Raw genomic sequence first — 442,179 nt, forward strand, 5'->3', positions numbered from 1 at the left:
GAGGCGATCCTCGATCATTCGGACGAGGACGACGTCGCCGCCGATCCCGCGCCGATCCGCGCCGCCGCCACGGCGCTGGCGGCCGACATCGAGTCGGTCGTCGCGCGCCCGCCGGTCGAGCGGCTGCGCGACGGCATCCGCATCGTCCTTGCCGGCCCACCCAATGCGGGCAAGTCCAGCTTGCTCAACGCACTCGCCGAGCGCGACGCCGCGATCGTCTCGCCGATCGCGGGCACCACGCGGGACAAGATCGAAGTCCCCATCGTCCGCGACGGCCTTGCCTATCTGCTCATCGACACCGCCGGGCTCGCCGAATCGACCAAGGATGTCATCGAGGCCATCGGCATCGCGCGCGCCCAGGCGGCGCTAGCGGAGGCGGACCTGATCCTCTGGCTGGGAGACGAGGCGGCACCGAAGGATGCCATCGCCCTCCACGCTCGCGCCGATATCCGCGAAGCCGGGCCCGAGGGACGGATCGCGATATCCGCGCGGACCGGCGAGGGAATCGACGCGCTCTGGTCCCGCATCGCCGCCGCCGCGCGCGATCTTCTCCCGCCGCCCGATCTGGTTGCCCTCAACCAGCGCCAACGGACCCTGTGCGCCACCGCCGCGGCGTCGATCCGCGCGGCGATCGGCGAGCACGACCTTCTCCTCGTCGCCGAGCATCTCCGCTCCGCCCGCCGCGCCTTCGATGCCGTCACCGGACGCGCCGATGTCGAGGCGATGCTCGACGCCCTGTTCGCGCGCTTCTGTATCGGCAAATGATGTTCCACGTGGAACGCTGATGCGCTAAGGGCGCGTCCATCATGCAATTCGATGTGATCGTGATCGGCGGCGGCCATGCCGGGACCGAGGCTGCGGCGGCTTCCGCCCGCCGCGGCGCGCGCACTGCGCTCTTGAGTTTCGACCTGACCAAGCTCGGCGCCATGTCGTGCAATCCGGCGATCGGCGGGCTCGGCAAGGGGCATCTGGTCCGCGAGGTCGATGCGTTCGACGGGCTGATCGCCCGCGCCGCGGACGCCGCCGCGATCCATTATCGCATGCTCAACCGCAGCAAGGGAACCGCGGTCCAGGGTCCGCGCGTCCAGGCCGACCGCACCCGCTATGCCGCCGCGATCCAGGCGATGCTCAAGGCGCAGCATGGGCTCACCTTGGTCGAAGGGGAGGCGGCCGAGCTGCTTCTCGCCGCCGGCGCGGTGTCGGGCGTCCGCCTCGCCGACGGTATTGCGCTTTCCGCGCCGGCTGTCGTCCTCGCCACCGGCACCTTTCTCGGCGGCCGTATCTTCCGGGGCGAGGAGCGGCTCGACGGCGGGCGTATCGGCGAGTCCGCCGCGTATCGCATCGCCGCCCAACTCCGCGAACTCGCGCTGCCGATGGCCCGCCTCAAGACCGGCACCCCGCCGCGCCTCGACGGCCGCTCCATCGATTGGACGCGCGTGACCGAGCAACCCTCGGACGGCGATCCCTGGACGATGTCGCCGATGACCTGCGCGCGGCTGCTTCCGCAGCTCTATTGTGGCGTCACCCGCACCAACGAGGCCACGCACGAGGCGATCCGCGCCGGGCTCGACCGCTCGCCGCTCTTCACTGGCGCGATCGACGCGCAAGGGCCGCGCTACTGCCCGTCGATCGAGGACAAGATCCACCGCTTCGGCGACCGCGACGGGCATCAGATCTTCCTCGAGCCGGAGGGCCTGGATACCCCGCTCGTCTATCCCAACGGCATGTCGACGTCGCTGCCCGTCGATATCCAGGCGGCGATGGTTGCGTCGATCCCGGGTCTCGAGCGCGCCAGGATCGTCACGCCGGGCTATGCGGTCGAGTATGATCATATCGACCCGCGCGCGCTCGATGCGACGCTGGGCCTGCCCGCAATCCCCGGCATCTTCTGCGCCGGCCAGATCAACGGCACCACGGGCTATGAGGAAGCCGCCGGGCAGGGGCTCGCCGCGGGCGCCAACGCCGCGGCGCAGGCGCTGGGTATCACCCCCCTGATCCTCGATCGCGCGACCTCCTATCTTGGCGTCATGATCGACGATCTGGTGCTGCAGGGCGTGACCGAACCCTATCGGATGCTCACCGCCCGCGCCGAATATCGCCTGCGCCTTCGCGCCGACAATGCCGAGACGCGCCTCGGGCCCATCGCGGAAACGCTCGGCCTGCTGGGCGAGGAACGCGCTACGCGCCTCTCCGATCGAAGGGCCAGGCGCGGGGCGCTGGACACCGCCTTTGGCCATGAGATTACCGCCAGCGCCCTCCGCGCCGCTGGCGCCCCGGTGGCGCAGGACGGCGCGCGCCGACCGGCGCGTGAGTGGCTGCGTTTTCAGGGCGTGGAGGTGGCGCACCTCGCCCCAAGCCTCGAAGCCGACGCACAGCTCCTTGCCGAATATGTCGAGGATCAGCGTTACGCCCCCTATCTGGAGCGGCAGGAGAGCGACGTGGCGCAGCTCCGCTCGAACGACGCCGTCCGGCTCGGCGCGCTCGATTTCGCCCTGATTCCCGGTCTCTCGAACGAGATGGTCGAGCGCCTGTCGCTTGCCCGGCCGGAGACGCTGGGTGCGGCCGCGCGCATTCGGGGCATCACCCCGGCAGCGCTTTCCGCCATTCTCCTCCACGCCAGGCGCGCCGCATGACCGAAGACGAAGCCCGTAGCTGGGTCCGCGCCCGGTTCGGTGTTCCACGTGAAACAGTGCTGGCGCGCTACGCCGGCATCCTCCGCGATGAATCGGCACGTCAAAACCTGATAGCCGCCTCCACGCTCGACGAGATCTGGAACCGCCATCTGGCCGATTCGGCGCAGCTGATTCCGCTCGCGGATGTCGACGGCCCGTGGATCGATATCGGCGCCGGGGCGGGGCTCCCCGGCCTCGTCATCTCGATCCTGACCGATCGTGACGTGACGCTGGTCGAACCCCGAACCAAGCGCGCCGAGTTCCTCCGCACGACCGCCGCGGCGCTCGGCCTCGACAACGTCACCGTCGCCGCCAGCCGCATTGAGACCCACAAACCCGCCAGGCCCGCGGCCGTCATCTCCGCCCGTGCGGTCGCGCCGCTCTACGAGCTCTTCGCCGGCGCGCGGCATTGCACAGATTCGTCCACAATCTGGTTGCTGCCAAAGGGCCGAAACGCCGAATCGGAGGTGGAAGCCACGCGCGGCGCATGGCAGGGTGTGTTTCACGTGGAACCGAGCATCACCTCCCCGGATTCGGGGATCGTGATCGCACGAGGGGTACGCCCGAGATGATCTGTATCGCCATTGCCAATCAGAAGGGCGGGGTGGGGAAAACCACCACGGCGATCAATGTCGGCACCGCGCTGGCCGCGATCGGCAAGCGCGTGCTGCTGATCGACCTCGATCCGCAGGGCAATTGCTCGACCGGCCTCGGCATCACCCGGGCCCAGCGCGAGCATTCGAGTTATGAGCTGCTGGTCAGCGAGACCACGCTCGAAGAAGTGGCGATGCCCACGCGCGTGCCCGGCCTCGACATCGTTCCCGCGACACAGGACCTGTCGGGCGCGGAGATCGAGCTGATCGAATTCGAGGCGCGGACCCATCGGCTGGAGGCTGCGCTCCGCCGCGATTCGGGCAATCGCTGGGACGTGATCCTGATCGACTGCCCACCCTCGCTCGGGCTGCTCACGATCAACGCGATGGTCGCCGCCAATTCGCTGCTCGTGCCGCTCCAGTGCGAGTTCTTCGCGCTCGAGGGGCTCAGCCAGTTGCTCAACACGGTCGAGCGCATCCGCAGCCGCTTCAATCCGGGCCTCGGCATCCTGGGGGTGGTGCTCACCATGTACGATCGCCGCAACCGCCTGACCGACCAGGTCTCGGACGATGTCCGCGCGGTGCTCGGCAATGTCGTGTTCAACACGGTGATCCCGCGCAATGTCCGCCTGTCCGAGGCGCCCAGCCACGGGCTGCCCGCGCTGATCTACGATTATAAATGCCCCGGATCGGAGGCCTATATCGCGCTCGCCCGCGAGGTGATCGAGCGCCTGCCCAAGCACAAGAAGGCCGCATGACCGAAGAACCGAATAGGGATGAGGTTCCCGCTTCGCCGCTGGCGCAACGCAAGCCCCGCCCGGGTCTCGGCCGCGGGCTCAGTTCGCTGCTTGGCGACAATGTCCGCGAGGAGCCGGTCACCGGCTCGCCCGAATCGACCGCGGGGGGCATCCGGATGTTGCCCGTCAGCTCGCTCACCCCGCACCCCGATCAGCCGCGCCGCCATTTCGACGAGGAGGCGCTCGAGGAGCTCGCCAAGTCGATCGCGGCACGCGGCATGATCCAGCCGATCTTCGCGCGTCCGCACGGCAAGGACTATCAGATCGTCGCGGGCGAGCGCCGCTGGCGCGCAGCCCAACGCGCGCGGCTTCACGAGGTCCCCGTCATCATCCGCGAGCTGAGCGACGCCGAGACGCTCGAAATCGCGCTGATCGAGAATATCCAGCGCCAGGACCTCAACGCGATCGAGGAGGCCGAGGGTTATGCCCGGCTGATCCGGGAGTTCGGCCATACCCAGGAAGTGCTCGGCAAGATCGTCCACAAGTCGCGCAGCCATGTCGCGAACCTGCTCCGCCTGCTCGATCTGCCCGAGGGTGTGCGCCAGCTGCTCGTCGAGGGCGCGATCGAGATGGGCCATGCCCGCGCGCTGATCGGCACCCCCGATGCGGAGAAGCTCGCCCGCCTGATCGCCGACAAGGGGCTGTCGGTGCGCGAGGCCGAAAAGCTCGCGCGCCAGGCCAAGCCGTCGAAGCGCAAGGAAGGCAATGGCCGCGACACCGATATCCAGGCGCTCGAGCGGCATCTGGGGGATGTGCTCGGGCTCAACGTCCGGATCGCGCACGGGCCCAAGGGCGGCAGCCTCACCCTCGCCTATTCGACGCTCGATCAGCTCGACATGCTTTGCCAGCGGCTGAGTGGCGAGAAGATCTAGAAGGCTGTGCTCCCGCGAAAGCGGGAGCCCTTAGGATCGGGACTCGATAGCGCTCCCAGCATGTGAAAGTTGACTCTAGCTTCACACTATCGCGCATGTTCTGCGCCGCGGCAGCTCAGGGGAAATGCGTTTCGTGCACCTTGGGCAGATCGACAGGGTCAAAGAGCGGCCGGAGCAACCGGCTCCGCGAGCAAAGCAGCCGAAATCCTACATTTCAAGGGCTTGGGGACCGGACTCAACGAACCACCCCCGCAAAGCCCGGAAGCTGATCGAGGACAGGAGAGCCTAGCGCCCCTGGCGCGCCGCTGCCCGCGCAACCATCACGCACTCGGCCTCGCCGATCACCTCGCCCGCGCTGGAGGAGCGCATCATCCCGCGCTCGGCTTCGCGCACCCGGTCGATCGCGCGGGTCAGCTGGCCCGACGTCCAGCGCCGCAGCGCACGCTGGGTCGCGGCCTTTTCCTTGAAGAAAATACGATGTTTTTCAACGACTTCGTCGATGCCAGCGCCGGCATCGACCTCGGAACGCAGCTCGGCCAGCGTCAGCAGCCGCCGCGCAAGCTGGCGGAGCAGGGGGATCGCCATCCCGTCGCCGATCCCGGCAAGCTCGCTCCCCAGATCGGCCGCGCGCCCGTCGATCACCGCCTCGATCGCGCCGAACATCTCCGTCTCACCCAGGTCCGCACCGATCGCATCCAGGGCCCGTCCGTCCGCCTCGCCCGGGCGGTCCGGGGCAGCATCGAGGTACAAGGCCAGCTTCTCGAGCTCGCGGGTCAGGATCGCGCGGTCGCCCCCGCACGCCGCCGCCATCCGCTGCGGCACGTCGCCCGACAGGCGCAGCCCATGCTCGCGCGCGATCGTCTGGACGAGCCGCTGTGCGTCGAGCCCCTCGGGCACATAGCAGGCATGCGCCATCGCGTTCGGCGCGGCGATCGCCATCTTGACCAGCTTGCCCGTCGATTTGAGCCCGGGCCCGATCGCCACCACCGGATTGCCCGCCGCCTCGGCCGCGAGCAGCAGCGCCACCGCTTCGGCGCCGAATTCGTCGATCCCGCTCACCCGGATCAGCCGCTTGCCGCCGAACAGCGAGAGCGAAGCCGCCTCGTCCGCGAGCCGACCGGGAGAGCTCCGCAACTCCTTGGATTCGATATCGATTCTCTCGACATCGGGCCCGATCGCGCGCGCCAGCCGCGCCGCCAGCTCGTTCGCGCCGGCCTCGTCGGGCCCGTGGAGCAGATAGAGGCGGGTGTCGGGCTTGGGATTGTCGATCGCGGCGCGAATCTGCGTCGCGTTGGCCTTCATCGCGCCGCCTGCGACTGTGCGAAGCGGGCGATGCGCGCGACGATCTGGTCGGCGACGATCTCGGTGAGGCGTTCGAGCGCGCTGCGCTCGGCCGCGATCGTCGCATATTCGCTGCCGACCACATCGATGCCCGCGTCCGAACCCGCGGTCGCGTCGAGCACCACCGTGCCGGTCGAGATTTCGACGAGCTGGTAGCGTGCGCGCAGCGTCCGCCGCTCGCGCGTCACCGAATCGTCGCGCTTGACGCCGAGGCCCGCGATCCGGTCGTCGAGGCGGACCTCGAGCCGGTAGCGCGGCGCGGTGCCCTGTCCGGTCTCGAGGCGATCGCGCAGCGCATTGCCCACCAGCCAGCCGGCCTGGCCCTCGATCGGCGCGACCTGCACCGCGGCGAGGGTCGATTGCACCGGCCCGTTGACCCCGCCGCCGTACAGCGGCTGGAGCTGACACCCGGAGAGCGCCGCGAGGCAGAGCAGGGCGGCCGCGCCAAGAGCGGTGGGTTTCATGCGACGATGTTCACCAGACGGTCGGGCACCACGATCACCTTCTTGGGTAGCGCGCCCGACAAGATGCGCTGAACCTGCGCATTGGCAAGCGCAATCGCTTCGAGCGCGTCCCTGGGCGTGCCCTTGGCCACCGTCAGCGTATCGCGGAGCTTTCCATTTACCTGCACGGCGATCGTCACCTCGTCATCGACCAGCATCGCCGGATCAACCTCGGGCCAGGGCGCGTCGGCGATGAGCCCAGCATTCCCCATCTTCGCCCAGACCTCCTCGGCCAGATGCGGAACCATCGGCGCGGCGATTCGTGCCAGGGTGCGGATCGCATTCGAGCGCGAGGCCGATGGCGGCGCCTTCTCGATCGCGCCGACCAGCTCATAGAGCTTGGCGACCGACTTGTTGAAGGTCAGCGCCTCGATATCCTTGGCGACCCCCGCGATCGTCCGGTGCAGCTTCTTGTCGAGCGCCGAATCCTGGCCCTCCGCTTCCGCCAAACCGTCGAACAGCCGCCACAGCCGCTGGACGAAGCGCCAAGCGCCCTCGATCCCGCTCTCGCTCCACTCCAGATCGCGCTCGGGCGGCGAATCGGAGAGCATGAACCAGCGCACCGCGTCCGCGCCATATTGGTCGACGATTCCGGTGGGATCGACGGTGTTCTTCTTCGATTTGGACATTTTCTCGATGCGGCCGACCGCCACCGGCTGGCCATCGTCCTTCGAAAAGGCCCCGCCGTCGCGGAAATCGAGATCCTCGGGATTGTACCAGACCAGATCGGTGCCCTCGCCGCGATAATAGCTGGCGTGCGTCACCATCCCCTGGGTGAACAGCCCCGCGAACGGCTCGGCGACGTCGAGCATGCCCATATGATTGAGCGCCCGCGTCCAGAAGCGCGCATAGAGCAGGTGGAGGATCGCATGCTCGACCCCACCGATATACTGCGCGACCGGCAGCCATTGCTCCGCGACCGCCTTGTCGAACGGCTTGTCCGCAGGCTGGCTGGCGAAGCGGATGAAATACCAGCTCGAATCGACAAAGGTATCGAGCGTGTCGGTCTCGCGCCGTGCGGAGGCGCCGCATTTGGGGCAATCGACATGCTTCCACGTCGGATGCCGGTCGAGCGGATTGCCCGCAATCTCGAAGCTCACATCCTCGGGCAGCACGATCGGCAGCGACTCGCGCGGCGCGGGGACGACCCCGCATTCCTCGCAATGGATGATCGGGATCGGCGTGCCCCAGTAGCGCTGGCGGCTGACGCCCCAGTCGCGCAGCCGCCACACGGTGGTGCCCTTGCCCCAGCCGCCATCCTCCGCACGCACGATCACCGCGCGCTTGGCGTCGGCGACGTCCATCCCGTCGAGGAAGTGCGAATTCACCAGGGTGCCGGGGCCGCCATACGCCTCGGAGTCGGTGAAATCGGGCGCGGTCTTGTCGCCGTCCGAGACGACGCGGCGGATCGGCAGGCCGTATTTGCGCGCGAACTCGAAATCGCGCTGGTCGTGCGCCGGCACGCCGAACACCGCGCCGGTGCCATAGTCCATCAGCACGAAATTGGCGATATAGACCGGCAATTCCCAAGCAGGATCAAAGGGATGAACCGCGCGCAGCCCGGTGTCGAAGCCGAGCTTCTCCTGCGTCTCGAGCTCGGCCGCGGTGGTTCCGCCCTGCTTGCACTGCTCGATAAAGTCGGCGACCTGGTTGCTGCCCGCCGCCAACGCTTGCGCGATCGGATGGTCCGCCGCGATCGCGACGAAGCTCGACCCGAAGATCGTGTCGGGGCGGGTGGTGAAGACCTCGACCTCGCCGGCGCCGGAGTCATTCGGGCTGAGCGCGAACCTGAACTGCAGCCCTTCGGACTTGCCGATCCAGTTCTCCTGCATCAGTTTCACCTTGTCGGGCCAATGCTCGAGCGCCTTCACGCCCGCCAGCAATTCGTCGGCGAACTGGGTGATGCGCAGGAACCACTGGCTCAGCTTGCGCCGCTCGATCTGCGCGCCCGAACGCCAGCCCTTGCCGTCGATCACCTGCTCGTTGGCGAGCACGGTCATGTCGACCGGGTCCCAGTTGACCGAGGATTCCTTGCGATAGACGAGGCCCGCATCGAGCAGATCGAGGAACAGCGCCTGCTCGTGCCCGTAATAATCGGGCTCGCACGTCGCCAGCTCGCGCGTCCAGTCGAGCGCGAAGCCCAGCCGCTTGAGCTGCGCCTTCATCGTGGCGATATTCTCGCGGGTCCAGCCGCCGGGATGGACCTTCTTCTCCATCGCGGCATTTTCGGCGGGCATGCCGAACGCGTCCCAGCCCATCGGGTGGAGCACTTCCATGCCCTGCATCCGGCGGAAGCGCGCGAGCACATCGCCCATCGTATAGTTGCGGACATGCCCCATATGGATGCGCCCCGAGGGATAGGGAAACATCTCGAGCACATAGGTCTTGGGCTTGGGGCTCGAATCGTCGGCGGCGAAGGTGCGGCGTTCATCCCACACCTTCTGCCACGCGGCATCGGCCTTCAGCGCGTTGAAGCGCGATACGGGTTTTTCGTCTCTGTCAGTCACAACCGGCCCCTAAGGTAGCGTGCGGGGGTCGATCAACCCCCGGGGACCGGGTGGAAGACCGGGTTCTAGTTGCTCGGGGCCGCCGCGCGGCGAAGGTCCCGAGCGCGGGTAAGGATGATGTCCTCGAGCTTCTGGACGGTCGCGGCCTGGACAGGCGCCGCGACCCACTGGCCCCCGCGCAGCACTTCGCGCGACGCGGCGACGCGCAGCGCATCGGCGCGAAGGTCCTGATCGAGGATGCTGACGGTCAGCTTCATCCGCTCGGTCGGCGAATTGGGATTCACATACCAGTCGGTGACGATCACGCCGCCGTTCGAATCGGTCTGGAGCAAAGGCATGAAGCTCAGCGTGTCGAGCGTCGCGCGCCACAGATAGGCATTGACGCCGATCGTGGTGGTCTTCGAAGCCGCGATATCGGCGCGGGCGCGATCGCCACCGCCACCGCAGGCGGCGAGCGGCAGGACGAGCGACCCCAGAATCACGGTGCGCAACAGGCGGTTCATCGACAGATTCCTAAGGCAGTAGAAAGCAAGGTCCGGCATCTATAGAGGCTGATGTGGCGGGAGCAAGGCGGCAGGCGGGGGCCCGAAAGCAGGCCTTCTGTGGGTAAGGAGCAACACTATATAGGAAAATTGTGCCGGATGTGGAACTTGGCTTCCGAATCATGGTAGTTTTCGGCATCTGTAAGGAATGAAAATGCGACTCGCGCGCTGGACTGCAGGAATCGGACTGGGGACGCTCGCCGTCGCCGGCCTTTTGCTTGCGCCCGCGCTGCAGGCGCAGGAGAGCCGGCAGCGGATTTCGCCGCGCCATGCCAGCATGCCCTATCGCGGTGTCGGCATCTTCACGCCGGCCGCCGCCGATCCTCAGGTTGCCGCGGTGCTCGCGCGCAGCGGCCTGCCGCAGAGCGGCTTCCGCTTCACCCCGTCCGATTCGCGCCGCGCGGTCAGCAACCGGGTCACCGTCGCGGTCCGCGCCCAATCGACGCGCGCCGTGCGCGTGCCGGTCGAGCGCAACGCCGCCCAGCCCGCCACGGTCAGCCTCGCGCCGGTCGCCTATGATCTGGGCGTCTCGGTCGGCTGGAAGCGCTTCTCGGTGTCGGGCGATGTCACCCGCGTCGACCTGGTCACCCAGCCGGGCGGCCGCGAACGCGCCGATGTCGGCGTGACCTATACCGGCAAGCGCGCCTCGGGCCGCGTCCAGGCGATCGCCGATCGTCCGCTGCCGAACTCGCCGGCGCTGATCAGCGACAAGCCGAGCTATTCGATCGATGTCGGCGGCAGCTATTCGCTGACGCGCAACTTCGATGTGACCGCGGGCGTGCGCTACAAGACCGAGACCGAACGCGAGCGCCTGCCGCGCCTCACCGACAACCGCCGTGACAGCCAGGCGGTCTATGTCGGCACCGCCTTCCGCTTCTGAACTTGCATCGATATTCAGCCCATGACGGGCTGCAAATGGCGCTTTCCTGCGCTTCCGGTGCTCACGTGCCGAAGCACGCTGCGCTCCGGGTCGCAGCAAATCACCATTTTCGCCGCGCCCTGAACTGAATCTCGACGCAAGCTAGAGCCAGGCGTCGATCCCCGCCCAGCCATAGGCCGATCGTGGCAGCGATCTTGCGCGTCTGGCATCCATCCCGCCCAGCGCGATCACCGGTGCGTCCAGCCCCCGGCTGATCAACCCGAACTTCACCCGCCCGAGCGCCCTTCCACCCGGATGCGAGCGCGTCGCGAAGACGGGTGACAGGAACACCGCGTCCGCACCCCGCCGAACCGCCGAAACCGCCTCGCGCCGCCCATGCGCCGACGCCGTCAGCAGGCCGTCGCGCCAACTCCGGCGTCCATTGTGAACATGTGCGCGCCCGCGCCCGCCGGCAACCACCAGAATCAGCCCCCGCCTCCGCGCCACCTTCGCGACCTTCCGGATCAACGTATCGCGGTCCTCGATGCCATAGTGGCGCACCACCACCCCGGCGCCGCGCGGCAACCGCTCGAGCGCCGCCCACAGCGCCTCGCCCATGCGCGGGTCGGTCATCAGCCAGATCCGGGGAATCGGGGGGTGGCGGGGTCGCATCGCCCTCCCTATAGCCGCCCCCATGCTCCCCGACGATGCCAGGATGAGGATCGATGCGGTCCGCGAATCGATCGCCCGCGCCGCCCGGATCGCGCGCCGCGATCCGGCCGGGGTCACCTTGGTCGCCGTCTCCAAGACCCATGACGCCGAGGCGATCCGTCCGTTGATCGCCGCCGGCCAGCGCGTGTTCGGCGAAAACCGCGTGCAGGAGGCCGCCGCCAAATGGCCCGCCCTCCGCGCCGAAACGCCGGGAATCGAACTCCACCTCGTCGGCCAGCTCCAGTCGAACAAGGCCGAGGAGGCGGTGGCGCTGTTCGACGCGATCCATTCGCTCGACCGGCCTTCGCTCGCCGATGCGCTGGCCAGGGCGATGGAGAGACAGGGCCGGCGGCCCGCGCTCTTCGTCCAGGTCAATATCGGCGAGGAGGAGCAGAAGGGCGGCTGCGCGATCGGCGATCTTCCCGCGCTGCTCTCCCATGCCCGCGCTACGGGGCTGGCAGTGGCGGGGCTGATGTGCGTGCCCCCGCTCGATCTCGAACCCGCGCCCTGGTTCGCGCTGCTTGCCAAGCTGGCGCGCGATCACGGCCTTGCCGGGCTCAGCATGGGCATGTCGGGCGACTATGAGACCGCCGTCACGCTGGGCGCGACCCATGTCCGGGTCGGCACCGCGCTGTTCGGCCAAAGAAGCTGAGCGCGCGGATGCCTCTGCTGCCGGTCCGGTTCGATGCCATCCTCTTCGATTTCGACGGGGTGCTGCTCGAGAGCGAATATGCCGGCAACAAGCAGATCGCCGACTATCTGACGGGCATCGGCCACCCGACCTCGCCCGAGGATTCGATGGCCAATTTCATGGGGCTGGCCGGCGCCGACTTCCTGACGGCGATCGAGCGCTGGATCGGCCGGGCGATCCCCGACGATTTCCACACCGCGCGCGCCGCGGAAGATGCCCGGGTGATCGCCGAAGGGATCGATCCGGTCGCCGGCGCGATCGCCTTTATCCGCGGCCTCTCCCCGGCGCTTCCCAAGGCGATCGCCTCGTCGAGCTCGACGCGCTGGATCGCCAGCCATCTCGCGCATCTGGGGCTGAGCGACGTGTTCGAGGGCCGGATCTTCAGCGGCGCCGAGCATGTGACGCGCGGCAAGCCCGAGCCCGATCTCTATCTCCACGCCGCCAGCGCGCTCGGGGTCGATATCGCGCGCGCCGTGATCCTCGAGGATTCGCCGGTCGGAGTGACCGGCGCGGTCGCCTCGGGCGCGACCGTCATCGGGCTCTGCGCGGGCAGCCATTGCGGGCTCGGCCATGCCGACCGCCTGCGCGCACTCGGCGTCCACGCGATCGCGCATGATTTCGACGAGGTCGCGCGGCTGATCGCATGAGCGCCGCGCCGGGCAACCCCGTCCCGCGCTATCGGCCCTCCGCCTCGCGTTCGAGCAGGAAATCGCGAAGCGCCACTGCATCGTGATAGGCATTGTGCGGCACCGCGCTCATCGCCGAATCGAAACCGAAGGCGTCGCACAGCTCGAACCCGACCCGGTCGAGCGTCACGCGCCGGCCGGGCGCCACGATCATCGCCCGCGCGGCATGGGCGATATCCTCGGGCCAGTCGGCGATCAGCACAGGCCAGGGATCGTCCCCCAGATATTCCTGCAGGCGGTGCGACAATTCGCGCGGGTTTATCGGCACGGCGGCCAGCACGGGCAGGACATGCTCGGCCACCCAGGGGGTCGGATCGTCACAGGCCAGCGCTTCGTAGAATGGCGGTGCTTCGGAGTCCTCGGGGACCAGCGCCAGCGAAATCAGCGCCCCGCCGAAGCCGTTGAACTCGGTATCGAGGAAGTAGCGCATCGCTAGAATTGGTGCCCGGTGCGATCGCGCTTGGTCGCCAGATAGCGTTCGTTGTGCGGATTGGGCGGCAGGCTGTGCGGCACCCGCTCGGCGACCTGAACCCCGTGCGCCTCGAGCGCGGCGACCTTCTCGGGATTGTTGGTCAGCAGCCGCACCCTGTCCTGCCCCAGCAGCGCCAGCATCCGCGCCGCGACCGCGAAGTTGCGCGAATCGACCGCGAAGCCGAGCCGCGTATTGGCGTCGACCGTGTCAAAGCCCTGATCCTGCAGCGCATAGGCGCGCAGCTTGTTGATCAGGCCGATCCCGCGCCCTTCCTGCCGGAGGTAGAGCAGGATGCCCCAGCCGCTCGTCTCGATCGCCGCGATCGCGGCATGGAGCTGCGGCCCGCAATCGCATTTGAGGCTGCCCAGCACATCGCCGGTCAGGCATTCGCTGTGCAGCCGGACCAGCGGCGGGTTGCCGTCGGGGGCGCCGATCAGGAGGGCGACATGCTCGCCGGGCATCTCGTCGGTGCGGAAAGCGACGATTTCGGCCTCTTCCGCGCCCGCCACCGGCAGCCGCGCGCGCGCGACGATGCGCAGGCGATCGGCATCCTCATGCGCATCGATATCGGCGGGGGTGATGGCGTCGCCCGCATTCGGCAGCACGAAGAAGGCGGGGAGCACGCCCGCGATCCGCGCGAGTCGCAGGGCGGCAGCGGCCGATTCGGGCTCGGTCACCGGAATCGCGCGGAACGGGCCCTTCATCGGCGTGGCGAGATCGAACTGCGGGTCGGCGAGCGCGGTGGCGGTGTCGAAATCGAGCCAGGCGACGCGCTCGACCAGCACCGGCGCGTCGGGCACCGCGGCTTCGCGCTGATTCGCCAGCTTGAGCGTCAGCGCGCGGCCCGCGGAGATGAGCAACGGCGCGGCGCCTTCGGGATCGAATGCCTCGAGCCGCTCGCGATCCGCAGTCTCGACCGCCAGCAGCGACAGCCCGCCGATCGCGACCGGCCATCCGCGCCTGAGCGCGTCAATGGCGCGGGCGACAGATCGCGGATCGCTCAAAAATCGAACTCGGTGACGATAGGGACATGATCCGACGGCTTAAGCCAGCTCCGGCACGGCTCGCAGACCTTGTGCGTCACCGCCTTGTCCGCGACCTCGGGGCTCGCCCACATATGATCGAGCCGCCGCCCGCGGTCCGACGCCTCCCAGTCCTTGGCGCGATAGCTCCACCAGGTATAGCAGCGCTCGGGCGCGGGGATGAAGCGCCGCCCCAGATCGACCCAGCCATGCGCCGCCTGCAGCCGCGCCAGCGCCTCGACCTCGATCGGCGTATGGCTGACCACGTCGAGCAATTGCTTGTGGCTCCACACATCGCATTCGAGCGGGGCGATGTTGAAATCGCCGGTCAGGATGGTCGGGACGTCGAGCTGTGCGGACCATAGGGTCATCCGCTGGACGAAATCGAGTTTCTGCCCGAACTTGGGATTCAGCTCGCGGTCCGGGATATCGCCGCCCGCGGGCACATAGACATTTTCGAGCCGCACCCCGTTGGGGAGCCGCACCCCGACATGCCGCGCCTCGCCATTCGCCTGCCAGTCGAGCCGGTCGTCCTCGACCACCGGCACCCGCGCGACGATCGCGACGCCGTGGTGCATCTTCTGGCCGTGGATGATGACGTGATCATAGCCGAGCTTGCGAAAAGGGCCGGCGGGGAAATCGCCGTCGATCACCTTGGTTTCCTGCAGGCAGAGGATGTCGGGCGCTTCCTCCTTGAGGAATTGCTCGACGATATCGATCCGGAAGCGGACGGAATTGATGTTCCACGAAGCGATCTTCATGGGCGCGATGTAGCGTTTTTGTGAGGCGGTGCCAGCCCAGTCGCCCATCCGGGCACCTCGGTAAACTCTGGGTGGACGGGTGGGGGAGTGGGCTGGCACCGCCTCATCGGCGAGAGCCGATCAAACCAAAAGGAAAGGCCCTCGCTCCGGGGGCATTGGAGCGAGGGCCGACCTGGCGTTCGTCACGCAGGCGGGAAGTGGGTCGTTCCGGGCAACAGGGGGAAAATCCCGGAGCCGCTCCACATCCGCAATCACTGTTCTAGTGGGGTAAAGCTGTCCGCCACATGAACGAAATTAACGTTTGGACCAGAGTCTGTTTCAGCGGAGCTGAAACGGTTGCGGTGCCGGCCCGCTCCCCCTCCCGGCCACCCTTATTCTAGTAGCCTATGGGTGGCCGGGAGGGGGAGCGGGCTGGCACCGATTCAGCAAAGCTGAAACGACTTTAACGCTTCGAGCCGCCATTCCTCCGCGGGTCGTTCCAGCGGAACGTCCCGTCGGCGACGGGGGCGTTGAAGCGCTGGTTCGACAGCCGGATCGAGGTGCGGTTGTTCTGCGAATCGAGCGCGACCCAACCCTCGAGCATCAGCCCGCCGGGCGCCGAGGCATTCTTCTGGAAGATCATCGTGATCCGGCCATATTCGGGATGCTTGGGATCGTGGACCTCGACCGAGATGACATCGGCGCTGCGCGACGGCATCAGCCGGGCGAACTGGGTGATGTCGCGCTTGGGGTTGAGCAGCACCGCGAGCGGCGAATTGCCGATCGGCCAGCGCTCGACTTGGCGGACCTGATAATCGATGAAATAGAGCGAGCTGCCATCGGCGACGATCAGCTGGGGAACACCCTTTTCATATTGGAAGCGGATCTTGCCAGGGCGCTTGAGCGTCATCGTGCCCGTCAGCGTGCGGCCGTTACGGTCGGTCTGGGCGAAAGTCGCGGTCATGGTCGATACCGACTGGAGGTGGGTCTGCACCTGCGCCAGCTCGGCCACCGGGGCGGCCGAGACCAGCATCGGGGCGGCAAGGGCAACGGCGAACGGCGTGGCCAATCGAAACACAGCAATCTCCAAACTAGTCGAAACCCCCGCTAGCCCCCGCGGCTTGAATGCCCCGTGAACCCCTGGCGCGGGGCTTCGATCCTTCGCGTCGGGGTCCGATTACTGGTTCATCGAGTCGAAGAAGTCCTCGTTGGTCTTCGAATCCTTCATCTTGTCGAGCAGGAATTCCATCGCGTCGATGGTGCCCATCTGCATCAGGATGCGGCGCAGGACCCACATCTTGGAGAGCTTGGCCTTGTCGACCAGCAGCTCTTCCTTGCGCGTGCCCGACTTGCCGACGTCGAGCGCCGGGAAGATGCGCTTGTCGGCCACCTTGCGGTCGAGGACGATTTCCGAGTTACCGGTGCCCTTGAACTCTTCGAAGATGACCTCGTCCATGCGGCTGCCGGTATCGATCAGCGCGGTGGCGATGATCGAGAGCGAGCCGCCTTCCTCGATATTGCGCGCGGCGCCGAAGAAGCGCTTCGGGCGCTGGAGTGCGTTGGCGTCGACACCGCCGGTCAGCACCTTGCCTGAGCTCGGGACAACGGTGTTGTAGGCGCGGCCGAGGCGGGTGATGGAATCGAGCAGGATGACGACATCCTTCTTGTGCTCGACGAGGCGCTTGGCCTTTTCGATCACCATCTCGGCGACCTGGACGTGGCGCGTCGCGGGCTCGTCGAAGGTCGAGGACACGACCTCGCCCTTCACGCTGCGCTGCATGTCGGTGACTTCCTCGGGGCGCTCGTCGATGAGCAGCACCAGCAGGAACACCTCGGGGTGATTGTCGGTGATCGCCTTGGCGATGTTCTGGAGCATCACCGTCTTGCCGACGCGCGGCGGCGCGACGATCAACGTGCGCTGGCCCTTGCCCTGCGGACTGATGATGTCGATCACGCGTGCCGACTTGTCCTTGACGGTCGGGTCGGCGGGATCGAGCGTCAGCTTGCTCTCGGGATAGAGCGGGGTGAGGTTGTCGAAATTGACGCGGTGGCGGACCGCGTCGGGATCGTCGAAATTGACCGAGACCAGCCGGGTCAGCGCGAAATAGCGCTCGCCGTCCTTGGGTCCACGGATCTCGCCCTCGACCGTATCGCCGGTGCGCAGGCCGAATTTCCGGACCTGGTTGGGCGAGATATAGATGTCGTCGGGGCCGGCGAGATAATTGGCCTGGGCGCTGCGCAGGAAGCCGAAGCCGTCCTGGAGCACTTCGATCGTACCCTCGCCCATGATCTGCTCGCCATTCTCGGCCTGGGCCTTGAGGATGGCGAAGAGCAGGTCCTGCTTGCGGAGGGTCGATGCCCCCTCGACGCCGAGCTCCTCGGCCATTTCGACCAGCTCCGCGGGGGGTGTCTTCTTCAAGTCTTTGAGATGCATGGAGACTCTCGATACGAAAAATCTTGGGGGGAGCGTCGGTCGGCGAAATGCGCGGACATGCGATGCTAAAAGGAGGGATGCGCCCGGAAGCCGGGGCACAAGGCGGAATTAGGTGGGGGGGAACCCCAAGTCAACCGGCTTAGAAGGGTTTGACCACCACCAGCACGACAATCAGGATCACCGCGAGCGCGGGGACTTCGCCCAGCATCCGCAGCGTGCGCGTGGGGATCAGGGTTTCGCCCTTCGCCAGCTTCTTCGCATAGCCGAGCGCCCAGCCATGATAGCCCGACAGCGCGAACACGAGCGCCAGCTTGGCGTGGAGCCAGCCGAGCCCGGGCGCGCCGTCGATCAGCCCGGCATTGACCGCCAGCGCCAGCCCCAGCAGCCAGACGATGCCGATCGAGGGGCCGAGGATCATCTGCTTGAGCTTGGCCTCGCGTTCCTGCCATTTGACGGCCTCGGCGGTGCCGAGCGCTTCCTGGTGGTGGACGAGATAGCGCGGGAGCAGGAACAGCCCCGCCATCCAGAAGATCACGAAGATGATATGGGCCGCCTTGACCCACAGATAGGCGCCGCCGAGCCAGCCGATCATGACGGAACCCCTTCTTTTTGGCCCCTGACGCGCGCCAGTAACTGCTCGACATGGGCAATCGGCGTATCCTGCTGGATGCCATGGCCGAGATTGAAGATATGGGGGCGATCGGCGAAGGCGGCAAGGATGCGGTCGATCGCGGCATCGAGCGCCGCGCCGCCCGCGATCAGGGCGAGCGGATCGAGATTGCCCTGGACGGGCAGGCCCTTGGGGAGCGCGGCATCGGCCCAGACGGGATCCACGCTCTCGTCGAGGCCGATCGCGTTCACCCCGGTTTCGCGCGCATAGGCGGCCAGCTTGCCGCCGGCGCCCTTGGGGAAGCCGATCACCGGGGTATCGGGCGCGCGCTCCCGCAGCGCCGACACGATTCGGGCGGTGGGCGCGATCACCCATTGCTCGAACTGCGCGGGCGACAGGCTGCCCGACCAGCTGTCGAACAGCTGGACCGCTTCGACACCCGCTTCGATCTGGCCCGCCAGATAATCGACCGTGCAATCGGCGATACGCGCGATGAGTTCGCTCATCAGCGCCGGATCGGCATAGGCAAGGCGGCGCGCCTCGGCCTGTTCGCGGCTGCCCTGGCCCGCGATCATATAGGTCGCGACGGTCCAGGGGCTGCCCGCAAAGCCCAGGAAGGCCGTCGATGGGGGCAGCATGCCGGCGACCCGGCGAACCGTGCCGTAGACCGGCTCCAGGGCGCTCAGATTTGATTTCAGACCGTCGAGGACCGCGCGGCTCTGCACGACGGGGGCGAGGCGCGGGCCCTCGCCGGTCTCGAACCACAAATCCTGGCCGAGCGCCATCGGCACCATCAGGATATCCGAGAAGAGGATCGCCCCGTCCATCCCGAAGCGGCGGATCGGCTGGAGGGTGATCTCGGCCGCGGCGTCGCTGTCGTTCACCAGCTCGAGGAATCCGCCCTTCTCGGCCCTGAGCGCGCGATACTCGGGCAAATACCGCCCCGCCTGGCGCATCAGCCAGATCGGAGGAACGGCCTGCTTCTCGCCACGCAGAGTCGCCAGCAAGGGTTTGGGAACGGAACGGGTCAGCGCGCGCTTCCTAATACTATAAGAGAAGAATCTAAGGAGGTTGTTGGAGGTAGTAGGGGCGTTGATGCCGGGGCTTATGCTTTCGTTCGCACCTTGCCAACAGCTTGACTCGGATGCGCCTACGCAACTCCACGGAGTCGCTCGAGGGATTCCCGAATTCCACAGCCTGTGGATCGAAACCGGGGGCTGGGGACCCAGCTGTGGATTGTCATAGACGGATTCGGCGGAATCACGCGCTTGGCCGCCGCCCGGGGTTGCGCTAGCGCCTGTCCGTCATGTTACCCACAGGCTTGTCCCTTCGCTGATGCGGCTGCACCTCCATCTTCTCTCGGATTCAACCGGCGAGACGCTGGAGAATATCGCGAAGGCGGCGCTGGCCCAGTATGACGATGTCGAGACGTTGCGCCACTTCTGGCCGATGGTGCGCAGCGAGGCGCATCTCGAGCGGATCCTCCAGGAGATCGCGCTCAATCCGGGTCTGGTGATCTTCACGCTGGTGAATTCGGAGATCCGGCGGACACTCGAAAGCCGCTGCCGCGCAATGGGGTTGCCCGCGATCGCGCCGCTCGATCCGGTCAATCACGCATTGTCGCAATTGCTGGGGCAGGAGGCCAAGGCGCGGCCCGGGCGCCAGCATATGCTCGATGCCGCCTATTTCGCGCGCGTGGAGGCGATCCAATGGACCATCGCGCATGACGACGGGATCGGCGCGGAGGATTGGGAGGAGGCCGATATCGTGCTGGCGGGGGTCTCGCGCTCGTCCAAGACGCCGACCTCGATCTATCTCGCCAACCGCGGTTACAAGACCGCGAACATCCCGATCGTCGTCGAATCGCCGCCGCCGGCCGAGCTCTATTCGCTCAGGCATCCGCTGGTGGTGGGGCTGACCACCAGTGCCGACCGGCTGGTGGCGATACGGCGCAACCGGTTGCTGTCACTCAACCAGCAGCCCGAGACATCCTATGTCGATCAGGATTCGGTCGCGCGCGAGATTGCGTTCGCGCGCCGCATGTTCGCCGATCATGGCTGGCCAGTGATCGACGTGACGCGCCGCTCGATCGAGGAGACCGCGGCGGCGATCATCACCATGGTCAATGAGCGGACCCTGGGCGAAGGCTCGGAGGAGGCGCCGTGAGACTGGTGCTGGCGTCGCAGAGCGCGTCGCGGCGGGCGATGCTCGATGCGGCAGGGGTGCCGTATGAGGCGGTCTCTCCGCAGGTCGATGAGGAATCGGCCAAGGCCAGCTTGCTCGCGGCAAAAGTCGCGCCGCGCGACCTTGCCGATGCGCTGGCCGAACTGAAGGCGCTCAAGCTTTCAGGGCTCGATCCGACGGCCCTGGTGCTGGGCGGGGACTCGGTGGTGGCGCTCGCGGATGGGCGGCTGCTCGACAAGCCGCTGAGCCGGGAGGATGCCGCCGAGCATCTGCGGGCGATGTCGGGGGGCACGCATGATATCTTCAGCGCCGCGGTGATCGCCGAGGGCGGGCGGCCGGTGTGGCGGCATGTCGACCGCGCGCGGCTGACGGTCCGGCCGCTCTCGGATGCGTTCATAGATCAGTATCTGGATGCCGAATGGCCGGCGATTTCGGGGTGCGTCGGCTGCTTCCGGATCGAGGGGATGGGGGTGCAGCTCTTTTCCGGACTGCAGGGAAGTCAGTTCACGATCCTGGGGATGCCGTTGATCAATATCCTCGATTATCTGCGGGTTAGGGGAGTGCTGACGTCATGACACGGCCTTACGCCGAGGTGATCGGCGACCCGATTTCGCACTCCAAATCGCCCGCGATTCACCGCTTCTGGCTCGAGCAGCTCGGGATCGAGGCCGAGTATCGCGCCCAGCATGTGACGCCCGAGGGCCTAGCAGCCTATTTCGAATCGCGGCGTGACGATCCCGATTGGCGCGGGTGCAATATCACCATCCCGCACAAGCAGGCGGCGCTCGATCTGGTCGGCGATCCCGGCGGCATCCGCGCGACGATCGGCGCGATCAACACGGTGATCCGGGGCGAGGATGGCGGCCTGATCGGCACGAACACCGACGCCGGCGGATTCTATGCGCCGATCGCGGGGCTCGATCTGGCGGGCAGGCATGCGCTGGTGATCGGCGCGGGCGGCGCGGCGCGCGCGATCCTGTTCGCGCTGTCGAAGCTCGGGATCGGCCGCGTGACCATCCAGAACCGCAATGTGCTCAAGGCGGCGGCGTTGCTCTCCAGCTTCGGGCTCAAGGGCGATGCGGTGCCGCTCGGATCGCCGGTGCCCCCGGTCGATCTGCTGGTCAATTCGAGCGCGCTGGGGATGAAGGGCCAGCCGGCGCTCGAGATCGACCTGGCGTCCTTGCCCGATGACGCGGTGGTCTATGACATCGTCTATGCCCCGCTCGAGACCGATCTGCTCGCTCAGGCGCATGCGCGCGAACTGGCGACCGTGGACGGGCTCGACATGCTGATCGGCCAGGCGGCGCTGGCGTTCGAGCTGTTCTTCGGCGCCGAACCGCCGCGCGACCGCGACGACGAGCTGCGCGAATTGCTGACCCCGGATCGGGGTCCGGGGCAGGCTTCATGATCGTGCTCGGCCTCACCGGTTCGATCGGCATGGGCAAATCCACGGTGGCCGCAATGTTCGCCGATGCCGGCGTGCCGGTGTTCGATGCCGATGCGGTGGTGCGCGAGCTTCAGGGGCCGGGCGGGCGGTTGCTGCCGGCGATCGAGGCGATGTTTCCCGGCACTACCGGCGAGTCGGGGCTCGACCGCGAGAAGCTCGGCAAGGCGGTGTTCGGCGATCGCCAGGCGCTCCAGCGGCTCGAGGGGCTGGTACATCCCGCGGTGGGCGAAGCGCGCGAGGCATTCTTCGCGGCGAACCGGGATGCTCCGCTGGTAGTGCTCGACATCCCCTTGCTGTTCGAAACCGGGGGCGACTCGCGCGTCGACAAGGTCGCAGTGGTTTCCGCGCCCGCCGACCAGCAGCGCGAGCGCGTGCTGCGGCGGCCGGGAATGACCGAGGAACGCTTCGAGTCGATCCTCGCGCTCCAGATGCCTGATGCCGAAAAGCGCGTTTGGGCGGATTTTGTCATCGATACCGGCGGCCCGCTCTCCGAGACGCGGGACAGGGTGAATGCGCTGATCGCTTGCCTCCGGCGCGAGGCAGGAGGATAAGCCGACTCATGCGTGAAATCGTGTTCGACACCGAAACGACGGGGCTCAGCTTCTCCGGCGGCGACCGGCTGGTCGAGATCGGATGCGTCGAGCTGGTCAACCGGGTGATGACCGGCCGGACCTTCCACGCCTATCTCAATCCCGAACGGCCGATGCCGGTCGAGGCGTTCCGCATCCACGGGCTGAGCGACGTGTTCCTCTCGGACAAGCCGCTGTTTCATGAGCGGGTCGAGGATCTGCTCGACTTCATCGGCGACAGCCCGATGGTGGCGCACAACGCCAATTTCGATTTCGGCTTCATCAATGGCGAGCTGGGCCGCTGCGGGCGGCCGATCGTGTCGCTCGACCGGATGGTCGATACGCTGGTGATCGCGCGGACCCGGCATCCCGGCGCCAAGCACACGCTCGACGCGCTCTGTTCGCGCTACGGCATCGATCTCAGCGCGCGCACGCTGCATGGCGCGCTGCTCGACGCACAGCTGCTCGCGCAGGTCTATGTCGAGCTGACCGGCGGGCGGCAGATCACCATGGGGCTGGCGGTCGATGCGCCGGTGCTGCGCGAGACCCCGCAAGAGGCGCGAACTCACGTCCATGTGCGCCCGGCGCGGCATTTCGCGGCATCGGACGCGGAACTTGAGCGCCACGGAAACTTTCTCAAGGCAATGGAGGAGCCACTCTGGGGCACGGTCTCGTCAGGTTGACGGTCAAGGACCGCGTGCCTAGGTGCACGCCCTCGTTTTAGTAGGAGACAGTCATGGATATCCGAGTATCGGGCCATCAGGTCGACACGGGCGAAGCGCTCAAGTCGCACGTCACCGATCGGCTCCAGGGTATCGCTGACAAATATTTCTCGCGCGCCATCTCGGCCACCACTACCTTCGGTAAGGGGCCGCACGACAACGGCTTCACCTGCGACATCGTCGCGCATGTCCGCCAGGGGCTGGTGCTCAAGGCCTCGAACAAGGGGATGGAGGCGCATTTCGCGTTCGATGGCGCCGCCGACCGGATCGAGACCCAGCTGCGCCGCTATACCCGCCGGCTGAAGGATCATCATGGCGGGCCCAACGGGGTTTCCGACGAAGCCGATCAAGACAATGCCGGCTATACGCTGTTCCAGGAGGCCGCCGTCGAGGACGAGCCGTCGGACGCGCCGCTGATCATCGCCGAAACCCGGGTCGATGTGCCCGAAGCAACCGTTTCGGATGCGGTGATGATGCTCGATCTGCGCAATACCAACGCGCTTCTTTTCCGCAATTCGGGTACGGGCGCGTTCAACATGGTCTATCGCCGTGGCGACGGGACGATCGGCTGGGTCGAGCCCAACCGCGCATCCTGATCGGCACGGATTTCGTATTTACGGTGCCCCCGGGGGCGCCCTCACGGATGTTGCATGACTGATCTCAGCGATTTGCTAGTGCCGGACGCGGTGGTTTCCACGCTGGCGGTATCGAACAAGAAGGCGCTCTTCCAGCAATTGGGGGGCATCGCCGCGCGCGCCTATGGGCTCGACGCCAAGCTGGTGACCGAGCGGCTGGCCGAGCGCGAGAAGCTCGGCTCGACCGGGTTCGGCGGCGCGGTGGCGATCCCGCATGCCAAGCTGGAGGAGCTGCGCCACGTCACCGGCATCTTCGCGGCACTCGAAAAGCCGGTCGATTTCGCCGCGGTCGATGAGGTGCCGGTCGATCTGGTGTTCGTCCTGCTCTCGCCGGTGAGCGCAGGGGCCGAGCATCTCAAGGCGCTCGCGCGGGTCTCGCGGCGGCTGCGCGATCGCGGCTTCGCGGCCAAGTTGCGCGGGGCGGGGTCACCCGACGCGCTCTATGCACTGCTCACCGGCGTCGAGGCGCGTGACGCTGCCTGATACCGGGCCTGAATCCGTCCAGAGCGGCGAGGCGGCGCATTTCCGCGCGCTCGAATCGCTCTATGCCGCGGCGCCGATCAACCAATGGTTCGATTCGACGCTCGAAATCCCCTCGCCCGGCGTGGCGCGGATCCGCTTCACCGTCGATCGGCGCTATCACCATGCAGCGGGCGCGGCGCACGGCACCGCCTATTTCAAGATGCTCGACGATGCCGCCTTCTACGCGGCGAACAGCCTGGTAACCGACCGGTTCCTGCTCACCACGGCGTTCAACCTGCTCTTCACCAAGCCGATCCGGGAAGGGCCGGTGATCGCGGAAGGGCGCTGGGTGAGCGGGCAGCGCCGCGTGTTCGTTGCCGAGGCGCGGCTGATCGATGCGACCGGCGAAGAGACCGGCCGCGGCACCGGCACCTTCATGCGCTCGCGCATCCCGCTCGCGGGCCTTCCCGGATACCGGGCGGGCTGATGGCGCGCGTCACCAGCGCGGTGATGGTCAGCGCGCTGGTCCGCCGTGTCCATCAGGAGGGCGGATCGGCGATGGTCCTCGCGCGGGGCGACGAAACATCGGGCGGCATCCTGTTGTTAACCATGGAAAAGGGCGCGAATCCGCGCTTCCTTGAACGCGGCATCGGGCCGGACGGCGAACCTGCCTTGCTGCCCTCGGGGCCGGCAGCGCTCGCGGATGATAACGCTACCAGCGATTATTGGCGGCGGCGGCGCGAACGCGATTCCGATCTGTGGGTGATTGAACTGGACATCGTACAGGCGGAACGGTTCGCCGCTGAAACGATGGGCTTTCATTGACTTTTAACCACGGGACCCCGACAGGCCCGGCATTGATAATAGCGTTGTGCCGCGCGAGGTGAGAGATCGAGCGGTGACGCAGTCGGGGGGAAGCCCGGCGGCCCGAATTTGAAAAGGGGGCCGTGCCGCGCACCAACCGCATAGTAACGACGGATAATGAAGTTCATTGCACGCGCCGCGATCTTCGCGGCTGTGACTTTTGGCGCAGGCGCGCTTGCGAACGCCGCCACGCTCGATCTGGGAAGTGCCCCTGCGGACCTTCTCTTTCAACAGCTTAACGAGCCGAGCCCGCTTGGGGTTCCCGCTCAGGGCCAGCCCGCGATGGCAAAGCCGGCGGAGATCGTCCAGCCGCTGCCGGTCAAGGCCGAGCCCGCCGCCTACACCACGCTTTCCGCCGCGGTCGATGCCCAGGACATGCCCGAGGGAGTCGATAGCGAGCTCAACTGCCTCGCGGTCGGCGTCTATTATGAATCGAAGGGCGAGCCGCTTGCGGGCCAGCTCGCGGTCGCCGAGGTGATCCTCAACCGTGCCGCGTCGGGCCGTTTCGCGCACTCGGTGTGCGGCGTGATCAAGCAGCCCGGCCAATTCTCCTTCGTGCGCCGCGGCGTCCTGCCGACCCCGCCCAACAATGCGCAGTGGCGCCGGGCGATGGCGGTGGCGCAGGTTGCGCGCAAGGATTTGTGGGATTCGCCGGCCGAGGACGCGCTCTATTTCCATGCGCGCTACGTCTCGCCGCGCTGGAAGCGCTCGCGCGTCGGCGTGATAGGAAATCACATTTTCTACCGCTGAGTGATTCGGGAGGGGCCTAACCCTTCCAATCGTTCCCGCAATGTTCTAAATGCGGGGGATGGCTTCGCTGTCCCCCGTCGATTCTCCCATGATCGCCGCCGATGTCGTGCGCGGCGTCTGCCGGATGCTGCTGCGCCATGATTGCGTCGCGATCGCCGAGGTGCCGCTGAGCGACGGCCGCCGCGCCGACCTGATGGCGCTCGATGCGCATGGCAACATCGTCATCGTCGAGATCAAGGTCTCGCGCGCCGATCTGCTCGGCGATTGCAAGTGGAACGACTATCTCGCGCATTGCGACCGCTTCTTCTGGGCGGTGCCCGAAGGGTTCGATCTGCGCCCGTTCGAGCAGGACTGTTTCCTGCCCGATCGCGCCGGGCTGATCGTCGCGGACCGCTACGACGCGGCGGTGCTGCGCGAGGCGAACACGGTGCCGCTCGCCGCGGCGACGCGGAAGAAGTGCACGCTGGCGTTCGCAAGGCGCGCCGCGCGCCGGGTGATCCACATGATGGACCCCGACGCGGAAGCGATTTGAGTCGTTTTTAGCTTCGCTGGGAGCGGGCTGGTGCCGCCATCGCCGTGAGGCGATCAAAAACTAGAGCTTCGGGCCCGAAACCGCCGAACGGTTCACCTTGGGCGCGTCGGCGAGCAGCTTGGTGATCGAGGGGGGCATGCGCCGGTCGATCCGCGCATAGTCGCGCGCCGACTGGCCCGAAATATGGTCGGGCCGGTCCGGATCGGCGCCGCCCTCGAGCAGGGTGCGCACCATTTCGAGCTTGCGCAGCTGCACCGCGCGGATCAGCGGGGTCTCGCCGCTCGAATTGGGAAGGTTCACGTTGGCGCCATAGCGGATCAGGATCTGCACGCCTTCGACAAAGCCGGTCTCGACCGCGAGCATCATCGGCGTGTTGCCGCGGCCGTCCTGGATGTTGGGGTTGGCGCCCTTCTGGATCAGATAGCGCAGCCAGGTCGAATCGGCCTGGCGGACGACGATATGGAGCGCGCCCTCGCCGGTCGAGCGGTCCTTGGTGTCGATGATGCTGCCATTGGTATCGGTGATGATCTGCATCACCTTGCCGCCATCCTGCTTCCGGATCGCCTCGAGGAACTGATAGCTGTCCGAGAAATGCTGGGCGTGCGCCGGGGCCGCCACAAGCAGCAGACCGAATGCCGCGAGGGCGGCATGGAGAAATTTCGACGGCATCATACGCTGGAACCCTTCGCTCTTGCCCGCCAGTCCCCCGAGGAACCTTGCAAGCGCCGCCCTATCAGATCAAGGCTGGCGTCGCCATGAACAGCAAGAATTTCCGCATTGCAACGGCGCTCGTCCCCATGATGCTTGGCGCGCTCGTCCTCACGTCCTGCGGCCGGGCGGCGCCGAGGGGCGATCCGCCGCTCGCCGGCGCGCGCATCGGCGGGCCGTTCGCGCTCACAGATCAGAACGGCAAGACCGTTCGCGATTCGGATTTCGCGGGCAAATACCGGCTCGTCTATTTCGGCTACACCTTCTGTCCCGATGTCTGCCCCACCGACATGGCGAAGGTCAGCGCGGTGATGCGCGCGCTCGACAAGAGCGATCCGGCGATCGCGGTCAGGCTGGTGCCGATCTTCATCACCGTCGATCCCGCGCGCGATACGCCCGCCGCGCTCAAGGCGTTTGCCGGCAATTTCGACCGGCGGCTGGTCGCGCTGACCGGCAGTCCCGATGCGATTGCGGCCACGGCCAAGGCGTATGCGGTGCCGTTCCAGGTGCAGAAGCCCGACAACGACTCGGGCGCCTATCTGGTCGATCACGGCACCGTCACCTATCTGATGGGGCCGAAGGGCGAGCCGATCGCGGCGCTGACCCACGACATGAAGCCCGAAGAGATGATCGCCGAGATCAAGAAATGGGTGCGGTGACGGGCAAATTCTGGGAAGACATCCCGCTCCACCAGCTCGACCGCGCGCAGTGGGAGGCGCTGTGCGACGGGTGCGGCAAATGCTGCCTCCACAAGCTCGAGGATGCCGATACCGGCGATCTCCACGCCACCAATGTCGCGTGCCGGCTGCTCGATAGCGCGACCGCGCAGTGCAAGGATTACCGCAACCGCCGCGCCTATGTGCCCGATTGCGTGCGGCTGACCTCGGCCAATGTCGATTCGATCGCCTGGCTGCCGAAGACCTGCGCCTATCGGCTGCGCGCGGCGGGCGAGCCGCTGCCCGGCTGGCACTATCTGGTGTGCGGCGACCGCGAGGCGGTCCACCGCGCGGGCGAATCGGTGCGCGGCTGGACGGTATCGGAGGATCTGGCCGGCGATCTCGAACATCATCTGGTGGACCGCGAGCTTTGAGCCTCGAGCTGGACGTTGTCCGCAACGCGCGGTCCCGGGCGATGCGGCTGTCGGTGGACCCGCGAAGCGGGCGGGTGCGGCTGACGATCCCGCCGCGCGCGTCGCTGCGCAAGGCGCTCGCCTGGGCCGAGGAACAGCGCGGCTGGATCGAGACGCAGCAGGCGAAATTGCCCGAGGGGCGGCCGTTCGCGCCCGGCGCGCTGGTGCCGCTCGAGGATGACGAGATCGAGATCGTCTGGCCGTCCCCGGGGGCCAGGCGGACGCCGCGGCTGGAGGGCGACAGGCTGCTCTGCGGCGGGCCGCGCGAGGGGCTGGAAAAGCGCGTCGAGCGCTGGTTCCGCGCCGAGGCGCTGCGCATCCTGAGCGAGGAGACCGCCGAATATGCCGATCGCGCGGGGGTGCGGGTGACGGCCGTGTCGATCGGCGATCCGCGCGGGCGCTGGGGGAGCTGCGCGGCGTCGGGGTCGATCCGCTACAGCTGGCGGCTGATCCTCGCGCCGAGCTTCGTTCGCCGCGCGACGGTGGCGCACGAGGTGGCGCACCGGGTGCACATGAACCACGGGGCGGCGTTCCACCGGTTCGTGGAGACGCTGTTCGAGGCCGATCCGGCGCCGGCGCGGACATGGCTGCGCCGGCATGGGGCGGCGCTACACTGGATCGGGAAGGGCTAGGGTTCCGGCTCAATTGGCGCTCCAGGCCCGGCCGTCCCAACATGTGAAAGGTGACACTAGGGCAACACTGATCGGCATGTTTTCCGCCGCGCGGTTTCCCGGGGGAAACGCCTGGTTCGCCAGGTGCGGATCGACAGGGTCAAAGAGCGGCCGGAGCGGTCGGCTGCGCGAGCCAAGCAGCCGAAATCCTACATTGCAAGGGCCTGGGGCCCGATGCGTCGAAGCCAAAGCGAATGGCGTACGGATCCAGCTGCTCCTGCGCTCGAAGGAGCACTGGTAGCTATTCGGGATTCCCCGGCCGCCGCGCCGGGTCCGCAAGCTCGCGATTGTCGCGGTCGCGCTGATCCTGCCGCTGAGGGGTGGGTTGGGTGCCGGGCGGGCGCGGAATCTCGCGGGGCTGTTGCGGGGCCTTGTCCTCGCCCGGGGCGGGATCGCGCGTCGTCCGGTCGATGAAATCCTGGTCGATCTTGGGATCGGGCTCGCCATCGACCGCGGGATCGCGCGCGCCGGGATCGATCGCCTGGCCGTCGGGATCGACGAACACGCTGTTGTCGGGCCCGCCATAGAGATCGGTCTCATTGTCGATCGAGAATTCGGGGAGCGTCACCTGGGTGTCGAACTGTTCGACCGGGCGGCCGGCCACCGCGCGCGTCATATACATGCCGAAGGTGCGCGCCGGGGCGTGGCCGCCCTGGAGGCCAGGGACCGGCTTGTTGTCGTCGCGGCCCATCCACACGCCGGTGGTCAGCCCCGAGGAGAAGCCGATGAACCAGCCATCCTGGTTCGAGGTGGTCGTACCGGTCTTGCCCGCGACCGGGCGCCCGATCTGCGCGGCCTTGCCGGTGCCGGTATTGACCGCGGTCTGGAGCAGATCGGTCATCTGCTTGGCGACATCCTCGGAGACGAGGACGCGGCTGGTATCGACTTCGTGCTGGTAGATCACCGCGCCGTTCGCGGTGACGCGCGTGATGCCATAGGGCGTGACCGCAACCCCGTGCTGCCCCACCGAGGCGAAGGCGCGGGTCATGTCGATCAGGCGGACGTTCGACGTGCCAAGCACCATCGAGGGATAGGTGTTGATCGGCGTGGTGATGCCCATCCGCCGCGCCATGTCCGCGACGGTGCCGAAACCGACCTCGTCGCCCAGCTTGGCCGCGATCGTATTGATCGAGAAGGCGAAGGCGTTGCGCAGCGTCATCTCGCCGTTGAAGCGGCGCGAATTGTTGCGCGGTGTCCAGCCACGGATCGTCACCGGCTCGTCGACGACCAGGTCCTCGGGGCGGTGCCCGGCTTCGAGCGCGGCCAAATAGACGAACAGCTTGAACGACGATCCTGGCTGGCGGACCGCCTGGGTCGCGCGGTTGTAGATCGAGGCGACATAGTCCTTGCCCCCCACCATCGCTCGAACCGCGCCGTCGCGGTCGAGCGTGACCAGGGCGCCCTGTGCGCCCGCGGGGGCATTGGCGCGGATCGATTCGTCTGCGGCGCGCTGCATTCCGAGATCGAGCGTGGTCCACACTTCGAGCGGGGCATCGGTCTCATCGATCAGCACTTCGAGCTGGGGCAGCGCCCAGTCGGTGAAATAGCGCACGCTGTTCTGCTTGGGCTCGGGCGCCATCTTGACCATCTTCGGGTCGGCCGCGGCGCGCTGGGCGGGGGTGATCTTGCCCTGATCCTCCATCACATCGAGCACCACGCTCGCGCGGCCGACCGCGGCCTCGGCATCGGCGGTGGGCGAATAGTGCGAGGGCGCCTTGACCAGGCCGGCGATCACCGCGGCCTCGCTCAGCGTCAGCTTGGTGGCGGGATGACCGAAGAAGCGGCGCGAGGCGGCGTCGATGCCGTAGGCGCCGCCGCCGAAATAGACCTTGTTGAGATAGAGTTCGAGGATCTGGCTCTTGGTGAATTTGCGCTCCATCGCGAGCGCGAGCACGCCCTCGCGCATCTTTCGGCCGACATCATATTTGTTCGACAGGAAGATGGTGCGCGCGACCTGCTGGGTGATCGTCGAAGCGCCCTGGAGCCTCTTGTCCTGCCCCGAATTGGCGATGCCGACGCGGACCGCGCGGAGCATGCCCCAGGCATCGACGCCCCAATGCGACTCGAAGCGCTTGTCCTCGATCGCAATGATCGCGTCCTTCATCACCTGCGGGATCTGATCGTACTCGATCCACTCGCCGTAGCTCGGGCCCATCGACACCAGCACGGTGCCATCGGCGGCGTGGACGCGAATCATCTGTCCGTTGGGCGAGGATTTGAGCTCCCCGTACGAGGGGAGCGAGGCCTTGGTCGAATAGACCGCGACCAGCAGGATGATGAAGCCGAGCAGCCCCAGCGCGCCGAGCCCGCCGCCGCCCCAGATCAGATAGCGCTTCCATTCGGGCCAGGTCGGCCAGCGCTTCGGCAGATAGTCTTTGAAATTGGCCATGCGTGGGGTGAGTTACGCCGTGATCCGCCGGCTCACAAGGAATTCACGAGCCCGAAGCATCGCCCGCACTAGCGCTAGGCCCGTTAGCGCCGCGTGAACGGAAGTCGAGACTCACCGAATTGATGCAATAGCGCAGCCCCGTCGGCGGCGGTCCATCGGGGAAGACATGCCCCAGGTGCCCGTCGCAGCGCGCGCAGCGCACCTCGACGCGGGTCATGCCATGGGTCGAATCGTGATGCTCGACGACATGGGTCCCGTCGACCGGCTGGGTGAAGCTCGGCCAGCCCGAACCCGAATCATATTTGTCGGCGCTGTCGAACAGATCGAGCGCGCAACCGGCGCAGCGATAGATGCCGTCGGCCTTGTTGTTGTCGTACTTGCCGGCAAAGGGACGCTCGGTCCCGGCCTCGCGCAACACATGATATTGCTCGGGCGTCAGCTTCTTGCGCCACTCGGACTCGGGCAGGTTGATTTGCTCCATGCCAGTTTCTCTGTTCCGACGGGGCGGGCGCGTCAATTACCTACGTCGCGCTAACGCTGAATCCTTGAAGCCGTTGCTTGCGCGCTACTCCTTCCACGCCCACCAGAGCTGGGCGGGGGGAACGTTCCACCATTCCATCGCGTGATCGATCTTCGGCAAATAGGGCGCGAAGAAGTTCCGGACCCGGGGGCGGAACTGATAGACGAGGAAGGCGCCGCCGGGGCGGAGTGCCGCGGCGGTCTCGCGCGCGATCAGGTCGCCCACGCCCGCGGGGAGGGTGGTGAAGGGAAGGCCCGACAGGATGTAATCGGCATGGTCATAGCCGCGATCCTTGAGGATCTGGCGGACATCCTCGGCCGAGCCCTGGATCAGGGTGAAGCGCGAATCGCGAATCTTGTGGCGCAGATGCTCGACAAAGTCGGGGTTGGGATCGATCGCGATATATTCGGCGTCGGGCGCCAGCCGGTCGAGCACCGCCTGGCAGAAGGTGCCGACGCCCGGCCCATATTCGACAAAGACCTTGCAATCCGCCCAATCGACCCGATCGAGCATGTGCCGGATCAGCCGGCCCGAGGATGGGACGATCGAGGCGACCATGGCCGGATGCTTGATGAAGCCGCGCACGAACAGCCCCCAATCGGAAGCGGGTTTGTCCGTGTGGCGACTTGCGCGCGGCAGCGATCGGGTGGAAGGCATAGGGCTCCAGAGAACGGATGAACGCGCCCGCGGTTGCGCGGACAGCCCTAGCGACTAGTCGGAGTCGGCATGTCACACAACAGTCATGGATTGCGCGCCGGGGAGATCGCGGTGATCTTCGTCTCGCAGGAAACGGGCGAAGACCCCGAAGGCTATGGCGCGGCGGCCGCGGCGATGGTGGCGCTGGCCGAGCAGCAGCCGGGCTATCGCGGGATCGACAGCACCCGCGACGCGAGCGGCTTCGGGATCACGGTAAGCTATTGGGCTGACGAGGAAAGCGCGGTCGCCTGGCGTCAAAATCCCGAGCATGCCGCGATCCGCGACCAAGGCCGCGAGCGCTGGTATCAACGCTATGAGCTGTTCGTGAGCGAGGTCCGCCGCGGTTACAGCTGGGAGCGCTGATGGAGCCCATCCGGCCCCGTCTCAAGGTCGACAAGACCTTCGCCCTGCTCTTCACCGTGATGCTCGCCATCGCGGCGGGGAACACCGCGCTGCAATCGGTGCTGCCCGCGCTCGGCCGGTCGCTGGGCGCGGCGGACAGCGCGGTGGCGGCGGTGTTTTCGGTATCGGCTTTGCTTTGGGTCATCGCCGCGCCCTTCTGGGCGAACCGGTCGGACCGGCATGGACGGCGGCTGATGGTGCTGATCGGCGTGGGCGGCTTCACCGTCTCGCTGTTCCTGTGCGGGCTGTTCCTGATGCTCGGGATCAACGGCGTGCTGGGGCCGGTCACCACCTTCGTCGCCTTCATCATCGGGCGCGTGATCTACGGCACCTTCGGGTCAGCGGCGCCGCCTGCGGTGCAGGCGATCGTCGCGGGGCGGACGAGCCGGCGGCGGCGGACCAGGGCGCTGACCCTGCTCGCCTCGGCCTTCGGACTCGGCACGATCACGGGACCGGCGATCGCGCCCTATCTGGTGATGGGGAGCCTCTGGCAGGGCGGGCCGGTGGTCGGTTTGGCCGGGCCGGCCTTTGCCGCGAGCGCGGTGGGCCTGGCGATCTGGATCGCGGTGCTTCGCCTGTTGCCCCGGGAGGAGGCCAAGGCGCATGGCGCGGCGGTCGCCTATCCCTCGATCGGCGGGCAGACATCGGGCGCGAGCGTGACCGCGGCGGTCTCCGAACGGACGAGCAGCAATATCGGCTATTTCGATGCGCGGGTGCGCGGCTGGATGATCACCGGGCTGGTGATGGGCCACGCCCAGGCGATGACCGGGCAGGCGATCGGCTTCCTGGTGATCGACCGGCTCCACGTCACCCCGGTCGAGGCGCTCCAGCCGACCGGCCTGGTGCTGATGATGGGCGCGGGATCGGCGTTGCTCGCGCAATGGGGGCTGATCCCGATGCTCGACCTCAAGCCGCGCGCTTTGGTGCTGGTCGGGCTCGCGGTGGCGGCGCTGGGCTGCGCGGCGACGGGGACCGCGACGTCGATCTCGGGAATCGGCATGGGATATGCGCTGGCGTCGCTCGGCTTCGGCTTCGCGCGGCCGGGATTCACCGCGGGCTCCTCGCTCGCGGTCGGCCCCGAGTCGCAGGGATCGGTCGCGGGCAAGGTGACCTCGATCAACGGCGCCGCCTTCGTGCTCGGACCTTCGATCGGCGTCGGGCTCTACGAGCTGTGGCGGCCTTTGCCCTATCTCACCGCCGCCGGCTGGCTGCTGGCGGCGGTGGTGTATGCGTTTTTGTCGCTTAACAGCGACAAGCGGCACCGGCCCGCTCCCCCTCCCGGTCACCCATAGCCTGCTATCGTAAGGGTGGCCGGGAGGGGGAGCGGGCCGGTGCCGCCTATCGGCGTGAGCCGATCAAAGATCGCCCTTCGGACCGTGCCCTCGGAGCATCCCCGGCGCGATGAAGCCGATCGGCTGGATCGAGACCGCGTCCTGCTTCAGCCGCGACGACATCGCCTCATATTCGGCCTCCATCTCGGGCGTGACCGTGGCGCGCGAATCGGCGAGCGCCGCTTCGAAATGCGCCTGGGTCACCGCCTTGGTGGAGAGCGATTCGCGCAGCGCGACGAGGCCCGCGCGGCGGACGATATCCTCGAGATCGGCCCCGGTATAGCGCTCCGCCCGGGCGGCGATGGCGTCGAGATCGACATCCTTGGCGAGCGGCATCTTCGCGGTCTGGATCTTGAGGATGCGCGCGCGGCCCGCCTGATCGGGAACGCCGACATAGACGAGCTCGTCGAACCGCCCCGGACGCAGCAGCGCCGGATCGATCAGATTGGGGCGATTCGTGGCGCCGATCACCACCACCGATTGCAGCTCCTCGAGGCCGTCCATCTCGGCGAGGATGGTGTTGACCACCCGCTCGGTTGCCTGCGGCTCGCCCAGCCCGCCGCCGCGCGCGGGGACGAGCGAATCGAGCTCGTCGATGAAGATCACGCACGGCGCGACCTGGCGGGCCCGGGCGAACAGCTTGGCGATCTGCTGCTCGCTCTCGCCATACCATTTGGAGAGCAGGTCGGAGGATTTGGTGGCGATGAAATTCGCCTCCGCCTCGCGCGCCACCGCTTTCGCCAGCAGCGTCTTGCCGGTGCCCGGAGGACCGTAGAGCAGGAAGCCCTTGGCCGGGCGGATCCCGAGGCGGCGGAATGCGCCGGGATCCTTGAGCGGGAGCTCGACGCCTTCCTTCAGGCGCATCTGCGCATCGTCGAGCCCGCCGACATCCTCCCAGCGCACGGTCGGCGCCTGGACCATCACCTCCCGCATTGCGGAGGGCTGGACGCGCTTCATCGCCTCGAGGAAATCCTCGCGGGTAACCGAGAGCGTGTCGAGAATCTCCGGCGGGATGCTGTGGTCCTCGAGATTGAGCTTGGGCATCAGCCGCCGGATCGCCTCGATCGCCGCCTCGCGCGTGAGCGCGGCGAGATCGGCGCCGACGAACCCGTAGGTGGTGCGGGCGAGCTCGGCGAGATCGACATCCTCGCTGAGCGGCATGCCGCGCGTATGGATGCCCAATATCTCGCGGCGCCCGCGATCGTCGGGTACGCCGACCACGATCTCGCGGTCGAACCGGCCCGGCCGGCGCAGCGCCTCGTCGATCGCCTCGGGGCGATTGGTCGCGGCGATGACGACGACGTTCGCGCGCGCCTCCAGCCCGTCCATCAGCGTGAGCAATTGCGCGACGAGGCGCTTCTCCGCCTCGCCCGAGACCTGGCCGCGCTTGGGGGCGATCGAATCGATCTCGTCGATGAAGACGATCGAGGGCGCGTCCTTGTTGGCCGCCTCGAACACCTCGCGAAGCCGCTTCTCCGATTCGCCATAGGCCGAGCCCATGATCTCGGGGCCGTTGATCAGGTGGAAATTGGCGTCCGATTCGTTGGCCACCGCGCGCGCGAGCCGCGTCTTGCCGGTGCCGGGCGGACCATGGAGCAGCACTCCCTTGGGCGGATCGACGCCGAGCCGCTGGAATAGCTCGGGATAGCGCAGCGGCAGCTCGACCATCTCGCGCAGCTGGTCGATCGTCGGGCCCATCCCGCCGATATCGTCATAGGTGACGTCGGCGCGGCGGCTGTCGCCCGCCACCTCATATTCGGGACGCAGCTCGACCTCGGTATTCTCGTCGACATGGACGATGCCCTTGGGACTGGCCGAAATCACCGCGAGGCGGATCTCCTGCAGCGCATAGGCGGGCGCGCGCAGATGCTGGGCGATCTCGGGGGGCACGTTGCCGACGCGCTGCTGCCCCGCGGTCGCGACGATATCGCCCTGGCAGAGCGGCCGCCCGAAAAAGGTGCGCTTGAGCGCCATGCCCGATCCCTGGAGGCGCAGATTTTCCTGCGCGGGAGCGAAGACGATGCGGGTGGCGGGCTTCGATTCGGCCTTGCGCACCGCGACGAAATCGCCCGAACCGACCCCGGCATTGGCGCGCTGGAGCCCGTCGATGCGCAGCAGCTCGAGCCCCTCGTCCTCGGGATAGGGGAAGACCGCGCGCGCAGGGGTGGTGCGCTTGCCGACGATCTCGATCACGTCGCCCTCGGCGAGCTGAAGCGCCGCCATCAGCGCGCGCGGCAGATGCGCAAGGCCGCGGCCGCTATCCTCGGGCCGGGCATTGGCCACCTGCAGCTTGCGCGCACCCTTTTCGTCGTCGGCCATGCCTGTCGCTCTCCTGCGAGGGAAGCGGCTAACATAGGCGGGGCGCCGGGCAAAAAAAGAGCCGGGCGTTGCCGCCCGGCTTTTGGAAAGTTTTAGGAGAGGATGCCTGAAAGGCTCGATCTTTGTGCACTGCGGCGAAAACTTCCGCAAGTGCGAAATGATGCGAGCATGGTTGCGGTACTTGCAATCGTGTCAGCACGGCACGATAGTGAGGCAGCAAGGCGTTTTGAGGTGCTGATGGCGGCGCGATAGGGCTCTGACGCAGCGCACAAAGTTTGGTCATGCAAGGGAGAGCGATGCGACGGTTGCCGCCCCTCACTGCGATCGAGGCGTTCGTCCAGGTCGCCCGGCTCGGCTCGATCAAGGCCGCGGCCGAGGAGCTTGCGCTGTCCTCGCCCGCGCTCAGCCGCCGCGTCCAGGCGCTCGAACGCTTCATCGGCAAGCCGTTGTTCGAGCGGCGGCACCAGGCGCTCAAGCTCAATGACGAGGGCGAACGGCTGCTCGGGCTGATCGCCCCCGCGCTCGATGCGATGACCGATGCGGTCGAGACGATGACCAGCGGCACCGAGTTGCTGCGGCTGCGCCTCGGCGTGCTCCCGCTGTTCGCGACCCAGCGGCTGATGCAGCATCTCCCCGATCTCAAGCGCAAGCATCCCGAGCTGCACCTCGATGTCGATACCGCGGGGCATGGCGTGGCGCGGCTCGGCGACGGGCTCGACGCGGCGATCGTGATCGCGCGCGATGTCGATCCGGGGCTCTATGCGCGCCGGCTCGACCGCAATCGGGTCCATGTGATCGGCGCGCGATCGCTGATCGAGGGGCCCGATCCGATCACCCGGCCCGAACAGCTCGTGGGCCTGACCGCCCTGGTCCATCGCGACATGGCGGACACCTTCACCGGCTGGCGCGCGGCGGCGGGCCTGCCCGATCTCGAGCCGCTGGCGATCGATCATTTCGATTCGGGCACGCTGATGCTCGAGGCGGCGGCGCAGGGACTGGGGGTCGCCTTCATGCTCGAAACCCATTTCGAGGCCGCGCGCGACCCGCGGCTCGTCCAGCTCTTCGATCTGACGGTGGAGAGCCATTACAGCTACTGGTTCGTGTGCCGCCCCCGTGCGCTCACCACGCGCCCGGTGCGCATCTTCCACGACTGGCTGATCGGGGCGCTGGGCGCGGCGGAGTAACAAAAAGCCCCGCCGGTGAGGGCGGGGCTCTTCGTTCTCGCGATCAGGCGGCGCTTATTCGGCGCGGGCCTTGACGATCTTGCCCGGATTGCGCGGCGGCTCGCCCTTGGGGAGCGCGTCGACATTCTCCATGCCGTCGGTCACTTCGCCCCAGACGGTATATTGCCCGTCGAGGAAGGTCGCGTCGTCGAGGCAGATGAAGAATTGCGAATTCGCGCTGTTCGGGTCCATCGTCCGCGCCATCGAGGCGACGCCGCGCACATGCGGCTCGCGGCTGAATTCGGCGGGGAGGTTGGGCTCCTTCGAACCGCCCGAGCCGGTCCCGCTCGGATCGCCGCCCTGCGCCATGAACCCGTCGATCACGCGGTGGAAGACGACGCCGTCATAGAAGCCGCGATTGGCAAGCGTCGCGATCCGCTCGACATGCTTGGGAGCAAGGTCGGGACGCAGCTTGATCGTCACATCGCCCGTATCGAGCGTCAGGACGAGGGTATTGAACTCGGACATCGGATACTCCTGGAAACCAGCGAGTGCAGCTAGTCGCGCTTGGCCCGACTTGCAAATCCTTCTCCCGGGAGTAAGCCCCGCCCAGCCGGACCAAAGGGAGGTCGAACGATGAGCGAGACCGAACTCGAACCCCAGGTCGTAGCGCAAGAGAGCGAGCTCGACGAGGACGACCGGCTCAAGCCCGAATTCGTCCGCGCGGTGCTCGATGCGGTCGAGGCGGGCCACGACGAGGACGCGCGCGCGCTGGTCGAGCCGCTCCACCCCGCCGACATCGCCGACCTGTTCGAGCTGACCTCGCACGAGGACCGCCCCGCGCTCGCCCGCGCGCTCGCCGACCTGCTCGACGCCGATGTGTTCGCCGAGATGAACGATTATGTCCGCGAGGACCTGATCGACGCGCTCGAGCCGCACGAGGTGGCGGACATCGCCGCCGAACTCGATACCGACGATGCCGTCGCGATCATCGAGGACATGGAGCCCGAGGACCAGCGCGAGGTGCTCCGCGCGATGGAGCCCGACGATCGCGCCGCGATCGAGGAAGCGCTCTCCTACCCCGAGGAATCCGCCGGCCGCCTGATGCAGCGCGAGCTGATCGCGGTGCCCGAGCATTGGACCGTCGGCGACGTGCTCGACTACATGCGCAAGAACGACGATCTCACCACCGATTTCTGGGAGATCTTCGTCGTCGATCCCGCGCACAAGCCGATCGGCACGTGCGCGCTCTCCTGGGTGCTTCGCACGCCGCGCGCGATCTCGATCAGTGACGTCATGAAGCGCGAGCAGATGCTGATCCCGGTCGATATGGACCAGGAGGAGGTGGCGCTGCGCTTCCAGAAATATGCGCTGATCTCGGCGGCGGTGGTCGATCCGAGCGGGCGGCTGGTGGGCATGATCACGGTCGACGATGTCGTCCACATCATCTCCGAAGAGGCGGGCGAGGATATCCTCCGCCTGTCGGGCGCCGGCGAAGGCGACATCAACGAGCCGATCTTCGACAGCTATAAGGGCCGGGTGCGCTGGCTGATCACCAATCTCGCCACCGCATTGCTGCCCGCCTCGATCGTGATGACCTTCGAGGCGACGATCGCGCAAAAGGCGGTGCTGGCGGCGCTGATGCCGATCGTCGCGGGCGTCGGCGGCAATGCGGGGACGCAGACGCTGGCGGTGACGGTGCGCGCGCTCGCGACCAACCAGCTGACCCAGTCGAACACGATGCGCGCGATCCAGCGCGAGATCATGATCGCGCTGATGAACGGTGCCACCGTCGCCGTCGCGATCGGCATGGCGGTGACGCTGGCCGGGCTCGTGCTCCCGTCGCTGGGCGGCGGGCTGATGCTGGGCGGGGTGATCGCCGCCGCGATGCTCACCAACATCCTGATCGCCGGGCTTGCGGGCGTGCTGGTGCCGGTCACGCTCGAGCGGTTCGAACAGGATCCCGCGGTCGCCTCGTCGATCTTCGTGACGATGGTGACCGATTCGATGGGGTTCCTGGCCTTTCTCGGGCTTGCGACGATGAGCGGGATGGTGGGTTGATCGGCGGCGCGCCGGTCCCCAGATCGCGTGCATGCCGCTTCATCTCACCAAGGTCGCGTTCGGTTGCACGCAGGTCGAAACGCTGCGCGAGCGGATCGAGTGGCGCGCCGCGCAGGGCCCCGAGTTCCCCGTGACCACGCGCTATCTCCCCAAGCGCTTCGCCGAGCTTGAAGATGGCGGGTCGCTCTACTGGATCATCAGGCACCAGCTGGTCGCGCGCTCGCCGATCCTCGGCTTCGCCGAAGCCGAGGGCGGGCGCACCGCGATCCGGCTCGCGGCCGAGCTGATCCTCGTCCAGCCGCGCCCCAAGCGCGCGCATCAGGGCTGGCGCTATCTCGAGGACGCGGATGCGCCGGTCGATCTGGGCGAAGGCGACGCCGCCGATCTGCCGGCCGAGCTGGCGGGCAAGCTCGCCGGGATGGGGCTGCTCTAGTTACTTCGCCAGCTGCGGGAAGGTCGCGCGGAACGCGGCGACCTTGGGCTTGTCGAACCGGACGATGTAGGGGTGGTCCGGGTTCCTCCGGAAGAAATCCTGATGATAGCTCTCGGCCGGATAGAAGGTCCCGGTCTCGAGCCGCGTGACGATCGGGCGCGGATACACCTTCGCCCCGCCCAGCTGGGCGATATAGGCGGAGGCGACGCTGCGCTGTGCCGGGCTCTGCGGAAAGATCGCCGAGCGGTAGCTGGGGCCGTGATCGGGGCCCTGATAGTTGAGCTGGGTCGGATCGTGCGCGACCGAGAAATAGACGCGCAGCAGCGTGCCATAGCTGACGATGTTCGGATCATAGACGATGCGCACCGCCTCGGCATGGCCGGTCCGCTCGGTCGAGACCTGCTCATAGGTGGCGTCGCCCTTCTCGCCCCCGGCATAGCCGCTGGTGACCGACTTGACGCCCTTCACCTGCTCGAACACCGCCTCCATCCCCCAGAAGCATCCGCCCGCGAGCACCGCGACCTGCTGGCCCTTCACGCCGGTCACGTCGGTGCGCGGCGCGGGGATGGCGACCGCGCCCTCGGCGGCGACACCGCTGGGCTGGGCGACGGCGAACAGGAAAAGTCCCGCCGCGGCGAGCGCGGGGATGGTCAGCTTGAGCATGATTGCGGTCCTGAGCATGGGGCTATCCAACTATACGTCGGAAATCCCGCGCGGGATGCAAGTCCGTCGAACTTAGCGAAGCGCGGCGCAGGCCGTCTGGATGCGCTCGCACGCCTCGCGGAGCAGATCCTCCGAGGTCGCATAGCTGATCCGCATCGCCGGCGAGAGGCCGAATGCCGCGCCATGCACCGCCGCGACCCGCGCCTCGTCGAGGAAATAGCCGATCATCGCCTCGTCGGTGTCGATCCGCTGGCCCTTGGGCGTGGACTTGCCGATCAGCCCGGAGAATTCGGGATAGACGTAGAAGGCGCCTTCGGGGCGCGGGCAGGTCATGCCGTTGATCTGGTTGAGCATCGACACGACCAGGTCGCGCCGGCCCTGGAAGGCGGCGTTGCGTGCCTGCAGGAAGCCCTGGTCGCCATTGAGCGCCGCGGTCGCCGCTGCCTGGGCGATCGAGCAGGGGTTCGACGTGGACTGCGACTGGAGCTTGGCCATCGCCTTGATCAGCCAGGGCGCCCCGCCCGCGAAGCCGATCCGCCAGCCGGTCATCGAATAGGCCTTGGAACAGCCGTTCACGGTCAGCACCCGCTCGTAGAGCGCGGGGCAGACCTGCGCGATCGTCGCGAATTCGAAGCCGTCATAGACGATATGCTCGTACATATCGTCGGCCATCACCCAGACATGCGGGTGCCGCTCGATCACCTCGCCCAGCGCCTTGAGTTCGGCGGCCGAGTAAGCGGCGCCGGTGGGGTTCGAGGGCGAGTTGAGGATCAGCCACTTGGTCCTGGGCGTGATCGCGGCCTCGAGCTGCGCCGGGGTGATCTTGTAGTTCTGGTCGGCGCCCGCCGCGATGAACACCGGGGTGCCGCCCGCGAACTGGACGATATCGGGATAGCTCACCCAATAGGGCGCAGGGACGATCACCTCGTCGCCCGCCTGGACGGTCGCGACCAGCGCGTTGAAGAGCGTGTGCTTGCCGCCGACATTCACGCTGATCTGGTTGATCGCATAGTCGAGCCCGTTGTCGCGCTTGAACTTGGCGCGGATCGCCTCCTTGAGCGCATTGGTGCCATCGACATTGGTATAGCGCGTCTGGCCCCCGCGGATCGCGGCGATGGCGGCTTCCTGGACATATTCCGGCGTGTCGAAATCGGGTTCGCCCGCGCCAAGACCGATCACGTCCACGCCCTGCGCCTTGAGCTCGTTGACCCGCGTGGTCATGGCGAGCGTGGCGGAGGGCTGGATGCGGTCGAGCGCTGCTGAGGTCTTCATGCGCGCGCCTTTACGGCGCTGCGTGCGCTCGCGCAAATGTAACGGCTGAAACCAGTCCCCGCAGCGCGTTGCCGATGAAGAAGCCCGATTCGAGGTCCGCGGGGGTGAGATCGCCCTCCACCGCGCGGCCGGTCTCGATGAGCTCGGCGCGCAGCACTCCGGGGAGGAGGCCCCGGCTGAGCGGCGGGGTGATCAGCGTGCCGTTCCGCTCGACGAAGATCGAGGTGAAGCTGCCTTCGGTGAGGAAGCCCTCGGCATCGACATAGAGCGTCTCGAAGGCATCGGGGTCGCGCGTATAGAAGCCGCGGCGGCTGGTCTTGTGCGCGAGGCGAAAGTCGTCTGGCGCAACTGGCTGGGGCAGGATCGCGGCCTTGACCGGGCCCTCGGGGAGCGCGGGCATCGGCGCGATACCGATCGCGATCGCCCCCGATCTGGCCAGCAGCAGCCGGATGCGGCTGGGCTCGCGCAGCCGGAAGGTCGCGGCCTGGAGCTCGTTCCTGACGCCATGCCGGTCGAACGCGAAGCCGAACAGCTGGGCGCTGGCCCGCATCCGCGCGAGATGGCGCTCGAGCAGGGGAATGCTGCGCTCGGGATCGAAGGCCATGGTTTCGATCAGGTCGAACGCCGTCTCGCCCGCGGTCACGAAAGCGCCCTTGGCGAGGCACTCGGCCCATTCCTCGTCCAGCTGCGAATCGGCGACGATGCCGGAGCCCAGCCCCAGCACCGCGGCGTCGCTGGTCGGATCGAGCATCAAGGTGCGGATCGCGACGTTGAACATCGCGTCGCCATTGGCGTCGAGCCGCCCGATCGAGCCGGTATAGATGTTGCGCGCGGCGCCCTCGACCTCGCCGATGATCTGCATCGCGCGCACCTTGGGCGCGCCGGTGACCGAGCCGCAGGGAAACAGCGATGTGAGCGCGTCGATTGCACCCAGTCCATCCTCCAGCGTGGCGGTGACCGTCGACACCATCTGATGGACGGTCGGATAGCGCTCCACATGGAACAGCTGCGGCACTTCTACCGATCCGGGGCGGGCGACGCGACTAAGGTCATTCCGCATCAGATCGACGATCATGAGGTTCTCGGCGCGCTGCTTGGGGTCGCTGGCGAGCGCTTCGGCAAGCGCCTCGTCCTCTTCGGGCGAGCCGCCCCGAATGGCAGTGCCCTTCATCGGGCGGGCGGTGAGCCTGCCCTGCTCGACCGTGAAGAACAGCTCGGGCGAAAAGGACAGGAGATATTGCTCGCCCGTGGCGACCAGCGCGCCATAGCCGGCGGCGGCGCGGGCGCGGAGCAGCGCGTAGAGCGCGCCCGGGGGGCCCGCGCGGCGAACCCAGGCGCGGAAGGTCAGGTTGGCCTGATAGATGTCGCCCGCGGCGATCAGTTCCTCAACCTGCGCGAACTGCTCGCCATATTGGTCGCTGGTGATCCAGGGCTGGGGCTTGCCCGCCCAGGCGCCCGCGGGATCGGGGAGCAGGGCAGGGACGTCGTCGATCTCGGCGTATGAATCGAACAGGCCGAACCAGAGCCGCGGCACTTCTCCTCCGGCGGGCCGCGGCCAGGCGCTGGGCTCCAATTCCTCGCTCGCCTCATAGGTGAGGAATCCCGCGGCATGGAGGCCGCGCCCCCGCGCCGCCTTGAGCCGGTCGAGCGCGGGGCCGACCTCGCCCTCGCCGCTCGCTTCGACGATCTCGACCGGACCGGCATAGAGCCGCGCCGGCGCGGCGCCGGGCCGGGCATCGTCGAGCAGCACGAAGGGAGGAGCAGGCAGCATTCAACCGCCCGAATGGCGTGCGGGAGCCCCTGCGGCAAGTGCAGTTTCCGGCGGATGTTGCCCGGGAACGGCGCGGCCCCTATCTCGCGGGGCATGTCGACTCCCCCGCCCAGCCCTCCTTTGCGCGCCGCGATCATCCCCGTCACGCCGCTCGAGCAGAATTGCTCGCTGATCTGGTGCACGCAGACGATGAAGGGCGCGTTCGTCGATCCAGGCGGCGATCTGCCCAAGCTGCGCGCGGCGGCAGCACAGCATGGCGTCACCATCGAGAAGATCCTGCTGACGCACGGTCATATCGACCATTGCGGCGCGGCGGGCGAGTTCGCCAAGGAGCTGGGGGTCGAGATCGAGGGCCCGCACGAGGCCGACCGCTTCTGGATCAGCCGATTGGAGGATGACGGCAAGCGTTATGGCGTGCGCGGAACGCCGTTCGAGCCCGCGCGCTGGCTGGTCGATGGCGACCAGGTGACGGTCGGCAACCTCACCCTCGACGTGATCCACTGCCCCGGCCACACGCCAGGCCATGTCGTCTTCCACCATCCCGAATCGAAGCTGGCGATGGTGGGCGACGTGCTGTTCCAGGGATCGATCGGGCGGACCGATTTCCCGATGGGCAACCATCAGGATTTGCTCGATTCGATTACGCTCAAGCTTTGGCCGCTGGGGGACGACACGGTGTTCATCCCCGGGCACAATGCCGTGAGCACCTTCGCCCATGAACGGAAATCCAATCCGTTCGTGGCCGATTCGGTGATGGCGCGCGCGCGTTCTTGACGGGCTGGTGCCGCAGCTCTGCGCAGCGCCAACAAAATCAGCCGATATGAAACATCGCGAGATACTGGATCGAGGCGGCATATAGCCCCAGCCCCACCGTCGTCAGCGCGGTGGTGGCCATGCCGAAGGTCCGCGCGAATCGCGATCCGTCCATGCCGATCGGATGCGCCACCCGGCCAAGGATGAAGAGCAGGGCGACGATCCACAGCCACAGATGCGTGCCCCTGGCCAGCTCGATCAGCGCGATCAGGATCAGCACCAGCGGCACATATTCGGCGAAATTCAGATGCGCGCGCATCCGCGCGATCAGGCGCGGATTGCCGCCGTCGCCGATCGAGATCTTCTCCGCGGTGCGCACCTGCCCGATTCGCCAGGCGAGCCAGAAGTTGACGAGCGCGGCGGCGCCGGCAGTGGTGAGCGCGATGGGCAGCATCATGAGCGTAGGTCCCCTCCTGAAAGGCGACTGAGTGGCACGGCGCTCTCCGGCTTGCAACGCGGGGCAAAATCGCTATAGGCGCTCGCTCGCTTCGTGACCTGTCCGCTGGTCCGGCGAGCGCCGGACTTCCGTCGCTTGCCCGAAAGACCCTGCGGGCGTATCGCGGCCCATCGATTGAAGACGCAAGAAGGTTAGCCGGAAATGGCCGTTCCCAAGAGAAAGACCTCGCCCTCGCGGCGTGGCATGCGCCGGGCGCACGATGCGCTCACCGTTGCGGCATTCCAGGAATGCCCCAATTGCGGCGAACTCAAGCGCCCGCACGTGCTGTGCGGCGCCTGCGGCCATTATAACGGCCGCGCGGTCACGGCCGAAGACTAAGCACGAATCAAGCTGAACCACGGGGCGGAAACGGGGGCGTGGCATCATGACGAACTCCTCTCGAATCGCCGTCGATGCGATGGGCGGTGACGAGGGGATTGCGGTCATGCTCGCCGGCGTCGCCGCGGCCCGCCGCCGTTACGAGGGGATGCAATTCCTGCTCGTCGGCGACGAGGCGAAGATTCGCGCCGGGCTCGAAGCCCATCCCAACCTCACCGCCGCTTCGGAGATCGTCCACGCGCCCGACGTGATCGGCGGCGACGACAAGCCCAGCCAGGCGATTCGCCGCGCCAAGACCACCTCGATGGGAATCGCCATCGATCTGGTGAAGCGCGGCGAGGCCGGGGCCATGGTCTCCTGCGGCAATACCGGCGCGCTGATGGCGATGTCCAAGCTCGCGCTGCGCACCATGCCCGGGATCGACCGGCCCGCGCTCGCCGCCCTGCTCCCCAGCCTTGGCGAGAACGATACGGTGATGCTCGATCTGGGCGCCAACACCGAAGTCGATGCGCGCAACCTCGTCCAGTTCGCGGTGATGGGCGCCGCCTATGCGCGCACCGCGCTCGATCTCGAGCGGCCGCGCGTCGCCCTGCTCAATATCGGCACCGAGGAGATGAAGGGAACCGACGAGATTCGCGAGGCCGCCGCCCAGCTGCGCGCCGCCGACCATCTCCGCCTCGAATTCAAGGGCTTTATCGAGGGCAACAGCCTATCGCGCGGGCATGTCGACGTGATCGTGTGCGACGGTTTCTCGGGCAATATCGCACTCAAGACGATCGAGGGCACCGCGCGCTTCGTCGCGGACCTGCTCAAGCGCGCGTTCAGCAGCTCGACCCGCTCGAAGATCGGCTTCCTGATCTCGCGCCCCGCGACCGAGCTGCTGCGCCATCATCTCGATCCCAACACGCATAACGGCGCGGTCTTCCTGGGGCTCAACGGGCTGATCGTGAAGAGCCATGGCAGCGCCAACGAGACCGGCGTCGCCACCGCGATCGGCTTTGCCGCGAAGATGTTGCGCGACGATCTGATGCGGCGCATTGCCGAGGATCTCGGGAACTTCGAAGCTAAGGCGGCGTAAGACAGTCACGATGACCCTCCGTTCCGTCATCATCGGCACCGGCGCCGCGCTGCCGCCGCATCGCGTCTCGAACGCCGAACTCGCCGAGCGCGTCGATACCAGCGACGAATGGATCGTCGAGCGCACCGGCATCCGCTTCCGCCACATCGCCGGGCCCGACGAGACGACGAGCACGCTCGCGACCCGCGCCTGCCGGGCCGCGCTCGAGGCCGCGGGGATCGAGGCGACGAGCATCGACCTGATCGTGCTCGCGACCGCGACCCCCGACCAGACCTTTCCGGCCAGCGCCACCCGCGTCCAGACCGCGCTCGGCATCGACGATTGCGTCGCGTTCGACGTGGCGGCGGTCTGCTCGGGCTTCCTCTATGCGCTCCAGGTCTGCGATTCGATGATCCGCAGCGGCGCTGCGAAGCGCGCTTTGGTGATCGGCTCCGAGACATTCAGCCGCATCCTCGATTGGGAGGACCGCGCGACCTGCGTGCTGTTCGGCGACGGCGCCGGCGCGGTGGTGCTCGAGGGGCAGGAGAGCGACGAGGCCACGGGCCGCGGCATCCTGGCCACCAGGCTCCACGCCGATGGGCGGCACAACGATCTCCTCTATGTCGATGGCGGGCCCTCGACCACGGGCACGGTCGGCAAGGTGCGGATGAAGGGGCGCGAGGTGTTCCGCCATGCGGTGGTCAATCTGGCGGCAGTGATGGACGAATCGCTCGCCGCCGCCGGGCTCACCTCCGCCGATGTCGATTGGGTGGTGCCGCACCAGGCCAACGCCCGCATCCTCGATGCCACCGCGCGCAAGCTCGGGCTCGATCCGGCCAAGGTGATCGTGACGGTGGACCAGCACGCCAATACCAGCGCCGCCTCGGTGCCGCTGGCGCTCGATACCGCGGTCAAGGATGGCCGCATCAAGCAGGGCGACCTGATCGTGCTCGAGGCGATGGGTGGCGGCTTCACCTGGGGGGCGGCCGTCGCAAGGTTCTGATACCTTCAGGCTCTTGCAATAATTGTTACCGTTCCGTGATGTTCCTAATTGCGGCCCCGGACCAATCTGTTAGAGCATGACATTGGTAACGGGGGAGAAAGCCGACCATGGCCGCTGCAGGGACGTTGACCAGGGCCGATCTGGCCGAATCGCTGCATCATGAAGTGGGGCTCTCCCGCGCCGATGCCGCGCGCCTGGTCGAGCAGGTTCTGACGCATATGTGCGAAGCGCTGGCGAAGGGCGAGAACGTCAAGATTTCGGGCTTCGGCAGCTTCATCCTGCGCGACAAGGGCGAGCGCGTGGGCCGCAATCCCAAGACCGGGGTCGAAGTGCCGATCGCGCCGCGCCGCGTGCTCACCTTCCGCGCCAGCCAGATGATGCGCGACCGCATCGTCTCGGCCGGCTGACGGGAACGGGAATGCCGGCGCCCGAGAAGGCCGCTGGCGCGCTCCGCACCATCGGAGAGCTTGCCCAGGAGATCGGGCGGCCTCAGCATATCCTGCGCTATTGGGAAACGCGCTTCCCCCAGCTTCGCCCGCTGACGCGCGCGGGGCAGCGGCGCTATTACCGCCCCGACGATGTCGCGCTGGTGCGGCGGATCCATCATCTGCTGAGCAACGAGGGCTACACGATCCGCGGGGTGCAGAAGCTGCTCGCGGCGGAGAAGGGCGGCAAGGCCCCGGCGGCGGCGCCTTCGGGCGGGAGCGAAAGCCTTCGGGCGATCCGCGATTCGCTGGCCGACGCGCTGGAGGCCGACGGGGTCTAGCTCCCGTCGGGCCCGAGGCTCGGATCGAGGTCGCGCGGGCGGATGAAGCGGACCAGCGCGCCATCGCCCGGCTCGACATCCTCCCAGCGATCGGCCTCGAATTCGATCTCGGCGAGCGCGGCGGTGGGGAATTTGAGCGCGACATTGTGGCGCAGCGCCCCATCGGGAACGAGCGCGAGCACCAGCTCCTCCAGTCCCGGATTATGCCCCGCGATCAGCACCGTCCCGGCGGCCTCGGGCATCTCATGCACAAGATCGAGCAAGGTCGCGGCGGAGGCGAGATAGACGCGCTGGTCCCAGACCGGCGCGAGATCGCTGCCATAGCCGGTGGCGAGATGCTCGAGCGTCTCGGTGACGCGCGCCGCGGGGGAGGCGACCACCCGGTCGAATTCCAGTCCGATCGTGCGCAAATGCCTGCCCATCGTCACCGCCGCGCGCTGGCCGCGGGGATTGAGCGGGCGATCGAAATCGCGCGCTACCGGGTCGTCCCATCCCGATTTGGCGTGGCGCAGAAGGATCAGCGTCTTCATCGGGTTCCACTCGCGGACAGGCCCGCCTCATGCCGCAAGCGTGTTGCCAAGGAAAGACGAACCCGCTCGACCGCCTCGTCGAGCGTGACGCGCGCGACCGGGGTGCCATCGGGAAAGGCGGTGAGAAGCCGGCTCGGCATCGCGGCGGAGAGCAGCACGAAGCTGCCCGAATCGTCGGCGCGGCGGATCAGCCGCCCGAACGCCTGCGCCAGCCGCGCGCGGACGATGCGGTCGTCATAGGCGGTGCCGCCGCCGGCGAGGCGCCGCGCCGCGTGGAGCACCGTGGGCTTGGGCCAGGGCACGCCCTCCATCACCACGAGCCGCAGCGAATGGCCGGGGACATCGACGCCGTCGCGCAGGGCATCGGTGCCGATCAGCGAGGCGCGCGGATCGTCGCGGAAGATGTCCACCAGCGTGCCGGTGTCGATCGGATCGACATGCTGCGCCATCAGCGGCAGCCCCTCGCGCGCCAGCCGGTCGGCGATGCGGGCATGGACCGCGCGCAGCCGCCGGATCGCGGTGAACAGGCCGAGCGTGCCGCCTTCGGCGGCGACGATCAGCCGGGCATAGGCATTGGCGAGCGCCGGCAGATCGCCGCGCTTGACGTCGGTGACGATCAGCACCTGCGACTGGCGGGCATAGTCGAACGGGCTCGGCGCTTCGAAGCGGCCCGCCGGGCGGAGCAGGTGGGTGGCGCCGCTGCGCGCCTCGGCCAGATCCCAGTCGCCACCGGCCTTGAGCGTCGCCGAGGTGATGACCGCCCCGTGCGCGGGTTCGAGCACGGTCTTGGCGAAGGGCCGCGAGGGATCGAGCCAGTGGCGATGGAGCCCGACATCATATTCGCGCCCCTCGACGCGATCGACCGCGAGCCAGTCGACATGTTCGGGATCGGCGGGCCCGCCGATCCGCGCGATCAGCGCGAGCCAGGCGCCGACCGTGTCGGTGCGCCAGCCGAGCGAGGCGATCGCGCCCTCGATCCGTGCGCGCGCCGCGCCGTCCATCCAGTCGGGCGCGTCGGCGAGCACCGCCTCCAGCCGCCGCCCGAGTGCTACCAGCGGGCGGAGGAGCGAATCGAGCGCCTCGCCCGCCGGGCCCGCGGCTTCGACCAATGCCGGATCGGGCTCGGCGAGTTCGGTTTCGAGGCCGTACCCCGTTTCCCCGCCGTCATCGCGCGCGAAGACCAGTCCGCGCACCGCCGCGAGCAGCCGCTCCACGGGGCCGAAGGGCTGGCCCTCGGCGAGCCGCTGGAGCCAGCCATCGCCCGGCAGCGCCTGCGCCGCGATCACCGCGGCGGCGATCGCCTCGCCGCCTTCAGCGTCATAGCTCGCGACGTCGCTCAGCCGCGCCCCGAGGCCCCGCCGCCGCCCGCGCGCGCCCGATTCGGGCCCGGTGACCCAACGGCGCAGCTCAATCGCCTCCTGGCCCGTCAGCGCCGCCGAGAACATCGCGTCGGCGGCGTCGAACAGATGATGGCCTTCGTCGAACACATAGCGGGTGGGGCGGGTCGCCGATTCGCGGCCGCGCGCGGCGTTGACCATCACCAGTGCGTGGTTGGCGATGACGATATCGGCGTCGGCGCTGGCACGCGCGGCGCGCTCGATGAAGCATTTCCGGTAATGCGGGCAGCCGGCATAGATGCATTCGCCGCGCCGGTCGGTCAGCGCGGTCGAGCCGTTGCGCCGGAACAGGGTGGGCAGCCAGCCGGGCAAGTCGCCGCCGATCATGTCGCCATCGGCGCTGTATGCCGCCCAGCGCGCGACCAGCTGCGCGAGGATCGCCGCGCGGCCGAGGAACCCGCCCTGGAGCGCATCCTCGAGATTGAGCAGGCAGACATAATTCTCGCGGCCCTTGCGCGTGACGATGCGCGCCTTGCGGACCGTTTCGTCGCGGAAGAGCCGCTCGCTCTCATGGCCGAGCTGGCGTTGCAGCGCCTTGGTGAAGGTCGAGACCCATACCGCGCCGCCCGCCTGTTCGGCCCAGAGCGATGCGGGGGCGAGATAGCCGAGCGTCTTGCCGATCCCCGTCCCCGCCTCGGCGAGCACGAGATTGGGCGAATCGCGCATCTCGCGCGGGGCAAAGGCGCGCGCGGCGGCCGCGGCATAGTCGCGCTGGCCCTGGCGTTTCTCGGCGCCGTCGCCGGTAAGGGTGGCGAGGCGTCGGGCGACATCCTCGTCATGGAGGGTGATCGTGCGGGGCGCCGCGCGGGGCGGCTGCTCGCTCCATTCGGGCAGCTTCGAGAAGAGCCAGCGCTCGGCCTTTTCGGGCTTGGCGAGCCGCGCCGAAACCGGCCCCGCCCAGGGCCAGCGCAACCGGGCGAGCGACTGCGCGGCGTTCCAGGCGCCCTCGCGCTCGGGCCAGTCGCCCTCGGTGAGCGCGAGCAAGGCTGCGGCGGCGTCGCGGAGGAACGGCGCGACTTCGGCGTCGCTGACGGGCGGCTCGATCCGCGCCGCCCGCGCGAGCCCCTTGGGCGTCGGCACCATGAACCGCGCGGGGCGCAGGAAGGCGAAGAGTTCGAGCAGATCGAGCCCGTTGAGTTCGGGGTGCCCCAGCCGCTGCCCGATCAGCGGCGCGTTGAGCAGGATCACCGGCGTATCCGCCGCAACCCGGATCGCCTCGCCCCGCCCGATCGCGCGCGTCTCGCTCTCGGTCGCGATCCAGATGCCGCCATGGCTGGCGTGGAGCGCGGGATAGGGGAGGGGCGGCAGGGACATCGTCTCGTACAAAAGCAGAACGGACCCGCGATTGAAAGCGGGCATTGCCGGTCGCGGCGCGACGCGACACGATGTGCGCCGGAGGGACGATCATGCTCGCACTTGCCCTGACGCTCGCCGCCGCGGCGCCCGCTGACCAGCCTGCGCTCTCCGCGGCGGTGGCCGATCTGTGCCCCCGCGGCGTCGCGATGCTCGGGGAGGGTGCCAACCATGGCGATGGGAGGGCCGATGCCTTTCGCGTGGCGCTGGTGCGCCGCCTGGTCGACGAATGCGGCTATGGCGCGATCCTGTTCGAGGCGGGCTATTATGATTTTTACGGCTTTTCGCGCGAATTCGGGCGGGGAAATGCCGACCCGAAGCTGTTGGGCTCGGCGATCGGGGGATTGTGGAACCGCAGCGGCGATTTCCAGCCGCTGATCCCCTTCCTGCTCGATCGGATGCAGGCCGGGCGGCTGACCTATATCAGCGGGATCGACGACAATCTGGGCAGCGCGGGCGCCTTCTACTCGCTCGACGCCATGCCGAAGGAACTCGCGGCCTATCTGCCCGTAGGTCGCCGCGCCGAATGCGAGATGCGGATGCGGCGGCGAATCCGGTGGGAATATCCCGCAAGCCAGCCCTATGACCGCGCCGAACGGCTGCGGGTCACGCGCTGCCTCGTCGAAATCCGTCACCGCCTCCCCAGCGATGAAATCGCGGTGCGCCATCTGGTCGATAATTTCCGCCGCTTCGCGGCGCGCGACTTTCTGGACGATGCCGCGGCGGGCGGGGCGCGCGACGCCACGATGTACTGGAATTTCCGCTGGATCGCGCGCCGGCTGCCAAAAGGCACGAAGGTCATCGTCTGGGCTGCGACCGTGCATCTCGCGAAGGACGCCCGCGCCGATCCGGCTTTTCCCGAGGGCGGCAATTTCGGGTCTTTGCTCCACCGCGACTATGGCGAGCGTGCCTTCGTGCTGGGCTTTTCGGCGCTGACGGGGTCGGTGCGGCAGGGAAGGCGCGAGATCGCGGTTCCCCCGGCGCCGCCCGGATCGATCGAAACGCTAGCGCTGAACGGGCCGGGCGAGGCCGCCTATATGGGGCCTAGGGCGCTCGCGGCGATCGGGCCGGTGCCTGGCGCAATCTTCCGCCACCACTATGTCACAGCGCGCTGGGCGGATGCGGTCGATGGGCTGGTGGTGTTCCGCGAAGAGCGTCCGCCGCTTCCTTCGTCCTGATTCGACATTTGCGATTCGCCGCGCGACGCGCCAGATGCGGCGCACCATGACCGATCCGCAAATGCTTCGCGCCGCCGCACTCGAATCCAAGGCTTGGCCTTACGAAGAGGCGCGCAAGCTGATCAAACGCTATCCCGAAGGCAAGCCCGGCGGCGAGGCGATGCTGTTCGAGACGGGCTACGGCCCCTCGGGGCTGCCGCATATCGGCACCTTCCAGGAAGTGCTGCGCACCACGATGGTGCGGCACGCCTATGAGGAGATGACCGGGCTGCCGACGCGGCTGGTGGCGTTCAGCGACGACATGGACGGGCTGCGCAAGGTGCCCGACAATGTGCCGAACAAGGAGATGCTTGGCCTCCATCTGGGCAAGCCGCTGACGCGTATTCCCGATCCGTTCGGCTGCCATGAGAGCTTCGCGCATCACAACAATGCGATGCTGCGCCAGTTTCTCGACCAGTTCGGCTTCCTGTACGAGTTCGTGTCCTCGACCGACTATTACGCCTCGGGCCGCTTCGACGGGAAATTGCGCGAGGTGCTGCGCAATTACGACGCGATCATGGGGGTGATGCTGCCGACGCTGCGCGCCGAGCGCCAGGCGACCTATTCGCCGGTTCTGCCCGTCAGCCCGAAAAGCGGTGTGGTGCTCCAGGTCCCGGTCGAGGTGCTCGATGCCGAGGCGGGGCTGATCGCGTTCGAGGATGAGGGCGAGCGGATCACCCAGTCGATCTTCGGCGGGCAGGCCAAGCTGCAATGGAAGCCCGATTGGGGGATGCGCTGGGCCGCGCTCGGCGTCGATTACGAGATGTACGGCAAGGATCTGATCGATTCGGGCGTCCTGGGCGGCAAGATCGCGGCGATCCTCGGCGGCCGGAAGCCGGAGGGGCTGATCTACGAGCTGTTCCTCGACGCGAAGGGCGAGAAGATTTCCAAGTCCAAGGGCAATGGCCTCTCGATCGAGGAGTGGCTGCGCTATGGCCCCGACGAGAGTCTTGCCTTCTACATCTATCGCGAGCCCAAAAAGGCCAAGTCGCTCCATCTGGGGCTGATCCCGCGCGCGATTGACGATTATTGGCAGTTCCGCGGCAATTATGCCGGGCAGGAGGTCGCGCAGCGCCTCGGAAACCCGGTCCATCATATCCATAACGGTCCGCCGCCCGCGGAGACGCTGCCGGTGACCTTCGGGCTGCTGCTCAACCTGGTCGGGGTGATGCGCGAAGCATCGAAGGAGCAGGTCTGGGGCTATCTCGCCAATTACGTGCCCGGCGCCACGCCCGAGACCTGGCCCGCGCTCGATGCGCTGATCGGCTATGCGATCGCCTATGTCCGCGATGTGGCGGAGAAGCCGGTGCGGCGCGCGCCGGAGGGTGTCGAGGTGGCGGCGCTCAAGCGGCTCGATGCCGAGTTGGCCGGCCTGGGCGAGGATGCGAGCGCCGAGGATATCCAGAATATCGTCTATGAGATCGGCAAGGCGCAGTTTGGTGATCTTGGCGGCTTCGCCGAGCTGCGCGACTGGTTCAAGGCGTTGTACGAGACGCTGCTGGGCACCAGCCAGGGGCCGCGCATGGGGAGCTTCATCGCGCTCTATGGCATCGAGAATAGCCGCAAGCTGATCGCCGAGGCTCTGGCGAAGGCCTGATGCGCCGCGCCGCCCCCGCGATGCGCGAGTTCATCGCGAGCGAGGCGGCGGGCGGAATCGTGCTGATGGCGGCTTCCGCGCTGGCGCTGGCCGTCGCCAATTCGCCGCTGGCCCCCGCCTATTTCGAGGTGCTCGACGTCAAGGCGGGGCCGCTCAGCCTTCATCACTGGATCAATGACGGGCTGATGGCGGTGTTCTTCCTCGTCGTCGGGCTCGAGATCCGCAGCGAGTTTGCGGGCGGTGCGCTGGCGAGCTGGTCGCAGCGGCGGCTCCCGGTGATCGCGGCGGCGGCGGGGATGGCGGCGCCGGCGTTCGTCTATCTCGCGGTCGCGCCCGGCTTAGCGCGCGGCTGGGCGATCCCCGCGGCAACCGATATCGCCTTTGCCTGCGGGGTGCTCGCGATCCTGGGGCGGCGTGCGCCGGCGCAGCTCAAGACGCTGCTCACGACCATCGCCGTGGTCGACGATCTGGGCGCGGTGGCGATCATCGCCTTGGTCTATACCGCGACGCTCTCGCTCCCCGCGCTCGCCGTGGCGGCGGCGATCATGGCGGCGATGCGCGGGCTCGACGCGCTCAAGGTCCGGGCCTTGTGGCTGCACCTGCTGCTCGCCGCCGCTTTGTGGCTGGCGGTGGCGCATTCGGGGGTGCACGCGACGGTGGCGGGGGTGCTCGCGGCGATGCTGATCCCCAAGGCGCATGTCCACCGGCTCGAAAGCGCACTCAACCCATGGGTGGCGTTCGGCGTGGTGCCGCTGTTCGGCTTCGCCAATGCCGGGGTGACGCTCGGCGGGGCCGATCCGTTCGCCCCGCTGCCGCTCGGCATCGTGCTCGGGCTTGTGCTCGGCAAGCAGCTCGGCATTTTCGGCAGCATCTGGATCGCGGTGAAGGCGGGAATCGCCGCCCGCCCGGCGCCCTGGATACAGCTTTGGGGGATGGCGCTGCTTGCCGGGATCGGCTTCACGATGAGCCTGTTCATCGGCGGCCTTGCCTTTCCCCACCAGCCCGAATTGGCCGATTCGGTCAAGATCGGGGTGCTGGCGGGCTCGCTCCTGTCGGCGATTGCGGGCTATGCGGTCCTCCGTACCGCCAGGGCCTCCGAATGATGCGCGGCTTTTTCGACCCGCGTCAGCTCAAGCACGCCCCCAGGCAGGAGCTGCACAATGGCGCCTTCGTCGCGCACGCCGACGTGCCGCTCCGTGCCGAATCGGTGGCGGCCGCGCTGCCGGGGCTCGAGCCTCCCGGCGATCACGGGGAAGCGCCGATACTTGGCGTTCACGACGCCGGTTATGTCGATTTCCTCAAGAACGGCGCGCGGCTCTGGGCCGAGGCGGGGCGGCCAGGTGAGGCGATCGGCTATGTCTTCCCGGTGGTGGGGCGCCGCCCGATCGCGCTGAGCCGGATCGATGCGCTGGTTGGGCGGTACAGCTATGATGCCGGCACGCCGCTCACTCCCGATGCGTGGGAAGCCAGCTATTGGAGCGCCCAGTGCGCGCTTTCCGCGCTCGATGCGGTGCTCGCCGGAGACCGCAACGCCTTCGCGCTCGCCCGCCCGCCGGGGCATCATGCCGGGCGCGACTATATGGGAGGCTATTGCTACCTCAACTATGCCGCGGTGACGGCACAGGCCGCGCGCGATGCAGGCGTCGAGCGGGTCGCGATCCTCGATATCGATTATCATCACGGCAACGGCACCCAGCATATCTTCTGGGAGCGCGGCGACGTCTTCTACGCCTCGATCCACGCCGATCCCGCGACCGACTATCCCTTTTACTGGGGCCATGCCGACGAGGCGGGCGAGGGCGAAGGCGCGGGGAAGACGCTCAACCTGCCGCTGGCGCAGGGGGCGGATCTGGGCGTGTACCGCGCGGCGCAGACGCGGGCGCTCGATGCCATTGCGGGCTTCGATCCGGGGCTGATCGTGGTGAGCTTCGGCGCGGACACGTTCGTCGACGATCCGATCTCGCGCTTCCGGCTCGAGACGCCCGACTATGCCGTGCTGGGCACCGACATCGCCGCGCGCGGCTGGCCCGGGGTGATCGTGATGGAAGGCGGCTATGCCGGCGAGGCGCTGGGGCGCAACGTCGCGTCCTTCCTGTCGGGCTTCGCTTGACAGGAGCGTAAGTAAAAACTAACCGTCAGCCATGGCTAACGCAAATCAGGCGATCTCGGCGCTTTCGGATGCGACGCGGCGCGCGATCTTCGATCAGATCGCCGAAGGGCCCAAATCGGTCGGCGAGATTGCCGAGCGGCTCCCCGTCACCCGCCCCGCGGTCTCGCAGCATCTCAAGATCCTCAAGGAAGCCGAGCTGGTCGCCGACGAGGCGGTGGGGACGCGGCGCGTCTACCGCATCGATCCGGCGGGGCTCGGGCAGATCAGGCGCTGGCTCGACGAGAAATGGGAGCGCGCGCTCGGCGACTTCAAGGCCGCGGTGGAGGAAGGCGAATGACCGATACACAGCGCATCCAGCCCGCGCCGATCCGCAAGACGATGCGGGTCAAGGCAAGCCGCGAGCGCGCGTTCGAGGTGTTCGTGTCGCGGATGGGCAGCTGGTGGTACAAGGACCATTCGATCCTCAGGATGCGCGAGCAAATCCCCCAGGCCGATGTCGTGGTCGAGCCGCGCGAGGGCGGGCGCTGGTACGAGCGCGGCGAGGACGGCAGCGAATATGACTGGGGCCGCGTGCTCGCCTGGGACCCGCCCGGGCGGCTGGCACTGGCATGGCAGCTGACCGGCGACTGGGAATATGATCCCGATTTCGAGACCACCGTCGAGGTGAGCTTCACCGAGGATGGCGAGTATACCGAGGTGGTGTTCGAGCATCGCGACCTCGAACGCTATGGCGAGGCGATCTCGCAGCTCGCGGGGATGGATGCGGGCTGGGGCGCGATCCTGGCGGGCTATGAGAAGGCGCTGGCGGGCTAGGGCCCCTAGCGCCGAAGGGGCCAGGCGAGCTGCCGCAACAGCCTGTCGGCATCGGCGTCCGCGGCGTCGCCCAGCCCCAGCCGGGCCGGCGCGCAGGGCGGCGAATAGCTGCCGAAAACGCGGTCCCAAAGGGTGAAGGCATCCCCGTAATTGCTGTCGCATTCGCCCCGCTCGGCCGAATGATGGACGAGATGGACCCCGGGCGTGACCAGGAGCAGCGCCATTGGCTGTCCGATCGCCGCCGGCAGCCGCAGATTGGCGTGCGCCCAGAGCGCGATGACGGCCAGAACCGTCTCCCCCGCGGTGGCGATCCACACCGGCGCACCCACCGCGAGCGCGCACCCCGCGCCCACCAGCGCGGCCAGCAGCACCTCGGCTGGATGGTTCCTGAGCGCCGTCGACAGGTCGATTTCGGGATCGGCATGATGGATGCGGTGCAGCCGCCATAGCGGCGCGAAACGGTGCGATGCTCGGTGCAGCACATAGCTGCCCAGGCTGCGCACGAGCAGGAACAGCGCGAACAAGGCGGGCGCCGACTCCAGCCAATGTCCGACTCCGATCCCCTGCGCCTGCGCCCAGGCGGATGCCGCCACCCCGCTCACCGGCACCATCGAAACGATCATCAGGTTGGCGGCGGCGAGCGCGAAATTGGTCGCCAGCCGCCGGTCGCCCCCGGCCAGCGGCGGCCGCGCGCGCCAGAGCAGCTCGGCGAAGGCCAGCGCGACGAAGCAGCCCAGGAACAGCGTCAGCGCGATCATCGCCCCTACCACTACACGCTTTACATCCCGCGGCACACTTGCGACACCGTGCAAGGCTCCACGTCAGGGGAATTTGCATGCGCTTCATCGATCGTATCGAACTGCCGGCCGTCGCAGTGACCTTGCTTCTTGCCGCCACGCCTGCGCTTGCCGGCACCCCGATCACCCCGGCGCCGGTCGCAGGGGCGGGCATCGGCGCGCTGGTCGCCGTCGCCGCCGGCTATCGCTATCTGCGGTCGCGCCTCCGCAAATAATCTTCCCCGCTCGGGCCCGGGTGCGCCTGGCACTGCCCTTTCCTGCGCTCGATGACCGGGCGCAGCTCTTCGCGTTTTGCGCGCCGATCGCGGCGATCAATGCCATGGCGGTGCTGATCGGCCAGGCGATCGACGAGCAGGGCACGGTCAACGCGGTCTTCTCGCTCGCCGGGATCAGCGCGGTCTTCTGGTTTGCGCTCTATGCGGTGATCGCGATCGCGCGCGAGGAAGGTTCGGCGCCGCTGCGGCCGCGCGACCGCATGGTGGCGCTGCTCACGCTCGGCGGCGCGCTGCTTCCCTATCCGATCGCCGGGTCGCTCGCGGTGCTGGCGAGCGGCACCTGGCTGGCGCTGACCGGCGCGCCCGGCTCGCGCGAACGGCGGATCGCGGTGATCCTGCTCGCATTGACCGGCACCCTGCTCTGGGGGCGAATCCTGCTTCAGCTGTTCGCGCCGCTGATGCTCGGGCTCGATGCGCAGATGGTCGGCTGGCTGGCGGGCACGCGCGTGGTGGGGAATACCGTCACCTTTGTGGGAAGCAGCGAGCAGTTCACGATCGCGCATCTCTGTTCCTCGTTCCACAATATCTCGCTCGCGATCATCCTGTGGGCCGCGGCGACGCAGCTTCTGGGGCTTCGCATCGACGCGAAGCTCTGCCTGATCTGCCTCGCAGGCGTAGTGGCGATGGCGTCGGTCAATTGCCTGCGGCTGGCGACGCTGGCCTGGCACCCGCGCGATTTCGACTATTGGCATGTCGGCGCGGGGGCGGGCTGGTTCGGCTGGGCGAGCCTCGCCGCGGGCGCGCTGGTCATCGGAGGGGGCCTGCTTGTCGCGCGCGGCACGCGTCACTAGCGCCTGGTTCGCCGCGCTGCTGCTCGTGTCGCTGGGCGCGAAGATCGCGTTGACGCGCGTGCGCCAGCCCGACGATTCGCGGCTGGCGGCCGCGCTCGCCCAGGCCTTTGCCGAGCAGGGCTTCACGGTGCGGGTCGAGCACCGCCAGATGGGCGACGTCATCCATGCGGCGCGCGGGGCCTGCCGGATGATGGCGCGCAGCGGCGAGGAAGCGGGCTCGCGCCTCCCTGCCTTCGTCGCCAGCGCCCGCGGCTATGGGCCGCTGCGCTTCGCCTATCGCGGCGCGGTGCGCGAGGCCCCGGCGCGGCTGCGCCAGACGATCGAGGCCTATCTCCAGCGCCAGCTCGCGGTGATCCGCATCGAAACCGTGCGGCCCGCGCACATCGCCTTCGCCCAGACGCCCGAATGCGCCGGGCTGGCGCCGGACCTGGGGCATTTCGAGGTGGTGCTGGCGCCCTAGAGGCCGAGCCAGTCGAGCGGCGCCGGGAGCGAATCGGCGGAATAGTCGATCTGGATGACGCGCCGATGCTGCGGTTCGGCCGCCGCTGCCGAGGCGTGAAGGATCGGGGTAGCGTAGAGCCAGATGTCGCCGCGCCCGGCCAGGCAGGCGGTGGTGCCGCAGCGGGCGACGGTCGCCTCGATCTCGGGTTCGGGGATGCGGCCCAGCCGGTGCGAGCCGGGGGCGATCAGCAGCGGGGCATTGCCGGCGGGGACGGCATCGAAATGGATTCGGATCGTACGCATCCGTTCGATCAGCACGAAGGGCGGTTCGACATGGACACGGCCTGCCTTGACCGACCAGGGGCCATAGCCCGGGAGATCGGCCCGGGCCTTCACCGCAATGGTTCGGTCCTGATGCCAGCCGAGTGCCCAGTTGGCGGCGCCGCTTTTGTCGAACAGGATAGCGCGCACCGGGTGCCGACCGCCAAGTTGCGCCGTGCGACTTCCGATCTCGTCGAGAATTTCGGCCAACCCCGCGATGCCATGCAAGCGGATGCCGGCCTGGTCGGCGGGAAGGCCGGCCAACATCTTTTCCAGCGCCTCAAGAAAAGGGGCGGCAGCACCGGGAAGGTGCGCCGCCCCATGTTCCTCGAGGTTCAAGCGAGCCTCAGAGCTTGCCTGTCAGCTCCGGCACCACCTTGAACAGGTCCCCGACCAGGCCGATGTCCGCGACCTGGAAGATCGGGGCATCCTCGTCCTTGTTGATCGCGATGATCGTCTTGCTGTCCTTCATGCCCGCGAGATGCTGGATCGCGCCCGAGATGCCGATCGCGATATAGACTTCGGGGGCGACGATCTTGCCGGTCTGGCCGACCTGATAGTCGTTGGGGACATAGCCCGCATCCACCGCCGCGCGGCTGGCACCCACGGCCGCGCCGAGCTTGTCGGCGAGGGGCTCGATGAGGCTGTGGAAATTCTCGCTGTTCTGGAGCGCGCGGCCGCCCGAGACGATCACCTTGGCGCTGGTCAGCTCGGGGCGCTCGGACTTGGCGATCTCCGCGCTCACGAACTTCGAAACGCCCGCATCCGCCGCCCCCGAAACCGCCTCGACCGTACCGCTGCCACCCGAGGTCGCCGCCTTGGCGAAGGCGGTGCCGCGCACGGTGATGACCAGCTTCTTGTCGCTGGTCCTGACCGTGGCGATCGCGTTGCCGGCATAGATGGGCCGGGTGAAGGTATCGGCGCCCTCGACCGAGAGGATGTCGCTGATCTGCATCACGTCGAGCAGGGCGGCCACGCGCGGGGCGATGTTCTTGCCGTTGCTGGTCGCCGGGAACAGCACCGCGTCGTGATCGGCCATCAGGCCGACGATCAGCGGCGCGACATTCTCCGCGAGTGCGTGGCTCAGCGACGCATCGTCGGCGAGATGGACCTTGCCCACGCCTTCGATCTTCGCGGCCTGATCGGCGACGGCCTTGCAGCCGCTGCCGGCGACGAGGAGATGGACTTCACCGAGTTGGCTGGCGGCGGTGACGACGGCGAGGGTGGCGTCCTTGACGGCCGCGTTGTCGTGTTCGACCCAGACGAGCGTCTTCATTTCGCAACTCCCAGCGCCTTGAGCTTGCCGACCAGCTCATCCACGTCCGCGACCTTCACGCCTGCGGTCCGCTTGGCGGGCTCGACCACCTTGAGCGTGGCGAGGCGCGGGGCGATATCGACCGCGTAATCCGCCGGGGTCTTCTTCGCGAGCGGCTTGGACTTGGCCTTCATGATGTTGGGTAGCGTTGCGTAACGCGGCTCGTTGAGGCGAAGATCGGTGGTGACGATCGCGGGGGCCTTGAGGTCCACCGTCTCGAGCCCGCCATCGACCTCGCGGGTAACGACTACGCGGTCGCCGCTCACTTCGACCTTCGACGCGAAGGTGCCCTGCGGCCAGCCGAGCAACGCCGCGAGCATCTGGCCGGTCTGGTTGCTGTCGTCGTCGATCGCCTGCTTGCCGAGGATCACCAGCCCGGGCGCCTCCTCGTCGCACACGGCTTTCAGCAGTTTGGCGACGCCCAGCGGCTCGACCTCGTCGTCGGTCGCGATCAGGATCGCGCGGTCGGCGCCCATCGCGCGCGCGGTCAGCAGCACGTCCGATTCGGCCTTGGCCACGCCGATCGTGACGACCACCACTTCGGTCGCCGCGCCCTTTTCCTTCAGGCGCACGGCTTCCTCGATCGCGATCTCGTCGAACGGGTTCATGCTCATCTTGACGTTGGCGAGGTCGACCCCCGTCCCATCCGCCTTGACGCGCGGCTTCACATTATAATCAAGCACCCGCTTGACCGGCACCAGCACCTTCATGCCACTCTCTCCTCTTGGTTCGCCTCATCCTGGGGAGGAGGGGTGAACCTCAAATCGTCATCCCGGCGAAAGCCGGGACCCAGAGCAACGGGCGGTGTACTTGTCGCCCTGGGCCCCGGCTTTCGCCGGGGTGACGGGTTATTCAGGCGGCCTTTTTCACTTCGGCCACGATCTTCTTCGCCGCGTCGCCCAGATCGTTGGCCGGCACGATTGCCAGTCCCGAATTGGCGAGGATATCCTTGCCCTGCTGGACATTGGTGCCCTCGAGCCGGACGACCAACGGCACGCTCAGATTCACTTCCTTCGCCGCGGCGACGATGCCCTCGGCGATGATGTCGCACTTCATGATGCCGCCGAAAATGTTGACCAGGATGCCCTTCACGTTCGGATCGGCGAGGATGATCTTGAACGCCGCGGTCACCTTCTCCTTGGAAGCGCCGCCGCCGACATCGAGGAAGTTGGCGGGGAACATGCCATTGAGCTTGATGATGTCCATCGTCGCCATCGCGAGGCCGGCGCCGTTGACCATGCAGCCGATATCGCCGTCGAGCTTGATGTAAGCGAGGTCGTATTTGGAGGCTTCGAGCTCGGCCGGGTCTTCCTCGGTAGTGTCGCGCAACTCCATCAGGTCCTTGTGGCGGAACATCGCATTGCCATCGAAGCCGACCTTGGCGTCGAGAACCAGAAGGTTGCCCTGCTTGGTCAGCGCGAGCGGGTTGATCTCGATCTGCTCGGCGTCGGTATCGAGGAAGGCGGCGTAGAGCGACGAGGCGACCTTGGCCGCCTGCTTGGCGAGATCGCCCTTGAGGCCCAGCGCCGCGGCGACCGAGCGGCCATGGTGAGGCTGGAAGCCGGTGGCCGGATCGACCGCGAAGCTGTGGATCTTCTCGGGCGTCGAATGCGCGACTTCCTCGATGTCCATGCCGCCTTCGGTCGAGACGACAAAGGCGATCCGGCTGGTCGTGCGGTCAACGAGCAGGGCGAGGTAGAATTCCTTGTCGATATCGGCGCCGTCGGTGATGTAGAGCCGGTTGACCTGCTTGCCGGCCTCGCCGGTCTGGATCGTCACCAGCGTGTTGCCCAGCATGTCGGTTGCGTGGGCGCGGACCTCGTCGAGCGAGAAGGCGAGGCGGACGCCGCCCTTGGCGTCGGGGCCCAATTCCTTGAACTTGCCCTTGCCGCGGCCGCCGGCATGGATCTGCGACTTGACGACATAAAGCGGCCCGGGGAGCTGCCGGGCGGCCTCGACGGCCTCTTCCACGGTGAAGGCGGCATGGCCCGCGGCGATCGGGGCGCCGTACTTGGCGAGCAATTCCTTGGCCTGATATTCGTGGATGTTCATGGGAGAGGCGCCGTCCTTTTTCGAAGATCGGGAATGTGCGCCGCCTTAAGCACAGTGGCAAACGCGAATCCACCCCTTCGCGCTCGCGGGTGCAGCATAGCTGAGCTATAGGCCCCGGGATGCACTGGCTGACCGCCTCATTGCTGTTCGTTGCAACCATCGCCGCGATGGAAGGGGTGGCCTATGCCGCGCATCGCTGGGTGATGCACGGGCCCGGCTGGTTCCTCCATGCGAGCCATCACCGGCCGCGTGAGGGGCGGTGGGAACTCAACGATCTCTACGCGGCGATCTTCGCCATCCCCTCGATCCTGCTGCTCTATGGCGGGGTGCAGGCAGGGTGGTGGCCGGGCTTTGCCTGGATCGGCGCGGGGATCGCCGCCTATGGCGCGATCTATTTCGGCTTTCATGACGTCATCGTTCATCAGCGCGTGCCGCACCGCCATGTGCCGCGCTCCTCCTATATGAAGCGGATCGTGCAGGCGCACCGGATGCACCATGCGGTGGCGGAGAAGCACGGCGCGGTGAGCTTCGGCTTCCTCTGGGCGCCGCCCGCCGCGCGGCTCAAGGCGCAGTTGAAACGAAATTGATCACCGATCCGACCTTCTATGCCGTGGCGATCCCGGCCGTGGCCCTGATCGGCCTCGCCAAGGGCGGCTTCTCGGGCATGGGCGCGCTGTCGTTGCCCGCGATGGCGTTCGTGATCAACCCGGTCCAGGCCGCGGCGATCCTGTTGCCGCTGCTGATCGTGCAGGATGTGGTCGGCGTCTGGGCGTTCCGCCGGACGGTCGAGTGGCGCGTGCTCGGCTGGATGCTGCCCGGCGCGGCGGCGGGGGTGGCGCTGGGCTATGGCTTTGCCGCGAGCGTGACGCCCGAGGCGGTGATGGCGGCGGTGGGAGTGATCTCTGCGCTGTTCGGCGCCTACCGGCTCTGGCTCGCCAGCCACGCCATCCCGCGCGAGACGGCGAAACTGCCTGAATGGGCCGGATCGCTGTTCGGAGTCGCATCGGGCTTCACCAGCCAGATCGCGCATGCCGGCCAGCCGCCCTTCCAGCTCTGGGTGCTCCCGCGCAAGCTCGACCCCCAGCTGCTGGTCGGGACGACCGCGGTGTTCTTCGCCGCGGTCAACTGGATCAAGGTCCCCGCCTATCTGGCACTCGGCCAGTTCACGCGGGAGAATCTGCTGACCGCGGGCGCGCTGATCCCCGTCGCAGTGGGATCGACGCTCGCCGGCGTATGGCTGGTACGGCGCATCTCGCCCGAGCGCTTCTACACCGCGATCTACTGGCTGATGATCGGCGTCGGCGTGGCGCTGGTGTGGGAAGCGGCGTTCTAGCTTCCTGTGCTCCGGCCTGCGCCGGAGCACAGCTTAGTCGAACAGCGACGACACCGAGCTCTCATCCGCGATCCGCTTGATCGCCTCGGCAAGCAGCGGGGCGATCGTCAGGTGGCGAACCTTCTTGCTCTCGGCGATCACCGCGTGATTGCCGATCGAATCGGTGATCACCAGTTCGGTCAGCTCGCTCGCCTCGACGCGCGCGACCGCGCCGCCCGAGAGCACGCCATGGGTGCAGTATGCGACCACGCCTTCCGCCCCCGCCGCCTTGAGCGCGCCCGCGGCGTTGCAGAGCGTCCCCGCCGAATCGACGATATCGTCGATCAGGATGCAGAAACGCCCCTCGACATCGCCGATGATGTTCATCACTTCCGATTCGCCGGCGCGCTCGCGGCGCTTGTCGACGATCGCCAGCGGGGCATTGTCGAGCCGCTTCGCCAGCGCGCGCGCGCGGACCACGCCGCCGACATCGGGCGAGACCACCATCAGATTCTTGCCCGAAAAGCGCGCCTTGATGTCGTCTGACATCACCGGCGCGCCATAGAGATTGTCGGTCGGAATATCGAAGAAGCCCTGGATCTGCCCGGCATGGAGATCGACCGAGAGGACGCGGTTCGCCCCCGCGACGGTGATCAGATTGGCGACCAGCTTGGCCGAGATCGGGGTGCGCGGCCCGGGTTTGCGGTCCTGCCGGGCATAGCCGAAATAGGGGATGACCGCGGTGATCCGCTTGGCCGATGCGCGCTTGAGCGCATCGATCATGATCAGCAGCTCCATCAGATTGTCGTTGGCCGGGAAAGCGGTCGACTGGAGCACGAACACATCCTCGCCGCGGACATTTTCGAGGATCTCGACGAAAATCTCCTCGTCGGCGAAGCGGCGGACATTGGCCTGGGTCAGCGGGATTTCGAGATAGTCGGCGATCGCCTTGGCGAGCGGCGGGTTCGAATTGCCCGACATCAGTTTCATGTGGTGCGGTCCCGCGCTGCCCAGTGTTGCAGTTCCCTTACTGCGCGTTCCGGGTGGCGCAAGGAGGCATTCGCCCCTAGGTGGCGCGAATGACCGTGATTACCCGTTTCGCTCCCAGCCCGACCGGCAAGCTCCATGTCGGAAACCTGCGCGCGGCGATCCATAACTGGCTGTTCGCGCGTGCCAATGGCGGCAAATTCCTGCTGCGGATCGACGATACCGACCGCGAGCGCAGCGACGAGGCGTTCGTCGAGTCGATCCGCGCCGATCTCGCCTGGCTGGGGCTGGTGCCCGATGGCGAGGCGCGGCAGTCGGCGCGGTTCGATCTCTACGAGGCGCGGTTCGCGGCGCTGAAGGCTGCCGGGCGGGTCTATCCGGCGTACGAAAGCGCGCAGGAGCTCGATCTCAAGCGCAAGGTGCTGCTCGGGCGCGGGCTGCCGCCAGTCTATGACCGCGCCGCGCTTGCCCTGACCGATGCCGAGCGCGCAGCGTATGAGGCGGAGGGGCGGACGCCGCATTGGCGCTTCAAGCTCGATCATTCGGCCCCGATCGAATGGGACGATCTCGTCCGCGGGCACCAGAAGTTCGATCCTTCGCTGATGAGCGATCCGGTGGTGCGCCGCGCCGACGGGTCGTGGCTCTACCTGCTCCCGTCGGTGATCGACGATATCGATCTGTCGGTCAGCCATGTCGTGCGCGGCGAGGATCACGTCTCGAACACCGCGGCGCAGATCCAGATGTTCGAGGCGCTCGGCAGCGCGATCCCGAAATTCGCGCACACCGCGCTGCTGACCGGGGCCGAGGGCAAGCTCTCGAAGCGGCTCGGCTCGCTCGGGGTCGAGCATTTCCGCGAGGCGGGCATCGAACCCCAGGCGATCGTCGCGCTGATCGCACGGCTGGGGACGAGCTTGCCCATCGAGCCCTTCGCCGATCCCGCCCCGCTGATCGAAAGCTTCGATTTCGCGCGCTTCGGGCGCGCGCCGGCGCGGTTCGACGAGGGCGAGCTGGCGCAGCTCAATGCCCGGATCGTGCACCAGCTCGCCTTCGATTCGGTTGCCGACCGCCTGCCCGCCGGAATGGGCGAGGCGGCATGGGAGGCAATCCGGCCGAATCTCGCCACCGTCGCCGAGGCGGCGGATTGGTGGCGGGTGATCGAGGGGCCGGTCGAGTCGGCGATCGCCGAGGAGGATCGCGCGTTTCTGACCGAGGCCGCGGCGCTCGCGGGCGGGATCGACTGGGAAGCCGACCCCTGGCACGCGCTCACCGGCGCGCTCAAGGAAGCGACCGGCCGCAAGGGCAAGCCGCTCTTCCTGCCGCTGCGCCAGGCGCTCACCGGGCTCGATCACGGCCCCGACATGGCCGCCCTGCTCCCGCTGATCGGCCGCGACCGCGCGATCGCGCGGCTTTTGGGCTAGGGTCCGGGCTCGATTGGCGCAGTCGGCCGGGCGGCCCCGGCATGTGAAAGTTGACACTGGCTTCACACTATCGCGCCTGGTTTGCGCCGCTCAGTCTCCCAGGCGAATATTGCCCATAGGGACATCCGATCCCAGCGCTCCTGCTTTCGCAGGAGCGCTGGGATCGGGGTTCGCCATGTCAAGGAGCGGCCGGAACGACCGGCTGCGCGAGCCAAGCAGGCGAAATCCTACATTGCAAGGGGCCGGGTAACGGCAAGCGCCCTCCGGGACCAAATGATACATAGTCTCTTTACCTCTGGTATGTAACGTTGTATCATCACAACTCGCCGGCACCCGACCGGCCGTGGAGAAGGAGGTCTGACATGTACACCAACCGCTCTTCGCTACCCTTCGGCATCAAGCCGGTCGGCTTTGGCGCGGCGATGATCGTCAACGGCGCGCTGATCGCCGGGCTCTATTTCTTCATCGCGCCGACGATCGGCCCGATGATCAGGGATACGATCCTCGATACCAGAAATATCCCGATCCCGCCGCCCCCGCCGCCGGTCCAAAAGCCCAAGCCCACCACTGAAGCGGTGCGCGAGCCCCAGATTTACACGCCGCCGGTTGCGAACCCGCTGCCGACCGACCTGCCCCCGATCAAGACGACCGCCGACCCGCCGATCACCCCGCAGACCCCCGATCTCGGCAAGCCCGAGGGCACGGCCGTCTCCAAGCCGGTCGATCCGCCCCCGCCGCCGCTGATCATCGCCCAGATCGATCCGCGCTATGCCGGTCAGTTCCAGCCCGATTATCCAGCCTCGGAGATTGCCCGCGAGCGCGACGGCAAGGTCGCGGTCCGCGTGCTGATCGGCGTCGACGGGCGGGTGAAGGCGGTCGAGCAGCTCAGCGCGACCAGCCCCGCCTTCTTCGATGCCACGCGCCGCCAGGCGCTGTCGAAATGGCGCTTCAAGCCTGCGACCCGCGGCGGCACGCCCGAGGAAAGCTGGAAGGTGATGAACGTGCGGTTCGAAATGAAGAACCTCTAATACGCCCAAGCGCGGGAGCCTCTAGCTCCCAGGCTCCCGCGCCCCTATCTGTGCCGCCGATGGACTTCTTCAAACGCCTCGCCCCCGGCCCCGCGTTGAGCGACCTGCGCAGCTTCCTGCGCACCCGCAAGCGCCACCAGATCCTGATGCTGCTCCCCGCTTTGCTGGCGGTGCTCGCGATCATCTATGGCTTCGTCAAGGATTCGCGCTTCTTCCCCGAGTACAAGCCCAACATCACCTATTTCCAGAGCTGGCCGCTCAACCGGAGCGATGAGGAAATCGCGAAGGACAGGGAGATCGACAAGGTCAAGCGCGCCAAGGCGCGCGCCGAACTGGAGAAGAAGCAGAAGGCGCGGCAGGCGGAATTCCAGGAGCTCGACAATACGCTCAAGGGATGGGGCCTCTGAACGCCGACTCGCGCTGGATGGCGGCTGCGCTGGCGCTGTCGGAGCGCAGCCGCGGGCGGACGGCGCCCAATCCCAATGTCGGCTGCGTGATCGTGAAGCAGGGGCGTGTCGTGGGGCGCGGCTGGACCCAGCCCGGCGGCCGCCCCCATGCCGAGGCGATGGCGCTGGCGGAGGCGGGCGAGGCGGCGCGCGGCGCAACCGTCTACACCACGCTCGAACCCTGCGCGCATGTCTCGCCGCGCGGGCCGGCCTGTTCGGACCTGCTGGTCGCGGCCGGGGTGGCGCGCGTGGTGGCCGCACTCGGCGATCCCGATGCGCGGACCAACGGCCAAGGCGCCGAACGGCTGCGCGCGGCGGGGATCGATGTCGCCGAAGGCGTGGCCGAGGCGGGTGCGCGGGCGGCAATGGCGGGGTTCCTGACGCGGCAGGCCAAGGGGCGGCCCTTCGTCACGCTCAAGCTGGCGACCTCGCTCGACGGACGGATCGCCATGGCCTCGGGCGAGAGCCGCTGGATCACCGGCCCCGAGGCGCGCGCGCACGCGCATGTCGAGCGGGCGCGGCACGAAGCGATCCTGGTGGGGCGCGCGACGTTCGAGGCGGATGCGCCCGGGCTGGATGTCCGGTTGCCGGGGCTCGAAGATCGATCGCCCCGCCGCCTGCTCCTCACCCGCGGTAAAGGCGAAACGGGATGGGAGGTCCTGGCGTCACCCTCCGCCATCGCCAATCTCGAAACCGTCGACCACCTCCTCGTCGAAGGCGGTGCCGAGACCGCCTCCTCATTCCTTCGCGCCGGGCTGGTCGACCGCCTCCTCCTCTACCGCGCCCCGATCCTGATCGGTGCGGGCCGCGATGCGCTGGGCGATATCGGCCTCGCCGATCTCGCCAGCGCGCATGGCCGTTGGAAGCTCAACGACACGCGCACGCTTGGCAGCGACCGGCTTGAGGTCTACGCGGCCTCCTGATGTTTACGGGGATCGTCACCGATATCGGCACCATCGCCGCCGTCGAGCGCAAGGGCGACCTGCGCGTGCGCGTCTCTTGCAGCTACGACACCGCCACGATCGACCTCGGCGCTTCGATCGCCTGCTCGGGCGTCTGCCTCACCGTCGTCGACAAGGCCCCCGGTGAGGTCATGTTCGACGTCTCGGGCGAAACCCTTTCGCGCACCGCCTCCGGCATGTGGGCCGAGGGCCGCATGCTCAATCTCGAACGCGCGCTTCGGCTCGGCGACGAGCTCGGCGGGCACATCGTCACCGGCCATGTCGATGGGATCGGCACGGTCGGCACGGTCGAGGAGGTCGGCGGCTCGCACCATGTCGTGATCGCGGCGGGCCACGAGCTAGCCCCCTTCATCGCCCCCAAGGGCTCGATCACCGTCGACGGCGTCTCGCTGACGGTCAATGCGGTGGACGACACGCCTCAGGGCGTCGAATTCCACCTCAACATCATCCCGCATACCGCCGAAGTCACCACCTTCGGCGCGCTGGCAAAGGGCCAGGCGGTCAACCTCGAAATCGACGTGCTCGCACGCTATCTTCAGCGCATGGAGGCGCTCCGTGGCAAAAGCTGAACTCGCAAGGCTGAAACATGCCTTCCTCTCCTCCCCCGAGGAGATCATCGACGAGGCGCGCAACGGCCGCATGTTCATCCTCGTCGACGACGAGGACCGCGAGAATGAAGGCGACCTCATCATCCCCGCGCAGATGGCGACCCCCGACGCGATCAACTTCATGGCCAAGTTCGGCCGCGGGCTGATCTGCCTCGCGATGACGCGCGAACGGGTCGAGACGCTCGGCCTCGAGCTGATGAGCCGCGCCAACGGGACGCGGCACGAGACCGCTTTCACCGTCTCGATCGAGGCGAAGGAGGGCGTCACCACCGGCATCTCCGCCGCCGACCGCGCGCGCACCGTCTCGGTCGCGATCGACGCGTCGAAGGGCGCCGACCAGATCGTCACCCCCGGTCATGTCTTCCCGCTGGTCGCGCGCGACGGCGGCGTGCTGGTCCGCGCCGGGCATACCGAGGCCGCGGTCGATGTCGCGCGCCTCGCCGGGCTCAATCCCTCGGGCGTGATCTGCGAGATCATGAACGAGGACGGGACGATGGCGCGGATGGACGATCTCGTCTCGTTCGCGCAGTTCCACAATCTCAAGATCGGCACGATCCGCGACCTGATCGCCTATCGCCGCCGCCACGACCATCTCGTCGAGAAGCGCGCCGAGGCCAGGTTCGCGAGCGACTGGGGCGGCGACTGGACCGCGCTCACCTTCTGGAACAAGGCGACCGGCAGCGAGCAGGTCGCGCTCGTCAAGGGCAAGGTCGATCCGTCGAAGCCGACCTTGGTCCGCATGCACGCCCTCTCCCCCTTCGCCGACATCTTCGGCGAGGGCGGCAAGCGCGGCGGGCTGCTGCGCCGCTCGATGGAGATCATCGCCGAGGAAGGCGCAGGGGTGGTGGTGGTGATCAACCGCTCGCGGCCCGACAATTTCACCGTCGCGCTCCAGGCGCGCGCGGGCACGCTCGAGCCCAAGGATATGGACGAGCTGCGCGATTACGGCGTCGGCGCGACGATCCTGACCGAGCTGGGCGTCAAGGACATGATCCTGCTCACCAACACGCATCATACCCTGGTGGGCCTCGACGGTTACGGCCTGTCGATCGTCGGCGAACGCGCCATTTCGGAAAGTGACGCCTGATGGCCAAGGTCCTGATCGTCGAGGCGCGGTTCTACGATCACCTCGCCAACATGCTGCTCGCCGGCGCGCGCACCGCGCTGCAGGAGGCAGGCCATGACTATGAGGTGGTCACTGTCCCCGGCGCGCTCGAAATCCCTGCCGCGGTCTCGATGGCGGCCGAGACCGGCGATTACGATGCCTATGTCGCATTGGGCGTGGTGATCCGCGGCGAGACCTATCATTTCGAGGTGGTCTCGAACGAAAGCGCGCGCGCGATCATGGCGCTGTCGCTCGACGGGCTCCCCATCGGCAACGGTATCCTGACTGTCGAGGACGAAGCCCAGGCCATCGTCCGCGCCGATGCCGAGCAGCTCGACAAGGGCGGCGGCGCGGCCCGCGCGGCCTGCACGATGCTCGCGCTCAAACAGCGCTTCGGCTGACAGCCATGGACATGCCCCCCTCGCGCTACAAGGTGGTCGAGGAGGGGCGCCGGCTCGTGGTGATCGACCGGATGACCGGCGAGCGCGTGCACCGGCAAATGCCCGGACCCTCGCGACCCGGATCGTCGCCGCCCCAGGCCGCCAACCGCGCGCCGCTCCCTGAGCCGGCGCCGCGCGCGGCTCAGCCGGGCGAGACGGTCCTGACCACCCAGCGCTGGTTCGACGACAAGGGACCTCGCACGATCGCGCTGCGCGGCGACGCGAGCATGACGATCGTCGTCGCGGCGCTGGTCGTGCTGGTCGTGCTCGGGATCGTCTTCGCCTGGGCCGGCTTTTTCGGCCTGTTCGTGATCGCCTTCCTGGCATTCAACAAGGGCACGCTCCCAGCGCTGCGCAAGGGCGTGACCGTCTGGCTCGACAGCCTCGAAAAGGTTTAGGCCGCCACCTCCCCCAGCGCCGGATAGTCGACATAGCCTTCGGGCCCATTGGTGTAGAAGGTCGCGACATCGGGCTTGTTGAGCGGCGCGCCGATCCGCAGCCGTTCGACCAGATCGGGATTGGCGAGGAAGGGGCGGCCAAAGGCGATCCCGTCGGCGACGCCCGAATCCAGATCGGCCTGCGCGCTTTCCAGCCGGTACGCCTCGTTGAGGATCAGCGGGCCGGCGTACACCTTGCGGATCTCGGGCGAGAGCGGCGGCACGTCGCTCGGGCGGAAGGTCGAGGCCGGCTTGGATTCGCGCAGCTCGAGAAAGGCGATGCCCTGCTCGCCCAGCCATTTCGCCGCGGGCACGAACACGCTCTCGGGATCGCTGTCGTCGCAGCCCTGCACCTCGCCATTGGGCGAGAGGCGCACCGCGGTGCGGTCGGCGCCCGCCTCGGCGATCAGCCGCAGCGTCGCTTCGCGCAGCAGCCGGGTGCGGTTCTCGGGCGCCCCGCCATAATCGTCGTCGCGGAAGTTCGAATTGTCGCGCAGGAACTGGTCGATCAGATAGCCATTGGCGGCGTGAAGCTGGACCCCGTCGAACCCGGCGGCGAGCGCATTGCGGGTGGCGCTGGTATAATCGTCGAGCACCCGGGCGATATCGTCCCGCGTCGCGGGCCGCGCCTCGGCATAGGGGTTGGGGCCGACATGGCCCGGTCGCGGCGGCGCGGTGGTCGCCGAGCTGGAGAGCGGCTGCATGCCGATCACGTCGGGGCGCGACAGCCGGCCCATATGCCAGAGCTGCGCGACGATCCGCCCGCCGGCGCGGTGGATCTTCTCGACCACCGGCTTCCACGCCTCGACCTGTTCGGCGGTCCACAGCCCCGGGGCATTGGGCCAGCCCAGCCCTTCGCGGCTGATCCCCGTCGCCTCGGAGATGATCAGCCCGGCCGCGGCGCGCTGGGCGTAATAATCGCCCATGATCGGCGTGGGGACATGAGCCGCGGTCGCACGGCCGCGGGTGAGCGGGGCCATCAGGACGCGGTTGGGCGCATGGATCGCACCGAGCTGGATGGGATCGAACAGGCTGGGCATGCGGATTTGGCTCCGGGACTATGGTCTGCGTCAGATAGGGCGCTACAGGGCGGCATGCACGAAAATGGGTCCCCAAGAAAAACTGAGTCCGCGCAAACCGGAAATGCCCTCCCGGTTGCGGCCTTGCTCGGGGGCAATGTCGCGCTGGCGTTCGGCCCCTGGTTCGTGCGGCTCGCCGATGTCGGGCCGGTCGCGGCGGCCTTTTGGCGGATCGCGCTCGCGCTGCCGTTGCTGGTCGCGCTTTGCTATGCCGGCAAGAGGCGCCCCTTCGCGGGCGCGGCTGCGCTCTGGGCGACGCTGCTGATCGGCGGGATCGCCTTCGCCGCCGATCTGGCGAGCTGGCATCTCGGCATCCTGCGCACCACGCTCGCCAACGCCACCCTGTTCGGCAATTCGGCGACGCTCATGTTCCCGATCTATGGCTTCCTGGTCGCACGCGCCTGGCCGACGCGGATGCAGGGCGCCGCCTTGCTGCTCGCGGCGCTCGGCGCGGCGCTGCTGCTCGGCCGCTCCTACGAGCTCTCGCCCAAGCATCTCGCCGGCGACCTGCTCTGCCTGCTCGCGGGGACGCTCTACACCGTCTATTTCGTGCTGATGGCGCGCGCGCGCGCGACGATGGCGCCGATCCCCGCGCTCGCCCTCTCCAGCCTCGCCAGCGCGCTTCCGCTGCTGCTGTTCGCCACGCTCCTCGGCGAGACGGTGATGCCGCACCATTGGGGAATATTGATCGGCCTCGCGCTGGCGAGCCAGGTGGTGGGTCAGGGGCTGATGATCTACGCGATCGGCCATCTCTCGCCGCTCGTCGTCGGCATCGCGCTGCTCACCCAGCCGATCGTCGCGGCGACCGTCGGCTGGCTGGCCTATGGCGAGCGGCTCGGCTGGCCCGATCTGCTCGGCGCGGTGATGGTCGCGGTTGCATTGGTGCTGGTGCGGCTTGCGCCCGACGGCGGGAGCATTAGATCGAAAGCCGAAGGAGCCGCCTGATGCTGCCGCCCGATCCGACGCTCGACGAAATCCGCTTGGGCCTTGCGCCGCTGGTCGCCGATAACGCGGCCTTCGACGGATGGAGCGCGCGCGCGGCCGAGGCGGCGGCGCGGGCATTGGGGATCGAGCCGAGCATCGCCGCCATCGCCTTTCCGGGCGGCCCGGTGGAGATGATCGACGCCTGGTTCGCGAGCATCGATGCCGCGATGGCTGCGCGCTTCACCCCCGATCAGCTCGGCAACATGAAGGTGCGCGAACGGATCACGAGGCTGGTCGAGACCCGCCTCGAGTTGGTCGCCCCCCACCGCGAGGCGCTCCGCCGCGCGGTCGCGATCCTCGCCATGCCGCAGAACCTTGGCGCTGCCGCCAGGCTCGGCTGGCGCTCGGCGGATGTGATGTGGCGCCTCGCCGGCGACACCGCGACCGACTATAACCACTATACCAAGCGCGCGATCCTCGGCTCGGTCTATGCCGCGACCGTCACCGTCTTCCTGAACGACGAGAGCGAAGGCTGGGCAGAGACGCGCGCCTTCCTCGCCCGGCGCATCGAGGGGATCATGGCGTTCGAAAAGGCCAAGGCCAAATGGCTGGGCCGCGACAGCCATCGGTTGAGCCTCAGCCGTTTCATCGGGCGGCTGCGTTATCCGGCGGTGTAATTCGCAATATTCCTATCTGGCGCCGCCCGCCTGTTATTGATAATCACTCGCATCATGAACCTCGCCACCGCGATTCCCCTGACCACCGCGCTCGCCCGGCTGACCCCGCTCAGGCCCGGCACGGTCGCGAGCGTCGACTGGAAATCGCTCACCGCCCCCGAGGCGCGGCGCCTTCGCGAGCTGGGCCTCGACGAGGGGGTCGAGGTCGAACTGATCAAGGGCTCGGGCATCCTCGGCGGCCCGGTCGCGTGCCGGATCGGACGGATGACCGTCGCGCTTCGCCGCCACGTCGCGGGTGCCATCCACGTGTCTCCGCTGGCCTAGCCTCATGAACCCCGTCCCGCTGATCGCGCTGGTCGGCAATCCCAATGCCGGCAAGAGCGCTCTGTTCAACGCGCTGACCGGTGCGCGCCAGAAGGTCGGCAATTATCCCGGCGTCACCGTCGAGCGCCATGCCGGCCGGATGGCGCTGCCCGATGGCCGCCCGGTCGAGCTGCTCGACCTGCCCGGCGCCTATAGTCTCGATCCGTCGAGCCCCGACGAGGCGGTGACGCGCGACGTGCTGATCGGCAAGCAGGAGGGCGAGCGCCTGCCCGACGCCATTATCGTCGTGGTCGACGCCTCGAACCTCGACAATCACCTGCGCTTCACGCTCCAGCTGATCGCGCTGGGGCTGCCGATCGTGGTCGCGCTCAACATGATCGATTTGGCTGAACGCGACGGGCTCAAGCTCGATTACCTAGCGCTCGAGGGCGAGCTCGGCGTGCCGGTGGTCCCCACCGTCGCTGTGCGCAAGCGCGGGCTCGACCAACTGCGCGAACGCCTGGGCGAGGTGGTGCGCGAAGGCGCGACCCGGATCGAGAAGGGCGCGGGCGTCCAGCACGATATCGTCGTGCTCCAGCGCCGCGCGCGCCAGATCGCGCTCGCCGCGACGGTTTCGGAAACCGCCGGCCGCCGCTGGACCCACCGGATCGACGCGGTCGCGCTCCATCCGGTCGCGGGGCCGGTGCTGCTGCTCACCCTGCTCTTCGTCATGTTCCAGGCCGTGTTCGCCTGGTCCGAGGCGCCGATCGGCTGGATCGAGACGCTGATGGGCTGGCTGTCCGGCGCGGTGGGCGGGGCGCTTCCGCAAGGCTTTATCCGCTCCTTCCTCGTCGACGGGCTGATCGCGGGCGTCGGCGCGGTAGTGGTGTTCCTGCCGCAGATCCTGATCCTGTTCACCTTCATCCTCGTGCTCGAGGCGTCGGGCTATATGGTCCGCGCCGCCTTCCTGATGGACCGGCTGATGGCGAGCGTCGGCCTGTCGGGCCGCGCCTTCATTCCGCTGCTGTCGAGCTTCGCCTGCGCCGTCCCCGGCATCATGGCGACGCGGACGATCAGCGACGAGAAGGAAAGGCTGACGACGATCCTGATCGCGCCGCTGACGACCTGCTCGGCGCGGTTGCCGGTCTATACCATCGTGATCGGCGCGGTGATTCCCAACGCCAGCGTGCTGCCGGGGGTGGGGATGCAGGGCCTCGTGCTGTTCGGCCTCTATGTCCTCGGCGTGATCGGCGCCTTCCTCGCGGCGCTGCTGCTGCGGCGCACCGTGACCAAGGGCGCGACCAGCGGCTTCATGATGGAGATGCCGAAGTACCAGGCCCCGCGGCTGCGCGACGTGGCGCTCGGCCTGCTCCAGCGCGCCGAGATTTTCCTGAAGCGCGCGGGCACCACCATCGCGCTCACCGTCGCGATCCTCTGGGTGCTCGCCTCCTATCCGGTCGCGGGTCCGGGGCAGAAGCAGAGCGAGGTCTCGATCGCCGGGCATATCGCGAGCGGGATCGAGGTCGTGGTCAAGCCGATCGGCTTCAACCATGATATCGCGTTGGCGCTGCTCCCCGCCATGGCCGCGCGCGAGGCGGCGGTGGCGGCGATCGGCACCGTCTATGCGGTCGACGACCCCGATGGCGACCGCGGCCAGGACAGGATCCGCTCGCAGATCGGCGCGCGCTGGAGCCTGCCGACCGCGCTCGCCTTCCTGATGTGGTTCGTCTTCGCCCCCCAATGCATCTCGACCATCGCCGTGACGCGGCGCGAGACCAATGGCTGGAAATGGCCGGCCTTCATGATCGGATACCTGTTCGCGCTGGCGTACGTGGCGGCGGGGCTCACCTTCTGGACGGCGACGGCGATGGGGCTTTAGGCTGCGATGACGGGCATCGGTTTCGATTGGGACATGGTCGATGGCGAAACCGTCACGGCGATCCTTGGCGTGGGCGAGCGGCGCATGAACGACGGTACGCTCTCCTGGGAAGCGCTTGCCTTCGCGGTCGGCGAGGCGGCGGTGGTGCTGACGGTCAATCGCGATACCGACGAAGTCGAAGTCGCGCACGGCGACGCCCCTGATGGCGCCGAATGGGCGCCGGTGGTCCCGCTCGCTGAGTTCCTCGGCAAGCCGCTCGGCTGGTCATGGGTGGGCACCAACAATCGCGGCTATCAGGACGTCTTCATGATGGCGTTCGGCAGCGTGGTCCCGCATGCACTCGATCCGCGGCTGATGTTCATCGCCGCGGGCTCCGAGCTTTCCTGCTCCGACATCACCGCGCGCTAGGGCTCCAGCTTCGAATCGTCGAGCAGCTTCGTCCGGCGATAGGCTTCTTCCGCCTCGGCCTGTTTCTGCGCCTTGGTGCGGCCGAACTTCGCGCGATTGACCTCGGCCTGCGCCGCCTTATCCACAGCCGCCTTGGCCTTGCGCATTTTGTTGAGGTTGATGATCTCGGCCATGGCGAGTAGCCCTTTCGGTCAAACCATTATCGGATTGAGGACGAAATTTCCATGGCAGGCTCGGTCAACAAGGTGATCCTGGTCGGCAATCTCGGGCGCGATCCCGAGAGCCGCAGCTTCCAGAATGGCGGCAAGGTGGTAAATCTGCGCATCGCCACCTCGGAGAATTGGAAGGACCGCAACACCGGCGAGAAGCGCGAGAAGACCGAATGGCATTCGGTCGCGATCTTCAGCGAGGGCCTCGCCAACGTCGCCGAGCGCTATCTGCGCAAGGGCTCGAAAGTCTATCTCGAGGGCCAGCTCCAGACGCGCAAATGGCAGGATCAGTCGGGCAACGACAAATATTCGACCGAGGTGGTGCTCCAGGGCTTCGACGCCAAGCTGGTGATGCTCGACGGCCCCGGCGAGCGCACCGGCGGCGGTGCCGGCACGCGCGGCGACGATTGGGGCGGCGGCGATGATTTCGCGGGCCAGTCGTCGAGCCGCGGCGGCGGTGCCGGCGGCACGTTCAACAGCGGCGGCGGGCGCTCGGGCGGCGGCGATTTCGGCGGCGGTTCGACGGGTGGCGGTTTCGGCGACGATCTGGACGACGACGTTCCGTTCTGAACGGGAGAGCGACGATGATGCGTGTGACGATCGCGGTGGGATTGGCGGCTCTGCTCGCGGGCTGCGGTGGCGGCGGCACGGCCGCGCAGGGCGGCAATGCCAGCGCAGCCCCCTCGCTCGCTTCGGCGGCCGCGGTCGCCGGCGGGGTGGAGGGCAGCAACGATTGCGCCAAGAAGCCCGATTTCGCGCCCATCTATGCCGGCGGGGTGATCAAGGTGTGCAGCTCGGCGCATTTCGACGCGCCCGCCAAGACCGCGGGGACGGTGAGCTACACCACGCCCGCCGCCCCGGCCGCGGTGCTCGCCTGGTCGAGGGAACAGGCCGGCAAGGCCGGGCTCGGCGAACGGCTCGCCACCGACAAGATGTTCTCGGCAGGCGAAGGCACCAAGCGCACGCTGATGGTGATGGCGCTGCCCGACGGATCGGGGAGCCGCGTGACGGTCAATTGGGGCAAGGCGGACTGACCGCCTAGGCCTCGACGATCTCCGCGACGCCGAACCTGCCCGCCTGATAATCCAGATAGGCTTGCCGGATCTCGTCCGCGCTGTTCATCACGAACGGCCCGTGCGCGACGATGGGCTCGTCGATCGGATCGGCATGGCCGAACAGGAACAGCGCCTGCTCCTTCGCCTCGATCGCGACGCTGTCGCCCGCGCCCAGCTCGGCGAGGTGCCATTCGGGGAGGGTCTTGCCGCCGACCCCGATCGCACCGCGCGCGGCGTAGAGGAAGACGTCGCGTCCTTCGAGCCCGTCGAACACGGCGCTTTGCCCCGGCTGAAGCGCGACGAAGCTCATGAACACGCCGGTGAGCGAATCGATCGGCCCCGTCGCGCCGCCATAGCCGCCCGAGACCAGGCGCACGCCTCCGATCAACGGAATCGCCCCCGCCTGCACCCCGGTGTATCGCGGCGCGGTCATCTTGAGCCGCGCGGGCAGGTTCACCCAGAGCTGGAGGATCTCCATCGGCCCGCCATCGCGCTTGAACGCGGCGGGCGAGACCTCGGCATGGACAATCCCGCTTCCCGCGGTCATCCATTGCACCCCGCCCGCGCGGATCACGCTCTCATGCCCCGCCGAATCGGTATGCGCGAGTTCGCCCTCGAGGATGAAGGTCACCGTCTCGAACCCGCGATGCGGATGCGGGCCGAAGGGCAGGCCGCGATTGCCGGGCGGATAGGTTTGCGGCCCGTGATGGTTGAGGAACAGAAAGGCGCCGACATGCGGACAAGCCGGCCCCGGCAGCGGGCGGCGCGTCACCAGATCGCCGATATCGTCGCGGTGCGCCGGATGGACGCGGAGCAGCTGCCGCGCGCTCACCGGTCTTTCCGCAGCAGGAAGACGGCATGCTCGGCCCACAGGTTCGCCATCACCGCCCCGGTCAATTTGTCGCCCGAGAGGAACCAGCAGCCCTCGACCACGAACCCGCGCTCCTTCACCAGCGCGCGGAAATCGTCGACCGTGACATGGTGGATGTTGGGCGTCGCATACCATTTGAGCGGCAGCAGCCGCGTCACCGGCATCCGCCCGCCCCAGAGCAGGCTCGCGCGCACCCGCCAATGCGCGAAATTGGGGAAGGAGACGAAGGCTTGGCTGCCGATCCGCAGCAACTGGTCGAGCACCCAATCGGGCCGCCGCGTCGTCTGCAGCGTCTGGCTGAGGATCGCATAGTCGAAGCTGGTATCGGGATAGTCGGCAAGATCGGTATCGGCATCGCCCTGGATCACCGACAGCCCGCGCGCCACCGCCGCGGCGACATCGCCCGCATCGAGTTCGAGCCCGCGCGCATCGCATTGCCGCTCGTCGCGCAGCGCCGCCATCAGCCCCCCGTCGCCGCAGCCGACATCGAGCACGCGGCTGCCCGGCGCCACATTGGCGGCGATGATCGCAAGGTCGGGGCGCAGGCTCATCGCTGATAGATATCCGGATCGTCGCGGACCATCAGCCGCTCGGGGTGTGGATAGGGCGTCCAGCCCAGCTTCGCATAGACGGGCTGCATGTCGCGCGTGAACAGCGCCCAGCGGCGCAGTCCCTGCAGTTCGGGATGGTCGTGCAGCGCAGTCAGCATCGCCCGCGCCACGCCTTGCCCGCGATGCGCCGGCAGCACGAACACATCGGCCAGATAGGCGAAGGTCGCCTTGTCCGTGATCACCCGCGCAAAGCCGATCTGCTCGTCCTTGCCGCCCTCGTCGGGCGCATAGGCCCCGACGCACAGCGACCCCGTAATCGCTCGCTCGACGGTGTGGCGCGGAATCCCCGCCGCCCAATAGCTGCCCGAGAGAAAGGCATGGATCAGGTCGAGATCGAGCTCGTGCGTGTCGAACGAGATGCGCGTCATTCACCCGCCCTCAGGAACCCGTCGACCACCCGGTTGAGCTCGGGCGAATCGAGCAGGAAGGCGTCGTGCCCGAAGGGCGAGGTCAGCTCGACGAAGCTCGCCGGCGCCCCCGCGGCGTTGAGCGCGTGGACGATCGTCCGCGATTCGCGCGTCGGATAGAGCCAGTCGGTGTCGAAGCTCACCAGGCAGAAGCGCGTGCACGATCCCCTGAAGGCGTTGGCGAGCACCCCGCCATGTTCCTCCGCCAGATCGAAGTAATCCAATGCTCGCGTAATGTAGAGATAGGAGTTCGCGTCGAACCGCTCGACGAAGCTGATCCCCTGGTGGCGCAGATAGGACTCGACCTGGAAATCGGCGTCGAATCCGAAGGTCTTCGCCTCACGGCTCTGCAGCTTGCGACCGAACTTGGCCGTGAGCCCGGCTTCGGAAAGATAGGTGATATGCGCCGCCATCCGCGCGACCGACAGTCCGGCCGCGGGCGGATCGCCGCGTTCGTAATAATCGCCGCCGCGCCAATTGGGATCGGCCATGATCGCCTGGCGGCCGACCTCGTGAAAGGCGATATTCTGCGCCGAATGCCGCGCGGCGCTGGCGATGACGACCGCGGCGCGGACCCGCTCGGGGAAGGTCGCGGCCCAGCTGAGCGCCTGCATCCCGCCCATCGATCCGCCGATCACCGCCGCGAGCCGGTCGATCCCGAGATGGTCGAGCAGCATCGCCTGCGCGCGCACCATGTCGCGGATGGTGATCACCGGAAACCGCATGCCCCAAGGCTTGGCGGTCGCCGGATTGACCGTCGCGGGGCCGGAGGAGCCGAGGCAGCTGCCCAGCACATTGGCACAGATGATGAAGTGCCGCTCTGGATCGACCGGCTTGCCCGGCCCCACCATCTTGGTCCACCAGCCGGGCTTCCCCGTCACCGGATGGGTCGAGGCGACATGCTGGTCGCCGGTGAGCGCGTGGCAGACCAGGATCGCGTTGCTCGCGTCGGCGTTGAGCGCGCCATAGGTCTCGTATGCGATGTCGACGGGCGACAGCAGCGCCCCGCCGTCGAGCCTGAGCGGCCCCGGCAGCGTCACCGTGCGGGCAAGACCGAAGCGCTGGTCGTCGGACATGCGCGTTGGTTAGGGGCTGAGCCGGATTCCCGCAATGCTCCCTCTCCCGTTGGGAGAGGGAAGGGGCCCGCGCCGAAGGCGTGGGAAGGGTGAGGGCGACGAAAGAAGCGCAAGGTCACCCTCACCCTTCCGCGCCTGTCGGCGCTCCCTCCCTTTCCCAATGGGAGAGGGAATCTAGGCGGCCTTGGCGAGGAGCGCCTTGCCCAGGATCGCCTCGGCAGCCATCCGCCCGGTCTGCGCCCCGCCATTCATGAAGCCCGGGAAGGCGTCCGAGACATGCTCGCCCGCGAAGATGACATTGTCCGCGCGCGCGACGCGGTGCTCGGCGGGATCCTCGGATTCGACCGAGAGCAGATGCCCGAAGCGGGTGAGCTGCCCCGGCGCCCAGCAGCTATACGCCCCCATGGTGAAGGGATCGCGGTGCCAGCCGGTGCGGCGGCACGGACCCTGCCGGGTCGCGCCCGAGAGCCCCGGGATCGCCGGATCGGTGGCGAGTGCGAAGCCATGCGCCTGCGCCTCGGGGCTCGTCGCGATATCGTCGGTCTGCTTGCCGCCCAGATACCAGGTCCAGACCGGATCCACCGCCTGTCCGGGCAGATGGACGCTGCCGTCCCAGCCCAGCGCATAGCCCTTTTCGTCGGTCTGCCACAGCTCGCCGCCCCGGCCCATCGGCTCGCGCCACACCGCTTCAGCGGCAAGCGCCTGGACCTTCTCGTTCCGGCCCATCGTGATCTCGTCGATAAAGGCGCGCCACACGCGCGGCAGCGGCACGCGGAAATCGATCTGGCGCATGATCGGCGCGGGCACCGCGACGATCACCGTATCGGCATGCGCGGTGGTGCCGTCGAGAAAGGCGAGTCGCAATCCGGGCCGGATCCCCAACAGCCTTTTGCCGGTGCTGATCCGGCTGGCATAGTTGGCGGTCATCGCCTGGGCGAGCGCGCCGCTGCCGCCCTCCATCACGAATTTCTCGTCCGATCCGCCGAGCACCTCGGCGCGCTGGCCATGGACGGTGGGCAGGTTGAAGATTAGCTGGATGCCCGAGCTTTCCTCGGGCTCGACCCCGAATTCGGTGCGGCAGCTCATCTCGAGCAGGCGGCGCACCCAGGGCTCGCTGATCAGCGCGGCATGCTTGTCGAGATAGTCCTTGAACGAAATGCGATCGAGCTCGCGCGAGACCCCCGCATAGTCCTTGTCGAGCCGGTCGGCGTCCTTGCCGATCTGCCCCGCAATCCCGCGCAGCGCGTTGGCGAGCTCGGCGTCCTCGACCAGCCGGCCATCGGCGAGGATCAGCGTGTCGTGCGGCTCGGCCTTGCGGTCGATCAGCTTGATCCCGAACCGGCTGATCAGCGCGTGCATGTCGAGATGGTCGGTGTTGACCAGCTGGCCGCCGACCTCGAACGCCGGGCCTGTCGCCGGGACATGGGTGTACATCCGCCCGCCGGTCCGCTCGCGGCCCTCATAGAGATGCGCGTCGATCCCCGCTTCGGTCAGATAATGGAGCGCGGTGAGCCCCGCGATCCCGCCGCCTATGATCGCGACCTTGCCCGGGCGCGCGGCGCGCGCGGGGCGCGGCAGCGCCGCAACCACGCCCGCCGCCGCGAGCGCCTGGAGCATCGCGCGGCGCGACATGCCCTCGCCGCCCGGCACCGGCGGCGCCTCGCCCGCCTCCGCCAGATTGCGCCGCCGCGCCGTTTCCAGTGCGCGCCAAAGCGTGCTGCTCCCCCGCATCCTCGTCTCCGACCCCTTTTGTCAGCCCCTGCCATAGACGCGACCTCCTTGCTATTGCGTAACCGTTCCGCCAATCCGCGCCGCATGACCGGACCCACGCCCAAACCCTGGATCATGGAGATCGCGCCGTACGTCCCGGGGCGCTCGACCACCGATGACGGCCGCAAGGTCGCCAAGCTTTCGTCGAACGAGAATCCGCTGGGGACCAGCCCCCACGCGCGCGCCGCGTTCGAGAGCGCGGCCGGGCGGCTCGAGCGCTATCCCGATGCGAGCGGAACCGAGCTGCGCGAGGTGCTCGCGGCGAAATACGGGCTCGATCCGGCGCGGATCATCTATGGCAATGGCTCGGACGAGGTGCTGCACCTGGCGGCGGGCGCGTTCGCCGGGCCGGGCGACGAGGTGATCTTCGTCCATTACGGCTTCGCGGTGTACGAGATTGCGGCGCGTCGCGTCGGCGCGACCGTGGTGGTCGCGCCCGAAAAGGACTATGCGACCGATGTCGACGCGATCCTGGCGTGCGTGACCGAGCGGACCCGCATCGTCTATATCGCCAACCCCAACAATCCGACCGGCACCTATGCCAGCCGCGAGGAGATCGCCCGGCTCCATGCTGGCCTGCGCAGCGATATCCTGCTCGTGCTCGATCACGCCTATGCGGAATATATCGAAGGCGACGCCGGGGATGGCGGGATGGCGCTCGCCGAAACCGCGCCCAACGTGCTGGTCACGCGCACCTTCTCAAAGATGTACGGCCTTGCCGCCGAGCGGATCGGCTGGGGCTATGCCGCCGCACCCATCATCGAGGCGATGCACCGCATCCGCCTGCCCTTCAGCATCACCATCGCGGGCACCGCGGCGGCGATCGCGGCGCTCGGCGATACCGGGTTCGTCGAGCATACCAAGGCGCATAATGCGCAGTGGCGGCGCTGGTTCTCGGACGAGATCGCCAAGCTCGGCAATGCCGGGCTGCGCGCGGTGCCCAGCCAGGCGAACTTCGTGCTGGTGCTGTTCGAGGGCGAGCTGAGCGCCGAGGCGGCGTATAAGGGCCTGATGGACGCGGGCTATATCGTCCGCTGGCTCCCCGGCCAGGGCCTGCCCCATGGCCTGCGCATCACCATCGGCACCGAGGACGAGACGCGCGGCGTCGCTGCTGCCCTGCGCAAGCTGGCGGGCGCGGATTGATGCTCCCCTTCGCCCGCGTCACCGTGATCGGCCTGGGCCTGCTCGGCTCGTCGATCGCGCATGCGGTGCGCGCGCACATGCCGACGGTACGCGTCACCGGCCATGACGCCGATCCCGAGGTGCGCGACGTGGCGGTGCGGATCGGGCTTTGCGACGATATCGCCGACACGCCCGGCGCGTCGGTGATCGACGCTGATTTCGTAGTTTTCTGCGTCCCCGTCGGCGCGATGGGCGCGGCGGCGGCGGCGATTGCCGACGATCTTCCGGCCGATGCGATCGTCAGCGATGTCGGCTCGTGCAAGGAAAGCGTCGCGGAAGCGCTCACCGCCGCGCTGCCCGGCGTCACCGTCATCCCCGCGCACCCGGTCGCGGGTACCGAGCGCAGCGGCCCCGAGGCGGGGTTCGCGACCTTGTTCCACAATCGCTGGTGCATCGTCACCCCGCCCGAAGGCGCGCCGGCGCTCGCGGTCGAGCGGGTGAGCGAATTCTGGCGCCAGCTCGGCGCGCAGGTCGAGACGATGACCCCCAACCATCACGACCGCGTCCTCGCCGTCACCAGCCATTTGCCGCATCTGATCGCCTATACGATCGTCGGCACCGCCTCGGACCTCGAAGAGGTGACCGCCTCCGAGGTGATCAAATATTCGGCGGGCGGCTTCCGCGACTTCACCCGCATCGCCGCGTCGGACCCGACCATGTGGCGCGATGTCTTCCTCGCCAATCGCGAGGCGGTGCTCGACATGCTCCAGCGCTTCTCGGAGGATCTCACCGCGCTCCAGCGCGCGATCCGCTGGGGCAAGGGCGACGAATTGTTCGACCTCTTCACCAAGACGCGCGCGATCCGCCGCAGCGTGATCGAGCAGGGCCAGGACGATTCGCGCGAGGATTTCGGGCGCTCGCACGATTGAGCCGGCCAGACTTGCAATGTTGGATTTCGCCTGCTTGACTCGCGCTGCCGGTCGTTCCGGCCGCTCTTTGAACCCGCCCATCCTCGCCAAGCGACCGCCCGGCGAAAACCATGCGCGATAGTGTGAAGCTAGTGTCAACTTTCACATGCTGGGACGACGCCTTCGAGCGCGTATTGGCCTAACCTTTGGCTAACTTTCCGCGGCCCCGTCCCGCACCAGCGCGTTGATCGCCGCGTGCACCTTCGCCTCGATCTCGGCGCGCGGCAGGCCCGGCGGGATCGGCTCGCCGAACACGAAATCGACCACTCCCGGATGCTTCGCCCCATGCCGCGAAAAGGCATGGCCGCTGCGCACCGCGACCGGCACCACCGGCAATGCCAGCGCGCGGTAAAGCCCGGCGAACCCCGATTGCAGCGGCGGGCGCGTGTCGAGCGGGGCGCGGGTGCCTTCGGGGAAGATCAGCACCGGCCGGCCCGCTTCGCGCGCCTCCTTCGCGTTCGCCATCATGCCGCGCAGCGCCTTGGCCGATCCGGCGCGGTCGATCACGATCACGCCATATTGGCGGGTGCACCAGCCCCAGACCGGGATATCCGCCAGCTCGCGCTTCATCACCGTGGCGGGCGCGCCCAGCATCCGCGTCAGCTCGATCGCCTCGTAGAGCGATTCGTGCTTGGCGGCGAACAGCACCGGCCCGGCGGGGATCGTGCCGCTCACGCGCGGCCGGATGCCGAGAAAGACCCGCGCGCAGCCGGTCATCATCCCCGCCCACAGGTTGCAATAGCCGCGCATCACGCGCTTGCCGAACAAGGCGGCGATCGGCGCGGCGAGCACGATCGGGACCGAGAGACCGTAGAAGACGATCGAAAACGCGACCGTACGCACCCAATCGAACATTATCCCGCGCCCAGCATAAGCGCGAGCGAACGCACCAGATATTTGTGATACTCGCCGAACAGCGTCAGGAAGCGCGGGTTGCTCGGCACCGGATCGCCGACCAGCTCGATCCCCGGCCCCAGCAGATGTGCGAGTTCGAGCCGCGCGCGGGGCATGTGCCAGTCGGACGTGACGAGCCGCACCGTCTTGTACCTATGGTCGCGCACCCATTCGGCGGTTTCCTCGGCGTTCGATCTGGTATCGACCGCCTGCCAGCCCAGATCGACGCAGCAGCGGAACAGCTTGGCCTCGCGATACTGGATCGCCAGCTCGTGCGGGCGAACGTCGCGGTCGACCCCGCTGACCAGCATCCGCTTCGCCGCGTTGGCGTGCATCAGCGTGAGGCCCCGGTCGATCCGCCCCGGCGCGCCGGTCAGCACGACGATCCCGTCAGTCTTGCGCGCCGGATCGAGCGGCTTGCCGAGCGTCAGCCAGAACAGCGCGAAGCCCGCTATCCAGGCGCCGAAAACGACCATGGCGATCCGCCAGATCACAAGGTCGCTCCCAGCTTGCGCAGCACCGCGATCCGCGCCGCGAAGGTCGCGAGCAAGGCGAAGCTGAGCGGGAGCAGGACGAGGATGAACCAGTCGCGCTGCTCGAGCGCGACCCCGCTCAATATTTCCGAACCCAATGCGCCAAAGCGCGATTGCAGGAACCAGACCAGCCCCAGGGCCGCCGCGGTGCCCGCCGCGCCGCCGATCAGCGTGTCGAAGGCGATGCGCCGCTGGAACAGGCGCGCCACCTGGAGATCGGTCGAACCCAGCATGTGCAGCACTTCGATCGTGTCGCGGTGCGTGTCCAGTCCCGCCCGCGCCGCGAGCAGCACCACCGCGCCGGTCGCGCTCGCCATGAGGAGGACGAGGCCCGCCGCGAGCCAGGTCAGCGTCGACATGAAATTGCGCACCGGCGAGAGCCATTGGGCGTGCCGGTCGATCCGCGCGCCCGGCACGATCCGCTTCGCCGCCGCCTCGGCCGCCGCGACACCTGCGTCGCCGCGCACATCGACATCGATCATCGCGGGCATCGGCAGATCGGGATCGAGCCCCGCATCGCCGAGCCACGGCTTGAGCAGCTCGGCCAGCCGCGCGCGATCGGCCTCCTCGGCGCGGACCACCCCGGGGACGGCGCGGAGCGAGGCGACCATCGCCTTGGCCTGCTGGTCGCGCAATTCGGCATTGGGTTCGATGATCTGGACCGTCAGCCGCCCGGCGAGCTGGCGGTCGAGCTGGTTGGTCGCGCCGAGCATCCCCAGCCCCAACGCGCCCGAAAGCACGGTGAGGAACAGCATGATCGCCATGATCCACGTCATTGCGCGCGTCCGCTTGCCCTCGTCGAGCAGTCGCCGGTCGGGCGCGTTGGGATTCAGGCTGAACTTCATGACGAGCCCGGCGGATGCTTGAGCGCGCCCGTGGGATCGTTGAGCCGGCCCTTTTCGAGCCGCATCATCCGCGCGTTCGGAATGCGGTTGAGCAGATGGAAATCATGCGTCGCGACGACGACGGTGGTGCCGAGCCGGTTGAGGCTGTCGAACAGATGGAGCAGCCGTTCCGCCATGTCGGGATCGACATTGCCGGTCGGCTCGTCCGCGACCAGCACTTCGGGCCGCCCGATCACCGCGCGGGCGATGGCGATGCGCTGCTGCTCGCCGCCCGAAAGCGTCGGCGGCTTGGCCTTGCCGCGGTCGGTGAGGCCGACCCAGGCGAGCATCTCGCGCACCGGCGCCTCGATATCGCCCTCGGGCATCCCCGCGACGCGCAGCGGGAGTGCGATGTTGTCGTAAGCCGAGAGATGCGGCACCAGCCGGAAGTCCTGGAACACCACCCCGATCCGGCGGCGAAAGCCCGGCAGCCGCTGGCGGGGCAGCGCCCCCGCATCCTCGCCGAACAGGCGGATCACCCCGCGGCTGGGGCGCTGGGCGAGGTAGAGCAATTTGAGTAGCGAGGTCTTGCCGGCGCCGGAGGGGCCGGTGAGGAAATAGAAGCTGCCCGAGGTCAGCGTGAAGCTGATGTCCGACAGCGTCTCCGCCCCGGTGCCGTAGCGCAGGCCGACATTCTCGAACTGGACGATATTGGCCATTCGTACCCGCGACGCTCTCAACGCCCGATGCCATCGCATAGGGGCGCGCCGCGCTCAAGCAATCCTGGGCATTTCCCGGCCTTGCGGCGCGAGTCGCGAAGTGCTTAGAGTCTGACGCCATGATCCTAGAATGCAGCCAGTGCCGGACCCGGTATCTCGTCCCCGACAGTGCGATCGGCGCGGAGGGGCGCACCGTACGCTGCGCGAGCTGCAAGCATAGCTGGTTCCAGGCGCCCGAAGTGCTCGACCTCGCGACGCGCGCCTCGCCGGGCGACGGCGCCGCGCCGCAGCCGCGCCGCAGCGTTCCCAACTATCCCGCCGCCGCCGCGCCCGCCCCGGCGCGTGTCTATTCGGACGACGCCTCGGTCTCGCCGGCGCCCGATCCGGGCTTCGATCCCTTCGCGCCCCAGCCGCCGTTCAAGCCGCGCCGCAATCCGGCCAGGCGCTGGACCGCGGCGGCGTTCGTCGCGGGCTTTTCGATGCTGCTGGGTGCCGGGGCGATCCTTTATTCGGGCGCGCCGGGCATCGCCTCGCAGCTCGGCTTCGCCTTCGGCGACGCCCAGACCGAACTCCGCTTCGCCGACAAGGGCGTGAAGCGCCGCCCCGTTCCCGGCGGCGGCGATCTGTTCGCGGTCTCGGGCAAGGTGGTGAACCCGACGGGCGAGAAGCAGCACGTCCCCGATATCCGCATCGAGCTGCGCGACGGCGCAGGCGCGCTGGTCGATAGCTGGCGGGTCACTCCCGAGGTGCGCACGCTCGACGCCAATGCCTCGATCGACTTCAACAGCGCCAAGCTCAACCCGCCGGGCAATGTGCGGATCGTCGAGTTCAGCTTCGCGAGCGAAATCGGCCGTTGACCACCAGCAGCCGCCCGCCATGCAGGGCGGCGGCGGCGAGCATTCCCAGTCCCGAGGCCCAGACCAAAGCGAACGGCCCCATGCCGATATGGACGAGCCACAGGCCCAGTCCGCCGGTGATGATGAAATAGGCCAGGATCGAATTGACCCCCGCCGCGACCTGGTCGCCGAGCGACCGCAGCGCATAGACCAGCACGACCTGGACCCCGTCGAACAGGATGAAGGGCGCCCAGGGGATCAGCATCGCCGCGGCGAGTGCATGGACGGGCCCGGTCGCGGGGAAGAGGCCGACCACGGGTCCGGGCACGGCCAGCAGGATCAGCGAGAGCGCGCCGATGCCGAGCGCCGAGATCGCGGCGGCGATGCCGGTGCGCCACGCCGCCTGCTCCGGAACGCCCTCGCCCACCGCATTGCCCGCGCGCACCCCGGCGGCCGAGCCGAGCCCGAGCGACACCGCGAAGGTGAGGTTGTGGATCGAGAAGACGATCTGGAAGGCGTGCGTCGTCACCTCGCCGAGCTGGGTCGAGAGTGCGATCAGGATCGAGAAACCGGCGAGCTCGAGGCCGGAGGCGATGGCGGGGACGAGACCGAACCTGGCGAGGCTCACCGCGCCCATCAGCGTCTCGTGGCTCCCCAGTGCCTTGAGGTCGTGGACGCCGCGCGCCCCGGCCCGGGGCAGGGTCCAGGCCGCGCCGAGCATCCCCGCCGCGCCCATCGCCGAGGCGATCGCGGTCGCCAGCGCCGCGCCTGCCGCGCCCATCGCCGGCAGGCCGAGATGCCCGCCCGACAGCGCCCAGGCGAGCAGCGCGTTGACCGGCAAGATCGACAGATTGACCACCGCGACGCGCCGCGGGCGGCTGACGCCCTCGAGGAAGAAGCTCGCGGTGACGATCAGCATCTGGAAGGGATAGGCAAAGGCCATCACCTCGACGACGCGCGCCGCGCCCGGTGCGATCTCGCGCGCGACGCCGAGGCCGAGCAGCATCGGCGTGGCGAGGAAATAGAGCAGGCTCGCGCTGACCGCGCCGAGCGCCACGCCCAGCACCAACCCCTCGTGGAACACGCGCCCGGTGCCGCGCAGATCCCCGGCTCCGTCATGGCGCGCGACATGGACGAGCACGCCGGAGAGCGCCCCGATCGCCATGACGATGCCGATAAAGGTGAGCGTCCGGCTCGCGCCCAGCGCCGCGACCTCGCCGGTGCCGGTCAGCCCGACCACCACCACGTCGGTGACGTGGAGGATCGTCCAGTTGAGCGAGGTCAGCACCACCGGCCAGGCCAGAGCGAGGATGCGGCGCGTCTCGGCGGAAAGGTCGGCGCGCGTACGCATGGGGCGCTCGCCTTAGGGGCTCGGGTGTGCGGTGGAAAGCGCGGGTATCGCGCTTGCATGGCGCTTGGGGCTTTGCTAGGGGCCCCGCTCTTACCAGCCTCCGGCGCTTGTCCGGCAGGGTTTCACGTGCGGTCGTGGCGGAACTGGTAGACGCGCAACGTTGAGGTCGTTGTGGGCGAAAGCCCGTGGAAGTTCGAGTCTTCTCGACCGCACCATTTGAAACAAATCGCTGCAAGGGCAGAGGCATTCCGGGAACCGGAATTCCCCTACCTTTGCCGCGCGTCTTTGCTAGAGCGGCGCGGGGAGGAACCGGCGTGGCATCACCGTTCGACATTGCGATCATCGGGTTCGGCAAGATCGCGCGCGATCAGCATGTGCCGGCGATTCTGGGGAGCGAACGCTTCGCGCTTGCGGCGACCGTGGACAGCCACGGGCCCGGCCTCGACGGCGTACCGCACTTCCGGTCGCTCCAGGCGCTGCTCGAATCCGGCGTGAAGGCCGATGCGGTGGCGGTGTGCACCCCGCCGCAGGTGCGGGGGCAAATCGCGCGTCAGGCGATCGCGGCGGGGCTGGCGGTGCTGCTCGAAAAGCCGCCCGCCGAGACGCCGGGCGGGTTCGCCGCGCTGAAGGCGCTGGCCGGACGCGCGGGGGTGCCGCTGTTCACCGCCTGGCATTCGCGCTTTGCGGCGATGGTGGGTGAGGCGAAGGCGTGGCTGGCGGGCAAGACCGTCATCGCCGGCCGGATCAGCTGGCGCGAAAGCGCGCGCAAATGGCATCCGGGGCAGCGCTGGCTGTGGGAGGCCGGGGGCCTGGGCGTGTTCGATCCGGGGATCAACGCGCTGTCGATCCTGACCGAGTTGCTGCCCGATCCGGTGGTCGTCACGTCTTCTGCGTTCGAGGTGCCGAGCAACTGCGCCACCCCGATCGCGGCGACGATGACGCTGGAGAGCGGCGATGCCGTCATTGCCGTTGACCTCAACTTTCTCGAGGAACATGGCGAGGTGTGGGAGCTCGAGCTGACCACCGATGGCGGCACGCTGCTGCTGTCGCGCGGCGGCGCGGCGCTCTCGATCGACGGCGCGCCGGCGAAGACCGCCCTCGATACCGAATATGCCACGCTCTACGCGCATTTCGCCGACTTGCTCGATCGCGGCGAGAGCGACGCCGACCCGGCGCCGCTCGGTCTCGTCGCCGACGCGTTCCTGATCGCCGAGATCAGCCCGGCCGAACCCTATCACGATTGATCGGGCGGCCACCAAAAGGTCCCGCAACTTCGCACCATTGGTGACCTTTGGCAGAGGGGAAATTGCGCATTTCGGGAGCGGTGCAGGTGCACGGCCCCATCCCGGAAGCTGCCAGCCTTGTCAAAGAGCGGCCCCTAGGGGCCGCCCAACGCAAGCAGGCGAAATCCTACATTTCAAGCCGAAAGGCCTGCCTCACCACCAGGTCGCGTAGAGCGCGACCAGGATCAGGATGACGCCCGCCCCCGCCACGTTGAACACGGTGGGCGTCCTGAAGCTGACGCCCTCCATCGAGACGATATTCTTCTCCTTGCGGGCGGGCGCGGCCAGCGAGACCAGTACCGCGAGCGCGAGGCTGACGAGGAAGACGAACAGCATCCGGTTCATGAAGGCGGCGAGGAAATCGTTGAGCCAGCCGGGCAACCAGGGCGCGGGGACCGCCTTTTTGAGCAAGGTCGAGAGGCCGACCGACGTGAAGGCGGCGACGATCGCCCCCGCTTCGGTCGCCTTTTTCCAGAACAGGCCGAGCAGGAAGATCACGGTGATGCCGGGCGTGAAGAAGCCCGAGAATTCCTGGATGAACTTGAACGCCTGGTCCGACTGACCGATCAGCGGGCGCGCCGCGACGATCGCGATCAGGATCGCCATGGTCGCGACGATGCGGCCGACCAGCACGAGGTGCTTTTCCTGGCCGACGCTGCCCGTATCGTCCTCCGCCCGCGTCGCGATGCTGCGCGCCTTGGCGTAGAGATCGAGCGTGAAGATCGTCGCGATCGAATTGATCTTGGAGGCGGTCGAGGCGACGATCGCCGCGACCAAAGCCGCGAAGACGAGCCCGAGCAGTCCCGAGGGCAGCAGCGCCATCATCGTGGGGTAAGCCTCGTCCTTGCTCGGCAGCCCGGGCGCGAGCACCACCGCGGCGATGCCCGGCAGCACGATGATCACCGGCATCAGCAGCTTGAGATAGGCCGCGAACACCACGCCCTTCTGCGCCTCGCCGATATTCTTCGCGGCGAGCGCGCGCTGGATGATATACTGGTTGAACCCCCAATAGCTGAGGTTCGCGATCCACATGCCGCCGACCAGCACGGCGATGCCCGGCAGATCGTTGTAGAAGGGATTGTCCGGGGTCAGGATCATGTCGAAATGATCGGGGACCTTGGCAGTCAGCGCCTGGAAGCCCGCGATCACGCCAGCGCCGCCGCCGATCTGGTTTAGCGTGAGATAGGAGACGACGAGGCCGCCGAGCACCAGCAGCGTCACCTGGACGATGTCGGTCAGCGCCACCGCCTTGAGCCCGCCATAGGCCTGGTAGAGCAAGGCGAACAGGCCGAGCGCGATCAGCGCATAATCCTGGTTGACCCCCGCCACCTTGTGGACCGCGATCGAGCCGAGCCAGATGATCGAGGTGAGGTTCACGAACACATAGAGCGCGAGCCAGAACACCGCCATCAGCACCGGCAGCACCTTGCCGTAACGCTGCTCGAGGAATTGCGGCATGGTGTAGATCTTGTTGGCGAGGAAGATCGGCAGGAAATATTTGCCGACGATCAGCAGCGTCAGCGCCGCCATCCACTCGTACGAGGCGATCGCCAGCCCCAGCGCATAACCCGAGCCCGACATGCCGACGATCTGTTCCGCGGAGATGTTCGCCGCGATCAGCGAGGCGCCGATCGCCCACCAGGGCAGCGACTTGGAGGCGAGGAAATAGTCGCTCGAATTCTTTTCGTGGCCGGCCTTTTCGCGGCTCACCCATTGGGCGAGGCCGAAAATGCCGATCGCATAGACGATGAGCACGATCAGATCGATGGTAGCGAGCGTCATGATTCCCCTCCCAGGAGCCGCCCAGATTTTCTCTGGTGCAACTCTGTTTCACGTCAATCGCCGTCTTTGTCGAGCGATTTGACAACGCTGGCGGATTCGCCCGAATGATGCGGCGCTGCAATTTTTCCGCAAACTGGCGTAATTATGCGACAAGTTCCGGCCAGTACCGCCGGGATCCGGCAGGGCAGGGCCTTCGCGCCGTGGCGTTGGGAGTTTGGGACGGCGATGACGAAGACGGGGCTCAGGCTTGGCTGCGCGCTCGGGGTGCTGGGGATCGGATTGACACCGGTGGCGGCGTTCGCGCAGGCGCAGGCGGCTCCCGCACCCAGTCCGGCCCCCACGCCCAAACCGACGCCTACGCCCAGGCCTTCGGCCGATGAGAATGACGAGGACATCATCGTCACCGGCGAGATTCGCGGCGCGGTGCCGGGTGATATCAAGCCCGAGGTGACGCTCAATTCGGCGGACGTGCGCGCCTATGGCGTCAGCAGCATCGCCGATCTGGTGACCGAGCTCGGACCCCAGACGCGCAGCTCGCGCGGACGCGACGGCGGCGGGCCGGTGATCCTGCTCAACGGGCGTCGCATCTCGAGCTTCGCCGAGCTGCGCGACCTGCCGGTCGAGGCGATCGAGCGCACCGACATCCTGCCCGAGGAGGCGGCGCTCAAGCTCGGCTATCGTGCCGATCAGCGCGTGGTGAACATCGTGCTGCGCCCGCGCTTCCGCGCGATCACCGTCGAGGCGGGGGGCGGCATGCCGACCGCGGGGGGCAATTCGAACGTCCGCGCGCAGATCGACATCCTCAAGATCAACCGGCGGGGGCGGATCAACCTCGACGTCACCTATAACGGCAATTCGGGCCTGCTCGAGAGCGAGCGCGACGTGGTGCCGACTACCACGTCCCTGTTCGATTTCCGCGGCAATGTGACCGCGCCCGGCGGCAGCGGCGAAATCGATCCGGCGCTGAGCGGGCTGGCAGGCACGCCGATGACGATCGCCGGGGTGCCCGGTTCGGCCGCCACGGGGGCGCCGACGCTCGCAAGTTTCGCGAACAGCCCGCGCAACACCAGCGACGTCTCCTCCTATCGCACCCTGGTCGCGCCCAGCCAGCAGCTCTCGATCGGCGGCACATGGAGCCCGACCATCTCGCCCAAGGTCAGCGCCTCGTTCAACGTGCGGCTCGACGCCAATGACCGCCAGGCGCTGCTCGGGGCGCCGGGGGTGACGCTCCAGCTCCCGAACGGCAATCCCTATTCGCCCTTCACGCGGGGCGTGCAGCTCTCGCGCTATGCCGACGGCCAGCTGCCGCTCCAGCGGACGAGCAACAACCGCACCGCGCATCTGGGCTTTACCGTCAATGGCGACGCGCTGCCGTGGCGCTGGTCGGTCACCGGCAATTACGACCGCGTGACTTCGCGCTCGCTGACCGATACGGGCATCGACCCGACGCTGATGCAGGCGCGGCTGACCGCGAACGATCCGGGCTTCAATCCGTTCGGGCCGATCCCGCTCGGCTTGCTTGGGACCCGGCCGCCGGACCTGTCCCGCTCGGCCTCGAGCGTCGGATCGGTCGATGCGCTGGTCAACGGCCCCATCGCCAAGCTGCCCGGCGGCGACATCTCGATCGCGCTCAGGGTGAGCGGGCGGACCACCGATTTCGACAGCGCGTCGCTGCGCGCCGGCGTCTCGCGCCAGGGCAGCGTCTCGCGCGATATCGGCAGCAGCCAGCTCAATATCGATATCCCGATCTCGAACCGCCAGCGCGGCGGGCCGACCGCGATCGGCAATTTCTCCTTGAACGCCAATATCGAGGTCGAGCAGCTTTCGGACTTCGGGACGCTGCTCACCACCGGCTATGGCGCGGTGTGGAGCCCGGTGCCCGCGGTCAGGATCATCGCCTCGGTCACCGACGAGGATGGCGCGCCCAGCCCCAACCAGCTCGGCGATCCGGCGGTCCTCACGCCGTTCACGCGCGTGTTCGACTATGTTCGCGGCGAGACCGCCGAGATCACCTCGATCAGCGGCGGCAATCCCAACCTGACCGGGGACAGCCGCCACGTGATGAAGATCGGCGTCAACATCTCGCCGATCAAGGATTCGCCGCTCAACATCAGCGCCGACTATGTGAAGAGCACCACCCGCAACCAGATTTCGGGCTTTCCGAGCCCGAGCGCGGAGATCGAGGCGGCCTTCCCCCAGCGCTTCGTGCGCGATGGCGGCGGGCGGCTGGTGAGCGTCGATTATCGCCCGATCAATTTCCAGCGCGCCGATCATGAGGAGCTGCGCTGGGGGATCAACTGGTCGGCGCCGCTCGGATCGTCGATCGAGAAACAATTCCAGCGCCGGCGCGAGCAATATGAGGCCGAGCGCGAAAAGGCCGCGCGCGAGGGGCGCCCGCCGCCCCCCAATCCGTTCGTGCGGCCGGGGCAGCAGGGCCGCCAGGGTCAGGGCGGGCAGGGTGGCCAGCAGCCCCCGCCCCAGCAACGCCAGGGCTTTTTCGGCAACGGCGGCGGCGGTGGCGGCGGTGGCGGTGGCTTCCGCGGGGGCGGCGGCGGCGGAGGTCGTGGCGGATTCCAGCTCGGCGGGCCCAACGGCCTGCTCGCCGGGCGCATCCAGCTCAGCCTCTACCACACCATCCATTTCCGCGAGAGCGTGGTGATCGGGCCCGGCCTGCCGGTGCTCGACCTGCTCAACGGTTCGGCGACGGGCAGCCGCGGCGGCCAGCCGCGGCACGAGGTCGAGGCACAGGCCGGCATCTCGAAGGACGGCTATGGTGTTCGCCTGATCGGCAAATGGCAGAGCGGGACCGAGGTGCGCTCGGGCACGCTCGGCAGCGGCAACACGCTCGATTTCTCGCCGCTCGGCACGCTCAATCTGCGCGCATTCATCGATCTCAGTCAGCAGATCCGGCTGGTGCGCAAGCATCGCTGGCTGCTGGGCACGCGGGTGACGCTGTCGGTCGACAACATCTTCGACGCGCGGCTGCGCGTGACCGATCAGAATGGCGTGGTGCCGCTCAGCTATCAGCCCGACCTGCTCGATCCGCAGGGCCGGGTAATCCGGATCAGCGTGCGGAAGCTGTTCTTCTAGCGTCGGGCGGCAGCGCCGGCTGGCGCATGCCGAGCCCCGGGCGTGACGGCGTGTTGAAGCCGTTGCCCGCCTTGCGATAGAGCAGGGTGATCGAGACGCGGCGGTTGCGCGGATCGGCCGGGTTGGCCTCGATCATCGGCTCGCGGTCGGCGACGCCTTCGATCCGCTCGAAGCGCACCTCGGGAACGCCCGCCGCGAACAGCCGGCGCCGGGTCGCCTCGGCGCGGCCGCTCGAGAGCATCCAGTTGTTCATATTGTTCGGGTCGCCATAGCCGAGCGAATCGGTGTGGCCGCGGATCATGATCGGGTTTTCCATGCCGCTGATCGATTCGCCGATCAGCCCGATCAGCGTGTTCGCCTCGGGGACGAGCGCGGTCGTGCCGAGATCGAACATCGAATAATTGGCGTCGTCGATCAGGTCGATTCGCATCCCGTCGCGCGTCGGCACGAAGCGGACATGCTTGGCGAGCTTGGCGAGCGACGGCGTCTGCGCCATGCGCTGCTGCACGCGCTTGCTCATCTCGCTGAAATTCTTCTGGTCCATCGCGGTCAGCGCACGCTGGTCCTTGAGCGTGCCCTTCTCGCCGGTGCCGACATCCTTGCCGCCCTCGCCGCCGACGGGGACGGTGAGCGACTTGGTGCCGGTCTGCGAGGCCTTGCTCGGATAATTGTCCTGGCTGTTGATCGCGTCGCCGCCCAGGATGCCGTTCGAACCCGCGCTGTTCTGCTTGAGCTCGACCAGGGTCGGCGCGAAATAGTCGGCGAGCGCCTTGCGCTGCTTCTCGTTGGTCGCGCCCAGCAGCCACATCAGCAGGAAAAAGGCCATCATCGCGGTCACGAAATCGGCATAGGCGACCTTCCAGGCGCCGCCATGGTGGCCGCCATGCCCCTCGATATAGACCTTCTTGTAGATGATCCGCGGGGGCTGGTTCGAGCCGTGCGGTGCACGCCCGGCCATCTTACCTGCCCCTCAGGCCGTCGAACACCTCGCCGAAATTCGGCTGGTTGCTATGGGCGATGCCCGAGCGCGCCGCCTCGATCACCAGCGGCTGCGGGTGACCGTGGAGCGAGGCGATGATGATCTGCTTGACGACATGATAGATGGCGCCGTCGGCCTCGATCACCTGCTTGAGGCGGCTCGCGAGCGGGCCGATCAGGCCATAGGCGAGCAGCACGCCCAGGAAGGTACCGACCAGCGCCGAGCCGATCATCGCGCCCAGGATCGCGGGCGGCTTGTCGATCGAGCCCATCGTCTTCACGACGCCGAGCACCGCCGCGACGATGCCGAGCGCGGGGAGCGCGTCCGCAAGGCTCTGGAGCGTGTGCTGCGGCCCTTCCACCTCGTGGTGATGGGTCTTGATCATATTGTCCATCACCTCCTCGACCGCGTGCACGTCGAGCGTGCCCGACGAGACGACGACGAGGCGGAGCGTATCGGCGATCAGGTTAACCAGGGTAAGATCGGCGAGCAGGCGCGGATATTCGGCGAAGATCGCGGAGGATTTCGGATCCTCGACATGCGGCTCGAGCGCGATCGGCCCCTCGGTCCGCAGCATCTTCATCAGCTTCGAGACGAGGAAGATCGTGTCGAGATAATCCTGCTTCTTGTATTTGGCGCCCTTGAGCACCTTCACGAAGCCGCCGCCGAGCGCCTTCAACTCCTTCATCGAGTTGCCGATGATCAGCGAGCCGAGCGCGGCGCCGCCGATGATCAGCATCTCGTGCGGAATCGCTTCCATCACGGGTCCAAGCGCGCCGCCGGTGATCGTGAAACCACCGAAGACCATCACCAGAAGGACAACGAGACCGATTATCGGAAACATGGCGCTTGCGAATTCCCCCGAAGCCCTGATCGGCCCCCGCTATTGAACGACCGTTTCGCCCGAACTTTCAGCCAAAACCCGTCGCGATATGATTAACGGCGCGCCCTTCAGCGCAGATAATCGAACAGCGACATGCCGGAGAGCTTGGTAAAGCTCGCCTGGGTCGCCTGAAGCACGGTGAGCGTCTTCTGCAGCTCGGCCACCGCGCTTGGAATATCGGTATCCTCGATTGCGGTGCGGCTCTCCTCGCGGGCGATCGCAGCGTCGGTGAGCCGGTCGGCCTCGAGATCGAGCCGCGCGCCGCGCGCGCCGACCGAGGCGCGGGCCGCGGCCACGTCCGCCAGATTGTCCTTGAGCCCGTCGAGCGCGCCGCCCACCGCCGCGCGGATGTCGCCGCCGGTATTGAGCGCATCGGTCAGCGACTTGAGCGTCGCGAACATGTCGCCGAACGCGCGGTCGCCGGTGATCGTCGCCTGGACGCTGCTATGGTTGTTGATCGGGATCTCCGACGGCGTACCGGCGCCGACAAAGCTGATCGTGCCGTCGCTGGCGCGGTCATAGGCGGTGTCGCCGGTGCTGCTGCCGAACAAGGGCTGGCCGCGCACGTCCTTGGTGTTGGCGAGCGCATAGAGATCGTCGGTAATCGCCGACAGCGACTGCGCGATCGCGACGCGATTGTCGTCGCTCAGCGTGCCGTTGGCGGCCTCGACGGTCAGCTCGTTCACGCGCTGGAGCTGGGTCTCGATGCTCGCGAGGGTCGTATCGGTTTGCCCCAGCAGCCCCTGCGCCAGCTTGACATTGGCGGCGTTGGTCAGGTCGTCGGCCTTGCCGCGCTTGAGCCCGTCGAGCCGCAGATAGGCGGCCGGGTCGCTCGAGGGCGCGGTGAACTTGTTGCCCGTCGCGATCGAGGTCTGGATCGCGTCGGCCTTCTCGGTCAGCGTCGCCATCAGCGAGGTCGGCCGCGCGAACATCTGGGACGTGGCGATGCGCATTATTTGATATCCAACATGGTCTGCAGCGTCTCGCGCGCGATCTGGATGACGCGCGCGGAGGCCTGATAGGCTTGCTGGAAGCGGAGCAGGTCGACCGCCTCCTCGTCGATATTGACGCCCGAAGCCGAATCGCGCGCGGCGACGGCGCTGTCGTGGATCGCGGTCTGCGCCTCGGCGACCGAACGCCGCGCCGACAGCGCCGAGGCGTTGGCGGTGACGAGATCGGTGACCTGGCTCTCGAACCCGCCATCGCGGCGCAGCGTCACGAAATTGGCGAGGTTGCGATTGTCGCGTGGCCCGCCGCCCACCGCCGCCGCAGCGACGCCGCGCGGATCGGAAAGGGCGAGCGAGACCTGGGTGGGATCGCTGCCCGCGGCGAAGATCGGCTCGCCGGGATTGCCGTTGAGATCGCGGCCATTGGCCTGGACGGCGTTGACGCCCTGAACGAAGCTTTCGGCGAGCGCGCCGAGCTGGACGCGCGCCGCGGCGATGCGCGTCGCGCCCTCGGTCATGCCCGCGAGCGCACCGGCATTGGGAGCGAGCACCGAGGCCTGGCCGTCGCGATAGAGCGAGTAGGAGGCCGCGCCCTCGTCGTTATGGACATAGGTGACGGTGCCGGCGAGATCGCCCTGGACCATCACCGGGCCGGACGAGCCGCCGACGCGGACGGTCGCGCGGCCGGCGCTGTCGAGACTGGCCGAGACGTCGGTGATCGCGCTCATCGCCTCGAGCAATTGGTCGCGCTGGTCGCTGAGCGCCGCGGCGCCCGCGGTGCCCGGCGCGGTGCGGCCGAGCCCGGCATTGACCTTGGCGAGGCCCGCGGCGAGCGAATTGAGCTGCGAAACCGCGGCATCGGCGCTCTGATCGAGATCGGCGGCGGCGGCGGCGAGCGCGTTGCCGGTGCCGGTAAAGGCCGAGGCGACGCTGGTGGCGGCCTCGAGCATCGCCGCGCGCGGCGCGATCGCCGAAGGATCGGCGGCGACGGTGTTGGCCGAATTGAAGAAGGCGGTCAGCCGGTCGCCGAGCTTGTCGCCGGTCAGCGCCCCCTCGATCCGGTCGAGCCAGGTTGCGGCGGTCTCGGTCTTGCCCAGATCGGAGGCGGCGGCGCGGACCTCGCCCGAGCGATAGACGTCGCCCGCGCGGTTGATCCCCGTGACCACGACACCCATGCCGTTCTGGCCCGAATCGATCCCCGGCGCCGCGACTTCGTTGAGCGCGGCGGTGCGGCGGACATAGCCGGCGGTGCCGGCATTCGCGATATTCTCCGAAACCGTGGTCAGCGCGGTCTGATAGGCGCGCAGGCCCGAGGCGGCGATCGAGAGCAGGTCGCTCATGCGCCACTCCCCTCGGCGGGCGGCGCGGCTTCGACGGGAACGGCGCGCTTCAGGAAGTCGGTCATCGCCTTGCCGATGCCGATCGGCGCGTGCGCGGCCATGCTCTCGGCAAGCTGCTGGTCCTGCATGTCGCGGAACTGCTGCTGCGCCTTCGAATCGAACAGGCCGTCGCTCAGCTTCGCCGTGCGCATCGACTTGAGCATCATGTTGACGAAGATCGCCTCGAACCGCTTGCCCGCGGCATCGAGATTCTGGCCATTGGCGAGGCGCGACGTATCCGCCGAGACCCCGCCATTGCCGGCGATCGGACCGAGGTTGCTCACAGGATGATCAACTCCGCATTGAGCGCGCCCGCTTCCTTGAGCGCTTCGAGGATGGCGACCAGGTCGGCCGGCGAGGCGCCGATCGCGTTGACCGCCTTGACGACGTCGGAGAGCTTGGGGCCGGGCTCGAGCAGGAACATCGGGCGGCGCTCTTCCTCGACGCCGACGGTGCTGCTCTGCTCGGTGCGCGTCTCGCCCTTGCTGAAGGCGTTGGGCTGGCTGACGCGCTGCTGCTCCTCGATCCGCACGGTGAGCTTGCCATGGGTCACCGCGGCGGGGCTGACGCGCACCGCCGAGTTGATCACGACCGTGCCGGTGCGCGCGTTGACGATCACCCGCGCGCGCGCCTCGGCGACTTCGATCGGGAGATTCTCGATCTCGCTCATCAGGCTGGCGCGGACATCGGCGCCCGGGGGCGCGGTGACCGCGATCGACACGCCGTCGATCGCGCGGGCACGGCCCTGGCCGAGGCGGGTGTTGATCGCATCGGCGACGCGCTGCGCGGTGGTGAAGTCCGAGCGCGAGAGGTTGAAGGTCAGGAAGGGCGTGGTGTCGAAGCCGGTGTCGACGCTGCGCTCGACGGTCGCACCCTCGGGGATGCGGCCCGACGAAGGGATGTTGACCACCACCGACGAGCCGTCGGCGCCCTCGGCGCCCAGGCCCGAAACGGCGAGGTTGCCCTGCGCCATCGCATAGATCTGGCCGTCGGCGCCCATCAGCGGGGTCATGATCAGCGTGCCGCCGCGAAGCGACTTGGCCTTGCCCATCGACGAGACGGTGATGTCGAGCTTCTGCCCCGGCTTGGCGAAGGCGGGCAGTTCGGCGGTGATCATCACCACCGCGGCGTTCTTGAGCCCCGGATTGACGCCCGCGGGCAGCTGGAAGCCGAAGCGCGACGCGACGCCGCGCATCGACTGGACGGTATATTCGAGATTGTCGTCGCCGGTGCCGGGCAGGCCCACCACCACGCCGTAACCGGTCAGCTGGTTGGTGCGGATGCCCTGGAAGGCGCCCAGATCCTTGACGCGCTGCGCCGCCGCCGGAGAGACCAGCAGCGTCGCCGCGAGCAGTGCCAGGAAGAAACGGATCATGTGCTGCGCTCCGTTCAGAAGGGGCTGATGACGCTGAAGAAGCGGCTGAGCCACCCCTGGCGGGCGGCGCGGGCGACATCGCCCTTGCCGGTATAGGAGATGCGGGCGTCGCCGACGCGGGTCGAGGGGACGCGGTTGTTCGCGTCGATATCGGCGATTCGGACGATGCCCTTGATCTGGATGAACTCGTCGCCGCGGTTGAGCGTGACGCGCTTCTGCCCCTGCACCAGCATCGTGCCGTTCGGATAGACCGCGGCGACGGTGACGGTGATCTCGCCCGACAGCGCGTTCGACTGATCGGCCGCGCCCTGTCCTGCGAAGTTGCGGGCGCCGCTGAGCTTGGCTGCGCCCGGATCGAACGACAGCGGGCCCGCGGTCGGCGGGGTGATCGAGAAGCCGCCGCCCGAATCGAGCTTGGTGCCTGCGGACTTGGAGGCCGTGGTGCGCTCGACCAGCACGATCGTCAGCGGATCGCCGACGCGGCGCGCGCGATTGCCCTCATAGAGCGCGGCATAGCCGTCGCCCGGCTGGAAGATGCTGCCGTTCGCCGGGCGCGCGGCGACGGGCTCGGCGGCCGGCATCGTCGCGGAGAAATCCTCGCGCGGCTTGCGATGGCCGAAGAGCTGCGCCTGCGCCGGGCTGGCGGTGCCGATCGCGAAGGCGACGAACGTGCCCGCGGCGATGAACTTGGTGAGCGTCATGCCGGTCCGCCTCAGATGTTCTGGTTGACGTATTTGAGCATCTCGTCGGTGGCCGAGATCATCTTCGAATTGACCTCATAGGCGCGCTGGGTCTCGATCATATCGACCAGCTCCTCGACGACGTTGACGTTCGAGCCCTCGAGCATGCCCTGGCGGATCATGCCGCGGCCCTGCTCGCCGGGGTTGCCGAGGCTCGCCGCGCCGCTCGCCGCGGTCTCGATCAGGAAGTTGTTGCCCTTGGCCTGGAGGCCCGCCGAATTGGGGAAGGTCGCCACCTGGATCTGGCCGAGCTGGCTGGCCTCGGTCTGGCCCTGCAGCGTCGCCGAGACGGTGCCGTCGCTGCCGACGGTGATCGAGGTCGCGCCTTCGGGCACGGTGATGCCGGGCATCACCTGATAGCCCTCGGACGTGATCAGCTGGCCCTGGGGCGAGCGCGAGAAATTGCCCGCGCGGGTGTAGCCCAGCGTGCCGTCGGGCATCTGGATCTGGAAATAGCCGTCGCCGTCCAGCGCCATGTCGAGCGAATTGCCCGTGGTCTGGAGCGAGCCCTGCGTCTCGATCCGGGTGGTCCCCTGGATGCGCACGCCGGTGCCCAGATTGATGCCGGTCGCATATTGCGTCTGCGCGGTGCTCGCGGCACCCGGCGCGGTCACGACCTGGTACGCCAGCGTCTGGAACGAGGCGCGGTCGCGCTTGAACCCCGTGGTGTTGACGTTGGCGAGGTTGTTCGAAACCACGCGCATGCGCATGTCCTGAGCATCGAGCCCAGTTCGCGCGATATGCATTGCCGAGGAACCCATTCTCTAAACTCCCTTAAGAAGGCAGGCGCATCAGCGATGCGGTGCTCTCGTCCATCTGCTTGGCTTCCTTGAGAAGGTTCGCCTGCACTTCGTAGCTGCGCTGGTTCTCGATCATGTCGATCAAGGCCTGCGTCAGGTTTACATTCGATTGCTCGAGGGTTCCGTTTTGCACCGTAGCGTCGAGGTCGGCCGGCAGGATGCCGCCGCCGCGAACGTGGAGGTTATTGTCGAGACCCTTGACCGTGTTCGAGCCCTTGGGGCTCACCAGCTTGATGCGGTCGATCACCTGCGGCTGGCCGGGGTCGCCCCCGGGGGGGACGATCGAGACGGTGCCGTCATTGGCAACGCTGATCGACTGATGGGGCGGCACGGTGATGGGGCCCCCCGACCCCATCACCGGGAAACCGTCGCCGGTTTCCAAGACGCCCGAGGGCGCGACGTTCAGGTCGCCGCGTCTCGTATAGGCTTCGGTGCCGTCCGTGGCCTGCACCGATATCCAGGCATCGCCGTTCACCGCCACGTCGAGCGGGCGGCCGGTCTGGATCATCGTTCCCGCCGTCCGGTCGGCGTCGGTCGTTTCCTCCGCCGCGAGGGTGCGCGTGTCGAGCGGCGAACCGCTCAGCACCATCCGGTCGAAGGTGACGCGGTCCGAGCGGTAGCCGACGGTCGAGGCGTTCGCGATATTGTTCGCGATCGACGCCTGCGCCTGCATGTTGCTCCGAAGCCCCGACAGCGCCGTGTAAACGAGACGATCCATCTAACTCTCCTCCTCAGCCGTTTCGATCAGCTGCGGATGTTGAAAATGGTCTGCGAGATCTGGCTCGCGGTATCGAGCGCCTTGGCGTTCGCCTGGAAGCTGCGCTGCGCGGCGATCAGGCCGACCAGCTCCTCCGTGATGTCGACGTTCGAGCGCTCGATCGCGCCCGACATCAACGACCCGAAGCCGTTCTGGCCCGGCTCGCCGAGGCGCGGTTCGCCCGAAATGCCGGTCGCCGACCAGGTCGAGTTGCCGAGCTGGCGCAGCCCCGAGGGATTGGCGAAGTTGGCGAGTGCCACCTTGCCCAGCGCCTGGCTGTCGCCGTTCGAGAAGCTCGCGCGGACGATGCCGTCCTCGCCGAAGGTCACGCCCTCGAGCTGGCCGACCGCGCGCCCGTCCTGGGTGCGGCTGTTGACGCTGAAGGGGCCCGCGATCTGGGTGGTGTTGGTGCCGAAATCGAGCCCGATCGACTGCTCCACCGTGCTGCCGCTCGGCGTGAAGGGCGCGAACTGGGTCTCGGCGGTCGGCGCGGTGAGGCGGCCGGCGGCGTCGAAGGTCAGCGTGATCGGCTGCGGAGCGGTGGCGTCGACGCCCAGCTGCTGATCGCCGACAAAGCTGTAGACCTTCCAGTTGCTGGTCGGCGAACCCGAGGTCGCGACGCTCTCGCGGACGAAATAGTTGGTCAGCGTCAGCGCGTTGCCGGCCGCGTCATAGATCGTCGTCTGGGTCGACTGGTTGTAGGTGCCCGGATCGAACCGGTCGAAGGCATAGGGCGTGGTGTCGAAGCGCGAGGCATCGGCGGGGATCGCCGAGCTGCCCGACAGGTTGATGCCCAGCGTGACGTTCTTGGTCGCTTCGGGAACGCCGCTCACCAGCGGCAGGCGCAGGCTCTGCGTCGCGTCGAGTCCGGTCGCGACCACCGCGCCCGATCCGTCGACCGGATAGACCTGGAGATGCCCGCCCTGCGGATCGACGACATAGCGCTCGCTATCGACCAGGAAGGCGCCGTTGCGGGTGAATTCGACCTTGGCGTCCTCGAGGCTCGGCTTGACCGCGAAGAAGCCGTCGCCCGCGATCGCGATGTCGAGTGACGAGGCCGACTGGATCATGCCGCCCTGGCCGAACTCCTGGCGGATCGCCTTCACGACCGTGCCCGAACCGATCATCTGGGTGGGGCTCAGCGACACGCTCGACGCGATCACGTCGGCGAATTCGGTGCGGCTCTTCTTGAAGCCGTTGGTCGAGACGTTCGCAAGGTTGTGCGAGATCGTCGCCATTTCGGTCTGGGCCGACTGGAGGCCGCTGAGCGAGGTGTAGAAGGACATGGGAATACGCTCCTTAGGTAAGACTCAGCCGATCTTGCGGACGGCGGTGATGGGGACCTGGCCGACACCGGGCAGGGTGAGGATGGGCTTGCCGTCCGAGCCGAGCGCGACCGAGGTCACGGGCGCCCAGACGAGATTGCGGGCGCCGACCACGCCGCCTTCGGCGTTGCGCGCGGAAACCTTGACCGTGAACGGACCCGCGCCCGCGGCTTCGCCGCTGTCGGTGGTGCCGTCCCAGTCGTAATTGATCGTGCCCTTGGGCTGCGCGCCCAGATCGACGGTGCGCAGCGTCTCGCCATTCGCGCCCTGGATCGTCACGGTGACGCCGGCGGCCGCGCCGTCGAGCTCGATCCCGCCTTCGATCCCGCCGCCGGTGCGCGGATAGGCGGTCGCGCCCTCCGTCAGCACGGTGCGGCCGATCCAGTTGAGCGCGGCATTCGGATCCGAGGTGTTGAGGCGATCCTGGATCGACTTGAGCGTGGTGTTCATCTCGCTGATGCCGGCCAGGCTCGAGAATTGTGCCATCTGCGCGACCATCTGGGTGTTGTCGACCGGATCGAACGGATCCTGGTTCTTCATCTGCGCGGTCATCAGACGCAGGAAATCGCCCTGGTCCATCGACTGGGCGGCAGCCTGGGTGGTCGGCGCGGGCGCGGCGGCGGCACTGCCGTAGCGGTTGATGCCGAGACCGGCGAGGGTGGAATCGAAGCTCATGGTCAGCGGCCCAGCTTGAGGGTGTCGACGATGAGCTGCTTGGCAGTCTGCATCACTTCGACATTGTTTTGATAGGAACGGGCGGTCTCGAGCATGTCGACCAGCTCCTGCGTCTCGTTGACCGCGCTCTCCCAGACATTGCCGTCCTTGTCGGCCATGGGATTGCCGGGGTCGTAGCGCTTGGTCGGCTCGGGGCCGGCGGTGACGATCTGCTCGACATCGACGGTCGACATGCCGCTCGCGTCATCGAAATGGGTGCGGAACACCGGCTTCATCGTGCGATAGGCGGCCTGGCTGCTCGACGCGACGGTGCCGGCGTTCGCCAGGTTCGACGCGGTCGTGTTCATCCGCACGAGCTGTGCGGACATGGCACGGCCCGAAACCTGGAAGATGCTCAAGGGACGGTCGCCCATGCTTATTCTCCCTTCAGTGCGCGTGTGATCTGGCCGATCCGGCCGTTCAGGAACGCGAGCGTGGTCTGATAGGCGACCGCATTCTCGGCGAAGGCGGTCTGCTCGGTGGTGAGCTCGACGGTGTTGCCGTCCTGGCTGGGCTGGAGCGGCACGCGGTACATGGTCGCGTCGTCGATCGCGGAATCGAGATTGCCGCCGTTGCGCTGCGCATTCTGCAGCGCCGCGTCGAAATCGATGTCGCGCGCCTTGTAGCCCGGCGTCGAAGCGTTCGCGATGTTCGACGCGAGCATCCCCATGCGCTGCGAGCGCACGGAGAGGGCCGTGCCATGCACCCCGAAAAGACCTTCATTCGCCATCTGCACGTCCTCCGCACAAAAGTTCGTGCGTGTTACCTGCAATGGCCGTGCCAGTTTGGCGGGGGAGGGGCGGTTGCCGCTCCGGGCCCCTGAGAGCGGCATGCGGCGGCAAGATGTTGCCGGTCGGGCGGCAATGGGCTGCCGAGGGTTGTCCACTTCGTCATCCCGGCGAAAGCCGGGACCCAGAGCCAAGCGGGACGATCCTTGTGACCCCGGGGTCCCGGCTTTTGCCGGGATGACGATATGAGATCAGGCAAATCGCGTGCCGGAAAGCGCAGGCGCCAAACTGGCCCGTCCCTTGCACATGCGAGCGCATGGACGTGTCACAATTTCCGGGCCTGGGCCCGCTTATCGATCCCGTCGCACTCGCCATTGTCGGCGGGGGCACGCTCGCTGCCGTCGTGCTGCGGACCCCGCTGCGCGACCTTGGCCGGGGCGTTTCGGCGCTCCGCGTGCTGGGCCGCCGCCGCTTCGACGCGCAGCCCTTGGTCGACCAGATCGCCGCGCTCGGCCGCATCTCGAAGCGCCACGGGCTGCTCGCGCTCGACCGCAGCGTGATCGCCGATCCCGACATCGCCGCCGCGGTCCAGGCCGCGGTCGATGGCGCGACCCCCGCCGAGGTCCGTTCGCTGGCCGAACACCGCTTCACCGCGCGGCTCGACCGGCACCGCGCCGCCTGGGAGCTCTGGTCGGGCGCTGCGGAAGCGGCCCCGGCGATGGGGATGATCGGCACGCTCGTCGGGCTGATCCAGATGTTCACGGCGATGCGCGATCCCGCCACGATCGGCGGCGCGATGGCGGTCGCCCTGCTCTCGACGCTCTACGGCGCGGCGCTCGCCAATCTGATCGCGGCGCCGATCGCGGCACGGCTCAAACGCGCGGCGCGGGCCGAGTGGAACGAGCGCGCCCGGCTGGCCGACCCGCTGGTGACGCTCGCCACCGTCGATCCCGCGGTGCCGCGCCAGATTCGCGAGCACGCCGCGTGACACCTAATGATCTTCTTGGCGACGCGATCTTCGACGAGGCTCCCGGCCGCCCGATCTGGCTGATCACGCTCGCCGACCTGGCGTTGCTGCTGGTCGGCTTCTTCGTGTTTCTGCAGGCCAATCAACAGCTTGGGCCGCGTGAACTCGCCGCGGCCTTCCGCGCCGGCTTCACCAGCGAGCCGCCTGCGATGCCCGTCGATCTCGCGGTGGTAAAGGGCTTCGAGCCCGGCGCCGCCGAGCCGTTCGACGTCAGCGCCGCGCTCGCCTGGGCGCGGGGCGCCGCGCGCGATCCGCGCACCCAGCTCAAGATCACCGGCGAGGTCGACGGCAGCGCCGGCGACGTCGATCCGGCCACCGGCAGCGGCGCGATCCTCGCCGCCGATCGCGCCCGCGCGGTCGCCGCCCAACTCGTTCGCTCGGGCGCGGTATCGCCCGATCGCATCACCATCGCCACCGCGATCGGCCAACAGCGCCGCGCGGTACTGACCCTCGGCTATGACGGGGGCCGGCAATGACTTGCCGCCCGGCAACGCGCGCTTGCCGCGCCAGGAGAAGCAACATGAAACTCCCCTTCCTCGCGCTCGCTCTGGTCGCGACGCCCGCGCTTGCGCAGGATTTCCAGTCGACCCAGCTGCTCGACACGATCGTCGCCCAGTTCACCGGGCATAATATCGGTCAGATGGGCGGCGCGATCGCGCCCGTGGACGTGCGGCTCAAGCTCGCCGCCTGCGCCGCGCCCCAGCTCGAATGGCATACCGACGCGCACCAGGCGGTGGTGGTGCGGTGCATGGCGCCCGAGTGGAAGATCTTCGTGCCGGTGCTCGCGCCGCCGCCGCCCAAGCCCGCGCCGGCCGTGGCCGCGCCGGTCCGGCCCGCGGCCGCGCAGGCCCCCGCGCCGGTGCCGGCGAAGCCCGAAATCGTGATCAAGCGCGGCGACACCGTGACGCTCGAGGCCGGCGGCCCCGGCTTTTCGATCACCCGCGAGGGGGTGGCGATGAGCGACGCTCCCGCGGGCGGGCGGGTGATGATCCGCGTCGATGACAAAAAGCCGCCGATTCAAGCGATTGCGATCGAGGCGGGTCTCGCCAAATTGCCCGGTTCGGGCGAGTGAATATTTTTATTTAAGGTTGGGCGTAAGCTGTCGTTTCACCCGATGTCGGGGTTGTGTGTAAGGACGACGAACATGGTGGATCCCATCGGCATCAAGACTGGAGCGGTCGCTAGTCAGCGAACCGTGTCGGTTGTCGCCACCCAGGCGGCTGCCGCGCCCAAGGCCGTGCAGACCAGCACCGACGATGCCAAGCCCGTTGAAACCGAAGCCGCCGAGCTGGCGGGGGCGATGGCCTCCGAGGCTCCGGTCGATGCCGAGCGCGTCTCGCGGATCAAGAAGGCGATCGAGGACGGCCGTTTCCCGACCGTTCCCTCGACGATCGCCGACCGGCTGCTTGCACTCAAGATGCAGTGGAACCCCAATGACCCGGCGTGACGCCCTCATCACCGTGATCGAAGCGCTCCATGCCGAGATCGATGCGCTCAAATCTAACGACGTGGGCGCGCTCGAAGCTGCGACGCGTGCGAAGCTTGCGGGCATCGACGCCGCGGCGGCGCACGAGGGCGAGCCGATGACCGGCGAGATCCGCGAGCTGGCCGGCGAGGCGCACCGCCTCAACGAGACCTGCCGCATCTATGTCAATCTGATGGCGGCAAATGTCCGCCGCCGCCTGCAAAATCTGACCGGCAGCGGCACCACGCCGTACCGCCCCGGAGCGATGGCGTTCGCGTGAGATAGCGGGGGAGGGGCTGGTCCTCTCCTGCCATTCGCCCCGAGCTTGTCGAAGGGCAGCCCTTCCTCGGAAGAAAGAACGGGGCTTCGACAGGCTCAGCCCGAACGGGTTAGGGGTTTCCCCTAATCTCCAGCTTTCCCTTCTTTGGCACGATCCTTGCTGATTACGCCCCCAACTAGGGCAATCGGATTCAGGATCCATGGGCGTTTCTTCGGTCGCCAATACCGGCAACATCCATAGCGCGATCGCGGTCGCGAGCCAGCGCACCGGCGTCGACTTCAACTATCTGCTCGGCCAGGCGCAGGTGGAGAGCGGGATGCGCACCGATGCGCGCGCGACCACCTCCTCCGCCACGGGCCTGTTCCAGTTCGTCGATCAGAGCTGGCTCGGCGTGGTCAAGCAGCACGGCGCCGAGCATGGCATGGGCTGGGCCGCCGATGCGATCACCCAGACCCCGGGCGGCCGCTATGTCGTCCGCGATCCCGCGATGCGCCGCCAGATCCTCGATCTGCGCAAGGATCCGACCGCCGCTTCGCTGATGGCCGCCGAGCATGCCTCGGACAATAAGGACGCGCTCGAGAACAGCCTCGGCCGCCCCGCCAACGGCACCGACCTCTATATGGCGCACTTCCTCGGCTTGGGTGGCGCGCGCACCTTCCTCAGCCGGATGGCGAGCAATCCGAACCAGAGCGGCGCCGCGCTATTCCCGGCCGCCGCGCGCGCCAACCACAACATCTTCTACAACGCGAACGGCCAGCCGCGCTCGCTCTCGGAAATCTATGGCCGCTTCGGCGACAAGCTCGATCAGGGCGCTGCCGCGAACGGCGCGACCGGGCTGGCGTCGCTCGGCGGCACCTATCCTGCGAGTTCGACCGATTTCGGCGCGGCCGATCCGTTCAACCCGGCGCGCGCCACGATGCAGCTCGAAAATGGCGGCGAGGTCATTCTCGGCAATTGCGCCCAGAATGGCGACGCGCCCTGGATCAACTCGACGCTCGCCAACCTCACCACCCTCAGGGAACCGATGAACCCGATGCGCCCCACGCCCGAAAACGCCAAGCTCGCTTACATGCTGCTCGCGAGCCTGGGGGCGTAGGCAATGAATGGCTTGACGCTGTCCCCCTCGTCGGTCCTGCCCGCGCTCCGGAGCTTCGCGCTGCCGGGCGCGATCCTGTTGCTGGTCGCGCTGATGGTCGTGCCGATCCCGGCCTTCATGCTCGACATGTTCTTCGTCATGAACATCATGATCAGCCTGGCTGTTCTGATGGTGGCGTTGAACGCGCAGAAGCCGCTCGACTTCTCGGCCTTCCCGACCGTCCTGCTGTTCGCGACTTTGTTCCGCCTCGGCCTCAACGTCGCGTCGACGCGGGTCGTGCTGGTTCATGGCCATGAGGGCGAAGCCGCAGCGGGCCATGTGATCGAGGCGTTCGGCACTTTCCTGATCGGCGGTGACTATGTCGTCGGCATCTTCGTCTTCGCGATCCTGATCATCATCAACATGATCGTGGTGACCAAGGGCGCGGGCCGCGTGTCCGAGGTTTCGGCGCGCTTCACCCTCGATGCCCTGCCGGGCAAGCAGATGGCGATCGACGCCGATCTGAACGCCGGGCTGATCACCCCCGACGAAGCGCGCGCGCGCCGCGTCGAGGTGGCGACCGAGGCCGATTTCTACGGTGCGATGGACGGTTCGTCCAAGTTCGTGAAGGGCGACGCGATCGCCGGCCTGCTGATCCTCGCGATCAACATCATCGGCGGGCTGATCCTCGGCGTGGTCAGCCACAAGATGGCCGTCGGAGACGCGGCCCAGACCTATATCCTGCTCGCGATCGGCGACGCGCTGGTCGCGCAGCTGCCCTCGCTGATGCTCTCGATCGCCGCCGCCGCGATCGTCACCCGCGTCGCCTCGAAGCTCGATCTCGCCGGCCAGATCGGCAGCCAGTTCGGCAGCCACAAGACCTGGACCCCGGTCGCGGTGATCCTGGCGCTGCTCGGCGTGCTGCCCGGCATGCCGCATTTCGTGATCCTGCCGGCCGCTGCGGTCGCGGGCTTCGCCGCCTGGAAGCTGCGCCAGATCGCCAACCGTCCGCCGCCTGCCGAGCCCGCGCCCGAGCCCGCCGACCTGTCGAAGATCGGCTGGGAGGAAGTCACCGACAATATGCAGGTGATGCTCGACATAGGCTACGGCCTCGTGCCGCTGGTCGACGAGCGCCGCGGCGGGCCGCTGATGGGCCGCATCACCGGCGTGCGCCGCCAGCTCTCGAAGGAGCTCGGCTTCGTCGTGCCGCAGGTGCGCGTGCGCGACGATATCAACCTGGCGCCCTTCACCTATCGCATCATGGTCGGCGGCGTCGTCGTCGGCGAGGACGCTGTGTCGCCCGATGAGGTGCTCGCGCTCGATACCGGCCAGGCCTCGGGCTATCTCTCGGGCAAGAAGGTCAAGGACCCGACCTTCGGGCTCGACGCCGTCTGGATCCATTCGGGCGACGCCGATGCCGCGACCGGCATGGGCTATCTGGTGGTCGATCCGGGCACCGTCGTCGCGACGCATCTCAACCAGGCGCTGATCCAGAACGCCGCCGACTTGCTCGGCCCCGACGAGGTCCAGTCGCTGCTCGAAGGCTTGAAGGAACGCGCGGCTCAGCTCGTCGCGGCGCTCTCGCCCAACCCGGTGCCGCTGACCGTGCTGACCCAGGTCCTGCGCGGACTGCTGGCCGAGAATATCTCGCTCAAGGAATTCCGCCGGATCGCCGCCGCGATCGCCAATGCGGCGCAGCGCACGCTCGATCCCGAGGAGATCCTCGAGCTTATCCGTCCGGACCTTGGGCCTTTGATCATCCAGAAGCTGTGCGGGGTTCGCGAGCCGCTGCGCGTGATGACGCTCGAAGGCCAGCTCGAGGCGCTGCTCGGCCAGGCGGTCCGCTCGGACCCGGCCAAGCGCCACACGATCGAGCCCGAGCTCGGCCGCCGCATCGCCGAGGCGCTCCAGCGCGCCGCGGGCCCGCTCGTCGCCGAGGCCAAGCCGTTCGCGCTCGTCGTCCAGCCCACGATCCGCATCGCGATCCGCAAGCTGGTCAAGACGGTGCTCCCCGATACGCCCGTGATGAGCTTCTTCGAGGTTCCCGAAGACAAGGCCGTCGAGGTCGTCGCCGTGATCGGCGCCCCGGAGGCGCTCGCCGCATGAGTTTCAACCCCCAGAGGAAGCTGCACGCCATGGCCGCAGTCGCCCAGTCCCCGCTTACCTATGCCCCTACGCCCAGCCGGCGCGACGCCGAGACGGTGGTGCGAAAGCATCTGCCGCTCGTCCGAAAGATCGCCTGGCATATCCATGGCAGCATGAGTTCGATCGTCGAGGTCGAGGATCTGATCCAGATCGGCATGGTTGCCCTGATCGAGGCGGTGAACGGGTTCGAGGACCGGGGGCAGGTGACCTTCGAGCAATATCTGGTCACGCGGCTGCGCGGCGCGATGATCGACGAGCTGCGGCGCCAGGCGACGCTCACCCGCGGCGCGATGAAGCGGCGAAAGAGCTACCACGAGACGGTGGGCACGCTCACCACGGCGCTGGGCCGCAAGCCCACCGACGCCGAAGTGGCGGAAAAGCTCGGGGTCACGCCCGAAAAGCTGCGGGCCGAATATGCCAATGCCGAGGCGGTGCGCTTCGATTCGATCGACGACATGTATTCGGACGAGAGTCCCTGGTTCATGTCCGACGAGCCCAACGCCTTCGATCAGCTCGCGGACAGCGACCAGCGCGAGGCGCTGATCGCCGCGATCACCGAGCTGCCCGAGCGCGAGGCGCAGGTGATCCAGCTCTATTATGTCGAGGAATTGAACCTCGAGGAAATCGGCCAGGTGATCGGGGTGGGCGCGGCGCGCGTCTGCCAGATCAAGGCCAGTGCGCATGCGCATCTGAAGAAGGCGCTGGCGCGGCGTCTCAATTAGGGTCCGGGCCAATGGCCCACCGGGTGGCGCCGTCCCAGCATGTGAAAGTTGACACGAACTTGACACTGGTCCGCATGTTTTTCGGCGCGCAGTCGCCGGCCAGATCGACGGATTCAAAGAGCGGCCGGAGCGGTCGGCCACACGAGTCAAGCAGGTGAAATCCAACATTGCAAGGGCGTGATCCAAATAGGGGACTGTCCCCATTTTAGAGCTTAGGGCCGCGCTTCCGGGGGATGCGCGGCCCTAAACCTGTGGGGCTTGGGTGCGGTCGTTGAGGCCGTAGTCGCGCACCACTTCGGCGATCCGCAGCCGGTAGCCGGCGAACAGGCCTGCGCGCCCCGCGGCTTGCGCGGCCTGATGGCGCGGACGGTTGCGCCATTCGGCCACCGCCGCCTCGTCACGGAAGAAGGAGAGCGAGAGCAGCTTCCCCGGCTCGGCTATGCTGCGGAAGCGCTCGACTGAGACGAAGCCGTCGATCGTCTCCAATTCGTCGCGCAGGGCCGCGGCGCGGGCGAGATAGGCGGGCTCGCTTCCCTCCGCCGGTTCGACCTCGAAGATCACCGCGATCATCGCGACGCCAGCCGCAGGAAGATCCGGTCCTCGTGCCGGATGAAGCGCTCTTTACGCGCGAATTCGAAATTCTCGCGGCCGAGCGGATCGTCCTTGAGGCGGGCGCGATAGGCTTCGTAGGCGGCGAGATCGGCGATCGAATAGACGCCATAGGCAGTGGTCGCCGAGCCCTCGTGCGGGGCGAAATAGCCAATCAGATCGGCGCCGCAGCGGGGGATCGCCTCGCCCCAGTTGCGGGCATAGTGGTCGAACGCGTCGATACGGTAGGGGTCGATCTCGTAGCGGATGAAGCAGGTGATCATGGGCGGGCTCCTTTGCGGAAGCGGCCTAGCCGATTGCCGCGCGTCAATGCTTCGGCTATGGCCGAACTATGAAGGACGGCCCCTCGATCTCGCATGTCGCCGCGCTGATCGGCGATCCGGCGCGGGCGAACATGCTCGTTGCCCTGATGGACGGGCGCGCGCTGACGGTGAGCGAACTCGCCGAATGCGCGGGCGTGGCGCTGCCCACCGCCTCGGGGCACCTCGCGCGGCTCGGCGATGCCGGGCTGGTGACCCCCGCAAAGCAGGGCCGCCATCGCTATTTCCGCCTTGCCGATGGCGATGTCGCCGCCGCGATCGAGCTGTTGATGGGGATCGCCGAGCGCACCGGCGCCCGCCCGGCCCGCACCGGCCCGCGCGACGCGGCGATGCGCGCCGCACGGGTCTGCTACGATCACCTCGCGGGGGAACGGGCGGTGCGGCTGGCCGAGCGGCTGGTGGAGGATGGCTGTATCGGCGAAGGCGAAACGCCCGACCTGACCGATGCGGGCCGAACCCTGCTTGCCGGGCTCGGCATCGCCATTCCCACTCAGGGCCGCCGCCCGCTGTGCCGAACCTGTCTCGACTGGAGCGAGCGGCGCAATCATCTGGCGGGCGCGCTGGGCGCCGCGATCCTCGGCCATGTGCTGGCGCAGGGCTGGGCGGCGCGCGGGCCCGGCCGGGTGGTGCGCTTCACCCCTGCGGGAGCCGCCGCGTTCGATCGCGCGTTCGGGCTCTAGGATGCGCCGCCACTTCTACCTCGCCACGGGATTCATCTGCATCGGGCTGGCGATCATCGGCGCGATCCTGCCGCTGATGCCGACCACGATCTTTGTGATCCTCGCGGCCTATTGCTTCGCGCGAAGCAGCCCGGAGCTGGAGGCGCGGCTGCTCGAACATCCGCGCTTCGGCAAGCACATCCTCCTGTGGCGCGAGAAGGGCGCGATCAGCCGCACCGGCAAGCACGCCGCGGCCGCCGCCTTCGCGGTCAGCATCGCGGCATCGCTGATCTTCGTGCGGCTGCCCTGGTCGCTCCTTCCCGTCGCCGCCGCCTTGATCATCGGCGGCTGGATCTGGACGCGGCCCGAGGCCTGATCACTTCGGCAGCGTTGCGCTCCCGGACAGGTTGAGCTCGAGGCTGGTCCCCGCGGTCTTGCCGACCGGCTGGCCGCCGCCGACCCAGAGCTGCACCTTGCCCGGCACGATCCGCCGCACGCCCGCCGTGTCGACGATGCTGAGACGCCGGTCGTCGAGCGCGAAACTCACCGTCCGGGTCTCGCCGCGCTTCAGGGTCACGCGCTGGAAGCCCTGGAGCGCGCGGACCGGGGCGCCCGCGACGCCGGGATGCGTCACATAGAGCTGGACCACCTCGTCGCCGTCCATCGCGCCGGTATTGGTGACATCGACCGAGACGCTCGCCCGGGTCGCCTTGGCATTGGCATAGCCGAAATGCGTGTAGCTGAGGCCGTAGCCGAACGGGTACAGGACATCGCCCTTGAAGTAGCGATAGGTGCGGTTGCCCATCGCATAATCGCCGAACGCCGGAAGCTGATCGGCCGACTTGTAGAAGGTGATCGGCAGGCGCCCGCCGGGCGAGAAATCGCCTGCGATCAGCGATGCGACCGCAGCACCCCCCTGGCCGCCGGGGTACCAGGCTTCGACGATCGCCGGCAGGTTCGCGTCCGCCCAGTTCACGCTGAGCGCGCTGCCGTTCATCAGCACCAGCACCACCGGCTTGCCGGTCGCATGGAGCCGCTCGAGCAGCGCCTGTTGCGGCCCGGGCAGATCGAGGCTGGTCCGGTCGCCGCCCGCGAAGCCGGGGACCTTGAGCTTCATCTCCTCGCCCTCGATCCGCGCCGAAAGCCCGCCGACGAAGATCACGACATCGGCCTGCCTGGCCGCCGCGACCGCATCGTCGCCCTTCTCGCTCGGGCGGCTCCACACCAGCCGCTGTTGGCCCTTCGCGCCGCGCTGAAAGGCCTCGACCTTGATCGGATAGGTCTTGCCCGCCTCGAGCGTGATCGCGCCGGAGAGGATCGAGGGGCTGTCGCCCACGCCCCATTCGTCGACGACCAGCGTGTCGTTCACCCAGACGCGGTAGCCATTCTCGCTGGCGAAGCGGAAGCGATACTCGCCGCTCTCGGGCGCCTTGAGATAGCCCGTCCAGCGCGCGCTATCCTCCTTGTCGCCGGTCCAGCCGATCCGGGCGTTGCGCTCGACGCGCGATTCGGTCGCCGCGCCCTGGAGGTTGGCGCCCTTGAAATATTCGACCTTGAGGCCGGGCGTCGCGCACGCGGCATCGGCGCACAGGGCCTCGTCCGGCACCGGCGGTTCGGCGGGGCCGACCAGCCCGGTCCCTTCGGCGTAGATGATCTTCGAGCCCGGGAAGCGGGCGCGCAGTCCGGCGAGCACGGTCACCGGCTGCGAGGGCGTGCCGTAATAATTGCCGACCAGCGCGTCCATCGAGTCCGCATTGGGACCGATCACCGCGATCGTCTTCGGCGCGGTCTTGAGCGGCAGGATGCCGTCATTCTTGAGCAGCACCATCGATGCGCGCGCCATCCGCTCGGAAAGCGCGCGATGCTCGGGCGTGTCGTAATCCCTGGCGGTGATTTCGCCGAAGGGGCGGGTAGGCTCGAACAGCCCCAGCCGGATGCGCGCGGAGAAGAGCCGCACCAGCGCACGGTCGACCACCGCGATCGGCAGCCTGCCCTGTTTGACCGCGCGCACGATCGTATCGGTGTCGGTGGTCATATGGTTGCGGTAGTCGCCGCAGATCACGTCCATCCCGGCCTTGAAGCCGACCGCGACGCCCTCTTCGGGGGTCTTGGTGTAGTGGAGCGCGTCGGGGCGGTAGATGTTCGCGGCCGCGCCGCAGTCCGACACGACATAGCCCTTGAAGCCCCAGCTGTCGCGCAGATAGCCCTGCATCAGCCGGTCATTGGCGCAGCCGGGCACGCCGTCGATGGCGTTGTAGACGCACATCAGCGACTCGACCTTGCCCTCGGTCACCGTCGCTCGGAAGGCGGGGAGATAGGTGTCCTCGAGATCGTGGAGCGTGGGGTGGACATCCTCCTGGTGCCGGTTGGTCTCGGGCCCCGAATGGACCGCGAAATGCTTCGAGGTCGCGATCACCTTCAGGAAGCGCGGATCATTGCCCTGCAGCCCGGTGATATAGGCGATGCCGATCCGGCCGGTGAGATAGGGGTCCTCGCCATAGGTTTCCTGGCCCCGGCCCCAGCGCGGATCGCGGAAGATGTTGATGTTGGGCGACCAGACGGTGAGCCCGCGATAGAAGTCGCTGCCGCCATCGGGATGGACGCGCTCGAGGAACTTGGCGCGGAATTCGGTGCTGACCGTGTCGCCGACCTGGTGCATCAGCGGCGTGTCCCATGAGGCGGCCATGCCGATCGCCTGGGGGAAGACGGTGGCGATGCCGGCGCGGGCGACGCCGTGGAGGCCCTCGTTCCACCAATTATAGGCGGGGACGCCGAGCCGCGGGATCGCCGGCGCGGTATGGCCGAGCTGCGCTGCTTTTTCCTCGAGCGTCATCCGCGAGACGAGATCGGCGGCGCGGACCTCGGGGCTGAGCGCGGGATTGTTGAACGGCGTGGCCGGGGCAGAGGCGGTCTGCGCGCCACCGGCGGCGCTCCAGAACGCGACCGACGCCAACACTCCGAACGCGATCATTGCCTTGCGCTTCACGGGCCACCTCTCCTGCTATTTGGGAGAGGCCTAACGCATTAATGGTAGCGCTACCAGAGGGCTCTCGCGCGTACGCGTATATATAGAGTGGGTCCGAGGCGATGGCGCGCACTTCTCAATCCTCCCCCGCCAGGGGGAGGTGGCGCCGAAGGCGACGGAGGGGGAGGACACGAAACAGATGTGGCCGCTTACCTCCCCCTCCGTCAGCTACGCTGACACCTCCCCCTGGCAGGGGAGGATTGGAAGGCGAGTGCCGTAAACACGGGAAAAGCCCCGGTGATCCGAAGACCACCGGGGCTCCCCATGCGCCCTCCCCCGAGCAGGAGAGGTGACCGGCCGTGGTGCCTGTCAGGGGGGTGACACCCCGACCGGCCCACGCTTAACGAAGCAGCGTCAGAACCGTCTGCTGGCTCTGGTTCGCCTGGGCGAGCATCGCGGTCGATGCCTGGCTCAGGATCTGCGCCTTGGCGAGCGCCGCGGTCTCGGACGAGAAGTCCGCGTCCTCGATGCGGCTGCGCGCGTCGGTCAGGTTGGTGACGTTCGAGGTCAGGTTGTTGACCACCGACTCCAGGCGGCTCTGCGAGGCGCCGAGCGTCGCACGGGCCGTGTTGACCGTGGTCAGCGCGTCGTCGAGCGTCTCGAGCGCGTCCGAAGCGTCGTCCTGGTCCGAGATGTCGATATCGACGGCGTCGTCGAGATCGACTTCGGCAAGGCTCAGCGTCACGGTGTCGTCCGCGGTCGAACCGGTCTGGATCGTCACGTCACCCGAGTCACCCGCCGAACCGTCGAACAGCACATTGCCGTTGAACTTGGTGTTCGCCAGGATGTCCGAGATCTGACCGGTCAGCTCGGTGACTTCCGCCTGAAGGTTCGTGCGGTCGTCATCGCTGTAGGTGCCCGAAGCCGACTGGACGGCCAGCTCGCGGATACGGTGCAGCATGTTGGTCACTTCGCCCAGCGCGCCTTCAGCGGTCTGAGCCATCGAAATACCGTCGTTGGCATTGCGGATCGCCTGGTTCATGCCACGGATCGAGCCGGTCATGGTCGAGGCGATGGCGAGGCCGGCGGCGTCGTCCTTGGCGCTGTTGATGCGCTTGCCGGTCGACAGGCGCTCCATCGCGGTGCCCAGCATCTTCGAAGCGACGTTCGAAGCGTTGCCGGCGCGCAGCGCAGCAGTGTTGGTGCCGATAACAGTCATGGTCTTTACTCCATTCAAGCTTGGCGCTTCCCGCGCACCCCCCAGACGGGAGCTTCCGAGCCGCCAAGCCAAGGAACGGCAGGCCGTCCGGCAGATTTAGCGAAAAACTTTCGGCCCTCCGGTGCTTCCACGTGTGGGCGCACGCGCGCGCACGGACCGCGCGCCCGGATCGGGGGGAGCGTAGGTAGTCGTACGGACCCCCGTAATTTTACTCAGTGTTAACCAACAATACCGCATTGAAGCACAGTCACAGGGGGGTTCCCGAATGCGATCGATTGTTCCGTCTGCAGCGGTGCTGCGGCAGAAATACGCGCTGGTTTCGGCGCTTCGTGCTCAAGGTTTCGCGATCGGATCGTGCGAGGACGGGCGTCCCCAGCCGAACGACCTCTATCTGGTGACCGATGGCGAAGTGCCGCCGGCGCCGGCCCGCACGCTGATCATCGGCGAAGGCGCCCCGCTCGCCATTCCCTTCAGCGACGGCAACCCTGCCCGTCTTTCCTATGACAGCACTGACTCGGCGATCGGCGCCGGTTTCGCCAGCGCGATGGCGCGCGGCCCCCATGCCCCCGTCGCCGCCGATCCCGAAAGCCTCGCGCTGCTGGCGCTCAGCGAGCGCGTCGCCGCCTCCGACATCACCGTGCTGATCAACGGCCCCACCGGCACCGGCAAGGAAGTGCTGGCCAAGGCGATCCATGCCGCCTCGTCGCGCAAGGACGGACCGTTCATCGCGATCAACTGCGCCGCCTTGCCCGAGACGATGCTCGAGGCGATGCTGTTCGGCCACCACAAGGGCGCCTTCACCGGCGCTTCCTCGGGCGGCCAGGGCTTTTTCCGCGCCGCCAATGGCGGCACGCTGCTGCTCGACGAAATCGCCGAGATGCCGATCAACCTCCAGGCCAAATTGCTCCGCGCGCTCCAGGAGCGCGAGGTGGTGCCGATCGGCGGGACCATCCCCGAAAAGATCGATGTCCGCGTGATCGCCTGCGCCAACCGCGACCTGCACGGCGAAGTCGAGGCCGGCCGGTTCCGGGCCGACCTCTACTACCGCCTCTCGGTCTTCCCGCTTTCGACCAAGGCGCTGTGCGAACGCCCCGGCGACATCCCCGCGCTCGCCGCGGCGATGGTGCTGCGCCACGCCGGCAATCGCGCGACGCTTCCCTGGATCTCGGCCGATGCGGTCGAGGTGCTGATGGATCATCAATGGCCGGGCAATGTCCGCGAGCTCGAGAACGTCATCCAGCGCGCGCTGCTGATGGCGCCGGGCGACACGATCGACGCCGAGCATCTGATCTTCGACCGGTCCACCCCGCGCGCGGTCAATGACGGGCCGGCGACGCTGAGCAACATCGTCCAGATCCATGAATTCCAGGCGATCCGCGAGACGCTGGCCGAATGCAACGGCAGCCGTATCGAGACCGCCCGTCGGCTCGGCATTTCCGAGCGCACGCTGCGTTACCGGCTCGCCAAGGCGCGCGAACAGGGTGACGAGCTGATCCAGAGGGTGTCGGCATGAGCGGTATCGGTGGCGTCGGCGGCGGCGGGGGTGCCATGGGCATCGATCGCGTGCTGCAGCTGCGGCAGCAGATCCTCGAGCGCAACGATGCGCTCCAGCGCGCCAATACGGTCGCGCCCGCGAGCGGCACCGGCGCGAGCCAGCCGACCAGCTTCGCCGCGACGCTCGAAAACGCGCTCAAGGACGTCAACGCCTCGCAGAACAAGGCGGGCGAGCTTTCGGCCGCGTACGAGCGCGGCGAGACGGTCGACATCGCCAAGGTGATGCTCGCGCGCCAGGAGGCCTCGGTCGGCTTCGAAGCGACGCTGCAGGTCCGAAACAAGCTGCTGTCCGCGTACCAGAACATCATGAACATGCCGGTGTGAGATAGATGAGCAACGCCCTTACCGAGACCGTTCCCGGTCCCCTCGCCAACCCGCTCAGGCAGGTCGGCGGTTTGCTCGGTCAGCCCGCCGTCCGGCGGGCGATGCCGTTTCTGTTCCTGATCGGCCTGATCGCGGCCGGCTGGCTCGCCTGGTCGATGATCGCGGTGGGCCCGCAGCGCATCCTGTTCGCGAACCTCAACGATGCCGACAAGTCGGCGGTCACCGCCGCGCTCGACGGTGCGGGCATCCAGAGCAGCCTCGACAGTTCGGGCTCGCTCACCGTCAACGAGGATGATTTCCACAAGGCGCGGATGCTGCTCGCCAGCCAGGACCTGCCCAAGGCGCAGCCCGGCGGCTATCAGATCCTCGATCAGATGCCGATGGGCGTCAGCCGCGCGGTCGAGGGCGAACGCCTCCGCCAGGCGCGCGAGACCGAACTGGCGCGCTCGATCCAGGAGATCGACGCGGTCGCCGAGGCGCGCGTCCATCTCGCGACGCCGGAAGCCAGCGCATTCGTGCGCGATCATGCCCAGCCCTCGGCGAGCGTGATCGTCAAGCTCCAGCCGGGCCGCGCGCTCGGGGACGCGCAGATCCGCGCGATCGTCAATCTGGTCGCTTCGTCGGTGCCGGGCCTCACGCCGGAGAGCGTTACCGTCGTCGATCAGGGCGGCGCCTTGCTCAGCAAGTCGGGCGGCGCCGGCGGCGCTTCGGCAGGCGACGAGCGGATCGACTTCCAGCGCCGCGTCGAGGACAAATATCGCCAGCAGCTCGGCCAGATGCTTACGCCGCTCGTCGGCGCGGGCAATTTCTCGGCCGAGATCCAGGCCGATGTCGACCTCAACGAGAGCCAGGCGACACGCGAAAGCTATGACAAGGACAATAGCGTCGTCCGCGCCGAGCAGGGCAATTGGCAGGGGAGCGGCCCGAACCAGAACGGCTCGGCCCCGGGCGGCATTCCCGGCGCGCTGTCGAACACGCCGCCGCCCGCGAGCACGCTGACCGCGCCCAATGCGCAGCCGACGCCGGGCGCGACGCCCGCCCCGGCGGCGACCCCGGCCGCGGGCGCTACGCCCGCCGCCGCGCCGATCCAGAAGCAGAGCGACCAGTTCGCGCGCACCTATGACATGGGCAAGGAAATCTCGGTCACCCGCGCGGTCCCCGGCGGGGTCAAGCGCCTGTCGGTCGCGATCCTGCTCCGCGAGGAGCCGGGCAAGCCGCGCGGCAAGGTCGAGATCGATCAGATCACCCAGCTCGTCCGCGCCGCGGTCGGTTTCGATCCCAATCGCGGCGACAATGTCACCGTGATCAGCCGCAAGTTCAATGCCGCCTCCACAGAAGCTGCTGCCGGGCCCGCCTGGTATGATGCCGGCTGGGTGCCGCTGGTGACGCGCAACGTGACGGCGTTGGTCATCGCGCTGCTGGTGCTGATCATGGGGGTCCGTCCGCTCACCAAGGCGCTGCTCAAGCGCCGCGACGATGCTTCCGCCACGCGCCCCGCGCTGGCGATGGGTGCTTACAATCAGCAAGGGCAGCAGGGGCCGGGCGGTCAGCCCTCGGGCCCGCCGGTGAGCGTCGACATGCTCCAGAGCGGCCAGGCCAAGAGCTATGACGAGCGCGTCGGCCTTGTCCGCGGCTTCACCCGCGACAATCCCGCACGCGCCGCGCTCGCGGTCCGCGACATGATCAAGGCGGACGGCCAGTGAGCATGCTCCGCAGCTTCAATGGCGTCGAACGCGCCGCCGTGCTGATGATGCTCGTCGACGAGGAAGAGGCCGCGTCGATCCTGCAGAAGCTCGACCCCGAGGAAGTGCGCCAGCTCGGCAAGGCGATGTACGACGTCGCGGATGTGAGCGAAGCCGAGGTCGAGCAGGTGCTCGACGATTTCACCTGGAAGGCGCGCAGCCGCAACGGGGTGAGCTTCGATCCGGGCCCCAAGATCGAGGGCATGATGAACAAGGCGCTCGGCCCCGAGCGCGCCGAGAGCGTGCTCGCGCGAATCATGCCGGCCTCGGCCGCGGTCAATATCGAGCTGCTCGAATGGTTCGAGCCCGCCGAGATCGCCAACATGATCGAGGAGGAGCACCCGCAGATCGCCGCGGTGCTGCTCGCCAATCTCGATCCCGATATCGCCGCCAAGGTGTTCGAGCATCTGCCCGAGGCGATGCAGCCGCAGATCCTGCGCCGCGTCGCCAAGCTGGGCCCGGTGCCCCCCGAGGCGATCGAGACGTTGAAGGTCATGCTCCAGAGCCGCGCCGGCGCTGCCAAGAAGCCAAGTGCCGGCCTCCAGATGGGCGGCACGCGCGAGGCGGCGAAGATCCTTTCCGGCGCGCGCAAGTCGACCGAGGCGCGGGTGATGCCCAAGCTCGCCAAGATCGACCGCGAGGTCGCCAAGGCGATCGAGGAGGCGATGTTCGTCTTCGATAACCTGCTCGAGCTCGACGACAAGAATCTGGCTACGATGATCCGCTCGATCGACGGCGACGTGCTGGCGCGTGCGCTGAAGGGCGTCGAAGAGGATGTCCGCGAGCGCTTCCTGGGCTGCATGTCGAGCCGCGCCGCGGACGGCATCCGCGACGAGATGGAGGCACGCGGCCAGATGAAGCTCGCCGAGGTGCTCGAGGCGCAGAAGGTGATGGTCACCATCGCGCGCAGCCTGATCAAGGACGGCACGATCGTGATGCCGGGCGGCGGCGAGGACGATTATGTCTGATTTCCAGCCCGGTTTCGCTGGGCGGCACCGTGCCGCAGCGCACGTCCTCCAGCGCGCTTTCTCAGAACCCGTGGGGTTCGCCGCGTCGCAGGTCGAGCAGATCGGCCGCCGCGTGGTCGAAGAGCTCGCGCCCCGGCATTTCAGCCCCGCCGATCCGGGCGCCAACCCGACCGAGGGCTGGAATCCGTTCGATGCCGAGCTTCCCAAGCCGCACAACAGCGGCGCGTTCAGCGACCCGATCGCCGCCGCGCATGCCGCCGGCGTTGCCGAGGGCCGCGCCGCGGCGCTCGCGGAGATCGACGACGCGCATGCCCGCGAAACCGCCTTGCTCGACCAGGTCTCGACCGCGCTCGCCGCGGGCGCGCATTTCGATCGCGAGCGGATGGCGGGGCATTTGCGCCAGACCGTGCTCCATCTCGTTTCCAAACTGGTCGGCGAAGTCGGCATCGCGCCCGATGTGCTCGCCGCGCGGATCACCGCCGCGGTCGATCTGCTCGCCGACAGCGCCGAATCGGCGCTGCTGCGGCTCCATCCCGACGATGTGCCGCTGGTCGAGGGCAAGCTGCCCCCAACGATGTTCCCCGTCGGCGATCCGCATCTCGCGCGCGGCGCCTTCGTGATCGAGAGCGCTTCGACGATCGTCGAGGACGGCCCCGATCTCTGGCTCGAACAGCTTGCCCAGGCGATCGACCGCGTGCCGATTCCGCCGGCGATCTGACATGCTGGACGGCTTCACCGACCATTATATCGACGGGCTCGGCTGTGGCGATTTCACGCCCGCGCCCAAGGTCTCCGGGCGCCTCGCCTCGTTCGACGGGCTGCTGATGGAGGCGGTGGGCCTCACGCTTCCCGTGGGCACGGTCTGCGCGATCGGCACCGGCGCCAGCCGGGTCGAGGCCGAGGTGATCGGCTTCCGCGCCGGGCGCACGCTGATGATGAACCTGGGCGGTCCCGCTGCCCTGCTCCCCAACGCGCCGGTGCGGCCGATCGGGCCTCCGGGCGAGGCCGAGGTCGGCGCCGCCCTGCTCGGCCGCGTGGTCGATGGCGCGGGCAAGCCGATCGACGGGCTCGGACCGATCCGGGGTCCCGGCAAATGGCCGCTCGCGGGCAAGCTCCAGTCGCCGCTCGATCGCGGCCGGGTGCGCGAGCCGATGGATGTCGGGGTGCGCGCGATCAACGGGCTCCTCACCATCGGCCAGGGCCAGCGCGTCGGCATCATGGCCGGTTCGGGCGTCGGAAAATCGGTGCTGCTCGGCATGATCGTCCGCGCCGCCCAGGCCGATGTCGTCGTGGTCGGGCTGATCGGCGAGCGTTCGCGCGAGGTCGCCGATTTCATGGAGACCAAGATGTTCGGCGACGCGCGCAAGCGCTCGGTCGTCGTCGCGGTCCCCGCCAATCATTCGCCGGTGCTCCGTATCCGCGGCGCCTTGCGTGCCACCGCGATCGCCGAGGCCTTCCGCAACGAAGGCAAGAAGGTGCTGCTGATCATGGATTCGCTCACCCGCGTCGCGCACGCGGGCCGCGAGATCGGCCTTGCGCTGGGCGAACCCGCCTCGGCGCGGGGCTATCCGCCCTCGGCCATCGCGATGCTGCCGAGCCTGATCGAGCGCGCGGGCACCGATGTCATGACCGGCGGGTCGATCACCGCCATCTATACCGTGCTCGCCGATGGCGACGACGGCAACGATCCGGTCGTGGACAGCGCCCGCTCGATCCTCGACGGCCATATCGTGCTCAGCCGCCAGCTCGCGGAGCGGGGCATCTATCCCGCGATCGACCTGGGGCCCTCGGTCAGCCGCGTGATGACCGATATCGTGCCCAAGGAGCATATCCATGCCGCGCGCGCGCTCCGCCGCTATCTCGCGACCTATGAGGAAAATCGCGATCTGGTGCTGATGGGCGCCTATCGCGCCGGCGCCGATCCCGAGATCGACGCCGCGATCGCCGCGCATCCCGCGGTGATGGAATATATCAAGCAGGATGCGAACGAGGTCGTGTCGCTGGGCGACGCCGTCGCCGAGCTGACCGGCGTCTTCGGCGATGGCTGATTTGTTGAACGAGGCGGCACCAGCCCGCTCCCCCACCCGGCCTCCCATAGGCTACTATGGTAAGGGAGGCCGGGTGGGGGAGCGGGCTGGTGCCGTGACCCTATGAGAAGCGCCAAGCGCTTCGACCGGCTGCTCCGGGTGCGCACCCTCCAGCTCGGCCAGGTCCGCAGCCAGGAAGTCGCCGCGCGCGCCAAGGTCGCGCAGGAAGAGGCGCTGCGCGCGCGCATCGCCCAGCTCTCCGCCAATGTCGCCCCGGCCGAACAGCAGGGCATGGCGACCCAGCTGATCGCCGCCGCCCATTATCGCGAGCGGCTCCACCAATCGGCCCTGGTCGCCGCGCAGCGTGTCGATGTCGCCGAGCAGCAGCTCAGCCGCGCCGAGAACGCCACGCGCGAGGCCAAGCGCGATCAGACCGCGATCGAGAAGCTGATCGCGCGCGGCGAGGCCGAGGCCGCGATCAAGGCGCTGCGTGCGCTCGAGACGTTGCCCTCGACCGGCAGGAATCGGCACGATCTTTGCTGATTGACCGGTGAGTTTATCGCCGGAGGCCCAGTTTGACCCAGGTTTCGCCTGCACCTTCGATTTCAGGATCCGTCGGGATCCGCCAGAATCCCTCGGGAAATGGCGGGCAAGGCGGGTTTTCGCTCGCGCTCGACCGCCCGGCGGTGCCCAGCCCCTCGCCTCGGCCCGAGGTCCCCGAAGAGGGTGAGCACGACCCGGCGACGCGGCACGCGGTTGCCGGAGGCGGCAAGAATTTGCCGGGCCAGGACGATTCCGCCGGCACCGATGACGACCGCAGCGAGGTCGATGCGCCCTTCGCCTGGTTCGGCATCACGCTGCCGCCCCCGCCCGAGGGTGCGCCCGCGATCGTCGCGGTCGGCCAGCCCGTCGCCGCGATCGAACTGCCCGAGGGTGACGCCGCGCTGCTGCCCGGCATCGCGCTTCCCGAGGCCGCGCTTCCTGCAGCAGCGCTTCCTGCAGCAGCGCTTCCCGCAGCGGCGCTTCCTGAAGCGCCGACCGAGGGCGCGCCCGCACCCGCGCTCCCCGCCGGCGAGAAGACCGAGGCCAGCCCGGCCTTCGCGCTGCCACAGCAATCGCCCGCGCCCGCGCTGCCGCGCCAGATCCAGGGCATCGAGCTGTCGCGCGTCCGCGCCGATCTGCCCGCCCGCATCGAGCTTCCGGCGAAGATCGAGCTTCCCGCCGATTCGCCGATCCTCCAGACCATCGCCGCGCTCCAGCCGCGCGCCGAGGCGCAGCCCCTCGCCGCCACGCTCGCGGCCGCGACGGGGATCGAGTTGCCCGATCCGTTCCGCCGCCCCGCCCCGCGCGATACGCTGCTCAATACCGTCGCGCCCACCAGCGCGACCGAGATCCTGCGCCCGCATGTCGTCCAGGCCGTCGCCGACGCGCAGCAGGCCGCGATCGACACGCGCCGCAGCGAATGGATGAGCCAGACGATCGACCGGATCGAGGCGCTACGCGATTCTCCGAACTCGCGCGAAACCTCGATTCGTCTATCCCCGGACGCGCTCGGCACCGTCGACGTGTCGATCCGTCACGAGGGCGACCGCGTCCATGTCCGCTTCACCGCGGAAAATGCGCAGGCGCGGACCCTGCTGACCGAGGCGCAATCGCGCCTCACCGAAATCGCCGAGGCGCGCGGGCTCAAGCTCGGCCAGACCTCGGTGGACTCTGGCGTGAGCGGGGGCACCGCCGGCCAGGGTCAGCGGCACGATGCCGCGCCCAAGACTGCGACCGCTTCCGCCCCGCCCGGCGTGCCGGGCAGCGAAACCGAACGCGCCACCGATGACCGCATCGCCTGAGATCCACGGAGACCGACATGAGTGACACCGACGAAACCACGCCGCCCAAGAAGAAAAAGAAGAAGGGCAAGCTGATGCTCTTCGTCGTCCTGCCCGTGCTGCTCGCCGGGCTGGGCGGGGGCGGCTTCTATGCCTGGCAGTCGGGCATGCTCAACGCCGCCTCGGGCGGTACGGCGGCCGCCGCCGAGACGCATGGGCCCCGCCTGGTCCCGAAGGACGAAGAGAAGCGCGCGTCGCTCGGCGGCGAAGGCGAGCATGAGGGCAGCGGCCATACCGGCGAGCGCCCCAAGGGCGTGGGCGGCGACAAATACGCCTCGACCTATTATCCGTTCGAGAAGGAATTCACCTCGAACCTGGCCGACAGCGTCCATTTCATCCAGGTCGGGATCGCGATTTCGACGCCGTACGACGATTCGGTGATCGAGAGCATCAAGACGCATGAGATCGCGATCCGCTCGGCGATCCTCCTCACGCTGGGCGAGACCAGCGAGGAAGAGGTGTTCACGGCCGAGGGCAAGAGCCACATCCAGAAGCGGCTCGCCGACGCGATCAACGCCGTTCTCAAGCAAAAAGAGGGCTACAGCGGCGTTAGTAACGTCTACTTTACCAATTTCATTGTTCAGTGAAGAACGATGGTTAACAGCCCTTCAGAGACTGACGCGTCCGAGCGGCGCGAGCGCCCCAGGGCCAGCGCGGATCACGCGCCGGCGCTGGGCGCCTCGGCGCTCAATCCGTTCGGCGATCTCATCACCATGCAGCATCTGTCTGCACGGCTGTCGAAATCGCTGAAGGCCGTCTTCGAAGGGCTGCTCCGCAAGGAATTGCGCGCCTGGGCCGAGCCGCTCTCGGTCCAGCGCTATGCCGATTACAAGACCGAGCGCGGCCCCGGCCTCTCCACCTGGGCATCGCTGGCGATGACCCCGGGCAAGGGCCGCGCGCTGATCGTCATGGACGGCAAGTTCGTGCTCGAGATGCTCGACTGCTTCTTCGGCGGCGACGGCGAGGCCCCGCATCCGCTGCCCGAGGAGTTCTCGCCCGCCGCGGAAGCCCTGGTCGCCCGCGTCAGCGGCATGCTCGCCGGGCCGCTCGAATCGGCGTGGGAGCCGCTCACCAGGATCGGCTTCAAGCCGGTCGGCAGCATGAGCCAGGCCGCGCCCGATCTGGGCGGCGACGATCCAGTCGTGGTCACCCGCTTCGGCCTCGCCGAGGGCGAGCACAAGCCGGTGTTCATCGACATTCTCTATCCCGTGGCGGCGCTCAAGCCGCACACCGTCGCGCTCAACGCCAAGGTCCATGACAAGCCGATCGAGGTCGAGCCGCAATGGCGCTCGGGGCTCACGCGCGCGGTGATGGGCGTGCCGCTCCAGGTCCGCTCGGTGCTCGCCGAGCCGGTGGTGCCGCTCGCGCAGCTGCTCGAACTCAAGGCCGGCGACGTCATCCCCATCGATTTCGGCCCCGAGGTTCCGGTGATGGTCGCCTCGCGGCGGCTCGGCACCGGCCTTGTCGGCACTTCCAACGGCCGCGCGGCGGTCCGCCTCACCAGTTTCGAACCGATCAGTGCAGAGGATTTCCGATGAACGACATGACGGGCAGCTTCGCGGCCGATGCCGCGGTGGGCGCCAATTTCCACCTGCTCCAGGGCGTCGACGTCAAGCTCACGGTCGAGATTGGTTCGACCCAGCTGACGCTGCGCGAACTGCTTGCGCTCGGCGAATCCTCGGTGATCGAACTCGACCGCGAGGCCAATGAGCTGCTCGACGTCTTCGTCAACGGCACGCTGATCGGCCGCGGCGAGGTGGTCACGGTGGGCGACAAGTTCGGGGTGCGCATGACCGAGCTGGTCAGCCCCGAAAAGCGGGCCGCCAAATAACATGATGTGGGCCTATATCCTCAAGCTGGTCATCCTGCTCCCGCTCGTCTGCGGGCTGCTGATCGGCTGCCTCTATGCCTGGCGCAAGCTCGAGGCGCGGCTCCCCAAGAACCAGGGCGAGCGCATGGTGCAGATCAAGGAGACGATGATGCTCTCCCCCGGCCTGCGCCTCGCGGTGATCGAGTTCGAGGGCAAGAAGCTGCTCGTCTCGGTCAGCCGCAGCGGCGTGACCCTGGTCGACAAGGCCGAGGGCGGCGCGCCTTCGAGCTTCAAGCCCGGTTTCGACCGGCTGGCTGGAAGCCAGTGATGCGCGCGCTGATGCCCATGCCCCGCAAGCTGCCCACCCGTGCGGTGGTGGTGATCGGCCTGCTGTGCTTCGCGATCCTGTTCGCCTTCCCGGCCTTCGCGCAAGGGGCTCCGGCGCCCGCGCCGACCCCGGGCATGGGCGATGCGGTCGATCGCGCGCTCGGCGATCTGGGCGGCGGCAATGCCCCGCTCAGCCTGTCGCTCCAGGTCCTCATCATCATGGGCCTGCTCACGGTGCTGCCGGGCATCCTGCTCATGATGACCAGCTTCACGCGGATCATCATCGTGCTCGCGATCCTGCGCCAGGCGCTGGGGCTCCAGCAGACCCCGCCCAATCAGGTGCTGGTCGGTCTGTCGATGTTCCTGACCTTCTTCATCATGGCGCCGGTGATCAACCAGGCGAACACGACGTCGATCCAGCCCTATGCCGAGGGCAAGATCAGCGCGAGCCAGATGATCCAGGGCACCGGCAAGGCGCTCCACGGCTTCATGATCAAGCAGACGCGCAACCGCGACGTGAAGATGTTCTCGGACATGGCCAAGCAGGGTCCCTATGCGAAGCCCGAGGACGTGCCCTTCTCGGTGCTGCTCCCGGCCTTCGTGACCAGCGAGCTCAAGACCGCGTTCCAGATCGGCTTCCTGATCTTCCTGCCCTTTATCGTTATCGATCTGGTGGTCGCCACCGTCCTCATGTCCCTGGGCATGATGATGATGTCGCCGACGATCATCTCGCTCCCATTCAAATTGCTGCTCTTCGTCCTGGTGGACGGATGGGCGCTGACGATGGGTTCCCTCGCTTCCTCTTTCGTGACCTGAGGCCATGGACGCAGATTATTTCATGACCGTCGCGCGCGAGGCGATCTGGGTGCTGGCGCTAGCCAGCGCGCCGATCCTGATCCCCGCTTTGCTTTCCGGCCTCATCCTCGGCATGGTCCAGGCGGCGACCTCGATCCAGGAACAGACGCTCACCTTCGTGCCCAAGCTGATCGTGGTGGCGATCAGCCTGATGATCTTCGGGGGCATGATCCTGGGGCTGCTCGGCGATTTCACGACGAGCATCTTCGAGCGCATTCCGGATCTGGTGAAATGAAGACCGCGCCCGCCTTCGTGCTGATCGCGGCACTGCTGCGCGTTCCGCCGCCCGCCCGTCCGATTCGGCCTACGCTTCACTGATGATGGGCTTCGGGCTCTCGATCGAGCCTCAGCTCTGGGCGCTCCTGTTCGCGATGGTGCGGGTGGGGGCGGCCTTCATCGCGGCCCCGGTGTTCAGCGCGGTCTCGATACCCTTGCCCGCGCGCATCGCGCTGTCGGGGGCGATCGGGCTGCTGGTGATCAACGTCGCGCACATCACCCCGCCCGCTATGATCTTCTCGCTCGGCACGATCGTCATGGTCGCGTCGGAGGCGCTGATCGGGCTGGCGATGGGCTTCATCCTCCAGATCGCCTTTTCGGCGCCTTTGATCGCGAGCGAGGTGATCGGCATGGGGATGGGGCTCGGCTTCGCCAATGCGATCGACCCGGCGAGCGGCCACCCGACCCCTGCGGTCGGCCAGTTCCTGTCGATGCTGCTGACGCTGCTCTTCCTCGCGGTCGACGGGCATCTGATCCTCGTCGATCTGGTGGTGCGCAGCTATGAGGTGATGCCGCCGGGCGCCTGGCTCGCGCCCGAAAAGCTGCTCGGCATCGCGATGTTCGGCGGCTACGCCTTCCTTGCCGGGCTGCTGCTCGCGCTCCCGGTCGGCTTCCTGCTGCTCTGCCTCAACGTAGTCGTCGGCATGCTCAGCCGCTCGGCGCCCGCGCTCAACCTGTTCGCGGTCGGCCTGCCCGCGTCGCTCGCGGTCGGCGTCGTCGCCATCCTGCTCGCGCTGCCCGCGATGGGCGATTACATGCAGATCATCATCCGCGAGGGCCTCGACGCCCTGCCTCAGCTGGTGCTCCGCTGATGGCGGACGAATTCGGCGAAAAGACGGAAGCCCCAACACCCAAGCGCAAGCAAAAGGCGGTTGAGGAAGGCCAGATCCTCCGGTCGCGCGATTTCGCCGCGGCGGTGGTGGTGCTGATCGGCTGCGGCTGGATGGCGCTGCTCGGCCCTTCGCTGATCGCCGCGTGCAAGGGCGTGATGACCGCGAGCTTCCAGTTCGACGTCCATGATGTCGAGGATTTCGAGCCCTGGCGCCCGCTCGCCGAAGCGGGGTGGCGGATCGCGCCGGCGATGGTGGGCCTGCTCGTCACCTCGGTGCTCGCGGCGATCATCAGCCAAGCGGGGCTGGGCGCGCTTGGCTGGAACAACAAGAATTTCGCGCCCAAGGGTTCGCGGATCAATCCCGCCTCGGGGCTCAAGCGCATGTTCGGCCCGACCGGCTGGATCGAGGTGGGCAAGGGGCTCGCCAAGGTCGTCTTGCTCGGCTCGATCGGCTATTGGATGCTCTCCGGCCTCGCCCGGCCCTCGATGGTGCTGGTCTCCTCCGCCGACATCAATTCGGCGGTCGGGATGATGGGCGGGCGCTTCATCGGCCTGCTCTTCGCCATGGCCGGCGGGCTGCTGCTGATCGCCGGCATCGACGTTCCGATCCAGCTGATCCGCCACCTGAACCAGCTCCGCATGTCGAAGCAGGAGATCAAGGACGAGCATAAGGAGACCGAGGGCTCGCCCGAGGTGAAGGGCCAGCTGCGCCAGCGCCAGCGCGAGATCCTCAAGGGCGGCTTCCGCAAGACGGTCGCCACCGCCCATGTCGTGCTCACCAATCCGACGCACTTCTCGGTCGCGCTGCGCTACGATCAGGGCCGCGACCAGGTCCCAGTGGTGGTCGCCAAGGGCCGCGGCGCGACCGCGCTCGCGATCCGCGAGCTCGCCGGCGAGTTCGACGTGCCGATCCTCGAATATCCGGCGCTCGCCCGCGCCGTCTATTACACCAGCCGCGAAGGGCAGGAGGTTCGCGACGATCTCTATCTCGCCATCGCGGCGGTGCTCGCCTTCGTTTTCGGGGTCAACAGCCAGGCCGGGGGCAGCCAGCCGCCGGTCACCGTCCCCGACACCGCATTGTTCGACGAAAACGGCAAGAAACTGGCGCGCGCGACCTAAAAAACGGTGCCGCGCAGCCGTTTATCGGATCAGGGGAAGACCATGGCCATCGAGTCGATTGCAAAGACACTGGGAAGCGGATCGGGCATCGACATCACGGCGCTCGTGAACGGTCTCGTCGACGCCCAGTTCGCCGCCAAACAGGCCGCGCTCACCAAGAAGGACGATACGCTCAAGGCGCAGATTTCGGCCGCGGGCGAGCTCAAGAGCGGCATCACCGGCTTCGACACCGCGCTCAAGACGCTGATCAAGACGGGCAGCCTCGCGACCGCCCCGGTCAGCGGCAACACCGGCATCGTGAAGGTCAGCGCGCTGACCACCAGCAGCATCTCGGGGCTCCCCGCGCAGGTCGAGGTCCGCCAGCTCGCCCAGGCCCAGGTCGCCAGCACCACGCCGATCGCCGACAAGAGCGCCGCGATCGGCACCGGCAAGCTCACTTTGACCTTCGGCACTGCCACGGTCGATTCGGGTGGCGCCATGACGGCGTTCACCGCCGGGGCCGCCGCCTCGGTCGATATCGACATCACCGCGTCGAACAACAGCCTCACCGGCATCGCCGCGGCGATCAACGCCAAGAAGGCCGGGGTCACCGCGTCGATCATGAGCGATTCGGGCGGCTCGCGGCTGGTGCTCAAGAGTTCGACGGGCGCGAGCCAGGCCTTCACGCTCGCCGCGACCGAGGATGTCGGCGCCGAAGGGCTCGCCGCATTGAATGTCGGCGTCGGCGCCACCGGCACCACCATCGGCAGCGCCGCCCAGTCGGCGATCGTCGCGGTCGATGGCGTCGCGCTCCAGCGTTCGAGCAATTCGATCATGGACATGATCCCGGGCGTGAAGCTCGACCTCGTCTCGGCCTCGGTCGGGACCAAGGTGACGATCGACGCGCAGGCGCCCACGGCGGCGCTCGGCCAGGCCGTCCAGGACCTGGTCGATACCTATAATGAGCTGCTCGCCACGCTGAAGACCGCGACCGATCCGATCACCGGCCCGCTCAAGAGCGACGCCGCCGCCAAGACCCTGCTCAATTCGCTCCGCAATCTGAGCACCAAGGAACTGATCGAGGATCCGGACAGCAATCTGGTCTCGACCCTTTCCGAACTCGGCGTCGCCACCAACCGCGACGGCACGCTGCGCGTCGATTCGACGCGGCTCGCAACGGCGATCGCCAATGACGGCACCAGCGCCGAGGCGATCTTCAAGAGCGGCAAGGGCCTTTCCGCCGAACTGACCAAGATCGCCACCGCCGCGACGAGCATGACCTATGGCCTCGGCTACAGCGTCGTGCGCTACAAGGAAGCCCAGTCGAGCCTTGCCGCGGATCAGGAAAAGGCGACGACCCAGGCCGAATCGATGCGCACCCGCATGACCCGCCAGTTTGCGGGCATGGATTCGGTGGTCTCGGCCTATAAATCGACCCAGAGCTTCCTCGAGAACCAGGTCGCGGCCTGGAACAAGCAGAACTGATGCCCCGCTACGCCACCGCGCTCGCCGGGGATCCGGCCCGCACCTATCGCCAGATCGATCTCGCCGGCCGCACCGGCGCGCACGATTCGCATGCGCTGGTCGGGATGCTCTACGAAGAGGGCATGGCCGCGCTGCGCGCCGCCGCCTGGGCCGCCGAGAACCGCAAGTACAGCGTCAAGAGCGAGCGCGTCGCGCGCGCCACCGCAGTGCTATTCGCGCTCGAGGCGGGGCTCGATTTCGAAAAGGGCGGTGACGTCTCGAAAGCGCTCGCGACCTTCTATCACGGCATCCGCAAGCAGGTGATCCACGCCAGCCTCGGCAGCGACCCCGCGCCGTTCCGCGAGGCGGCCGCGAGCCTCGAGGAAATCGCCGCCGCCTGGTCGACCGTCCGGGGGGCGAGCTAGGGGTCTGGGATCAATCCATCCCCGTTCTCAGCCCCAACGGGCTGTGTGGGTAGGCATACTCCCAAAAGGACCTAGACCCAGCGCTCCAATACCTGCTCGACCGTCTCGGTTTCCGCCGGATGCGCCTCGGCGGGCGATACCGAGAAGCGCGGCGCCGGCATCGGCTGGATCACCCCCGCCGGCGCCGCGAAGGTACCGCGCGCCTGGTTGTGCGGATGATGCGGCGCCTCGGCGAGCGAGAGCACCGGCGTCACGCACGCATCCTTGCCCTCGAACGCCTCATCCCAATCGTCGCGCGCGCGCGTCGCGAATGCCTCGGCGAACGCCTCGCCCATCTCGATCCAGCTCGCGCGGTCATATTGCTCGAAGCGCTCGGCATCGATCCCCAGCCCCTCGCACAAGGCCGCGAAGCTCGGCGGCTCGAGCGCGCCGACCGCGACATGGCGGCCATCGGCGCAGGCATAGCAGCGATAGAAGGGCGATCCCCCGTCGATCAGGTTCGAAGCGCGCATATCCGCCCAGCGCCCGGCACCGTGGAGCGCGTAATAGAGCGTCATCAGCGCGGCGACCCCGTCGGTTTGCGCCACGTCGATCACCTGCCCGCGCCCGATCGCCTGCGCGCCGAGGATGCCAGCGACCAGCCCCAATGCCGCGAACATCGCCCCGCCCGCATATTCGCCGACCAGGTTGAGCGGCACCGTGGGGCTCGCCGGCGCGCCGATCGCATGGAGCGCCCCGGTCAGCGCCAGATGGTTGATGTCGTTGCCCGCCGCCCCGGCAAGCGGCCCGTCCTGCCCCCAGCCGCTGACCTTGGCATAGACGAGGCGCGGATTGGCGGCGAGGCAGCGCGGCCCGTCGAGCCCGAGCTGCTCGGCAACGCCGTGGCGGAAGCCCTCGATCACCCCGTCCGCCTGGGAGACCAGCATCAGCGCCTTTTCGCGGTCCGCGACCAGGGTCAGGTCGAGGGTGACTTCGCTGCGCCCGCGATAAAGCAGGGGCGCGATCGCGCTTCCGTCGGTCCCCGCGCGGCGGATGCGCACCACGTCGCAGCCCATGTCGGCGAGCAGCATCCCCGCGAGCGGCAGCGGGCCCGCGGTATCGAATTCGACGATCCTAACCCCGGCGAGCGGGCCATGAACGGCATCAACCACGCATCTTCCCCAACCCTTTGCCCCAAGCTGGCATCACAGCGCGCTTTCCGCTAGCGAAACCCGCATGGCAGCCCCGCATATCGTCGCCCTCGGTGGAACCCTTCGCGCCGAATCGGCCACCGGCCGTCTGCTCGCGGCAGCGCTGGCGATGGCCGAGGAGCGCGGCGCGCGGACGACCTTGCTCACCGGATCGGACATCGCTTTCCCGCATTACGAGCCCGGCGCGGCCGAGGGCGATCCCCGGCTGATCCGCTATCTCGAGGCGCTGCGCAGCGCCGACGGGGTGATCGTCGGCTCGCCCGGCTATCACGGCACGCTCTCGGGGCTGGTCAAGACCGCGCTCGATTATTGCGAGCAGCTCAGCAAGGATCAGCGCCCCTATCTCGACGGGCTGCCGGTCGGGCTGATCGCCACCGCCGCGGGCTGGCAGGCGGCGGTCTCGACGCTTCAGGCGCTCCGGACCATCACCCATTCGCTACGCGGCTGGCCGACCCCGATGGGGCTCGCGATCAACACGGTCGAATCGAAGGACTGTATCGGCGATTCGAAGGTCCCGATGGGGATCATGATCGACCAGATCCTCGCCTTCGCGGCGCGCCGGTAGACGAGGCGCCCGATCCGGCGCATATTCTGCGCATGAGCGATGATCCCTTCGAGACAGTCGCGATCGCCTATAGCCAGGCGCAGGCCGACGTGATCCTGTCGATGTTCGCCTGGTATGATATCCCGGCCTATGCCAAGAATATCGCGCACGCCCGCGCCGATCCGATGCTGACGCTGGCGCTCGGCGGGTTCCCCATCCGCGTCCACCGCGACGTTGCGGAGGAGGCACGCGCGCTGCTCGAGGAAGCGGCCGATCGCGAGCACGAAGCCCCGCCCGTCCAGCCGCTGCACGAGCGGATCGCCAAGGTCGCGTTCCTGGGCGTGATCGGCATGACGCCCCAGCCCAGGCTCAGCGCGACGATCGTCCGCTAGCGGCAGCTTCCTGGATCGGCGGTGGGCGCCATTGCGCCAACATTGGTGGGGACAAAGGTCATGTCGATCGTGTCGCCGACCTTGCACCGCCCGATCGTCGCATAGGGCATCGTCACCGAGCTGCGCCTTCCGTTCGGCAATTCGACCTCGATCAGCGTCAAGGGGGGATCATATTTCGACTCCCGAACCCCCATCATCCTGACGATCCGGGCGGCGATCTGCGTCTGCGCCCCGGCTGCGGGCAGGCCGGCCCATGCCAGCAATGCCACAACGCCCAAGACGAACGCGACCCCGAGGACCGCGCCCACTTCGCGCCACGGGATCGGCGCCCGGCCCAGCCGCGCAGCCATTACTCCGCCGCCACCGCCTCGATGCTGTCGTCGAGCGGGTGGGGGAGGCGGGTCAGCATTTCCTTCGGCACTACCTGCCAGAAATCGCCCGCGGTCCGCTCCCATTCGTCGAGCAGGCCCTTGGCATAGGCGCTGTCGGTCGTCTCGACATGGGCGGCGACCAGGTCGCGCAGCACGCCTTCCCAATGCGCCGAGGATAGCCGCTGCCAGACGATGCTGTCGGGATTGGCGCGGCGCGCGAAGCTCGCGTCGGGATCGTAGACGAACGCCATGCCCCCGGTCATGCCCGCGCCGAAATTCATGCCAACCGCGCCCAGCACCACCGCGACGCCGCCGGTCATATATTCGCAGCCATTGGCGCCGCAGCCCTCGACCACCACCTGCGCGCCCGAATTGCGCACCGCGAAACGCTCGCCCGCCTGCCCCGCTGCGAACAGCTTGCCGCTGGTCGCGCCGTACAGGACGGTGTTGCCGATGATCGTGTTCTTCCACGATTCGATCGGCGAACTCACCATCGGCCGCACCACGATGATGCCCCCCGACAGCCCCTTGCCGACATAATCGTTGGAGTCGCCGAACACTTCGAGGGTGATGCCCTTGCACAGGAAGGCGCCGAGCGACTGGCCCGCGCTGCCGCGCAGCCGGACATGGACATGCCCGTCATTGAGCGCCGACATGCCGAAGGTGCGCGTGACCTCGCTCGAAAGGCGCGTGCCCACCGCGCGGTGCGTGTTGCGCACCGTATAGGTCAGCTGCATGCGTTCCCCGCGCGAGAAGACTGCGGCGCCATCCTTGATCATCTGCGCGTCGAGGCTGTCGGGAACCTCGTTGCGCCACGTGTCGAGGCTGAAGCGGCGATTATCCTCGTCGGCATCGACCTTGGCGAGGATCGGGTTGAGATCGAGATCGTCGAGATGCTCGGCGCCGCGGCTCACCTGCTTGAGCAATTCGGTCCGCCCGATCACCTCGTCGAGGCTGCGGAAGCCCAGCCGTGCGAGGATCTCGCGCACTTCCTCGGCGATGAAGGTCATCAGGTTGATGACCTTTTCGGGGGTGCCGGTGAACTTGTCGCGCAGCCGCTGGTCCTGCGTGCAGATGCCGACGGGGCAGGTGTTCGAATGGCATTGCCGCACCATGATGCAGCCCATCGCGACCAGGCTCAGCGTGCCGATCCCGAATTCCTCGGCGCCGAGGATCGCGGCGATGACGATGTCGCGCCCGGTCTTGAGGCCCCCGTCGGTACGCAGCTTCACCCGGCCGCGCAGCCCGTTGAGCGTGAGCGTCTGGTTGACCTCGCTGAGGCCCATCTCCCACGGCGTGCCGGCATACTTCACTGACGTGACCGGCGACGCGCCCGTCCCGCCGACATGCCCGGCGATCAGGATCACGTCGGCATGCGCCTTGGCGACCCCCGCCGCGACCGTGCCAATCCCCGCCGAGCTGACCAGCTTGACGCACACCCGCGCGCGCGGATTGATCATCTTCAGGTCATAGATGAGCTGCGCGAGGTCCTCGATCGAATAGATGTCGTGGTGCGGCGGCGGGCTGATCAGCGTCACCCCCGGCGTCGCATGGCGCAGCTTGGCGATGAACTCGGTCACCTTGAAGCCGGGCAGCTGCCCGCCCTCGCCGGGCTTGGCGCCCTGGGCCACCTTGATCTCGATCTCGTCGCAGGCGTTCAGATATTCCGCCGTCACGCCGAACCGGCCGCTCGCGATCTGCTTGATCACCGAATTGGCGTTGTCGCCATTGTCGTACGGCGTGTAGCGCGACGAATCCTCGCCGCCCTCGCCCGAGACCGCCTTGGCGCCGATCCGGTTCATTGCGATCGCCAGCGTCTCGTGCGCCTCTGGGCTCAGCGCGCCCAGCGACATGCCCGGCGTGACGAAGCGCTTGCGGATCTCGGTGATCGCCTCGACCTTGTCGACGGGAACGCCCTCGGCCGGGAAGTTGAATTCGAGCAGATCGCGCAGATAGACCGGCGGCATGTCGCGCACGCCGCGCGAGAATTGCAGATAGGTCGAATAGCTGTCGGTCGCGACCGCGCTCTGCAGCAAATGCATCAGCTGCGCCGAATAGGCATGCGTCTCGCCGCCGTGCCGGTGGCGGTAGAAGCCGCCGATCGGCAGCGTTGCGACCGCCGCATCGAACGCCGCCTCGTGCCGCATCGTCGCGTTCAAGTGGAGCGAGGCATAGCCCTCGCCCGAAATCTTGGCGGGCATGCCCGGGAAGAGATCGTGGACCAGCGCGCGGCTGAGGCCCACCGCCTCGAAATTATAGCCGCCGCGGTACGAGGAGATCACCGCGATCCCCATCTTGGAGAGGATCTTGAGCAGCCCCTCATCGATCGCCTTGCGGTGGCGCGCCAGGCACTCTTCCAGGCTCAGCTTGCCGAACAGCCCGCGCGCCTGGCGGTCGGCGATCGCCGCCTCCGCCAGATAGGCGTTCACCGTGGTCGCGCCGACGCCGATCAGCACCGCGTAATAATGGGTGTCGAGACACTCCGCCGAGCGGACATTGACGCTGGCATAGGAGCGCAAGCCCCGACGCACGAGATGCGTATGCACCGCCGCCACCGCGAGCACGCTGGCGATCGCGACGCGGCTCTCGGAGATATGCTCGTCGGTCAGGAACAATTCGGTGCAGCCGGCGCGCACCGCCTGTTCGGCCTCGAACCGGATGCGCTTGATCGCCGCGCGCAGCGTTTCCGCATCGCCCCCCGCGTCGAAGCTGCAGTCGATCTCGGCGCACTGGTCGCCGAAATGGCCGCGCAGCCGCTCCCAGTCGTCGCTGGTCAGCACCGGCGATTCGAGCACCAGCACCTTGCCCGGCGCGCCCTCGGTATCGAGGATGTTGGCGAGGTTCCCGAAGCGCGTGCGCAGGGTCATCACCTGGCGTTCGCGCAAGCTGTCGATCGGCGGGTTGGTGACCTGGCTGAAATTCTGGCGGAAGAACTGGCTGATCAGCCGCGGCTTGTCCGAAATGACCGCGAGCGGCGTATCGTCGCCCATCGATCCCACGGCCTCCTTCGCCGTCTCGACCATCGGCGAGAGCACCAGCTCCATATCCTCGAGCGTCTGCCCCGCCGCGACCTGGCGCCGGGTCAGCTCGGCGCGCTCGAAGCGCAGCGGCGCGGCCTTGGGCGCGGGCAGCGCGTCGATGGTGATGAACTCGCCGATCTTGGCGTCATAGTCCGCCTCGCCCGAGATGCGGTCCTTGATCGCGAGATCGTCGAACAGCGCGCCCGCCTCGAGGTCGACCGCGATCATCTGCCCCGGGCCCATCCGGCCCTTGGCCACGACGCTGGTCTCCGGAATCTGGACCATGCCGGTCTCCGAACCGACGATCAGCAGATTGTCCGAGGTGCGGACATAGCGCAGCGGCCTGAGCGCGTTGCGGTCGACCCCCGCCACCGCCCAGCGCCCGTCGGTCATCGCCAGCGCGGCGGGGCCGTCCCACGGCTCCATCACGCTCGCGAGATATTTGTACATGTCGAGATGATTCTGCGGCGTATCCTCGTCGGACCAGGCCTCGGGAACGAGCATGAGCTTGGCGGTCGGCGCGTCGCGGCCCGAGCGGCAGATCGCCTCGAACACCGCGTCGAGCGCGGCGGTGTCGCTCGCGCCCGCCGGGATCACCGGCTTGATGTCCTCGCTATGCTCGCCGAAGGCGAGGCTGGCCATGCGGATCTCGTGGCTCAGCATCCAGTTCTTGTTGCCGCGGATCGTGTTGATCTCGCCATTGTGCGCGAGGCAGCGGAAGGGCTGGGCCAGCCACCATTGCGGGAAGGTGTTGGTCGAATAACGCTGGTGGAAGATCGCGACGCGGCTCTCGAACCGCGCATCGCGCAGGTCGGGATAGAAGTCCGACAGCGATTCCGCGAGGAACAGCCCCTTGTAGATGATCGAGCGGCAGCTGAGCGAGCAGATATAGAAGCCCTGCACCTGCGCCGCGATGATCCGCTTCTCGATCCGTCGGCGGATCAGATAGAGATTCTTCTCGAACTCGGCGGCATCGGCCTCGTCGGGCATCGGGCCGGCGATCATGATCTGCTCGATCTCGGGGCGCGTCTCCTGCGCCTTGCGGCCTATCACCGAGACATCGACCGGCACCTGGCGCCAGCCATGGATGCGGTATCCCGCCCCGATGATCTCGCTCTCGACGATGGTGCGGCACGCCTCCTGCGCGCCCAGATCGGTGCGCGGCAGGAACACCATGCCGACCGCGAGCCGGTTGGGGAGCAATTGGTGCCCCGAGGCCTGGATCGCATCGTCGAAGAAGCGTACCGGCAGATCGACATGCAGCCCGGCGCCGTCGCCGGTCTTGCCGTCGGCATCCACTGCGCCGCGATGCCACACCGCCTTGAGCGCATCGATCGCCGACTGGACGACGCGGCGGCTGGGCACGCCATCGGTCGCGGCGACCAGCCCCACGCCGCAGGCGTCGCCCTCGAATTCGGGACGGTACATGCCCTCGCGGGCGAGGCGGAGGCGTTCGGATTCGGGGGGGAGGGTCATTTCAGCTTCATTCCCGTGAATCGTTCCATGACGGGGATCACAGCAGCCTCGATCTCTGCGTCCATTTCAGGCGAAGGCGCATTCGACCAGTCGGCGATGATCTGCATCATCCGGGGGCGCAGCGCGAGGACGCGCTGTCCCGACGGCGACCGCCCGAAGCGGTCCGCATCCTGAAGCTGCGCAGGCGTCAATTGGCCGACGACGGCGACCGCCGCGCTTCTGGCCGTGGCCGACAGATTTTGTTCGGTCACGACATAGCCGTCGGACGCCATCGTTCCGATCATGGGTCCCAGGTCGAGGCCCTCGGCCATCAATTCGATCATGCGGGTGCCCGTAGGGCTGCCGTAAAAGGCAATGGCGGCGCGCAGATCCTCTTCGCTCAATTCGGCGGCGAAGAAGGTCCCGAGCCGGTCCCACATGGACGGCAGTGCCTGGCGGAGATGGCGGATCAGGATCGGCTTCATCGCCTCGACCATCGCCTTCAATATCCCGGGATAGCGCTCCTCCATCGCTTTCATGTCGGGATCGGCGAGCATCGCCTGGGCCGTTCGGTCGCCGAGCATCCGATCCAGCACGGCCATCGTCAGCGCTTCCGGGTTCAGCAGCTTCGCCAACTGAAGGCCAAGAGTCTGGCGCGCCGGATCGGCCGCCATCGGCGCCGCGGTCTGCGCAACCGCCGGCAGCGGCGCGATCGCGCCAGCGGCAATCAGCAGTGCGGCGGCGCGGATCATTGCCCGCCCGCCGAGTGCTGGCGCTTGTAGTCAGTGACCGCCTTCAGCGCGATCGTGCGGATGCCGGGGCCGATTTCGGCCACCAGCCGGTCGGCCCAGGCGGTGCTCACCGCGTTGATCTGCGGCGAGATGCGCTGCATCTTCTGCGCCCCGCTGCTCTGGCCGAATTCGGCCAGCGGGCCATAATCCTCGGGCGTCAGGCTCGCCATCACCTTGTCGAACGCGGCGCGCTGCATCGCCTCCTCGCCCTTGGCGATGTTCTCGCCCATCGACTGGAGCGTGATCGCATAGACTTTCTGACCGGTCGGGCTGGCGAAGAAGCGATAGAGTTCACCGGCCTCCTGGGGGGTCAATTCGCCCGCGAGGATCTTGCGGATATCGGCGCGCAGCGCGGGCAGTCCGGCAAGCACGGCGCGGCTCAGCTCGGGCCGGATCTGCGCGACCATATAGTCGCGCATGCCGGGGTAGCGCGCGAATTCGGCGCCGCCGACTTCCTGGTCGAGGCCCTGGTTCAGCCCGGCAAAGACGAGATCGAGCATCGCCCGATCGGGGATCATCAGGCCGACGAGCCTGTCGAGATCGTCGGTGGGCGCCGGGACGGGCGCGACCGTAGCTGCCGCGGGCGGGGTCATCGTCAGCGGCGCAGTCAGCGCCAGCGCTGCGAACAGGAATTTCATCGGCCTCATCCTCTTCAGGCCGCGCGTGCCGACTGGGCGGCGCGTGCGCGCATCCAGGCATGCATATGCGCCGCGACATCGCGGCCGTCGCGAATCGCCCAGACGACGAGACTCGCGCCGCGGACAATGTCGCCCGCCGCGAACACGCCGTCCATGCTCGTCATCATCGTTTTGCCGTCGGTGCGCAGCGTCCCCCAGCGGGTGACGCCGAGCTCGGGCGCGCCGAACAATCTCGGCAATTCCTCGGGATCGAAGCCCAGCGCCTTGATCACCAGATCGGCGGGGACGCCATAGCTGTTGCCCGGATCGGGTTCGGGCGCGCGGCGGCCGCTGGCATCGGGCGCGCCGAGCCGCATCTTGCCGACCTTGACGCCGCTCACCGTCTTGCCGCCCTCGAACCCCTCGGGCGCCGAGAGCCAGACGAACTCGACGCCTTCCTCCTCGGCATTGGCCACCTCGCGCTGCGAGCCCGGCATATTGGCGCGGTCGCGGCGATAGAGGCACTTCACCGAGGCCGCGCCCTGGCGGACCGCGGTGCGGACGCAGTCCATCGCGGTGTCGCCGCCGCCGATCACGACGACATGCTTGCCCTGCGCGTCGAGGGTGCCGTCGTCGAAGGCGGGGACCGTATCGCCAAAGCCCTTGCGGTTCGACGCGATCAGATAGTCGAGCGCCTCGACCACCCCCTCGGCGTCGACGCCCTTCGCCTTGATCGCGCGCGGCTTGTAGACGCCGGTGGCGATCAGCAGGCTGTCATGCCGGGCGCGGAGTTCGTCGAGCGTGGCGTCGCGGCCGATCTCGAAGCCGAGATGGAAGACGATCCCGCCCGCTTCGAGCCGCTCGACGCGGCGCATCACGACAGGCTTCTCCAGCTTGAAGCCCGGAATGCCATAGGTGAGCAGCCCGCCCGCGCGGTCGTGCCGGTCATAGACATGGACGTCATAGCCCGCGACGCGCAGATATTCGGCGGCCGAGAGCCCGGCCGGCCCCGCGCCGATCACGCCGACCGATTGGCCGCGCGGGGCTCCGGCAACGAGCGGCTCGACCCAGCCCTCTTCCCAGGCGGTATCGGTGATGAACTTCTCGACCGATCCGATCGTGACCGCGCCATGGCCCGAAAATTCGATCACGCAATTGCCCTCGCACAGCCGGTCCTGCGGGCAGATGCGGCCGCAAATCTCGGGCATGGTCGAGGTCGAATTGCTCAGCTCATACGCCTCGCGCAGCCGCCCCTCGGCGGTCAGCCGCAGCCAGTCGGGGATATGGTTGTGCAGCGGGCAATGCACCGAGCAATAGGGCACGCCGCATTGCGAGCAGCGCGAGGACTGCTCCTCGGCCTTCTCGATCGCATAGCGGTCGGCGATCTCGCGGAAATCCTCCGCGCGCAGCTCGGCCGCGCGCTTGGCCGGAAAGGCCTGCCCCGCTTCCACGAATTTGAGCATCGGATCGTTCGCCATGCCGCGCCCCTATCTCAGGGGAGCCGACAATAAAAGGCAGTACTACTTACCTATTTATCGAATCATGGCGACGAAGTTGCGTTCCGGCGCATTCCGAACGCGTTTTTAATCCCGATGCGGACCTATCTTAGCGCCAGCCACGCCAGGGCCACCGCTCCGGCGCCGATTCGGTACCAGGCAAAGGGCGCAAAGCCATGCTTGCTGACGATGCCGACAAACCATTTGATCACCAGCAGCGCCACCACGAACGACACCGCGAACCCCACCGCGATCTCGCTCCAGCCGACCTTGCCGTGCAGGTCGACCCCCTTCTTGGCGAGCTCGAGCACAGTCGCGCCGAGCATCGTCGGGATGGCGAGGAAGAAGCTGAACTCGGCCGCGGTGCGCCGCTCGACGCCCAGCGTCAGCGCCCCCATGATCGTCGCGCCCGAGCGGCTGACGCCGGGGATCATCGCGAGGCACTGGATCACCCCGATCCCGATCGCGCGCACCACTGGAATCTCGGCGACGCCGTGCACCGTCCCCGCCTTGACCGCGCGCTCGATCGCCAGGATCGCCACGCCGCCGGCGATCAGTGCCCAGGCCACGATCGTCGGCGATCCCAGCATCGCCTCGATCTCGTCGTGCAGCAGATAGCCCAGGATCGCCGCGGGGATGAAGGCGATGATCAGGTTGCGCACGAAGCGCAGCGAGACCGGATCGAGCTTGAGCAATCCCATCGCCACCGCCCAGAAGGTCCGCCAATAGAGCACCACCACCGCCAGGATCGCGCCGAGCTGGATGATGACGTTGAACATCGCCCACTCTGCGGCGTCATAGCCCATCAGCTCGGAGGCGAGGATCAGATGCCCGGTCGAGGAGACCGGCAGGAATTCGGTGATGCCTTCGACAATGCCCAGCAGCACGGCAACAAGCAGTTCGATCATGCGGAAATACGCCCCCGGTTACGCACCCTAGTCTGCATGCGGAAAGATTAAGGCTTTCAGGCGGCGAGCTTCGCGAAGCGGCCATGGCGGCGATACTGCACCAGCCAGCCCGGCGCGACGCTCGCCAGCGGGGTCGGATCGATGCCGAGCGCGGCGAAGCCCCTGGCCCCCGGCGCGACCAGATTGTCGCGCCCCAGCATCCGCCACTGGTCGCCGGTGATCGGCGATCCCGGCAGCATCGGCACCAGCGCGCCGATCGGATCGGGCAGCTCGATAAAGGCGGGGTCGCGCCCGATCTCGTGCGCGATCCAGCGGAACAGCTCGGCCATGCTCAGCACATCGGGCCCGCCCAGCTCATAGGTCTGGCGGCCATGCGCGAGCGTATCGGCCAGCGCCACCGCCACCGCCTCGGCCGCATCGGCGACCCAGGCGGGCTGGAAGCGCGCCTTGCCGCGCAGCACCGGCACGACCTTCTTGCCGCCGATCAGGCCGGCGAAGCGGTTCACGAACCGGTCCTCGCGCCCGAACAGGATCGAGGGGCGCAGGATCGTCGCGGTCCGGAACGCGCCGAGCACTGCGCGCTCGCCATCGGCCTTGGAACGGCCATAGGCTGAGGCCGATTCGGGATCCGCGCCGATCGCCGAGATCTGGACGAAGCCGCTCGCTCCCGCACGGCTTGCGGCGATCGCGGCATTCTGGGCGCCTTTCACATGCACGGCGTGGAATTCGTCGGCCTTGAAGGTGCCGACCAGATTGACCACCGCGTCCGATCCCGCGACCGCCTCGGCGATCGTCTCGGGCAGGGTGATGTCGGCCGCGACGAACTGGGTCTGGCCGAGCCCGCCCAGCGGCTTCAGGAACCAGGCGTCGCGCGGCCGCCGCTGCGCGATCCGCACCCGGGCGCCGCGCGCCAGCAGGGCCTGAGCGACATAGCGGCCCAGAAATCCGCCGCCGCCGATGAGGGTGACCAGCTTGTCCTTCACGCGCGCCTCCTTGAACAGAGTCGCCCCATGCCGCGTGCGTGCGCGATGGGCAAGCGCGTCGCGCCGCCGCCCGCGCGTCGTGGTCCGGCTCACCCATGTTGATAATAGTGCGAAACGCTATATTATGAACGCATGCCCGGCGATGCCCGCCCCGTGCGTATCCTGCTGCTGCGTCCCGATGCCGACGCCGATGCGATCGCGCAGGCGCTCGCCGCCCATCCCGATGCCGAACTGATCGGTGCCGTCTCGAGCGCGGCCGAGGCCGAACGGCTGATCGCGGCGCTCCCGCGGGGCGCCGAATTCTGGGCGCGCTCGCAGGGACGCTACACGCGCGTCTGCGAGGCCGAGCTCGACTGGGTCGAGGCCGAGCGCGACTATGTCCGCCTCCATACCGCCGGCGCTTCCTTCCTCCACCACGAGCCGCTAGGCGCCGTGGCCGCCCGGCTCGACCGCCACGCCTTTCGCCGCGTCCATCGCTCGGCGATCGTCCGCTGGGACCGCGCCCGCGAGATTCGCCGCCGCCCCGACGGGCTCACCGTGGTCACCGGCCTCGGCGCCCAGGTCCGTATCGGGCGCAGCTACGCCCCCGCCTTGCTCGCCGCCCTCGGCTGAATCGCGCGCAGGAATGTGACAAAGCTGCCACAGCCGGGCGGCATAGTGATTATTGCGTTTCGCAATATGATCATTTCACGCCAGCCGCGCTCGAATCGCGAAAGCCGCCATTCGCCGCCCGCTCCACCATGGTCCCACGCAAACCAACAAGGGGCCAACCATGCGTATCACCCACAAGCTGCTTTCGGCGACCGCGCTCGCCACCGCCATCCTGATCCCCGGCGTCGCCAGCGCACAGGACGATCCCGCGCCCGCCGACGCCGAAACCGCGCAGAGCGACGCGCCGATCGTCGTCACCGGATCGCGCATCGCCCGTCCGGGCCTCACCTCGGTGGTTCCGGTGACCACGATGCAGGCGAGCGAGCTGCTCGATACCGGCAATATCTCGCTCGGCGACGCGCTCAATCAGCTGCCGGCGATGCACCAGACCTTCAGCCAGGCCAATTCGGGCGGCTTTATCGGCACCGCGGGGCTCAACCTGCTCGACCTGCGCGGGCTCGGCACCGCGCGCACGCTGGTGCTGGTCAATGGCCGCCGCCACGTCACCGCCCAGCCGGGCACGCCCACCAGCGTCGACGTCAACACCATCCCTGTCGACCTGCTCGAGCGCGTCGATGTCGTCACTGGCGGCGATTCGGCGGTCTATGGGTCGGACGCGGTCGCGGGCGTGGTCAATTTCGTCCTCAAGCGCGACTATGAGGGCTTCCAGATGCGCGCCCAGGGCGGCGCCACCGGCCGCGGTGACCGCGGCACCTATCTGATCACCGCGACCGCGGGCAAGAATTTCGCCGAAGGCCGCGGCAATGTCGCGCTCAGCCTCGAATATGCCTTTGCCGACGACGTCTATTACACCGACCGCGACGATCTCTACGGCGCCTATTCGGGCCGCCCGCAGTTCAACATCGTCCAGAACACGCTGACCGAGACCGCGGCGGGCGACGGCATTCCCGACAACGTCTTCCTGCGGGGCATCCGCAACAACAATATCTCCGAGGGCGGCACCTATGCCTCGACCTGCCCCGCGGCGGTCGCGGCGGGATCGCCGACCTTTGCCGCGGTCCAGGCGCGCCGCGCGCTCAACTGCACCGGCGAGCGTTCGAACACCGGCGCCGAGCTCGGCTACAGCTTCATGTTCGACGCCAACGGCAATCTCGCGCCCAACAACTGCACGCGCGACCTGCGTCCCTTCGGGTCGAACAATTGCGTCGGCGGCCGCGGCTCGACGCTGCGCCTGACCGGCCAGCTGCTCCCCCAGCTCGAGCGCAAGTCGGCGAACGCGCTGGCCAGCTTCGAATTCAGCCCGGCCTTCCGCGTCTTCCTCGAGGGCAAGTTCATCCGCATCAACGGCAACCAGGAGGGCCAGCCGACCAGCATCGCCAATCTCCAGGGCACCTACAGCATCAACAATCCCTTCCTGACGCCCCAGGCGCGCGACGTGCTGGTGCGCAGCCTTGCGCCGGGCGCCACGACCTTCAACATTCAGCGCTTCAACGTTGATTTCGGCGGCCGCGGCGAAGTCTATCAGCGCGACACCTTCCGCATCGTCGGCGGGGTCGAGGGGACATTCAACGAGGATTGGCGCTACGAGGTCGCGGTCAATTACGGCCAGACCGACACCCATTTCGACGCGACGAACCGCATCCTGCTGCCCCAGTTCCGCAACGCCGCCGACGCGGTGCTTTCGGGCGGGCAGATCGTCTGCGGGATCAATGCCGATGCCGATCAGACCAATAACGATCCCAATTGCGTGCCGATCAACGTGTTCGGCTACGGCAAGCCCTCGGCGGCGGCGCTTCGCTACGTCAGCGCCGATGTGTTCCGCGATCAGCGCGCCTCGCTGCTCACCGTCAGCGGCTTCGTCTCGGGCGATTTTTCGCAGCTCTTCACCCTGCCCGGCGGCCCGGTCTATTTCGCGCTCGGCGGCGAATATCGGCGTGAGACGGCGCGGTCGGACTATGATCCGATCACGACGAGCGGCCTCACCGATTTCAACGTCATCCTCCCGTTCCACGCGCCCGTGCTGGAGGTGAAGGAGGCCTATGGCGAACTCCGCGTGCCGTTGCTCGCGGGAACCCCCTTCTTCGAGGAGCTGACGCTCGAGGGCGCGGGCCGCGTCTCCGACTATAATTCGGGTGCGGGCACCACGGGGACGGTGTGGACGTATAATGTCGGCGGCATCTGGTCGCCGGTGCGCGGGCTTCGCGTCCGCGCCGGCTATGCCAAGTCGGTGCGCGCGCCGACGCTCGGCAATCTCTACACCCCGCCGTCGCAGACCTTCCTCAACGGCCTGATCGATCCGTGCAGCCAGGCCAATATCAACAACGGCACCGCCAATCGCGCCGCCAATTGCGCCGCGGCGGGCGTGCCCACCACCGAGATCGTCAACGGCCTCAGCACGCCCTGGACCAACCTGCCCGCCTCGGGCATCCGCGGCCTACAGGGCAGCAACCCCAATCTGAACGAAGAACGCGGCACCAGCCTCACCATCGGCGCGGTGCTCCAGCCCGCGGCGCTGCCGGGCTTCTCGCTGACGGTCGATTATTACGACATCACGGTCGACAATGTCATCCTGGCGCTGGCGCCGCAGACGATTATCGATCTCTGCTACGACAGCACCAGCGGCATCAATAACCAATATTGCGCCGCGATTTCGCGCCGCCCGGACGGCACCTTCATGGGCCAGTCGAACCGCAATGTCGGCGGCACCACCGTCCAGTATACGGTCGGGCCGAACGACAGCTCGTTCCTCGCCGGCCCCTTCAACTTCGCCAAGCTCAAGACCTCGGGCGTCGATTTCGACGCGGCGTGGAACGGCAATATCGGCGGGGTGAAGGTCGGCCTGCGCGGCGTGGTGAGCTGGCTGATTGCCCGTGACAATTTCACCAACGTCAACGATCCGACCTTCCGGGATCGCGCCAAGAGCGAGCTCAACGAGCCCGAATTCGCGGGCAGCCTCGAGGCCAATTTCGACTTCGGCCAGATCGATCTCGGCTATAATCTGCGCTGGATCGGCCGCCAGACGATCGATTTCTACGAAACCACCCACAGCCTCGACGGTCGCCCGCCGACGGATCTCGACAAGTTCCCGGTCGTGTGGACGCCCGACATTTTCTACCATTCGGTCCGCATCGGCTTCGAGCCGACCAAGACCTACCGCTTCTATTTCGGCGTCGACAATCTCTTCGATCAGAACCCGCCCTTCGGCTTCGACGGCACCTGCGGCACGGGCGGCGTCTTCGCCTGCGGCGCGGGCGGCACGGGCACCGCGATCTACGAGAATATCGGCCGCTTCTTCTACGCAGGCGCCGTGCTCAAATTCTGATCGCCGCCCCGCGATCATGGGCACGGCCAGGGGGCCGGCGATGCCAGTCGCCGGCCCTTTTCTATTGAGGGCTGTTCTTTCTTCGTCACCCCGGACTTGTTCGGGGTGACGAAGAAGGCTGTTTGATCCAGCCATTCGGCCCAACGCTCGTCGCCCCACGCCGCCCTTCGTCGAAACCCCGATAGCCGCCCCCTCTCGCCACCCCCACACTCACCCGCGATGGCCAGCCATGCCCAGCCCCTCGGTGCGTCCCAATGCGCGCCGATCCGCCGGTTCTCCCCCGGGCCGGGCAAGGTGCTGCGCTGGCCGGGCGGGGAGGCGGTGTTGTGCCGGGCGGATGCGTTCGCCGCGCTCCCCGCCTTTCCATCCGGCAGCTTCACCATTCTGTTCAGCGCCAGGGATCGCGGCCGCTGGGAACTGGCCGCGCCCGAGCGGCGCGTGATCGATGCCGGCGCCCGGCCCTTAACGGCGGCGGGGTTCGCGGCTTCGGCGCAATTGCTCGCGGTCGCGCTCAGCCCCGCCTTTCTGCTCGATGCCGCGGGGCTCGCCTGGCACCCCAATCTCGCCTTCCGGTCCGCACGCGACGGCGGCGACGACATCGCCTGGCTGATGGGCGTGGCGCTGCGGCAGGAATGCCGCGACGGCGGGCGCCACGGCCCCGACTACGCCGCGCGGATTGCCGGCGTGCTCGCCGCGCGCCTCGCCGAGCGCCATGTCCGCCTCGACACGGTGCGCCCCCTACAGGGGGGACTTACCGGCCACCGCCTCCGCGCCTGTCTCGATCATATCGAGCGCAACCTCCACCGCGACCTCGCGCTGGCCGAACTCGCCGAGCTGGCCAATCTCAGCACGCCCCATTTCGCCCGCGCCTTTCGCCGCTCATTGGGCGAGCCGCCCTATCGCTATTTCCGCCGGCAGCGGATCGAGCGCGCCAAGAGGTTGCTCGCCGAAACCGACCAGGGAATCGCCGAGGTCGCGCTTGAATGCGGTTATGCCGCGCAATCGCATTTCAGCTCGGCGTTCAAGCTGCTGACGATGAAGACCCCGGCGGCCTACAGGCGCGCCGAACGCGAGTTGCGCGGGAGCCAGGCCGTGTTGGAAATGTTGGATTCGGCCGCCGCGGCCGGAAGCGAACGGTGCCGAACCCCCTAACTTTTGTAACTTTCGTTGGATTCAGAGCGCCGCGATCGTCCGTTCGCTCTCGACCTGCGCGACCGGGAAGCCCTGCGCGATCCAGGCCGCGAAGCCGCCATTGACCAGCTTCACCGCATAGCCGAGCTCGGCCAGCGCATGCGCGGTGCGCACCGCGTCGAGCCGCAGCGCGTCGCTGCCATAGACGGCGATGAAGGGCGCGCGGGGCAGCGCCGCGGCGCTTGCCTCGGTCACCTCTCCCGCGGGCAGGTTGATGCTGCCGGCGATATGCGCGGTCGCGTGCGCGCGCGGCAGCCGGGCGTCGATCAGCGGCGGCGCGATCTCGCGCAGCTGCGCGTCGAACAGCTCGCACACGTCGATCTCGAATTCGATGCGGTGGGCGAGCAAGGCCGCCATCACCCGCGCGGGCAGCGGCGCGGCGTCGATCCGGTCGGCCAGGTCGGCGGTGCGGAGCGCGGTCAGGTCTTCGGGCGCGATGCCGCCGCGCGCGAAATCCGCCAAATCTCCCGGTCCGATCTCCATTGCACGCGCCTCCATACGAGCAAATGGAGCAGAACCCGGGCGGCGCCCATGCTCAAGTATGAAGTGATCAGTGGGAGATAGCCGGGGACGAGTGGGGGGAAAGCGAAACGAATCAGGCGGCGCACGGGCGCTGCTGGGTCACCGGCGAGGTCAGCGCCAGGCTGCGCTGCAATTCGCCGGCGGTCTCGAGGATCTGCTCCTCGGCGCGCACCGGATCGGCCTCGGCCAGCTCGGCCGCGGTGCGCAGATGCCCCGCAAGCCCGCGCGGATCATAATGGACCCGCGCCGCGTGCAGGTCCGCCGCCAGCGCCTCGCTCTCCAATCGCGCCGCCTCGGCCGCCGCCTCCTGCGCGTCGCGCGCGAGCAGCCGTGCGGTGACGATGCCGACGACCAGCCAGTAGAAGAGCGAATAATAGAAGCTGCGCCCCTGCAATTCGTAGAGATAGGCGCTGCTGAGCGCCATCGGCTTCATCCCGTCAAAGCCGTAGAGCGTGAAGAGCCAGGTGATCACCGAGATCGGCACCGACCAGATCGCCGTCGCCAGCGTCCCGACCACGCCATGGATCAGGATCGCGGGCTGGGGGCGGCCGCGGCGGAACATCGGGAAGCGGCGCGCGAGCCAGACGATGCCCGGCGTCAGCAGCGCCCAGACGGTCCAGTCGATCAGCCCGTCGAGCATCACCAGCCCGGCGCTGTCGAGCGTCATCTTGGGGTTGATGATCCATTGCTGGAGCACGATCAGCGCGGAAATGATGACGATGCCCGCGATCGCGATCAATATGATACGCATCCGCGGATGGTTCGCCCACCAGTTCGCTTGCACCTGCATCCCCAAGGACATACTACGATTAGCAATGCTGATGCTACCCCCTAACTTCCGCCCTGGATACTCCGGTGTCGCCTGACCCGCGCACGCTCGAACCGGCGCCGTACAAGATCGTCCTCGTGGCGCTCGCGGTCGGCACCTTCGCGGCCGGGCTCTACATGTCGAACGCGCTGGTCGCGGTGTGGCGGTACGAGGTGAAGCACCCGGCGATCGAGATCGTCACGCGGCTGCTGCTGCTGTTCTGGCTCTGGGCGCCGCTCGCGCCCTTCGTCTGGTGGGCGGCGCGGCGCTGGCCGATCGCGGGGCCGCATCTGGTGCGCCGGCTTGGCGTGCATCTGGGGCTCGCGCTCGGCACCTGGATCGCGCACGCCTTGCTCTTCTGGGCGGCGCTCGCGCTGCGGACCTGGGCGGGTATCGCCTCGCTCACGCTCGGGGTGCGCTGGCCGCCCTTCCATTACACCCAGCTGATCGTGCTGATCGACACCGATCTGGTGATCTATGCCGGGATCGTCGCCGCTTCGTCGATCTGGCGCAACCATGCGCGCGCGGTCGCCTCGCGCACCTGGCGCGATCGGGTCGAGGGACGCCGCTCGACCGCGTTGCTCGAGGCGCTCCGGCGCCAACTCCGCCCCCATTTCGTGCTCAACGCGCTCAACATGGCGCTGAGCGAGCTGGTCACCCGTCCCGGCCGCGCGCGCTCGGTGCTGGCCGATCTCGCCGCGCTGCTCGAAAGCACCGAGCGGCTCGACGGCCATCTCGTCGATCTCGACGCCGAACTCGAGCTCGTCCGCGCCCATGCCGCGATCGAGCAGGCGCGCTTCAGCGACCGGCTCGACGTACGCTGGGACCTGAGCGTCCCCCCGGGCACGGTCCAGGTCCCGCCCTTCGCGGTGCAGACTTTGTTCGAAAATGCGGTGCGTCACGGGCTCGAACGCAGCGCCGGGCCGTTCTCGATCTTCATCGAGGCGCATGTCTTCTCGTCCAGCGCGGTGCGGATCCGGGTGCGTGACAGCGGCGGATCGATCGCCGACAGCGATTCGCGCGGCGCGGGGATCGCGCTCGACAATCTGCGCGCGCGCCTTGCCCTGCTGTTCGGCGACGGCACCACGCTTACGCTCCGCGTCGAGGGCGGCTGGACCGTTGCCGAACTGACGCTGCCGATGGCGCAGGCGGCAAAGGCGCCGTCATGACGCTGCCCGCGCGCGTCATCATCGTCGACGACGAGCCGCCCGCGCGCGAACGGCTGGCGCGGATGCTCGCCGAGGTCGGGGGCCTGACCATCGTCGGCGAGGCGGGGGACGGCGCCGGCGCGCTCGAGCTGCTCAAGACCGAACGGCCAGCGATCGCGTTCGTCGACATCAACATGCCCGGCATCACCGGGCTCGACATGCTCCGTGCTGCTCCCGCCGAAATGCGCCCCGCGGTGGTGCTCGTCACCGCGCATCTCGATTTCGCGGTCGAGGCGCTCGATCTCGACGTCGCCGACTATGTCGTGAAGCCCTATACGCTCGAGCGCCTCCGCCAGGCCTGCCGCCGCGCGCAATTGCTCGGGCGTGCCCCCTCGACCGCGATGAGCTGGGTCGCGGCGCGCGACGCGGGCGATCTGGTGACGCTGTTGCCCGAGGATATCCAGGCGGTGCTGGCCGAGGGCAATTATGTCCGGCTGCTCACCCAGAATGCGGGCTATATGGTCCGCTCGACGCTCAAGCAGATGCAGGAGCGGCTGGCGAATCACGGCTTCGTCGCGATCGGCCGCTCCGCCATCGCCAGCGTGCGCTGGATCGAGCGGCTGAGCCGCGACCGGCATGGCGACGGCATCCTCACGCTGCGTTCCGGCGAGACGCTGCGCGTGTCGCGCGCCTTCCGCCGCGGAGTCGAAGCCGCCATTCAAGGTCAGTAATCGTGCGAATTGCATTATGGAAACGGGCGGGTTAGCAAGAGCCATGGCCACCGTGACCCTCGACCAGACGGCGACCGCGCCCGAAGCGGAATCCAGCCCTGCGCTGACCGAACTCGAAGCGCATGTCCTCGCGCAGATCGCGGTGCACCAGCCCGTCTCGGCCTATGACGTGATGAAGGCGCTCGCCCGCTCGCCGGTCAGCTCGCTGTCGGGCAGCACCGGGGCGATCTACCCGATCGTCAAGCGGCTGCGCGAGCGCGGTCTTGTCGATGCCGCCCCGATCAAGGGATCGCCGCGGCGCACCGAGGCCCTGTCGTGCACCCCCGAGGGCCGCGCCGCCGCCGCGCGCTGGGTCGGCGCCGTGTCGGAGGCCGATCTGCTCCCGCACGATCCGCTTCGCTCGAAGATCCTGTTCTTCAGCCTGCTCACCAAACAGGAGCAGATGCGCTTCCTGCTCGAGGCGAGCCGCGCGCTGGAGAGCAAGCTCGACCAGATCGAGGCCTATGCCCGCACGCTCGACGGCGCCAATGCCGAGCTGGCGATCGCGGGGGCGGTGGCGAGCACCAAGATGCGCCGCCGCTGGCTGCAGGACGTGCTGCTCGAAATCTCGCAGTCCTAGGATCTGCCCTCCATTCGCTTTGGCTTGGCGCATCGGGGTCAAGCCCCTGCAATGTAGGATTTCGCCTGCTTGGCTCGCGCAGCCGGTCGATCCGCACAAAGCGGACGGAGCATTTTTCTCCGGGAACTGCGCGGCGGAAAACATGCGCGGCAGTGTCACCCTAGTTTTACCTTTCGCATGCCGGGTCCCGCCAGCCGCCTGCGCCAATCGAGTCCGGACCCTAAACCCTCCACTTCGTCACACCGCCGCACCACTTCGCTCCAAACCCGCCCTTGAGCGCTTCTCGTATAGTACGAATCGCAATATCAACCTGCCCGAGGGAGACGGGCATGTATCTGTGCGATCAGGTGGCGCAATCGCGGCGCGAGACGCTTGTCGAGGATGGCGGGGGCCGCGTCCACTCTGTGCCCGGCCCGGCCGATCTCGCTGCCGATGTCCGCGCCTGCAGCACCCGCTATGTGCTCGACGCGACGGTGCGCGACACCTGTCTCGAGCTGCTGTGCAACCGCGCCGAGGTGATCCGGCTCGAGGATCGCTGTTACCGCATTCCGCATGAGGCCTTGTGGATCGAATGGACCGATCCCGCGGGCGCGGGCAAGCGCGCGGGCGTGATGGTGCTCGCCGACGACGAGACCGGGCGGCGCGGCATCATGCACAGCTTCAGCCAGGACGCGGCGAGCAGGCCCTGGGCGGCGCAGATCGTCTTCGCCTTCGATTTCGACAATGAGCTGTCCGACCAAAGGGCCTTGTGCGGCCTGGGCTTCGGCGAGGTGCGCGATCCGCAAGCGGTCGAACGCATGTTCCGCCACGGCATGGGGCGGATCGACCATCGCTGGCTCGCCTATTTCCGCGCTTCAGGAGGATTACCCCCCGATGCGCTCCAGCAGATGCTGCGCTCGGTCGCGCCCGATTTCGGGATGCTCTGCGCCTTCCTGCTGTTGCTCAGCCTCGAATGCGCGGTGGCGCAGCCGCGCGCCGGGCTCGACAAGATCAACCGTGCCCGAGCGCGCACCGGCAAATCGCTGCTGCTCGACCATGTCGAGGTGAGCCTCCGGCTCGCGGCGGTGGGCGAGCACGGGTTCGGCGTCGGTTCGAGCCGTTCGGCGGCGCGGCTGCATCAGGTGCGCGGCCATCTGGTCCGCCGCGCGGGCAAGACCTTCTGGCGTAACTACCATCTGCGCGGCGATGCTGCCATGGGGGTGATCGCCAGCCGCACCGTGCGCGTCTCCGGCAATGGCGCAGCGCTCAGGGCGGGGCTGGGCTAAGGGCGCTTTCGCTCGCCTGACGGCGAGTTGCGGCACCGGCCCGCTCCCCCACCCAACCTCCCTTACTTTAGTGGCCTATGGGAGGCCGGGTGGGGGAGCGGGCCGGTGCCGCCCTCACACAAAAGCCCCGATCTCGGTCATGCCCCCGCTCAGCGGATAGCCGGTCACTTCGACCCCCGCCGCGTCGAGCCATGCATGCGCGTCGATCGGCTTCTCGTCGGACTTTTTCGCGCCGAAATGCATCACGCTCTCGATCCCGCGCCGCCGCAGCATCGCGTGCGCCGCCATCGCCTGGGGCAGGCAGACCGCGTCGAACGGAACATGCTCGGCCGCGCGCGTGACCGCCCAGCCCACCTCGCGCGCGATCTTCGCCTTTGCCTCGGGCCCGGGCAGCTTCGCTTCGGCGATGCGCGGATCGGTGGCGGGAACAAAGGTCCCGAGCTTCTTCGCGATCTCGCGAAACGGCAGGTTGGCGATCTTCATCCGCGCCGCGATCAGGCGCACCACCGCCTCGGCCAGCAAGGCGCGCTCGCGCCAATCCACCTGGATCAGCCGCGTTGCCTTCGATTTCCAGCTTCGCCTTCGCGCCATGCCCTATCGCCGCCGTCTATCGCTTTCGGGGCCGAAATTGAGCCGCCGGGTTACATTGTAGTCGAGCACCGCCATGACGAAATAGGCGATCAGCTGCTTGAAGCGCGTCCAGGGCCCTGTCCGCGCCTTGTGGACTGCCGCGGTGATCGGCTCCGAATCGGCGATCTCGCCACCGACATAGGCGCGGACATGCGCGGCGAAGGCCTGGTCGTCGATCCGCAGCATCAGCTCGAGGTTCAGGAACATCGACCGGATGTCGAAATTGGCCGATCCGACATGGACGACATCGTCGATGACATAGAGTTTGGTGTGGAGCTTGGCCGGCAGATATTCGAAGATCTGGACGCGTTTGCGCAGCAGCCCCGCATAGGTGAAGCGCGCCGCCCACAGCGCCGCGCCATGATCGACCCTGGACGGCAGCACGAGCCGCACCCGCCCGTGCCCCGCGGTCTTGTCGAGCCGCCGCAGCATCGCCGGATTGGGCGTGAAATAGGAGGTGATCAGATCGAAGCGCCGTGCCGCCTCCATGTCGCGCTTGACCACGCGGGCCCAGGGCGAAAGGCGCCGCATCGGACCGCCGAGCAGCCAGCGCGTCGGCCCTTCGGGCTCGCTCCAGCTGCTCAGCGTCTGGGCGAGCTTGCGCAGCGACGCACGCGGCCGCTTCGCCCAGCGCGACAGCGCGTCGAAATAGCCGACCAGCCGTCCGGCCGCGGGGCCCTCGACCAGCAGCCCCAGATCGCGCCAGGCATCCTGTTCGGCGGTGCCGAAATAGCTGGCCTGGATGTTGAACCCGCCGATGATCACGCGCGCCTCATCGGCCAGCGCGAGCTTCTGGTGGTTGCGCAACAAATAGCGCCGCCCCCAGCGTGGCACGAAGCGGCACACATCGATCCCCGCCTCGCGCAGCGGATCGAAGAAGCGGCGTTGCGCCGCATGCTCGCTGCCGAGCCCATCGACGATCAGCGACACCTGCACGCCGCGCTGCGCCGCTGCGATGAGCGCCTCGCGCAACGCTTCCCCCACCGCGTCATCGACATAGATATAGTAGAGCACGCGCAGCGACCGTTCGGCCGAACCGATCAGGTCGAGCAACGCCGCCAGCCGCTCGGGCCCTTCGGTGAGCATTGTCAGCCGGTTGCCGTCGACGGTGAAGCTGGGCTGGGCGGGCGGATCGGCCATCACGGCCTGATGGCGGGCGGCACGGCAAAGGGCAAGCGGGCCGCATTTTCTTGACTCTGGCCCCCTCGCTCCCTAAGTCGCCGCCTTTCCCGGAACACCCGTAAATCAAGGATAGCGTAGATGGCGCGCGTCACCGTCGAGGATTGCGTCGACAAGGTTTCCAACCGGTTCGATCTGGTGCTGTTCGCGGCCCAGCGCGCCCGCCAGATTTCGGGTGGCGCCGAGCTGACGATCGATCGCGACCGCGACAAGAACCCGGTCGTGGCGCTGCGCGAGATCGCCGAAGAGACGGTCCGCCCGGGCCATCTCGAGGAAGCGGTGGTCTCGAGCCTCCAGCGCGTCCAGATCGACGACGAGGAAGCCCCCGACGAGGTCGGCTCGCTCTCGGCCTCGGCCGAGGCGCTGCGCCTGACGGCGGCTGCTCCCCCGCGTAACCAGAATCTGGGCGGCGACTACGACGGCTGAGCGCGAGGCCCGAGGCTAACGAAGTTGGTCGAGGACCAGCCGAGCGCCGGCCGGCGGGCAACGCCCGACCGACGACGCGGCTTTGCCGCGGCGCTGCTCTCAGGAAAAAGGCCCCGGAGCGATCCGGGGCCTTTTTCGTTCAGGCCGGGATCAATTCCCCTGCCGCATCTGCATCATGCGCTGGCGAACGGCTTCCTTCTCGGTCGCGTCGATCTTGCCGTCATGATTGGCGTCGATGCGGTCGAAGCGCATGCCGGCCGCGGCGGCCATCTCGTCCCTGGTGACGAAGCCGTCGCCATCCGCGTCGGCGCGCGCGAGCATCCGCCCGCCCGGTCCCGCGCTCTGCTCGGCCTGGCTCAACTTGCCGTCCTTGTCGGTATCGAGCTGGTCGAAGCGCGCGGCGCTCCCCTGCAGCATCTCCTCCTTGCTCGTGACGCCGTCGCCATTGGGATCGGGGAACAGCGCCGCCATCATCGCGCTGCCATCCTGCGCGAACGCCTGGCCGGGCAGCAGCACCATCGCGCCGGCCGCGATCGCGGCGGCCAGTATCACCTTCTTCATCTCAAACTCCTTGGTACGCCCTCGAAGCCCGCTATGGCGGATGGCTGTCGCAAAATTATGTCAGCTCTCGGGCTCGGGCCTGCCTTTGAAGCCTTGGGCCACCACGAACCATTCGACCGACCCCTTGCGGCTCGACGGCGGCTTGGCGTGCTTCACCGTGGCGAAGTTGCGCTTCATCTCCGCGACCAAAGCCGAATCGGCGCCGCCGGCGAAGACCTTGCTGACAAAGGTCCCGCCCGGCTCGAGCATCTGGACCGCGAAATCGAGCGCGGCCTCGACCAGCCCCAGCGTCCGCAGCGCGTCGGTCTGCGGATGGCCGACGGTGTTCGCCGCCATGTCCGACATCACCAGGTCGGGCCGCCCGCCCAGCGCCTCGATCAGCGCTTGCGGAGCCGAATCGGCCATGAAGTCCATCTGGAGGATCGCGACCCCGTCGATCGGATCGACCGGGAGCAGGTCGATCCCGGCCACCGCCGCCTTGGGGATGGTCCGCCGCACCACCTGGCTCCAGCCGCCGGGCGCCAGCCCCAGGTCGATCACCCGCTTCGATCCCTTGAGGAAGGAAAAGCGCTCGTCGAGTTCGATGAGCTTATAGGCCGCGCGGCTGCGATAGCCCTCGGCCTTGGCGCGCTTGACGTACGGGTCGTTGAGCTGGCGCTCGAGCCAGCGCGTCGATTGCGCGGTCCGCCCGCGCGTCGTCTTCACCCGCGTATGTCCGCGGCCCCCGCCTCTACTCATAGGGTCTTCCCGTTCATCAGCCGGCGCAGGATGCCCTCGCGGATGCCGCGATCGGCGATGCCCAACCGTTCGGCGGGCCAAAGGTCGAGGATCGTCTCGAGGATCGCGCAGCCCGCCACCACCAGATCGGCGCGCTCGGTGCCGATGCAGTTCACCTTGGCGCGATCGGCAAGGCTCAGATGCGCGAGCCGCTGGCTCACCTCGCGCATCGACCCTGCGGGGACGATCAGCCCGTCGACGACGCTGCGGTCATAGCTTTCAAGGCCGAGATGGACGCTGGCGAGCGTGGTCACCGTGCCGCTGGTCCCGAGCAGGCGGCGCGTGCCCGGCGGCGGGTCGAGCCGCGCGACGAACGGTGCGAAGGCTTCGCTCACCTTCGCGCGCATCGCGGCATAGACCGCGGCGCGGCCTTCGGCCCCCTCGCCATGTCCGGCCGCCTCGGTCAGCGACACCACCCCCCAGGGCGCGCTGTGCCAGTCGAGGATGCGCGGGATCGGCTGGCCCGAATCGACCAGCACCAGCTCGGTGGAACCCCCGCCGATATCGAAGACGAGCGCGGGCCCGTCGCCCGGCTCGAGCAGCGCGTGGCACCCCAGCACCGCGAGCTTCGCCTCTTCCTCGGCGGTGATGATGTCGAGCGCGATCCCGGTCTCCTCATAGGCGCGCGCGATGAATTCAGGGCCGTTGGCGGCACGCCGGCAGGCCTCGGTCGCGACCGAGCGCGCGAGTGCCACCCGGCGCCGCCTGAGCTTGTCGGCACAGATGCGCAGCGCGGCGAGGGTGCGGTCGATCGCCGCATCGGAAAGGCGGCCGCTGGTGGCAAGCCCCTCGCCAAGCCGCACGATCCGCGAAAAGGCATCGACCACCGCGAACCCGGACCCTTGCGGGCGGGCGATCAGCAACCGGCAATTATTGGTGCCGAGATCGAGCGCGGCATAGTGGCGCGCCTCGCCCCAGCGCGGACGGGCGGGCCCGGAGGCGCCAGTGCCCGGCATCGAAGCCATCTCGACCGGGACGGGACCCGGTTCGTGGGGCGGTATGGCGGAGCCATCCCCCATGATCATGTCACCCGCATTATGTTCTTTCCGTCTCGGCACTTGCCTGCCGTCCGGTGCTTGAAGGGGAGGTTAGCGCGCGCAGGCGCAGGGGGCAAGGGAGCGGCCTTGCCGGTGTTGACTCGGGGGGTGGCGCTGGCTAGGTGCCCGCGCTCGCGGTGCCCCGTCGTCTAACGGTAAGACTACGGACTCTGACTCCGTCTATTGAGGTTCGAATCCTCACGGGGCATCCAGCTTCCCTAATCGTGGATCACGCAAATCTCGGCGTTCTGGTGGTCCAGCGCGTTGGCAAGGCGTTTGTTTTCCGGGCGGCTCCAGGCGGGATCGGGGGACCTGATCGTGATCGTGCCGCCATTCACCCCCTGCCGGATCAGGTAATCGCGCACATGTTGCGCACGCGCGGTCGCCAGCGCCTGCGCGCCACCGGGGAAGCGCGTGGCGCCGCTGTTGCCGGTGATCGCCACCGGAGCACCGCCATTGTCTTCGACATCGCTCACGACACGATCGAGGATCGGCCAGGCCGAGCGCGGGATTTCGGCCGAATCGGGGTCGAAGAAAATCGAAGTGCAGAACGCCGCCGCCGGTACAGGTGCGGCGGGTGGAACGAAGAACAGTTCGGCGAGCAATAGCGACAGCATCGGGCCCTCGATCGAAAGCGCGGATCAGCCAGAGTTACGCGGCGGCGATCGCTCCGGATATGCCATAATCATTGCACTGACGGGGCGCGCCAGCGCGGCGGTGCGACGTCGAAGGCCACGGTCAGCCGTTCGCCCGCCGCGAAGGGCAGGGTGCCGTGCCACATTGTCGAGGGGAACAGCACCAGCCGGCCCGGCCGCGGCTCGATCGTGCGCGCGGGGGGCAGGTCGAGCCCGAGCACCGCCGGCGGCTGGCCCAGCGCCAGCCGGCCGGCATCGCCCTCGCCGCCCTCCGGCAACGACACATAGAGCGCCGAGCTGAACCAGCCCGCCGGGTGGACATGATTGATATGGTGGCCTCCGCCCTCGAGCCGCACCGACCAGCTTCCCGAAAAGCGCACCGGCCGGTCGCGCCGCTGGCTCAGCGTCGGGTGGCTCGGGTCGGGCGGTGGCAGCTGTGCGATATGTGCCTCGACCGCCTCGACAATCGCCGCCCTCAGGGCGCGGATCTCGGGATCGATGCGCGTGAACAACAGGCCGTCGGTCTGGGTGCCGCCGCGCACCGACTGGTCGAGCGGCGCACCCCGGGCAAGGTGCAGCGAGCGCAGCAGTTCGCCCAGCCGATCGAGCGAAGGCAGGCGGTCGGCGAGATCGATCACCGAAACCAGCCGCGAATCGCCTTCCAGCCATTCGCGGCGCGGGTCGCCGGTCAGGGTCCAGGCGGCCGCCGCATAGGACCACATCAGCGGGATCTGCCCGGGCACGGCCAGCCAGCGATCGATCAGCGGCAGCGCCTGCGCCACCCGGCCGGTTCGCAGCAGATGCCGCACCTGCATCACGCCGAAACCCACCTCGGCGACCGCATCGCCGACCTTTGCGAACATCGCGTCGGCCTTGCCGGCCTCGCCCAGTTCGGAAAGCGCGACGGCCTCATTGGCATCGAAGAAGACCGAGTTGCCCATCGCGGCGCGGCCGCGGCGGACGGTGTCGAGCATCTCCTCATGGCGTTCGGCCTGGCCGAGCATATGGATCAGCGCGTGCCATAACGGGAACTCGCGGGGATGGGCGGCGAGCGCGCGATCGAGCGAGGCCCGGGCGCCTGCGCGGTCGCCCATCATGTAGCGCAGCCGCGCCAATCCCTGATGCCCGGCGATCCAGCCGGGGTTTTCGGTCAGCACGGCTTCGAGATCGGCGGCACCCCGTGTGTCTTCGCCCAGCGCGAAGCGGGACGACGCGATTCCAAGAATCACATCGCTGCTATGCGAGTCGATGCGCGCCGCAGCTTCGAACAGCGGCAGCGCGTCGCCCCCGGCTTCGGACTGGGTCAGCGCGCGGCCAAAGGCGATCGAGAGGTCGCGCGGGGCCAGCGCGGCGGCGTGCGCATAGGCCTCCAGCGCCTCCGCATGCCGATCGAGCGCGCGATGGAGCACGGCGGTCCATTGCCACAATATGGCGTTGCTCTGCGCCCGCGCCGCGGCCGCCGCGAGCACCGGCGCCGCCTGCTCTTCGTCGCCCGTTTCGATCGACTGCCGGGCGAGCTGCGCCAGTGCGGCAGGGTCGAGCCCGGTCACGCGCCGCTATTTCGCCTCGGCGATCAGCTCGCGCGCGGTCTGGCCGGTCCAGTCCATACCGCCGCGCATCCGCCAGACTTCCTTGCCGTTCGAATCATAGAGGATGGTGACCGGCAGGCCCTCGCCCATCGACAGGCTGAAGGCGCTGTCGCTATCGATATAGGGCTGGAGCCGCTTGAAGCCGGCCTTCTGGAAGAAGCTGTCGACCACGGCCGGCACGTCCTTGCTGTCCTGCGAAAGCGCCAGCACGGTCACCGAATCGCCAAGCGATTCCGCCAGGGTGTCGAGCGTGGGCATTTCCTTGACGCAAGGGATGCACCAGGTCGCCCAGAGGTTGAGGAGCACCGGCTTGCCCCGGAAATCGGCAAGGCTCGTCTTGGCGCCCGCGGGGTTCTGGAACGCGATGGTGGGGGCGGTTTCGCCCGCATGCTTGCGGTCGAGCGTGCCGATCACTTCCTCGACCACCGTCTCGTTGCCCGCGCTTTCCGCGTCGGCAGTGGAGGCGTTGATAGTTTCGTTTGCTTGGCTTTGGGGCTGCGATTGCCTATCGCAGCCGCCGATCGCGAGAGCCGCCAGCAGGAGAAGAGGGATCACCGGGCGCAAGGACAGCTCCAACAGCATGTGGGGCGGCAGGTTTGCCGAAGGCCCCTCCGCGGTGATGCGCGAGATAAACGCCTCCATCCCCTTCGACAAGCGGCTGTGGCGGCAGGATCTGCGCGGGAGCCAGGCGCACGCGGCGATGCTGGGCGCGCAGGGAATCATCACGCTGGAGGATGCGGCGGCGATCGGCACCGGGCTGGAACTGGTCGCGGCGGATTTCCGCGCGGACGGCGTGCCCGTCGATCTGGCGCTCGAGGACATCCACATGCTCGCCGAAAGCCGGCTGGGCGAGAAGATCGGCGCTGCGTCGGGGCGGCTCCACACCGCGCGCTCGCGCAACGATCAGGTCGCGACCGATTTCCGCCTCTGGGTGCGCGATTCGATCGACGAGGCGAACCGCGCGCTGGGGCTGTTGCAGGACGCGCTGCTTGCCCGCGCCGAGCAACATGCCGACAGCGTGATGCCGGGCTTCACGCATCTGCAGGTCGCGCAGCCGGTGACGCTGGGCCACCATCTGATGGCCTATTACGAGATGATCGCGCGCGATCGTTCGCGGTTCGCCGATGCGCGGGCGCGGCTCAATCTCTGCCCGCTGGGGAGCGCGGCGCTCGCGGGCACCGGCTTTCCGATCGACCGCGATTCGACCGCGTCGGCGCTGGGCTTCGACGGCCCCACCCGCAACTCGCTCGACAGCGTCTCGGACCGCGACTTCGCGATCGAATATCTGACCTGCGCCACCCAGTGCAGCCTCCATCTCAGCCGCCTTGCCGAGGAGTTCGTGATCTGGGCGAGCCAGCCCTTCGGCTTCGTGTCGCTCTCGGACCAATGGTCCACCGGCAGCTCGATCATGCCGCAGAAGCGCAACCCTGACGCCGCCGAGCTGGTGCGCGGGCATTCGGGGCGGATCGCGGGCAGCCTGGTCAGCCTGATGATGACGATGAAGGGGCTCCCGCTCGCCTATTCCAAGGACATGCAGGACGATAAGCCGCCCGTCTTCGAGGCGCACGACCTGCTGGGCCTCAGCATCGCCGCGATGACCGGGATGGTCGAAAGCGCGGTCTTCCGCACCGATCGCATGCATGAAGCGGCGAGCGCGGGTTTCTCGACCGCGACCGATCTCGCCGACTGGCTGGTGCGCGAGGGCGGGGTGCCGTTCCGCGAGGCGCATCACATCACCGGACGTGCGGTCGCCCGCGCCGAGGCCGATGGCGTCCGTCTCGATCAGCTCCCGCTCGACGCGCTCAAGGAAATCGACGACAGGATCGATGACCGGGTGTACGGCGTTCTGAGCGTCGAGGCGTCGGTGGCGAGCCGCACCAGCTTCGGCGGGACGGCGCCGGCGCGGGTGCGCGCGGCGGTCGCGGCGGCCCGGGCGGCGCGCGAGGAGGAAGGGCGATGAAGCGGCGATTGCTGGCGATGCTGGCCTTGTCCCTGCCAATGGCGTTGGGCGGCTGCGGCGCGCGTGAGGCGCTGGTGCAGCCCAAAGGCAAACCGATGCCGGTCGCCGCCTATGCCGCGCAGAAACCGCCCAGTGCGGAAGATCTGCTGGCAGCCCCCATGCAGACCCGCCCCGCGCGCAGCGACGATCTGATCGAGAGCTCCGAAGAACGCCGCAGCGACGAATTCGAACTCCCGCCGCCGAATTGAGAAAATGGACCATTTCCAGCTGAAGAACGGCGAACTCTACGCCGAAGACGTTCCGCTCGCCCGCATCGCCGAGGCGGTGGGCACCCCCGTCTATGTCTATTCGACCGCGACGCTCCAGCGCCACGCGCGCGTGTTCAAGGCGGCGGTCGCGCAGGCCGGACGCACGCATGTCGCCTTCGCGATCAAGGCCAATCCGAACCTGGGCGTGCTCCGTGTGCTCGCGAACGAGGGCTTCGGCGCCGATGTCGTCTCGGGCGGCGAGCTCAAGCGCGCGCTCGCCGCGGGGATGGCGGCGAAGGACATCGTCTTCTCGGGCGTAGGCAAGACCCGCGCCGAGCTGGCAATGGGGCTCGACGAGGGGATCGGCCAGTTCAACCTCGAGCTCGAGGAAGAGGGCGTCGTGCTCGCCCAACTCGCGGCCGCCAGGGGCGTGACCGCGCAGGCGACGCTGCGGGTGAACCCCAATGTCGATGCGGGGACGCACGACAAGATCTCGACGGGCAAGGCGGAGAACAAGTTCGGCCTGCCGATCGACGAGGCGGTGGAGATTTTCGACCGGCTCGCGCCACTCGAAGGGCTGAACCTGCGCGGCGTGGCGCTGCATATCGGCAGCCAGCTCCAGAGCCTCGATCCACTCGAGGCCGCCTTCACCCGCATCGGCAAGCTGGTCGAGCAATTGCGCGGGCGCGGGCATGCCATCACCCATGTCGATCTCGGCGGCGGGCTGGGCGTGCCCTATCGCGCCGAGGATAATCCGCCCAGCCCCGACGAATTCGGCGCGATGGTCGCGCGGGTGACGAAGGGTTGGGACGTCGAGCTGATGTTCGAGCCTGGCCGCGTGATCGCCGCCAATGCCGGCGTGCTGCTGACCGAAATACTGTGGGTCAAGCCCGGCGTGATCCAGCCCTGGGTGATCGTCGATGCCGCGATGAACGATCTCGCCCGCGTCGCCATGTACGACGCCTGGCACGATTTCGCGGCGGTGCGGCCCAGCGGCGAGACGATGACCGCCAATGTCGCGGGGCCGGTGTGCGAGAGCAGCGACGTCTTCGCCAAGGCGCGCGTGATCGATGTCGTGAAGTCGGGCGATCTCGCCGTGCTGCGATCCGCGGGGGCCTATGGGGCGACGATGGCGAGCACCTATAACAGCCGTGCGCTGGTCCCCGAGGTGCTCGTCTCCGGCGACAGGTTCGAGGTGGTCGCGGGCCGCATCGCCGCCGAAACGATCATGGCCGCCGAAGGCGTGCCGGAGTGGCTCAAGCAGTGACCATGGCCGCGCTGCCCCTCTTCGTGAAACTGGCGGGGCGGCCGGTGATGTTGCTCGGCGAGGGCGAAGCGGCGGAGGCCAAGCGCCGCCTGCTCGAACGCGCGGGAGCGCGGATCGTCGGCGAGGAGGAAGAGGCGAGCCTCGCCATCGTGGCGCTCCCGGAACCCGAAATGGCGGTCGAACGGCTCCGCGGGCGTGGCGTGCTCGTCAACGTTCCCGACCGACCCGAGCTGTGCGACTTCACCCTGCCCGCGATCATCGACCGCGACCCCGTTCTGATCGCAGTGAGCACCGGCGGCGCTTCGGCCGGCCTCGCCGCGGCGCTGCGCCAACGGATCGAGGCCATTCTCCCCGTCAAGCTCGGCAAGCTCGCCTGGGCGCTCGGCCTCGCGCGGGCCCGCATCCGCGACCGCTGGCCCGATCTCGGCGACCGCCGCCGCGCGATCGGCGAGGCGCTGGCCGAGGGCGGCGCGCTCGATCCGCTCGCCGATCACGATCCCGAGGCGGTCGATCTGTGGCTCGCGGGCGGCGGCGCGGCGCCCGAGACGCGCTTCGTGCGCATCGCGCTGCGCTCGGCCGATCCCGACGATCTGACCTTGCGCGACGCGCGCGCGCTTGCCCAAGCCGATCGCATCTTCCATCGTCCCGATGTGCCGCAATCGATCCTCAACCGCGCCCGCGCCGATGCCGTCCGCCAGCCCTGCGCCGCGGCACCCGTCGATCGCGGCCCCGGCCTTTCCGTCGACCTGGCGATGTCCCGATGAGCGGCTTCGCCTATGCGGTGCAGGGCGGGCAAGTCACCCAGCCCGAGATCAAGGCGGCGCTCGAGGTTCCGGGGACGCTCGTCTGGATCCATCTCACCACCAACAATGATCACGCCAAGTCATGGCTGGGCGATGAGGCGGAACTCTCGCCCTATGTCGTCGAGGCGCTGACTGCCGCCGAGACGCGCCCGCGCTGCGACGCGGTGGGCGAGGGCGCGGTGATCAATCTGCGCGGGCTCTCGGCCGATCAGATGGTCGCCTCCGATCCGCTCGCCTCGATCCGCATGTACGCGCATCAGGGCTGCGTCTTCTCGGTGACGCGGCGGCATCTGAACGCGCTCGATCCGGTCCAGCGCCAGGTCGAGGCAGGCAGGATCCTCGATCCGGGCGACCTGATCGCGGCGCTGGCGCAGGAGATCACCGAGGAACTCGATCCGGTCGTCGCCGAACTCGGCGACACGCTCGACGATTGCGAGGAGCGGATCACCGGCCACCACGCCTTCGATCTGCGCCGCCAGGTCAACGAGACCCGCAGCCGCGCGATCGGCTATCGCCGCTTCCTCAATCCCCAGCGCGCCGCGCTCGAAAAGCTGGCACTGCTCCCCGGCGAGTGGCTCCGCGACGACGACCGGCTCCATCTGAGCGCCGCCGCCGACCGCGCCGCGCGCATGGCTGAGGAATTGGAGAGCATCCGCGAGCGCGCCGCGCTGACGCACGAGACGCTCACCGATTTGCGCTCCGAGCAGATCGATCAGCGCTCGCTGATCATTGCGGTGGCGGCGATGGTGTTCCTGCCGCTGACCTTCTTGACCGGGCTGTTCGGGATGAACGTGCCGTTGCCCTTCACCCATTCGCCCGAGGCGTTCTGGTGGATCACCGGGTCATGTGTCGCGATGGCAGCGGCGATCACCGCCTATTTCATCGGAAAGCACTGGTTCCCGAACTGAGGCGTTCCACCTCGTCGTGGAGTGCCTGGATCGATGCGACCAGCCGTGTCCGATCCGCCCGCGTCGTCGCCAGTTCGTTGCGCGCCTCGCCCAGTTCGATCGCGCGCGCGGCGATGCGGGCGTCGAGCGCGAGGTTCGAGCGCTTGAGCGCCTCGATCCGCGATGCCCGTGCCAGCGTCCGCTCGATCCGCGCGGCGAGCACCTCGAAGGCGAAGGGCTTGGCGATATAGTCGTCGGCGCCCGCCGCGAGCGCCTTCACCGCGCCCGCGGGATCGCCCTGCCCGGTCACCATGATCACCGGCAGGTCGATCGTGTCGAGCGAGCCGCGGATCTCGTGGAGCACGTGCATTCCCGAAATCTCGGGCATCGTCATGTCGAGCAGCACCAGGTCGAAGCCGCGCCCGGTCAGCAGGTCGAGCGCCTCGGCCCCGCTGTCGCTCAGCACGACCAGATAGCCGAGATGACCCAGCCGCGTGGCGAGGACGTTCAGATTGGTGCGGCTGTCGTCCACCGCGAGGATAGTGCGCGTCGCGCGGCCCAATCCCGATCCACAGCGTCCGCCTTCGATCCCCAGTTCCATCGCCCTCGAACCCCTGTTTAGGCCGCGCAAGGTTAGAGCAGAGCCGTCACTGTTTGGTTAACCATGTTGGCGCGGCTTTACCCGCGTCAGGATCGGGCTAAAGCGGGGCCCATGTGGCAGCTTTACCAATTCCCGCTCTGCCCCTTCTCGCGCAAGGTCCGGCTCCTGCTCGGCGAGAAGGGCGTGGGCTATGAGCCGGTGCGCGAATCCCCCTGGGCGCGGCGCGACGAGTTCATCGATCTGAACCCGACCGGCCAGACCCCGGTCATGGCCGACACCGATCGCGGCGTGACGCTGATCGATTCGAGCGTGATCTGCGAATTCTTCGAGGAAACGGTGACCAAGGCGCCGATGCTGAGCGGCACCGCGACCGACCGCGCCGAGATCCGCCGCCTGGTGATCTGGTTCGACGAGCATTTCTACCGCGACATCACCGCGCCCCTGCTCCACGAACGCATGCTCAAGCGCATCGTCTACAAGCAATCGCCCGACGGCACCGCGCTGCGCTCGGCGATGAAGGCCGCGGTCCAGCATCTCGACTATATCGATTATCTGCTCGATCACCGCACCTGGCTCGCGGGACCGACGATGAGCCTCGCCGATCTGGCCGCGGCTGCGCAGATCTCGGTTGCCGATTATCTGGGCGGGATCGACTGGAAGAGCCATGAACAGGCGAAACGCTGGTACGTTGGGATGAAGAGCCGGCCGAGCTTCCGGCTCTTGCTCACCGAGCGGATGGACGGCATCTCCCCACCCGCCGATTACGAGAAGCTGGATTTGTAGGGCATGGCCGATCCGTATCAGACCCTTGGCGTGGCACGCGGCGCGGACGAGGCCGAGATCAAGAAGGCCTATCGCAAGCTCGCCAAGGAGCTGCACCCCGATCGCAACAAGGACGATCCGCGAAAGGCGGAGCGCTTCGCCAAGGTGACGCAGGCCTATGACCTGCTGAACGACAAGGACAAGCGCGCCCGCTTCGACCGCGGCGAGATCGACGCCGACGGCAACCCGACCATGCCGCCCGGTTTCGGCGGCGGTGGCTATGGCGGGCAGCAGCACGGCTTTCGCGCCGAGGATTTCGGCGGCGGCGGCGGCTTCGGCGATATCTTCGAGGGGCTGTTCGGCGGCGGCGCGCGGCGCGGCGGCGGCGGTTTCGAGGGCGGCTTCGGGCGGCGCGCGGCACCCAAGGGAGCCAATCTCGCCTATCGGCTCGCGGTCGGCTTCGAGGACGCGGCCCGGCTCGCGCCGCAGCGGATTACGCTGCGCGACGGCAAGACGATCGACCTGAAGCTTCCCGCCGGCGTCGAGAGCGGCACCCAGATGCGGCTCGGCGGCAAGGGCGAAGAGGGGCCGGGCGGCGCGGGCGATGCGATCGTCACGATCGAGATCCAGGCGCACCGTTTCTACACCAGGGCCGGCGACGATATCCGCCTCAACCTGCCGGTGACGCTCTCCGAGGCGGTGCTCGGCGCGTCGGTGAAGGTGCCCACCCCCGACGGGCCGGTGATGCTGACCATCCCCAAGGGCACGACCTCGGGCAAGGTCTTCCGCCTGAAGGGCCGCGGTTTCCACAAGAAGCCGAGCGGGCGCGGGGACATTCTCGTCACGCTGATGGTCGATCTGCCCGAGAATGATGCCGCGCTGACCGAGTTCGTCGAAGGCTGGAAGGATCGCGACGCCGGGAACCCCCGCGCGAAGATGGGCGTCTAGCCCCGCGTGTCGACCGGAGACATCTCGCCTGAATCGCCCGAAGCGCGGCGGCGCGGGCTGGGGACGCATATCCGGACCGGGCTCGGCTGGATCGGCATCGGCGAGCGCTTCTGGGTGGTCACCAAGCGCGTGCTGGTCGGCACCTATACCGACGGTTTCACCTATGCCGGCAACCTCGCCTATCTGAGCCTCGTTACCCTCTTCCCCTTCTTCATCGTCGCCGCCGCGGTCGCGCGGCTGGTCGGGGGGACCAATGAGGGGATCCAGACGCTCGAGGCGTTCCTGCGCACCGTACCCCCCGACGTCGCGACGGTGCTGCGCCAGCCGGTCTATGACGTGCTGGCGGCACGATCGGGCAATCTGCTGTGGCTCGGCGCGCTGGTGGGGTTGTGGACAACCGCGGGCTTCATCGAGACGCTGCGCGGCATCCTGCGCGCGGCCTATGGCGTGCGCACCAGCACGCCCTTCTGGCGCCACCGGCTCGGCGCGATCGGGCTGATCGTCGCCTCGGTGATCCTCGCCATGGCCGCGTTCAGCTTCCAGGTGGTGCTCACCGGCGTCGAACAGTTCATCTACCGCGTCTTCCCGGCGGCTTCGGAGGCGCAGCGGCTGGCGTGGCTGGGCAAGCTCGCCCCCGGCATTGCGCTGTTCGGCGCGCTCTACATGCTCTTCTACTCGCTGACTCCGGGCAAATACCGCAGGGCCAAATGCCCCAAATGGCCGGGACCGCTGTTCGTCGCCTTGTGGTGGACGCTGACGACCGCGCTGCTGCCCCGCATCCTCGCCTCGCTCACCAGCTACGACCTCACCTATGGCAGTCTGGCGGGGGCGATGGTGGCGCTGATCTTCTTCTTCATCATCGGGCTGGGCATGGTGATCGGCGCCGAACTCAACGCCGCTCTGGCGGAAGTGCCCGAGAACGGTCTAGAGGAGCCCAAGAAACAGGAGGTTGAGCCTTGACGGGACTCATGCAGGGCAAGCGCGGGCTGATCATGGGGCTCGCCAATGATCGTTCACTCGCCTGGGGGATCGCCCAGAAGCTGGCCGAGCACGGCGCGGAACTCGCTTTCAGCTATCAGGGCGAGGCGATGGAGAAGCGCGTGCGCCCGCTCGCCGAACAGCTCGGCGTCGCACGGCTGTTCGACTGCGACGTCTCCGACATGACCGCGCTCGACGGCACTTTCGCCGAGCTGGCCAAGGAATGGCCGACGATCGACTTCGTCGTCCATGCGATCGGCTTTTCGGACAAGAACGAGCTGCGCGGCGGCTATGTCGATACCAGCCTCGACAATTTCCTGATGACGATGAACATCAGCGTCTATTCGTTCGTCGCGGTGTGCAAGCGCGCCGCGGCGATGATGCCCAATGGCGGTTCGCTGCTGACGCTCAGCTATTACGGCGCCGAGAAGGTGATCCCGCACTATAATGTCATGGGCGTCGCCAAGGCCGCGCTCGAGACCAGCGTGCAATATCTCGCGGTCGATCTGGGCAAGGAGAATATCCGGGTCAACGCGATCTCGGCGGGGCCGATCAAGACGCTGGCGGCTTCGGGGATCGGCGACTTCCGGCTGATCCTCAAATGGAACGAGCTCAACTCGCCGCTCAAGCGCAACGTGACGATCGAGGATGTCGGCGGCGCGGGGCTGTATCTGCTCAGCGACCTGGCGAGCGGCGTGACCGGCGAGACGCACCATGTCGATGCCGGGTACAATGTCATCGGCATGAAGGCCGAGGACGCGCCCGACATCGCGCTGGTTTGAACAAACTCCCTCTCCCCTCAGGGGAGAGGGCCGGGGAGAGGGGCCTGTCGGGGCGGCTCCATCTTCGCTTTCGCGCAAAGCGACTCCCCCTCTCCCAACCCTCTCCCCGGAGGGGAGAGGGCTTTAATGTCGTTCAACAGCTTCGGCCGCGTCTTCCGCTTCACCACCTGGGGGGAAAGCCATGGCCTCGCGCTGGGCGCGGTGGTCGATGGGTGTCCGCCGGGGCTGGCGCTGAGCGAGGCGGATCTTCAGCCCTTTCTCGACAAGCGCCGGCCGGGCACCTCGCGCTTCACCACGCAGCGGCAGGAGCCCGATCAGGTCCGCATCCTCTCTGGCGTGTTCGAGGGGAAGACCACCGGCACCCCGATCAGCCTGATGATCGAGAATGTCGACCAGCGCTCGAAGGATTATTCCGACGTCGCCAAGGCCTATCGCCCGGGCCATGCCGATTATGCCTATGACGCCAAATACGGCTTTCGCGACTATCGCGGCGGCGGGCGATCGTCGGCGCGCGAGACCGCGGCGCGCGTCGCGGCGGCGGGCGTGGCGCGGCTGGTGATCCCCGAGGTTTCGATCCGCGCCTGGGTCGAGGCGATCGGCGACGACGCCATCGATCCCGAGAATTTCGACGCGCACGAGATCGACCGCAATCCCTTTTTCTGCCCCGATGCGGCGGCGGCGATGCGCTGGGAGGCCTTGGTCGACAAGGCGCGCAAGGCGGGATCGTCGCTGGGCGCGGTGATCGCGTGCGAGGCCACGGGCGTGCCTGCGGGCTGGGGCGCGCCGATCTACGCCAAGCTCGACAGCGAGCTCGCGGCGGCGTGCATGTCGATCAACGCGGTCAAGGGCGTGGAGATCGGCGACGGCTTCGCGGCGGCGCAGCTTTCGGGCGAGGAGAATGCCGATGCGATGCGGCCGGGCACCAACCATCCCGAATTCCTCGCCAACCATGCCGGCGGGATTGCGGGGGGCATCTCGACCGGTCAGCCGGTCAAGGTGCGCGTCGCGTTCAAGCCGACCAGCTCGATCCTGACGCCGGTCGAGACGATCACGCGTGAAGGGGAAGCGACCGAGATCCGGACGGTGGGCCGCCACGACCCCTGCGTCGGGATTCGCGGCGCGCCGGTGGTCGAGGCGATGGTCGCGCTGGTGCTGGCGGACCAGAAATTGCTCCACCGGGCGCAATGCGGTTGATCGCGGGGCGATAAGGTCCCGCACATCGGCGTCATTGGTGACCTTATCCCCAGAGAAATTGCGTCATTTGTTGGAATGGCCGGGCGCCATGCCGCGTTCTGTGCGACGGTTCAAAGCGCGAGCCTCGCGGCCGGGCGGGCTGACCCAAGCAGTTGAAATCCAACATTGCAAGTCGTCCCGAGCGATGCACGGTCCCCGGCGAGGCGGTGGATCGGGGCGATGCGCTGTCCGTCCGGCGCTGGCCTCGGGCGCATGGGCTGGCTAGCCCGTCCTTGCCCCGTTGGGCCGAGGAGTTTGCTTATGCGTACCAAGATCGTTGCCGGACTATTGATCGCGAGCGGTTTCGCCGCCGCCGCTTTCGCCCAGCCGCCGCAGCAGACCGCACCGCTGCCCGAGCCCACGCCGACGCCGACTTCAACCCCGACCCCAGCGCCCGCCCCGGCGCCGCTGCCGAGCCCGACGGGAACGCCGTCGCCCCAGCCTCAATAGGTTCATGACTCAGTAGGTTTCATGACAGGGCGTGGGCCGGTTCATTAGGCCGGAGCGGTCCACGCCCGACCCTCAATCCGCGAACGGATCGCGGACCAGGATCGTGTCCTCGCGCTCGGGGCTGGTCGAGACCAGCGCCACCGGGCACTGGATCAGCTCCTCGATCCGGCGGATATATTTGATCGCCTGCGCGGGAAGCTCGGCCCAGCTGCGCGCGCCCGCGGTCGATTCCTGCCAGCCGGCCATGGTCTCGTAGATCGGCTCGACGCTCTTCTGGTCGCTGGCGTTCGACGGATAATAGTCCAGCACCTGATCGCCCAGCCGGTAGCCGGTGCAGATCGACACTTCGTCGAGCCCGTCGAGCACGTCGATCTTGGTGAGCGCGATGCCGGTGATCCCGCTCACCGCCGCCGACTGGCGCACCAGCACCGAATCGAACCAGCCGCAGCGGCGCTTGCGCCCGGTGACGGTTCCGAATTCATGCCCGCGCGTGCCGAGCCGTTCGCCGATTTCGTTATCCTGCTCGGTCGGGAAGGGGCCCGATCCGACGCGGGTCGTATAGGCCTTGGCGATGCCGAGGACGAAGCCGACCGCGTTGGGCCCCAGCCCCGTGCCCGCGGCGGCGGTGCCCGCCACGGTGTTCGACGAGGTGACGAACGGATAGGTGCCGTGATCGATGTCGAGCAGCACGCCCTGGGCGCCTTCGAACAGGATGCGGCGCCCGCGCGCGCGCGCCTCGTGGAGCATCCGCCATACCGGCTGGGCATAGGGGAGGACGAAGCCCGCAATCTCGCGCAGCTGATCGAGCAGGGCGGCGCGGTCGATCGGCGCGACCCCGAAGCCGGCGCGCAGCGCATCGTGATGCGCGGTCAGCCGGTCGAGCTGGGGGCCGAGATCGTCGAGATGGGCGAGATCGCACACGCGGATCGCGCGGCGGCCGACCTTGTCCTCGTAAGCGGGGCCGATGCCGCGCCGCGTGGTGCCGATCTTGCCGGTGCCGCTCGCATCCTCGCGCAGCCCGTCGAGTTCGCCATGGAGCGGCAGGATCAGCGTGCAGGTATCGGCGATCTTGAGCGTGTCCGGGGTCACATCGACCCCCTGGCCGCGCAGCTTCTCGATCTCGGACTTGAGGTGCCAGGGATCGAGCACCACGCCATTGCCGATCACGCTCGGCGTGCCGCGGACGATGCCCGAGGGGAGCAAGGACAGCTTGTAGACCTTGTCGCCGACGACGAGCGTATGGCCGGCATTGTGCCCGCCCTGGAAGCGCACCACGACATCGGCGCGCTCGGCGAGCCAATCGACGATCTTGCCCTTGCCCTCATCGCCCCATTGGGCGCCGATCACCGCGACATTGGCCATTTGGATGCACGTCCTCGCCTGCCGGGCGAACCCTGGCCGCCCTTCGACAGGACTCGGCGGCCGGGCTTTCTGGACTGCGCCGGGCAAGCACCCGGAGCCGCGGGGCCAATGGCCTTGGGCGACGCGAAGGTCAAGCGGCTTTACGGCCTGTCAAGAATTCTTGACAGCACGCCGACTCGTCTGTAAAGAGCTCTTGACAGGCAGGGGAGTCAGTCTTGGAAAACCGGTTGAAGGCGTTGCGCGAGGCGAAGGGCTGGAGCCAGGGCGAGCTGGCCCGGCGGCTCGGCGTGTCGCGCCAGACGATCAACGCGGTCGAGACCGACAAATATGATCCCAGCCTGCCGCTGGCGCTGCGCATGGCGAAGCTGTTCGCCGTCGCCGTGCCCGAGCTGTTCGTCGACCATTGGGAACCGGAGGAAGAATGATGGCCATCGCGAAGGACATGCCCGGGCCGGCCTGGCGCAATGTCGCGGCGTGGAGCGGCGTGGGGGCCGTCGTCTATTTCCTCATCCTCTGGGCCGGCGCCCTGATCGTGAACGGCGAAGGCGTGGTCGGGATATTCCGCGCGATGCTCGGATCGCAGCGGCTCGCCGCGACGCTGGGCGGCAGCCTGGTCCTGGCGGTGGCGGTGACCGGCTTCAGCAGCCGGAAGCGGCCGCTCAACCTGCGGACGCTCCGCAACTTCATGATCCACAATGTGATGGCGATCACGGCTTTCCTGCTCGCCATCTGGGGTTTCACCCGGTTGAACGGCGCGGGTGCGCTGGGCGCGATGGGCAGTTCGACCTGGGCCGCCTTCGTGACGGGCGTGACGCTGATCGTGATCGCTTGCATGGGCACGCTCGCGCTGGCGAGCGTCCATACGCGCGCCGATCTCGTCGAGGACGAGGCGGTCGCCGAGGAGATGCACGACCGCGGGCGGCTGTTTCTGTGCAGCTTCACCTGGATCGCTGCGTGCGGTCTGTTGCTGATCGTGTTGGGGCTTGCCGGTCCCGGCCGCCTGGTGTCGCCGCAGGCCGCGCTCATGGGGGCGGTGGCCCTGATCGCCATCCTTGCCGTGCTGGGAATCGTCAGCTGGCGGCTGTCGGATGAGCTGGGGCGCACCCTGTCCTATGAGACCGGCAACATGGCCTTCTACCTGATCTGGGTGCTCGGCAGCGGCTGGGCGATCCTGGCGCATCTGGGCTTCGTGGCCGCGCCGGCGCCGCTCGACTGGCTGACCCTGTTCGTCATCCTGCTGTTCGCGGCGAGCTTCATCGTGCTGGGCCGGCGCAGGCTGCTCACGCGCTGAAGGGGCTCAGGCGTCGAGCGCCGCCCGGACGCGGTGCGCGAGCTGGTCTAGCGCGAAGGGCTTGGGGAGGACGTCGCCCGATCCCGCCTCCTCGCGGCTGTATCCGCTGGTGAAGAGGGTGCGCAGGCCGGGAATGAGCACGGCCGCGCGCCGGGCGAGTTCGCGGCCGGTCATTTCGGGCATGACGATATCGGTGAAGAGCAGGTCGACGCGCTGCCCGCCCTCGATCAGCCTGAGCGCCGCTGGACCGTCATGCGCATCGACCACGGTATAGCCGAGCTCGCGCAGCGCCTCGACCGACCAGGCGCGGACGCGGTCTTCGTCCTCGACCACCAGCACCGCCTCGTGCGCGGCCCCGCGCGGCAGCCTGGGGCGCTCGGCCGGGGCCTGCGCCTCGGGCAGCGGGCCTTCATGGACCGGGAGGTAGACGCGCACCGTCGTGCCGTTTCCGACTTCGGATTCGAGCGCGACATGTCCGCCCGACTGGCGGACGAAGCCGAACACCTGGCTGAGCCCGAGGCCGGTCCCCTTGCCCACCCCCTTGGTGGTGAAGAAGGGATCGAAGGCGCGCGCGGCGACGTCGGGCGGCATCCCCTCCCCGGTATCGCGCACCGCGATCTGGACATAATCGCCCGGCGAGATCCCGACCCCGCTCGCCTCATCCTCGTCGAGCGTGACATTGCTCGTCTCGATCGTCAGCACGCCGCCGCCGGGCATCGCGTCGCGCGCGTTGACCGAGAGGTTGAGCAGGACATTTTCGAGCTGCCCCGGATCGGCCAAGGCGAGGCGCAGCTCATCGGGCAGCCGGGTTTCGACGCTGACCTCCTCGCCGATCGTGCGGACGAGCAGCTCGAGCATCCCCATCACGGTGAGGTTGACGTCCACCGGGGCGGGGGCGAGCGGCTGCTGGCGCGAAAAGGCGAGCAGCCGCTGGGTGAGCGCCGCGGCGCGGGTGGCGCCGTCGCGCGCGGCGGTGACATATTTCTCCACATCGGTGCGGCCCTGCGCGATCCGCCGTTCGAGCAGGTCGAGCGCGCCGATCACCACCGCGAGCATATTGTTGAAGTCGTGCGCGATCCCGCCGGTCAGCTGGCCGACCGCCTCCATCTTCTGCGCCTGGCGCAGCTGGGCCTCGGCGGTGCTCAGCTGGCGCGTGCGTTCGAGCACCGCGCGCTCCAGCTCCTCGCGCGACCGGGAAAGCACTTCGCGCGCGTCCATGATTTCCTGGATGTCGGTGCAGGTGCCGAACCAGCGCGTGATCGCGCCGTCGCCGTCGCGCACCGCCTGCGCGCGGCCGAGCACCCAGCGATACGCGCCGTCGCGGCGCCGCAGCCGATATTCGATATGATAGGGCTCGCCGGTTTCGAGGCTGTGCCGCCACACCTCCCAGGCGCGCTCCTGATCCTCGGGATGGAACATGCCGTTCCACGCCTCGCCATCGGTCGATCCGTGCGGCACGCCGGTATATTCGTACCAGCGGTCGTTATAATAATCGTGATAGCCGTCGGGCCGGGTCGACCAGACCATCTGGTCGATCGAATTGGCGATCGCGCGGAATTGCGATTCGCTCTCCTTGAGCGCCACCGCCGTGCCGATGCGCTCGACCGCGTCCCAGGAGAGCTCGGCGACGGCCTCGATGAAGCCGGTCTCTTCGGGGGTCCAGTCGCGCGGGCTCAGCTGGTTGACGTAGAGCGTCGAGACCCAGCTCCCCCCGCGCAGCAGCGGCACGCCGATCGCCGAGGCCGAATGCTCGACGATGCTGCTGTCCTTGAACGCGGGATCCCGAGCGGTGCCGTTGACCACCAGCGTGCGGCCGCTGCGATAATGATCGAGCGCGGTTTCGCCCAGCCGTTCGGCGGGCATCGTCCCGGTGAAGACGGCGAGCCCGTTCGAGGCGTAGCAGGGGCCGAAATGGATGATCCCGCCATCGATCACCCGATAGAAGCCGACCCGGTCCGCGCCGATCCGCCGCGCCAGCGCCGCCGCGGTGAAGCGCATGACCGCCGCGGGCGTTTCGAGCGCGCGCTGGCGCTCGGCAAGCGCGTGGAGAAAGGCCTGCGCCTCGGTCGCGCGGCGCAATTCCTGCGCGGTGGTGCGCGCGGCTTCCTCGGCGGCCTTGCGCTCGGTGATGTCGAAGCTGACGCCGGGGAAGCGCAGCGGCTGCCCCTCGGCGCCATAGATGACGCGGCCCTGGGTCAACACCCAGCGGATCGCGCCATCGGGGCGCACCACGCGGAACTCGGCGGTGAGCGGGGTACGGCCGGTGACCGCGGCGGTGACCGCGTCGCGCAGCACCGCGCGATCGTCGGGATGGAGCAATGCGATCACCTCGTCGAACGCCCCGCCCGCGGCGACGCGCTCGGGATCGATGCCAAACAGTTCGGCGAAGCGCAGGTCGCCCGTCACCCTGCCGGTCTCGGCGCTCCAGTCCCAGCTGCCGATGCCGGTGGCGGCATGGAGCGCGAGTTCGAGCCGTTCCTCGCTCTCGAGCAGCGCCGCCTCGATCTGCGACTGGCGGCTGCGCTCGCGTTCGGCGAGGACGGCGCGGGTGGTCTCATGCCCCTGGTTGAACACGCCGAGGACCGCGCCATTCTCGTCGCGGATCGGGGTGATGCTGTAGCTCCACCAGGTTTCCGCGCCGTCGAGCATGAAGGCCTGATCGACCCGGGCGATGCCGGCGCCGGTGCCGAGCACCTCGTCGAACTGGCCTTTGACCGCGTCCCACGACTCCCCCCAGACCTCCGCGGGCGTGAGGCCCAGCGCGCGCGGGTGGCGGTCCGGATGCACCCCGATCCAGGCGTCGTTGTAGAACAGGCGGAGTTCGGGACCCCAATAGATGGCGGAGGGAAAGGACGAACCGAGCGCCATGCCGAGCGCGAATCGCAACGGCGCGGGCCAATCGGCAGCGGGGCCGAGCGGGTGGTTCGACCAATTGTGCGCGGCGATCGTGCGGCCAGCCTCACCGCCATGATCCAGGAAGGGGAGCCCCTCAGCCATCCGGCCACGGTTAGGGGTGCCGTTCGGGCTGTCAACCGCCTCGACTTGCGCGCGCACCGGGCTATGGAAGGGGCGAGAGGAAGTAACGCATGAAACTGGCCAGCCTGAAGCACGGCCGCGACGGCAAGCTCGTCGTCGTCTCGAACGATCTCGCCTGGTGCGCCGATGCGAGCGCGATCGCGCCGACGCTGCAGGCGGCGCTCGACGACTGGGACTGGGTCGAGGGCGATCTGCGCAACCTCCAGACCGACCTTGAGCATGAGGCGATCCCGATGCTGCGCTTCCACGAGCGCCAGGCCGCGGCGCCGCTGCCGCGCGCCTATCAATGGGCCGATGGCTCCGCGTACGTGAACCATGTCGCGCTCGTGCGGCAGGCGCGGAACGCCGAGATGCCCGAGAGCTTCTGGCACGATCCGCTCATGTATCAGGGCGGATCGGACGGATTCCTGGGTCCCCGCGACGCGATCCCGCTCGCCGACGAGAGCTGGGGCTGCGATCTCGAGGCCGAAGTGGTGGTGGTGACCGGCGACGTGCCGCTGGGTGCGTCGCGCGACGAGGCGCTTGCCAGCGTGCGGCTGGTGGGGCTCACCAACGATGTGTCGCTGCGCAACCTGATCCCGGGCGAGCTCGCCAAGGGGTTCGGCTTCTTCCAGTCCAAGCCGGCGAGCGCCTTTTCGCCGGTGTTCGTCACCCCCGATGCGCTTGGCGATTGGTGGCGGGACGGCAAGCTCCATCGCAAGCTGATGGTCGATCTCAACGGCAAACCCTTCGGCCGCGCCGAGGCGGGCGAGGACATGACCTTCGATTTCGGGGTGCTGATCGCGCATGCGGCGAAGACGCGGAATCTGGGCGCGGGGACGATCATCGGATCGGGCACCGTCTCGAACCGCGATGCGGATGGCGGTCCCGGCAAGCCGATCGCCGAGGGTGGGGTGGGCTATTCGTGCCTGGCCGAGGTCCGCACCGTCGAGACGATCCTGCGCGGGGCAGCGGAAACGCCCTTCCTCAAGGCCGGCGACACGGTGCGCATCTGGGCCGAGGACGACAAGCACCACCCAATCTTCGGGACGATCGAGCAGACGGTGGTGGCGGGCTGATCCGTATGGACAGCCGGTTCGTCTATCTCCTGTGGCATTCGCGGGATCGCGGCGACGGCGAGACCAATGACAAGCTGATCGGGGTCTATGACAGCCCGGAAGCAGCCGAGGCCGCAAGGCAGCGCAAGCTAGGCTTTGAGGGATTTCGCGACCATCCCGACGGCTTTCTCGTCGATCGTTACGAACTCAATCACGATGCCTGGAGCGAAGGCTTCTTCTCCTATTAGGCCTTCTTCAAGTCATTGACCTCGATCCAATAGCCGTCGGGGTCCTGGAAGAAGATCTGCCGCACCCGTCGGTGCGGGTGTTGCCCGCGATCCTGACCGGCGCGGCTCACAAGGCCAATGCGTACTGGCGGACGGCGAGGGCGCGCCGGCCATGCAGGATGTGCCGGCCGAACGCGCTTTCGATCAGCAGGATTTCGTCGATCGTCCATGCGAGCGGCGCGATCGATGCGCGGCGGTCCGATGCGGGGGGATAATCGAGATTGAGATGGAGGCCGAAGCTGTAGTCGGGCAGCGCAAAGCCCGAAATGGCGAAGTGCCGCGCCAGCGCGCGCTGGAAGATGCCGGGGGCGCGCAGCCCCTTGCGCGGCTTGAGCGTGGCGCCCTCGATATGATCGAACACCACATCGAAGGGCTCGCCATGGAAGCCGCCCAGGATAGCGCGGGCCGCCTCGATCTTGCCGGGCATGGCCTCGCCCAGCGGGAGCAAGGTACTGTGCAGCCGGTCGAGCGCGTAGCGGCTTTCGATGCCGAACAAGGCGCGCAGCCGGGCGAGGTCGCGCAGCTTCGCCGCCGGCGGCTTGGCGAAGAGGTAGAGCGGGGGTTCCCGGCGCGTCGCCATCAGTGGAAGTTCCGCGAGCGGACCGGGATCAGGTCCGGCGCCTTGAGGCTGCGGCGCGGCGGCCAGCTTTCGGGCGCGCGCTGGCGCGGCAGTTCGAGCCGGTCGCGCGGATCGATCTCGCCGCCATGCGTCGCCCCGTCGCCGGGCATCGCCTTGAACGGGAGCTCGAGATTGCCGACGTCGCGCAGCCAGGGGGTCAGATCGGTCACCTGCTCGGCGACGAGATGGATCACGATCCCCTCGCGCTGCACCCGGCCGCGGATCGCGAGCATCGTCGCCGACATGACGATGCGGCGATGCGCCTCGAACCGGTCGGCCCAGAGCACCGCATTGGCGATCCCGGTTTCGTCCTCAAGCGTGACGAACACCACCCCCTTGGCGCTGCCCGGCCGCTGGCGCACGAGGATCAGTCCCGCGACCTCGGCCGGCTGCCTGTCCTTCATGGCGGTCAGGTCGCCGCAGCGCGCGATCCGCCGCGCCGCGAGCCGATCGCGCAGGAAGGCGACCGGATGGTTGCGCAGCGAAAGCTGGGTCGCGCGATAATCCTCGACCACCTCGCGCCCCGCGGTGAGCGGATCGAGCGTAACCTGCGGTTCGGCGCTTTCGGGCGCGATGGCCCCGGCGCGCGCATCGGCGGCGGCGAACAGGGTCAGCGGCCTATCCCCCAGCGCCTTGACCGCCCACAAGGCCTGCCGCCGGTCGAGCCCGAGCGCCTGGAACGCGTCCGCCCGCGCCAGCCGTTCGAGCGCTGCGGGCTTGACCCCGGCCCGGCGCCACACTTGCTCGACCGATGCGAACGGGCCTCCCGCGGCGCGCGCGGCGAGGATCCGCTCCGCATCCTCCTGCGAAAGCCCCTGCACGATCCGCATGCCCAGCCGCAGCGGATGCAGGTTCGCCCAGTCATCATCGGTGCCGCAAAACCCCGCATGCCGCGGACGGGGGGCCGTTCCGGGCAGGATGCGCGTGTCCCAATCGCTGCCGTTGACGCACACCGGATGCGCCTCGACGCCATGCTCGCGCGCGTCGCGGATGATCTGGGCGGGGGCATAGAAGCCCATCGGCTGCGAATTTAGCAACGCCGCGCAGAAGATATCGGGATGGCGGCACTTCATCCAGGACGAGGCGATCGCGATCTTGGCGAAGCTGGCGGCATGGCTTTCGGGAAAGCCGTAATTGCTGAAGCCCTTGATCTGCTCGACCAGCCGCTCGGCGAAGTCGAGCGAGATGCCGCGTTCGAGCATCCCCGAAATCAGCTTGGGGCCGAATTCGCCGATATCGCCGCTCGACTTGAAGGTCGCCATCGCGCGGCGCAGCCTGTCGGCCTCGTTCGCGGTGAAGCCGGCGCCGATGATCGCGACCTGCATAGCCTGTTCCTGGAACAGCGGCACGCCGAGCGTCTTTTCGAGCACCGCCTTCAGCGCGGGCGAGGGATATTCGACCAGCGCCGGATTCTGCCGCCGCTTCAGATAGGGATGCACCATATTGCCCTGGATCGGCCCCGGCCGGACGATCGCGACCTGGATGGTGATGTCGTAGAAATTGACGGGCAGCATCCGCGGCAGCATCGACATCTGCGCCCGGCTCTCGATCTGGAATACGCCGAGCGTGTCGGCCTTCCGGATCATCGCGAAGGTGGGGCCGTCATTCTCCTGCAGCACCGGCGACGACAGGGTGAGGCGCACGCCCTTATGCTCGGCGAGCAGATCGAAACTGCGCCGCATGCAGCCGAGCATGCCGAGGCCGAGAATATCGACCTTCATGAAGCCCAGTTCCTCGATATCGAGCTTCTCCCATTCGACCACGCGGCGATTTTCCATCGCCGCGGGCTCGACGGGGATCAGATGCGCGAGCGTGTCGCGGGTGAGGACGAAGCCGCCGGGATGCTGCGAGCGATGGCGCGGCGTCTTCGCCTCGACCAGTTCGTGCGCGAGCTCGAGCGTCAGCGCGAGCCGCGGATCATCGCGGTCGAGATTGAGCGCATCGGCATGCTTGCCATCGACATCGTTCGACCATCCCCAGACCTGTGAGGAGAGCGCCGCGGTCAGATCCTCGGGCAGTCCCATCGCCTTGCCGACTTCGCGCAGCGCGCTGCGCGCGCGGAAACGGATCACGACCGCGGTCAGCGCGGCATGGGCATGGCCATAGCTTTCATAGATCCACTGGATCACTTCCTCGCGCCGCTCATGCTCGAAATCGACATCGATATCGGGCGGCTCGTGGCGCTCGGTCGAGATGAAGCGCTCGAACAGCAGCTGGTGCTTGATCGGATCGATCGAGGTGATGCCGAGCACGTAGCAGATCACCGAATTCGCCGCCGAGCCGCGGCCCTGGCACAAAATCTCCTGGCTGCGCGCGAACTGGACGATCGAGTTCACGGTGAGGAAATAGGAGGCATAGCCCATCGTCTCGACCAGGCCGAGTTCGTGGGTCAGCAGGTCGCAATAGGCCTGGGGCGGATGCCCCGCGAACTTCTGCTTGAGCCCGCTCCAGGCGAGCGCGTGAAGGGCTTGCTGGGGCGATTTGCCCTGGAACACATCCTCTTCGGGATAGTGGTGCCTGAGCTCGCGCAACGAGAAGGTGCAGCGTTCGGCGATCGCCATGGAGGCGGCCAGCGCCCCCGGGTAATGGCGGAAGCGGCGCGCCATTTCCCCGGGCGATTTGAGGTGGCGGTCGGCATTGCGCTCGCGGCGAAAGCCCAGTTCGTCGATCGTGCATTTCTCGCGGATCGCGGTAACGACATCCTGCAGCATGCGGCGGTCAGGCGTGGCGTACAGCACATCGCCGGTCGCGAGCGGGGCGAGGCCGAAGCGCCGGGCATTTTCGTTCAGCCGGTGGAGCCGCACCGCATCGCCCGGGCGGCGATGCTGGGTGAGGCAGACATGGCCGCGCTCGCCGAAAATATCGGCCATCCAGCGCAAGGCGAGCGGATCGCCGGTATCGGCCAGGCTCGGGACCAGTGCGCCGACCAGGCCGGTGGCGGCTTCGGCCAGATCCTCCCAGTGGAGGAAGCATTGCCCCTTTTCGCCCCTCTGGGCATCGGCGCGCGATTTGCCGAGCGTGAGCAGTTGCGTGAGGCGGCTCCAGCCCGGGTGGTCCTCGGGCCAGACCAGCACCGCGCTGCCGTCGGTCAGGTCGAGCCGGCACCCCGCGATCATCCGTACCGGCGCGCCGAGCGCGGCGAATTGCTCGGCGGCGACCAAGGCGCGCACCACCCCGCCGACCGAATTGCGGTCGGTGATGCCGAGCGCGGGCAGGCCGAGCAGCGCCGCCTGGCGGAACAATTCCTCGGGCGAGGAGGCGCCCCGCAGGAACGAATAATGCGTCGTCACCTGGAGCTCGGCGTAGCTCATCCGAACACCCCGTGGAGATACCAGCTGAGATCGCCGGTCGCGGGCCGCTCGCCATCGCCCGAGCGGAACAGCCAATAGCGGCGCCCCGCCTCATCCTCGACGCGGAAATAGTCGCGCGTACTCGCGCGCTCGGCGTCGCGCTTCCACCATTCGCCATGGATGCGCTCGGGGCCGTCGGCGCGGATCACGCAGTGCGCCTGGCCGCGCCAGGTGAAGCGGCGCGGCGGCTGGTCGGGCAGCTCGGCCAGGACATGGTCGAGCGGCTCGGGGCGCGCGAGCAGCCGGGCGGGGCGCGGCCAATCGGGGTGCCAGGGCGGGATCGGCAGGATACGGTTGAGCTGGCGGATATCGTCGCGGCTGGGGCGGGCGCCGCCGCGTTCGGGCGGATCGAGCACCGGCGCGCGCGCGGCCGCGCGTTCGGGGACGTCGCTCTCGACCGGGCGCATCCGCCACATGCCGCGCTGGCCGATCCGCGTCGCGAGCGTATCGACCAGGGTCGCGATGTCGGGCGCCGCCTCCTCGTCGAGCCGCTCGACCACCGGCTCGGGGCCGAGCGGGGTGGCGCGGCGGACATGGAGTGCGAGGGCGTCGATGCCGAAGCCGGGCTCCATATCGCCGATCCGGCGGGCGAGCAGGCGGAGCAGATGGACGGGGTCGCGATTGGAGCGGGCGAGGCCGATGCTGATGCGTTGCGGCACGCCGTCGACCCGGTCGGCGACCAGTTCGATCGCGCGCGCGCCCAGCCCCTCGGCCTCGAGCGCGGCGGCGAGTTCGGGGACGAGCGCGCCCAGCCAGGCGGCGATGCCCTCGGCGGTGGCGATCGGCTCGGCGAAGCGGCGGGTGACGGCGATGGCGTGCGGCGGGATCACCGGGGCGAGCGGCTCGGGCATGCGGCCGAGCGCCTGGTCGAGCCGCAGCACCGTCCCCGCGCCGAAGCGGCGGACGAGCGGGCCGCGGGGGAGCGCCGCGAGCTGGCCGATCCGCTCGATGCCGAGGCGCTTGAGGAGTTCGATCGCGGGAGGCTCGAGGCGCAGCGCGGCGGTGGGGAGGGGAGCGAGCGCCTGTGCCCCGCCGGCGGGCGGGCAGATCCCGCCCGCGCCATGGTGCACCAACGCCCAGGCCGCGCCCACCGTATCGGCAATCGCGATCCGCGCGGTGAAGCCGGCGCGCGCGAGCAGCCGGACGATCCGCCGCGCCATCGCCACCTCGCCGCCGAACAGGTGCGCGGTGCCGGTCAGGTCGAGAAACAGCGTGTCGGCGCCCTCGACCGCGACGATCGGCGACCAGCGCCGCGCGGCCAGCATCGCGAACTGACCGAGCGCGGCAAGGTCGCCTTGCGTGTCGGCCGGACGGATATCGAGCCCGCGCACCTGCGCGCGCGCCTGGGCGACCGCCATGCCCGGGGCGAGCCCCAGCGCCTGCGCTTGCGGGCAGGCGGCGGCGACCAGGCTGCGATTGCCCTCGCGGATCGAGGTGATCAGCGGCGCGGGACCGCCAAGCGCCTGGCCTCCGCCCAGCGGCGCGACATGGCCGAGCCGGTCCTCGCGCGCCCAGCGCGCGCCGGGCCGCCAGCCGCCGCCGCGCGGGACCGACCCGGCCCGGAGCGGTCCGGCATCGAGAGGCGCGCGCGCGTCAGGCGGCGCGCCGGCGCGTTCCGCCCGCCACAGCCGCTCGATCGGCCAGAGCGGGAGGAAGAGCGCAGCGACCCGTTGCATCGCATGCCTCCACTTCGAGTTCGAACGCTTCGCCCCCCTTTTGCCGGGCCAGCTCGAGCCGCCAGCGCGGTCGTCCGACGCCCTCTACGGGCAACGGGGTCGAGGGGGCGGGCCCGATCCGCCAGCGGGTGACCGCGGCGGACGGTACCCGAAACGGGTCGCCGCCGGCGCGGGGATGGCGGCGGAGCAGCAGCGCGATCGTCCGTCCGCCTTCCGCCGCGAGCTGGAGCCGCCGCGTCGCGGTCATGTCGGCGCGCCTGGCCTCGCCGATCACCGCGCCCAGCCCGCGATGCCTGAGGCCCTCCTCCATCACCGCGAGCAATTCGGCATCGTCGGCCGCCTCGGCATAGATGAGCCGCTTATGATCGAGCCCTGCCTGGGCCAGCCCCGGCGCGAACAGGTCGCGCCGCCGCACCACCCACAGCACCGGCCCCCAGGCGCGTGCGGCGATCCCGGCCATGAACAGGGTCGCGGCGCAATCGTCCGCCATATCCGCGCCCGCGCCCGCCACTTCGTGGAGCGCGTCGAGCCTGAGCCCGCCGTTCGCGAGGCGGCCGTCGAGCGGCTCGATGCCAAAGGGCAAGGCGGGCCTGCGCCGAAACCCGCCGGTCTCGATTCCGGCGAGCGTCTCGCGCAATTGCTTCAGGACGGCGGGATCGGCCACGCGGCGTGCGACTCGGTTGTGGATTATGTTCCTATTCTGTTCTCATTCCAACAAGAGTCAACCACCCACCGCTTGTGCTCCGGCGAAGGCCGGAGCGGTGGCGTTACGGGCGGGTGCCCGCTTTTCTCCAACGCTCCAGCCTTCGCCGGAGCACGGAAGGGCGCGCGGGTCGCCCTATTGCTATTCGGAACATCGCTCTTACGGTGCCTTATCCCCGTGACACGGAGCCGAAATGATGACCCCGTTACTCTCCCGCCGCCAGGCGCTGCTCGCCTCTTCCACCCTGCTCGCCACGCCTCTACTCACCGCCGCCACGCGTTTCGATCCCGCCGACGCCTCGCCCCTGCTCAAGCCGTGGAGCGGCGGGTTCGGCGGGGTGCCGCCCTGGGACCAGATCAAGCCGGCGATGTTCCCCGCGGCGTTCGAGACGGCGATGGCGGAGCTGCGCGCCGAAACGCTGGCGATCCGCGACGCGAAAACCAGGCCGAGCTTCAAGACCGTCGTCCTGCCGATGCAGATGACGGGCGAGACGATGGACCGCGTCCAGTCGGTCTGGGGGGTCTACACCTCGAACCTCGCCACCAAGGAAGTCCAGGCGATCGACCGCGAATGGAGCCCCAGGCTCGCCAAATTCTATGACGAGCTGTTCCTCGATCCCAAGCTCGCGGCGCGGGTGAAGGGCGCATACGATACGCGCAAGTCGCAGAGGCTCGACGCCCAGCAGATGCGGCTGCTCGAGCGCAGCTATCGCGGCTTCGTGCGGCGCGGCGCCTATCTGTCGGACGCCCAGCGCGCCGAAGTGACCACGCTCAACCAGGCGCTCGCCTCGGCCTATTCGGAGTTCAGCCGCAAGGTGCTCGCCGATGAGGAAACCTGGATCCTGCTCGATCAGGAGAGTGATTTCGCCGGGCTGCCCGACAGCTTCAAGGCCTCGCTCAAGGCCGCCGCGGACGAGCGCAAGGTGAGCGGCTGGGCGGTGGTCAACACGCGTTCGTCGGTCGCGCCCTTCCTCGCCAATTCGACCAACCGGGCGCTTCGCGAGAAAGTCTGGCGCGCCTTCATCAAGCGCGGCGACAATGGTGACGCGAACGACACCAAGGCGGTGATCGCGACCATCCTCAAGCTCCGCCAGCAACGCGCGGTGCTGCTCGGCTTCAAGAACCACGCTTACCTCAGGATGGACGACACGATGGCGGAAAATCCCGCCAATGCGATGAAGCTGATGATGTCGGTCTGGCCGGCGGCGCGCGCGCGGGTGGGCGAGGAAGTCGCCGACATGCAGGCGCTCGCCGACAAGGAGGGCGCGGGGATCACGATCGAGCCCTGGGACTATCGCTTCTATGCCGAGAAGGTCCGCAAAGAGCGGTACGACCTCGATGAGGCCGAGGTGAAGCCGTACCTCGAGCTGAGCAATATCCTCGCCGGCGCCTTCTATGCCTGCGGGCGGCTCTACGATCTCGACTTCAAGGAAAATACCGGCGCGATTCCCGTATTCGACCCCAATGTCCGCACCTTCGTCGTGACGCACAAGGTGACCGGGAAAAATGTCGGCATCTTCTATTTCGACGGCTATGCGCGCTCGGGCAAACGCTCGGGCGCCTGGGCAACGCGCTATCGCGGGCAGCAGAAACTGGGCGGGGAGCGCAACACGCTTGCCTCCAACAACAATAATTTCGTCAAGGGCGGGGCGGGCGAGCCGACGCTGATCAGCATCGACGACGCGACCACGCTGTTCCACGAATTCGGCCATGCGATCCACAGCCTGCTCCAGAACATCACCTATCCGGGGCTGGCGGGCACGCCGCGCGATTTCGTCGAATATCCGAGCCAGGTGAACGAGAATTGGCTGCTCACCCGCGACGTGCTCGACAAGTTCGCGAAACACTACAAGACCGGCGAGCCGATGCCCCAGGCGCTGGTCGACAAGATCGAGAAGAGCTCGACCTTCAACCAGGGCTTCGACACGGTCGAATATCTCGCCTGCGCGATCGTCGACATGCAGCTCCATGACCGCGAGACGCCGGTGACCGACATCGCCGCATACGAGACCGAGGCGCTGGCTGCGCTGGGGATGCCGAAGGAGATCGTGCTCCGCCACCGGCTGCCCCAGTTCAACCATCTCTTCTCGTCGGACGCCTATTCGGCGGGATATTATTCGTATCTCTGGTCCGAGACGATGGACGCCGACACCTGGGCGGCGTTCGTCGAGACCGGCAATGTCTGGGACAAGGCGACCGCCGACCGCTTCCGCACCACCCTGCTCTCGACCGGCAACGAGACCGACCGCAAGGCCGCCTATCGCGCGTTTCGCGGGCGCGATCCCGACGTGACGGCCCTGTTCAAGCGGCGCGGATTTCCGGTGACCTGAAGCCATATCGGCCCCGTTGCGGCGGGGCCGGTACAGGTGTAATCTCATCGCCTCCAACGATGGGGGTTCGTCCGATGCGCGCAATCCTGATCACGCTTGGTGTGGCGATCGCGGCCACGGGCTTCACCGCGGCCCCCGCCATGACGGCACAGCGCGCGCCCGCCACCTTCATCCCGCCCAGCGTCGGCGAGGAGCGTTTCCTCGAATCCTGGTTCGGCGCCGAACTGCGCAGCGCGGGCCTTCGTCCGCTCTGGACCGAGCGCGGGCTCGACGGTTATCGCGAGCGCTATCGCCTGCTGTTCGCGGCGGGCAGCACGGGCGTGACGATCGTCACCATCGATGTCGATCCCGACGGCACCGGGGTGGTGACCGCGACGCGCAAGCGCCCGGGCGGGATCGTCGAGCGTGACCAGCGCGCGGTCTATATCCCCGGCCGCGTCGCCTGGAGCGAGCAGTTCGGGGTCAATCGCGGCGCGACCCGGAGCCTGCGCCGGGTGTTCGACGCGCAGCATTTCTTCGCCCGCAGCTTCCGCGCCGAGACACCCCTTCCCGAGGAAGCGGCGGCGACGTGCGGTGACGGGGTCGGCTATCTGATCGAGCTGCGGGACCGCAGCGGCTATCACGCCATCACCCGCGACAATTGCGACGCCGCCGACGCCCGCGCGCTGATCGACGCGGTGCTGAAGCTGAGCGACGGGGCCTGGCCCCGCCGCTAATTCAGGTCAGCACTACTGACCTTGTTGCGCTGCCCGTTGAAATTTTATAACAAGGCTCCAAAGCCGAGTCCCGTGCGTTGGCCCAAGCAATTGCACGTGTCTCATAACGCCCCGGAGAGCCCATGTCGGTCGAGCGCGATCGCTCCAATCTGCCGCCGCTGTCGCTGCACGTGCCCGAGCCGAAGTTCCGGCCCGGCGACACGGCGGACTTCAGCGACTTCGATATTCCCGCAGCGGGCGCCGCGCGGCGACCCGATACCGCCGAGCCCGCGAGCGGGTTTCACGAGCTTTCCTATTCGCTGGTCCGCGTGCTCGACGAGGCGGGCAATGCGGTCGGCCCCTGGGACCCCAAGCTCGATGGCGAGACGCTGCGCAAGATGCTCCGCGCCATGGCGCTCACCCGCGCGTTCGACGAGCGCATGTTCCGCGCGCAACGGCAGGGTAAGACCAGCTTCTACATGAAGTCGACCGGCGAGGAGGCGGTCGCGGTGGCCGCGACGATGGCGCTCGCCTCGGACGATATGTGCTTCCCCAGCTATCGCCAGCAGGGCATCCTCGTCACGCGCGGCTACAGCCTCGTCGACATGATGAACCAGATCTATTCGAACAGCGCCGATCCGCTCCAGGGCCGCCAGCTGCCGATCATGTATTCGTCCAAGGCGACCGGCTTCTTCTCGATCTCGGGCAATCTCGCGACCCAATATCCGCAGGCGGTGGGCTGGGCGATGGCGAGCGCGGCCAAGGGCGACAGCCGGATCGCCGCGGTCTGGTGCGGCGAGGGCTCGACCGCCGAGGGCGATTTCCATTCGGCGATGACCTTCGCGACGGTCTACAAGGCGCCGGTCATCCTCAACGTCGTCAACAATCAATGGGCGATTTCGAGCTTTTCGGGGTTCGCCGGGGCCGAGGCGACCACCTTCGCGGCGCGCGCGGTGGGCTATGGCATCGCGGGTCTCAGGATCGACGGCAATGACGCACTGGCGGTCTATGCCGCGACCCAATGGGCGGCCGAGCGCGCGCGGACCAATCAGGGCCCCACGCTGATCGAGCATTTCACCTATCGCGCCGAAGGCCATTCGACCTCGGACGATCCGGGCCAGTATCGGTCGGCCGACGAGAGCTCGGCCTGGCCGCTCGGCGATCCGATCGCGCGGCTCAAGCAGCACCTCATCCATCTCGGCGAATGGGACGAGGAGCGCCACGCCGCGCAGGACCTCGAACTCGCCGAGCAGGTGAAGGCCGCGCAAAAGGCCGCCGAGAAGAACGGCGTGCTCGGCCACGGCATGCACCAGCCCTTCGAGACGATGTTCGAAGGTGTGTTCGAGGAGATGCCGTGGCACCTCAAGGAACAGTGCCAGCAGATGATCGACGAGCGCAAGGCGGCGGGGATCTGACATGGCACGCATGAACATGATCCAGGCCATCAACTCCGCGATGGAGGTGATGATGGCGCGCGATCCCGACGTAGTCGTGATGGGCGAGGATGTCGGCTATTTCGGCGGCGTCTTCCGCGCGACCGCGGGGCTGCAGGCCAAGTTCGGCAAGACCCGCGTGTTCGACACGCCGATCACCGAATGCGGGATCATCGGCGTGGCGGTGGGCATGGGCGCGTACGGATTGCGCCCGGTGCCCGAGATCCAGTTCGCCGATTACATCTATCCCGCGCTCGACCAGCTGGTGAGCGAGGCGGCGCGGCTGCGCTATCGCTCGGCGGGCGATTTCACCTCGCCGATCACGGTGCGCTCGCCCTTCGGCGGGGGCATCTTCGGCGGCCAGACCCACAGCCAGAGCCCCGAGGGCATCTTCACCCATGTCTCGGGCATCAAGACGGTCATCCCGGCGACCCCCTATGACGCCAAGGGCCTGCTGATCGCCGCGATCGAGGATAATGATCCGACCATCTTCTTCGAGCCCAAGCGCATCTATAACGGGCCCTTCGACGGCCATTACGACCGGCCTTCGAAGAACTGGTCCCAGCATCCCGCGGGCGAGGTGCCCGAGGGCTATTACAAGATCGAGCTCGGCAAGGCCGCGACCGTCCGCTCGGGCGAGGCGGTGACGATCCTGGCCTACGGCACGATGGTTCATGTCGTGCTGAGCACGATCGAGGAGCTGGGCGTCGATGCCGAGATCATCGATCTGCGCACGCTGGTGCCGCTCGATATCGAGGCGATCGAGGCGTCGGTCAAAAAGACCGGGCGCTGCCTGATCGTGCACGAAGCGACGCGCACCGGGGGCTTCGGGGCGGAACTCTCCGCGCTCGTCCAGGAACGCTGCTTCTACCATCTCGAGGCGCCGATCGAGCGCGTCACCGGCTTCGACACGCCCTATCCGCACAGCCTCGAATGGGCCTATTTCCCCGGCCCCGTCCGCATCGGCGAGGCGCTCAAGAAACTCCTGAAGGACTGACCGCGATGGCCCGCTTCACATTCCGTCTTCCGGACATCGGCGAAGGCATCGCCGAGGCCGAGATCGTCGCGTGGCACGTGCGAGTAGGCGAGCGCGTCGAGGAGGACCAGCAGGTCGCCGACATGATGACCGACAAGGCGACCGTCGAGATGGAATCGCCGGTCTCGGGGATCGTGGTCGAGCTGGCGGGCGAGGTCGGCGATCAGGTCGCGATCGGTTCGGCGCTGATGGTGGTCGAGACCGACGGGGATGCGGACGAGGCGCCTGCCGCGATCGAGGAAGCGGTCGAGGCGGAGACACCGGGGGTTGAGGAGATCCAACCTAATCCCGTTCGCGCTGAGCCTGTCGAAGCGCCGTCCTCCACTTCCCCCGCGGTCGAGAAAGAAGAACAGCCCTTCGACAAGCTCAAGGCGAACGGAGAGGGCGTATCACCCGCTTCAGAAGCAACCGCCAAGTCCCATGCCCTCGCTTCCCCCGCCGTCCGCGCGCGCGCCAAGGATCTGGGTGTCGATCTCGCCGCGGTGAAGACCGATGGCGACCGCGTCCGCCACGCCGATCTCGACGCGTATCTCCGCTACCAGTCGGGCCAGGGCTACCACGCCCCTCACGCCAGCCGCGCGCGCGACGACGAGACGATCAAGGTCATCGGCATGCGCCGCAAGATCGCGGAGAATATGGCCGCCGCGAAGCGCAACATCCCGCACTTCACCTATGTCGACGAAATCGACGTCACGTCGCTCGAGGCGATGCGCGCCGATCTCAACGCCAATCGCGGTCAGCGTCCCAAGCTCACCATGCTTCCGCTGATGATCGTCGCGATTTGCCGCAGCCTGCCCCAATTCCCGATGCTCAACGCGCGCTATGACGACGAAGCCGGCGTGGTGACGCGCTCGGGCCGCGTCCATATGGGCATGGCGACGCAGACCGATGCGGGGCTCACCGTGCCCGTGATCCGCGACGCGCAGGACAAGAATGTCTGGCAGCTCGCAGCCGAGATCGGCCGCCTCGCCGAGGCCGCGCGCGCCAACAAGCTCAAGCCCGAGGAAATGGGCGGCGGCACGATCACCATCACATCGCTGGGGCCCTTGGGCGGCATCGCCACCACCCCGGTGATCAACCGCCCCGAGGTCGCGATCATCGGGCCCAACAAGATCGTCGAGCGCCCGGTATTCCAGGGCGACGACATCGTCCGCGCCAAACTCATGAACCTCTCGATCAGCTGCGACCACCGCGTCGTCGATGGCTGGGACGCGGCGAGCTATGTCCAGGCACTCAAGAAGCTGCTCGAGACCCCGGTGCTGCTCTTCGCGGACTGATTCAGCTCCGCTGAATACGACTTCAGGGCAACCAGCTGCTCCGGTTGCGGCGCATCTGGAGCTGGCCTTGGCGCGTGCGGAACCGGGCCTCGTCATTGTGCCGCCGCAGTTCGGCGGCCGCCTGGTTCTGCTTCTGTCCGAAGGCGCTGAAGGCCTCGAGATCGGCATTGTTGTTGAACATGAACACCGGCCCCTGCGGCACCCAGCGGCGCCGCGCGAGCACCCGGCACGCGCCCTCGGCCGCGTCGAACATCCGCTTCTGGATCCCGTCGAGCTCGACGAGGCTGGCATCGGTATCGTTGCTGTTCATCGAGTCCCGGATCTCGCGCTTGTAGATCTCGGGATAATCGGTGTCGTCGAGCGCCTTGACGAAGGCGCGATAGCTGGCGCGGCGGCGCTCGATCAGCGCGTGCGACTTGGCGTTGGTCGTACCGACCGTCGCGCAGTGCGAGAGCAGGCCCGGGCTGGCGTGCAGCGCGCTGGCGTCGGCCATCAGCTGGAGCCCGGCCGCCCGCGCTTCGTCGTCGAGCGCGCGCTGGCCATCGGTCGCCTCGCGGATCAGCGCGACGAACAGCTTCGATATCGGCCCGCGATTTTCGGCGCCGGCGGGGAAGCGCGGATAATTGTCCGGCCCATAGTCCATCTCGGCCAGCGTGCTGAGATCGGCCTTGATGCGCTGTTCGTGCAGCTGGGTCTCCCAATAGCCGACCCCGGCGGCGGTGAGCAGCAGCAGCATGAAGCTCATCAGCTTCCAGTTCGCGGTCGCGCGGCGGATCGTGATCAGATAGCCGATCCCCCACAGGATCAGCGCGATCACCATCGCCGCCGCCATGATCACCGGCAGCGGCGCGGGCGGGAGATAGGGCGCGCCGAACCATCCCCCCGCGATCAGCAGTACGCAGCCGATCAGCGCCGCGGCGAGCGGATGGCCCTCGTTCCACTCGTCGGGATCATATTGGTCTTCATAGTCCATGCCCCGTCTCCCCTACCGGTGAGGATAGCCCGACGGTGCCGGCGCGCAACTGCTCCGTTTCGCGGCGCCGTCACTCGAAATAGGCCGGGGGCAGGTCGAGCGCGTCCTGGACCGGCAGGACCAGTTCGCGCCGCAGCCATGGCTGGGGCGCCGGCAGTCCGTTCACGTACCGCCCATAGGCGCCCATATAGGGCATCATGCAGCTAGTCTGATAGGAAGTGGGGGACCAGCCGTCGGGGGCGAGGAACACGGTAAGCCCGCGCTTCTCGCTGAATGGCGACGCGCCATAGGTCGAGATGTTCCAGACCGTGCGCAGATGCGCGCCATAATCGGTCACGTGCCGGTCCTTGCCCTGAAGCGCATTGTCGATGCTCTGCGCCGGCCAGCCCTCGAGCTGGAAGAAGCTGTTGTAGCCGGCGGATTTGGTGTCGTGCGACGTGCCGGGCCCCGGATAGGCGGTGGTGGTCGCGCCGACCAGCAGCGCCAGCAGCAGCCCGCATGTCGCGAATGCGCCGTTCTTCAGATAGGTGACCGTGCTCGGCGCGGTCTCGCCCTTGATCGCGAGGTAATACCAGCCGCTGACATTCCCCTTCATGCCGCCGCTCGAATAATGCGAATTCAGGGCGTCCGATGCGGTCTTGAGGTCGCTCCTCAGAAAGGCGCGGTAGAATTCCCGGTCGATCGTATAGTCGATTCCGAAGGGGGCGAGATCCTTGCCCGCATGGATCACGACGAAATGCGCGCCGCTGAGCAGCAGCGTCACGAAACGCTCGACCGTGGTGGCGTCCCATTTGCCATCGTTCGTGTGGAAGCCGCATCGTTCATATCCCAGGAGCTGGAACTGGGCGAGAGAGCTCCCGTCCAGATAGTGGGGCTTGGGGATCCACAGGGTGCGCGGCATCGCGCTCGTCGCCGCGGGCGCTCCGATATAGTGTTTGAAGAAGTCGATCAGCGCCTGATCGGGCACCGGGCACGCCCGGCGGTCATTCTTCGTCCAGTAATCCTTGAGCATCTTGATGAGAACCGGCATCTGTCCGCCGGTGAAATCGGCATAGGGCGTGACGCTGTCTTCGACATGCGCATAGTGCGGATAGATGAGGTCCGACGAGCGCATATTGGCGCCGAACATCGAATTGGCGAAATCCTGGAAGAGATAGGGGATCTTCTCGGTGAGCCCCATCGGATTGCTGCCGATCGGAATGGCATAGGCGGGCGGGCGATTGACCAGCAACGCCGGATAGAGCGACAGCGTCGCGTTGATCGGCATCGTGTCGTAGAGTTCGCGGTCGAACCCGTGGAGATAGCCCGGGGAAACGTCGACCAGTGCGAGCAGCGACTTGTCCTTGTTCTCGGGAAGCCAATAGCCGAGCTGATAGAGTACGGCCGAGCCGTCGCTCGCCTTGCCGAGCAGCCGCAGCTGCCCCGTGCAGGCGCCGCTGTTGTTGAGGCTCGAGAAGGTGACCGTCTGTCCGTTCCTGAGGATGGTCGGAATCGGCGCCCAGATCGGGTCCGGGACCGGCACGAGCATCTTGCCCGCCACGGGCAGCGACGTGATGTCGAGATCGACACCGCAATTATTGTGGATCGTGATGGTGAGGTTGCGCGGCTCGCTCATGGTCTTGCCTCATGGTGGGGAGGGGGCACAGCTACGCTGTGCGCTCCATAACCCGCTGCGGCGGTTGCGCAAAACCCCCGGTTCGCTCGGGGGCCGGACCTCGTCGGCGCCCGGTTTGCGCGCCGATAGCCAAGCTTGCTTGCCCCCGGCCGCAGCGGCGGCCATGGGAGCGCGCATGTCTCCTTCCCCGATGCATGACCGCAAGGGGCTGATGCTCGGCATCGGCGCCTATGCCCTGTGGGGCGTGCTGCCCCTCTATATCCATCTGCTGCGCGCCGTCCCCGCGCTGCAATTGCTCGCGCACCGCGTGCTCTGGTCGCTGCTGCTGCTCTTGGGCGTCGTGCTGCTGCTCGGGCGCGGACGGGCGATGCTCGCGGCGGCGCGGGGCAAGACCCTGCTCTATCTGCTCGCCAGCACAGTGATGATCGCGATCAACTGGCTGGTCTATATCTGGGCGGTCCAGAACGATCATGTGATCGAGGCGAGCCTGGGCTATTTCATCAATCCGCTGGTCAATGTGGCACTCGGCATGGTGGTGCTGGGCGAGCGGCTGCGGCGGCTTCAGGGCATCGCGATCGCCATCGCCGCGGCGGGGGTGGCGATCATGGCGGCGAGCGGCGGGGCCTTGTGGATCTCGCTCTCCCTCGCGGTGAGCTTCGGGCTCTACGGTCTGCTCCGCAAGGTCGTCGCGATCGATGCGCTGGGCGGGCTGACGATGGAGACGTTGCTGCTCGCGCCGCTCTGCCTCTTCTGGCTGGTCCAGGCCCAGCGGGCGGGCGACGCGGCCTGGGGCCAGTCGCTCCCGCTCAACCTGATGCTGGTCCTCGCCGGAATCGTCACCGCGACGCCACTGCTGATGTTCGCGGCGGCGGCGCGGCGCATGGCCTATTCGACGATCGGGCTGCTCCAATATATCGCGCCGACGCTCCAGTTCCTGATCGCGGTGCTGGTTCTCGGCGAGCCGCTCCACCTCGCGCATATTATCACCTTCGCGCTGATCTGGAGCGGCTGTGCGCTCTATGCCTGGGACATGCTGCGCGCCTCGCGCGATGCCGGGGCGGGAATTTAAATTCAACCGAATGGTTGACTATCAAGGGCGGCGCGCGTAATTCAATCAAATGGTTGAACGACTCGACGCCACCTTCCACGCCCTCGCCGATCCCACGCGGCGCGGCATGCTTGCAACGCTGGCGCTCGGCGAGCGTTCGATCGGCGAGCTGGCCGAGCCCTATGCGATGAGCTTCGAGGGCGCCTCGAAGCATGTCCGCGTGCTCGAAACCGCCGGGCTGGTCGCGCGGCGCAAGGTCGGGCGGACGCAGATGTGCCGGCTCCAGGCCGAGCCGCTCGGCGAGGCCGATGCCTGGCTCAGGCAATGGGAGCAGTTCTGGAATGTCCGCCTCGACCGGCTGGAGGCGCTGATCGCCGCGGAGAAGCAGAAATGACCAGCGCGACCCCGTTTCTGATGTTCCAGCACGCCAAGGGGCAGGCGGCGATCGACTTTTATGTCGCCACCATCCCCGGCAGCAGCGTCGATTCGATCCAGCTGTTCGGTCCCGAGGGGCCGGGCCCCGAAGGCACGGTGCTGCGCGCTTATGTCACCATCGCCGGGCAGAAGGTGATGGTCCATGACAGCTTCGTCACCCATGGCTTCGATTTCACGCCGAGCTTCTCCTTCTTCGTCGATGTGGCCGACGAGGCCGAGTTCGACCGGCTGTTCGCGGCGCTGTCGGCGGGTGGCGCGGTGCTGATGCCGCCCGCCAACTATGGCTGGAGCCCCAAATTCGGCTGGTGCAGCGACCGGTTCGGCGTCTCGTGGCAGGTCAATCTCGCATGAGCGCCCCCGTCATCACCCTCACCCGCGACTATGCCGCCCCGGCCGAGCGCGTGTTCGATGCCTGGCTCAACCCGGAGGACGCGCGCCGCTTCCTGTTCGCCACGCCCGAGGGCGAGATGCAGACGGTCGAGATCGATCCGCGCGTCGGCGGCCGCGCACTGATCGTCGAGCGGCGTGCCTCGGGCGATGCGCGTCACCGGATGGAGTTCGAGGTCATCGACCGGCCGACGCGGCTCGTCTTCCGCTTCGCCGCCGATCCTTCGGCGGAAGGCGAATGGACCCGCGTCTCGATCGCGATCGAGCCCAAGGGCGGGCGCTGCACGCTGACGCTCACCCACGAAATGGACCCCGAATGGGCCGCTTATGAAGAACAGACGCGCAAGGGCTGGACGATGGTCCTCGCCAGCCTCGCGCGGGCAATCGGAGAATGAATATGGACACCGCGACCGCGACCGACGTCTTCACCGCGCACGAGCTGCGCTTCGAGCGCCTGCTCGAGGCCCCGCCCGAAACCGTGTGGCAATATCTCACCGATCCCGAGCTGCGCACCCGCTGGTTCATGGGCGGCGAGGTCGAGCCGCAGGTCGGCGGCAAGATCCACATGATCTTCGATCACGACAAGATTTCGGACGGCGATGCGCCGATGCCCGAGCGCTACCAGAAGAATCGCGGCAAGGCCTGGTTCGAGACGATCACCGCCTATGATCCGCCGCACCGGCTGGCATACAGCTGGGACAATGGCGATGCCGGGGAGGTCACCTTCATCCTGGAGCCGGCCGGCGAAGGCCGGACGCATCTGACGCTGGTGCATTCGGGGCTGCGCGGGGCGCAGGACGCCAGGAATTTCGGCGGCGGCTGGCACAGCCACCTCACCGCGCTCGAATTGCGGCTCAAGGGCGAGCGGGTCGAGAATTTCTGGGCGATCCACGCCGCCTCGGAGGCCAAGGCCGCGGTGGCGGTGGGGGATTAACGCCCCTTCTGGATCCCGGCGATCATCCGCCGGATCAGCCAGCGCGGAGTGAAGCGGACCGAGCCCGCCATCACCGCGTTGCGCAGGCCGGAGACCTTGACCGCGCGGTTCGCCTTGAGCGCGTTCAGCCCGTCGCGGATCACTGCATCGGGATCGGAGGCGAGGCGGCGCAGGAGGAAATCCTCCCTGGCGCCCGCCACGTCGAAGAATTCGGTCCGGGTCGGCCCGGGGCAGAGCGCGGCGACATGGACGCCGTGGCCGCGCACCTCCTCGTGCAGCGCTTCGGTGAAACTCAGCACGAAGGCCTTGCTGGCGTAATAGACCGCCATGAAGGGGCCGGGCTGGAAGGCGGCGGTCGAGGCGATATTGAGGATGCCGCCCGAACGCATCTGGATCATGCCGGGGACGACGGCGTGGCACAGCTCGACGAGCGAGCGGCAATTGACGTCGATCATTCCGATCAACGTGTCGCGGCTGACTTCCGCGACCGCGCCGTTCGCGCCGAAACCGGCATTGTTGATCAGCGTGTTCACCGCCAGGCCGCGCTTGCCGATCTCGGCGATCAGCCCGGCGGCCCCGCCCGGATCGGCCAGGTCGGCGGCGATGGTGGTGACGGTCACGCCGTGCGCCGCGCGCAGTTCGGCGGCGAGTTCCTCGAGCCGGTCGGTGCGGCGTGCGGTGAGGATCAGGTCATGCCCTTCGGCGGCGAGCGCCCGGGCAAAGCCGGTGCCGAGCCCAGCCGAAGCGCCGGTGACGAGTGCGGTGCCCATAAGTCCCCTCAGACGATCTCGAACAATCCCGCCGCACCCATACCACCCGCGGTGCACATCGACACCACCACGTACCGCACCCCGCGCCTGCGGCCCTCGATCAGCGCATGGCCGGTCAGGCGGCTGCCGGTCATCCCGAACGGATGACCGACCGCGATCGCGCCGCCATTGACGTTGAGCTTCTCCGGATCGATCCCGAGCGTGTCGCGGCAATAGAGCGCCTGGCTGGCAAAGGCCTCGTTGATCTCCCACAGCCCGATATCGGCGACGCTCAGCCCCGCGCGCGCGAGCAATTTGGGGACCGCGAAGACGGGGCCGATCCCCATCTCGTCGGGATCGCAGCCCGCGACCTGGAAGCCGCGATAGATGCCGAGGATCGGCAGGCCCTCGGCCTGCGCTGTCGCGCGGTCCATCACGATCTGTGCGGCGGCGCCGTCGGAGAGTTGGCTGGCATTGCCGGCGGTGACGTTGCGGCCCTCCTTGATCACCAGCCCGTCCTTCCACACGGGTTTGAGCGCGGACAGCGCCTCATAGGTGGTGCCGGCGCGGATGCCCTCGTCCCGGGTGACGGTCACCGTCTCGGTGCCGGTGCGGTTGCCTTCCTTGTCGTAGAGCGCCTTTTCGACCGTGATCGGGACGATCTCCCCGGCAAAGGCGCCGCTTTCGATCCCCGCGGCGGCGCGCTGCTGGCTGGCCGCGGCGAAATGGTCCTGCGCCTCGCGGCTGACCCCATAGCGCTCGGCGACGATCTCGGCGGTCTCGATCATCGCCATATAGGCGGCGGGCTCGCGGTCGGTGACCGATTTGTTCTGGTAGCGCGGGGCGTTCTTCATCGTCAGGCTGATCGATTCCATCCCGCCGGCCAGCGCCACCTCGATATCGCCCGCGATGATCGAGCGCGCGGCGAGCGCGATGGCGTTGAGCCCCGAACCGCACTTCCGGTCGAGGCTGAAGGCCGGGACGCTGTTCGGAATGCCCGCCGCGAACAGCGCCAGCCGCGCCATATTGCCGCCCTGCGTGCCCCATTGATTGCCTATGCCATAAAAGACATCGTCGATCCGGCCCGGGTCGATCCCGGCGCGGGTGATCGCCGCGTTCATCGCGTGTGCCGCCAGCACCGGCGCTTCGGTATCGTTGAAATATCCCCGCCCGGCCTTGCCGATGCCGGTCCGTGCGGTGGAGATGATCGCAGCTTCGCGCATGGGCACTCCCGATTTTCGAGTTTCGGGTATGGCGCTTAGCCGGTCGCGGTCAATCCGTGAAGACCGGCGGGCGCTTCTGCATGTTCGCCATCACCGCCTCGATCTGGTTGGGCGTGCGCAGCAGCGCCTTCTGCTCGACGCTTTCGGCCATCAGGATCGCCGCGGCGTCCCCCTCCAGATTGGCGAGGCGCTTGGCGGCGCGCACCGCCTCGGGGTTGCGTCCCGCGATCGCCTTCGCGAGCGCCATCGCCTCGGCACGGGGATCCTCGGCGATTCGGGTCATGAATCCGAAGCCCACTCCCTCCTCGGCACTGAATTCGCGCGCGGTGTAGATCAGCTCGCGCAGCACATCGTCGCGCACTCGGCCGCGCCACAGCGCATAGCCCGCCATGTCGGGCACGATGCCCCATTTCATCTCCATCGCGGAGAGCCGCGTGCCCGGCGCGACGATTCGGATATCGGCGCCGCTCGCGATCTGAAGCCCGCCGCCGAACGCGATCCCGTGCACCGCGGCGATCACCGGCACCTTGAGCGCGCGCCAGCCCCAGGCGACCTGCTGCACCTGGTTGGCGGGGCCCCAGCTGCGCGTGATGATGTCGAGCCCCGAACCGCCCGTCGCCATGTTCGCCATGTCGAGCCCCGCGCAAAAGGCGCGGCCCTCGCCCGAAAGCACCACTGCGCGCAGCCCCGAGCTTGCCTCCAGCGTTGCGATCGCATCGATGATGCCGTCGAACATTGCCGGATCGAGCGCGTTCATCTTGTCCGGCCGGGCGAGGCGGACATCGGCGATGCCGCCCTCGATCGCGATGCTGACACGTGTCTCGCTCATGTATTTTTCCTGGTAAATTGCACTTTCCCGGCGCCCCGGCCCGGCGCTATGACTAGGCCAAATCCCGAAGACGGGACAGTCGCCAAGGAGAGTGAAATGAAAGCCCTGATCGCAGCCGCAACCGCATTGCTGCTCCCCACCGCCGCACTGGCGCAGACGAGCCCTGCCCCCGCGCCTGCTGCACCCGCCGCTGACAGCGTTGCCAATATCTATGGCACCGCGCTCGGGCCGGGCTGGCAGAGCTGGCCCTGGACGGGTACAACGTCCGAACTCAGCCTTGATCTCAACGGCTCGGCGCGCAAGCCGATCAAGGTCCAGCCGGGCAGTTGGGGCGCGCTCTATCTCCACCATGACCCGTTCGACACGACGCCCTATCGCGGCATCACCTTCCTGATCCAGGTGGTGAGCGCGCCGATGAAGGTGCAGGTGATCGGGCTGGTCGGGGGCAAGCCGGTCCCGGGCAAGTCCAAGGTGATCGAGGTCGCGCCAGGCGGCTGGAAGAAGGTCGAGTTCTCGCTGGCCGATATCGGTGCGGACAAGGTGCAGCTCGACGGGCTGTGGTTCCAGAATTTCAGCGCCGAGCCCGGGCCGGCCTTCTACATCACCGAGATTTCGCTGGTCGAGTAAGGCGTTTTTGTTGACGCTGCGCTGAGCGGCGGCGCCAGCCCGCTCCCCCCTCCCGGCCTCCCTTACTTTGGTATCCTATGGGAGGCCGGGGAGGGGGGGGCGGGCTGGCGCCGTCCGTCGGCGTGAGCCGACCATAAGCGGTATCCCCGGCCCTTCTCGGTGAGGAGAAGCGGCTCGGGGAAGCCGCGGTCCAGCTTGGCGCGCAGCCGCGAGACATGGACTTCGATCACATTGGTGCCCGGATCGAAACGCAGCCCCCAGACCTGCACGAGCAGTTCCGCGCGCCCGACGCAGCGGCCGCGTGCACGGGCGAGGTAGAGCAGCAGCGCATATTCGCGTGGAAGAAGCCTGATCGGCTGCCCCGATCGGGTGACGCGGCGCTCGATCGTGTCGATGCTGAGCGGCCCGATTTCGAGCAAAGCGGGCCTCAGCCGCGCCGCGATCCGCGCGGCGATCTCGCCTGCGCTTGCCGGAAGCAGCACCGCATCGTCCGCCCCGGCATCGAGCGCATGCGCGACGCTCGCGCCGCAACCCTGGCTGAGCACCAGCATCAGCGCGCCGCGCCAGCCCTGGGCGCGGGCATCGGCGATCCGGGCCGCGGGATCGCCCTCCGCCGGGCTCCAGCCGAGCACCGCCGCGGCGGCGTCGGCGCTGGGGCGCGGCATCGGCACGAGGGTGAGGCCGCGCTGCTCCACGGCCGCTGCGAGCAGGGGGATGTCGAGCGCGCATGCGACGATGCAGGTCACCCGCGCAGGCTAGCGCCGCGCGCGCCGAAACGGAGGCAACCCTCTCCATTATGGAGCAGACAGAAGCTGCCTTGCATGACCCGCAACATAGGCGCTGGGGGAATCGGCGGCGGCTTCGAGGATCGCCCGCGCTTCCCCGGGGCAGGCGGAGGCGAGCGCGCCGATCGCGGTGACGCGCATCCGTTCGCAGGAGTGGCGAGCGGCGAAGCCGGCGGCGAGATCGAGGCCGTTGCCGCCCATCTGCGCCGCCAGCGTGAGCAGCGCCTCGGCGGCGGTGGACGTGATCGCGCGCGCGATGCGGTTCGCGGCGATGTCGAACACATATTGGTCGAGCCAGGGCTGGGCGGGGTCCGAGCCGAGGATGTTGAGCGAGACCGAGAAGCTGTCCGGGGGCAGCTGCACATGCACGTCGCGGCGCATCCGGTAGAGCATCAGCTTGCCCGGATCGAGCTTGCTGCGCTCGGCGAAGCGGAGGTTCGCACCTTCGCCGGGGAGCCCGGTCAGCGCCTCGACGTCATAATCGTAATAATCGCTCCAATAGCCGGGGCCGAAATAGCCATAGGTCAGGAACGGGAAATTATGGTCGTGCGGCAGATCGTAGAAAAAGGCCGCGGCGCCGCTGGCGCGGGTGACCGGATCGTCTCGCGCGGGCCAGAAATTGGCGCGGAGCACATAGCGGCCATTGGGTGGCCGGAGCAGGACGACCTGGGGGCTATAGCCATTGGCGGCCGCCTGGCCGGCGCAGCGCGACTTGAGCTCCTCGATCGCGAGGTCGGCGAGGAAATCGGGGTTGCGGCCGAGCCGCGCGAGGAGCGGGCCGAGCGCGGCGAATTCCTCCTCGTCGTGCGGGTCGAAGGGCGTGGCGTCGAGCGCCTCGACCAGTTCGTCGAGGGTGATCGCGCCACCCTCGCCCGGATCGATCAGGCGGGGCATGCGAGCCTGTGGCGGACCGTGGCGAGCGTGGCGGCGGCGGCGGCGCGGACTTCGGGATGCGGGTCGTTCGCCGCCATCTCCTCGAGGCGGGGAAAGGCGCTGCGGGCATCGAGGCCAAGCCATTCGCGCATCGCCGTCCAGCGCGTGTGGAAGGCCCGGTCGCGGGTGGCGGCCTCGAAGCGCGGCGCGGCGTCGATCCGGCCCATGCGGCGGAGATAGCCGAGCAGCATCTCGGTGCGCGAGCCGGCCTCGTCGGCGCTGGCGACGCGGACCAGCGCGCCATCGGCGATGCGATGCTCGCGGATCAGCGGGATCGCGCCGGGACGGATCGTGGCGGTGATCTGGAGGATCGGCCCGCTTGCTTCGCCGAAGAGCTGGGCCCGGGTGCGGCCATCGCAGCGGACGATATCGTCGTCCGCGAGGGCGAGCGGAGGCAACGGCCGGCAGGGCGCGGCTGCGGCGGCGCTGAAATCGGGCGCGAGGGGTTCGGTCTCCCAGCGGCGCAGCGTGGCGCCGCCTGCCTTCAGATAGCGGGTGACGGTGATATAGCCGGGGAAGATCAGCGTGGCGGGGCTCGGCAGCCGGCGCCCGTCGATCAGGCTGGCGCTGATCGACGCCATCGGTGCATCGATCAGCACCGCCCCGGTGCGCACCGCGTCGCGGCTGACGCGCAGGGGTGGCTCGAAAAAGGGGTTCGCCGCGAGCGCTGCGACCAGCGGGGCGAGCAGGCCGGCCCAGTCGGTTTCGGCGAGCACGGCCTCGGCGGCGTCCGCCAGCGCTTCCGGGCAGCCGCCTTCGAACCGCCGCAGGATCGCCCGACAGGCCTCCCCGTCCCGCCAGCGCTGTGCGATCTCGAGCGACGATCGCCTCGCCTCGATCAGCTGCGCGCGATCGGCCTGCGACAGCGCGTGCACGCTCAGCCCCCTGGGATCATCTCGACCACGAGCACGATCACCCCGACGATCAGCTCGAACACATCGTCGACCGACACTTCGCCCAGCCGCACCGCGCCGTGCATCGCCACCTGCGTGCCGAGTTCGGCGATCGCGCTCATTTCGATCTGGATCAAGCCCATGGCCTTCGCTCCTCTTGTTCGCGCACAGGCTATCGGCAGCCCGCCAGGAGGCTAATTAATTCCCTGTAATCTGCCGCCGGACTTGGCAGGGGCCGGGTTTGCGCCCTATCGGCGCGGCATGAGTGCGCTTACCCCCTTCGATCCCGAGCGGCTGTTCGCCGATGGCGCGCGCGGCCATGGCGGGCTGCTGGGAATCGGCTATCGCGATCATGGCGCCGATTGGTGCGAGCTGGCATTGCCCTACAAGGCCGAACTGATCGGCGATCCGGCGTCGGGCGTGCTTGCCTCGGGCCCGATCCTCGCGCTGATGGATATGGCGACGAGCTGCGGCGTGTGGCTCCGGCTGGGCGTGTTCCACGTCCATGCGACGCTCGACCTGCGCATTGACTATCTGCGCCCCGCGACCCCGGGAAAGACCGTGATCGGGCACGGCGAATGCTATCGCATCACCCGCCAGATCGCCTTTGTGCGCGGCCATGCGCATGACGGCGACCCGGACGACCCAATCGCGCATGTCGCGGGCACCTTCATGTCGACCGGCAAGGGCTATCGATGACGCTTCCCCCCTATGCCGAGGCGCTGGGCCTGATCGTCGAGCCGGGCGATGTCGCGCCGACCTATGTCATGCCGTTCGAGCACCGCGTGGTCGGGCGGCCGGGTTTCCTCCATGGCGGGGCGCTGGGTGGGCTGCTCGAAATGGCGGCGATCGGGGCGCTCAAACAGGCGCTGGCGGGAGACGGCGAGGATGGGGGTGAGGCGCGGATCAAGCCGGTCAATGTGACGGTCGATTATATGCGCGGCGGGCGCGACAAGGTCACCCGCGCGCGGGGATCGGTCACGCGGCTCGGCAATCGCATCGCCAATGTCGAGGCGGTCGCCTGGCAGGATGAGCCCGGCCGCCCGATCGCCGCGGCGCGAATGAACTATCTGATCGTGCGATAGGGCCGCGCGGCCCGCGCCTTTCCCGCGCGCGACGCCGCGATCTTCATGAGCCGCCGGAACGAGGGGCATTCGAGCTGGTTCGGCACGGGGCAGCGGACGGCATGTTCGATGCCCTTTTTCAGCGCGCCGAGCTGCCGGATCGTGCGCGAAAGCGCTTCGGCCTTTGTGGCGAGCAGCGCCCGGTCGATCTCCGGGCGCGGGCCGGTCCCGAACATCGCGCCGATCTCGTCGAGCGAGAATCCGGCCATCCGCCCCAGCGCGATCACCGAGAGTTGCTCGAGCACGCCGGGATCGAAGGTGCGCCGCAATCCGCGCCGCCCCAGCGATTCGATCAGCCCCTTCTCCTCGTAGAAGCGCAGCGTCGCGGCGGGCAGGCCCGATTGTTTCGCGACCTCCGAAATATCCATGAGCTTCATGCTTGACCTCAAGTGGACTTGAAGTGGCACGGTGCGCCGGAGAGTCGAAGCGCGCAAGGAGAAAGCCTATGGAGCCCGTCACGAAACCCCGCGGGGCGATCGCCGGCCTGTCGCTGGCGATGCTGATGGCGTCGCTTGCGACGAGCAGCGCCAACGCGGCGCTGCCGGCGCTGGCCCAGGCGTTCGCGGCGTCGTTCCAGGCGGTGCAATGGATCATCCTCGCCTATCTGCTGGCGGTCACCAGCGCGATCGTGGTCGCCGGCCAGCTGGGCGACCGGATCGGACGCCGTCGGCTGCTGCTCGCCGGAATCGCGATATTCACTACGGCCTCCCTGCTCTGCGGGCTCGCACCGGCACTGCCGCTGCTTGTCGCGGCGCGGGGCGTGCAGGGGCTGGGCGCGGCGATCATGATGGCGCTGGCCATCGGGCTTGTCGGCGAAGTCGTCGCGAAGGCGCGGATGGGGCGGGCGATGGGGCTGCTCGGCACCATGTCCGCGATCGGCACGACGCTCGGCCCGTCGCTCAGCGGCGTGCTGATCCCGCTGGCGGGATGGCAGGCGATCTTCCTGATCAATGTGCCGCTGGGCGCGCTGGTGCTCATGCTGGTCGGGCGCCACGTGCTGGCGGATGGCGGGACCGGCCTGTCGGGCCCCCGCATCGACCATGCCGGGATCGCCTTGCTGCTCGCCGCGCTCGCCGCCTATGCGCTGGCGATGACGATCGGCCATGGCCGCTTCGGCCTGGCCAGTGCCGCGCTGCTTCTCGGGGCATTCGGGGCAGGGGGCGCCTTCCTGCTGGTCGAGGCGAGGAGCGCGTCGCCGCTGATCCGGCTTAGCCTGTTCCGCGATCCGGCCTTGCGCACGGGGCTCGCGACGAACGCGCTCGTCTCGACCGTGCTGATGGCGACCCTGGTGGTGGGTCCCTTCTATCTGTCGGGCGCCTTGGGGCTCGATGCGGCGATCGTGGGGATGGTGCTGTCGGCCGGACCGCTCGTCGCGGCGCTTGCCGGCGTACCGGCCGGCCGGTTCGTCGATCGCTTCGGCGCCGGGCGGATGAGCCTCGCCGGCCTCGCCGCGATGACCGCCGCCGCGCTCGCGCTCAGCCTGATCCCGGCGGGCGCGGGGATCGCCGGCTATGTGCTGCCGATCGGGGTGATGACGTGCGGCTATGCGATGTTCCAGGCGGCGAACACGACCGCGATCATGGCGGATGCGCCGCCCGCGCAGCGCGGCCTCGTCTCGGGAATGCTCAATCTCTCGCGCAACCTCGGGCTGCTCACCGGCGCGTCGGCGATGGGCGCGGTGTTCGCGTTCGGCGTGGCGGGCGACATCGCCACCGCACCGCCCGAAGCGATCGCCGCCGGCATGCGGACGACCTTCGCCGTAGCGACCGCGCTGCTCGCCCTGGCGCTGGGCATGGCCGCCCGGCGCGGCGTCCCTCCCGCTATTTCGCCGGCGTCAGCCTGAGCAGCCGCCCCGGCGACCCCCCGCCATCCTCGAGCAGCCAGATCGCCCCGTCGGGCCCTTCCTCGACCTCGCGGATGCGCGCGCCCATCGCCCATTGGTCGCCCTTGGTCGCATTGGTGCCGTCGAGGTGGACGCGGATCAGCGCCTGGCCGGAGAGCGCGGCGACGAAGAGGTCGCCCCTCCACTGCGGCCACATCCGCCCCGAATAGATCATCATGTCGCCGGGCGAGATCGAGGGGTTCCAGAAGACCTTGGGCGGCTCGAAGCCGTCGCCGGGGGCGTGATCGGGGATCGGCGTGTTGTCGTAATTGTCGCCGTTCGAGGCCTTGGGCCAGCCATAGTTGAGCCCGGGCTGGATCAGGTTGATCTCGTCGCCGCCTTTGGGGCCCATCTCGATCTCCCAGAGATTGCCCTTCGCGTCGAAGCTGATGCCCAGCAGGTTGCGATGGCCGTACGACCAGATCGCCGGATCGAAGCCCTTGGCGGCGAGCGGATTGCCCGCCGCGGGCGTCCCGTCGTCGTTGAGACGCAGCACCTTGCCGAGGGTCACTGCGGGATCCTGCGCCGGGGTGAATTTCTGCCGCTCGCCATTGGTGAAGAAGAGATGCCCGTCGGGCGCGAAGGCGATGCGGCCCGAGAAATGGCCATCGCCCTCGACATAGGGGTGGGCGCGGAAGATCACCTGGACGTCCTTGAGCGACGGCGAGTCGCCATCGACCAGCGTACCGCGGGCGAGCGCGACGCCCTTCAGGCCGTCGGCATTCTCTTCGGAGAAGCTGAAATAGACGAGCCGGTTCTGCTTGAACTTGGGGTGGAGGACGACGTCCATCAGCGCGCCCTGCCCCTCGCTCGAGACCGCGGGGGTGCCGCTCACCACTTTCCGCGAGACCCCGTCCTTCGAGACCAGCAGCAGCTGGCCCTGCTTCTCGGTGATCAGCATCCGCCCATCGGGAAGGAAGGTCATCGCCCAGGGCGAATCGAGATCGGCCATCACCTCGACCTTGAACGGCCCCGCCATGCCCGGCTGCGCCGAGGCGCCGGTGCCCGAATTGCAGGCGGCGAGCAGGGCGATCAGGGGCAGCAGGGTGCGGGGCTTGAGCATCGTCGATCCTTCGCGGGATAGTGCGTTGCGCAACGTTTGAGCGCTCCGCCGGGTCCGGTCAACGGCACCGCATCTGCCCGGCGGGCACTTCGCGGAAATCGGTGAGGCGGATCGCGGGGAAACTTTCGGGCCAGCTTTCGAAGGCGACGCGCCCGCCGCCCATCAGCGTGCACACGCTGGTGCGGTTGCCCTTGTGGCCGGGCTTGGTGACGATGAAGGCGGTATAGTCGTACCAGTTGGGCGTGCCGTTGGTGACCGAGAGCATCGTCATCCCACTATGGTCGAGCGTGGCGATCAGTTCGCCGGGCCGGGCGCTGTCGTCGCTGCCCGTCGCCAGCCGCGCGCCGGCGGGCTGGCCATTCTCGACATGGAAGAACCAGGTCTCGCCCATATGAATGAGCAGCCCGGATTCGGATTCCTGAATGACACCAGGTTGACACGGGTGACACCAAGAATGCGAAAAAACCGGGGCTGGCGCGAGTGACAACACGGCCAAGGCGAGCAGCGCGGGAATGGCGGCGATCGTCATGTCGGAATCCTCGCAGCGCCGATGATCGGCATGCGGAGGATTTCACTGCAATTCCAACATTGAAAGCGGAATCTGCAGGAGGCGCGCGCGGGAGGGCGCGTTAGGATTGCGTCAACCATAAAGCGCTAGCCCCGGACGGCGCGAACAGGGGCAGAAGATGCGGCTTATCGTCCATATGGGCTTTCACAAGACGGCCTCGACTCATCTCCAGGATCTGATGAACCGCAACCAGGCCCGGATTGCCGAACGGGGCATCTGGTATCAGCCCGAGCCCGGTTATCCCGCGCACCACGGCGCCGCGAATCCGCTGCTCGTCGGCGATACCGCTCCGTTCGAGGCGATGATCGCCGATGCCCGCGCGGCCGGTTGCCACACCATGATCTTCTCGTCGGAGAATCTCGAGGGCCTGGTCTTCAACGCCTCGATCGCCGCGCTGCTCGAAGAGACCGCGGCGGCGAAGGGCGTGACCGAAATCGAATGGCACGCGGTGATCCGTGAGCCCGGCGCCTATTTCGAAAGCATTCATCCCCAGCTGAGCTGGCACACCTATGCCGACGGGCTGCACATGTTCGCCGAGGTGATGAAGAAGGGCGTCCTCTTCCTGCCCGAGCCGCATCCCGGCGACGATGCCACGCCCTATTGGTTCTTCTGCTTCGATTATCTGCCCTTCCTGTCGGCCTTTGCCGAGGGGCGCGCGCTTTTCGTCCATGATTTCGCCGATCGCAGTCCCTATCCGGGCTGGCGGATGATCGAGCGGCTGGGGCTGCTCGACTCCATGGTCGAACAGGCGCAGGGCGACGGGCTCAATCACCGGCTTCCTCCCGACCGCGTCGCCAAATTCTTCCGCAAGCGGTTGCGCGAAGCCGCGGGCGATCATGCCACCTGGGCGATGGTGCGCGAAGCGGTGCGGGCGCATATGGCCGCCAATCTCGCCACCGTGCCGGTCTATGCCAAGGCCGTGGGAGAGCGGTACGGCGAGAGCTATCGCCAGGCACTCGCGGTGTTCGGCCCCGAGACGTGGGAGCGCCGCGCAGCCGCCTGAGGCGGCGTTATCTCTCGCCCGGCTCCAGATCGCGCGCGACCTTGGGATCGCGGAGCAATTTGTCGATATGGCTGCCCTCGTCGAAGCTCTCGTCCGCGAGGAATTTGAGCTTCGCCGCATATTTGAGGTTCACCCGGCTGGCGACCTCGCGCTGGAGATAGGCGGTGTTGGTCCTGAGCGCCTTGAGCACCGCCTCCTCGTCCTTGCCGAGCAGCGGCTTCACGAACACGGTGGCGTGGCGCAGATCGGGCGACATGCGGACTTCGGTGACCGAGACGAGATGCTTCGCCAGCGTCTCGTCATGGACATCGCCGCGTTGGAGAATGCCGGAGAGGGCATGGCGCACCTGCTCGCCCACCTTGAGCAGGCGGACCGAGCGGTTTTCGGGGGTTTCGGCGTGCTTCATGTCGACCTCAATTCCCTCTCCCCTTGTGGGAGAGGGAGGGAGCAAGCGTAGCTTGCGGAAGGGCGAGGGGGAGCGAGTCTTGAATCCCCCTCATCCTTCCCAAGCCTTCGGCTTGGGCCCCTTCCTTCTCCCACAAGGGGAGAAGGAGTTTAGAACTACAGCGTCCGTTCGCGCAGCTCGACCTCGAAGGTTTCGAGATAGTCGCCCGCCTTGATGTCGGTGAAGTTCTGGCTGAACGTCACGCCGCATTCGAGCCCTGCGCGGACTTCGGGGACATCGTCCTTGAAGCGCCGCAGCGACGCGATCTCACCCTGATAGATGATGACATCCTCGCGGGTGATACGCGCCTTGAGCGCCTTGCGGATGACGCCCTCGGTGACGAGCAGGCCCGCCGCCTTGCCATGCTTGCCCGCGGAGAAGACCTCGCGGATTTCGGCGCGGCCGACGACCGTTTCGAACGCCTCGGGGCCGAGCTGGCCGGCCATGCCCGCGCGGATCTCGTCGGTCAGGTCGTAGATCACGTCGTAATATTTGAGCGCGACCTTGTGCCGGTCGGCGATTTCGCGCGCCTTGGCGTTGGGGCGGACGTTGAAGCCGATGATCGGGGCGCCCGAAGCCGCCGCGACATTGACGTCGCTCTCGGTGATGCCGCCGACGCCCGAATGCAGGATGCGCACGCGGATATCGTCGGTCGAGATCTTGTTGAGCGAGCCGATGATCGCCTCGACGGTGCCCTGCGTGTCCGCCTTGACCACCAGCGGATATTCCATCGCCTGCTTTTCCTTGAGCGCGCTGAACATGCTCTCGAGGCTGGCGGGGGTGTTGGTGGTGCGCTTGTTCTGGATGACGCCGGCGCGATAGGCGGCGACTTCGCGGGCGCGCGCCTCGTTCTCGACGACCTGGAGCGGATCGCCAGCCATCGGCACGCCCGAGAGGCCGAGCACCTCGACCGGCATCGACGGGCCGGCTTCCTTGAGCTGGCGGCCCTTGTCGTCGACCAGCGCACGGACCTTGCCGCTCTCCGCGCCGACGACGAACACGTCGCCGACCTTCAGCGTGCCCCGGGTCACGAGCACGGTCGCGACCGGACCGCGGCCCTTGTCGAGCTTGGCCTCGATCACCGTGCCTTCGGCGGCGCGATCGGGATTGGCCTTGAGCTCGAGGATTTCGGCCTGGAGCTGGATCTTGGCGATCAGCTCGTCGAGCCCGGTCTTCTTGAGCGCCGAAACCTCGACGTCCTGCGTCTCGCCACCCATCGCCTCGACCTGCACGTCATGCTCGAGCAGGCGCTCGCGCACGCGCTGGGCATTGGCTTCGTGCTTGTCGATCTTGTTGATCGCCACGATCATCGGCACCCCGGCCGCCTTGGTATGGTTGATCGCCTCGATCGTCTGCGGCATCAGCCCGTCGTCGGCGGCCACCACCAGCACGACGATGTCGGTGACGTTGGCGCCGCGCGCGCGCATCTCGGTGAACGCCTCATGGCCCGGCGTGTCGAGGAAGGTGATCTTCGACTTGTCCTTCAGCGTGACCTGATAGGCGCCGATATGCTGGGTGATGCCGCCGGCCTCGCCCTTGACGACATCGGTGCCGCGCAGCGCGTCGAGCAGCGAGGTCTTGCCGTGATCGACATGACCCATGATCGTCACCACCGGCGGACGCGGCTGGAGCGCGTCCTCGGCATCCTCGACGGTATCGACCGCGAGATCGATGTCCGAATCGGACACGCGAACGATGTTGTGGCCGAATTCGGTGACGAGCAGTTCGGCGGTGTCCTGGTCGATCGTCTGCGTCATCGTGACGGGCATGCCCATCTTGAACAGCGTCTTGACCAGGTCGGCGCCCTTTTCGGCCATGCGGTTGGCGAGTTCCTGGACGGTGATCGTCTCGGGCACCTGGACGTCGCGGACCTGCTTGGCCTGGGGCTCGCGCGGGCCGCCGAGGCGGCGATGCTCCTTCTCGCGAGCGCGCTTGAGCGCGGCGAGGCTGCGGGCACGGGCGCCGTCATTGTCGCCGAGCGCGCGGTTGACCGTGAGCTTGCCCGACTGGCGGCGATCGTCGCCGCCCTTGCGGTCGCGCGACGGGCGCGCGGGCTCGGGCGGGCGCTTGAGGCCTGCGGGACCGCCGCTCGGGGCGGGACGCGCGGCGGGGCTCGACGCCTCCTCGCGCACCGGCTCGGGGGCCGGCGCGGGCTTGGGCGCGGGGCGCGGGATTTCGGGACGCGCGACCGGCGTGAAGCGGCGCGGCGCGGGGCGGTTCGGATCGAGCTGGAGCTCGACCGGCGCGGGGGCGGGGGGCGCGGGCGCCGGAGCGGGCTCGGGCGCAGGCGCTTCGGCCATGGGCGCGGGAGTCGCCGGCGCATTGGCGGCGGCGGCTTCGGCGCGTGCCTTTTCCTCGGCGCGGCGGACTTCGGCCTCGGCAGCCTCGATGCGCTCGCGCTCCTCGCGGCGGCGCGATTCCTCGGCCTGCTGGAGGCGCTGTTCCTCGGCTTCGCGCAGCATGCGGGTCTGACGCTCCTGCGCGGTCTCGCCGGCAGGCGTGGCGGGGCGCGGCGCCGGCGCGGGGGCAGGCGCGGCTGCGGGCACGGGCTCGGGCGCGGCCTCGACCAGTTCCTCGGTCGCGCGGTCTTGCGGCCCAAGGATACGGCGGCGCTTCACTTCGACCACGACGGTGTTCGACCGGCCATGGCTGAAGCTCTGCTTCACCTTGCCCGTCTCGACCGTGCGCTTGAGGCCCAGCGGCGCGCGCATGCCCAGTTTCGGCTTTTCGTTTTCGGTGTCGCTCATGCGGCTGCTCAAAGTCCTTCGGTCAAAATCGTGTCGGTGTGCGACCCGCCAACAGGCGGGAGCGCGGATGCGCCTTGCGAGACAGTTTCGCAAGGTGCGGGATAGGGTTCGGGTCCGATAAAGTGCAGCCAGCGGTCGAGCGCATCGCTCACCCGCTTCGCCGCCCGGGCGTCGGTAAGTCCGGCATGTACCACATTTTCGCGGCCAAGCGCCAAGGACAATATGGTGCGTGGGATCGGCAGAACCAAGCCCTTGAGCCCGCTGCCTTCGCGATCGGAGCCGACGCGCCACGCCTGGGCGAGCTTGCCCGCGCCGTCGGCGCCCGCGTCGCTCGCGTGGAGCAGCAGGTGCAGCTTGCCCGAGCGCGCGGCCTTGTCGAGCTTCTCGCCGCCGGTGACGACCCCGCCCGCCTTGGCTTCGAGGCCCAGCCGGTCGAGCGCGCCGCGCTGCAGCTGCGCCGCGATCCGCTCGCCGAGATCCTCGGGGATGCGGATGTCGCCGGTCTTGAAGGCGCGCGCGAGCGCGCCCTTGAGCTTGCCCTTGCCCTGGGCGGTTTCCAGCTCGGCGCGCGTCACGCCGATCCACGCGCCACGGCCGGGAGCCTTGGCGCGGATATCGGGAAGCACTTCGCCGTCGGGCGACAGGACGAGGCGCACGAGATGCTCGCGCGCCTCCCTGTCACCCGAAAGTATGCACTTCCGGATGGGCCCGTCTTGGGGGGAGCCTAGGCTATCATTGTTCGGATTCCGCAACAGCGTCCTCCGAACTTGCGGCCGCATCCTCGTCCGCGAACCAGTGCGCACGCGCAGCCATGATGATCTCGTTGCCCTGCTCGTCGCTCAGGCCATATTCGGCAAGCACGCCGCCCTTGTGCTCGGGGCGCTTGGGGGCGTCCTCGTTGCGGCGGCGCGGCTCCTGGCGCTTCTTCTCGACCAGCTCGTCGGTGGCGAGGTCGGCGAGATCGTCGAGCGTCTTGATCCCCGCCTTGCCGAGCGTGACCAGCATCGCTTCGGTGAGATAGGGCATGGTTGCCAGATCGTCCTCGACGCCGAGTTCGCGGCGCAGCTGGCGATTGGCTTCCTCGCGGCGCTCGAGCGCTTCGGTCGCGCGGCTCTGCAGCTCCTGGCCGAGTTCGTCGTCGAAGCCCTCGATCGAGGCGATCTCGTCGAGCTCGACATAGGCGACCTCCTCGAGCGATCCGAAGCCCTCGGCGACCAGCAGCTGGGCCAGCGTCTCGTCGACGTCGAGCTCGTTCTGGAACATCTCGCTGTTCTGGACGAACTCGCGCTGGCGCTTCTCGCTGGCATCGGCCTCGGTCAGGATGTCGATCGCCTTGCCGGTCAGCTGGCTGGCGAGGCGGACATTCTGGCCGCGGCGGCCGATCGCGAGGCTCAGCTGGTCGTCGGGGACGACGACTTCGATGCGGTCATCCTCTTCGTCGATCACGACGCGGCTGACATTCGCCGGCTGGAGCGCGTTGACGACGAAGGTCGCGGTGTCGGGCGACCAGGGGATGATGTCGATCTTCTCGCCCTGCATCTCCTGGACGACCGCCTGGACGCGGCTGCCCTTCATGCCGACGCAGGCGCCGACCGGATCGATGCCGCCGTCATGGCTGATCACGCCGATCTTGGCGCGGCTGCCCGGATCGCGCGCCGCGGCCTTGATCTCGATGATGCCGTCGTAAATCTCGGGCACTTCCTGCGCGAACAGCTTCTTCATGAACTCGGGATGCGCGCGGCTCAGGAATATCTGCGGGCCCCGGTTCTCGCGGCGGACGTTGAGGATGATCGAGCGGACCCGGTCGCCGACGCGGACGATCTCGCGCGGGATCTGCTGGTCGCGGCGGATCACGCCCTCGGCGCGGCCCAGGTCCACGACGATATGGCCGAACTCGACGCGCTTGACGACGCCGGTGATGATCTCGTTCTGGCGGTCCTTGAATTCCTCGAACTGGCGCTCGCGCTCGGCGTCGCGGACCTTCTGGAAGATGATCTGCTTCGAGGCCTGGGCCTGGATGCGGCCGAACTCGATCGGGGGCAGCGGATCGACGATGAAGTCGCCGACCTTGGCGTCCTTCTGGAGTTTCTGCGCGCCCTTGAGATCGACCTGCTTGAAATAGTCGTCCACCGCCTCGACCACCTCGACGACGCGCCACAGGCGGAGGTCGCCGGTATTGGGGTCGAGCTTGGCGCGGATATCGTTCTCGATGCCATAGCGGTTCTTGGCGGCGCGCTGGATCGCGTCCTCCATCGCCTCGATCACGATGGCGCGGTCGATCAGCTTTTCCTTGGCGACCGAATCGGCGATCGCGATCAGCTCGGCCTTGTTGGCGGAAATGGCAGTGGCCATCAGTCTTGTTCCTCTGTCTCGAATTCTTCGGCGCCCTCGCTGGAAAGGGGCGCGGTTGCGGCAATCAAAGCGTCGGTCATCACCAGCTTGGCGTCGGCGATCATCGCGAACGGCACGGTGACGAGCTTGTATTTATGGACATCGACGGTGACGTTATCGCCGCCAATCCCCATCAGGATTCCGGTGAGCTGCTTGCGGCCATCCTCGGTCGGGCCGGTCAGGTTGAGGCGGGCCTCGAACCCCTTCCAGTCGTCATAATCCTGGAGGCGGGTGAGCGGGCGGTCGATCCCCGGCGAGCTGACCTCGAGCCGATAGGCATGATCGATCGGATCCTTGCCCTTGGCTTCCAGTTCGTCGAGCACGTCCGAGATGCGGCGCGAGAGCGCGGCGCAATCCTCGATGGTGAGCTGGCGGGTGTCGGGCCGCTCGGCCATCACCTGCAGCGTCGGATCGCTGGTCCCGCCGAACATCTTGACGCGCACGAGGTCGAGCCCGAGCGCCTTGGCCTCGGGTTCGATCAGCGTCGTCAGTGCGGCGATGTCCGCCATGGGGGTCCTTTGAACGAATATGCGTCTTCGCTACCGGACCCTTGCGGGACCGGCTCGGCATGTTTGACGATGTCGAGAAAGCAGGGGCGATATACGCCCGACCGGCTTATTGGGCAATAGGGGCGATCAGGCCGGGTTGAACCTGTCCAGAAACGCCCCGACCCGCGTCAGGAAATCGGCCTCGTTCTTCGGATCGTCGAGCCCGTGCCCCTCGCCCGGATAGACGACGAATTCGTGCGGGCGGCCCAATTTGGTCAGCGCGTCGTGGAGCTGGACCGACTGGATGACGGGCACATTGTCGTCGTCCGCCCCGTGGGCGATCAGGATCGGGGTGCGCAGCCGCGCGACCTGGGCGAGCGGTGAGATCGATTCGAGTTCGAACCCGCGATTGCCCCGGATCCGCGTCCGCCAGCCCTTGAAGCTGCGTCCGCTCTCGAAGCCGGGCCTGTCGTAGCGGAGCTGCCCGGCAATGTCCGAAATGCCCGCGAAGCTGATCGCGCAGCGATAGAGTTCGGGGTTCCTGACCGCCGCCCACATCGCCGCATAGCCGCCGAACGACGCGCCCATGATGCACACCCGCCCCGGATCGGCGATTCCCTGGCTGGCAAGCCAGCGCACGCCGTCGTCGATATCGTTCTGCATCCCCCGGCCCCATTCGCCGTCGCCCTTTTCGACGAAGCCTCGGCCGAAGCCGGTCGAGCCGCGGAAATTGGGCTGGAGCACCGCATAGCCCTTCGACGCCAGATACTGGACCCAGCTGTCATAGCGCATGTCGTCGCGTGCGAAGGGGCCGCCATGGGGCATCACGATCAGGGGGAGCTTTGCGGGATCGCGGCCGACGGGGAGCGTCAGATAGCCGCCGATCTCCAGCCCGTCGCGCGCGGCGTAGCGGACCGATTTGACCGGGGCGAGGCGCTTGCCGGCGAGCGCGGAGCGCGGGCGGGCGAGCAGCCTGGCCGCGTTCGCGCCGCTGTCGAAGAGATACCAGGCGCCGGGATCATTGGGGGCGCTGCTCCACACGAGCAGGCGGGCGCGGTCGTCGCTCATCGAGGCGATGCGGTTGACCGTGCCGGGCAGCGCGGCATCGACCCGGTCCTGGAGCGCCTTGAGGCCCGGATCGAGCCACAGCGTCTCCTCCTGATCCTCGGTCAGGATCACGCCGAGCAGATTGCCCTTCTGGTCGGTCTGGAACCCGTCGATATCGACGCGCGGATTTTCGTAGATCAGCTCGCCGATCCGGTCGTCCGAGAAATCGTAGCGGTAGAGCGCGTAGCGGCCATCGCCGCCGCCCGCGACGGCATAGCCGCGGTCGCTGCCCTGCACCGGCACGACCTGGTCGATCTCGAGAGTCTCGTCCGCGGCATCGCGGCGGCGGGTCCGCGCGAATTCCTGGCCGTCGTTCGCGCGGTAGAGCAGCCAGCGCTTGTTGCCCTCATAGCCCACGCCCGCGCGGATCACCCCCGCGGTATCGGCATACCAGTTCGACACATGCTCCTGCGGCGCGACGATCCGCACCGTCTCGCCGGTCGCGAGATCGACGCGGTCGACCGCCGGAAGGCCATGCTTCGCGCCGGTCGTGCTCAGCAGCAGGAAGCGGCCGGCGGGATCGATATGGAGAATCTCGTCGCCTTCGCCCTGGCTGCGCTGCGAGAGCGGCGTGAGGCCCGACGTGGCGAGATCGAGCGCGAACAGCCGCGTGCCGCGGCCATCGGCAAGGGTGAGGACGAGCCGGCCCTTGCCCGCCCAGCGGAACGCCTGGACGCTCTGGCCCGCGGGGAGCGCGACCGGCTTGGCGGTGAAATCGGGCGCTGCGGCATCGAGGACCAGCAGGCGCGGCTTGTCCTGATCGAGCGCGCGCACCGCGATGCGGGTGCCGTCGGGCGAGAGCACCGGATCGGCGAGCGTCGGCGGTGCGGCGAAATCGGCGGCCGTGGGCGTATCGACGGCAAGCGGCGGATCGGCGGCGAGCGCCAACCCGGACAGTCCCAATATGCACGCGGCAACAGCCGCGCGAACCCAAGTAAAATTCATGGATGGCCCCCGCCAAACCCAGCTTCGCACAATGCCAGACAAGTGCTCCTACGAAAAGCGCATTTCGCCTGAAATTCCGCGCGCTTGGCCTGCGCCGAAACGATTGCCTCAGGGCGGGTTATGCTTGTCGAGGAACGCGCCGATGCGGGTGTAGAAATCGGTCGCATTGGCCGGATTGTCGAAGCCGTGACCCTCGCCCTTATACTCGACATAGTCGTGCGGCCGGCCGAGCTGGGTCAGCGCGCCATGGAGCCGGCGCGACTGGCTGATCGGAACGGTGTCGTCCTCGGTGCCGTGCGCGATCAGGATCGGCACGGTCATCCGCGCGGCGAGGCGCAGCGGCGAGATCTGGTCGAGATCGAAATCCTTGGTCCCCTGGATGCGCTCGCGCCAGTTGCGGAAATAGCGCGAGGCAATGAACGAGCCGCGGCTGAACCGCAGCTGCGACGCGAGATCGGAGACCCCTGCGAAGCTGATCGCGCACCGGTAGATCTCGGGATTGCGCACCGCCGCCCATTGCGCGGCATAGCCGCCGTACGAGCCGCCCATGATGCACACGCGCTTGGGATCGATCACGCCCTCGCCGGCGAGCCATTTGACCCCGTCGTCGAGATCGTCCTGCATCGCGCGGCCCCATTGGCCGGTGCCCTTTTCGACGAAATTGCGCCCGAATCCGGTCGAGCCGCGGAAATTGGGCTGGAGCACCGCATAGCCGCGGCTCGCCAGATATTGCGCCTGCGGATCGAAGCTCAGTTCGTCGCGGATATAGGGCCCGCCATGCGGCATCACGATCAGCGGCAGGCCCTTGGGGTCGCGGCCCGCGGGCAAGGTCAGATAGCCGCGGATCTCGAGCCCGTCGCGCGCCTTGTAGCGCACCGGTTTCACGGTCGAGAGGCGCTTGTCGGTCAACTGGCTATAGGGCTGGGCGAACAACGCCATCTCGCCGGTCTTGCGGTCGAGCAGCAGATAGTCGCCGGGCCGGTCTGCGGCGCCGCTCCACACCATCATCCGCATCTTGTCCTCGCTGACCGAGACGATGCGGTTGACGAGCCCCGGCAGCGCGCGGTCGATCCGCTCCTGCTGATGCTTGAGCACCGGATCGTACCAGATCGTCTCGGCATGCTCGTCGGTGAGGAAGACGCCCTTCACCGCCCCGGCCTGATCGATGTCGAACGTGTCGATATCGACCGAGGGGTGCTCGTAGACCAGCTCGCCAAGATCGTCCTTGAGGAAATCATAGCGGAACAGTGCGAGCCGCCCGCTCTTGGCGGTGGCGACGGCATAGCCCTGGTCGCTGCCCGCCACGAGGAAGAATTCGGAGACGTTGCTGTCTTCGCCGCGATTGCCGTTGATGCTCACGGTCCGCTTGAACATCTCGCCATCCTTCTGGCGATAGAGCAGCCACCATTCGGCGCCGTCGATCCCCATCCCCGCGCGCACCGCGCCCGTGGAATCGGCATACCAGGCCCAGACATGCTCGCGCGGGGTGACGATGCGCTCGGACTTGCCCGTGGACAGATCGACGCGGAACACCGCGGGATAATCATAGATGGTCGGTTGGGTGCTCAGCAGCAGGAACGCGCCTGCGCGGTCGACGAAGATCACATCGTCGCCGTCCACCCCCTGCTGCGAGGGGCCGACGAAGCGGACCTTGCCACTACCCAGATCGAGCTCGACGAGGCGGGTCATGCGCACCTCGTCGCCCATCAGATCGGCCTTGCGGCTGACGCTGACGAGCAGTCGCTCTGGCCCCGCCCAGCGCATCCATTCGATCTGGTGCCCCTCGGGCAGCGACACCGGATTGACCCGCCGCTGGGGCCCCGAAATATCGACCAGCAGCACCACGGGCTTGCCCTCGATCAGGCCCTCGGCCGCGACGTGCAGCCCGTCGGGGGCGAGCTGCGGCGCGAGCAGCACCGGGCGCGCGCCGAAATCGGCGGCGCTGGGCGACACGAGTTCGGGATCGGCGGCGCGCCCCGGGCCGGCGCAGGCGAGCGCGCACACGGCAAGGCCGAGCCCGAAAAGCTTATGAAGCATGATCTTATCCCCAACCCCAACCCGTCATGAGGATGCGGTCGGCGGGCGAGTCGCGCAAGTCGAAATCAGCGGCTAGGAAAGCGCGATGGCGAAGCTCTATTTCTACTATGCCTCGATGAACGCGGGCAAATCGACGACCCTGCTCCAGGCCGATTTCAACTATCGCGAGCGGGGGATGCGGACGTTGCTCTTCACCGCGGGGATCCATGACCGCGGCGGCAAGGGCGTGATCGATTCGCGCATTGGGCTCAAGATGAGCGCGATCCCCTTCGACGATGCGACCGACCTGCGGCTGATCGCCGAGGAGGAGCATTTCAAGGCGCCGCTCGCCTGCATCCTGGTCGATGAATCGCAATTCCTCTCGGCCACGCAGGTGCGCCAGCTCGCGCATCTGGCCGATGAGGTGGGGATTCCGGTGCTCTGCTATGGCCTGCGCACCGATTTCCAGGGCCGGCTCTTTCCCGGCAGTTCGGAGCTGCTCGCGCTCGCGGACGCGCTGATCGAGATCAAATCGGTGTGCGAATGCGGGCGCAAGGCGACGATGAACCTGCGCGTCGACGATGCGGGCAATGCGATCCGCGAAGGGGCGCAGAAGGAGATCGGCGGCAATGAACGTTACGTCGCCCTTTGCCGCAAACACTTCATGCAGCGTACAGCTTCGGCGGTTTAGAGATTGGGCTGGTGCCGCACCTCGGCGAGAGCCGAGCAAAGGATCCCCGCAAAGAGGGGCAGATGAGGAACCCGTGATGCTCAAGACCCTGACCCTGGCGATCATCGCTGCCGCCGCCATCCCCGCCGCCGCGCAGGCGCAGGGGGTCGGCCCCACGCCCGGCCCGCGCTCGGGCGAGCGCGCCGACATCCTCTTCGCGACCAATAACGGCATCCGCACCTTCACCCCCGAGCGGGAGGGGCGCGGCGTCTGGCTCGAGGATAATCACCGGACCTGGTATTATGCCAGCTTCTACACGCGCTGCCTCGATCTGCCCTATTCGTTCGGCGTCGGCTTCAAGACCTTCGGCGGATCGAGCACGCTCTCGCGCGGCGACACGATCATCGCCGGGCGCGAGACCTGCCGCATCGCCGATATCGTCCGCAGCGGCCCGCCGCCGGAAAAGCCGCGGCGCGTCCGCAAGCCGCGCGCGCGGCACTGATCCCGGCATCATTGCGGGAAGGCGCCCGTGCCCCTAAGTCCGGGGTGCGGGCGGAGGAGTGCGTGTTCTGGGCGGTCTGATCTACGATATTGCCGTTTGGCTGGTGCCGCTCGTCATTGCGATCGTGTTCCATGAGGTGGCGCACGGACTGGTCGCCAACATGCTCGGCGATCCGACCGCGGCCGAGCGCGGGCGGCTTAGCTTCAATCCGATCAAGCATGTCGATCCGGTGGGGACGATCGGGCTGCCGCTGGTGCTCGCGGTGAGCGGCGCGCCGATCTTCGGCTGGGCCAAGCCGGTGCCGGTCGATTTCGCCCGGCTGCGCAATCCGCGCGTGGACATGGTGCTGGTGGCGCTTGCCGGTCCGCTGATGAACGTGTTCCTCGGCGCGCTCGCCGCGGCCGCGATCGGCCTGCTCGCGAGCGTGACGGGCGATGCGGCCTTTACCGGCATGACCCGCTTCCTCGCCGAAAATCTGTTCAACTTCCTGATGATCAACATCTTCCTCGCAGTGTTCAACCTGATCCCGCTGCCGCCGTTCGACGGCGGGCATGTCGTCGCGGGGCTGATGCCGCGTTCGCTGCTGCCCGCCTATGCCCAGGTCGCGCGCTTCGGCATTCCGATCATGTTCCTGGTGGTGCTGGTGCTGCCGATGATCTCGCCGCGGCTCAGCATCGTCCAGAATGTCGTCGCGCCGATCGCGACGGGCATCGTCAAGCTATTCCTTGGGAGCGCGCTGCCGGGCGTCTAAGGACTCGAGCGGTGCATGGCTGGATCATCCTCGACAAGCCCTTGGGGCTGGGCTCGACGCAGGGCGTGAGCGCGGTCAAGCGCGCGCTGCGGGAAGGCGGGTACGGCAAGTACAAGGTCGGCCATGGCGGGACGCTCGATCCGCTGGCGACGGGAGTGTTGCCGATCGCGATCGGCGAGGCGACCAAGCTGGCCGGGCGGATGCTCGACGGCGACAAGGTGTATGACTTCACGGTGAGGTTCGGGGTCGAGACCGACACGCTCGATCTCGAGGGGAAGCCGATCGCGGAGTCGGACGCGCGTCCGACGCCGGCCGAGATCGACGCGGTCCTTCCGCGCTTCGCTGGCCCGATCGAACAGGTGCCGCCCGCCTATTCGGCGATCAAGGTGGATGGCGAGCGGGCCTATGATCTGGCGCGGGCGGGGGAAGCGGTCGAGCTGAAGGGCCGGAGCGTAACCGTTCACTCTCTCTTCCGTCACTCCGGCCTTGAGCCGGGGTCCCGCTATAGCTCCGCGTTGGACAGCGCCACCCCGGCTCAAGGCCGGGGTGGCGGGTTGGAAGAAGTCACCCTCACCGCCCATGTTTCCAAGGGCACCTATATCCGCAGCCTCGCCCGCGATATCGCCCGCGCTCTCGGCACCGTCGGCCATGTCACCATGCTCCGCCGCACCAAGGCAGGTCCCTTCACCCTCGATTCCGCGATTTCGCTGGACAAACTGGCGGATGCCGCTAAGGCGCGCACGCTTGAAGACTGCCTCCTGCCGTTGAGGGCGGGGCTGGACGACATCCCGGCTCTATCCCTCACCCCCGATCAGGCAGGGCTGCTCCGTCAGGGGCGGGTCTTGATCGGGATCGCCGCTGACGATGGCCAACACTTCGCGCTGCTGGGCGATACGCCAGTCGCGCTGGTCGAGGCCGATGCCGGGGAAGTCCGGGTCGTCCGCGGGTTCAATTTATGAAGATGTCGAAGGAAAACACATGACGATCACTGCCGAGCGCAAGGAAGCGCTCATCAAGGAACATGGTCTCGCCGCCGGCGACACCGGCAGCCCCGAAGTCCAGGTCGCGATCCTCACCGAGCGCATCGTCAACCTGACCGAGCACTTCAAGGGCCACGCCAAGGACAATCACTCGCGCCGCGGCCTGCTGACCATGGTCAACAAGCGCCGCAGCCTGCTCGCCTATCTCAAGGCGAAGGACACCGAGCGCTACGAAGCACTCATCGCGAAGCTGGGTCTTCGCAAGTAACACGGGGCGGCCTCCTTCGGGGGGCCGTTTCACTATCGGCAAGGCGCAATCCGGTGCCCTGCCGAGGCGGAAAATTACCGCCACCGGGCCCTACACAGGGCCTCTCTAAAGGAACCGGCACGGCATCTGGCCGCCGGACGAAGGAAATCAAATGTTCGACACGAAGAAAGTAGAAATCCAGTGGGGCGGAAAAACCCTCACGCTGGAAACGGGCAAGGTTGCCCGCCAGGCCGACGGCGCGATCATGGCGACGCTCGGCGAAACCGTGGTGCTGTGCGCGGTCACCGCCGCCAAGTCGGTCAAGGACGGGCAGGACTTCTTCCCGCTGACCGTGCACTATCAGGAGAAGTATAGCGCGGCCGGCCGCATCCCTGGCGGCTTCTTCAAGCGCGAGCGCGGCGCGACCGAGAAGGAGACCCTGGTCTCGCGTCTCATCGACCGCCCGATCCGCCCGCTCTTTCCGGAAGGGTTCTACAACGAGATCAACGCGATCGCGCAGGTCCTGTCCTATGACGGCGAGAATGAGCCCGACATCCTCGCGATGGTTGCGGCCTCGGCGGCGCTCACCATTTCGGGCGTGCCCTTCATGGGCCCGATCGGCGCCGCGCGCGTCGGCTATGTCGATGGCGAATATATCCTCAACCCGACCGACAAGCAGGTCGCCGAGGGCGATCTCGACCTGGTCGTCGCCGCGACCTACGACGCGGTGATGATGGTCGAATCCGAAGCCAATGAGCTGTCGGAAGAGATCATGCTCGGCGCCGTCCTGTTCGCGCACGACGCGTGCAAGGAAGTCGTCAAGGCGATCATCAAGCTCGCTGAGCAGGCTGCCAAGGATCCCTGGGAGATGGCGTCGTCGGACGACAATGCCGGCATCAAGGACAAGCTCAAGAAGCTGATCGGCAAGGATATCGAGGCAGCCTACAAGCTGACCGACAAGTCGGCCCGCTCGAATGCGCTCAACGAAGCCCGCGCCAAGGCGAAGGCCCAGTTCACCGCCGATGGCCTTGCTCCGCAGGAAGTCATGGCCGGCATCAAGCTGACCAAGAAGCTCGAAGCCGACATCGTCCGCGGTGCGATCCTCAAGACCGGCAAGCGCATCGACGGCCGCACCACCACGCAGATCCGCCCGATCGTGGCGGAGACGCACTTCCTGCCGCGCGCGCACGGTTCGGCGCTGTTCACCCGCGGCGAGACCCAGACCATCGCCACCTGCACCCTCGGCACCAAGGACGCCGAGCAGATGATCGATGGGCTCAACGGGCTCAGCTACCAGCACTTCATGCTGCACTATAACTTCCCGCCCTATTCGGTCGGCGAAGTCGGCCGCTTCGGCGCCCCGGGCCGCCGCGAAGTCGGCCATGGCAAGCTGGCGTGGCGCGCGCTGCACCCGGTGCTGCCGACCAAGGAGGAGTTCCCCTACACCGTCCGCCTGACCAGCGACATCACCGAGTCGAACGGCTCGTCGTCGATGGCGTCGGTCTGCGGCGGCAGCCTCGCGATGATGGACGCCGGCGTGCCGATCAAGCGCCCGGTCTCGGGCATCGCGATGGGCCTGATCCTCGAGGGCAAGGAGTTCGCGATCCTGAGCGACATCCTCGGCGACGAGGATCATCTCGGCGACATGGACTTCAAGGTCGCGGGCACGTCCGAGGGCATCACCACGATGCAGATGGACATCAAGATCGCCGGCATCACCCGCGAGATCTTCGAAAAGGCGCTCAATCAGGCCAAGGAAGGCCGCGCGCACATCCTCGGCGAGATGAACAAGGCGCTGGGCGAGACCCGCTCGGAGCTGTCGGCGCACGCGCCGCGCATCGAGACGATGACGATCGACAAGTCGAAGATCCGCGACGTGATCGGCACCGGCGGCAAGGTGATCCGTGAGATCGTCGCCACCACCGGCGCCAAGGTCGATATCGACGATGAGGGCGTGATCAAGGTCTCGTCGAGCGATCATGCGCAGATCGAGGCCGCGATCAACTGGATCAAGGGCATCGTCGAGGAGCCCGAGGTCGGCAAGGTCTATACCGGCAAGGTGGTCAATCTGGTCGATTTCGGCGCGTTCGTGAACTTCATGGGCGGCAAGGACGGCCTCGTCCACGTCTCGGAGATCAAGAACGAGCGCGTCGAGAAGGTCAGCGATGCCCTCTCGGAAGGCCAGGAAGTCAAGGTCAAGGTCCTCGAGATCGACCAGCGCGGCAAGGTCCGCCTGTCGATGCGCGTCGTCGATCAGGAGACCGGCGCCGAGCTCGAAGACACCCGCCCGCCCCGCGAGGAGCGTCCGCGCGGTGATCGCGGCGACCGCGGCCCCCGCGACGGCGACCGCCGCCGCGACGGCGGCCGTGGCGGCGACCGCGACCGTGGCCCGCGCCGCGAGGGTGGCGATCGCGACCGGGGTCCGCGCGGCGAAGGCCGCGGCGATCGGGGCCCGCGCCGCGAGGGCGGCGAGGACAAGGGCGGCGAGGATATCGGCCTCCCGGCGTTCCTCACCGGCGACCGCGACTAAGCCGTTCGCAAACCAGCATGAAGGGGCCCGGGAAACCGGGCCCCTTTTTGTTTGCGCCCGCGCCCGATAGGCTGCCGTCCAACGGGAGGGGCGCCATGAAGAGCTGGACCAATTTGCTGGCCGCGATCGCGGGGGCGGTGCTGCTGGCGCTGTTCGCGACCACCACGCCCCGGCCGGTCGCGGCCGATGCGCCCGCGGCCGACTTCTCCGCCGCGCGCGCCATGGCCGATGTCCGCGAAATCGCCCGCGCACCGCATCCGACCGGGAGCGCCGAGAATGCGCGGGTGCGGGCCTATCTGATGCAGCGGCTGCAATCGCTGGGCATGACAGTGACCGCGAACGCCGCGCCGCTGGGCGCCGAGGCCCAGGCGCGGCTCGACAAATGGGCGGGCAAGCCCTCGCCCGCCCAGGCGGTCAATCTGGTCGCGACTCTGCCGGGGCGCGATCCCGCCAGGCCGGCGCTGCTGCTGATGGCGCATCATGATTCGGCGTGGGGATCGCCCGGCGCGCCCGACGACGGCACGGGCGTCGCAGCGATCCTCGAAGTGGTGCGCGCGATCCGGGCTAGCGGGCAGGCGCCCGAGCGCATGCTGATCGTGCTGTTCACCGATGCCGAGGAACTGGGGCTCGACGGGGCCGAGCATTTCTTCAACCAGGATCCGGCGCACGCGAAGGTCGGCGTGATCGTCAATCTCGAGGCGCGCGGCGGCGGCGGGCGCGCTTCGATGTTCGAGACCGGCACCCAGAATGGCGCGATGATCGACCTGTTCGCCCGCTCGGTGCGTCATCCGGTGGGCACCTCGCTCAGCGTGTTCGTCTATAACAAGCTGCCCAATTACACCGACTATACCGTCGCCAAGAAACAAAGCGTACCGGGGTTCAACTTCGCCTTTATCGGGCGGCCGGGCCTCTATCATTCGCCGCTGGCGACCCCGGACGCGCTCGACCAGGGATCGCTCCAGGACATCGGCCGCCAGACGCTCGATCTCAGCCGCGCCTTGCTCGCCGCGCCCGAACTGCCCGGCAAGGCGCCCGACCGCGTCTTCTACGATCTGTTCGGGCTGGTCTTCCTCGCCTATCCCGGCTGGGCCGGGTGGCTGATCCTCGCGGCCGCGGCGGGCGCCTATGGCTATGCCGCCTGGGGCAGGACGACGCTGCGCGACCTGGGACGCGGCGCCGGGGCGGTGCTGGCGTTGATCCTGGTGGACGGGGTATTGCTGTTCGCCGGCAATCTGGTGTCGGGCGCCGACGGCAAGGTCAATTATTACGACCGGCTCGCGGCGATCCCGCGGCTGGAAATCCAGGCGCTGCTGCTGTGCCTCGCCGCATCGGCCCTGGTCGCGGGGCTTTTGCTCGCTCGCCGCCCGGTCGCGCCGCTGCTGCCCGCGATCGCCGCGCCCTGGCTGCTGCTGGCGCTGGTGGCGCAGGCGCTGGCGCCGACCGCGGCCTTTCCGCTGCAGATCCCGCTGCTGCTCGGCGGGATTGGCGCGGGCGTCGCACGCTGGCGCGGCGGCGCGGCGGGCAATTGGGCGATGACGGTCGCGGGTGCGCTGGGGGTCGGCTATATGCTCACGCTCGCCCACCAGCTGTTCCAGGCGATGGGGCAGGACATGCCCTTCCTGATGGTGGTGCCGCTGGGGCTCGGCGGGCTGCTGCTCCTGCCGCTCTTCCTCCGTATCGAGCGGCCGCGGGCGATGCAGGAGGCGGCGGTGCTCGGCGTGCTCGCGCTGGCGATCGCGCTATGGGTGCGGCTCGATCCGGTCGCGGCGAGCGCGGCGGTCTATAGCGGCTTTCATTGACCGGCTGGGCCGGGCGCCTGGAAGAAACCCCTTTCCTACAGCCCCCGACCCAGCATATTTGCCTTGCCTCGTTTCATGCAAGCACGAGGCACCGCATGTCCCGCAAGTTCAGCACCGCCCGCCGCGAGGCCTTTTTTCGCGCGCTCGCCGAGACCGGCAACCAGACGCTCGCGGCCGAACGGGCCAAGGTCTCGCGGAGCTGGGTGACGCTGCACCGCGCCGCCGATCCCGAATTCCGCGCGCGGATCGCGGCGGCGCGGGCGGAGGCGAAGGCGCGGATCGCGCGGGCCAAGGCCGAGGGCGGCGGGGTGGCACCACCCTCCGGCTGGGGTTCGCTCGACGGCGCGGAGCTGGTGGTGCGCGGGGGCAATGGGCGGTGGACGCAGATCGCGCGGGCGCGGCTGAAGCAATGGTCGCCGCGCGTGGAGGCACGCTTCCTGGGGGTGCTGGCGGCGACCTGCAACGTCAAGGCGGCGTGCACGGCGGTGGGGCTGACCGCCGCATCGGCCTATGCCCATGCCAAGCGCTGGCAAGGCTTTGCCGAGCGGTGGCGAGAGGCGGTCGAGATCGGCTATCTGCGGATCGAGGCGGGGCTGCTCGCCCAAGCCGACGGCAATCCTTTTTCGGACCGCGAGGTCGATCCCGAAGTGGCGATGCCGCCGATGACGGTCGCGCAGGCGCTGCAGCTGCTTCACATGCACAAGCGCGAGGTGCGCGGAATCGGCGGGAGGCCGGGCGTGAGCGGGCCGCCCCCGTCGTTCGAAGCGGTGAAGCCCGGCATCCTGCGCAAGCTCGAGCGGTTTCAGGCGTCGATCGAGGCGCGCGGGCTGGTCGATCCGGAGACGCAGGCGGCGGACGCGCGCGAATGGGCGCGGCGGCGATGACGCGGGCCAAGTGATGGGCTTGTCTTGAAAAATTGCGCGCCGGCGGGCCGGTCTGATTTGAGGCAGGGCCTTTTTTGTTGCGTGTCCGCCCCGGGCGGATGAAGATGCGCGCGCCGCCCGTTGTTCGAAGACCGGCGCATCTGGGGCCGCGATGCGCAGGCCAAAGGCGGCAGAGAGCAGGGGTAAATGGGCGAGGCCCGCGAACGGGAAGGCTGGCACGAGCGGCTGCCGCTGCGCAAGCTGCCGGTCTGGCAGTCGGCGGCGATCATCGTCGGCGTGGTGGGCCTGGCCTTTCTCGCGCGGCTGGCGCTCAAGCCCGCGATCCCGGTCGGCTCGCCCTTCGTCACCTTCTTCCCCGCGGTGCTGCTCGTCGCCTTCCTGCTGGGGGTGCGGCGCGGCGCGGTCGCGGCGGCGCTCAGCACCCTGCTCGGCGTGCTCTTCTTCATGTCGGACCCGATGGCGCCCGGCTATTTCGCGACCGCGGTTCCTTCGGCGGTCGCCTATGCCGTGCTGGTCGGCGTCAACCTGACCCTCTTCCACTGGATGCAGTCGGCCAACGACAAGCTCCGCGCCGAACGCGCGCGATCGGCGGCGCTGGCGAACACGCGCGAATTGCTGTTCCGCGAGCTCCAGCACCGCGTCTCGAACAATCTCCAGGTCGCCGCCGGATTGCTCGCGCTCCAGAAGAAGCATGTCGAGGGCGAGCGCGCCCGCGCCGCGCTCGAGGAGGCATCGCGCCGGATCGGGGTGATCGGGCGGATCAGCCGCCAGCTCTACGAGCATGACGGCGGCACGCGCAGCCTCCACGCGCTGATCGAGCCGATGTGCCACGATGTGCTCGACGCGGCGGGCACGCCGGGCGTGACGCTGAGGGTGAGCGGCGGCGAGAGCCAGGCGCTCCCGGCCGACTCCGCGATCCCGGTCGCGCTGATCGTCGCCGAGGCGGTGGCCAACGCGATCGAGCATGGCTTTGCCGGCCGCGAGAAGGGCGTCATCTCGGTCGACTGCATGAGCGGCGGCAATGGCGGCGGCTTCAAGATCGAGATTCGCGACGACGGGTGCGGTCTGCCCGATGGTTTCGCGATGGAGAACGGCGCGGGGCTGGGCCTTCGCATCGCCGCGACGCTCGCCGAGCAGCTCGGTGGCCAGTTCGAGCTGGTCGCGCGCCGGGCCGAGGGCGGGGGGGCGACCGCGCGGCTGATGGTGCCGGGCTAGAGTCGCTGGATGAAGCGCAGCGTGTTGCCGCTCGGATCGTCGGCATAGAATTCGCGCGTACCCCAGCTCTGGATCAGCGGCGCCTGATGGACGGGGGAGTCCGGCTTGGCCGAGATATCGAGCCCGCGCGCGACGAAGCGCTTGAACAGCCCTTCCACGTCATCGGCAAGCACCGCGACCGCCTGGCCATAGACGCCGTCGCCGCTATGCGATGAGAGATGGAGCTCGTGGCCGTCGCGGGTGACGATCGCGAAGGCGGGGTCGCCGCCCTCCGGCCAGGTCCCCTGATGCTCGAAATCGAGCACGCCGGTGTAGAATTGCACCGCCTCGGCGATATCGCGGCATTTGACGGTGGGGATCAGGGTCATGGCGCGGCCCTCGAATGAAGTGGGGGGCTTCTGTTGCCCGGTGCCCCGCGCTTTTGATTGGGTCCAGGGGATTCTGTTGCCCGGCTCCCCTGGTGGCCGCTGAACTCCACTTCTGTTGCCCGGTGTGGCTCAACCGCGCTTTTGTCTGTCTAACCTAGACCGTGAGGTCTTGGGTTAGGCCGCAATCGCGAGCTCAACGTTATCGTTGGCATCTATGTTTATGGACCGTCACAGTGGCCCATGCTGAGAGATAAGCTGCGCTTTTCAACACACGTCGATCCTGGTTCGGCCCCGTCAGAAACGGTGTCCAGATACACCACCACTTGTGGTGGAGCCGCCGGGTACTGCCCCCGGGTCCGCTGCGCCTATTGCACGCCGCCGTTTATCCCCATAGCCGGGCGAACCCGGCAGTTCCGATATAGGGACATCGTCGGGAATGAAAAGGGCGGCGTTCTCGTGGGTTCAGCTGCGCTGACCCGTGCGGCACATGCCGGGCAAAACGCACTCTTCACAGCGGCGCGAAGAAGTTGCATTGGCTACGGCATGCTGACGCAGCGTTCCCGTTATGCCCTTCGCGCGATGCTGTTCCTCGCGGTGCAGCCCGAGGGCGGCAAGCCGATTCCGATGAACCGGATCGCCGCCGAGGCCAATGTGCCGCGCAAATTCCTCGAGCTGATCCTCGCCGATCTGCGCGAGGCGGGCTTTCTCGACAGCCATCGCGGCAAGATGGGCGGATACCGGCTCGCGCGCCCGACCCATCTGATTTCGCTGGGCGAGATCATCCGGGTGATCGAGGGGCCGCTGGCGCTGGTCCCGTGCGTCAGCCGCACCGCCTATCGCCCGTGCAACGATTGCAAGGACGAGGCCGCCTGCGCGATCCGCGCGGCGATGGCGCGGGTGCGCGACGAGACCGCGCGCATCCTCGACGGGACGAGCCTCGCCGATGCGGTGGCCGAGGATCTGGCGGCCGCCTGACCGTTGCGCCGGCGTACCGGATAGGCCGAAGCGCTCCAAATCGTGGCCGAAACGAAGCCGCGCCGCCGCCGATCGCCCGGACGCCTCTTTTCGCCGCGGGTGACTTCCCCATATAAGACACCGTCCAACAGGGACCGGAGGAATATCCCCATGAAGATTCGTGTCGTTGTCGCGCTGGTGTCGGCGATGCTGCTGTCGGCCTGCGGGCTCAACAGCGTGCCCACCGCCGAGGAGAATGCCAAGGCGAAATGGGCCGATGTCCAGGCCGCCTATCAGCGCCGCGCGGACCTGATCCCCAATCTGGTCGCGACCGTGAAGGGCGCGGCGGGTTCCGAGGGCAAGATCCTGACCGACGTCGTCAATGCGCGCGCGCGGGCAACCTCGATCCAGCTCGCGCCGGGCGATCTGAACGATCCCGCCAAGATGCAGGCCTATCAGGCGGCGCAGCAGCAGCTGGGCGGGTCGCTCAGCCGGCTGATGGTGACGGTCGAGGCCTATCCCCAGCTCCAGAGCCAGGGGACCTTCAAGACGCTGATGGACCAGATCGAAGGCAGCGAGAACCGGATCAACATCGCGATCCGCGACTATAACGGCGCGGTGCAGGCCTATAATACCCGCATCCGCACCTTCCCCGACGCGATCGGCGCGCGCATCTTCTATGGCTCGAAGCCGATGGTGCCCTTCCAGGCCAAGCCCGGGGCGGATACCGCGCCGACGGTCGATTTCGGGAACAGCAACTGAAACACCAGCTGATCCCGCTGCTCGCGCTGGCGCCGCTCGCCGCGTGCGGCGGGGCGCCCGAAGCGAAGGCCCCGGAGACGGCGCAGGTGACTAGCCTCGCGCCGTCTCCGGCCCCGTCTCCGGCCGTGACGCCGGCGGGCCGCATCGCCGATATGGCGGGGCTGCTCTCCGACGCGCAAAAGGCCGAGCTGTCGGCCAAGCTCGGTGCGCTGGAGCGCAGGACAGGGCAGCAGGTGGTGATCGCGACCACCCCCACGCTGAACGGGCGCGATCTGGACGATGCCGCCGAGGAGCTCGGCAACCGGCTGGGGGTGCATGACGGCGTGCTGCTGCTCGTCGCGGTGAAGGAGCGCGAGCTGCGGCTGATGGTCGGGCGCGGCTCGCTCAAGCTGCTCACCAAAAGCGAGGCGGACGCGATCATCCACAAGACCATGTATCCCGATCTCCACGCCAATCATTTCGCCGCCGGCATCCTCAAGGGCGCCGACCGGATCATCGCCGAACTATCGGAGACCCGCGCGTGACTCTGATCCGGACCCTCCTCGCCCTGCTGCTGGTGACGCTGCCCGTCACCGCCCAGGCGCAGAACTTCCCGCCGCTCAGCGGCCGCGTGGTCGATGCCGCGAACCTGCTCAGCCCCGAGCAGGAGGCGCAGCTCACCCAGCTCTCGCAGGAGATCGAAAAGGCCTCGTCGCGCCAGTTCGTGGTGGCGACGATCCCCGATCTCCAGGGCTATCCGATCGAGGATTATGGCGTCGGCCTCGGCCGCGCCTGGAAGATCGGCCAGAAGGACGCCAATAACGGCATCATCCTGATCGTCGCCCCCAACGACCGCAAGGTCCGGATCGAGGTCGGCTACGGGCTCGAACCGATCATGACCGATGCCTATGCGGGGATGATCATCGACAATCTGATCCTGCCCAAATTCCGCAACAAGGATATGGCGGGCGGGATCATGGCGGGGGCGTCGGCAATCGGCGACCAGATGAAGCTGCCGCTCGAAGCCGCCGAGGCCCGCGCCAAGGAACAGCTCGCCAAGCAGCACCAGGCCAAGCGCCGGAATGGCGGCGGGATCGGCATCTTTGTCGGCATATTCGTGCTGTTCATGATCTTCGCGGTGGTGCTGCCGGCGATCTTCGGGCGGCGGCGCGGGCGGCGCTATCGCGGCGTCGGCGGCGATGTCGGCAATATCCTGCTGTGGACCGCGCTCGACGCGGCGATGCGCGGCGGGAGATCGGGCGGCAGCAGCTGGGGTGGCGGCGGTGGCGGCTGGGGCGGCGGCGGTGGCGGAGGCTTTTCCGGCGGCGGCGGATCGTTCGGCGGCGGCGGCGCATCGGGAGGCTGGTGATGGCAGGGTTCAACTTCACGCCCGAACAGCACGCGCTGGTGGGCGCGGCGGTCTCCGAGGCCGAGAAGAACACCGATGGCGAGATCGTCACGATCGTCACCGAGCAATCGGACGCCTATCACGATGTCGCGCTCCATTATGCGGTCGCGGCGATGCTGCTGCTGGTCGCGGGGGCGGCGCTGTGGCCGTGGATCCTCGAGGCCAAGCTCGAATGGCTGCAGGGCGGCTGGGGCGCGGCGGGGCTCAACCTCCACCAGTTGCTGTTCCTGCTGCTGCTGGGCGAGGCGGCGATCTTCCTGATCGTGCGCTATGCGCTCGCCTGGACGCCGCTGCGGATGCTGGCCACGCCCAGCGCGACCAAGGCGCGCCGGGTGCAGCGCCGCGCGATGCAGTTCTTCAAGTCGAGCGCCGAGAAACGCACCGTCGGCCGCGTCGGCATCCTCCTCTATGTCAGCATCGCCGAGCACCGCGCCGAGATCATCGCCGACGAGGCGATCCATTCGAAGGTCGCGCCCGAGCGCTGGGGCGAGGCGATGGCGGCGCTGGTCGGCAAGCTGAAGCGCGGCGATCCGGCGGGCGGGATGGCCGATGCGGTCGGCCAGATGGCGGCGATCCTCAAGGAGCATTTCCCCAAGACCGATGCCGATGTGAACGAGCTGCCGGACCGGCTGATCGAGCTGTGAGCGAGTCCGTCATCGCCTGGCAGGGCAAGTGGATCGCGGTGAAGACCGAAGGGCCGTGGGAATATGTCTCGCGCGCCCGCGGCATCCGGGCGGTGGTGATCGTCGCGATCGACGATGACGGCCATGTCCTGCTGATCGATCAGTATCGCGTGCCGCTGGGCCGCCGCTGCCTCGAGCTGCCCGCCGGGCTGGTCGGCGACGATCGTGCCGACGACACGCCCGAAAGCGCCGCGGTGCGCGAGCTGGAGGAAGAGACCGGCTACACCGCGTCGGACATCGAGGTGCTCGGCGAGTTCTACTCCTCGCCCGGACTGGTGACCGAGGGCTTCACGCTCGTCCGGCTGCGCGGGCTCTCGCGGATCGGCGCGGGCGGCGGGATTGCGGGCGAGGAGGATATCACCGTCCACCATGTGCCGCTCGCCGATGTCCCCGGCTTCGTGGCGGCGAAGCGCGGCGAGGGAATGGCGATCGACGTCAAGCTGTTGTTGCTGCTCTCCGGGAGCTTGCTGGGTTAGCGGAAATTGTCGGCATAGGCCTGCAGCTTGAGCTTGCGCTCGGGCGCCGCGATCACGTGATACGCGATCCCCTCGCGCTCGGCATAGTCGCGCGCGGCCTCCATCGTCGGGAAGCCGAGGCGGAGCTGACCCTGCGTATCGCCCGAACCCGCCCAGCCGGTGAGCGGATCGGGGGTCTGCTTCTCGCCGGGCTCGAAGTCGAGGATCCAGCGATCGGTGCGGGCGCGGCCCGACTGCATGGCGTTCTTGGGGCGCTGATAGATGCGGGCGGTCTTCATGCACGTTTCCTTAGTGCGAGATGGTTCCGGGTTGAACCACCTCCGTCATCCCGGCGAAAGCCGGGACCCAGAGCCACGCACGATATCGCCTGTTACTCTGGGTCCCGGCTTTCGCCGGGATGACGATTCAATTTGGCTCTAGCGCCTGCCCTCCGCCCTTGCATCCGCATTTTTGGTGCGCAGCGTGGCCGATGCGCTGGCGGGATCGTCGGGCCAGGGGTGGCGCGGATAGCGGCCGCGCATCTCCTTGGCGACCGCCGCCCAGCTGCCTGCCCAGAAGCCGGGCAGATCGCGCGTGGTCTGGATCGGGCGGCCCGCGGGGGAGGTGAGGCTGAGGACCAGCGGGGTGCTGCCCACCATCGGATGCGTGGCGAGGCCGAACAGCGCCTGCGGGCGCAGCTCGACCGTGGGGCCGGCTTCGGCGGCATAGTCGATTTCGTGGGTCGATCCGGCGGGGCTGGCGAAGCGCGCGGGGGCGATGCGGTCGAGCGTCTGCTGCCCGTCCCAGCCGAGAATGTTGTTGAGCGCGGTGGTGAGGCCTTCGACGGCGTCGAGGCGGCGCTTTCCGGCGAGGAGCGGGGGGAGCCAGTCGTCGAGACCGGCGATCAGCGCTTCGTCGGAGAGGCTGTCGATCCCGGCATAACGGGCGCGGGTCCGGAGCGCCTGCGCGGTTTCGGACCAGGGGAGGAGGGCCAGGCCGTGGGTCCGGACCGCCTCCAACAGCGCCTTCTCGATCTCTTGCGGGTCGGCATTCGAATCGGGGCCGGAGGAGAGGCGGATGCTGCCCAAACGGCGTTCGCGCAGCGCTTCGATGCGGCCGGTGGCGGGATCGAAGCGGACGGTGCGGCGGGTTTCGATGCGGTGGGCGAACAGGGCCTCGACCGTCGCCGCGCCGATCTCCACGGCGGAGAGGATGCGCGCGCCAGCGGCCATGCCCTGCGTCTCGGCCACCGCGAGCCATTCGGCGCGGGCGAGCGACGAGGTCGGGTCGAGCCTGAAACCGCGCCCGCCCACCGAGGCCCAGGTCTCGCCAGTCGCGTCGCGGCGCCGGGCGATGCGGTCGGGAAAGGCGAGCGCGATGGAGACCGCCACCCCGTTCGTGTCGAGCGAAGTCGAGACACCTTGGCCAGGCACAGGCTTCTCGACTTCGCTCGAAGCGAACGGTGGGGCCAGGCGTGCCCATCGCTCCGCCAGTTTCCGCGCATTCTCCGCCCTCGGCCCACGTTCGGTCTTCCAGCGGCGCAGGCGCAGGTCGAGATCGGCGTCCTGCCCGCCAAGGCCGCGTTCGCCGAGCAGGACGGCGACCTGAGCGGCGGTGTGGGCGAGGCCGATCTCGCCCGCCCGGACGAGCATATGGCCAAGGCGCGGCGGCAGCGGCAGGCGCGCGATGGCCTTGCCGTGATCGGTGGGGCGGCCATTCGCGTCGAGGGCTTCGAGCGCGGTGAGGCGGGTGCGGGCTTCGGCGATGGCGGCATCGGGGGGCGGATCGAGCCAGCGCAGGCTGCGCGGATCGGCAACGCCCCATAGCGCGCAATCGAGGGTGAGCGCCGAGAGATCGGCCTCGAGGATTTCGGGCGGATCGAAGCGCGGCAGGCCCGCGGTCGCGGCGGCTTCCCAGAGCCGGTAAGCAACGCCCGGCCCCTGCCGCGCGGCGCGGCCCGCGCGCTGGGTGACCGACGCCTGGCTGGCGCGCTCGGTGACCAGCCGGGTCATGCCCGCCGCGCGGTCGTAGCGGGGGCGGCGGGCCAGCCCCGAATCGACCACGATGCGGATTCCGTCGAGCGTCAGGCTGGTCTCGGCGATCGAGGTGGCGAGGACGAGCTTGCGGCGCCCCTGCGGATCGGGCGCTATCGCGGCGCGCTGGGCGGCGGGGTCGAGGCTGCCATGGAGCTTGTGGAGGATGATTCCCGGCAGATCCGCGAGGCGATCGGCGGTGCGCTCGATCTCGGCGACACCGGGAAGGAAGGCGAGGACACCGGCTCCCTCGTCCTTGGCGGCTTCCCGCAGTGCGGTCCGCACCGCGGCGGCGACCGACTCCTCGATCCTGGCCTCGGCGGCGCGGCCGAGATGGCGGAGTTCGAGCGGGTGCATCCGGCCCTCGCTCTCGATCACCCGTGCGTCGAGCAGGTCGGCGAAGCGGCCGCCATCGAGCGTGGCGGACATCGCCACCAGCCGCAGATCCGGGCGCAACGCGGCCTGCGCGTCGAGCGCGAGCGCGAGGCCGAAATCGCTGTCGAGGCTGCGCTCATGCACTTCGTCGAACAGCACCGCCGAGACCCCGGCCAATTCGGGATCGGACTGGATTCGCGCGACAAATATGCCCTCGGTGACCACGGTCACCCGCGTCGCCGCCGAGCGCTTGCTGTCCATGCGCGTGGCATAGCCATAGGTCTGGCCCACGCTTTGTCCGGCAAGCGCCGCCATCCGCTCGGCAGCCGCCCGCGCGGCGAGGCGGCGCGGCGAGAGGAGCAGGATCTCGCCCGCGCACCAGGGCTCGCCGAGCAAGACGGGCGCGACCGCCGTCGTCTTGCCCGCGCCCGGCGGCGCGACGAGCACGGCGTTGCTTGCCTCGCGCAGCAGGGCGAGCAGATCGGGCAGAACCGCGTGGATCGGAAGCGCGTCCATTCCGCCCCCATGGCATAGCGGGTGCGTCATCGAAAATAGCTAGGCGTGGCTGCGCCCTTTTCGCGAATCATGCGTTGGCGGGCGCAAAGGAGATCGACCGATGGCACGCACGCTTTCCCAATTCACCATCACCCCCGACGGCAATGGCGATTATGTGCTGAGCCTCGAGGATGATGACGGCGAGACGATCGATTTCACCGCGAGCTTCGACCAGCTCGATCTGATCACCGAGGCGATCGACGACGCGCTCGAAGCGGATGAGGACGATCTGGTCGCCGATGACGAGGACGAGGAAGAACCCGCCGGGGAGTAAAAGGCCACGCTTTGGTCGCACTCTCGCCCGATAGGCCATGCTCAAGAGCGCCGGCGGCGGGGATAGGCCTGTTCGCGGCGTAGGTCCGGGGTTCAGGCCGTTTCCGTGCAGCGTGCGATTATTTCCTTATGGGACTGGGTCCGCGAAACCCCCTCGCGCCGCGCCGCCGGCGTGGTGTTCGCACTGGTGCTCGAAGCGCTGGTGGTGCTGCTGTTCCTGGCGCTGCCCGGGCCCGGCGATCTCCAGAAGAAACAGCCCCGGCTCGACGTGTTCGACGTGCCCGATCCCGGCGCGGGCAAGGCCAAGCCCAAGCCCGATACCGCGGCCAAGGCGCGTCCCCGGGGCGGTCAGGTCGCGCATGCCAGGCTCAACGAGCCCGAGATCGTCCCGCCGCCCCCGCCCCCCGTCGAGCCGCCGCCCAACGCCAACATCCTGTGGCTGACCAAGCCCGAATATGCCGGAAGCGATATCGGTAGGAACCGGCCGCAGGGGCCGCAGAACAACGCCAACCAGTCGGGCGCCGAGAATGGCAGCGGCGACGCTCCGGGCGACAGCCAGCTTGCCGAGGGCCATGGGCCGAACGGCGAGCCGCTCTTTGTCGCCGAATGGTATCGCCGGCCGACCCATGCCGAGCTGAACCCCTATATTCCGGAGCGAGCGCGCGGGCGCGCGGGCTGGGGCCTGATCATCTGCCGCACGATCGCGCAGTACCGCGTCGACGATTGCCGCGAGCTGGGGGATGCGCCGCGCGGGTCGGGCTATGCCGGCGCGGTGCGGCAGGCGGCGTTCCAGTTCCGGGTGCGGCCGCCGCGCAAGGGCGGCAAGTCGCTGGTCGGCGCCTGGGTGGCGATCCGGATCGACTATATCATCACCCGCGAGAAGGACGACGATTAGGACGGATCGCCGATTCGTTTAGGAGCGCCTCAGTAAGCGCGCGCGACCGCGAATTCGACGGCTTCGACCATCGCGTCCTTGGCGCCGCCGGGCGCGAAGCCGCCGAGCGCGTCGATCGCGCGCTGGCCGTAGTGGCGGGCGCGGGCGAGCGTGTCCTCGACCGCGCGGCTGGCCTGGACCAGGCGGACCGCCTCGGCGAAATCCTCGTCGGCGACGCGGCGGCCGGCGACGGCCTCCTTCCAGAAGGCGCGGTCGCCCTCGCTGCCGCGCGCATAGGCGAGGATGACGGGCAGCGTCATCTTGCCCTCGCGGAAATCGTCGCCCGCATCCTTGCCCATCGCCTCGGCGGTCGAGATATAGTCGATTGCGTCATCGACGAGCTGGAAGGCGATGCCGAGGTTGCGGCCATAGGCGTCGAGCGCCGATTCCTCGCGCTCGCCGCGCTCGGCGACCACCGCGGCGATCTTGCACGCCGCCGCGAACAGCGTGGCGGTCTTGGCGTCGATGATGTCGAGATAGCGTTCCTCGCTGAGATCGATCCGGCGCACCGCGGTGAGCTGGTTGACCTCGCCTTCCGCGATCGTCGCGCTGGCGCCCGACAGGATCTTGAGCACCTTGAGGCTGCCATCCTCGACCATCAGCTCGAAGCTGCGCGAGAAGAGGAAGTCGCCGACCAGCACGCTCGCCGGATTGCCCCAGATGATGTTCGCGGTGCGGCGGCCGCGGCGCAGGTCCGACGAATCGACGACATCGTCGTGGAGCAGGGTCGCGGTGTGGATGAACTCGACGGCTGCTGCCAGTTTATGGTGCCGCGTGCCCGAATATTCGAGCAGCCGCGCGCTCGCGAGGGTGAGCATCGGCCGCATCCGCTTGCCGCCGCCGGCGATCAGGTGCCCGGCGAGCTCCGGGATCAGCGGAATGTCCGAGTTCATCCGGTCGAGGATGACTGCATTGACCAGGTTGAGATCGGGGGCGACCAGCGACAGCATCGGTTCGAGCGAAGGCTCACGGCCGCCGATGCGATGGATGGTAGCGCTCATCGTGGCCGCGCTCTGGCGCGTTGGGGCGCTAAAGGCAAGGGGTAGGGCTTGCGCGAGGCCGTCGAGACGGCAAAAGGGGCGATAGGGAGGGCCGCCATGCCGGACGAGACGCTCAAACGCTATCGCCAGAGCATCGACAATATCGATGCGGCTTTGGTCCATATCCTCGCCGAACGCTTCAAGATCACGCAGGCGGTGGGAACCTACAAGGCCGAGCACGGCCTTCCCCCCGCCGATCCCGGCCGCGAGGAAGCCCAGATCGCCCGGCTGCGCGCGCTGGCGAAGGACGCCGATCTCGATCCCGAGTTCAGCGAGGCCTTCCTGCGCTTCATCATCAACGAGGTGATCCGCCACCACGAGCATGCGCGGGGCGGGTGAGGGCGTAGAAGAAGGGAGATTTCGCGCGGAGACGCGAAGAGGGCGTCCTGCGCTGGGAGCCGATGCGCCGCGTTAGCGGCAGGATTTGCTGGACCGTCGAGATTGAGAGCCGCCGGCGCGGCGGGCGGGACATCTCCGCGCCTCCGCGCGAACCTCTTTCCTCCTGCTTACTCCGCCGCCAGCAGCGTCTCCGCCCCGCCCAGATCGACGCTCACCAGCCGGCTCACCCCCTGCTCGACCATCGTCACGCCGAACAGGCGGTGCATGCGGCTCATCGTCGCGGCATTGTGGGTGACGATCAGGTAGCGGGTGGCGGTTTCCTCGGTCATGCGGTCGAGCAGGTCGCAGAAACGCTCGATATTGGCGTCGTCGAGCGGCGCATCGACTTCGTCGAGCACGCAGATCGGGGCGGGATTCGTCAGGAACAGCGCGAAGATCAGCGCGACCGCGGTCAGCGCCTGCTCGCCGCCCGACAGGAGCGTGAGCGACTGGAGCTTCTTGCCGGGCGGCTGGGCCATGATCTCGAGCCCGGCCTCGAGCGGATCGTCCGAATCGATCAGTTCGAGATGCGCCTGGCCGCCGTTGAACAAGGTCGTGAAGAGGCGCCGGAAATGCTGGTCGACCGCCTCGAACGCGGCGAGCAGGCGCTGGCGGCCCTCGCGGTTGAGCGTGCCGATCGAATAGCGCAGGCGATGGACCGCCTGGATCAGCTCGTCGCGCTCCTTCGCGCTGTTCTGCGCCGATTCGGTGAGTTCGGCGAGTTCGCTCTCGGCGACCAGGTTGACCGGACCGATGCGTTCGCGCTCGGCAATGAGCCGGTCGTGCGCCGATGATTCGTCCTGCGGATCGCGGACCGTGTCTTCCTTGAACCCCGCGCGTTCGGGGAGGAGCGGCGGCGGGCATTCGAAGCGCTCGCCCGAAAGGCGGCCCATTTCGATGCGGCGCATCTCCTGATTCTCGGCGCGGGCGAGCGCGCCGGCGCGTTCCTCGCGGGCTTGGCTCAGCGCTTCGTTGGCGGCACGGACATGGTGTTCGGTGTCGCGGACGATGGTCTCGGCCTCGCGCTCGGCGGCCTGGGCGGCGGCAGAAGCGGCGCGGGTCTCTTCGGTCTGGGCTTCGGCCTCGGTAATGCGGGCGTCGAGCTGAGCCGGACGATCCGCGAGCGCCGCGCTTTCCTCGGCAAGCTCGGCGGCGCGCTTGTCCATCTCGGCGCTGCGGCGCGCGGCCTCGCCGGCGCGCGATTTCCAGCTGCGGCTTTCGGCCCCTGCGGCGGCGAGGCGTTCGCGGCTGGAGGCGATCTCGCGTTCGAGCGTGCCGCGTTCGGCGCGGGCCTGGGCGGTGGCGGCGCGGCGGGTTTCGGCTTCGGCCGAGAGTTTGGATACCTGTTCGCGCGTGGCGCTGCCGTCGGGGAGCGCGGCCTTGGCGGCTTCGGCGCGGGCGAGCTCCCCCGCGGCCTCGTCGCTCTCGGCCGAGATGCGGGCGCGGCGCGAGTTGAGATCGGCGCGCTGCGAATCGAGCCGCTCGATCTGGCCGGCGGCGCGGTCCTCGGCGCGCGCGGCGTCGCGGCCGGCATTCTCGCTATGGTCGAGCAGGCGGCGGCAGTCGGCGGCGTTGCGGCGTGCCTCGGCGATCGTCTCGTCGACCCGCGCCAGCTCGGCATCGGCGGCATCGACCGCGCGCACCGCGGCGGGACGCGCCTTTTCGATCGCGCGCAGCCGGTTGACGCGCTCGAGCCGCTCGGCGGCGGCGGCGCCGCCCGACTTGGCGACATAGCCGTCCCAGCGGCGCAGCACGCCCGTGAGCGTGACGAGGCGCTGGCCGACCGCGAGCGGCTGGCCGGTGTCGCTCTCGGCGACCAGCACCTGCGCGAGGCGCCGGGCGAGCGCCTCGGGTGCCTGGACGTGCGATCCGAGCGGGGTGGTGTCCGCCGCGGCCTTGGGATCGCCCGGCTGGCTCTCGGCGCCCGCCCAATAGCGGTCCGCTGAGGTATCGAGCCCCGCTTCAAGGTCATCGCCCAGCGCCGCGGCGAGCGCGCGTTCGTACCCCGCATCGACGCGGAGCTTGTCGAGCAGCCGGTCCTTGTCGCTCGCGCGCGTCGCCTTGGTGAGCGCGGCGGCCTCGCTGTCGAGTTGCGACAGTTCGGCATGGGCAGCGGCGCGAGCGGATTGGGCGCGGTCGCGGCCCTCGATCGCGCCGCGCTCGGCGGCGTCGGCGCGAGCAAGCCCGGTGCGCGCGGTTTCGGCCTGGGCGGCGGCCTTGGCGCGCGCCTCAGCGGCGCGGGCCTTTTCGGCCTTGAGCGGCCCGGGGTCGGCGAGTGCGCGGCCCTCAGCGTCGATCCGGGCGGCATCCCGCGCGGCGCGCTCGACCCGGGTGCGCGCGGCGGCGAGCGCGGCCTCGGCGACGCGTGCATCGGCGGTCTCGGCGGCCTGCGCGGCGAGCGCCTGTGCCAGCGCGACCTCGGCATCGCGCGCGGCGCGCTCGGCTTCGGCGAGCGCGGCATCGAGATGCGGCATGCGCGCGGCCGCGGCGGCGATCCGCTCGTCGAGCGTCTTCGCCTCCTCGTCAAGCCGGGCGAGCGCCTCGGCGGCGTCGCGGGCAAGCGCGCCCTCGCGCCCCTTGTCCTCGGCGAGGCGGAGCTCGGAATCCCTGAGGTCGGCGATCCGGCGCTCGACCGTGGCGCGTTCGCTGCGCAAGGTCGCCAGCCGGTGCATCGCCTCGGTCGCGCGGTCGCGCACGGCCAGCGCATCGGCGCGGACGGTGGCGAGCGCCTCTGCAGCCGCCTGCTGGACGGCGGCGGCCTTGTCGTGCGCCTGGGCGGCCTCGGCGACGCGCGCTTCGGCCGATTGCGCCTCGGCCTTGGCGGCATCGGCGGCGGCAGCGGCATCGCGCCAGCGCGCGAAGATCATCCGCGCCTCGGCCACGCGGATCTTATCCGAAAGCTCGCGATAGCGCTCGGCCTGGCGCGCCTGACGCTTGAGCGCAGCGGCCCGCGTTTCCTGATCGGTGATGACCTCGTCGAGCCGGGTCAGGTTGGCCTCGGTCGCGCGCAGTTTCTGCTCGGCATCCTTGCGGCGGACATGGAGGCCGGCGATCCCGGCGGCCTCTTCGAGCATCGCGCGGCGCTCGGCGGGCTTGGCCGAGATGATCGAGCCGATCCGGCCCTGGCTGACCAATGCCGGCGAATGCGCGCCGGTCGCGGCGTCGGCGAAGACAAGGCTGACATCCTTGGCGCGGACGTCGCGGCCATTGACGCGATAGGCTGAGCCCGCGCCGCGCTCGATCCGGCGGACCACCTCGAGCTCGTCATCCGCGCCGACACCGTCGGCGAGGATCGAGACCTCGGCGAAGTCGCGCTGGGGGCGGGTCGCCGTTCCCGCGAAGATCACATCCTCCATGCCCGCGCCGCGCATCGACTTGGGGCTATTCTCGCCCATCGCCCAGCGCAGCGCCTCGAGCAGATTGGATTTGCCGCAGCCGTTCGGGCCGACAATCCCCGTCAGCCCGGGCTCGATCCGAAGATCGGCCGGGTCGACGAAGCTCTTGAACCCGGTGAGCCGCAGCCGCTTGATCTGCATGGTGCGGCTCCGCGCGCCTTCAGCTCAGTGCGCGCCGGCGGCGCGGAGCGCGGGCTCGAGCTGGGCCCAGCCCACCGCATTCTCCACCTTGCGGTCGTTGATGAAGAAGGTCGGGGTACCGTCGACGCCCTTGGCGACGCCTTCCTCGAGCTGCTTCGAGAGCACGGCGACCGCATTCGTATCGGCGAGGCACGCCTTCACCTTGTCCGCGGGCATGCCGTTCTGCTGCATGAACTGCGGATAGCCGAGCATCTCGGTCAGGGTGAACGCGACCTCGTTGCGGTTCATCTGCGCGAGCTGCGCCTGGATCTCGGGCGAGATATTCTCGGTCTTGGCGTTGAACTCGTTCTGGCGGGCATACATCGCATCGAGCACCGGGAAGAAGGCCTCGGTCGAGACGCACCGGCCGAGCAAGGCGATGCCCAGATCCTGCGGGTGGATCAGGAAGTCGCGGAATTCGTAGCTGACCTGGCCGGTCTTGACGTATTTCTCGCGCATCGGCTCGACCCCAGTCAGCGCGAAGGCGCCGCACACGGGGCAGCTGCGCGAGCCATATTCGACCAGCTTGATCGGCGCGTCGGGATTGCCCTGCTTCACCCAGCCTTCGCCGGTCTTGGTATAGACGTCGGTCCATTGCTTGCCCGCGGGGGGCTTGGCGGTGGCGACGGGCGCGGCGTCGGCGCTGTTGTTGGCTCCGTCGCCGCCACAGGCAGTGAGCGCGAGCGGCGCGGCCAGCAGGGTCAGCCAGACGGCGATGGACTTGATCAGGCGCATTTCAATCGTCTCCATTCGGAATATCGGCGCGGGTTCAGCCGCCCGCGGCTCGTAACAAGGGTTCGAGTTGCGACCACAGCACGGCGTTCGCCTTGCGGCCGTTGATGAAGAAGTTCGGGGTGCCGTCGACGCCCATCTTGACCCCGGCCTGGAGCCGGGCACCGAGCTGCGGGATCGCTTGCGGGTTCGAGAAACAGGCCTTGATCCGCGCCTCGGGCATGCCGGCCTGGCGAACGAGATCGGTATAGCCGAGATCGTCGGACCATGCCCGCGCCGCGTCGAGCGGCTTCATCGCCATGATCTGGTCGACGCGTGAGATGCGCAGCGTATCGGCGCGCTCATTGAACACCGCCTGGTTGGCGTACATCGCATCGAGGACGACGAAGAAGTTGCGGTCGCTCACGCATTTGCCGATCACGCTCGCGCCGATATCCTGCGGATGGATCAGGAATTCGCGAAACTCGTAGCTGACCTTGCCGCTGGCGACATAGGTCTCGCGCAGATGGCCCGCCGATTCGTGCGCAAACCGCCCGCACACCGGGCAGCTGCGCGAGCCATATTCGACCAGCTTCACCTTGGCCGCGGGATTGCCCATGCGGACGCCGCCCTCGGGCGTGCTGGCGATCACCGTCAGCCAGTCGGGCGCGGGTGCCTTGGACAGAGCGGGCGCGGAGGCGCCGAGGATGAAGAGGAGCGCGAGGGCGAGAAACCGCATCAATCGATCCTGCCGATCTTGGGAATGGCGTTGCCCGCGACGCCCGAGGCGAGCGCTTCGAGCACCGCCTTGAGCTCGGGGTCCATGATCCCGCGCAGGCTCTCGCCCATCTCCGCGGTGATCGGCGCCAATTCGGGCAGGGGTGCGGCGGCTTCGCGGCGGTCGATCTGGCCGTGGCGGATCTGGAGCCGGGCGACCGCGGCATAGCCGAAGAAGCGGTTGACCCGCTCGACGATCTCGGGGGCGATATGCTGCATCATCGGCGCGTGGGCGCCCGAGACGACCAGGTGCAGCACGCCCTCGGCGCGCTGGCCCGGCGGGAAGCGGATCGATTCGGGGGCGGAGACCTCGGCATAGCGCTCGCCGACGATCTCGGCCCAGCGGCTGACCACCGAATGCTGGACGAAGCCGAAGCGGCGAAATGCGGCGCGGCCGACATCGGGCAACAGCTCGGAAACCGGGCGCGCGCGCATGCTGCGCTGGGGCTCGGGCCTGGGCTGGCGGGTGGTGGTACGCGGGGACTTCTTCATTGGGGACAGTCCATGCCATAGCCGGGGCGTGCCCGACAACATCGCAGCGAAGCTTCTCCACTGGTATGATGCGAGCGCGCGTGTTTTGCCGTGGCGCGCGCGGCCGGGAGCGAATGCGCCCGAGCCGTACCGTGTGTGGCTGAGCGAGGTGATGCTCCAGCAGACCCAGGTCGCGACCGTGATCCCCTATTTCGAGAAGTTCGTCGGCGCCTGGCCCGATTTCGTTTCGATGGCGGCGGCCGAGGACGCCGATGTGATGAGCGCCTGGGCGGGGCTCGGCTACTACGCCCGGGCGCGGAACATGCTGGCCTGCGCGCGCGAGGTGGCGGCCAACGGCCTGCCGACGGACGAGGCCGGGCTGCGCGCCTTGCCGGGGGTGGGCGGCTATACCGCCGCCGCAATCGCGGCGATCGCGTTCGGGCAGCGTGCGGTGGTGGTCGACGGCAATGTCGAGCGCGTGGTGGCGCGCCTGTTTGCGGTGCGCGATCCGCTGCCGGGGGCCAAGCCGCGGATCAAGGCCCTGGCGGACTCGATCACACCCGAAGTCCGTGCGGGCGATTTCGCCCAAGCGATGATGGATCTGGGCAGCGGCATCTGCACCCCCAGGGCGCCCAAATGCCTGCTCTGCCCGCTGCGCGAGGATTGCGCGGGGTTCGCGGGCGGCGCGCCGGAGGCGTTCCCGGTCAAGGCCAGGAAGCCGGCCTCGCCGCAGCGCTATGGCACGATCTTCTGGGCGGAGCGCGACGGCAAGCTGCTACTGGTGCGCCGGCCGGGCAAGGGATTGCTCGGTGGCATGCGCGCCCTGCCGACCGGCCCCTGGACCGATTCGCCGCCGGGCCTCACGGGCGCGCCGGCCGCGGCGGACTGGCGGATGCTTGATCGCGGTGTCAGCCATGTCTTCACCCATTTCCGGCTCGAATGTGCGCTTGCCGTCGCCACAATCGGAGCGCAGGAAGCGCCGCAGGGCGAATGGTGGCCTCTGGACGAAATCGAGTCGGCGGGACTGCCGACGCTCTTCGCCAAGGCCGTGAGAGCGTTTGGGAGAAGATGATGCGGGTTCGGGTCCTTGTCGGTGCGGTGCTGCTCGCGAGCGCGGGCGTTACGGGTCTGGTGCAGGCGCGGAGCGTGCCGGCCTTGCCGGCGACGCCGGTTGCGGCCCCGGCGACCCAGGCGCTGGTCAACCGCTATGTCGCCGAGAACAAGGTGCCGGGCCTGGTGGTCGGGATCGGGCGCGGCGATGCGCCGACCGAATATTACAAGGCCGGGCGGATCGCGGCGGAGGCCGATGCGCCGCTCGCCGACGAGAACAGCCTGTGGCGCGTCTATTCGATGACCAAGCCGATCACCGGCATCGCCGCGATGATCCTGGTCGAGGAGGGCAAGCTCAAGCTCGACCAGCCGATCAGCGATTTCATCCCCGCCTTCAAGAATATGCGCGTGCTCAACGATCCCGCCGGGCCCGTCACCGCGACCCACCCGGCGGCGCACCCGATCACGGTGCGCATGCTGCTCACTCACACCGCGGGGCTCGGCTATGACCTCGGCCAGAACCCGGTACCGGGGACCTTGCTCGACCAGTATCGCCAGCAGGGCATCAATCCGGCCCAGATCAGCAATCAGCTCGAGCCCAACCAACGCGCGATTCGCCCCGCCTCGCTCGAGGCGTTCGCGAACAAGCTGGCGACCTTCCCGCTGGTCTACGAGCCGGGCACCAAATGGAGCTATTCGATCGGGCTCGACCTGATGGGGCGCGTGATCGAGGTTGCCTCGGGCATGACCTTCGATGCCTTCCTCCAGAAGCGCCTCTTCGATCCGCTCAAGATGAAGTCGACCTTCTTCACCGTGCCGGGCAGCGAGGCCGGGCGGCTCGCGACCAACTATTTCTATGCCGGCGAGAATCGGCTGCCGGTCGATCCGGGGAAGGGCTCGCTGTGGCTCAAGCCGCCGAGCTTCCCCTATGGCGGCGCCGGGCTGGTCTCCTCGGCCCATGATTATGACCGCTTCCTCCACATGCTCCAGAATGGCGGCACGCTCGATGGCGTGCGCGTGCTCAAGCCCGAGACGGCCAGGCTTGCCATGTCGAACCTGCTGCCCGCGGGCGCCGACACGACGCTGCTCGGCACGCTGACCAGCGTCGGCAAGCTCGGCTTCGGCGCGGGCGGATCGGTCTATCTGGCCGATGTGCCGGGCGCCGCGAGCAAGGGCACCTATGGCTGGGGCGGTGCGGCGAGCACGCTTGCCTGGGTCGATCCGGCCAAGAATGTGCGCGGCGTGGTGATGGTCAACTATATGCCGACCGAGAAATGGCCGCTCAGGGCAGATCTCAACCAGGCGCTGGTTGCCGATCTGCTCAAGTGAGGCCGGGCTTCACCGGCGGCACGCTCGACCGGGCCGATCCGCTGCGGACCGATGTGGAGAAGCTCGCGGCGGCGATGGCCGATCCGCGCGCGCGGTTGTTGCGGTTGCGCGAGCTGGTGCCCGAACTGGGCGACGATGGGCGGTTGATCTGGGATTCGATCGCCGAGGCGCCGGTGGGCGGCGAGATCGTGCTGCTGGGGTTCGATCCGGACGGGGTCCCGCACTTCGCGGCCGCCAATCCGGCCGAAACGCCTGTGGCGCGCCCCGCCTTCACCATGTTCCGCCTGCTCGACCAGCTGACCTATGAAGACGCCGCCCATTTCGCCGCGGCGCGGAGCACCGTCGACTGGCATATGCGGCACCGCTTCTGCGCGGTGTGCGGGACCGGCACCGAGCTGTTCCGTGCGGGCTGGGGTCGCAAATGCCCCCATTGCAACGCCGAGCATTTCCCGCGGGTCGATCCGGTGGTGATCATGCTGGCCGAATATGGGGCCAAAGGCGAAAGGCGCGTGCTGCTCGGGCGCGGACCCGGCTGGCCGCCGGGACGCTATTCGGCGCTGGCCGGGTTCGTCGAGCCCGGCGAATCGCTCGAAGAGGCCGTGGCGCGCGAGATTTTCGAGGAGGCGGGCGTGCGCGTCCGCAACGTGCGCTATGTCGCCAGCCAGCCCTGGCCCTTCCCCTCCTCGCTGATGGTCGCGGCGATCGGCGAGGCCGATGACGATCGGCTCACCATCGACACGAACGAGCTCGAGGATGCGATCTGGGTGACCCGCGACGAAGCCCGCGCGGTGATGTCCGGCGGCGAGGGTCCGTTCGTGGCGCCCCCGCACTATGCCCTTGCGCACACGCTGCTCAGCGCCTGGATCGCGGAAGCCTAGTCGTCCTCGTCGGCGGATGCGCCGCTCGTGATGACGAGGCACGGCACCGCCGACAGGAGCACGATAAGGTAGCTGAGCAGCGAGCGCAGCGCGAGCAGCAGCGTCAGCCGCTCCCAATTGCCTGCCATCGCGAGCCCGAGCAGCAGCAATAGGCCCATAACCGCCGCGAAGCTTGCCGCTGCGCAACCCGCCAGCCAGGCGCGCGTCTGGATCATCCGGTCGAACTCGTCGGCGATGCGCGTGCCGCCGAGCCTGAGCGGTCCGATCAGCGGCAGCCAGACTGCGAGCGCAAGACCTCCGGCCACCAGCGCAAAGCCGATCTCCGAAAATTGGGGCCAGCCGATCGCGATCACGATCCCGGCGGTGGCGGGCAGCAGGGCGAGGATGGCGGCCCAGCGAAACAAAATGGGGCTTTGGGCAAATCGGGGCATGGCGGATTCCGGCTGCATCATTCGCCCGGCCCTGCGCGCATCATCGTGCGCGAGACCGGTTCGAAGCGTTGAAAGGAGAAGACGAGTTCGACGGGGACCTCGAACACCAGCGCGATCTTCATCCCCAGCTCGAGGCTGGGGGCATAATCGCCGCGTTCGAGATAGCCGATCGTCTGCGGGTTCACCCCCACCGCCTCGGCCAGCTCGCGCCGACTCATCCCGCGCTCGGCGCGAAACAGGGCGATACGGTTGTGGAGCATGGGCACAGAACGACTCGGCATGGATGACGATATGTTGTGTTTACACAATAGATCGTCGCACCGTCAAGGCGGCTATCGCTGCCAATCTCTGCGGTTGCGCTTTATGAATGCGGCGATAACCTTGCCTCGGAGTCCGTCCGCTCCGGGCGGGCATGTCGAAAGGGGGATCGGCATGTTCTTCATTTCATGGGGTTCGCGCGGGGGCTGGGCAGAGGTGGGCCCGGCGGGGCTGCGGCACTGCGCCTATTGCGACAAGGACAGCTATTTCACGCGGATGGTCGCCTATACGGTGCGGCACATCTACTGGATCTTTCGCTGGGTCACCGGCAAGACGCCCTATCTGGTCTGCGGCAATTGCGGCGCCGAGCATGCCGATGACGCGGCGGATGAAGCGCACAAGGACGTGACCAAGGCGATTCCGGCATGGGACCGCCGCGGCTGGCTGGTCGGGCTGGGCGGGATCGGCGCGCTGGTCGCGACCGGATCGATCGCCGCCGCCGCCGATCGGCAGAGCGATACGGTCTCGCTCGCCGCGCCGCATGTCGGCGACATTTACGAGGCCGATCTCGCCCGGCTCATGACGCATCCCGACGCGCCGGTGATGTACAGCACGCTGCGCGTCACCAAGGTCGAGGGCGCCATGGTCGAACTCGAATTCGGCCGCACATATTATAATGATTGGCGCGGGGTCGATCGCGACGTGAATGCGGGCGAGGCGAATTCCGAAGCCTATTATGGCCCGGAGCGCGAGAAGGTGCCGGTCTCGGCCCTGCAGAAGATGTTCGAGGACGGCACGCTCCACGACGTCCGCCGCTGACGGTCGCGTCGCTCGCTCGGTTGCCGGCGGGTTGCCGAGCGGGCGGACGCGCTGGACAGAAATCGCTTTCCTAATTGGATTTGATCCGCTCCAAGCTGTGCGATGACGCAGTCTTGGGCCACCGGATCACGCGCTCGCATGGCGCCCCGTCTTTCCGACAGGACGCGCATTTTCCCTCGGGCAAAGGTCACCAATGAAGCCGATATGCGGGACCTTATCGCGCCCCGCCGCCGGGGTTCACCCCCGCTCGCGCGCCTGCTTGTAGGTGCCGAGCAGCCGGACGCGCTTCGAATGGTGCGTCAGATCCTCGATCGCATTGTCGAAGTTCGGGTCGCCGGGGCGGCCGACGACATCGGCATAGAATTCGGTCGCGGCGAAGCTGCCGCCTTGCTGATAGCTTTCGAGCTTGGTCATGTTGACGCCGTTGGTGGCGAAGCCGGTGAGCGCCTTGTAGAGCGCTGCGGGCACATTCTTCACCTCGAAGATGAAGGTCGTCATGAACGGCCCTTCGCCCGCGAGCGGCGGTGCCTGCCGCGCCAGGATCACGAAGCGCGTCATGTTATGGTCGGCGTCGGCGATATTCTCGACGAGCAGGTTGAGCCCGTAGAGTTCGGCCGCGCCCGGCGGGGCGAGCGCGGCGATCGCGGGATCGCCCCGCTCGGCGACCAGGGCGGCGGCGCCGGCGGTGTCGGGATAGGAAGCGGGGGTGATGCCGTGCGCCTTGAGCCACAGCCGGCACTGGCCGAGCGCCTGCGGATGGCTGGTCGCTTCCCTGACCTGGTCGAGGCTGCCGGTGCCCATCAGGCCGTAATGGATGGGCAGGAAATGCTCGCCGGTGATCACCAGCCCCGATTCGGGCAGCAGGAAATGGATGTCGGCGACGCGGCCGTGGAGCGAATTCTCGATCGGGATGATCGCGCAGTCCGCGGTCCCGTCGCGCACCGCGTCGATCGCATCCTCGAAGCTGAAGCAGGGGAGCGGCAGGCAATCGGGAAAAGCCTGGAGCGCCGCGACATGCGAATTGGCGCCCGGCGCGCCCTGGAAGGCGACCGCGCGCCTGGGCTCGGCGGCGGCGGCTTCGATCATCCGGGCGACGATGGGACGGGCGGGGGCGGCGAAATTGTCCATAGGCCGGGCGGGCTAGCGGCGTCGCGCCGCGCCCGCAAGCGCGGGTTGCTATGCGGGCCGCAAGCGCCGCTTGCGATGCTCAAAGTGCGGCTCTAGAGGGAGCACGGTTTTAAACAGGGTGTCGAAGATGGACGATCGCACGAATACGATTGCGGGCTGGGCTCTGGCGGGCGGAATCCTGGCCCTCGGCCTGTCGATCGCGACCGGCATGATCTTCCACAGCGAGCATCCGGAAAAGCCCGGCTATCCGGTCGAGGGCGCCGAGGAAGCGGCTACCGGCGCGGCCGAAGTGCCGATCGCGACGCTGCTCGCCACCGCCGATCCGGTCCACGGCGCCGAGCTCTTCAAGAAGTGCGCGAGCTGCCACACCATCACCCAGGGCGGCGCCAACGGCATCGGCCCGAACCTGTGGGGCACGATGGGCGAGGAGATCGGCAAGGGGAAGGGCGGCTTCGCCTTCTCCGCCGCGCTTTCGGGCCATGGCGGCAAGTGGGACTTCGAGACGATGAATGCCTGGCTGACCAAGCCGAGCAAGTTCGCGCCGGGCACGCTGATGACCTTCGCCGGCCTGCCCAACCCCAAGGACCGCGCCGACATCATGGTCTATATCAACCAGCAGGGCAGCCCGATCCCGCTGCCCGCGGCTCCCGCCGCGGCGCCGGCTGCCGCGGGCAACGAGGCCGAGGCGAACGCCGCCGCGCCGGAAAATGGCGCGGTCGAGGGCAATGCCGCGGAGCCCAAGGCGGCGCACTAAGGGCCTCTATTCCGGCGGCTTGAACTCGGCGTCGATCTGCAGCCGCCGCAGGAAGGCCCGGAACCTCGGCACATCGCGGTCGAAACGGTCGAAACGGTCGGGGCGCGTCCCGAGCGTGGCCCGATAGAAATAGGTCAACCCTTTGAGGGTGTCGCCCTCGACCCGCCTGCCCGCTGTGGTGTGGACGGTGACCACCACCCATCCATCCGGCTGGATCTCCTCGCACGCCCGCGAGGGATGGCCGGGAAAGGCCGGGGGCTTGCCGCCGAATCGCTTGAGCAGGGCGGCGCTCAAGGGCCGGCAGTCTCGTGTCGCATCGGCGAGCGACCACTCCATCGCGTTGAACGAGGAACTGATTCCGATGAACGCGCGCGGCGTTCCGGGCTCGGAGCAAGGACGTTCGGTCAGATCATATTCGGCGTAGAAACCCCGTGCCGCATCGCCCGAGCGCGACATGCAGACCCGGTCACCCTTCGGGAACCAGGCGCGGATGGCCATGTCGTCATTCTCGAACGGACGGACGCCGTCCGAGACCACCGGCTTCTGCTTGCCGCAGCTAAGCTGTTCCTCGGGGCAATCGGCGATGGGCAGGGCGATGTTGACCGGTTCCGGCGCTGCGGCGTTGTCCGCTTGGGGCGCGGGCGAGCAGGCGATGAGCGCCAAGGGGCCGATCAGACAGGCCGGCAATCCCCGCATCGCATCGCTCCCGCTCGCGTTATGACCCGTCGCTGCTGCCCATGCCGGCGCGGGGACGGTGGATGCGGGTGTGGTCCTTGCCGCGCCAGAAATCCATGACGATCTCCCAGCCCTCTTCGGCGGTCTCGCAGAAGTGGAACAGGTCGAGGTCGCGCGGGGAAATCACGCCCTCCTCGCACAGCGCCTCGAAATTGACGACGCGGTTCCAGAAGTCCTTGCCGTAGAAGAGCACCGGGATCGGCGCGATCTTGCCGGTCTGGATCAGCGTCAGCAGCTCGAACGATTCGTCGAACGTGCCGAAGCCGCCCGGGAACACCGCCACCGCGCGCGCATGGAGGAGGAAGTGCATCTTCCTCAGCGCGAAATAGTGGAACTGCATGCTGAGGCCGGGCGTGACATAGGGGTTGGGCGCCTGCTCGTGCGGCAGGACGATGTTGAGCCCGATCGTGTCCGCGCCGACATCGCGCGCGCCGCGGTTCGCCGCCTCCATGATCGAGGGGCCGCCGCCCGAGGTGACGACGAAATGCTGGTTGCCCGCCTCGTCGCGCGGGAAATGGCTCGCGAGCTGGGCGAGTTCGCGGGCGACGTCGTAATATTTCGATTTCTCGATCAGCCGCTCGGCGATCAGCCTGGCCTGATCGGTGTCGGCAAGATCGCGCAGCGCCAGCGCCTTGCTCGGCTCGGGGATGCGCGCCGAGCCATAGACGACGAAGGTCGAGGCGATATGCGCCTCGTCGAGCAGCAGCTGGGGCTTGAGCAGCTCGAGCTGGAAGCGGACCGGCCTCAGATCGTCGCGCAACAGGAAATCGAGATCCTGGAAGGCGAGCCGGTAGGCGGGATGCTCGGTCTGGGGCGAGATGCCGTGCTCGGCGGCGGACTCGGCCTCCTGCTTCGCGGGGCGGAAGACCCGGGAGGGGACGCGTGTTTCTTCGGTCATTTGGTCGCGCTTAGCCCATCTGCGGCCTCACGCAAACCTAGGCGCAGAACGGCCCCTTGCCCATGTCGAGATGCAGGTGATTGTGGTGCGCGGCGTTGTAGTCCGGGCTGAGCACCGTGTGGAAGCGCTTGCACGCCGAGGCGTGGATCACCTCGAGAAAGCGGCGCACATCCGGATCGCGCGAGTGCCAGCCTTCCTCCACGGTGATGCGGCGGTCGTCGCGGAGCACGAAGCCGGAGATGTCGACCGCGTTGGCGAGGCCGTGCTCGGAGATTTTCTGCGCCGCCGCCTCGCCATTGCCGACGATGCCGCGGCACGAATAGGTGCCGAAGCTCTCGACCTTGACCAGCTCGCTGCCGAGGATCTGGTACGCCGCCGGCGCGACCGCATTCCGGACCCAGCCGATGAAGGTGCGCGCGAGCCCGCAGCGCATGCCCTTGAGGTTGGTGACCGGCACGCCGATGTCGAGCAATTCGACCGCGCCCTGAACGACGCAGCCGCCGCCATAATCGCGGTCGGGCAGCGGGCTGAAGCGAACATCCTCGCGCTGGAGATCGGTGAAGCATTGCTGGGTCTCGCGCGGCGTGGGGCCGATCAGCGTGACCGGGCCTGAGGCGTTGGGACGAATCGGCCGGGGTGCCGGGCGGTAGCCGTCATCGCCGCCGCCGAAGACGCAGGCGGAAAGCAGCAGCGGGAACAGGGCCAGGACAAGCCGGATACGCATGGCCCCCGGATAGCGCTTCATGGTTAACGTGCGTCTAATCGGGACCGCGCGGCCGCTCCCGGATTGACATGGGCGCCGCCGCCGCTAGGGCCGTCAGCGGGCCACGCGGTCCCAACGCCGCGCGTGCTCTCTGCAAGGAGAGACTGACATGACTGACCTCGTTACGGCGCCCGCCACGGGTGCGCCGACTCTGCCGAACACCAAGCCGGCACGCCCCTTCTTCTCTTCGGGACCCTGCGCCAAGCCCCCGGGCTGGGATGCGTCGAAGCTCGTGACCGAGGTTCTTGGGCGCTCGCACCGCTCGAAGCTGGGCAAGGCCCGCCTCCAATATTGCATCGACCTGATGCGCGAGATGCTTGCGCTGCCCGACACCCACCGGATCGGTATCGTGCCGGGCTCGGACACCGGCGCCTTCGAGATGGCGATGTGGACGATGCTGGGCGCGCGCGGCGTGACGACGCTCGCCTGGGAGAGCTTCGGTGAAGGTTGGGTCACCGATGCGGTCAAGCAGCTCAAGCTCGAACCCACAGTGATCCGCGCCGATTATGGCCAGCTGCCCGATCTGGGCGCGGTCGATTGGTCCGACGATGTGCTGTTCACCTGGAACGGCACCACCTCGGGTGTGCGCGTGCCGAATGGCGACTGGATTCCGGACGACCGCGAGGGGCTGTGCTTCGCCGATTCGACCAGCGCGGTGTTCGCTTACGACCTGCCCTGGGACAAGATCGATGTCGCGACCTTCAGCTGGCAGAAGGTGCTGGGCGGCGAGGGCGGGCACGGTGTGCTGATTCTGGGCCCCCGCGCGGTCGAGCGGCTCGAGAATTACACCCCGGCCTGGCCGCTGCCGAAGGTCTTCCGGCTCGTGTCGAAGGGCGCGCTCGCCGAGGGCGTGTTCAAGGGCGAGACGATCAACACCCCGTCGATGCTCGCTGTCGAGGATGCGATCTTCGCGCTCGAATGGGCGAAGGGGCTGGGCGGGTTGAAGGGCCTGATCGCGCGGTCGGATGCCAATGCGGCGGCGCTCGACAAGATTGTGGCGGAGCGGGACTGGCTCGGCCATCTCGCCGCGGACGAAGCGAACCGTTCGAAGACGTCGGTCTGCCTGACCGTCGAAGGTGCGGACGAGGCGTTCATCAAGAAGTTCGCTTCGCTGCTCGAGAAGGAGGGTGCCGCGTACGACGTCGCCGGATATCGCGATGCCCCGCCGGGCTTGCGCATCTGGTGCGGCGCGACCGTCGATACCGCCGATATCGAGGCGCTCGGGCCCTGGCTCGACTGGGCCTATGCGGCGGCGAAGGCCTCCTGATCGTCATCCCGGCGAAAGCCGGGACCCAGAGCCACATACGACATCGCTTGTAATCCTGGGTCCCGGCTTTCGCCGGGATGACGGGTGGAGGAAACGAAATGCCGAAAGTACTTATTTCCGACAAAATGGACCCCAAGGCCGCCCAGATCTTCCGCGAGCGCGGGGTCGAGGTGGACGAGATCACCGGGAAGACGCCCGACGAGCTCGCCGCGATCATCGGCCAATATGATGGCCTTGCGATCCGCAGCTCGACCAAGGCGACCAAGGCGATCCTCGACGCCGCGACCAACCTCAAGGTGATCGGCCGCGCGGGCATCGGCGTGGACAATGTCGATATCCCCTATGCCTCGTCCAAGGGCGTGGTCGTCATGAACACCCCGTTCGGCAACTCGATCACCACCGCCGAGCATGCCATCGCGTTGATGTTCGCGCTCGCCCGCCAGCTGCCCGAGGCCGACGCCTCGACCCAGCAGGGCAAGTGGGAGAAGAACCGCTTCATGGGGGTCGAGCTGACCAGCAAGACGCTCGGCCTGATCGGCGCGGGCAATATCGGGTCGATCGTCGCTGACCGGGCGTTGGGGCTCAGGATGAAGGTGATCGCCTATGATCCCTTCCTCACCCCCGAGCGCGCGGTGGAGATGGGGGTCGAGAAGGTCGAGCTCGACGGGCTGCTCGCCCGCGCCGATTTCATCACGCTCCACACCCCGCTGACCGACCAGACGCGCAACATCCTGAGCCGCGAGAACCTCGCCAAGACCAAGAAGGGCGTGCGGATCATCAACTGCGCGCGCGGCGGGCTGATCGACGAGGCGGCGCTCAAGGAGGCGCTCGATTCGGGGCATGTCGCGGGCGCGGCGCTCGACGTGTTCGTGACCGAGCCGGCGACCGAATCGCCCCTGTTCGGCACCGCCAACTTCATCTCGACCCCGCATCTCGGCGCGTCGACCAGCGAGGCGCAGGTCAATGTCGCGATCCAGGTGGCCGAGCAGATGGCCGATTTCCTCATCTCGGGCGGGGTGACCAATGCGCTCAACATGCCGAGCCTGAGCGCCGAGGAAGCGCCGCGGCTCAGGCCGTACATGGCGCTGGCCGAGAAGCTCGGCTCGCTGGTCGGGCAGCTGGCGCACGGCGCGCTCGACGGCATTTCGATCGAGACCGAGGGCGCGGCGGCCGAGCTCAACCAGAAGCCGATCACCGGCGCGGTGCTCGCGGGGCTGATGCGGGTCCATTCGGACACGGTCAACATGGTCAACGCGCCGTTCCTCGCCAAGGAGCGGGGGCTCGACGTGCGCGAGGTGCGGCACGAGCGCGAGGGCGTGTACCACACGCTGGTCCGCGTGACGGTGAGCACCCAGGCGGGCGACCGATCGGTGGCGGGGACGCTGTTCGGCGACGCCGCGCCGCGGCTGGTCGAGCTGTTCGGGATCAAGGTCGAGGCCGATCTGGCCGGGCACATGCTCTATATCGTCAACGAGGACGCGCCGGGGTTCATCGGGCGGCTGGGGACGACTTTGGGTACGGCGGGGGTCAATATCGGCACCTTCCATCTCGGCCGCCGCGAGGCCGGGGGCGAGGCGGTGCTGCTGCTCTCGCTCGACGAGCCCGTGACCGCCGAGCTGCTGGCGAACGTCAAGGCGCTTCCGGGCGTCAAGACGGCGATGGCGCTCAAGTTCTAGGCTGTATCGCCATTCCGCCCATGCCGGCCTGCAAATGGCGGTTTCATCCGCTTCCGGTGCTCACGTGCCTTAAGCACGCTGCGCTCCGGGTCGAATAAAACCACCATTTTCGGCTCGGCCTGAACAGAATGGCGACACAGCCTTCCTTCCAAACTAAGAGGCGCGCATGACCGGGCTCCTCCCCGAAGGGTTTCACGACCGTCTTCCTCCGCTCGCCGATGCGGCGGGGCGGCTGGAGGCGTGCGTGCTCGGAGTGGCGCATGGCTATGGCTATGAGCGCGCCGATCCGCCGATGGCCGAGTTCGCCGATGCGCTCAGCTCGCGACTGAAGGCCGGGGGCATGCGCGACGCGGTGCGCTTCGTCGATCCGGTGTCGCAGCGCACGCTGGCGATCCGGCCCGACATGACCGCGCAGATCGGGCGGATTGCCGCCACGCGGATGGCGCATCATCCACGCCCGGTTCGGCTCAGCTATGCCGGACCGGTGATGAAGCTGCGGGCGAGCGAGCTTCGGCCTGAGCGCGCGATGCGGCAGATCGGGTGCGAGCTGATCGGGCTCGATTCGGTCGCGGCGGCGGGCGAGATCGTGCGCGTCGCGGTCGAGGCGCTGCGCGCGGCGGGGGTCGAAGGCCTGGCGGTCGATTTCACCCTCCCCGATCTGGTCGATACGCTGGCGGGGAACAGCGTGGCGGCGGACAAGCTGGACGCCCTTCGCGAACGCCTCGACGCCAAGGATGCGGGCGGGGTCGCGGCGATCGATCCGGCTTATCTGCCGCTGATCGAGGCGGCCGGGCCGTTCGATGCGGCGATGCACCGGCTGAGCGGGATCGACGCGCTCAAGTCGCGGCTCGCCGGGCTGGCGCAGGTGGCGGCGAGCATCGGGCCCGGTGTCGCGCTGACGCTCGATCCGACCGAGCGGCACGGGTTCGAATATCAGAGCTGGCTGGGCTTCTCGATCTTCGCTGCGGGCGTTCGCGGCGAGATCGGGCGCGGGGGCACTTACAGCATCATCCATGAGGATGGGCACGAGGAGGCGGCGGTGGGCTTTTCGCTCTATGCCGATCCGATCCTCGACGCCGGGCTGGGCGGCGGCGAGCGGCGGCGGCTGTTCCTGCCGCTTGGCACCGATCCCGCGCATGGCGCGGCGCTCAGGGCCGATGGCTGGGTGACGGTCGCGGCGCTGGAGGAAGGCGATACGCCCGCGGCGCAGCTGTGCAGCCATGTGCTGGGTACGGGCGGGCCCGAAAAGGTCGCGTAACACCGCTTCATTGGTGACCTTATCCCGAGGGGAAACGGCGCTTTTGTTGGACTTGAGGGGCGCCAGGGCTGCGACGGTTCAAAGAGCGGCCGCCGGGTGACGGCGCGCCCGGTTGAGCAGGCGAAATCCTACATTGCAAGCAGGGAACTCTCCCCCGTTCGCCCTGAGCTTGTCGAAGGGCTGTACCTCTTACGACCGTCGCAAAGAAGAATAGTGCTTCGACAAGCTCAGCACGAACGGGGTTGGTTTAGCGCGTGAGCAACTGGGCAGGCTTCCCCGCATCGAACGCCGCCAGCGCCTTCGCTACCGCATCGCGGAAACGCGGGTCGGCGGCGATGCGCTCGGGGAAGACCTGGCGGATCGCCAGCATTGCATCCACGCTGGATGAGGCGGCGACCAAGGTATCGGCCAGCGGATCGGTGATCGTCTCGCCCGCTTGGGCCTTGCGGCGGATGAAGGCGATCCAGGCGGCCACGGGCACGGCGAGGCGATCGATCGGGCGGCCCGCGTCGAGGGCCTCGCGGACGGTGTCGAGCAGGCGATAGGGAAGCTTTTGCGAACCGTCCCAGGCGATCTGGCTGAGCAGATGCCGGATCGCGGGGTTGCGGAAACGGTCGAGCACCGCGTTCGCATAAGCCTCGGTATCGAGGCCATCGACCGGGGGGAGTGAGGCGCGGATGTCGTGATGGACGAGGCTTGTGACGAAGCCCGCGAGCGCCGGATCGGACATCGCCTCGAACACCGTCTCATGCCCGAGCGCGAGGCCGGTATACGCCAGCGTCGAATGCGCGCCGTTGAGGATGCGCAGCTTGGCCTGTTCGTAGCCGCGCACGTCGCTGGTGAGCGTGACGCCCGCCGTGGCGAGATCGGGGCCGTCCGTCAGGTCGAAGCGCTGGAGCACCCATTGGGTGAAGGCCTCGCGCTGGACGGCGGCGCGATCCTCGACGCCGAGTTCCGCCGCGACCTTGGCGAGGAAGGCCGGATCGCTTGCGGGGGTGATCGAATCGACCATCGAATCGGGGAAGGCGACCTCGCCCTCGATCCAGTCGGCAAGACCGGGGTCGTAGGTGCGGGCGAGTGCAGCGCATGCGGCGCGGAGCTTGGCGCCATTGCCGGTCATATTGTCGCAGCACAGCATCGCGAAGGGCGGCGTGCCCGCGGCGTGGCGGTCGGCAAGGCCGGCGACGATCCAGCCGATCACGCTGGCCGGCTCGGCGGGGCGGGCGAGGTCGTGGACGATGTCGGGATGGCCGATGTCGAGACTGCCGTCGGGGCCGAGGCAATAGCCTTTCTCGGTAACGGTACTGGTCGCGAGGCGGACCTTGGGGTCGGCGAGCAGCGCACGGAGGCGCTTGCCTTCGCCGGGGCCTACGCCCTCGCTATGCGCCGCGATGATGCGGGTCGAGGGTTCGCGGTCGATCACCGCGAGCGTGTAGAGCCCGTCCTGGGCTTTCAGGGCATCGACGGTGCCGGGGGTGCGCAGCGACACCGCGGCGATTCCCCAGCGCGAGTCTGTGTCGAGCACGCGGTCGATGACGTCCGCCTGATGCGCGCGGTGGAAGGCGCCGGGGCCGAAATGGACGATCCCGGTGGTGACCGATGCGATGTCATGGCCGGGGCGCCGGGCGGTGCCGGGGAGGGTGGCGAGGGCGGCGCGGGAGAGCTGGGTCATCATGGGTGCCCAAGCAGGGGCGGGTGAGGAAAGTCAATCGGTCCGTTTTCTTCCCTCTCCCCTTGATAGGGGAGAGGATAGCGAAGCTTACGAGCTTGCTCGTTGGCGCAGCTTGGAGAGGGGTAGGGCGGAGCGCAGCTCCGCGCGGCGGCAAGTGCCGCCGCACCCCCTCACCCAGCTCCGACTAGGGCCCGCTGAAGAAGCGGACCCAAGTCTGCGCAACCCTCTCCCCCTTGCAGGGGGCGAGGGAAGAAAAGGGTGAGGGTGATCTAGGTCAGTGCCGTGAAGGCGCCGGTCCCGCCCCACGCTGCGGAGCGGCCGAGCTGCCCTGCGGTCCTTCCTGCATGTGCCGCGCGCCGCGGGGCATCAGGAAGCGGACCTGGCGGTTGGGGAAATCGATATCGACGCGGCGGAAGCTGCGCAGCGCGTCCATGCCGAGCAGCAGTGCCGGGCGGCGGCTGAGACCGAAGCGCTTGAACGGCACGACCTCGGCAAAGGCGACCGGCAGCGTATCGAAGACGACGTCGCCGATGCGGACCTTGGGCACCAGGGTATAGTCCGCGGTGGTCCTGCCGCCGGTGACGCTGGTCAGCTCGACCGTCTGCATCGGGCCCTTGGTCCGCTGGCCGACGAGGCGGCGCAGCGCTGTATTGCCCATGCTCACCGCCGAGCCGGTGTCGAGCACGACCTGGATCCGGGTGCCGCCGAAAAAGGCATCGGTGACGATCAGCTGGCCGAACTTGCTCTTGGCGGTGACGACGATCTCGTCGCTCGATTCGGGCGTGGCCTTGCGGCGCGGCTCGGAGGGGCGGACGGTCATCACGCCGGTCTCGAAATCGATCGAAACCTGGTGCTTGCTGAGCGTATCGATCCCGAGCAGCCCGGCGGCGCCGAGATTGCGCGCGTCGAGCGAGGGCGCGATGATCGTGTGGCGGATGCCGATCGACTCGATCGAGAGCTCGGGCACGATCACCGTATCGACCATCGAATTCTCGGTCATCGAGGTCATGCTGATCGGCGCGCCGGGGGCGAGCTGGAGCTGGCCGGCCAGCTGGCTCGACACGACGGTGCGCTCGGCGCCGGTATCGATGATGAAATTATAGGGGCCCTTGTTGCCCACCGCGACCTGGACGGTCAGCCGCGAATCGGCGTCCCTCAGATTGAGCATCGTGCCGTCGACCGCGGCATTGACCGCGTCGGGATCCTGATGGGGTGAGGAGGGTCCGTTTGCGACCGCACCAAGCGGCAGCAGGAGGAACATGAGCGGGCGTGCGAGACCGAACATAAGTGTAACAATATACCCTTCCGTGCTGCGCAGCAATGGACGGGAAATATTTGGTTGGGGCGGGATGCGTCGGTGTAATCCTCCCCCGCCAGGGGGAGGTGGCGCCGAAGGCGTCGGAGGGGGAGGACACGAAACAGACGTGACCGCCGCCCTCCCCCTCCGTCGCGCTGCGCGCGCCACCTCCCCCTGGCGGGGGAGGATTGGGGCTAATCCAGCCGCATCGCCTCCGCGGCGATCGCCTCGGCTTCCATCAGCAGCGTGTCCTCGGCCATGCCCTGGGGCAGGCTCTCGCGGCCGATCATGATGAGGACGGGGACGGCGAGCGGGGTGACGCGGGGGAGGTCGATGTGCAGCATCGCGTCCGCGGCGGTGTCGAGCAGGTGCGCGAGGCGGCCGACATCGGTCATGCGCGCGCGGGCATCGGCCCAGGCGGCGCGCAGCAGCAGATGGTCGGGCTCGTATTTGCGCAGCACGTCGTAGATCAGGTCGGTCGAAAACGTCACCTGGCGCCCGGTCTTCTTCTTGCCCGGATGCTGGCGCTCGACCAGCCCGCCGATGATCGCGACCTCGCGAAAGGCGCGCTTGAGCAAGGCCGAGCCCTGGACCCAATCGACGAACTCATGCTCGAGGATGTCGGGCGAAAAGAGCGCGGCGGGATCGGCGATGCGTTCGAGGCCGTAGACGGCGAGGGCATAATCGTTGGCGACGAAGCCGAGCGGCTTGAGGCCCAGCGCCTCCATGCGGCGCGTGATCAGCATGCCGAGCGACTGGTGCGCGTTCCAGCCCTCGAAGCTGTAGGCGACCATATGGTGGCGCCCCTCGTGCGGGAAGGTCTCGACGAGGAGCTGGTCGGGCCTGGGGAGGGCGGAGCGCTGTTGCTGCACCTCGAGCCATTCGCGGACATCGTCGGGGAAGCGCGGCCATTCGCGGCGATCATGGAGGAAGGCGCGGACACGGGTCGCGAGGTTGGCGGTAATGGCGAGGCGGGCGCCCATATAGGACGGGATGCGCGCCTGCTTGGCGGTGGCGCGGACGATCAGATCGGTCGTGTCGATCCGCTCCACTTCGAGCGCGGTGCCGGCGAAGAAGAAGGTGTCGCCCGGCGAGAGCGAGGCGGCGAAAGCTTCCTCGACCTTGCCGAGGCGGCGTCCGTTCTTGAAGCGCACCTCGAGCATCGGGGCTTCGACGATGATACCGGCGTTGAGGCGATGCTGCGCAACAAAGCTGGGATGGCTGACGCGCCACAGGCCGTCCTTGCCCTTGGTCAGGCGTTTGAACTTGTCGTACGCGCGCAGGGCATAGCCGCCGTCGGCGATGAAATCGAGGACGCGCCCGAACGCCTCATCGGTGAGCGCCGAATAGGGGAGGGCCGAGCGGATCTCGTGCAGCATTTCCTTGGGCTCGAAGGGCGCGGCGCAGGCGCAGGCCATGATGTGCTGGGCGAGCACGTCGAGCGCGCCGGGGCGGAAGATGTCGGTATCGAGCTGTCCTTCCTCGACCGCGTCGAGCGCAGCGCGGGCCTCGAGATATTCGAAGCGGTTGCCGGGGACGAGGATCGCCTCGCTCGCCTCGTCGAGCCGATGGTTGGCGCGGCCGATGCGCTGGAGCAGGCGTGAGCTGCCCTTGGGCGCGCCCATCTGGATCACGCAATCGACATCGCCCCAATCGACTCCGAGATCGAGGCTGGCGGTGGCGACGAGCGCGCGCAGCTTGCCGTCGGCCATCGCGGCCTCGGCCTTGCGGCGGGCCTCGAGGCTGAGACTGCCGTGATGGACGCCGATGGGGAGCTTGAGCTCGTTGACCTTCCAGAGTTGCTGGAAGACCAGTTCGGCAAGGCCTCTGGTGTTGCAGAAGACGATGGTGGTGCGGTGGGTCTCGATCTCCGCCATCACCTGTTTGATCGCATAGATGCCCGAGTGTCCTGACCAGGGGACGCGATCCTCGGGGAGCAGGATCGCGATATTGGGATCGGCGCCCTTCTCGCCCTCGACCAGCGTCACCGCGCCGATATCGCCGTGCGGGGCGAGCCAGGCGCGGTAGCCGTCCGGGTCGGCGACGGTGGCCGAGAGTGCGACGCGGCGGAAGCCGGGGGCGAGCGCCTGGAGCCGGGCGAGGGCGAGCGAAAGCAGGTCGCCGCGCTTGCCCGTGGCGAAGGCGTGAACCTCGTCGATCACCACGGTCTTGAGGTCGGCGAAGAGGGTCAGGCTGTCCTCATAGGAGAGGAGCAGGCTGAGCGACTCGGGGGTGGTGAGCAGGATTTCGGGCGGGCGGGCGCGCTGACGGGCCTTGCGGTCGCTGGGCGTGTCGCCGGTGCGGGTCTCGACGCGGATGGGCAGGCCCATCTCCGCGATCGGGGTGAGCAGGTTGCGCTGGACATCGACCGCGAGCGCCTTGAGCGGGGAGATGTAGAGCGTGTGGAGCCGGTCGGTGGGGTGCTCGATCAGCTCGGCGAGGGTGGGCAGGAAGCCTGCGAGCGTCTTGCCCGCCCCGGTGGGAGCGACGAGCAGCGCATGGTTCCCCGCGCGCGCGGCGGCGAGCATCTCGATCTGGTGGCGGCGCGGCGACCAGCCGCGGGCGGCGAACCAGTCGGTCAAAGGCTGGGGGAGCTGGGAACCGCCGGGCATCCGGACCATATAGGCAGGATGGCGACACTCGGCGACTGGATCGATCCGCGGCCCGAAGGCATCTATATCCCCGCGGCCGACGCGTGGGTGGACCCGTCGCGCCCCGTTCCGCGCGCGCTGGTGACGCATGGGCATGCCGATCATGCGCGCGGCGGGCATGGCGCGGTCTGGGCGACGCCGGGGACGCTGGCGATCATGGACGCGCGCTATGGCGAGCAGGCCGCGCATCCGGCCGGCTATGGCGAGACGGTGATGCTGGGCGAGGTCCGCGCGCGGTTCGTGCCGGCGGGGCATGTGCTCGGATCGGCGCAGATCGTGCTGGAGCATCGCGGCGAGCGGATCGTGGTTTCGGGCGACTATAAACGCCGCGAGGATCCGACCTGCGCGCCGTTCGAAGTCACGCCGTGCGACATCTTCATCACCGAGGCGACGTTCGGCCTGCCGGTATTCCGCCATCCCGAGACGCATGACGAGATCGACAAATTGCTGAGCAGCCTGCGCGCCAATCCAGACCGCTGCGTGCTGGTCGGCGCCTATGCGCTCGGCAAGGCGCAGCGGGTGATCGCGGAGCTGCGCGCGATGGGTTTCGACGATCCGATCTACATCCATGGCGCGCTCCAGCGGCTCTGCGATCTCTATGTCGAGCAGGGCGTCGATCTGGGCGAGCTGCGGCCCGCGACCGGGGTGGCGAAGGCCGAGCTGGCGGGGCGGATCATCCTGTGTCCGCCCGGCGCGCTCAACGACCGCTGGTCGCGGCGGCTGCCCGATCCGATCACCGCTATGGCGTCGGGGTGGATGCGCGTCCGGCAGCGCGCGCGGCAGCGCAATGTCGAGCTGCCGCTGATCCTTTCGGATCATGCCGATTGGGACGAGCTGACCCGCACCATCCTGGAAATCGCGCCGAAACAGGTCTGGGTCACCCATGGCCGCGAGGATGCGCTGGTGCATTGGTGCCGCCAGCGCCAGATCAAGGCGCGCGCGCTCGAACTCGCCGGCTACGAAGACGAAGACGACTGAAGTTATTTGCTCGCCTCACGGCGAGGTTGCGGCACCGGCCCGCTCCCCCACCCGGCCTCCCTTACTATAGTAGCCTATGGGAGGCCAGGTGGGGGAGCGGGCCGGTGCCGCCCACAAATGCAGGACCAGTTCTCAATTGCCTGACAGCGTTGGCGCGCCTAATCTCGCCCGCAAATTGGAGGCCTACCGATGAAGCTCATGCTCAAGCTTGCCGCGATCGTCTGCGCGGGGATGCTCGCCACCGGAACCGCCTATGCCCAGGCCGGGCCGCCTTCGGGTGGCGGCGCCCCGGCGGGGCCGGGCTATACGGCCGAAAACTATACGGTGCGCAACGGCGGTGACGAGGCGCAGCGCGATGCCGAGGCGGCGCGCACCAAGGCGATCGAGGAGCAACGCGCCAAGGAGCGTCCGGGCGCCGCGCGTACCGCACGCAGCGGCCCGGCGAGCCCCGACGATATCGTCGCCGGCGCCGAGGTGCGCGATCCCAAGGGCCAGGTGGTCGGCAAGGTCGAATCGGTCAGCATGGCCGCGGCGGTGGTCGTCACCGAAGTCGGCAAGGTCGAGGTGCCGCTCGAAGCGTTCGGGAAGAACAGCAAGGGGCTGCTGATCTCGATGAGCAAGAATGATTTCCTCGACGCCGTCGCCGAGGCGAACAAGCCGAAATAGCGGTTGATTCGTTGCCGGTGCCGCCCTCGCCGTGAGGCGATCAAATTACGCGGCTTCGGCTTCCTCGGCGGGACCGAACAGCCAACTCTCGGCCGACCAGAAATCCTCGAAGATGCGCGCCTGGCGATTGGCGAGTGCGCGGACGACCTGGGTGCGCGCAAGCGTCGGGCTGACGACGAAGGCGAGGCGCCGCGAGCGATAGGCGGGGTCGGCGAGCAGCTCGCGGAACGCATCGACGATTTCCTGCGACTGGATCTTCATGTCGCGGATGTCGTTGATCGTCAGATGCTCGTTGCGGCCGCAGGTCAGTTCGCGGTGCGCGATCCGGCGCACCTCGTAGAATCCCTCGATATCCTCGAGGGTGAAGAACCCTCCCATCCGAATCCGGACGAGATTGCGCTGAGGCTCCACTTCGATCGAATATTCCGCGCTCATGGGGCGATTCGTAGCTGAAACGGCCCTACCAATTTCTAAAAATGCTGCGCGGAAAAATCGCGTCAGCCCACACCCTCGAGCGCCTTTTGCCGGCGGCGCTGGACCGAGCTGCCGATTCCCATCGCCTCGCGATATTTGGCGACGGTGCGCCGCGCGATGTCGAAGCCCTTGGCGTTGAGCATCTCGACGAGCGTATCGTCGGAGAGGATCGCCTTGGGGCTCTCCGTGGCGATCAGTGTCTTGATCGCGTCCTTGACCGCATTGGCCGAGACCGCGTCGCCGCCGTCGGAGGACTGGATCGCGCTGGTGAAGAAATATTTGAGCTCGAACAGGCCGCGCGCGCAGCTGAGATATTTGTTGCTGGTCACGCGGCTGACGGTCGATTCGTGCATCTCGATCGCCTCGGCGACCTGGCGGAGCGTCATCGGCTTCAGCTGCGCGACGCCGTGGAGGAAGAAGGCCTCCTGCTGCTTCACGATCTCCGACGCCACCTTGATGATGGTGCGCTGGCGCTGGTCGAGCGCTTTCACGAGCCAGTTTGCGCTGGCGAGCATGTCCGACAGCCAAGCCTTCGAGGCCTTGTCCTGCGGGCCGGTGCTGATCTCGGCATAATAGGCCCGGTTGACGAGCAGGCGGGGGAGGGTGGCGGCGTTGATCTCGACCGCCCAGCCGGCGCCGCGCTTCGCCACGAAGATGTCGGGCGTCACCGACTGGGTCGCCTCGCCGCCGAAGCGCAGCCCGGGCTTGGGGTCGTATGCGCGCAGCTCGCGGATCATGTCGGCCATGTCCTCGTCGTCGACGTCGCAGATGCGCTTGAGCCGCTGGATCTCGCCGCGCGCGAGCAGATCGAGATTGTCGATCAGCCGCGCCATGCACGGATCGTAGCGGTCGGCCTCCTTGGCCTGCAGCGCGAGGCATTCGGCGAGGCTGCGCGCGCCGACGCCGGTGGGGTCGAAGGTCTGGATCGTCGCGAGCACGCCCTCGACGCGGGCGAGGGGGACATTGAGGCGGTTGGCGATGTCGAGCAAAGCGGCGGTCAGGTACCCCGTCTCGTCGATCTGATCGATCAGGTGCGCGGCGACGAACAGATCGGCGCCGTCGATGCTCGCGCCCGCCTGCGCCATCAGATGATCGGCGAGGCTGAGATCGGGGTTGGCGAAGCTGTCGAAATCGAGGCCGTCGTCGCTCAGCCCGCCGCCGCCCGTACCGCCCATGCCGAGGCTGCCGTCGAGGCCGCCGATCGAATCCGACGCGCTGTCATGATGAAAGGTCTCGGCGGTGAAATCGACGTCGAGCGCGGCCTCGCCATTGGCCTCGCCGCCGCCCGCGAGCAGTTCGCTGGCGTCGGCGGGGCCGTCGCGCGGTTCGAGCGGTTCGGGCAGGTCGCGGTCGGGCGTGTCGTCGCCATCGCCGCCGCCCGCGTCGAGCAGCGGGTTCTTCTCGATCTCCTCGGCGATGAAGGTCTCGATCTCGAGGTTCGAGAGCGCCAGCAGCTTGATCGCCTGCTGGAGCTGCGGCGTCATCACCAGCGACTGTGATTGCCTGAGATCGAGGCGGGGGGCGAGGCTCATGGCCGCCTTCCCCATCCGTCATCCCGGCGAAAGCCGGGACCCAGAGTCACGGGCGATTCGCTTGGGGCCCTGGGTTCCGGCTTTCGCCGGGATGACGAGGAAGGGAGGGCCGCGTTCATGCCTTAAAGCGAGAAACTCTCGCCGAGGTAGAGCCGGCGGACATTCTCGTCCTTGACCAGATCGTCGGGCGAGCCCGCGAAGAGGACGCGGCCGTCATAGATGATGTAGCCGCGATCGACGATGTCGAGCGTCTCGCGGACATTGTGATCGGTGATGAGCACGCCGATGCCGCGTTTCTTGAGCTCGCAGATCAGGTCGCGAATGTCGCTGATCGAGAGCGGGTCGATGCCCGCAAAGGGCTCGTCGAGCAGCATGATCGTGGGATCGGCCGCGAGCGCGCGGGCGATTTCGGCGCGGCGGCGCTCGCCGCCCGAGAGCGCCATGGCGGGCGAGTCGCGCAGCCGGGTGAGGCCGAATTCGTCGAGCAACTTGTCGAGCCGGGCCATGCGCGCGGCCTTGTCCGGCTCGGCGAGCTCGAGCACCGCGAGGATGTTCTTTTCGACCGTGAGGCCGCGGAAGATCGAGGTTTCCTGGGGGAGGTAGCCGAGGCCCAGGATCGCGCGCCGGTACATGGGGAGCGCGGTGATATCCTCGCCGTCGAGCATGATGCGGCCCGAATCGGGCTTCACCAGGCCCATCACCGAATAGAAGCTGGTGGTCTTGCCCGCGCCGTTGGGGCCGAGCAGGCCCACGACCTCGCCGCGCGCGACCGACATCGAGACGTCGGTGAGCACGACGCGCTTGTCGTACGACTTGGCGATCGAGACGACCGCGAGCCCCTTGTCGGGGATCGGCGCGGGGTCCGCGACCGGATGTTCGAGGATGTCGGCGTCGCTCATGCTGCCCCTGATGGCCCTCAGTTGGTTACCGGATTCCTACTCGAATCCGATTTGGCAGGATTCCTGCATGGAAATGGTGGCCAAGGGAAGGCCCGACAAGCCGGAGCGTTGAAGAATCGAGGTGTTTCTCTTCACCGTTCGTCCTGAATAGCCGTCGAGTAGCCCGAAGGGCGTATCGAGACGGCGTATCGAAGGACGGTTGGGAGCGCCGCGTTCCGCCGCGAGCGATGCTTCGATACGAGCCCTCGATACGCCGGGTTGCGGCTACTCGGTCTCTACTCAGCACGAACGGGTGGGGCCGCTTATTGCTTGGGCGTGGCCGCCGGAGCAGGGGTGGTCGCGCGCTGGGGCACCGAGAAGCGCCCGGTGACGCGGCCGCCCTGGGTGGTGGTGCCCGGGGCACCCCCGCTGACGCCCGAACCGTCGATCGTCGCGCGGCCGGTGTCGAGGTTGATCGTCAGGCGCGAACCCTGGATGACATTGGGCCCCTGGCGCAGCGTGACGCCGCCGAGCAGGGTCACGATGCGGGTGTTGAGATCATAGACCGCATATTGCGACGAGGCGCTCTGATCGGGGCGGACGATCGTCACCCCGCCCGAGGCGTCGATGCGGTTGACCTGCGGATTGGTGATCTCGCCGGTATAGGTGAGCGTCATCCGCGCCGAATTGAGCGTCATCTCGGCCTGGGTGATCTTGACCGCGCCGGTCAGCAGCACGCGGTTCGCACGCTCCTGGATCTCGATATGCTCGGCGCCGAAATCGATCGGCGCGCTCGAATCATGACTCTGCTGCGCCGATGCGGGAACCGAGGCGGAGATCGCCAGGGTGAGGCCGAGCGGCAAAAGGGCGAGGGCGCGGAGCATCAGCGCCTATTCGCCCGCTTGGGCCAGATGCGCAAGCGGGCATTGCCGTCGAGGCTGACGATGCGCTTCTCCAGATCGGCGTGCATCCGGTTTCCGCTGAAGACCCCCATGGGCGTGCGGCCCGAGACCGCGCCGGCGCTCTGCATCTGGCGCGTCTTGAGATCGACGGTCGCGTCATGGGTGTCGAGCGTATAGCCGTCCGAGGTCTGGAAGCGAATCGGCCCGTCGACCGAGACGCGCTGGGTGTCGAGTTCGTAGCGCCCGGTATCGGCGCGGAGCGTCGCCGGCCCCTCGGGCAGGCCGATCTCCGCGGAGAGATCATTGAGGCGGACGATCGGCTCGGACGAACTCTTCTGCACCGCCGATCCCGCCTTGAGGCTGAAGGGCTGGCCCTTGGCATCCTCGCCGCGATACTCGGCCGATCGGATGAACAGACGCTCGCTCGCGACATCGACCTGGTTCTTGTCGAGCACGAAGCTGACATCGCCGCCGGTGAAGAGCGGCGCAAGCACCAGCCAGGCGGAGAGGATGCCGATCCCCACGGGGAGGATATAGAGCGCCCAGCGGACCACCCGGTCGTGGCTGCTGCCCGGATGCGCCCAGGCCCGTCTTTGGGACTGAAGGCGATCCGCGATTTCAGACATGCGCGAAGATATCCACCTCGGGCCAGCCTGCCAGATCAAGCTCGGCGCGCCAAGGGAGGAAATCGAAGCACGCCTGCGCGATCGCGGTGCGGCCTTCGCGGGCGAGGCGCTTGTCGAGTTCGGTTCGCATGGCGTGGAGGTAACGCACGTCGGAGGCTGCGTATTCACGCTGGGCGTCGGAAAGTTCGGGACCGCCCCAGTCCGACGATTGCTGCGCCTTGGAAAGCTCCTGCCCGAGCAGCTCGCGGACCAGGTCCTTGAGGCCGTGGCGGTCGGTATAGGTGCGCACCATGCGGCTCGCGATCTTGGTGCAATAGACCGGCGCCGCGGTGACGCCAAGATAATGCTTGATCGCGGCGAGATCGAAGCGCGCGAAATGATAGAGCTTCACCCGGGCGGGATCGGCGAGGATCGCGCGCAGATTGGGCGCGGCATAGTCGCTGTCCGGGCCGAAGCGGACGAGATGCTCGTCGCCCGACCCGTCGGAGAGCTGGACCACGCAGAGGCGGTCGCGCGGGGTGATCAGCCCCATCGTCTCGGTATCGACGGCGATGTCCGTGGCCGGAGCGAATACGCCGGCGGGCAGGTCTTCTTCGTGGAAGTAAACGGTCATGGCCTGCGCCTAGTCCTGTTCAGCGTCGGGCTCAATGGCCGTCGCCGGCCGCCGCCTTCTTCTCCTTGGCCCTGCGCGACCAGATGTTGAGGCATTCGACCGCGGCGGAGAAGCCCATCGCGGTGTAGATATAGCCCTTGGGAATATGCGCGCCGAAGCCTTCGGCGATCAGCACCATGCCGATCATCAGCAGGAAGCCCAATGCGAGCATCACCACCGTGGGGTTGTTGTTGATGAAGTTCGCCAGCGGATCGGAGGCAAGCAGCATCACGCCGACAGCGACGATCACCGCGACATACATGATCTGCACATGCTCGGTCATTCCGACCGCGGTGAGGATCGAATCGATCGAGAAGACGATGTCGAGCAGCAGGATCTGGACGATCGCCGAGGCGAAGGTGAGCTGGACGACCTTCTTCTTGTCGAGCAGCGCATCGGTATCCTCGGCGTGCGAATCGACACTATGGTGGATTTCGGTGGTCGCCTTCCACATCAGGAAGATGCCGCCCGCGATCAGGATCAGGTCGCGCCAGGAGAAGGCGGTCTCGAAGCTGGGCTCGCCGTGCGAGAGCGGGCCGGCGATGCCGAGATCGAACACCGGATGCACCAGCCCGACGATCCAGGCAATCATGGTGAGCAGGGCGAGCCGCATGATCAGCGCCAGGCCGATGCCCAGCCGCCGCGCCTTTTGCCGCGTTTCGGCGGGCAATTTGTTCGACAGGATCGAGATGAAGATGAGGTTGTCGATGCCGAGCACCACCTCCATCACGATCAGCGTGAGCAGGGCGGCCCAGGCGGCGGGGCTGGCGATCAGGGCGAGAATGGCGTCCATGAAGCGCCTCTGCCGCGAGCCTGTTGTTTGGGTCAAGCTGAAGCTTGACAGCGGCACCAGCCCGCTCCCCCACCCGGCCTCCCACAGGCTACTAAAGTAAGGGGGGCCGGGTGGGGGAGCGGGCTGGTGCCGCAATTCTGCGAAAGCAGAATCACATAGGCGCCGTAATCAAGACGAATTTCGTTCGCGCCCTGTCCAGTTTTGGGCTATGCCCCGATTCTAGTGGCGCGCTTTTCTGTGCCCGAGAACCTGCGCTTTTCGCTCGGCGCGCTGGTTTTATTGGATTTCAGGGCGAACCGGGAAGACGAACAGGGCATGAGTTTCGATAGAGGGCGCCGTGGGGATCGCGGCGGGCGCGGCAGAGACAAGCGCGACGGTTTTGGTGGCGACGAAGGCGGTTTCGGCGGCAGCACCTATGGCGGTGGCGGTGATCGCTTCGGCGGTGGCGGCGGCTTTGGCGGCGGCGATCGCTTCGGCGGCGGCGGCGGCGGCGGTGGTGGCGGCTATCGCGGCGGTGGCGGCGGCTTCGGCGGCGGCGGTGGCGGCGGTTTCCGCGGCGGCGGCGGCGGCGGTGGCGGCGGAATGCCCCCGCAGGTTGTTGGCGAAGCCACGGGCGTCGTCAAATTCTTCAACGCGCAAAAGGGCTTCGGCTTCGTCGTCCGCGATGACGGCGGCGAGGATGTGTTCGTTCACATCTCCGCGGTCGAGCAGGCGGGCCTCACCGGCCTCGCGGAAGGCCAGCCGATGGGCTTCACGCTCGTCGATCGCGGCGGCCGGATCTCGGCAACCGAGCTCAAGATCGAGGGCGAGCCGCTTCCGGTCGAGGACCGTGGCCCGCCGCGCGATCGCGACGCGGGTCCGCGTGGAGGCGGCGCCGGTGGCCCGCAGCGCCAGCTGACCGGCGAGAAGGCGACTGGCACGGTCAAGTTCTTCAACGCGATGAAGGGCTTCGGCTTCATTCAGCGCGATGACGGCCAGCCCGACGCATTCGTCCATATCAGCGCCGTCGAGCGCGCCGGAATGCCGACGCTCAACGAAGGCGACCGGCTCGAGTTCGAACTCGAGGTGGACCGTCGCGGCAAGTACGCCGCAGTGAACCTGACGCCGGGCAGCTGATCTTTCGGCTGACACGCCAAGTGAAGGGGCCGGGGGGAAACCTCCGGCCCTTTTCGATTCGGGGCTATTCCCCGGTTCGAGGGAATGGGATCACGCCGTCGTGCTTCAATCGCGCGCAAAGCGCGTCTGCATAGCGGTGCGCGAATCCTTCGCGCTCGGTTTTCGGACGGGCGAAGTATCTTTGGACGAGCGTGACATAGTCGTCGCCGCGCGCGAGGGGCGCTTTCACCTTTTGCAACCAATCGAACCAATGCCCGATCTCGTGCGGCAGGGTTCGATAGAGCAGCGTAACACGCGCCGAATCGAGATTCGGCGTAACGATATGGCGACTGCCCGCCCGCTCGACGCGGTGGCCGTCGGTCCGGAGCCTTTCCAGCTCCTCCGCATCCGCCGGATCGAGCGCGGCGGACCATTTGATCGGTGCGTCGACTTGCATGGCTTCGAGGAAGATCGCCGGCCCGCTGGCGATGATCCGGCCGCGGAATTGCAGATCGGTGAAATACCACAGGCGGCCCCATGCCGGGTTCAGAATCCGGGTCTTTCGGGTGGATTGGCGGAGCACGAAGGTGTTCAGCCCGGCCCAGTCGGATCGCGGAATATGCGACAGAAGATGCTCGATATCGGCGATCGTGCAGGCGTGCACGCAGCCGCCGCTCGTCTTCTCGACGATGAAGGCCACTTGCTTGCCCTGGATATCGCGCGTCTCGATCCTGTGAGTGCCCAGTGGCTCGGCGCCCGAGATTGCCGTGCCTGGAATGGACATGCGGTTGTTCTGGCTGTGCCCCTGCTTCGCCGTGCCGATATTGCGATTGCGGCGGGCCGGATTGAATGGGGCAGGCATCCGGCGACGATGCCCGGCGCCACTGTCGACCGCAACCGTGCTAGCGCGTCAGGATCAGCACTGCCCCCGCGAAAATGCCGAGCACGCTCGCGGCGCGCAGCCGCGTCACGCGCTCGTGCAGGAAGATCGCCGAGATCAGCAGCGCGGTGATCATGCCCGTCTCGCGCAGCGCCGCGAGCGGGGCGGTGGGGCCAAGCGCGAAGGCCTGGAGCGCGAGGCCATAGGTCAGGATCGACAGCGCCCCCGCGACCACGCCCGGACGCCATTGCCCGCGCGCGGCGGCGAAGATCGCGCCCTTCGACAGCAAGCCGAAGCACGTCACCACGCACACGCCCATCACCACGAACAGCCAGGCGATATAGCTTGCAGGTTCGGGCGCGGCGCGGACGCCCTGCGCGTCGATCACCGTATAGGCCGAGATGCTGACCGCCGTGGCGAGCGACCAGCCCAGGCCGCCCCAGCCGATATGCTTGCCCGCAACCATCGCCAGCACCGCGCCGCCGATCAGCGCGATCCCCGCGAGTTCGCGCGCGCTGGCGGGCTCGGCAAAGACCCCGATCGCGAGCGCGGCGGTGAGCAGGGGCGCGGTGCCGCGTAGCACCGGATAGGCGGCGGAAAGGTCGCTCGCCTGTAGAGCCCGGACGAGGGCGTAGAGATAGAAGCAATGGAGCAGCGCGCTCGCGGCCAGCCAGCCCCAGGCGCCTTGCGGCAGCGGCAGGAAGAAGAGGGTGGGGAGCAGGATGACCGCGCTCGACCCGTCGATCACGCTGCGCCCGGCGAGCTTGTCCTTCCCGCCCTTGAGGATCGCGTTGACCACGGCGTGGATCGAGCCCGAGAGGATCATCATCGCCGGGGCGAGCCATTCGGCGGTCATGGGTCAGCCCGGGCGGCGATGGTGGAGATCGACGGCGATGACCCGTGCGAGGGCGCCGACCGCGGCACCCGCCAGGCTGCAGGTGATGAAGATCGAAAGGATGCCGATGCCCAGCGAATAATCGCCCGATTCGGGCCCAAAACCGCCGAGGAAAACCGGCACGAGGATCAGCAGGCTCGCCAGCAGCGCGGCGAGCACCCCGCCGAGCACCCCGCCGAGCAGCCCGGTCGCGGCCCAGTCGCGGTGGCGCAGCCGCGGATCGCGCAGCCGCTTGAGCGCGAGCGGCATGCCGAAGGCCAGTGCGATCGCGACCGACCCGCCGATGCTCGCAGCCATCACGAGCAACGGATCATGTTTCGCCTGATCGAAGGCGCCGAGTTCCTTGAGCACGAGCATTGCCGCGAACGATTCCACCAGCGCCGCAAAGCTGATTCCCGCCGCGATCTTGTTCGACGATAGCCGCCGAAATTCTTCTTCCATGGCGTTGCTCCCCCCGCGGCGATCCTAGGTCGGCTGCGCCACGCCGGGCAAGGGCCGCGGTGTCAGCGCAGGCGGCGGTAGCGATACAGGGTGATCGCCCGGATCGGCAGCGCGGCGATCGCGCCCATCATGCCGAACAGGCCGATTCCGAAGATCCACCGGCCGACCAGATCGGGCGGGAAACCGACGATCATCACCAGGTCCCAGACCATGAGGACGATCATGGCCAATCCGACGATCAGGCCGGTAAGGAAGCCGGTGAAGCCCCATTCGACCGGGCTCGCTTCAGGATCGCGCAGCCACAGCGCGGCGAGGGGGATTCCGGCGAGCAGGGCACCGGCGGCGAGTGCGCCCATGAATTCGGCGCGAAACAGGATCTGCCGCGCGCCATGGACGCTGTCGCCGACGCCCCAGCTGCCGATCAGCGAGACGAAGAAGATGAGGGCGGCGGCGGGGACCGTCACCAGCGCCATCGTCTCGGCGATCAGCTGCAGCGGGACCCGATCGGCTTCGTCATCCATCCCGGCAGCCTAGGCCCGGCCGATGGCCGATCAAGTGGAGAGATTGTGCAGGGTAGCGATCGTGTCCGCCTCGCTCGCAGGCTTGTCGGTGCGGACGCGGGCGATGCGGGGGAAGCGCATCGCGAGGCCCGATTTGTGGCGCTTCGACAGGTGGACCGAATCGAACGCGACTTCGAGGACGAGGCTCTTCTCGACCTCGCGCACCGGGCCGAAACGCGCGATCGTGTGGTTGCGGACGAACCGGTCGAGCCATTTCAGCTCTTCGTCGGTGAAACCGAAATAGGCCTTGCCGACGGGGAGGAGCTCTGCCCCAAGAGCGGGGTCGCCGGTCCAGGCGCCGAAGGTGTAGTCGGAATAGAAGCTGCTGCGTTTGCCCGAGCCGCGCTGGGCATACATCAGCACGCAATCGGCGGTGAGCGGATCGCGCTTCCATTTGTACCACAGGCCCGCGCGGCGGCCCGCGACATAGGGCGAATCGCGGCGCTTGAGCATCACGCCTTCGATCGCGGCATCGCGGGCGCCGGCGCGGATTTCCTCGAGCGCGGCAAAGGTTTCGGCGTCGATGAGAGCGGAGAGATCGAAGCGGCCGGGGTCGAGGCGGGGGACGACGCCTTCGAGCCTTATGCGGCGTTCTTCCCAGGTCAGCGCGCGCAGGTCTTCGAGGCCGTCGAACAATATGTCATAGAGCCGGACGAAGGCGGGATAGTCGGCGAGGGTCTTCGCGCTGACGACCTTGCGGCCCAGCCGCTGCTGGAGCGCGTTGAAGCTGCCCGCGGCACCGCCCTGGGCTTCGCCGCGGACGAGCAACTCGCCGTCGAGCACGCCGGGCTCGCTGAAGGCCGCCGCGACCTCGGGAAAGCTGTGGGTGATGTCGTCGCCCGCGCGGCTGTAGAGCCGCGTCTCCCCCGCGACATGGACGAGCTGGACGCGGATCCCGTCCCATTTCCACTCCGCGGCATAGTCGGCGAGATCGACCGACTCGGCCTCGAGCGGATGCGCGAGCATGAAGGGGCGGAAGACGGGGATATTTTCCGCGGTCGGCTGCGCGCCTCTGCCTTCGGCCCAGTCGAAAAGGGGCGCATAGGGCGGCAGGAGGCCGTGCCAAACCTCCTCGACCGCATCGACATCGAGCCCGAAGGCCTGCGCCAGCGCGGTCTTGGCGAGGCGCGCGGAGACGCCGACGCGCAACGCCCCGGTCGCGAGCTTGAGCAGGGCGAAGCGCTCGTCCGCGTCGAGCCGGTCGAGCATCGACGCGAGCACCGCGGGGGCATCCGAGCGCGAGAGGCGGGAGAGGGTGTCGACGACTTCCGACAATCTCAATTCCCCTCCGAACGGTTGGGTTGGTTCTGGCCAGAGCAGGGCGATCGTCTCGGCCGAATCGCCGACGAAATCGCGGCTCATCGCGAACAGCACCGGATCGACGCGCTCCTCGACCATCGTGCGGATCAGCGCGGGCTTGACCGCGGGCAAATCGAGCCCGCCGGTCAGCGCCGCCATCGCCCAGCCGCGATCGGGATCGGGGGTGGCCTTCAGATAGTCGCCGATCAGCCGCAGCTTGGCGTTGCGCGAGCGCGTGTAGATCAGCCGGTCGAGCAGGTCGGAGAAAGCGCGCATCGCGAGAGCCAACATGGGACGAACGCCGCGGTTCCGCTAGCCGTCGAGATGCAGTGCAGCGGCGGAGGTGTTTCGGTGCAGGCGCGCGTTGCGCATGGCGTGCCCCAAAAGCGCCGGTTAGCGTCACGCCCATGTGGAAGCTGCTGCGATATCTGCTGCGCGCGATCGGCCCGCTCGTCGCGCTGGGGGTGCTGCTGCTGCTCTGGGGCCTGATAGAGGCGCGTTCGGACCCCCGGGTTCGCCGCGCCGAAATCCTGCTTGCCGATTGGCCGCCGGATGCGCCCCCGGTGCGCGTCGTGCTGCTGAGCGACATCCATGCGGGAACCCCGACGGTGACGCCCGCGCGGCTCACGCGAATCGTCGCGCAGGTGAATGCGCTTGCGCCCGACCTCATCCTGATCGCGGGCGATTTCACCCCCGCTTCCGATCCGCTCGAGGCAAGGACGGTGCGCTACGCGCTGGCGCCGCTGGCCGGGCTGCGGGCGCGGCTGGGAGTCGTCGCGGTGCCCGGCAATCACGATCACTGGACGGGAATCGGCGCGCTGAATGCGGCGCTTGCGGCGGCGGGCATCGAGGTGCTCGCCAATCGCGCGGTGGTGCGCGGGCCGCTGGTGATCGGTGGCGTCGATGACGATTATTCGCGTCACGCGGACCTTTCGGGCACGATCGCGCAGATGCGCAGGCTTCGCGGCGCGCGGCTGATCCTGACGCACTCGCCCGACATCGCGCCGGACCTGCCAACGGGGTTCGAGCTGCTGTTCGCGGGGCATACGCATTGCGGCCAGGGCGTGATCCCGGGCTATGGCGGGGTGGTTTCGGTATCGAAGTTCGGCGAGCGCTATCGCTGCGGGGTCATCCGCGAAGGCGCGCGCACGGTCGTGGTGACCGCCGGGATCGGTACGAGCGGGCCGGGCCTGCGCATCAATGCCCCACCCGATCTGTGGCTGATCACGCTGCGCGGAAAAGCTGTGCTGGTTCGATAAAACACGTCTCGTTCCCGCCCAAATTTGCCGCTAGAAGCGGCGCGGGTGGAGCGGGGACTCCACGACTGCCGGTCCGCCGGCCGATACGGAGAGAATTGACATGAAGCTGATCTACGCCGCCGCGGCCGCTGTCGCCTGCCTGGTTCCGGGCGCCGCTTTCGCACAGACCGGGCCCGCCCCCGCAAGCGCTCCGGTCGCCGCCGCGCCCGCCGTCGCCGCCAAGTTCAACCTCGACACGCCGATCGAGACGCTCGCCGCCGACGAGAAGGCCAAGGCGGTACTGACGGCCGACCTGCCCGACCTGCTGCCGCATCCGATGTACGAGCAGTTCAAGGGCATGAGCCTGCGCCAGCTCCAGCCGATGTCGCAGGGCGCGCTGAGCGACGAGCTGATGAAGAAGGTCGAGACGGATCTCGCCGCGATCAAATAAGCCGCGCAGCGCCGAGGCCGATCACCGCCCCGGCGATCAGGAACAATAGGCCTACAGTCACGCGGAATCCCCGAAAGGGGATCCGCAGCCAGCTGAGCTCGCCCAGCACCGCCGCGACGAACGCGACGGCGAACGCGCCCGCGGTGGCGCCCGCTGCGGCGAACCAGGGCTCGCCGCGCACGGCGAAGGCAAGCGTGAAGAACTGCGTCTGCGCGCCGAGCGACAGGCTGAAGGTGCCGAGGAACGCGGTCGCGAGCGAGCCGAGGCCCCAGCTTTCGAGCCGCTCGGGGGTCTTGGCCGGCAGCAGCGCGCTGAAGCCGCCGACGATCAGCGCGACCGCGAGGAACATTGCCTGCGCGTTCGGGGTGAGCGTCGGCGCGATCGCCTGCCCGCCCAGCGCCGCGAGCGCGTTGAGCGCGGCGTGCGCGAGCCCCGCCGCGAAGGCGACCGTCAGCGGACGCCCGTAACGGTCGGCAAGGATCGCGGCGAGGATCGCGGGCCGATCGCTGAGCTGGGTGAGCAACGCGGCGATGAAGGCGGGGACGAGCGCTTCCATGGGGTTCGGACTAGCCGAATCTGGTTAAAGGCGCATGAGGGGTTGAGGCGCTTGACTTTTGCGGCTCTCTGCGCCATCCGCCGCCCCTCACAGCGGTGCGCCTGCGCGCCGCTTTTTCATTTTACCAGATTCAAGGGTTTCGGGTCATGGCTAAGCCGACCACTGTCAAGATCAGGCTCGTCAGCACGGCGGACACCGGCTTCTTCTACGTCACCAAGAAGAATCCGCGGAACCAGACCGAGAAGATGTCCTTCCGCAAGTACGACCCGGTCGTGCGCAAGCATGTCGAGTTCAAGGAAGCGAAGATCAAGTGACGTCGCGCGCGTAAGCGCCACGACGTCACCCTGAACTTGTTTCAGGGCCCAATTCTCCTCCCGCGATGCCGTCGCCCTTGGCGCGGTGGATGCTGAAACAAGTTCAGCATGACGGCGGGAGGCCTATTCGGAGTGTTCAGACTCCGCCGATTCGGGCACCAGTGCCCGCACCTCTTCCATGAAGCGCGCCAGGCTGATCGGCTTGGACACATAGGCGTCGGCGCCCGCCGCGCGGATCCGTTCCTCATCCTCATGGCCGGCATATGCCGTCACCGCCATGATCGGGATGGTGCGCAGCTGGGGATCGAGCTTCATGTGCCGGATCAGCTCCTCGCCGCTGACATGCGGCAGCTGGATGTCGGTCACCACCAGATCGGGCGCGAACGCGCGCGCGCGCGTCACCGCGTCGCGGCCGTCGCGCACCGGCTCGGTCAGATAGCCGTGCGCGCGCAGCAGATCGCAGAACAGCTTCAGATTGAGTTCGTTGTCCTCGACAACGAGCACCCTTTTTGCCACGCGCAAAACCTCGATGAATTTGGCGATCCTCTAGGCCATGGCGGCCACGGAAACAAATCTGGCGTTGGCGCTGGGTGCCCTGGTGTGGACGCTCGGCGAACCCGGGCGCGCCAACCGGCTGCTCGACCTGACCGGGCTCGAGCCCGGCGAGCTGCGCGCCCGCGCGGGCGATCCGGCGCTGCTCGCGGCGACGCTGGGCTTTCTCGAGGCGCATGAACCCGATCTGATCGCCTGTGCCGAGGCACTGGACGTCAAGCCGACCGAATTGACCGCCGCGCGCGCGGCGCTGGAGACCCCATGAAGCCCCTGCTGATCACCGATTGCGACGAAGTGCTGCTCCATATGGTCAAGCATTTCGGCGTCTGGCTGCACGAGTCGCACGATATCGATTTCACCCCCGATGGCGCCGATTTCGCCAATTCGATGAAGCGCCGCGATGGCCGCGCGATCGACCGCGAGGAGATGTGGGCGCTGCTGGGCGGCTTCTTCCCGTCCGAGATGGACCGGCAGACCCTGGTGCCGCACGCGCGCGAGGCGCTCGCCGCGATCGCCGAGGTGGCGGACATCGTCGTGCTCACCAATCTCGGCGATCATTGCCGCGATCACCGCATCGCCCAGCTCGCCAGCCATGGGATCGAACATCGCGTCGAGACCAATCAGGGCGGCAAGGGCGATCCCGTCGCGCGGCTGGTGGCCGAGCTGCAGCCGAGCGTGACGGTGTTCGTCGACGATCTGGCGGTCCATCACGAATCGGTCTCGAAGCATGCGCCGGGGGTGTTCCGGCTGCACATGGTCTCCGAGCCGAGCCTTGCGCCGAGCGTGGTGCCCGCGCCGCACGCGCACGCCCGGATCGACGATTGGCAGGAAGCGCGCGACTGGATCCTCGCGCGCTTTGCCGAAGGCTTGACCGCTCAGGCTGCGGGCGTAGGGACGATCGCATGACCGCAGAAGCCAGACTCGCCGAACTCGGCCTCACCCTTCCCGAAGCCGCCGCGCCCGTGGCGGCCTATGTCGCCGCCGTCGAGGCTGGGGGCTTGCTCCACATTTCGGGTCAGCTGCCGTTCAAGGATGGCGCGCTGATGACCGGGCGCCTCGGCGAGGACCGCGACGAGGCGTACGGGGTCGAGGCGGCGCAGCGCTGCGGGCTGATGCTGATCGCGCAGATGAAGAAGGCGCTGGGCGATCTCGAGCGGGTCGAGCGGGTCGTCAAGCTGGGCGCATTCGTCAATTCGACGGGCGATTTCACCGGCCAGCCCAAGGTGGTCAATGGCGCTTCGGAGCTGATGGTCGCGGTGTTCGGCGATGCCGGGCGCCATGCCCGCAGCGCGGTCGGCGTGCCGGTGCTGCCGCTTGGTGCGGCGGTCGAGATCGACGCGATCGTCGCCATTCGCGACTGATTTTTGATCGCCTCACGGCGATGGCGGCACCGGCCCGCTCCCCCGCCCGGCCTCCCATAGGCTGCTAAAGTAAGGGAGGCCGGGCGGGGGAGCGGGCCGGTGCCGCGGCTCAGCGCAGCGCACAAAGTAGCAACACGGCTGTTGCGCACTCGCAACACTCCGGTGCATTCCTGAATCAAGACAGCAAATTTTGTTGTGCACCGCAACGCGTTCCTGCAATCTTCATGCGCCTTTGAAAGCTGCGCGGCCCCACCGGCCAGACGGACAGCATCATCGGCAGCAGGCGGGGACGAACCGAATTCCATTTGAAGGGGAATCCCGATGCGTTTCTCGATGATCACTCTCGGCGGGCTGATGCTCGCCGCCGCCACGCCCGCGATGGCCCAGGACGAAACCGAGCCGGCGGATGCCGTGACGATCTCGGGATCCGTTACCGCCGTAACCGACTATCGCTTCCGCGGCGTTTCGCAGGGCGACCAGGACCTCGCCATTCAGGGCGGCGTTACGGTCAGCCACGAGTCGGGCCTGTACGCCAGCGTCTGGGCCTCGACGATCAAGGGCAAGGAAGCCCCGGTGGTCGCGGGCTATGGCGAAGTCGAAGTCGATCTCTCGGCGGGCTACACCAAGACTTTCGACAATGGCGTCGGCGTCGACATCGGCCTGCTCTACTATCTCTATCCGGTCGACAAGGTCTCGGGCCTCGATACCGATTTCTTCGAGCCCTATGCCTCGCTCAGCTACACGATCGGGCCGGTGACCACCAAGGTCGGCGCCAACTATGCGTGGAGTGGGCAGGACGGCCTGGTCGGCAATGACAGCCTCTATCTGCGCGGCGACGTGACCGTCGCGGTCCCGAAGACCCCGATCAGCGTGCTCGGCCATCTCGGTCACACCGACGGCCAGCTCGCCTTTTTCGCGCCGAACGAGAAATATTGGGATTGGTCGCTGGGCGCCGAAGTGTCGCACGGCTTCGCCAAGCTCGGCATCCAATATGTCGATACCGACGTGCCCAACGGCACCACCTTCGGCATCCCCAAGTACAGCAAGGTGATCGGCGCCAATCCCGGCTACTTCGCCTATGTGACGCTCAGCTTCTGAGCTGACGCCAGCGGAAAAAGGAGGGGGCTGCTTCGGCGGCCCCCTTTTTTTGATCGCTTCACGGCGATGAGCGGGCTGGTGCCGCCTGTTTCAGCGAAGCTGAAATGACTAGGATGCGCTCACCAGGTCGCGGAGCGCCTGGCTTTGCGGGGCGGCGATGGTCGCCGCGGTATCGCCGGTCTCGACGATTCGGCCCGCGTCCATCACCGCTGTCCGGTGGCATAGCGCGCGCGCGACCGCGAGATCGTGAGTGATTGCGAGGATGGCGAGGCGGCGGCTCGCCTGGAGTTTGCCAAGCAGATCGAGGATGCGGCCGGCGACGAGCACGTCGAGCGCCGAAGTCGCTTCGTCGAGCAGGATCAGCTCGGGATCGGCGACGAGCGCGCGGGCGATCGCGACGCGCTGGGCCTGGCCGCCGGAGAGGGTGGCGGGGCGGCGCTTGGCATAGGCGCTGCCCAGTTCGACCTCGTCGAGCGCCGCGGCGGCGCGCTCGGCCCGGGCTTCGGAGGCGAGATCAGGGAAGAGGTGGCGGAGCGGTTCCTCGACGCTCTGCTGCACGGTCCAGTGCGGATCGAGGCTGGCGGCGGGGTCCTGGAAGACCGGCTGGAGGCAGCGGCGATGCTCGGCGCGCATGCGGGAGCGGGGCGGGAGCGGGTCGCCTCGCCACGTCACCGTGCCCGAATCGCAAGGGCCGAGCCGGGCGACGGCGCGGGCGAGGCTGGACTTGCCCGATCCCGAGCGGCCGACCAAAGCGAGCGCCTCGCCTTCGCGGAGGTCGAACGACGCACCGGAGACCGCGGCGAGCTTGCCGAAGCGGACATTGATTCCGCTGGCGGAAAGCAAGGGCGCGCCGGGTTCGGGAAGTAGGGGCGCGGGCGAATCGAGGCGGGGACTGGCGGCGATCAGCGCCCGGGTGGTGGCGTGCTGCGGGCGTTCGAGCACATCGGCGGCGCGGCCATCCTCGATCACCTTGCCGCCATCGAGCACCACCACGCGATCGGCGTGCTTCGCGACCAGGGGCAGGTCATGGCTGACCAGCAACAGACCCATGCCGCGTTCGCGGAAGCGGTCGAGCAGATCGAGGATCGCGTGGCGCAGGCCCGCGTCGAGCGCGCTGGTGGGTTCGTCGGCGACGAGCAGCGCGGGGTCGTGCGCGGTGGCACAAGCGATCAGCGCACGCTGGCGTTCGCCGCCGGAAAGGCGATGAGGATATTGGTCGAGCTTGGCCTCAGGGAGCCCGCAACGGTCGAGCATCGCGGCGAGGGCGCTGCGGTCGCGCGTACCCGCCGCTTCGGCGAGCTGGCTGCCGATGGTCAGGTGCGGGGTGAGCGCGGTCAGCGGCTGCTGGAAGACGAAACCCGCGCGGGCACGGATCGGGCGGAGCGCCGGTTCGGCGAGGCCGATCATTTCGGCGCCTTCGAGTCGCGCCGAGCCGGTGGGCGTGCCCGGGGCGAGGCCGAACGGGGCGAAGCAGCTCATCGTCTTGCCCGAGCCCGAGGCGCCGACCAAAGCGGTGCAGCCGCCCTTGTCGATCGCGAAGCTGACCCCCTCGAGCAACTGCGCACCGTTCAGCGACAGGCTCAGTCCCTCGACCGCATAGACGCTCATCGCGCCATCCGGGCGCGCAGCCCCTCGCCGAGCCGGTTGAGGCAGACCACGGTCGCGACGAGGACGAAGCCCGGGACGATCAGGGTGAGCGGGGCGATGTCCATATCGTCGGCACCATCATGGACGAGGATGCCGAGCGAGGTGAGCGGTTCCTGCACGCCCAGCCCCAGGAAGGAGAGGAAGCTTTCGACCATCACCACCTGGGGCACGGTGAGCATCAGATAGGCGATCGCGACCGAGGCGATATTGGGGAGGATATGGCCGGTGAGAATCGCGCGCGCGGGTGCTCCCGCAGCCTCGCTGGCGAGGATGAAGGGGCGGTTGCGCAAGGCGAGCACCTGCCCGCGCACCACCCGCGCCATGGTCAGCCACTCGACCGCGCCGATGCCGAGAAAGACGAGCAGCACCGAGCGGCCGAACACCACCATCAGCACGATGACGACGAACATGAAGGGGAGCGCGTAGAGCGCGTCGACCACGCGCATCATGGCCTCGTCGATCCGCCCGCCGAACCATCCGGCGGTCGCGCCCCAGGCGGTGCCGATCACCAGCGCGACGAGCGCGGCGGCGGTGGCGACGGCGAGGGTGACGCGCGTGCCGGCGAGCGTGCGCGCGAGCAGGTCGCGACCGACGCTGTCGGTGCCGAGCAGATGGCCGGGGCTGAAGGCCGGCGCGCGGACCGCGTTCCAGTCGATCGCGGCATAGCCCCAGGGCAGCAGCGGCGGGAGCAGCAGCGCGGCGACGACGATCGCCACCAAGAGTGCGCCTGCGACTTTCATCCGCGCGCTCTTGGATCGAGCAGGCCGTAAAGCAGGTCGGCGATCAGGTTGAAGAGCAGGATCAGCCCCGCGTAGAGAATCACCACGCCGAGCACGAGCGGATAGTCGCGGTTGAGCGCGCCTTGCACGAAATAGCGGCCGAGCCCGGGCAGGCCGAACACCGTCTCGATCACCACCGCGCCCGTCAGCAGCCCCGCCGCCGCCGGGCCGAGATACGAGACGACGGGAATCAGCGCGGGCGGGAGCGCGTGGCGGACCAGCACGGTGAGCGGGGAGAGGCCCCGCGCGCGGGCGGTGCGGACATGGTCCTGCACCATCGCTTCGGCCAGGCCGGTGCGGGTGAGCTTGGCGACCGCGCCGGCCGTCGGGGTCGCAAGCGCGAGGACGGGGAGGATCCAGGCGGCGGCGCTGTCGAGGCCCGAGACGGGGAGCCAGGACAGCCACAGGCCGAAGACGAGCACCAGCAGCGGGCCGGTGACGAAACTCGGCAGCGCCACCGCGACCGCCGATTTGAAGCCGATCCAGCGGTCGAGCCAGCCGCCGGGCCGGAGCGCACCGAGGATCCCGCCCGCGATTCCCAGCGCCGCCGCGAGGATCAGCGCAAGGCCGCCGAGCGTGAGCGACACCGGCAGCCCCTGCGCGATCAGGCCCGAGACGGTGAAATCCTTATAGACCAATGACGGCCCGAAATCCCCTTGCAGGACGTTGCCGAGATAGCGGCCCAGCTGGACGATCAGCGGCTGATCGAGCCCGTACGTCCTGTCCATCGCCGCGCGGGTGGCGGCATCGAGCGGGCGCTCGCTGTCGAACGGGCTGCCGGGGGCCGTGCGCATCAGCACGAAGCTCAGCAGGATGACGGCAAGGAGCGTGGGAAGCGCGGTCGCGAGCCTGCGGAGGAGGATCGCCAGCATTGGGCGAACTCAGCCCGACAGCGTCATCCCGGCGAAAGCCGGGACCCTGGAGTCGCGAACGAAGGCGCGTGTGGCTCCGGGTCCCGGCTTTCGCCGGGATGACGGCTGGATGTGATCAATTACTGCGGCGTCGAGGCGCGCGCGTCCTTGCCGTCGCCTTCGGGGGCGGCGACGATGTCGCGGGTGGTCTGGCCCTTGTCGACGACATTGGTGGTCGGGCTGCCCGCGGTCGAGCGCGCGCCCTGATCGGCGCCGGTGCGGCCGGCGGCGTCGAGCGTCGAATTCTCGCTCGCGCTGCGGATCGCGGTGCCGCCGAACATCGCCTCGAGCGCCTGGTTCTGCGCGGTGCCGTCCTGCGGGCGCGCGGCGCCGGGCTGGGGCGGGACCAGCGCGTAATCGGGCGGGATCACCAAAGGCTGGGCGCGGACCACGGCGAATTCGTCGGGCCGCATGCGGTCCATGCCGTTCTTGGCGCAGGCCGAGAGCGAGGCGGCGACGCCCAGCCCGGCGACGATCATGATAACCTTACGCATTGATATTCTCCACAGGATCCTGGGCCACCGGGGCTTTCTCCCGGAGCAATAGCGCGCGGGCCAACAGGACCAGCACGCCGATGGTAATCGCGGCATCGGCTACATTGAAGACCAAAAAAGGGCGCCATTGGCCAAAGTGCAAATCGGCAAAGTCGACCACGAAGCCCAGACGGCTGCGATCGACGATATTTCCGAGCGCGCCGCCGAGCACCATGCCGAGCGCGGCGATGTCCCACAGCTTGCGTTCGCGCAGCATCCACCAGACCACGCCCGCGGCGATCGCGCCGGTGAGCGCGACCAGCCCCCAGCGCATCGCCTCGCTGTTCGCGCGCATCAGCCCGAGCGACACGCCGATATTCTCGACATAGCGGATGTCGAAGAAGCTGGTGACGGTGAGATAGGCGCCGTCATAGGAGACGCCCAGCGGCCCTGTGACGGCATATTTTGTGCCCTGATCGATCAGGAACACCAGCACCGCCACCAACAGCCCGATCGCACGAGTCACGTTCATCGATTCACCACCCCGTCGCAGCGGTCGCACAGAGCGCCGTCCTGCGCAACTTCGGGAAGATGCCGCCAGCAGCGGCCGCATTTAAGGCGATGGGTGGGCGTCACGGTGACGGCCTCCAAACCCCGTTCAAAAGTGACACTCGATACGATGAACAATTCAGCCAGCAGAGCGGTGTCGATCTCGCGTGTTCCTCGCAGTATTGAGTCGAGGTCGGGCACTTGGATTTCGGCTTCAAGACTCGAGCGGATCTTCTTTTCGCGGCGATAGGGCTCGATCGCCTCGGTCACGGCCTGGCGAAGCGCGCGGACCTGGGCCCAGTCGGCGGTCAGGTCGTCCTTGAGCATGGGCAGTTCGGGCCATTCGAGGAAATGGACCGATCCGTCCTCGCTCGGGAATCGCGACTGCCACACTTCTTCCGCCGTGAAGGCGATGATCGGCGCGGCGTAGCGGACCAGCGCGTGGAACAGGATGTCGAGCACGGTCCGATAGGCGCGGCGCTTCGGCGCGTCCGCCGCCTCGCAATAGAGGCAGTCCTTGCGGATATCGAAGAAGAAGGCCGAGAGGTCCTCGTTCGCGAAATCGGTGAGCGCGCGGGCGTAGCGGTTGAACTCGAAGGCGTTCGCGGCCGATTTCAGCTCGGCGTCGAGGCTGGCGAGCTTGTGGAGGATATAGCGTTCCAGCTCGGGCATCCCGGCGACCGGCAGCTTCTCGGCATCCTCGAACCCGTCGAGCGCGCCGAGCAGGTAGCGGAAGCTGTTGCGCAGCTTGCGATAGGCGTCGCCCACGCCGCCCAGCACTTCCTTGCCGATGCGGACATCCTCGAAATAATCGGTCTGCGCGACCCAGAGACGCAGGATATCGGCGCCGCCGGTGGCGATTTCCTTGAGCGGATCGACGACATTGCCGAGGCTCTTGGACATTTTCTTGCCCTGCCCGTCGAGCGCGAAGCCGTGGGTGAGCACGGCGTCATAGGGCGCGCGGCCGCGGGTGCCGCACGATTCGAGCAAGGACGACTGGAACCAGCCGCGATGCTGGTCCGACCCTTCGAGATAGAGATCGGCGCGGACGCCCTCGCCGAAGCGCTTCTCGATGGTGAAGACATGGGTGCTGCCCGAATCGAACCAGACGTCGAGAATGTCGGTGACGACCTCATAGTCTTCGAGCTTGTAGTCCGCGCCGAGCAAGGCCTGGTGATCGGCTGCGAACCAGGCGTCGGCGCCCCCGGCGCGGAAGGCGTCGAGGATGCGCGCGTTGACTTGCGTGTCGCGCAGATACTCGCCCGATTTGCGGTGGACATAGATCGGGATCGGCACGCCCCAGGCGCGCTGGCGGCTGATCACCCAGTCGGGGCGCCCCTCGACCATCGCGCTGATGCGGTTCTGGCCCTTTTCGGGGACCCAGCGGGTGCGCCCGATCGCATCGAGCGCGAGTTCGCGGAGCGTCGGGCCGTTGCCCTGGGCGTGGCCGGGCGTGTCTTCGCCCTCGGCGGTTTCGACCACCGGGAGCGGCGCATTGCCCGCTTGGGGGCGGTCCATCGGAATGAACCATTGCGGGGTGCAGCGGAAGATGATCTTCGCCTTGGAGCGCCAGCTATGCGGATAGCTGTGCGGGAAATCGTCGCTCGCGGCGAGCAATGCCCCGGCCTCGCGCAGGTCCGAGCAGATCGGGCCTTCGGCGGCATTGAGCTTCTTGTTGATGACGCTTCCCTGGCCGGGGAGCCATTCCCAGTCGGCGCGGTAGAAACCGGCATCATCGACCGCGAAGACGGGATCGATCCCGTGCGCCTTGCACAGCAGGAAATCGTCCTCGCCATGATCGGGCGCCATATGGACGAGGCCGGTGCCCGCGTCGGTGGTGACGAAATCGCCGGGGAGGAAGGGGCGGGGCTTGGCGAAGAAGTCACCACATACCGCCATCGGGTGTCTTGCGAGAGCGCCCGCGAGTTGAGTGCCCTTATATCTTCCGACGATGTCGACCTGAACGCCAGTCACTTTTGCGCCATCGACCTCCCCTGATCTCCGCAGCCTTGCGATGACGGAATCGAGCAGTTGCTCAGCAACGACGATTGGAAAGCCATACTGCGGGGAGGCACTGCCTTCTTCCACATCGAACACGACGAACGCCGAGACGTAATCCACGTCAGGCCCATAAGCCAAAGCCTGGTTGACCGGGATCGTCCACGGCGTGGTCGTCCAGATCACCGCATGCGCGCCGACCAGTTCGGGCGCGTTCGGCGCCTCGACGATCTCGAACGCCACATCGATCTGCGTCGAGACGATGTCCTCATACTCAACCTCGGCCTCGGCCAGCGCGGTCTTCTCCACGGGCGACCACATCACCGGCTTGGCGCCGCGATAGAGCTGGCCGCTCTCGGCGAACTTCAGCAGCTCGCCGGCGATGGTCGCCTCGCTGTCGAAATCCATCGTCAGATAGGGATCGTCCCAATCGCCCATCACGCCCAGCCGCTTGAACTGCTCGCGCTGCACATCGACCCATTTGGCGGCATAGGCACGGCATTCGGCGCGGAACTCCGCGGCCGGGACTTCGTCCTTGTTGAGCTTCTTGTCCTTGTACTGCTTCTCGATCTGCCATTCGATCGGCAGGCCGTGGCAGTCCCAGCCCGGGATATAGGGCGCGTCCTTGCCCATCAGGCTTTGCGAGCGGACGACGATGTCCTTGAGGATCTTGTTCATCGCATGGCCCATGTGAATGTCGCCATTCGCATAGGGAGGGCCGTCATGGAGGATGAAGCGTTCGCGGCCGGCACGGGCCTCGCGCAGCTTGTGGTAGAGGCCAATTCGCGCCCAGCGCTCGAGGATCGCCGGTTCCTTTTGGGCAAGGCCGGCTTTCATCGGGAATTCGGTCTTCGGCAGGAAGACGGTGTCGCGGAAATCTGGGGCGTCGGTCATGGGAATGGGCCGATTAGCGGGTGCGCCGCAACATTCAAAGCGCTTGTTGCTTAACCACGAATCCCCGGAACTGACATTGATGTCAGGAGTAGCGCATCTTCATGGACGAGCAACAACGGCGGGCGGCGGAGATGTGCGAGGAGATTGCGGGGCTGGCGCGGCGGCATCTGGAAGCGCCCGACGGCGTAGGCATCGAGGATATCGACGCGCACATCATGGCTGCGACGCAAGAGGGGCGCTGGGACGATGTCAGCAAATGGCACCGGGTGCGGCTGCGCTATATCCGCTTCCAGCAGGAGCGCGAGCTGGGCGGGCTACGCTCCTAGGATCGCGCGCGCCCTGGCCGCATCCTCGTCCATCTGCACCTTGAGCGCGTCCAGATTGTCGAATTTCGCCTCGGGACGAAGATAGTCGATCAGCGAAACCTCGATCGTCTCGCCGTACAGATCGCCGTCGAAATCGAAGAAATAAGGTTCGAGCAATTCCTGCGGCGGATCGAAGCTGGGGCGGATGCCGAGATTGGCGACGCCGTTCCGGGTTCGCCCGTCGGGGAGTCGCCCGCGCACGGCATAGATGCCGTAGGCGGGGCGCAGATAATTGGCGAGGCTCATATTTGCGGTGGGATAGCCGAGCGTGCGGCCGACCTGGTCGCCGCGGATCACCTGGCCTTCGATCGCCCAGGGGCGGGTGAGCAGCCGCGCCGCGTCGCGCGGGCGGCCTTCGCGCAGATGCTCACGGATGCGGCTCGATGAGACGGTCTCGCCGTCGAGCGTGACGGGGGCGACGGTGTCCGCCGAATAGCCGAGTTCGTCGCCGAGGCTTGCGAGCCTCGCCACGTCCCCCTCGCGGCCCTTGCCGAAGGTGAAGTCGCCGCCGGTGACGACCCCGCCCGCGCCGATCAGATCGACGAGCCGCTCCTGCGCGAACTGGCGGGCCGAGAGCGCGGCCAGCGCGGCGTCGAACGGGAAGATCAGCATCGCGTCGGCGCCCGCTTCGGCGACGAGGCGCTGGCGCTGGTCCATGCTGGTCAACCGGAACCACTCCGAATCGGGGCGGAAGTAACGCTGGGGATGGGGATCGAAGGTGCCGACGATCGCGGGGCGGCCTTCGGCGCGGGCACGCTCGACCGCGCGGCCGACCACGGCCTGATGCCCGAGGTGAAACCCGTCGAAATTCCCCAGCGCGACAATGCCCCCACGCAGATGCGCTGGAACCGCCGCGGCTCCGTCAAGCCGCTCCATGCGGGGGCCTATAGGGGGGAGGGACGGACCCGAAAAGCCCTCTCCCTTTGGGAGAGGGAGGGGACCCGCCGCGAAGCGGTGGGGAGGGTGAGGGTGAATGGCTGAGGCGGTCACCCTCATCCTTCCCACTGCCTTCGGCAGCGGGCCCCTTCCTTCTCCCGATGGGAGAACGAGTTTTTACGCCCTCGGCACCAACCCCGCCCGGATCACGCGCAGGACGTTGCCGCCCATCACCTTGCGGATATCTTCGGGGGTGAAGCCGCGGTCGACCAAGGCCTGGGTGATCACCGAAATCTGCGAGATGTCGAAGCCGGTGGTCACCGCGCCGTCGAAATCCGAGCCGAGCCCGACATGATCGATCCCCACCAGATCGCGGACATAGGCGATCGTCCGGGCGATCTCGCTGGGCGCGGTCGAGCAGATCGCGGCGTCCCAATAGCCGATGCCGATCACCCCGCCGGTCTTCGCGACGCCGCGGATCTCGTCGTCGGTGAGATTGCGGTTCTCCTTGCAGACGGCCTGCACGCCGCCATGGCTGGAGACCACCGGCCGGGTCGCGACGCGCAATATGTCGGCGACCGAGGCGTGGCTCGAATGGGCGATGTCGACGATCATGCCGAGCTGCTCCATCCGCGCGACCGTCTGGAAGCCGAGCGGGGTCAGCCCGCCCTTCTTCTCGCCGTGCATCGATCCGGCCAGCTCATTGTCGAAGAAATGGGCGAGGCCCGCCATGCGGAAGCCGGCATGATAGAGCACATCGATATTGGCGAGCCGGCCCTCCATGTCCTGCAGCCCCTCGATCGAGAGCATGCCGCCCACGACCTTCCGGCCCGCCCCGCGGTCGGCGAGGAGCCGGTCGAGATCGGCGGGGGTGCGGATCACGCGGAGCTGTCCGTTCGAGGCCGCCGCCGCGGCGTCGAGCTTCTGCGCGTGCCAGAGCGAGCGCTGGAGCAGCGACGTCCAGGTGCGCGGCGGCTGGAGCTGGGCGATGGTGAGGAGGGTGATATTGTCGGTCTTGTCGCTGTTCGACGCGTAATTCTGGCCCTTGGGAGTCTTGGTGACCGAGGAGAAGACCTGGAGCGCGACATTGCCCTCGATCAGGCGCGGGAGGTCGATCTGGCCGCGGGTCGCGCGCTTGTCGAGGTTGCGGCTCCACATCAGCGTGTCGCCATGCATGTCGGCGATCTGGAGGCCGGCGTGGAGCTTCGCGGTCTCGGGCGTGACCTGGGGGAGATTGGTCGCGACGACCTTGTTCATGTCCGATTCGACGATACCCGGCGCGAAGCCGAAGAAACCGATCGCGCCGATAATCAGGAGGATCAGCAGCCCCCACAGGATCTTCTTGATCATCGCACCCGCTCCAGCCTGACGAAGCTGTAGGCTGGGCGCCCCGCTTCGCTCGGGAAATCCTCGCGCGCCGTCTCGCGCCATTCAAGTCCAAAGGGCGGGACGGTGGCGTCGCCTTCGATGTCGCCATGGACCTCGGTCAGCTCGATCGCGTCGGCCTGGGGCAGGAAGATCGCAAAGATCTCTGCGCCGCCGATCACCGCGACCTCGCCCTCTCCCGCGAGCGCCAGCGCTTCCTGGGGCGTATGCGCCACCTCGGCGCCCTCGGCCTGCCAGCCGCGGTCGCGCGTCAGCACGATATGGCGGCGGCCGGGGAGCGGAACGGGCAAGCTTTCGAAGGTCTTGCGGCCCATGATCATCGGCTTGCCCATCGTCTGCGCCTTGAAGCGCTTGAGGTCGGCGGGCAGGCGCCAGGGCAGCGCGCCGTCCCGGCCGATGACGCCGTTGGCGGCGCGGGCGAGGTGGAAGGTGATCACGCAATTCCTCCCCGGAACGGGGAGGGGGACCATGCGAAGCACGGTGGAGGGGCCGCGCCGCAGGCGCGGGAGTCGCTTTCCGCGAGGGACACCGCCGTCTGCGCGGCGGCCCCTCCACCACCAGCTTCGCTGGCGGTCCCCCTCCCTGTTCCGGGGAGGAATTTGGCGGCCTCAAACAGCAACGGGTGCCTTGATATGCGCCTGCGCCTCATAGCCATGGAGCGCGAAATCCTCATACTCGTACGCGTCGATGCCCGGCGGCTTGCGCAGGATCTCCAGCCTCGGCAGCGGTCCCGGCTCGCGGCTCAGCTGCTCGCGCGCCTGTTCGAGATGATTCGAATAGAGGTGGCAGTCGCCGCCGGTCCAGATGAAGTCGCCGGGTTCGAGCCCGGTCTGCTGGGCGAGGAGCATCGTCAGCAGCGCATAGCTGGCGATGTTGAAGGGCACGCCGAGGAAGATGTCGGCCGAGCGCTGGTAGAGCTGGAGCGACAGGCGGCCGTTCGCGACATGGGTCTGGAACAGGCAGTGGCAGGGCGCCAGCGCCATGGCGTGGAGGTCGCCGGGATTCCAGGCGGAGACGATCATCCGGCGCGAGCCGGGGTTGGTTTTGATCGTCTCGATCAGCTCGGCGATCTGGTCGATATGGCGGCCGTCCGCAGCCTCCCAGTCGCGCCATTGCTTGCCGTAGACGGGGCCGAGATCGCCATTCTCATCAGCCCATTCATCCCAGATCGAGCATTTGCGCTCCTGCAGCCAGCGCACATTGGTGTCGCCGCGCAGGAACCAGAGCAATTCGACGATGATCGCGCGGGTGAAGAGCTTCTTGGTGGTGAGCAGCGGGAACCCCTTGCCCAGATCGAAGCGCATCTGGTGGCCGAACACGCTGAGCGTGCCGGTGCCGGTGCGGTCCATCGCCTCGGCGCCGCTAGTGAGCGCGCGTTCCATCAGGTCGAGATATTGACGCATGCGGGGAAAGTAGCGGCGCGGGTGCCTCGCGCCAAGCGGGCACACTATCTCCGTTGTGGATGAAAGCGCCTCGGGATCGGAGCTTGTAGCGCTTCGAGGCGGGGCGGCGGGGTGGCAGCAGGGCCGTCATGACGCTGCTCGCGCCGATCCCGCTGCCGGAGCGGCTCGCCGATGCCGAGGCGGCGGAGCGGCTGTTCGCCCCGCTGGCCAAGGAGGCGGTGGAGGTGGTCGTCTTCGTCTATCTCGACGCCGAACGGCGCGTGCTGGGGATGCGCCAGTCGCGCTCGCTTGCGCACGATACGCATGAGGTGCCGGTGCGCGAGGTGGCGATCGATGCGCTGGCCTGGGACGCAGCGGGGGTGGTGATGGCGCACAACCATCCGAGCGGCGACCCGACCCCGAGCCGCGCCGACCGCGACGCGACGCGGCGGATCGTGCGGGCGCTGGAGCCGCTGGGGGTCAGGCTGCTCGACCATTTGATCGTCGCGCGCGGCGGGGCGACGAGTTTCCGGTCGCTGGGGCTGCTCTAGCTGCCCTTGGGCTCGCCGGCCGCCCCGGCGCTCCTGCACGGCTTGATGTTCTGCGGCTCGGGGCGTTCGCCTTCGGCCTTGAAGATTGCGATATAGCCGCCCGCGCTCGGCATCTGCTGGATCGAGACGAGCGTGTAGCCGACCGCGGCGAATTCGCATTTGAGCAGATCGGGCGGGGTGCCGTGGTTCTGGGTCGGGCGGTCGGCATCGACCACGATCACCTGGCCGTCGGGCTTGAGCGAGGGGCGCAGCCGCCAGAGGAACTCGTAGGGGCTCTCGATCTCGTGATACATATGGACCATCAGCACGCGGTCGAAGCTCGCCTCGGGGAGGCGCGGATCGGCGGGGAGGCCGAGGCGGACGCTGACATTGTCGAGCCGCTCGCGGCTGACGCGGGTCGCCAGCTCGTCGCGGGTCTTGGGGACGATATCCTCGGCCAGCACGCGGCCGTCCTTGCCCACGCGGTTGGACAGGCGGATCGTGTAATAGCCCTCGCCCGCGCCGATATCGGCGACGGTCATGCCGCTCCTGATGCCGGCCAGGTCCATGACGCGCTCGGCTTCGTTGAGCCGGTCGCGCGATTCCTCGTTCGACCAGCGCGCCGAGACGATCGTGGCGACGGGGCGGTCGGCGGCGGGGAAGCCGTAATTCTGCGTGGCCGATTTGCGGAAGGGCGTGGGACTGCCATCGCAGCCAGCAAGCAGCATCAGCGCGGCTAGACAGGTCAGCATCGGCACGCTCCCCCGGATCAATCGACATCCTCCACTTCGACCTTCTCGCCGGTCACGCGCTGCGAGAGCGCGGCGGCCATGAAGGCATCGAGATCGCCATCGAGCACGTCCGAGGGCGAAGTGGAAGTGACTCCGGTGCGCAGGTCCTTCACCAGCTGGTAGGGCTGGAGGACATAGGAGCGGATCTGGTGGCCCCAGCCGATCTCGGTCTTGGCCTGGTAATCGGTGTTCGCGGCCTCCTCGCGCTTGCGCAGCTCGGCTTCGTAGAGCCGCGCCTTGAGCATCCCCATCGCGGTCGCGCGGTTCTTGTGCTGCGAACGGTCGTTCTGGCTGGCGACGATGATTCCCGAGGGCACATGGGTGATGCGCACCGCCGAATCGGTGGTGTTGACGTGCTGCCCGCCCGCGCCCGAGGCGCGATAGGTATCGATCTTGAGGTCGGCGGGATTGATGTCGATGTCGATATCGTCGTCGATCACCGGATAGACCCACACCGACGAGAAGCTGGTGTGGCGGCGCGCGGCGCTGTCATAGGGCGAGATGCGGACGAGGCGGTGCACGCCGCTCTCGGTCTTGGCATAGCCATAGGCGTTCTCGCCCTTGACCAGCAACGTCGCGGACTTGATCCCGGCCTGCTCGCCCGCGTGGAAATCGATCAGCTCGACCTTGTAGCCGTGCCGCTCGGCCCAGCGCGTATAGGCGCGCTGGAGCATCCCGGCCCAGTCCTGGCTCTCGGTGCCGCCCGCGCCCGCGTTGATCTCGATATAGGTGTCGTTGGCGTCGGCCTCGCCCGAGAGCAAAGCCTGCACCTTGTCCTCGGCGGCGCGCTTGGCCAGCAGCGCGAGCGCGGTGGTGCCCTCGGCCGCCATTTCCTCGTCGCCCTCGGCCTCGGCGAGTTCGATCAGCTCGACCGTATCGGCCATTTCCTGCTCGATCGCGCGGGTGGCGCCGATCGCCGCGTCGAGCCGGCGGCGCTCGCGCATCACCTCCTGCGCGGCCTTGGCGTCGTTCCACAGGGTCGGATCCTCGACGCGCGCATTGAGCTCGTCGAGCCGGCGCAGCGCGCGGTCCCAATCGAGGAAGCGGCGCAGCAGCGCGAGCGCTTCGTTGATCCTGTCGACATTGGCCTGCGCTTCGGCGCGCATGTTGTTCACTCCAGATACGGTCGGCGGGCACATCGAAGGCCCGTAAAGTTGCGCCGCACTAACAGCAGCATGGGCGGTTAGGAAGAGCGGCAGACTGTCCCAAACCCGTCATCCCGGCGAAGGCCGGGACCCAGAGTCACGAGCGATGTCCTTTGTGACTCTGGATCCCGGCCTTCGCCGGGATGACGCACAGAGAAACTAGTAAATCCCGCCCTCGCGCTCCTGGAATTCCTGGTCGCCCGATTCCTGGCGGTGCTCGACCTTGCGCTCTTCCTGCTTGGGGACCTCTTCCTCGTCTTCCTTGCGGTTGCGGCGCAGGTCGGTCTGGGGCTTGAACGCCTCCCAGATGATCGCCGACTTGGGATCGTTCGACGGCCAGCCGCCGGTGACGCGCTTGCCGGTGACGCGGTCGATGCGGACCATGCGGATGCCCGCGGGAGCGACGAAGGGGAGCTTCTCCATCCCCTCGAAGGCGGGGATGGCGAACTGCTTGAAGATCGGCGCGGCGATCGATCCGCCTTGGGCATAGCCGCCCAGATTGGTGGGCGTATCATAGCCGATATAGAGGCCCGCGATCATCTGGGGGCTGCCGCCGACGAACCACACATCGGTCGGGCCCGAGGTGGTGCCGGTCTTGCCCATGAGGGGGCGGTTCAGGTCGCGCAGGATCGTCGCGGTGCCGCGCTGGATCACGCCCTCGGTGATATGGACGATCTGATAGGCGCTCATCGCCTCGACCACCTGCTTGCCCTTGATCGCCGGGCGCGGCATCGGCTTGCCGTCCCAATCGGGCATGTTGCAGCCGTCGCACGGGCGCCAATTCTCGGGCCAGATCACCTCGCCGCGGCGGTTCTGGACGAAATCGACCAGCGTGGGATTGAGCCCCCGGCCCTGATTCACCAGGATCGAATAGGCGTTGACCATCCGCATCACCGTGGTCTCGCCCGCGCCCAGCGCATAGCTCAGATAGGGCGGGAATTTCTGCTTCGAGACGCCGACGCGCTGGATCAGATCGACGACATTCTCCATGCCGACTTCGTTGGCGGCCTGGACGGTCATCAGGTTGCGCGATTGCTCGATGCCCCAGCGCAGCGTCTTGGGGCCCGCGCCCGCCGAGTTGCCGAAATTGCGGAAGCATTTCTTGCCGAGCGCGGCGCCTTGATAGACGCAGAAGGGCCCGTCGACGATGATCGAGGCGGGGGTGAGCCCCTGCTCCATGGCTGCCGCATAGACGATCGGCTTGATCGTCGATCCCGGCTGACGCTGCGCCTGGGTGGCGCGGTTGAAGCTTTGGATGCGCGAATCGAACCCGCCCTGCATCGCGAGGATGCGCCCGGTGCGCGGATCCTCGACCACCATCCCGCCCGATACCTTGGGGACGCTGCGCAGCGCGAACACGCCGCCTTCGGGGGCGACCGCGATGATGTCGCCCACCTGGATCGCGTTGAACGCGGTGTTGCCGCCGCCGCGCACCGGCATCGACGCGGCATATTGCGGAAGGGCCGAGGTGCGACCGTCCTCGAAGCCGATCTGCCACGACTGGCCACTGCGCGCGATCACGATCGCGGCGCGCCAGTCCTCATAGTCGAGGCCGATATTGGTGTTGAGCAGCGCCTGCTGCCACGCGCTCCCCTTGATCTCGACATGGCCGAGCGCGCCCGACCAGCCGCGCCCGCGCTCGTAGCGCAGCAGGCCGTCGCGCAGCGCCTTTTGCGCATAGGCCTGGAGCTTGGGATCGAGCGAGGTGCGCACCCACAGCCCGCCCGAATAGACGCTATAGGGGCCGGCTTGGTCGTTCTCGCCGAACTTTTCGATCAGCCAGCGGCGGACCTCCTCGACGAAATAGCCGCCGACGCGCTCGAACTTCGGCGTCTGGCGCGGCACGGTGCCGAGCGGCTCGGCGACGGCGCCGTCATGCTGCTGCTGGTTGATGAAGCCCTTGGCGAGCATCTGCCCCAGCACCCAGTTGCGGCGATCGAGCGCGCGCTGGGTGTTGCGGTCGGGATCGTAATTGGCCGGGCCCTTGGGCAGGATGGCGAGATAGGCCATCTGCGCGATGCTCAGCTCCTTCAGATCCTTGCCGAAATAGGCATGGGACGCGGCATCGACGCCGCCCGCGTTGCGGCCGAGCTCGATCGAATTGAGATAGAGCTCGAGGATCTGCTGCTTGGTGAGCGTATCCTCGATGCGATAGGCGAGGATCGCCTCGCGCAGCTTGCGGGTATAGCTTGCCTCGTTGCCGACGAGCAGGTTCTTGGCGACCTGCTGGGTGATGGTCGAGGTGCCGCGCGGGGTGTCGCCGCTGACCAGGCCCTGCAGCGCGGCGCGGATCAGGCCGGGATAATCGAGCCCGTGATGCTCGAAGAAGCTGGCATCCTCGGCGGCGAGATAGGCCTTGACCAGCAGGTCGGGATATTCGGCATAGCTCAGCTGGACGCGGCGCTCGCGGGCATAGCTGTGGATCGGCGACCCGTCGACCGAGCGGACATAGGTGGGCAGCGGCGGCTCATAGGTTCTCAGCGTCTCGACCGAGGGCAGGTTGCGCGCGACGAACAGCCAGATCAGGAACCAGAGAAGGCCGATGAAGAAGGCGAGCCCCGCGACGATGCGGAACCACCAGCGATGGCGCACGCGCTCGAACCAGCCGCGAAGGCCGCCGATCTCGCGCGTGAGGCGCATCTTGATGGTGGAGGGTTCGGTCGCGGCCATTGCGAGCGGGGTTTAGCAAGATTCGGCGGGGAGGGAAGCGGGGGGTTTCAATCCTCCCCCGCCAGGGGGAGGTGGCACGCGTAGCGTGACGGAGGGGGAGGGCAGCGGCCACTCCCGCTTCGTATCCGCCCCCTCCGACGCCCTGCGGGCGCCACCTCCCCCTGGCGGGGGAGGATTGGAATTTCAAAGCCGGGCGATGGAAGGGGGCCGGAAAAGCGCGCGCCGCTTGAATGGAGAAGAAGACGCGGGCCTTTCGAGTTTCCCTCCCATCGCCCGGGACCATTCCCCGGTTCTGGGTCGGGGAACGGCCTTAGCGCGCCGCCACGCGCGTTGCGCCGCGCGTGGCGAAGTGGATCTCGACCGCGCGGCGGACGCTCGCCGCGACCTTGCCCTGGCCGTTCGACGAGGCGAGGAAGCTCGCGTCCGACACGTTCGAGATATAGCCGGTCTCGAACAGCACCGAGGGCATGTCGGGCGCCTTGAGCACCATCAGCGAGGCGAAGCGGTGGAAATTGGGCTTGATCGGGATCAGCGGCGTCGCCTCGCGGCCGAGCAGCCGGGCGAAGTTCGCCGAAGTGTTCATCGTCTCGCGCTGGGTCAGGTCGATCAGGATCGACGAGATGTCCGGATTCTGGCTGCCCAGATCGACGCCCGCGAGGATGTCCGCCTTGTTCTCGCGTGCCGCCAGGCGGGCGGCCTCCTTGTCCGAAGCGGTTTCGGAGAGGGTATAGATGGTCGCGCCCGAGGCGGTGGGGTTGCCCGCGCTGTCGCAATGGACCGAGATGAACAGATCGGCGCCGAGCCGCCGGGCGATGCCGTAGCGTTCCTGGAGGATCAGGAAGGTGTCGGTATCGCGGGTGAGCGCCACGCGCACGCGGCCCGAGGCGAGCAGCGAATCGCGGATCGCGAGCGCGACCTGGAGGGTGATGTCCTTTTCGCGCAGCCGGCCGTCGGGCGAGATCGCGCCGGGATCATGACCGCCATGGCCGGCGTCGATCACCACCAGCGGGCGCGTCGGGTCGTTGCCATAGATTCGCGGGAGCGCGGCGGGCGCGGGGCGCGGGGGAACCGCCATGCGCTCGCTATAGGCATGGCGCGACGAGGCCTGGAAATAGGAAAAGGGCGGAACGAAGCTCAGTTTGCCCTCGGCGGCGGCGCGCGCGAAGCGGCTGTCGTCGACGGTGCGCAGCTGGAGCGTCAGCGTCTTGCCGTCGCGTGCGAAGCTGCCTTCGCTGACGATCGCGGGGCGCGAGAGATCGAGGACGATGCGCGCGCCGGTGCCGTCGCGGACGCCCTGGCGGATGTTCATCACCGGGCCGCCCGCGCGGATCGCCGATCCGGGGGTGGCGCCATCGACGTCGACCGCGATGCGTGAAGGGCCGGCCAGCACGAAGCTGCTCGCCTGGCGCACCGGCTCGTTGAAGCGGATGACGACGCGGTCGCCCGAAACGCGCACGTCCTGCACCACGCCTGCCCAGCTCGGCACGCCGGTCAGCCAGCCGGCGAGTAGGGCGAAGAAGAATAGCACTCGCGCGATATGCCGCGTCGAGCTGTGGGGGGTCCAGCTCAAATGCATGTTACTGTTACTCGGCCTGTTAAGCCCTGACCTGACCGGCTTTAGAGCGAGGCTCTCAAGTCGCGGTGAAGCGATGCGGTTAATGCCACGTCAGCCATGAACTTGGCGTGGATTGGCCTGTCAGTAATTGTACAGGTGCCGTAACAATTTGTCGCAGCGCGGGCCTTGCGGTTGCCGCATGTGTCGCGCGGTGCTAGGGCTCCAAGCGTTCCGGCGTTCAGGCCGGAGACGATCGCGGCATCGCCCGCGGTATTTCAGGTTGACGCTGCATGAGGCAATTTCCCCGCCGTTCGAACCGCTTGGCCCCGGCCATGCGCGCGACGGGCGCGGAGCATCCGGGCATGGCGCCCGGGCGTGCCCAGGCAGCAGAGGCATTTCTTGAACCATGCGCGGCTCAACGCGTGAGCCGCCTCGCACATCGCGCGCCGCCATTCGCCCTTTTGGGGGCCGGCAGGCGCGCCCGGAGAAATATAAATGACCATGCGTATGCTGATCGACGCACGCCACCGGGAGGAAACCCGGGTGGCCGTCGTCAAAGGGAACCGGATCGAGGAGTTTGATTTCGAGTCCGCCGAGCGCAAGCAGCTCAAGGGCAATATCTATCTAGCCAAGGTTACCCGCGTCGAGCCGTCGCTCCAGGCGGCGTTCGTCGATTATGGCGGCAACCGGCACGGCTTCCTCGCCTTCTCGGAAATCCACCCCGATTACTATCAGATCCCCAAGGAGGATCGCGAGGCGCTGCTTCGCGAGGAGGCCGAGCACGCCGCCGAAGAGGCCGCGCTGCGCGCCGAAGAGGATGGCGACGAGGACGGCGATCATGAGGATGGCGACGTCGAGGTGCTCGAGCGCCCCGCCGGCGACGAAGACGATCATGAGCACGACCACGACCACGACGATGAAGGCGAGGGCGATTCGGACGACGAAGGCGCCGAGTCCGAGTCCGAGTCGGAGGGCGGCGATGGCCGCCGCCGCGGGCGGGGCCGCAAGGGCGGGCGCGGGGAGAGCCCCGCCGATGCGCTGCGCAACAAGCGCATGAATCTGCGCCGCCGCTACAAGATCCAGGACGTGATCCGCCGGCGCCAGGTGCTGCTGGTCCAGGTCGTCAAGGAAGAGCGCGGCAACAAGGGCGCGGCGCTGACCACCTATCTCTCGCTCGCCGGCCGTTACTGCGTGCTGATGCCCAACACTGCGCATGGTGGCGGCATCTCGCGCAAGATCTCGTCGGCCGCAGACCGCAAGCGCCTCAAGACGATCATGTCGGACCTCAAGCTGCCGCCGACGATGGGCTGCATCGTCCGCACCGCGGGGCTCCAGCGCACCAAGGTCGAGATCAAGCGCGACTTCGACTATCTCGCGCGGCTGTGGGACGAGATTCGCGAGAAGACGCTGAGTTCGTCCGCCCCGGCGCTCGTCTATGCCGATAGCGACCTGATGAAGCGCGCGATCCGCGATATCTACAACAAGGATATCGACGAGGTGATCGTCGAGGGCGAGGAAGGCTATCGCCAGGCCAAGGACTTCATGAAGCTCCTGATGCCCAGCCACGCCAAGAAGGTGAAGCATTATGCCGACGCCGTGCCGCTGTTCCAGCGCGCGCATGTCGAGGATCAGCTCGCCGCCATGTACCACCCGGTCGTCCAGCTGAAGAGCGGCGGCTATCTGGTGATCAACCCGACCGAGGCGCTCGTCTCGATCGACATCAACTCGGGCCGTTCGACCCGCGAGCACTCGATCGAGCAGACCGCGACCGCGACCAACCTCGAGGCTGCGCACGAGATCGCCCGCCAGCTCCGCCTGCGCGACATGGCCGGCCTCGTCGTCATCGACTTTATCGACATGGATCATGGGTCCAATGTCCGGAAGGTCGAGAAGGCGATGAAGGAGGCGCTCAAGAACGACCGCGCCCGCATCCAGGTCGGCCGCATCTCGGCCTTTGGCCTGATGGAGATGAGCCGCCAGCGGCTGCGCACCGGCGTGCTCGAGGCATCGACGCGCCAGTGCCCGCATTGCGAGGGCACCGGCCTCGTCCGCACCGCTTCGTCGGCCGGCCTCTCCGCGCTTCGCCTGATCGAGGACGAGGCCGCGCGCGGCCGCGGCTCGCAGATCGTGCTGCGCGCGAGCCAGGAAGCCGCCTTCTACGTGCTCAACCGCAAGCGCGGCGAGCTGGCCGAGATCGAGGAGCGCTATGGCGTCCGCGTCGAGGTCGCGCCCGATGGCGAGCTCGAGGGCGCGCGCATGTCGGTCGAGGCCGGTGGCCCGCCGCCGGTCCATGCCCCGCGTATCACCCAGCTCATCGAGGAGCCCGAGGACGATCTCGAGGACGAGATCGACGAGGAGGAGATCGAGGAGGAAGAGGCCGCCGAGGACGAGCGTCCGCGCCGTGGCCGCGACCGCGAGCCGCGGGGCGAAGGCGATGAGGGCGCCGATGAGCATGGGGGCCGCGGCAAGCGCCGCCGCCGCCGCCGTGGCCGCCGCAACCGCCGCGACGACGAAGGTGCGCCGCAGTCCGAATCGGGCTCCGAGGGCGAAGCTTCCGAGGGCGAGGCCCGTGAGGATGGCGACGAGGGCGAGGATAGCGGACCCGCAGAGCGCCGCGAGGGCGAGACCCAGGAAGCCGCGGACGCGCGCGTCGAAGCCGGCCGCAAGCGCCGCCGCCGGGGCCGCCGTGGCGGCCGTCGCGGTGGCCGCGAGGGCGGTGAGCGCGAGGCTGGGGCCGAAAGCGGGACCGAGTCGGTGAGCGAGGCCGAGGCGATCGAAGCCGAAGTCCCGGCCGAGCCCGAAGCCGCGCCGGTCAAGAAGCCGCGCAGCCGCAAGAAGGCAGTCGAGGCGGAAGCTCCGGTGGAAGCGCCGGTGGCCGAGGCATCACCTGAGCCCGAGCCCGAAGCGGCGCCGGTCAAGAAGCCGCGCAGCCGGAAGAAGGCTGTAGAGGCCGAAGCTCCGGTTGAGGAGGCTCCGCCCGAGCCGGAGCCCGAGCCCGAGCCCGTCGCCGAAGCCGCGCCCGCCAAGAAACCGCGCAGCCGTAAAAAGCCTGCCCTGAGCGAAGTCGAAGGGGCCGCCGAGGCCGAGGCCCCGGTCGCGCAGGACCTGGCGGCCGCGGACGAAGCCGAACCCGCCGAGGGCGAAGGCGAGGGCGAACCCGCCGGCCCGCGCCGCGGCGGCTGGTGGCAGCGTACCTTCGGCCAGTGACCGCGCGAGCCTCCCCCGCCATGGCGGGGGAGGCTCCGGTCACCTGAGGTTCATGCGGCCGGCGCGAGACGTCGGGCCGCGAACCGGACGTTGCGGGCAAGGGAGTTTGGGACGATTATGCCGCGCATGAAACGCTTCGCGACCTTCCTCGCCTTGTTCTGCCTCGCCATGTTCGCGGGCACCCCGGCGATGGCGCAGACGATCCTGCGCGACGCCGAAACCGAATCGATGCTCGCCGATATCTCGCGCCCGATCATCCAGGCGGCGGGGCTTTCGCCCAACAATGTCCGCGTCATCCTGATCCAGGACAATTCGATCAACGCCTTCGTCGCGGGCGGGCAGATCGTCTATCTCCATTCGGGCCTCATCGATAAGGCCGACAACGTCAACGAAGTCCAGGGCGTGATCGCGCACGAGCTCGGCCATGTCGTCGGCGGCCATGCGGTGTTCGACCGCGACGGCGGCTATGGCAGCATCTCGATCCTGTCGCTGCTGCTCGGCGCGGCGGCGATCGCGGCGGGTTCGCCCGAGGCCGGCACCGCGATCATGATGGGCGGCCAGCGCGCCGCGATCGGCAAATATCTCGCCTTTTCGCGCGCGCAGGAAAGCTCGGCCGATGCCGCCGGCGTGCGCTTCCTCAACACCGCCGGGATCAGCGGGCGGGGGATGCTCGAATTCTTCAAGAAGCTGCAGAACCTGCAGTTCAGCTACGGCTATTACGCGTCCAACCCCGAGGTCGATCCGTTCGCGCAGACCCACCCCATGTCGGGCGAGCGCATCCAGGCGCTGACCGCCGACCTCCAGGGCTCGCCGGCATGGAACACCCGGACCGATCCCGCGCTCGAGGTGCGGTTCAAGCGCGTCCAGGCCAAATTGCGCGGCTATGTCAACGAGCCCGAGATCACGCTCAAGGCCTATCCGACCACCGATCAGTCGATGTACGCCCATTATGCCCGCGCCTATGCCTATCACCGCAAGGGCTATCCCGATCAGGCCGCGGCCGAATGCGACGCGCTGATCAGGATCGCGCCCGAGGATCCCTATTTCCTCGAGCTGCAGGGCCAGATCATGCTCGAATCGGGCGATCCCCGCGGTGCGCTGGTCCCGCTGCGCAAGGCGACCGTTTCGACCAATTACCAGCCGCTGATCGCCACCACCTTCGGCCATGCGCTGATCGCGACCGAGGATCCGGCCAATCTTGACGAGGCCGAGAAGGTGCTGCGCCAGGCGGTCGCGCGCGACAAGGAGAACCCGTTCGCCTGGTACCAGCTCGGCATGGTCTATGAGCGCAAGGGCGATACCGCGCGCGTCGCGCTCGCCACCGCCGAGCGCGCCAATCTGACGGGCGATGCGCGGACCGCGCTCGCCAGCAGCCGCGCGGCGATGGCGCAATTGCCGCAGGGCTCGCCCGACTGGATTCGCGCGCAGGACATCATGATGGTCTCGCAGACCCAGATGGAGGACGAGCAGCGCGGGCGCCGGCGCCAGCTCTCGGCCGCAGGAGCTCCCCGATGATCGACCGGATCAGCCGCACCCCCTGGATGCTCGTGCTCGCCTTCATCGCCTCCGGCCTGCTCGGCGCGGGGCTGTTCGCGGCGGCGCAGGCGATGGTGCCCGGCGCCAATCCCGACCGCGAGCGGATCGAGGGGATCGTCAAGGCCTATATCCTCGACCATCCCGAAATCCTGCCCGAGGCGATGAACCGGCTCCAGGCCAAGGAGGCCGCCGAGCAGCAGCGCGCCTCGAACACCGCGCTCAAAAGCCATGCCGAGGTGGTCAAGCCCTATGCCGGCGCCTGGGGCGGGAATCCGAACGGGGACGTCACCGTGGTCGCCTTCATGGACTATAATTGCGGCTATTGCCGCGCGAGCCTGCCGACGCTGGCGCGGCTGATCGCCGAGGATCCCGGGGTCCGCATCGTCTACCGCGAATATCCCGTGCTCGGCGACGAGAGCACCGAGGCGGCGCGCTGGGCGCTGGCGGCGGCGGATCAGGGCAAGTTCATGCCCTTCCACGAGGCGCTCTATGCCGGCGCCGGTTTCGATCAGGCCGCAGCCAAGGCGGGGCTCGATGTCGGGGCTGCGCGGGCGGCGCTCCGCTCGCCGCGCATCTCGGGCGAGATCGCCGCCAACCGCAAGACCGGCTACGACCTTCGCCTCACCGGCACGCCGGGCTTCGTGATCGGCAAGCAGGTGTTCCACGGCGCGATGGAGTATGAGGCCTTCGTCAAGGCGGTCGCCGCGGCGCGCGCGGGGAAATAATCCCGGCTCGCTTGTAGGCGGCCTCGCGCAACCCTAGATCACGCGGGCGTTCGTTCCAGGGGCTCCCATGACATCCATCCTGTCGGTCAACCAGGTCTCCAAGACCTACGGGTCGGGGCAGCGCGCGCTCGATCATGTCGATCTCGAGATCAGGCGCGGCGAGATTTTCGCGCTGCTGGGGCCGAACGGCGCGGGCAAGACTACGCTCATCTCGATCATCTGCGGGATCGTGACGCCGAGTTCGGGCACGATCCTGGTCGACGGGCATGACGCGATCCGCAGCCCGCGCGAGGCGCGCTCGAAGATCGGGCTCGTGCCGCAGGAGATATCGGTCGACATGTTCTCGACCGTCGAATCGACGCTGCGCTTCTCGCGCGGCCTGTTCGGCAAGGGGCCGAACGATGCGCATCTCGAGCAGGTCCTCAAGGACCTGTCGCTGTGGGACAAGCGCAAGGCGCAGATCCGCGAGCTTTCGGGCGGCATGAAGCGCCGGGTGCTGATCGCCAAGGCGCTGAGCCACGAGCCCGACATCCTCTTCCTCGACGAGCCCACCGCGGGCGTCGACGTGTCGCTGCGCCGCGACATGTGGAAGATGATCGGCGGTCTGCGCGAGCGCGGCACCACGATCATCCTCACCACCCATTATATCGAGGAGGCCGAGGAAATGGCCGATCGGGTGGGGGTGATCAACAAGGGGCAATTGCTGCTCGTCGAGGACAAGGCCGAGCTGATGAAGAAGCTCGGCAAGCGCGAACTCGACCTCAGCCTCGCCGATCCGCTGGAGGCGATTCCCCCGGGGCTCGACGAATGGCATCTGAGCCTCGAGGATGAGGGGCATCGCCTCCGCTACACCTTCGACGCCCAGGCCGAGCGCACCGGCATCCCCTCGCTGCTGCGCAAGCTTGCCGAGCTGGGGATCGGCTTCAAGGATCTGGATACGTCGAAGTCGAGCCTCGAGGACATCTTCGTCGACCTTGTCGAACGCAAGGATGAGGAGACCGTGGCATGACCGGTGTGAACATCCACGGTATCTGGGCGATCTACAAGTTCGAGATGGCGCGCACGCTGCGCACCCTGTGGCAGAGCATCGTCACGCCCGTCGTCACCACGTCGCTCTATTTCATCGTGTTCGGCATGGGGATGGGCGCACACATCAAGCCGATCCACGATATCGCCTATGGCAGCTTCATCGTCCCCGGGCTGATCATGCTGTCGCTGCTCACCCAGAGCGTCGCCAATGCCTCGATCGGCATCTATTTCCCGAAGTTCACCGGCACGATCTTCGAATTGCTGTCGGCGCCGATCTCGGCGGTCGAGCTGGTGGTCGGCTATGTCGGCGCGGCGGCGACCAAATCGGTCGTGATCGGGCTGATCATCCTCGCCACCTCGGTGCTGTTCGTGCCGCTGCGCGTCGATCACCCGCTGGCGATGATCGCTTTCCTGCTGCTCACCTCGATCGCGTTCAGCATGTTCGGCTTCATCATCGGCATCTGGGCCAAGGGGTTCGAGCAGCTGAACGTGGTGCCCGCCCTGGTGCTGACCCCGCTCACCTTTCTCGGCGGCTCCTTCTATCCGTTGAGCTATCTGCCCCAGCCCTGGCACACGGTCAGCCTGTTCAATCCTGTGGCCTATCTGATCAGCGGCTTTCGCTGGGCCTTTTTCGGCGATGTCGGTGATATCGATGTGCGCTGGAGCCTGGGTTTCACCACCGGCTTCCTGCTGCTGTGCATGGGCGTGATCTGGCTGATCTTCCGCACCGGCTATCGGCTCAAGAGCTGATGGTCACCGCGCTCTTCGCCGCGCTCTGGCTGACCTTGCTGCTCGCGCGCGGCACGCGCATCGGCCGGGCGATGCACCGGTGGATGGTGGAAAAGCCCGCCGCCCTGGGCAGCCGGATCGGCACCGGCGGCTTGCTGATGATCCTGCTGATGGCGGTGGGGACTGCGCTCGTCTGGTACTTCCTCGAACGCGACGGGATCATGCTGCTCTCGATGGGCATGCCCGAGATCCTGCACGTGATCGCGGCGATGGAGCTGACGACCTGGCTGGAGGTGGCGTTCACCGTCGCGGTCACGGCCTCGGCGACGCGGTTCAGCGCGGTCGTGGTGGCGGTACGCTCGCTGTTCGCGGGCAAGCGCGAACGCCGCACTCGGCCGGCGCGGCGCGAACTGCCCGCAGCGAACGACGACGAGGACCGAAGGTTCGCGCTGGCGGCGTGATGGTTCAATCCTCCCCCGGAGGGGGAGGTGGCAGGCGCAGCCTGACGGAGGGGTATTCTCCGCGAGCGACGTCGCCCGTGGCCACTACCCCTCCACCGCTTCGCGGTCCCCCTCCCCCTCCGGGGGAGGATTTCTTACTTCATCACCGGCAGGCTGATCAGGCTCCCCGGGCATACCCGCTGGGTCGCTTTCACGAAATCCTCCGGGTTCGCCTTGTAGATGTTCGGCACGAATTTCTGCGGGTTGCGGTCGATCACCGGGAACCAGCTCGACTGGACCTGGACCATGATCCGGTGGCCGCGCTTGAAGACATGATCGTGGTCGCGCAGCGGGAAATTCCATGCCGTCACCTGATCGGGCACCAGCGGCTCGGCCTTTTCGAAGCTCTTGAGATAGCGGCCGCGGCGGACCTCCATCGCGATCGGCCATTGATAGCCACCCAGCGTCTTCGGATAGTCGCCAAGCGCGCCGCCCGGAGGCGGCCCAAAATCGTCGGGAAGCACATCGATCAGCTTGACCACGAAATCGCTGTCGGTGCCGCTGGTCGAGGCCATCAGCGTCGCGCTGAACGCGCCGGTGACGGTCAGATCGGCCTCCAGCGGCGCGCTGGTATAGCTCAGCACATCGGGGCGGTGATCGACGAAGCGCTGGTCCGCGGCCTCCCACCAGCGCCATTCCTGCGAGGGATAGGTGCGGCTGATCGGGCGCTCGCGGAAAGGGACCGGGTTGGCGGGGTCCGAGACATAGTCGCGGCATTGCTCGCCCGCAGCGGGGGCGTCGAACGACAGCGATCCGTCGGCATGGAGGTACAGGCTGGTCGCGGCCGCGCCCGGCGCGGGCCATTTGGCGTAGCTCTTCCACTCCCATGAGCCGCTTTGCAGCGTCTTCGCCTCGAACCTGGGCTGCGTCCCCTTGCCGTGGAGCCAATAGGCGAAGAAGGGCGCCTCGATATCGCGCATGAACTCGGTGCCGGCATCCTTGCCGATGGGCACATAGCCGATCTTGTCGCCGGTGGTGTGCCAGGTCCCGTGTGCCCAGGGTCCCGCGACGATCATGTTGAGGCCCTTGGGGTCCTTCTCCTCCATCTTCGCGTAGATCTTCCAGGTGCCCAGCGGGTCTTCCTGGTCCCAGAAGCCCGCGACATGGAGTGTCGGCACGGTGGTCACGCCCAATTGCTCGGTCCAGCGCTGACCCTTCCAGAAGCTGTCATAATCGGGATGCTCGATCATCGCGGTGAATTGCGGCACCGATCCCTTGAAGTAGAGCTTGTCGAGATTCTCGACATTGCCGAGCTTGAGGAACCAGTCATAGGTGTCGACAGGCGCCTTGCCGCCATAATCGAAATCGTCCCCCTGATCGTTGTTCTGGAGCGAGAAGAGCCAGTCGGTCGCGTAGGAGAGCCGCGCGGCGCCGTAGCGGTGGAGATCGTCGTTCATCCACCAATCGTTCCACGCCGCCTGCGGGCTCGCCGCCTTGAGCGCGGGGTGCGGCTTCGCGAGCGCGACCGCGGCGGCATAGCCGGGATAGGAAACGCCCCACATGCCGACCTTGCCGTTATTGTCGGCGACGTGCTTCACCAGCCAGTCGATCGTGTCCCAGGCATCGGTGGCTTCGTCGGCGGCCTTGGAGTTTTTGGGGCTCAGCGCCATCGACATGCGGAAATCGCCGTCCGACTTGAACTGGCCGCGCATGTTCTGGAACACCATGACATAGCCGTCGGCCATCAGATATTTCCATTGCCCGGGCACCCCCGCGGGCGCCGCTGCGGGCACGCCATAGGGGGTGCGCTGGAGCAGGATCGGCAGCTTCCCCGCCATGCCGCGCGGGCGCAGGATCACCGTCTGGAGCTTCGCCCCGTCGCGCATCGGGATCATCACCTCCTCGAAGGTGAAGGGGGCCTCGGCGGGCGCGGCCTGCTGGGCGGGCGCGGGCGCGGCGCCGAGCGGAACCAGGAATGCCGCGATCCCGGCAAGCAACAGCGAGCGACGCATCGATACCTCCGTTCATGCCCCCGCGCGTTTGATGGACTCGCGCACGCGCCAAGACAAGCGCGCCGATCCTTGGCCGCAGCCAAGTCGAACAGGCGCGAAGACTGGCGTGGCCACCGCGTTCGTTTTCGGTGCCTGCCAAAATGAATGTAAATGTTGTTGAAGAAATCCGCCATCGCGAGTCGGCCCGATGACAGTTGTGTTCAACTTATAATATTTTTCCTGTTCATCATTCAGCGCGATTGACGGCATTCGTCTCGATATGAGAAAGATAAGACAGTGATTTAATTCATATCCATGGGGGAGAAGGCCATGCAATTGACGCATCAGGGCGACGTGTTGCTGTCGCGTCCGAGCAAATTCATTGAGACCGACGCGCGGGTGGTGCGCTGGATCGCGCAGGCGGCGATCAATGTCGAACTCTTCACCATCCCGCTCTACATGACCTCGCTCTACTCGATCACCGGCATGCATCCGATCACCGGCGCGGGGAACAGCTTCTACAAGGGGCGGATATGGCCTGGCGCCAAGACCAGCGCCTTTCCCGATCCGACGCCCGGCAAGCCCGGCTGGGGCAACAAGCAGGCGTTCAACATCGTCTTCTCGGTCTTCATCCAGGAGATGCTCCACCTCCAGATGGCCGCGAACATCGCCACCGCGATCGGCGCGAAGCCCGATTTCACCGATCCCGCGCTGCAGGACGCCGATAATGGCTGGATCTGCTACGGCCCGGCGCTCACCGCGATCCCGACGATCGTCAACCTGACCGACACCGACACCTATACCAATGTGAAGGTCAATGTCGGCCCGCTCGATGCCGACCGCATCCAGCTTTTCCTCGCGATCGAGCAGCCGTTCGAGGATGCCGAGGAGGATATCGTCCGCAACCGCGACCAATATTTCCCGCAGGTGCCCTTCACCGACGATCCCGACTGGGATCCGGCGACCTTCGACAAGATGTTCGGGTCGATCGGCTATATGTACCAATGCTATCGCGACTATCTGACGATCACCTACGACAATGGCACCACCTTGTGGGACAATGTCTTCGACCCGAACGGGCAGCAGAACGACCTGTTCAACAATTTCAGTTTCCCCGGCCATCCGATGCGCGAGTTTATGGGGTTCGAGACCACGATCGCGCTGACCGACCGCGACATCGCGCTCAAGCAGGCGCTCAACATGATGAACGCGATCACCGATCAGGGCGAGGGTTCGACGCTCAAGGTCCGGCAGAAGCACGCCGCCGAAGCCGGCCTGCTGATGGCGGTGGAGCCGCAATATTGCCCCAGCGACGACGCGCTCAAGTCCGATTATCCGAGCTATTCGGATACCGGCCGGCAAATCCCCTCCTCGGATGCGGTCGCGCGCTTCGATAATGACGATAAGGACCATTATGAGCGCTTCCAGGAAGTGCTCGACCTGATGGAAAAGGGCGGCGTCCTCACCTGGGACCGCGCCGGCAAGACCGGCAACTGGACCGCGGCCGACCTCACCACCGCCGATTACGACCCGAACGACAACCCCTATGGCCTGCCCACCCCCGAGCAGGTCGCCGACGCGCTCAACGCGCTCGCGCATCACGACGCGCGCCAGGTCAATTACGAGACGCTGAGCCAGGCGGTGGTCGGATCGATCAAGGGCGTGACCACCGTGCTCAACGACTATTGGGCGGGCACCGGCTCCTTCCCCTTCCCGTCGATGGCGGGATCGGGCGACCGCATGTCGACCGCCTGGGCGGTGTTCGGGGCGACCCCCGATCTGAGCAAGGGCATCCCCTCGCCCGACACCAACATCCTCAACCATGCCTGCCAGGGGCTCAGCCTCGACGGCACCAGCCCGGGCAGCAACAGCTGCGCGCTGACCGACATCTATCACACCTGCCGCGGATCGAACGATTGCAAGGGCATGGGCGGGTGCGGCTTCGTCCAAGCGAGCACGGGCGGCGGCAGCTGCGGCAGCACGAGCGGCTGCGGCACCGCCAAGGCGGCGCCGCAGCCGGCCATCGCGGCGGGCGTGCCGGGCGCGAACTGCGCGGCGGCCAAGATGCGCATGCTGGGCGGCCTGTGCGGCGGTCCGACCCCGACACCGACGCCCAGCACGACCTATACCGCGCCCAGCGACAATATCTGCAAGGGCTTTGGCGGCTGCGCGGTGCCGATCTCGGCGATGCAGCTCTATCCCAAGGCGGGGACGATGGACGTCTATGCGCTCGCGGTGAAATCGAGCTGCGGGACGCCCACGCCCTCGAAATGCGGCACCCCGGCGCCTTCGGGTTGCGGCACGCCCACCCCGTCGCCTACGCCGTCGGGATGCGGCACCCCGACTCCGACTCCCACCCCGCATGGCTGCGGCGCGCAGGCAGAGGCCGGCACGGGCAAGAATCTGTGCGGCACGCCGCCCCCGCCGCCGCCGTCGAATTGCGGTACGCCGACGCCGTCGAGCTGCAGCACGCCGACCTCGAAGAAGATCGGCACGATCGATTTCGCGGTTGGCGACAAGGTCGAGGATATCGCGTTCAAGGCCTTTTCGATGGTGCTCCAGGCCAAGGGGCAGCCGGTGCCCGCCCAGCAGCAGCCCGACAATCTGCGGCTGGCCTTCCCGCCCTCGACCTGAGGGCGGCATGAGCGTGGCTCCCGGCGCTGCTCTGCCACGTCTCGGCCTGCCCGATCCCGGCGACGGGGTCGGGCTGCGCGAGGAGCATTATCCGCATCTGATGGCGACGCCCCCGGCCGAATGGGGCGTCGACTGGTTCGAGGTGATCACCGAGAATTGTCTCGACAATCAGGGCTATGCGATCCGCGTGCTCGAGCATGTCGCCGCCCATGTGCCGGTCGTGTTTCATGGCGTGTCGCTCTCGATCGGCAGCAGCGCCCCGCTCGACATGGACTATCTCGCCAAGGTCCGCGATCTCGCCGCGCGCTTCCAGCCGCTCTGGGTGTCGGATCATCTCTGCTGGACCGGGATCGGCGGGGTGAACAGCCATGATCTGCTGCCGATGCCGCTCACCCCGGAGAGCCTCGATCATGTCGCGGACCGGGTTGGCCGGGTGCAGGATTTTCTCGGCCGCCCGCTGATCCTCGAAAATCCCAGCACCTATCTCCAGTTCAGCGCGAGCCAGATTCCGGAATGGGAGTTTCTCGGCCGGCTGGCGGAGCGGACCGGGTGCGGGCTGCTGCTCGACGTCAACAATGTCCATGTCAGCTGCTTCAACCACGGGCTCGATGCCAACGCCTATATCGACGGACTGCCCGCCGAGCATATCGTCCAGATGCACCTCGCGGGCCCGAGCGACTGCGGCACGCACCTGATCGACACGCATGATGCGCCGGTGCCCGATGCGGTGTGGCCGCTCTATGCGCGCGCCTGGGACCGGTGCGGGCCGGTCGCGACCCTGCTCGAATGGGACGCGAACATCCCGCCCTTCGCCGATCTGCTGTTCGAGCTCGACCGGGCGCGGGCGGTGCGCGACTGCCTGACCTCCGAGCGCGCGGCCGCGTGATGGCCGGCCTCGCCGCGCTGCAGGATTGGATGCAGGCATCGATCCTCGGCGCGTCCGGCGCCGGCGCGCGCGCGCATGTGCTCGGCGACAATCGGCTGACCGCCGAGGACCGGATCCATATCTATGCGTCGAGCTATCGCCAGCGGCTGCTCGAATGCCTGCGCGGCGAATTCCCGGTACTCGCGGCGCTGGCGGGGGAGACGGCGTTCGATCTGTTCGCGCACGGCTATATCGCCGCGCATCCGTCGCGCAGCTACACGCTCTATGAATTCGGCGCCGGGTTCGCCGGCTATCTCGATGGCGCCCGCCCGCCCGGCGAAGCCGATGCGCCCGCCGCGATTCCCGCGGCGCTCGCCCGGGTCGAGCGCGCCCGCTCCGAAGTGTTCCGCGCCAAGGGCATCGAAGGCGAGCCGCTCCCGCCATCGGACGCCCATGCCGATCCGCTGATCGCGGCGATGTTCGGGCTCGACGGGCGCCGCTACTGGCGGCCCGACAGCGTCCGCCTGCTCGCGCTGCCGTTCGATTTCAGCGCGACGCTCGCCGATCGCGAGAACCCGCCGCTGCCGCTCGCGCGGCCCTCATGGCTGGCGGTCGCGCGGACGCAGTATCGGGTCGAATGCCATGCGATCGAAGCGCGGCAATATGACTGGCTGGCCAGCCTGGCGGAGGATGCCGCAGCAGCCTCGCCGCTGCCGCACGGCGATGCCGGCCTTGCGGCATGGCTGCCGGTTGCGATCTCGCGCGGGCTGGTGGTGCCGGTCGTCTGATGCGTTCCTACCTCGCAGGGCACCTGCGGGAGAGGGGGTTCACCCTCTCGATAGGTGTGTGCCCCCTCCGTCAGCGCTTCGCGCTGCCACCTCCCCCGCTGTCTGCGCGGCGAGGGAGGAATGATTTGGGAACGTTACCTCTGCTCAGTCGAGCCGATGCTCGCCCTTGACCCAGCGCACCGTGCCCGAACTCGCCCGCATCACCACGCTTTCGGTGGTCATCTTGGTCGCGAAGCGCTTGACGCCCTCGAGCAGCGAGCCGTCGGTCACGCCCGTCGCGGCGAAGATGCAGTCGCCCTTGGCGAGCTCGGTCAGGTCGTAGATCTTGTCGAGATCCTCGATCCCCCATTTGCGCGCGCGGGCACGCTCGTCGTCGTTGCGGAAGATCAGTCGGCCCTTGAACTGCCCGCCGACACAGCGCAGCGCCGCGCAGGCGAGCACGCCCTCCGGTGCGCCGCCCGATCCCATATAGATGTCGATCGTCGTGTCGGGATCGGTGGTGGCGATCACGCCCGCGACATCCCCGTCGCCGATCAGCATCACGCCGCAGCCCAGCGCGCGCAGCTCGGCGATCAGCGCCTCGTGGCGGGGCCGGTCGAGCACGCAGGCGATGATCTCGTTCGGCTCGACACCTTTGGCCTTGGCCACCGCCTTGATGTTCTCGGTCGGCGATTTGGCGAGATCGATCACGCCCTCGGGATAGCCCGGGCCGACCGCGATCTTGTCCATATAGACGTCGGGGGCATTGAGCAGCCCGCCTTCCTCCGCCACCGCGAGCACCGCGAGCGCATTGGGCCCCGCCTTGGCGCAGATGGTGGTGCCTTCGAGCGGATCGAGCGCGATGTCGATCTTCGGCCCCTTGCCGATCGCCGCGCCCACCTTCTCGCCGATGAAGAGCATCGGCGCCTCGTCGCGCTCGCCTTCGCCGATCACGACGGTGCCGTCGAGATAGAGCTTGTTGAGCGCGTCGCGCATCGCCTCGACCGCGGCATGGTCGGCGGCCTTTTCGTCGCCGCGGCCGGTGAGCGTGGAGGCGGCGATGGCGGCGGCTTCGGTGACGCGGACCATCTCGAGCACGAGGACGCGATCGAGATGCTGGCTGGCGGTGGTCATGGAATCGGGAGCCCCTGGGAGGTTTGCGGGCGCGATAGGGGAGGCGGACGCAACGGGCAACCATCGGCGTCGGCCAGCGTTGACAGGAACAGATGCGGGGGGCTGAAAACAAAGGGCCGGCCATGCTCTTCTTCATGCTGCTGCTCCAGACCGTTCCGGCCGAGTCCGATCCGGCAGCCGAGCCCGCCTTCCCGCGCATCCTCGACCGCGTGGCGCAGGATTGCGCGGACGGCGCGTGCGAAGCGGGGCGGCGCTACCGGCTGCGGGTGGAGGTCGCGCACCGCGGCGAGGATCCGAAGAACCAGGCGCTGCGCGGCAACTGGCAGCCCTGCGGGACGACCGGCGCAGCGGTCTGCGCGAGCAAGCCGCACCGAATTCTGCGCACCGATCTCGACTGATTTCGCAATTCCGCCACATCCTTGCGGCACATCGCCTGCGGGGGCGGGAGGAGCTGAGGGATGTTGCTGCTTTCGATCATGGCGCTGGTGGCGCAGGACGGCGACGCCGTCGATGCGTCGATGACCAATTACCGCAAGCTGACCCGCGCCGATGTGCGGTGCGAGCGGCCCAGCGGCGATGAGGACACGATCGTCGTCTGCGGCGCGCGTGAGGCGGACAGATATCGCGTGCCGTTCGTCAGCGCGGGGCGGTCACGCGATTCGGTGCCGACGCGGACCAGCTATCTGACCCAGGATTTCGGCAAGGCGCCCTGCGGGGAAGCCGCGTTCCTGAGCGGCTGCGGCGCGGTGGGGATCTCGACCACGATCGGGTTCGACGGCCAGATCATGGTCAAGCGCGAACTGGCGCACTAGGCGCGGGCGCCGCCCGGCTTGCAATGTAGGATTTCGTCTGCTTGGCTCGCGCGGCCGGTCGATCCGGCCGCTCTTTGACCCTGTCGATCCGTACCCGGCGAACCAGGCCTTTTCCCCGGGGACTGCCCAGCGCAAAACATGCGCGATCAGTGTAAAGTTAGTGTCAACTTTCACATGCTGGGACGACCCAGCCTCGTGCGCCAATTGAGCCCGGACCCTAACTTTATTGAACTTCCGCGCCGCTGGGCGATCAGCCGCTGAGGATATGCATCCACATCGGCTCGCCGGCGAGGCTGGGCGAGCCTCGCAGCTTATCGAGCGCCAGGGCGACGCAGCGTTCGGGTCCTTCGTGCGTGACGATCGCGACCAGCACCCGGCCGTCGGGGCTGACGCCGCGCTGCATCAGGCTCTCGATCGAGACGCCCGCATCGCGCATCGCCGCGGCGATCTCGGCGAGAACGCCGACCTTGTCCTCGACCGTGAAGCGCACATAGGCGCGGCCGATCCGCGCGCCGCTGTCCGCCGGGGCGGGGTGGCCGAGCGAGTCGGCGGGCATCGCATAGGGCGGGCCGAATTCGCCGCGGGCGATGTCGATCAGGTCGGCAACCACCGCGCTCGCCGTCGGCCCGTCGCCCGCGCCCGCGCCCTCGAAAAAGAGACGGCCGACGAAATTGCCCTCGGCGACCACCGCGTTGGTCGATCCGGTGACGTGCGCCAGCGGATGGCTTACGGGCACGAGGTGCGGATGGACGCGCTGGAAGAGGCCGGCGGGCCCCGCATCGGCGATGCCGAGCAGGCGGACCTTGAAGCCGAGCGCCGCCGCCTCGGCGATGTCGGCGGCGAGGATATGGCGGATGCCGGTGATCGCGACATCGCCGAACGCGGGCTCGGTGCCGAAGGCGATGCTCGCCAGGATCGAGAGCTTGTGCGCGGCATCGACGCCGTCGATGTCGAAGCTCGGATCGGCCTCGGCAAAGCCCAGCCGCTGCGCTTCGGCGAGGATATCGGCGAAGTCGCGGCCCTCGGCCTCCATCTTCGAGAGGATGAAATTGCAGGTGCCGTTGAGGATGCCATAGACGCGCGCGATCTCGTTCGCCGCCGCGCCCTCGCGCAGCCCCTTGATCACCGGCACCCCGCCCGCGACCGCCGCCTCGAACTTGAGCGCGATGTCGGCGGCTTCGGCGAGCCGCGCGAGTTCGAGCCCGTGATAGGCCATCATCGCCTTGTTCGCGGTGACCAGGCTCTTGCCCGCCTTGAGCGCGGTGCGGGCGAGCGCCAGCGCCGGGCCGTCGGCGCCGCCGACCAGCTCGACGATCACGTCGACGCCCGGATGCTCGACCAGCTCGATCGTGTCATCGATCCAGGCGAAGCGGCCGATATCGACGCCGCGGTCCTTGGACCGGTCGCGCGCCGAGACCGCGACTACCTCGATCGGCCGCCCCGCGCGCCGCGCGATCAGCGCGCCGTTCGCGTCGATCAGCCGGATCACCCCCGCGCCAACGGTGCCGAGGCCGGCGAGTGCGATGCGAAGCGGTTCGGTCACGTAGGCGAGCCCCCAAGGTCCGTCATGCTGAACTTGTTCCAGCATCCATGGCGCGGCAGGCGCCGCACCTTCCGCTCTAGCGGCACGGTGGACCCTGAAACAAGTTCAGGGTGACGGAGGAATTCTTGGGTGCGCCGTCGCGCTACTTCTTCGTCAGCCCGATCTCGGCCAGCCGCTCGGCCAGATAGTCGTGCGCGGTGATCGGGGGCTCGCGCTCGGGATTCTCGGGCGTAACGCATTGCGGCAGCGCCTTGATCAGGAAATCGGGCGCCGGATGCAGGAAGAAGGGCATCGAATAGCGCGCATGGCCGCGGCGCTCGGGCGGCGGATTGACGACGCGGTGCGTGGTCGAGGGCAGGACATGGTTGGTCAGCCGCTGGAGCATGTCGCCGACATTGACGACCATCGCGCCCTCGGGCGGGCTGACCGGCAGCCACTCGCCGGTGCGGTCGAGCAGCTGAAGCCCGGCCTCCTCGGCGCCGAGCAGCAGGGTGATCAGGTTGATGTCCTCATGCGCGCCCGCGCGGACCTCGGGCGCGTCGGCGGGGACGGGGGGATAGTGGAGCAGGCGGAGGACCGAATTGCCGTCCTTGACCGCATGATCGAACCAGTCGGGCGCCAGGCCCAGATAGCGCGCGATCGCCGAAAGCAGCCGGTCGCCGGCATCGTCGAGCGCCTTGAACAGGTTCAGGAAGGTATCGCGGAAGCCCTCGGGCCGGTCGGGCCAGATGTTGGGCGCCATCAATTCCTCGAAGCGGTGCCCCTTGGGCAGCTCGCGGCCGACATGCCAGAATTCCTTGAGGTCAACATGCGTCGCACCCTTGGCGATCTCGGTCTTGAACGGGGTCAGGCCCCGGGCGCCGCCGCCGCCCTCGACGAAATAGCGGCGCTTCTCTTCCTCGGGCAGCGCGAAGAAAGCCTTGGTCGCCGCCCAGGCGCGGTCCACCACGTCCTGTGGCACGCCGTGATCGCTGACCATCGCGAAGCCGAAGCGCTGGAAGGAGCGGCCAAGCTCCTGGGCAAAGCCCTCGGGGTCGGACGCCTGATCCTTCATCGAGATCAGCGGGACTTGGGCAAGAAGGGTATCGGACATGGGGGCTCCGGAAAGAGTCGTTATCCCTCAGAATAGACCCGCCGGTGCCCCCCGGACAAGGAGCGGAGATTCCGTATTGCCTTACGCCCCTATGGTCATCCGCCCCTTGGTCTTGTCGGGCCCGTCGGGCGTCAGTTCGAGCGTGACCGGATCGCCCTCGTCGGTGGTGCCGGCGAAGCCATTGCCCTGCGCCGAGACCTTGAAGTTGCGCTTGGCCATATTGTCGCGGAACCAGGCCTGGACCTTGTCGAGCGAGGCGGGGGCATCGAACGCGATGCTCAAATGGCCCTTGCCCTTGGCGGCGAAGCCCTCGCTGGCGTCGAGCTTGAAGTCCTTCACCGTGGAGCCGGGGTAGAGCTTGACTCCGTTCACGTCGAAATCGGCGGCATCGATATCGATCTTGGGCAGGCTGATCGAGGCATTCACGCCTGGCGCAGCGACCGTGGTGTGCCCCTCGGCATCGGTGACGATGCTGACATTGCCGTCCTCGCCGTTGAGGATAATGGTCGAATTGCCTTCCGGAGCGCAGGCGGCGAGCGCAAGGGGGGCGAGGAGCAAGGCGTGGCGAACCATGGTCTTTGTCCGAGAAGTGTATGAGTTAGGCAATACACTACGCCTGACCTTGATCTGCGTCAAGCGGGGGCGAAAGGGGTGACGCGGGGCGAGGGATCGGCCATGGGGCTCGCCATGGACCAGCCGACCCCATCGCTGACGACCCGTGCCGCCGACCGCGCCCCGCTCGCCTTTGCCGAGTTCGTGGCGCTGGCGGCGAGCATGATGGCGCTGACCGCGTTCGGGATCGATTCGATGCTGCCGGCGCTGCCCGCGATCGGCGAGTCGCTCAACGTCGTGCGCGACAATGACCGCCAATATGTGATCACGGCCTTCCTGGTCGGCTTTGCGTTCGCGCAGCTCATCTACGGCCCCTTGTCGGATCGCTTCGGGCGGCGCCCGGTGCTGATCGTCGCCTTGCTCGCCTATGCACTGACGAGCGTGCTCGCCGCGCTTTCGGGCAGCTTCGCACTGTTGCTGATCGCGCGTGCGGCGATGGGATCGAGCGCGGCGGGCGCGCGCGTGGTCACCGTGGCGCTGGTGCGCGACTGTTTCTCGGGCCGGGCGATGGCGCAGGTGATGAGCCTGGCGATGATCGTGTTCATGGCCGCGCCGGTGATCGCGCCGGCGTTCGGCTGGGCGATCCTGAAGGTCGGATCGTGGCGGCTGATCTTCTGGGGCATCGCCGCGGCGGGGCTGATGGTGCTCGGCTGGTTTTCGCTGCGCATGCCCGAAACGCTGGCGAGCCAAGCGCGCCAGCCGCTCAATATCCGCCGTATCCTCGGCGATTACCGGCTGGTGCTCAGCGACCGCAACTCGGTGGGCTACACGTTGGGATCGACCGCGGTCAGCGGCGCGCTGTTCGGGTTCATCGGATCGGTGCCGCAGATCATGGACGACGTCTTTCATGAGCTCGATCTGCTGACGCTGCTGTTCGCCTGTGTAGCGGGAATGATGGCGATCGGCTCGTTCCTCAATTCGCGCTTCGTGATGCGTTTCGGGATGCGGCTGATCTCGCACAGCGCCCTGACGCTGCTGACGGCGATTGCGGCGCTGCATCTGCTGATCGCGTGGAGCGGGCACGAGAATCTGTGGACTTTCGCCTTGCTGCAGGCGCTGATGATGGGCTGTTTCGGGCTGGTCGGCGCCAATTTCTCGGCGATGGCGATGGAGCGGATGGGGGCGATCGCGGGGACCGCATCGAGCCTGCAGGGCTTTGTCGGCACGCTGGGCGGCGCGCTGATCGGGGCGGCGATCGGGCAGAGCTTCGACGGCTCGACCGTGCCGCTCTATACCGGCTTCGTGGCGATGGGGCTGATCTCGCTCGCCATCGTCGCGATCACCGAGCGCGGGCGGCTGTTCCGGCCCAGTTGAGCGGCCAGAGCCGAGCGGTTCGTCGCATCGACTCGGAACGACTCCATCGCGCCGCCGTTCGATCCTCATGGCAATTGGCAGGAGGTGAGGATGGGCGGTTATCAGGTCGGCGACCAGCGCCCCGGCGACGACGGCTACGACGAAGACGGCTATGACGAGAGCCAGCGCGCCGAGATCCTCGAGGCGACGCGCGACGGGCCGAGCGACGGCACTATCCTGACGGACATGGTGCCGGACCTGGGCGATGATGAGGAAGGCGACGAACTCACCATGCTCGACGAGGAGCTGGGCGAGGAGGATGACGAGGCCGAGCTGACCGCCGAGGCGAGCGGCGAGGACGAGGTCCAGGCCGGGTTCGACGATGAGGATGAGGACGAACTCGACGACGCCGACGAGGACGCGCTGGAACCTTGACGGCGGTGGCCGCGCGGTAGGAGACAGGGGGCTTCGCTGCCGGAGCCGCCATGCTCACCGATCCCCGCGTCGATGCCTATATCGAAAAACAGGCCGATTTCGCCCGGCCGATCCTCGCCACGCTGCGCGCGCAGGTCCATGCCGCCTGCCCCGAAGCGGAGGAGGCGATCAAGTGGAGCATGCCCGCCTTCCTCTATCGCGGCCGGCCGCTCGCCAATATGGCCGCGTTCAAGGCGCATGCGACCTTCGGGGTCTGGTATCGCCATGAGCTGGCGACCGGACAGGAAGGCGAGGCGATGGGGCAATATGGCCGGATCACCTCGGTCGATGCGCTGCCGCCCGCCGAGGAGCTGGCGAAGCATGTCCGCGCCGCGATGACGCTGATCGAAACCGGCGCCACGCCCAAGCGCGAGAAGAAGGCCCCCAAGCCTGAAGCCGAGGTGCCGCCCGAACTCGCCGAGGCGCTGGCGGACGACGACGCCGCGGCCGCGGTGTTCAACGGCTTCCCGCCAGGCTGCCGCCGTGAATATTGCGAATGGATCGCCGAGGCCAAGCGGCGCGAGACCAAGGCCAAGCGCGTCGCGGAGGCGGTGAGCTGGATCCGCGAGGGCAAGCGGCGGAACTGGAAATACGAAGCCTGCTAGGGTGTATCGACATTCAGAGAGCGAGGTTGATCCTCCCCCGCCAGGGGGAGGTGGCGCCGAAGGCGTCGGAGGGGGAGGACACGAGACAGATGTGACCCCCGTCCTCCCCCTCCGTCACGCTACGCGTGCCACCCCCCCTGGCGGGGGAGGATGAATTGAATGTCGATACGCCCTAGTTCCCCGGCGAAGGCCGGGGCCCAGTGTCGGCGCCCTCACCCTTCGACTCCCAACCTCGCAGCCTCCCCAACTGGGTCCCGGCCTTCGCCGGGGAACAAAGCCTCTTCCCATTGCCGCTTCGCGTGATATGTTACAACATCATCAAGAAGGAGCGATGCCATGAAGCGTGCCGTGCCCCTCCGCGAACCCCAGCTCTTTTCCACCATGAACGTCACCCCGTTCATCGATGTGATGCTGGTGCTGCTGGTGATGCTGATCATCACCATTCCGATGCAGACCCATGCGGTGAAGGTCGACATGCCGACCGGCACCGAGCCTACTGCCGGGCTGCCGCACAAGCTGATGATCGATCGCGCGGGCGCGCTCTATTGGGACGGGCGGCGCGTGAGGGACAGCGAGCTCCCCGCGCTGCTGACCGCCACGGTGCAGGAAAAGGCCGATCTCCAGGTGCAGACCGATCCCGAGACACGCTATGAGCGGTTCGATCAGGTGCTGGCGGTCGTCAAGGCGAACGGGGTCACCCAGCTTGGCTTCGTCAACAATGAGCAGATGAAGTTCTAGGGGCGGAACGGCGCGTCCGGCTCCCGCGTTCGGGCTTCGCCCCAACCCGAGGATCCGGATGCGCCTTCCCCTGTTGATTGCCTGCCTTTCGCTCGCCGCCTGCTCCCCCCAATCGGCCGGTGACGCGGCGAATGCGGCGAACGAGACCGCCAATGCCGCCGACAGCTACCAGCCGATGGAGCCGCTCAACCCGCCCGCGCCCGGCACCCCCGGCGGGCTCGCCGACGACGCGGCGCCGGTCAGCGAGGCGCCGTTCACCGCGGAGAGCGCGCAGGGCGCGGCGCAGGTCGTCCAGACCTATTACGCGCATCTGGAGCAGGGCGACTTCCGCAAGGCATGGCTGCTCTGGGGGCAGAATGGCGAGGCTTCGGGGATGAGCGCCGCCGCGTTCGCCGCGAGCTTCGACAGATATTCCGAGTATCACGCCAATATCGGCGCGCCGGGCGAGATCGATGCGGGCGCCGGGCAGCGCTATGTCACCGTGCCGGTCCAGGTCTATGGCCGGCTGAAGGCGGGCAACCGGGCCTTCTACATGCTGGGGACGGTGACGCTGCATCGGACCGTCGCCGATGGCGCGACCCTCGAGCAGAAAAGCTGGCGGATCAGCAGCGCCGACATCAAGCCGCGACCCGCCGGGACCGCGCCCTCGCCCTCGCCCTCGCCGACCGCCGATAACCGCTCGACCGCGCGCTATCGCTGCATCGACGGATCGCGGCTCGTCGCGGCCTTCGATCCCGACCATGGTACGGTCACCGTGTCGCGCGGGGGGCGCCGGCTCGCGGTGCTCACCCAGCAGCGCGCCGCTTCGGGCATCTCCTACGCCGGGGGCCGCTATGAACTGCGCGGCAAGGGCGACGATATGAGCTTCGCCGCGCCGGGCCAGCCGCCGCTCCCTTGCACCGCGATCCGCTGACTGCGACAGGAGCGCCATGGCGCGCTTCACCCTGCAGAAAACCGCGAGCGCCGAGGACATCGACATCCTCGGCCATGTCAACAATGCGGTCTGGGTCGCGTGGATCCAGGACATCGCGGTCGCGCACTGGGCGGCGATGGCGCCCGAGGCGTATCGCGACGCCTATATCTGGGTCGTGACGCGGCACGAGATCGACTATCGCGGCAATGTGTCCGTTGGCGAGACGGTTACGGGCGAGACCTGGGTCGACGAGCCGCCGCGCGGGGCGCGGTTCAACCGCAATGTCCGGTTCGTGGGGAGCGACGGCAAGGTGCGCGTCGAGGCCAGGACGACCTGGGCGATCATCGACCGCGCCAGCGGCCGGATCGCGCGGGTGCCGGGGGAATTGGTCGAGATTTTCCTCGAGCGCGGCGCGGAAGGTTAGGCGAAGGTTAGGCCAAGACGCCGTTTTTCGCGCCGGCGCCGTCCCAGTATGTGAAAGTTGACACAGGCTTCACACTATCGCGCATTCTTTCCGGCGCGCGGTTCCGGAGGATCGACAGGGTCAAAGAGCGGCCGATGGTGAGGTCGGCCGGGCGAGCCAAGCAGGCGAAATCCAACATTTCAAGGCCTAGCCGCTGTTCCTCAGCGCCGTCGCGATCGCGTTGATCGAGAGGAGGATGCCCTCGCCGATGCGGGGATCGGCCTCGCCCGCGCGGTGGCGCTTGATCAGTTCGATCTGGAGCAGGTTGAGCGGCTCGATATAGGGGAGCCGGAGGCGGACCGAGGCCTCCAGCGCGGGGTGCTTTTCGAGCAGCCGCGTCTGGCGGGTGATCTGGAGCAGGCCGTCATGGGTGCTTTGCCAGCCGCTCCGGACACGGCCAAAGATCGCGTCGCGGAGTTCGGCGTCCTCGACCAAGGCGGCATAGCAAGCGGCGACGCCCATGTCGGACTTGGCGAGCACCATCTCCATGTTCGCGAGCGCCGAGGCGAAGAGCGGCCAGCCCTCGGCCATTTCGCGCAAGAGTCCCTTGTCCCCGAAGCCTTCGAGCGCGGCGCCGACGCCGTACCAGCCGGGCAGCATGATCCGCGCCTGCGCCCAGCTGAACACCCAGGGGATCGCGCGCAGATCCTCGATCGCGTCCGATTTCTTGCGGCTCGCCGGGCGCGAGCCGATCTTGAGCCCGGCGATCTCGGCGATCGGGGTGGCCTGGCGGAAGAAGCTGCGGAAGCCCTCGGTCTCGTAGACCAGGCCGCGATAGGCCTTGAAGGCGGTGTCCGAGAGCTGGTCCATCGCCGCGGCGAAGCGCTCGGCATCCGCATGCGCGACCCTGGGGGGTTCGAGGCTGGCGAGGAGCGTGGCCGAGGCCATCGCCTCGAGATTGGTCATCGCGCTTTCGCGCGTGCCATATTTGGCGGCGATCACCTCGCCCTGTTCGGTGATGCGGATGCGGCCCTGGACGGTGCCCGGCGGCTGGGCGAGGATCGCCGAGAAGCTCGACCCGCCGCCGCGCCCGACCGCGCCGCCGCGGCCATGGAAGAGCTGCATCGCAACGCCCGCCTTTTCGAACACCGGCGCGAGCGCGGTCGATCCGCGGCTCAATTGCCAGGTCGAGGTGAGATAGCCGCCATCCTTGTTCGAGTCCGAATAGCCGATCATCACTTCCTGATGCCCGCGCGCCTTGGCGATCGCCGAAACCTCGGGAAGGGCGAGCCATGCTTCCATGATGCCCGGTGCCGATTCGAGATCGCCGATCGTCTCGAACAGCGGGATCGCCATGATGTGCGCCTGGGGCCGCTCGCCGGGGATATAGAGGCCGGCTTCCTTGAGCAGGATATGGACCTCGAGCAGGTCCGACACCGATTGCGCCATCGAGACGATGTAATGGGCGATGCAGCCGCGGCCATATTTGGCGTGGGAAGCGGCGGCCTCGCGGACGATGGCGAGTTCGGAGGCGGTTTCGTCGCTATAGGCCGCATAGGGGCTGGTGAGCGGGCGGGGGCTTTCGAGCTCGCGGCGGAGCAGGGCGACGCGCTCGCCTTCGGAGAGCTTGAGATAATTTTCGGTGACGCCTGCCGCGGACAGCAGCTCGGCGACGACGCGCTCATGGACCGCGCTGTTCTGGCGCATGTCGAGCGTGGCGAGATGGAAGCCGAAGCTCTCGACCGCGCGGATCAGCCGCCCGAGCGCGCCGCCGCTGGAGAGCGGGCCCTGGCTGCCCAGCGCGCGGGCGATGGCGGCGAGTTCCTCGCGGAGTTCGGCGGGGGTCTCGTAGGGCGGTGCGGCGATCGGCGCGGGGCGCGGCGGCGCCTTGCCGGTGAGCTTGAGATGCGTGGCGGAGAGGCGCGCATAGATGCCCGAAAGCGCGCGGCGATAGGGCTCGTCCTGGCGGCTGACGGCGGTGTCGTGGCTGGCCTCGGCGAGCGCCAGCACCGCGGGATCGACATCGCTGTGCTCGGTCGAGATCGACAGCTCGGCGCCGAGCGCATGGACCTGCTGGAGATAATGGACGAGCACCGTTTCCGAGGCGCGGGCGAGCGCGAGGCGCATCGACTGGGCGTCGACGAAGGGATTGCCGTCGCGGTCGCCGCCGATCCAGGACCCCGCGCGCAGGAAGCTGGGGCTCCGCGCCCCGAGCGCCCGGTCCCAGCGGGCGTGCAGCGCGGGGATGACGGGGAGGAACACGTCGCGCAGATAGGAGAGCGCGGTCTCGACCTCGTCGGCGACGCCGAGCTTGTCGCGCCGCAGCACGCGCGTCTGCCACAGCAGGGCGATCTGGCGGAGGATCGCCTCCTCGATGCGGTCGCCGTCGGGGGTTTCCTGAAGACCCATGTCGCGCAGCGCCATCAGCTCGGCGATGCGGTTCTTGTGGTCGATCATCGACTTGCGGCGGACTTCGGTCGGGTGCGCGGTGAGGACGGGGACGATGAGCGCATGATCGAGCAGCGCCGTCACCGCATCGTGCCCGATCCCTTCGGCCTCGAGCCGCTCGAGCGCGGAGGTGACATCGGCATGCGGCTCGGCGGCGACGCCCTGGCGGTCCTCGGCGAGGTTTGCGAGCATCGAAAAGAGCATGAAGCCGCGGGTGAAATCGAGCGTCTCGTCGAGGGTGAGGCGTTCGAGTCCGGGGTCGGTCGCGTCGGCGCCGGCGACGCCGCGATGGCGGTCGACCGAGGTGGCGCGGATATATTCGATCCGCTTGTACAGGCCCTCGCCGCCATAGCCGCGGATCACGTCGCCGAGCAGCCGCCCGAGGAAGCGGATGTCGGGATTGTTCGCGATCGGGGGCGCGGCAGCCATGGGTTGTTGCTGCACTGCAATAAAGTCGGGGTCAACCATCGGAGACAGGATTCCCGGACAAGGAATTCTGTTCCCGGCGAAAGGGTGGAATTCAGAGCCCGATCCGCCTCCCCTGAATCGTCATCCCGGCGAAAGCCGGGACCCAGAGCCAAGCAGGATGGCGCCCGTGGCCCTGGGTCCCGGCTTTCGCCGGGATGACGCAGGTGGTTCAGCCTTGCCGGATCAAATTCAGCGCCCCGAGGTCACGCTCGCATCGCCCATCCAGCCCGGGACCTCGGCTTCGGGCTCGAGCACCGCGAGCTGCTCGCGCGGGGCGGAGAAGGCGCCGAGCGAATCGGGGATGACGACCAGGGTCGTCCCCGGGCCGATCACGGTGGCGAGCGCCTGCTGGAACAGGTCGCCCCGCTGCTGGAAACGGTTGCCCCCGTCGGCATCCGGCACCTCCGCCATGGCGGGCTGGCCCGGGAGCGGCACCTTGCGCCAGCGATACTCGCCGCCGACCACGCCCTGCAGCACATAGGCCTGGACGCGATCGACCACGCCGTCGAACTGGACCGGCGCCGAGCCGATCTCGACCCCGTTGCGCAGCACGATCATCCGCCGGTCCGCGGCGCTGACCACGATCGAGACCGGCCCCGTGGGCGAGAGTTCCGGACGCCACATCGTCGGCGCCTGGGAGCCGGGCCGGTAGCCCGCATTCACCGTCTGCGGGGTCGGGGCGAGCCGGAGCTGCGCGGGCTGGTTGAGGACGATCACGGTCATGCCGAGATCGGTCTCGCCGAACAGCAGGGGCGCGAAATCGTGCGGCAGGCGGATGCAGCCATGCGAGGCGGGATAGCCGGGCAGATTGCCGCCATGCATCGCGATGCCCGACCAGGTCAGCCGCTGCATATAGGGCATCGGCGCGTTCGAATATTTGCTCGAACGGTGGTGCACCGCCTTTTGCAGTACGGTGAAGACGCCCTGTGGGGTGCGGTGGCCGGGGCGGCCGGTGGAGACCGTCGAGACGCCGATCGGGACGCCGTTGCGATAGGCGACGAGCCGCTGGGTGGCGATGTTGACGATCACCAGCATCGGGCCCTGGGGCGCGATTTCGGGCACCCAGATATATTGGCCGGGCTGGAGCTTCTCGACCGCCTGCATCACCCCGCCCGAATCGAGCGGCTGGCGCTGGGCGGCGCCCGCGGTGGCGAGCAGGGCTGCGCCGAGGGTCAATCCCAGAGCCCGCACGCGCTTCGATCTCAGCATGGAATCACCCCCGTGACGTCATGCCATCATGCATGAGGGCGGGCGGGGGAGTCGAGGGCGTAACGAGTGGACGGTCAGTCGAACCAGGTCCCGGCTTCGGACTCAAAGGCGAAGCCGCCGATCATCCAGCCGCGATCGAGCTTCATATAGATGAAGCGCCAGCGCATCACGGTGTTCTTGTGCAGGACGATATAGGTATCGCGGCGAACCATCGTTCCCAGGCTCTCGGTCTTGACCCGCTCCCAGCGCACCACTGGTCCGGACTCGGTGATCATCGCCTGGATCTGCCGCCGGATGCCGTCCAGCCGCGCCGCCAGATCGGGGGAGGTGGATGGGGACGCATCCACAATCGCCTTGACCGCGTCTTCGACATTGCCCTGCTTCAGCGGTTCGAAGATGTGGTTCGCGATCGGTTCGGGATCGGCCAGCGCCGCCGGCGCGGTTTGCGCGTGCGCCGTGATCGCCGGAAGCCCGGCGGCCAGCAGCGCCGCCACGATCAATGCCCGCATCATTCCCTCCCGATTCGTCACACGTCCAGATTCGCCACGCTGAGCGCATTCTCCTGGATGAACTCGCGGCGCGGCTCGACGACGTCGCCCATCAGCTGGGTGAAGATCTCGTCGGCGACATCGGCCTGGTCGACCTGGACCACGAGCATCGAGCGGTTCTGCGGATCGAGCGTGGTTTCCCAGAGCTGCTCGGCATTCATCTCGCCGAGACCCTTGTAGCGCTGGATCGCGAGGCCCTTGCGGCCCGCCGCCAGGATCGCTTCGAGCAGCTGGCTGGGGCGCGAGACGAGGCTTTCGCCCTTGCCGGCGACCACGGGCTCGTCATTGTCCTCAGCGGCCTGGGCTTCGGCCGCATCGACCTCCGCCGCGGCCGAGCCCCTGGACGAGACCAGCTTGGACGGGGTGAGGTAGGCCTCGGCCTGTTCGGCGGCGAGCGCGTGGAGCTTGCGCGCCTCGGCCGAGACGAGGAACGCGGCCTCGACGATATGGTGGTCGGTGACGCCGCGCCACAGCCGCTCGAAATGATAGCCGCCATCCTCGGTCACGCGGGCGGACCAGCGCGCGTCGGCGTCGGCGGCGTCGAGGCGGGTCACTACCGTGGTGAGCGACGCCGCGCGCTGCTCGCGCGAGGCGTTGGGATCGAGACCCAACCCAAGCGCCAGCGCCTCGATGATCATCGGATCGTAGCGGCGCGGAACATAGCGGGCGAGGGTGCGCATCCGGCGGGCATGTTCGACCAGGTCGCGCAGATCGTCGCCCATCCGCTGGCCGGCCGAGGTTTCGAGGATCGTGCCCGCGACCCCGGCATCGACCAGATACTGGTCGAGCGCGGCATCGTCCTTGAGATAGACCTCCGAGCGCCCCTTGGTGGCCTTGTAGAGCGGCGGCTGGGCGATGAAGAGGTGCCCGGCATCGATGATCTCGGGCATCTGGCGGTAGAAGAAGGTGAGCAGCAAGGTGCGGATATGCGCGCCGTCGACATCGGCGTCGGTCATGATCACGATCTTGTGGTAGCGCAGTTTCTCTAGGTTGAAGTCGTCGCGGCCGATGCCGGTGCCCATCGCCTGGATCAGCGTGCCGATCTCGCGGCTGCCCAGCATCCGGTCGAAGCGCGCGCGCTCGACGTTGAGGATTTTGCCGCGCAAGGGGAGGATCGCCTGGAAATGCCGGTCGCGGCCCTGCTTGGCCGAGCCGCCGGCCGAATCGCCCTCGACCAGGAACAATTCGGACTTGGCGGGATCGCGCTCCTGGCAGTCGGCGAGCTTGCCGGGGAGCGAGGCGATATCCATCACGCCCTTGCGACGGGTCAGCTCGCGCGCCTTCTTGGCGGCCTCGCGCGCGGCGGCGGCGTCGATCACCTTCTGGATGATCTGGCGCGCGACCGCCGGATTTTCCTCGAGCCATTCGGCCAGCTTGTCCGCCATCAGCGATTCGAGCGGCTGGCGCACCTCGGACGAGACGAGCTTGTCCTTGGTCTGGCTGCTGAACTTGGGATCGGGCAGCTTGACCGAGACGATCGCGGTCAGCCCCTCGCGCATATCGTCGCCGGTGAGGCTGACCTTCTCCTTCTTCAGCGCGCCCGACTTGTCGGCATAGTTATTGATGGTGCGGGTCAGCGCGGCGCGGAACGCCGCCAGGTGGGTGCCGCCGTCGCGCTGGGGGATGTTGTTGGTGAAGCAGAGGACGTTTTCGTAGTAGCTGTCGTTCCACTCGAGCGCGACGTCGATGGTGACGTCGTCGCGCGTCCCCGCGATCGCCACCGGATCGGGCATCAGCGCCTGCTTGTTGCGGTCGAGATACTTCACGAACGCGGCGATGCCGCCCTCGTAATAGAGCTCGACTTCCTTGATATCGGCATGCCGCGCGTCGCGCAGGAACAGGCGGACGCCCGAGTTGAGGAAGGCCAGCTCGCGATAGCGGTGCTCGAGCTTCTCGAAGTCGTACTCGGTGATCTTGAAGGTCGCGGGGCTGGCGAGGAAGGTGACCTTGGTGCCCTTCTTGCCCTCGGGCGCGGGGCCGATCACCTTGAGCGGGGCGACCGCGTCGCCATAGGCGAAGCGCATGTAATGCTCTTCGCCGTCGCGCCAGATGTTGAGATCGAGCCACTCCGACAGCGCGTTGACCACCGAGACGCCGACGCCGTGCAGCCCCCCCGAAACCTTGTAGGCATTGTCGTCCGACGTGTTCTCGAACTTCCCGCCCGCATGGAGCTGGGTCATGATCACCTCGGCGGCGGAGACGCCTTCCTCAGCATGGATGCCCGTGGGGATGCCGCGGCCATTATCCTCGACCGAGACCGAGCCGTCCGGGTTGAGCTGGATGACGATGCGGTCGCAATGCCCGGCAAGCGCCTCGTCGATCGCATTGTCCGAGACCTCGAACACCATATGGTGGAGGCCCGAACCATCGTCGGTGTCGCCGATATACATGCCCGGCCGTTTGCGGACCGCGTCGAGGCCTTTCAGGACCTTGATGCTGTCGGCACCGTAAGCATTCGTGTTGGGGGTGTTTTCGGGAGTCGTATCGTCACTTGCCATGCCCAGCATATAGGGAGCGAAGTCACGAAACGGAAGCAAAATGGGGGCTTCGGGGCAGCGGCCAGCCGGCTGTTTCGCCGGTGCCGTAGTGCTTGCGCGCCTCAGTGACGCTCGCCTAAGCTCGCGGTCGGGGTAAGATGCATGACAGAAGAGCCAAAGTCGCGCCGTCGTCGGCCATGGATCAGAATCGCTGAGCGATGGCTGGGTACCACGAATAGCGTGGCAGGCATCGTGGGCGCAGGAGCGGGCCTCTTAAGTGCAGGAATTGCCTATTATGCGTTGAAGGCGGGAGGCGAGGCCACAGTTTCCGATACCGGAAAGGACGAGCCCCCAGCTCTGACGCGAGAGCAGGAACCATGGCCGTCGCCGACGCCGCTAGCCTCCCAAACTCCTAAGTCGATACCTATACCGGCGGCTCAGCCTTCGACCCCCCAGCCCCAACCCGAAGCGCAACCCTCGCCAACGCCCGAGAGCGAACCGGCCCGCCAGCTCCCTGAGCGCATAGCGGATCGTTCGAAAGGCTGCCCAGCCCGCCAGATCGCCGTTCGGTTCGAACGCCCCGGAAACGTCTCAGGCGCATTCGAAGGCATCACCGAATCGCTGCTGGTCGTCATGTATGATTGCGATCAGGAGAGCGGGGACTTCAGCACCCTATTTTCGCGCGGAACCGGATCGCTGACCGGGACGGGCGGCCGCCTTCAGAGTGGGCGCCTGACCTTCGATTTCGGCCATCATTCGTCATCGATTTACGGCGAAATCCGGTGCTCGGTTTCGGCGCAAAAGGGCGATGATGGTGATTTTCACGGATCAATGTCGTGCGGAGCGACCTATCACGGCTATGTGATGAATATTCCGGAAGGTGTCGAAATCAGGCTGTAGCAGCAGGCGAGCGGTCCCTAGAAATCCAACTTGAAGCTGATCATCGCGCGGGGGCCGTCGGAGAAGGGATTGCTGCCCTCCTCGGCATGCACGCTCACCGATTTATTGGGCGAGAGCCGCCGTGCCGCAGGGCGGAAGACGGGCTCGCTCGGCCATTCGGGAAGCGCTTCGACCCGCTGCGATTCGAGGCCGCTGCCGCACACGAGGATATCGGCATCGGCATCGGGGCGGCACTGGGCCGCGCGCCGGCGGGTGAGCGTGGTGCGCGGCGCGGCGGGCTCGTCGCCGGGCGGTCCGGTCAGGTCCTGGGCCAGCAACAGCAGAACGGTCAGCATGCGCGCCCTCCCTCTCCGGCAGGGCTATCCGCGCATTGTGGCGCGTGCGCGGCGCGAGCGTGACGACACTTCACGCCTGCAGTGAGACGTCAGCCGATCCTGCCGTCCGCCACGCCGTAGCGCGTAGCGTCGGCGGACACCGCCGTGAACAGTTCGGGTTCGGTTCCCGTCATCCACACCTGCCCCCCACCCGCGAGCCGCTCGAACAGGGCGGCGCGGCGGCTGGGGTCGAGATGCGCGGCGACCTCGTCGAGCAGCAGGATCGGTGCGCGGCCGGTGCGCTCGGCGACCAGCTCGGCATGGCCGAGGACGAGGCCGAGCAGCAGCGCCTTCTGCTCGCCGGTCGAGCAGAGATGCGCTGCCTGACCCTTGCCCAGGTGCGTGACGATCAGGTCGGCGCGGTGCGGGCCCGCGAGAGTGCGGCCCGCCGCGGCGTCGCGCCGGCGGCCGTCGGCGAGTTCGCGCTGGAGCGTCCCGGCATCGCCCTCCCAGCCTTCGAGCGCGAGCCCGGCGCGCGCGAACGGGCCTTCCGCCTGCGCCGCCAGCCTTTCGCCGAGCGCCGCGACGGTGGTGCGCCGCGCCGTCTCGATCGCGGCGCCATGCTCGGCCATCCGCGCTTCGAGCGCCGCGAGCCAGCCGGCATCGGGCACGCCCCCATTGCTGTTGGCGTCCGCAAGGATCCGGTTGCGCTGGCGCATCGCCGCTTCGTAGCGCGCCGAATGATGGGCGTGGCCGGGCGCGAGCGCGAGCGCGAGCCGGTCGAGGAAGCGGCGCCGTTCGCCCGGCCCCTCGACGAAGAGCCGGTCCATCGCCGGGGTGAGCCACAGCACCGTCAGCCATTCGGCGAGCGCGGTCGCGGCGGCGGGGGCGCCGTTGATCCGGACGAGGCGGCGTTCGGGGGCGTCCGCCTGGGTGCCGGTGCCGATATCGACGCCCCCAAGCGCGTCAACCAGCGCGGCCGCCACGCCGAACCCGCCACTGCCGCCCTGCCGCGCCATCTCGCCCAGCGCGGCGCGGCGCAGGCCCCGGCCGGGGGCGAGCAGCGACACGGCTTCGAGGATATTGGTCTTGCCCGCGCCATTCTCGCCGGTCAGCACGACGAAGCCGGTGCCCGGGGTCAGCACCGCGTCGTGATGGTTGCGGAAGTCGGTCAGCACGAGGCGGTTAAGGGCCATATCGCGGCTCTAGCGCAGCCCCTTGTCCACGGCCACCGCTTCGCCGATGATCGCGCCCAGGATGCTTTGGGGGGCCGGAGGATTCGCGATGCGTCTTAAGCTGTTGTTCGCCGCGCTGCTGGCGCTGCTGCCCGTCCCGGCGCTTGCCGATGTCACGGCACACTATGTCGCCGGGCCCAAGGACCCGCTGGTGATCGAGGTCGCTGACGGCGGCAATGCCCGCTTCAGCATCGGCGACAAGTTCGCGGTCATCCGCCGCGACGGCGTCGATTATGTGCTGGTGGCCAACGCCACCGGCGGCTTCAGCATCGCGAAGCTGGCCGATGTGCTTGAGCTGATTTCGGGGCAAATGAAGAGCGGGGGTATCGACGTGTCGGTGAAACCGCAGCTCTTCGAGCTCAGCGCGGGCGGCGAGGAGAGCGTCGCGGGCTATTCGGGCATGGTGTGGACGCTCGCGCAGAAGCCCTCGGCACCGGGCAAGGGCCCCGGCGACCCGATCGATGTCGTGATCAGCGCCGACCCCGCGCTGGCGCCGGTCGGCACGGTGTTCCACCATCTGATCGACGTGATGAACCCGATATTCCGACTGGTGGTGGGCGATACCGGCAATCTGGGGAGGTTGCTGGGCGAGCTGACCGCCAAGGGAACGCCGCTGCGCGTCGGGCCGATCCTTGCGCTCGATTCGGTCAGCAATGCCGAAATCGGCGCCGAGCGCTTCGAGCTGCCGGGAACCGTGCTCGAGCCGATGGAGTTCCTCGCGGCGGTCAGCCCCGCGCAAAGCGGCGCCGGGATGCCGCCGCTGCCATGAGGGCGCTCCGCTTCCTGCTGCCGCTGGCGGCGGCCCTGCTCCCCGCACCCGCGCTGGCGGACGTGACCGCACGCTACGGCATCGGCTCGTCGATGCTCACCATCGAGGCCGATGACGGCGGCGACTGGCGGTTCCAGGTCAGTGGAAAGACGCCGATCCTGATCCTGCGCCACGACGGGATCGACTATGTCGTCCTGACCGATTCCACGGACAAGGTGAGCGTGACGCGGCTCGACGCGGTGCTCGCCGTCTTCTTCGGCAAGGTGCCGCCTCCGCCTGAAGGGCAGGCCTTCAAGCTTGAGGCCGGGCCGACCGATCGCGTCGCGGGCTATTCGGGCACGGCTTGGCGCTTCGGGCCCGAGGGCGAGCCGCCGATCGAATTGCTGATGAGCGCCGACCCCGTGCTGACCCCGATCGGCGACGTGTTCCGCCATCTCGCCGGGATGGGCGTGGACGGGCTGGTGCCGTTGCTCAAGGCCGATGCCAATGTCGCCGATCTGATCCGCGCCTTGTTCGCCAAGGGCACCCCGCTTCGGCTCCGGCCCCCGGAGACGGACCGCGACCGCTTCCTCATCGAACTCGCTTCGGTGAGCACCGCCGAAATCGATCCGGCGCGCTTCGTGCTGCCCGGACCGGAAATCTCCGCGGAGCAATTCTTCGACGCGCTCCGGAAAGGCAACGAGTCGAATCCGCCGCCGACGATCACGGTGAACTGAGGCTCAGATGCCCTTGAGCCCCTGCGCCGCGAGCCGCGCCTGCGCCTTGCGGTAAAGCACCGGCTCGCCGAGCCCGAGCCGCTTGCGCGCGGCATCGAGCGGTTCGGTGAGCAGCACCTCATAATCCTCGCCGTGGAGCCAGGCGGCGCGCTTGCCGAGGCGATAGCCCTCGATCACCGCGCGCAGGAACAGCGTCTCGCCGGTGACGCGCAGGCTCTTGAGCGCCGCGCCGAGGCCGATGAACGCCCAGCCATAGCCGCCGGTCTGTGCGAAGGAGAAGGCGACGAGGCAGGCCTCGCCCAGATGCTCGTCGGCCTTGTAGCCGGTGAGCACGTGCCAGATGTCGTGGATGTCGCGCTCGCGCCGGCCCATCCAGGCATAGGGATGCGCGACGTCGGCGCCCTGAAAGGCGCCCTCGGCCATGCTGATCTCGGCAAGCCCGTCCGCCGAATAGCCGGTCGAATCGAGAAAGCCGCGATAGGCGGCACCGACGCTGCCGGGCTCGAAACTGTCGATCCAGTTGCGGTTGGTCAGCCGCTCGGCCAGCTCGACATGCTCATAGGCCAGCCGCCCGCCATCGGGCATGGTCAGCAGCTTGCGATAGCTGCGCTGGGTCACGTCGCCGTTGAGCGCGCGCATGATGCGGAAGACCTGGTGCGTATCGTCGCCGTTCGCGAGCAGCTTGCGCAGCGCCGAAAACGCAATGCCCCACTCCCGCTTCATCGGGATCCCGGGATTGAAGGTCGGGGCGGGTTGGGTGGCCATGAACTCGGTCCGCATTATTGACATCGATGTAAGTAACAGCGACTCCGCTCGGGATCAACCCCAAAAATACGGATCGGTGCCGTCTGCCTACGCCAATCTGTTGAACGACCGGTTGAGAGCTGGGTTGAGGGCTCGATCAGGCGTAGACGCAGATCCAGAAGTCGGTGCCGCGCCAGCAGGCCGTGCTGGTGGTGGCGCGCCTGGCCCGGCCCCAGTTCAGCGTCGTGCCGGTGCGGGTCCGCGAGGTGACGTCGGCGACGCCGGGGCGGACGATCGTGACCAGCACCAGCACATCGTCGTCGATGATCCGCGCATTGCCCGGCCGCGCGACCGAGAAGCTGCCCCTGGCGCCGAGCGTGAAGATGCAGGGGCCCTTATAGGTCTCGCCATTGCTGTTGCCGAGTTCGCAGCGCGCCACGGGGAGCGGAGCGGCCTGCGCGGGCGCGGTCTTCTGGGCAGCCGCTGGACAAAGCTCCGCGATGCCGAGGGTTGCGGCTGCCAGGGCGATCAGGCGGGCCATCAGTAGGCGCAGACGCGGAAGTCCCGGCCCTCCCAACAGGCGCGGTCGCGCCGCGATCGACGCGCCGGGCCCCAGTTGCTCACGTGCCCGTCCGGCCCGGAATCGCTGACCACCGCCACGCCGCGCGCGGTGATCAGGACGAAGATCTCCCCGATCCCAAGGCCGGAGAGATCGCCCGAAGCGTAGGGAAAGGAGAGGCTGAATGAACCGCCGCGCTCCGCCTCGAACTGGCAGGGGCCGTCATATTGGATCGCATTGCGCATCCAGATGCTGCACCGCGCGGCCTTGACCGACTGCGCCGGCACAGGTGCCGATTGCGCGGGAACCGCAGTGCCGAACATGGCAAGGCTCAGGGCGACGAAGCCCCTCACCCTCACACCCGCATCGGCATCAGCACGTAAAGCGCGGGCGATTTGTCATTCTCGCGGATCAGCGTCGGTGCGGCGGCGTCGGCGAGGTGGACCTCGCACGTGTCGCCTTCGATCTGCCCGAGAATGTCCATCAGATAGCGGCTGTTGAAGCCGATTTCGAAGGGCTGGGCGGCGTAGTCGCCCGGGACCTCTTCGGCGGCGGCGCCGTTTTCCGGGCTCGTGACCGAGAGCGTCACCTTGTCGCGGTCGAGCGCCATCTTGACCGCACGGGTCTTCTCGGTCGCGATCGTCGAGACGCGGTCGACACCCTCCATGAAGCTCTTGGGGTCGATCTTGAGGATCTTGTCGTTGCCCGTGGGGATGACGCGCGAATAATCGGGGAAGGTGCCGTCGATCAGCTTCGAGGTGAGGATCGCCTGGCCGAGATCGAAGCGGATCTTCGAATTGGAGAGCGAGACGCCGACCGAGCCATCGACCTCGTCGAGCAGCTTGCGCAGCTCGGCGATGCACTTCCGCGGGATGATCACGTCGGGCATCGATTCGGCGCCGTCGGGGCGGGCGACGGTGACGCGTGCGAGGCGGTGGCCGTCGGTCGCGGCGGCCTTGAGCACCGGCGAGGCCTCGTCAGCGACATGCAGGAAGATGCCGTTGAGATAATAGCGCGTCTCTTCGGTCGAGATCGCGAAGCGCGTCTTGTCGATGATCTGCTTGAGCGTCTCGGCGGGCAGCTCGAACACGGTCGGCAGCTCGCCCTCGGCGATCACCGGGAAATCGTCGCGCGGCAGCGTCGAGAGGGTGAAGCGGGCGCGGCCCGCGGTGATGACGATGCGGCCCTCGGCGGCGCTCAGCTCGACCTGCGATCCTTCGGGCAGCTTGCGGACGATGTCGAACAGGGTGTGCGCGGAGATGGTGGTGGCGCCGGGCTGGTCGACCGCGGCGGCGATCGTCTCGTCGATCTGCAGGTCGAGATCGGTCGCCATCAGGCGGAGCGTGCCCGACGCATTGGCCTCGAGCAGCACGTTGGACAGGATCGGGATCGTATTGCGCCGCTCGACCACGGATTGGACGTGGCTGAGCCCCTTCAAGAGCGTGGCGCGTTCGATCGTCGCTTTCATCATCAACCCCCGAGGCCTTCGGTCCGGCTATTACGCCCGGGCAGAGGCAATTCTCCGTTCATCATTCTCTAGCGCGAAAAAGGGCCGGGGCAAGCGGCCCCGGCCCTTCATTCACAGCATATTTCAGCTGTTTCGACTTTAGAACCTCACGCCGACGCCCGCGACGACCTGATGACGGTCCAGATCGACCGAGGTGTTGTTGGCCTTGGTGTAGTTCGAGTAGCGATACTCGCCCTTCACATAGAGGTTGCGGCCGAGCCCGATCTCGGCGCCCGCGCCGGCGCGCCAGCCGTCGAGGGTCTCCTTGTCGTCGACCGTGGTCGCGCCGTTGATGTAGCGCGTATCGACCTGGGCATTGGTGTAGCCGCCCTTGGCGTAGATCAGCGCGCGCGGACCGACGGTGAAGCCGACGCGGCCGCCGACATAGAGATCGCGGCCCGCCTTCACGCGGAAGCTGTCGCCGGGGACGATCACGCTGGTGGCGCGCTGGCGGGTGGTGGAGCCGGTGGCCTCACCCTCGAAGCCGAGCACGGCATGGCCGACCTGGAAATCATAACCGACCGCGCCGCCATAGACGACGCCGTCGGTCGCATCCACGCCGGGGGTCGAGGCGTCATCGACGCGGTCCCAGCCGCTGATCACCTCGACGCGAGGGCCGGTGAAGCTCGAATCACTGTCCGATTCCTGCGCAAAGGCAGGGGCGGCGAGCGCGGTCGATGCGGCCAGCGCGGCGGTGAAGAGTGCGATACGCATAAAAAACTCCTTGGGTACAACAGGCCCGGTGACTTGGGCCGTCGCTTAACTGGGGAGCGCGAGAGCGGGTTTCATGAACCTCAGATAAACGCGGGAAAGCGTTGCTTTCCCGCCACAGGGACTTGAAAAGGGCCTCATGGATTCCAAGCCAAGTTCGTCGCGCAAGGGCCGCGATTTCATCGCCCGGCACGGCGAGACCGTCTATAATATCGCCGGGCGTATGCAGGGTGATCATCCGCACACCCCGCTGACCCGCGCCGGCTTCCGCCAGGCCGACGAGATGGGGGAGGCGCTGCGCGGGCTGCTGGGGCCGAAGCCCAAATTGACGCTATGGGCGTCCTCGGCGGGCCGCGCGCTGCAGACGCTGGCGGTGATCTGCGAGCATCTCGAGCTCGATTGGCATCAGGCGCGCACCGACGACCGGCTGGTCGAGATCGGCATGGGGGAGTGGAGCGGAAAATATTATTCGGAGCTGGGGCCCGAGCTCGACGCCTTCCTCGACGCGACCCATCGCCTGTACAATCACCCCGCGCCCGGCGGCGAATGGTATGATTCGATCGCGGCGCGCGTTTCGGCCTGGCTGGCGGACACGGATGACGATCCCGGCGACCGGCTGGTGATCATGCACGGCATGTCGAGCCGCATCCTGCGCGGGGTGATGACGGGACAGGAGGCGCTGCCGCAATTCGGCGCCCCCGCCGCGCCCGATCTGCCGCAGGGATCGGTCGCGATGATCGAGGGCGGGGCCGAAACGGTGGTGCATTGGGGATCGGGCACCGGCGGGGAAGCGCCTGCATGAGGGCGCCTGCATGATGTGGCTGATCGCCCTGCTCGCGCTGGCGCCGCCGCAACAGGGCCGCGTGTCGCTCGGCGTGTTCGACAGCTGGGGAGCGTTTCGCGACGCCTCGCCGCGGCGCTGCTATGCGATCGCGCGGCCGGTGGAGAAGCATGAGCAGTCGCAGCCCTTTGCGAGCATCGCCAGCTGGCCCGGCCAGGGGCTGCGCAACCAGCTCCATATCCGGCTGAGCCGCACGCGCGGGGCCAATGCCCGCGTCACCCTGTCGATCGGCGAACGCCGCTTCGAGCTGGTCGCGGGCGAGGCCGATGCCTGGGCGCCCGATGCGCGCACCGACGCCGCGGTCGTCTCGGCGATCCGGGAGGGGCGCAGCATGAGCGTCGAGACCGTGTCGGCGGCCGGCTCGCCCTTCGCCGACACCTATGCGCTGAAGGGCGCCGCCACCGCGATCGATGCGGCGGCGCTGGGCTGCGTGCGCCGCTAGGACGGATCGCCATTCAGCCCATACCGGCCTGCAAATGGCGGTTCCGCGCGCTTCCGGTGCTCACGTGCCTTTAGCACGCTGCGCTCCGGGTCACGCAAAACCACCATTTTCGACTCGGTCTGGACTAAATGTCGATCCATCCTAGGACCAGTTCGAAGGCGCGGGCCGCTGCATCGGCGAGCGGCCGATATAGGCGCTGAGCCCATCCACCAGGGCGATGAAGGTCGCGCGGATGCGCGCCACCCCGCGCTGGTCCTCATGCGCGACGACCCAGGTATCGAGGTCCATGCTGATCGCGTCGGGAAACACCCGCACCAGCGCCGGATCGCGCCGGGCGAGCGGGACCTGGCAGAAACCGATCCCCAGCCCGGCACGGATCGCGGCGAGCTGGGCAAGGTCATTGTCGCTGCGGAAGCTGAAGTCATCGAGCCCGACCGCGAAGCCCTGATCCTGGATCTCGCGCAGCACCGGCGAATGGCTCTCGACGCCGATCAGCGCGTGATCGGTGATCGCATCGATCGTGCCGAGCGGGTGCGCCGCCAGATAGTCGCGATGGGCGTGGAGCCCGAGCGGGATCGACCCCACCCAGCGCGCCACCAGAGCCTCCTGTTTGGGGCGCACCATGCGAACCGCGAGATCGGCCTCGCGGCGGAGCATGTCTTCGTTGCGGTTGGTGGGGGAGAGCGCGATCACCAGCCGGGGATGCTTTTCGCGCAGCGCCGCGAGGATCGGGGGCAGCACCTCGACCGCGATCACGTCGCTCGCGCTGATCCGCACCGTGCCCGCAACCTCTTCGGCCCCCGCCGATGCCGAGCGCATGAAGGCGTCCGCAGCCAGCGCCATCGCCTCGGCATGCTCGCGAAGCGCGAGGCCGCGCTCGGTCGGGATCAGGCCGCCCGGGGAACGGGTGAAGAGCGGGGTGCGCAGATTGGCCTCGAGCTCCTCGATCCGGCGGCGGACGGTCGGCTGGGCGAGGTCAAGCGTGCGCGCCGCGGCGGAGAGGCTGCCGTCGCGCAAAACGGCGAGAAAGGCGCGCTGGCGCTCCCAGTCATCGGCGAGGCTCATAAATTTTGTATAGTCCCCCTGTCATCCCCTGACAATTTTCTACGATCTGCGTTCAGCGCATAGCATCTCCGTAATTCAACGGAGGCGAAGATGAGCAAGACGATCCTGATCCTGGGCGCGACCGGCGGCATTGGCGGCGCGAGCGCGAAGGCGCTGCTGCGGCATGGCTGGACGGTGCGCGCGCTGGCGCGGCGGATTCCGGAGCGGTCGGATAGCGCGATCGAGTGGACGCAGGGCGATGCGATGGACGGCGCCGCGGTGCTGCGCGCGGCGGAGGGTGTCGATGCGATCCTCCATGGCGCGCATCCGGCGGGGTATCGCGACTGGGGCAAGGTGGTGCTGCCGATGCTCGACCACAGCATCGCCGCGGCGCTGGCCAATGGCGCGCGGCTGGCGCTGCCGGGGACGATCTATAATTACGACGCGCGCTGCGTCGCGGTGGCGCACCCCGATACGCCGCAGCTGCCGCACACCCGCAAGGGCGCGATCCGGGCGGAGATGGAGCGGCGGCTGCGCGAGACTCCCGGGCTGCGCGCGATGGTGCTGCGCGCGGGCGATTTCTTCGGGACGGGCGCCAAGAGCAGCTGGTTGTCGCAGGGGATGGTGACGCCGGGCAGACCGGTAGCGAGCATTCTCTATCCCGGGCGGCCGGAGGTGGGCCATGCCTGGGCGTATCTGCCCGATGTCGGCGAGGCTTTTGCCCGGCTGTTCGACCGCGAGAGTGGGATGGACGATTTCGCGTGCCATCATTTCGCGGGGCATTGGCTCGACGGGGCGGGTTTCGTCGCGGCGCTGGGCGAGGCGGCGGGGCGGGCCGATCCGAAGGTGCGGCGGATGCCGTGGCGGCTGCTCCCGCTCGCCGCGCCGTTCAACGAGACGTTTCGCGAGCTGATCGAGATCGAGACCTTCTGGCGCCATCCGCTGCGGCTCGACAATGCGAGCCTGGAGGCGGAGATCGGGCCAGAACCGCGCACGCCGCTGGTGCAGGCGCTGCGGGTGACGCTCGAGGCGATGGGCTGTGCGGACGGGCATCCCGAGGCGAGCGGCGCATTGCTGGCCTGAAGGGCGGTGAGCTGATAGGATCGGCATATGGCCGATATCAACACTCCCCTGATGGTTCTCCTGCTGGGAGTCGCACAGTTTGGACGACTGGTGGGTCACGCTCCCCTCCGTCCGTCGATGAAATGGGCATTGATGGCAGTGAATTTGGCCGTCGTGCTGTTGGCGCTGGCGTATCTCTTCGGGTTCCGGTTGCGCGCGCCGGTTCCCGGGTTCGTGCCGGTGGTGATGGTGTTGGCCGGGTTGGCGATGCTGGGGGCGGCACTCTATCGTCAGGCGCGAACGCCGGCGGCGGGTTCCTGACACGCCAGTAGAAAAACCGCGCGCGATGCCCTATGTGGCGCGCCATGCAATCACCGTCGGCTGCTCCCATGCCCATCCCCGGGCACATCGATCCCGTGCCCGTGCCGCGCGCCTTCGTGCCGCGGCCCGATGGGCGGATCGACCTGCTCGGGCTTTCCAAGGCCGATCTGCGGATGGCGCTCGAGACCTCGCAGCTCGAGCCCAAACAGGCGAAGCTGCGCGCCAAGCAGCTATGGCACTGGATCTATAATCGCGGCGTCACCGATTTCGCGCTGATGACCGATATCTCGAAGGCGATGCAGCCCTGGCTCGAGGCGCGCTTCGTGATCAGCCGGCCGCAGGTGATCGAGCAGCAGGTCTCGACCGACGGGACGCGCAAATGGCTGCTGCGCTCGCCCGATGCGCAGGATTACGAGATGGTGTTCATCCCCGACGCCGATCGGGGGACCTTGTGCGTGTCGAGCCAGGTCGGCTGCACGCTCAACTGCCGCTTCTGCCACACCGGCACGATGCGGCTGGTGCGCAACCTCACCCCGGCCGAGATCGTCGGCCAGGTGATGCTCGCGCGCGACAGCCTTGGCGAATGGCCGAGCCAGCCCGAGGGGCGGATGCTCACCAACATCGTGATGATGGGGATGGGCGAGCCCCTCTATAATTTCGACAATGTCCGCGATGCGCTCAAGCTGGTGATGGACGGCGACGGGCTGGCGCTGTCGAAGCGCCGCATCACCCTTTCCACCTCCGGCGTCGTCCCGATGATGGCGCGCGCGGGCGAGGAGATCGGGGTCAATCTCGCGGTATCGCTCCACGCGGTGACCAAGGAGGTGCGCGACGAGATCGTGCCGCTCAACCGCAAATACGGGATCGAGGAGCTGCTCCAGGCCTGTGCCGACTATCCCGGCGCGAACAATGCGCGGCGGATCACCTTCGAATATGTCATGCTCAAGGACAAGAATGACAGCGACGCCGATGCGCGCGAGCTCGTCCGGCTGATCAAGCAGTATAAATTGCCGGCCAAGGTCAATCTGATCCCGTTCAATCCCTGGCCCGGCGCGCCCTATGAATGCTCCAGCCCCGAGCGGATCAAGCGCTTCAGCGACATCGTGTTCGAGGCGGGCATCTCGGCGCCGACGCGCACGCCGCGGGGGCGCGACATCGATGCCGCCTGCGGGCAGCTCAAGACCGCGGCCGAGAAGAAGAGCCGCGCCGAGCTCGACCGGCTGGCGGAAGAGAAACAGGCCGCGCTCGGCTGAATTTTCCGACGGATTGCTGCGTTCCTCCGCCCGCGATGCTTGCGGCGCGGAACGGTGGCGCTTGACTCATTCATGCAATCATGATCATTCATGAATATATGAATGATCCGGAGATGCGCGATGCAGGACTTGCCTTTCGATATGCAGGCGGGACAGCCGCCTTTCGTGGTGGTGCAGGCCGAGGCCGCCGATGATCGCCCGCTTGCGGTGCTCGTCGATACCGGCAATGGCGCGCCGTACGACGTGCTGCTGAGCCCCGCCGCGGCGGCGCGGATGAAGACGGTGCCGGCCGAGGGATCGGACAAATCGGCCGCGGCGATCGGCGCGGGGCCGGTGACTTTCGCCGCGCAGAGCGTTCCGCGCTTCCGGCTTGGGCCGGTCGAGCTTCGCAATGCGAGCGCCGGCGTGAGCCCGGCGGTCGATGGTGTCGCGAAGCAGGTGGGGCGGCCGATCGATGCGATTATCGGGCACCGCTTCCTCGCCGGGCGGACGATCGCGATCGACTATGCGGCGCACCGTATCGATTTCGCCGCGCGCGTGCCGGGGGGCGAGGCGATCGGCTTCACCCTGGCGCCGGCGCGGCCGCTGACCCTGGTGAGCGTGACGATCAACGGGCACGGGCCGTTCCTGATGGCGCTCGATACGGGTGCGAGCGCGACCCTGGTCTCGCCCGCGGTGGCGCGCGCGGCGGGGCTGGGGGGCGGCCAGCAGGTGAGTCTGGCCGGGGCGGGCGGGCTCGATTCGCGCGGGGCGACGCTGGTGCAGGGGCGGATCGCGCTCGGGCCCTATGCGCGCGACGGGCGCAATATCGGCATCGCCGATGTGATCGCGCCGATCCAAAAGGCGGCGGGCGCGCCGATCGACGGGGTGCTCGGCGCCGACTTCCTGGCTGGCATGCGGATCACGATCGACTATGGCTCTAACCGATTGTGGATCCAGCCCTCCAGCTAGCGACCGATGAGCGAGACCGACGACCTTTTCCTGATCGAGACGCCGCTTCAGCTCAAGGCGCTCTCGGATCCGCTGCGTCAGCGGATGCTCGCCGCCTTTGCCGAGCCGCGCACGGTGAAGGCGGCGGCGGCGCATCTGGGGGAGCCGGTGACCAAGCTCTACCGTCATGTCGACCAGCTCGAGGCGGCGGGGCTGATCGCCTGCGTCGCCGAGACGCGCCGCCGCGCGGTGATCGAGCGGACCTTCCAGGCGGCGGGACGGCGCTTCGCCGTCGGGCGCGGCGCGCTGCCCGATGGGTCGGTCGAGGATGCACGCGCGGCGGTGGTGGCGCGGGCGATGCAGGATGCGCTGGGGCATGCCGGCAAGGCCGATGGCAGCCTGCGGCTCGCCAATCTCTCGGCGCGGCTCTCGCCCGAGAGCGTCGAACGGATCGAGGCCGAGCTGGGGCGGCTGGCGCGCGAGCTGAACGATCCGGCGGCGGCGGAAGTCCGCCTGCTGCTGCTCTCGGCGCGCGGCGAGAGTTAGGTTCGGGTCCGGCTCCCAAGCCCTTGCAATGTAGAATTTCGTCTGTTTGGCTCGCGCAGCCGGTCGCTCCGGTCGCTCCGGCCGCTCTTTGACCCTGTCGATCCGCGCATCGCGAACCCCGCGTTTCCCCGGAAAACTGCGCGGCGCAAAACATGCGCGATAGTGTGAAGCCAGTGTCAACTTTCACATACTGGGACGGCCCAGCCTGGCGCGCTATTGAGTCCAGACCCTAATCCTTTCGCGCGATTGTTGCGTAGCTGGAGCGGGCGCGGCATCCTGCGGCCAGGAGAAGCAGTTTGCCCGAAGCCCCGGAGCCCGTGCCCGACGCGCCACCGCCGCGCATCGTCTATCGCCATCGGCTGGTCACGCGCGTCTGGCACTGGATCAATGCGGTTGCGGTGATCGTGCTGATCGGCAGCGGGCTGACCATCTCGAACGCGCACAAGCGCCTCTATTGGGGCGATTATGGCGCGAATTACGACCATGCCTGGCTCGAGGTGCCGCGCTGGCCGGGGTGGCTGACCATCCCCTCGCTGTACAATCTGGCGGCGGCGCGGAGCTGGCACCTGACCTTTGCGCTGGTGCTTGCGTTCGGGTTGCTGATCTATCTGATCTGGAGCCTGGCGAACCGGCATATCCAGCGCGACCTGCGCGTGCGGAAGGACGAACTGGCGCCGCGCCACCTGCTGGACGATCTGAAGGCGCATCTCGCCTTGCGCTTCCATGATCCCGCCAATCCGGCCGCGTACAATATCTTCCAGAAGCTCAGCTATGCCGGCGTGCTGTTCGTGCTGCTGCCGGTGCTGGTCTTTTCGGGCCTCGCTCTGTCGCCGGGGATGGATGCGGGCTGGCCGTGGCTGATCGATATTTTCGGCGGGCGGCAATCGGCGCGCTCGGTGCACTTCATCGCGATGGCGCTGCTCACCCTGTTCATCGTGGTGCACCTGACCTTGGTCATCCTCGCGGGCGCGCTCAACGAGGTGCGGTCGATGATCACCGGCAAATGGGAGGTGCCCGAATGATCACGCGGCGGAGCCTCCTCATCACCGGCGCGGGCGGACTGCTCGCGGGATGCGACGCGGTGGGGCGCAGCCCGGTGGGGAAATCGATCCTCGGCGGCGGCGAGGATGCGCAGCACTTCCTCCAGCGTTCGATCGTCGGGCGCGATGCGCTGGCGCGCGAGTTTCGCGCCGACCAGATGAGCCCGCGCTTCCGCGTCAACGGCAGCAAGAGCGCCGACACGCCCGACTATCTGGCGCATGCCGCCAACAATTTTGCCGACTGGCGATTGCGGATCGACGGGCTGGTCCGGCGCCCGTTCGGCGTGTCGCTCGCGCAGCTCCGGTCGATGCCCCAGCGCGCGCAGATCACGCGGCACGATTGCGTCGAGGGCTGGAGTGCGATCGGCAAGTGGCAGGGGCCGCAGCTTTCGCAGCTGCTCGACCTGGCGGGGCTCAGGCCCGAGGCGCGGTTCATCGTCTTCCACTGCGCCGATCTCTATCGGGGCACGCCCTATTATGAATCGATCGACCTGATCGACGCCTACCACCCCCAGACGATCCTTGCCTGGGCGATGAACGATGCGCCGCTGACGACCGGCCATGGCGCCCCGCTTCGCCTCAGGGTCGAGCGCCAGCTGGGCTACAAGCACGCCAAGTTCGTGATGCGGATCGAGGCGGTCGCGAGCCTGGCCGGGATCGGCGGGGGCAAGGGCGGCTATTGGGAGGATTCGAACGGCTACCAATGGTACGCCGGAATCTGATTCATCCATTTTGGAACTGGTCGGCGGCTCCTGCGTAGGAGCGCCTAGTATGGCGTTGATCGATCAATTCTTCTCGCGCGCGGTGAAGCGGGGTCCCCTCACCGTGATCCATGCAGACGGCAGCAGGCGAAGCTTCGGCGCGTTCGATCCGGCGCTCAAGCCGCTGACGCTCAGGCTGGGGCCGGGCGCGGCGCGGCGGATCCTGAGCGACCCGGCGCTGGGCGCGGCCGAGGCCTATATGGACGGCAGCCTGATCATCGAGGATGGCGACATCCGCGACCTGATCCTGCTGATGACCGCCAATAATCGCTGGGAGGAAAGCGAGCGCAATCTCCGCCCCGGGGCGATGCGCCGCCTCGCCGAGGGGCTGCTCCACCGCATCGGCCGCTTCAACATGCGCCGCGCCTCGAAGCGCAATGTCGCGCATCATTACGACCTGTCGGCGGGGCTCTACGATCTCTTTCTCGATACCGACCGCCAATATAGCTGCGCCTATTTCACCGATCCGGGGAACAGCCTCGAAAGGGCGCAATCCGACAAGAAGGCGCATATCGCCGCCAAGCTGGCGTGCCGGCCGGGGATGCGCGTGCTCGATATCGGCTGCGGCTGGGGCGGGATGGCGCTCTATCTCCACGCGCAGACGGGCGCCGAAGTGCTTGGCATCACGCTTTCCGAAGAGCAGCTCAAGATCGCGCGCGCGCGCGCCGCGCTGGCGGGGGTGGCGGACAAGGTCCGCTTCGAGCTGATCGACTATCGCGATGTCGAGGGGCCGTTCGACCGGATCGTGTCGGTCGGCATGTTCGAGCATGTCGGGCCGCCGATGTACCGCACCTTCTTCGCCAAATGCCGGGAGCTGTTGACGCCCGAAGGGGTGATGCTGCTCCACACGATCGGGCGTGCGGGCGGGCCCGGCGTGACCGACCGCTTCACCTCCAAATATATCTTCCCCGGCGGCTATATTCCCGCCCTCTCGGAGATCGCGCGCGGCTATGAGGGGATGCGCTTCTTCCTGACCGATGTGGAGGTGCTGCGCGAACATTACGGCCATACGCTGCGCCACTGGTATGACCGCACCACCGCCGCGCGCGAGCAGATCGTCTCGCTCTATGACGAGCGCTTCTTCCGTATGTGGCAATTCTATCTGGCGGGTTCGATGGCGAGCTTCTTCAACGGCGGGCTGGTGAACTACCAGCTCCAGTTCGCGCGCTCGCGCGATGCCCTGCCCTTCACGCGCGACTACATGCTGGAAGAGGAGGCGGCGCTGCGCGAGGAAGAGCGGCCCTTCATGCTTCAGTCGGGATAGGTCGCGTCCATATAGTCGCGCGACGCGACCGCGAGCTCCTCGAGCACGCCCATATCCACGTCCGCGAGCTTCTTGATGTAGAGGCAGCCCTTGCCGGTCTTGTGCTTGCCGAGCCGCGTCAGCGCCTCATGCTGCTTCGAGACGGTTCCGGTCAGATAGAGCACCAGCTCGCCCTTGCGGGGTGAAAAGCCGAGCCGGCACATCGTGCCCTCGTGCCCACTCTCATATTTATAGTGATAGCTGCCGAAGCCGATGATCGAGGGTCCCCACATCCTGGCGGGATCCCCGGTGACGCGTTCGAGCATGGCACGTACGGCCTTCGCGTCCGCCTGGCGCACGGGATTCTCGATCGCGTCGATGAAGTCGTCGACCTTCACCTCGGTCGCCTTGGTCTTGTTCTCGGCCATCACGTCCCCGCGAGTCGCTCAGGCGATGCTATCGCAACGCACCGTAGTTGCGTAGGGCGCGCGTCATGGCCAGCCTGCCGCTCACCCGCCGTTCGATCTTCGCCCAGGCATGGCCGATCATGCTCGGCCAGACGACGGTGCCGCTTGTCGGGATCGTCGATGTCGCGGTGATCGGGCGGACCGGGGATGCGGCTGCGCTGGCCGGGGTGGCGCTGGGGGCGACCGTCATCAACTTCCTGTTCTGGAGCTTCGGTTTCCTGCGGATGGGGATGACCGGGATGACCGCACAGGCGGAAGGGGCGGGGGACCGCGCCGAGGTCGATGCGATGCTGATGCGCGGGCTGTTCGTCGGGTTCGGCTTCGGGCTGGTATTGCTTGCGCTCCAGCTGGTGCTGATCCCGGTGGCGTTCGCGATCCTGGCGGGCGGGCCCGATGTCGATGCCTCGGCCAAGGCGTTCGTCGGCGCGCGGTTCCTGGGCGCGCCGGCGAGCCTGGCGGTGTTCGCGGTCAATGGCTGGCTGCTCGGATTGGGGCGAAGCCGGTCGGCGCTGGCGCTCCAGATCGTGATGAACCTCGCCAATGCCGGGCTCGATATCCTGTTCGTCTGGCATTTCCATCTCGGCGCGCGCGGGGTGGGGCTGGGGACCGCCGCCGCCGAGTGGATCGCGCTGCTGACCGGGCTGGCGCTGGTGCTGCCGCATCTGGGGTTGCGCCCCGGGCTGTTCCACCGCGCGGCGCTCGCCCGGTTGTTCGCGGTCAATGCCGACATCATGATCCGCACCGTCGCGCTGCTGCTGATGTTCACCTGGTTCGCCAATGCCGGCGCGCGGCTGGGCACCAATGTGCTCGCCGCCAATCAGGTGCTGCTTCAGATCATCGCGCTGGTTGCCTTCGTGCTCGACGGCTTCGCCTTCACCGCCGAATCGCGCGTCGGCCAGGCGATCGGCGCGCGCAGCCGGCCCGATCTGGTGCGGGCGATCCGGTTGACCGGGGAGTTCTCGTTCGGGTTCGCGGCGCTGGCCAGCGTGCTGATCTGGAGCTTGGGCGCGGCGTCGATCGACCTGCTCGTTACCAATGAAGCGGTCCGCGACACGGCGGAGAGGCTGCTCCCCTTCGTCGCGGTGCTGCCGCTGCTCGGCACGCCCGCCTGGCTGCTCGACGGCATCTTCATCGGCGCGACGGGGGGCAAGGCGCTGCGCAATGCCGCGATCCTTTCGACCGGCCTCTATATCGCCACCGATCTGCTGCTGCGGCCCTGGGGTATCTGGGGGCTGTGGACCGCGTTCCTGATCGCCTATGTCTATCGCGCCGCCGCGCTCGGAGCCTATCTGCCCCGGCTGTTGCGCGAGTTTTCCACTGACCCTATTGCGCCCCGTCCCCAAGGAGTCGCCTGAGCCATGTCCGAGAAGATCAATCGTGTCGTCCTCGCCTATTCGGGCGGTCTGGATACGAGCGTGATCCTGAAATGGCTCCAGCAGGAATATCAGTGCGAGGTCGTCACCTTCACCGCCGATCTGGGGCAGGGCGAAGAACTCGAGCCGGCGCGCAAAAAGGCCGAGATGGCGGGCGTGCGCCCCGAGCACATCTTCATCGACGATCTCAAGGAAGAGTTCGTCCGCGACTATATCTTCCCGATGATGCGCTCGAACGCGCTCTATGAGGGGCTGTACCTGCTCGGCACCTCGATCGCCCGGCCGCTGATCGCCAAGCGCCAGATCGAGATTGCGAAGCTGGTGAACGCCGACGCGGTCAGCCATGGCGCGACCGGCAAGGGCAATGACCAAGTCCGCTTCGAGCTGGGTTATTACGCGCTCAACCCCGACATCAAGGTGATCGCCCCCTGGCGCGAATGGAACCTCACCTCGCGCGAGCGGCTGATCGAATTCGCCGAGAAGCACCAGATCCCGATCGCCAAGGACAAGCGCGGCGAGGCGCCCTTTTCGACCGACGCGAACATCCTGCACACCTCGTCCGAGGGCAAGGTGCTCGAGGATCCTTGGCAGGAAGTGCCCGACTATGTCTATTCGCGCACGGTCAATCCCGAGGACGCGCCCGACGCGCCCGAGACGATCACGATCGATTTCGAGCGCGGCGACGGCGTTGCGCTGAACGGTCAGGCGATGTCGCCCGCGACCCTGTTCGCGGCGCTCAACGAGCTCGGCCGCAAGCATGGCATCGGCCGGCTCGATCTGGTCGAGAACCGCTTCGTGGGGATGAAGTCGCGCGGCATGTACGAGACGCCGGGCGGCACCATCTATCACCTCGCGCACCGGGGCATCGAGCAGATCACGCTCGACCGGGGTGCCGCGCATCTGAAGGACGAACTGGCGCCGCGCTATGCCGAGCTGATCTATAACGGCTTCTGGTTCAGCCCCGAGCGCGAGATGCTGCAGGCCGCGATCGATCATTCGCAGGAGAAGGTGACCGGCACCGTCCGGCTCAAGCTCTACAAGGGCAGCGTGATCGTGACCGGGCGCAAGTCGCCCTGGTCGCTCTATTCGGAGAAGGTCGTCACCTTCGAGGATGATCAGGGCGCGTATGACCAGCGCGACGCGGCGGGGTTCATCAAATTGAACGCGCTGCGGCTCCGTTTGTTGGGACGGCGCGATCGTTGATCGCGCCTTGGGGCTGCTGGGGCGGCGCGACCGGTAGGGTTTCCCCGATTCGGTACATTACCGGAATGTCGGCGGACTCGCGGCGCGCTATGCGGTGCGTCGGGAGACCGCGATGTACCAGCAGCCGATCAGCGACGAGAATGCGACCGATGTCGATGGGCCGTCGCCGATGCGCGGGCTGCTGATCGCGGCGCCGATCGCGTTCGGGCTGTGGGTGGCCGTGGCGGAAATCGCGCGCTTCTTCCTCTAACGCGTCACGCCGCGCGCGAAGGCGGCGATATCGGCGAGCACCGGGGCCTGCCCGCGCAGCGGCAGTGCCAGCGCGGTGACGATCGCGGTGTGGCTGAGCTTCGGATAGAGTTTGAGCGTCGCCTTGTCGCCGAGCGCGGCGGCGAGCGCCTTGCTGTGGCGCGGTTTCACCCGCGTGTCGGGTTCGCCGTGGAGCAGCAGCGCGGGCGGCGAATCCGGGCCGGCATGGATTACCGGCTGGGTCGCGGGCAGATCGGGCCAGTCGCCGAACGCGGCGATCGAGGCGGGGTCGTCGAGCGGCAGGAAGTCATAAGGACCCGCCAGGCCCGCGAAACCCCGTACCGCCTCTCGCCCGTCGCCCAGCCATTCGGGATCCAGCGCGAGCATCGCGGCGATATAGGCGCCCGCCGAATGGCCGATCAGCACGATGCGCCCGTCATCGCCGCCATACTCACTTGCATGGGCCATCGCCCGCCGCACCGCCGCGGCGCCATCGCGGACGAAATCGGGATAGCGCACCTCGGGCACCAGCCGGTAGTCGGGCACCGCGACGACGAAGCCCTTTGCCGCCAGCGCGCGCGCCGCGAAGGCATAGCCCTGGCGGTGCCCGCTTTCCCACGCGCCGCCATAGAAGAAGATGATCAATGGATGGGGCCCCCGTGTACGCGGGGCGTAGAGGTCGAGCGTCTGGCGGGGGTGGCCGCCATAGGGGATGTCGCGGGCGATGCGGCGCGAGCCCGGGTCCTTGGGCATCAGCGCGTTGAACAGGGTCAGCAGATCGAGCCCGGACATCGGCCCTCCTTACCGCGCCCGGACGATTTGTCCCCAGATATCGGCGGCGCCCCATCGCTTGGCGCTTGCGCCTCTCGGGCGGGCTCGCGCATTGCCGGGGCAATGACCTTTCAAGTCGATATGGGGCTGGATGGCGGGGGCAAGCCCGTCGCGATCGATCTCGAGGAGCTGCTCGCGACGCGCCTGCTCGTCCAGGGCAATTCGGGATCGGGCAAGTCGCATCTGTTGCGCCGTCTGCTCGAAGGGAGCGCGGGGCAGGTCCAGCAGGTCGTGATCGATCCCGAGGGCGATTTCGTCACGCTTTCGGGCCCGTACGGCCATGTCGCGATCGAGGCGGTGGACTATTCGGCCGGCGAGATCAGCCGCTTCGCCGCGCGCTGCCGCGAGCATCGCACCTCGGTGGTGCTGAGCCTCGAGGGGCTGGAAATGGAAGGCCAGATGCGCTGCGCCGCCGCCTTTCTGATGGGGCTGTTCGATGCGCCGCGCGAGCACTGGTTTCCGGCGCTCGTGGTGGTCGACGAGGCGCAGATCTTCGCGCCTGCCGCCGGCGCCGAGATCAGCGAGGAGGTTCGCCGCGCCTCGCTCGGCGCGATGACCAACCTCATGTCGCGCGGGCGCAAGCGCGGGCTGGCCGGGATCATCGCGACGCAGCGGCTCGCCAAGCTCAGCAAGAATGTCGCGGCCGAAGCGTCGAACTTCCTGATGGGGCGCACCTTCCTCGATATCGACATGGCGCGCGCGGCGGACCTGCTCGGAATGGAGCGGCGCCAGGCCGAAACGATCCGCGACCTGCAGCGCGGGACCTTTCTGGGGCTGGGCCCCGCGATTGCGCGGCGCCCGGCGATGGTGCGGATCGGCGCGGTGGAGACGTCGGCGCGCAGTTCGTCGCCTACGCTGGTGCCGCTGCCCAGCGCGCCTGCGGGCGATATGCGCCAGTTCCTTCTTGCCGGGCTGGAGGAACCCTTGCCCGCAGCCCCTCCACTGCCGCCGCGTCCGGCGCCCGCGATGGTGATGGAGGAATTGGCGGGAGCGCCCGAACCGGCAGCGCCACCGGACGAGAGCTGGCTCGACGCGATCGATGCCGAGACGGTGATGGCACAGGCGCTCCGCGCGATCGTCGAGGATCCCGAGGCGGCCACGCGCGGAGCGGCGGTGCTGTTCCAGGATTTCGGGGTGCGTTGCCGGATGGCCGGGGTGCGCAAGCCGCCGATCGATCTGGCGGGCTTCACCCGGCGGCTGGCGGCGGCGCGCGCGGGGATTTTCGAGGGGCTGGAGGGCGAATGGGCCCCGGCGCTGGAGGCCGCGCACGGGCTGCCCGACGAAATGCTCGGCGCCTTCCTGCTGATCGCCCGGGCGGCGCGCGAAGGCGAGGCATCGCCCAGCGACGCGGCGATCGCGCATATCTATGGCACCAGCTCGATCGGCCGGGCGCGGCGCGTGCTGACCTATATGGAGGAGCGCAATTCGATCGTGCTGCGGGTGGACCTTTCGGGCCGCCGCTCGATCACCATTCCGAGCCTTGGCTGGACGACGGCTGCCGTCGAGGCCTAGGCGAGATCGGTCCAGCGATCGAAGGTCGCGGCCTGGCCGTGGAGTGCGCCCTCGGCGTCGATCAGGTTCCAGACGGTTGCGCCCTCGACGCGGAAGCGGCGGCCATCGGCGGCGATGCGGATGCCGCTATAATCGTCGATGAAGCCGTGGCGCGCGACCCGGTCGAGCAGCGCCTGGCGCTCGTCCCGGTGGAGCGGCTCGGCGGAGAGGCGCGAGGGCATGGCGGTGAAAGCATCGAGGGTCATGCCGAACCGGTCGAGCGCGGCCCGGTTGCCGAATAAGAAGATCGGGTCGGGCTCGGTGCCGTGGGCGAGGATGATGCGCGGGGCGGTCCAGAGCGATTCGACGGGATCGGCGCCGGCCGGGATCAGGTCCCGACCGGTGAGGCGGCGATAGCTGGCGGCGATCAGCGTCAGCCGCGCGCGCATTTCCGGTGCGGTGAAGCGTGGCGGGATCAAGCCGCCTTCCAGCGCAGCGACATGCACGAGAGCCCCGCATCGACCCGCGCGACATGGATCGTGTCGAGCAGGCGCAGCGTGTAGCCCGCGCGGTCGAGCCGCTCGGCGATGCGCGGATGCTGGGCCGAGAGCAGCAGTGTGCCGCCCACGCGCAGCGCGTTGCAGGCCGCATCCTCCGCCGCGTCGGTGACGATGGTGCGGAAGCCCGGGAACAGGGTTTCGCCCGCGCGGGTGGTGAGGATCGTCTCCTCGTCGATCAGCGCGGCGATGGTCTTGAGATGGAGCGCGCCGCGCGGGGGATCGACGACCTCGCCCGCATAACCGAGCCTGGCGAGCGCCGCGATCAGCGCCGCGGCGCCGGTGGGATCGGTGCGCGCGGACAGGCCGATCAGCACCTTGTTCGGCGTGACCATGATGTCGCCGCCATCGGCATGGCCCTCGGCCAGCGCGATGACCTGCGCGAAATGCCGGTCGAGCGCGGGGCGGATCAGCGCCACCTCGCCCTGTCGCGAGGCCGCGCCCGGCTTCATCAGGATCGCGCCCTCCCCGAACACCAGGGCCGGATCTTCGACGAAGACCGAATCGGGGAATTGCTCGAGCGGATCGAGGATTTCGACGGTGAGGCCCAGGTCCCGCAGCGCCTGCGCATAGGCGGTGTGCTCGGCGAGGAGCGCGTCGTAATCCGGGCCGGCGCCGTCATGCGCGCGCAGGCCGTCGACGACCGAGCGGCCGGGGGTGCGGAGGATGGCGTGGGTGAAGTCGAGGCAGGTCAATCCTTGTTCGCCTCGGTTTCGTCGTCTTCCACCACCGCTGCCGGAGCGGGGGCGGCCGCCCCGGCTAGCAGGCCGTTGAGGTTGCCGCCATTCATCCCGAGCTCGGCCATCAGCGCGTCGATCAGCGGTCCGCCGACGCGGTAGCGCATCGCCGCCGCCACTGCCGAATCGGCAAGGTTGGTGACGCCCGCCCCTTCCCCCGCGCCGGCATCACCGTGGAGCCCGCGCGCGTCGAGGATCGAGATTTTGTCGATCTGCTCGATCGGCTTGCTGGCGGCCGCGATGATCGCCGGCAGCGCGTCGAGCATCGCCTTGCGGATCAGCAGCGCGGTCTGGGCCTCGCTGAGCACATTGGTCGCTTCGTTGAGCGCGGTCTGGCCCGCGGCGTCGACCTTGAACGCAGCGGCGCGGCCCTCGGCGCGCGCCTTTTCGGCATCGGCCTCGGCGGTGGCCTCGGTGCGCAGCGCGGCCGCGCGCGCCTCGGCGGCTTCCTTCTCGGCGGTGGCGGCGACGGTGATCTGCACCGCTTCCTCCTGCGCGCGCTGGGTGGCGGCGATCACCGCGACATTCTTTTCGCGATTGGCGATCTCGGTCGCCTTGGCGGTCATCACGCTTTCCTCGGCGCGAACCGCGAGCGCGCGCGCCTCGTTGGCGGCGGCGGTGGCGGTCGATTCCTCTTCGGATTTCTGTGCGGTCTGGACCGCAGTGGTGATGCGTGCGAGCTCGATATTGCGGTCGCGCTCGATCGTCGCGGTCTGGACGGCGCCCTCACGCGCGATGGCGGCGGTCTGGACGACCTTGTCGGCCTCGGTCTGCGCGACCGTCTGCGCCTGCTCGGCGGCGATGCGGGCGAGTTCGGCGAGGCGGGTCTGCTCGGCCTCGGCGGTGGCGATCGCGGTCGCCTGCTCGGCGCGGCGGGCCGCCAACGTCTGCTCCTGGGTCAGCCGCGCCTGCTCGGCCTCCTGCGCGATGGCGAGAGACTGGTTGTTGGCGTCGAGGTTGCGCTGCTCGATCTCGACGCGGTTGGTCGCGACGATGTCGTTGCGGATCTTCTTGCGTTCCTCGATCGTGCGGGTGAGCACGGTCAGCCCCTCGGCGTCGAACGCGTTATTCTCGTTGAAATGCTCGAACGCGGTCTGGTCGAAATGGGTGATCGAGACCGATTCGAGCTGGAAGCCGTTCATGTCCAGATCGGTCATCAGCGCTTCCTGGACCTTCTGGATGAAGTCGGCGCGGTTGGCGTGGAGATGTTCCATCGTCATCGTCGCCGCGACTGAGCGCAGCGCCGAGACGAGCTTGCCGTCGAGCAGCGCCTTCACCGCATCGGGGCTGTTGACCGATTCGCCGAGCGTCTGCGCCGCCGCCGCGATCGACTGGCCATCGGGCTTCACCTTGATGTGGAACAGGCCGACGACATCGACGCGGAGCTTGTCGAGCGTGATCAGCGCGTCCTTGTTGAGGCGGGAGACCTCGAGTTTCACCGTGGTCAGCCGCACCTGCATCAGCTCGTGCAGCACCGGAATCGACATGATGCCGCCGTTGAGCACCACCTTCTCGCCGCCGAAGCCGGTCCGGATCAGCGCGATGTCCTTGGTCGAGCGGCGATAGAGGCGCGTCAGGATGAGGCCGATGACGACCAGCGCCACCAGCGCGACGCCGGCATAGATCAGGATGTTCAGCAGCGGCTCGATCACGAAATCCCTCCCAAAAAATTCGATGCGTCGTTCAGATGGTTTGCAGCAGCGGGTGTGCGTCGGGCACCGCGAAGAAGAGCTGCCCTTCCTTGCGGACCAGCAAAGCGGTCTGGCCCTGGACGATGACGTCCTGGTCGTGGTGCGGCTCGATCATGACGTAATGGGCCTGCCCGAACCGGTCGACCACCTTGGCCCGCGCCGGGCGCCCGCGCGCGGCGGCGCCCTCGAGCACGGTGCCGCGATGCCGCAGCAGATCGTCGGCAAGGATGACGGTCGATTCATAGCCGGGAAAGATGCGCGCCAGCCCCGCGGCGGCGAACATGTTCGCCACGCCGCCGATGACCAGCGCCGCGGCGCTCGCCAGGCTCCAATGGAGCGGTGCACCGGTCGCCGCGGTGGCGATCTGCTGGACCGCGAAGCCCGCCACGGTGAAGCAGCCGAGCAGCGAGGTGAGCCAGACAAGGATCGGCAGTCCGCGCCCGAGCCCAAGCCAGTCGATCAGGCTCGGGCCCGGATGCGCGTCGAGATCGGTATCGAAGTCGAAATGCCCCAGCCCCAGCCCGATCGCTTCGATCAGGCCGATGCCCAGCATCACCACAAACGCGATCGCGAAGGGGGCGTAATCGGGGGAAAGCAAAAGGGTGAGCACATCCCGATCATATCGGGGTCGCGAACGACTCACTAGCGAATCCGGACATGCCCGAGTCCGATTTTCAGCGGCGCGGCTGATCCAGCAGGCCGATGAAGAAGGCGGTGACCACCATCTGGAGCCCCACGCAGCCGAGCAGCATCGAGGGGATGGTGAGGCGCATCAGCGCCGACGGGTTGAGCCCGCCGAACCCGCTTGATGCCCAGATCGCGGTCGCGGTGATCGCGCCGCCGATGCCGAGGGTGAGGAGCGCCCCGCCGAGGATGCAGGCGCGCTCGACCGAGAACCAGTTGCGCACCCGGCGCATCAGGCCGCTCTCGGGCCACATGCCGGCGATGGTGCCGTAGCGCCGCGCCATGACGCTGAGGCCGATCAGCTGCGAGCCCATGAGGACCGCCATCGCGGCGAAGATCATCGTGTGGACGCCGAACTCGATCCCGCCCACGCGGACATCGCCGCCGATCAGGCCGAGCACGCCGAAAAGCCCGACACTTGCCAGCGCGACGCCGGGATAGAGGAAGAGGAATTTGGGCGCGAAGATCAGCAGGAAGCGCAGATGCCGCCAGCCGTCGCGCCAGGTGCGCAGGTGCGGCGGGCGGCTGCGGCCGTCGGGCTGGAGCGTGGTGGGGACCTCGCGGATATCGAGCTTCTCGATCGCCGCCTTGACCACCATTTCGCTGGCGAATTCCATGCCCGGCGTGGTCAGGCCGAGCTCGCGGATCGATTCGCGGTTGAAGGCGCGCAGGCCGCAATGGAAGTCGCCGACCGGGATGCGGAAGAAGATCTGGCCGAGAAAGCTGAGCACCGGATTGCCGAGCCAGCGGTGCAGCGGCGGCATCGCGCCGGGGGCGATCCCGCCCTGGAAGCGATTGCCCATGACGAGGTCGGCGCCCTGGCGGAGCTGCTCGACAAAGGGCATCAGCCCGCCGAAATCATAGCTGTCGTCGGCGTCGCCCATCGCGACGAACTTGCCTTGGGCCGCCTCGATTCCGCCGATCAGCGCCGCGCCGTATCCGCGCGCGGGGACATGGACGATGCGCGCGCCGAGCGCGTTGGCGATCTGCTGCGATCCGTCGGTCGAGCCATTGTCCGCGACGATGACTTCGCCGGCCAGATCATGGTCGGCGAGGAAGGCCTTGGCCTTTTTGATGCAGACAGCGAGCGTCTCGGCCTCGTTGAGGCAGGGCATCACGATCGAGAGTTCGATCTCCCGGGCCTCGGCGGGCGGCTGCGCGAGCGCGCGGCGGGGCGGGGGGCTCTGGAAGGCGGGCGCTGCGGACATGAGGACTCCTGGAGTTGCCCCGATGTGCCCGGACGAGCCCAAAATTTTGGTTAACGGCTGCGGAAAATTTCCTGCGAAAAACTTTCTCGTCCGCGCCGCTGGCCGGATTTCATTAACCATTTCTCCCTAGCGTGCCGCCAAAGCGATGCGCCTCAGGAGGCAAGAAGATGCTCGGTACCGTCCACGGCAAACTGGTGTTCAACCGCCGGATCCAGAAGCTCGCAACCGCGATCGCCGAACGGCTGCCGCAGGGCGCTCGCGTGCTCGATGTCGGCTGCGGCAGCGGCGACCTTGCCGTGCTGGTGATGCAGATGCGCCCCGACGTGAAGATCGAGGGGATCGACGTGCTGGTCCGTCCGGGCACCGCGATCCCGGTGACCGAATATGACGGCTATCACATCCCCTTTGGCGACAATGATTTCGACGCGGCGATGGTGATCGACGTGCTCCACCATACCGACGATCCCCAGGCGGTGCTCGGCGAGATCGCGCGGGTGGCGCCCAAGGTGATCATCAAGGATCATCTGCGCGACGGGATCGCGGCGGGGCCGACGCTGCGCTTCATGGACTGGGTCGGCAACGCCGCGCATGGCGTGCGGCTGCCCTACAACTATCTCTCGCAGCGCGAATGGACCGCGATCTGGGGCAAGCTCCAGCTCGGCACCAGCGCCTTCACCAAGCGGCTGGCGCTCTATCCCAGGCCGTTCAGCTGGTTCTTCGACCGCGGGCTGCATTTCGTCGCGATCCTGTCGCGCTGAACCTCGGGCATGGGGGAGCCCGTTTCCGATAACGCACGTTCGATCCGCCTCGACCTGATCGTCGCGGCGGCGCTGGCGGCGATCCTGACGATCGGCTGGACGCTGACCGACTGGCCGCGGCTCAGCCATATGCTGCTGCCCGATCCCGACGACATGATGCGCCTCGCCCAGGTGCGCGACTGGATAGCGGGCCAGGGGATCAACGACTGGACCCAGTATCGCATGGCGCCGCCCTATGGCTCGCCGATGCACTGGTCGCGGATCAACGATGTGGGGATCGCCGCGCTGATCCTGATCGCCCGGCCCTTGGTCGGGCAGGCGAATGCCGAGATGTTTGCGGTGCTGACCTATCCGGCATTGCTGTTCGCCTGCGCCCTGTTCCTGTCGGCGCGGCTCGCGCGGCGGGTTTGGGGACCCTCGGCGGGGCTGGTGGCGGCGGTGCTGACCGCGCTCGCTTATCCGGGGACGACGGTGTTCATCCCGGGGCGGATCGATCACCATGCGCTGCAGGTGGTGCTGATCCAGCTGCTGGTGCTGATGCTGATGCGCGCGCCGACGATCGGGGCGGGATTGGCGGCGGGTTTGTTCACCGGGCTCAGCCTGGTCGTGGGGCTCGAGACGGTGCCGCAGGTCGCGGCGCTGGTCGGCGTGCTGTCGCTGCTCTGGGCGGTGCGGGGCGGCGAGGAGCGGTTGCGGCTCGGCGGATTCGCGGGCGGGCTGGCGGGGACGACATTGTTCTTCCTGATCTTCCTGCGGCCGACCTTCTGGACCTCGGCCTTGTGCGACGCCTTCACGCCCGCCTCGTCGACCGCGGCCCTGTCGGTCAGCGCGGCGCTGGCGCTGCTGGCGGCGGCAACGCCGCGGCTGGCGACGTGGCAGCTTCGCATCGGCGTCGGCGCGGTGCTCGGCGGCATCGCGCTCGGCGCGACGCTCCATGCCTTTCCGGCGTGCATCAACGGCCCCTATGGCGTGATGGACCCGTTCCTGCGCGAGAATTTCCTGCCCTTTATCGACGAGGCCAATGGCGTCTTCGTCCAGCCGCGGCTGGCGCGGATCATCGCGATCGGCGGCTTGCTCGCGACGGGCTGCGCGGCATCGGTCTGGATGATCGTGCGCGACCGGCCGCGCTGGGCCACGCTGCTGCCGCTCGCGACCGTGGTGCTGGCTTCGGGGCTGGTGATGCTGGTTCAGGTGCGCGGCGCCTATATCGGGGCGCCGCTCGCCGGGCCGGTGCTGGCCGGGCTGGTGCTGGCTGCCCGCGAGCGCACGACATGGCGGCTGCCCGCGGTGGTCGGCGCGTGGCTGGCGGGCGCCGGCATGGTCTATGTCACCATTCCCGACCAGATCGAGATGCGGCTGCGCCACGACACCAGCGTCGTCAATCCGCCGAAGCAGCAGGTGCTGTGCAGCGTGGGCGACACCTGGGGCGCGGTCGACCGCTATCCGCCGGGCGTGGCGATGGCGGGCACCAGCGTCGCCGCCTATCTGATGGGCGCGACGCATCATTCGACGATCGGCGCGGGCTATCACCGCAACGATCGCGGCAATATGGCGATGTACCGCTTCTTCCTGAGCGACCCGGAAAAGGCGCGCGCGATCGGGCGCGAATGGAAGGTCGATTATGTCGCCTTCTGCCCGGGCGATTTCGACGAAGTCCATCCCGGCACGGCATTTCCGGACAGCCTCGCCGCCCAGCTCGCCGCCGGCCGCGCGCCCGCCTGGCTCCAGCCGCTGCCGATCGGAAAGACGCCATTGCGCTTCTATCGCGTCGCGCGTGAAGCGCCGCTTGCGGCCCCCCGCCCCTAAGCCCTAGAAGCGTGCGCGATGGACAGGGGCGAGGCGCTGCAGTGGTGGCAGACACGATGGTTCGTGCTGGGGGCGACCCTGCTCGCGATCGTGCCGTTGCTATGGCCGGATATTCCGCCCCTGGTCGATCTGCCCGGGCATATGGGGCGCTACCGCGTCCAGCTCGATTACGGCAACCATGCCTGGCTCGCCGACTGGTATAATTTCCAGTGGAGCCTGATCGGCAATCTGGGCGTCGACCTGCTCGTCATCCCGCTTTCCAAGATTTTCGGGCTCGAACTCGCGGTCAAGCTGATCGTCATGTCGATCCCCGCGATGACCGTCGCGGGCCTGTTGTGGATCGCGCGCGAGGTGCATGGGCGTATTCCGGCGACCGCGCTGTTCGCACTGCCGCTGGCCTATAGCTTCCCCTTCCATTTCGGCTTCGTCAATTTCGCGCTGTCGATGGCGTTCGCGCTGCTTGCCTTCGGGCTGTGGCTGCGGCTCGCGCGGCTGGGCAGGCTGATGCTGCGGAACATCCTGTTCCTGCCGATCTCGTGCCTGATCTGGGTGACGCATACCTATGGCTGGGGCGTGCTCGGCGTGCTCGCCTTCTCGGCCGAGCTGATCCGCCAGCACGACCTGGCATCGCGCAGCGAGGTTTCGAGGGGCGAAAATCGGGGCCGCACCGGCAGCGCTCGGAGCTTCACTGTCGATTGGGTGGTGCCGTGGTTCCATGCCGGCATCCAGTGCCTCGTCCTCGCCCCGCCGGTGCTGCTGATGGTGATGTGGCGCAGCGGCGGCCATGTCGGCGGCAAGACCTTCGATCTGTTCAACTGGATGGCCAAGATCCGCTGGGTCGTCCAGGTCTTCCGCGACCGCTGGCAGCTGTTCGACATCGCCAGCGTGGGCGTGCTGTTCCTGCTGCTGTTCAAGGCGATCCGCGACCCGAACATCCAATATTCGCGCAACCTCGGCCTTTCCGCGGTCTTCCTGCTCGCGGTCTATATCCTGCTCCCGCGCGTGGTGTTCGGGTCGGCCTATGCGGACATGCGGCTGGTGCCTTTCATGATCGCGATCGCGATCATCGCGATCCGGCCCAAGCCGGGGCTGACGATGGTCGGCGCGGCGACCGTCGCGGTGCTGGGGATGAGCTTCTATACGGTGCGGATCGCCGCCACGACCTGGAGCTTCGCCAAGTATGACGCCGATTACGACCGTGAGCTCAAGGCGCTCGACCATCTGCCGCAGGGCGCGCGGCTGCTCAGCTTCGTCGGCGAGACCTGCTACAACGAATGGACGATGACGCGCCTCCAGCACGTCCCCGCGCTGGCCCTGGAGCGCAAGCTGGCTTTCACCAACGATCAATGGTCGATGGAGGGCGGGCAGCTGCTGACGGTGCGCTACCTCCACGACCGCGACCGGCTCGCGCGCAGCTTCACGCATGATCCGTCCGAGCTGACCACCGACGTCAAATGCCCGCGCGAATATTGGCGGCCGATCGCGCGCAGCCTGGTGCTCTTCCCGCGCGACGCCTTCGACTATGTCTGGGTGATCCGCCCGCCGCATTATGACCGGCGGCTGGAAAAGGGCCTCATTCCGATCTGGCGCGACGGCGACAGCGCCTTGTTCAAGATCGATCCCACCGTCGCTCCGGCCGAGCCCAACGCGCTCGACCTGCCCACCCCCGTCCCCGAGCGGGCGATGGCCAATGACGGCAGTCAGATCACCAATTCGATGGCGCCGCAGTAACGGGCGTTAGCCGCTTCGTTTGAACGGCATCATCTCGCCCAGAAACTCCTGTTCCTGCGACACGGCCGCGCGCTCGCGTTCGAGGAATTCAGCGACCGCGCGGTGGAAGCCGGGGTTGGGGATATAGTGCGCCGACCAGGTGGTGACCGGCTGATAGCCGCGCGCCAGCTTGTGCTCGCCCTGCGCGCCCGCCTCGACCCGCGCCAGCCCGCGGTCGATCGCGGCTTCGATCGCCTGATAATAGCAGAGCTCGAAATGGAGGAAGGGCACCTCGTCGACCGCGCCCCAATAGCGGCCGTAGAGTGCATCCGCGCCGATCAGGTTGAGCGCGCCGGCGATCGGCTCGCCATCGCGCTCGGCGAGGATGAGAAGCAGCTTGTCGCCCATCGCCTCGCCCAGCATCGAGAAGAAGGCGCGCGTCAGATAGGGGTGGCCCCATTTGCGGCTGCCCGTGTCCTGATAGAATTCCCAGAACGCATCCCAATGCACCTCGGTGATCCCGGCGCCGGTCAGGTGGCGGATTGTCAGGCCTTTCACGGCCTCGGCCCGCTCGCGCCGGATCGCCTTGCGCTTGCGGCTGGCGAGGCACCCGAGAAAGTCGTCGAAGCTCCGATAGCCGGGGTTGAGCCAGTGGAACTGCGTCCCGGCGCGCAGCAGCCAGCCTGCCGCCTCGAACAAGGGCAGCTGGCCCTCGTCGAGAAAGGTGACATGCGCGGAGGAGAGCTGGTTCTGGTCGGTCACCGCCTCGATTGCCCCGATCAGCGCAGGGGCGAGCGCCGGATCGCGCAGCAGCAGCCGGGGCCCCGGCACCGGCGTAAACGGTACCGCGACCTGCAACTTGGGATAATAGCGCCCCCCGGCCTGCTCCCAGGCATCGGCCCAGCCATGATCGAAGACATACTCCCCCTGACTATGCGACTTGGCATAGGCCGGGGCGATCGCGGCGGGGGTGCCATCGGGGCCGTCGACGATGATGGGAAGGGGCCGCCAGCCGCTCGCGCTCGTCGCCGAACCCGAGCGCTCGAGGATCGACAGGAAGGCGTGGGAGACGAAGGGATTTCCGGTGCCGGCGCAGGCGTCCCATTCGTCCGAAGGGACGGCGCTGACGTTGCTGGCGATTCGGGCGGTTACGGGAGGAGGCGGCACGCGGCGAATGTAGGGCGCTGCGGCGGCGATGGGGAGAGGCTGTTCCGTTAACGCAAGCTGTGCGACACCAGCGCAACGAGAAGAGCAGGGTCGTAGCTGCGAATGGCGCAAGGGGTTCCGGAAATTGGCGTCGGCGATCTCGGCGCGGAACGGTTCCGCGCCGAGATCGTGCCGGCTGCGCGGCCGGTGCTGATGCGCGGACTGCTGGCGGCGTGGCCGGTGGTGGCCGCGGGCAGGGCCGGTCCGGCGGCGCTGGCCGCCTATCTCAAGCCGCTCGATCGCGGCACGCGCGTCACCGTCAAGCGGCCCGAACAGGGCCGGATCTTCTACCGCGACGATCTGACCTCGTTCAATTTCGAGACCGAGGTGATGACGGTCGGCGCGGCGCTCGATGCGCTCGCGTCGGGGGCGGCGGATGGGCATCTCGCGCTCCAGTCGGTGCCGCTGCCCGCGGTGATGCCGGGGTTCACCGCCGCCAATCCGATGCCGCTGCTGCCCGCCGCCGTCGCCCCCCGGCTATGGCTCGGCAATGCCGTGACCGTCGCCGCGCACTACGACACCGACAACAATCTCGCCGCGGTGGCGGCGGGGCGGCGGCGCTTCACCCTGTTCGCGCCCGATCAGGTCGCCAATCTCTATCCCGGCCCGTTCGAGCTGACCTCGGCGAAGGTGATCGTCAGCATGGTCGATTTCGACGCGCCGGACCGCGAACGCTTTCCCCGCTTCGCCGAGGCCGAAAAGGCGGCGCTGGTCGCGGACCTGGAGCCCGGCGACGCGCTCTTCATCCCGAGCATGTGGTGGCACCATGTCCGCTCGCTCGATCCGGTCAACATGCTGGTCAATTACTGGTGGAAACAGGCCGGGGCGCCGCAGGCGGCGGGGATGCCCGCGCTGATCCACGCGATGCTGGCGATGCGGAACCTGCCCGACGCCGAGCGCGAGGCGTGGCGGATGCTGTTCGACCATTTCGCCTTCGAGCGGGACGGCGCGCCGGGGCTGCACCTGCCGCCCGAGCGGCGCGGCGTCCAGGGCGCCCTCAGCCGCGAGGCGGCCCGCGAGCTGCGCGGACGGATTGCCGACACGCTGGGCCCGCCTCGCGGGCCGACGCTGCGCGAGCGCGCGAAGAAGCTGATCCGGCGCTTCCGCGGCTAGCGCTTGGCCCTGGGTGCCGCACGCTCGACGATCCGCACCTCGCGCTGCGGATAGGGGATCACGATCCCCTCCTCCTTGAACAGCAGCCATAGCCGGTTGAGCACGTCGCTGCGGACATTGCCGACGCCGTCCTCGGGATCGCTGATCCAGACGAGGATCTCATGCTCGACGCCATTGTCGCCGAACGCGGTCAGGCGGACATTGGTCTGGGGGGTGTCGAGCACGCGGGGGCTGTCCTTGGCGGCCTGCGCCATCAGCGCCTGCGCGCGCTTGAGGTCGCAATCATAGGCGACGCGGACGGGGATACGGACGCGGACGTTGCGGTCGGTATAGGACCAGTTCTCCACCTCCTGCGTCATCAGATTCTCGTTCGGAATCAGATGCTCCTTGCCGTCGCGGGTGATGACGCTGACCGCGCGCACGCCGATCCGGTTCACCCAGCCGAAGCTGTCCCCGACCACGATCACGTCGCCCGGCTTGATCGAGCGGTCCATCAGCAGAATGATCCCGGCGATCAGATTGCCGATCGTCTTTTGCAGGCCGAAGCCGATCGCGAGGCCGAACGCGCCGGAGAAGATCGCGAAGGCGGTGAGGTCGATCCCGAGCAGGTCGATCCCGACGAAGAAGGCGATGATGATCACCGCGATGCCGGTGAGCTTCTGGGCGAGCAATTTCTGGGTCGGATCGAAGCTGTTCGTCCCGCCGATCAGATGGCCGCTGGCGCGCGTGACCAGCCGCACCACCGCGAAGATCACCACGACGATGACGCCGGCATTGATGAGCCACAGCATCGTGATCTGATGCGAGCCGATGGCGACGCCCTGATCGAGCCGCGCATGGAGCTGCGCCTGCAGCGCGGCGAGCCTGCCCGCCTTGTTGAGCGCGTTGCTGAACACCGCGAAGAAGGCGACCACGCCCATCGTCCATGCCGTCCAGCGCGGCAGCGCGAGCCCGCGCAGCACCGCCCTGACCAGCAGCGCCACCGCGGCGCCCTCGGCGAAGCCCAGCCCCAGCGCCGCCAGCCGCTGCCAGTCGTAAAGCGCTGCGATCAGCGCGAGCAGCAGCGCGGCGGTGCCGTGGCGGCTGATCGGGCTCATCCGCTGGGCGAGGCCCTCGGTCTGTCCGCCGACATGCCGGGTCCACAGCGCCGAGAGGCGCGTGCCGAACCGGTCGCCCATCATCCAGCCCGCGGCGAGCGCGAGCAGGGCGAGGGCGAGGGCGATGCTCGCCTCCAGCAGCTCGCCGTCGCTGGGGAGGGTGAACCCCAGCGCGGTGAGCCACTGGGTGAAGGCGCTCATCCCTGTGCCGCCCGGAAGCGGGCGAGACCGGCGTCGAGATCGGCGATCAGATCGTCGGGGTCCTCGAGGCCGATCTGGAGGCGAACGACGGGGCCTTCGGCCTCCCACTTCGTCGCGGTGCGATAGCGCTGGGGATCTACGGGCAAGGCGAGGCTTTCGAACCCGCCCCAGCTATAGCCGATGCCGAAATGTTCGAGCCCGTCGATCAGCGCGGCGCGGGCGGCTTCGCCGCCGCCGTTCAGGACGAAGGAGAAGAGCCCGGCCGGGCCCTTGAAGTCTCGGACGAACGCGTCGTGGCCGGGGCATTCGGGGAAGGCGGGGTGGAGGATGCGCGCCACTTCGGACCGGGTCTTGAGCCAATGCGCGATCTTGAGGGCGGCCTCGCCATGCTGCCTGAGCCGCACCGCCATGGTGCGCAGGCCCCGCGCGCCGAGAAAGGCGTCGTCGGGCGAGGCGCATTGGCCGAGCTGGTAGGTGGCGGCGCGGAGGCGCTCATACTGGCCCTGCGCGGCGGTGACCGATCCGAGCATGATGTCCGAATGGCCGCCGATATATTTGGTGCAGGCGAGGATCGAATAATCGACGCCCATTGCGATCGCGGGGAGCAGCAAGGGCGTCGCCCAGGTATTGTCGATCAGCGTGGCGATGCCGCGCGCCCTCGCGACCGCGACGATGGCGGGGACGTCCTGCACCTCGAAGGTCAGGCTGCCGGGGCTTTCCATGAAGATGGCCTTGGTCTGCGGGGTGCAGAGGGCGGCGATATCCGCGCCGATCAGCGGATCGTAGAAGGTCGTGGCGATACCCATGCGCTTGAGCAGGCCATTGGCGAGGCTGCGGGTCGGGTCATAGGCGCTGTCGGGGACCAGCAGATGGTCGCCGGGCGAGAGGATCGCGAGCAAGGCGGTGGCGACCGCCGCGACGCCCGAGGGGTAGAGCAGGGTCGCCTCGGCGCCGGGTTCGAGTTCGGTCAGGGCATCGGCGAGCGACCATTGCGTCGGGGTGCCGCGGCGGCCGTAGAAAAGCGTGTGGTGCGTATCCTTGGCGCCCGTCGCGCGGAGATGGGCGATCGTGTCGTAGAGGATCGTCGAGGCGCGCCACACCGGCGGGTTGACGATGCCCTGGGTCCATTCCTTGCGGCGGCCGGCCTCGACGATCCGGGTCGGGTCCTTCTTGTCGGTCATGCACCCATGCTCTTTGGCGCCTTGGGGGTGGATGGATCGGCACCCCACTCGGCCCAGCTGCCGTCATAGAGCGCGGCCGTGTGGCCCAGCAGATGCGCGGCGAACACGACCACCGCGGCGGTGATGCCGGAGCCGCAGGTGGCGGTGAGCGGATGCTCGATCTCGATCCCTTCGCTTTCGAACACGGCGCGCAGCGTGATGTCGCGCTTCCAGGTGCCGTCGGGATGGAAGAAATCGGCATAGGGGAGGTTGCGCGAACCCGGGATATGGCCGGGAATCACGCCGGGGCGCGGCTCGGGTTCGAGCCCGGCGAAGCGCGAAGGGCCGCGGGCATCGACGATCTGATCCCTGGTCGCTTTCATATCGGCGAGCGTGCGGACCCCCTGGGGCGCCTGGCGCGGGGTGAAGTGGCGCGGGCGGATATCGGGGGTGTGGCGGTCGAGCAGGCGCTTCTCGGCCTTCCATTTGGACAAGCCGCCGTCGAGGATCGCGACGTCGGGGGTACCGTAGGCGGTGAGCATCCACCAGGCGCGCGCGGCGGTGTGAAGCGGGCTGTCGTCATAGATGACGATGCGCAGGCCGTCGCCAAGGCCCAGCATCTGCATCCGGCTCGCCAGTTGCTCGGGCGGCGGGAGCATCGAGGGGAGCGGGCTGCGCGTGTCGGCGAAGGCGTTCAGGTCCATGAACACCGCGCCCGGGATATGCCCCGCGGCATAATCGGCGGCGGCGTCGCGGCCATGTTCGGGGAGGAACCAGCTGGCATCGGCGACGCGCAGGTCGTCGGCGCCGAGTTCGTCCGCCAGCCATGCGGTGCTTACGAGCGAGTCCATCGGCTCTCTCCTAGGAGGATGCATTGCGCTCCGCAAACGCCTACATGGCCGTCATGGAACCCAAGCATCTCGGCCAGCAATCCGCGCTCCCGGCATCGCCCGAGGAAGCGACGCTCGATTACGTCCCAAATCCGCGCGCCGGCTCGCGCTATCTGGTGCGCTTCGCCGCGCCCGAATTCACCTCGCTCTGCCCGATCACCGGCCAGCCCGATTTCGCGCATCTGGTGATCGACTATGTACCCGCGGCGACGATCGTCGAGAGCAAGTCATTGAAGCTGTTCCTGGGGAGCTTTCGCAATCACGGTGCTTACCATGAGGATTGCACGGTCGGGATCGGCGAGCGGCTGTTCGCGGAGATGAAGCCCGAATGGCTCCGGATCGGAGGCTATTGGTATCCGCGCGGCGGCATCCCGATCGACGTGTTCTGGCAGTCGGGCGCGCCGCCCGAGGGCGTGTGGGTGCCCGCGCAGGACGTGCCCGGTTATCGCGGGCGCGGCTGAACCGCAGATTTACAGCGGTTCGTCGCCATGGTAGATGTTGCAATGCAGCATTGTCGCAACCATATCGAAAAACGGGAGTTTGGAGGGGCAGAAGGGCTTAGGCGCCTGGACTAACACGCGTTAGCGAAAGGATTCGAATGACCCCGTTCAACGGCCCCGGTATCCGACATCTGGCCCTGATCGGCAACTTCCTCCCGCGCAAGTGCGGCATCGCGACCTACACCACAGACACTTATGAAGCGCTCAAGGCGCGCTTCCCCGAGCTTCAGGTCGATGTCTATGCGATGGACGACCATCCCGGCCGCTACGCCTATCCTCCGCAGGTAACCCGCGCGATCGCGCAGAATGACCGTTCGGCCTATCTCGATGCCGCGCGGGCGATCGAGGCGAGCGGCGCGCAGGCGCTATGGGTCCAGCATGAATATGGCATCTATGGCGGATCGGCGGGCGAGCTGCTGATCGCGTTGCTCGACCGCATCTCGATTCCCGTGATCGCCACGCTTCACACCGTGCTCGAGACTCCCAATGCCGATGAGCGCCGGGTGATGGAGGCGCTGCTGCGCCGCGCCGCCAAGGTGATCGTGATGGCCGGGAAGGGCCGCGATATCCTGAAGCGGGTCCATGGCCTCGACGAGCGCAAGGTCGTGATGATCCCGCACGGCGTGCCCGACCATCCGCTCGCCGATCCCGCGGTCCACAAGCCGCGTTTCGGCTGGGAGGGGCGCGAGGTCATCCTGACCTTCGGACTGCTCGCGCCCAACAAGGGCATCGAGACGATGATCGCGGCGATGCCCGCGATCGTCGCCAAGCGCCCGCGCGCGCTCTATGTCGTGCTCGGCGCCACCCACCCCAATCTCGTCGCGCACGAGGGCGAGGCCTATCGCGACCGGCTCAAGGCGCTCGCCGAGGAGAAGGGCGTCGGGGCGCAGGTCCAGTTCATCGACGCGTTCGTCGAGCAGGAGGAGCTGATCGACTTTCTCCGCGCCGCCGACATCTATGCGACGCCGTACAACAATCCCGCGCAGATCACCTCGGGCACGCTTTCCTATGCGGTCGGCATCGGCAAGGCGGTGGTTTCGACCCCCTATGTCCATGCCAGCGAGATCCTCGCCGACGATCACGGCGTGTTGGTCGGGTTCGAGGATGTCGAGGGGTTCGCGCGCGAGATCGCGCGGCTGCTGACCGACGGCAGCGCCCGCGCCGAGCTGTCCGCGCGCGCCTATGCGCGAGGCCGGACGATGCTGTGGTCGTGCCTTGCCGAGAAGGCGGTCGCCGAGATCGAGGGCATGTTGGTGCGCAAGCCGCGGCGGATCAGCAAGCCGGCCGCCGAGCTGGCGGTGCTCGCCCCCGATATCGGCGCGGTCGAGCGGATGAGCGACGCCACGGGGATGCTCCAGCATTCGATCTATTCGGTCCCCGACCGGCGCCACGGCTATTGCATCGACGACAATGCCCGCGCGCTAATCCTGATGAGCCAGGTCGAGAATATCGACGCGGTGCTGCGCGACAAATGGACGACCATCTATTCGAGCTTCGTCCAGCATGCCTGGAACCCAGAGGCGCGGCGCTTCCGCAACTTCATGAATTTCGACCGCACATGGTGCGAGGATTTCGGCTCCGAGGATTCGAACGGGCGGACGCTATGGGCACTGGGCGTCACCGCGCGCGATGCCCGGGCGCAAAAGCATCGCGACTGGGCGGTCTCGTTGTTCGACGCGACCGCCTCGATCGCGCTCGAGCTTGGCAGTCCGAGGGCGCACGCCTTTGCGATGCTGGGCGCGGCGGCGATGCTCGCGGCACATCCCGGACACGCGCTGTCACGGACGATCCTGACGCGGTTCGGCGAGGAGCTGATCGCATTGCTCGATGCGGCGCGGCGGCCCGAATGGACCTGGTTCGAGATCGTGCTGGCCTATGACAATGCCCGGCTGCCCGAGGCGCTGATCCGCGCCGGCACGGCGCTGGGGCGGAAGGACTTCACCCGGGTCGGGCTCGATACGCTCGCCTGGATCGTGAGCCGCCAGACCTCGCCCGAGGGCAGGTTCCGCGCGGTCGGGACCGAGAGCTTCGGACGCGCCTATGCCGAGCCGATGCAGTTCGATCAGCAGCCGCTCGAGGCGCAGGCGACAATCGATGCGTGCGTCGCGGCGCATGAGGCGACCGGCGAGGCGCGCTGGACCGAGGAGGCGATGCGCGCGTACCGCTGGTATCTGGGCGCTAACGATCTCGAACTGCCGCTGGCGACCGCGCAGGATGGCGGCTGTTTCGACGGGTTGATGCCCACCGGGCTCAACCGCAACCAGGGTGCGGAGTCGATCCTGGCGCTTCAGCTGGCGAATTGCGCGATTTCCACCCTTTCAAAGGCTGCGGCAAACGTGGCAGGACCGACGCTAGCCGTCGCTTGAAGCCCTGCACATCGCAGGGCGCGCCGGGGGAGCGCGCATGCTCGATCTGTTCACGCACTCGTTGAGGCTCAAGGCCGATCCGTCGCGCGTCGTGGTGCGGCCGTTCCATATCGGTTGGCAGGCGAACGGGAAGGCGGGAAGCCGGACCGAGCGGCTGGTGAAGGAAGTGCTCGACATGTCGCCGGGCGAGGCGCGGGCGCAGCTCGAGATCGTGCTCAAGGATTTCGAGGCGCGGCACTGGCAGACGCGGCGGGTGTTCATGACGCGCTATGACGAGATCGAGGCGCAGTTGGGGCTCGACGGCAGCCAGATCGGCGACGAGAAGCGTCAGCTGATCGGCGCCTATTTCTGCCACGAATACAGCTATGCCGCCGCTGCGCTGATGAACCCGAGCGCGGTGCCGCATTACGACCAGAGCGGCATGCCCAAGGGATCACTGCGCATCCTGATGAGCCTGCGCGCGGTCGGCGAAGGGCATATCTCGTCGGTGGCGTTCCGCGAGGGGATCATCACCGACAAGAACCAGATGAAGCTCGCCCCCGAGCCGCCCTTCGCGACTTCGGCCGATGCGCATGAGGATGAGGAGCATATCCCCGAGGGGCCGGTGACGGTCTATCGGCATCGGGACTCGACGCTCTCCGGCACGGTGATCTTCCCGATCACCGCGGCGCAATCGAACGGGCTCGAGGATCTGCGCATCTGCCATTTCCGGCATGACGACGGGACCGAGGAATGGATCGGGACCTACACCGCCTATAACGGCTCGCGGATCCAGTCCGAGCTGCTGCGGACGCGCGACTGGCGGAGCTTCGACCTGGTGCCGATGACCGGGGCGGCGGCGCGCAACAAGGGCATGGCGCTGTTTCCGCGCAAGATCGGCGGCAAATATATGATGCTCGGGCGGCAGGATGGGGAGAATATCTTCCTCCATACCTCGGACACCGTCACCCATTGGGAGGGGGGCGAGACGCTGCTGACGCCGCTCTATCCGTGGGAGCTCGTCCAGATGGGCAATTGCGGGCCGCCGATCGAGACCGCCAAGGGCTGGCTGGTGTTGACCCATGGCGTGGGGGCGATGCGCAAATATTCGATCGGGGCGGCGTTGCTCGATCTCGACGACCCGTCGAAAGTGATCGGGCGGACCCGGGAGCCGATCCTCGCCGCCGCGGATCAGGACCGCGAGGGCTATGTTCCCAACGTCGTCTACACCTGCGGCGCCATCAAGCACGGGGACAAGCTATTCATTCCCTATGGCGTCGCGGACAGTTCGGTCGCCTTCGCCTTCGTGCCGATCAGCTCGCTGCTGGCACAGATGTGACCAGCGTCTTCGTCCGGCGATAGAGCAGGGCGATCGTTCCGAAGAAGATGAGCGGCGCGAGGATCGTCGCGACGGTCTCGAACCCTTCGCCCACCACCGCGAGCGGAGCGTCGTTGTTGGTCGCGCCGACGATGCCGGCAAAGGCCACGCCGAACAGGCTCTCGCCGACGATCAGGCCGGTCGCGGCGAGCACGCCCATCCGCTCGGCGAATTCGGGGTTGGCGGTGCGCTTCGCCCAGCGATTGTAGAAGGCGCCGATCAGCGCGCCGACGGGGACCAGCAGGGTGAGCGACATGGGGAGGTAGATGCCCATGCCGACGCCGAGCGGGGGCAGGCGCATCTTGCCGAGCCGGCCGAGCGTCTCGTCCACGGCGATCACGACCACGCCGAGCCCGGCGCCGAAGCCGATCAGCTTCCAGTCGATATCGCCGCCGAGCACGCCCTTGGCGAGGCTCGAGATCAGCGCGGCCTGGGGCGCGGCGAGCGCGGTCTCCTTGGCGTTCGGCGCGCCCTGGAAGGTGAAGGCGGTGTTGAGCAGGTCGAGGATCGGCGGGATGACGAGGCTGCCGAAGATGACGCCCAGCACCAGCGCCACCTGCTGCTTCCACGGGGTCGCGCCGACCAGCTGGCCGGTCTTGAGGTCCTGAAGATTGTCGTTCGAGATGGTCGCGACCGAGAAGACGATCGCGGTGGCGAACAGCGCATAGGCGACGAGCGCGCTGGTGTGCGCCGGATCGCGGTCATGGCCGAAGAACAGGACGAGCATCAGCGAGGCGGCGATCACCGCGAGGATGCCGACGCCCGAGACGGGGCTGTTCGAGGCGCCGATCAGGCCGGCCATATAGCCGCAGACGGCGGCGATGATGATGCCGATAACGACGATATAGACGAGCGTGGCGCCGATCACGGGGATCGGCATGTCATGGATCGGGCCGCCCGCCGAGAAGGTCCAGAGCAGCCAGGCGATGGGGACGAGCACGGCGAGGCTGATGCCGAGGACGATGCCGATCGGCAGGTCGCGCTCGGTGATGTCGAGCGCCTCGCCCTGGCCCCGCGCGCGCTGTGCCGCCAGCGCCGAGCGGATGCCGCCGATGATCGGGCCGATGATCTTGAGCAGGCTCCAGATCGCGGCGACGCCGATCGTTCCAGCGCCGATGAAGCGGACCTGGCTGCGGAAGACGGTGTTGACGACGGTGTCGAGCTCGCCCGGGACATTCGCGGTGAGCCAGGGCATGAGGACGGCCCATGAGGTGAGCATGCCGACGAACATCGCCGCGCCGACCGACAGGCCGACGAGATGCCCGACCCCGATCAGCGCCATCGACCAGCTGGTCGACATGCCGGTGGCCGAGGCGCCGATCTTGAAATTCTTCGTCAGCTCGGCGGCGGCGAGCTTCGTCGCGGCGAGGATCTGGAAGCCCGCCGAGACGAGCGAGCCGATCACGATGACCTTGAGGCCGCGGGCATTCTCGATATCGCCTTCCTCCGCGGCGCCGACCTTGAGCACTTCGGCGGCGGCGACGCCTTCGGGATAGGGCAGGTCCGAACCCGTCACGAGCGCGCGGCGGAGCGGGACCGAGAACATGACCCCAAGGATGCCGCCCGCGGCGCACACCGCGACGGTGGTCCAATAGGGGAAGCCCGTCCACCAGCCGACCAGGATCAGCCCCGGCAGCACGAAGATGATCGCCGCGAGCGTGCCCGCGGCACTGGCGATCGTCTGGACGATATTGTTCTCGAGGATGTTTGCGTTGGGCAGGAAGCGCAGGATCGCCATCGAGATCACCGCGGCGGGAATCGAGGTGGCGAAGGTGATGCCGACCTTGAGCCCCAGATAGACGTTGGCGGCAGTGAAGACGATGGTGATCAGGCCGCCGAGGATGATCCCGCGGAGGGTGAGTTCGCGAAGAGGGCGGGCGGCGCTGGCCATGAATTAGGGCTCCGGGGACTCAAAGGTTACACGAAGGTGACACTGGTGCGGCGTTTCCCGGGGCTCCATTTACCCTTAAAGGATAAACGCCGGTTGGAAAGCAAGCGAACGCCGAAACCTGCATCGCGGCATCGTGGCACAGGGAACGCATTGTAGGACAGCGGTTTTTGCTCAGCCTTTGCGCTGCTGCAACCAGCCGCCGAGCCAGCAGGTGGGGAGCGCGCTGATCGCGAGGGCGATCGGGTACCAGCGGGGACCGAGTTCCATGCCCGCGGTCGCGACCACGCCGAGCACGCCGAGCAGGGTGCCGATCACGCCGAGGATGACGACGTGGCGCATCGGATTGCGCGGGGCGAGGCGCGCGGTGAGCCAGCCGCCGCCGACCGCGAAGACGCAGCGATAGAAGAGCGCGAGCGCATTGTGCCACGGGTTCCACATGGGGCCGTCGGGGATGATGCCGGTCGCGTGCATGATCTGATCGGTGAGCGTCGAGAGCAGGACGATGACGATGAAGCCGGCCAGGACCGAGCCGAAGCTGCGCAGAATGAGCATATGGCGTTTCCCCTTGTTGCGGGCATGGTGGCACAGCCCGGGCGGTGCGGGACAGCGGTTTTTAGGGACGAACCGGGGTAGCCGCCGCGCGCCGCGATGATAGTCTTGGCCGACTGGCAGGGAGGGGCATATGGGCATCATTGGCTGGCTCGCGGCGGGGGCAGTGCTTGCCGCGCCGATTCAAGCGGCGGCGCCGGAAGTCCGGCAGGTCGCGCCGGGGCTGCACGTGCTGATCGGCACCAGCGGCAATGTCCTGATCGCGCCGCTGGCGGACGGCGTGCTGATCGTCGACGACGAAAGGCCGACCGACTATGCCGAGATCGTCGCGGCGGTGGCGAAACTCTCGCCGCTCCCGGTCAGGACGGTGATCAACACGCATTGGCATCTCGATCACACCGGCGGCAATGCGAAGTTCCGTGCGGCCGGGGCGACCGTGATCGCGCAGATCAATGTGTGCCTGCGGCGGAGCACCGACCAGTTCATGCCTGCCTATAACCGGACGATCCCCGCCGCACCGGCCGCGGCCCTGCCCAACGGCCTGTTCGACAAGGGGATGATCCTGCGCGAGGGGCGCGAGCGGATCAGGCTGACCTATGCCCCGGCGGCGCATACCGATGGCGATACGATCGTGCGCTTCGAGCGCGCGAACGTGATCCATATGGGCGACATCTATTTCCGCGGCATCTGGCCCTTTATCGACCGCGCGAGCGGCGGGAGCGTGCAGGGGATGATCGCGGCGGTCGACAGCGTGCTCAAGGTGGCGAATACGAAGACGGTGATCGTGCCCGCGCATGGCGAGATCGCGACGCGGGCCGATCTGGTGAAGTATCGGGCGATGCTGGCGGAGGTTGTCGCGGCGGTGCGCGAACGGATCGCGCGCGGCGAGACGCTGGAGCAGGTGGTCGCGGCCAAGCCCGCCGCGCCGTGGCGCACGGGGATGGAAGGGAATGAGGACGGGTTCGTGGGGGCGGTGTTCGACAGCCTGAAGAACCCCGACGCGCCGGGCATCGCGCCGCCCGCGCCATCCTCCGGGTCGGCGGCGATCGCGTGCGTAAGGGGCGACTATTTCTTTCCTCCGCGCCGGTGAAGTCCCGCGCCTGAGCGGCTGGGACCTGTTCAGCGCCCCTTGAACAAGCCCCCCAGCACGCCGCGGACCAGGCCGCCGATCACGCTCGCCCCTACGCCGCTTTTCTTGCCGAACACCGCCTTGGCGACTTCGCCCGCGACCGCGCGGCCCGCCGCCGATGTGGCGCTGCGGGTGGCGCCGGTGATGGCGCGGTTCCAGGGATTGTTGGCGGCTTCGCGCTCGGCGTCGCGCTGGGCCTGACGGTCGAGCCGCGCCTGGCGGTCGGCGTCGCGCTGCTCGGCGAGGCGCTGGCGCTCGGCCTCCTTGGCGAGGCGCGCGTCTTCCTTGGCCTGGGCGGCGGCGGCCTTTTCGGCGGCGTCGGTGGCGGCGGCCTCGGCAGCGGCGGCGCTGGCTTCGGCGGACTTGGCGGCGAGGATCTCCTCGGCGGATTCGCGGTCGGCGAGCATATCGTATTTGGCGCCGATCGCGTCGGTCTGGATCAGGATGCCGCGCTCCTGCGGGGTGACCGGGCCGACGCGCGAGCCGGGGGGCTTGATGAGGGCGCGCTCGACGGGGGCGGGGGCGCCATCGGGCTGGAGGAGCGAGACCAACGCCTCGCCGACCTTGAGCTCGGTGATGACGGTGGCGACATCGACGCCGGGATTGGCGCGGAAGGTCTCGGCGGCGCTCTTCACCGCGGCCTGATCGCGCGGGGTGAAGGCCCTGAGGGCATGCTGGACGCGGTTGCCGAGCTGGCCCGCGACGGTATCGGGCACGTCGATCGGGTTCTGGGTGATGAAATAGACGCCGACGCCCTTCGAGCGGATCAGGCGGACCACTTGTTCGATCTTCTCGAGCAGGGCCTTGGGGGCTTCGTTGAAGAGCAGATGCGCTTCGTCGAAGAAGAAGCAGAGCACGGGCTTGTCGGGGTCGCCGACCTCGGGGAGCGACTCGAACAGCGCCGAGAGCAGCCAGAGCAGGAAGGTGGAATAGAGCTTGGGGCTCGCCATCAATTTGTCGGCGGCGAGGATGTTGACGACGCCGCGGCCCTTGTCGTCGGTCCCGAGGAAATCCTGCATAGACAGCGCGGGTTCGCCGAAGAAATGCTCACCACCCTGGCTGCGGAGCTGGAGGAGCGAGCGCATGATCGTGCCGACGCTCGCCTTGGAGACATTGCCGTAGCTGGTGGCGAGTTCGTCCGCCCTTTCGGCACAATGCGCGAGCATGGCCTGGAGATCGTCGAGGTCGAGCAGCAGCAGCCCGTCCTTGTCGGCGACGGTGAAGGCGATGGTGAGCACGCCTTCCTGGACTTCGTTCAGGTCCATCAGGCGCGACAGGAGCAGCGGACCCATCTCGCTGACGGTGGTGCGGATCGGGTGGCCCTGCTCGCCATAGAGGTCCCAGAACTGGGCCGGCGTGTCGGCATAGGCCCAGGCCGTGTCGCCGATCTCGGCGGCGCGGGCGGCGAAGATCTCGTGCAGCTTGGACATGGGCGATCCGGCCATGGCGAGGCCCGACAGGTCGCCCTTCACGTCCGCCACGAAGCAGGGGACGCCCGCCGCGGAGAGGCTCTCGATCATGCCCTGGATGGTGACGGTCTTGCCGGTGCCGGTGGCGCCCGCGATCAGCCCGTGGCGGTTGGCGCGCTTGAGCGGGAGTTCGAGGCGGTTGCCGCCGCCGGTGCCGATGAAAATGCCCGTTTCGCCTGCCATGACCGAACTCCTTCGAAGGGGTTCAGCGATAGCGGGGCAGGGGGTGGGGTGGCTAGCCATGTTCGTCATCCCGGCGCAAGCCGGGACCCAGGGTCACAAGCGATACGCTGTTTGGCTCTGGGTCCCGGCTTGCGCCGGGATGACGGATGGAATCAGCCCGAGATATCGATCGGGATGTAGCGCGCGACATTGCCGCGCTGGACGTAGAGCAGGACGCGGCCGCGGCCGGCCTTTTTGGAGGCGGCGACGATGTTCGCGATCTCGGTGCCGTTGGCGACGGGAGTGCCGTTGACCGACGAGATCAGATCGCCGGGCTGGAGGCCCTTGCCGGCGGCGTCGCTCGAGGGGTCGAGATTGGCGATCACCACGCCCTTGACGTTGCCCGGCAGGCGGAGCTGCTGGGCGATGTCCGGGGTGAGCGGCACGACGCGGAAGCCGAGCGCGGCGGCATTCTGCGCCTCGGGCGTGGCGCCGGCATCCGCCGAATCCTCGCCGCCGGGGTTGAACCCGCCCTGCGCGGCGGCGGCGAGCTGGTCCTCGGAGGGGCGCTTGCCGACGGTGACGGTCAGGTTGACCGGCTTGCCGTCGCGCACCAGCTCGAACGGCACGCGCGTGCCGGGCTTGAGGCTGGCGACGAGATAGGAGAGCGTCTGATCGGGGGTGACATCCTTGCCGCCGACGCGGGTGATGACGTCGCCCTGGCGGATCCCCGCCTTGTCGGCCGCGCCATTGGGCTCGACCCGCGAGATCAAAGTGCCGCGGCCCTTGGGGATGCCGAGCGCGTCGGCGATGTCGGCATCGACATCCTGCATCGCGACGCCCAGATAGCCGCGCTGGATCGTGCCGCCCTTCATCAGCGTCTCGATGATCGGCTGCGCCTCCTCGGCGGGGATCGCGAAGCCGATGCCGATATTGCCGCCCGAAGGCGACAGGATCTGCGAGTTGATGCCGATCACATTGCCCTGGAGATCGAACATCGGGCCGCCCGAATTGCCGCGGTTGATCGAGGCGTCGGTCTGGATGTAGCGGTCGCTGGCGCCGCCGGTGCCGGTGACGCGGTGCACCGCCGAGATGATCCCCGCGGTCACCGACCCGCCGAGCCCGAACGGATTGCCGATCGCGACGACCCAGTCGCCGACGCGCGCCTTGCTCGAATCGCCGAAGCGGACGAACGGCAGGTTGTTGCCTTCGATCTTGAGCAGCGCGAGGTCCGAATTCTGGTCGCGGCCGACCAAGGTTGCCTTGTATTCGCGCCGGTCCGACAGCGTGACGGTGATCGTCTGGACCACGGCGCCTTGAGCACCTGCCGAGATGACGTGATTGTTGGTGACGACATAGCCGTCGGCCGAGATGATGAAGCCCGAGCCGAGCGACTCGGCGGTGCGGGTGACCGGCTGGCCGCCGCCGAAGCGGCCTTCGAGCGGGGTGCCCGCCATCGGATCGGTGCTGACCGTCACCTTCTGGGTGGTCGAGATATTGACCACCGCGGGCTGGAGCTTGGCGACCATGTCGGCGAAGCTCATCGGCGCGCCGGGCTGGGGCGAGCTGTTCACCTGGATCGCGCCGGGCTCGTTCTGCGCGGTCTGCGCGCCGGCCGGTTGATGGAGGGTCATGGTGGCGGCGGTGCCGGCGAGCAGCAGCGCGGTGGTGAGGGCGTAAGCGTAACGCACGGAATCAGTCCTTATCAAACAGAGGCATCGCGTTCGGGGCGATTTCTCGGCCCGGGAAGCTGAACGGTGATTGAATATGAACGGTTAGCAAGCTTCATCGTTGCCCTTCACTTGGGGTTCCTGAACTGCTGGAGATAGCTGTTCTCCGGCGACAGGATGATCGAGGTCTCGCCCTTGTCCTGCCCCTGGTAGAGGAAGGCGTTCTGGTACGACTTCATGCCGCGGAAGAAATTGTAGAATTCCGGGTCCTTGCCGAAGCTGGCGGCCTGGATCTGCGCGGCCTGGGCCGAGGCGTTGGCACGGATGATCGTCGCTTCCTTCTGGCCCTGGGCGCGGATCGTCGCGGCTTCCTGCTGGCGGGCGGTGCGCATGCGGGCATAGGCCGAATCGAGCGGCGAGCCGCTGGGCAGATCGGCATGCTTGATGCGGACATCGACGATCTCGACGCCGTATTGCGAGGCGAGCTTTTGAAGCGCTGCCTGGATATTATCCATCACCTGCCCACGTTCGGGGCTGAGAAGGGAAGCGAAGGGGCGCTTGCCGAGCTCGTTGCGCAGCGCCGAGGCGAAGAGCGGGGTGAGCTGATCGGTGACGCGCTGCACCGTCCCCGCGCTCTTCACCATCAACAGCGGATCGACGACGCGGAAGCGCGCATAGGCATCGACTTCGAGCCGGAGCTGGTCGGTCGAGAGGACCGGCTGGTTCTGCAGCTCGATATCGAGCACGCGCTTGTCGATGCGCATGACCTGATCGATGAAGGGGATGCGGAACACCACGCCCGCGCCGGTCCGGCCGAACTGCTCGCCCTTTTGATAGCCGTTGATCGTCACCAGCGGCGTTTGCATGCGCAGGATCACCGCCTGCTCGGTTTCGGGAATGACCACGAAGCAGCTGAGCGCAACGATCAGCAGCGCGGCGGCGGAGATGGCCCAGGCGACGGGCCCGCGGAACCAGGTGGCGTTCATCGTGTACCCCCCGGGCGCTTGCCCTGGACTTCGATATCGGGTTCGGGCTCGCGCCGTTTGAGATCGGGCAAGGGCAGATAGGGGGTCACCCCCGGCGTCTCGACGATGACCTTGTTGGTGCGCGAGAGCACATTCTCCATCGTCTCATAATAGATGCGGCGGCGGGTGACCTCGGGCGCGAGCTTGTACTGTTCGTAGATCTTGTCGAACTCGGCCGCCTCGCCCTGCGCCCCGGCGAGCACCTGCTGCGCATAGGCGTTGGCATTGTTGCGCGCGGCCTGCGCGTCCTGCTGGGCGGCGGTGACGTCCTTGAAGGCGTCGTCGACCGCCTGGGGCGCGCTGGCGTTCTTGATCGCGACGCCGAGCACGCGGATGCCCGAATTATATTCGTCGAGCACTTGCTGCATCGCGATCTGGACCTCGGCTTCGATCCGGGTGCGGCCCGAACCGATCGTGTCGTTGAGGCTGGCGCGCGCGACCGCGGCGCGCATCGCCGATTCGGCGACCGCGCGGACCGTCTCCTTGGGTTCCTTGATCTGGAACGCGAAATCGGGCGCGTTGCTGATGTCCCAGCGCACCTGGAAGGCGAGATCGACGATATTCTGATCGCCGGTGATCATCAGATTCTCGCCATTGCCGCTCTCCGGAAAGCTTTCGGTGCGGACATTCTGGACATTGACGATCTCGACCTCGCTGATCGGCGCGGGGAGTGTGAAGCTCCAGCCCGGCTCGAGCGTGCCGGAATAGCGGCCGAGCGTGGTGACGACGCCGCGCTCCTGGGGCTGGATCGAATGGATCGAGGTGAAGCCGACCCAGAGCAGGGCCAGGCCCACGCCGATCAGCAGCCAGACGCGCGGGTTGAGCGGAACGCCGGGCAGGCCGCCGCCGATGCCACCGCCGCCGCCGCCGCCGGCACCCCGGCGCGCGCGCTTGAACAGATCATCGAGCGTGGCGCCGGGTCCGCGGCTGGGGCGCGGGCCGCCGGGTGGGACCGACCAGGGGTTGCGCGGGCCGCCGCCATTGCCCGAACCGCCGCCCGGGCCGCCCTTGCCGCCATCCGGGGAATCGTCGCTCCCCTTCTTGCCGCCGCCGCCCCAGGGGCTTTTCGGGGGCTCGTTCTCCGAGCTGCTGATCCAGATGGGCGAGCGAAAATGGATTGCCATGCGTTTCTTTATAAGTGCGGCGGCGCGGATTTACAGTGGCACGCTGCGATTGTCCTCTTATGTGACGCGGCATGACCGCCAAAGAACCTGATCGCGCCGAACTCCAGGCCATCCTCGCCCCCATCGCCGCCGGCCGCGCCAGCGCGCGGATCGAGGGGGCGCGGGCGAGCATCGTGCTCGATGTGACGGGACTGGCCGAGGGCGCGCGCGCGGAGCTGGAGGCGGATGTGCGCGCGGCGGCGCTGGGGCTGGCGGGGATCGAGGAGGTCCGCGTGCTCCAGACGAGCGAGCGGCGCGCGCGGCGGATCATCGCGGTGGCGAGCGGCAAGGGCGGGGTGGGGAAATCGACCGTCTCGGCGAACCTTGCCATCGCGCTGGCCAGGGCGGGCAGGAAGGTCGGGCTGGTCGATGCCGATATCTATGGGCCCTCGCAGACGCGGCTGATGGGTGTCGATGGGATCCGGCCCAAGCATCGCGAGGAGAAGCTGATCCCGGTCGAGACGCGCTTCGGCGTGCCGCTCCTTTCGATGGGCGGGCTGGTTGCCGAGGGGCAGGCGATCGCGTGGCGCGGACCGATGGCGGGAAGCGCGCTCGGGCAATTGGTCGATGCCGAATGGGGCGAGGCCGAGCTGCTGATCCTCGACCTGCCGCCGGGGACGGGCGATGTGCAGCTGACCATGGTGCAGAAGCACAAGCCCGCGGGCGCGGTGATCGTCTCGACCCCGCAGGATCTCGCGCTGATCGACGCCCGGCGCGCGATCGACCTGTTCCGGCGGATGGACGTGCCGATCCTCGGCCTGATCGAGAATATGGCGGGTTATGCCTGCCCGCATTGCGGCGAGGTCTCGGACCCGTTCGGCAAGGGCGGGGCCGAGGCGGCGGCGGAAGCGCTGGAGATACCGTTCCTGGGGAGGATCCCGCTCGAGCTGTCGATCCGCGAGGCTTCGGATGCGGGCGAGCCGCCGGCGTTCGGGAACGGGCCGCAGGCGGAAGTGTTTGCGAAGCTGGCGGTTGAGGTCTTGGCCCGGCTCTGATCTTTTTCGTCATCCCGGCGAAAGCCGGGACCCAGAGCCAAGCAGGACGTCGCCCGTGACTCTGGGTCCCGGCTTTCGCCGGGATGACGGTTGGAGAAGAGAAGATGCCGCTGACGCGCGACGAGGATATCAAGGCTTTGCTCGAAGGCGTGCGAACGATCGCGATGATCGGCGCGTCGGACCGGCCCGACCGGCCAAGCTATGGCGTGATGGCGTTCCTCCAATCGCGCGGATACCGGGTGATCCCGGTCAATCCGCAGATCACCGGCGAGCATATCCATGGCGAATATGTGTTCCGCGAGTTGAGCCAGATCGGCGAGAAGATCGACCTGGTCGACATCTTCCGGCGGCCCTTGGCGGCGGGCGAGGCGGTCGACGAGGCGATCGCGGCGGGCGTGCCGGCGGTGTGGCTGCAGATCGGGGTGATCAACCATGTGGCTGCGGCGCGGGCGGAGGCGGCCGGGCTCAAGGTGGTGATGGACCGTTGCCCGAAGATCGAGATTCCGCGGCTTGGGGTGGGGCGCGTCGCCTAGCTCTTATAGTCCGGCTTGCTGCCCGTTTCCTTCCAATATTGCGCCAGCCCCACATCGGCGACGAGCTTCTCGAAGCGCGGGTCGGCGCGCATTGCCTGTGTCGACGGGTAGAAGAGGAACTGGGTGCGGTGAAGGTCGCGGCGCTGATAGGTGCGCTGTTCGGGGGCGAAGCGGAATTCGCCGATCTGGAAGCCGCGATTGAAGAAATAGGCGTCGGCGACCATGAAGGCGGTGTCGATCCGGCCGAGCGCCGCGGCGAACTGGATCGTGTTTTCGGCGAAGCCCTTGCCGCGATGCGCGGCTTCCAGATTGAGCTTCATCGCCAGATCGATATCGGCGGGTGCATGGCTGAGCATCGCCTTCGCCACCGCATCGATCATCGGAAAGTTGAATTCGGGGATGCCGGGCGGGCGGCGATCGACATTGGCGCTCATCGCCAGCGATTCCTGCGCGCGGCCCGAGAACATCAGGATATAATAGCGGGTGAACCAGACCGCGAAGTGGCTCGGATAGAGCTGATAGGCGGCTTCCATCGCGCGGTCGGCCTCTTCGGGACGGCCCGCGGCCCAGAGCGCCTGGACGTTCGAATAGACGAGCCCCGGCGTGGGCGGGCTGACCGCGATGGCGCGCGCCAGCACATCCGCGCATTCGCGGCAGCGCCCGACGCTGAGCAGGGTGATCGAGAGCGAGGTCAGCAGGAAGATGTTGGTGGGGTGGCGTTCGAGCGCGGTGCGCAGCGTGCGTTCGCCCGAGGCCCAATGGCGCACCTGCGGCCTGAGCGCATCGGTGGCGACCGAGGCATAGGCATTGTCCGGATCGAGGCTTTCGGCGCGGCGGATCGCAGCCTGGGCGCGGCTGCGCATATCCGCTTCGATGGACGGCGCGCCGCCCAGTGCCGCGCCGGCATAGGCGAGCGCGAGCATCCCCCAGCCATCGGCATAATCGGGCTTGAGCGCGACGACCCGGCGGAGCAGGCCGAGCGCCTGGCTGCCGCCCTCGGCGGTGCCCTGCTGCGCGGCGATGGCGGCCTGCTGCATCAGCGCGGCGACTTCGGGCGGGGGCGGCGTCTCGGCGGGCGGGGCGGCGAAGCGCCGCCAGCCCCACCAGCCCGCCGCGCCGGTCGCCGCCGCGCCCGCGCCGATCAGCATCGCGCGGCGATCGAGCTTGAGCCGGCGGAGTTCGGCGACGGCCCCGGCTTCGGGGCGCGCGGGCGCTTCGGCGGCACCGTCGAGGACGAGGCGGTAGCCGACCTTGGTGACGGTCTCGATCCGGAAACCGCCCTCGCCGATCCCGTCGGCAGCGCGGCGCAAGCGCGAGACGACGCGGTTGATCGCATCGTCGCCGACGACGCGGCCTTCCCAGCAGCTCGAGGTCAGATCGTCGCGGCTGAGGATGGCGCCGGGCGTGCGGGCGAGCGCGACGAGGACCTGCATCACGCGCGGCTCGACCACCTCGTCGGCACCGTCATCGCGGACGAGCTGACGCAGCCCCGGGCGGACCGTCAGCCGGCCCAGCCGGAAGGCTTCCTCATGTGCAAGATCGACCCGTTCCATCGCCGCCATCGAATCGCATTTAGGCTCAAAAACCAAGCGTAACGATCAATATCGGCGAATGATCGGCAGTTCATCGGTCAATCATCACTTCCTCATCCTCTCCGTCGGCGCGGCCTGGTGCGATCCAGTGAGGGTCAAACACGACCCTGGGAACGGAGACCCATCATGCAGAAGATCACCCTCTCGATCGCGGCGCTGGCCACCGTCTTCGCCGCCGTCCCGGCGCTGGCGACCAGGCAGGACGGCAAGACCGCGAGCATCCGGCTCGACGATCTCGACCTGTCGAAGCCGGGCGACGTCCGCCTGCTCGACCGCCGCATCGCCGGCGCGAAGGAGGCGGTGTGCGGCTCCTATGCCGGTGCGCGCGACGGCGTCGAGGACCGGATCACCGAATGCCGCGCGGATATCGACCACCAACTCGCGCCGCGCCTCGCCGCGCTGCGGGCCGAGGGCCGGATGGCCTCGCGCTGAGATAAGGACCCCCCTGTTGGGGGCTTACCCCTGGGCCGGGCGCACGCGCATGGGTGCCCGGCCCTTTTTACGGGGCCGCCTGGCTGGCGGTGAAGACCGCGAGCTGATCGGCGAAGGCGCGCTGGAACGCGGGACGCGCCTCGCCGCGGGCGACATAGGCAGCGACGGTGGGGAATTCGTCGAGCAATCCCGAACTCGCCAGCCGACGCAGCACGTCGATCACCAGCAGGTCGCCGGCGCTGAATTCGCCGTCGAGCCAGTCGGCGTCGCCGAGCCGCTCGGCAAGCTGGCCGAGTCGGGTGCGCGCGCGGTCCTGAAGCACGGGCAGACGATCAGCGTACCAAGGCCTGTCGCGATCGAAGATCAGCGTCGTAGTGAATTCGACGACCACCGGCTCGATCGTGCTGAGCGCGGCGAACATCCACATGATCGCGCGGGCGCGGGCGTCGGGCTCCTCGGGGAAAAGCCCTGGGTGGTGCTCGGCGATGTGGAGGATGATCGCGCCCGATTCGAACAGCGTGAGCCCGTTTTCCTCATAGGTGGGGATCTGGCCGAAGGGGTGGCGGGCCAGATGCGCGGGCTGCTTCATCTCGGCGAAGGTGACGAGGCGGACGTCATAGGGCTGGCCGACCTCTTCGAGCGCCCAGCGGACATGCATGTCGCGCGCAAGGCCGCGGCCGCGATCCGGAGAGGCCTGGAAGGCGGTGATGGTAATGGTCATGGCCGGGCTCCGGGGAGGTGGGCGAGTTCGCCGAGCAGCCGATCGACGTCGCGCGCATCCTGATAGAGGCCGAAGCCGATGCGGAGCACGTCGCCGCGGACATCGGTGACGATGTCCTGGTCTTCGAGTGCGGCCTTCCACCGTGCTGCGAGCGGGTGGCGGAGGGCGAGAAAACGGGCGTTGGCGCCCGCGTCGGGCGGGTTGAGGAGTTCGGCCCGGGCGAGCGGCGTGCCGGGCAGGCCCGCCAGCAGCTGGTCGCGCAGCGCGGCGCAATGCGCGGCGATTGTCGCGGTGGTCAGGCCTTCGCCGGCGAGCATGTCGCGGACCGCGACGAAGCGGTAGATGCCCGAGGGATCGAAGGTGCTGCCGAGGAAGCGGCGCGCGTCCGGGGCGTAGCCGATGCTGCCGGGCGGGAGCGCGAGATCGTCGAACTCGGCATACCAGCCGGTGATTTCGGGGCGCGGGCCGAAGCCGGGGGGTGCGTGGAGGAAGGCGGCGCCTTCGCCGGCCATCGCGTATTTATAGCCGCCGGCGAGATAGAAGATGCGGTCCGCGACGGCCGAGAGATCGGTCGGGGTGGCCATGAAGCCGTGATAGCCGTCGATCACCACCCACGGACCCTCGGGTTTGGCGAGCGCGGCAAGGTCTTCGAGGTTCGTCAGGATCGCGCCGGTTCCGAACTGGACATGACTGGCGAAGATCAGGTCGTGGGTACCCGCACGTGCGGCCTCAGCGATGCGATCGATGGGCACGCGCTCGACGACCGCGCTGCCCGCTTCCTCCCAGCGCGCGGCCTGGCGGCGGAAGCTGTGGAACTCGCCGTCGCTGGTGAGGATGCGAAAGGGGCGCTTCGGCAGGGCCGAGGCGATGCGGAGCAGCAGATCGTGGGTGTTGGGGGCGAACACCACCGTGTCCGGATCGGGCAGGCCGAGTTCGCGCGCGACATGGTGCTGCGCGGCGGGCCAGATCTCGCCCATGACCCGATCCCATTTGAGATCGGCGAGCCGGACGCCGTCCTCCCACGCCGCGAGCTGGCCGACATAGGAGGCGTCGGGCCAGAGATGGTGGCTATGCGCGGCGAAATGGAGCCGGTCGGGCGCGGCGGCGATGGCGCGCTGGAAGAGGCGCTTGTAGCTAATCATGCAATCCTCCCCCGCAAGGGGGAGGTGTCAGCGAAGCTGACGGAGGGGGCGGATTTCCAGAACGCTGATGGCGGGAGTCCTCCCCCTCCGTCGCCTTCGGCGCCACCTCCCCCTGGCGGGGGAGGATAAGATATCCAGCAACTCACAATTGCGTCCTGAGCGACCAGAGTTCGGGGAAGGCGCGCTTGCTGAGGGTCGATTCGAGATAGGGGACGCCCGCGGTGCCGCCGGTGCCGGGCTTCATCCCGATCACGCGGCTGACGGTCAGCACATGCTTGTGCCGCCACGTGGCGAAGGCATCGTCGATATCGACCAGTTTCTCGGCGAGCTGATACAGCTCCCAATGCGCCGCGGTGTCGCGATAGACCTGCGCCCAGGCATCCTCGACGCCTTTGTGGGGCGCATAGGGGCGGGGCCAGTCGCGCCGGAGCGCCTCTTGCGGGATCGCGAAGCCGGCGCGGGCGAGCGCGGCATTGGCCTCGTCCCACAGGCTCGGCTCGGCGGCGGCGGCGATGGTGAGCGGGCCGGGCACGCCGCCGCCGCGCACCCCGAGTGCCGTCTCGACCGCGCGGAACTGGTCCGACTGGAAGCCCGAGCTGGTGCCGAGCACGCCGCGGAAGCGGGTGTAATCGGACGGGGTCATCGTCGCGAGCACGTCCCAGCTGAGCGTCATCACCGCCTGGATGCGGCTGACCCGGGCGAGGTTCTTGTACGCCTCGACCGGCTTGTCCGCGCGGACCAGCCGGATCGCGTCGCGCACCTCGACCAGCATCTGCTTGAGCCACAGCTCCTTGGTCTGGTGGATGATGATGAAGAGCAGCTCGTCGTCGCGGTCCGACAGCGGATGCTGCGCGGTGAGGAGCTGATCGAGCGCGAGATAGCGCCCATAGGTCATGGGTTCGGTCATGCTGCAGCATCCAAATCTAACGGTCTGTCCTAGGCCGCGTTCGCTCGCACCCATTCGATAGCGAGCATCTCGTAGTCGGCGAAAAGTAGTGGCCCATGCCCCAAGCCGGCGTCGGCCAGCAACTTGGGTCGTGCAGCTTGGAACGCATCGTAGCTCGCCACCAAGTTGTTCGCGGTGGGAATTGTCTTTCGCCGCGATGACGTGAAGAGAAAATCGCGCACGCGCCGCACCATCGTTCGTGGGTCATCGCCATGCGCAGCGATATCCATGCCGTTCAGATCGGAGATAAACTGCTGGTAGCGATAGGGTTCGCTCTCGAAGATCAAACAGCGCTTCTCCTTCTGCCCAACGCCACCATATTGTTTAGCGGCAAGGAAAAAGCCTAGTTCCAGGGGCATATTGAAGCGTGGAAGGTTATTTGCAGCATCCAATTCCACACAGGATATATCGTGGATGCCGTACCGGCTTTCCTGGATGATCCGATAAAGCTTGTCGATCCGTGTGCCAGCGGCGTCATCCAGCTCTCTGGCACATCTCACGCGAAAACCGCAGCCGATGACCGCAAACGCCAGCGCCTCGAATTTGCTGTGCCATGCAGGATCAAAGCGACAATTGATGAAGACGTCCTGAGCGTTGGTGGACGCGATGGCCATCCGGCCTCAGGCTTTAGCGGATTGAGCAGAGGCCTTCACGACCTTTGAAACCGCCTTCTTGGCTCGCGTGGGGGTCAGGCTGGATTTTTTAGGAACAGCGCTCAGGCTTGCGACCGCAAGAAACCGTGCACGGTCTGCTGCTTCCTGCTTGGTCGCTGCGTGAGCAATGACCTGACCATTCGCTGACGAGCGCATGACCCAGCCCGTTTGAGTTGCCGGCCGCTTTTTGCCGATCGTCTTGGCCACCGTGCGCTCCTTCATGAGCAAAATCTAAGCCTGACGAGGTGAATTTGCAATCAATCCCGCAGCAGCTCGTTGATCCCCGTCTTCGACCGTGTCTGCGCATCGACCGTCTTGACGATCACCGCGCAGTAGAGGCCGGGCTTGCCGTCGCCGCCGCCGGTGCTGCCCGGGACGACCACGGCATAGGGGGGCACAACCCCGCGGTGCACCTCGCCTGTCGCGCGGTCGATGATCTTGGTCGAGGCGCCGAGATAGACGCCCATCGAGAGCACCGCGCCTTCGCCGACGCGGACGCCCTCGGCGACTTCGGCGCGGGCGCCGATGAACGCGCCGTCGCCGATGATGACGGGATCGGCCTGGAGCGGCTCGAGCACCCCGCCGATGCCGGCGCCGCCCGAGAGATGGACGTTCCGCCCGATCTGCGCGCAGCTGCCGACCGTCGCCCAGGTATCGACCATCGTGCCCTCGCCGACATAAGCGCCGATATTGACGAAGCTCGGCATGAGGACCGCGTTACGGCCGATAAAGGCACCGTGGCGGACCACGCTGCCCGGCACCGCGCGGAAGCCGGCCTCGCGGAAGCGGTTCTCGCCCCAGTCGGCGAATTTGAGCGGGACCTTGTCGAACCAGCCGCCCTGCATGACCTGGTTGTCGTTGAGGCGGAAGGAGAGGAGGACGGCTTTCTTGAGCCACTGATTGACTTTCCAGGCTCCACTACCTTCTGGACCGTCCGGCTCGGCGACGCGCGCCGCGCCGCTGTCGAGCAGCGCCAGCGCCTGGTTCACGGCATCGCGGATCTCGCCCTGGGTGGCTGTGCTCAGCTCGGTGCGGGTTTCCCAGGCGGCGTCGATGGTGGTTTCGAGAGTCACGCTTGGTCCTCCAGGATTTCGAGCAGCCAATGGCCGATGTCTTTGGTCGTATAGTCGATGAAGCTGCGGTCGCTATCGTTCGGCGGCTGTTCGGAGCCGTTATCGACCCAGACGGTGGCCATGCCGATCGCCTTGGCCGGCTTCAGGTTGCGCGCGAGATCCTCGACGAACAGCGAATGCGCCGGATCGAGGCCGTACGCGTCGCACAGGCCCTGATAGGCCTGGGGATCGGGCTTGGGGCGGAATCCGGTGGCGTGGATGTCGTGCACCGCTTCGAAGCTGTCGTGGAGCCCGATCCGTTCGAGGATGCGGCCAGCATAATCGGTGTCGGCATTGGTGAAGATCAGCTTGCGCCCCGGCAGCCGCGCGAGCGCCGCGACCAGCGCCTCGTTCCGCTCGAGCACGTCCATGTCGATGTCGTGGACGTAGTTGAGGAAATGATGCGGATCGACGGCATGTTCGGTCATCAGTCCGGAGAGCGTCGTGCCGTGCGCGAAGAAATAGTCTTTCTGGATCCTATGGGCTTCCACGGCATCGCAGCCGATCAGCTTCATGATATATTCGCCCATTCGGGCGTCTATGAGCGGAAACAGATTGGCGCTCGCGGGGTAGAGGGTGTTGTCGAGATCGAAGATCCAGTTGCGGATATGGTTGAGCTCGGCGCGCATGGTCGGGAGCCGATAGAAGGTGGCGGTCCCCCCGGCAAGGCGGCGCGGCCCTTTCCCGTTAAGCCATGGTAAAGGCATGGAATTTGATATGCGCCGGCGCGCAGATATCGGGGTATCGTCAGGCATGAAATCGGGTCATCGCTCGCGGCTGGGCCAGTCCGCCGCTCTGGGAGCCATGCTGCTGCTCGCCGCGTGCAGCGGCGGTAGTGGCGGCGGGGGCGGGATCAGCCCCGCGCCCGCGCCGGTTCCGACCCCCACGCCGACTCCGGCGCCGACCCCGGTTCCCACCCCCACGCCGACCCCGACGCCGTCCGCGTTCGACACCGCCGAATATCGCTCGACCGTGGGCGCGGTCTCGATGAATGCGCTCACCGCCTATACGCACGGCGGGACCGGCGCGACCATCAAGATCGGGATCATCGACAGCGGCATCGACCTGCAGAGCGAGGAATTCGGCGACTGTTCGGGCGGGGCGGGCACGGGGAGCTGCCGCATCCTCGCCGCGTCGCGCGATACCGCGGGCAATCCGACGATCGACGACGAGGGCGGGCACGGCACTGCGGTCGCCTTCACCATCGCCGGGCGGCGCAACGGCGCGGGGACGCACGGGGTGGCGTTCGACGGCCAGCTGCTGGTGTTCCGCGCCGATACGCCGGGCAGCTGCGCGACCGAGGTGGCGAGCGACCCCGACAGCGGCTGCAAGTTCAACGACGGCGCGATCGCGACCGCGATCAACACTGCGCGGACCACTGGCGGGGTGCGGGTGATCAACATCTCGCTGGGCGGCGGCGCGCCCAATGCGCAGCTCACCACCGCGATGAGCCAGGCGACCGCGGCGGGGATCATCATCGTCCAGTCGGCGGGCAATGACGGCGACAAGCCCGAGGGCGCCAATCCCGATCCCTTCACCCAGAACGCGCCAAATCTGGCGGTCTCGCACGGGCTGATCATCATCGCCGGGTCGGTGGGCGCCAACGACACGATCTCGACCTTCTCGAACCGGGCCGGGTCGGGGCCGAGCAGGAATTTCTACCTGGCGGCGGTGGGCGAGCAGGTGCGCGCGCCCGACCAGAACAACACGCCCTTTTTCTGGTCCGGCACCAGCTTCTCGGCGCCGCAGATCGTGGGCGCGATCGCGCTGCTCGCCCAGGCCTTTCCGAACCTGACCGGGGACCAGATCGTCGCATTGCTCTATGCCAGCGCGCGCGATGCCGGGGCGCCGGGGATCGACGATGTCTATGGCCGCGGCATTCTCGACCTGAACCGCGCCTTCCAGCCGATCGGATCGATGTCGATCGCCGGGACGACCAGCTTCTCGTCGGTCAACAACGTCAACCTGACGCTCTCCGCGCCGATGGGCGATGCGCGGCAGGGAGCGATGAGCAGCGTGGTGCTCGACGGATTCCAGCGCGCCTTCGTGATGGACCTGGCGCAGACGATCGACCGGCAGGGGCCGCAGCGGCGGCTGCCCGGGCTGATGGCGTCGCGCGAGCGGAGCTTCGCGGTGGGCGTGAAGGGCATGCGGGTCAATGTCTCGCTGCTGCCCGATAGCGAGCCGCTGGCGCTCGAGCGGCTGGGGCTGCGCGGCGAGGATGCACGGCGGGCGCATATCCTGGCGGCGTCGGTGATCGGGCATCTGACCGGCAGGGCGGACTTCGCGATCGGCGCGTCGGAGAGCGGCAATGCGCTGACCGCCTGGCTGGCCGGACGCGACGATCCGGCGTTCCTGGTGGCGCGCGATCCGGTCAATTCGACGGGGTTCGATGTCGATGTCGGCGGGTCGGTCGCGGTGCGGCAGAAGCTGGGGCCCTGGGGTGTGACGCTTGCGGCCGAATATGGCGATGTGCTCGCGCGGCGCGACACCACGCTGACGCTGCTGATGGGGCGGCCCGAGCGGCTGGGCTATGCGCGGACGACCCTGGGGCTCGACCGGCAGGTCGGCGCGGTGCGGATCGGCGCCTCCGCCACGCGGATGCGCGAGACGGATACGGTGCTGGGCGCGCGCTTCCTCGGCGGGTTCGGGTCGGCGCGGGCGGATAGCCTGTTCCTCGATCTGGGCGCGCGGGCGGATTTCGGGAGCGGCTGGACGCTGGGCGGATCGTTGCGGCAGGGCTGGAGCTGGGCGCGGCTTCGCGGGGGCGTGCAGGGTTCGGGGCTGATCCGGACGAGCGGGTTCGCGGGGGATATCGGCAAGGCCGGCCTGTTCGGCGGGGGCGACCGGATCGGCTTGCGCGTGGCGCAGCCGCTTCGGGTTTCGCAGGGCGGGATCGATTATCTGCTGCCGTCCGAATGGGACTATGGGACGCTGAGCGTGACCGCGTGGAATGCGGCGCGGCTCAACCTGGCGCCGCAGGGGCGCGAACTCGACTTCGAGCTGAGCTATATACGGCCCTTCCTGGGCGGCGATATCAGCGGCAATCTGTTCGTGCGGCGCGATCCGGGGAATTTCGCGGTGATCCCGGACGATCGCGGCGGTGCGGTGCGGGTGAGCTTCGGGTTTTAGAAGATTGATTCCGCGAAGACGCAAAGACGCGAAGATGTTGGTTCATGGGGCGCCGCCGTTCCCGCCGCGCAGCGGCAGTCATTGCTTCGAGATTGCCCGCAACCGCTTCGCGGAAGCGAGTTCTCTTCGCGTCTTTGCGTCTTTGCGGAACCTCTAAACTTCTTCTTTCTGGCAGAGGCGCCACCGCCTCCCCATCTCCCGGCGCATGACCGCTTATTCGCTGCTCGATCTCGTCCCCGTCGTTCAGGGTGGGAGCGTTGCCCAAAGTCTGGCCAATGCCGCCGATCTGGCGCGGCATGCCGAAAGCCTCGGCTTCACGCGCTACTGGGTCGCCGAGCATCACGGCATGGCGGGGATTGCCAGCGCGGCGACGTCGGTGGTGATCGCCCATGTCGGGCAGGCGACCTCCACGATCCGGATCGGGGCGGGCGGGATCATGCTGCCCAACCATGCGCCCCTGGTGATCGCCGAGCAGTTCGGGACGCTCGACGCGCTGTTTCCGGGGCGGATCGACCTGGGGCTGGGGCGGGCGCCGGGATCGGACATGAAGGTGGCGCGGGCGATCCGGCGGACGCTGGAGAGCGACGCCAATGAATTCCCGCGCGATGTGATGGAGCTGCAAAGCTATTTCGCCGATGACGGGCAGACCGGCATCCGCGCGGTGCCGGGCGCGGGGGCCAAGGTCGATCTGTGGATATTGGGGTCGAGTCTGTTCGGGGCGCAACTCGCGGCGGCGCTGGGGTTGCCCTACGCCTTCGCCTCGCATTTCGCGCCGGGGCTGCTCGACGAGGCGATCGACGTCTATCGGCGCAACTTCCGGCCCTCGGCGGCGCTGGAAAAGCCTCATGTCATGCTGGGGTTCAACGTGTTCGCGGCGGACACCGATGAGGAGGCCGAATTGCTCGCGAGTTCGCAGCAACAGGCGTTCGTGGCGCTGCGCACCAACCAGCCGATCCAGCTGCCGCCGCCGGTCGCGGGCTATCGCGCGAGCCTGGGGCCGCATGCCGCGATCCTCGATCAGGTGCTGTCGGCGAGCGCGGTGGGATCGCCCGAAACGGTGACGCGGCGGATCGGCGACTTCATCGCGCGGACCGGGGCGGACGAATTGATGATCGCGAGCGCGATGTACGATCACGACGCGCGCAAGCGGAGCCTTGCGATTACCGCGGAGGTGATGCGCGGGCTTGGAAATCCTCCCCCGGAGGGGGAGGTGGCAGGCGCAGCCTGACGGAGGGGTAGTATCAACACGCGATGACGTCGCTTGTGGAGATTACCCCTCCACCGCTTCGCGGTCCCCCTCCCCCTCCGGGGGAGGATTCAAGAGAGAAAAAGGCCGGGCGGAGGGGGCTCCGCCCGGCCTGATGTCCCGCAAGTGCGACCCTCGGGGCGTGGCGCCGCAATGAATCCTTTCGCGATTCGGCGACAGTCGGGAATCGTCCGGAGTCGGGAATTACCTAGGCTTTCTTGATCGCCTCACGGCGCCGTGACAAAATCAGCCTGCTGCCGGCAGCCTGAGCCGCACGAGCAGCCCGCCCAGATCCTCCGATTCCTCGAGGCTGACGGTGCCGTCGTAAATCTCCGCCACGTCGCGGACGATCGCGAGGCCGAGCCCGGTGCCGGGCTTGCCGCTGTCGAGGCGGACGCCGCGATCGAAGATGCGGATGCGGTCGGCCTCGGGGATTCCGCGGCCGTCATCCTCGACCATGAGTTCGACGAACCCGGCCTGGACCGAGGCGGTGATGAACACGCTGCCGCCGCCATATTTGGCGGCATTCTCGACCAGGTTACCGAGGATTTCGTCCAGGTCCTGCCGCTCGATATGCGCGACCAGATCATGGTCGCCGTCAATGTCGATGCGGACGTTCGGGTAGAGCCGGGCGACGGCGCGCTCGACCGCCTGGACCGAGGGCCAGACGGCGGCGCGGCTGTGCGCGCTGCCGCGCCGGCCGACCGCGCGGGCGCGGGCGAGGTGGTGGTCGATCTGGCGGCGCATCGTCCGCGCCTCGCGGATCACGCTGGGGCCGAGATCGGCCTGGCCCGCGGCGGCGGCGTTCATGATGACGCTCAGGGGGGTCTTGAGCGCATGGGCGAGATTGCCGGCGTGGCGGCGCGCCTCCTCGGCCTGGCGATCATTATGCTCGATCAGCGCGTTGAGTTCCTCGACCATCGGGGCGACTTCGGCGGGCATCGCACCCTCGATCCGCGTCGTCTGGCCGGCGCGCAGCCGCGAGAGTTCGGAGCGGACCTTGCGCAGCGGCCTGAGGCCATACCAGGTCTGCAGGCCCGCCATGACGATCAGGCCGAGCGCGAGCAGCAGGAAACTGCGCACGAGCGTGCGGCGGAGTTCGGCGATCTGGGCGTCGAGCAAGGCGCGGTTGCGCGTGACCTGGAACCGCCAGCTGACCTGCGATCCGGGGAGCCTGACGTCGCGCTCGGCAATGCGCAGCCGTTGATCGGGGATCTCGTCGCTGTCGTAATAATGGACGTTGATGTCGTTGTGCCCCGAATGGACCTTGAGCCGCGTGTCCCACAGCGAGCGCGAGCGGAAGGTCTCGTAACCTTCGCCGCTGACCTGCCAATAGCTGCCCGAATTGGGCTCGATATAGCCCTGATCGGCCAGCTCGCTGCGGAAGAACACCTCGCCGCCCGGGCCGAGTTCGGCCGAGAGGACCATCGAATTGATGAGCAGGCTGAGCTGCTCGTCGAAGTTGCGCGTGGTGACCGTCACGATCACGCGGTCGAGCGCATAGCCGCCGCCGATCAGCAGCACCGCGATCCAGGCGGTGGCGATGAACACCATGCGGCGGCTGAGCGAGCCGGTGACCCGGACATAGCCGCGCGACGGGAACGCCTCCTCGCCCTCGGCCAGGGGCGGCGGCGTGGCGGCGCGCGGCCGCCGTTTCCAGAGGCTGGACAAAAAGGCCCCGACCCCCGCGAGCCGCAGCCCGAGGGGGGCGGCCTCAGGCAACGCCGGCGGGCTCTTCGAGGCTGTAGCCCAGGCCGCGGATCGTGGTGATCACATCGGGGCCGAGCTTCTTGCGGATGCGCGTGACGAACACTTCGATCGTGTTCGAATCGCGATCGAAATCCTGATCGTAGATATGCTCGATCAGCTCGGTGCGGCTGACCACCTTGCCCTTGTGATGGAGCAGGTAGGAGAGGAGCTTGTACTCCTGCGCGGTGAGCTTGACCGGCTCGCCGTCCTTGGTGACCTTGCCCGAGCGCGTGTCGAGGCGGATATCGCCCGCGGTCAGCTCGGCCGAAGCATTGCCCGAGGCGCGGCGGATCAGCGCGCGCAGGCGGGCGATCAGCTCCTCGGTCTGGAAGGGCTTGGCGACATAATCGTCGGCGCCGGCATCGAGCCCGGCAACCTTGTCCGACCACGAGTCGCGCGCGGTGAGCACGAGCACGGGCGTGGTCTTGCCCTCGCGGCGCCAGCGGTCGAGCACGGTGAGGCCATCGACCTCGGGCAAGCCGAGATCGAGGATCACCGCGTCATAGGTTTCGGTGGACCCCAGGAAATGCCCCTCCTCGCCATCGGTCGCGAGATCGACGGCATAGCCGGCGCCCTCGAGCGCGTTGCGGAGCTGGTTGCCCAGATTGGGTTCGTCCTCGACGATCAAGAGTCGCATGTTTTTCCCCGCGCTTAGCCGGTTCGGCGGATGATCCGGCCGCTGCGGCCGTCGACGTCCACCCAGATAACCGATCCATTGCGCAGGAATTTGAGCGTGTAAACGCTCGTCTGCGGATCGAACAGAAATCCGAGATATTGCGCGTCGCCCATCATCGGCTTCACGCGGCGCTCGATTTCACGCACCGGGAGCAACTGGTTCTGCTGGCGGCCGCGGCTCGCGGCCTCCTGACCGCCGTCCTGATGGCCGTAGCGATCGGGCATGCGCGCACCCGCCGCCGTCAGCGCAAGCGCCGACAGACACGCAAACAGAACGGGTTTCACGAGCATTCTCATCGGTCTGACATAGGGGTGCCCCATTGAATAGCCCCTGAACATGGTTGTCAGGCGAGTGTCAGGAGAGCGTAGCTTGCGGGCAACAGCGCCGCCCCCTAGGTGGCGCGGCATGGCTGCACCTGTACTCGCTTATGAGGGCCTCGGGCTCGTTCAAGGATCCGGCTGGCTGTTCCGCGGGCTCGACATCTATGTCGGGCAGCGCGACCGGCTGGCGCTGATCGGGCGCAACGGGGCGGGGAAGACGACGCTACTTAAACTCATCGCAGGCGCGATCGACAGCGACGAGGGGCGGCGGACGATCCAGCCGGGGACTCGGGTGGTGCTGCTCGAACAGGACCCTCGGGTCGATGGGTTTGCGACGCTCAGGGACTTCGCGCTCTCGGGCGAGGGCGCGCCTGCCGGTCACGAGGTCGAGGCGATCGCCGATCAGCTGGGCGTCGATCTCTCGACCGAGGCGGCGACCGCGTCCGGGGGCGAGCGGCGCCGCGCGGCGATCGCGCGGGCGCTGGCGATGGACCCCGACGTGCTGCTGATGGACGAGCCGACCAACCATCTCGATATCGCGGCGATCGACTGGCTCGAGGGCTGGCTCGGCAAATATACCGGCGCGTTCGTCGCGATCAGCCATGACCGGACCTTTCTGACCCGGCTGACCAAGCAGACCTTGTGGCTCGACCGGGGGACGATCCGGCGCGCCGAGATCGGCTTTGGCGGGTTCGAGGTGTGGACCGAGACCGTCTATGCCGAGGAGGCGCGCAACGCCGAGCGGCTCGATGCCAAGCTCAAGATCGAGGAGCATTGGCTCCAGCGCGGGGTGACCGGGCGGCGGCGGCGCAACCAGGGGCGGCTCGCCAAGCTGCACGAGATGCGCGCGGCGCGGGCGGCGATGATGGGCCCGCAGGGCGCGGCGGCGCTGGCGATCGGCAGCGACGATGCGCGCACCAAGGTGGTGATCGACGCCAAGCATGTGACCAAGAGGTTCGGGGACCGCACGATCATCAGGGACATGAGCCTGCGCGTGACGCGCGGCGACCGGATCGGGATCGTCGGCGCGAACGGCGCGGGCAAGTCGACCCTGCTCAAGCTGCTGACGGGGGAGCTGGCGCCCGACGAGGGCGAGGTGAGGCTGGCCAAGACGCTCGACGGGGTGGTGATCGACCAGCAGCGCTCGCTGATGGATCCGGCGAAGAGCGTGCGCGACGTGCTGACCCAGGGCGGCGAATGGATCGAGGTGCTGGGCTCGAAAAAGCATATCCACGGCTATCTGAAGGAGTTCCTGTTCGAGCCCAGCCTCGCCGATGCGAAGATCGGGACGCTTTCGGGCGGCGAGCGCTCGCGGCTGCTGCTGGCGCGCGAATTCGCCCGGCCGTCGAACCTGCTGGTGCTCGACGAACCGACCAACGATCTCGATCTCGAGACGCTCGACCTGCTGCAGGAGGTGATCGCGGACTATGAGGGGACGGTGCTGATCGTCAGCCATGACCGCGACTTTCTGGATCGCACGGTGACGGTGACGCTGGGCCTCGACGGGTCGGGCGCGGTGGACATGGTCGCGGGCGGCTATGCCGATTGGGAGGCGAAGCGGAAGCGGCGGGCAGAGCCGAAAAAGGTGGTGGCAAAGGCCGCGCCGGTTGTGGAGGCGCCGAAGAAAGCGACCAAGCTCAGCTACAAGGACCAGCGCGATTACGACCTGCTGCCGCGCCGGATCGAGGAACTCGACGGGGCGATCGCGCGCGACGAGGCGGCGTTGGCGGACGGATCGCTCTATGCGAAGGATCGGGCGAAGTTCGACACGCTGATGAAGGCGGTCGCCGCGGCGCGCGAGGAGAAGGACGCGGCTGAGATGCGCTGGCTGGAGCTGGCGGAGATGGTGGAGGCGCTCGGCTAATCAATTCCTCCCCGGAACGGGGAGGAATTTACAGCGCCTTCCCCTCCCGTCCCGCCAGATCGACGACATATTGCCATGCCACGCGGCCCGAGCGGCTCCCCCTGCGTGTCGCCCAGTTGATGGCTTCCGGGCCGTCGAAAGGCAAAGCGTGCGCTTCGCAATAGGTGCGCACGATCGCGAGATAGGTGTCCTGGTCGATCACGTGGAAGCCGAGGCTTAGGCCGAACCGGTCGGCCAGGGCGAGGCTGTCGTCGACCGAATCGCGCGGATTGATCGCGCTGTTCTGCTCGGCGATGTCGCGCGGGATCAGGTGGCGGCGGTTCGAGGTGACGAGCAGCCGGGCATTGGCGGGGCGGGCCTCGGCGCCGCCTTCGAGCATCGAGCGGAGCGCGCGGGCGTCGCCGGCGGCGTCGAAGCCGAGATCGTCGATGAAGACGGCGAAGGCACGGGAGACCCGGGCGATGGCGGCGAAGAGCTGGGGGAGGGTGTCGAGCTGCGGCGTGACCGCCTCGATCAGCGCGAGGTTTCCGCCTTCGCCCTGGACCTGCGCGACCGCGCTCTTGACCAGCGCCGACTTGCCGGTGCCGCGCGCGCCCCAGAGCAGCACGTCCTGCGCGGCATGGCCCTGGGCGAGGCGGGCGAGGTTTGCGGTGAGCGCGTCGCGCTGGGCGTCGATGCCATGGAGGAGGTCCAGCGGCAGCGGCTCGAAGGCGCGCGCGGCGGTGAGGGCGTGGTCGCGCCAGACATAGGCCGGATGCACGAGCGGGTCCGCGGGCTCGGGCGGCGGGGGCGAGAGGCGTTCCAGGGCTGCGGCGATGCGGTCGATCGGGTCCATGGGGTGGCTATAGCATTCCTCCCCGGAACGGGGAGGGGGACCAGCGAAGCTGGTGGAGGGGGAGTGAGGCAAGGGATTCCAGTGGGGAGAGCCCCCTCCACCACGCCCTTCGGGCGCGGTCCCCCTCCCCGTTCCGGGGAGGAATTTTTCCTAGCCCAGCTTCCCCAGCAGCACCTGCGCCGCACCGCGGTCCGCGAAGAGCGGGTCCGCCAGCGCGGCCTGGAGGTGCGCGCGTGCCTCGTTCGGGCGCTTCATCTCGGCGTAGATCTGCGCGAGGTGCCAGCGCAGGCCCGAGTGGCGCGGGGCGAGAAGCACCGCTTTCTGGAGCAGTTCGAGCGCGCCCTGATCGTCGCCGGACTGGTAGAGCGCCCAGCCATAGGAGTCAGCGGCGGCCGGGTTGCCGGGGGCGAGGGCATAGGCGGCCTCGCCATATTGCCGCGCCGTCTCGGCCTCGCCCGCGCCGGCATAGGCGGTGGCGAGATCGGCGTTGAGCGCGGCGTCGCCGTCGCCGATGCGGTCGTGGAGCCCCTCGAGCGTGACGATCGCGGCGTCGTAGTCGCCGCTCACCAGCTGCCAATGCGCCGAGATGCGCAAGGCCGCGAGGTTGACCGGGTTCTGCGACAGGAACAGCGCGAGCGTCTGCGAGGCCTCGCCGCGGCGGCCGGCGTCACCGAGTGCCTCGACCAGGCGGAGCATGGTCGGCTCGTCGAAGCGAAGGTCGGCGGCCTGCTTGTAGGCGGTAGCGGCGTCGCCGCTGCGGCCCTGCACCATCAGCACGTCGCCGAGCAGCACATAGGCCCCGGGGACGCCGGGATTGTCGCTGACCATTTGCTGGGCGCGGGCGAGCGCGGCACCGCTATTGCCCGCCTCGACCAGCCCGCGGACCAAAGGAATCACCGCCGTCGGATCGTTGGGGCGTTCCTGCGCGGGGGCGCCGAGGATGGCGAGGCTGTCGTCCGCCGAGAAAGCGCCCGAGCCGCCGCGGCCGGGGAAGGCGGCGCGATCGAGGAAGCGCGCGGCGATGTCGCGGTCGCCGATCCGCTCGAAGCCGCGGGCGACGAGGGTGAGGGTGTAGCTGTCGGCATCGCCGCGCAGCGCCACCGGGCGGAGGACGTCGAGCGCGTTGCGCGCGGCGTCGCTGCGCAGGAGCGCGACGGCGAGCAGCTTGCGCGCGGTGATGTTCATCGGTTGCTGGGCGACCAGCGCCTGGAGCTTGCCCAGCGCCTGTTCGGTATCGCCCTCCTGAAGGTCGAGCGTGCCGGTGAGCAGCAGCATGCCGGGGAGCGTATCGATCGTCCCGCCGGTCTTTTCGGCGAGGGTGCGGGCGAGATCGTAATTGCCCGCGCGCGCGGCGAGCACCGCCTGGAGATAAAAGGCCTGCGGGCTGCCCGGCTTGGCTTCGAGCGCCTTGCGCGTGGCGGCGAGCATGTCGTTGGTGCGGCCGGCATCGCCGAGGGTCGCGGCATATTCGATCAGCGTGTCGTGATGCCAGGGATCGCGGGCGAGTGCGCGCTCGAACCAGGGGAGTGCGGCGACCAGGCCGTACTGGGTGCGGACCAGCTCGCCGCGCAGCTCGAGCGCGTCGACATTGTCGCCGTCGAGCTCGACCGCGCGCTGCGAGGCGGCGATCGCGCCCGAAATGTCGCCCACGGTGAAGCGGAAGCGGCCGATATCGGTCCAGACATCGCCGTCCCTGGGGGCGATGCGCGCGGCTTCCTCGAGGCATTCCTTGGCATCGGCATAATTGCCGAGCGCGGTCATCGCGCGGGCGCGGATGCGCAGGCCATAGTTGCGGAATTTGGGATCGGTCTTCTCGACCTCGTCGATCGCCTTCTCATTCTGCCCCTGAAGCTGCAGCGCGTCGCCGAGCAGGTGATGGGTCAGCTTGGGGTCGACCCCGGCATCGTTGGCGCGCTTGATCTCGGCCTCGGCGGCGACGCCCTCGCCGAGCTGGAGCTGGGTGCGCGCGAGCAGGAGATGGGCGTCGGCGGAATTGGGGTCGCTGCGCACCGCGTCGAGCGCGGACTGGCGCGCGGCGCTGGCATTGCCCTGCTTCAGCTGCGCCATCGCCTTCTCGACCGAGGCGTGCGAGGCGGCGGGATCGAGGCGGACCGGCGAGAGGACGAAAAAGGCATAGAGCGCGATCCCGAACGCACCCAGCGCGCCCAGGGCGACCAAGGCACGCCGGATGATCGGCTTGCGGCTGCGGCGCGATTTACGGCTGGAGGTCATAGGCCTTCATCAGATCGTAGAGGGTGGGGCGGCTGATCCCGAGCAGGCGCGCGGTGCCGGAGATGTTGCCCTCGGCGCGGGCGAGCGCGTGGCGGATCGCCTTGCGGTCGGCGGTCTCGCGCGCGGCCTTGAGGTTGATCGGCAGCGCATCCTGCTCGGCCGATTCGAGATCGAGATCGGCGGCGCTGACCGACTTGCCGTCAGCCATGATCACCGCGCGCTTCACCCGGTTCTCGAGCTCGCGGACATTGCCGGGCCAGCCCCAGGCATCGATCGCGGCGAGCGCGTCGGGGGCGAAATTGCGGACGCCCATGTTCATGCTCGTCGCATATTTCTTGAGGAAATGGCGCGCGAGCAGGCCGGCATCGCCCGGGCGCTCGGCGAGCGAGGGGATGCGGACGACGATCTCGGCGAGGCGGTAGTAGAGGTCTTCGCGGAAGCGATTGTCCGCGACCATCGCGTCGATATCCTGATGGGTGGCGCAGACGATGCGGGTATCGACCTCGATGGCCTTGCGGCCGCCGATCCGCTCGATCACGCGCTCCTGGAGGAAGCGGAGGAGCTTGACCTGGAGGGGCAAGGGCACGTCGCCGATCTCGTCGAGGAAGAGCGTACCGCCATGCGCCTGCTCGATCTTGCCCTCGGTGGTCTTCACCGCGCCGGTGAAGGCGCCCTTCTCATGCCCGAACAGCTCGGATTCGAGCAAAGTCTCGGGAATGGCAGCGCAGTTGATCGCGACGAACGCGCCCTTGCGGCGGGGCGAGCTTTCATGGAGGCCGCGGGCGAGCAATTCCTTGCCGGTGCCGCTCGCGCCGAGCAGCATCACCGAGACGTCCGCCGCGGCGACGCGCTCGATGGTGCGGGTGACCTTGAGCATCTCAGGCGACCCGGTGATCATCCCGCCGAGCACCGCGCCGGCCTCGACGCGTTCGGCCAGGCGCCGATTCTCGGCTTCGAGCCGATGGACGTGAAAGGCGCGCGCGACGATCAGGCCGAGCGCGTCGATATCGATCGGCTTCTGGTAGAAATCCCAGGCGCCGAGCGCGATCGCGCGGAGCATCGATTCGTGCGCGCCATGGCCCGAGGCGACGATCACCTTGGTATCGGGACGCAGCGACAGGATCGTCTCGAGCGTGGCGAAGCCTTCGGTGGTACCGTCGGGATCGGGCGGCAGGCCGAGATCGAGCGTGACCACGGGCGGCTCCTCGGCGCGGAGCGCGGCAATGGCTTCCTCGCGGGTCGAGGCGGTGAGGATCTCATAGCCGTCATAGGCCCAGCGCAGCTGGCGCTGGAGCCCGGCATCGTCCTCGATGATGAGGAGCTTGGGAAGCTGGCGGGTGTCGCTCATGCCGCGCGCTCCGTCTGGACGTCGGCGGCGTGCGCGGCCTTGAGGATCAGGCGGAAGCGGCTGCCGCGGCCCTCCTGCGAGCTGACCTCGATCCGGCCCTCCATCGCCGTGGCGAGCGCGCGTGCCTCATAGGCGCCGATGCCGAATCCGCCGGGCTTGGACGAGACGAAAGGCTTGAACAGCCGGTCGCGGATGAAGGCGGCGGACATGCCGCAGCCCTTGTCGATCACCTCGATCGTGACGTCGGGGCCATCGGCGGCGACCGCGAGCGTGACGGGCTCGTGCGGCAGGCTGGCATCGATCGCATTCTGGATGAGATGGCCGAGGACCTGTTCGAGCGCCGCCGGATCGGCGAGCGCGATCGCGTCGCGCGCGCCGGCGGTGGAGAGCGGGTGCTGGCCGCGGCGGGCGACGACGAGGCGCTCGACCAGCGGCACGATCTCGACGGCCCGCAGTCCCTCGGCGCGGCGCGGGCCGGTCTGCGACAGGCGGGCAAGCAGCGCGGTCATCTTGTCGGCCGAATCCCTGAGCGTCTCGACCATGTCGGCGCGGAATTCGGGCTTGTCGGCATGGCGCTCGGCATTGCGCGCGGTCAGGGTCAGCTGGCTCACCAGATTCTTGATGTCGTGGAGGATGAAGGCGAAGCGGCGGTTGAACTCGTCGAAGCGCTGGGCGTCGGCGAGCGCTTCCTGCGCGCGCGTTTCGGCGAGGTACGACGCGGCCTGGCGGCCCGCGACCTTCAACAGGTCGAAATCCTCCCAGTCGAGCGGGCGGCGGACCGGCGGGCGCGCGAGCAGGATCGCGCCCGCGAGCGCATCGAGATGCGGCAGCGGCACGAGCACCCAGGCCTGTTCGTGATCGAGCATCCATTGCGGGACCAGCGCGGCCTCGACGCTTTCCTCGGTGCGCAGCATGTCGAGATCGAGGATGCGGCCGGTGGCGGCGAGGTGCAGCGCGAGCGCGGCATCGGCGGGGCCTGCGGCGTCGCGGTCCCAGTTCCAGGCACTGCCCATGCCGAGCCCATTGCCCTCGGGCACGAGCAGCACGCCCGCGGGCGAATCGGTCAGGTCCGCCATCGCCTTGACGATGCGTTCGTCGAGCGCAGCCGTCCCGCCGGGAGCACCAAGGGTCTCGGTGAAGCGCATCCATTCGGCGCGATAGTCATAGCGGTGGCGGAAGAAATGCTTGGCGAGCTTGACCTTCGCCCAGGCACGCAGCCAGGTCGAGGAGACGAGCGTCAGGATCGCGGCGGTCGAGCCGAACACGAAGGCGGTCTGGAGGACGCGGGCATTCTCGCCGCCGACCGTGGCGATCGCGCTGGAGGCGAGCGCGAGCAACGCGAAATAGGCGCCGACCGCGACCAGGGACATCGACTGATAGGCGACGGTGCGCGAGACCTGGACGTTCCAGTCGTCCTTGCGGTTGAGCGCGCCCGCCATCGCCGCGGCGACGACGATCACCCCGAAGCCGCGCAGCGCGATCAGCTCCTGCGGCCAGCCGGCGGTGAGATAGGCGGCGGTGAGGACGTTGAAGTCGAGGAACCAGAGGCCGCCCAGCGCCAGCACGATCCAGCGCAGGCCGGCGGGCGAGCCCTCGATCGCGGTGTAGAGCGCGCGGACCAGCACCAGCGCCGCGACCGCGACGAGCATGCGCAGCAGCAGCGCGGCGGTGAGAATATCGTCGCTAACCGGCGGTGCCGAGCCGAACAGATGGAGCACGACCGACGCGACCGAGACCAACGCGACCACGCCATAGACGGTGCCGAGCGCGACCGGCGGGCGGACATTGCCGTCGCGCCGGTGGAGCAGGATCATGAAGCCGAGCCAGCTGAGATTGCGCAGCGCTTCGGCGATGCGCGTGCCGGTCTCCGCCCCGCCGATCCCCGCGACCGAGAGCGCCCAGAGCGCGGTCATGCCGAGCGCGAAGGCGAGCGGGCGGCGCGGCACGCCGCCCTCCTTGCGCTGCCACGCCCACAAGGCGAGCGCGCCGAACAGCAAGGCGGCGAGCGCGTGCGTCCAGATCGTCAGCGTCGCGATCACCGCGCACCCTCGGGGAAGAGGACGACGCGCAGCGTCTGCATCAGGATCAATATGTCGAGGAAGGGCGAGTAATTCTTGGCGTAATAGAGGTCGTATTCGAGCTTCTGGCGCGCATCCTCGATCGACGCGCCATAGGGATAGTTGATCTGCGCCCAGCCGGTGATGCCCGGCTTCACCATGTGACGCTCGGCATAGTAATTGAGCTTCTGTTCGAGGTCCTCGACGAATTGGGGACGCTCGGGGCGCGGGCCCACGAAGCTCATCTCGCCCTTGAGCACGCTCCAGCACTGCGGCAGCTCGTCGATGCGCAGCTTGCGGATGATGCGGCCGACCCGGGTGATGCGCGGATCATCCTTCTCGGCCCAGACCGCCTGGCCCGCGACTTCGGCGTCGATCTTCATCGAGCGCAATTTGATGATGTCGAAGCCGGTGCCGTACAGGCCGACGCGGCGCTGGCGGTAGAATGCGGGGCCCTTCGAATCGAGCCTCACGGCGATCGCGCCCAGCACGATGAGCGGGAGGGCGAGGACGAGCAGGAGCAGGCTGGCGGTGATGTCGAACAGCCGCTTGAACATGCTCGACAGCATCCGGCCCGACGAGAAGCCGTCCGAGAAGATCAGCCAGGAGGGGCTGACGCTGTCGAGATCGACGCGGCCGGTCTCGCGCTCGAGAAAGGTCGAGATCTCGTTGACATGGACCCCGGTGGTCTTGATCCGCAGCAGGTCCTTGAGCGGGAGCGCGTTGCGGCGCTCCTCGAGCGCGAGCACGACTTCGCTGGCGTTGAGCACGACGACATGGTCGGCGAGATTGTAGATGGCGTCGCGCGCGATCGCCTCGGGGATGACGCGGTTGGCCTCGCTCATCGAGATATAGCCGACAACGACGAAGGCCGATCCCGGGGTCTTGGAGAGGTCCTTGAGCCGCTGCGCGCGGGTGCCCGCGCCGAGCACGACGATGCGCCGCTTGAACGCCTGGCTGCCCAGCGCCTTGCCGAGCAGGATGCGCAGGAAAACCAGCGAGACGATCGAAATGCCCATCGCGTAGAGCAGGTTCGAGCGCCACAAGGTGAGCTGGGGCACGAGGAAATAGACGGCGCTGAGCAGGATCACGCCGAGCGAGATCGCGACGATCAGCCGCGCGGTGGCATAGCGGAGCGACTGGAGCGCGTCGGCGCCATAGACCCCGACCGAGATCATCGCGGTCTCCAGCACCACCGCGAAGCTGATCAGCTGGGGCAGGCGGGTGTAGATCGCGCCGGGGAGCGAGCCGAGCTGGCTCACGCGCAGCGTCCAGCCGAGCTCGCCCGCGAGGACCAGCAGGACGACGTCCAGCACGCCGAGCAGCAGCACGGCATTGGGGACATAATGCTTGAACAGCCGGATCATGACGCAGCTGGAATAGCGCCGATGTGTAAACAAACCCGACATAGTGGGTGGTGTCGGAATTTTGACGGGAGGGGGCGCAACTCACGCGGTGCCGAGCCGTTTGACGCGCCGGGCAATCACCACCATTGAGGCCGTCAGGAGGGCCCAAGCGCATGCCGGAATCGAAGCCGATCATCCCCGTCATCCTGTCGGGCGGATCGGGGACGCGACTCTGGCCGGTGTCGCGGCCCGAACGGCCCAAGCAATTGCTCGCGCTGACCGCAGAGGAGACGATGCTCCAGCTGACCGCGCGGCGGACCGGCGGGGACGAACGCTTCGCGGCGCCGATCGTGGTGGCCAATGCCGCGCATGCCGATATGGTCGAGGAACAGCTGGGCGAGATCGCGCACGACGCGCAGGCGCTGATCCTCGAGCCCGTGGGGCGCAACACCGCCCCCGCGATCGCGCTCGCCGCGTTGGCGGCGGGGGGCGGGAGCGATCCGCTGCTGGTGATGCCGTCGGACCATGTCATCGCCGATCCCGAGGCCTTCCGCCGCGCGATCCATGCGGCGCTGCCGATGGTCGAGGCGGGGTGGCTGGTGACCTTCGGGATCACGCCCGAAAGCCCCGAGACGGGATATGGCTGGATCAAGGTGGGCGAGAGCGTGGCGCCGGGGGTGAATCGGGTCGCGCGCTTCGTCGAGAAGCCGCCGCTCGAAGCGGCCGAGGCGATGCTGGCCTCGGGCGACCATGCGTGGAACGGGGGAATCTTCCTGTTCCGCGCGGATGTGTTCCTGGAGGCGCTGGGCGAGCACGCGCCGGCGATGCTGGCCGCGGTGCGCGCGGCGATGGCGGGCGCCCGCCGCGAGGGCGCGCGCATCCATCCCGATGCGGAGGCCTTTGCCGCCTCGCCGTCGGATTCGATCGATTATGCGGTGATGGAGAAGGCCGAGAAGGTCGCGGTGGTGCCCGTCGCGATGGGCTGGAGCGATGTCGGCAGCTGGGACGCGCTCCACGCGATCAGCGACTGCGACGCCGCGAGCAATGCCTGCACGGGCGATGTGGTGCTGCTCGAATCGGTCAACAGCCTCGTCCATAGCGGCGCGGGCAAGCGCGTCGCGGTGCTGGGGGTATCAGACCTGATCGTCGTCGCGCATGGCGACGACATCCTGGTGGTGCCGCGCGGGCGCAGCCAGGACGTCAAGAAGCTGATCGATGCCATGAAACGTTGAGCGCCTGAAGCCGGGCGTGAACCGCCGCCATGTGCCGCTCGGCGGCGGCGCGGGTGGCGGGGCCGGCTTCCTCGCGCTTCCTGGCGCTGTCGGGCTTGAAGCCGGTGTCGGGCGCCTTGGCATCGCGGCCCGAGGCGGCGTCGAGCAGGGCGCGCTCCCCGGGCGCCGGGTCGATCCCGAAATGGGGGAGGATGCGGGTGAGCATCGCATCCGGAAGCTCACGATAATCGACCGCCAGCCCGCCGCCCAACTCCCATTGATCGGTCACCGCCGAGCAGGTCCGTGCGAGCACGCGGGCGATGTAATCGACGTCGGGCAGGCTCATCTCCGCCTCGGTGAAGCCGAAGATCTGGGGCGGGAGCACGCCGGGTGCGGTCTGGGTGCCGCGCATCCGCTCCTGCGAGACGAGCACCTCGACCGGCTCGCGGTAGAGGAAAATCCAGGGCACGTCGGGGAAGGCCTGACGGAACAGGGGCAAAGCGAGCGTGTGCCAGCTGTCGAGCTTGATGAAATAGCGTTGCGAGGTGCCGCTGCGGTCGCGGCCGAGCGCGGCGACCACCGCGCGGAGCGCGTCGATATGGAGTTCATTCGAAACGCCCTGCGCCAGCAGCGGCAGCTGGACGATCATGTCGAGCATGTCTGCCTCCGACACGACGATCGTGCCGGGCAGCGCGGCGAGCATCTGCGACACCAGGGTCGAGCCGCAACGCGACATGTGGAAGATGAAGCCGTCGGGCTGGAGCGCGCCCTCGCGATCGGCCTGGATGAAGTCGCCGAACTGGGTGCGGTAACGGAAGAGCTGGTTGAACGGGCGCATGCCGGCGCGGTTGCGCGTGTCGGCGAAGAAGGGCTCGGCGAGCGGCGCGGCGGCATAATGATACCAGTCGATCGCGAACCCCGCCTCGATCGCGCAGCGCGCGGGCAGCCATTGGCGCGGCGGCCATGCGGCGCCCGATTGCGGCGGCGGCGCGAAGCCGTGGATCGCGAGCGGATCGGGCCGCGCGCCGGCGAGATCGGCCGGGGTGAGCGCGATGCCGCGCGCATTGGCCCACTCGATTCCCTTTGCGATAAAGGCTTCCGGGTCGCGCAGCTCGGCGAGCATCTGTTGCGCGGCGGGATCGGCCATCACCGCGGCGCGGAAGACGTCGAGCAGGGGCAAGTCGGTCATCGCCCTCCATCGCCGGGCGGCGCGCGCATTGCAATCGCGGTCGTGGCGGATAGGGTCCGGGGCATGGCGACCCACCCGGAACCTTGCGCCCGATATCCCGATCGCATGCGGCTGCCGCTCGCCTTCGATCCGGCGCGGCTGGCCGGCGACCTGGCGGCGCTCGACGGGACCGATTGGGTCGCGCATTTCGTGAAGGCGAATTACGAGGGCGACTGGAGCGCGCTGCCGCTGCGCGCGCCAGCGGGGGCGACGCATCCGATCCAGATGATCTATTCGCCACCGGGGGCGACCGATTTCGTCGATACCCCGTTCCTCGAACGGACCCCCTATTTCGCCCAGGTGATCGCGGCGTTCCACTGCCCGGTGACGAGCGTGCGGCTGATGCGGCTGACCCCGGGTTCGGTGATCAAGGAACATCGCGACAATGATCTCGCCGCCGAGGATGGCGTCGCGCGGATCCATGTGCCGGTGGTGACCAATGACGGCGTCGCGTTCGAGCTCAACCGCGTGCCCGTGACGATGCTGCCGGGCGAGGCCTGGTATCTCCGCCTCGCCGATCCGCACAGCGTGGCGAACCGCGGCGACGCGGACCGGGTGCATCTGGTGATCGACGTGGTGGTCGACGACTGGATGCGGGGGATGCTGGAGGGTGAGGCTTCCTAATATTCCTCCCTCGCGCAGGGGGGGAGGGGGACCGCCGCGAAGCGGTGGTGGAGGGGGTTTCACCGCGAGCATTGCGCCAGAGGATGGCGTGTTCCCCCTCCGTCAGCTTCGCTGCCACCTCCCCCGCAGGTGCCCTGCGAGGGAGGAACAGAAGACCTCAGCCCAGCAGCGCTTCCGCCTGATCCAGCGTGTCCTTGAAGTTAGCGATCAGCGCTTGGTACGGGGCCGGGGTGGTCATATCGAGGCCCGCGCGCTTGAGGATCTCGACCGGATAGTCCGATCCGCCCGCCTTGAGCACCGAGAGGTAATTGTCGCGCTCCTTGGGCCCGCCCTTGAGGATCGCGCGCGCGAAGAAGCCCGCGGCCGAGATGCAGGTCGCATACTGATAGACGTAGAAGCTGTTGTAGAAGTGCGGGATATACGCCCATTCGTTGCCGTAGGCGTCTTCCATCTTCACGTTCGGGCCGTGGTAGCGCTTGAGCAGGTCGAAATAGACCTCGGTGAACTTCTTGCCCGAAAGCCCCTCGCCCGCCTCGGCCAGATCGTGCGCCTTGAGCTCGAACTCGGCGAACATCGTCTGGCGGAAGAAGGTGCCGCGGATATTCTCCATCTGCATGCCGAGGTAGAAGAGCTTCTCCTCCTTGGTCTTGGCGTTCTTGAGCATATAGGCCGCGAGCAGATCCTCGTTCAGCGTCGAGGCGATCTCGGCGAGGAAGATCGGATAATCGGCCTTTTCATAGACCTGGCTGCTGTTCGCCAGCAGCGAGTGGAGCGCATGGCCCCATTCATGGGCATAGGTGCTCAGCCCGTCATATTTCTCGCTGAGGTTGAGCAGCAGATAGGGGTGCACGTCGTACGCGCCGGGGTTCATGTACGCCCCCGGGCGCTTGCCCTGGCGCGGCCAGGGATCCATCCATTTGGCGGCGGTGGCCTTGGCGATGCGCGCCTGATAGTCGGGGCCGAGCGGCATCACCGCGGCGAGCGTGGTGGTGCGCATCTGATCGAGCGTGAACGGCTTGTCGAGCGCGACCAGCGGCGGATAAATGTCCCAATAGCCGATATCGGGGAGCTTCAGGATCCGCCTGCGCAGCTCGAAATAGCGGTGGAGCTGGGGCAGGCCGGCATTCGCCTCGGCCACCAGCGTGCGATAGACCGCCTCGGGGATGTTGTTGCCCGACAGCGCGCTGGCGAGCGACGAGGGATATTTGCGCGCCTTGGCGTAGAAGATGTCGCCCTGAACCTTGGCATTGTAGGTCGCGCCGAATGAGTTCTGGAACTTGCCGTGCGCGGTCCAGAAGCTGTCGAAGACGAGCTTGCGGTCGTCGCGGTTGGGGGCGTCGCGATTGGCGGTATAGCCCTGCGAATCGAGCCGGACTTCCTTGCCGGTCGAGAGCTTGACCGTCGGCCAGGGGATGTCCGACGAGCGCAGCTGGCCCGAAACGTCGCCCGGCGCCTGGAGCGGATTGCCCGCGAGCGCGAGGACGCGCTCGGCATCGGCATTGAGCGTATGCTCGGCCTCGCGGATGACGTTGGCGAGCGCGAAATCGAAGCGCGTCTTGAGCGTGGCGTTCGCGGCGACGAAGGCGTTGATCTTGTCCGCGCCGAGCGTCAGCAGCTCGGGCGAGAACCAGGCGCTCGCCTCGCCGAACGCGGTGTAGAGGTCGCCGGCCTGCGAGCCCTTTTCCTGATAGGAAGAGACGCGGACATCCTCGTCGCCCTTGAGGCTGGCATAGACATAGACGCGTGCGATCGTCTTGCCGAGATCGGACTGGAGGACGAGCGCCTCGGCGAGGACATCGGCGCTCTCGCCGAGCCGGCCCTTATATTTGGCGATTTCGGGGATGCGGGCGAGCGTCGCCTTGCGCGCCTCGTCCCAAGCGGCGTCGTTGGGGTAGATTTCGGTGAGGTCCCACAGCGCCTTGTCCCTGGCGGCGTCCTGCGCCCAGGCGGGCATCGCCGCGACGAGGCTGGTGAGCGCGGCGGCGGCGAGCGCTTCGCGGCGGGTGAGTTCGGTCATGATGGCTTCCCCGGATGGCGCCGATGGACTCGGCGCGGATTTGGATGGCGCAATCTGAGAGGCTTCGCCCTGAATGGGAAGTGACTTATTGACCTGAGACGCCTCGATTCAGGGACGAGTTGGTGCGCGATCGATACGCTGGCGTCGCGCGGCGCGCTGGGGCATGGTCGGCGGGTCAGGCGGGGAGAGCGGAGATGGGCAGGTTCTGGCTGTTCGCGGTGGCGCTGATCTTCGCGGCGGCGGGGGCGATCGCGGTGCTGCTGTTGCAGAACGTGCAGGTCACGTCGCAGGCGAAGGATTTGTCGATCGGGACGACAATCGCGGTCGATCCCGCCGCAACGATCGCACACCAGAAGGGCGTGGCGAGCGTCGCACGGCTGACCGAGTCAATTTATCTTGGCGACGTGCTCGAGACCGGGACCGACGGGGCGATCCGCATCCAGCTTGCCGATGCCACCTTCTTCAGCCTGGGCGCGAGCGCGAGCGCGCGGGTCGACAGTTTCGTCTATGACCCCGGCCGCAATTCGAGCAGCCTGTCGGTCGCGTTCCAGCGCGGGGCGTTCCGCTTCGTCTCGGGCCGGGCGCTCCATCCCGATCCGCAAAAGCCGGTGGTGAACACGCCGGTGGCGGCGATCGGGATGCGCGGGACCGGGATCAACGGCGTGATCGGGCCCGAGGCGGAGGCGCTGTTCCGGCGGATCGATGCGAGCTTCGTGCCCGATGGCGGCGATGCGACCAGCGCGACGCTGATCCTGCTGACCGACGGGGCGATCGATGTCGATGGATCGGGGCAGCGGATCACGCTCGATGTTCCGGGCCAGGCCCTGTTCTTCCGCCGCAAGGGCGCGCCGCCGATCGGGCCGGTGATGGTGTGGACCGCGCTGCGTACCGAGATTGCCGGGCTGGCCTCGCCGCCGGGGCTGGGCGGCGAGCCGCTGCCGCCGGCGCGGTCGCGGATGATGGTGCCGCCGCCCGAGGCCAGCCCGACGCCGCTCCAGGTGGCGCCGACGCCCACACCTTCGCCCTCGCCGAGCGCGAAGCCGTCGCCCAGGCCGAGCGTGTCGCCGAGCCCGCGGCCGACACCGACGGCAAAGCCCATGCCGACGCCATCGCCCAAGGCGACGCCGCGTCCGACGCCGCGGCCGACCTTGACGCCGCGGCCTATGCCGAGCCCCAGATTCACGCCCAAGCCGACGCCGACGCCAAGTCCGAGGTTCACGCCGCGGCCCACCCCGACGCCGCGCGTAACGCCCCGGCCGACCCCGACGCCGCGGTTCACGCCAAGGCCGACGCCCATACCGCGCTTCACCCCGCGCCCGACGCCGACACCCAGGCCGACCCTGACGCCCCGGCCGACGCGGGTTCCGCTGACCAACGTACCGCGCCCGACTCCCACGCCGGTCAAGCGCTAGACCTGATCGATTGCCGATAAAGAGCCGATGCCGCGGCGATACATGTGACGTTCAGCCGTTGGGGCAAAGCTGATCCCCTTGTGAACGGTGCGGGAAAAATCGGGTTGGAAGGGCAGCGGATCGATCTGGGCGAGGCGGGCGAGCAGCGGCTCGGCGGGGTGCTGGTGCTGCCGTCGCTCCGGACGCTGCGGCGCGCGGACGGGGCCGAGCAGGTGATCGAGCCGCGCATGATGCAGGTGCTGATCGCGCTGGCCGAGGCAGGCGGCGGGGTGGTGACGCGCGACATGCTGACGCGGCGCTGCTGGGAGGGGCGGGTGATCGGCGAGGACGCGATCAACCGCGTCATCTCGCGCCTGCGCCGTACCGCGCAGGAGTTTTGCGGGGGCGGGTTCGAGATCGAGACGGTCACCAAGGTCGGCTATCGGCTGCTGGTCGACGGGGCGCCGCCCGCGCCGCCGGTGGAGGTGGCACCGCCGAGGCTGAACCGGCGCGCGCTGATCGGCGGCGGGGCGGCGCTGGGGATCGCGGCGGCATCGGGGCTGGCCTGGTGGGGCTCGCGCGACCGCCACGCGGTGCCTGCCGAGGTTGCGCCGTTCGTCGACCAGGGGATGGCGGCGATGCGCGAGCAGAATGACCGCAGCTATACCCGCGCGATCAATCTGCTGCGCCATGTCGTCGATGTGCGCCCCGATTATGCCGATGGCTGGGGGATGCTCGCCTGCGCCTATGTCGTCGCGGGCAAGTGGCGCGGGCCGCCCTCGTTCAGGCCGTTCGCAGCGCTTGCCCGCGCCGCGGCGGCGCGGGCGGAGCAGCTCGATCCCGGCAATGCGATGGCGCGCGCCGGGATGACGATGCTGCTGACCCGGCAGGGCAACCAGATCGCGATGGAGCGGGCGCTGAGGGCCGCGGTCGCGGCGTATCCGCATCAGGACCTGATGCTCGGGGCGCTCGCCGGGCTGATGATGAGCGTCGGCCGGTGCCGCGAGGCGGCGCGGCTCTACGACCAGGCGCTGCTCAGCGCGCCGCCCTCGGTGGGAACGCTCTACGAGCGGGTGCAGGCCCTGTGGGCGGCAGACCGGCTTGCCGAGGCCGACCGGGCGATCGAGCAGGTCTACGCGCTCTACCCGACCGATCTCGCGGTATGGTTCACCCGCTTCTACCTGCTGCTCCATACCGGCCGCGCGGACCAGGCGCTGGCGCAGGGGCGCAACCTGGCGGGGCGGCCGCAGGACGTGCCGCGCGAGAATATCGAGATCGTGATGGTCGTCGCCGAGGCGGCGGTGTCGCGCAAGGCGGCGGACATCGACAAGGCGCTCGCGGCCAATGTCGCGGCGGCGCATCGCGGGGCAGGGTTCGCCGAGAATGCGATGCAGTTCGCGGTGACGCTGGGTCGGATCGATACGGCGTTCGAGCTGGCCCAGGCCTATTATTTCGCGCGGGGGTTCCGGACCGGCGAGGCGCGGTTCCCGCCGCTGCAGGGAGGCTTCACGCCGCAGAATGCGCGGCGGACGCACCTGCTGTTCATGCCCTCGACCGCGGCGATGCGGCGTGATGCGCGGTTCGATCCGATCGTCGCGGAGCTGGGGCTCAAGCGTTATTGGGACGAGGCGGGGGTGAAGCCGGATTATCTGGCTTAAATCCCTCTCCCACTGGGAGAGGGAGGGAGCCGACGAAGTCGGCGGAAGGGTGAGGGCGATCTCTCGGCTCTTGCGTCACCCTCACCCTTCCCACGCCTTCGGCGCGGGCCCCTTCCCTCTCCCAATGGGAGAGGGAGAATGAAAAAGGCCGGCGGATTGCTCCGCCGGCCCCTTCCATTGGGTTCGACCGGTGGCCGAGGGTCAGGACTTAAAAGTCCATGCCCCCCATGCCGCCCATGCCGCCGCCGCCCATCGGCATTGCCGGCTTGTCTTCCGGCAGCTCGCTCACGGCCGCTTCGGTCGTGATCAGCAGGCCGGCGACCGAGGCCGCGTTCTGGAGCGCGGTGCGGACGACCTTGGTGGGGTCGATCACGCCGGCGGCGACCAGGTTCTCGTACACGTCGGTCGCGGCGTTGAAGCCGAACGAGGTGTCGCTCTGGTCGAGCAGCTTGCCCGAAACCACCGCGCCGTCATGGCCGGCATTGGCCGCGATCTGGCGGACCAGCGAGGTCAGCGACTTGCGGACGATGTCCACGCCGCGGGTCTGGTCCTCATTGGCGCCCTTCAGGCCGTCGAGCGCCTTGGTCGCATAGAGGAGTGCGGTGCCGCCACCGGGGACGATGCCTTCCTCGACTGCGGCGCGGGTCGCGTGAAGCGCGTCGTCGACGCGGTCCTTGCGCTCCTTGACCTCGATTTCCGAAGCGCCGCCGACTTTGATCACCGCAACGCCGCCGGCGAGCTTGGCGAGGCGCTCCTGGAGCTTCTCGCGGTCGTAATCGCTGGTGGTGTTCTCGATCTGCTGGCGGATCGCGTCGGTGCGGCCCTTGATCGCATCGGCTTCACCCGCACCATCGACGATGGTGGTGTTGTCCTTGTCGATCGAGACGCGCTTGGCGGTGCCGAGCATGCCGAGCGTGACGCTCTCGAGCTTGATGCCGAGATCCTCGGAGATGACTTCGCCCTTGGTGAGGATCGCGATGTCCTCGAGCATCGCCTTGCGGCGGTCGCCGAAGCCCGGCGCCTTGACGGCCGCGACCTTGAGGCCGCCGCGCAGCTTGTTGACGACGAGCGTGGCGAGCGCCTCGCCCTCGATATCCTCGGCGATGATCAGGAGCGGACGGCCCGACTGGACGACGGCTTCCAGGATCGGGAGCATCGCCTGCAGGTTCGACAGCTTCTTCTCATGGATCAGGATGTACGGATCGGCGAGTTCGACCGTCATCTTGTCCGGGTTGGTGATGAAATAGGGCGAGAGGTAGCCGCGGTCGAACTGCATGCCCTCGACGACGTCGAGCTCGAATTCGAGACCCTTCGCCTCTTCGACGGTGATCACGCCTTCCTTGCCGACCTTCTCCATCGCCTCGGCGATCTTCTCGCCGACGACGGTGTCGCCATTGGCCGAGATGATGCCGACCTGGGCGATCTCGTTGGTGCCCGAGACGGGCTTCGAGCGCGACTGGATGTCCTCGACGACCTTGATGACCGCGAGATCGATGCCGCGCTTCAAGTCCATCGGGTTCATGCCGGCCGCGACCGACTTCATGCCCTCACGCACGATCGCCTGGGCGAGCACGGTGGCGGTGGTGGTGCCGTCGCCGGCGACGTCGTTGGTCTTCGAGGCGACCTCGCGGACCATCTGCGCGCCCATATTCTCGAACTTGTCCTTGAGTTCGATTTCCTTGGCGACGGTGACGCCGTCCTTGGTGATGCGGGGCGCACCGAACGACTTGTCGATCACGACGTTGCGGCCCTTGGGGCCCAGCGTGACCTTCACCGCATCGGCGAGGATATCGACGCCGCGCAGGATGCGCTCACGCGCGTCGCGGCTGAATTTTACGTCCTTGGCTGCCATCTTGGCTATTCCTCTTGTCTAGTGCTCCTGCGAAAGCAGGAGCCCAGGTTTCTGGATACTTGGCTCTGGGCTCCTGCTTCCGCAGGAGCACCGAACCGGGGTCAGGCAATCAGCCCACGATCCCCAGAATGTCCGATTCCTTCATGATGAGGAGGTCCTCACCATTCACCTTGACCTCGGTGCCCGACCATTTGCCGAACAGGATGCGGTCGCCGGCCTTGACGTCGAGCGGGGTGACCTTGCCGTCTTCCGACTTGGCGCCGTTGCCGGCGGCGACGACTTCGCCCTCCTGGGGCTTTTCCTTGGCGGTGTCGGGGATGATGATGCCGCCGGCGGTCTTCTCTTCAGCCTCTACGCGGCGAACGAGAACGCGGTCGTGCAACGGACGAAAGTTCATTGCCGGATCCTTCTAAGTGAGTGAGTGGTCCCTTTTAGCACTCATTTGACGTGAGTGCTAACGGGCGCTCATATGCGGTCGCACCCCTGCTTCGTCAACGCCCCCCGGCAAGCATTTTTCGCTGCGCCGCCCCGGTTGCGGGACAGGAGCATCCCGGGGCGGGACCGCTCTGTTTTGCCGGAATAACACACGCCGTTTACTCCGGGGTCATGCTCCCTTACCTAGGGGAGGTTATTGTCGCCGCAAGGAGCGAGCCGTGAATCTGATCAAGGGCGCCTGGAAGATATTGGTCGGGATCAAGGACGCGCTCGTCCTGGTCTTCATGCTGCTGTTCTTCAGCTTCCTGTTCATGGCGATGCAGGCCAAGCCCAACACGGTGATCCGCGAGGGCGCGCTGGTGGTGTCGCTCGACGGCCAGGTGGTCGAGCAGCCCGAAGAGGCCGATCCCTTTGCGGGCATCGGCGGCGGCAGCGAGGTGATGCGCCAGCATCGGCTGCGCGACGTGGTCCGCGCGCTTGACGCCTCGATCAAGGACAGCCGGGTGAAGGTCGTGGTGCTCGATCTCGACCGGTTCGCGGGGGGCTATCCGGCGGTGATCTCCGAAGTCGCGGCGGCGGTCGGCCGGGTCCGCGCGAGCGGCAAGAAGGTGCTCGCCTATGCGACCGCCTATACCGATTCGAGCTATCTGATCGCGGCCAATGCCAGCGAGGTCTGGGTGCATCCGTTCGGCGGCACCCTGTTCGCGGGGCCGGGGGGCAACCGGCTCTATTATCGCGGGCTGATGGACAAGCTCGGGGTCAATGTCCACGTCTACAAGGTCGGCAAGTTCAAGTCGGCGGTCGAGCCCTATACGCGGGCCGACATGTCGCCCGAGGCGCGCGAGGCCAATGAGGCGATGTATGCCGCGATCTTCGGCCAGTGGAAGGAGGCCGTCGTCAAGGCGCGGCCCAAGGCGAGGATCGACGATTATCTGACCAAGCCCGACGAAGTCGTCGCGGCGTCGAAGGGCGACCTGGCCGATGCCAATCTCGCCATGGGACTGGTCGACCGCAAGGGCGACCGGCTGGCCTTCGGCAGCCGCGTGGCGGAACTCGCCGGCAAGCGCGACGAGAAGCGCGCGGGCAGCTTCCGGGCGATCAAGCTCAGCGACTATATCGAGGCCAATCCAAGCCCACGCGGCGGCGATGCGATCGGGGTGATCACGGTCGCCGGCGAGATCGTCGACGGCAAGGCCGGGCCGGGGGTTGCGGCGGGCGAGACGGTGAGCAAGTTGCTGCTCGACGGGCTGGCCAAGCATCGTTTGAAGGCGCTGGTGGTGCGCGTCGATTCGCCGGGCGGTTCGGTGCTCGCGTCGGAGCAGATCCGCCAGGCGATCCTGCAGGCCAAGGAGCAAGGGCTCCCCGTCGTGGTCTCGATGGGCGGGCTTGCCGCGAGCGGCGGCTATTGGGTGTCGACGCCGGGCGACGTGATCTTCGCCGAGCCCAACACGATCACCGGATCGATCGGCATTTTCGGGATGATCCCGACCTTCGAGAAGACGCTCGCCAAGGTGGGCGTGACCACCGACGGGGTGAAGACCACGCCGCTCAGCGGCCAGCCCGATGTGATGGGCGGGACCAACGAGGTGACCGACCGGGTGCTGCAATCGGTGATCGAGCAGGGCTATGCGCGTTTCACCGGGCTGGTCGCGAGCTCGCGCCACAAGACGGTGGCGCAGGTCGACGAGATCGGCCAGGGCCGTGTCTGGATCGGCGGGACCGCGCACCAGCTGGGGCTGGTCGACCGGTTCGGCGGGCTCGACGATGCGATTGCCGAGGCCGCCAAGCGCGCCAAGCTCGACCCGGCCAAGGTGCATCCGGTCTTTTTCGAAAAGGCGCCGAGCGGCTGGAAGAACTTCCTCGGCGCGCTGTTCCGCGACGATGACAATGACGATTGGGCCGACAGCCCGGGCGGGCCCGACGCCTATGCGCGGATCGCCGAGGCGCAACGCGCGACCTTCTTCCAAGCGGTGGGCGATGCACGGCGGATCGCGATGGGCGGATCGGTGCAGGTGCGCTGCCTCGAATGCGCGGGGCTCGCCCCGGCCGCGCCGCGCGCCGAGGATCGCAGCCTGATTCAGCTGCTACTCGCACGCATCCTCGGATGATCGGTAGATGATCGGGATTCGGGCTGCGACGCCGGAAGACGCCGCCGCGATCGCCGCGATCTATGCGCCGCACGTGCTGACCGGCACCGTCTCGTTCGAGACAGAGCCGCCCGATGCGCGGGCGATGCGCACGCGGATGGCGGCGAGCGACGGCCTTTATCCGTGGATCGTCGCAACGACGGGCGAGGGCGATGAGAGCGGGGTGATCGGCTATGCCTATGCCGGCAAGTTCCGCGAGCGGCCGGCCTATCGCTATGCCGTCGAGACCTCGATCTACATCGCCGATACCGCGCAGCGGCAGGGGGCCGGGCGGCTGCTCTACGAGGCGCTGATCGATACGCTGCGCGCCCAGGGCTTCGTCCATGCGATCGGCGGGATCGCGCTGCCCAACGACGCCTCGATCACGCTGCACGAGTCGGTGGGGTTCCGGCGCACCGGCGTGTACCGCGAGGTGGGGTACAAGCATGGCCGCTGGATCGATGTCGGCATCTGGCAATGCGAGCTCAACGAGCCGAGCGTGCCGCCGGTGGAACCGCGTCCGTTCAGCGAGGTGGGCGTCGTTCGGGCGTGACTTCTTTCCGTTCGTCCTGAGGAGCGATTGAGTAGCTCCGCAGGAGCGTATCGAAAGCGCGTATCGAAGGAGCTGAGGCTCACGGTGCTTCGATACGGGCCTTCGACAAGCTCAGTCCCTACTCAGCACGAACGGAAAGACTAATCGACTCGCGTGTAACGCGTGGTGCGGTTGAAATGCGGGTTGGGCGAGGTGTCGCGCGCCTCGTAGCTGTCGGATGCGACGCGGACCCAGCGGGTCGAGAGGGCGATGCGGGTGCCGTCGGTGCCGACCCAGTCACTGGTGCCGAAATCGAGGCCCTGCCCGTCCTGGCGGACGCTGCCCTTCATCACCCCGCCGTCCATGCCGGTATAGGTGAAGCGGAGCTGCCGCGCGGCGCCGTCCCAGGCATAGATGGTCTCGCCGCCATAGACCTGCCTGTCGGCGCGGAAGACCTGGTGGCGGTCGCGGACAGCGCCCTCGGCGCGCTCGAAGCAATGATCGTTGCGGTCGCCATTGGGCAGGGTACCGCGCCAGCAATGGCCGACGAGAAAGTCGAGCGGAGCGGTGCCGAAGCGCGCGGCGAGCAGGTCGAGCGTGTAGCGGTTGCCCTTCTGGAAGAAGCCGAGCAGCGCATCGCCCTCATCGCCTGCGGCATAGCCGGTGCCGGTCAGGCGGACGCGCGTGCCGCCGTCTTCGGGGATCAGCTCGAGAAACTGGGTGACGCGGCCGAACGCCGCGGCGTGGGGGAAGCCGGGCGGGGTCTTGACGTTGCGGAAGACGAGCAGGCGGCCGGGGAGCTGCGCGAGAATGCGCTGCTGGATATTGCCGGGGTCGCCGGGCCTGGCCGCGGCGGCGTAGCTCGTCTCGAGCGTGTCTCCGGTCAGCCAGGCATGGGCGACCGCCCAGCCTTCCCAGCCCCGGGCGGTGCTGACCGATTGCCACACCGAAGCGGGCGCGGCGGGGACCCAGGCCTCGTGGATCAGCGTGCGGGTGCCGTCGGCCTCGGTGAGAATGCGGTCCTCGGCGCGGGCGGGCGCGGCGAAGGCCAGCAGGGCCAGAAGCAACAGGATGACGCGCGGCATGATCGACTCCCCTTGGGTTGCCGCGAGTGTTGATTGAACGATCAATCAAGTCAACCCCGTTCCTCGGGGCAGGCCGGGGAATGGTCAGTTGCGGCGATAGGCGGGAAGCGCGAGCTTCCAGTGGATCGCGGCACCGCGCAGCGCGAAGCCGGCGGTGGCGGCGATCAGGCCCGCGGCGAAGACGGGCAGGCCGGCAAGGGTGAGGCCGACCTGGAGCAGGGCGGCGAGCGCGGCGGCGGTGACGTACAGTTCGCGCCGCATCAGGATCGAGGGCTCGCCGGCGAGCATGTCGCGGATGATCCCGCCCGAGCAGGCGGTGACCACGCCCATCACCATCGCGGGCACCGGCGGCACGCCGAAGCTGAGCGCCTTGGCCGCGCCGAACGCGGCATAGGCAGCGAGCCCGGCGGCATCGAGCCAGTCGAACACGCTCGCGGTCCACCAGCGCTGCGGGGTGAACCACACCGCGAGCGCGACCCCCATGCACAGCGCGGCCACGCTGGTGCCGTGCATCCAGAAGACCGGGGCATCGATCAGCAGATCGCGGATCGTGCCCCCGCCGACGCCGGTGACGAGCGCGAAAAAAGCGAGCGTGACGAAGGTCAGCCCGCGCCGCGCCGCCGCCAGCGCGCCGGTGGCGGCGAAGACGGCAATGCCGAACAGATCGAGCCAGGGCAGGATCGGTCCGATGCGGGCGGCGGCTTCGAGCGGGTCCATGGCGCCGCTGTTTCAGCTTGGCGGCGGGAGGTCAAATCGGGTTACCAATCCTCCCCGGCCAGGGGAGGATTGATTTCAGCGCCGCTTGGCCAGCGTCTGGCGGCCATTCTGGAAGAGCGTCACCGCGTCGATCGCCCCCGAGGCGTCGCGGCGGAAGACGAGCTGGGCGTCGACTTCCTTGAGGAAGAAATGGTCGGGCTTTTCGGCGTGGAGGAGGAGCGGGCCCTGGCCGGTGGCCTGGACGATCAGCCTGCCGCCCTCCACCCGGACGACGAAGCTGAATTCGGGACTGACATCGTAGGTGCCGGCATAGGCGGCGAGCGCCTCGGGCGGCAGCGCGACTTCGACGCGCTCGGCCGCCAGCGTCACCGTGCCGCCGCGCGCGAGCGTCATCAGCGATGCGCCGAGCCGGTTGGGCGCGCGGCCGCTGAGATTGGCGAGCACCACCACGGTGATATGGCGCTCGGGATCATAGCCGAGCCAGGTGTTGAACCCCTCGATCCCGCCGCCGTGGGCATAGAGGGTTCCGCTGGCGTCACGCGTCACGCCGATCCCGAACGCATAGTTGTTCATCACCGGCGTGGTCAGCGCGGCGAGCGATGCGGGCTTGAGCAGCCTGCCGCCATAGAGGCCGGCCTGCCATCTGAGCAGGTCGTGCGTGGTCGAATAGAGCCCGCCCGCGCCCTGGGGGATCGCCATCTCGATATAGTCGGCATTGACCATGCCGTTGGCGCCCGCCGAATAGCCCGAGGCGCGGTGCGCGATGATCGCGGCGTGGCTGTCATAGCCGCTATCGGCCATACCGAGCGGCTTGAAGATATTGTCGGCGAGGAAATCGGCGTAGCGCTGTCCGCTCGCCTTCTCGATGATCGCGGTGAGCAGGATATAGCCCGAATTGGAATAGCTCCACTTGGCGCCCGGCTCGAACTCGAGCGGCTTGTCGCGGAAGCGCGCGACGACCGCTTCGAGCGTTGTCGGGAGCGTCTTGAGCTGCTCATAGTCCGGGAACGCGGTAAGGCTGGGGACCCCCGCGGTGTGGCTGAGCAAGTGGCGGATCGTCACCTTGTCCCACGCTGCGGGAGCATCGGGGAGCCAGGTCTTGATCGGCGCGTCGAGGCTGAGCTTGCCGCGCTCGACGAGCAGCAGGACCGAGACCGCAGTGAACTGCTTGGTCAGCGAACCGAGGCGGAATTTGGTGTCGCCGTCATTGGCGGTCTTCCATTCGAGATTGGCCGAGCCATAGCCGCGGTCGAACAGGATCACGCCGTCGCGGGCGACGAGCACCGCGCCCATGAACTCGCCGCGATCGGCATCGGTGCGGACGATCGCCTCCATCCGCGCGGTGTCCTGCGCGGCGGCGGGCGACGCGACGAGCATGAGAACGAGCAGGCTGAACAAAGCGCCGCGCATGAAGAATCTCCCCGTGGTGTATTATGAGAGTGGCACACCTTGAGATGCCCCGTCAAACTCGCCTCTGGCGGGCGCCGGCGGGAAGTCTAAATAGGGCGCATGCATCGCACCGAACCCCCGCTCGCCGCCGCCGCCATCGCTCTTGCCGCGCTTGCCGGCTTTGTCGACGCCCTCGCCTTCACCAGTCTGGGCGGTTTCTTCGCCTCGTTCATGAGCGGCAATTCGACCCGGCTGGGCGTGAGCCTGGGGAGCGCGACCTGGGGCAATGCGCTGACCGCGGGCGCGCTGGTGCTGAGCTTCGTCAGCGGGGTAATCCTGTCGAGCGTGATCGTCCGCGCGGCGCCCCGGCACGACAAGGGAGCTGTGATGGCGGCGGTGACCCTGTTGTTGGTTCTCGCTGCGGTGGCCGCGACCGTTTCGCCGGGGCCGATCGTCCTGCTGTTGCTCGCCGCGGCGATGGGGACCGAGAATGGCGTGTTCACCCGCGACGGCGAGGTGGCGTTCGGGCTGACCTATCTGACCGGGTCTCTGGTCAAGCTGGGGCAGAAGCTCGCGGGCGCGCTGATGGGCGATGCCGAGCGCTGGGCGTGGGTGCCCCATCTCCTGCTCTGGGCGGGGTTCGTCGCGGGAGCGATCCTGGGGACGGGCGCGCAGGCGGCCTGGGGCTGGACCGCCTTGTGGTTCGCGGCGGCGGCCTCGGCGGCGCTGACCGGATTGATGGCGCGGATTGCGCGCGCGGGCGTGGGGGCGGCGGCATGATCGAGGGACGCTGCGCCTGCGGGACCGTCAGCTACAAGCTGACCGCCGAGCCGATGATCGTCCATTGCTGCCATTGCAGCTGGTGCCAGCGCGAGACCGGCAGCGCCTTCGTGCTCAACGCGGTGGTCGAGCGGTCGGCGGTTGAGGTCAGTGGCGAGCCCGAACTGGTGATGACCCCTTCGGCGAGCGGCAAAGGGCAGGAGATTGCGCGCTGCCCGGCATGCCGGGTCGCCTTGTGGAGCCATTATCCGGGGGCGGGGCGCAAGGCGGCGTTCCTGCGGGTAGGCGCGATGGCCGAGCCCGACGCCTGCCCGCCCGACGTGCACATCTTCACCTCGACCAAGCAGAATTGGGTGGCGCTGCCCGAGGGCGCGAAGGCGTTCGCGGAGTTCTACAATCCCGCCGAAGTCTGGCCGGCGGAGATGCGGAGTCGCTGGGCGGCGATGATGGCTGCGGCGTGAAGCTAGTGGTAATGACATTACTATTGATGTTCTAGACATCACCTCTAAGGTTTGATACACGAGCATCGATGATCACCGCGGCTCAGATGCGCGCCGCGCGCGCCTTGCTCGGCATCGACCAGAAGCAGCTGGCCGAGATGTCGGGCGTTTCGCTGCCGACGATCCAGCGGATGGAGGCGAGCGAGGGCAATGTCCGCGGCGTGGTCGACACGCTCACCAAGGTGATCGATGCGTTCGAGCGCGGCGGCGTGGTGCTGATCGGCGATGGCGCGCCGAGCGCCGATGGCGGGCGCGGCGTGCGCTTCAGGGAGCCGAGACCGCGATGACCGCCCGGGCGGCACGGCCCGGTTTCGGCGAGCTGTTCACGCCCAAGCTCGTCACCATCCTGCGCGAACATTATGCGCTGGGCGACTTCAAGGCCGATGCGCTCGCCGGGCTCACCGTGGCGATCGTGGCGCTGCCGCTGTCCATGGCGATCGCGATCGCATCGGGGGTGGGGCCCGAGCGCGGGCTCTATGCGGCGATCGTCGGCGGGTTCGTGGTGTCGCTGCTCGGCGGCAGCCGCTTCCAGATCGGCGGCCCGGCCGGGGCGTTCATCGTGCTGGTTGCGGCGACAGTCGCGCAGCACGGGGTCGATGGGCTGCTGCTCGCGACGCTCCTGTCGGGATTGATCCTGATCGCGATCGGCTTCCTCGGGCTCGGCACCTTCATCAAATATATCCCCTATCCCGTGACGGTCGGCTTCACGGCGGGAATCGCGGTGATCATCCTGGCGAGCCAGCTCAAGGATCTGCTGGGGCTGGCGCTGGCGGGGCCCGAGCCGGGGCCGATCCTGCCCAAGCTGACGGCGTTGGCGGGGGCGTTGCCGAGCGCCAACGGCGCGGCGATGGCGGTCGCCGCGGGGGTGATCGCGATGATCCTGGGGCTTCGCCGGTTGCGGCCCGGCTGGCCGGGAATGCTGATCGCGGTAGCGCTGGCCGCAGCCGCGACCGCGTGGTTGCGCCTGCCCGTCGAGACGATCGGATCGCGGTTCGGCGGCATCCCGGGCGCGCTGCCCGCCCCGCATCTTCCCGCGATCTCGATCGACCGCATCGGCGCGATCCTGCCTTCGGCGCTCTCATTCGCACTGCTCGGCGGAATCGAGAGCCTGTTGTCGGCGGTGGTCGCCGACAGCATGACGGGCCGGCGGCACCGGTCGAACTGCGAGCTGGTCGCGCAGGGCGCGGCCAATATCGCCTCCGCGCTGTTCGGCGGCATCTGTGTGACCGGCACGATCGCGCGGACCGCGACCAATGTCCGCTCGGGCGCGCGCGGGCCGTTGGCGGGGATGCTCCATTCGCTGTTCCTGCTCGGCTTCATGGCGCTGGCGGCGCCGCTCGCGCGCTTCATCCCGCTCTCCGCGCTGGCGGGGGTGCTGGCGGTGGTGGCGTGGAACATGGCCGAAAAGCACGAATTCGCGATGCTGCTGCGCGCGTCGCGCGGCGACGCGGTGGTGCTGCTCACCACCTTCCTGCTGGTGGTGTTCCGCGACCTGACCGAGGGCATATTGATCGGTTTCGGCATCGGGGCGCTGCTGTTCCTCCACCGCATGGCGCAATCGGTGGAGGTCGATGGATCGGGATTGCTGGTCGGCGAGGACCGAAGCGACCGCGACGAGCCGCGGACGCCCTATGACGCGGCGCTTGCCGCCGATCGCGGGGTGATCGTCTATCGCATCTCGGGGGCGTTCTTCTTCGGCGCGGCTGGCGCGGTCGGCGCCGCGCTGGACCGGATCGGCGCGCACCCGCGTGCCTATGTGGTCGATGTCTCGGAGGTCCCCCTTCTGGATTCGAGCGCGGCGGCGAGCCTGGCCGGGTTCGCGCGCCGGGCGCAACGCGCGGGCGCGGCGGTCTTCTTCGCAGGCGCACGGCGGCCTATCCGGCGGCTCTTGCTCGCGCACGGAGTCCGACCGCCGCTCGCGCGCTTTCGCAGCACCGTCGCCGCGGCGGTGACGGAGGCGGGCCGGTCCCCGCCAGCCGGGCAGGATTCCTAGCCGACCCCGCCCTCGGACAGCCGCTCGGCGCCATGTTCGGCGGCGGCCTTGGCGGTCTTGTCATCGACCGTCTCGCTCAGCTTCTTGAGCTGCTCGGCGGCGGCTTGGGCGGTCTTTTCCCAGCCGGCGGAGAGCGCGACCGCGCCGACGTCCTTGAGCTCCTCGATCACCTGGCGCTGGAGCGTCGCGGTTTCGGCGGGCGTCTGGGCGATATTGTTGAGCGCCTGCTCCGCCGACGCCTCGATCACGGTCTGCGCCTCGGGTTTCATCGATCCGGGCGGGTTCTGCGACAACACCGTGCGGAGGTTCCGCGCGGCCTTGACGGTCTCCTCGATCCCGTCGGCCTTGGCGTTGCTCGCGATCTCGGCAATCTCCCGCTGCACATTGTCGGTGCGCTTGCCGACATTGTCGACCGCCGAGGTGAGCACTGCGGGGAAGGCGAGGCCGCACAGCAGCGAGAAGAAGAGCGTCGGCATCGCGGCGTTGGTGTCGGTATGCGCGAGGACATAGATGGTGATGCCGGCCGCGGCGACGCCCAGCAACGGGCTCTGCCAATAGGCGCCGAGCGAGGGGCTTTCGCTGCGCGGATTGAGCTTGGCGACGATGGGCTGGAGCAATCCGCCCAACAGTCCGCCGACAATGACCACGCCCAGATTGGCCTTGGCCGCGGCGTCGAAGAACGCCCCCATGCCCAGAAAGGAGTCCACCGCCGTCTGATTGTCCATGTCATCCCCCTGCATCGACTCGTTGTGCGATAGAAGAGGCTAAATAATGCCGGAGATCAAATGGAATATGGCGGCTGCGATCACCAGTTGAACGCGCGGCGCACCTGCTCGGCTTCGTCGCGCGAGTAGCGCGGGAGCATGGCGCGCGTGGTGAAATTGCCCTGCATCACGCCGCCGCTGTAATAGCCCCAGTCGACAATGTCGGCGTCGCTGACATTCACCTTCTCGCCAAGCTTGAAGCGCGGATCGACCGGGATATTGGCGAGGCGCGCGATGGTGACGCCGGACGAATGCGAGATCACTTCGGCCCAGATGAATTCGGCGCCGCCGGGCTCGGGCAGCAGGTCGAACTTGATCAGGAAGCCATGCTCGCCCGGCGCGGGATTGGCGAGGTGCCGGAAGAAATCGGGGAGGGTGCGGCGTCCTTCGGCGATCGCGGCGTTCATCGCGGGATCGCTTTCGGCGACATAGATGACGCGCTCTTCGCCGTTCGGCGCCTTGCCGTTCTTCTGCGCCTGCGCCGTGGCGGGCGCGAGCAGGGCGGCGAGGGCAGCGAGGGTGAGCGCCAGGCGCATGCAGGTCCTTTCACAGCGGCATGGGCAAAGCCCATGCCGTCGGTCGGCACTGTAGTGCCGCCGTCCGTCCGAGCCTAGTTCGCTCGAAATCAGCTGCGCTAATTTCGTCGCCGGCTCGGATCAAATATGGATCGGCTTGCCCGTTACCGCCATCGCCGCTTCCTTGATCGCCTCGCTGTGCGTCGGGTGGGCGTGGCAGGTGTACGCAATGTCTTCCGAGGTCGCGCCGAACTCCATCGCCTGTGCGGCCTGGGCGATCATCGTGCCGGCGACCGAGGCGATGATCCACACGCCGAGCACGCGGTCGGTCCTGGCGTCGGCGACGATCTTCACGAAGCCGTCGCCTTCGTGATTGGTCTTGGCGCGGCTGTTGGCCATCATCGGGAACTTGCCGACCTTCACTTCGCCGCGCGCCTTGGCCTGCTCTTCGGTCAGGCCGACGCCGGCGATTTCGGGGAAGGTATAGACGACGCTCGGGATCACATCGTGGTTCACGATGCCGGTGAGGCCGGCGATATTCTCGGCGACCGCGATGCCCTCATCCTCCGCCTTGTGCGCGAGCATCGGGCCGGGGATGACGTCGCCGATCGCCCAGATTCCGGGGACGCTCGTCTTGAAGCTGTGATCGGTTTCGATCTGGCCGCGTTGGTTGGTGGCGAGACCGGCCTTGTCGAGCGCGAGGCCGTCGGTGTTCGGACGGCGGCCGATTGAGACGAGGACGGCATCGGCTTCGAGCGTCTCCGGGGCACCGCCCGCGGCAGGCTCGAGCGTGAGTATGGCCTTGTTGCCGCTCACGGCGGCGCCGGTGACCTTGGTCGAGAGTTTGAACTCCAGACCCTGTTTTTTGAAGATCTTGTTGGCTTCCTTGCGGACCTCGGCGTCCATGCCGGGGAGGATCTGGTCGAGAAATTCGACGACCGTCACCTTGGCGCCGAGGCGCTTCCACACCGAGCCCAGCTCGAGCCCGATCACCCCGCCGCCGATCACGACGAGGTGGCCGGGGACCTTGGCGAGTTCGAGCGCGCCGGTCGAATCGACGACGATCTGCTTGTCATTATCGACCTCGACGCCCGGGAGCGGGGTAACCGATGAGCCGGTGGCGATGACGATGTTCTTGGCGCGGACGCTCCGCCCGCCGACCTCGACCGTGTCGGTGCCGGTGAAGGCGGCGCGGCCCTTGAGCCATTCGATCTTGTTCTTCTTGAACAGGAATTCGATGCCACCGGTGAGCCCTTTGACCGCATCCTTGCGCTGGCCGTGCATCGTATCGAGATCGAGCTCGGGGGTGACCTTGATCCCGAGCTTGGCGAAGGCGCCGTTGGCGGCGGCGTCATAATATTCGGACGCATGGAGCATCGCCTTGGACGGGATGCAGCCGACATTGAGGCAGGTGCCCCCCAGCGTCTCGCGGCTCTCGGCACACGCGGTCCTGAGCCCGAGCTGCGCGGCGCGGATTGCCGCCACATAGCCGCCGGGGCCCGCACCGATCACGAGGACGTCGAAGTCGTATTCGTCTGCCATTTCAAACCTTCTTCCGTGCTCCGGCGAAGGCCGGAGCGTTGGCCTCAAGCGCAAATCTCGGCGTAAAGATCACGCCATTCGGGATTGCGCTCCTCGATGAGCCGTAGTTTCCACGCGCGATGCCATTTCTTCATTCGATACTCGCAGGCTCGCGCATCCTGCAGATTGTCGAAATATTCGTACCAGACGAGCAGCTTGCAACCCTTGACCTTAGAATGTCCCTCAACAACGCCGTTGCGATGTTGCCAGGTCCGGTGGCGCAGGTTGCTCGTAACCCCCAGATAGGTCTCTCCGCGGCGATGGTTCGCCATCAGATAGACGCATCCTGATTTCATCGCGCTCCTTCCAGGGCTCCGGCCTTCGCCGGAGCACGGTTCAGCTCCTCAAAGGTCGATCAGCAGCCGCGTCGGATCCTCGATCGCGTTCTTGAGCGCCACAAGGAACGTCACCGCCTCGCGGCCGTCGATCAGGCGGTGGTCGTAGGACAGAGCGAGGTACATCATCGGGCGGATGACGATCTGGCCGTCGCGGACCACGGGGCGGTCCTCGATGCGGTGCAGGCCGAGCACAGCGCTCTGCGGCGGGTTGATGATCGGGGTCGACATCAAAGATCCGAACACGCCGCCATTGGAGATGGTGAAGGTGCCGCCCTTCATCTCCTCCATCTTGAGCGTGCCGTCCTTGGCGCGCTTGCCGAAGTCGCCGATCGTCTTCTCGATGCCGGCGACGGTCAGGTCCTGCGCGTCGCGGATCACGGGAACCACGAGGCCGTTGGGGGCGCTGACCGCGACCGAGATATCGGCATAGTCGTGATAGACGATCTCGTCGCCTTCGATGCTGGCATTGACGCTGGGGATGTCCTTGAGCGCCATCACCGCGGCCTTCACGAAGAAGCCCATGAAGCCGAGCCGGACGCCGTGCTTCTTCTCGAACAGGTCCTTGTATTTGGTGCGGGCCTCCATGACGGCGGTCATGTCGACATCGTTGAAGGTGGTGAGCAAGGCGGCGGTGTTCTGCGCTTCCTTGAGGCGGCTGGCGATCGTCTGTCGCAGGCGCGTCATGCGGACGCGCTCCTCCTTGCGGCCGCCTGCAGATGCGGCGGCTGGCGCGGGAGCCGGTGCGGGCGCGGGGGCCGGTCCCGCGGGTGCGACGGGCTTGGCCGAGGCGGCGGCGACCACATCCTCCTTGGTGATGCGGCCATCCTTGCCGGTGCCCTGCACGGTGGCGGGATCGACATGATGCTCGAGGATCGCGCGGCGCACCGAGGGCGAGAGTGCGGCCGCTTCGCCGGAGGCGGCGGGGGCCGGAGCGGCTTCGGCGGCGGGCGCTGGTGCGGCGGCGGCACCGCCGGCCTCGATCGACGCGATCACCGCGCCGACATTGACGGTATCGCCGACTGCGACGAGCTGCGCGCCCATTACGCCCGCGGCGGGGGCGTTGACCTCGACCGAGACCTTGTCGGTCTCGAGGCTGGCGATCGGCTCATCGAGCGCGACTGGCTCGCCGGGCTTCTTCAGCCATTCGCCGAGCGTGGCCTCAGTGATCGATTCGCCCAGCGTGGGGACTTTGACGTCGGTCATGTGCAGATCAGCCTTTCCGGGTTCTGCGGATTTCGTTGCGGACGCTGTGGCCGAGCGCGTCGGCGACGAGCGCGGCCTGTTCGGTCTGGTGGCGCTTCATCAGGCCCGTGGCGGGCGAGGCGGCGGCGGCGCGGCCGGCATAGCGGGCGCGCTGCGGCTTGACCCTGGCCTCGGCCAGACACTCCTCGATGAAGGGCTCGACGAAGAACCAGTATCCGTTGTTCTTCGGCTCTTCCTGCGCCCACACGACCTCTTCGAGGTTGGTCATCCGCGCGAGGCGCTTGACCAAAGGCTCGCTCGGGAAGGGATAGAGCTGCTCGACCCGGACGATCGCGGTGTTCGTGTCGCCCGCGGCGTCGCGCGCCTCGATCAGGTCGTACGCAACCTTGCCGGTGCAGAGCACGAGGCGCTTCACATCCTTGTCGGCGGGCGCCGAAGGGTCGGAGAGCAGGCGCATGAAATGCGTGTCGCCGGTGAAGTCGCTCGTCTTCGAGACCGCCATCTTGTGCCGCAGCAGCGACTTCGGCGTCATCACCACCAAGGGCTTGCGGAAATTGCGGTGCATCTGGCGGCGGAGCAGGTGGAAATAATTCGCCGGGGTGGTGCAGTTGGCGACCTGCATATTGTCCTGCGCGCAGAGCTGGAGGAAGCGCTCGGGACGCGCCGAGCTATGCTCGGGCCCCTGGCCCTCATACCCATGCGGCAGCAGCATCACGAGGCCGTTGGCGCGCAGCCACTTGGCCTCGCCCGCGGCGATGAACTGGTCGATCATGATCTGCGCGCCATTGGCGAAGTCGCCGAACTGGGCTTCCCAGAGCACCAGCGTCTTGGGGTCGGCGCCGGCATAGCCATATTCGAAGCCGAGCACGCCATACTCGGAGAGCGGCGAATCGAGCACTTCGAAGCGACCGTGCGGAATCTCGCCGAGCGGCACATATTTATGCTCGTCGCTCTGATCGACCCAGACGGCGTGCCGCTGGCTGAACGTGCCGCGGCCCGAATCCTGGCCCGAGAGCCGGACGCCATAGCCCTCCGACAGCAGCGAACCGAAGCCGAGCGCCTCGCCGGTCGCCCAGTCGAAATTCTCGCCCGATTTGAACATCTCGCGCTTGGCGTCGATCACGCGGGCGAGGGTCTTGTGGATTTCGAGGCCGGCGGGAATTTCGGTCAGCGTGCGGCCAAGGCTGTCGAACAGCTTGGGCTCGATCCCGGTCTCGGTATTGCGCCGCGCGCCCTCGGCATCGACCGGCGCGTGGAGGCCCGACCAGCGGCCCGCGAACCAATCGGCCTTGTTGGGCAGGTACGAGGCCCCGGCGGTGAACTCGCCTTCGAGCAGATCGGTGAAGGCCTTGATATGCCCATCGACAAAGCCCGCATCGATCACGCCCTGATCGATCAGACGGCGCGAATAGACTTCGCTAACCGGGGGATGCTGTTTGATCCGCGCATACATCAGCGGCTGGGTGAAGCTCGGCTCGTCGCCTTCGTTATGGCCGAACCGCCGGTAGCACCACATGTCGATCACGACGTCGCGGTGGAATTTCTGGCGGAACTCGATCGCCATCTTGCACGCGAAGGTGACCGCTTCGGGATCGTCGCCATTGACGTGGAAGATCGGTGCCTGAACGCCCTTCGCCACATCGCTCGGATAGGGCGAGGAGCGTGCGAATTGCGGGCTGGTGGTGAAGCCGATCTGGTTGTTGATGATGAAGTGGATGCAGCCGCCGGTATTGTAGCCGCGGATGCCCGAAAAGCCGAGGCACTCCCAGACGATGCCCTGGCCTGCGAACGCCGCGTCGCCATGGAGGAGCACGGGCAGGACCTGCTCATGCTCGGCATCGGCGCGGAAATCCTGCTGCGCGCGGACCTTGCCGAGCACGACCGGATCGACGGCTTCGAGATGCGAGGGGTTGGCGACCAGCGACATATGGACGTTGATGCCGTCGAATTCGCGGTCGGTGCTGGTGCCGAGGTGGTACTTCACATCGCCCGAGCCGCCGATATCGTCGGGATTGGCCGAGCCGCCGGCGAATTCGTGGAAGATCACGCGGAAGGGCTTGGCGAGCACGTTGGCGAGCACGTTCAAGCGGCCGCGATGCGCCATGCCATAGACGATCTCGCGCACGCCGAGCTGGCCGCCATATTTGATGACCGCCTCGAGCGCGGGGATCATCGCCTCGCCGCCGTCGAGCCCGAAACGCTTGGTGCCGACATATTTGCGGCCGAGGAATTTCTCCCACTGCTCGGCCTCGATCACCTTGGAGAGGATCGCCTTCTTGCCGTTCTCGGAGAACTGGATCGCCTTGTCCTTGCCCTCCATCCGCTCCTGGAGGAAGCGGCGCTCCTCGACATCGGCGATGTGCATATATTCGAGGCCGACATTGCCGCAGTAATTGCGGCGCAGGATATCGACGATCTCGCGGATCGTGGCGGTCTGGAAGCCGAGCACGCCGCCCAGATAGATGGGCCGGTCGATTTCGCTGTCGGCGAAGCCGTGATATTCGGTGCGCAAATCCTCGGGCAGTTCCTGCTTGGAAAGGCCGAGGGGATCGAGGTTCGCGGCGAGATGACCGCGCACGCGATAGGTGCGGATCAGCAACATCGCGCGGATCGAATCGCCCGCGGCGCGCGCGATCTCGTCGGCCGACGCGGCGGGAGCGGCTGCGGGCGCGGGGGCCGAAGCCTTGGCGGGCTTGGGCGCGGGCTCCATCTGGGTCGGATCGAGCGCCGCGGTGAGCGCGTCGGTCTCCTTGGGCGGCCAGTTGGGCTGCGCCCAGCTCGGCCCCGAGACGGCGCTTTCGAGACCGTCGAACCAGTTGCGCCAACCCTCCTCCACCGAGGCGGGGTTGCTCTTGTAGTTGCGGTACAATGTCTCGACGAAACCGGGGCTTACGCCGCCCGCGATCTGCTCGAAGTCCAGGCCCTCATAGCCCATGATGGTATCCATCCGATGTTAGCGCTCACATTTCCCCGGATATAGGAGCGCAATCGTTGACTAATTACCCCTTAAGCACTTCGGCCAGCGTCGAGCCGAGCTCGGAGGGGCTGGCGGCGACGCGGATGCCCGCGGCCTCCATCGCCGCGATCTTGCTCTCGGCATCGCCCTTGCCGCCCGAGACGATCGCGCCGGCATGGCCCATGCGGCGCCCCGGCGGCGCGGTGCGGCCGGCGATGAAGCCCGCCATCGGCTTCTTGCGGCCGCGCCTGGCCTCGTCGATCAGGAACTGCGCGGCCTGCTCCTCGGCGTCGCCGCCGATTTCGCCGATCATGATGATCGACTTGGTCGCCTCGTCGGCGAGGAACAGCTCGAGCACGTCGATGAAATTGGTGCCGTTGACCGGATCGCCGCCGATGCCGACCGCGGTGGTCTGGCCGAGGCCAGCATTGGTGGTCTGGAACACTGCCTCATAGGTGAGCGTGCCCGAGCGCGACACGACGCCGACCGAGCCCTTCGAGAAGATGCTGCCGGGCATGATGCCGATCTTGCACTCGCCGGGGGTGAGCACGCCGGGGCAGTTCGGGCCGATCAGCCGCGACTTGCTGCCCGAGAGTGCGCGCTTGACCTTGACCATGTCGAGCACCGGAATGCCCTCCGTGATCGTGACGATCAGCGGCACTTCGGCATCGATCGCCTCGAGGATCGAATCCGCGGCGAAGGGCGGCGGGACGTAGATCACCGAAGCGGTCGCGCCGGTCCTGGCGACGGCCTCTTCGACGGTATCGAACACCGGCAGCCCGATGTGCGTCGTGCCGCCCTTGCCGGGCGTGACGCCGCCGACCATCTGCGTGCCGTACGCCAGCGCCTGCTGGGTGTGGAACGTGCCGGTTTCACCGGTCATGCCCTGGGTGATGACCTTGGTGTTCTTGTCGACGAGGATGCTCATTGGCCCCTGCTTCTCCGCTTCTTGTTCCCCTGCGAAGGCAGGAGCCCAGACCTAAAACAAGGACTCGAACAGATCGTCCCAGTCCGGATTCATCGTTTCAATCACCCGCAGCTTCCACAGCCGCGTTTCACCTTCAAAGCTTGGGCCCCCGCCTTCGCAGGGGCACGAGTTGGATCACGCCAGCGAGCCGTCGATCGCCTTGCAGGCGACCAGCAGTTCCTTGACCGCATCGACCGAGACCTGGAGGTTGGCCTTGGCCTCGTCGCCCAGCTTGATCTCGACCACCTTCTCCGCGCCGCCCGCGCCGATGATCACCGGCACGCCGACATAGAGATTGTCGACGCCGTACTGGCCGGTCAGATGGACCGCGGCGGGGAGAAGGCGCTTCTGGTCGTAGAGATAGGCCTCGGCCATCGCGATCGCCGACGTGGCGGGGGCATAGTAAGCCGAGCCGGTCTTGAGCAGCGCCACGATCTCGCCGCCACCCGAACGCGTGCGCTGGACGATCGCATCGATCCGCTCCTGGGTCGAGAAGCCCATCGCGATGAGATCGGGGATCGGGATGCCGCTGACGGTCGAATATTCGATCACCGGCACCATCGTGTCGCCATGGCCGCCGAGCACGAAGCTGGTCACGTCCTTGACCGAGACCTTGAACTCCTCGGCGAGGAAATGGCTGAAGCGCGACGAATCGAGCACGCCCGCCATGCCGATCACCTTGGCGTGGGGCAGGCCGGAGAATTCGCGCAGCGCCCACACCATCGCGTCGAGCGGGTTGGTGATGCAGATCACGAAGGCGTCGGGGGCGTGGGCGGCGATACCCTCGCCGACCGCCTTCATGACCTTCAAATTGATGCCGAGCAGGTCGTCGCGGCTCATCCCCGGCTTGCGGGCGACACCGGCGGTGACGATGATCACATCGGCGCCTGCGATATCGGCATAATCGTTCGAACCGGTGATCGTCGCGTCGAACCCTTCGACCGGGCTGCACTGGCTGAGATCGAGCGCCTTGCCCTGGGGCACGCCCTCGACCACGTCGAACAGCACGATGTCGCCCAGGCCCTTGAGGGCAGCGAGATGGGCGAGCGTGCCGCCGATATTGCCGGCGCCGATCAGCGCGATCTTCTTGCGGGCCATGGGAACTCCTTCGGATCAATAATGGGCGCGACTAAGGGCGCGGAACCGCGGAAAACGAGGGTCGCTTAGGCGCATTGGCGCAAGGCCGCAACCTCAGAAAGTCGCCAGCTCCGGATTATCTTTGCGACTAATTCGCAATTGCATTAAGAAGGGGTTTCGGCATCCACATAACGCCGCGCGCCGGTGCGCGGATTGAACCAGACGGTGACGGGACGCCCGCTCTCCTCGTCGATGAAGCGCTCGGAGGTCGGCTGCCAGTCGCCGTCGAGTTCAGTGCTGCCGCGATAATGGAAGCGCTCGAACAGGGTCCCCGCGACGAACAGGGCCGCCATCGCCGCCATCGGCCAGGCGCCGGGATCCTGCCCCGCCAGCGTCAGCGCGCAGAGCAGCATGATGCCGGCGGCGATCAGGACGATGCTGCGCAGCATCAGGGCGCCGGATCGAGCACCACCGCGGTGCCGTACGCCACGACTTCGTTCATCGCCTGGGCGATCTCGCCCGAATCGAAGCGCATCATCACCACCGCATTGGCGCCCATCGCATGCGCATTGGCGACGAGACGGTCGATCGCGTGGCGGCGGGTATCCTCGACCAGGCGGGTATATTCGGGAATCTCGCCGCCGACGATCGAACGGAGCGAAGCCGTGATATTCCCCCCGATCCCGCGGCTGCGCACGACGATGCCGAACACCTGCCCGACGACGCGGACGACAGTATGGCCGGGGACGTTTTCGGTGGTGGTGACGATCATCGGCGGTCTCCTTTGGCGTCAGCCTATCAGGCTTAGGGGGAGAAGAAGAGAGTGGTTCACGCAAAGACGCGAAGACGCGAAGAGGTTTCGCCTGCGGCACCGCCTCGCGTCGACGAGGCCTTCATCCTGGCGGCAGCCGAGACTTGGCCGCTTCGCGGAAGGTGGAGAGGTGCCTCTTTATTCTTTGCGTCTTTGCGGGAAATCTCCTTCTACCTCCCATCCCTCCGCCGCGCATATTCGTCGGACAGCACGAAAAAGGCCGCTTTGCGCTGCCCGGTGTTCGACAGCAGGCCCTTGCGGTTCCAGCCCTGCTGGAAGACCGGGTGCTGGCGGCGCGGCGAGCGGAAGTCCTTGAGGATCCAGGGGGCGAGCCCGCGCAGGAACGGCACGCGGCGCGCCATCGCCAGCGTCTGGCGGTAATATTCGGCCTGGAATTCCTCGCTGAACTTGTGCGGGGCGGCGGCATCGTCGTGATAGCCGGCCTGCGCGTCCGCCCCGAATTCGGAGAAGATCAGCGGCTTCCTGACCGGCGAGCGCCATTCGATCGCGGCGACGCTGGCGAGCGGATCCGGCGTGTACCAGCCGTTATAGGTGTTCGCCGCCATCACATCGAGATCGGCGGCGAGCGGATCGTCGATCGTCTGGACATTGCCCTGGCGCCCCGCGAGCAGGGCGGCGGTGACGAGCCGGCTCGGGTCGAGGCTGCGGACATCGCCGATCAGGGTGCGCAGAAAGGCGTTGCGCGCGTCGTTGACCGGGGTCTCGTTGGCGACGCTCCACAGGATGATCGAGGCGCGGTTGCGGTCGCGGGTGATGCTCTCGCGGACCATCGCGCGCGCGGTGGCGAGCGTGTCCGGATTGCTCCAGTTGACGCGCCAATAGACGGGCACTTCGCTCCACACGAGCAGGCCGAGCTCGTCGGCCATGCGCGTCATCACCTCCGAATGCGGATAATGGGCAAGGCGGACGAAATTGCCGTGGAGCCCGTCGCGGACCTCGGTGAGCAGGGCGCGCGCGGCGGCGGGGGTGATCGCGCGGACGGGATTGTCGCCGAGTTCCTCCTCATGGAGGCAGATGCCGCGCAGGAAGATCGACTTGCCGTTGAGGAGGATGTCCTCGCCCTTCACTTCGATCGTGCGGAAGCCGACCCGGTCCTTCATCGTGTCGCCCGCGCCTTCGAAACTGACATCGTAGAGCGTCGGGCTTTCGGGCGACCAGCGGGCGAGCTTCCTCGGCGCGGCAATGCTGCCGGTCCAGCGGCCGTTCGCATCGGTTTTGCCCTCGAGCACAAGACCGAGCGCGGGGATGCGGAGCGCGACGGGGGCGTCGTTCGCGTGCGCGCCATCGAGCCGGATGCCGGCGGTGATCCTGCCGTCGGTACCGAGGCGCACCCAGCCGTCATCGACATAGGTTTCGCTCACGGTGATCAGCAGGACCGAGCGGGTGATTCCGCCATAATTCTCCCAGTCGGTGACGGGGGGCGGGACATCGGCGTCATGGCGTTCGGAATCGACGCCGACGGTGATCTGGTTGGTGCCCGCGCGGAGCAGGCCAGTGACTTCGAGCGCGAAGGGGGTGAAGCCGCCGAGATGCTTGCCCGCCAGCTTGCCGTTCACATAGACGGCGGCCGAATAATCGACCGCGCCGAAACGGAGGAAGCTGCGCTTGCCGGGCTGGAGCGCGGGCACCTCGAAGGTGCGCTGGTACCAGACCAGGCCATTATAATAGCGCATCTCCGCGGAATGGCCGATCCAGGCGCCGGGGAGATAGGCAACCGGCGAGCGCTGCATGTCGAACTCGAACAAGGCGGTCGGATTGTCGCGCGCGACATCGGCCTGGACGATATCGGCATAGCGGTTGCTGCTCGAACCGACCCCGCCACCATGGAAGCCGGAAAGGCCATCGCGATAGGGATCGACCGACCAGTGCCACGCGCCGTCGAGGCTCTGCGAGGTGCGGAGATCGGCGGCGGTGAGCGCGGGGCCGGCGTTCGCGGCGGCGGGGAAGAGAAGGAGGATCAGCAGGATCCGGAGCAGCTTCACCATCGTCTCTCTCCCGTTACGCGCGATGCTCAGACACCGCTGTCGGTTACGGTATAGCCGATCATACGCAGGATGCGAGGTTCACCGCTCGCCATGGCCTTCGGCGAGATAGTCGTCGGAGCGCATCTCCATCAGCCGGCTGACGGTGCGTTCGAATTCGAAGCGGCCGTCGCCGGCTTGGTAGAGCTGGTCGGGCTCGGCATCGGCGGCGGCGAGGAGCTTGACCTTGTGCTCGTAGAGCGCGTCGATCAGCGTCACGAAGCGCGCCGCCTCGTTGCGGTTCTCCGGCCCCAGGCGGGGGATGCCGACGATCATCACCGTGTGGAAGCGCCGTGCGATTGCCAGGTAATCCGCTGCCCCCCGCGCGTCACCGCACAGCCGCCTGAACGAGAAGACGGCGACGCCCTTGAGGCAGCGCGGCACATGGATCTCACGCCCGCCCTGGACGGGCAGATCGCATGAGGGGACGTGTGCGGCGTCCTCGGGCGGGTAATCGGTCAGGCGGAAAAAGGCGGCGGAGAGCGTGCGGGTGGCCTCGGGGCCGTTTGGGACGAGCCAGGTATCGACCTGCCCCAGCCGGTCGAGCCGGTAATCGACCGGGCCATTCAAGGCCATCACGTCCATCCGCTCCTCGATCAGCGCGATGAAGGGGAGGAACAGCTCGCGGTTGAGCCCGTCCTTGTAGAGATCGCGCGGCGGCCGGTTCGAGGTGGCGACCACCGCGACGCCGTGGCCCATCATCCCGGTGAAGAGCCGCGACAGGATCATCGCGTCGGCGGGATTGTTGACCACCATCTCGTCAAAGGCGAGCAGGCGGACATCGTCGGACAGCGCCTGCGCGACGCTCATCACGGGATCGCTGGTGTCGCGCCGGCGCTCGACATTGAGGCGCTCATGTACCTCGAGCATGAATTCGTGAAAATGGACGCGGCGCTTGCGGCGGATGTCGACGGCCTCGAAGAACAGGTCCATCAGCATCGACTTGCCGCGCCCGACCCCGCCCCAGAGATAGACGCCGCGCGGCGGATCGGGGGCGCGGCCGAGCGCGCGCCACAGGATGCTGCCCTTTTTCGGGACCGCTTCGAGCGCGTCGCAAAGCGATTGGAGCCGGGCGGCCGCTTCGGCCTGTCCGGGATCGTCGCGAAGCTCGCCCGCCGCGACCAGCGCCTGATAGCGTTCGAGAAGGTGGCTCACTTGGTCGAAGGCTTCCGGATCGTTCCCGTGAAGCTGACGATGATCGTTTCGTCCTGAACGATCAACCCGCGCATGAACAGCAGGCGTCCGGTCTCGCGCAGCAGCTCGACCCGCGCCTCGACCGCGCCTTCCTCGAGCGGGGCACCGGCGATGAACTGGGTGGTGAGGTCGAGCGTCGCGGCGGTGCCCGCGCTGAGCACGCCGAAGCTGCGCCCCGCGGCGAACATCGCCAT

General features: G+C 67.9%; 448 protein-coding genes, 2 tRNA genes and 1 other RNA gene (2 of these 451 cut by a window edge). 230 read left to right on the forward strand and 221 right to left on the reverse strand.

The window, feature by feature from the left end; translation table 11 throughout:
• The 5 genes in view from mnmE to OF829_RS06010 are tightly spaced (at most 41 nt apart) and all read left to right on the forward strand, a layout consistent with a single transcriptional unit that may run on beyond the window.
• Window positions 1–765, forward strand: the 3' portion of a protein-coding gene (gene mnmE, locus OF829_RS05990; protein ID WP_264939075.1) for a tRNA uridine-5-carboxymethylaminomethyl(34) synthesis GTPase MnmE. 498 nt of this gene lie to the left of the window's left edge; only the last 765 of its 1,263 coding nucleotides appear in the window; the start codon falls outside the window, past its left edge; it ends in the stop codon at window positions 763–765.
• Between the two features lie 41 nt (window positions 766–806).
• Window positions 807–2,633, forward strand: coding sequence for a tRNA uridine-5-carboxymethylaminomethyl(34) synthesis enzyme MnmG (gene mnmG, locus OF829_RS05995; RefSeq protein WP_264939076.1), 1,827 nt, complete (start codon window positions 807–809; stop codon window positions 2,631–2,633).
• Window positions 2,630–3,244, forward strand: coding sequence for a 16S rRNA (guanine(527)-N(7))-methyltransferase RsmG (gene rsmG, locus OF829_RS06000; RefSeq protein WP_264939077.1), 615 nt, complete (start codon window positions 2,630–2,632; stop codon window positions 3,242–3,244). Before mnmG ends, rsmG begins: the two co-directional genes overlap by 4 nt.
• Window positions 3,241–4,023 carry a ParA family protein gene (locus OF829_RS06005; RefSeq protein ID WP_264939078.1) on the forward strand — a complete coding sequence of 261 codons (783 nt, stop codon included), beginning with the start codon at window positions 3,241–3,243 and terminating at the stop codon, window positions 4,021–4,023. Before rsmG ends, OF829_RS06005 begins: the two co-directional genes overlap by 4 nt.
• The gene (locus tag OF829_RS06010) at window positions 4,020–4,934 is read left to right on the forward strand and encodes a ParB/RepB/Spo0J family partition protein (RefSeq protein ID WP_264939079.1); all 915 of its coding nucleotides are present in this window, start codon (window positions 4,020–4,022) and stop codon (window positions 4,932–4,934) included. The genes OF829_RS06005 and OF829_RS06010 overlap by 4 nt, the downstream gene beginning before the upstream one ends.
• A 285-nt stretch (window positions 4,935–5,219) precedes the next feature.
• Here the strand turns inward: OF829_RS06010 and holA are convergent, their stop codons facing one another.
• From holA to OF829_RS06030, 4 genes are all read right to left on the reverse strand, one after another.
• Window positions 5,220–6,236, reverse strand: coding sequence for a DNA polymerase III subunit delta (gene holA, locus OF829_RS06015; protein WP_264939080.1), 1,017 nt, complete (start codon window positions 6,234–6,236; stop codon window positions 5,220–5,222).
• A complete protein-coding gene (gene lptE, locus OF829_RS06020; protein WP_264939081.1) occupies window positions 6,233–6,739 on the reverse strand; it encodes an LPS assembly lipoprotein LptE in 507 nt (168 codons plus the stop codon). The genes holA and lptE overlap by 4 nt, the downstream gene beginning before the upstream one ends.
• Window positions 6,736–9,285, reverse strand: a complete 2,550-nt coding sequence (gene leuS, locus OF829_RS06025) for a leucine--tRNA ligase (RefSeq protein ID WP_264939082.1) — start codon at window positions 9,283–9,285, stop codon at window positions 6,736–6,738. The genes lptE and leuS overlap by 4 nt, the downstream gene beginning before the upstream one ends.
• 65 nt (window positions 9,286–9,350) lie before the next feature.
• Window positions 9,351–9,788 carry a DUF3576 domain-containing protein gene (locus OF829_RS06030; protein ID WP_264939083.1) on the reverse strand — a complete coding sequence of 146 codons (438 nt, stop codon included), beginning with the start codon at window positions 9,786–9,788 and terminating at the stop codon, window positions 9,351–9,353.
• 187 nt (window positions 9,789–9,975) lie between these two features.
• On the opposite strand from OF829_RS06030, the gene OF829_RS06035 reads away from it, so the two are divergent.
• Window positions 9,976–10,707: a hypothetical protein gene (locus tag OF829_RS06035; protein WP_264939084.1), complete on the forward strand. Its 732-nt coding sequence runs from the start codon at window positions 9,976–9,978 to the stop codon at window positions 10,705–10,707.
• A gap of 141 nt (window positions 10,708–10,848) precedes the next feature.
• On the opposite strand, the gene OF829_RS06040 is transcribed toward OF829_RS06035, so the two are convergent.
• Window positions 10,849–11,358 carry a thiamine phosphate synthase gene (locus tag OF829_RS06040; RefSeq protein WP_264939085.1) on the reverse strand — a complete coding sequence of 170 codons (510 nt, stop codon included), beginning with the start codon at window positions 11,356–11,358 and terminating at the stop codon, window positions 10,849–10,851.
• A gap of 22 nt (window positions 11,359–11,380) precedes the next feature.
• On the opposite strand from OF829_RS06040, the gene OF829_RS06045 reads away from it, so the two are divergent.
• Both OF829_RS06045 and OF829_RS06050 read left to right on the forward strand, forming a co-directional pair.
• Complete coding sequence (locus OF829_RS06045; RefSeq protein WP_264939086.1) at window positions 11,381–12,049, forward strand: YggS family pyridoxal phosphate-dependent enzyme; 669 nt, start codon at window positions 11,381–11,383, stop codon at window positions 12,047–12,049.
• 8 nt (window positions 12,050–12,057) lie between these two features.
• Window positions 12,058–12,735: an HAD family hydrolase gene (locus tag OF829_RS06050; protein ID WP_264939087.1), complete on the forward strand. Its 678-nt coding sequence runs from the start codon at window positions 12,058–12,060 to the stop codon at window positions 12,733–12,735.
• A 28-nt stretch (window positions 12,736–12,763) separates the two neighbouring features.
• Here OF829_RS06050 and OF829_RS06055 read toward each other — a convergent pair whose 3' ends face one another.
• The 7 genes from OF829_RS06055 to hemE all read right to left on the reverse strand — a co-directional run bounded on the left by OF829_RS06055 (window position 12,764) and on the right by hemE (window position 19,083).
• Window positions 12,764–13,204, reverse strand: coding sequence for a hypothetical protein (locus tag OF829_RS06055; RefSeq protein WP_264939088.1), 441 nt, complete (start codon window positions 13,202–13,204; stop codon window positions 12,764–12,766).
• Between the two features lie 2 nt (window positions 13,205–13,206).
• Window positions 13,207–14,250 (reverse strand): GTP cyclohydrolase II, encoded by a 1,044-nt coding sequence (ribA, locus tag OF829_RS06060; protein ID WP_264939089.1) that lies wholly within the window; start codon window positions 14,248–14,250, stop codon window positions 13,207–13,209.
• Window positions 14,247–15,029, reverse strand: a complete 783-nt coding sequence (locus OF829_RS06065) for an exodeoxyribonuclease III (protein WP_264939584.1) — start codon at window positions 15,027–15,029, stop codon at window positions 14,247–14,249. The genes ribA and OF829_RS06065 overlap by 4 nt, the downstream gene beginning before the upstream one ends.
• Window positions 15,030–15,471: 442 nt before the next feature.
• A complete protein-coding gene (locus tag OF829_RS06070; protein WP_264939585.1) occupies window positions 15,472–16,041 on the reverse strand; it encodes a LolA family protein in 570 nt (189 codons plus the stop codon).
• A 144-nt stretch (window positions 16,042–16,185) separates the two neighbouring features.
• The gene (gene rho, locus OF829_RS06075) at window positions 16,186–17,442 is read right to left on the reverse strand and encodes a transcription termination factor Rho (protein ID WP_264939090.1); all 1,257 of its coding nucleotides are present in this window, start codon (window positions 17,440–17,442) and stop codon (window positions 16,186–16,188) included.
• A 139-nt stretch (window positions 17,443–17,581) separates the two neighbouring features.
• Window positions 17,582–18,034 carry a CopD family protein gene (locus OF829_RS06080; protein ID WP_264939091.1) on the reverse strand — a complete coding sequence of 151 codons (453 nt, stop codon included), beginning with the start codon at window positions 18,032–18,034 and terminating at the stop codon, window positions 17,582–17,584.
• Window positions 18,031–19,083 (reverse strand): uroporphyrinogen decarboxylase, encoded by a 1,053-nt coding sequence (gene hemE, locus OF829_RS06085; RefSeq protein WP_264939586.1) that lies wholly within the window; start codon window positions 19,081–19,083, stop codon window positions 18,031–18,033. Before hemE ends, OF829_RS06080 begins: the two co-directional genes overlap by 4 nt.
• A 304-nt stretch (window positions 19,084–19,387) precedes the next feature.
• On the opposite strand from hemE, the gene OF829_RS06090 reads away from it, so the two are divergent.
• The 11 genes from OF829_RS06090 to OF829_RS06140 all read left to right on the forward strand — a co-directional run bounded on the left by OF829_RS06090 (window position 19,388) and on the right by OF829_RS06140 (window position 26,217).
• Window positions 19,388–20,218 (forward strand): pyruvate, water dikinase regulatory protein, encoded by an 831-nt coding sequence (locus OF829_RS06090; protein ID WP_454877239.1) that lies wholly within the window; start codon window positions 19,388–19,390, stop codon window positions 20,216–20,218.
• Window positions 20,215–20,811, forward strand: a complete 597-nt coding sequence (locus tag OF829_RS06095) for a Maf family protein (RefSeq protein ID WP_264939092.1) — start codon at window positions 20,215–20,217, stop codon at window positions 20,809–20,811. Before OF829_RS06090 ends, OF829_RS06095 begins: the two co-directional genes overlap by 4 nt.
• Complete coding sequence (aroE, locus tag OF829_RS06100) at window positions 20,808–21,644, forward strand: shikimate dehydrogenase (protein ID WP_264939093.1); 837 nt, start codon at window positions 20,808–20,810, stop codon at window positions 21,642–21,644. Before OF829_RS06095 ends, aroE begins: the two co-directional genes overlap by 4 nt.
• Window positions 21,641–22,234: a dephospho-CoA kinase gene (coaE, locus tag OF829_RS06105; protein ID WP_264939094.1), complete on the forward strand. Its 594-nt coding sequence runs from the start codon at window positions 21,641–21,643 to the stop codon at window positions 22,232–22,234. The genes aroE and coaE overlap by 4 nt, the downstream gene beginning before the upstream one ends.
• Window positions 22,235–22,242: 8 nt before the next feature.
• Window positions 22,243–22,935 (forward strand): DNA polymerase III subunit epsilon, encoded by a 693-nt coding sequence (dnaQ, locus tag OF829_RS06110; protein WP_264939095.1) that lies wholly within the window; start codon window positions 22,243–22,245, stop codon window positions 22,933–22,935.
• Between the two features lie 53 nt (window positions 22,936–22,988).
• Window positions 22,989–23,570, forward strand: coding sequence for a ribosome hibernation-promoting factor, HPF/YfiA family (gene hpf, locus OF829_RS06115; RefSeq protein ID WP_264939096.1), 582 nt, complete (start codon window positions 22,989–22,991; stop codon window positions 23,568–23,570).
• A 54-nt stretch (window positions 23,571–23,624) separates the two neighbouring features.
• A complete protein-coding gene (locus tag OF829_RS06120; RefSeq protein ID WP_264939097.1) occupies window positions 23,625–24,092 on the forward strand; it encodes a PTS sugar transporter subunit IIA in 468 nt (155 codons plus the stop codon).
• Window positions 24,052–24,558: a PaaI family thioesterase gene (locus OF829_RS06125; protein ID WP_264939098.1), complete on the forward strand. Its 507-nt coding sequence runs from the start codon at window positions 24,052–24,054 to the stop codon at window positions 24,556–24,558. Before OF829_RS06120 ends, OF829_RS06125 begins: the two co-directional genes overlap by 41 nt.
• Window positions 24,558–24,896, forward strand: a complete 339-nt coding sequence (locus OF829_RS06130) for a DUF1491 family protein (protein WP_406701406.1) — start codon at window positions 24,558–24,560, stop codon at window positions 24,894–24,896. Before OF829_RS06125 ends, OF829_RS06130 begins: the two co-directional genes overlap by 1 nt.
• Window positions 24,897–25,217: 321 nt before the next feature.
• Complete coding sequence (locus OF829_RS06135) at window positions 25,218–25,685, forward strand: cell wall hydrolase (protein ID WP_319951535.1); 468 nt, start codon at window positions 25,218–25,220, stop codon at window positions 25,683–25,685.
• A gap of 49 nt (window positions 25,686–25,734) precedes the next feature.
• Entirely contained in the window at window positions 25,735–26,217 is a 483-nt protein-coding gene (locus OF829_RS06140; protein ID WP_264939100.1) for an MmcB family DNA repair protein, read from the forward strand.
• A 60-nt stretch (window positions 26,218–26,277) separates the two neighbouring features.
• On the opposite strand, the gene OF829_RS06145 is transcribed toward OF829_RS06140, so the two are convergent.
• Window positions 26,278–26,889, reverse strand: coding sequence for an ankyrin repeat domain-containing protein (locus tag OF829_RS06145; RefSeq protein ID WP_264939101.1), 612 nt, complete (start codon window positions 26,887–26,889; stop codon window positions 26,278–26,280).
• Window positions 26,890–26,972: 83 nt separating this feature from the next.
• Between OF829_RS06145 and OF829_RS06150 the strand changes: the two genes are divergently transcribed.
• The 3 genes from OF829_RS06150 to OF829_RS06160 are packed head-to-tail and all read left to right on the forward strand — an operon-like array spanning window position 26,973 to window position 28,686.
• The gene (locus OF829_RS06150; protein WP_264939102.1) at window positions 26,973–27,584 is read left to right on the forward strand and encodes an SCO family protein; all 612 of its coding nucleotides are present in this window, start codon (window positions 26,973–26,975) and stop codon (window positions 27,582–27,584) included.
• Window positions 27,572–28,015 carry a YcgN family cysteine cluster protein gene (locus OF829_RS06155; RefSeq protein ID WP_264939103.1) on the forward strand — a complete coding sequence of 148 codons (444 nt, stop codon included), beginning with the start codon at window positions 27,572–27,574 and terminating at the stop codon, window positions 28,013–28,015. Before OF829_RS06150 ends, OF829_RS06155 begins: the two co-directional genes overlap by 13 nt.
• The gene (locus OF829_RS06160) at window positions 28,012–28,686 is read left to right on the forward strand and encodes a M48 family metallopeptidase (RefSeq protein WP_264939104.1); all 675 of its coding nucleotides are present in this window, start codon (window positions 28,012–28,014) and stop codon (window positions 28,684–28,686) included. The genes OF829_RS06155 and OF829_RS06160 overlap by 4 nt, the downstream gene beginning before the upstream one ends.
• 280 nt (window positions 28,687–28,966) lie before the next feature.
• Here the strand turns inward: OF829_RS06160 and OF829_RS06165 are convergent, their stop codons facing one another.
• The 3 genes from OF829_RS06165 to OF829_RS06175 form a co-directional block, all read right to left on the reverse strand.
• Window positions 28,967–31,114, reverse strand: a complete 2,148-nt coding sequence (locus OF829_RS06165; RefSeq protein ID WP_264939105.1) for a transglycosylase domain-containing protein — start codon at window positions 31,112–31,114, stop codon at window positions 28,967–28,969.
• Window positions 31,115–31,157: 43 nt separating this feature from the next.
• Window positions 31,158–31,595 carry a peptide-methionine (R)-S-oxide reductase MsrB gene (gene msrB, locus OF829_RS06170; RefSeq protein WP_264939106.1) on the reverse strand — a complete coding sequence of 146 codons (438 nt, stop codon included), beginning with the start codon at window positions 31,593–31,595 and terminating at the stop codon, window positions 31,158–31,160.
• A gap of 84 nt (window positions 31,596–31,679) precedes the next feature.
• Entirely contained in the window at window positions 31,680–32,291 is a 612-nt protein-coding gene (locus tag OF829_RS06175) for a class I SAM-dependent methyltransferase (RefSeq protein WP_264939107.1), read from the reverse strand.
• Between the two features lie 69 nt (window positions 32,292–32,360).
• On the opposite strand from OF829_RS06175, the gene OF829_RS06180 reads away from it, so the two are divergent.
• Both OF829_RS06180 and OF829_RS06185 read left to right on the forward strand, forming a co-directional pair.
• Entirely contained in the window at window positions 32,361–32,693 is a 333-nt protein-coding gene (locus tag OF829_RS06180) for an antibiotic biosynthesis monooxygenase family protein (protein WP_264939108.1), read from the forward strand.
• Entirely contained in the window at window positions 32,693–34,024 is a 1,332-nt protein-coding gene (locus OF829_RS06185; protein ID WP_264939109.1) for an MFS transporter, read from the forward strand. Before OF829_RS06180 ends, OF829_RS06185 begins: the two co-directional genes overlap by 1 nt.
• A gap of 63 nt (window positions 34,025–34,087) precedes the next feature.
• Here OF829_RS06185 and OF829_RS06190 read toward each other — a convergent pair whose 3' ends face one another.
• Complete coding sequence (locus tag OF829_RS06190) at window positions 34,088–36,382, reverse strand: CDC48 family AAA ATPase (RefSeq protein ID WP_264939110.1); 2,295 nt, start codon at window positions 36,380–36,382, stop codon at window positions 34,088–34,090.
• A 296-nt stretch (window positions 36,383–36,678) separates the two neighbouring features.
• Here OF829_RS06190 and OF829_RS06195 point away from each other — a divergent pair, with 296 nt between their 5' ends.
• Window positions 36,679–37,566, forward strand: a complete 888-nt coding sequence (locus OF829_RS06195) for a LysR substrate-binding domain-containing protein (protein ID WP_264939111.1) — start codon at window positions 36,679–36,681, stop codon at window positions 37,564–37,566.
• A 54-nt stretch (window positions 37,567–37,620) separates the two neighbouring features.
• Here the strand turns inward: OF829_RS06195 and OF829_RS06200 are convergent, their stop codons facing one another.
• Complete coding sequence (locus tag OF829_RS06200; RefSeq protein WP_264939112.1) at window positions 37,621–38,073, reverse strand: peptidylprolyl isomerase; 453 nt, start codon at window positions 38,071–38,073, stop codon at window positions 37,621–37,623.
• Between the two features lie 108 nt (window positions 38,074–38,181).
• Here OF829_RS06200 and mgtE point away from each other — a divergent pair, with 108 nt between their 5' ends.
• Both mgtE and OF829_RS06210 read left to right on the forward strand, forming a co-directional pair.
• Window positions 38,182–39,606, forward strand: coding sequence for a magnesium transporter (gene mgtE / locus OF829_RS06205; protein WP_264939113.1), 1,425 nt, complete (start codon window positions 38,182–38,184; stop codon window positions 39,604–39,606).
• Window positions 39,607–39,637: 31 nt separating this feature from the next.
• Complete coding sequence (locus OF829_RS06210) at window positions 39,638–40,039, forward strand: DUF1489 family protein (RefSeq protein WP_264939114.1); 402 nt, start codon at window positions 39,638–39,640, stop codon at window positions 40,037–40,039.
• On the opposite strand, the gene msrA is transcribed toward OF829_RS06210, so the two are convergent.
• Genes msrA through pabB form a run of 3 tightly spaced genes read right to left on the reverse strand, consistent with a single transcriptional unit; the run spans window position 40,040 to window position 43,745 of the window.
• Window positions 40,040–40,720, reverse strand: coding sequence for a peptide-methionine (S)-S-oxide reductase MsrA (gene msrA, locus OF829_RS06215; RefSeq protein ID WP_264939115.1), 681 nt, complete (start codon window positions 40,718–40,720; stop codon window positions 40,040–40,042).
• Between the two features lie 54 nt (window positions 40,721–40,774).
• Entirely contained in the window at window positions 40,775–41,974 is a 1,200-nt protein-coding gene (locus OF829_RS06220; protein ID WP_264939116.1) for a pyridoxal phosphate-dependent aminotransferase, read from the reverse strand.
• Window positions 41,975–41,984: 10 nt separating this feature from the next.
• Complete coding sequence (pabB, locus tag OF829_RS06225) at window positions 41,985–43,745, reverse strand: aminodeoxychorismate synthase component I (protein WP_264939117.1); 1,761 nt, start codon at window positions 43,743–43,745, stop codon at window positions 41,985–41,987.
• A gap of 93 nt (window positions 43,746–43,838) precedes the next feature.
• Between pabB and OF829_RS06230 the strand changes: the two genes are divergently transcribed.
• A complete protein-coding gene (locus OF829_RS06230; RefSeq protein ID WP_319951536.1) occupies window positions 43,839–44,519 on the forward strand; it encodes an MBL fold metallo-hydrolase in 681 nt (226 codons plus the stop codon).
• Window positions 44,520–44,556: 37 nt separating this feature from the next.
• Here the strand turns inward: OF829_RS06230 and OF829_RS06235 are convergent, their stop codons facing one another.
• Entirely contained in the window at window positions 44,557–44,955 is a 399-nt protein-coding gene (locus OF829_RS06235) for an MAPEG family protein (RefSeq protein ID WP_264939118.1), read from the reverse strand.
• 201 nt (window positions 44,956–45,156) lie between these two features.
• Between OF829_RS06235 and rpmF the strand changes: the two genes are divergently transcribed.
• The 5 genes from rpmF (at window position 45,157) to OF829_RS06260 (ending at window position 48,159) form a co-directional block, all read left to right on the forward strand.
• Window positions 45,157–45,333 carry a 50S ribosomal protein L32 gene (gene rpmF, locus OF829_RS06240; RefSeq protein ID WP_264939119.1) on the forward strand — a complete coding sequence of 59 codons (177 nt, stop codon included), beginning with the start codon at window positions 45,157–45,159 and terminating at the stop codon, window positions 45,331–45,333.
• Between the two features lie 46 nt (window positions 45,334–45,379).
• Window positions 45,380–46,411 carry a phosphate acyltransferase PlsX gene (gene plsX, locus OF829_RS06245; protein ID WP_264939120.1) on the forward strand — a complete coding sequence of 344 codons (1,032 nt, stop codon included), beginning with the start codon at window positions 45,380–45,382 and terminating at the stop codon, window positions 46,409–46,411.
• A 10-nt stretch (window positions 46,412–46,421) separates the two neighbouring features.
• Complete coding sequence (locus tag OF829_RS06250; protein ID WP_264939121.1) at window positions 46,422–47,393, forward strand: beta-ketoacyl-ACP synthase III; 972 nt, start codon at window positions 46,422–46,424, stop codon at window positions 47,391–47,393.
• 107 nt (window positions 47,394–47,500) lie between these two features.
• Window positions 47,501–47,800: an integration host factor subunit alpha gene (locus OF829_RS06255; RefSeq protein ID WP_264939122.1), complete on the forward strand. Its 300-nt coding sequence runs from the start codon at window positions 47,501–47,503 to the stop codon at window positions 47,798–47,800.
• Window positions 47,801–47,811: 11 nt separating this feature from the next.
• Entirely contained in the window at window positions 47,812–48,159 is a 348-nt protein-coding gene (locus OF829_RS06260) for a MerR family transcriptional regulator (RefSeq protein WP_264939123.1), read from the forward strand.
• On the opposite strand, the gene OF829_RS06265 is transcribed toward OF829_RS06260, so the two are convergent.
• Together OF829_RS06265 and OF829_RS06270 are read right to left on the reverse strand one after the other, a co-directional pair.
• A complete protein-coding gene (locus tag OF829_RS06265) occupies window positions 48,156–48,689 on the reverse strand; it encodes a SixA phosphatase family protein (protein ID WP_264939124.1) in 534 nt (177 codons plus the stop codon). The two genes, OF829_RS06260 and OF829_RS06265, sit on opposite strands and share 4 nt — an antisense overlap.
• The gene (locus tag OF829_RS06270) at window positions 48,686–51,400 is read right to left on the reverse strand and encodes an ATP-dependent DNA helicase (protein ID WP_264939125.1); all 2,715 of its coding nucleotides are present in this window, start codon (window positions 51,398–51,400) and stop codon (window positions 48,686–48,688) included. Before OF829_RS06270 ends, OF829_RS06265 begins: the two co-directional genes overlap by 4 nt.
• 92 nt (window positions 51,401–51,492) lie before the next feature.
• Here OF829_RS06270 and OF829_RS06275 point away from each other — a divergent pair, with 92 nt between their 5' ends.
• The 6 genes from OF829_RS06275 to OF829_RS06300 are packed head-to-tail and all read left to right on the forward strand — an operon-like array spanning window position 51,493 to window position 57,176.
• Window positions 51,493–52,617, forward strand: coding sequence for an erythromycin esterase family protein (locus OF829_RS06275; RefSeq protein WP_264939126.1), 1,125 nt, complete (start codon window positions 51,493–51,495; stop codon window positions 52,615–52,617).
• A 46-nt stretch (window positions 52,618–52,663) separates the two neighbouring features.
• Window positions 52,664–54,253 carry a lysine--tRNA ligase gene (locus OF829_RS06280; protein ID WP_264939127.1) on the forward strand — a complete coding sequence of 530 codons (1,590 nt, stop codon included), beginning with the start codon at window positions 52,664–52,666 and terminating at the stop codon, window positions 54,251–54,253.
• Complete coding sequence (gene nhaA / locus OF829_RS06285) at window positions 54,253–55,356, forward strand: Na+/H+ antiporter NhaA (RefSeq protein WP_264939128.1); 1,104 nt, start codon at window positions 54,253–54,255, stop codon at window positions 55,354–55,356. Before OF829_RS06280 ends, nhaA begins: the two co-directional genes overlap by 1 nt.
• Complete coding sequence (locus OF829_RS06290; protein ID WP_264939590.1) at window positions 55,356–56,363, forward strand: histone deacetylase family protein; 1,008 nt, start codon at window positions 55,356–55,358, stop codon at window positions 56,361–56,363. The genes nhaA and OF829_RS06290 overlap by 1 nt, the downstream gene beginning before the upstream one ends.
• A gap of 31 nt (window positions 56,364–56,394) precedes the next feature.
• Entirely contained in the window at window positions 56,395–56,700 is a 306-nt protein-coding gene (locus OF829_RS06295; protein ID WP_264939129.1) for an ArsR/SmtB family transcription factor, read from the forward strand.
• Window positions 56,697–57,176 (forward strand): SRPBCC family protein, encoded by a 480-nt coding sequence (locus OF829_RS06300; protein WP_264939130.1) that lies wholly within the window; start codon window positions 56,697–56,699, stop codon window positions 57,174–57,176. The genes OF829_RS06295 and OF829_RS06300 overlap by 4 nt, the downstream gene beginning before the upstream one ends.
• Before the next feature lie 5 nt (window positions 57,177–57,181).
• On the opposite strand, the gene OF829_RS06305 is transcribed toward OF829_RS06300, so the two are convergent.
• A complete protein-coding gene (locus OF829_RS06305; protein ID WP_264939131.1) occupies window positions 57,182–57,934 on the reverse strand; it encodes a sterol desaturase family protein in 753 nt (250 codons plus the stop codon).
• A gap of 77 nt (window positions 57,935–58,011) precedes the next feature.
• Between OF829_RS06305 and OF829_RS06310 the strand changes: the two genes are divergently transcribed.
• From OF829_RS06310 to OF829_RS06320, 3 genes are read left to right on the forward strand one after another with little or no spacing between them, the layout of a single operon-like run.
• Complete coding sequence (locus OF829_RS06310) at window positions 58,012–58,188, forward strand: hypothetical protein (protein ID WP_264939132.1); 177 nt, start codon at window positions 58,012–58,014, stop codon at window positions 58,186–58,188.
• A gap of 20 nt (window positions 58,189–58,208) precedes the next feature.
• A complete protein-coding gene (locus OF829_RS06315; protein ID WP_264939133.1) occupies window positions 58,209–59,039 on the forward strand; it encodes a hypothetical protein in 831 nt (276 codons plus the stop codon).
• Complete coding sequence (locus OF829_RS06320; protein ID WP_264939134.1) at window positions 59,014–59,499, forward strand: hypothetical protein; 486 nt, start codon at window positions 59,014–59,016, stop codon at window positions 59,497–59,499. The genes OF829_RS06315 and OF829_RS06320 overlap by 26 nt, the downstream gene beginning before the upstream one ends.
• Here the strand turns inward: OF829_RS06320 and OF829_RS06325 are convergent.
• The 4 genes from OF829_RS06325 to sucC all read right to left on the reverse strand — a co-directional run bounded on the left by OF829_RS06325 (window position 59,496) and on the right by sucC (window position 63,168).
• On the reverse strand, window positions 59,496–60,068 hold the full coding sequence (locus tag OF829_RS06325) for a phytanoyl-CoA dioxygenase family protein (RefSeq protein ID WP_264939135.1): 573 nt from the start codon (window positions 60,066–60,068) through the stop codon (window positions 59,496–59,498). The two genes, OF829_RS06320 and OF829_RS06325, sit on opposite strands and share 4 nt — an antisense overlap.
• Before the next feature lie 79 nt (window positions 60,069–60,147).
• Window positions 60,148–61,077, reverse strand: coding sequence for an electron transfer flavoprotein subunit alpha/FixB family protein (locus OF829_RS06330; protein WP_264939136.1), 930 nt, complete (start codon window positions 61,075–61,077; stop codon window positions 60,148–60,150).
• Window positions 61,074–61,826 (reverse strand): electron transfer flavoprotein subunit beta/FixA family protein, encoded by a 753-nt coding sequence (locus OF829_RS06335; protein ID WP_264939137.1) that lies wholly within the window; start codon window positions 61,824–61,826, stop codon window positions 61,074–61,076. The genes OF829_RS06330 and OF829_RS06335 overlap by 4 nt, the downstream gene beginning before the upstream one ends.
• Window positions 61,827–61,968: 142 nt before the next feature.
• Window positions 61,969–63,168, reverse strand: coding sequence for an ADP-forming succinate--CoA ligase subunit beta (gene sucC, locus OF829_RS06340; protein ID WP_264939138.1), 1,200 nt, complete (start codon window positions 63,166–63,168; stop codon window positions 61,969–61,971).
• A 119-nt stretch (window positions 63,169–63,287) separates the two neighbouring features.
• Between sucC and OF829_RS06345 the strand changes: the two genes are divergently transcribed.
• Both OF829_RS06345 and OF829_RS06350 read left to right on the forward strand, forming a co-directional pair.
• Window positions 63,288–63,755, forward strand: coding sequence for a sterol desaturase family protein (locus OF829_RS06345; protein WP_264939139.1), 468 nt, complete (start codon window positions 63,288–63,290; stop codon window positions 63,753–63,755).
• Window positions 63,752–64,501 carry a sulfite exporter TauE/SafE family protein gene (locus OF829_RS06350; RefSeq protein WP_264939140.1) on the forward strand — a complete coding sequence of 250 codons (750 nt, stop codon included), beginning with the start codon at window positions 63,752–63,754 and terminating at the stop codon, window positions 64,499–64,501. The genes OF829_RS06345 and OF829_RS06350 overlap by 4 nt, the downstream gene beginning before the upstream one ends.
• 33 nt (window positions 64,502–64,534) lie before the next feature.
• On the opposite strand, the gene OF829_RS06355 is transcribed toward OF829_RS06350, so the two are convergent.
• A complete protein-coding gene (locus OF829_RS06355) occupies window positions 64,535–65,470 on the reverse strand; it encodes a ribose-phosphate pyrophosphokinase (RefSeq protein ID WP_264939141.1) in 936 nt (311 codons plus the stop codon).
• Between the two features lie 89 nt (window positions 65,471–65,559).
• Here OF829_RS06355 and gltX point away from each other — a divergent pair, with 89 nt between their 5' ends.
• From gltX to OF829_RS06395, 8 genes are all read left to right on the forward strand, one after another.
• Window positions 65,560–66,885 (forward strand): glutamate--tRNA ligase, encoded by a 1,326-nt coding sequence (gene gltX / locus OF829_RS06360; protein WP_264939142.1) that lies wholly within the window; start codon window positions 65,560–65,562, stop codon window positions 66,883–66,885.
• Between the two features lie 362 nt (window positions 66,886–67,247).
• Window positions 67,248–67,913 (forward strand): energy transducer TonB, encoded by a 666-nt coding sequence (locus OF829_RS06365; protein ID WP_264939143.1) that lies wholly within the window; start codon window positions 67,248–67,250, stop codon window positions 67,911–67,913.
• Window positions 67,914–67,972: 59 nt separating this feature from the next.
• Complete coding sequence (locus OF829_RS06370; RefSeq protein WP_264939144.1) at window positions 67,973–68,320, forward strand: hypothetical protein; 348 nt, start codon at window positions 67,973–67,975, stop codon at window positions 68,318–68,320.
• Window positions 68,308–69,282, forward strand: a complete 975-nt coding sequence (gene ribD / locus OF829_RS06375) for a bifunctional diaminohydroxyphosphoribosylaminopyrimidine deaminase/5-amino-6-(5-phosphoribosylamino)uracil reductase RibD (RefSeq protein WP_264939145.1) — start codon at window positions 68,308–68,310, stop codon at window positions 69,280–69,282. Before OF829_RS06370 ends, ribD begins: the two co-directional genes overlap by 13 nt.
• The gene (locus tag OF829_RS06380) at window positions 69,282–69,890 is read left to right on the forward strand and encodes a riboflavin synthase (protein WP_264939146.1); all 609 of its coding nucleotides are present in this window, start codon (window positions 69,282–69,284) and stop codon (window positions 69,888–69,890) included. The genes ribD and OF829_RS06380 overlap by 1 nt, the downstream gene beginning before the upstream one ends.
• Window positions 69,877–71,016, forward strand: a complete 1,140-nt coding sequence (gene ribB / locus OF829_RS06385; RefSeq protein ID WP_264939147.1) for a 3,4-dihydroxy-2-butanone-4-phosphate synthase — start codon at window positions 69,877–69,879, stop codon at window positions 71,014–71,016. The genes OF829_RS06380 and ribB overlap by 14 nt, the downstream gene beginning before the upstream one ends.
• Window positions 71,016–71,435: a 6,7-dimethyl-8-ribityllumazine synthase gene (ribH, locus tag OF829_RS06390; RefSeq protein ID WP_264939148.1), complete on the forward strand. Its 420-nt coding sequence runs from the start codon at window positions 71,016–71,018 to the stop codon at window positions 71,433–71,435. The genes ribB and ribH overlap by 1 nt, the downstream gene beginning before the upstream one ends.
• 5 nt (window positions 71,436–71,440) lie before the next feature.
• Window positions 71,441–71,872: a hypothetical protein gene (locus OF829_RS06395; RefSeq protein ID WP_264939149.1), complete on the forward strand. Its 432-nt coding sequence runs from the start codon at window positions 71,441–71,443 to the stop codon at window positions 71,870–71,872.
• Here OF829_RS06395 and OF829_RS06400 read toward each other — a convergent pair.
• Window positions 71,869–72,951: an alkene reductase gene (locus OF829_RS06400; protein WP_264939150.1), complete on the reverse strand. Its 1,083-nt coding sequence runs from the start codon at window positions 72,949–72,951 to the stop codon at window positions 71,869–71,871. The genes OF829_RS06395 and OF829_RS06400 overlap by 4 nt on opposite strands.
• Before the next feature lie 54 nt (window positions 72,952–73,005).
• On the opposite strand from OF829_RS06400, the gene OF829_RS06405 reads away from it, so the two are divergent.
• From OF829_RS06405 to OF829_RS06425, 5 genes are read left to right on the forward strand one after another with little or no spacing between them, the layout of a single operon-like run.
• Window positions 73,006–73,935, forward strand: coding sequence for a DMT family transporter (locus tag OF829_RS06405; protein ID WP_264939151.1), 930 nt, complete (start codon window positions 73,006–73,008; stop codon window positions 73,933–73,935).
• Complete coding sequence (locus OF829_RS06410) at window positions 73,935–74,591, forward strand: COQ9 family protein (protein WP_264939152.1); 657 nt, start codon at window positions 73,935–73,937, stop codon at window positions 74,589–74,591. The genes OF829_RS06405 and OF829_RS06410 overlap by 1 nt, the downstream gene beginning before the upstream one ends.
• A 54-nt stretch (window positions 74,592–74,645) precedes the next feature.
• On the forward strand, window positions 74,646–74,915 hold the full coding sequence (locus tag OF829_RS06415) for a FeoA family protein (protein ID WP_264939153.1): 270 nt from the start codon (window positions 74,646–74,648) through the stop codon (window positions 74,913–74,915).
• Between the two features lie 4 nt (window positions 74,916–74,919).
• Window positions 74,920–76,773 (forward strand): ferrous iron transporter B, encoded by a 1,854-nt coding sequence (gene feoB / locus OF829_RS06420; RefSeq protein ID WP_264939154.1) that lies wholly within the window; start codon window positions 74,920–74,922, stop codon window positions 76,771–76,773.
• 6 nt (window positions 76,774–76,779) lie between these two features.
• Window positions 76,780–77,181, forward strand: coding sequence for a DUF6334 family protein (locus OF829_RS06425; protein WP_264939155.1), 402 nt, complete (start codon window positions 76,780–76,782; stop codon window positions 77,179–77,181).
• Here the strand turns inward: OF829_RS06425 and OF829_RS06430 are convergent.
• Complete coding sequence (locus OF829_RS06430) at window positions 77,178–77,354, reverse strand: DUF4169 family protein (protein WP_264939156.1); 177 nt, start codon at window positions 77,352–77,354, stop codon at window positions 77,178–77,180. The genes OF829_RS06425 and OF829_RS06430 overlap by 4 nt on opposite strands.
• Before the next feature lie 51 nt (window positions 77,355–77,405).
• On the opposite strand from OF829_RS06430, the gene ssb reads away from it, so the two are divergent.
• Together ssb and OF829_RS06440 are read left to right on the forward strand one after the other, a co-directional pair.
• Complete coding sequence (gene ssb, locus OF829_RS06435) at window positions 77,406–77,960, forward strand: single-stranded DNA-binding protein (RefSeq protein WP_264939157.1); 555 nt, start codon at window positions 77,406–77,408, stop codon at window positions 77,958–77,960.
• A gap of 14 nt (window positions 77,961–77,974) precedes the next feature.
• Complete coding sequence (locus OF829_RS06440; protein WP_264939158.1) at window positions 77,975–78,424, forward strand: hypothetical protein; 450 nt, start codon at window positions 77,975–77,977, stop codon at window positions 78,422–78,424.
• Window positions 78,425–78,428: 4 nt separating this feature from the next.
• On the opposite strand, the gene OF829_RS06445 is transcribed toward OF829_RS06440, so the two are convergent.
• The 5 genes from OF829_RS06445 to OF829_RS06465 form a co-directional block, all read right to left on the reverse strand.
• Window positions 78,429–79,277 carry a pirin family protein gene (locus tag OF829_RS06445; protein WP_264939159.1) on the reverse strand — a complete coding sequence of 283 codons (849 nt, stop codon included), beginning with the start codon at window positions 79,275–79,277 and terminating at the stop codon, window positions 78,429–78,431.
• Window positions 79,274–79,867: a methionine biosynthesis protein MetW gene (gene metW, locus OF829_RS06450; RefSeq protein WP_264939160.1), complete on the reverse strand. Its 594-nt coding sequence runs from the start codon at window positions 79,865–79,867 to the stop codon at window positions 79,274–79,276. Before metW ends, OF829_RS06445 begins: the two co-directional genes overlap by 4 nt.
• Window positions 79,864–80,295, reverse strand: a complete 432-nt coding sequence (locus OF829_RS06455; protein ID WP_264939161.1) for a GNAT family N-acetyltransferase — start codon at window positions 80,293–80,295, stop codon at window positions 79,864–79,866. The genes metW and OF829_RS06455 overlap by 4 nt, the downstream gene beginning before the upstream one ends.
• A complete protein-coding gene (gene metX / locus OF829_RS06460) occupies window positions 80,292–81,410 on the reverse strand; it encodes a homoserine O-acetyltransferase MetX (protein WP_264939162.1) in 1,119 nt (372 codons plus the stop codon). The genes OF829_RS06455 and metX overlap by 4 nt, the downstream gene beginning before the upstream one ends.
• Before the next feature lie 174 nt (window positions 81,411–81,584).
• Complete coding sequence (locus tag OF829_RS06465) at window positions 81,585–83,141, reverse strand: flavin monoamine oxidase family protein (RefSeq protein ID WP_264939163.1); 1,557 nt, start codon at window positions 83,139–83,141, stop codon at window positions 81,585–81,587.
• 84 nt (window positions 83,142–83,225) lie between these two features.
• On the opposite strand from OF829_RS06465, the gene hisC reads away from it, so the two are divergent.
• Both hisC and OF829_RS06475 read left to right on the forward strand, forming a co-directional pair.
• A complete protein-coding gene (gene hisC / locus OF829_RS06470; protein ID WP_264939164.1) occupies window positions 83,226–84,323 on the forward strand; it encodes a histidinol-phosphate transaminase in 1,098 nt (365 codons plus the stop codon).
• Window positions 84,323–85,231, forward strand: a complete 909-nt coding sequence (locus OF829_RS06475; RefSeq protein ID WP_264939165.1) for a prephenate/arogenate dehydrogenase family protein — start codon at window positions 84,323–84,325, stop codon at window positions 85,229–85,231. The genes hisC and OF829_RS06475 overlap by 1 nt, the downstream gene beginning before the upstream one ends.
• 189 nt (window positions 85,232–85,420) lie before the next feature.
• Here the strand turns inward: OF829_RS06475 and OF829_RS06480 are convergent, their stop codons facing one another.
• Genes OF829_RS06480 through ftsE form a run of 4 tightly spaced genes read right to left on the reverse strand, consistent with a single transcriptional unit; the run spans window position 85,421 to window position 88,240 of the window.
• Complete coding sequence (locus OF829_RS06480; protein WP_264939166.1) at window positions 85,421–86,125, reverse strand: lysophospholipid acyltransferase family protein; 705 nt, start codon at window positions 86,123–86,125, stop codon at window positions 85,421–85,423.
• Complete coding sequence (locus OF829_RS06485; RefSeq protein ID WP_264939167.1) at window positions 86,125–86,658, reverse strand: YdcF family protein; 534 nt, start codon at window positions 86,656–86,658, stop codon at window positions 86,125–86,127. The genes OF829_RS06480 and OF829_RS06485 overlap by 1 nt, the downstream gene beginning before the upstream one ends.
• Entirely contained in the window at window positions 86,655–87,542 is an 888-nt protein-coding gene (locus OF829_RS06490) for a cell division protein FtsX (RefSeq protein ID WP_264939168.1), read from the reverse strand. Before OF829_RS06490 ends, OF829_RS06485 begins: the two co-directional genes overlap by 4 nt.
• On the reverse strand, window positions 87,539–88,240 hold the full coding sequence (ftsE, locus tag OF829_RS06495; protein ID WP_264939169.1) for a cell division ATP-binding protein FtsE: 702 nt from the start codon (window positions 88,238–88,240) through the stop codon (window positions 87,539–87,541). Before ftsE ends, OF829_RS06490 begins: the two co-directional genes overlap by 4 nt.
• A 119-nt stretch (window positions 88,241–88,359) precedes the next feature.
• On the opposite strand from ftsE, the gene OF829_RS06500 reads away from it, so the two are divergent.
• Window positions 88,360–89,097, forward strand: a complete 738-nt coding sequence (locus OF829_RS06500) for a zinc-ribbon domain-containing protein (protein ID WP_264939170.1) — start codon at window positions 88,360–88,362, stop codon at window positions 89,095–89,097.
• Here OF829_RS06500 and OF829_RS06505 read toward each other — a convergent pair.
• Entirely contained in the window at window positions 89,069–90,427 is a 1,359-nt protein-coding gene (locus OF829_RS06505; RefSeq protein ID WP_264939171.1) for an MATE family efflux transporter, read from the reverse strand. The two genes, OF829_RS06500 and OF829_RS06505, sit on opposite strands and share 29 nt — an antisense overlap.
• 128 nt (window positions 90,428–90,555) lie before the next feature.
• On the opposite strand from OF829_RS06505, the gene OF829_RS06510 reads away from it, so the two are divergent.
• Both OF829_RS06510 and OF829_RS06515 read left to right on the forward strand, forming a co-directional pair.
• Window positions 90,556–90,642 (forward strand) — tRNA-Leu (locus OF829_RS06510).
• A gap of 99 nt (window positions 90,643–90,741) precedes the next feature.
• On the forward strand, window positions 90,742–91,671 hold the full coding sequence (locus OF829_RS06515) for a Gfo/Idh/MocA family protein (RefSeq protein ID WP_264939172.1): 930 nt from the start codon (window positions 90,742–90,744) through the stop codon (window positions 91,669–91,671).
• 192 nt (window positions 91,672–91,863) lie between these two features.
• On the opposite strand, the gene OF829_RS06520 is transcribed toward OF829_RS06515, so the two are convergent.
• Complete coding sequence (locus OF829_RS06520) at window positions 91,864–93,492, reverse strand: sodium/sugar symporter (RefSeq protein WP_264939173.1); 1,629 nt, start codon at window positions 93,490–93,492, stop codon at window positions 91,864–91,866.
• A gap of 225 nt (window positions 93,493–93,717) precedes the next feature.
• Here OF829_RS06520 and OF829_RS06525 point away from each other — a divergent pair, with 225 nt between their 5' ends.
• Complete coding sequence (locus OF829_RS06525) at window positions 93,718–96,582, forward strand: porin family protein (RefSeq protein WP_264939174.1); 2,865 nt, start codon at window positions 93,718–93,720, stop codon at window positions 96,580–96,582.
• Here the strand turns inward: OF829_RS06525 and OF829_RS06530 are convergent.
• The 13 genes from OF829_RS06530 to flgB form a co-directional block, all read right to left on the reverse strand.
• Window positions 96,557–97,540, reverse strand: a complete 984-nt coding sequence (locus OF829_RS06530; RefSeq protein WP_264939175.1) for a flagellar motor protein MotB — start codon at window positions 97,538–97,540, stop codon at window positions 96,557–96,559. The genes OF829_RS06525 and OF829_RS06530 overlap by 26 nt on opposite strands.
• A 1-nt stretch (window position 97,541) precedes the next feature.
• The gene (gene motA / locus OF829_RS06535; protein WP_264939176.1) at window positions 97,542–98,405 is read right to left on the reverse strand and encodes a flagellar motor stator protein MotA; all 864 of its coding nucleotides are present in this window, start codon (window positions 98,403–98,405) and stop codon (window positions 97,542–97,544) included.
• A gap of 107 nt (window positions 98,406–98,512) precedes the next feature.
• The gene (locus OF829_RS06540; protein ID WP_264939177.1) at window positions 98,513–99,397 is read right to left on the reverse strand and encodes a flagellin N-terminal helical domain-containing protein; all 885 of its coding nucleotides are present in this window, start codon (window positions 99,395–99,397) and stop codon (window positions 98,513–98,515) included.
• Window positions 99,397–100,731 (reverse strand): flagellar hook-associated protein FlgK, encoded by a 1,335-nt coding sequence (gene flgK / locus OF829_RS06545; protein ID WP_264939178.1) that lies wholly within the window; start codon window positions 100,729–100,731, stop codon window positions 99,397–99,399. Before flgK ends, OF829_RS06540 begins: the two co-directional genes overlap by 1 nt.
• On the reverse strand, window positions 100,728–101,054 hold the full coding sequence (locus tag OF829_RS06550; RefSeq protein ID WP_264939179.1) for a rod-binding protein: 327 nt from the start codon (window positions 101,052–101,054) through the stop codon (window positions 100,728–100,730). Before OF829_RS06550 ends, flgK begins: the two co-directional genes overlap by 4 nt.
• Window positions 101,051–102,145, reverse strand: a complete 1,095-nt coding sequence (locus tag OF829_RS06555) for a flagellar basal body P-ring protein FlgI (RefSeq protein WP_264939180.1) — start codon at window positions 102,143–102,145, stop codon at window positions 101,051–101,053. Before OF829_RS06555 ends, OF829_RS06550 begins: the two co-directional genes overlap by 4 nt.
• Before the next feature lie 14 nt (window positions 102,146–102,159).
• Entirely contained in the window at window positions 102,160–102,846 is a 687-nt protein-coding gene (locus OF829_RS06560; RefSeq protein ID WP_264939181.1) for a flagellar basal body L-ring protein FlgH, read from the reverse strand.
• Window positions 102,847–102,857: 11 nt separating this feature from the next.
• Window positions 102,858–103,646, reverse strand: a complete 789-nt coding sequence (flgG, locus tag OF829_RS06565) for a flagellar basal-body rod protein FlgG (RefSeq protein ID WP_264939182.1) — start codon at window positions 103,644–103,646, stop codon at window positions 102,858–102,860.
• A gap of 13 nt (window positions 103,647–103,659) precedes the next feature.
• On the reverse strand, window positions 103,660–104,403 hold the full coding sequence (gene flgF, locus OF829_RS06570) for a flagellar basal-body rod protein FlgF (protein ID WP_264939183.1): 744 nt from the start codon (window positions 104,401–104,403) through the stop codon (window positions 103,660–103,662).
• 26 nt (window positions 104,404–104,429) lie between these two features.
• Window positions 104,430–105,728 (reverse strand): flagellar hook protein FlgE, encoded by a 1,299-nt coding sequence (locus OF829_RS06575; RefSeq protein WP_264939184.1) that lies wholly within the window; start codon window positions 105,726–105,728, stop codon window positions 104,430–104,432.
• Window positions 105,729–105,752: 24 nt separating this feature from the next.
• Window positions 105,753–106,442: a flagellar hook assembly protein FlgD gene (locus OF829_RS06580; protein WP_264939185.1), complete on the reverse strand. Its 690-nt coding sequence runs from the start codon at window positions 106,440–106,442 to the stop codon at window positions 105,753–105,755.
• Between the two features lie 2 nt (window positions 106,443–106,444).
• On the reverse strand, window positions 106,445–106,855 hold the full coding sequence (gene flgC / locus OF829_RS06585; protein WP_264939186.1) for a flagellar basal body rod protein FlgC: 411 nt from the start codon (window positions 106,853–106,855) through the stop codon (window positions 106,445–106,447).
• Window positions 106,856–106,857: 2 nt separating this feature from the next.
• Window positions 106,858–107,211: a flagellar basal body rod protein FlgB gene (gene flgB, locus OF829_RS06590; protein WP_264939187.1), complete on the reverse strand. Its 354-nt coding sequence runs from the start codon at window positions 107,209–107,211 to the stop codon at window positions 106,858–106,860.
• 314 nt (window positions 107,212–107,525) lie between these two features.
• Between flgB and OF829_RS06595 the strand changes: the two genes are divergently transcribed.
• From OF829_RS06595 to OF829_RS06630, 8 genes are all read left to right on the forward strand, one after another.
• The gene (locus OF829_RS06595) at window positions 107,526–108,197 is read left to right on the forward strand and encodes a motility protein A (protein WP_264939188.1); all 672 of its coding nucleotides are present in this window, start codon (window positions 107,526–107,528) and stop codon (window positions 108,195–108,197) included.
• Window positions 108,194–108,712 (forward strand): flagellar motor protein MotB, encoded by a 519-nt coding sequence (locus tag OF829_RS06600; RefSeq protein ID WP_264939189.1) that lies wholly within the window; start codon window positions 108,194–108,196, stop codon window positions 108,710–108,712. The genes OF829_RS06595 and OF829_RS06600 overlap by 4 nt, the downstream gene beginning before the upstream one ends.
• 44 nt (window positions 108,713–108,756) lie before the next feature.
• Window positions 108,757–109,308, forward strand: coding sequence for a flagella basal body P-ring formation protein FlgA (locus OF829_RS06605; RefSeq protein ID WP_264939190.1), 552 nt, complete (start codon window positions 108,757–108,759; stop codon window positions 109,306–109,308).
• Between the two features lie 72 nt (window positions 109,309–109,380).
• Window positions 109,381–109,683: a flagellar biosynthesis anti-sigma factor FlgM gene (flgM, locus tag OF829_RS06610; protein WP_264939191.1), complete on the forward strand. Its 303-nt coding sequence runs from the start codon at window positions 109,381–109,383 to the stop codon at window positions 109,681–109,683.
• Window positions 109,670–109,981 carry a RagB/SusD family nutrient uptake outer membrane protein gene (locus tag OF829_RS06615; RefSeq protein ID WP_264939192.1) on the forward strand — a complete coding sequence of 104 codons (312 nt, stop codon included), beginning with the start codon at window positions 109,670–109,672 and terminating at the stop codon, window positions 109,979–109,981. Before flgM ends, OF829_RS06615 begins: the two co-directional genes overlap by 14 nt.
• A 199-nt stretch (window positions 109,982–110,180) precedes the next feature.
• Window positions 110,181–111,077 (forward strand): lytic transglycosylase domain-containing protein, encoded by an 897-nt coding sequence (locus OF829_RS06620; RefSeq protein WP_264939193.1) that lies wholly within the window; start codon window positions 110,181–110,183, stop codon window positions 111,075–111,077.
• Between the two features lie 3 nt (window positions 111,078–111,080).
• On the forward strand, window positions 111,081–113,162 hold the full coding sequence (gene flhA / locus OF829_RS06625; protein ID WP_264939194.1) for a flagellar biosynthesis protein FlhA: 2,082 nt from the start codon (window positions 111,081–111,083) through the stop codon (window positions 113,160–113,162).
• Window positions 113,159–113,923 (forward strand): sigma-70 family RNA polymerase sigma factor, encoded by a 765-nt coding sequence (locus OF829_RS06630; protein ID WP_264939195.1) that lies wholly within the window; start codon window positions 113,159–113,161, stop codon window positions 113,921–113,923. Before flhA ends, OF829_RS06630 begins: the two co-directional genes overlap by 4 nt.
• A gap of 243 nt (window positions 113,924–114,166) precedes the next feature.
• Here OF829_RS06630 and OF829_RS06635 read toward each other — a convergent pair whose 3' ends face one another.
• Together OF829_RS06635 and OF829_RS06640 are read right to left on the reverse strand one after the other, a co-directional pair.
• Window positions 114,167–114,493: an antibiotic biosynthesis monooxygenase family protein gene (locus tag OF829_RS06635; protein WP_264939196.1), complete on the reverse strand. Its 327-nt coding sequence runs from the start codon at window positions 114,491–114,493 to the stop codon at window positions 114,167–114,169.
• On the reverse strand, window positions 114,490–114,795 hold the full coding sequence (locus tag OF829_RS06640) for an NIPSNAP family protein (protein WP_264939197.1): 306 nt from the start codon (window positions 114,793–114,795) through the stop codon (window positions 114,490–114,492). Before OF829_RS06640 ends, OF829_RS06635 begins: the two co-directional genes overlap by 4 nt.
• 68 nt (window positions 114,796–114,863) lie before the next feature.
• On the opposite strand from OF829_RS06640, the gene OF829_RS06645 reads away from it, so the two are divergent.
• Complete coding sequence (locus OF829_RS06645) at window positions 114,864–115,532, forward strand: ArsR/SmtB family transcription factor (RefSeq protein ID WP_264939198.1); 669 nt, start codon at window positions 114,864–114,866, stop codon at window positions 115,530–115,532.
• A gap of 1 nt (window position 115,533) precedes the next feature.
• Window positions 115,534–115,887, forward strand: a complete 354-nt coding sequence (locus OF829_RS06650) for a YbaN family protein (protein ID WP_264939199.1) — start codon at window positions 115,534–115,536, stop codon at window positions 115,885–115,887.
• Here OF829_RS06650 and OF829_RS06655 read toward each other — a convergent pair whose 3' ends face one another.
• Window positions 115,888–118,497, reverse strand: a complete 2,610-nt coding sequence (locus tag OF829_RS06655; RefSeq protein WP_264939200.1) for a glycoside hydrolase family 3 protein — start codon at window positions 118,495–118,497, stop codon at window positions 115,888–115,890.
• Between the two features lie 379 nt (window positions 118,498–118,876).
• On the reverse strand, window positions 118,877–119,695 hold the full coding sequence (locus OF829_RS06660) for a flagellin N-terminal helical domain-containing protein (protein WP_264939201.1): 819 nt from the start codon (window positions 119,693–119,695) through the stop codon (window positions 118,877–118,879).
• A gap of 265 nt (window positions 119,696–119,960) precedes the next feature.
• Between OF829_RS06660 and OF829_RS06665 the strand changes: the two genes are divergently transcribed.
• The 18 genes from OF829_RS06665 to OF829_RS06750 all read left to right on the forward strand — a co-directional run bounded on the left by OF829_RS06665 (window position 119,961) and on the right by OF829_RS06750 (window position 135,280).
• Window positions 119,961–121,208: a sigma-54 interaction domain-containing protein gene (locus OF829_RS06665; protein ID WP_264939202.1), complete on the forward strand. Its 1,248-nt coding sequence runs from the start codon at window positions 119,961–119,963 to the stop codon at window positions 121,206–121,208.
• Window positions 121,205–121,573: a flagellar hook-basal body complex protein FliE gene (gene fliE, locus OF829_RS06670; protein WP_264939203.1), complete on the forward strand. Its 369-nt coding sequence runs from the start codon at window positions 121,205–121,207 to the stop codon at window positions 121,571–121,573. Before OF829_RS06665 ends, fliE begins: the two co-directional genes overlap by 4 nt.
• 5 nt (window positions 121,574–121,578) lie before the next feature.
• Window positions 121,579–123,276, forward strand: coding sequence for a flagellar basal-body MS-ring/collar protein FliF (fliF, locus tag OF829_RS06675; RefSeq protein WP_264939204.1), 1,698 nt, complete (start codon window positions 121,579–121,581; stop codon window positions 123,274–123,276).
• Window positions 123,277–123,278: 2 nt separating this feature from the next.
• Entirely contained in the window at window positions 123,279–124,283 is a 1,005-nt protein-coding gene (gene fliG / locus OF829_RS06680; RefSeq protein WP_264939591.1) for a flagellar motor switch protein FliG, read from the forward strand.
• Window positions 124,284–124,353: 70 nt separating this feature from the next.
• A complete protein-coding gene (locus tag OF829_RS06685) occupies window positions 124,354–125,001 on the forward strand; it encodes a FliH/SctL family protein (protein WP_264939205.1) in 648 nt (215 codons plus the stop codon).
• Between the two features lies 1 nt (window position 125,002).
• The gene (locus tag OF829_RS06690) at window positions 125,003–126,331 is read left to right on the forward strand and encodes a FliI/YscN family ATPase (RefSeq protein ID WP_264939206.1); all 1,329 of its coding nucleotides are present in this window, start codon (window positions 125,003–125,005) and stop codon (window positions 126,329–126,331) included.
• A 102-nt stretch (window positions 126,332–126,433) separates the two neighbouring features.
• The gene (locus OF829_RS06695) at window positions 126,434–126,853 is read left to right on the forward strand and encodes a hypothetical protein (RefSeq protein WP_264939207.1); all 420 of its coding nucleotides are present in this window, start codon (window positions 126,434–126,436) and stop codon (window positions 126,851–126,853) included.
• Between the two features lie 32 nt (window positions 126,854–126,885).
• Window positions 126,886–128,154, forward strand: coding sequence for a flagellar hook-length control protein FliK (locus OF829_RS06700; protein WP_264939208.1), 1,269 nt, complete (start codon window positions 126,886–126,888; stop codon window positions 128,152–128,154).
• 17 nt (window positions 128,155–128,171) lie between these two features.
• Window positions 128,172–128,780, forward strand: coding sequence for a flagellar basal body-associated FliL family protein (locus OF829_RS06705; RefSeq protein WP_264939209.1), 609 nt, complete (start codon window positions 128,172–128,174; stop codon window positions 128,778–128,780).
• A gap of 6 nt (window positions 128,781–128,786) precedes the next feature.
• Window positions 128,787–129,731: a flagellar motor switch protein FliM gene (locus tag OF829_RS06710; RefSeq protein WP_264939210.1), complete on the forward strand. Its 945-nt coding sequence runs from the start codon at window positions 128,787–128,789 to the stop codon at window positions 129,729–129,731.
• Window positions 129,728–130,024 (forward strand): flagellar motor switch protein FliN, encoded by a 297-nt coding sequence (gene fliN / locus OF829_RS06715; protein WP_264939211.1) that lies wholly within the window; start codon window positions 129,728–129,730, stop codon window positions 130,022–130,024. Before OF829_RS06710 ends, fliN begins: the two co-directional genes overlap by 4 nt.
• 1 nt (window position 130,025) lies before the next feature.
• The gene (locus tag OF829_RS06720) at window positions 130,026–130,331 is read left to right on the forward strand and encodes a flagellar biosynthetic protein FliO (RefSeq protein WP_264939212.1); all 306 of its coding nucleotides are present in this window, start codon (window positions 130,026–130,028) and stop codon (window positions 130,329–130,331) included.
• An 11-nt stretch (window positions 130,332–130,342) separates the two neighbouring features.
• On the forward strand, window positions 130,343–131,146 hold the full coding sequence (gene fliP / locus OF829_RS06725; RefSeq protein WP_406701416.1) for a flagellar type III secretion system pore protein FliP: 804 nt from the start codon (window positions 130,343–130,345) through the stop codon (window positions 131,144–131,146).
• Between the two features lie 4 nt (window positions 131,147–131,150).
• On the forward strand, window positions 131,151–131,420 hold the full coding sequence (gene fliQ / locus OF829_RS06730) for a flagellar biosynthesis protein FliQ (RefSeq protein WP_264939213.1): 270 nt from the start codon (window positions 131,151–131,153) through the stop codon (window positions 131,418–131,420).
• An 82-nt stretch (window positions 131,421–131,502) separates the two neighbouring features.
• Window positions 131,503–132,273 (forward strand): flagellar biosynthetic protein FliR, encoded by a 771-nt coding sequence (fliR, locus tag OF829_RS06735; RefSeq protein WP_264939214.1) that lies wholly within the window; start codon window positions 131,503–131,505, stop codon window positions 132,271–132,273.
• Window positions 132,273–133,412 carry an EscU/YscU/HrcU family type III secretion system export apparatus switch protein gene (locus tag OF829_RS06740; RefSeq protein ID WP_264939215.1) on the forward strand — a complete coding sequence of 380 codons (1,140 nt, stop codon included), beginning with the start codon at window positions 132,273–132,275 and terminating at the stop codon, window positions 133,410–133,412. Before fliR ends, OF829_RS06740 begins: the two co-directional genes overlap by 1 nt.
• Before the next feature lie 42 nt (window positions 133,413–133,454).
• Window positions 133,455–134,876 carry a flagellar filament capping protein FliD gene (gene fliD / locus OF829_RS06745; RefSeq protein ID WP_264939216.1) on the forward strand — a complete coding sequence of 474 codons (1,422 nt, stop codon included), beginning with the start codon at window positions 133,455–133,457 and terminating at the stop codon, window positions 134,874–134,876.
• A complete protein-coding gene (locus OF829_RS06750) occupies window positions 134,876–135,280 on the forward strand; it encodes a flagellar export chaperone FliS (protein WP_264939217.1) in 405 nt (134 codons plus the stop codon). Before fliD ends, OF829_RS06750 begins: the two co-directional genes overlap by 1 nt.
• A 71-nt stretch (window positions 135,281–135,351) precedes the next feature.
• Here the strand turns inward: OF829_RS06750 and OF829_RS06755 are convergent, their stop codons facing one another.
• The gene (locus OF829_RS06755; protein WP_264939218.1) at window positions 135,352–136,431 is read right to left on the reverse strand and encodes a CaiB/BaiF CoA transferase family protein; all 1,080 of its coding nucleotides are present in this window, start codon (window positions 136,429–136,431) and stop codon (window positions 135,352–135,354) included.
• A gap of 64 nt (window positions 136,432–136,495) precedes the next feature.
• Here OF829_RS06755 and OF829_RS06760 point away from each other — a divergent pair, with 64 nt between their 5' ends.
• Together OF829_RS06760 and OF829_RS06765 are read left to right on the forward strand one after the other, a co-directional pair.
• Entirely contained in the window at window positions 136,496–137,035 is a 540-nt protein-coding gene (locus tag OF829_RS06760; RefSeq protein ID WP_264939219.1) for an NADPH-dependent FMN reductase, read from the forward strand.
• 32 nt (window positions 137,036–137,067) lie between these two features.
• A complete protein-coding gene (locus OF829_RS06765; RefSeq protein ID WP_264939220.1) occupies window positions 137,068–137,406 on the forward strand; it encodes a hypothetical protein in 339 nt (112 codons plus the stop codon).
• Here OF829_RS06765 and OF829_RS06770 read toward each other — a convergent pair.
• From OF829_RS06770 to OF829_RS06800, 7 genes are all read right to left on the reverse strand, one after another.
• Entirely contained in the window at window positions 137,403–137,756 is a 354-nt protein-coding gene (locus OF829_RS06770) for a hypothetical protein (RefSeq protein ID WP_264939221.1), read from the reverse strand. The genes OF829_RS06765 and OF829_RS06770 overlap by 4 nt on opposite strands.
• Complete coding sequence (gltB, locus tag OF829_RS06775) at window positions 137,756–142,273, reverse strand: glutamate synthase large subunit (RefSeq protein ID WP_264939222.1); 4,518 nt, start codon at window positions 142,271–142,273, stop codon at window positions 137,756–137,758. The genes OF829_RS06770 and gltB overlap by 1 nt, the downstream gene beginning before the upstream one ends.
• On the reverse strand, window positions 142,270–143,004 hold the full coding sequence (locus tag OF829_RS06780) for a DUF2059 domain-containing protein (RefSeq protein ID WP_264939223.1): 735 nt from the start codon (window positions 143,002–143,004) through the stop codon (window positions 142,270–142,272). Before OF829_RS06780 ends, gltB begins: the two co-directional genes overlap by 4 nt.
• Window positions 143,001–143,681, reverse strand: a complete 681-nt coding sequence (locus OF829_RS06785; RefSeq protein WP_264939224.1) for a DUF2059 domain-containing protein — start codon at window positions 143,679–143,681, stop codon at window positions 143,001–143,003. Before OF829_RS06785 ends, OF829_RS06780 begins: the two co-directional genes overlap by 4 nt.
• A gap of 14 nt (window positions 143,682–143,695) precedes the next feature.
• A complete protein-coding gene (locus OF829_RS06790) occupies window positions 143,696–145,138 on the reverse strand; it encodes an NAD(P)-dependent oxidoreductase (RefSeq protein ID WP_264939225.1) in 1,443 nt (480 codons plus the stop codon).
• 122 nt (window positions 145,139–145,260) lie between these two features.
• Window positions 145,261–146,064: an undecaprenyl-diphosphate phosphatase gene (locus OF829_RS06795; protein ID WP_264939226.1), complete on the reverse strand. Its 804-nt coding sequence runs from the start codon at window positions 146,062–146,064 to the stop codon at window positions 145,261–145,263.
• A gap of 56 nt (window positions 146,065–146,120) precedes the next feature.
• Window positions 146,121–147,047 carry a complex I NDUFA9 subunit family protein gene (locus tag OF829_RS06800; RefSeq protein ID WP_264939227.1) on the reverse strand — a complete coding sequence of 309 codons (927 nt, stop codon included), beginning with the start codon at window positions 147,045–147,047 and terminating at the stop codon, window positions 146,121–146,123.
• A gap of 132 nt (window positions 147,048–147,179) precedes the next feature.
• Here OF829_RS06800 and OF829_RS06805 point away from each other — a divergent pair, with 132 nt between their 5' ends.
• The 3 genes from OF829_RS06805 (at window position 147,180) to OF829_RS06815 (ending at window position 152,133) form a co-directional block, all read left to right on the forward strand.
• Window positions 147,180–147,659: a LytR/AlgR family response regulator transcription factor gene (locus OF829_RS06805; RefSeq protein WP_264939228.1), complete on the forward strand. Its 480-nt coding sequence runs from the start codon at window positions 147,180–147,182 to the stop codon at window positions 147,657–147,659.
• Between the two features lie 160 nt (window positions 147,660–147,819).
• Window positions 147,820–150,981 carry a TonB-dependent receptor domain-containing protein gene (locus OF829_RS06810; protein ID WP_264939229.1) on the forward strand — a complete coding sequence of 1,054 codons (3,162 nt, stop codon included), beginning with the start codon at window positions 147,820–147,822 and terminating at the stop codon, window positions 150,979–150,981.
• Between the two features lie 219 nt (window positions 150,982–151,200).
• A complete protein-coding gene (locus OF829_RS06815; protein ID WP_264939230.1) occupies window positions 151,201–152,133 on the forward strand; it encodes a helix-turn-helix domain-containing protein in 933 nt (310 codons plus the stop codon).
• A 21-nt stretch (window positions 152,134–152,154) separates the two neighbouring features.
• Here OF829_RS06815 and OF829_RS06820 read toward each other — a convergent pair whose 3' ends face one another.
• Window positions 152,155–152,655, reverse strand: coding sequence for a rhodanese-like domain-containing protein (locus OF829_RS06820; protein ID WP_264939231.1), 501 nt, complete (start codon window positions 152,653–152,655; stop codon window positions 152,155–152,157).
• A 112-nt stretch (window positions 152,656–152,767) separates the two neighbouring features.
• On the reverse strand, window positions 152,768–153,484 hold the full coding sequence (locus OF829_RS06825) for a hypothetical protein (protein ID WP_264939232.1): 717 nt from the start codon (window positions 153,482–153,484) through the stop codon (window positions 152,768–152,770).
• Window positions 153,485–153,549: 65 nt separating this feature from the next.
• On the opposite strand from OF829_RS06825, the gene OF829_RS06830 reads away from it, so the two are divergent.
• The 4 genes from OF829_RS06830 to OF829_RS06845 all read left to right on the forward strand — a co-directional run bounded on the left by OF829_RS06830 (window position 153,550) and on the right by OF829_RS06845 (window position 157,265).
• Window positions 153,550–154,671, forward strand: a complete 1,122-nt coding sequence (locus tag OF829_RS06830) for a sensor histidine kinase (RefSeq protein WP_264939233.1) — start codon at window positions 153,550–153,552, stop codon at window positions 154,669–154,671.
• Window positions 154,668–155,381 (forward strand): LytR/AlgR family response regulator transcription factor, encoded by a 714-nt coding sequence (locus OF829_RS06835; protein WP_264939234.1) that lies wholly within the window; start codon window positions 154,668–154,670, stop codon window positions 155,379–155,381. The genes OF829_RS06830 and OF829_RS06835 overlap by 4 nt, the downstream gene beginning before the upstream one ends.
• Window positions 155,382–155,424: 43 nt before the next feature.
• On the forward strand, window positions 155,425–156,000 hold the full coding sequence (locus OF829_RS06840) for a PadR family transcriptional regulator (protein WP_264939235.1): 576 nt from the start codon (window positions 155,425–155,427) through the stop codon (window positions 155,998–156,000).
• Between the two features lie 329 nt (window positions 156,001–156,329).
• Complete coding sequence (locus tag OF829_RS06845) at window positions 156,330–157,265, forward strand: hypothetical protein (RefSeq protein ID WP_264939236.1); 936 nt, start codon at window positions 156,330–156,332, stop codon at window positions 157,263–157,265.
• Window positions 157,266–157,379: 114 nt separating this feature from the next.
• On the opposite strand, the gene OF829_RS06850 is transcribed toward OF829_RS06845, so the two are convergent.
• Both OF829_RS06850 and OF829_RS06855 read right to left on the reverse strand, forming a co-directional pair.
• Window positions 157,380–157,856 (reverse strand): lasso peptide biosynthesis B2 protein, encoded by a 477-nt coding sequence (locus OF829_RS06850; protein WP_264939237.1) that lies wholly within the window; start codon window positions 157,854–157,856, stop codon window positions 157,380–157,382.
• Window positions 157,857–157,859: 3 nt separating this feature from the next.
• A complete protein-coding gene (locus OF829_RS06855; protein ID WP_264939238.1) occupies window positions 157,860–159,035 on the reverse strand; it encodes a phospholipase D-like domain-containing protein in 1,176 nt (391 codons plus the stop codon).
• 120 nt (window positions 159,036–159,155) lie between these two features.
• Between OF829_RS06855 and rpoZ the strand changes: the two genes are divergently transcribed.
• The gene (rpoZ, locus tag OF829_RS06860; RefSeq protein ID WP_264939239.1) at window positions 159,156–159,500 is read left to right on the forward strand and encodes a DNA-directed RNA polymerase subunit omega; all 345 of its coding nucleotides are present in this window, start codon (window positions 159,156–159,158) and stop codon (window positions 159,498–159,500) included.
• A gap of 150 nt (window positions 159,501–159,650) precedes the next feature.
• Here the strand turns inward: rpoZ and OF829_RS06865 are convergent, their stop codons facing one another.
• Genes OF829_RS06865 through OF829_RS06875 form a run of 3 tightly spaced genes read right to left on the reverse strand, consistent with a single transcriptional unit; the run spans window position 159,651 to window position 161,803 of the window.
• Window positions 159,651–160,061 (reverse strand): EF-hand domain-containing protein, encoded by a 411-nt coding sequence (locus tag OF829_RS06865; protein WP_264939240.1) that lies wholly within the window; start codon window positions 160,059–160,061, stop codon window positions 159,651–159,653.
• Window positions 160,062–160,121: 60 nt separating this feature from the next.
• Entirely contained in the window at window positions 160,122–160,799 is a 678-nt protein-coding gene (locus OF829_RS06870) for an RlmE family RNA methyltransferase (protein WP_264939241.1), read from the reverse strand.
• Window positions 160,796–161,803 carry a Ppx/GppA phosphatase family protein gene (locus tag OF829_RS06875; RefSeq protein ID WP_406701407.1) on the reverse strand — a complete coding sequence of 336 codons (1,008 nt, stop codon included), beginning with the start codon at window positions 161,801–161,803 and terminating at the stop codon, window positions 160,796–160,798. Before OF829_RS06875 ends, OF829_RS06870 begins: the two co-directional genes overlap by 4 nt.
• A gap of 210 nt (window positions 161,804–162,013) precedes the next feature.
• On the opposite strand from OF829_RS06875, the gene OF829_RS06880 reads away from it, so the two are divergent.
• Window positions 162,014–162,087 (forward strand) — tRNA-Gln (locus OF829_RS06880).
• Between the two features lie 6 nt (window positions 162,088–162,093).
• On the opposite strand, the gene OF829_RS06885 is transcribed toward OF829_RS06880, so the two are convergent.
• The 3 genes from OF829_RS06885 to OF829_RS06895 all read right to left on the reverse strand — a co-directional run bounded on the left by OF829_RS06885 (window position 162,094) and on the right by OF829_RS06895 (window position 164,654).
• A complete protein-coding gene (locus tag OF829_RS06885; protein WP_264939242.1) occupies window positions 162,094–162,480 on the reverse strand; it encodes an OmpA family protein in 387 nt (128 codons plus the stop codon).
• An 80-nt stretch (window positions 162,481–162,560) separates the two neighbouring features.
• Window positions 162,561–164,060: a putative 2OG-Fe(II) oxygenase gene (locus OF829_RS06890; protein WP_264939243.1), complete on the reverse strand. Its 1,500-nt coding sequence runs from the start codon at window positions 164,058–164,060 to the stop codon at window positions 162,561–162,563.
• 6 nt (window positions 164,061–164,066) lie between these two features.
• A complete protein-coding gene (locus tag OF829_RS06895) occupies window positions 164,067–164,654 on the reverse strand; it encodes a TlpA family protein disulfide reductase (protein ID WP_319951537.1) in 588 nt (195 codons plus the stop codon).
• Between the two features lie 25 nt (window positions 164,655–164,679).
• Here OF829_RS06895 and argH point away from each other — a divergent pair, with 25 nt between their 5' ends.
• From argH to OF829_RS06920, 5 genes are read left to right on the forward strand one after another with little or no spacing between them, the layout of a single operon-like run.
• Window positions 164,680–166,059: an argininosuccinate lyase gene (argH, locus tag OF829_RS06900; protein ID WP_264939245.1), complete on the forward strand. Its 1,380-nt coding sequence runs from the start codon at window positions 164,680–164,682 to the stop codon at window positions 166,057–166,059.
• A complete protein-coding gene (locus OF829_RS06905) occupies window positions 166,056–166,307 on the forward strand; it encodes a hypothetical protein (protein WP_264939246.1) in 252 nt (83 codons plus the stop codon). Before argH ends, OF829_RS06905 begins: the two co-directional genes overlap by 4 nt.
• A gap of 4 nt (window positions 166,308–166,311) precedes the next feature.
• Window positions 166,312–167,574, forward strand: a complete 1,263-nt coding sequence (gene lysA, locus OF829_RS06910; RefSeq protein ID WP_264939247.1) for a diaminopimelate decarboxylase — start codon at window positions 166,312–166,314, stop codon at window positions 167,572–167,574.
• A gap of 2 nt (window positions 167,575–167,576) precedes the next feature.
• Window positions 167,577–168,338: a precorrin-2 dehydrogenase/sirohydrochlorin ferrochelatase family protein gene (locus tag OF829_RS06915; RefSeq protein ID WP_264939594.1), complete on the forward strand. Its 762-nt coding sequence runs from the start codon at window positions 167,577–167,579 to the stop codon at window positions 168,336–168,338.
• Window positions 168,335–169,285 (forward strand): CorA family divalent cation transporter, encoded by a 951-nt coding sequence (locus tag OF829_RS06920; protein ID WP_264939248.1) that lies wholly within the window; start codon window positions 168,335–168,337, stop codon window positions 169,283–169,285. The genes OF829_RS06915 and OF829_RS06920 overlap by 4 nt, the downstream gene beginning before the upstream one ends.
• Here the strand turns inward: OF829_RS06920 and OF829_RS06925 are convergent.
• Window positions 169,257–169,865 carry a response regulator gene (locus OF829_RS06925; RefSeq protein WP_264939249.1) on the reverse strand — a complete coding sequence of 203 codons (609 nt, stop codon included), beginning with the start codon at window positions 169,863–169,865 and terminating at the stop codon, window positions 169,257–169,259. The two genes, OF829_RS06920 and OF829_RS06925, sit on opposite strands and share 29 nt — an antisense overlap.
• Before the next feature lie 111 nt (window positions 169,866–169,976).
• On the opposite strand from OF829_RS06925, the gene OF829_RS06930 reads away from it, so the two are divergent.
• The 6 genes from OF829_RS06930 to OF829_RS06955 all read left to right on the forward strand — a co-directional run bounded on the left by OF829_RS06930 (window position 169,977) and on the right by OF829_RS06955 (window position 175,018).
• Complete coding sequence (locus OF829_RS06930) at window positions 169,977–170,648, forward strand: glutathione S-transferase family protein (RefSeq protein ID WP_264939250.1); 672 nt, start codon at window positions 169,977–169,979, stop codon at window positions 170,646–170,648.
• 3 nt (window positions 170,649–170,651) lie between these two features.
• Window positions 170,652–171,575 carry a DnaJ C-terminal domain-containing protein gene (locus tag OF829_RS06935; RefSeq protein WP_264939251.1) on the forward strand — a complete coding sequence of 308 codons (924 nt, stop codon included), beginning with the start codon at window positions 170,652–170,654 and terminating at the stop codon, window positions 171,573–171,575.
• A 6-nt stretch (window positions 171,576–171,581) separates the two neighbouring features.
• Window positions 171,582–172,535: a YihY/virulence factor BrkB family protein gene (locus OF829_RS06940; protein WP_264939252.1), complete on the forward strand. Its 954-nt coding sequence runs from the start codon at window positions 171,582–171,584 to the stop codon at window positions 172,533–172,535.
• Window positions 172,532–173,335, forward strand: a complete 804-nt coding sequence (gene fabI / locus OF829_RS06945; RefSeq protein WP_319951538.1) for an enoyl-ACP reductase FabI — start codon at window positions 172,532–172,534, stop codon at window positions 173,333–173,335. The genes OF829_RS06940 and fabI overlap by 4 nt, the downstream gene beginning before the upstream one ends.
• A gap of 126 nt (window positions 173,336–173,461) precedes the next feature.
• Window positions 173,462–174,529 carry a chorismate synthase gene (aroC, locus tag OF829_RS06950; RefSeq protein WP_264939253.1) on the forward strand — a complete coding sequence of 356 codons (1,068 nt, stop codon included), beginning with the start codon at window positions 173,462–173,464 and terminating at the stop codon, window positions 174,527–174,529.
• Between the two features lie 300 nt (window positions 174,530–174,829).
• Window positions 174,830–175,018 (forward strand): hypothetical protein, encoded by a 189-nt coding sequence (locus tag OF829_RS06955; RefSeq protein ID WP_264939254.1) that lies wholly within the window; start codon window positions 174,830–174,832, stop codon window positions 175,016–175,018.
• Window positions 175,019–175,090: 72 nt separating this feature from the next.
• On the opposite strand, the gene OF829_RS06960 is transcribed toward OF829_RS06955, so the two are convergent.
• Window positions 175,091–176,380 (reverse strand): adenylosuccinate synthase, encoded by a 1,290-nt coding sequence (locus OF829_RS06960; RefSeq protein ID WP_264939255.1) that lies wholly within the window; start codon window positions 176,378–176,380, stop codon window positions 175,091–175,093.
• 215 nt (window positions 176,381–176,595) lie between these two features.
• Between OF829_RS06960 and OF829_RS06965 the strand changes: the two genes are divergently transcribed.
• Complete coding sequence (locus OF829_RS06965; RefSeq protein ID WP_264939256.1) at window positions 176,596–176,805, forward strand: helix-turn-helix transcriptional regulator; 210 nt, start codon at window positions 176,596–176,598, stop codon at window positions 176,803–176,805.
• On the forward strand, window positions 176,802–177,671 hold the full coding sequence (locus OF829_RS06970) for a hypothetical protein (RefSeq protein ID WP_264939257.1): 870 nt from the start codon (window positions 176,802–176,804) through the stop codon (window positions 177,669–177,671). Before OF829_RS06965 ends, OF829_RS06970 begins: the two co-directional genes overlap by 4 nt.
• A 6-nt stretch (window positions 177,672–177,677) precedes the next feature.
• Here the strand turns inward: OF829_RS06970 and OF829_RS06975 are convergent, their stop codons facing one another.
• The gene (locus OF829_RS06975; RefSeq protein WP_264939258.1) at window positions 177,678–180,668 is read right to left on the reverse strand and encodes a PAS domain-containing protein; all 2,991 of its coding nucleotides are present in this window, start codon (window positions 180,666–180,668) and stop codon (window positions 177,678–177,680) included.
• Window positions 180,669–180,757: 89 nt separating this feature from the next.
• On the opposite strand from OF829_RS06975, the gene OF829_RS06980 reads away from it, so the two are divergent.
• Window positions 180,758–181,765, forward strand: coding sequence for a fumarylacetoacetate hydrolase family protein (locus OF829_RS06980; protein ID WP_264939259.1), 1,008 nt, complete (start codon window positions 180,758–180,760; stop codon window positions 181,763–181,765).
• A gap of 5 nt (window positions 181,766–181,770) precedes the next feature.
• Window positions 181,771–181,992 (forward strand): DUF7336 domain-containing protein, encoded by a 222-nt coding sequence (locus tag OF829_RS06985; protein ID WP_264939260.1) that lies wholly within the window; start codon window positions 181,771–181,773, stop codon window positions 181,990–181,992.
• Window positions 181,993–182,098: 106 nt separating this feature from the next.
• Here OF829_RS06985 and OF829_RS06990 read toward each other — a convergent pair whose 3' ends face one another.
• Genes OF829_RS06990 through OF829_RS07005 form a run of 4 tightly spaced genes read right to left on the reverse strand, consistent with a single transcriptional unit; the run spans window position 182,099 to window position 188,340 of the window.
• Window positions 182,099–182,611 carry a 2'-5' RNA ligase family protein gene (locus tag OF829_RS06990; protein ID WP_264939261.1) on the reverse strand — a complete coding sequence of 171 codons (513 nt, stop codon included), beginning with the start codon at window positions 182,609–182,611 and terminating at the stop codon, window positions 182,099–182,101.
• A complete protein-coding gene (locus OF829_RS06995; protein WP_264939262.1) occupies window positions 182,611–185,961 on the reverse strand; it encodes an error-prone DNA polymerase in 3,351 nt (1,116 codons plus the stop codon). The genes OF829_RS06990 and OF829_RS06995 overlap by 1 nt, the downstream gene beginning before the upstream one ends.
• On the reverse strand, window positions 185,958–187,676 hold the full coding sequence (locus OF829_RS07000) for a DNA polymerase Y family protein (RefSeq protein ID WP_264939263.1): 1,719 nt from the start codon (window positions 187,674–187,676) through the stop codon (window positions 185,958–185,960). The genes OF829_RS06995 and OF829_RS07000 overlap by 4 nt, the downstream gene beginning before the upstream one ends.
• Window positions 187,594–188,340 (reverse strand): ImuA family protein, encoded by a 747-nt coding sequence (locus OF829_RS07005; protein WP_264939264.1) that lies wholly within the window; start codon window positions 188,338–188,340, stop codon window positions 187,594–187,596. Before OF829_RS07005 ends, OF829_RS07000 begins: the two co-directional genes overlap by 83 nt.
• A 232-nt stretch (window positions 188,341–188,572) precedes the next feature.
• Between OF829_RS07005 and OF829_RS07010 the strand changes: the two genes are divergently transcribed.
• The 5 genes from OF829_RS07010 (at window position 188,573) to OF829_RS07030 (ending at window position 195,149) form a co-directional block, all read left to right on the forward strand.
• Window positions 188,573–190,708 (forward strand): M3 family metallopeptidase, encoded by a 2,136-nt coding sequence (locus OF829_RS07010; protein ID WP_264939265.1) that lies wholly within the window; start codon window positions 188,573–188,575, stop codon window positions 190,706–190,708.
• A gap of 74 nt (window positions 190,709–190,782) precedes the next feature.
• Complete coding sequence (locus tag OF829_RS07015) at window positions 190,783–191,424, forward strand: hypothetical protein (RefSeq protein WP_264939266.1); 642 nt, start codon at window positions 190,783–190,785, stop codon at window positions 191,422–191,424.
• A 122-nt stretch (window positions 191,425–191,546) separates the two neighbouring features.
• On the forward strand, window positions 191,547–192,818 hold the full coding sequence (locus OF829_RS07020; RefSeq protein WP_264939267.1) for a 3-methyl-2-oxobutanoate dehydrogenase (2-methylpropanoyl-transferring) subunit alpha: 1,272 nt from the start codon (window positions 191,547–191,549) through the stop codon (window positions 192,816–192,818).
• Window positions 192,819–192,828: 10 nt separating this feature from the next.
• A complete protein-coding gene (locus OF829_RS07025; RefSeq protein ID WP_319951541.1) occupies window positions 192,829–193,833 on the forward strand; it encodes an alpha-ketoacid dehydrogenase subunit beta in 1,005 nt (334 codons plus the stop codon).
• A gap of 5 nt (window positions 193,834–193,838) precedes the next feature.
• Complete coding sequence (locus OF829_RS07030; protein WP_264939269.1) at window positions 193,839–195,149, forward strand: dihydrolipoamide acetyltransferase family protein; 1,311 nt, start codon at window positions 193,839–193,841, stop codon at window positions 195,147–195,149.
• A gap of 22 nt (window positions 195,150–195,171) precedes the next feature.
• On the opposite strand, the gene OF829_RS07035 is transcribed toward OF829_RS07030, so the two are convergent.
• Together OF829_RS07035 and OF829_RS07040 are read right to left on the reverse strand one after the other, a co-directional pair.
• The gene (locus tag OF829_RS07035; RefSeq protein ID WP_264939270.1) at window positions 195,172–196,122 is read right to left on the reverse strand and encodes a hypothetical protein; all 951 of its coding nucleotides are present in this window, start codon (window positions 196,120–196,122) and stop codon (window positions 195,172–195,174) included.
• A gap of 70 nt (window positions 196,123–196,192) precedes the next feature.
• Complete coding sequence (locus OF829_RS07040) at window positions 196,193–197,737, reverse strand: hypothetical protein (protein ID WP_264939271.1); 1,545 nt, start codon at window positions 197,735–197,737, stop codon at window positions 196,193–196,195.
• Between the two features lie 175 nt (window positions 197,738–197,912).
• On the opposite strand from OF829_RS07040, the gene rarD reads away from it, so the two are divergent.
• The 5 genes from rarD to OF829_RS07065 are packed head-to-tail and all read left to right on the forward strand — an operon-like array spanning window position 197,913 to window position 200,541.
• Window positions 197,913–198,806, forward strand: a complete 894-nt coding sequence (rarD, locus tag OF829_RS07045; RefSeq protein WP_264939272.1) for an EamA family transporter RarD — start codon at window positions 197,913–197,915, stop codon at window positions 198,804–198,806.
• Between the two features lie 49 nt (window positions 198,807–198,855).
• A complete protein-coding gene (locus OF829_RS07050) occupies window positions 198,856–199,179 on the forward strand; it encodes an ArsR/SmtB family transcription factor (RefSeq protein WP_264939273.1) in 324 nt (107 codons plus the stop codon).
• Window positions 199,176–199,571 carry a VOC family protein gene (locus OF829_RS07055; RefSeq protein ID WP_264939274.1) on the forward strand — a complete coding sequence of 132 codons (396 nt, stop codon included), beginning with the start codon at window positions 199,176–199,178 and terminating at the stop codon, window positions 199,569–199,571. The genes OF829_RS07050 and OF829_RS07055 overlap by 4 nt, the downstream gene beginning before the upstream one ends.
• Window positions 199,568–200,002, forward strand: coding sequence for an SRPBCC family protein (locus OF829_RS07060; protein WP_264939275.1), 435 nt, complete (start codon window positions 199,568–199,570; stop codon window positions 200,000–200,002). Before OF829_RS07055 ends, OF829_RS07060 begins: the two co-directional genes overlap by 4 nt.
• Before the next feature lie 2 nt (window positions 200,003–200,004).
• Entirely contained in the window at window positions 200,005–200,541 is a 537-nt protein-coding gene (locus OF829_RS07065) for an SRPBCC family protein (RefSeq protein ID WP_264939276.1), read from the forward strand.
• On the opposite strand, the gene OF829_RS07070 is transcribed toward OF829_RS07065, so the two are convergent.
• From OF829_RS07070 to OF829_RS07080, 3 genes are read right to left on the reverse strand one after another with little or no spacing between them, the layout of a single operon-like run.
• The gene (locus OF829_RS07070; RefSeq protein WP_264939277.1) at window positions 200,538–201,311 is read right to left on the reverse strand and encodes an SDR family NAD(P)-dependent oxidoreductase; all 774 of its coding nucleotides are present in this window, start codon (window positions 201,309–201,311) and stop codon (window positions 200,538–200,540) included. The genes OF829_RS07065 and OF829_RS07070 overlap by 4 nt on opposite strands.
• A gap of 8 nt (window positions 201,312–201,319) precedes the next feature.
• Entirely contained in the window at window positions 201,320–202,513 is a 1,194-nt protein-coding gene (locus tag OF829_RS07075) for an acetyl-CoA C-acyltransferase (RefSeq protein WP_264939278.1), read from the reverse strand.
• Window positions 202,514–202,562: 49 nt separating this feature from the next.
• Window positions 202,563–203,342, reverse strand: coding sequence for a crotonase/enoyl-CoA hydratase family protein (locus OF829_RS07080; RefSeq protein ID WP_264939279.1), 780 nt, complete (start codon window positions 203,340–203,342; stop codon window positions 202,563–202,565).
• A 96-nt stretch (window positions 203,343–203,438) separates the two neighbouring features.
• Here OF829_RS07080 and OF829_RS07085 point away from each other — a divergent pair, with 96 nt between their 5' ends.
• On the forward strand, window positions 203,439–203,969 hold the full coding sequence (locus tag OF829_RS07085) for a hypothetical protein (protein WP_264939280.1): 531 nt from the start codon (window positions 203,439–203,441) through the stop codon (window positions 203,967–203,969).
• Window positions 203,970–204,031: 62 nt separating this feature from the next.
• Here OF829_RS07085 and OF829_RS07090 read toward each other — a convergent pair whose 3' ends face one another.
• The 4 genes from OF829_RS07090 to OF829_RS07105 are packed head-to-tail and all read right to left on the reverse strand — an operon-like array spanning window position 204,032 to window position 206,723.
• Complete coding sequence (locus tag OF829_RS07090) at window positions 204,032–204,715, reverse strand: winged helix-turn-helix domain-containing protein (RefSeq protein ID WP_264939281.1); 684 nt, start codon at window positions 204,713–204,715, stop codon at window positions 204,032–204,034.
• A 48-nt stretch (window positions 204,716–204,763) separates the two neighbouring features.
• The gene (locus tag OF829_RS07095; protein ID WP_264939282.1) at window positions 204,764–205,648 is read right to left on the reverse strand and encodes a transposase; all 885 of its coding nucleotides are present in this window, start codon (window positions 205,646–205,648) and stop codon (window positions 204,764–204,766) included.
• The gene (locus tag OF829_RS07100) at window positions 205,636–206,562 is read right to left on the reverse strand and encodes a hypothetical protein (RefSeq protein WP_264939283.1); all 927 of its coding nucleotides are present in this window, start codon (window positions 206,560–206,562) and stop codon (window positions 205,636–205,638) included. The genes OF829_RS07095 and OF829_RS07100 overlap by 13 nt, the downstream gene beginning before the upstream one ends.
• Before the next feature lie 2 nt (window positions 206,563–206,564).
• A complete protein-coding gene (locus OF829_RS07105) occupies window positions 206,565–206,723 on the reverse strand; it encodes a hypothetical protein (RefSeq protein WP_264939284.1) in 159 nt (52 codons plus the stop codon).
• A gap of 118 nt (window positions 206,724–206,841) precedes the next feature.
• Between OF829_RS07105 and OF829_RS07110 the strand changes: the two genes are divergently transcribed.
• Together OF829_RS07110 and OF829_RS07115 are read left to right on the forward strand one after the other, a co-directional pair.
• Entirely contained in the window at window positions 206,842–207,279 is a 438-nt protein-coding gene (locus OF829_RS07110) for a PaaI family thioesterase (RefSeq protein ID WP_264939285.1), read from the forward strand.
• Window positions 207,276–207,665, forward strand: coding sequence for a PaaI family thioesterase (locus OF829_RS07115; protein ID WP_264939286.1), 390 nt, complete (start codon window positions 207,276–207,278; stop codon window positions 207,663–207,665). Before OF829_RS07110 ends, OF829_RS07115 begins: the two co-directional genes overlap by 4 nt.
• Here OF829_RS07115 and OF829_RS07120 read toward each other — a convergent pair.
• Window positions 207,647–208,081: a helix-turn-helix domain-containing protein gene (locus OF829_RS07120; RefSeq protein ID WP_264939287.1), complete on the reverse strand. Its 435-nt coding sequence runs from the start codon at window positions 208,079–208,081 to the stop codon at window positions 207,647–207,649. The two genes, OF829_RS07115 and OF829_RS07120, sit on opposite strands and share 19 nt — an antisense overlap.
• 68 nt (window positions 208,082–208,149) lie before the next feature.
• Here OF829_RS07120 and OF829_RS07125 point away from each other — a divergent pair, with 68 nt between their 5' ends.
• A complete protein-coding gene (locus tag OF829_RS07125) occupies window positions 208,150–209,547 on the forward strand; it encodes an MFS transporter (RefSeq protein WP_264939288.1) in 1,398 nt (465 codons plus the stop codon).
• On the opposite strand, the gene OF829_RS07130 is transcribed toward OF829_RS07125, so the two are convergent.
• Both OF829_RS07130 and OF829_RS07135 read right to left on the reverse strand, forming a co-directional pair.
• Window positions 209,525–210,649 (reverse strand): PQQ-dependent sugar dehydrogenase, encoded by a 1,125-nt coding sequence (locus tag OF829_RS07130; protein WP_264939289.1) that lies wholly within the window; start codon window positions 210,647–210,649, stop codon window positions 209,525–209,527. The two genes, OF829_RS07125 and OF829_RS07130, sit on opposite strands and share 23 nt — an antisense overlap.
• Window positions 210,650–210,707: 58 nt before the next feature.
• Window positions 210,708–211,040 (reverse strand): hypothetical protein, encoded by a 333-nt coding sequence (locus OF829_RS07135; protein WP_264939290.1) that lies wholly within the window; start codon window positions 211,038–211,040, stop codon window positions 210,708–210,710.
• 295 nt (window positions 211,041–211,335) lie between these two features.
• Between OF829_RS07135 and OF829_RS07140 the strand changes: the two genes are divergently transcribed.
• Window positions 211,336–212,220: a hypothetical protein gene (locus OF829_RS07140; RefSeq protein WP_264939291.1), complete on the forward strand. Its 885-nt coding sequence runs from the start codon at window positions 211,336–211,338 to the stop codon at window positions 212,218–212,220.
• A gap of 7 nt (window positions 212,221–212,227) precedes the next feature.
• Here the strand turns inward: OF829_RS07140 and rbfA are convergent, their stop codons facing one another.
• The 7 genes from rbfA to OF829_RS07175 form a co-directional block, all read right to left on the reverse strand.
• Window positions 212,228–212,626: a 30S ribosome-binding factor RbfA gene (gene rbfA, locus OF829_RS07145; protein ID WP_264939292.1), complete on the reverse strand. Its 399-nt coding sequence runs from the start codon at window positions 212,624–212,626 to the stop codon at window positions 212,228–212,230.
• Between the two features lie 155 nt (window positions 212,627–212,781).
• Window positions 212,782–215,412 carry a translation initiation factor IF-2 gene (infB, locus tag OF829_RS07150; protein ID WP_264939293.1) on the reverse strand — a complete coding sequence of 877 codons (2,631 nt, stop codon included), beginning with the start codon at window positions 215,410–215,412 and terminating at the stop codon, window positions 212,782–212,784.
• 8 nt (window positions 215,413–215,420) lie between these two features.
• On the reverse strand, window positions 215,421–216,164 hold the full coding sequence (locus OF829_RS07155; protein WP_406701408.1) for a DUF448 domain-containing protein: 744 nt from the start codon (window positions 216,162–216,164) through the stop codon (window positions 215,421–215,423).
• Window positions 216,145–217,764, reverse strand: coding sequence for a transcription termination factor NusA (nusA, locus tag OF829_RS07160; RefSeq protein WP_264939295.1), 1,620 nt, complete (start codon window positions 217,762–217,764; stop codon window positions 216,145–216,147). Before nusA ends, OF829_RS07155 begins: the two co-directional genes overlap by 20 nt.
• Window positions 217,764–218,312 carry a ribosome maturation protein RimP gene (gene rimP / locus OF829_RS07165; RefSeq protein WP_264939296.1) on the reverse strand — a complete coding sequence of 183 codons (549 nt, stop codon included), beginning with the start codon at window positions 218,310–218,312 and terminating at the stop codon, window positions 217,764–217,766. Before rimP ends, nusA begins: the two co-directional genes overlap by 1 nt.
• 126 nt (window positions 218,313–218,438) lie before the next feature.
• Window positions 218,439–220,343 carry a S9 family peptidase gene (locus tag OF829_RS07170; RefSeq protein ID WP_264939297.1) on the reverse strand — a complete coding sequence of 635 codons (1,905 nt, stop codon included), beginning with the start codon at window positions 220,341–220,343 and terminating at the stop codon, window positions 218,439–218,441.
• 108 nt (window positions 220,344–220,451) lie between these two features.
• Window positions 220,452–222,380 (reverse strand): alpha/beta hydrolase family protein, encoded by a 1,929-nt coding sequence (locus tag OF829_RS07175; protein ID WP_264939298.1) that lies wholly within the window; start codon window positions 222,378–222,380, stop codon window positions 220,452–220,454.
• An 85-nt stretch (window positions 222,381–222,465) separates the two neighbouring features.
• Here OF829_RS07175 and OF829_RS07180 point away from each other — a divergent pair, with 85 nt between their 5' ends.
• The 9 genes from OF829_RS07180 (at window position 222,466) to OF829_RS07220 (ending at window position 231,937) form a co-directional block, all read left to right on the forward strand.
• Window positions 222,466–223,050 carry a thymidine kinase gene (locus tag OF829_RS07180; protein WP_264939299.1) on the forward strand — a complete coding sequence of 195 codons (585 nt, stop codon included), beginning with the start codon at window positions 222,466–222,468 and terminating at the stop codon, window positions 223,048–223,050.
• 76 nt (window positions 223,051–223,126) lie between these two features.
• Window positions 223,127–223,531 carry a DUF6491 family protein gene (locus tag OF829_RS07185; RefSeq protein WP_264939300.1) on the forward strand — a complete coding sequence of 135 codons (405 nt, stop codon included), beginning with the start codon at window positions 223,127–223,129 and terminating at the stop codon, window positions 223,529–223,531.
• A 103-nt stretch (window positions 223,532–223,634) separates the two neighbouring features.
• The gene (locus OF829_RS07190; protein ID WP_264939301.1) at window positions 223,635–224,282 is read left to right on the forward strand and encodes a site-2 protease family protein; all 648 of its coding nucleotides are present in this window, start codon (window positions 223,635–223,637) and stop codon (window positions 224,280–224,282) included.
• Window positions 224,283–224,293: 11 nt separating this feature from the next.
• The gene (truB, locus tag OF829_RS07195) at window positions 224,294–225,241 is read left to right on the forward strand and encodes a tRNA pseudouridine(55) synthase TruB (protein WP_264939302.1); all 948 of its coding nucleotides are present in this window, start codon (window positions 224,294–224,296) and stop codon (window positions 225,239–225,241) included.
• Window positions 225,242–225,260: 19 nt separating this feature from the next.
• Window positions 225,261–225,530 (forward strand): 30S ribosomal protein S15, encoded by a 270-nt coding sequence (rpsO, locus tag OF829_RS07200; RefSeq protein ID WP_264939303.1) that lies wholly within the window; start codon window positions 225,261–225,263, stop codon window positions 225,528–225,530.
• 151 nt (window positions 225,531–225,681) lie between these two features.
• Window positions 225,682–228,039 (forward strand): polyribonucleotide nucleotidyltransferase, encoded by a 2,358-nt coding sequence (pnp, locus tag OF829_RS07205; protein ID WP_264939304.1) that lies wholly within the window; start codon window positions 225,682–225,684, stop codon window positions 228,037–228,039.
• Between the two features lie 95 nt (window positions 228,040–228,134).
• Window positions 228,135–229,838, forward strand: a complete 1,704-nt coding sequence (locus OF829_RS07210) for a M20/M25/M40 family metallo-hydrolase (RefSeq protein ID WP_264939305.1) — start codon at window positions 228,135–228,137, stop codon at window positions 229,836–229,838.
• Window positions 229,839–229,933: 95 nt separating this feature from the next.
• Window positions 229,934–230,722, forward strand: coding sequence for a hypothetical protein (locus OF829_RS07215; RefSeq protein WP_264939306.1), 789 nt, complete (start codon window positions 229,934–229,936; stop codon window positions 230,720–230,722).
• A gap of 186 nt (window positions 230,723–230,908) precedes the next feature.
• A complete protein-coding gene (locus OF829_RS07220) occupies window positions 230,909–231,937 on the forward strand; it encodes a sensor histidine kinase (RefSeq protein WP_264939307.1) in 1,029 nt (342 codons plus the stop codon).
• Here the strand turns inward: OF829_RS07220 and OF829_RS07225 are convergent.
• Window positions 231,934–232,305 carry a glyoxalase superfamily protein gene (locus tag OF829_RS07225; protein WP_264939308.1) on the reverse strand — a complete coding sequence of 124 codons (372 nt, stop codon included), beginning with the start codon at window positions 232,303–232,305 and terminating at the stop codon, window positions 231,934–231,936. The genes OF829_RS07220 and OF829_RS07225 overlap by 4 nt on opposite strands.
• Window positions 232,306–232,405: 100 nt before the next feature.
• Window positions 232,406–232,752: a transfer-messenger RNA gene (ssrA, locus tag OF829_RS07230) on the reverse strand.
• Window positions 232,753–232,848: 96 nt separating this feature from the next.
• Between ssrA and OF829_RS07235 the strand changes: the two genes are divergently transcribed.
• The 6 genes from OF829_RS07235 to OF829_RS07260 all read left to right on the forward strand — a co-directional run bounded on the left by OF829_RS07235 (window position 232,849) and on the right by OF829_RS07260 (window position 236,567).
• On the forward strand, window positions 232,849–233,280 hold the full coding sequence (locus OF829_RS07235) for an RrF2 family transcriptional regulator (RefSeq protein ID WP_264939309.1): 432 nt from the start codon (window positions 232,849–232,851) through the stop codon (window positions 233,278–233,280).
• Between the two features lie 150 nt (window positions 233,281–233,430).
• A complete protein-coding gene (locus OF829_RS07240; protein WP_264939310.1) occupies window positions 233,431–234,021 on the forward strand; it encodes a LemA family protein in 591 nt (196 codons plus the stop codon).
• Between the two features lie 86 nt (window positions 234,022–234,107).
• Window positions 234,108–234,545: a TPM domain-containing protein gene (locus OF829_RS07245; protein ID WP_264939311.1), complete on the forward strand. Its 438-nt coding sequence runs from the start codon at window positions 234,108–234,110 to the stop codon at window positions 234,543–234,545.
• A 2-nt stretch (window positions 234,546–234,547) separates the two neighbouring features.
• A complete protein-coding gene (locus OF829_RS07250) occupies window positions 234,548–235,369 on the forward strand; it encodes a TPM domain-containing protein (RefSeq protein WP_264939596.1) in 822 nt (273 codons plus the stop codon).
• A complete protein-coding gene (locus OF829_RS07255) occupies window positions 235,369–236,052 on the forward strand; it encodes a TPM domain-containing protein (RefSeq protein WP_264939312.1) in 684 nt (227 codons plus the stop codon). The genes OF829_RS07250 and OF829_RS07255 overlap by 1 nt, the downstream gene beginning before the upstream one ends.
• On the forward strand, window positions 236,049–236,567 hold the full coding sequence (locus OF829_RS07260; protein WP_264939313.1) for an NUDIX hydrolase: 519 nt from the start codon (window positions 236,049–236,051) through the stop codon (window positions 236,565–236,567). The genes OF829_RS07255 and OF829_RS07260 overlap by 4 nt, the downstream gene beginning before the upstream one ends.
• Here OF829_RS07260 and OF829_RS07265 read toward each other — a convergent pair.
• Together OF829_RS07265 and hrpB are read right to left on the reverse strand one after the other, a co-directional pair.
• Window positions 236,564–236,845 (reverse strand): ETC complex I subunit, encoded by a 282-nt coding sequence (locus OF829_RS07265; RefSeq protein WP_264939314.1) that lies wholly within the window; start codon window positions 236,843–236,845, stop codon window positions 236,564–236,566. The genes OF829_RS07260 and OF829_RS07265 overlap by 4 nt on opposite strands.
• Before the next feature lie 138 nt (window positions 236,846–236,983).
• Complete coding sequence (gene hrpB, locus OF829_RS07270; RefSeq protein WP_264939315.1) at window positions 236,984–239,470, reverse strand: ATP-dependent helicase HrpB; 2,487 nt, start codon at window positions 239,468–239,470, stop codon at window positions 236,984–236,986.
• 100 nt (window positions 239,471–239,570) lie between these two features.
• Here hrpB and OF829_RS07275 point away from each other — a divergent pair, with 100 nt between their 5' ends.
• Window positions 239,571–239,783: a hypothetical protein gene (locus tag OF829_RS07275; protein WP_264939316.1), complete on the forward strand. Its 213-nt coding sequence runs from the start codon at window positions 239,571–239,573 to the stop codon at window positions 239,781–239,783.
• Window positions 239,784–239,888: 105 nt separating this feature from the next.
• Complete coding sequence (locus OF829_RS07280; RefSeq protein ID WP_264939317.1) at window positions 239,889–240,677, forward strand: hypothetical protein; 789 nt, start codon at window positions 239,889–239,891, stop codon at window positions 240,675–240,677.
• A 29-nt stretch (window positions 240,678–240,706) separates the two neighbouring features.
• On the opposite strand, the gene OF829_RS07285 is transcribed toward OF829_RS07280, so the two are convergent.
• Entirely contained in the window at window positions 240,707–241,717 is a 1,011-nt protein-coding gene (locus OF829_RS07285; protein ID WP_264939318.1) for a polyprenyl synthetase family protein, read from the reverse strand.
• Window positions 241,718–241,813: 96 nt separating this feature from the next.
• On the opposite strand from OF829_RS07285, the gene OF829_RS07290 reads away from it, so the two are divergent.
• Window positions 241,814–242,095 carry a chorismate mutase gene (locus tag OF829_RS07290; RefSeq protein ID WP_264939319.1) on the forward strand — a complete coding sequence of 94 codons (282 nt, stop codon included), beginning with the start codon at window positions 241,814–241,816 and terminating at the stop codon, window positions 242,093–242,095.
• 167 nt (window positions 242,096–242,262) lie between these two features.
• Here OF829_RS07290 and smc read toward each other — a convergent pair whose 3' ends face one another.
• Genes smc through OF829_RS07310 form a run of 4 tightly spaced genes read right to left on the reverse strand, consistent with a single transcriptional unit; the run spans window position 242,263 to window position 247,689 of the window.
• Window positions 242,263–245,670: a chromosome segregation protein SMC gene (smc, locus tag OF829_RS07295; protein ID WP_264939320.1), complete on the reverse strand. Its 3,408-nt coding sequence runs from the start codon at window positions 245,668–245,670 to the stop codon at window positions 242,263–242,265.
• Between the two features lie 24 nt (window positions 245,671–245,694).
• Window positions 245,695–246,444, reverse strand: coding sequence for a DsbA family protein (locus tag OF829_RS07300; protein WP_264939321.1), 750 nt, complete (start codon window positions 246,442–246,444; stop codon window positions 245,695–245,697).
• A 34-nt stretch (window positions 246,445–246,478) separates the two neighbouring features.
• Complete coding sequence (locus OF829_RS07305; RefSeq protein ID WP_264939322.1) at window positions 246,479–247,159, reverse strand: DsbA family protein; 681 nt, start codon at window positions 247,157–247,159, stop codon at window positions 246,479–246,481.
• Window positions 247,159–247,689, reverse strand: coding sequence for a DUF721 domain-containing protein (locus tag OF829_RS07310; RefSeq protein ID WP_264939323.1), 531 nt, complete (start codon window positions 247,687–247,689; stop codon window positions 247,159–247,161). The genes OF829_RS07305 and OF829_RS07310 overlap by 1 nt, the downstream gene beginning before the upstream one ends.
• Before the next feature lie 28 nt (window positions 247,690–247,717).
• Here OF829_RS07310 and OF829_RS07315 point away from each other — a divergent pair, with 28 nt between their 5' ends.
• Genes OF829_RS07315 through nudC form a run of 3 tightly spaced genes read left to right on the forward strand, consistent with a single transcriptional unit; the run spans window position 247,718 to window position 250,925 of the window.
• Window positions 247,718–248,740, forward strand: coding sequence for an A/G-specific adenine glycosylase (locus OF829_RS07315; protein ID WP_264939324.1), 1,023 nt, complete (start codon window positions 247,718–247,720; stop codon window positions 248,738–248,740).
• Window positions 248,737–250,047, forward strand: coding sequence for a serine hydrolase domain-containing protein (locus OF829_RS07320; protein ID WP_406701409.1), 1,311 nt, complete (start codon window positions 248,737–248,739; stop codon window positions 250,045–250,047). Before OF829_RS07315 ends, OF829_RS07320 begins: the two co-directional genes overlap by 4 nt.
• Entirely contained in the window at window positions 249,993–250,925 is a 933-nt protein-coding gene (gene nudC, locus OF829_RS07325; protein WP_264939326.1) for an NAD(+) diphosphatase, read from the forward strand. Before OF829_RS07320 ends, nudC begins: the two co-directional genes overlap by 55 nt.
• Here the strand turns inward: nudC and OF829_RS07330 are convergent.
• The gene (locus tag OF829_RS07330) at window positions 250,922–251,356 is read right to left on the reverse strand and encodes a hypothetical protein (protein ID WP_264939327.1); all 435 of its coding nucleotides are present in this window, start codon (window positions 251,354–251,356) and stop codon (window positions 250,922–250,924) included. The genes nudC and OF829_RS07330 overlap by 4 nt on opposite strands.
• Before the next feature lie 17 nt (window positions 251,357–251,373).
• Window positions 251,374–251,616 carry a helix-turn-helix transcriptional regulator gene (locus OF829_RS07335; RefSeq protein ID WP_264939328.1) on the reverse strand — a complete coding sequence of 81 codons (243 nt, stop codon included), beginning with the start codon at window positions 251,614–251,616 and terminating at the stop codon, window positions 251,374–251,376.
• A 172-nt stretch (window positions 251,617–251,788) separates the two neighbouring features.
• Here OF829_RS07335 and OF829_RS07340 point away from each other — a divergent pair, with 172 nt between their 5' ends.
• Complete coding sequence (locus OF829_RS07340; RefSeq protein ID WP_264939329.1) at window positions 251,789–252,433, forward strand: Lar family restriction alleviation protein; 645 nt, start codon at window positions 251,789–251,791, stop codon at window positions 252,431–252,433.
• Window positions 252,434–252,670: 237 nt separating this feature from the next.
• Here the strand turns inward: OF829_RS07340 and OF829_RS07345 are convergent, their stop codons facing one another.
• A complete protein-coding gene (locus tag OF829_RS07345) occupies window positions 252,671–253,561 on the reverse strand; it encodes a prephenate dehydratase (RefSeq protein ID WP_264939330.1) in 891 nt (296 codons plus the stop codon).
• Between the two features lie 127 nt (window positions 253,562–253,688).
• On the opposite strand from OF829_RS07345, the gene OF829_RS07350 reads away from it, so the two are divergent.
• Window positions 253,689–254,315, forward strand: coding sequence for a c-type cytochrome (locus OF829_RS07350; protein ID WP_264939331.1), 627 nt, complete (start codon window positions 253,689–253,691; stop codon window positions 254,313–254,315).
• 6 nt (window positions 254,316–254,321) lie between these two features.
• On the opposite strand, the gene OF829_RS07355 is transcribed toward OF829_RS07350, so the two are convergent.
• From OF829_RS07355 to OF829_RS07365, 3 genes are read right to left on the reverse strand one after another with little or no spacing between them, the layout of a single operon-like run.
• On the reverse strand, window positions 254,322–255,011 hold the full coding sequence (locus tag OF829_RS07355) for a hypothetical protein (protein ID WP_264939332.1): 690 nt from the start codon (window positions 255,009–255,011) through the stop codon (window positions 254,322–254,324).
• A 19-nt stretch (window positions 255,012–255,030) separates the two neighbouring features.
• Window positions 255,031–255,948 (reverse strand): LOG family protein, encoded by a 918-nt coding sequence (locus OF829_RS07360; RefSeq protein ID WP_264939333.1) that lies wholly within the window; start codon window positions 255,946–255,948, stop codon window positions 255,031–255,033.
• Window positions 255,949–255,985: 37 nt separating this feature from the next.
• Window positions 255,986–256,672: an extensin family protein gene (locus OF829_RS07365; RefSeq protein ID WP_264939334.1), complete on the reverse strand. Its 687-nt coding sequence runs from the start codon at window positions 256,670–256,672 to the stop codon at window positions 255,986–255,988.
• Between the two features lie 148 nt (window positions 256,673–256,820).
• Between OF829_RS07365 and OF829_RS07370 the strand changes: the two genes are divergently transcribed.
• The 3 genes from OF829_RS07370 (at window position 256,821) to OF829_RS07380 (ending at window position 260,912) form a co-directional block, all read left to right on the forward strand.
• Window positions 256,821–257,978 carry a phosphoserine transaminase gene (locus OF829_RS07370; RefSeq protein WP_264939335.1) on the forward strand — a complete coding sequence of 386 codons (1,158 nt, stop codon included), beginning with the start codon at window positions 256,821–256,823 and terminating at the stop codon, window positions 257,976–257,978.
• A gap of 98 nt (window positions 257,979–258,076) precedes the next feature.
• Window positions 258,077–259,654 carry a phosphoglycerate dehydrogenase gene (gene serA, locus OF829_RS07375; protein WP_264939336.1) on the forward strand — a complete coding sequence of 526 codons (1,578 nt, stop codon included), beginning with the start codon at window positions 258,077–258,079 and terminating at the stop codon, window positions 259,652–259,654.
• Between the two features lie 166 nt (window positions 259,655–259,820).
• Entirely contained in the window at window positions 259,821–260,912 is a 1,092-nt protein-coding gene (locus OF829_RS07380; RefSeq protein WP_264939337.1) for an ATP phosphoribosyltransferase regulatory subunit, read from the forward strand.
• A 247-nt stretch (window positions 260,913–261,159) separates the two neighbouring features.
• On the opposite strand, the gene OF829_RS07385 is transcribed toward OF829_RS07380, so the two are convergent.
• The 3 genes from OF829_RS07385 to OF829_RS07395 all read right to left on the reverse strand — a co-directional run bounded on the left by OF829_RS07385 (window position 261,160) and on the right by OF829_RS07395 (window position 266,493).
• On the reverse strand, window positions 261,160–262,584 hold the full coding sequence (locus OF829_RS07385) for a mannitol dehydrogenase family protein (RefSeq protein ID WP_264939338.1): 1,425 nt from the start codon (window positions 262,582–262,584) through the stop codon (window positions 261,160–261,162).
• A 274-nt stretch (window positions 262,585–262,858) separates the two neighbouring features.
• Window positions 262,859–263,845 (reverse strand): aspartyl protease family protein, encoded by a 987-nt coding sequence (locus tag OF829_RS07390; protein WP_264939339.1) that lies wholly within the window; start codon window positions 263,843–263,845, stop codon window positions 262,859–262,861.
• A 230-nt stretch (window positions 263,846–264,075) separates the two neighbouring features.
• Entirely contained in the window at window positions 264,076–266,493 is a 2,418-nt protein-coding gene (locus OF829_RS07395) for a ligase-associated DNA damage response DEXH box helicase (protein ID WP_264939340.1), read from the reverse strand.
• Between the two features lie 18 nt (window positions 266,494–266,511).
• Here OF829_RS07395 and OF829_RS07400 point away from each other — a divergent pair, with 18 nt between their 5' ends.
• A complete protein-coding gene (locus OF829_RS07400) occupies window positions 266,512–267,510 on the forward strand; it encodes a ligase-associated DNA damage response exonuclease (protein ID WP_264939341.1) in 999 nt (332 codons plus the stop codon).
• A gap of 189 nt (window positions 267,511–267,699) precedes the next feature.
• Entirely contained in the window at window positions 267,700–268,176 is a 477-nt protein-coding gene (locus tag OF829_RS07405) for a hypothetical protein (RefSeq protein WP_264939342.1), read from the forward strand.
• 45 nt (window positions 268,177–268,221) lie between these two features.
• Here the strand turns inward: OF829_RS07405 and OF829_RS07410 are convergent, their stop codons facing one another.
• The 7 genes from OF829_RS07410 to OF829_RS07440 form a co-directional block, all read right to left on the reverse strand.
• Window positions 268,222–268,611 (reverse strand): hypothetical protein, encoded by a 390-nt coding sequence (locus OF829_RS07410; protein ID WP_264939343.1) that lies wholly within the window; start codon window positions 268,609–268,611, stop codon window positions 268,222–268,224.
• 62 nt (window positions 268,612–268,673) lie between these two features.
• Complete coding sequence (rpoN, locus tag OF829_RS07415) at window positions 268,674–270,182, reverse strand: RNA polymerase factor sigma-54 (protein ID WP_264939344.1); 1,509 nt, start codon at window positions 270,180–270,182, stop codon at window positions 268,674–268,676.
• 122 nt (window positions 270,183–270,304) lie between these two features.
• A complete protein-coding gene (gene lptB, locus OF829_RS07420) occupies window positions 270,305–271,081 on the reverse strand; it encodes an LPS export ABC transporter ATP-binding protein (RefSeq protein WP_264939345.1) in 777 nt (258 codons plus the stop codon).
• Between the two features lie 302 nt (window positions 271,082–271,383).
• Entirely contained in the window at window positions 271,384–271,944 is a 561-nt protein-coding gene (locus tag OF829_RS07425; RefSeq protein WP_264939346.1) for an LptA/OstA family protein, read from the reverse strand.
• Window positions 271,944–272,588, reverse strand: coding sequence for an LPS export ABC transporter periplasmic protein LptC (gene lptC / locus OF829_RS07430; RefSeq protein WP_264939347.1), 645 nt, complete (start codon window positions 272,586–272,588; stop codon window positions 271,944–271,946). Before lptC ends, OF829_RS07425 begins: the two co-directional genes overlap by 1 nt.
• A complete protein-coding gene (locus OF829_RS07435) occupies window positions 272,581–273,201 on the reverse strand; it encodes a ribonuclease D (protein WP_264939348.1) in 621 nt (206 codons plus the stop codon). The genes lptC and OF829_RS07435 overlap by 8 nt, the downstream gene beginning before the upstream one ends.
• A gap of 31 nt (window positions 273,202–273,232) precedes the next feature.
• Window positions 273,233–274,033, reverse strand: a complete 801-nt coding sequence (locus OF829_RS07440; protein ID WP_264939349.1) for a TerC family protein — start codon at window positions 274,031–274,033, stop codon at window positions 273,233–273,235.
• Between the two features lie 315 nt (window positions 274,034–274,348).
• Between OF829_RS07440 and OF829_RS20570 the strand changes: the two genes are divergently transcribed.
• Complete coding sequence (locus tag OF829_RS20570; protein WP_319951542.1) at window positions 274,349–275,149, forward strand: cold-shock protein; 801 nt, start codon at window positions 274,349–274,351, stop codon at window positions 275,147–275,149.
• A gap of 64 nt (window positions 275,150–275,213) precedes the next feature.
• On the opposite strand, the gene OF829_RS07455 is transcribed toward OF829_RS20570, so the two are convergent.
• The 5 genes from OF829_RS07455 to OF829_RS07475 form a co-directional block, all read right to left on the reverse strand.
• Complete coding sequence (locus OF829_RS07455) at window positions 275,214–275,990, reverse strand: hypothetical protein (protein ID WP_264939350.1); 777 nt, start codon at window positions 275,988–275,990, stop codon at window positions 275,214–275,216.
• Between the two features lie 40 nt (window positions 275,991–276,030).
• A complete protein-coding gene (locus tag OF829_RS07460; protein ID WP_264939351.1) occupies window positions 276,031–276,864 on the reverse strand; it encodes a DMT family transporter in 834 nt (277 codons plus the stop codon).
• A gap of 3 nt (window positions 276,865–276,867) precedes the next feature.
• Complete coding sequence (locus tag OF829_RS07465) at window positions 276,868–277,344, reverse strand: hypothetical protein (protein ID WP_264939352.1); 477 nt, start codon at window positions 277,342–277,344, stop codon at window positions 276,868–276,870.
• 62 nt (window positions 277,345–277,406) lie between these two features.
• Complete coding sequence (locus OF829_RS07470; RefSeq protein ID WP_264939353.1) at window positions 277,407–277,865, reverse strand: hypothetical protein; 459 nt, start codon at window positions 277,863–277,865, stop codon at window positions 277,407–277,409.
• A 30-nt stretch (window positions 277,866–277,895) separates the two neighbouring features.
• A complete protein-coding gene (locus OF829_RS07475) occupies window positions 277,896–279,479 on the reverse strand; it encodes a cisplatin damage response ATP-dependent DNA ligase (RefSeq protein ID WP_264939354.1) in 1,584 nt (527 codons plus the stop codon).
• A 131-nt stretch (window positions 279,480–279,610) separates the two neighbouring features.
• Here OF829_RS07475 and OF829_RS07480 point away from each other — a divergent pair, with 131 nt between their 5' ends.
• Entirely contained in the window at window positions 279,611–280,462 is an 852-nt protein-coding gene (locus OF829_RS07480; RefSeq protein WP_264939355.1) for a metallophosphoesterase, read from the forward strand.
• Window positions 280,463–280,562: 100 nt separating this feature from the next.
• Entirely contained in the window at window positions 280,563–280,892 is a 330-nt protein-coding gene (locus OF829_RS07485) for a hypothetical protein (RefSeq protein ID WP_264939356.1), read from the forward strand.
• Here the strand turns inward: OF829_RS07485 and OF829_RS07490 are convergent.
• Window positions 280,885–281,448 carry a TMEM165/GDT1 family protein gene (locus OF829_RS07490; protein ID WP_264939357.1) on the reverse strand — a complete coding sequence of 188 codons (564 nt, stop codon included), beginning with the start codon at window positions 281,446–281,448 and terminating at the stop codon, window positions 280,885–280,887. The genes OF829_RS07485 and OF829_RS07490 overlap by 8 nt on opposite strands.
• A 146-nt stretch (window positions 281,449–281,594) precedes the next feature.
• Between OF829_RS07490 and rpmG the strand changes: the two genes are divergently transcribed.
• Entirely contained in the window at window positions 281,595–281,762 is a 168-nt protein-coding gene (rpmG, locus tag OF829_RS07495) for a 50S ribosomal protein L33 (protein WP_033922433.1), read from the forward strand.
• 123 nt (window positions 281,763–281,885) lie between these two features.
• Here the strand turns inward: rpmG and OF829_RS07500 are convergent, their stop codons facing one another.
• Window positions 281,886–282,278 carry a response regulator gene (locus OF829_RS07500; RefSeq protein ID WP_264939358.1) on the reverse strand — a complete coding sequence of 131 codons (393 nt, stop codon included), beginning with the start codon at window positions 282,276–282,278 and terminating at the stop codon, window positions 281,886–281,888.
• Window positions 282,279–282,315: 37 nt separating this feature from the next.
• Between OF829_RS07500 and OF829_RS07505 the strand changes: the two genes are divergently transcribed.
• The 4 genes from OF829_RS07505 (at window position 282,316) to OF829_RS07520 (ending at window position 284,773) form a co-directional block, all read left to right on the forward strand.
• Window positions 282,316–282,579 carry a DUF3572 domain-containing protein gene (locus OF829_RS07505; protein ID WP_264939359.1) on the forward strand — a complete coding sequence of 88 codons (264 nt, stop codon included), beginning with the start codon at window positions 282,316–282,318 and terminating at the stop codon, window positions 282,577–282,579.
• Window positions 282,576–283,220 (forward strand): HAD family hydrolase, encoded by a 645-nt coding sequence (locus OF829_RS07510; RefSeq protein ID WP_264939360.1) that lies wholly within the window; start codon window positions 282,576–282,578, stop codon window positions 283,218–283,220. Before OF829_RS07505 ends, OF829_RS07510 begins: the two co-directional genes overlap by 4 nt.
• Window positions 283,217–283,675 (forward strand): RidA family protein, encoded by a 459-nt coding sequence (locus OF829_RS07515; RefSeq protein WP_264939361.1) that lies wholly within the window; start codon window positions 283,217–283,219, stop codon window positions 283,673–283,675. The genes OF829_RS07510 and OF829_RS07515 overlap by 4 nt, the downstream gene beginning before the upstream one ends.
• A gap of 333 nt (window positions 283,676–284,008) precedes the next feature.
• Window positions 284,009–284,773 carry a TorF family putative porin gene (locus OF829_RS07520; protein ID WP_264939362.1) on the forward strand — a complete coding sequence of 255 codons (765 nt, stop codon included), beginning with the start codon at window positions 284,009–284,011 and terminating at the stop codon, window positions 284,771–284,773.
• 108 nt (window positions 284,774–284,881) lie between these two features.
• Here the strand turns inward: OF829_RS07520 and OF829_RS07525 are convergent, their stop codons facing one another.
• From OF829_RS07525 to ileS, 6 genes are all read right to left on the reverse strand, one after another.
• The gene (locus OF829_RS07525) at window positions 284,882–286,381 is read right to left on the reverse strand and encodes an ATP-binding cassette domain-containing protein (protein WP_264939363.1); all 1,500 of its coding nucleotides are present in this window, start codon (window positions 286,379–286,381) and stop codon (window positions 284,882–284,884) included.
• Entirely contained in the window at window positions 286,378–287,160 is a 783-nt protein-coding gene (locus tag OF829_RS07530) for an ABC transporter permease (protein WP_264939364.1), read from the reverse strand. Before OF829_RS07530 ends, OF829_RS07525 begins: the two co-directional genes overlap by 4 nt.
• Entirely contained in the window at window positions 287,157–288,071 is a 915-nt protein-coding gene (locus OF829_RS07535; protein WP_264939365.1) for an ABC transporter permease, read from the reverse strand. The genes OF829_RS07530 and OF829_RS07535 overlap by 4 nt, the downstream gene beginning before the upstream one ends.
• A gap of 119 nt (window positions 288,072–288,190) precedes the next feature.
• Window positions 288,191–288,604 carry a DUF3035 domain-containing protein gene (locus OF829_RS07540; protein WP_264939366.1) on the reverse strand — a complete coding sequence of 138 codons (414 nt, stop codon included), beginning with the start codon at window positions 288,602–288,604 and terminating at the stop codon, window positions 288,191–288,193.
• On the reverse strand, window positions 288,597–289,115 hold the full coding sequence (gene lspA / locus OF829_RS07545) for a signal peptidase II (RefSeq protein WP_264939367.1): 519 nt from the start codon (window positions 289,113–289,115) through the stop codon (window positions 288,597–288,599). The genes OF829_RS07540 and lspA overlap by 8 nt, the downstream gene beginning before the upstream one ends.
• Window positions 289,112–292,024, reverse strand: coding sequence for an isoleucine--tRNA ligase (gene ileS / locus OF829_RS07550; protein ID WP_264939368.1), 2,913 nt, complete (start codon window positions 292,022–292,024; stop codon window positions 289,112–289,114). Before ileS ends, lspA begins: the two co-directional genes overlap by 4 nt.
• Before the next feature lie 101 nt (window positions 292,025–292,125).
• On the opposite strand from ileS, the gene OF829_RS07555 reads away from it, so the two are divergent.
• Window positions 292,126–292,350, forward strand: coding sequence for a hypothetical protein (locus tag OF829_RS07555; RefSeq protein ID WP_264939369.1), 225 nt, complete (start codon window positions 292,126–292,128; stop codon window positions 292,348–292,350).
• Here OF829_RS07555 and OF829_RS07560 read toward each other — a convergent pair.
• The 4 genes from OF829_RS07560 to OF829_RS07575 all read right to left on the reverse strand — a co-directional run bounded on the left by OF829_RS07560 (window position 292,339) and on the right by OF829_RS07575 (window position 296,054).
• Window positions 292,339–293,265, reverse strand: coding sequence for a bifunctional riboflavin kinase/FAD synthetase (locus OF829_RS07560; RefSeq protein WP_264939370.1), 927 nt, complete (start codon window positions 293,263–293,265; stop codon window positions 292,339–292,341). The genes OF829_RS07555 and OF829_RS07560 overlap by 12 nt on opposite strands.
• Window positions 293,266–293,442: 177 nt before the next feature.
• The gene (locus OF829_RS07565; protein ID WP_264939371.1) at window positions 293,443–294,615 is read right to left on the reverse strand and encodes a dipeptidase; all 1,173 of its coding nucleotides are present in this window, start codon (window positions 294,613–294,615) and stop codon (window positions 293,443–293,445) included.
• The gene (locus OF829_RS07570; protein ID WP_264939372.1) at window positions 294,612–295,088 is read right to left on the reverse strand and encodes a dihydrofolate reductase; all 477 of its coding nucleotides are present in this window, start codon (window positions 295,086–295,088) and stop codon (window positions 294,612–294,614) included. Before OF829_RS07570 ends, OF829_RS07565 begins: the two co-directional genes overlap by 4 nt.
• A 171-nt stretch (window positions 295,089–295,259) precedes the next feature.
• Complete coding sequence (locus tag OF829_RS07575; RefSeq protein ID WP_264939373.1) at window positions 295,260–296,054, reverse strand: thymidylate synthase; 795 nt, start codon at window positions 296,052–296,054, stop codon at window positions 295,260–295,262.
• Window positions 296,055–296,182: 128 nt separating this feature from the next.
• Between OF829_RS07575 and OF829_RS07580 the strand changes: the two genes are divergently transcribed.
• On the forward strand, window positions 296,183–296,584 hold the full coding sequence (locus OF829_RS07580) for a JAB domain-containing protein (RefSeq protein ID WP_264939374.1): 402 nt from the start codon (window positions 296,183–296,185) through the stop codon (window positions 296,582–296,584).
• On the opposite strand, the gene OF829_RS07585 is transcribed toward OF829_RS07580, so the two are convergent.
• From OF829_RS07585 to OF829_RS07600, 4 genes are all read right to left on the reverse strand, one after another.
• Window positions 296,581–297,315 (reverse strand): class I SAM-dependent methyltransferase, encoded by a 735-nt coding sequence (locus OF829_RS07585; RefSeq protein ID WP_264939375.1) that lies wholly within the window; start codon window positions 297,313–297,315, stop codon window positions 296,581–296,583. The two genes, OF829_RS07580 and OF829_RS07585, sit on opposite strands and share 4 nt — an antisense overlap.
• A gap of 17 nt (window positions 297,316–297,332) precedes the next feature.
• Window positions 297,333–298,460: a peptide chain release factor 2 gene (gene prfB, locus OF829_RS07590; RefSeq protein WP_264939376.1), complete on the reverse strand. Its 1,128-nt coding sequence runs from the start codon at window positions 298,458–298,460 to the stop codon at window positions 297,333–297,335.
• A gap of 198 nt (window positions 298,461–298,658) precedes the next feature.
• Window positions 298,659–301,169, reverse strand: coding sequence for a penicillin-binding protein 1A (locus OF829_RS07595; RefSeq protein ID WP_264939377.1), 2,511 nt, complete (start codon window positions 301,167–301,169; stop codon window positions 298,659–298,661).
• Between the two features lie 310 nt (window positions 301,170–301,479).
• Entirely contained in the window at window positions 301,480–302,745 is a 1,266-nt protein-coding gene (locus tag OF829_RS07600; RefSeq protein ID WP_264939378.1) for an N-acetylmuramoyl-L-alanine amidase, read from the reverse strand.
• Between the two features lie 474 nt (window positions 302,746–303,219).
• Here OF829_RS07600 and OF829_RS07605 point away from each other — a divergent pair, with 474 nt between their 5' ends.
• The 6 genes from OF829_RS07605 to OF829_RS07630 all read left to right on the forward strand — a co-directional run bounded on the left by OF829_RS07605 (window position 303,220) and on the right by OF829_RS07630 (window position 310,411).
• Window positions 303,220–305,931: an Rne/Rng family ribonuclease gene (locus tag OF829_RS07605; protein WP_264939379.1), complete on the forward strand. Its 2,712-nt coding sequence runs from the start codon at window positions 303,220–303,222 to the stop codon at window positions 305,929–305,931.
• Window positions 305,932–306,057: 126 nt separating this feature from the next.
• Window positions 306,058–307,446 carry a M48 family metalloprotease gene (locus OF829_RS07610; protein WP_264939380.1) on the forward strand — a complete coding sequence of 463 codons (1,389 nt, stop codon included), beginning with the start codon at window positions 306,058–306,060 and terminating at the stop codon, window positions 307,444–307,446.
• Window positions 307,443–308,192: a DsbA family protein gene (locus OF829_RS07615; RefSeq protein ID WP_264939381.1), complete on the forward strand. Its 750-nt coding sequence runs from the start codon at window positions 307,443–307,445 to the stop codon at window positions 308,190–308,192. The genes OF829_RS07610 and OF829_RS07615 overlap by 4 nt, the downstream gene beginning before the upstream one ends.
• A 67-nt stretch (window positions 308,193–308,259) precedes the next feature.
• Window positions 308,260–309,201, forward strand: coding sequence for an ABC transporter ATP-binding protein (locus tag OF829_RS07620; protein ID WP_264939382.1), 942 nt, complete (start codon window positions 308,260–308,262; stop codon window positions 309,199–309,201).
• Window positions 309,198–309,971: an ABC transporter permease gene (locus OF829_RS07625; RefSeq protein ID WP_264939383.1), complete on the forward strand. Its 774-nt coding sequence runs from the start codon at window positions 309,198–309,200 to the stop codon at window positions 309,969–309,971. The genes OF829_RS07620 and OF829_RS07625 overlap by 4 nt, the downstream gene beginning before the upstream one ends.
• Window positions 309,971–310,411 carry a hypothetical protein gene (locus OF829_RS07630; RefSeq protein WP_264939384.1) on the forward strand — a complete coding sequence of 147 codons (441 nt, stop codon included), beginning with the start codon at window positions 309,971–309,973 and terminating at the stop codon, window positions 310,409–310,411. Before OF829_RS07625 ends, OF829_RS07630 begins: the two co-directional genes overlap by 1 nt.
• A gap of 134 nt (window positions 310,412–310,545) precedes the next feature.
• Here OF829_RS07630 and OF829_RS07635 read toward each other — a convergent pair whose 3' ends face one another.
• Both OF829_RS07635 and OF829_RS07640 read right to left on the reverse strand, forming a co-directional pair.
• Window positions 310,546–312,402 carry a CocE/NonD family hydrolase gene (locus OF829_RS07635; RefSeq protein ID WP_264939385.1) on the reverse strand — a complete coding sequence of 619 codons (1,857 nt, stop codon included), beginning with the start codon at window positions 312,400–312,402 and terminating at the stop codon, window positions 310,546–310,548.
• 12 nt (window positions 312,403–312,414) lie between these two features.
• On the reverse strand, window positions 312,415–312,726 hold the full coding sequence (locus OF829_RS07640) for a hypothetical protein (RefSeq protein WP_264939386.1): 312 nt from the start codon (window positions 312,724–312,726) through the stop codon (window positions 312,415–312,417).
• Here OF829_RS07640 and OF829_RS07645 point away from each other — a divergent pair.
• The 3 genes from OF829_RS07645 to OF829_RS07655 are packed head-to-tail and all read left to right on the forward strand — an operon-like array spanning window position 312,712 to window position 316,668.
• Entirely contained in the window at window positions 312,712–315,015 is a 2,304-nt protein-coding gene (locus OF829_RS07645; RefSeq protein ID WP_264939387.1) for a ferritin-like protein, read from the forward strand. The genes OF829_RS07640 and OF829_RS07645 overlap by 15 nt on opposite strands.
• A 7-nt stretch (window positions 315,016–315,022) precedes the next feature.
• Window positions 315,023–315,901, forward strand: a complete 879-nt coding sequence (bufB, locus tag OF829_RS07650; protein WP_264939388.1) for an MNIO family bufferin maturase — start codon at window positions 315,023–315,025, stop codon at window positions 315,899–315,901.
• On the forward strand, window positions 315,901–316,668 hold the full coding sequence (locus OF829_RS07655) for an HvfC/BufC N-terminal domain-containing protein (RefSeq protein WP_264939389.1): 768 nt from the start codon (window positions 315,901–315,903) through the stop codon (window positions 316,666–316,668). The genes bufB and OF829_RS07655 overlap by 1 nt, the downstream gene beginning before the upstream one ends.
• A gap of 144 nt (window positions 316,669–316,812) precedes the next feature.
• Here OF829_RS07655 and glpX read toward each other — a convergent pair whose 3' ends face one another.
• The gene (gene glpX, locus OF829_RS07660) at window positions 316,813–317,781 is read right to left on the reverse strand and encodes a class II fructose-bisphosphatase (protein WP_264939390.1); all 969 of its coding nucleotides are present in this window, start codon (window positions 317,779–317,781) and stop codon (window positions 316,813–316,815) included.
• 122 nt (window positions 317,782–317,903) lie between these two features.
• Here glpX and OF829_RS07665 point away from each other — a divergent pair, with 122 nt between their 5' ends.
• Together OF829_RS07665 and OF829_RS07670 are read left to right on the forward strand one after the other, a co-directional pair.
• A complete protein-coding gene (locus OF829_RS07665) occupies window positions 317,904–318,179 on the forward strand; it encodes a hypothetical protein (protein ID WP_264939391.1) in 276 nt (91 codons plus the stop codon).
• 60 nt (window positions 318,180–318,239) lie between these two features.
• Window positions 318,240–318,593, forward strand: coding sequence for a hypothetical protein (locus tag OF829_RS07670; protein WP_264939392.1), 354 nt, complete (start codon window positions 318,240–318,242; stop codon window positions 318,591–318,593).
• 250 nt (window positions 318,594–318,843) lie between these two features.
• On the opposite strand, the gene OF829_RS07675 is transcribed toward OF829_RS07670, so the two are convergent.
• From OF829_RS07675 to OF829_RS07685, 3 genes are all read right to left on the reverse strand, one after another.
• Window positions 318,844–320,136 (reverse strand): homoserine dehydrogenase, encoded by a 1,293-nt coding sequence (locus OF829_RS07675; protein WP_264939393.1) that lies wholly within the window; start codon window positions 320,134–320,136, stop codon window positions 318,844–318,846.
• A 142-nt stretch (window positions 320,137–320,278) separates the two neighbouring features.
• Complete coding sequence (locus OF829_RS07680) at window positions 320,279–321,229, reverse strand: isopenicillin N synthase family dioxygenase (RefSeq protein ID WP_264939394.1); 951 nt, start codon at window positions 321,227–321,229, stop codon at window positions 320,279–320,281.
• 81 nt (window positions 321,230–321,310) lie between these two features.
• Window positions 321,311–321,802, reverse strand: a complete 492-nt coding sequence (locus OF829_RS07685) for a hypothetical protein (RefSeq protein WP_264939395.1) — start codon at window positions 321,800–321,802, stop codon at window positions 321,311–321,313.
• 102 nt (window positions 321,803–321,904) lie between these two features.
• On the opposite strand from OF829_RS07685, the gene OF829_RS07690 reads away from it, so the two are divergent.
• From OF829_RS07690 to OF829_RS07715, 6 genes are all read left to right on the forward strand, one after another.
• Window positions 321,905–323,155 carry a multidrug effflux MFS transporter gene (locus tag OF829_RS07690; RefSeq protein ID WP_264939396.1) on the forward strand — a complete coding sequence of 417 codons (1,251 nt, stop codon included), beginning with the start codon at window positions 321,905–321,907 and terminating at the stop codon, window positions 323,153–323,155.
• Between the two features lie 90 nt (window positions 323,156–323,245).
• The gene (locus OF829_RS07695) at window positions 323,246–323,569 is read left to right on the forward strand and encodes a DNA primase (protein ID WP_264939397.1); all 324 of its coding nucleotides are present in this window, start codon (window positions 323,246–323,248) and stop codon (window positions 323,567–323,569) included.
• 50 nt (window positions 323,570–323,619) lie between these two features.
• The gene (locus tag OF829_RS07700) at window positions 323,620–324,213 is read left to right on the forward strand and encodes a YdeI/OmpD-associated family protein (RefSeq protein ID WP_264939398.1); all 594 of its coding nucleotides are present in this window, start codon (window positions 323,620–323,622) and stop codon (window positions 324,211–324,213) included.
• Window positions 324,214–324,549: 336 nt separating this feature from the next.
• Window positions 324,550–324,951 carry an ExbD/TolR family protein gene (locus OF829_RS07705; RefSeq protein WP_264939399.1) on the forward strand — a complete coding sequence of 134 codons (402 nt, stop codon included), beginning with the start codon at window positions 324,550–324,552 and terminating at the stop codon, window positions 324,949–324,951.
• A gap of 58 nt (window positions 324,952–325,009) precedes the next feature.
• Window positions 325,010–325,864 carry an MliC family protein gene (locus OF829_RS07710; protein ID WP_264939400.1) on the forward strand — a complete coding sequence of 285 codons (855 nt, stop codon included), beginning with the start codon at window positions 325,010–325,012 and terminating at the stop codon, window positions 325,862–325,864.
• Window positions 325,865–325,880: 16 nt separating this feature from the next.
• Complete coding sequence (locus OF829_RS07715; RefSeq protein WP_264939401.1) at window positions 325,881–326,288, forward strand: acyl-CoA thioesterase; 408 nt, start codon at window positions 325,881–325,883, stop codon at window positions 326,286–326,288.
• Window positions 326,289–326,474: 186 nt separating this feature from the next.
• Here the strand turns inward: OF829_RS07715 and ppc are convergent, their stop codons facing one another.
• The 4 genes from ppc to gyrB form a co-directional block, all read right to left on the reverse strand.
• Window positions 326,475–329,144 carry a phosphoenolpyruvate carboxylase gene (gene ppc / locus OF829_RS07720; protein WP_264939402.1) on the reverse strand — a complete coding sequence of 890 codons (2,670 nt, stop codon included), beginning with the start codon at window positions 329,142–329,144 and terminating at the stop codon, window positions 326,475–326,477.
• Between the two features lie 228 nt (window positions 329,145–329,372).
• Window positions 329,373–330,359, reverse strand: a complete 987-nt coding sequence (locus OF829_RS07725) for a L,D-transpeptidase family protein (RefSeq protein WP_264939403.1) — start codon at window positions 330,357–330,359, stop codon at window positions 329,373–329,375.
• Between the two features lie 107 nt (window positions 330,360–330,466).
• Window positions 330,467–330,901, reverse strand: a complete 435-nt coding sequence (locus OF829_RS07730; RefSeq protein ID WP_264939404.1) for a hypothetical protein — start codon at window positions 330,899–330,901, stop codon at window positions 330,467–330,469.
• Window positions 330,902–330,918: 17 nt separating this feature from the next.
• Complete coding sequence (gene gyrB / locus OF829_RS07735; RefSeq protein WP_264939405.1) at window positions 330,919–333,447, reverse strand: DNA topoisomerase (ATP-hydrolyzing) subunit B; 2,529 nt, start codon at window positions 333,445–333,447, stop codon at window positions 330,919–330,921.
• 210 nt (window positions 333,448–333,657) lie between these two features.
• Between gyrB and OF829_RS07740 the strand changes: the two genes are divergently transcribed.
• Window positions 333,658–334,317, forward strand: a complete 660-nt coding sequence (locus tag OF829_RS07740; protein ID WP_264939406.1) for a hypothetical protein — start codon at window positions 333,658–333,660, stop codon at window positions 334,315–334,317.
• 17 nt (window positions 334,318–334,334) lie between these two features.
• On the opposite strand, the gene OF829_RS07745 is transcribed toward OF829_RS07740, so the two are convergent.
• Together OF829_RS07745 and recF are read right to left on the reverse strand one after the other, a co-directional pair.
• Window positions 334,335–334,652 (reverse strand): hypothetical protein, encoded by a 318-nt coding sequence (locus OF829_RS07745; protein WP_264939407.1) that lies wholly within the window; start codon window positions 334,650–334,652, stop codon window positions 334,335–334,337.
• A gap of 89 nt (window positions 334,653–334,741) precedes the next feature.
• Window positions 334,742–335,827, reverse strand: a complete 1,086-nt coding sequence (gene recF / locus OF829_RS07750; RefSeq protein ID WP_264939408.1) for a DNA replication/repair protein RecF — start codon at window positions 335,825–335,827, stop codon at window positions 334,742–334,744.
• Between the two features lie 88 nt (window positions 335,828–335,915).
• Between recF and OF829_RS07755 the strand changes: the two genes are divergently transcribed.
• A complete protein-coding gene (locus OF829_RS07755) occupies window positions 335,916–336,635 on the forward strand; it encodes a hypothetical protein (RefSeq protein WP_264939409.1) in 720 nt (239 codons plus the stop codon).
• On the forward strand, window positions 336,632–337,351 hold the full coding sequence (locus tag OF829_RS07760) for a hypothetical protein (protein ID WP_264939410.1): 720 nt from the start codon (window positions 336,632–336,634) through the stop codon (window positions 337,349–337,351). Before OF829_RS07755 ends, OF829_RS07760 begins: the two co-directional genes overlap by 4 nt.
• Before the next feature lie 3 nt (window positions 337,352–337,354).
• Here the strand turns inward: OF829_RS07760 and OF829_RS07765 are convergent, their stop codons facing one another.
• From OF829_RS07765 to OF829_RS07785, 5 genes are all read right to left on the reverse strand, one after another.
• The gene (locus OF829_RS07765) at window positions 337,355–338,116 is read right to left on the reverse strand and encodes a Coq4 family protein (RefSeq protein WP_264939411.1); all 762 of its coding nucleotides are present in this window, start codon (window positions 338,114–338,116) and stop codon (window positions 337,355–337,357) included.
• A gap of 136 nt (window positions 338,117–338,252) precedes the next feature.
• The gene (locus tag OF829_RS07770) at window positions 338,253–338,636 is read right to left on the reverse strand and encodes a hypothetical protein (RefSeq protein WP_264939412.1); all 384 of its coding nucleotides are present in this window, start codon (window positions 338,634–338,636) and stop codon (window positions 338,253–338,255) included.
• Complete coding sequence (locus OF829_RS07775) at window positions 338,636–339,013, reverse strand: hypothetical protein (protein ID WP_264939413.1); 378 nt, start codon at window positions 339,011–339,013, stop codon at window positions 338,636–338,638. Before OF829_RS07775 ends, OF829_RS07770 begins: the two co-directional genes overlap by 1 nt.
• A complete protein-coding gene (dnaN, locus tag OF829_RS07780; protein WP_264939414.1) occupies window positions 339,010–340,122 on the reverse strand; it encodes a DNA polymerase III subunit beta in 1,113 nt (370 codons plus the stop codon). Before dnaN ends, OF829_RS07775 begins: the two co-directional genes overlap by 4 nt.
• Before the next feature lie 138 nt (window positions 340,123–340,260).
• On the reverse strand, window positions 340,261–340,875 hold the full coding sequence (locus OF829_RS07785; protein ID WP_264939415.1) for an outer membrane protein: 615 nt from the start codon (window positions 340,873–340,875) through the stop codon (window positions 340,261–340,263).
• 136 nt (window positions 340,876–341,011) lie between these two features.
• Here OF829_RS07785 and OF829_RS07790 point away from each other — a divergent pair, with 136 nt between their 5' ends.
• Together OF829_RS07790 and OF829_RS07795 are read left to right on the forward strand one after the other, a co-directional pair.
• Window positions 341,012–341,674: a histidine phosphatase family protein gene (locus OF829_RS07790; protein ID WP_264939416.1), complete on the forward strand. Its 663-nt coding sequence runs from the start codon at window positions 341,012–341,014 to the stop codon at window positions 341,672–341,674.
• A gap of 10 nt (window positions 341,675–341,684) precedes the next feature.
• On the forward strand, window positions 341,685–342,155 hold the full coding sequence (locus OF829_RS07795) for an invasion associated locus B family protein (RefSeq protein WP_264939417.1): 471 nt from the start codon (window positions 341,685–341,687) through the stop codon (window positions 342,153–342,155).
• A gap of 141 nt (window positions 342,156–342,296) precedes the next feature.
• Here OF829_RS07795 and OF829_RS07800 read toward each other — a convergent pair whose 3' ends face one another.
• Complete coding sequence (locus OF829_RS07800) at window positions 342,297–343,220, reverse strand: LysR family transcriptional regulator (protein ID WP_264939418.1); 924 nt, start codon at window positions 343,218–343,220, stop codon at window positions 342,297–342,299.
• 90 nt (window positions 343,221–343,310) lie between these two features.
• Between OF829_RS07800 and OF829_RS07805 the strand changes: the two genes are divergently transcribed.
• The 8 genes from OF829_RS07805 to OF829_RS07840 all read left to right on the forward strand — a co-directional run bounded on the left by OF829_RS07805 (window position 343,311) and on the right by OF829_RS07840 (window position 350,376).
• Window positions 343,311–344,282, forward strand: a complete 972-nt coding sequence (locus OF829_RS07805) for an NAD-dependent epimerase/dehydratase family protein (protein ID WP_264939419.1) — start codon at window positions 343,311–343,313, stop codon at window positions 344,280–344,282.
• 27 nt (window positions 344,283–344,309) lie between these two features.
• A complete protein-coding gene (locus OF829_RS07810) occupies window positions 344,310–344,582 on the forward strand; it encodes a hypothetical protein (protein ID WP_264939420.1) in 273 nt (90 codons plus the stop codon).
• A 68-nt stretch (window positions 344,583–344,650) separates the two neighbouring features.
• A complete protein-coding gene (gene rlmN, locus OF829_RS07815; RefSeq protein ID WP_264939421.1) occupies window positions 344,651–345,835 on the forward strand; it encodes a 23S rRNA (adenine(2503)-C(2))-methyltransferase RlmN in 1,185 nt (394 codons plus the stop codon).
• Window positions 345,836–345,955: 120 nt separating this feature from the next.
• Window positions 345,956–346,786, forward strand: a complete 831-nt coding sequence (locus OF829_RS07820) for an aspartyl protease family protein (protein ID WP_264939422.1) — start codon at window positions 345,956–345,958, stop codon at window positions 346,784–346,786.
• Window positions 346,787–346,792: 6 nt separating this feature from the next.
• Window positions 346,793–347,311 (forward strand): winged helix-turn-helix domain-containing protein, encoded by a 519-nt coding sequence (locus OF829_RS07825; protein ID WP_264939423.1) that lies wholly within the window; start codon window positions 346,793–346,795, stop codon window positions 347,309–347,311.
• A 296-nt stretch (window positions 347,312–347,607) separates the two neighbouring features.
• Window positions 347,608–348,333, forward strand: coding sequence for a cytochrome b/b6 domain-containing protein (locus tag OF829_RS07830; protein ID WP_264939424.1), 726 nt, complete (start codon window positions 347,608–347,610; stop codon window positions 348,331–348,333).
• The gene (locus OF829_RS07835; RefSeq protein ID WP_264939425.1) at window positions 348,330–349,073 is read left to right on the forward strand and encodes a molybdopterin-dependent oxidoreductase; all 744 of its coding nucleotides are present in this window, start codon (window positions 348,330–348,332) and stop codon (window positions 349,071–349,073) included. The genes OF829_RS07830 and OF829_RS07835 overlap by 4 nt, the downstream gene beginning before the upstream one ends.
• A 49-nt stretch (window positions 349,074–349,122) precedes the next feature.
• Entirely contained in the window at window positions 349,123–350,376 is a 1,254-nt protein-coding gene (locus tag OF829_RS07840; RefSeq protein ID WP_264939426.1) for an SAM-dependent methyltransferase, read from the forward strand.
• On the opposite strand, the gene OF829_RS07845 is transcribed toward OF829_RS07840, so the two are convergent.
• Complete coding sequence (locus OF829_RS07845) at window positions 350,364–350,783, reverse strand: DUF1801 domain-containing protein (RefSeq protein WP_264939427.1); 420 nt, start codon at window positions 350,781–350,783, stop codon at window positions 350,364–350,366. The two genes, OF829_RS07840 and OF829_RS07845, sit on opposite strands and share 13 nt — an antisense overlap.
• Before the next feature lie 65 nt (window positions 350,784–350,848).
• Here OF829_RS07845 and OF829_RS07850 point away from each other — a divergent pair, with 65 nt between their 5' ends.
• From OF829_RS07850 to OF829_RS07860, 3 genes are all read left to right on the forward strand, one after another.
• A complete protein-coding gene (locus OF829_RS07850) occupies window positions 350,849–352,177 on the forward strand; it encodes an MATE family efflux transporter (RefSeq protein WP_264939428.1) in 1,329 nt (442 codons plus the stop codon).
• 3 nt (window positions 352,178–352,180) lie between these two features.
• Complete coding sequence (locus tag OF829_RS07855) at window positions 352,181–353,398, forward strand: argininosuccinate synthase (RefSeq protein WP_264939429.1); 1,218 nt, start codon at window positions 352,181–352,183, stop codon at window positions 353,396–353,398.
• A 94-nt stretch (window positions 353,399–353,492) separates the two neighbouring features.
• Window positions 353,493–353,648 (forward strand): hypothetical protein, encoded by a 156-nt coding sequence (locus OF829_RS07860; protein WP_264939430.1) that lies wholly within the window; start codon window positions 353,493–353,495, stop codon window positions 353,646–353,648.
• On the opposite strand, the gene OF829_RS07865 is transcribed toward OF829_RS07860, so the two are convergent.
• On the reverse strand, window positions 353,645–354,439 hold the full coding sequence (locus OF829_RS07865) for an alpha/beta hydrolase (RefSeq protein ID WP_264939431.1): 795 nt from the start codon (window positions 354,437–354,439) through the stop codon (window positions 353,645–353,647). The genes OF829_RS07860 and OF829_RS07865 overlap by 4 nt on opposite strands.
• Before the next feature lie 102 nt (window positions 354,440–354,541).
• On the opposite strand from OF829_RS07865, the gene OF829_RS07870 reads away from it, so the two are divergent.
• Window positions 354,542–355,990, forward strand: a complete 1,449-nt coding sequence (locus OF829_RS07870) for an ATP-binding protein (protein WP_264939432.1) — start codon at window positions 354,542–354,544, stop codon at window positions 355,988–355,990.
• On the opposite strand, the gene OF829_RS07875 is transcribed toward OF829_RS07870, so the two are convergent.
• The 5 genes from OF829_RS07875 to OF829_RS07895 form a co-directional block, all read right to left on the reverse strand.
• Window positions 355,987–356,448 (reverse strand): MEKHLA domain-containing protein, encoded by a 462-nt coding sequence (locus OF829_RS07875; RefSeq protein ID WP_264939433.1) that lies wholly within the window; start codon window positions 356,446–356,448, stop codon window positions 355,987–355,989. The genes OF829_RS07870 and OF829_RS07875 overlap by 4 nt on opposite strands.
• Window positions 356,445–357,221, reverse strand: a complete 777-nt coding sequence (locus tag OF829_RS07880) for a dimethylarginine dimethylaminohydrolase family protein (RefSeq protein WP_264939434.1) — start codon at window positions 357,219–357,221, stop codon at window positions 356,445–356,447. Before OF829_RS07880 ends, OF829_RS07875 begins: the two co-directional genes overlap by 4 nt.
• A complete protein-coding gene (locus OF829_RS07885) occupies window positions 357,218–358,915 on the reverse strand; it encodes a flotillin family protein (protein WP_264939435.1) in 1,698 nt (565 codons plus the stop codon). The genes OF829_RS07880 and OF829_RS07885 overlap by 4 nt, the downstream gene beginning before the upstream one ends.
• A 31-nt stretch (window positions 358,916–358,946) precedes the next feature.
• Window positions 358,947–359,564, reverse strand: a complete 618-nt coding sequence (locus tag OF829_RS07890) for a YqiJ family protein (RefSeq protein WP_264939436.1) — start codon at window positions 359,562–359,564, stop codon at window positions 358,947–358,949.
• 64 nt (window positions 359,565–359,628) lie between these two features.
• On the reverse strand, window positions 359,629–360,846 hold the full coding sequence (locus tag OF829_RS07895; RefSeq protein ID WP_264939437.1) for a glycosyltransferase family 2 protein: 1,218 nt from the start codon (window positions 360,844–360,846) through the stop codon (window positions 359,629–359,631).
• Between the two features lie 167 nt (window positions 360,847–361,013).
• On the opposite strand from OF829_RS07895, the gene OF829_RS07900 reads away from it, so the two are divergent.
• From OF829_RS07900 to OF829_RS07910, 3 genes are read left to right on the forward strand one after another with little or no spacing between them, the layout of a single operon-like run.
• Window positions 361,014–361,604, forward strand: coding sequence for a class I SAM-dependent methyltransferase (locus tag OF829_RS07900; protein ID WP_264939438.1), 591 nt, complete (start codon window positions 361,014–361,016; stop codon window positions 361,602–361,604).
• A gap of 9 nt (window positions 361,605–361,613) precedes the next feature.
• On the forward strand, window positions 361,614–363,410 hold the full coding sequence (locus OF829_RS07905; RefSeq protein ID WP_264939439.1) for a hypothetical protein: 1,797 nt from the start codon (window positions 361,614–361,616) through the stop codon (window positions 363,408–363,410).
• 18 nt (window positions 363,411–363,428) lie between these two features.
• Entirely contained in the window at window positions 363,429–365,141 is a 1,713-nt protein-coding gene (locus tag OF829_RS07910) for a hypothetical protein (protein ID WP_264939440.1), read from the forward strand.
• 6 nt (window positions 365,142–365,147) lie between these two features.
• Here OF829_RS07910 and OF829_RS07915 read toward each other — a convergent pair whose 3' ends face one another.
• Window positions 365,148–366,287 carry a GNAT family N-acetyltransferase gene (locus tag OF829_RS07915; protein WP_264939441.1) on the reverse strand — a complete coding sequence of 380 codons (1,140 nt, stop codon included), beginning with the start codon at window positions 366,285–366,287 and terminating at the stop codon, window positions 365,148–365,150.
• Between the two features lie 102 nt (window positions 366,288–366,389).
• On the opposite strand from OF829_RS07915, the gene OF829_RS07920 reads away from it, so the two are divergent.
• Window positions 366,390–367,439 carry a cupin-like domain-containing protein gene (locus OF829_RS07920; protein WP_264939442.1) on the forward strand — a complete coding sequence of 350 codons (1,050 nt, stop codon included), beginning with the start codon at window positions 366,390–366,392 and terminating at the stop codon, window positions 367,437–367,439.
• Here the strand turns inward: OF829_RS07920 and OF829_RS07925 are convergent.
• Genes OF829_RS07925 through OF829_RS07935 form a run of 3 tightly spaced genes read right to left on the reverse strand, consistent with a single transcriptional unit; the run spans window position 367,436 to window position 370,748 of the window.
• Entirely contained in the window at window positions 367,436–368,737 is a 1,302-nt protein-coding gene (locus tag OF829_RS07925) for a mechanosensitive ion channel family protein (RefSeq protein ID WP_264939443.1), read from the reverse strand. The genes OF829_RS07920 and OF829_RS07925 overlap by 4 nt on opposite strands.
• Window positions 368,734–369,918, reverse strand: coding sequence for a cystathionine beta-lyase (metC, locus tag OF829_RS07930; RefSeq protein WP_264939444.1), 1,185 nt, complete (start codon window positions 369,916–369,918; stop codon window positions 368,734–368,736). The genes OF829_RS07925 and metC overlap by 4 nt, the downstream gene beginning before the upstream one ends.
• Complete coding sequence (locus OF829_RS07935) at window positions 369,915–370,748, reverse strand: sulfurtransferase (RefSeq protein ID WP_264939445.1); 834 nt, start codon at window positions 370,746–370,748, stop codon at window positions 369,915–369,917. Before OF829_RS07935 ends, metC begins: the two co-directional genes overlap by 4 nt.
• A gap of 53 nt (window positions 370,749–370,801) precedes the next feature.
• On the opposite strand from OF829_RS07935, the gene queF reads away from it, so the two are divergent.
• The 3 genes from queF (at window position 370,802) to OF829_RS07950 (ending at window position 374,971) form a co-directional block, all read left to right on the forward strand.
• On the forward strand, window positions 370,802–371,248 hold the full coding sequence (queF, locus tag OF829_RS07940) for a preQ(1) synthase (RefSeq protein ID WP_264939446.1): 447 nt from the start codon (window positions 370,802–370,804) through the stop codon (window positions 371,246–371,248).
• A gap of 137 nt (window positions 371,249–371,385) precedes the next feature.
• A complete protein-coding gene (locus OF829_RS07945) occupies window positions 371,386–373,653 on the forward strand; it encodes a glycosyltransferase family 4 protein (RefSeq protein WP_264939447.1) in 2,268 nt (755 codons plus the stop codon).
• Window positions 373,654–373,690: 37 nt separating this feature from the next.
• Window positions 373,691–374,971, forward strand: coding sequence for a glycoside hydrolase family 130 protein (locus tag OF829_RS07950; RefSeq protein WP_264939448.1), 1,281 nt, complete (start codon window positions 373,691–373,693; stop codon window positions 374,969–374,971).
• Here OF829_RS07950 and OF829_RS07955 read toward each other — a convergent pair.
• Both OF829_RS07955 and OF829_RS07960 read right to left on the reverse strand, forming a co-directional pair.
• On the reverse strand, window positions 374,946–376,901 hold the full coding sequence (locus OF829_RS07955) for an OPT family oligopeptide transporter (RefSeq protein WP_264939449.1): 1,956 nt from the start codon (window positions 376,899–376,901) through the stop codon (window positions 374,946–374,948). The genes OF829_RS07950 and OF829_RS07955 overlap by 26 nt on opposite strands.
• 171 nt (window positions 376,902–377,072) lie before the next feature.
• A complete protein-coding gene (locus tag OF829_RS07960; RefSeq protein WP_264939450.1) occupies window positions 377,073–377,453 on the reverse strand; it encodes a hypothetical protein in 381 nt (126 codons plus the stop codon).
• A gap of 130 nt (window positions 377,454–377,583) precedes the next feature.
• Between OF829_RS07960 and OF829_RS07965 the strand changes: the two genes are divergently transcribed.
• The gene (locus OF829_RS07965; protein WP_264939451.1) at window positions 377,584–378,540 is read left to right on the forward strand and encodes an MBL fold metallo-hydrolase; all 957 of its coding nucleotides are present in this window, start codon (window positions 377,584–377,586) and stop codon (window positions 378,538–378,540) included.
• 29 nt (window positions 378,541–378,569) lie between these two features.
• Here OF829_RS07965 and OF829_RS07970 read toward each other — a convergent pair whose 3' ends face one another.
• From OF829_RS07970 to hflK, 4 genes are all read right to left on the reverse strand, one after another.
• A complete protein-coding gene (locus OF829_RS07970) occupies window positions 378,570–380,231 on the reverse strand; it encodes a DUF853 domain-containing protein (protein ID WP_264939452.1) in 1,662 nt (553 codons plus the stop codon).
• A gap of 152 nt (window positions 380,232–380,383) precedes the next feature.
• Window positions 380,384–381,901 (reverse strand): DegQ family serine endoprotease, encoded by a 1,518-nt coding sequence (locus tag OF829_RS07975; protein WP_264939453.1) that lies wholly within the window; start codon window positions 381,899–381,901, stop codon window positions 380,384–380,386.
• Between the two features lie 107 nt (window positions 381,902–382,008).
• On the reverse strand, window positions 382,009–382,866 hold the full coding sequence (gene hflC, locus OF829_RS07980) for a protease modulator HflC (RefSeq protein ID WP_264939454.1): 858 nt from the start codon (window positions 382,864–382,866) through the stop codon (window positions 382,009–382,011).
• Window positions 382,863–384,029: an FtsH protease activity modulator HflK gene (gene hflK / locus OF829_RS07985; protein WP_264939455.1), complete on the reverse strand. Its 1,167-nt coding sequence runs from the start codon at window positions 384,027–384,029 to the stop codon at window positions 382,863–382,865. Before hflK ends, hflC begins: the two co-directional genes overlap by 4 nt.
• A gap of 71 nt (window positions 384,030–384,100) precedes the next feature.
• Here hflK and OF829_RS07990 point away from each other — a divergent pair, with 71 nt between their 5' ends.
• Window positions 384,101–385,063 carry a P-loop NTPase gene (locus OF829_RS07990; protein WP_264939456.1) on the forward strand — a complete coding sequence of 321 codons (963 nt, stop codon included), beginning with the start codon at window positions 384,101–384,103 and terminating at the stop codon, window positions 385,061–385,063.
• Between the two features lie 104 nt (window positions 385,064–385,167).
• The gene (locus OF829_RS07995) at window positions 385,168–385,596 is read left to right on the forward strand and encodes a CoA-binding protein (protein ID WP_264939597.1); all 429 of its coding nucleotides are present in this window, start codon (window positions 385,168–385,170) and stop codon (window positions 385,594–385,596) included.
• On the opposite strand, the gene OF829_RS08000 is transcribed toward OF829_RS07995, so the two are convergent.
• On the reverse strand, window positions 385,593–387,149 hold the full coding sequence (locus tag OF829_RS08000; protein ID WP_264939457.1) for a winged helix-turn-helix domain-containing protein: 1,557 nt from the start codon (window positions 387,147–387,149) through the stop codon (window positions 385,593–385,595). The two genes, OF829_RS07995 and OF829_RS08000, sit on opposite strands and share 4 nt — an antisense overlap.
• Window positions 387,150–387,314: 165 nt before the next feature.
• On the opposite strand from OF829_RS08000, the gene OF829_RS08005 reads away from it, so the two are divergent.
• The gene (locus tag OF829_RS08005; protein ID WP_264939458.1) at window positions 387,315–387,620 is read left to right on the forward strand and encodes a UrcA family protein; all 306 of its coding nucleotides are present in this window, start codon (window positions 387,315–387,317) and stop codon (window positions 387,618–387,620) included.
• Between the two features lie 67 nt (window positions 387,621–387,687).
• Here OF829_RS08005 and OF829_RS08010 read toward each other — a convergent pair whose 3' ends face one another.
• The 7 genes from OF829_RS08010 to OF829_RS08040 all read right to left on the reverse strand — a co-directional run bounded on the left by OF829_RS08010 (window position 387,688) and on the right by OF829_RS08040 (window position 392,823).
• Complete coding sequence (locus OF829_RS08010) at window positions 387,688–388,341, reverse strand: glutathione S-transferase family protein (protein ID WP_264939459.1); 654 nt, start codon at window positions 388,339–388,341, stop codon at window positions 387,688–387,690.
• The gene (locus OF829_RS08015; RefSeq protein ID WP_264939460.1) at window positions 388,338–389,483 is read right to left on the reverse strand and encodes an aminotransferase class V-fold PLP-dependent enzyme; all 1,146 of its coding nucleotides are present in this window, start codon (window positions 389,481–389,483) and stop codon (window positions 388,338–388,340) included. Before OF829_RS08015 ends, OF829_RS08010 begins: the two co-directional genes overlap by 4 nt.
• Before the next feature lie 142 nt (window positions 389,484–389,625).
• Complete coding sequence (locus OF829_RS08020) at window positions 389,626–390,390, reverse strand: tryptophan 2,3-dioxygenase (RefSeq protein ID WP_264939461.1); 765 nt, start codon at window positions 390,388–390,390, stop codon at window positions 389,626–389,628.
• 29 nt (window positions 390,391–390,419) lie between these two features.
• Entirely contained in the window at window positions 390,420–391,043 is a 624-nt protein-coding gene (locus tag OF829_RS08025) for a hypothetical protein (RefSeq protein WP_264939462.1), read from the reverse strand.
• 6 nt (window positions 391,044–391,049) lie between these two features.
• Window positions 391,050–391,304, reverse strand: coding sequence for a hypothetical protein (locus OF829_RS08030; RefSeq protein ID WP_264939463.1), 255 nt, complete (start codon window positions 391,302–391,304; stop codon window positions 391,050–391,052).
• A 35-nt stretch (window positions 391,305–391,339) separates the two neighbouring features.
• Window positions 391,340–392,155 (reverse strand): 2,3,4,5-tetrahydropyridine-2,6-dicarboxylate N-succinyltransferase, encoded by an 816-nt coding sequence (gene dapD / locus OF829_RS08035; RefSeq protein ID WP_264939464.1) that lies wholly within the window; start codon window positions 392,153–392,155, stop codon window positions 391,340–391,342.
• Entirely contained in the window at window positions 392,152–392,823 is a 672-nt protein-coding gene (locus OF829_RS08040; RefSeq protein ID WP_264939465.1) for a pyrimidine 5'-nucleotidase, read from the reverse strand. The genes dapD and OF829_RS08040 overlap by 4 nt, the downstream gene beginning before the upstream one ends.
• Window positions 392,824–392,947: 124 nt before the next feature.
• Here OF829_RS08040 and OF829_RS08045 point away from each other — a divergent pair, with 124 nt between their 5' ends.
• Entirely contained in the window at window positions 392,948–395,326 is a 2,379-nt protein-coding gene (locus OF829_RS08045; RefSeq protein WP_264939466.1) for a S8 family peptidase, read from the forward strand.
• Window positions 395,327–395,531: 205 nt separating this feature from the next.
• Complete coding sequence (locus tag OF829_RS08050) at window positions 395,532–396,554, forward strand: LLM class flavin-dependent oxidoreductase (RefSeq protein ID WP_264939467.1); 1,023 nt, start codon at window positions 395,532–395,534, stop codon at window positions 396,552–396,554.
• 264 nt (window positions 396,555–396,818) lie between these two features.
• Here OF829_RS08050 and OF829_RS08055 read toward each other — a convergent pair whose 3' ends face one another.
• The 3 genes from OF829_RS08055 to OF829_RS08065 all read right to left on the reverse strand — a co-directional run bounded on the left by OF829_RS08055 (window position 396,819) and on the right by OF829_RS08065 (window position 399,287).
• Window positions 396,819–398,126 (reverse strand): sensor histidine kinase, encoded by a 1,308-nt coding sequence (locus OF829_RS08055; RefSeq protein ID WP_264939598.1) that lies wholly within the window; start codon window positions 398,124–398,126, stop codon window positions 396,819–396,821.
• A gap of 160 nt (window positions 398,127–398,286) precedes the next feature.
• A complete protein-coding gene (locus OF829_RS08060) occupies window positions 398,287–398,958 on the reverse strand; it encodes a response regulator transcription factor (RefSeq protein ID WP_264939468.1) in 672 nt (223 codons plus the stop codon).
• Between the two features lie 14 nt (window positions 398,959–398,972).
• The gene (locus OF829_RS08065) at window positions 398,973–399,287 is read right to left on the reverse strand and encodes a hypothetical protein (protein ID WP_406701410.1); all 315 of its coding nucleotides are present in this window, start codon (window positions 399,285–399,287) and stop codon (window positions 398,973–398,975) included.
• Window positions 399,288–399,402: 115 nt separating this feature from the next.
• On the opposite strand from OF829_RS08065, the gene OF829_RS08070 reads away from it, so the two are divergent.
• Window positions 399,403–401,181 carry an ABC-F family ATP-binding cassette domain-containing protein gene (locus OF829_RS08070; RefSeq protein WP_264939469.1) on the forward strand — a complete coding sequence of 593 codons (1,779 nt, stop codon included), beginning with the start codon at window positions 399,403–399,405 and terminating at the stop codon, window positions 401,179–401,181.
• Between the two features lie 28 nt (window positions 401,182–401,209).
• Here the strand turns inward: OF829_RS08070 and OF829_RS08075 are convergent, their stop codons facing one another.
• The 5 genes from OF829_RS08075 to OF829_RS08095 form a co-directional block, all read right to left on the reverse strand.
• The gene (locus OF829_RS08075) at window positions 401,210–402,016 is read right to left on the reverse strand and encodes an ATP-binding protein (RefSeq protein ID WP_264939470.1); all 807 of its coding nucleotides are present in this window, start codon (window positions 402,014–402,016) and stop codon (window positions 401,210–401,212) included.
• A 150-nt stretch (window positions 402,017–402,166) separates the two neighbouring features.
• On the reverse strand, window positions 402,167–404,248 hold the full coding sequence (locus tag OF829_RS08080) for a tetratricopeptide repeat protein (RefSeq protein ID WP_264939471.1): 2,082 nt from the start codon (window positions 404,246–404,248) through the stop codon (window positions 402,167–402,169).
• On the reverse strand, window positions 404,232–405,596 hold the full coding sequence (prsR, locus tag OF829_RS08085; RefSeq protein WP_264939472.1) for a PEP-CTERM-box response regulator transcription factor: 1,365 nt from the start codon (window positions 405,594–405,596) through the stop codon (window positions 404,232–404,234). Before prsR ends, OF829_RS08080 begins: the two co-directional genes overlap by 17 nt.
• Window positions 405,593–407,635, reverse strand: coding sequence for an XrtA/PEP-CTERM system histidine kinase PrsK (gene prsK, locus OF829_RS08090; RefSeq protein WP_264939473.1), 2,043 nt, complete (start codon window positions 407,633–407,635; stop codon window positions 405,593–405,595). The genes prsR and prsK overlap by 4 nt, the downstream gene beginning before the upstream one ends.
• A complete protein-coding gene (locus tag OF829_RS08095) occupies window positions 407,632–409,020 on the reverse strand; it encodes a TIGR03013 family XrtA/PEP-CTERM system glycosyltransferase (protein ID WP_264939474.1) in 1,389 nt (462 codons plus the stop codon). Before OF829_RS08095 ends, prsK begins: the two co-directional genes overlap by 4 nt.
• A gap of 152 nt (window positions 409,021–409,172) precedes the next feature.
• Between OF829_RS08095 and OF829_RS08100 the strand changes: the two genes are divergently transcribed.
• Entirely contained in the window at window positions 409,173–410,231 is a 1,059-nt protein-coding gene (locus OF829_RS08100; protein ID WP_264939475.1) for a mannose-1-phosphate guanylyltransferase/mannose-6-phosphate isomerase, read from the forward strand.
• On the opposite strand, the gene OF829_RS08105 is transcribed toward OF829_RS08100, so the two are convergent.
• A complete protein-coding gene (locus OF829_RS08105; protein ID WP_264939476.1) occupies window positions 410,200–411,399 on the reverse strand; it encodes a sulfotransferase family protein in 1,200 nt (399 codons plus the stop codon). The genes OF829_RS08100 and OF829_RS08105 overlap by 32 nt on opposite strands.
• Before the next feature lie 63 nt (window positions 411,400–411,462).
• Here OF829_RS08105 and OF829_RS08110 point away from each other — a divergent pair, with 63 nt between their 5' ends.
• Window positions 411,463–412,062 carry an aspartyl/asparaginyl beta-hydroxylase domain-containing protein gene (locus OF829_RS08110; RefSeq protein WP_264939477.1) on the forward strand — a complete coding sequence of 200 codons (600 nt, stop codon included), beginning with the start codon at window positions 411,463–411,465 and terminating at the stop codon, window positions 412,060–412,062.
• Between the two features lie 157 nt (window positions 412,063–412,219).
• Here OF829_RS08110 and pepF read toward each other — a convergent pair whose 3' ends face one another.
• On the reverse strand, window positions 412,220–414,079 hold the full coding sequence (pepF, locus tag OF829_RS08115; RefSeq protein ID WP_264939478.1) for an oligoendopeptidase F: 1,860 nt from the start codon (window positions 414,077–414,079) through the stop codon (window positions 412,220–412,222).
• 194 nt (window positions 414,080–414,273) lie between these two features.
• Between pepF and OF829_RS08120 the strand changes: the two genes are divergently transcribed.
• Window positions 414,274–415,491 carry a FecR family protein gene (locus OF829_RS08120; RefSeq protein WP_264939479.1) on the forward strand — a complete coding sequence of 406 codons (1,218 nt, stop codon included), beginning with the start codon at window positions 414,274–414,276 and terminating at the stop codon, window positions 415,489–415,491.
• A 104-nt stretch (window positions 415,492–415,595) separates the two neighbouring features.
• Complete coding sequence (locus OF829_RS08125; protein ID WP_264939480.1) at window positions 415,596–417,128, forward strand: winged helix-turn-helix domain-containing protein; 1,533 nt, start codon at window positions 415,596–415,598, stop codon at window positions 417,126–417,128.
• A 208-nt stretch (window positions 417,129–417,336) separates the two neighbouring features.
• Here OF829_RS08125 and groL read toward each other — a convergent pair whose 3' ends face one another.
• Both groL and groES read right to left on the reverse strand, forming a co-directional pair.
• Complete coding sequence (groL, locus tag OF829_RS08130) at window positions 417,337–418,980, reverse strand: chaperonin GroEL (protein WP_264939481.1); 1,644 nt, start codon at window positions 418,978–418,980, stop codon at window positions 417,337–417,339.
• A gap of 109 nt (window positions 418,981–419,089) precedes the next feature.
• Entirely contained in the window at window positions 419,090–419,377 is a 288-nt protein-coding gene (gene groES, locus OF829_RS08135; protein WP_264939482.1) for a co-chaperone GroES, read from the reverse strand.
• A gap of 256 nt (window positions 419,378–419,633) precedes the next feature.
• Here groES and sppA point away from each other — a divergent pair, with 256 nt between their 5' ends.
• Window positions 419,634–421,523: a signal peptide peptidase SppA gene (gene sppA / locus OF829_RS08140; RefSeq protein WP_264939483.1), complete on the forward strand. Its 1,890-nt coding sequence runs from the start codon at window positions 419,634–419,636 to the stop codon at window positions 421,521–421,523.
• 7 nt (window positions 421,524–421,530) lie between these two features.
• Entirely contained in the window at window positions 421,531–422,094 is a 564-nt protein-coding gene (locus OF829_RS08145; protein ID WP_264939484.1) for an arsinothricin resistance N-acetyltransferase ArsN1 family B, read from the forward strand.
• Between the two features lie 140 nt (window positions 422,095–422,234).
• On the opposite strand, the gene OF829_RS08150 is transcribed toward OF829_RS08145, so the two are convergent.
• From OF829_RS08150 to OF829_RS08160, 3 genes are all read right to left on the reverse strand, one after another.
• Window positions 422,235–423,158 (reverse strand): SRPBCC family protein, encoded by a 924-nt coding sequence (locus tag OF829_RS08150; protein ID WP_264939485.1) that lies wholly within the window; start codon window positions 423,156–423,158, stop codon window positions 422,235–422,237.
• A gap of 84 nt (window positions 423,159–423,242) precedes the next feature.
• The gene (locus OF829_RS08155) at window positions 423,243–423,875 is read right to left on the reverse strand and encodes a trimeric intracellular cation channel family protein (protein ID WP_264939486.1); all 633 of its coding nucleotides are present in this window, start codon (window positions 423,873–423,875) and stop codon (window positions 423,243–423,245) included.
• 75 nt (window positions 423,876–423,950) lie between these two features.
• Entirely contained in the window at window positions 423,951–425,285 is a 1,335-nt protein-coding gene (locus OF829_RS08160) for a serine hydrolase (RefSeq protein ID WP_264939487.1), read from the reverse strand.
• A gap of 99 nt (window positions 425,286–425,384) precedes the next feature.
• Here OF829_RS08160 and OF829_RS08165 point away from each other — a divergent pair, with 99 nt between their 5' ends.
• The 4 genes from OF829_RS08165 (at window position 425,385) to OF829_RS08180 (ending at window position 428,537) form a co-directional block, all read left to right on the forward strand.
• Entirely contained in the window at window positions 425,385–426,044 is a 660-nt protein-coding gene (locus OF829_RS08165) for a YoaK family protein (protein WP_264939488.1), read from the forward strand.
• Window positions 426,041–426,505: a GFA family protein gene (locus tag OF829_RS08170; protein WP_264939489.1), complete on the forward strand. Its 465-nt coding sequence runs from the start codon at window positions 426,041–426,043 to the stop codon at window positions 426,503–426,505. Before OF829_RS08165 ends, OF829_RS08170 begins: the two co-directional genes overlap by 4 nt.
• Before the next feature lie 68 nt (window positions 426,506–426,573).
• Window positions 426,574–426,831: a helix-turn-helix domain-containing protein gene (locus tag OF829_RS08175; protein WP_264939490.1), complete on the forward strand. Its 258-nt coding sequence runs from the start codon at window positions 426,574–426,576 to the stop codon at window positions 426,829–426,831.
• A complete protein-coding gene (locus OF829_RS08180) occupies window positions 426,828–428,537 on the forward strand; it encodes a SulP family inorganic anion transporter (RefSeq protein WP_264939491.1) in 1,710 nt (569 codons plus the stop codon). The genes OF829_RS08175 and OF829_RS08180 overlap by 4 nt, the downstream gene beginning before the upstream one ends.
• Here OF829_RS08180 and OF829_RS08185 read toward each other — a convergent pair.
• The 13 genes from OF829_RS08185 to OF829_RS08245 all read right to left on the reverse strand — a co-directional run.
• Window positions 428,534–429,262, reverse strand: a complete 729-nt coding sequence (locus OF829_RS08185; protein ID WP_264939492.1) for a hypothetical protein — start codon at window positions 429,260–429,262, stop codon at window positions 428,534–428,536. The two genes, OF829_RS08180 and OF829_RS08185, sit on opposite strands and share 4 nt — an antisense overlap.
• Window positions 429,263–429,342: 80 nt before the next feature.
• Window positions 429,343–429,837 (reverse strand): DUF2314 domain-containing protein, encoded by a 495-nt coding sequence (locus tag OF829_RS08190; RefSeq protein ID WP_264939493.1) that lies wholly within the window; start codon window positions 429,835–429,837, stop codon window positions 429,343–429,345.
• 120 nt (window positions 429,838–429,957) lie between these two features.
• Window positions 429,958–431,358, reverse strand: a complete 1,401-nt coding sequence (lpdA, locus tag OF829_RS08195; RefSeq protein WP_264939494.1) for a dihydrolipoyl dehydrogenase — start codon at window positions 431,356–431,358, stop codon at window positions 429,958–429,960.
• Window positions 431,359–431,402: 44 nt separating this feature from the next.
• Window positions 431,403–431,693, reverse strand: coding sequence for a GIY-YIG nuclease family protein (locus OF829_RS08200; RefSeq protein ID WP_264939495.1), 291 nt, complete (start codon window positions 431,691–431,693; stop codon window positions 431,403–431,405).
• 48 nt (window positions 431,694–431,741) lie between these two features.
• Window positions 431,742–432,938, reverse strand: coding sequence for a 2-oxoglutarate dehydrogenase complex dihydrolipoyllysine-residue succinyltransferase (gene odhB / locus OF829_RS08205; RefSeq protein WP_264939496.1), 1,197 nt, complete (start codon window positions 432,936–432,938; stop codon window positions 431,742–431,744).
• 7 nt (window positions 432,939–432,945) lie between these two features.
• Window positions 432,946–435,873, reverse strand: a complete 2,928-nt coding sequence (locus OF829_RS08210; protein WP_264939497.1) for a 2-oxoglutarate dehydrogenase E1 component — start codon at window positions 435,871–435,873, stop codon at window positions 432,946–432,948.
• A gap of 64 nt (window positions 435,874–435,937) precedes the next feature.
• Window positions 435,938–436,822 carry a succinate--CoA ligase subunit alpha gene (sucD, locus tag OF829_RS08215; protein WP_264939498.1) on the reverse strand — a complete coding sequence of 295 codons (885 nt, stop codon included), beginning with the start codon at window positions 436,820–436,822 and terminating at the stop codon, window positions 435,938–435,940.
• A 174-nt stretch (window positions 436,823–436,996) separates the two neighbouring features.
• Window positions 436,997–437,959, reverse strand: a complete 963-nt coding sequence (gene mdh, locus OF829_RS08220; protein ID WP_264939499.1) for a malate dehydrogenase — start codon at window positions 437,957–437,959, stop codon at window positions 436,997–436,999.
• Between the two features lie 143 nt (window positions 437,960–438,102).
• Window positions 438,103–438,387, reverse strand: a complete 285-nt coding sequence (locus OF829_RS08225; protein WP_264939500.1) for a hypothetical protein — start codon at window positions 438,385–438,387, stop codon at window positions 438,103–438,105.
• Entirely contained in the window at window positions 438,387–438,710 is a 324-nt protein-coding gene (locus OF829_RS08230) for a heavy metal-binding domain-containing protein (RefSeq protein ID WP_264939501.1), read from the reverse strand. The genes OF829_RS08225 and OF829_RS08230 overlap by 1 nt, the downstream gene beginning before the upstream one ends.
• A gap of 209 nt (window positions 438,711–438,919) precedes the next feature.
• Window positions 438,920–440,755 (reverse strand): glycoside hydrolase family 2 protein, encoded by a 1,836-nt coding sequence (locus tag OF829_RS08235; RefSeq protein WP_264939502.1) that lies wholly within the window; start codon window positions 440,753–440,755, stop codon window positions 438,920–438,922.
• A gap of 78 nt (window positions 440,756–440,833) precedes the next feature.
• Window positions 440,834–441,946, reverse strand: coding sequence for a cell division protein ZapE (gene zapE / locus OF829_RS08240; protein WP_264939503.1), 1,113 nt, complete (start codon window positions 441,944–441,946; stop codon window positions 440,834–440,836).
• Window positions 441,943–442,179: the 3' portion of a PaaI family thioesterase gene (locus OF829_RS08245; protein WP_264939504.1), read on the reverse strand. It continues 222 nt past the right edge of the window; the window shows 237 of its 459 coding nt (coding positions 223–459); its start codon lies off the right edge, out of view — the gene reads right to left on this strand; its stop codon occupies window positions 441,943–441,945. The genes zapE and OF829_RS08245 overlap by 4 nt, the downstream gene beginning before the upstream one ends.

It is taken from the genome of Sphingomonas caeni (assembly GCF_026013415.1).
Taxonomy (GTDB): domain Bacteria; phylum Pseudomonadota; class Alphaproteobacteria; order Sphingomonadales; family Sphingomonadaceae; genus Sphingomonas; species Sphingomonas caeni.

Coding starts and splice junctions, on each gene's coding strand:
- OF829_RS06010 (WP_264939079.1), top strand. CDS start 4,020: ATGACCGAAGAACCGAATAGGGATGAGGTTCCCGCTTCGCCGCTGGCG.
- OF829_RS06235 (WP_264939118.1), bottom strand. CDS start 44,955: ATGATGCTGCCCATCGCGCTCACCACTGCCGGCGCCGCCGCGCTCGTC.
- OF829_RS06595 (WP_264939188.1), top strand. CDS start 107,526: ATGGACGTGTCACAATTTCCGGGCCTGGGCCCGCTTATCGATCCCGTC.
- OF829_RS06780 (WP_264939223.1), bottom strand. CDS start 143,004: ATGATCCGCGCCGCCGCACTGCTGATTGCCGCTGGCGCGATCGCGCCG.
- OF829_RS06155 (WP_264939103.1), top strand. CDS start 27,572: ATGGGTGCGGTGACGGGCAAATTCTGGGAAGACATCCCGCTCCACCAG.
- OF829_RS06875 (WP_406701407.1), bottom strand. CDS start 161,803: ATGGCTTCGATGCCGGGCACTGGCGCCTCCGGGCCCGCCCGTCCGCGC.
- dnaN (WP_264939414.1), bottom strand. CDS start 340,122: ATGAAAGCGACGATCGAACGCGCCACGCTCTTGAAGGGGCTCAGCCAC.
- OF829_RS07470 (WP_264939353.1), bottom strand. CDS start 277,865: ATGGATGACGAAGCCGATCGGGTCCCGCTGCAGCTGATCGCCGAGACG.
- OF829_RS06440 (WP_264939158.1), top strand. CDS start 77,975: ATGATGCGTGTGACGATCGCGGTGGGATTGGCGGCTCTGCTCGCGGGC.
- bufB (WP_264939388.1), top strand. CDS start 315,023: ATGAGCGTGGCTCCCGGCGCTGCTCTGCCACGTCTCGGCCTGCCCGAT.
- OF829_RS07320 (WP_406701409.1), top strand. CDS start 248,737: ATGATGCGGGTTCGGGTCCTTGTCGGTGCGGTGCTGCTCGCGAGCGCG.
- lptC (WP_264939347.1), bottom strand. CDS start 272,588: ATGTCTGAAATCGCGGATCGCCTTCAGTCCCAAAGACGGGCCTGGGCG.
- OF829_RS08075 (WP_264939470.1), bottom strand. CDS start 402,016: ATGGACCCGATCGACCGCATCGCCGCAGCCCTGGAACGCCTCTCGCCC.
- rpoZ (WP_264939239.1), top strand. CDS start 159,156: ATGGCGCGCGTCACCGTCGAGGATTGCGTCGACAAGGTTTCCAACCGG.
- OF829_RS07215 (WP_264939306.1), top strand. CDS start 229,934: ATGTCCCGCAAGTTCAGCACCGCCCGCCGCGAGGCCTTTTTTCGCGCG.
- OF829_RS07170 (WP_264939297.1), bottom strand. CDS start 220,343: ATGAATTTTACTTGGGTTCGCGCGGCTGTTGCCGCGTGCATATTGGGA.
- OF829_RS07220 (WP_264939307.1), top strand. CDS start 230,909: ATGGGCGAGGCCCGCGAACGGGAAGGCTGGCACGAGCGGCTGCCGCTG.
- OF829_RS06290 (WP_264939590.1), top strand. CDS start 55,356: ATGCGCGGCTTTTTCGACCCGCGTCAGCTCAAGCACGCCCCCAGGCAG.
- OF829_RS06575 (WP_264939184.1), bottom strand. CDS start 105,728: ATGTCCTTCTACACCTCGCTCAGCGGCCTCCAGTCGGCCCAGACCGAA.
- OF829_RS06120 (WP_264939097.1), top strand. CDS start 23,625: ATGACTGATCTCAGCGATTTGCTAGTGCCGGACGCGGTGGTTTCCACG.
- OF829_RS07970 (WP_264939452.1), bottom strand. CDS start 380,231: ATGGCAGGCGAAACGGGCATTTTCATCGGCACCGGCGGCGGCAACCGC.
- prfB (WP_264939376.1), bottom strand. CDS start 298,460: ATGCGCGCCGAAGCGCAGGCCAATGTCGACAGGATCAACGAAGCGCTC.
- OF829_RS07370 (WP_264939335.1), top strand. CDS start 256,821: ATGACTGACCTCGTTACGGCGCCCGCCACGGGTGCGCCGACTCTGCCG.
- gyrB (WP_264939405.1), bottom strand. CDS start 333,447: ATGCTGGGCATGGCAAGTGACGATACGACTCCCGAAAACACCCCCAAC.
- ppc (WP_264939402.1), bottom strand. CDS start 329,144: ATGGCTGCCGCGCCCCCGATCGCGAACAATCCCGACATCCGCTTCCTC.
- OF829_RS06050 (WP_264939087.1), top strand. CDS start 12,058: ATGCCTCTGCTGCCGGTCCGGTTCGATGCCATCCTCTTCGATTTCGAC.
- OF829_RS06520 (WP_264939173.1), bottom strand. CDS start 93,492: ATGACGCTCGCTACCATCGATCTGATCGTGCTCATCGTCTATGCGATC.
- OF829_RS06275 (WP_264939126.1), top strand. CDS start 51,493: ATGCTCGCACTTGCCCTGACGCTCGCCGCCGCGGCGCCCGCTGACCAG.
- OF829_RS07920 (WP_264939442.1), top strand. CDS start 366,390: ATGGCGCAAGGGGTTCCGGAAATTGGCGTCGGCGATCTCGGCGCGGAA.
- OF829_RS07080 (WP_264939279.1), bottom strand. CDS start 203,342: ATGAGCGAGACACGTGTCAGCATCGCGATCGAGGGCGGCATCGCCGAT.
- OF829_RS07950 (WP_264939448.1), top strand. CDS start 373,691: ATGCTCGATCTGTTCACGCACTCGTTGAGGCTCAAGGCCGATCCGTCG.
- OF829_RS07075 (WP_264939278.1), bottom strand. CDS start 202,513: ATGCGCGAAGCTGCGATCATCTCCACCGCACGGACCGGCATCGGCAAG.
- OF829_RS07680 (WP_264939394.1), bottom strand. CDS start 321,229: ATGTCCGATACCCTTCTTGCCCAAGTCCCGCTGATCTCGATGAAGGAT.
- OF829_RS07600 (WP_264939378.1), bottom strand. CDS start 302,745: ATGCATTTGAGCTGGACCCCCCACAGCTCGACGCGGCATATCGCGCGA.
- OF829_RS06615 (WP_264939192.1), top strand. CDS start 109,670: ATGACCCGGCGTGACGCCCTCATCACCGTGATCGAAGCGCTCCATGCC.
- OF829_RS07790 (WP_264939416.1), top strand. CDS start 341,012: ATGGATTCCAAGCCAAGTTCGTCGCGCAAGGGCCGCGATTTCATCGCC.
- OF829_RS07755 (WP_264939409.1), top strand. CDS start 335,916: ATGCGTCTTAAGCTGTTGTTCGCCGCGCTGCTGGCGCTGCTGCCCGTC.
- OF829_RS07050 (WP_264939273.1), top strand. CDS start 198,856: ATGGTTGAACGACTCGACGCCACCTTCCACGCCCTCGCCGATCCCACG.
- OF829_RS06300 (WP_264939130.1), top strand. CDS start 56,697: ATGACCGATACACAGCGCATCCAGCCCGCGCCGATCCGCAAGACGATG.
- OF829_RS07255 (WP_264939312.1), top strand. CDS start 235,369: ATGGCAGGGTTCAACTTCACGCCCGAACAGCACGCGCTGGTGGGCGCG.
- OF829_RS07635 (WP_264939385.1), bottom strand. CDS start 312,402: ATGCGTCGCTCGCTGTTGCTTGCCGGGATCGCGGCATTCCTGGTTCCG.
- OF829_RS07645 (WP_264939387.1), top strand. CDS start 312,712: ATGCAATTGACGCATCAGGGCGACGTGTTGCTGTCGCGTCCGAGCAAA.
- argH (WP_264939245.1), top strand. CDS start 164,680: ATGTGGGGCGGCAGGTTTGCCGAAGGCCCCTCCGCGGTGATGCGCGAG.
- OF829_RS08120 (WP_264939479.1), top strand. CDS start 414,274: ATGGGCAGGTTCTGGCTGTTCGCGGTGGCGCTGATCTTCGCGGCGGCG.
- OF829_RS08020 (WP_264939461.1), bottom strand. CDS start 390,390: ATGACCGAACCCATGACCTATGGGCGCTATCTCGCGCTCGATCAGCTC.
- OF829_RS06805 (WP_264939228.1), top strand. CDS start 147,180: ATGCCCGGCGATGCCCGCCCCGTGCGTATCCTGCTGCTGCGTCCCGAT.
- rlmN (WP_264939421.1), top strand. CDS start 344,651: ATGCCCATCCCCGGGCACATCGATCCCGTGCCCGTGCCGCGCGCCTTC.
- OF829_RS06870 (WP_264939241.1), bottom strand. CDS start 160,799: ATGAGTAGAGGCGGGGGCCGCGGACATACGCGGGTGAAGACGACGCGC.
- OF829_RS06990 (WP_264939261.1), bottom strand. CDS start 182,611: ATGGCGACGCGCCGGGAACCCCCGCTCTACCTCTTCGCCAAGCCGCCG.
- OF829_RS06045 (WP_264939086.1), top strand. CDS start 11,381: ATGCTCCCCGACGATGCCAGGATGAGGATCGATGCGGTCCGCGAATCG.
- OF829_RS08055 (WP_264939598.1), bottom strand. CDS start 398,126: ATGGTGTTCATCGCCACCGCCTGGATCGCGGTGCTGCTGATCGGCGGC.
- OF829_RS07535 (WP_264939365.1), bottom strand. CDS start 288,071: ATGCTGGCGATCCTCCTCCGCAGGCTCGCGACCGCGCTTCCCACGCTC.
- OF829_RS08050 (WP_264939467.1), top strand. CDS start 395,532: ATGACCGCTTATTCGCTGCTCGATCTCGTCCCCGTCGTTCAGGGTGGG.
- OF829_RS06230 (WP_319951536.1), top strand. CDS start 43,839: ATGTCGACTCCCCCGCCCAGCCCTCCTTTGCGCGCCGCGATCATCCCC.
- OF829_RS06850 (WP_264939237.1), bottom strand. CDS start 157,856: ATGGCGCGAAGGCGAAGCTGGAAATCGAAGGCAACGCGGCTGATCCAG.
- serA (WP_264939336.1), top strand. CDS start 258,077: ATGCCGAAAGTACTTATTTCCGACAAAATGGACCCCAAGGCCGCCCAG.
- rsmG (WP_264939077.1), top strand. CDS start 2,630: ATGACCGAAGACGAAGCCCGTAGCTGGGTCCGCGCCCGGTTCGGTGTT.
- OF829_RS07455 (WP_264939350.1), bottom strand. CDS start 275,990: ATGCCTGCCCCATTCAATCCGGCCCGCCGCAATCGCAATATCGGCACG.
- OF829_RS07425 (WP_264939346.1), bottom strand. CDS start 271,944: ATGCTCCGCGCCCTCGCCCTTTTGCCGCTCGGCCTCACCCTGGCGATC.
- OF829_RS06030 (WP_264939083.1), bottom strand. CDS start 9,788: ATGAACCGCCTGTTGCGCACCGTGATTCTGGGGTCGCTCGTCCTGCCG.
- OF829_RS07125 (WP_264939288.1), top strand. CDS start 208,150: ATGGAGCCCGTCACGAAACCCCGCGGGGCGATCGCCGGCCTGTCGCTG.
- OF829_RS07945 (WP_264939447.1), top strand. CDS start 371,386: ATGACCCCGTTCAACGGCCCCGGTATCCGACATCTGGCCCTGATCGGC.
- OF829_RS08200 (WP_264939495.1), bottom strand. CDS start 431,693: ATGAAATCAGGATGCGTCTATCTGATGGCGAACCATCGCCGCGGAGAG.
- OF829_RS07855 (WP_264939429.1), top strand. CDS start 352,181: ATGTCCGAGAAGATCAATCGTGTCGTCCTCGCCTATTCGGGCGGTCTG.
- OF829_RS07610 (WP_264939380.1), top strand. CDS start 306,058: ATGAAACGCTTCGCGACCTTCCTCGCCTTGTTCTGCCTCGCCATGTTC.
- OF829_RS06090 (WP_454877239.1), top strand. CDS start 19,388: ATGCGGCTGCACCTCCATCTTCTCTCGGATTCAACCGGCGAGACGCTG.
- lpdA (WP_264939494.1), bottom strand. CDS start 431,358: ATGGCAGACGAATACGACTTCGACGTCCTCGTGATCGGTGCGGGCCCC.
- OF829_RS07410 (WP_264939343.1), bottom strand. CDS start 268,611: ATGAGCGCGGAATATTCGATCGAAGTGGAGCCTCAGCGCAATCTCGTC.
- OF829_RS08005 (WP_264939458.1), top strand. CDS start 387,315: ATGCAGAAGATCACCCTCTCGATCGCGGCGCTGGCCACCGTCTTCGCC.
- rpmG (WP_033922433.1), top strand. CDS start 281,595: ATGGCTAAGCCGACCACTGTCAAGATCAGGCTCGTCAGCACGGCGGAC.
- OF829_RS08175 (WP_264939490.1), top strand. CDS start 426,574: ATGATCACCGCGGCTCAGATGCGCGCCGCGCGCGCCTTGCTCGGCATC.
- OF829_RS07400 (WP_264939341.1), top strand. CDS start 266,512: ATGGCGACACTCGGCGACTGGATCGATCCGCGGCCCGAAGGCATCTAT.
- OF829_RS07300 (WP_264939321.1), bottom strand. CDS start 246,444: ATGCGCCTGATCAAGTCCATCGCCGTCTGGCTGACCCTGCTGGCCGCG.
- OF829_RS06975 (WP_264939258.1), bottom strand. CDS start 180,668: ATGGCTGAGGGGCTCCCCTTCCTGGATCATGGCGGTGAGGCTGGCCGC.
- metX (WP_264939162.1), bottom strand. CDS start 81,410: ATGTCCGACGACCAGCGCTTCGGTCTTGCCCGCACGGTGACGCTGCCG.
- OF829_RS06480 (WP_264939166.1), bottom strand. CDS start 86,125: ATGTTCGATTGGGTGCGTACGGTCGCGTTTTCGATCGTCTTCTACGGT.
- OF829_RS07800 (WP_264939418.1), bottom strand. CDS start 343,220: ATGAGCCTCGCCGATGACTGGGAGCGCCAGCGCGCCTTTCTCGCCGTT.
- hrpB (WP_264939315.1), bottom strand. CDS start 239,470: ATGGACGCGCTTCCGATCCACGCGGTTCTGCCCGATCTGCTCGCCCTG.
- OF829_RS08025 (WP_264939462.1), bottom strand. CDS start 391,043: ATGGCCATCGCGTCCACCAACGCTCAGGACGTCTTCATCAATTGTCGC.
- OF829_RS07135 (WP_264939290.1), bottom strand. CDS start 211,040: ATGGGCGAGACCTGGTTCTTCCATGTCGAGAATGGCCAGCCCGCCGGC.
- OF829_RS06835 (WP_264939234.1), top strand. CDS start 154,668: ATGACGCTGCCCGCGCGCGTCATCATCGTCGACGACGAGCCGCCCGCG.
- OF829_RS06865 (WP_264939240.1), bottom strand. CDS start 160,061: ATGAAGAAGGTGATACTGGCCGCCGCGATCGCGGCCGGCGCGATGGTG.
- rpmF (WP_264939119.1), top strand. CDS start 45,157: ATGGCCGTTCCCAAGAGAAAGACCTCGCCCTCGCGGCGTGGCATGCGC.
- OF829_RS07465 (WP_264939352.1), bottom strand. CDS start 277,344: ATGGAAGAAGAATTTCGGCGGCTATCGTCGAACAAGATCGCGGCGGGA.
- OF829_RS06815 (WP_264939230.1), top strand. CDS start 151,201: ATGGCCAGCCATGCCCAGCCCCTCGGTGCGTCCCAATGCGCGCCGATC.
- OF829_RS07460 (WP_264939351.1), bottom strand. CDS start 276,864: ATGACCGCCGAATGGCTCGCCCCGGCGATGATGATCCTCTCGGGCTCG.
- OF829_RS06530 (WP_264939175.1), bottom strand. CDS start 97,540: ATGGCCGGGCGTGCACCGCACGGCTCGAACCAGCCCCCGCGGATCATC.
- OF829_RS07275 (WP_264939316.1), top strand. CDS start 239,571: ATGGCACGCACGCTTTCCCAATTCACCATCACCCCCGACGGCAATGGC.
- OF829_RS07825 (WP_264939423.1), top strand. CDS start 346,793: ATGAGCGAGACCGACGACCTTTTCCTGATCGAGACGCCGCTTCAGCTC.
- OF829_RS07870 (WP_264939432.1), top strand. CDS start 354,542: ATGACCTTTCAAGTCGATATGGGGCTGGATGGCGGGGGCAAGCCCGTC.
- OF829_RS06785 (WP_264939224.1), bottom strand. CDS start 143,681: ATGAAATTCCTGTTCGCAGCGCTGGCGCTGACTGCGCCGCTGACGATG.
- OF829_RS07060 (WP_264939275.1), top strand. CDS start 199,568: ATGAGCGCCCCCGTCATCACCCTCACCCGCGACTATGCCGCCCCGGCC.
- OF829_RS06195 (WP_264939111.1), top strand. CDS start 36,679: ATGCGACGGTTGCCGCCCCTCACTGCGATCGAGGCGTTCGTCCAGGTC.
- OF829_RS06190 (WP_264939110.1), bottom strand. CDS start 36,382: ATGGCCGACGACGAAAAGGGTGCGCGCAAGCTGCAGGTGGCCAATGCC.
- OF829_RS06310 (WP_264939132.1), top strand. CDS start 58,012: ATGCGCTTCATCGATCGTATCGAACTGCCGGCCGTCGCAGTGACCTTG.
- OF829_RS07395 (WP_264939340.1), bottom strand. CDS start 266,493: ATGCCCGGCGGTTCCCAGCTCCCCCAGCCTTTGACCGACTGGTTCGCC.
- OF829_RS08070 (WP_264939469.1), top strand. CDS start 399,403: ATGGCTGCACCTGTACTCGCTTATGAGGGCCTCGGGCTCGTTCAAGGA.
- OF829_RS06150 (WP_264939102.1), top strand. CDS start 26,973: ATGAACAGCAAGAATTTCCGCATTGCAACGGCGCTCGTCCCCATGATG.
- ssb (WP_264939157.1), top strand. CDS start 77,406: ATGGCAGGCTCGGTCAACAAGGTGATCCTGGTCGGCAATCTCGGGCGC.
- OF829_RS06845 (WP_264939236.1), top strand. CDS start 156,330: ATGTATCTGTGCGATCAGGTGGCGCAATCGCGGCGCGAGACGCTTGTC.
- OF829_RS07840 (WP_264939426.1), top strand. CDS start 349,123: ATGGCGTTGATCGATCAATTCTTCTCGCGCGCGGTGAAGCGGGGTCCC.
- OF829_RS07385 (WP_264939338.1), bottom strand. CDS start 262,584: ATGACCCAGCTCTCCCGCGCCGCCCTCGCCACCCTCCCCGGCACCGCC.
- OF829_RS07130 (WP_264939289.1), bottom strand. CDS start 210,649: ATGCTCAAGCCCCGCACCCTGCTGCCCCTGATCGCCCTGCTCGCCGCC.
- OF829_RS07770 (WP_264939412.1), bottom strand. CDS start 338,636: ATGGCCCGCCTGATCGCCCTGGCAGCCGCAACCCTCGGCATCGCGGAG.
- plsX (WP_264939120.1), top strand. CDS start 45,380: ATGACGAACTCCTCTCGAATCGCCGTCGATGCGATGGGCGGTGACGAG.
- OF829_RS06355 (WP_264939141.1), bottom strand. CDS start 65,470: ATGAAACTGATGTCGGGCAATTCGAACCCGCCGCTCGCCAAGGCGATC.
- OF829_RS06280 (WP_264939127.1), top strand. CDS start 52,664: ATGACCGATCCGCAAATGCTTCGCGCCGCCGCACTCGAATCCAAGGCT.
- fliN (WP_264939211.1), top strand. CDS start 129,728: ATGAACGACATGACGGGCAGCTTCGCGGCCGATGCCGCGGTGGGCGCC.
- metW (WP_264939160.1), bottom strand. CDS start 79,867: ATGAGCCTGCGCCCCGACCTTGCGATCATCGCCGCCAATGTGGCGCCG.
- OF829_RS07225 (WP_264939308.1), bottom strand. CDS start 232,305: ATGACCCTGATCCCCACCGTCAAATGCCGCGATATCGCCGAGGCGGTG.
- OF829_RS07510 (WP_264939360.1), top strand. CDS start 282,576: ATGAAGCCCCTGCTGATCACCGATTGCGACGAAGTGCTGCTCCATATG.
- infB (WP_264939293.1), bottom strand. CDS start 215,412: ATGAGCGACACCGAAAACGAAAAGCCGAAACTGGGCATGCGCGCGCCG.
- OF829_RS06335 (WP_264939137.1), bottom strand. CDS start 61,826: ATGAAGGTGCTGGTGCCGGTCAAGCGGGTGCTTGATTATAATGTGAAG.
- OF829_RS07990 (WP_264939456.1), top strand. CDS start 384,101: ATGACCGCCAAAGAACCTGATCGCGCCGAACTCCAGGCCATCCTCGCC.
- fliG (WP_264939591.1), top strand. CDS start 123,279: ATGCTCCGCAGCTTCAATGGCGTCGAACGCGCCGCCGTGCTGATGATG.
- OF829_RS07140 (WP_264939291.1), top strand. CDS start 211,336: ATGCGGCTTATCGTCCATATGGGCTTTCACAAGACGGCCTCGACTCAT.
- OF829_RS06995 (WP_264939262.1), bottom strand. CDS start 185,961: ATGAGCTACGCCGAGCTCCAGGTGACGACGCATTATTCGTTCCTGCGG.
- OF829_RS07760 (WP_264939410.1), top strand. CDS start 336,632: ATGAGGGCGCTCCGCTTCCTGCTGCCGCTGGCGGCGGCCCTGCTCCCC.
- OF829_RS07620 (WP_264939382.1), top strand. CDS start 308,260: ATGACATCCATCCTGTCGGTCAACCAGGTCTCCAAGACCTACGGGTCG.
- OF829_RS06555 (WP_264939180.1), bottom strand. CDS start 102,145: ATGATCCGTTTCTTCCTGGCACTGCTCGCGGCGACGCTGCTGGTCTCT.
- OF829_RS07960 (WP_264939450.1), bottom strand. CDS start 377,453: ATGCTCATTCTGCGCAGCTTCGGCTCGGTCCTGGCCGGCTTCATCGTC.
- lptE (WP_264939081.1), bottom strand. CDS start 6,739: ATGAAACCCACCGCTCTTGGCGCGGCCGCCCTGCTCTGCCTCGCGGCG.
- OF829_RS06955 (WP_264939254.1), top strand. CDS start 174,830: ATGCGTACCAAGATCGTTGCCGGACTATTGATCGCGAGCGGTTTCGCC.
- msrB (WP_264939106.1), bottom strand. CDS start 31,595: ATGGAGCAAATCAACCTGCCCGAGTCCGAGTGGCGCAAGAAGCTGACG.
- hflC (WP_264939454.1), bottom strand. CDS start 382,866: ATGAACGCCACCTGGTTCCGCGGGCCCGTCGCCTGGGCCATCTCCGCC.
- OF829_RS06635 (WP_264939196.1), bottom strand. CDS start 114,493: ATGATCGCGGTGATCTTCGAGGTCGAACCGGCGGAGGGAAGCGAGCCC.
- OF829_RS08225 (WP_264939500.1), bottom strand. CDS start 438,387: ATGCTGCGCAGCATCGTCCTGATCGCCGCCGGCATCATGCTGCTCTGC.
- groES (WP_264939482.1), bottom strand. CDS start 419,377: ATGAACTTTCGTCCGTTGCACGACCGCGTTCTCGTTCGCCGCGTAGAG.
- OF829_RS07505 (WP_264939359.1), top strand. CDS start 282,316: ATGGCGGCCACGGAAACAAATCTGGCGTTGGCGCTGGGTGCCCTGGTG.
- OF829_RS07035 (WP_264939270.1), bottom strand. CDS start 196,122: ATGGACTATGAAGACCAATATGATCCCGACGAGTGGAACGAGGGCCAT.
- hpf (WP_264939096.1), top strand. CDS start 22,989: ATGGATATCCGAGTATCGGGCCATCAGGTCGACACGGGCGAAGCGCTC.
- OF829_RS06145 (WP_264939101.1), bottom strand. CDS start 26,889: ATGATGCCGTCGAAATTTCTCCATGCCGCCCTCGCGGCATTCGGTCTG.
- flgC (WP_264939186.1), bottom strand. CDS start 106,855: ATGGGCGACCGTCCCTTGAGCATCTTCCAGGTTTCGGGCCGTGCCATG.
- OF829_RS07705 (WP_264939399.1), top strand. CDS start 324,550: ATGAAGCGTGCCGTGCCCCTCCGCGAACCCCAGCTCTTTTCCACCATG.
- sucD (WP_264939498.1), bottom strand. CDS start 436,822: ATGAGCATCCTCGTCGACAAGAACACCAAGGTCATCACCCAGGGCATG.
- OF829_RS07365 (WP_264939334.1), bottom strand. CDS start 256,672: ATGCGTATCCGGCTTGTCCTGGCCCTGTTCCCGCTGCTGCTTTCCGCC.
- OF829_RS07670 (WP_264939392.1), top strand. CDS start 318,240: ATGTTGCTGCTTTCGATCATGGCGCTGGTGGCGCAGGACGGCGACGCC.
- OF829_RS07905 (WP_264939439.1), top strand. CDS start 361,614: ATGGGGGAGCCCGTTTCCGATAACGCACGTTCGATCCGCCTCGACCTG.
- OF829_RS06005 (WP_264939078.1), top strand. CDS start 3,241: ATGATCTGTATCGCCATTGCCAATCAGAAGGGCGGGGTGGGGAAAACC.
- OF829_RS07665 (WP_264939391.1), top strand. CDS start 317,904: ATGCTCTTCTTCATGCTGCTGCTCCAGACCGTTCCGGCCGAGTCCGAT.
- OF829_RS06630 (WP_264939195.1), top strand. CDS start 113,159: ATGAGTTTCAACCCCCAGAGGAAGCTGCACGCCATGGCCGCAGTCGCC.
- OF829_RS06395 (WP_264939149.1), top strand. CDS start 71,441: ATGGACATGCCCCCCTCGCGCTACAAGGTGGTCGAGGAGGGGCGCCGG.
- OF829_RS07175 (WP_264939298.1), bottom strand. CDS start 222,380: ATGCTTCATAAGCTTTTCGGGCTCGGCCTTGCCGTGTGCGCGCTCGCC.
- mdh (WP_264939499.1), bottom strand. CDS start 437,959: ATGGCCCGCAAGAAGATCGCGCTGATCGGCGCCGGCAATATCGGCGGC.
- OF829_RS06810 (WP_264939229.1), top strand. CDS start 147,820: ATGCGTATCACCCACAAGCTGCTTTCGGCGACCGCGCTCGCCACCGCC.
- OF829_RS07805 (WP_264939419.1), top strand. CDS start 343,311: ATGAGCAAGACGATCCTGATCCTGGGCGCGACCGGCGGCATTGGCGGC.
- OF829_RS20570 (WP_319951542.1), top strand. CDS start 274,349: ATGAGTTTCGATAGAGGGCGCCGTGGGGATCGCGGCGGGCGCGGCAGA.
- OF829_RS06580 (WP_264939185.1), bottom strand. CDS start 106,442: ATGAGCTTCGATTCCACCCTCGCCGGTCTCGGCATCAACCGCTACGGC.
- OF829_RS07085 (WP_264939280.1), top strand. CDS start 203,439: ATGAAAGCCCTGATCGCAGCCGCAACCGCATTGCTGCTCCCCACCGCC.
- OF829_RS08155 (WP_264939486.1), bottom strand. CDS start 423,875: ATGGACCCGCTCGAAGCCGCCGCCCGCATCGGACCGATCCTGCCCTGG.
- OF829_RS06400 (WP_264939150.1), bottom strand. CDS start 72,951: ATGCCCAGCCTGTTCGATCCCATCCAGCTCGGTGCGATCCATGCGCCC.
- OF829_RS08010 (WP_264939459.1), bottom strand. CDS start 388,341: ATGACCATTACCATCACCGCCTTCCAGGCCTCTCCGGATCGCGGCCGC.
- OF829_RS08100 (WP_264939475.1), top strand. CDS start 409,173: ATGCCGGAATCGAAGCCGATCATCCCCGTCATCCTGTCGGGCGGATCG.
- gltB (WP_264939222.1), bottom strand. CDS start 142,273: ATGACCCTCCCCCCCGAATCCGAACGCCTCCGCCTCGCCCGCGAGGGC.
- OF829_RS06255 (WP_264939122.1), top strand. CDS start 47,501: ATGGCCGCTGCAGGGACGTTGACCAGGGCCGATCTGGCCGAATCGCTG.
- OF829_RS06825 (WP_264939232.1), bottom strand. CDS start 153,484: ATGCAGGTGCAAGCGAACTGGTGGGCGAACCATCCGCGGATGCGTATC.
- rimP (WP_264939296.1), bottom strand. CDS start 218,312: ATGGCGGACATCGCCGCACTGACGACGCTGATCGAACCCGAGGCCAAG.
- OF829_RS06210 (WP_264939114.1), top strand. CDS start 39,638: ATGCCGCTTCATCTCACCAAGGTCGCGTTCGGTTGCACGCAGGTCGAA.
- OF829_RS06905 (WP_264939246.1), top strand. CDS start 166,056: ATGAAGCGGCGATTGCTGGCGATGCTGGCCTTGTCCCTGCCAATGGCG.
- OF829_RS08110 (WP_264939477.1), top strand. CDS start 411,463: ATGGCGACCCACCCGGAACCTTGCGCCCGATATCCCGATCGCATGCGG.
- OF829_RS06970 (WP_264939257.1), top strand. CDS start 176,802: ATGATGGCCATCGCGAAGGACATGCCCGGGCCGGCCTGGCGCAATGTC.
- smc (WP_264939320.1), bottom strand. CDS start 245,670: ATGCAGATCAAGCGGCTGCGGCTCACCGGGTTCAAGAGCTTCGTCGAC.
- fliF (WP_264939204.1), top strand. CDS start 121,579: ATGAGCAACGCCCTTACCGAGACCGTTCCCGGTCCCCTCGCCAACCCG.
- OF829_RS07575 (WP_264939373.1), bottom strand. CDS start 296,054: ATGCGTCAATATCTCGACCTGATGGAACGCGCGCTCACTAGCGGCGCC.
- mgtE (WP_264939113.1), top strand. CDS start 38,182: ATGAGCGAGACCGAACTCGAACCCCAGGTCGTAGCGCAAGAGAGCGAG.
- OF829_RS06620 (WP_264939193.1), top strand. CDS start 110,181: ATGGGCGTTTCTTCGGTCGCCAATACCGGCAACATCCATAGCGCGATC.
- OF829_RS07745 (WP_264939407.1), bottom strand. CDS start 334,652: ATGCTGACCGTTCTGCTGTTGCTGGCCCAGGACCTGACCGGACCGCCC.
- OF829_RS07180 (WP_264939299.1), top strand. CDS start 222,466: ATGGCGAAGCTCTATTTCTACTATGCCTCGATGAACGCGGGCAAATCG.
- OF829_RS06185 (WP_264939109.1), top strand. CDS start 32,693: ATGGAGCCCATCCGGCCCCGTCTCAAGGTCGACAAGACCTTCGCCCTG.
- OF829_RS06430 (WP_264939156.1), bottom strand. CDS start 77,354: ATGGCCGAGATCATCAACCTCAACAAAATGCGCAAGGCCAAGGCGGCT.
- OF829_RS06270 (WP_264939125.1), bottom strand. CDS start 51,400: ATGTCCCTGCCGCCCCTCCCCTATCCCGCGCTCCACGCCAGCCATGGC.
- OF829_RS07685 (WP_264939395.1), bottom strand. CDS start 321,802: ATGGTTCGCCACGCCTTGCTCCTCGCCCCCCTTGCGCTCGCCGCCTGC.
- flgB (WP_264939187.1), bottom strand. CDS start 107,211: ATGGCGAATGAAGGTCTTTTCGGGGTGCATGGCACGGCCCTCTCCGTG.
- OF829_RS07935 (WP_264939445.1), bottom strand. CDS start 370,748: ATGGACTCGCTCGTAAGCACCGCATGGCTGGCGGACGAACTCGGCGCC.
- OF829_RS07025 (WP_319951541.1), top strand. CDS start 192,829: ATGAACATGATCCAGGCCATCAACTCCGCGATGGAGGTGATGATGGCG.
- OF829_RS07585 (WP_264939375.1), bottom strand. CDS start 297,315: ATGCTGACCTGTCTAGCCGCGCTGATGCTGCTTGCTGGCTGCGATGGC.
- OF829_RS07030 (WP_264939269.1), top strand. CDS start 193,839: ATGGCCCGCTTCACATTCCGTCTTCCGGACATCGGCGAAGGCATCGCC.
- feoB (WP_264939154.1), top strand. CDS start 74,920: ATGAACCCCGTCCCGCTGATCGCGCTGGTCGGCAATCCCAATGCCGGC.
- OF829_RS08040 (WP_264939465.1), bottom strand. CDS start 392,823: ATGCGCGCCGAGCTCAACCATATCCGCAACTGGATCTTCGATCTCGAC.
- OF829_RS06985 (WP_264939260.1), top strand. CDS start 181,771: ATGGACAGCCGGTTCGTCTATCTCCTGTGGCATTCGCGGGATCGCGGC.
- OF829_RS07690 (WP_264939396.1), top strand. CDS start 321,905: ATGGGGCTCGCCATGGACCAGCCGACCCCATCGCTGACGACCCGTGCC.
- OF829_RS08045 (WP_264939466.1), top strand. CDS start 392,948: ATGAAATCGGGTCATCGCTCGCGGCTGGGCCAGTCCGCCGCTCTGGGA.
- OF829_RS06490 (WP_264939168.1), bottom strand. CDS start 87,542: ATGAAGTTCAGCCTGAATCCCAACGCGCCCGACCGGCGACTGCTCGAC.
- OF829_RS07380 (WP_264939337.1), top strand. CDS start 259,821: ATGACCGGGCTCCTCCCCGAAGGGTTTCACGACCGTCTTCCTCCGCTC.
- dnaQ (WP_264939095.1), top strand. CDS start 22,243: ATGCGTGAAATCGTGTTCGACACCGAAACGACGGGGCTCAGCTTCTCC.
- OF829_RS07390 (WP_264939339.1), bottom strand. CDS start 263,845: ATGTTCCTCCTGCTGCCGCTTGGTGCGGTCGCAAACGGACCCTCCTCA.
- OF829_RS06980 (WP_264939259.1), top strand. CDS start 180,758: ATGAAACTGGCCAGCCTGAAGCACGGCCGCGACGGCAAGCTCGTCGTC.
- OF829_RS06770 (WP_264939221.1), bottom strand. CDS start 137,756: ATGGCTGCGCGGCTGGGCCGGGCGCCGATCCCGTGGCGCGAAGTGGGC.
- OF829_RS07305 (WP_264939322.1), bottom strand. CDS start 247,159: ATGCGGTTTCTCGCCCTCGCGCTCCTCTTCATCCTCGGCGCCTCCGCG.
- OF829_RS08165 (WP_264939488.1), top strand. CDS start 425,385: ATGCATCGCACCGAACCCCCGCTCGCCGCCGCCGCCATCGCTCTTGCC.
- OF829_RS06405 (WP_264939151.1), top strand. CDS start 73,006: ATGCACGAAAATGGGTCCCCAAGAAAAACTGAGTCCGCGCAAACCGGA.
- OF829_RS06365 (WP_264939143.1), top strand. CDS start 67,248: ATGTACACCAACCGCTCTTCGCTACCCTTCGGCATCAAGCCGGTCGGC.
- OF829_RS07765 (WP_264939411.1), bottom strand. CDS start 338,116: ATGGCCACCCAACCCGCCCCGACCTTCAATCCCGGGATCCCGATGAAG.
- flhA (WP_264939194.1), top strand. CDS start 111,081: ATGAATGGCTTGACGCTGTCCCCCTCGTCGGTCCTGCCCGCGCTCCGG.
- OF829_RS06140 (WP_264939100.1), top strand. CDS start 25,735: ATGCGGGGGATGGCTTCGCTGTCCCCCGTCGATTCTCCCATGATCGCC.
- OF829_RS06325 (WP_264939135.1), bottom strand. CDS start 60,068: ATGTTGGCCGGCCTTCCCGCCGACCAGGCCGGCATCCGCTTGCATGGC.
- lysA (WP_264939247.1), top strand. CDS start 166,312: ATGGACCATTTCCAGCTGAAGAACGGCGAACTCTACGCCGAAGACGTT.
- OF829_RS07185 (WP_264939300.1), top strand. CDS start 223,127: ATGCTCAAGACCCTGACCCTGGCGATCATCGCTGCCGCCGCCATCCCC.
- OF829_RS07615 (WP_264939381.1), top strand. CDS start 307,443: ATGATCGACCGGATCAGCCGCACCCCCTGGATGCTCGTGCTCGCCTTC.
- OF829_RS06455 (WP_264939161.1), bottom strand. CDS start 80,295: ATGACGCGCATCTCGTTCGACACGCACGAGCTCGATCTCGACCTGATC.
- hisC (WP_264939164.1), top strand. CDS start 83,226: ATGACCGGACCCACGCCCAAACCCTGGATCATGGAGATCGCGCCGTAC.
- OF829_RS06040 (WP_264939085.1), bottom strand. CDS start 11,358: ATGCGACCCCGCCACCCCCCGATTCCCCGGATCTGGCTGATGACCGAC.
- OF829_RS07555 (WP_264939369.1), top strand. CDS start 292,126: ATGGACGAGCAACAACGGCGGGCGGCGGAGATGTGCGAGGAGATTGCG.
- OF829_RS06080 (WP_264939091.1), bottom strand. CDS start 18,034: ATGATCGGCTGGCTCGGCGGCGCCTATCTGTGGGTCAAGGCGGCCCAT.
- OF829_RS06065 (WP_264939584.1), bottom strand. CDS start 15,029: ATGAAGATCGCTTCGTGGAACATCAATTCCGTCCGCTTCCGGATCGAT.
- OF829_RS06660 (WP_264939201.1), bottom strand. CDS start 119,695: ATGACTGTTATCGGCACCAACACTGCTGCGCTGCGCGCCGGCAACGCT.
- groL (WP_264939481.1), bottom strand. CDS start 418,980: ATGGCAGCCAAGGACGTAAAATTCAGCCGCGACGCGCGTGAGCGCATC.
- ribD (WP_264939145.1), top strand. CDS start 68,308: ATGGGGCCTCTGAACGCCGACTCGCGCTGGATGGCGGCTGCGCTGGCG.
- OF829_RS06130 (WP_406701406.1), top strand. CDS start 24,558: ATGGCGCGCGTCACCAGCGCGGTGATGGTCAGCGCGCTGGTCCGCCGT.
- OF829_RS07900 (WP_264939438.1), top strand. CDS start 361,014: ATGCTCGGTACCGTCCACGGCAAACTGGTGTTCAACCGCCGGATCCAG.
- OF829_RS07995 (WP_264939597.1), top strand. CDS start 385,168: ATGCCGCTGACGCGCGACGAGGATATCAAGGCTTTGCTCGAAGGCGTG.
- OF829_RS06935 (WP_264939251.1), top strand. CDS start 170,652: ATGGCCGATCCGTATCAGACCCTTGGCGTGGCACGCGGCGCGGACGAG.
- holA (WP_264939080.1), bottom strand. CDS start 6,236: ATGAAGGCCAACGCGACGCAGATTCGCGCCGCGATCGACAATCCCAAG.
- OF829_RS07810 (WP_264939420.1), top strand. CDS start 344,310: ATGGCCGATATCAACACTCCCCTGATGGTTCTCCTGCTGGGAGTCGCA.
- OF829_RS07850 (WP_264939428.1), top strand. CDS start 350,849: ATGGCCAGCCTGCCGCTCACCCGCCGTTCGATCTTCGCCCAGGCATGG.
- OF829_RS06720 (WP_264939212.1), top strand. CDS start 130,026: ATGATGTGGGCCTATATCCTCAAGCTGGTCATCCTGCTCCCGCTCGTC.
- OF829_RS07120 (WP_264939287.1), bottom strand. CDS start 208,081: ATGAAGCTCATGGATATTTCGGAGGTCGCGAAACAATCGGGCCTGCCC.
- OF829_RS07440 (WP_264939349.1), bottom strand. CDS start 274,033: ATGGACGCCATTCTCGCCCTGATCGCCAGCCCCGCCGCCTGGGCCGCC.
- OF829_RS08210 (WP_264939497.1), bottom strand. CDS start 435,873: ATGGGCTATGAGGGCCTGGACTTCGAGCAGATCGCGGGCGGCGTAAGC.
- OF829_RS06260 (WP_264939123.1), top strand. CDS start 47,812: ATGCCGGCGCCCGAGAAGGCCGCTGGCGCGCTCCGCACCATCGGAGAG.
- OF829_RS07015 (WP_264939266.1), top strand. CDS start 190,783: ATGCGCGCAATCCTGATCACGCTTGGTGTGGCGATCGCGGCCACGGGC.
- OF829_RS07605 (WP_264939379.1), top strand. CDS start 303,220: ATGACCATGCGTATGCTGATCGACGCACGCCACCGGGAGGAAACCCGG.
- motA (WP_264939176.1), bottom strand. CDS start 98,405: ATGTTTCCGATAATCGGTCTCGTTGTCCTTCTGGTGATGGTCTTCGGT.
- OF829_RS08190 (WP_264939493.1), bottom strand. CDS start 429,837: ATGCGCCTGGCGCTCACCCTCGCTGCCCTCGCCGCCCTGCTCGCGCCC.
- OF829_RS06645 (WP_264939198.1), top strand. CDS start 114,864: ATGAAGGACGGCCCCTCGATCTCGCATGTCGCCGCGCTGATCGGCGAT.
- OF829_RS07070 (WP_264939277.1), bottom strand. CDS start 201,311: ATGGGCACCGCACTCGTCACCGGCGCTTCGGCTGGGCTCGGCACCGGC.
- OF829_RS07330 (WP_264939327.1), bottom strand. CDS start 251,356: ATGCCCCGATTTGCCCAAAGCCCCATTTTGTTTCGCTGGGCCGCCATC.
- OF829_RS06740 (WP_264939215.1), top strand. CDS start 132,273: ATGGCGGACGAATTCGGCGAAAAGACGGAAGCCCCAACACCCAAGCGC.
- OF829_RS07235 (WP_264939309.1), top strand. CDS start 232,849: ATGCTGACGCAGCGTTCCCGTTATGCCCTTCGCGCGATGCTGTTCCTC.
- prsR (WP_264939472.1), bottom strand. CDS start 405,596: ATGAGCGACACCCGCCAGCTTCCCAAGCTCCTCATCATCGAGGACGAT.
- OF829_RS06135 (WP_319951535.1), top strand. CDS start 25,218: ATGGCAAAGCCGGCGGAGATCGTCCAGCCGCTGCCGGTCAAGGCCGAG.
- OF829_RS07955 (WP_264939449.1), bottom strand. CDS start 376,901: ATGGCCAGCGCCGCCCGCCCTCTTCGCGAACTCACCCTCCGCGGGATC.
- OF829_RS07055 (WP_264939274.1), top strand. CDS start 199,176: ATGACCAGCGCGACCCCGTTTCTGATGTTCCAGCACGCCAAGGGGCAG.
- OF829_RS07480 (WP_264939355.1), top strand. CDS start 279,611: ATGTGGAAGCTGCTGCGATATCTGCTGCGCGCGATCGGCCCGCTCGTC.
- OF829_RS06345 (WP_264939139.1), top strand. CDS start 63,288: ATGCACTGGCTGACCGCCTCATTGCTGTTCGTTGCAACCATCGCCGCG.
- OF829_RS06540 (WP_264939177.1), bottom strand. CDS start 99,397: ATGCGCATCGCCACGTCCCAGATGTTCGCGCGGCCGACCTCGCTGATG.
- OF829_RS06925 (WP_264939249.1), bottom strand. CDS start 169,865: ATGGAACTGGGGATCGAAGGCGGACGCTGTGGATCGGGATTGGGCCGC.
- recF (WP_264939408.1), bottom strand. CDS start 335,827: ATGGCCCTTAACCGCCTCGTGCTGACCGACTTCCGCAACCATCACGAC.
- rarD (WP_264939272.1), top strand. CDS start 197,913: ATGTCTCCTTCCCCGATGCATGACCGCAAGGGGCTGATGCTCGGCATC.
- OF829_RS07345 (WP_264939330.1), bottom strand. CDS start 253,561: ATGGACAATTTCGCCGCCCCCGCCCGTCCCATCGTCGCCCGGATGATC.
- OF829_RS07695 (WP_264939397.1), top strand. CDS start 323,246: ATGGGCGGTTATCAGGTCGGCGACCAGCGCCCCGGCGACGACGGCTAC.
- OF829_RS06220 (WP_264939116.1), bottom strand. CDS start 41,974: ATGAAGACCTCAGCAGCGCTCGACCGCATCCAGCCCTCCGCCACGCTC.
- flgM (WP_264939191.1), top strand. CDS start 109,381: ATGGTGGATCCCATCGGCATCAAGACTGGAGCGGTCGCTAGTCAGCGA.
- fliE (WP_264939203.1), top strand. CDS start 121,205: ATGAGCGGTATCGGTGGCGTCGGCGGCGGCGGGGGTGCCATGGGCATC.
- OF829_RS07000 (WP_264939263.1), bottom strand. CDS start 187,676: ATGCAACGGGTCGCTGCGCTCTTCCTCCCGCTCTGGCCGATCGAGCGG.
- OF829_RS08170 (WP_264939489.1), top strand. CDS start 426,041: ATGATCGAGGGACGCTGCGCCTGCGGGACCGTCAGCTACAAGCTGACC.
- OF829_RS07565 (WP_264939371.1), bottom strand. CDS start 294,615: ATGATCAAGAAGATCCTGTGGGGGCTGCTGATCCTCCTGATTATCGGC.
- OF829_RS07630 (WP_264939384.1), top strand. CDS start 309,971: ATGGTCACCGCGCTCTTCGCCGCGCTCTGGCTGACCTTGCTGCTCGCG.
- rpoN (WP_264939344.1), bottom strand. CDS start 270,182: ATGAGCCTCGCCCCCCGCCTCGATCTCAGGCAATCACAGTCGCTGGTG.
- OF829_RS07040 (WP_264939271.1), bottom strand. CDS start 197,737: ATGAGCGAGCCGCGCAACCTCACCATCACGATCCACAATAATTGCGGT.
- OF829_RS06790 (WP_264939225.1), bottom strand. CDS start 145,138: ATGGCGAACGATCCGATGCTCAAATTCGTGGAAGCGGGGCAGGCCTTT.
- OF829_RS06410 (WP_264939152.1), top strand. CDS start 73,935: ATGCTGCCGCCCGATCCGACGCTCGACGAAATCCGCTTGGGCCTTGCG.
- lptB (WP_264939345.1), bottom strand. CDS start 271,081: ATGAGCGACGCCGACATCCTCGAACATCCGGTCGCGGACCCCGCGCCG.
- OF829_RS07290 (WP_264939319.1), top strand. CDS start 241,814: ATGCCGGACGAGACGCTCAAACGCTATCGCCAGAGCATCGACAATATC.
- OF829_RS07910 (WP_264939440.1), top strand. CDS start 363,429: ATGGACAGGGGCGAGGCGCTGCAGTGGTGGCAGACACGATGGTTCGTG.
- OF829_RS06915 (WP_264939594.1), top strand. CDS start 167,577: ATGGCCGCGCTGCCCCTCTTCGTGAAACTGGCGGGGCGGCCGGTGATG.
- fliQ (WP_264939213.1), top strand. CDS start 131,151: ATGGACGCAGATTATTTCATGACCGTCGCGCGCGAGGCGATCTGGGTG.
- OF829_RS08015 (WP_264939460.1), bottom strand. CDS start 389,483: ATGATTAGCTACAAGCGCCTCTTCCAGCGCGCCATCGCCGCCGCGCCC.
- OF829_RS07715 (WP_264939401.1), top strand. CDS start 325,881: ATGGCGCGCTTCACCCTGCAGAAAACCGCGAGCGCCGAGGACATCGAC.
- mnmG (WP_264939076.1), top strand. CDS start 807: ATGCAATTCGATGTGATCGTGATCGGCGGCGGCCATGCCGGGACCGAG.
- OF829_RS06055 (WP_264939088.1), bottom strand. CDS start 13,204: ATGCGCTACTTCCTCGATACCGAGTTCAACGGCTTCGGCGGGGCGCTG.
- OF829_RS07475 (WP_264939354.1), bottom strand. CDS start 279,479: ATGCGCGCTTTCTCCGACCTGCTCGACCGGCTGATCTACACGCGCTCG.
- OF829_RS07240 (WP_264939310.1), top strand. CDS start 233,431: ATGAAGATTCGTGTCGTTGTCGCGCTGGTGTCGGCGATGCTGCTGTCG.
- OF829_RS07405 (WP_264939342.1), top strand. CDS start 267,700: ATGAAGCTCATGCTCAAGCTTGCCGCGATCGTCTGCGCGGGGATGCTC.
- OF829_RS06505 (WP_264939171.1), bottom strand. CDS start 90,427: ATGCGTACGCGCGCCGACCTTTCCGCCGAGACGCGCCGCATCCTCGCT.
- OF829_RS06760 (WP_264939219.1), top strand. CDS start 136,496: ATGGCAGCCCCGCATATCGTCGCCCTCGGTGGAACCCTTCGCGCCGAA.
- OF829_RS06370 (WP_264939144.1), top strand. CDS start 67,973: ATGGACTTCTTCAAACGCCTCGCCCCCGGCCCCGCGTTGAGCGACCTG.
- OF829_RS06465 (WP_264939163.1), bottom strand. CDS start 83,141: ATGCGGGGGAGCAGCACGCTTTGGCGCGCACTGGAAACGGCGCGGCGG.
- OF829_RS07865 (WP_264939431.1), bottom strand. CDS start 354,439: ATGTCCGGGCTCGATCTGCTGACCCTGTTCAACGCGCTGATGCCCAAG.
- OF829_RS07435 (WP_264939348.1), bottom strand. CDS start 273,201: ATGACCGTTTACTTCCACGAAGAAGACCTGCCCGCCGGCGTATTCGCT.
- OF829_RS08060 (WP_264939468.1), bottom strand. CDS start 398,958: ATGCGACTCTTGATCGTCGAGGACGAACCCAATCTGGGCAACCAGCTC.
- OF829_RS08160 (WP_264939487.1), bottom strand. CDS start 425,285: ATGCGCGGCGCTTTGTTCAGCCTGCTCGTTCTCATGCTCGTCGCGTCG.
- OF829_RS07845 (WP_264939427.1), bottom strand. CDS start 350,783: ATGGCCGAGAACAAGACCAAGGCGACCGAGGTGAAGGTCGACGACTTC.
- OF829_RS06295 (WP_264939129.1), top strand. CDS start 56,395: ATGGCTAACGCAAATCAGGCGATCTCGGCGCTTTCGGATGCGACGCGG.
- OF829_RS06475 (WP_264939165.1), top strand. CDS start 84,323: ATGCTCCCCTTCGCCCGCGTCACCGTGATCGGCCTGGGCCTGCTCGGC.
- OF829_RS07520 (WP_264939362.1), top strand. CDS start 284,009: ATGATCACTCTCGGCGGGCTGATGCTCGCCGCCGCCACGCCCGCGATG.
- OF829_RS07965 (WP_264939451.1), top strand. CDS start 377,584: ATGGGCATCATTGGCTGGCTCGCGGCGGGGGCAGTGCTTGCCGCGCCG.
- flgF (WP_264939183.1), bottom strand. CDS start 104,403: ATGGATCGTCTCGTTTACACGGCGCTGTCGGGGCTTCGGAGCAACATG.
- sucC (WP_264939138.1), bottom strand. CDS start 63,168: ATGAACATCCACGAATATCAGGCCAAGGAATTGCTCGCCAAGTACGGC.
- OF829_RS06690 (WP_264939206.1), top strand. CDS start 125,003: ATGCTGGACGGCTTCACCGACCATTATATCGACGGGCTCGGCTGTGGC.
- OF829_RS07110 (WP_264939285.1), top strand. CDS start 206,842: ATGAGTGCGCTTACCCCCTTCGATCCCGAGCGGCTGTTCGCCGATGGC.
- OF829_RS07485 (WP_264939356.1), top strand. CDS start 280,563: ATGAAGCTGATCTACGCCGCCGCGGCCGCTGTCGCCTGCCTGGTTCCG.
- OF829_RS06425 (WP_264939155.1), top strand. CDS start 76,780: ATGACGGGCATCGGTTTCGATTGGGACATGGTCGATGGCGAAACCGTC.
- OF829_RS07640 (WP_264939386.1), bottom strand. CDS start 312,726: ATGCGTCAATTGCATGGCCTTCTCCCCCATGGATATGAATTAAATCAC.
- OF829_RS07020 (WP_264939267.1), top strand. CDS start 191,547: ATGTCGGTCGAGCGCGATCGCTCCAATCTGCCGCCGCTGTCGCTGCAC.
- rpsO (WP_264939303.1), top strand. CDS start 225,261: ATGACGATCACTGCCGAGCGCAAGGAAGCGCTCATCAAGGAACATGGT.
- OF829_RS07530 (WP_264939364.1), bottom strand. CDS start 287,160: ATGAAAGTCGCAGGCGCACTCTTGGTGGCGATCGTCGTCGCCGCGCTG.
- OF829_RS06605 (WP_264939190.1), top strand. CDS start 108,757: ATGAAACTCCCCTTCCTCGCGCTCGCTCTGGTCGCGACGCCCGCGCTT.
- OF829_RS06070 (WP_264939585.1), bottom strand. CDS start 16,041: ATGCTGGTCTCGGCCGCCCCGGTGGCCGAGCTGGCGCAGGTGCAGACC.
- OF829_RS07360 (WP_264939333.1), bottom strand. CDS start 255,948: ATGACCGAAGAAACACGCGTCCCCTCCCGGGTCTTCCGCCCCGCGAAG.
- OF829_RS06380 (WP_264939146.1), top strand. CDS start 69,282: ATGTTTACGGGGATCGTCACCGATATCGGCACCATCGCCGCCGTCGAG.
- OF829_RS06200 (WP_264939112.1), bottom strand. CDS start 38,073: ATGTCCGAGTTCAATACCCTCGTCCTGACGCTCGATACGGGCGATGTG.
- OF829_RS07285 (WP_264939318.1), bottom strand. CDS start 241,717: ATGAGCGCTACCATCCATCGCATCGGCGGCCGTGAGCCTTCGCTCGAA.
- OF829_RS06650 (WP_264939199.1), top strand. CDS start 115,534: ATGCGCCGCCACTTCTACCTCGCCACGGGATTCATCTGCATCGGGCTG.
- OF829_RS07265 (WP_264939314.1), bottom strand. CDS start 236,845: ATGAAGACCGCCCGCATCTATCAGCGCCCCAAGAACGCCATGCAGTCG.
- OF829_RS07350 (WP_264939331.1), top strand. CDS start 253,689: ATGGACGATCGCACGAATACGATTGCGGGCTGGGCTCTGGCGGGCGGA.
- OF829_RS06930 (WP_264939250.1), top strand. CDS start 169,977: ATGTGGCAGCTTTACCAATTCCCGCTCTGCCCCTTCTCGCGCAAGGTC.
- OF829_RS08145 (WP_264939484.1), top strand. CDS start 421,531: ATGATCGGGATTCGGGCTGCGACGCCGGAAGACGCCGCCGCGATCGCC.
- OF829_RS06250 (WP_264939121.1), top strand. CDS start 46,422: ATGACCCTCCGTTCCGTCATCATCGGCACCGGCGCCGCGCTGCCGCCG.
- OF829_RS06820 (WP_264939231.1), bottom strand. CDS start 152,655: ATGGAGATCGGACCGGGAGATTTGGCGGATTTCGCGCGCGGCGGCATC.
- OF829_RS08185 (WP_264939492.1), bottom strand. CDS start 429,262: ATGGACAATCAGACGGCGGTGGACTCCTTTCTGGGCATGGGGGCGTTC.
- OF829_RS06640 (WP_264939197.1), bottom strand. CDS start 114,795: ATGATCACCTGCTTCATCCGCTACGAGATCGACCCCTACCGTATCGAC.
- OF829_RS08080 (WP_264939471.1), bottom strand. CDS start 404,248: ATGACCTCCAGCCGTAAATCGCGCCGCAGCCGCAAGCCGATCATCCGG.
- OF829_RS07540 (WP_264939366.1), bottom strand. CDS start 288,604: ATGCGTAAGGTTATCATGATCGTCGCCGGGCTGGGCGTCGCCGCCTCG.
- OF829_RS08065 (WP_406701410.1), bottom strand. CDS start 399,287: ATGCTCGTGAAACCCGTTCTGTTTGCGTGTCTGTCGGCGCTTGCGCTG.
- OF829_RS08030 (WP_264939463.1), bottom strand. CDS start 391,304: ATGAAGGAGCGCACGGTGGCCAAGACGATCGGCAAAAAGCGGCCGGCA.
- OF829_RS07065 (WP_264939276.1), top strand. CDS start 200,005: ATGGACACCGCGACCGCGACCGACGTCTTCACCGCGCACGAGCTGCGC.
- OF829_RS07785 (WP_264939415.1), bottom strand. CDS start 340,875: ATGCGTATCGCACTCTTCACCGCCGCGCTGGCCGCATCGACCGCGCTC.
- queF (WP_264939446.1), top strand. CDS start 370,802: ATGGAACCCAAGCATCTCGGCCAGCAATCCGCGCTCCCGGCATCGCCC.
- msrA (WP_264939115.1), bottom strand. CDS start 40,720: ATGCTCAGGACCGCAATCATGCTCAAGCTGACCATCCCCGCGCTCGCC.
- OF829_RS07310 (WP_264939323.1), bottom strand. CDS start 247,689: ATGAAGAAGTCCCCGCGTACCACCACCCGCCAGCCCAGGCCCGAGCCC.
- glpX (WP_264939390.1), bottom strand. CDS start 317,781: ATGACCACCGCCAGCCAGCATCTCGATCGCGTCCTCGTGCTCGAGATG.
- odhB (WP_264939496.1), bottom strand. CDS start 432,938: ATGACCGACGTCAAAGTCCCCACGCTGGGCGAATCGATCACTGAGGCC.
- pepF (WP_264939478.1), bottom strand. CDS start 414,079: ATGACCGAACTCACCCGCCGCGAAGCGCTCGCCGCCGCCGCGCTCACC.
- OF829_RS06330 (WP_264939136.1), bottom strand. CDS start 61,077: ATGAAGACGCTCGTCTGGGTCGAACACGACAACGCGGCCGTCAAGGAC.
- pnp (WP_264939304.1), top strand. CDS start 225,682: ATGTTCGACACGAAGAAAGTAGAAATCCAGTGGGGCGGAAAAACCCTC.
- OF829_RS06695 (WP_264939207.1), top strand. CDS start 126,434: ATGAGAAGCGCCAAGCGCTTCGACCGGCTGCTCCGGGTGCGCACCCTC.
- OF829_RS06710 (WP_264939210.1), top strand. CDS start 128,787: ATGGTTAACAGCCCTTCAGAGACTGACGCGTCCGAGCGGCGCGAGCGC.
- metC (WP_264939444.1), bottom strand. CDS start 369,918: ATGACCGACAAGAAGGACCCGACCCGGATCGTCGAGGCCGGCCGCCGC.
- OF829_RS07105 (WP_264939284.1), bottom strand. CDS start 206,723: ATGGGCTTGATCCAGATCGAAATGAGCGCGATCGCCGAACTCGGCACG.
- aroC (WP_264939253.1), top strand. CDS start 173,462: ATGTCGTTCAACAGCTTCGGCCGCGTCTTCCGCTTCACCACCTGGGGG.
- OF829_RS07525 (WP_264939363.1), bottom strand. CDS start 286,381: ATGAGCGTCTATGCGGTCGAGGGACTGAGCCTGTCGCTGAACGGTGCG.
- OF829_RS06750 (WP_264939217.1), top strand. CDS start 134,876: ATGCCCCGCTACGCCACCGCGCTCGCCGGGGATCCGGCCCGCACCTAT.
- coaE (WP_264939094.1), top strand. CDS start 21,641: ATGATCGTGCTCGGCCTCACCGGTTCGATCGGCATGGGCAAATCCACG.
- OF829_RS07820 (WP_264939422.1), top strand. CDS start 345,956: ATGCAGGACTTGCCTTTCGATATGCAGGCGGGACAGCCGCCTTTCGTG.
- OF829_RS07210 (WP_264939305.1), top strand. CDS start 228,135: ATGAAGAGCTGGACCAATTTGCTGGCCGCGATCGCGGGGGCGGTGCTG.
- OF829_RS07730 (WP_264939404.1), bottom strand. CDS start 330,901: ATGCGGGCATTGATCGTGGCGGCGCTGCTGGCCGCCGGGCTTCCGGCG.
- rbfA (WP_264939292.1), bottom strand. CDS start 212,626: ATGAAGCACGCCGAAACCCCCGAAAACCGCTCGGTCCGCCTGCTCAAG.
- OF829_RS07490 (WP_264939357.1), bottom strand. CDS start 281,448: ATGGAAGCGCTCGTCCCCGCCTTCATCGCCGCGTTGCTCACCCAGCTC.
- rho (WP_264939090.1), bottom strand. CDS start 17,442: ATGCATCTCAAAGACTTGAAGAAGACACCCCCCGCGGAGCTGGTCGAA.
- OF829_RS06265 (WP_264939124.1), bottom strand. CDS start 48,689: ATGAAGACGCTGATCCTTCTGCGCCACGCCAAATCGGGATGGGACGAC.
- OF829_RS06500 (WP_264939170.1), top strand. CDS start 88,360: ATGATCCTAGAATGCAGCCAGTGCCGGACCCGGTATCTCGTCCCCGAC.
- OF829_RS07655 (WP_264939389.1), top strand. CDS start 315,901: ATGGCCGGCCTCGCCGCGCTGCAGGATTGGATGCAGGCATCGATCCTC.
- OF829_RS08150 (WP_264939485.1), bottom strand. CDS start 423,158: ATGCCGCGCGTCATCCTGTTGCTTCTGGCCCTGCTGGCCTTCGCCGCG.
- OF829_RS06920 (WP_264939248.1), top strand. CDS start 168,335: ATGAGCGGCTTCGCCTATGCGGTGCAGGGCGGGCAAGTCACCCAGCCC.
- OF829_RS06175 (WP_264939107.1), bottom strand. CDS start 32,291: ATGCCTTCCACCCGATCGCTGCCGCGCGCAAGTCGCCACACGGACAAA.
- hflK (WP_264939455.1), bottom strand. CDS start 384,029: ATGGCAATCCATTTTCGCTCGCCCATCTGGATCAGCAGCTCGGAGAAC.
- OF829_RS06765 (WP_264939220.1), top strand. CDS start 137,068: ATGAGCGATGATCCCTTCGAGACAGTCGCGATCGCCTATAGCCAGGCG.
- OF829_RS06665 (WP_264939202.1), top strand. CDS start 119,961: ATGCGATCGATTGTTCCGTCTGCAGCGGTGCTGCGGCAGAAATACGCG.
- OF829_RS07700 (WP_264939398.1), top strand. CDS start 323,620: ATGCTCACCGATCCCCGCGTCGATGCCTATATCGAAAAACAGGCCGAT.
- nudC (WP_264939326.1), top strand. CDS start 249,993: ATGGCCGCTCAGGGCAGATCTCAACCAGGCGCTGGTTGCCGATCTGCT.
- OF829_RS07515 (WP_264939361.1), top strand. CDS start 283,217: ATGACCGCAGAAGCCAGACTCGCCGAACTCGGCCTCACCCTTCCCGAA.
- OF829_RS07595 (WP_264939377.1), bottom strand. CDS start 301,169: ATGGCCGCGACCGAACCCTCCACCATCAAGATGCGCCTCACGCGCGAG.
- OF829_RS06180 (WP_264939108.1), top strand. CDS start 32,361: ATGTCACACAACAGTCATGGATTGCGCGCCGGGGAGATCGCGGTGATC.
- OF829_RS06125 (WP_264939098.1), top strand. CDS start 24,052: ATGCACTGCTCACCGGCGTCGAGGCGCGTGACGCTGCCTGATACCGGG.
- ftsE (WP_264939169.1), bottom strand. CDS start 88,240: ATGGCCAATATCGTCCAGTTCGAGAATGTCGGCCTGCGCTACGGCACC.
- OF829_RS07355 (WP_264939332.1), bottom strand. CDS start 255,011: ATGCGGGGATTGCCGGCCTGTCTGATCGGCCCCTTGGCGCTCATCGCC.
- nhaA (WP_264939128.1), top strand. CDS start 54,253: ATGCGCCGCGCCGCCCCCGCGATGCGCGAGTTCATCGCGAGCGAGGCG.
- OF829_RS07925 (WP_264939443.1), bottom strand. CDS start 368,737: ATGAGCGCCTTCACCCAGTGGCTCACCGCGCTGGGGTTCACCCTCCCC.
- OF829_RS07115 (WP_264939286.1), top strand. CDS start 207,276: ATGACGCTTCCCCCCTATGCCGAGGCGCTGGGCCTGATCGTCGAGCCG.
- flgK (WP_264939178.1), bottom strand. CDS start 100,731: ATGAGCGACCTGCTCTCGATCGCCGCCTCGGGCCTGCGCGCCTATCAG.
- OF829_RS07010 (WP_264939265.1), top strand. CDS start 188,573: ATGATGACCCCGTTACTCTCCCGCCGCCAGGCGCTGCTCGCCTCTTCC.
- fliD (WP_264939216.1), top strand. CDS start 133,455: ATGGCCATCGAGTCGATTGCAAAGACACTGGGAAGCGGATCGGGCATC.
- OF829_RS07560 (WP_264939370.1), bottom strand. CDS start 293,265: ATGGAGCGGCTTGACGGAGCCGCGGCGGTTCCAGCGCATCTGCGTGGG.
- OF829_RS06165 (WP_264939105.1), bottom strand. CDS start 31,114: ATGGCCAATTTCAAAGACTATCTGCCGAAGCGCTGGCCGACCTGGCCC.
- OF829_RS06415 (WP_264939153.1), top strand. CDS start 74,646: ATGAACCTCGCCACCGCGATTCCCCTGACCACCGCGCTCGCCCGGCTG.
- OF829_RS06840 (WP_264939235.1), top strand. CDS start 155,425: ATGGCCACCGTGACCCTCGACCAGACGGCGACCGCGCCCGAAGCGGAA.
- OF829_RS06795 (WP_264939226.1), bottom strand. CDS start 146,064: ATGATCGAACTGCTTGTTGCCGTGCTGCTGGGCATTGTCGAAGGCATC.
- OF829_RS07835 (WP_264939425.1), top strand. CDS start 348,330: ATGATCACGCGGCGGAGCCTCCTCATCACCGGCGCGGGCGGACTGCTC.
- OF829_RS07335 (WP_264939328.1), bottom strand. CDS start 251,616: ATGCTCCACAACCGTATCGCCCTGTTTCGCGCCGAGCGCGGGATGAGT.
- OF829_RS06560 (WP_264939181.1), bottom strand. CDS start 102,846: ATGACGCTCACCAAGTTCATCGCCGCGGGCACGTTCGTCGCCTTCGCG.
- nusA (WP_264939295.1), bottom strand. CDS start 217,764: ATGGCCACTGCCATTTCCGCCAACAAGGCCGAGCTGATCGCGATCGCC.
- OF829_RS06960 (WP_264939255.1), bottom strand. CDS start 176,380: ATGGCCAATGTCGCGGTGATCGGCGCCCAATGGGGCGATGAGGGCAAG.
- lspA (WP_264939367.1), bottom strand. CDS start 289,115: ATGAACGTGACTCGTGCGATCGGGCTGTTGGTGGCGGTGCTGGTGTTC.
- OF829_RS07795 (WP_264939417.1), top strand. CDS start 341,685: ATGATGTGGCTGATCGCCCTGCTCGCGCTGGCGCCGCCGCAACAGGGC.
- OF829_RS07895 (WP_264939437.1), bottom strand. CDS start 360,846: ATGTCCGCAGCGCCCGCCTTCCAGAGCCCCCCGCCCCGCCGCGCGCTC.
- pabB (WP_264939117.1), bottom strand. CDS start 43,745: ATGCTGCCTGCTCCTCCCTTCGTGCTGCTCGACGATGCCCGGCCCGGC.
- OF829_RS08105 (WP_264939476.1), bottom strand. CDS start 411,399: ATGACCGACTTGCCCCTGCTCGACGTCTTCCGCGCCGCGGTGATGGCC.
- OF829_RS08180 (WP_264939491.1), top strand. CDS start 426,828: ATGACCGCCCGGGCGGCACGGCCCGGTTTCGGCGAGCTGTTCACGCCC.
- gltX (WP_264939142.1), top strand. CDS start 65,560: ATGACCGTGATTACCCGTTTCGCTCCCAGCCCGACCGGCAAGCTCCAT.
- OF829_RS08095 (WP_264939474.1), bottom strand. CDS start 409,020: ATGATCCGGCTGTTCAAGCATTATGTCCCCAATGCCGTGCTGCTGCTC.
- aroE (WP_264939093.1), top strand. CDS start 20,808: ATGACACGGCCTTACGCCGAGGTGATCGGCGACCCGATTTCGCACTCC.
- OF829_RS07580 (WP_264939374.1), top strand. CDS start 296,183: ATGACGCTGCTCGCGCCGATCCCGCTGCCGGAGCGGCTCGCCGATGCC.
- OF829_RS06525 (WP_264939174.1), top strand. CDS start 93,718: ATGACGAAGACGGGGCTCAGGCTTGGCTGCGCGCTCGGGGTGCTGGGG.
- OF829_RS08230 (WP_264939501.1), bottom strand. CDS start 438,710: ATGATCGTCACCACCACCGAAAACGTCCCCGGCCATACTGTCGTCCGC.
- OF829_RS07095 (WP_264939282.1), bottom strand. CDS start 205,648: ATGCCCCGCCTGATCGATCCGGGCGAGGGTGGCGCGATCACCCTCGAC.
- flgG (WP_264939182.1), bottom strand. CDS start 103,646: ATGGGTTCCTCGGCAATGCATATCGCGCGAACTGGGCTCGATGCTCAG.
- OF829_RS06855 (WP_264939238.1), bottom strand. CDS start 159,035: ATGGCCGATCCGCCCGCCCAGCCCAGCTTCACCGTCGACGGCAACCGG.
- OF829_RS08235 (WP_264939502.1), bottom strand. CDS start 440,755: ATGGTGAAGCTGCTCCGGATCCTGCTGATCCTCCTTCTCTTCCCCGCC.
- OF829_RS07340 (WP_264939329.1), top strand. CDS start 251,789: ATGTTCTTCATTTCATGGGGTTCGCGCGGGGGCTGGGCAGAGGTGGGC.
- ribH (WP_264939148.1), top strand. CDS start 71,016: ATGGCCAAGGTCCTGATCGTCGAGGCGCGGTTCTACGATCACCTCGCC.
- OF829_RS07625 (WP_264939383.1), top strand. CDS start 309,198: ATGACCGGTGTGAACATCCACGGTATCTGGGCGATCTACAAGTTCGAG.
- ileS (WP_264939368.1), bottom strand. CDS start 292,024: ATGACCGACGCCCCAGATTTCCGCGACACCGTCTTCCTGCCGAAGACC.
- OF829_RS08000 (WP_264939457.1), bottom strand. CDS start 387,149: ATGGAACGGGTCGATCTTGCACATGAGGAAGCCTTCCGGCTGGGCCGG.
- fliR (WP_264939214.1), top strand. CDS start 131,503: ATGATGGGCTTCGGGCTCTCGATCGAGCCTCAGCTCTGGGCGCTCCTG.
- fliP (WP_406701416.1), top strand. CDS start 130,343: ATGCCCATGCCCCGCAAGCTGCCCACCCGTGCGGTGGTGGTGATCGGC.
- OF829_RS06305 (WP_264939131.1), bottom strand. CDS start 57,934: ATGATCGCGCTGACGCTGTTCCTGGGCTGCTTCGTCGCGCTGGCCTTC.
- OF829_RS06035 (WP_264939084.1), top strand. CDS start 9,976: ATGAAAATGCGACTCGCGCGCTGGACTGCAGGAATCGGACTGGGGACG.
- OF829_RS07710 (WP_264939400.1), top strand. CDS start 325,010: ATGCGCCTTCCCCTGTTGATTGCCTGCCTTTCGCTCGCCGCCTGCTCC.
- OF829_RS06705 (WP_264939209.1), top strand. CDS start 128,172: ATGAGTGACACCGACGAAACCACGCCGCCCAAGAAGAAAAAGAAGAAG.